The following is a 461,373-nucleotide window of genomic DNA, read 5'->3' on the forward strand; positions in this document are numbered from 1 at the left end:
TCATCCAGGCTGTAAAGGCCATTGCCCGAGGAGTAGTACTTCAATCCGCTGGGCGAAGTTGACTCAACGTTGGGGCGCCCGAAATAGGCGTTGTAGGCGAGCGTGAGCGTGGCGCGCTGTCGGAAATTGGCCTGTACACCTACCGAGAGATTATTGGTGCCCTGCTGCGCCGAGGTGGTGCCGTTGATCGGGTTGTTGCCATAGACACCGAACGTGTCGGAGATGGGCGTGGAAAGATCCACGCCTGGGAAAACCTGCAACCACTGCGGCTGGAAAGCCACCGCCAAACCAACGTATTGCTTGGTGGAGCAGCCATTCCACTTGTCATGCGTGGGACAGCCGGCATAGTCCACGCCGTTGAACAACGGCGAGTTCTGCGTCACGGAGAGCAGCTGCGTGTACGACATTTCCGCCGTCAACGTACCGGTGTCCCACAGAGCCGAACGCGACAGGGGCACGATGGCGTTGGCAATCAGGTTGAAGACATTGCCCTTGGCGCCCTCGGGCTCGGATAGCACCTTGGTGTTCTGGCTGCTGCTAAGCGCGGTATTCCTGCGGTAGGACGCCTCGAAACCCGTACTGACGCTGCCGAATGTCATATCCAGGCTGTAGCCGTACAGCTTGGCGTGCTCGTTGTAGGACAGGTGGTAATCGGTAGGCAGGCCGCGTCGGTTGAAGTCCGCCAGCAACCACGGCTGGGTCTCGTCGAACTGGCGGAAGTAGAAGCCCATGGCACCCGCCATGAACGTGGGTGTCCAGCCTACTTTCACACCAAAATTGGCATGCGTATCGGGCGGCGTTGTCGACGGACCCTGCGGAACATTGACCGGTACGTATCCGCCCTTCAAACCTAGCAGTTGCCCGGGCAGTACCGCTGCAAAGAGGTTGCTCGGCCCTTCGGCATAAAAGTCATAAGGACCCAGGTACGTGCCACCGGTCGGTTCGCGATTGGGCGACCACGCATAGGCGTACTGGCCAGACAGAGACACCTCTGGCGTGATCTGCGCGGTCACACTCACCTGCTGACGAGGCAACAATAGTTCCTTGGTCTGCGTGCCCGGCGTCGCTAGGGCCCGAATCAGGTCCACCGCACCTTGCGACACGGAAATGCCCTGATACGGAAAGAACAATGAGTTGCCCCAGTACTCCGTGAACTGACCCACCTTGAAGTACATCGGCATATTGCCGACCTGCGGGTTGTAGAACACGAACGCATCCAGCAACTGGCCGCCCTGTTCGTAGAAACGCTTGGTGTAGGAACTGTAGGAACCGCCAGGGTAAGCACGCAGCTCTTTGTAGGTGACCGGCGGCAAGCCGCCGCCACCCGGTGCAAACACGCCAGGGTTGGTCTTGTCGTCGCTGTTGTACGCGAAGTCTTTCCAGGTCGAGCCGGACACCTTGAACCCGACTAGGCTCTGGTATGACACGGTGAACTCCGACAACAGCGACAGTCGGTTGGTCACCACGTCGCCCGAGCTGCCGAACTTGTAGTCGCCATCGTCGTAGTTGGGATTGTTCCCAATCTTGCTGTCGATGCCAGTGGCGCGTACGCCAAGGTTGTAGGTGACCGTGTTGTCCCAGTTGATATCCCAGTCCGACGACGATCCGATCTTGGCCGCAAGCGCCCCCTCCGATGCGAGCAAACTGCCTGCCAGCGCTGCCGCCAGTGCGGTGTAGCGCAACCCTTTCCATCTCGCCTGCTTGTACTTGTTGCGGAACATGTCTCTCCCCAAGTCTTTTCGTGTAAACGAACGTCGATTCGAAGCGCCCGCACCACAGCTCATGCCCCGTCCCCCGACGAGGCGCCACTGCAGGAGGAGTTCGACGTCGCAGCCGAAAAGGCGCCAACTTCCGCGCACCCGTAGCGTCCCGCCACTCCACGGGTCCGAATCTCCCTGATCACCGGCCCCGTGTGCCCCACCCGCAATAGGGGGGAGAGGGATAGCCCGACCACGCATCAGACTTCCCTTGCTGCGTTGCGAGGCATATGCGTCGCGAGGCGAGCGCGGGGGAAGATGGGGCGCCCGCGTTCACTCACCGACGCGTGGATAACCCGCAGAAGGCGCATATACAGCGCTCCGCTCGATCCATACGTATGCGTACACGCCTATCGGAAGACGGGGATGATGGCGGCTCACCGTGCGATGGATTGCTGCACTGCAAGTTGCGTCACACGCCAGATAGATGATTCATAGAGAAGCTGCCCGTTCCTACCGAGAGGATGGAAGGGGTAACAACAAGGACGATGACATCGACCCATGCGCAACGCACATAGATGTGCCATCGCGTTCACGAATATCGAGTCTTTACGTCGCAATGAACTCGCCACGTTACATCGTCCATCCCTCCAAGGACGTATCGCTCAAACCGAGGCTTTCCCTGTCATCCAAGGACACTATCCCCCTCAACGCGGAAAGCGTGGCATCCGAGGCCAGCCCGCCGATTACTCGCGCCGAGACGACGGCCCAGCCTCCCCGGGGCACGCCCCGGATCGTTGGACGAGATCGCCTGCTTGCGCAGTTGCGAGAGGCGCGCCGCAAGCGCTGCATCGTGCTGCAGGGTCCCATTGGTAGCGGCAAGACAACACTGTTGCTGGCATGGCGAGAGTCTCTGCTTCCCCTCGGCTACAGCATGGCGTGGCAAACGTTCACACCTGACGACAACGAACTATCGCGCGGGCTGGATCACCTAATCGCCTGCCTGGCACAGGTTGATCCAGACATCAGCCGCGAGGCCGCGTTGCTGTTCGAACGAGGCATGGACGATGAAGCGGCCGAGGGCGTGGTTGTTTCCCTGGTACGAGGCATCGCCGCGCATTCGGCAGACATCGTGCTGGTGCTGGACGATGTGCAACACCTGGTGCGGCCCGAGGGCCACGAAGTGTTTCAGTGGTTGCTGGAATACGCGCCGCAAAATCTCCATATCGTGCTCGTCTCGCGTAGCACGATCCCGCTGTCGTTGGGTAGGATCCGCGATCTCGGCCTTGTGCTTGAACTGGACATGCGCGACCTGCGCTTCACGGCCGCCGAATCACTGGAATTTCTGCGCTCCCAGCTCGGCGACGTCCATCCACGTGAAGCCCGGCGCCTGCACGAACTCACCGACGGCTGGGTTGCGGGGCTGCAGCTCTTTGCGATGCGCCTGAAGCGACGCAGGCAGGAAAAACTGGGTTCGGACGCCGCACCCACCTATCTGCTCGATGCAGGCGCGTTCGCCGAGTATTTCGATCACGAGGTGCTTTCCCACCTGGCCGATGCCGAAGTGGAGTTGCTGGTGCGCATGTCGGCCTGCGCGCGATTGTGTGCGCCGCTCTGCCTCGCACTGGTCGGCGACCAGCCGCCCACATCGGAAGCCATCGATCTGCTCGCCAAACTGGAAGCAGATAATTTGTTCGTCAAACCCGCGCCGGAGGCAGGCGGCCAATCCTGGTACCGGCTCAATCCACTTTTTCGCGAAACGCTGCTCGATCGCTTCCGCATGCGCGACGAGACTTACCAGCGCAGCGTTCACCGTGCTGCCTGGCTTTGGTTCAGCGAGCACGGGCACACCGATGACGCCGTTCGCCACGCGCTGCTCGCTGGTGAATCGGCGGCGGCGATAGAACTAGTGCAACAGGCGGCGCGCGGGATGCGGTTGCAGGGGCAGTTTCGCAAGCTGGCCGGGTTGATGCGATTGTTGCCGCAAGGCGAGATCCTGGCGCGCATCGATCTGCGCCTGTGGATGGTGATGCTCCACCTCTATGCGCGCGACCTCGATGCTTGCGCTGCCGCCATAGCCACGCTGGAAAACGATCTACCCGCGGACGATGATCACACGCGCTACCAGCTGACCCTGTTGAGGGCCGCCCTGGCCGTACAGCATGACGACCCCGATACGGTCGCCGCGCTCATGCCTGCCCTTCATTCGCCCCCGGCTCATGCCGATGGCCTCCTGATTGGAGCCCACAACAACCTGATGTCGTGGCTTTTCATGCACAAGGGCGATTACGACGCAGCACGCCAAGTGCATGCGGAGTCACCCAAGCTTCTGGTCGATGGCAATGAACTGTTCGGTACCTCGGCCGGCCTGCTCAATGCCCGTTGTTTCACATCGCTCAGTTTCGCGCTGGAGGGGCGCATCGTCCAGGCGGAGCGTGTCTGCCGCGATGCGCTGTTCGAAGCCAATCAGCGAGGTGCGGCGACATCCGAGTCCGCTTGCCTGGCTTCGGCTTTGCTAGGGGAGTTGCTTTACGAGTCGAATGAACTGGCCGCTGCACGCAAGCTGCTCGAAGAGCGCGTGGACGTGCTCGAGCGTATCTCCATCCCCGATTCCATTCTTCGGCTGTTCACCGTGCTTTCGTCCATCCACTGGATTGCGGGACATCATCAGGAAGCCTTTGCTTACCTCAGGCGCCTGGAAGACTACGCGTCCCGCCATCAATGGCGACGGCTCATGGTCCACAGCGTAGCGCAACAGGTCCAGCGGCACCTGCAAATGGGGGCCGTCGACGAGGCGCAGCGCGGCCTGACACGACTGGATGAACTTGCATCCGGCGCGTCGCCAACGTCCATTTTTTATGATGACATCCAGCTGGCGACGCAATGTGCTCATCTACATTGGCACCTGTTCCACGCCGATGACCCGGCAACCCTGGAGGCACTGCGGCCACTGCTTGCCCTGAGCGAACGACGTGGCTGGCAGCGCCAGTCGGCCCAGTTCCAGTTTTATGCGGCACTCGTCGAACATCGCAACGGTGCAGACAGGTCGGTGGATGAGGCGGTGATGGATATCCTGCGCCGGGGCAGCCGCCTTGGCCTGGTGCGCAGTCTGCTGGACACGAGCCCGGATGCACTGTCGTTGATGACCGAGGTCATCCAGCGGCAACCTCACGACCCGGTGCTCTCTTTCTATCTCAGCCGTCTGCAGGCCGCCCAGCAGCCCTTTCCCAAGCCGCCGGATGGGACCATCGCGACATCCAACGGTGGACGTCACCTGCCGGCTGCCGAGATGCTCAGTGAACGCGAATCCAAAGTGGTGTGCCTGCTGGCAAAAGCACTCCCCAACAAGAAGATCGCGCGCACCTTGGGCATCTCGCCAGAAACGGTGAAGTGGCATCTGAAGAACATCTACGGGAAGCTGGGTGTTTCCAGCCGGGACGAAGCGGTTGCGCGCGTGCGTGACCTCAATCTGGATGCTGATCTGTCTGCAAGCGATACGCTGTACTGAGCCACCAGAGCACCGGGTGCGCCACCCATCTCGGGTGGTCCTGCCGGTCATGGCGCCGACTACCCTGCGATGGAAGAGGTTTGGGCAACGGTACTAGCCAAACCGATCGGGTAACGGGACGGGGTGTCCTGCGCGGCATCCACCGGAGAAACAGGCGCAATGGCGACGCTCAAGGTCAACGAGTGCACGGCGGTACCTTTCCGCGCCGTGCCATTTCCGCAACGGAAGACGCTGGTGGAGCGTCGCGCCGATGGCAGCATCCTGCTGCGCTCGGCCACCCAGCCGCCGATGCTTGCAGAAAAGAGTTTCGCTGCTTTCATTCCCTCGTGGGCAGCTCAACGCGGCCAAGACGCAGCCTTCTGCGAACGCGACGCGAACGGCGCATGGCGATCCATTGACTGGTCGACGCTATGGCGCCAGGTCGTCACGGTTGCCGCCACGTTGCTTGAACGCGGCCTGGGCTCATCTCGCCCGGTCATGTTGTTGTCGGGCAATTCGATCGAGCAAGCGGTGCTTCTGCTGGCATGCGAATACGTCGGCATTCCTACCGCACCGGTATCGCCCGCGTATTCCTTGCTAAGCAAGGACCACGCGCGCCTGCGGGACATCGGCGAGCGGGTACCGCCCGCCGCCGTATTCGTACAAGACACAACGGCCTTTGGACGCGCACTGGACGTGCTGGATATGGATCCTGCCACCCTGCTCGCCGTACACGGCCACTCCCGCGGTCAACTGAACTGGGAAGACCTCGTCGCCCAGACACTCACTGCGGCGCAGTTGAGCACGGTTGAAGCGGCCCACCGCGCTATCCGCCCCGAGCAAACGGCGCGCATCCTGTTTACTTCCGGTTCCACCGGCGCTCCCAAGGGCGTGAACCTCACCTACGGGAACTTCGCTGCGGTAGCCGCTTACTACGCCGACAACCTGGGCTGGCTTGGTCGTGAACACCCGGTTTTCCTTGATTGGCTGCCCTGGTATCACGGCTTGGGCGGCGTACTGAATCTGGGTCGCTCGGTGCAATTTGGCGCCACCCACTACATCGACGACGGCCGGCCACTACCTGGCCTGATCGAAAAAACCGTGCGCAATCTGCGCGACGTATCGCCCAGCATCTTCACCAGCGTGCCCTCCGCATGGGCCATGCTGGCCACCGAACTGGAACGCGACTCGGTGCTGGCGCAGAGCCTGTTCTCTCGCGTGCACTTCCTTGGCTACGGCGGCGCCAGCCTGCCGACCAATGTATGGCGCCGCATCCAGCGCGTCGCCGAAGAAGCAGTTGGCGAGCGCATCATGTTTTGCACGGGCCTCGCTTGCTCCGAGACCACCGGCATGGGCACGTACTGCGGCTGGCCTACCGATGGCAACGGCAATGTCGGCGTGCCGGTTCCCGGTTCGGAAGTGAAGCTGCTCCCGCTCGAAAGCGAAACGGGTCGATACGAGATCCGCATGCGTGGTGCCAACCTGTTCGGCGGCTACGTCGGCCAGCCCGAACTTACCGCCGCAGCTTTCGACGACGAAGGCTACTTCCGGCTGGGTGATGCGGTACGGCTGGCCGACGAGGAAGATCCCTCACAAGGCATGCTCTTTGCTGGACGCGTCGTCGAGGATTTCAAACTGATCAACGGCACGTGGGTGCAGACCGGTGCCATGCGCCTGACTCTGCTCGATCAATGCGCGCCATTGCTCAGCGACGCCGTGATTTGCGGCCACGACAACGCCTACGTCACGGCACTGGCCTGGCCAAACGTGGCTGGCTGCCGGCAACTGGATCCCTCGCTCGCGGAGCTCGACGTCGAGGAACTGGTCCGCCATCCCCTGCTGGTATCGGCGCTGCGCGAGCGGCTGCAACGACAAGCCTCCGCAGGCGCAAGTCTCACCATCAAGCGCGTGATGCTGATGGCCGAACCGCCTTCGGCAGACGCCAATGAAATTGCCGACAAGGGTTACGTGAACCAGGCCGTGACCCGCGCCCGGCGCGCTCCGCTCATCGAACAACTCTACGAAGCAGAACCGGCAGCGCACATCGCCTGCATGTCCTGAACGTTGTTACGCCCACCGCATATCCGGAAACCACCATGCAAGTCACCCGAACCGTCTTCCGTGACGATCATGAAATGCTGCGCGATTCCGTGCGCCGCTTCTTCGAGCGCGAATGCGTTCCGCATCAGGCCGAATGGGACGAGGCCGGCAAGGTCGACCGCGAAACCTGGCTGAAGGCCGGCCGCGAAGGCCTGCTCTGCCTGACACTGCCCACCGAATACGGCGGCGGCGGCGGCGATTTCGGCCACGCCGCGGTGATGAACGAGGAACTGCAGCGCGCCGGCGTCAGCGGGCTTGGCTTTGCAGTGCACTCGGACATCATCGCGCCATACATCGCGCGCATCGGCAACGAGGAGCAGAAACAGCGCTGGTTGCCCAAGGTCTGCGCGGGCGAATACATCCTCGCCATCGCCATGACCGAGCCCGGCACCGGCAGCGACCTCAAGGCCATTCGCACCACCGCCATCCGCGAAGGCGACGAGTACGTCATCAATGGCAGCAAGACCTTCATCAGTAACGGCCTCAACTGCGACCTCATCATTGTCGTCGCCAAGACCGATCCCGCCGCGGGTGCCAAAGGCGTGAGCCTGCTCGTGGTCGAAGCCGATCGCGACGGCTTCCGGCGTGGGCGCAAGCTGGAGAAAGTGGGACAGCACGCGCAAGACACGGCTGAAATGTTTTTCGACAACGTCCGCGTACCTGTTGCCAACCTGCTTGGTGAAGAAGGCAAAGGCTTCGCTTACCTCATGGCGGAGCTTCCGCAGGAGCGCTTATCCATTGCCGTCGGGGCCGCCGCCAAACTCGAAGCCTGCCTCGAACACACGCTCAACTACGTCAAGGACCGCAAGGCCTTCAACCAGACCGTGTGGGACTTCCAGAACACTAAGTTCAAGCTCGCTGACATCAAGGCGCAAGCCGTATCGGTGCGCCTGCTGATCGACTACTACCTTGGCGAACACATGCGCCGCCGGCTCACGCTGGAGGAAGCGGCCATCGCCAAGCTCTGCGCTACCGAAACGCTGGGCAAGGCGTTGGACGAAATGGTCCAGTTGCACGGCGGTTACGGCTACATGCTGGAGTACCCAGTGGCCCGCGCCTTTGCCGATGCACGCGTCATGCGCATCTACGGCGGCACCAGCGAAGTCATGCGCGACCTCATCTCGCGCAAACTGTAATTCCAACGCACCCGGGGAATAACGATATGAGTCGCAAGGTTTACGTCGCTGGCGTGGGCATGATCCCGTTCAAGAAGCCCGGCACCAGTGATACGTACGACGTGATGGGCGAAACTGCCGTGCGTCAGGCACTGGCCGATGCAGGGGTGGCTTACGACGACGTGCAGCAGGCCTATGCCGGCTACGTCTACGGCGACTCTACCTGCGGGCAGAAGGCGCTGTATCGCGTCGGCATGACCGGCATTCCGGTCATCAACGTCAACAACAACTGCGCCACCGGTTCCTCGGCGCTGTTTCTCGCCCGCCAGGCGGTGGCCAGCGGAGCGGTCGATTGCGCGCTCGCGGTCGGCTTCGAATTCATGGGCCCGGGCGCGCTGCGTTCGGTATGGACCGATCGCGCCAGCGCGCTGGAACGCGCGCTCGACGCCACCGACGAGCTGATCGGCAAGACCGAGGGAATGTCCAATGCCATCCGCCAGTTCGCCGGCGCCGGCATGTCGCACATGAAGAAATATGGCACCAAGCTGGAAACCTTCGCCGCCATTCGCGCCAAAGCCAGTCGCCACGCGGAACACAACCCACTCGCCGTATTCCGCAATGTGGTCACCACCGAAGACGTGATGGCCGCACCGATGCTGTGGGAAGGCGTGCTCACCCGCCTGATGGCCTGCCCACCGACCTGTGGTGCCGCAGCTGCCATCGTCGTCTCCGAAGACTTCGCCAGGAAGCATGGCCTGCGTACCGACGTGCTGATCGGCGGCCAGTCCATCACCACCGATACGCCCAGCACCTATGAAGGGCACGACATGATCCGCGTGGTCGGCTTCGACATGACGCGCGCCGCGGCCAAGAGTGCTTACGAACAAGCCGGCATCGGCCCGGAAGACATCCAGGTCATCGAGTTGCACGACTGCTTCGCGCAAAACGAATTGATCACCTATGAAGGTCTCGGTCTGTGCGCCGAGGGTGCCGGCGAAAAGCTGGTCAACGACGGCGACAACACCTATGGCGGCAAGTGGGTGGTCAATCCGTCCGGCGGCCTGCTGTCCAAGGGCCACCCGCTCGGCGCCACAGGTCTGGCGCAATGCTTCGAACTCACGCATCAGTTGCGCGGCGATGTCGACAAGCGCCAGGTGCAGGGGGCTCGCAACGCGCTGGCGCACAACGTCGGCCTCGGCGGCGCATGCGTAGTCACCATCTACCAGAAGGTGGCTTGACGCCATGGCGTCAGGCGGAGCCACGCACATGATCGATACCAAGCACATCGGCAGACGCCTCCCCTCTTTCAAGGCCAGCACCGATGCGTGGCGCCTGCGCTTTTTCGCGAAAGCCATCGGCGAAACCAACCCGATCTACCTCGACGAAGCAGCTGCGCGCGATGCGGGCCATCCGTCGCTGCCATTACCGCCAACGTTTCTATTCTCGCTGGAGTTCGAACAACCCGATACGCGATGGCGCGACGATGTAGGGCTCAATATGGCGCGCATTCTGCACGGCGAGCAGAGCTTCAGCTATCACCGCATGGCGTATGCCGGCGATGTACTTCAGTTCGACAGCTGCATCGCCGACATCTACGACAAGAAAGGGGGCGCACTCTGGTTCATCGTGCGCGAGACACGCGTGACCAACCAGCGCGGCGACCACGTGGCCGACTTGCGCAGCGTGATCGTGCAGCGCTAAGGCCAGGAGCAACCGATGAGCCAGATCACCTACGACGCACTCCAGGTCGGCGACAGCCTGCCACCGCTCCACCTTCCGCCCATGGATCGCACCACGCTAGCGTTGTTTGCCGGCGCTTCCGGCGACCACAACCGCGTGCACATCGACATCGACTACGTGCGCCGCGCCGGTATGCCCGACGTGTTCGCCCACGGCATGCTGTCCATGGCCTATCTCGGCCGCCTGCTCACTCAATGGGTAGACCAGCGTCAGCTTCGCCAGTTCGGTGTCCGTTTCGTCGGCATCACTCAACTAGGCCACCAGGTGACCTGCACCGGCAAGGTGGTCGAAAAATTCGAAACCGACGGCGAAAAGCGCGTACGCCTGGAAATACAGACCGCCAACCAGTACGGCGAACCGCGCATTCTCGGCGACGCCGTGGTCGCGTTCTGATCTATCACTCAGCGTTTGGAGCAGTACACCATGGGTAAGCTCGACGGAAAGGTCGCTCTCGTCACCGGCTCCGGCCGCGGCATCGGCCATGCCATTGCAATGAAGCTCGCCAGCGAGGGCGCGCGCCTGGTCATTAACGACCTCGATGCCGAACCGGCCAACGAGACGGTGGCCGAACTCAAGCGCATGGGCACCGACGCAGTAGCCGTGCCGGGCAACGTCAGCGCTCCGGATTTCGCCGATCGTTTCATCGGCGCGGCGATGAGCCATTTCGGCAGCATCGACATCCTCGTCAACAACGCCGGCTACACATGGGACGACGTGGTGCAGAAGATGACCGACGAGCAATGGTACGCCATCCTCGATTGCCATCTGACGGCCCCCTTCCGCATCCTTCGCGCCGCCTATCCACACGTCAAGGCACTGCACGCCGCCGATGTCGAAGCGGGCCGCGAGGTATACCGCAAAATCGTGAATATCTCCTCCGTCTCCGCGCTCAACGGCAATGCCGGCCAGATCAACTACTCGTCGGCCAAGGCCGGCGTCATCGGCATGACGCGCGCCATGGCACGCGAGTGGGGCCGCTTCAACGTCAACGTAAACTGCGTGGCGTTCGGCCTGATCCACACGCGCATGACATCCGCTGACGCCAAGGCTGGCGCCACCGTGACCATCGAAGGCCGCGAAATCCGCGTTGGCCTGAACCCGGACATGCTCAAGAGCCACGCTGCGCGTAATCCGCTTGGCCGTGGCGGCACGCCAGAGGAAGCGGCCAACGGCGTCTATCTGCTGTGTACGCCCGAATCCAACTACATCACGGCGCAAACGCTGGTGGTGGCGGGCAATCTTCAGTAGGGCTTGCACGACGGCGCACACTGAGCCAATCGCTGATGGAACGGTCCCGTCTCCGCAAGCCGCAACCCGTCGGCGAGCTGCGCTACCCGTTTGACGAGCCACCACGCCCAGGCGAATGCCTGACGGTGGCTCCCGGCGTGCAATGGCTGCGCATGCCACTGCCCGGCGCACTCGACCATATCAATGTCTGGCTGATTGACGAGCACGATGGGCTCGCGATCGTCGACACGGGCGTGCGCTCTTTCGAGAGTGCAGCGCTGTGGGAGCACATGCTCGACCCGCCTGCATTGCGAAAGCCCCGCCGTGTACTGCTCACCCATCGGCATGCCGACCATGCGGGGATGGCCGGCTGGCTCGCGAGCCGGTATGGCTGCGAACTTTGGATGACCAACGACGAGTACCTGGCCGCCCGAATGGCCCTGTGGGAATGCCAGGCACCACCCTCCCCCGCGGTATCGATGTTCTACCGCCGTGCCGGGTGGGAAGCCGACGCACTCGCTCACTACCGCGAACGCCACGGCTACTACGCCGACTACATGTTCAATCTCCCCTCGCAGTACTACCGCCTGCAGGACGGCCAAGTGCTGCGCATCGGCGATCACGACTGGACGGTCATCACGGGCGGCGGTCACTCTGTCGAGCATGCCTGCCTGTACTGTCCTTCGCTCCGGTTGCTCATCGCCGGCGACCAGGTCTTGCCACGCATTTCATCCAACGTGTCGGTGATGCCGCAGGAACCCGACGCCAATCCGCTGGCCCAGCGCATCGACGCCCTGCAGCACCTGCGACGCAGCGTGCCCGCGGACGTACTTGTACTGCCTTCGCACAACGATTGCTTCCACGGCCTGCACGTGCGCATTGACCAGCTTCTCCGCGGACAAGAACGCGCGTTGCAGCGACTTCGCGAGGCACTGGCAAAGCCACGACGCGTCATCGACGTCTTCCGTGCGCTGTTCGCCCGCCATATCGCTTCGCGCAGCAGCGAATACACATTGGCCACCGGCGAAGCTTTGGCCTGCCTTAACTATCTCATCGCGCGCGGCGAGGTGTGCCGCGAACGGCGCTGCGGCGGCACGCATTGGTACAGGCTGACGCACGAAGCAGCCACCGGCGCGCCGGGTCACCCCAGTCACGAACGGAAACCGGCATGAACGACACCACCCCCATCCAACGTGTTCGGCGCGGAGTGCTAGGCGACGTCCTTGTGCTCGCCATTGACCACCCTCCGGTCAATGCACTCAACGCCGATGTTCGCTGGGGACTGCTGGCCGGCATTCAGGCGGCCGAATCGCTGAGCGCCGTCAAAGCCGTGCTGATCGTTGGCACTGGCCGGGCTTTCATTGCTGGCGCGGACATCCGCGAGTTCGGCAAGCCGCCACTGCTTCCGCTGCTACCGGAGGTATGCCAGCGTATCGAGGATTGCAACAAGCCGGTCATCGCCGCCATCCACGGCGCTGCGCTCGGCGGCGGCCTGGAGATCGCGCTTTCGGCGCACTATCGCCTCGCGCTGGACAATGCCAGCCTTGGCCTGCCCGAAGTCACGCTGGGTTTGCTACCCGGCGCCGGCGGCACACAGCGCACTCCGCGCCTCATCGGTACGAAAGCAGCGCTTGACCTGATCCTCGCGGGTCGCCCCATCGATGCGCAGCAAGCCCTCCGGTTAGGCCTCGTCGATCGCGTCACAGCGACCAACGATGCATTGGTCGCTGGGCTAGCCTTCGCCAACGAGTTGATCGGCGCACACGCCCCTGTGCGACGCACATGCGATGCCAGGGCACTCCATGTCGACGGCCCTGCGCATCGTCAAGCCATTGCCGCAGCCCGCCAACAGATGGAGCGCGAACCAAAGGATCTCATATCGCCAAGGTGCGCTATTGATGCGGTCGAAGCAGCGCTTGACGAGCCGTTTGAACGCGGATTGCAGCTCGAACGATCGCTGTTCCTGCAATGCCTGAATAGCTGGCAGCGACGCGGCTTGGTACACGCCTTCTTTGCCGAACGCGAAGCGGCGCGGTTCCCTGGATTAGGCGATGCCAAACCGCTTCCGCTCGAAGCCGTCGGTGTTGTCGGCGGTGGCACCATGGGCGCGGGCATCACTGTTGCACTGCTGGATGGTGGCCTCGCCGTCACCATGATAGAGCGAGACGACATCGCGCTGGCCCAGGGCCACGCCCGCATCGAGAAAGTCTATGAAGGCCTGGTTTCCCGGGGACGCCTTGCGACGACGGACAAATCCGCGCGCATGGCACGCCTTACCGGCAGCACATCGTACGAATCCTTGTCAGATGCGGATCTGGTAATCGAAGCCGTCTTCGAAGACGGTGCGGTAAAGCAGTCCGTCTTTGAAGCACTCAGTCGCGTGTGCAAGCCCGGTGCAGTGCTTGCAACCAACACTTCCTACCTGGATATCGACGCCATCGCCGCCGGCACGTCGCACCCGGCATCCGTGCTTGGGCTGCATTTCTTTTCGCCCGCAAACGTCATGAAGTTGCTCGAGGTCGTTGTTCCCGCCAACGCATCGCCGGAAACGGTAGCCACGGGACTGGCGCTCGCCAAGAAGCTTCGCAAGATCCCGGTGAAAGCCAGGGTGTGTGACGGCTTCATCGGCAATCGCATGCTCGCCGTATATCGCGCCGCCGCCGATTTCATGATGGAAGACGGCGCATCGCCGTATCAGATCGACCGCGCCCTGCGCGACTTCGGTTTCGCCATGGGTCCCTACCAGGTGATCGATTTGGCGGGCGGCGATATCGGCTGGGCCAACCGCAAGCGCAAAGCCGCCACGCGCGATCCGCGTGCGCGCTACGTGCAGATCGGCGATCGACTGTGCGAACGCGGCTGGTTCGGCCAGAAAACCGGGCGCGGTTATTACCGTTATCCCGAAGGCTCGCGCCAGGGCGAACCCGACCCCGAGGTCGAAGCCATCATCGCGGAGGAACGCGCGCGCGCGGGCATCACGCCACGCATCTTCAACGACGAAGAGATCGTGCGCCGCTATCTCGCTGCCATGATCAACGAAGGCGCCAACGTGCTGAAAGATGGCGTAGCGCAGCGTCCACTCGACATTGACGTTGTGCTCGTCCACGGCTACGGGTTTCCGCGGTATCGCGGTGGTCCCATGAAGCATGCGGACGAACAGGGCTTGGCCCGCATCCTTGCCGACCTGCGCCGTTTCGCTGCTGAAGATCCCCTGTTCTGGCGGCCGTCGCCGCTCCTGGTCGGCCTCGCCGAACGCGGCGCGGATTTCGCCAGCCTCAACGCTGCTTTCTGAGTACTGTCATGCGCCAAGCCGTCATCGTCTCCACCGCACGCACCCCCATCACCAAGGCCCACCGCGGCGAACTCAATCTCACGCCGGGCCCCACCATGGCTGCCTTTGCCGTGGATGCCGCCGTGAAGCGCGCCGGCATCGACCCCGCCATGATCGAAGACCTGATTCTCGGCTGCGGTTACCCCGAGGGCGTCACCGGCCGCAACGTGGCGCGGCAAACTGTTGTGCGGGCCGGCTTGCCGGTCAGCGTTCCCGGCACCACCGTCAACCGCTTTTGTGCCTCCGGATTGCAGGCCGTGGCCATGGCCGCCTCGCGCATCGTCATGGATGGTGCGGACGCAGCGATCGCCGGCGGCGTAGAAAGCGTGTCGGGCATCCGCACGCGTGAAGACGGCAGCAGCGGCGTCGATCGGTGGATCGCCACGCACAAGCCGGATCTCTACCTGGCAATGATCGATACGGCCGATGTAGTCGCCGCACGCTATGGCATCGACCGCGAAGCCCAGGACCGCTTCGCCTGCGAAAGCCAGCACCGTACCGAGGCTGCACAAAAAGCGGGGCGTTACGACGAGGAAATCGTGCCGGTGACCACGCTGATGTCCGTCACCGATAAAAGCACGGGCACAACGACGCAGCGCGAAGTCACGCTAACCGCCGACAACTGCAACCGCACCGGCACCACCTACGAAGCACTGGCGAAACTTGAAGCGGTCAAGGGTGCGGACAAATACGTCACGGCGGGCAATGCATCGCAGTTATCCGATGGCGCCTCGGCTTGCGTGCTCATGGAAGCCGCCGCCGCCGAACGCGCAGGCTTGACGCCCCTGGGTGCATTCCGTGGATTTGCCGTGGCCGGTTGCGAACCCGACGAAATGGGCATTGGTCCGGTCTACGCCGTGCCGCGGCTGCTTGCCCGGCATGGCCTGACCGTCGAAGACATCGACCTGTGGGAACTCAACGAAGCCTTCGCCTCGCAAGCCATCTATTGCCAGCAGCGCCTGGGTATTCCCGGCGAGCGCATGAACGTCAACGGCGGCTCCATCGCGCTGGGGCATCCCTTCGGCATGACGGGGGCCCGCCTCGCCGGCCACATCCTGCTCGAAGGACGCAGGCGTGGCGCCAAGTACGCCGTCGTCAGCATGTGTATTGCCGGCGGCATGGGCGCGGCAGGCCTGTTCGAAATCTACTGAGAGCCTGAGAGAACATCATGGATCTGCGCTTTACCGACGAGGAGCAGGCCTTCCGCCAGGAGGTACTGCAGTTTCTGCAGTCCAACCTGTCGCCCCGACTGGCCGAGAAAGTGCGCCATGCGCAGCACCTTACCCGCGAGGATATGGCTGGCTGGCATGCCACGCTGAATGTGCGGGGCTGGCTGGCCAATCACTGGCCCAAAGCCCATGGCGGCCCGGGCTGGAGTGCCGTGCAGAAGTTCATCTTCGAAAACGAATGCGCTTTGGCGGGTGCTCCACGCATCGTTCCGTTCGGCGTCAACATGCTGGGGCCGGTGCTGATCAAGTTCGGCAACGACGCGCAGAAGGCGCACTGGTTGCCACGCATCCTCGATGGCTCCGATTGGTGGTGCCAGGGCTACTCCGAACCGGGTGCCGGCTCGGACCTCGCCGCCGTCAAGACCACGGCCGTGCGCCGCATCGACGATGCCGGCGACCATTACATCGTCAACGGCCAGAAAGCCTGGACCACCCTGGCCCAGTACGCCAACATGATCTTCTGCCTGGTGCGCACCGATCCCACCGCACGCAAGCAGGAGGGCATCAGCTTCCTGTTGATCGACATGAACACGCCCGGCGTGGACGTACGCCCCATCATCACGCTGGATGGCGAGCACGAAATCAATGAAGTGTTTTTCACCGACGTGCGCGTGCCCGTGGAAAACCTGGTGGGCGAGGAAAACAGGGGCTGGACCTACGCCAAGTACCTGCTTACCTACGAGCGCACCAATATTGCCGGGGTCGGCTTCTCCGTTGCGGCGTTCGAACGTCTGAAGGCCGTCGCGGCCCGCCAGCATCGCCACGGTCGCCCGTTGGCGGAGGATCCACAGTTCGCGGCCCGCATGGCGCGCATCGAAATCGACCTCGAGAACATGAAGACCACAAACCTGCGCGTGATCGCCGCGGTTGCCGGCGGTGGAGCACCGGGTGCCGAGAGTTCCATGCTCAAGATCCGCGGTACGCAGATCCGACAGGAGATCACCTCGCTGTTGCGCCGGGCCATGGGCGTCCATGCACAGCCTTTCATCGACGACACGCTGCTTGCAGACCACAGCGGCGATGCCGTGGTGCCACCGGACGCAACCACGGCGGCCAGTGCGTACTTCAACCTGCGCAAGCTGTCGATCTTTGGCGGATCCAACGAGATCCAGAAGAACATCATCGCCAAGTCCATACTTGGACTGTGAGGCTACGCCATGAATTTTCAGCCTACCGAAGACCAGCAACTTCTCGCCGACAGCCTGGGTCGCTATATCGCCACCCGTTACGACTTTGCCACGCGCGACCGCATTGCGCACAGCAAGAGGGGATATGACGTCGATCAGTGGCGTCAGTTCGGCGAGCTTGGCGTCATCGGCGCACTCTTCGACGAATCGAATGGGGGCTACGGTGGTGATCCGTTCGATATCGCCATGGTCTTCGAGGCATTGGGCCGGGCGTTGGTAGTCGAGCCATTCCTCGACAGCCTCATGGTCGGCCGAGCGATCGCTCGGTTCGGCAATACCGACCAGAGGACGCTGCTTGCCGCCATCATCCATGGCGAGACGCATCTGGCTTGGGCACACGACGAACCAGGCAGCCACTACGAAACATCGCGGGTCGCCACACTAGCCACGGCAGCTGGTGACGGTTGGTTCATCACGGGCGCAAAGGCGGTCGTACAGCATGGCAATACGGCATCACACTTGCTGGTATCTGCCCGTACGTCGGGTGATACGGAGAGCGAACAAGGTATCACCCTGTTTCTGCTACCACGCGATACCGCGGGTCTTGAACTGCGCGACTACCCCAAGATCGATGGTGGCCGCACCGCAGAAGTCGTGTTGAACCATGTGCGGGCGGAACATGACGCCGTGGTGGGCAAGGTCGGTCTCGGCAGCGACGTGCTGGAATACGTGCAGGGCTATGGCGTGCTGGCGCTCTGCGCCGAGGCATTGGGCGCCATGGAGGTCGCCAAGGTCCAGACCCTCGACTACTTGCGCACGCGCAAACAGTTCGGGCAGCCGATCGGCAGCTTTCAGGCATTGCAGCATCGCATGGCCGACCTGCTGATCGAGATCGAACAGGCACGCTCTGCTGTCATCAATGCCGCGGCAGCCATGCACGGTCACCGCTACGAACGAGAGCGTGCACTATCGGCCGCCAAGGTCAGCATGGGTCACATCGGCACCCGAGTGGCCGAGGAGTGCATCCAGTTGCACGGAGGTATCGGCATGACATGGGAACTGCCGCTGTCGCACTACGCCAAACGCCTGGTCATGATCGATCACCAACTGGGCGACGAAGATCATCACCTCGCCCGCTACATGGCCTTGGGTCGCGGCGAAACACCCTAAGCACCACTGTCTGCGACCACCCCGTTATGTAAACGGGGCGATCGCAGACTCGAGGAGTGCACTCAGAGTGCAGCCGCCAACTGTGGCACGACGTCGAACAGATCCGCCTCCAGACCGTAATCGGCGATCTCGAAAATCGGCGCCTCCGGGTCTTTGTTGATCGCCACGATCACTTTCGAATCCTTCATGCCGGCCTGATGCTGGATGGCGCCGGAGATACCGCAAGCGATGTAGAGCTGTGGCGCAACGATCTTGCCGGTCTGCCCCACCTGCCAGTCGTTGGGCGCATAGCCGGCATCGACCGCGGCGCGACTGGCGCCCAGCGCGGCGTTCAACTTGTCCGCCAGCGGGGTGAGCACGTCCAGGAACTTTTCGCTGCTGCCCAGCGCACGGCCACCGCTGACCACAATGCGCGCGCTCGCCAGTTCGGGCCGTTCGCTCCGGGCCACTTCGCGTCCCATCAGCGTCGATAGTCCGCTGTCGTCCACGGTGACCATCCGCTCGATGCTGGCCGCACCGCCCTCTGCGTCGACCGCATCGAACGCCGAGGTACGCACGGTGATGATCTTGACCTTGTCTCCGCTGCGCACGGTGGCAATGGCGTTGCCCGCATAGATTGGCCTTTCGAAAGTCTGCGCATCGATCACGCTGATGATGTCGGAAATCTGTGCTACGTCGAGCAAGGCAGCCACGCGGGGAGCCACGTTCTTGCCATTGCTCGTGGCAGGAAACAGCACGTGGGAGTAGCTGTGCGCGAGGGCCAATACCTGTGTGGATAGGTTCTCCGCGAGGTGATCGGCCAACGCAGGCCCATCGGCATGCAACACATGGCTGACGCCAGACAGGCGCGAGGCCTCAAGCGCAACGCCTTCCGCACCATGCCCTGCCACCAGCACGTGCACGTCGCTGCCGCAGGCCAGCGCCGCCGTTACGGCGTGCCGCGTCGCCTTCTTGAGGGAAACGTGATCGTGCTCCGCGATCACCAGTACTTTCGTGGGCGCCGTCATGTTTGTTCTCCTCAGATGACCTTGGCTTCGTTCTTCAACTTCTCCAGCAGCGTCGCCACGTCAGGCACGCGAATGCCCGCGCTGCGACGCGGCGGTTCGGCCAACTTGAGCAACGCGAGTCGCGGTGTCACGTCAATGCCAAGCTCGGCAGGCGTAAGGACATCCAAAGGCTTTTTCTTCGCCTTCATGATGTTGGGCAGCGTGGCGTAGCGCGGCTCGTTGAGGCGCAGGTCGGTGGTGATCACGGCGGGTAGCCGCAAGCGCAGCGTTTCCAGCCCGCCGTCGACTTCGCGCGTTACCGTGGCGTGTCTGTCATTTACCGTCACTTTGCTGACGAAAGTAGCCTGCGGCATGGCGGTGAGCGCCGCCAGCATCTGGCCCACCTGATTGCAGTCATCGTCGATCGCCTGCTTGCCGAGGATGATCATCTGCGGCTGCTCGCGCTCCGCAATGCTGGCCAGCAACTTGGCCACGGCCAGCGGTTCCAGTTCGACATCGGTTTCCACCAGCATGGCGCGGTCGGCCCCCAATGCCAGCGCGCTTCGCAGCGTCTCCTGGCACGCCGCGCTGCCACACGATACGGCAATCACCTCGCTAGCTACGCCCTGCTCCTTCAGGCGCACCGCTTCTTCGACGGCGATCTCGTCGAAGGGATTCATGCTCATCTTCACGCCGGCCAGATCCAGGCCTGAACCATCAGGTTTCACCCGGATCTTGACGTTGAAGTCCACCACGCGTTTGACCGCGACTAATACCTTCATCGTTTCACTCCTGACTTCACAACCGGTAATCCAAGCCTTGTTCGCGCAACTGCGTCACGGCCTGTTCGTCAAAACCCCAATCCATGAGAGCTTCCAGCCCCCTTTCGCCCCGCGCCGGCGCAGGCCCTTTCACGGTTGAAGGCGTTGCGGAAAAGCGCGGTGCGGGCGCGGGCTGCACCACGCCGTCCACTTCGACGAAGCTGCCTCGGGCCTGGTGGTGTGGATGTCCGGGCGCTTCGGAAAAAGCGAGAACGGGCGACACGCAGGCATCGCTGCCATCAAACACTGCGCACCATTCGTCGCGCGTGCGACTGGCGAAGACGTTCTCGAAGTGCTGGCGCAGCACAGGCCAGCCGGCGCGATCATGTTGCTCGGGCAGATCGACACCGCTCAGGCCCAGTTTGTCGAGCAGGCTGGCGTAGAAGCGTGCTTCGACCGCACCGACGGCCATGTAGCCACCATCGCGCGTCCGGTAGCTGTCGTACCAAGGCGTGCCGCCATCGAGCAGGTTGCTGGCCCGCTCCTCCTTCCAGTGCCCTGCGGCAAGCAGCCCCCAGATGACGGCGCCAAGCTGGGCTGCGCCTTCGCTCATGGCGGCGTCCACCACCTGGCCACCACCGCCGCGCTGCACGTTCAGGAGTGCAGCGACGATGCCGAGCGCCAGCAACATGCCGCCACCGCCGTAATCACCCACCAAGTTGAGTGGCGGCACCGGCGCCTCGCCGCGTCGGCCGATGCCCGACAGCACGCCGGACAAGGCGATGTAGTTGAGATCGTGACCAGCACACGATGCCAACGGCCCGCTCTGCCCCCATCCCGTCATGCGGCCGTAAACCAGTTTCGGATGGTGTTTCAGGGCTACATCGGGCCCGAGCCCCAGACGCTCCATCGTGCCTGGTCGATAGCCCTCGATGATTACGTCTGCCCGCGCCATGAGCGACAGTGCAGCATCTGCCGCGTCGGGCCGCTTGAGATCCAGCATGACGGAGCGTCGCCCGCGCGCGGGCACGTCGATGCGCTTACCTGAGCGCCTGGGTCCCAGGTCCTCAGGCGGCACCGGACGATCGATGCGCAAGACATCGGCCCCCATGTCCGCCAACAACATGCCGGCAAACGGGCCGGGCCCGATCCCTTCGAATTCCAGCACCCGAATACCGCTCAGTACACCCATGTTCCCAACGCCTCCCAGACAACCCAAGTCTGAAAAGCCAGTACGCCAGAAGGGTGGTCATGGACGGACCACCCCCGCCGGGGGGCAAAAGAACGCGCTCCGGTACGCGCGGGGATGACACCGCCTACTCATCCCACCTGTTTTGGGTGGTTGCCCCCCATCACCCACCGCTTACCGTGGTTCAGGTGCTCGCCCAACGGTCCGGCACCCTTTCCCCAACGACGATGCGGGTCCCCATGGAAACCCTGGACAGCTTCTATATCGACGGTCAGTGGGTGGCTCCAGCTGCCGGCGCCGCTACCACGAGCATCGTCAATCCTGCCGATGAAAGTGTGATCGGGACACTCTCCCTCGGAAGCGAAGCAGACGTGGATCGCGCCGTCGCAGCCGCCCACGCCGCATGGCCGGCGTGGGCGCAGACCAGCCGCGAGGAACGCATCGCGATACTTGAACGAATGGCCGCGCTCTATCGCGACCGCCTCGGGGAAATCGCCCAGGCTGTGTGCACGGAAATGGGTGCACCGTTATGGCTGTGCCACGAACTGCAGGCCGCCGTGGGGCTGGTGCAGATCCAGGCCGCCATTTCGGCGTTGCGCGAACTTGCTTTTGACACCGTGCAAGGCACCACGCAGATCGTGCGCGAACCCGTGGGCGTAGTGGCCTTGATCACGCCATGGAACTGGCCGCTCAACCAGATGGCCGCCAAGGTGGCGCCGGCACTGGCTGCCGGTTGCACCGTCGTGCTCAAGCCGTCGGAGATCACGCCGCTCGACGCGCGGATTTTTGCGCAGATCGTGCACGAGGCCGGCGTACCTGCCGGCGTGTTCAACATGATCTACGGCGAAGGCAAAGTCGTAGGCAGCGCCCTCGCCCGCCATCCGGATGTGGACATGATCTCCATCACCGGTTCCACCCGCGCAGGCATCGACGTCGCCACGCAGGCAGCGCCAACGGTCAAGCGCGTCACACAGGAACTGGGCGGCAAGTCGCCCAACCTGATCCTGGACGATGCGGACCTGAAAACCGCTGTGTCCGCTGGCGTCATCAGTTGCATGATCAACAGCGGGCAGACCTGCATTGCACCAACGCGCATGCTGGTGCCGCGCTCGCGCTACGAGGAGGCATTGGCCATCGCCGCGGCGACCGCCCATGCCCTCGTGGTGGGTGATCCGAAGGAACCCACCAGCAAGCTTGGCCCTATCGCCAACAGGGGCCAGTACGAGCGTGTGCAGCACATGATCGAGATTGGCATCAAGGAAGGCGCACGCATCGTGGCAGGTGGCCCGGGACGTCCACCGGGGCTCACGCGCGGTTACTACGCGCGTCCCACCATCTTCGCGGACGTCACCACCGACATGACGATTGCACGCGACGAAATCTTCGGTCCCGTGCTGGTCATCATGCCGTACGACACCGAAGAGGATGGCATTGCCATCGCCAACGATACGCCCTACGGGCTGGCCGCCTATGTGTGGTCCGCCGACGTGGCGCGTGCGCGCCGCGTGGCGCGTCGCATCCGTGCCGGTGCTGTGCAGATCAACGGCGCACGCCTCGACCTCACCGCGCCTTTCGGCGGCATGAAGGCTTCCGGCAATGGTCGTGAATTCGGCACAGCGGGCCTGGCCGAATTCCTCGAATACAAATCGCTGGCCGGCGCCGCCTGATCGCAGTTCTGCCGGCCACACGCCATACACAGGGAACACCCATGAGCCACCCTGACCCGTCACCCGCCATCGCAGGCGAATACGACTACATCGTGGTAGGCGCCGGCTCCGCCGGATGCGCGGTTGCCGCACGACTGGCCGAAACGTCCGGCGTTACGGTCGCCCTGCTCGAAACAGGATCCGCCGATCATCACTACTCGATCTGGACACCTATCGGCCTTGCCAAGACGGTGGTGCGCCCCGGCCCCTACAACTACGGCTACTACACCGAACCGCAACCGGGACTCAACGATCGCACGTCGTACCAACCGCGCGGCCGCGTACTGGGCGGCAGCTCGTCCATCAACGGCATGGTCTACATCCGCGGTGACCGCAGCGACTACGACGACTGGGCACGCGCTGGCTGCACCGGCTGGGGGTTCGAGGACGTACTGCCGTATTTCCGCCGCAGCGAGAACAACGACCGTTGCCGCGGGCGCGACGACAATCCGCTGCACGGTGGCAACGGACCACTGTACGTCAGTGAACTTCGCAGCCCCAACCGCTTCTCCAAGGCATTCATAGAAGCGGCGGTGCAGGCGGGCATTCCGCGTAACAACGACTTCAATGGCCCGAAGCAGGAAGGCGCCGGCCTTTACCAGGTCACCCAGTACAACGGCGAACGCTGGAATGCCGCGCGTGCATACTTGCATCGCGGCGACGCCAAGGATCGGACCTTCAACGGCGGGCGAAAGAACCTCGACGTGCTGATCGAAACACAGGCCTTGCGCATCCTGTTCGAAGACAAGCGGGCAGTTGCGGTGACCGTAGTTCGGAATGGCAACGTGCAGGTATTGCGCGCGCGCCGGGAGGTGATCATCAGCGGCGGCGTGTTCAATTCGCCGCAACTTCTGCTTGCCTCCGGCATCGGCCCCGCGACGCAACTGCGCGCCATGGGCGTACCTGTACTGCACGATCTGCCGGGCGTCGGTGAGAATCTGCAGGATCATCTCGACGTCGTCATCAACACGCAACTGCCAACCACCGAACTGTTCGGTGCCTCGCTGCGCGGCGCACTGAAACTGGCTGGCGAAGTTCTGCGCTACCGTCGCCATCGCACTGGCATGGTCACCTCGAATTTCTGCGAGGCGGGCGCATTCGCCAAGACTCGCCCGGAACTGGAACGACCGGACATCAACCTGGTTTTCGTCACCGCACTCATCGGCAACCGCAACATGGGCAGCCGCCGAGAGCTGGGGCACGGCTATTCGGCGCATGCTTGCGTGCTGCGTCCGCATAGCCGCGGCCGCGTCAAGCTGCGCTCTCCCGACATGCGCGACACACCGCTGATCGACACGCGACTGATGTCCGATCCACGTGACCTGGACAGCCTGGTCGAAGGCATCAAACTGCTGCGCCGCGTGCTCACGCAACCCTCCCTCGCCAACTTTGGCGGACACCAGATGCTCAGCGAATACATGGCCGATGACGACGGCATCCGTGCCTTCGCCCGCAGTCATGCCGACTGCCTGTATCACCCCGTGGGCACCTGCAAGATGGGCGTGGACGACATGGCCGTGGTCGATCCGTCGCTTCGCGTGCGCGGCACCGAAGGCCTGCGCATCGTCGACTGCTCGATCATGCCCACCCTCATCGGCGGCAATACCAATGCACCGGCCATGATGATCGGCGAGAAAGCGGCCGACCTTATTCGCAGCGCTGCCTAAGCGCTTCCTTACCCATCTTATGCAGGAGCCATGCATGCTCTTTTCTGGTTCGACCTACGCTGCCCGGAGCACCGTATCGCGCGCACGCCCGTCGTTGCTGTGGGGCGCGATGGCCCTGGCAGGTGCCATCGTCGTCCCGCCTGCTATCGCGGAAACAGGCAACCCCTACCTTGCCCAGTCGTACAACAGCGTCACGCATTGGGATCATGGCGGCGCGCAGAACGCCAAAATCGCGGTGCCGCGCGGCTTCTACGACGCCACGCCAGCGTCGGAGCAACTGGTGCCGAACGAGTCGGTGAGCCTGCCGCTGCTCTCAGACAAGGTCAACGGCAAGGACGTGTATTGGTGGTGGGCGGGCTTCTCGCTCCGCAAGCTCACCGAGGACCATGGCCAGTTGGTGGAACTGGCTCACGCCGACATTCCGGTCAAGCTTCCCAACTACACGCCCGTCACGCCGGAGCAGCGGCGCGAGCAGGCGGCAAAAGTACAATCTTTCCTCGATACAAAGGACGAGAAGGGTCTGTTGGACTACATGAAGTCCCAACCCAACCGCATGCTTTCGGCGGCGTCGGACCAGATCGCCAATGGCGCGGTGTATGCGGTGCTGACGCGCGACGATGCTTTCATTGGCTGCAGCGGACGCACGGTGTTCCGCATCGACTCGGCCGACACGAAGAACCCCGCCTCACCGCTCAAGCTGACCAAGCTCATCACCCTGCCCGCCAACCTGTTCGACAACGAAAAGGCCAAGCACGGCACGCGCCTTCCGGTGGACATGCTGTTTGGCCTGTCCATCACGCACAACGGCTTCCTGGTGGTGAACACGCTGGGCGGCAAGGTCATCACACTGGATCGCCATACGCTCGACGTCATCGACAGCTACACCGTGGCCGGCAACGACGAGTTGTTCCTCAACAGCTTCGCCACTGGCGCCGATGCGCATGGTGGCTCGGTCTACGTTGCCTCCAACACCACTATGTACCGTCTGGTGGTGGATGCTCATGGCAAGATCCACGACGACGAAGCCAGCGGTGCGTGGAAGGCGCCATACGAGCGTGGCGAACGCATGCCGCCGCCCAAGCTTGCCGACGGTACCGGCTCCACCCCCAGCCTGATGGGCTTTGGCCCCAAGGACGACAAACTGGTGGTCATCACCGATGGCGCAAAGAAGATGCACCTCGTGGCGTTCTGGCGCGACCAGATTCCCGCCGGCTGGAAGCAGAAGCCCGGTATGCTGTCGCCGCGCATCGCCGACCAGCGCGAAGTGGATCTGGGCCCCGGCATCGACGTCGTGCAGTCCGAACAACAGGTATCTGTGTTCGGCAACTATGCCTTCGTCGTCAACAATATTGCGCCGGACGACGCCCGCAGCGCGCCGCTCGACTCAGCGCCTTACTACGTCAACCTTCTACTGGGCGCTACCCGCCCTGCTGGCGCCGGCGCCGCCACCATGATCTGGCAGCAAGACAAGCATGCTTGGAAACAGCTCTGGGCACGCCCGGACGTCGCGTCCATCTCGGTGGTGCCCATGATCAGCGGCGGTAGCCACATGGCGATCATCGATGGCTATTTCACCAAGCGCTGGAACGATCGCCAATATATCGGCATGGACCTGGATACCGGGAAGACCGTGATGACCATCCGCGGCGGTACCGACCCCATCTTCAATGGCATGTACTCGCCGATCAAGGTCGATCTACAGGGCCATTTCCTGTACGGCACCGCATTTGGCCTGCTTCGTCTTGATGCAAATGCGATGAGGCGAATCGCTAATCCGGACACTTCACCGGCGGCCACTGTGCAGGGAACCCATTGAGCAACTGAAATATGCGCGTAGCGCCATTCCAACTGTACGAGTGACAGATCGGCAGCGAAACTGTGTCGCCGGAACGGGTGTAGAGCGTCTCGATCTTTCCGATCAGTCTCGCATTCAATGCCACCCCGCGCCCGCGGCACCGTGTAATGGCACTCTGGTGCCCTCAGCCTCAGCGAGCTTCAGTCTGAACAGGCGTGAGCGCGTCGTCGCCCTCATGCAGCAACATCAGGTAGCTAGCCGCCGACCAGCTGAAATTGGGTGACTGGTAGCCGTGACCGGTCAGTGGATCGTAGTTTTCATACGTCGTCCCCTGCCTGGTCAGGCCCTGGGCGTTGAGCACCAGCCGGCGCGCCATCTCATCGGCTTCGCTACGGAAGCCGTAGTGCCTGAGCGCTTCGACGCCGAAGTACGCCTGGTCCATCCAGACCGGTCCGCGCCAATAGCCCTTGATCGGCGAGAAATGTGGATCGTCCTTGGCCAGCGTGGGGAAAGGCATCACGGTGGCGAACTTGTTCGGATCGAGCATGACGCGACTGACCGCCTGCGCCTGTTCCGGTGTCGCGACGCCCGCCCACAACGGCGCCCAGCCCTCCGAGCCGTACACGCGCACCGGCTCATGGCTCGGTAGGCGCACGTCGAAGAAGTAGCCCGCCGTCGGATCGAACATGCGCTGCTGGATCAGCGGCTTCATCTCCGCCGCTTCCTTCAGCCACATGGATTGATCCGACGTTTTGCCGAGCACGCCGGCCAATTCCGCCAGCTCAAGCTTTTCGCGATACAGGTACGCGTTGAGATCCACCGACTCCTGATTGAGCGACCACGCCCCCTCACCGTTACGAATCATGCTGGCGCCGTCGAAGCGCACAGCGTTGTCCATGCCGCTTTCCCATGCCGCGGCGACTCGCGTGCCGTCCGTGGCGCCAAATTCGGCCAAGCCATCGTGATCGTGATCGCGCGCCTGGAACCACCAGCGGTGATAGCGCACGAGTTTGTCGTACATCTCGGCAACGAACGCGCGATCATGCGTGGCGTGGTAGATCGCCAACGTCGCCCACGTCGCCAACGGCGGCTTGGTGTCACGCCAGTTGTTCTCCGCCTTGCCGAGGAACACGCAGTCGGGAACCATCCCGTCCGCCGCCTGGTAGTCGAACATGGTGCGCATCTGGTCGCGCGCCAGGTCCGGCGCAAACAGCGCCAGCGCTGCGGCATGCTTCCACGAGTCCCAGGCCCAGAAGCCGTTGAAATCGGGGTTGGAGTAAGAAGGGATGACGCCGTCGTGGTGCAGGTCGCCACGTGCGGCACGCCAGTTGCCCAGCATGATAATCATGGCTTTGGCGGCAACGTGCTGGGTGACATCGTCCGCCACACCTTGCAGGTGATAGGCCGGGACAGTTTTCAGGTAGCCCGCCCAACGTTCGCGGTTTGCTGACCAAGCCGCCACATCATCCACGGCAGGAGTTTGCGCGCTCGCGTCGTAAAGCAACGTCTGGTCGACGAACACGCTCATCGTCTGCCCTGCCGCGAGTTGCAGGGGTTGTGCCAGGGCGATGCTGTAGCGATCACCGCTGACGTTGCTTCTTCCCAGGGAACCCGCTGGCGTATGCAGCGTAGTAACCAGCCGTGATGGTGATTTAGCGAAGGACTGCACAACGGCGTCACCATCCTTACTAAGGCGGGAACCATTGGCGTGGAAGGTGTTGCCTTCGATCGAAAGCTCGACGGCGCGCGCATCGGTCGCCGTCATCTCGATTCTCGCGACGGTACGTGACGAATCGGCAAAGAACAGCGTCTGACGGATCGTCAATCCCGGCGCTGTGAAATCGCGAATGAGGAAGCCTGGCCCGGCATGCGACTCTCCAGGCGTAAGCGCCACCGCCTTGCCACTCTTCGCATCACGCAGCGTCAGCGCGGCAAAGCGTGCACCAGTCCACTGCCCGCCAGCAAGGCTATGCACGAACGGACCGACAAAGCCGGACGAAGCATCTCCCGACGGCGGCAGGCTGTAGCCATGCCAAGCGCCAGCATCGAAGAAGATATTGAAGCTCCGATCGCCGGGCGTCTTCGGCAAACCGTGCATGTCCAGCATATCGAGATACGGCGCGACGGCACCTGCGGCATCCTCGGCCATGGCGGCGCTTTGGCCGAAACCTGCAAGCGCCAGCGCAAAAGCCAGCGCCGCAAGACGAAGATGCTTGGTACGAAAACCCATCACGTAAAGCTCCTGTTGCGTCGATCTGTTTACACGCGACGCGTGCGCCGCACATGCACAAAGCGCCGGCTGCTCTCGCAACCGGCGCTTTGCAGACTAGCTACGTCCCACGCAGGGCACCAGCCGGTGCATCAGAACTGGTACTTGACCTGCAAGTTGACCTCACGCCCTTCGATCGAGCGGGCCAAAATCACACCACCACCGCTGGCAAAGCCGAACAGGCGTGCATTGCCCTCGGTGATACCGATCTCGTTGGTGAGGTTGGTACCACGCAGGCTCACTACCCAGTTCTTGCCAATGTTGGCCATCGCGCCGGCACTGAAGTCGTAGTAGTGGCCGAGCGGCTGCTGGTTGAGCTGATCGCCGTAACGGGTACCGACATACTCATAGGTCAGCCAGAACTTCAGGCTGCCCCAACTGGTGGGGATCAGATAACCCGGCGTCAGGCGGTACTGCACCTTCGGCTGGCGGTCGATCTGCTTGCCGCTAATCGCGCCACATTGCTGGCTGCCATCCTGCGCCACGTACGGCACGCAGCCCTCGTAATCGGAGTAATGGCCGTCCATGTAGTTGCCGCTGAGCGCAACGGAGAAGTTCTCGAACGGCTTGACCGTCACGGCGGCATTGACACCCTTGGTCACCGAGCCATACACCAGGTTGATCTGGCCCGTGGGCAGGTCGATCGAGTACGGGATGCCATGGAACAGGCGGCGATAGGCCGATACGTCTGCGAAGATCCACGGAGACTGGTACTTGAAGCCCACTTCCATGTTGTGGATCTTCTCGATCGGCGGGTGATCGAGGTTCACCACATCGTCAAAGCCCGGCAGGAACACGCCATCATTGACGCGCGCGTAAGCGCTCATGTGATCGTTGAACGTGTAGTTCGCACCAAGCGTCCAAGACGGCGCGCTACGCGAGCTGGACGGATGCTGCTTGCTGTCGATCAGGTACTCGGCGTTGTTGTTGTAGACGGTGTACGGGTTGTTGTCGAGATCGCCCGACGCGGTGTTCTGGAACCAGCCGCCAATATCGTCATGCTGGATGCGCATGCCGCCATCGAAGCGCCAGTTGCCCACGTTCCACACGTCCGCCAGATAGAACGCCCAGGTAGTAGCGTGCCAGCTCTCGTTGAACGCCATCCACGGCTGCGGCTGAGAATTCCAGAACAGGCCCTGCTTGTCCGTCAGCGCATAGTTGTTCACGCCGTCGGTCATGTTGACCACGATGGGGCTCGGGTTGTTCTGGGCCTGCATCAGCATGTTCAGGCCGTCTTCTTCGGTGTGGTGCTCGGAGTACACCGCCGTGTAGTTGCCGAACGTGAGCGTGTTGCCCTCGAACAGCTCCTTGCTCAAGCGAAACTCGTTGCTGACCGAGTTGATACTTTTGTGGATGTACTCCGGGTTCTGGATGGTGACGTTCTGGTTCATGTTCGCCGGCTTGCCATTGGTGTACGTGGCATTCGCGGTGAGGTTGGACGGCAAGCCAAATGACGAGGCCATGCCGGCAATGGTGTTTGCCAGCGTGTCCGGGTTAGCGCCGGTGCTGTAGAACGCCGTGGTATCCATGTCACCCACGGTGAAGAACAGCTTGTCCGACAGCGACCAGCCGTTGTCCCAATCCAGGTCCAGGTTGGCGCCGAACATGCGCACGTTGCCGCCCTGGCCGTTGGCCATGTCGATGTTCTGGCCGGTCGGCGAGCAGCCTGCGCCATTGCACGGATCAAGCTGGAGGAACATGCGTCGATCGGCATTACTGCCGAACGTACCCGTCAGCGGACTGAAGTTCGGGTACGCCGAGAACTGACCGGCTGAGGGGTTCAAGATGGGCGTGTCGGTCACCCACTGATTCTTGTCCTTCAGCACGCGCGCGAAGAACATGATCGAGCCATGGTCCAGATCGTGGCTCAACGTGGCGGTAAGCTGGCCGCCCTTGTCGGCGGCAAACTGCGGATCGCGCACGCCGTCCGACTTGCGCCAGAAGCCGCCGATGCTGCCGTACCAACCGCTGTCCTTGCCGAGCGGGAACCCGTAGAAGCCATCGATGCGGTACATTCCCTCGGAACCCAAGGTGACACCGATGTCGCCCGAGGGTTTGCTGCTGCCTTCGCGCAAAATGAAGTTAGCGATCATGCCTGGCTGGCCGTTGCCGTACAGCACCGACGTACCGCCCTGCACTGCCTCAAGGCGATCGATGGTGTCATCGAGACGCACCATCGCATCGGTGAAGTAATCCCACTTGGGAAACAACGGTGAACCGTTCAGCTGCATCGTCACGAACGGCGCGCCGCTGTCCGAAGGGAAACCGGCGACTTCGATGTTCGCACCAGTCTGACCGCCAGAGGACTCCGGATACACACCCGGGGATATCTTCAGAAGATCGGCAACGCTGACGGGGTTAAGTTCTTTGATCTGCTGCAAGGTCGCGGTGGTAATCGAATAGCTCGCGTCGATCTTGCGGATACCGCCAGCCGTCGAGTTACCCGTCACCACCACCTGATCGAGACTCTGCACGGTCTTGCCGGCGGAAGCGGCCTGCTGGCGCTGCTCGACGGATGCGTTGTTCTGCGCCTTGGGCGCCGGAGACTGCGGCACCGGCGTTGGCGTCTGTGCGTCCTGCGCGTGAAGCGCGCTGGTCATAAGTACGGCACTGATAGCGGCAGTCAGCACGCGCTTGTCGATCTTCTTCCAACCTTTCATTTCGAAAGTTCCTCCCCGGAACATTAGGAATGCTGCCTTCGTTGCGAATGCGGCCCGGCCTAGCAGCGGCAGTGCACACCCGTATCGGTCACATCGCCGCGCCCACCGCCCACCACTCCACGCCGTCGCCTCGTGCCCTCTCGGCCGAGCTCCAGTCCGGGAGCGTGGATAAATCCTAGCGCACTTTTTTCTAATTGTCCTACTATATAACTATGTGTCAAAGGTCATAGAGTTCTTCCACTTTGCGGTTGCGCCGCACCATGACAATGCGAACGGAAGGTGCACGAGTGCACTTCAGGCGTGTGCGAAGCCATGAGAAAGGACGAGTCGCGGTTATCGCTAGCACGTCGAGCGGACGCCACCTGTTTGTGGATCGGAACGCGTCACTCAGCGTTCGTTCGGGCTGCGTTTATAGTAGGCTTCGAAGAACGTTGCATCGCAGCATGCGCCGCTACCGACGCATAAAATTGGCTGCAGATTTTTTTATCGACAAGCTCCCGGCGGAGAGAAATCCATCATGAAATCTTCGGATGCTCGCAGTTTGCACGGCCAGGTCGTGCGTGAACTGGGCACAAGGATCGTTGCCGGCGACCTCAAGCCCGGCGATGTACTGCCGCGCGAGGACGCCCTTGCGGAAAGCATGCAGGTGAGCCGCAACGCGTTGCGCGAGGCGCTCAAGGTCCTCTCCGCCAAGGGCCTGATCGAAGCGCGTCCGAAAACTGGTACACGCGTACGCCCTACGGATGCGTGGAACCAGCTCGACGCCGATGTGCTTTCATGGCGCTGCGAATCCATGCCCACCGACGACTTCATCGAGAAGCTCATCGAGATGCGCGAGATCATCGAGCCTGCCGCCGCGTCGGCGGCCGCTCGCCGCCGCACAGCCGCGCAATTGGCGAAGATTGACCATGCGTATCGCCAGATGGAGGCGGCACAGGATTCTGGTGAGTGGGCCAAGGCAGACCTGAGCTTCCACAAGGCTGTGCTTCAGGCGACCGGCAACGAAATGATGATTTCGCTGTTCTCCGTCATTGAGAGCGTGCTCGGCATGTTCTTCGTGCTTTCGGCGGAAACCGCCGGCAACTTCAAGTACTCGCTGCCGCACCACCAGAAAGTGCTGGAGGCGATTCGGCGCAACCAGCATGAGGCGGCCCGCAAAGCCATGCAGGCCATGATTGTGGATTCGCGCACCAATCTCGAAAAGCGCCGCAAGAAGAGCCTGCGCAAGGCCTCCTGAATACGAAGCGCCAGTGGCGGGCTGTTACAGCCCGCCTAACGCCTCTTCCAACTTGCCGAGAAATTCCTCTGCGTTGGCCTGGCTGAACACGATCGGCGGCTTGATCTTCAGCACGTTATCGTCCGGACCGTCGGTGGACAGCAGCACGTGGCGAGCCTTCATCGCCTCGACGACAGCCTTAGCGCGCAGACTATCTGGTGTCCTGGCCGTACGATCGGTGACGAACTCGGCACCGATAAACAGGCCGCACCCGCGTACGTCGCCGATCACTTCGAAGCGCGCCTGTAGCTCACGCAGGCCATCCATGATGAACTGACCGACGCGTTGCGCGTTCTCCTGCAATGCCTCTTCTTCGATGACATCGATCACGGCCAGCGCGATCGCACAGGATACGGGGTTGCCACCGAATGTATTGAAGTACTCCATGCCGGTAACGAAGCTCGCGGCAATCTCAGGCGTAGTGACGACCGCCCCCATCGGATGACCGTTGCCCATCGGCTTGCCCATGGTGACGATATCGGGCACGACGCCCTGCCGTTCGAATGCCCAGAAGTGTTCACCCGCACGACCGAAGCCAACCTGCACTTCGTCGGCAAGACACACGCCCCCGGCAGCGCGGATCTCCGCATAGACTTCGGGAAGATAGCCGTCCGGCAATACGATCTGCCCGCCGCAGCCGAGCAGCGACTCACCAAAGAACACAGCGGTATCTTTGCCGCGTCCGCGCAGTTCGTTGATCACGGGCTGGGCCAGTTGCCCATACTTGCGCCCCGCATCCGGCGCAGCGCCGATGGAGCCACGATAGACGTCCGGCATGGGCAGCACGCCGATATGTGGTGACTGCCCCTCGCCGCCCTTGCCATTGAACTTGTATGGACTGAGCTCGACCATCGTCGGTGAGTTGCCATGGTAGGCATGATCGATCACCACCACGCCCTTCGCTTTCGTGTGCGCCCGCGCCAGGCGCAGCGCAAGGTCGTTCGCCTCCGTCCCGGAATTGGTGAAGAAGGCCACCGACAACGGTGAAGGCAACGTGCTGATGAGCCGCAGCGCGTACTCCACGATGTTGTCGTGCAAGTAGCGAGTATTGGTGTTGAGCTGCGCCATCTGCGCCTGCCCTGCCGCCACCACGCGCGGATGGCAATGGCCCACGTGGCAAACGTTGTTGACCATGTCCAGGTAACCCTGGCCATGCTGGTCGTACAGCCATGCGCCTTCGCCGCGGACGATCTTGAGTGGTTCGCGATAGGCCACGCTCAAGGTCGGATTCAGGTACTGCCTGCGCAACCGGAGAATCTCTTCGTTGCTGCGTGTGGGAACAGCGGCGGTCATTCGGTCAGTCATGGCTCGATTCCAGATAGGGTCGCACGATGGCGTCGGGCTCCACGCCCACAAGCTGGCGAAGCAGGCCTCGTACTCCCTGTTGGGAGACGAGGACGAACGGGTTGTCCGGTTGCTCGCGATGCGCACGCGTCGCCATAAGGATGCTGTGGCAAAGCCGCGCCAGGATGAAGGCGTGCAGTTGTTCCAGCTCGCTGCGTCGCAACGGTTGCATGGCCAGGTAGCCACCAACGATCCGGCGTGCGCACGCCACGGGATCGGACTCATGCTGCATGGCGTAGGTACACGCAATAGCCAGGTCGGCCAAGCGGAAACTGGTGCACATATCGCCGAAGTCGATGACCGCACTTACCCGCTTTCCGCCTTCCGCATCGTCGTCAACGATGATGTTGAGATCATTGGCGTCGTTATGGAGCACGGATATCGGCAAGGTGGCGCGCCATGCCGGCAAGGCATCGCAGAAGCGCGCGGCGTGCTCACGCACGATGTCGCGGAATGCGGCATCTTCGATATGGGGAACTTCGTCCAGCAGCCGCGGCAGACTCATGATGTTCCAGTCGTGCAAACGGTCGGCGGCCGGGTGACGGAAATCATGCAGTCCGCGCGTCAGTCGTCCCACGGCCTGCCCCAGGCTTTCGTGCAGCGCTTCGCACTCGCGTGGGCGCAGACTGTTGATGGCTTCGGCATAGGTGGTGCCGGGCACGTAGCTCAGCATGCGTACCAGGCAGGTCTGTCCGTCGACGGTCAGCGCCAGCAGGTGTTCGCCGTTGCCCGCGAACTGTACGCGCGGGCAACCAAGCGCGGGCTCGCGCCTGGCGAGTTCCATCATCGCCAGGTTTTCCAGCTCGATATCCGGCGCCGACCACGAAGGATGCGCAACCTTGAGCACATACCCATCGCCATCGGTGCGAATGCGGAAGTTTTGGTCTGCATAGGAAGGCAGCGCCCTGGCTTCGCCCTCGATGCCCCAATGACGCGCCGCGAGCGTCGACGCCTCGGCGAGTGTCAGCATGTCCATGCGGCATCCACCACCCGGCTCACCTCGAACGACGAACGGTTGCACCCTTTGCCCAAGCGCGGAATGCTCGGTACATCATGTCTATGGCATCGGACAGCACTGTGCATCCCCGGAGCACTCCTCGATTGCAGTCGACCCAATGGTAGGATAATTTGACAATTAAACCCACTCACAGGCTTCTCTTCATGTTCCGGCCTTTGCTCGCAGCGGTACTGACCACAGTGGTGATGATCGGTGGCGTCTCCGCCGCACCCGGCGATGCCGGGAATGCCGCTCGCCCCCAGGGCGCAGCCCTGCTCCAGCAGCGCGAGCCAATGAGCGTCGGCGTGTTCTATTACCCCGAGCAATGGCCGCGCGCGCAGTGGCAGCGCGACATGAACGGCATGGCCAAGCTCGGCTTCAACTTCACGCACATGGCCGAGTTCAGCTGGACCTACCTGGAACCCGAGGAAGGCCGCTTTGACTTCAAGTGGCTGGACGACGCCATCGACCTGGCACACAAGGCGGGCTTGCGCGTGATCCTTGGTACGCCATCGGGCGCACCACCGGCATGGATGGGTGAGCACTATCCCGAGGTCTACCGGGTCGACGAACACGGGCAGCGCCACGAGCATGGCATCCGCGCTGAAGTTTCCCTTTCCAATCAGAAATACCAGGCCTTCGTCACGCGCCTGGTCACCGCAATGGCGCAGCACTATGGTCACGATCCGCGCGTGTGGGGTTGGCAGGTGGACAACGAGCCCAGCAGCTTTGCGGACTATAGCGACAGCGCGCGCATGGCCTTCCAGCAGTGGCTGAAGGACAAGTACGGCACCATCGATGGTATGAACGCAGCATGGGGCGGCTCATTCTGGAGCACGCGCTACACCAGCTTTGAACAAGTGCTGCTACCCAACGCCACGCTGGCCGCGGAAGACAAGCTGAGTCCGCATGCGCTGGTGGATCTCGCGCGCTTCCAGGCGGATGTCACAGCGCACTTCCTCGATGGGCAGGCGGCGATCATCAAGAAATATGCAGCGCCCGCGCAGTGGGTGACCACCAACTACACCAACGTCACCACGGCAACCGATCCACGACGCAGCCATGGGCTGGATTTCACCACCTTCACGCTTTATCCCGTAGCCGGCACCAACGCATTGGGTGGCGACAGCTACGCCATCGGCAAGCCCGCCAACCTGATGGAAGCCGCTGCGTACTTCCGCCCCATCACCGGCACCTTCGGTGTGATGGAGCTGCAGCCGGGCCAGGTGAACTGGGGCGAGATCAACCCGCAACCCATGCCCGGCGCCGTCGGTATGTGGATGTGGCACGCCTTCGCTTCGGGTGCGTCGCTGCTCAGCACGTACCGTTACCGCCATCCCTTGCGCGGCAGCGAGATGTACCACGAAGGCATCGTCAGCACCGACGGCGTGACGCTCTCGCGCACGGGCAGCGAATTCGTCGACACCATGCACGAGATCCAATCGTTGGAAACCAAGCTGGACGCCAATGCCAAGCTACCCACCACCCTCGCCGCCCGCTACACCGGCTACCTGTGGAGCCATGATGTGTTCTGGGATCTGGAAGCTCAGCCCCAGACCACGCTGTGGAACAGTTGGGCTTACCGCAACGGCTACACGCTGGCGGTGAAGAGCACGGGCGCACCGATGGATTTCGTGGCGGAGGGCGATGATTTCAGCCGCTACCCGTTCCTGATTGCTCCTGCCTACGACATGGTGAGCGAGTCGCTAGCCAAAAAGTGGAAGCACTACGTGGAACAAGGTGGCCATCTGATCCTGACCAGCCGCACGGGCCAGAAGAACGAACTGGGCCACTTCCATGAAGGACCATGGTCAGCGGTCATTCTCGACCTCATCGGCGATGACGTGGAAGCGTTCGACATGCTGCCGCCGAGCGCGGACGGCAAAGTGTCGGCTGATGGCAAGACGCATGAATGGCACCGCTGGGCGGACATCCTTGCGCCTCGCCCCGGCACTGAGGTGCTCGCCACCTACGCAGACCACTACTACGCGGGCAAGGCAGCCGCCACTACGCGCAAGCTTGGCAAAGGCACCGTCACGATGATCGGCGTATCCACCGACGATGGGGCGCTCGAGCGCGACATCGTGCGCAGCGCCTACCAGCGTGCTGGCGTGGCCATTGAAGACCTGCCTAAGGGCGTGTTCCACGAATGGCGCGGTGGCTACGACTTCCTGGTGAACTACAACCCCGCGCCGTTCCAGCCAGTGTTGCCGGCTGGGGCAAAGATCGTGCATGGCCAAGTGCCGTTGGCGCCGGCGCAGGCGCTGGTGTGGAAAACAGCAACGCCGTGAGATCGGCGCAATCTTCTGCTCGTCATTCCGGCGCAGGCCGGAATGACGAGCGAAAGGTGAGGCGCTCTGTCGCTACGACTGGATGGAGAGCTCGGTCAAGCGATCGAGCTCTTCGTCGTCGAAGCCCGCTTCTAGACGTGCCGGTCGATTGAACGGACCACGCAGTTGACGCCCCATGTAGTCGCGTAACAGGTCGAGAAAGGTTTCGCGCGGGTCCAGGCCATCGCGTTCGCAGCAATAGCGGAACCAGCGCGTGCCCGCGGCCACGTGGGCCACCTCTTCACGCAGGATCACGTCGAGAATGGCCACGGTGGGCTCGTCGCCCACCGAGAGCAGGCGCTCGATCATGCCGGGCGTTACATCCAGCCCACGCGCCTCGAGCACGCGCGGCACGAGTGCCATGCGCGCCGTGTCGTAGTGCGCCGTCTTCTCGGCCATTTCCCACAGGCCATTGTGGGCATCGAAATCGCCATACGCGTGACCCAGCTCGGCGAGTCGCCCGGATAGCATGGCGAAATGGCGCGCCTCGTCGTGCGCACAGCTAGCCCAGTCGCGGTAATAGTCGAGCGGCTTGCCGCGAAAACGGTAAACCGCATCCCACGCGAGGTTGATGGCGTTGAACTCGATGTGCGCCACCGCGTGCACCAGTGCAGCCCGACCTTCGGCCGAGCCGAGGCCACGATGCGGCACCTGCCGCTGCGGCACGAGCAAGGGGCGTTCGGGACGTCCCGGCGCGCCGATCAGCTCTGGCGCGGGCGACGTGTCATCCGGCCGAAGTTCGCTAGCGAGAAATGCCTCCCACGTCGCATGCGTAAGACGCAGCTTCTCTGCAGGATCGGCGGCATCAAGGCAGCGCTTGGCGGCGGCGTGGAGGTCAGTCGTCATGAAAAGTCGTCGCGAGCACCCGTCCCATCCCTCTCCCCGGAGGGGAGAGGGAGCAAAAGGTATTACGCGCTGCGGCGAGCTGCCTTGGCGTCGTCGGAACGCAGCATCTCGATCTGCTGCAGGTACTGCTGATCCAGGCCGGTGACGTATTCGCCCGAGAAGCACGACGTGTCGAAGTACTTCAGCTGCTCATTGCCGTCCTGCACTGCCCAGACCAGATCCTTGAGATCCTGGTAGATCAGCCAGTCCGCACCCAGCACTTCCTGCACTTCCTTCTCGGTGTGGCCGGCGGCGACCAGTTCGGAGGCGGCCGGCATGTCGATGCCGTACACGTTCGGGTAGCGCACCGGCGGCGCAGCGGAGGCGAAGTACACGTTCTTAGCACCGGCGTCGCGTGCCATCTGGATGATCTGGCGCGAGGTGGTGCCACGCACGATGGAGTCATCCACCAGCAGCACGTTCTTCTTGCGGAACTCCAGTTCCACCGGATTGAGCTTGCGACGCACGGATTTCACGCGCTCACCCTGTCCCGGCATGATGAAGGTACGGCCGATGTAACGATTCTTGACGAAGCCGTCGCGGAACGGCACGCCCAGCGCCTCGGCCAGCGCCGAGGCAGCGGTGCGTGCGGTGTCCGGAATGGGGATCACCGCGTCAATGCCATGATCCGGACGCTCACGCAGGATCTTCTCGGCCAGCTTCTGGCCCATGCGCAGGCGCGCCTTGTAGACCGACACGTTCTCGATCATCGAATCCGGGCGGGCAAGGTACACGTATTCAAAAATGCACGGCGCATGCGTTGCAGCGTCGGCACAATGGCGCGCGTGCAGCTGGCCGTCGTCCGTGATGAACACGGCTTCACCCGGCTCCACGTCGCGCAGACGCTTGAAGCCCAGGATGTCCAGCGCCACCGACTCGGAGGCCACGGCATACTCACGGCCTTCCGATGTGATGCGCTCGCCCAGCACCAGCGGGCGGATACCGTTAGGGTCACGGAAAGCCAGCAGGCCATAACCCAAGACCAGCGCCAGGCAGGCATAGCCACCGCGCGCACGCTGATGCACACCAGCAACCGCCTTGAAGATGTGATCGGGCGTGAGCGCCATGCGGTCCTGGATCTGCAGCTCGTGCGCCAGCACGTTGAGCAGCACTTCCGAATCGGAATCCGTATTGATGTGGCGGCGATCGTCCTCAAACATCTCGCGACGCAACGCCTCCGTGTTCACCAGGTTACCGTTATGCGCGAACGCGATGCCGTAGGGCGAATTCACATAGAACGGCTGCGCTTCGGACGAACCTTCAGACCCGGCCGTCGGGTAACGGCAATGACCCAGGCCGATACGACCGCGCAAACCGCTCATCGCGTTCTGGCCGAACACGTCGCGCACTAGGCCGTTGCCCTTGTGCAGACGCAGGCGCGCACCATCCACGGTGGCGATGCCGGCAGCGTCCTGGCCGCGGTGCTGCAATACCGTCAATCCGTCATAGAGTGACGCGGCGACCTCACTGGTGCCGACGATGCCGATGATTCCGCACATGATTGAAAGCCTGTAATTAGGAACTGGTTGCCGGAGCGACCGTGGTTGCGGTCGCGGGATGATTCTCGTGTCCAGTCGCTGGCAAAGCGCCCGGGAACCCCGCCGGCAAGGCGGGCAAATGGTCTCAGCAGCGCCGGGGGATTGAGATGGTTGCGGACACTGTCCGGCACCTGCTCACCCAGCCACCCAGCCATTCCCTTGAACTGCGGCAATAACGTGGAATCGTGCCACCACGGATCACGCGTCAACGCGGTGAAGTTGAGCAGGAACACGCCCAGCGTCACCAGCAACACGCCTCGCGCGAGCCCGAAAATCATGCCCAGCAGACGGTCGGTGCCGGACAACCCGGTACCTTCCACCAACCGGGCGACCAGGAAGCGCACCAGCGCACCCAAGATCAACACCGTGACAAAGCACGTTGCGTAACCCGCGGCGATCCGCGCCGACGGCAACGAGATCCAGTGTTCGTAATAGCCCGCGACGCTCGGTCCGAGCGCCCAGGCCACCCAGAACCCGGCGGCCCAAATACCCAGCGCCAGCACCTCGGAAATGAGGCCGCGCCACAGCCCTATCAAGACCGAGACGCCCAGGACGGCAAGAATGATGTAGTCGGCCCAATTCACCGGGTCACCGTGGTGGGTTCAGGTTTGTGTTCAGGGCGCAGTGACGACGTTGCCATCGACACCCAGCTTGCCTTTGATCTGGTCGCGGATGCGCACGGCGTCTGCGCGCTGCGTCTGCGGACCGGCGCGCACGCGCCAAAGCTGCTTACCATTCGCATTGACCGTATCCACATAACCATCGAAGCCGTTCGCGCGCAGCTTGTCGCGCAGCGCATTGGCATCGGTCTGCGTACCCATGGCAGCCACCTGCACGGCCCAACCACCGGCACGCGACGACGGCGCCGCCGCTGTGTTGGCCGCGGCAGCCGCCGGCTTGGCGGCGGGCGGATCATCCTGCGTCGGCGTGGAGGCTCCGCCTTCAAGGCGGGCCGGTGCACCCGGAATGGTCTGCGTGATCTTCAGGCGGGCCGCCTCAGCAGCGGCACGGGATTCGAACGGACCGGCGGTAACCATGGTCAGCGCCTTGCCACCCTGGTTGATGGCGCGGCCATTGGCGGGATAGCCCAGGCCGCGCACGCGCTGGATCAGGCTCTGCGCGCTGGCGGTCGACGCATAGGCGCTGAGATTGACCGAATAGGAGCCGTGGGCGGCAGTCGCTGCCGGCAAAGCAGGCTCCTGCTGCGCCGGAACGGTCGACTTGCCCGCCGTCGTCGCGACGGCGCCGGCTACGACCGCCGCAGCGGCAGCCTTGCCCTGCACGGGGATCACCGGCTGGGCGGCACTCGAACCGGGCCGCGTCACCGTGGTCGGCTCCGGTTTCTGCCCGGCGGCCGGGTCCGTCTCCACGTCACGCGGACGGCTGGAACCGATGTTCACCGTGGCCAACTGGTCGGCCGAACCCACCGGGGCAGCCGAGGCGGCCGGCTTCGGAGCCGGTGCTGCCGTCGAGGCCGGCGCCGCGCCGGGCGTCAGGCTCATGGTTTTGGTCTGCAGGTCACGATCGGGTGCCGGGGGGATAGCCAAGCTGACCGACTCGTCACCGGTCGTAGCTGGAGGGCTGCTGGAGATGAACATCGGCACGATAAGCACAGCCAGCGCGATGAGAACGGCAGCTCCCAGCAGACGTGTTTTCAAGACGGGCTCCAAACGACGGGGGATGCGAGAACGACGCGATTATACCTGCCCGGACCGCCGCTCAGGCCGAATTCCGTCCGCCTGATTCAGCAAGCACCACGGAGGCGACGAAAAACGAGCCGAAAGCCAGCACGCATTCGCCCGGCTTCGCCGAGGATTGCGCTGCTTTGAGCGCACTGGACACATCCGGATGCGCGTCGAAAAGTGCTCCAGGCAGCACGGACTTGAGCTGGCTGACGAGCACGTCGGCAGCAAGTCCACGCGGCGTATCCCGCTCCAGCCCAGCCAGATGCCAATGTGCGATGCGCTCGCCGAGTGCCGCGATCACACCCGCCACGTCCTTATCAGCGAGCGCGCCATAGACGGCATGCACGCGGACGCCGGGCCGAGCGTCCAACCATTCGGCCAAGGCTCGCGCGGCTTGCGGGTTGTGGCCAACGTCCACCACCAGCGGAGGATCGCCGCCGAGCACCTGCAGACGCGCCGTCACGTGCGCCGAGCGCATGCCATTGGCGGCAGCCGCGCCGAGATCCAGGGCGCCGAACGCTGCATCCACGCCCTGCAGCGCGTGCAAGGCAGCGATCGATGCCGCCGCGTTGGCATATTGCACGGGCGCCGCCAATGCGGGATCGGGTAGCGACAGGACCAGCCCGTCTCGGTGACGCCAGCGCCAACCCACCGGATCGCGTTGCACGCTGAAATCCGTGCCTACCCGCTCAACGTGAGCGCTAATGCGCTCCAGCGCCTGCAGCAGGCCAGCCGGAGGATCGATCTCGCCCACGATGGCCGGCCGTCCCACCCTCGCAATGCCGGCCTTCTCCCTGCCAATGCTGTCGCGGTCTGGGCCCAGCCAGTCCATATGGTCCAGGTCGACCGTGGTGATCACCACGACGTCGGCATCGATGATGTTCACCGCATCGAGCCGGCCGCCCAGCCCCACTTCCAGCACGGCAACGTCCAGCTCAGCCCGCGCGAACAGATCCAGCGCAGCGAGCGTGCCGAACTCGAAGTAAGTCAGTGGAATCTCGCCACGTGCCGCTTCGATGCGCTCGAAGCTCGCGATCAGCACGTCATCGCTGGCGTCGTGTCCATTGATGCGGATGCGCTCGTTATAGCGAAGCAAGTGTGGCGAGGTATAGCAGCCTACGTGCAGGCCGGCGGCTGCGAGCATCGCTTCCAGCATGGCGACCGTCGAGCCCTTGCCATTGGTGCCGCCTACGGTGATCACACGCCGCGCCAGCACGGGAGCCCCCATGCGCTGCCACACCTCACGTACCCGATCGAGCCCCAGCTCGATGCTGCGCACGTTCACGCGCTCCTGATAAGACAACCATTCGTCGAGAGTACGGATCATGGGTGGGAGACGCTTTCATCCAGTGGGCGCAGCCAGAAGCGCATGCGGTGAGGGGTAGATTCGAGGGCGTCGATTTCGGTCCAATCCAGCGTGCAGAACATATCGTCCTGCCGCCAATAGCCGCGTTTTATCCAGAACGCGTCGTTAGGGCGGTATCCCGCAGGCTGGCGTGGATCATTCGCGGCGCGCTCCACCGCGCAGAACCCCGTCCAACCATATCCGGGCAACGCGCGTGCATGGCGCTCGCGCGCATCGAAGAAACGATGCCCGATGCCCTGCCCACGGTACGCCGGCAACAGTACCGACTCGCCGAAGTAGAACACCTCGCTGAGCATCATGCCGCGACCGATAAACGGCTGTTGGATGGCGGGGATCTCGTCAACCAATGGAATGCCTGTCGAGCAACCGACAACGTCCTCGCCATCCAGCGCCAGAACGAACACGCTGCGTCGGGAACGCGCATAGGCATCCAGATAACGCTGCTCATAGGCCATGTCCCCGTCATAGAGATAGGGATAGTCACGGAACACCGCGATGCGCAAATTGGCCAGCGCCTTAAGGTGCGGCCGCACTGCCTCGCCGACGCAGGTGAGGATGCGCACCGTCATGGCTTAACCGGAGACCTGCGCGATCCAGTCCTGCAGGTTGTAGTAATTGCTGATGCGCGCGATGCGCTCGTCGCGGATGTCGAAGAACGCGCCGCCCGGCAATACATAACGCTGGCCGCGCGCTGGCGGCAGCCCCTCGTCGTCGGCCAGGTACTGGCCGTGTACCACGTACTCGGCGGCTGCGTGCGTGCCCTCGGCATTCGCCATCAGCACGATGTCACGCAGCTCTTCGCGGTAGCAGCGGTTCATGCGGCCGAGAAACGTGCGGAACGTGTCCCGGCCCGTTTCACGATGACCCTGGTTGATGTCATGCGCCACGTCATCCGTGAGGCAATCGAGCATGGCTTCCCAGTCGCCACGATTGAACGCGTCGTAGTAGCGAGCGACCAGGGCGATGCTGGAGGACATGGAAGCTTCCTGCGGAGCAAGGGGCGCACAGCTTAATGCATGTGCCGTCACGGTGAGCGCCTGCAGCAGCCCGCTGCGACCAGTCGATCAAAAATGCACGCCACTCGCCCGTAACGCCCAATACATGCCGAACGCGGTCCAGAACATTTTCTTCAGGGCGCGCCCGGCAAGCAGGGCTACCAGCAAGCCCAGCAAGAGCGGCATGTGCTTTTCCAATGTGCTGCGCGTGTCGTTGATGATGTTCATGATGAAGTCCTCCCGCACCCCATCGGTGCAGGAGGATCATCCGCCCTGCCCTGTTTCCCAGGCAGGGCGCAGCGTCAATCATCGCAGGTGACAATCATCACAAGGCCACGCGGCGCAGGCGCAGCGCATTGCTGACCACCGACACCGAAGACAGACTCATTGCCAACGCTGCGACCATGGGCGACAGCATCACGCCCATCAGTGGATACAGCAGACCAGCTGCGAGAGGCACACCCACGGCGTTGTAAACGAAGGCAAAGAACAGGTTCTGGCGGATATTCTTCACCGTGGCCTGCGACAACGTCCGGGCACGCACGATGGCGGTGAGTTCGCCCTTCACCAACGTGACCTGCGCACTTTCCATAGCGATGTCGGTGCCGGTACCCATGGCGATGCCGACGTCTGCCAGCGCCAGTGCAGGCGCGTCATTGATACCGTCGCCGGCCATCGCCACGCGCCGCCCCTGTGCGCGCAACTGCTGGATCACCGCGGCCTTGTCGGCCGGTGAGACGTCCGCATGCACTTCGTCGATGCCCAACGAACCGGCAACAGCTTTCGCGGTGGCGAGGTTATCGCCGGTCAGCATCACGATGCGCAGACCAGCCGCATGCAGGTCGCGGATAGCCTGCGGCGTGCTCGCCTTGACGCGATCCGCTACGGCGATAAGGCCGGCGAGCGCGCCGTCGACCGTCAGGAACATCACTGTCGCACCCTCGCTACGCAACGCATCGGCCTTCGCCATAACGGCCGTGTCAGGCTGCACACCCGCATTCGACAGCAGACGCAGATTGCCAAGTGCAATTGCATGGCCATCCACCTCGCCTTCCACGCCTGCGCCGGTCAAAGTGCGAAAATGCGCGACCGCCGGAACCGCTAACCCTTCCGACGCGGCGCCAGCGAGAATCGCACGGGCCAACGGATGCTCGCTGGGACGCTCCAATGCCGCCGCCATCGCGAGCAACTGCGCTCGCGGATATCCGCCCAGGCTCACCACATCCTTCAGTGTGGGTTTGCCCTCAGTCAGCGTGCCGGTCTTGTCCACCACCAACGTATCGATATCGCGCAGCGACTCGATGGCTGACGCGTCTCGAAACAGCACACCGTTCTGCGCCGCCCGACCACTCGCCACCATGATGGAGATCGGCGTGGCAAGACCAAGCGCACACGGGCAGGCAATGATCAGCACCGACACCGCCGAGATCAGCGCATACGCTAGCTTAGGGTCTGGACCAAGCCAGGCCCACAACGCAAACGCCAACACGGCCACGGCAACCACAGCCGGCACAAACCACGCCGCAACACGATCCGCCACGCGTTGCAGTGGCGCCTTGCTGCGTTGCGCCTGAGCGACAAGCGAGACAATCTGCGACAGCATGGTTTCGGCGCCCACCTTCTCGGCGCGCATCAGCAAGGCACCATCCTGATTCACGGTGCCGCCGGTGATCCGGTCACCCTTGGCCTTGCCTACGGGCAGCGGTTCGCCGGTGAGCATGGATTCGTCGACATGGCTGTTGCCATCAAGCACCACGCCATCCACCGGCACCTTCTCACCCGGGCGAACACGCAATGTGTCGCCAGCATGCACGTCCTCAAGCGGCACGTCGTGCTCGCTTCCATCGGCACTCACGCGGCGTGCCGTCTTTGGCGCCAGTTCCAGCAAGGCCTTGAGCGCTGCCCCCGTACGTCGGCGCGCACGCAGTTCGAGGAAATCACCCAGCGTCACTAGCGTCACGATCACTGCGGCCGATTCGAAATACACGCCCACGCGACCATGCATATCTTGGAAGCCCGCCGGGAACAGCGATGGCGCAAGGAATGCCACGGCGCTATAGAGCCATGCCACGCCCGTACCCAACGCAATGAGCGTGTACATGTTCGGCGACCACGGCTTGAGCGACTGCCAGCCACGCGCGAAGAACGCCGCGCCGCCCCACAGCACGACCACCGTGGACAGCACGGCCTCAACCCACGCCGCCACGCCATCCCATGGGGACGGCAAATGCCAGCCGAATAGATGTGGCCCCATCGCAAGCAGGAACACCGGCAGCGTCAACGCGACGAGTGTCCAGAAACGACGCGACATGGCGCGCAGTTCATGGCCATCGTCCTCGTCGAGGCTAGGCATCATCGGTTCCAGCGCCATGCCGCACTTTGGGCAACGCCCCGGCCCCACCTGCTGCACCTCCGGGTGCATGGGACAGGTGTAGATAGCGCCCGCGAGCACCGGTGCCGGCTCCTTGGGCGGGCTTAGATAACTCGCAGGATCGGCGAGGAATTTCTCTTTGCAGCGCTGAGCGCAGAAGTAGAGCGTCTGGCCCTCATGCTCAGCCTGGTGCTTCGCGGTGGCAGGATCGACACTCATGCCGCATACCGGATCCTTCGCCGCTGTCACGGCATGGTCGTGGTGTGCACCGTGGTCGTGGTGGTGATGTTCGTGGTGATGCTGCGCAGGAGTCGCTGCGGCCTTGCCGCCACAGCACGATGCCTTCGCTTCAGGCTCGGGTTGCGGCTTCGTGCTGCAGCAGGCGTGCTCTTCCGTACTCATGCCTCGCCCTCCATGTCCGTCAGCGCCTTGAGGATTGGGCACTGCTCCGGCGAGCCGTGACCTGGACAGGCCTCGATCAGTTGCTCCAACCCATCGCGCACGCGAGTCAGTTCCGCAATGCGCTCATCGATAGCGGCGAGGCGTTCTTCCGCGCGCTTCTTCACCGCCTTCACGCCGCGCTGCCGATCGGCAGATAGCGTCAGCAGATCGCGAATCTCTTCGAGCGTGAAACCCAGATCCTTCGCGCGCCGGATAAAACGCAACTGGCGCACCGCGCCCTCGTCATAGCTGCGATAGCCGGACGCGCGTCGCAACGGTTCCGGCAACAGCCCCTCCCGCTCGTAGTAACGAATAGTGTCGATCGCCACGCCGACCCGCCGCGCGACCGCCCCGATGGTCATGGAACTGTTGGGAGTGTTCATGGGGTCAAGTCTAGACCTTTGATCAAGGTCTAGAGTCAAGCCCTCCCGGGGCCAATCGCAATATATTGCATATCAAACAATAACGATTATCATTAGTAACACCCTCTACTCGCCCGCCCCTCGCTTCCCTGGCAACAGGTTCCGGCCTCCACCGATGGATGAAGCGACGCGCATGGATCTCAAGGCAATTCGTTCTCATGACCATCAAACTTCTGGCCGGCGCCGTGCTGGCTGCGCTTCTGTTTCCTCACGCGGCTCTCGCCGTCACTGGTAACCCGCTATCCACCGAGGCGGCCGATGCTCCCGCTTCGGAAAGTCAGGCCAAGAAGCTTTCTTCCGTGGACGTGCAAGCCAGTGTGACCACGCTGGATGCGCAAACCGCTGACTCGGCGACAAAAACCCGCACGTCACTCATCGAAACACCCCAGGTGGTATCGGTGGTCACGCAGGAACAGATGCGCATGCGCGGTGCGCAGAGCGTGATTCAGGCACTGGGCTATTCCGCAGGCGTTGCCGGCTACGGTCCGGATTCGCGTTCGGATTGGTACACCGTCATTCGCGGTTTTTGGCCGTCCATTTATCTGGACGGCCTGCAACTGCCGGTGACCATGAATCTAGCCAGTTGGATCACCGACCCTTATCAGTTGGAACGCGTCGACGTGCTGCATGGCCCCTCTTCCGTACTCTATGGGCAGGGCGAACCCGGCGGCACAGTGGACATGGTAAGCAAAGTGGCCGGTGGCGCGCCGGTACACGAGGTGCAATTCCAGTTGGGCGATCACGCACGCAAACAGCTGGCTGCCGACTATGGAGGCCATCTCGACGCCGCGGGCAACTGGTCGTACCGCGTGGTCGCACTAGGCCGCAATCAGGACGTCGCCAACTCGCCGTTTCGTTCGTCGCGCGTGATGTTGGCGCCCTCGGTGGCCTGGAAACCGTCGACCGATACATCACTGGTCATCACCGCCAACTACCTGCGCGACCATGCCAACTACGCCGGCAACTTCCTGCCGGCTGAAGGCACCATTCTGCCCAGCCCGTATGGTCGCATTTCGCCGCACACGTACACCGGCGATGCGGACTTCACCAAGTACCACAAGGTCGAATACGCCTTCGGCTATCAGTTCCAGCATCGATTCAACGACATCTGGACCTTCCGGCAGAACACGCGCTACTCGCGTACCTGGCTGGATAACAACATGGTCTACGGCATTGGCATGGCCGAGGATGGTCACAGCATCGATCGCTACGCAGGCATCGCCAAGCCCGACTACCGACGCCTGGCTATCGACAATCAGATGGAAGGCCATTTCCAGAAAGGCGCTTTCGAGCATACGGTACTGGTGGGTGTCGATTACCAGCATCAGCGCACCGATGACCCGGAAAATTACGCTCTGGCGCCACCCATCGATCTGTACAACCCGGTGTACTTGCCGATCGATCTGGCGATCTTCGCCCCTGGCGGAGCCAACTATCCACAGGACATCCGCCAGACCCAGAAACAGTTGGGCCTTTATGCGCAGGATCAGATCAAGTACGCCGACCACTGGGTGTTCGTGCTGTCAGGCCGTCAAGACTGGAGCCGCCTGAGTTCGATTGACCATGCCGTACCCGATGCCACGACGGCACGCCAGAACGATCATGCGTTCACCGGCCGCGCAGGCGTGGTGTATCTGGCCGACAACGGTCTGGCGCCCTACTTGAGCTATTCGGAATCGTTTAACCCGACCACCACACCAAACGCCTACGGAGCACCGTTCCGACCGACCACCGGCAAGCAGTACGAGGCAGGCCTGCGCTTCCAGCCACCGGGCGGTCGCACCTCGCTTACTGCAGCGGTGTTCCAGATCCACCAACAGAACGTGCTTACGCCGAACCCAGACCAGCTGAACTTCCCCAATGGCTCGCTGCAGACCGGTGAAGTGCGCTCGCGTGGCGTGGAGCTCGAAGCTCGCACAGCATTCGGCGACGGCTTCAACCTGCTGGGTGCCTATACCTATCAAGACGTGCGCAACACCAAGGCCAACGACAACACGCTGAATAAGTGGCAGACCTCCATTCCCATCCCGCACGAACTCGCTTCCGTATGGGCCGACTACACCATCCCACAGGGTGACTGGGCGGGCCTGGGCGTAGGTGCTGGTGCGCGCTATACCAGCTCGTCGCGCGGCGCTCCGGACAACTCGTTGCGCGTGCCTGGCTACACGCTGATCGACGCCACGGCGTTCTACCAGTTGCCGCAGTGGCGCCTGGCTCTGAATCTGAGCAACCTGGCGAACAAGGTGTATGTCGCCGGCTGCTATGACGCCACTCGCTGCATCTACGGCCCCGGCCGCACCGCCATGCTCACGGCCACCTATGACTGGTGAGCCACTGAAACGATCCGCGTCGATCTGGCAATGGGCGTGACATCACGCCCGTTGCCTAAGCAGTATCCCCGCAACGGGGAAGCCACAGGCGAAAGCATGCGCCGCCGCCATCCGCTTCGGTCACCTCCACTCGTCCGCGATGCAGCACGATGATTTCCTGCACCAAATGCAGGCCGAGCCCCGCGCCGGTACTGCTGGGACGCAGGCGATAGAAAGGGTCAAAGATGCGGTGTCGCTCATCAACGGGAACACCAGGCCCCTGATCACTCACGCCAAGCGTGCCGTCTTCCTTAACGACAATCGTGATCACGCCCCGACCGCCACCATGGGCAATGGCGTTCTGAAGCAAATTTGTCAGGGCGCGCGACAAGGCCATGCGATCGCCCATGACCATCACGTGGGCATCCGGTGCATCCAAGGCCAGTTCGTAGCCCGCGTCAACAACCATCGGCGCCACATCCGCAGCCACTTCGCTCGACAGAGCCACCAGGTCAAGCGGCTCGAACGCATCTTGTGGCCGGCTCAGTCGTTGCAGGTCGAGCAGCTGTTCCGCGAGATTGGACAACCGTGCCACGTCGGCCAGCAGCCGGCTCCGGGATGCGCCAGCCACCAGTGTCTCGATGCGAGCTTCCAGGATGGCAATCGGTGCGCGCAGCTCGTGCGCGGCATCGACAAGGAAGCGATCACGCGCTTCGTAGCCTTCATTGAGTCGCTCAAGCGCTGCGTTGAAGGCCTGCACCATAGGTTGCAGCTCGCGGGGTACCGCCTGGTCAGCCAATCGCGCACTACGCTCATCAATATTGATCGCCCGCGCTTGCTCGGCTACCTCTCGGACGCCTGATATGGCGCGACGAATGAGCCATGGCATGACGACCAACGTAGCCAATATAAGCGGCAACGTCATGCGCCAGGCAAGATAGCTGGCCACTCCAACGAGCACAGGTCCGAGCTTCACCGACGCGACGCCGCCGCACATGATGTGCACCTGTCCAAACGAGGTCTCACCAAGGCGGGTGCGCATGGTAAGCGTGTACGGCGGGCGACTATCGTGGATCTCCGTTGCCCCCCAGATGTGACAGCGACGACGCCAGTGAACGATAAATCGCTGGCACCTCGCCATGCTCGAGTCGGCGCCCCTGTTCGTCCTCCACCACAAACCACAAGCCCGGTTGCGCGCGTAAGAGTGCCTGCACGTCTTTATCATCAGCGAGGGCCAAATGCCCTGACGAATCAAGATGCAAGGCATCCTGAATGACACGGGGCACGCTGTCGTCGATGTAAGAGACGTTTTCCTGGTGATACGAGAACGTAACGACAACGATCAGGCCAAGGACCGCCAACAACTGCAAGCCGATGATTCGCCACGACAGCTGAAAGACCAGCGATTTACTCCTCGCGAACATCGGGACGCTCCTTCAGCAGATAGCCGATGCCGCGAATGACATGAATATCGGCACGCGCACCGGATTCGGCCAATGAACGGCGCAATTTTGAAACGTGAGCATCCAGCGCATTGGACTGAATCTCGTCATTGAAGTCATACACCGACTCCTGAAGCACTTCGCGGCGGACGGTACGGCCATGCCGCAGAAACAGTGCCTCCAGCACCAGCATTTGACGTCGTGGAAGCGGCAATAGGACGCCCTCGACAAAGGCTTCGTGTGTGGAGAAGTCGAACGTGAGGTTACCAACGGTTGCCGTGGGCAAGACCAGTTGTGAGGGGCGTCGGGATATCGCGCGGATGCGCGCCAACAACTCCTCGATGGCGAACGGTTTGACCAGATAATCATCCGCGCCAAGATCAAGGCCAGCGACACGATCGGGCAGCGCGCCACGCGCCGTCAGCATGATGACAGGCAGATCTGCCCGATACTTGCGCGCCAACCGAATGAGCGTGATGCCGTCGCCATCCGGCAATTGGCGATCGAGCAGGAGCAGATCATGGACGTTTTGACGCAAGGCTTCACTCGCCTGCGACAGATCCGGTGCGGTATCTACCAGCATGCCGTGGCGCTGCAAGGCCGCGCATAAGGCGATGGCCATTTCTGGTTCGTCTTCGACCAGCAGGATACGCATAGTGAGGCGGTTGCTCCTTCTCAGCCCGCCATGGCCGGGGCGATGACTCTAGCAGTTGGGCCGCTTAGCCGGCGCAATGTTCGGGCAATGTAGGTTCCCCAGCATGCGGCGCTTGGATTATCAGCCTGCATCCCATGCCAACTATTTCCCGACGTCTCGCCAGCCTGGTCGTTGTTTCGATAGGCACCATTTATTGCACCGATGCCGCTGCGCAATCGTCGCCAGAGCAAAACCGCACGTGGACCATAGGTATGGGCGCCATTTGGAGCCCCAGTCCCTATCGCGACTACAGCAACAAGGCATGGCCGATGCCGTTGGTCAGCTATGAAGGCAAGTCGTTTTACGTGCGGGGAGCCAGCCTCGGGTATCGGCTATTCACCACCGGGTCGGACGAGTTCTCCGTTATCGCATCGCCATTGGGCAATCGTTTCATGCATGACGACACCAACGATCCACGCCTTCGTCGTCTTTCCGATCGTGATATTTCCGGCATCGTCGGCGTGGCATGGTTGCATCGCGCGAACTGGGGTGTTCTTCAAGCGAGTGCGCAAAAGGAATTCACTGGCCACGGTGGCGGCGAAGTGCTTGATGCGAACTACAGTTTCCCAATGAAGGAAGGAAGTCTGCTGCTGACGCCGACCTTGGGCGTCACGTACGACACGGGCGCGATCAATAATTACTACTACGGCATAAGCGCAGCCGATGCTTCTCGAAGCGGGCTGAGCTTTTATCGCGCCGGCAGCGGCTCCATGCCGTACCTAGGCATGTCGGCCACCTACAAGCTATCTCGATCCTGGCTAACGTCGGCTGGCGTGCGCTATGCGCGTTTGCCGGACGCCGTGAAGGACAGCCCCATGGTCGACGCCGATCATACGGAGAGTTATTTCATCTCCCTGAGCTACATCTTCTGAACATGAGCCAAGGCATCTTCCGACGCATCTTCCAACTGGCTGAACAGCTAGAGCCCAACCGAACCGCGGTTTGGGACTGGTTGCTTCATACGCACATCGACGGATTTGACGGACACACGGCGCTGGAAATGGTTTTCGCCGATCAAGGCGAGCAGGTCGTCGACATGCTGGAGGCCGCGCTGCATGACGAGAACGACAACGTACTACTCGGTCCGTCTCTTTCAGCACCGCGCAGACACTGAGGTCGGCGTGCCTGGATAGCCGCAAGTGCCAGACCTTGGCACTTGCGACCCCACGCAACCAGACGCGACGCGCGAATCAAGCTTCTCAAGCAACGCCAAACAAACTTTGGCCCACGTATCCGCCCTCTCGCACACCCGGCGGGCACGCGAACACACCACCGCCGATATGCGTCACGAACTGATTCATCATGTCGAACTTGGACATCTTGTCGAAGATCTTGATGAAGCCCTGACGCGGATCGTGTTGGAAGCACAGAAACATCAGGCCTGCGTCGAACTCCATGCCTTGGTGCCACGGCGGCCAACGCTCCGCTGTAAAGCTCAGACCGTTGTCGTAGGAGTAGGAGCGACGAAGAATCTGCGCACCGTCATTGACCGCGGGCGCACCCAGCCGCACATGGGAGTTCTCCGGCAGCACAGGGTTGCCGTCGGCATCATTGGCCTCGAGATCCAGCGCATCGAATTCGCCCGTCTTACCCAATGGGGCACCGGTGTCTTTGTGGCGCCCCATCACCTGCTCCTGGAACGCGAGCTTCATACGGTCCCAATGTTCGAGAGCGATGCGGATGGGCCGCGCCACCAGATAGGAACCACCCTGCATCCACGCCGTTTCGCTGCCCGCCCACACAAAGTCGCTCATGGCCTTGGAGTCAGACGCACTGGGATTCATGGTGCCGTCCTTGAACCCCATCAGATTGCGCGGTGTTTCATGCGCGGACTTGCCTGCCGAAAGAAAGCCCGTCTGCGCCCAGCGTAACTTGGCAGCGCCATAGGACAGGCGCGCAAACTGCCGCACGGCATGGAAAACCACTTGCGGATCATTCGCGCACACCTGGATGCAAAGATCGCCGCCAGTGCGCTCCGCGACAAGTTGGTCACCGTTGAAACGCGGAAGGTCCACCAGTGCGGCGGGCCGATGATCACCAAGGCCAAAGCGCTCCTTACCGTCTTTCACGAAGAGCGTTGCGCCAAATCCGAAGGTCACCGTGAGGCGACTGGCCGGCAGTCCTTGCGACTCTCCCGAATCAAGCGGCTCCTTGCCCGGATCGTTGGAGAGTGGTGCGGCGGTCTGACCTTGGGTCAGGCGCGCTGCTGCATTCGTCCATGTCTTCAGCAAGGCAATCAGCTCGTCGCGCTTCTCCGTAGCGACATCGAAAGCGGCGAAATACACGTGGGACTGCTGTGGCGTGGCGATGCCTGCCTGATGTTCGCCAAAGAACGGCACGACATCAGCGTCACTGGCACTCGCATCGGGTGCATTCCGATTACGTGCGTAGGACAGCGCAGGCGCTACGGAAGCGGCCGCAGCCAATGTCGTTGCCGATGCGAGAAAACGACGCCGGCCGTGCAACCTGGAATCGTCGGTGGTGCTCATTTTCCGCCTCTCACCAAAGTATTCATGTCGTCTTCGACGTAATAGAAGCCTTGGCCGTCCGGGGTCAGGGCAATACCAAAAAGATCGCCATTGCCAGGCGGCGATTGGGCCTGATCGGAATCAATCCACTGGCTATAGATCTGCTTGCCGCCGGCCGGGTCCACTTCCACGAGCTGGCCGTCCTTGCCGTTGCAAACCAGGAGATGCCCGGCCGGGGTGTAAACCATCGCAAGCGGCCAGCTCAACAAGCCGTCCTTGGTCACCAACTTGCCAGTGCCCCCGCTGGTCGTGCGATCAACGGCGTCCGGAATGGCGGTGATGACGTTATCCAGGCCGTCCGTCACGTAAAGCGTATTGTCCGGCCCCAATGACAACCCGGTCGGACCCAGCAGGAAGTTGTCGCGATCCGCGCGCTGCGCAAAACCATCGCCCACGACGGTCTGATCGACCAGCACCGGCGGCTTGCCCTCGGGAATCTTGATATTCAGGCGCAGCACCGTCGCCTTGTGAATGACTTCCGGAAAGCCGGTGGCCTTATCGATCACGTCTGGGCTGCGCAGTCCAAAGCCCGCCATGCTGATAAACAACGTGGCGGTGTCACCACGATCCACCACGGCCATATCGCCCCAGGGGTCGTTGATGGTCGGGCCCGACCATGCCGCCACCATCTTGCCATTGGGGTCCAACACGATCAGGCAACCATCGCCTTTGGTGGCGGTGGTGCCGTCGGTGCTCGGGGTACTGCCAACAATCACCCAACCGCTCTTGAGCATGGTCATCGCCGTGGTCAAACCCACGCCACCCGGGCATTCCGGCAGTTTCTGCGGCAGCTTGGCGAACAGCGTGGTCTGCTTGGTCGAGGGGCGATAGTTGATGATGGTCGTGCCTGTGCCCTGCAAGTTCGACAGGTTGTTGAAGTTGTCGACCAGCACGTCGTCTTTCTGGATGGCGCCCGCAGACACCGGAGCTACGACCACCGCATAGGGATTCAAGTCCCCGTTTTCCGTGACCGACGAAGTCAACGTCACATGACGATGAATGGACTCCAGCATGCCCTTGGGCTCATCCGCCGCCGCTTGCGCCGCACACGTCATGAGTGCCGCCGCGAGGATCAGCGCCCCACCCTTTCCACTAAAGATCGAATCATTCATCCGCGACACCTCAGAACAGGATATTGGTACGCAACCCAAGCACCAGCTCGTTGCCGATGCGACGCGTGGGTTCGTTAGGGTTGGCTATCCCGCCACCGGGGTTGAAGACGTATTGAAGATCCGGCTGCAACTGCCACCACGGCCGAAGCTGATACTGGTAAGTCATCTCGACATAGGTTTCGGAGCTGCGGATCGGGTTGTAGCTGTTGGGGTCGATCAGCTGGGCAAAGTAGGCCGTGTCGCGATCAGCCCCGGCGATACCTGTGGAGACACGCACGTAACCCATGCCGACGCCGAACGTATCGTCCGCGCGGTTTCGAAACGGTTCGTGCAGCACAACGCCCGCGTTCATGCTGAAGCGGATGAAGTTCCGATCGTTCTGCGGCGTTCCCATCACGCGACCAAACGCATTGAAGGTGTGATTGGGATCGGTGCTGCTACGCCAGAGCATCTGATCGGCAACGGCATACAAGGAAAAGTTGCCCTTGTGGTTCGCCGCAACACCGTTGCTCTGCGGGTTCGCCAGCGCCACGCCTTGCGTGTCGTATCGCTGATCCGCAAAGCTTTCGGTGTCGTACCAGGCGCCGAGTCGATACGTGCGCGCCAGTGGAGCCGATTCGCCCGGATACACCATGCTACCCAGCGACGGATAGGCGTACTGCAATTCCGCCATGATCAATCGCCCACCACCTAGCGGGAAACTGGTGCCAGAAGGATTGGTCTGCTGCGGATCGCCTTGGTTGTTCTTTGTAGGGCTGCCGTTGAACACGCCCACCAGAAGGTTGATGGAATCCACGGGGCGATAGCGGAACCTGACACCGAGCGCCGACAGCGGATAGGCAGGGCCGCCTCCCGGCATGTTGTACGAGGGCAACGCGGGCCAGCCGAACATCGTATTGACGAAGTACGACGCGTTGCTGCTGACGATAAATTCTTGATCGACACTTTGCTGGCCAACCTTGATGTCCAGCCGATCTTCTTCCAGGAACTTCTGGTCGTACCACATCTCCCACAAACGCGTCGCGCGATCTGCTTCGATGCCGCTGGCGGTTTGAATGGTCGAGAGATTGTTGGCACTCAGGTTCTGGCCGTGGATCTGGAGCGCGCTGATGTTGAACAAGCCGCCGTACCAGCCGATGCCACGGCGCGTGTCCCACTGCATGATCATCTGCGTGAGGCCGTCGTACTGGGCGCCGCGCTGCGTACCGCCCGTCGCGTTGCCCAACACTTCACTGGTCTCCTGGATCGCCAGTGAGATGCCGTACTTGCTCAGCCCACTGCGCAAGCCAAACATGTCGCCAAGCATAAAGTTGCTTCGCTTGAGATCACCCAGAAAGCTCGCGAGGTTCTTGGATTGACCATTGACCTGGTCGGAGCTGATCGGCACCGACAACGGCGGAACACCGGCCCACGCGTCGCCTGTTGCGACCAGGCCCACCGAGCCCACGCCAAGTGCTGCCAGGAACACAGCAGACGCGCTGCGCCCATCCAACGTCCCTTTACGACTGCGCTTTCGAAACATGCCTGCCCCTTTGCAGAAAGCTTGTCCCCAACTTGAGCGGCGCAGCATAGATCAGAACGCTTTCGCGAATCATTCGCATTACTAGTCAACTTCCGGCAACGCGCGGTAAAAGTCCACGCTTTCGCAAGAACTTGCAGGCATCGTGACAAGGCCCAAGGGAGCCATTGCCGCAGACACGCAGCAAGAAGTTGATTCAAAAATAGGAATCATTATCATCTTGCGCTTCGCAACCCATGAGCCGTGCCCCATCCGAGCCACGGCCACGTCGCCCCGGGAACAACGACTGATGTCCGCCCTCTTCTCCAGAAGCGCGCTTCTGGCAGCCATGACTCTGGCCCTGGCCTCCCCGGCTTATGCCGACGACCAGACCGACAACGCGACCACGCCTGCATCCACGACACCCCAGAAGGACGACAAGAAAAGCGTCGCCCTCGAGGCTGTCAATGTCGTGTACTCCACGACCAAGACGGAAACCCCCGCGGTCAAGATCCCGCAGTCGGTAAGCACCGTCACGCCTGATCGTATGCAGTTGTATGGCATGCAGGGCCTGGACGAAGCCGTCCGTTATCTCGCTGGCGCGTTGGGTGGCAGCTATGGCGCTGACCCGCGCAGCGACTGGATCCTGGTGCGCGGTTACGACCCCGCCAAATTCCTCGACGGCCTGGCGCTGCCCAGTGGCGCGTGGACGGCGGATTCACGCATCGAGCCGTATGGCCTCGAACGCGTCGAAGTGAACAAAGGCCCGTCGTCAGCCATGTATGGCCAGTTGCCACCCGGCGGCATGATGGACATGACGAGCAAGCGCCCTAGCCTGGATGCTCCGCACGAAATCATCGCGACCGTGGGCAGCTTCGGTCAGAAGCAACTGGCTGGCGATACCGGCGGACAGCTCGACAGCGACGGCCATTGGCTGTGGCGTTTGGTAGCGCTGGCCCGGCAAGGCGACTCGAACATCAAGCATTCGAAGGATGATCGCTACTACTTCGCGCCCAGCCTGACCTGGCAACCGGACGACAACACGTCATTCACGCTGCTGCCGCGCTACCAGCGCGCCCTGTCCGACGGCGTGGGCGGCTTCCTCCCATCGCAGGGCACGCTCTACCCCAACCCGAACGGACAAATTCCGCGTGACGTGAATCCCGGCGAGCCGGGATACGACCACTACTGGAAGACCGACGAATCGATCGGTTACGCCTTTACGCATCGCTTCAACGACACCTGGTCGTTCCGCCAGGATCTGCGTCTGCAGAATGAAAAGGTGGACCACCGCTCCATCGGCAGCCTGGGCTTGCAGGACGACCTGCGCACGCTCAACCGCTACAACTATCCGTTGGTGGACCACGCCAACGTGTTCGCCGTGGACAACCAGGTCGAGGCCAAATTCGACCAGGGCAACGTGCAGCACAACGTGCTGATGGGCGTGGACTATCTGCATAGCCACAACGATTACAAGTCGGGTTATGCCTCGGCCCCGCCGATCGATATCTTCGACCCGGTCTACGGGCAGCCCATCGCACCGGCACCGTACACGTTCCACACCAACAGCTTGCTGGAGCAGCTGGGCGCTTATGTGCAGGACCAGATCACCATCGGCAAATGGGGCATCGTTGCCAGCGGCCGCGAGGACTGGGTCAGCAACGACGTGAAGGACCTGATCGCCAACACGCGCGACAAGCAGAACGACAACGCGTTCTCCGGTCGCCTGGGCGTCAACTACACCACCGACATCGGGCTGGTGCCGTACGTCGCCTACTCCCACTCGTTCAAGACCACGGTGGGCACCACGTTTGACGGCAACGCGTACAAACCGATCACAGGCGACCAGTACGAAGCCGGCCTCAAGTACCAGACGCCCGACGGACGTACGCTGATCACCGGCGCCGTTTACCAGCTCACGCAGAAGAACTCGCTCACGGTCGATCCCAATAACCTGTTCTTCCAGTTGCAGCAGGGACAGACGCGCACGCGTGGTGCGGAACTGGAGGCGAATGTAGCCGTGACGGACCACCTGAGCATGACCGCTGCGTACGCCTATACGGACGCCAAGGTCACTCACGCCAACGATGCCACGCTAGGCAAGCAAGTCGCATTCGTGCCCAAGCAGCAGGCATCACTGTCGGCCGACTATGGAGTCCACGAGGGTGTTCTCGCCGGCCTGGGTTTCGGTGGTGGCGTCCGTTTCATCGGCGAGCATTACGGCGATGCGTTCAACCAGTACCGCACCGGCGGCTACACACTGTTCGACGCCAATGCGCACTACGACATTCAGAACTGGCGCTTCCAGGTCACGGCGGCGAACCTGTTCGATCGAGAGTACGTATCGGCGTGCAACAGCGCTATCTGGTGCTACTACGGCTACCCGCGCGAGATCACCGTTTCCGCGCGTTATCGCTGGTAACCCGCCGTGATGTCCCGCCGCGATCAGCGCGGCGGGTACGTCAGTTATTTCCAGAGCAAATGCGGCATCACGTCGTTCAATGCCGAACGCAGCCAGTCCATGTCCAGCCCCGGATCGCGCGCCGCGCGCACGGACAGGCCTTCGAACAGGAAGGTCAGCACCAGCGAGCGCTGGCGCGCCAGCTCTGCCGACATACCAAAACCACCGTCGGCCACCGGCCGCATCAAGATCGCCTGCATTTCAGTACAGAACAGCTGATCGGTCTGGTGCATAGCCTTCGCCACCGCTTTGTCACGGGTGGCTTCCGCGCTGGCCTCCAGAAACAGCGCAGCATTGGTGATGCGCATGTCGGGCTTGGGATGCGTCCAGGTGTCGAACGTCTCCACCAGCATCTCGGTCATGTCCATCGATGCATTGAAGGCGCGCATGTCCTCCAACTCGATCTCGGTCTGGCGCTCGATGATGGCCAGCACGATGGTGCTCTTGTTGGGAAAGTAGCGATAGATAAGTCCCGCGCTCATCCCGGCCGCTTCAGCGATGTTGGCCATGCTCGCTGCGTGGAAGCCGTATTTGACGAAGCAATGCTGCGCAGCCGTGAGGATGCGCTCGCGTTGCTCCCTGGCGCGTTCGCTCAGGGGTTTGTCGTCGGATGTCTTGCGTTGACTCATGGTGCTCGTTCGTTCCAGCCGCCTCCCAGCACTTTATACAAAGTAACCCGATTGGTCTGCTCGGCCAGTCGCGTCGCAATAAGTTGCTGCTGCGCGCTGTACAACGAACGCTGCGTCACCAGCGACTCCAGGTAGCTGTCGCGCCCTGCACGGTAACGGGCCTTCGACAGTTCGTCCGCTCGTGCCGCAGCACTCTCCAAGGCCTCCTGTGCCTGGCGTTGATCGGCCAACGTGCGCGTCAGCACAAGCGCGTCAGCCACTTCGCGAAAACCGGTCTGGATCGCCTTCTCATACTGCGCCAGCGCAATCTGCTGGTCGGCCTTGGCGCCCGCCAACTGTGCGGTGAGTCGACCGCCCTGGAAGATCGGCACGGTGATCTGCGGCATGAAGGTCCATGTGCCGCTGCCGCTCTTGAACAGGCCGGAGAGATCGTTGCTGACCGTTCCCACGCTGCCAGTGAGCTGGATGGAAGGGAAAAAAGCCGCACGCGCCGCGCCGATATCCGCATTCGCCGCGCGCAACAAATGCTCCGTCTGCAAAATGTCCGGCCGGCGCAACAGCACCTCGGAAGGCAGGCCGGCGGGCAATGCACCCAGCATGGTTACATCGCCATCCAATCCGTCAGGCAGTAGTGCATCGTCCAACTGTGCGCCCACCAACAGACGCAGCGCGTTGGTGTCCTGCGCCACCAGCCCCGTGTAGCGAGCCATATCGGCGCGCGCACTTTCCACCGTAGTCTGCGCCTGGCTCAGATCCAACTGCGAGGCTGCGCCCAGGATGTGCCGCTTGCTCGTAAGCTCAAACGAGGCTTCCTGATTGTCACGCGTGGCCTGGGCCACCTTCAGCGACTCCTGATCCGCCGCCAGCGTGAGGTAGGCGTTGGCGACCTCCGCGATCAGGCTTAGTTGCGTGCTGCGCCGCGATTCGTCCTGAGCCAGGTAACGCTCCAGCGCGGCATTACTGAGCGAGTTCACGCGACCGAACAAATCCAACTCGAAGTTGGTCGTGCCCAGATCGGTGCGATATTGCTCGCTCAACGGCTGACCGCTCACGCCGGTGCGCGTCGACTGGCCCGTGACGTTGACCGACGGCACGCGGTCGGCGCGCTGAATGCGGTACTGAGCGCGCGCCTTCTCCACATTGAGCACGGCGACGCGCAGATCGCGGTTGTTGTCGAGCGACAGCTCGATCAAGCGCGCCAGCTTGGGATCGGTGAAGAACTGGCGCCAGCCGATGTCCTCTGCACGACCCGGCTCGGCGGCGGTAGCTTCCGGCAAGGGCCACGACGCCGGGATACCAGCCTGCGCAGCCGGCAGTTTGGGCGCCATGCTCACACAGCCGCCGAGGGCCAGGGCGATGGCCGCGCAGCACGCGGCCAGGATGGGCTTACTCATGGATGGTTTCTCCCGCCGCCGGCATGTCGCTGACCGGAGCTTTTTTCTTGCCGAACACGCGCCTCACCATCACGAAGAACAGCGGCACGAAGAAGATGCCCAGCGCCGTGCCGGCGACCATGCCGCCCAACACGCCGGTGCCAATCGCGCGCTGTGCGCCCGAACCTGCGCCGCTGGCGAGCGCCAGCGGCAACACGCCCAGGCCGAAAGCCAGCGAGGTCATCAAGATCGGGCGCAGACGCGTACGCACCGCTAGCAACGTCGCGGCGATCAGGTCCATGCCCTTCTCCAGGTTCTCCTTGGCGAACTCCACGATCAGGATGGCGTTCTTGCTCGACAAACCCACCGTAGTGAGCATCGCGACCTGGAAATACACATCGCGATCCAAGCCGGCGAGATACGCCGCCACCACCGTGCCGAGGATGCCCAGCGGCGCCACCAGCAGCACAGCCGTTGGAATCGTCCAACTCTCGTACAGGCCGGCCAGACACAGGAACACCACCAGCACGGACAGCGTGTACAACAGCGGCGCCTGTGCCCCGGCCTCACGCTCCTGATACGACTGACCGGTCCATTCCATGCCAACGCCACGCGGCAATTTCGCCACCAGCTTCTCCACCTCCGTCATGGCATCACCTGAACTCACGCCCGGCGCGGCCTCGCCGTTGATCTGCATGGCGGAGACGCCGTTGTAGCGCTCAAGACGCGGCGAGCCGAAATCCCAACGTGTGTTGGCAAAGGCGCGGAACGGCACCATCGCGCCGCTCGCGTTACGCACCGACCACTTTTCGAAGTCTTCCGGCGCCATGCGAAACGGCGCGTCGGCCTGCACGAACACACGCTTTACGCGGCCGCGATCCATGAAGTCGTCCACGTACTGACCGCCCCACGCCATCGTGAGGGTGTCGTTGATGTCGCCAATGGCGAGGCCCTGCGCTGCGGCCTTGCGGTAATCCACGTCGATGCGGAACTGCGGTGTGTCGTCCTGGCCATTCGCACGCACGTTGGCCAGCAACTTGCTCTGGGCCGCTGCCTGCAGGAATTGATTGCGAGCCTCCACCAGAGCCGCATGGCCGAGGCCGGCGTTGTCCTTCAGATAGAAGTCGAAGCCCGCTGAGTTACCCAGCTCCGGCACGGCCGGCGGCGCGAAAGCGAACACCATCGCTTCCTTGATCTGGCTGAAGGCGCCCATGGCGCGCCCGATCACCGCATCCAGACTCAGGTCGGCCTTGTGGCGCACGCTCCAGTCCTTCAACTGCACAAAGGCCATGCCCGTATTCTGGCCGGCACCGGCAAAACTGAAGCCTTGCACCGAAAACACCGAGTCGACCGCCGGATCGTCCATGAACTGCTTTTCCACGCGTGCCATCACGTGGGCAGTGCGCTCGGTGGTAGCACCTACCGGCGCCTGCACAATGGTGAAAGCAAAGCCCTGGTCTTCCATCGGCAGGAACGAGGTGGGCAAGCGCAGAAACACCACCACCATCGCCGCACTCATCGCCACGAACACCAGCAGGAAACGCCGGCTGCGCGCGATGATGCCGCCCACGCTGCGCTCGTACTTCAGCGTGCCCTGGTCGAACTTGCGGTTGAACCAGCCAAAGAAGCCACGCTCGGATACGTGGTGACCTTTGGCGATGGGCTTGAGCAAAGTTGCGCACAGCGCCGGTGTCAGCACGAGGGCCACCAGCACCGACAAGGCCATCGACGACACAATGGTCACCGAGAACTGGCGATAGATCACACCCGTGGAGCCGCTCAGAAAGGCCATGGGCACGAATACCGCCGACAACACCAGCGCAATACCCACCAGTGCGCCGGTGATCTGCGTCATGGATTTACGCGTGGCTTCGAGCGGTGAAAGCCCCTCCTCGCTCATCACGCGTTCGACGTTCTCCACCACCACGATGGCATCGTCCACCAGCAAGCCGATGGCCAGCACCATGGCGAACATGGTCAACATGTTGATCGAGTAGCCCATGGCCGCGAGCACGCCAAACGTGCCCAGCAGCACCACCGGCACCGCGATGGTCGGGATCAGCGTGGCCCGGAAGTTCTGCAGGAACAGATACATCACCAGGAACACCAGCACGATCGCTTCCAGCAGCGTCTTGATCACGCCCTTGATCGACACCTTCACGAACGGCGTGCTGTCGAACGCGATCACCGATTTCACGCCGCGCGGGAACGAAGGCTCCATCTGCTTCAACGATGCCTGCACGCGCTCCGCTGTTGCCAGCGCATTGGCACCGGAGGTGAGTGAGATTGCGATACCGGTGGCCGGCTTGCCGTTGAACTTGCTGGTGAAGCCATAGTCCTGCAGGCCCAGCTCCACGCGCGCCATGTCGCCCAGCGTCAGCACCGAACCATCGGTGTTGCTGCGAACGACGATGTTGCGGAACTGCTCCGGCGTCTGCATGCGCTGTTGCGCAATCACCGTGGCGTTGAGTTGCTGACCCTTCACCGCCGGGTTGCCGCCAATCTGGCCGACGGCCACCTGCTGGTTCTGCGCACGCAACGCCGTCACCACTTCCGCCGGTGTCAGCTTGTAGGTATCGAGCTTGTTCGGGTCCAGCCAGATACGCATGGCGTACTTGGAGCCGAACACTTCGATATTGCCCACGCCTTCCACGCGGCTAAGCGGATCCACCACGTTGGCAGAGACAAAGTCCGAGATGTCTTCGCCATCCAGACGTCCATCCTCGGATACAAAGCCCACCACCATCAGGAAGCCGGAGCTGGACTTGACCACGTTGATGCCCTGCTGCTGCACGATCTGCGGCAGCAGCGGCGTGGCGAGCTGCAGCTTGTTCTGCACCTGCACCTGGGCGATGTCGGGGTTGGTGCCGTTCTCGAAGGTAAGCGTCACCTGCACGGAACCATCGGAGTCGCTGGTGGCGGACATGTAGATCAGGCCGTCCAGGCCCTTCATGTTCTGCTCGATGATCTGCGCCACCGAGTCTTCCGCCGCCTGCGCGGAGGCACCCGGGTAGTTGGCGTTGATGGTCACCTGCGGCGGCGCGATCACCGGATACTGCGAGATAGGCAAGCGTGTCAGCGACAACGCACCCGCAAGCATGACGATGATGGCGACGACCCACGCAAGGATGGGGCGATCGATAAAAAACCTGGCCATGGGTAGAAGTCCTTAGTGGGCCGTCGATGCCTGTGCCGACGCGGCAGGCGCGCCAGCTGCAGCAGGTGCGCCCGCTTCAACGGCGTGTACCGGCATGCCGGGCTGGATCATCTGCAAGCCTTCCACGATCACCCTGTCGCCGGTCGACAAACCGCTCTCGACCAACCACTGGTCACCGATGGTGCGGCTCACCTGCACGTCGCGCAGCGCGACCTTGCCGTCCTTGTCCACCAGCATCACGGTGGCACCGCCCTTGGGGTCGCGTGCGATACCGGCCTGCGGCACCAGTAGCGCCTTAGGATTGGTGCCCTTGTCCAGCACGGCGCGCACATACATGCCGGGCAACAGCGCATGCTCGGGATTGGGCACGATCACACGCAGCGCGAAGCTGCCCGTGGTGGGGTCTACGCTGACATCGGAGAACTGCAGCTTGCCTTCGTGCGTATACGGCGTGCCGTCTTCCAGCAAAATCTTTACTGGTGTGCCGTCCGACTCTTTCAGCGCGCCGGCAGCGATCTGCTTCCGCAGCGCCAGCAACTCGCCACTGGACTGGGTGACGTCAACGAACACCGGATCCAACTGCTGCACGCGCGCCATCGGCTCGGACTGATTGGCAGTGACCAGCGCACCCGGCGTGACGCTGGACTTGCCGATACGACCGGTGATCGGCGACACGATACGCGCGAAGGCGAGCGTCACGCCGGTGCTTTCCACCGAAGCCTGCGCCGCCGCCACGTCCGCCTCGGCTTGCTGCCACGCCGCGGTGGCATTCTCGTTGTCCTGCTTGCTCACCGCATCGATGCGCGCCAGCTCGCTGGTGCGTTTGGCGTTGAGCTGCGCGGAGTACAGCGCGGCCTTGGCCTTGGCCAACGCCGCCTTGGCGTTGTTGTTATCGGCGCGGTATTGCGCATCCTCCAACTGATAGAGCGCCTGCCCCGCCTTCACCATCGCGCCCTCTTCAAACAGACGCTGCTTGATGATGCCGTTGACCTGCGGCCGCACCTCGGCGATCAGGAAGGCATTGGTGCGTCCCGGCAGTTCGCGGGTGACGGTGACCTGTTGAGGCTTGAGCGTCACCACCGTGACTTCGGCGGGGCCGCTCTGGGGCGCCTCGGCCGAACCGCCGCAGGCAGCCAGCAACAGCGTGGCGGACGCCAGAGCGCCCCCCAAAAGAGGGCGCAAAAATTTACGTGCGAGCGACATGGCGGGGGCCTTGTACCCGTGGGGACGGGTAGTTCAGAAATGAGGGTGAATGATCATTCTCATTTTGATACTGATGAGTAGATTTAGTCAATCACTGCCCGATGAGCATGCCATCGAGAGGTAAGGCCTTGGCAATAGGTCATAAGTTGCCTGACGCGGAGCCAACTTTTCCGCGTAACCAGGTATTGGCCAGCTCCCAATCCGGGTGTCTGACTTCGTCCAAGGCACGCCGAGGCCGCAGAAGGATGGCCTCGGACGGGCGTAGAAATTTTCGCCTCAGACTTGTCCGCTGGCCCACTTAAGGGTGGGGACAAGGCTATAAAGGACGTCCATGTGCCATGGGGCGCGTGGCTATCCGCCCTGCCGGACGTGGTGTCACCCGGCGTCGCTGTGACCGGCATCGAGGCGACCACACTCAACGCAACGCTGCATGCGCGTGACCAAGTAGCCACCCACAAAACGAAGGCGACGGACATCAGGTGACATGCGCCGTCGTTTTGCCAGTAACACCGACGCACGTGCAACAACGTCGCGAGCGCATGGCACCGTTCACCCACACGCGCCTGTTCGTGGCGAAGTCAATACGACGAGAGCATGACCGCTACCCCTGATATCGGGATTTCCAGGTACCACCGTCTTTGATACTGTGAAATGTGTCACACGGGGGGCGACAAGGCTGTCGACCGTGCAACTTCATGGGAGGGGGCCCATGTTCCAACGCATACATTTTATTTCCGGCCTGCCACGGGCCGGCTCTACATTGCTGGCCGCGTTGTTGCGCCAGAATCCTCGCTTCCATGCGGACATGAGCGGTCCACTGGCCGGCTTGTTCACCTCGATGCTCGGCGAGATGAGCGGGCGCAATGAGTTCTCGGTATTCATCGACGACGCCAAGCGTCAGCGTCTGCTGCGCGGCCTGTTCGACAACTTCTATGCCGACCAGCCGGCGAGCGTGATATTCGACACCAGTCGCGCCTGGTGCGCGCGCCTGCCTGCCCTGGCCACGCTGTTTCCCGACAGCCGAGTGATCGCCTGCGTGCGTCAGGTGCCGTGGATCCTGGACAGCGTGGAGCGACTGGTTCAGAAGAACGCCTTCCTGCCCTCTTCCATTTTCAACTACAGCGCCGGCGGAACCGTCTACTCCCGCGTCAATGGCATCGCCGGCTCCGACGGCATGCTGGGCTACGCGTATGACGCGCTGAAAGAAGCGTTCTACGGCGAACACGCCAAACGCCTTCTGTTGGTGCAATACGAAACGCTGGTGAGCAACCCGGCCATGGCATTGGCAGCGATCTACGATTTCATCGGCGAGCCGGCGTTTACGCACAACACGGAACATGTGGACTTCGACGCCTCCGAGTTCGACGCCAAGGCCGGCACGCCCGGCCTGCATGCGGTGCGTCCCCGCGTGGAGGCGCGCGAGCGTCCCACGCTTCTTCCGCCGGACCTCTTCCGCCGTTTCGAAAACGACGCCTTCTGGCGCGATCCGAATCTCAATCCGCACGGCGTACGCATCGTCTGACGCACACGCCTGCTGACCGACATCGGCGGTCAGGCGTTTTCGCACATCTTCTACAGGGGCAGTCTCATGAACCGTATCTACCGGCTTGTCTGGAATCGCGCGCTGCGCGTCATGCAAGTGGCTTCCGAACTGACCTATGCGCCGCGTGGCGGTTGCACGACAACGAGCGTGACGCTGCAGCGTCGCCGTCCGTTGGCGCTGGCCTGCGTCACCTTGTTGGCATCGACCGCCTGGGCGGCGCCGGCATGGTCCGCCGTGACGTGTCCGACGGGCGCGATACTGATCAACGCCACCGGAACCACCGGTGGCACCGGCGCCCCAGGCACCGCCGGCTACGGCAGCAGCGTCAACAACGCAACGTTGTGCGTCGCCAGCGGCGCATCGTCCAATGGCGGCGCTGGCGGTGCCGGCGCGCCCGGTGGGATGAACCCAGCAGGCGGCGGTGCCGGCGGAGCGGGTGGCACCGGCTTCAACGTGAGCAGCCTCAATACCAGCCTGACCAACGCGGGCAACATCCGCGGCGGCGCCGGTGGCGCGGGTGGCGGCGCCTATTACGCCGGCGGCGGCGGCGGCAGTGGCGGCACCGGTGTCAACATCAGCGGCAGCGGCTCCAGCCTGAACAACGGTGGCACCATTAACGGTGGCGTTGGCGGCAACGGCGGCACCAGCACGGGCGGCTATGGCGTCGCTCGTGGTGGTGCAGGCGGCGCGGGTGTCAGTGGCAACGGTTTCAGCCTGACAAACGGCGGCGTCATCAATGGCGGCAACGGGGGCAACGGGGGCACCGGAGGCACGGTGGGCAATGGTGGCGTTGGCGTCGTTACCACGGGTGGTTCGTCAATCACCAACAGCAACACCATCCAGGGCGGCAAAGCCAGCGGCGGCACGGGTGCGCAGGCCGATGCGGTAGATCTGTCCGGCGGCGGCAATACGCTGACCCTGCAGAACGGCTACACGTTCACCGGCAATGTGATCAGCACGAGCGGTACGCTCAATGGCGGCGACACACTCGTATTGGGTGGCGTCGCGAATGGCACATTCAACGCCTCAGCGATTGCCCCTGGGCAACCCACGTCCTACAGCGGCTCCACGCAGTACTACGGCTTCAACAGCTATCAGGTCAACGGCACCGGCGTGTGGACCTTGAACGGCACCACCGGAGCCCTGACACCGTGGACCATCAAACTGGGAACACTGGCGGTGTCGAGCGATGGTGCGCTCGGCAGCACGCTTGGCGCGGTCACCCTTGACCAGGGCGGCACGCTGGAAGCCACCCAGAGCTTCGTGCTCAGTCACGCCCTCACCCTGGGCGCCAATGGCGGTGGCAACCTGCGGGTGGACGCTGGCGCCAACCTGCTGGTGGCTTCACCCATCAACGGCACCAGCGGAAACTTCAATGCCGAAGGGCCCGGCATTCTCACGCTCAACGCCAACGTCAGCACCAGCATCGGTAATCAAACCTATGGCGTGGGTCAGGTGATGCTGGGCAACAACCTCAGCCTGACCAGCGCCAGCTCGATCACCATGCGATCCCCGCTTGATGGCGGCTACAGCCTCGCGATCACCGCGCCGATGACCACCCTTGGTGGAACCATTGGCAGCAGCAACGCGCTGACCTCGCTGAGCGTCACCGCAACCACGGGCGCCACGCTGGGCGGCAATGTCTCCACCTCGGGTGCGCAGACGTACAACGCTGCGGTGACACTCGACAACAACACGACGCTCAGCAGCAGCAGTGGGAACGTCACCCTTTCCTCCAGCGTCGACGGCACCTATGGGCTGACCATCCATGCCGGGGGCAACGCAGCCCTGGGTGGCGCGGTGGGCAGCCTTACACCGCTCAACAGCCTGAGCGTCAGCGGCAACAGTGGCATTACCTTGGGTGGAAACGTCACCACGACGGGCGCGCAGATCTACAGCAATGGTGTGACGCTGCTGGGCAACGTGACAGCCACGAGCGCCGGCAATGGCGCGATCAATTTTAGCTCGACAGTCAACGGCAATTACGCACTGAACGCGAACACCGGTGGAGCAGTGAGCTTCGGTGGCGCGATCAGCGGACTGACCAGTCTTTCCACGAACAGCGGAAGTTTCACTGCAACTAACGCGCTCAACATCGCTGGCCCTCTGTCGATCACTACGCTCAACAGTGCCATCACCCAGTCCCAAGGCTTTACCGTGGCGGGCGCGTCGTCCTTCAGTGCTGGAGACGCCGCGATCACGTTGAACAACATAAGCAACCAGTTCACGGGTGCGGTGAGCCTGAGCAACACCGGCGCCAACAACGTGATGCTGACCAATGGCGGACCGCTGACACTCGGCAATGTGACGGTAGGCAACGGTTCCCTATCGCTATCAGGCAACGGTATATCGCAATCCGCCAGCACTGCGATCACACAAGCCGCCAGCGCGGGATCGATCACGCTCAACAGCGGTAGCGCTATCGCGCTGGCCAACACAGGCAACAACTTCACTGGCGCACTCTCGGCCACGGGCACTGCCATATCCCTCTACAACGCGAGCAACCTGACGCTCGGCGCCATCAACGCCAGCGGCCCCCTGCTGCTGTGCTCGGGCGGCAATATCGTGCAGACAGGAACGGGCTTCATCGCGACGCCACGTATGGCCGGCACATCCACCGGCGCGATGACGCTGACGTCCAGCAACAACAGCATCGCTCAACTGAGCAATATTGCCGCCAACGGCTTCAGCCTGACCAACGGCAGCGCGTTGTCGGTGGTCGGTCACGTTGACGGTGGGTCGGGTGGTACAAGCGTGAGCACCACCAGCGGAACACTGGACATCAGTCCGGCCAGTACGGTGGGAACAGGAACCGGCACGGTGGCGCTGGGCGCCGCTGGCGCACTGTCGATCGAGGGTGCTGTCAACGGCAATGCCGTCACATTGAATGCCGCCGGAAACACCGTGCTCGCCGGCACCATGAGTGCCTCGGGTGCCAGCGGTACGACCATCAACAGCGGCACCTTGCAGGTAGGCAGCGGCGGCACCACGGGCACGCTCACCGGCAACGTAACCAACAACACCGGGCTGATCTTCAATCACAGCGACAACGTGAGCTATGCCGGCGCGATCTCCGGCAGCGGCTCGCTGACGCAGCAAGGCACGGGCATCCTGACATTGACGGGCGACAACACTTACAGCGGAGTGACCACGATCAACGCGGGCACGCTGGCCTTGACGGGCAGCGGCAGCATCGCCAGTTCTTCCATTGTGAACGTGGCAAGCAGCGGCACGCTCGACATCTCGACTACGACCAGTGGTGCGTCGATCAGCTCGCTCGGCGGCAGCGGCAATGTCACCCTCGGCCAGCAGTCGCTTACGCTGACCGCCGTCAACGGACCCTTCTACGGCGTAATCAGCGGCACGGGCGGCCTCACTGTGCTTAATGGCCCCATATTCCTCACAGGAAACAACACCTATACCGGCCTGACCACGATTGGCAGCGCCGGCTTCGTATGGGTGGGCGGCGGCGGGCAGACCGGTTCGATCATGGGCGACGTGGCGAACGACGGCGCATTCGAGTTCGATCTCACCAGCAACTACACCTATGGCGGCATCGTCTCCGGTGCCGGCCAACTGGTTCTGCAAGGCACAGGGACGGTGACTCTGACCGGCATCAATACCTACTCCGGCTTCACCTGGATCGGCACCGGCACGCTGGCCTTGTCGGGCAGTGGCAGTATCGCCAACTCCTCCTTTGTGGACGTGAACGACAGCGTCTTCGACATCTCCGGCACCACTGCCGGCGCATCGATCACGTCGCTGACGGACAACGGCAGCGTCGTTCTTGGCCAGCGAACGCTCACGCTGAACAACGCCAGCGGCGACGCCAACAGCAATTTCAGCGGCACCATCAGCGGCAGCGGTGGCGTGGCCCTGCAGAACGGCACGGAAACCTTCAGCGGCGTCAACACCTACTCCGGCATCACCGCGATCAATGGCGGCACGCTGGCCTTGTCTGGCAGCGGCAGCATCGCCAGCTCGTCCGACGTAAACGTGGCAAGCGCCGGCACACTCGACATCTCGACCACGACCAACGGTGCGTCGATCAGCTCGCTCGATGGCAGCGGCAATATCACTCTCGGCCAGCAGTCGCTTGCGCTGACCGCCGCCAACGGCAGCTTCAGCGGTGTGATCAGCGGCTCAGGTGGTGTCACCTTGCAAGCGGGTGCGGAAACGCTCACCGGAAACAACACCTATACCGGCGCCACCACCATTGGCAGCCCTGGCACGCTGACGCTCGGCAATGGCAGCACCAGCGGTTCGATTGCCGGCAATGTGGCGAACAGCGGCGCGCTGGTGTTCAACCGCAGCGATGCGGTGGATTTCAGCGGCGTGATCTCCGGTACGGGCACGCTGACTCAAGCCGGCAGTGGAACGCTAACGCTTGACGGCAACAGTGGCGGTTTCGGCGGTAGCACCATCGTGTCGTCGGGCACCCTGGTAATCGGCAGCGTTGCCGGCAATGGCGCAGCGCTGGGCGGCAACGTCACGGTGGATGCCAACGCTACGCTGCGTTGCCACGGCACCATCGGCGGCAATGTCGACCTGTTGTCCGGCGGCATCGTGGAGCCGGGCGATTCCATCGGCACGCTCACCGTCAACGGCGATTTCAGCGCGGCGCAGGGCAGCCTGCTGAACTTTTCGTTTGGCGCTCCCGGCACCACTCAGCAGACCCTCGGCAGCGGCGACAGCATCCACGTCGGCGGCAACCTCAGCTTGAACGGCGCCACGCTGAACATCACCAATGCCGGCGGCATGGGTGCTGGCCTGTACAACCTGTTCGGCTACAGCGGCACGCTCACCGCGGCGAATGGCGGCCTGACGCTTGGCTCCGCCCCCGCTGGCGAGCAGCTGCAGTTGCAGTACCTCACGTCACAGAAGCAGATCAACCTGATCGATAGCACCGGTTTCACGCTCAATGCGTGGAACGCCAACGGCCAGGCGTCGGCAACGCAGATGGGCGGTGGCAGCGGCACCTGGTCCGCTACCTCGCCCATGTGGACCACCGTCACCGCCAACCTGCCGAACGGCGCCATGCAGCCGCAGCCGGGCTTCGCCCTCTTTGGCGGCACGGCAGGCACGGTGACAGTGGACAGCAGCGCAGGCAGCGTCAGCGCCACCGGCATACAGTTCGCCGTGAATGGATACACGTTGAACGGCGACACGCTCACGCTCGTGGGCAGCAACGGCAACGCACCGGTGATCCGCGTTGGCGACGGATCCAGTGCAGGCGCCAGCATGACGGCGCGCATCGACAACATCGTGGCAGGCAGCGATGGCCTGACCAAGGCCGACCTGGGTACCTTGGTACTGAGTGGCGCCAACACCTATACCGGCGGCACGACGATCAATGGCGGCACGCTGTCCATTTCCAGCGACGCCAATCTGGGCAATGCCGCAGTCGGCATCACATTCCAGGGTGGCACGCTGGAGAACACGACCGCATTTTTCACGACTCGATCGATGAACCTGGCGGGCAACGGCACCCTGCAAACGGATGCTGACCTCCTTGCCTCTGGCACCATCGACGGTAGCGGTGCGCTCACCAAGAGCGGTGCGGGTACGTTGACGCTGCTGGGTGCCAATACGTATACCGGCAGCACCACGATCAGCGCGGGCACGTTGGCACTGGCGGGCCCTGGCAGCATCGCCGACTCGTCCAACGTGAACATCGCGTCCAACGCAACCTTCGACATCGCGGGCACGAGCGGAGCCTCCATCGTCTCGCTCGGCGGTAGCGGCAATGTCCTGCTTGGCCTGCGCTCGCTGACCCTCACCCAGGCCAACGGTAGCTTCGCCGGTGTGATCGCCGGCCCCGGGAGCCTCACGCTCACGGGCGGCACCGAAACGCTCAGCGGAACCAATGCCTACAGCGGCATCACCGCGATCAATGGTGGTACCCTGGCGTTGTCGGGGGCTGGCAGCATCGCGCACTCTTCCGACGTGAACGTTGCCGCCAACGCGACGTTCGACATCTCGGGCACCAAGAATGGCGCGTCCATCGTGTCGCTCGATGGGAGTGGCAACGTCAACCTGGGGCAGCAGTCGCTCACGCTTACCCAGGGCAGCGGCAGCTTCGGCGGCGTGATCGGCGGCACTGGCGGCCTGATCATGCAGAACGGCTCGCAAGTGCTCACTGGCGTGAACACCTACAGCGGCGTCACCTCGATCACGGGCGGCACGCTGGCGCTCTCGGGCCATGGCAGCCTGGCAAGTTCGTCGGACGTCAACGTCACGGGCAGCGCGCTGTTCGATATCTCTGGCACAACGAACGGCGCGTCGATCGTTTCGCTGGACGGCAGCGGCAACGTCAATCTGGGCCGACAATCGCTCACGCTGACCGGGGCCAAGGGCAGCTTCAGCGGCGTCATCGGCGGCGTTGGCGGCCTCAACCTTGCGGGTGGCACCGAAATCCTCACCGGCACCAACACGTTTGCCGGCACCACCGCCATCGGCAGCGGCAGCACGCTGCAGATCGGCAACGGCGGCACCACCGGCTCGATCGCAGGCAATGTCACCAACAACGGCTCGCTGGTGTTCAACCGTAGCAATGCGGTGAACTTCGCCCGAGCGATCTCGGGTGCTGGTGCGCTGACGCAGTCCGGCAGCGGCACGCTCACGCTGAGCGGCGCCAATACCTATGCGGGAAGCACCACCATCAGCGCCGGCACGCTGGCGCTGTCCGGAAACGGCAGCATCGCGCAATCGTCCAGCGTCAATGTGGCGGGCAACGCCAGCTTCGATATCTCTGGCACCACCAGCGGCGCGTCCATCGTCTCGCTCAACGGTAGCGGCAATGTCAGCCTCGGCCAGCAGTCGCTCGCGCTGACGCAGGCCAACGGCAGCTTCGGCGGTGTGATCGGCGGCAGTGGCGAGCTGATTCTGCAGGGCGGCACGGAAAGCCTCACCGGTGCGAACACCTATACCGGTGGCACGGTGATCAACGCCGGTACGCTGAAGGGCAATACGGTCAGCCTGCAAGGCAACATCGTCGACAACGGCAACCTGGAGTTTGACCAGGCAAGCGATGGCATCTACGCAGGCGTGCTTTCCGGTGCAGGCAACTTCACCAAGTCCGGCACCGGCATGCTGGTGCTCAATGGCCAGAACAGCTTCACTGGCGTGACGTCGATCACTGCTGGCACGCTGGAAGTGGGTGACGCGGCAACGCCGGGAGCTTCGCTGGGTGGCGCGGTTAATGTAGGTAACCAGGGCACGCTGCGCGGACACGGCACGATCAACGGCAACGTCGTGAACAACGGCGTCGTCCGCCCCGGTGGCTCCATCGGTACGCTGACCATCAACGGCAACTTTACCCAGACCAGCACCGGACAGTTCCAGGTGGATACCGCTGCGGATGGCACCGGCAGTCGCCTGGTCGTCAACGGTGCCGTGTCGCTGGGCGGCAGTGCCCTGCTCATCTTGCCGTCCTCGGATTGGAAGGCCAATACCAACTATGAACTGTTGACGGCGACCGGTCCGATTACCGGGCAGTTCGCCACCGTGTCCTCGAACTTCGCCTTCGTCAATCCCACGCTGCAATACGGGCAGAACGACATCGGCCTTACTCTCGCCCGCAACAACGTCACCTTCCCTTCCGTGGCAGGAACACCCAATGCCAAGGCGGTTGCCTCGGCAGCGGAGTCACTGGGCGCGGGCCAAGCCGTTTATGACACCGTAGTCACGCTGGACAACGCTACGGCGGTGAAGGCGTTCGAGCAGTTGCAGGGCGACATCCACGCCAGTACCCGCACGGCCATCCTGGAAAACGACCGATACGTGCGCGACGCGATTGGCGCCCATCTGCAGGGCGTGTCGAACCACGCGACCAGCCAGACGGCAAGCAATGATGCTGGCGTCACCGCCTGGACGTCGGCGTGGGGCCACTGGGGCTCGCACGACAGCAACGACAACACCACTGCGTTGGACAGCAATGGCAGTGGCGTGGTGGTGGGCGCGGATCTCGGTGTCGCGGGCAACAGTCGCCTGGGCACGATATTGGGATCCGGCCAGGGAACCGCGCGCAGCACGACGCCCGATACCTCGGCGCATCATCTGGACACCTACGCAGGCCTCTACGGCGACACGACCTTGGGCGCTGTCCGTCTGCAGGGTGGCGCGGTGTACGGCTGGCAGAAGATCAACACGTCCCGCACGCTCGCATTCGGCAACGTCAACGGAAACGCTGACAGTCGCTACAACGCAAACACCACGCAGGTGTTTGCCGATGCCAGCTACGAGTTCGCGCTGGGCCGCTCCACCATTGCACCGTTCGCTAACATCGCCTACGACCGCATCAGCACCGATGCGGTCCATGAGAACGGGAACGTGGCCGCGCTGGATGTCGCCAGCGACGACAGCACCGTCACCGTGAGCACACTCGGTGTGCGCGGCAGTTTCCAGCTCGATGATCGCGGCGGCTTGCGCGCCAACGTAAGCGCCGGCTGGCAGCATGCGTCCGGCGATGTGACGCCTGTGGCCAATGAGCGCTTCGCTGCCGGTGGCAATGTGTTCTCCGTGTCGGGTGTGCCGCTGGCCAAGAACGCAGCGGCGATCAGTGGTGGCATCAGCTTCCAGGTCACGCCCAGCGTGACGGTGGACGCGACCTACGGCGGCCAGTTCGGCCACCAGGCGACAGACCAGTCCGCGCGCATGAGCCTGACCTGGATGTTCTGAGTCCAGACGCAAGATCTGAGCGGGCCGGTCGCGTGAGCGACTGGCCCGCTCTCCTTCTACTCAAGGTTGCGCACCCGACGATCGCGCAGCGCCTCGCTGCATGTCAGCCGTTTCATCGTTGGGTGTGCCCATCGCTTGATACAGCGCGGCAGTATCGATCAGGCGTGTCGCCGTAGCTTGGATGGCCTGCACGCGCGCATTCTGCCAACCCGATTCGCTGGCGAGCGTCACGGGATAGGACGCCGAACCCAGCCGATAGCGTCGTTGCGTATCGTCAAATGACTGGCGCGCGGAAACTTCGCCGTTCTGCGCTGCACGCAACGCCAACGCGTCCTGATCGAGTGCGGTGAGCGTGTCGGCCACGTTCTGGAAGGCACCCAGCACGGTTTGCCGGTACTGCGAAATGGAAGCCTCATAGCTCGCGACCGCCGCTTTGCGCTGCGCCCGCAGCGCGCCGCCGTGGAAGATCGGTTGAGTGATTCCCGCGGTGGCTCCCCAGATGGTCCCGGCGCCGGTGAACAGCTTGGCGCTGTCGAACGCACCCGTACCCAGCGAAGCTGTCAGCGAGAGGTGCGGAAACATGTTGCCGGTAGCGACACCGACCTGTGCAGAAGCCGCGCGCACCGCCGCTTCCGCGGCCAGCACATCCGGTCGCTGGCTCAGCAGATCGGAAGGCACGAGCACCGGCACCTCGGCGGGCAAGGTCAAGCTGGCCAGTGACAACGGCGCAGGCGCCTGGTCCGGCGTGCGCCCCAGCAGTACGGCAAGCGCATGGCGTTCGTGCAGCGCCTGCGCACGCAGGCCAGGCAGGCTGGCATCGATGGAGGCGGCGTTACGTTGGGACGCGAGCACGTCTTCCTGCGCTACCGCACCGAGCTTGTGCGCCTTCCCGGACAGGGCCATCTGTTCGCGCGCAAGCGCTGAGAGCCGTTCGGTGGCACTCACCTGCTCCGCCAATGCCGACGCCCGCACGGCGGTGATCACGATATTCGCGGCCAGTGCCCGCTTAGCGGCATCGAACTGATAGGACTGCGAATCCACCTGCGCTGCTGCCTGCTTCACTTCGTTGCGGGAAACGCCGAACAGATCGAAGTCGTAGCTCAGTTGTAGCTGTCCGGCGTAGACATCGTAGACGTTGGTGGGCCTGCCGAAGTTCGGCAGGCCTAGCGCTCGCTGGCGACCCACCTGGGTGGCCGCGTCGAGCGAAGGCCACAACGCGTCACCCACTTGGGCGCGATATTGCTGACGCACCGATTCCAGCGTGTGGCGTGCGGCATCCAGTGAAGGGCTGTGCTGTAGGCCTTCATCGACCAGTGCATCCAGTTCGCTCGAACCGTAAGCCTTCCACCATTCCGGCACGGCGCGCGTACCCAGGCTGAACTTTTGCGCCACTCCCGCGGCTTCCGCACTGGTGGGGGGTGTCGGTGTGGCGGTATAGCTGGCCGGTTCCGGTGCCTTTGACGGCCGCGCTGGCGGCGCAAACGAACAGCCGGCCAATGCGATGGCCACGCCAAGCGTCACCATGCGTAGAGGAACAGAGCGCATCATGGGGCGATCTCCTTCGGCGTTTCGTCAGCACGCACGCGGTACCACACGGCGTACAACGCCGGCAGATAGAACAAAGTGAGCACGGTCGCCACGGTGATACCACCCATCAGCGACGTAGCCATCGGGCCGAAGAAGTTGCTACGCAACAGCGGGATCAACGCGAGCACCGCGGCAGCGGCCGTGAGCGTGATGGGCCGGAAGCGGCGCACGGTGGCGCCCACAATGGCCTCCCAGCGCGAATGGCCGTCGCGGATGTCCTGCTCAATCTGGTCCACCAGGATCACCGAGTTGCGCATGATGATGCCGAACATGGCGATGGTGCCCAGCATCGCCACGAAGCCGAACGGCTGGCGAAACACCAGCAGCGACACGATCACACCGATCAGGCCCAGCGGTGCGGTGAGCACCACCATGAAGGTGCGGCCGATGCTCTGCAGTTGAATCATCAACAACGTCAGCACCGCAATGGCGAGCAGCGGCATCTGTGCGTTGATGGAGCCCTGCGCCTTGGCGTTCTGCTCTACCGAACCGCCCACTTCGATGCGATAGCCCACGGGCAACTGGCTGCGCAACTCACCCAGCTTTGCATCAATGGCGTTGGTGACGTCCAAGCCCTGCGCGCCGTTGCGCGTGTCGGCCTGTACGTTGATCGATGGCTGGCGATCGCGCTCCCAGATCACGCCATATTCCAGCCCGTAGCGCACATGGCCGAGCTGGGCCAGCGGAATCGCCTGTCCGTTGGACGTGGGCAGCGCGAGCTGCTCGATCTGGTCAGGATGCACCCGCTCGTTCTTGGGTGCGCGCAGGTCGACGGCGATCAACTTGTCACGCTCGCGGTACTGCGTAACCGTAGTGCCCGACAACGACATCGCCAGGAAATTGGCCACATCCTGCGAGCTGACACCCAATTGGCGTGCCCTGGCCTGGTCGATCTCGAAACGCACCGAGCGCTCGGCCGGCTCGTCCCAGTCGAATTGCACGTTGCGCGTGCGTGGGTCGGCGCGCATCACCGCAGCGACTTTCTCGGCAATGCCACGCACCGTCGCAATGTCGTCGCCATCGATGCGGAACTGCACGGGAAAGCCCACCGGCGGACCGTTCTCGAGACGGCTGACGCGAGTACGAACAGCGCTGAAATCACGCGACAGCACGCCATCAAGGTAGCCCGCCAGCGCCTCGCGCTTTTCCACGTCCTTGGCCGTTACCACGAACTGCGCGAAGTTGGGTTGCGCCAACTGCTGATCCAACGGCAGATAGAAACGTGGCGCACCGCTGCCCACGAAGCTGACGTAGTTGGCGACATCCTTGCGATCCTTCAGTACGTTTTCCATGCGCTTGACCTGGGCCAGCGTGGCCTCGAACGAGGCGCCTTCCGGCAACCGCAGATCGACAAGCAACTCTGGCCGATCCGAACTCGGGAAGAACTGCTTGGGCACCAGCCCGAAACCGGCCATCGACACCACAAAAAAAGCCACCGTCACCACCAATACCGGCACGCGATGCTTCAGGCAGGCGTCGAGCATTCGACGGAAGCGCTGGTAGAACGCCGTCTGGTAGATGTCGATATCGCCACCGTGCGTCGGCGCGACCAGCGCCTTCGCACGACGTGCATCGCGCCAGCGTGTTGGCAGAAAACGCGCCCACCACTCGTCGCCCGGCTTCGTCCGCGCGTGATGCTCGGGCAGCATGTGATAGCCCAGCAGCGGAATCACGATCACCGCCGCCAGCCATGACACCAGTAGGGCGATGGCGGAGACCTCGAAGATGGAGCGGGTGTATTCGCCCGTGCCGGATTTCGCCAGCGCAATGGGCAGGAAGCCGGACACCGTCACCAGCGTGCCGGTGAGCATGGGAAACGCGGTACTGGTGTAGGCAAACGCGGCGGCACGCAGGCGACTCCAGCCTTGCTCCAGCTTCACCGACATCATCTCCACCGCGATGATCGCGTCGTCCACCAGCAGGCCCAAGGCCAGCACCAGCGTACCCAGCGATACCTTGTGCAAGCCGATGCCAAGCAGCTCCATGCACAGCGCTGTGGCCGCCAGCACGAAGGGGATGGAGATAACCACCACCATGCCCGTGCGCAAGCCTAGGCTGAGCAGGCTGACCAGCAGCACGATGCCGACGGCTTCGGCAACCGATTCGAGGAAGTCATCCACCGAATGCGACACCGCGTGCGGCATGCTGGTCACTTCATTGAGCTTGAGGCCAGCGGGCAGGCGCTTCTGCAGGTCCACCGTGGCCTTGTCCAAGGCCTTGCCCAGGTGAACTACATCGCCGCCGGGCTGCATGGTGATGCCAATGCCCAGTACGTCCTTCGACATGAAACGCATCTGTTGCGTCGGCGGATCGTCGTAGCCGCGCCGGATGGTGGCCACGTCGCCCAGACGGAAGCTTTGGCCATTGACGCGCAGCAGGGTGTTCTCCAATGCAGCAACGTCACTGAACTGCCCCGTGGGGCGTACAAACACGCGATCGTCGCCGGTGGTGATGACCCCGGCTGAGGCCACGGCATTCTGCTCGTTGATGGCCTGCGCGATCTGTTGCGGCGTGATGCCTAACTGGGACAGGCGCGCGTTGGCGATCTCGATGGTGATGCGCTGGTTCTGGTCGCCCAGAAAATCCACCTTGCCCACGCCCGGCACGCGCAACAACTCGGCGCGCAACTGATCGGCGTAGTCGTGCAATTGCGCCGGCGAGAAACCGTCGCCTTCCAGCGCGTAGATGTTGGTATAGACGTCGCCGAACTCGTCGTTGAAGAACGGCCCCTGCACGCCCGGCGGCAATTGCGTGGCAATGTCGCCCACTTTCTTGCGTACCTGATACCAGGTATCCGGCACGCTGGAAGCCGGAGCGGAATCCTTGATGTTGAAGAAGATCAGCGATTCACCTGGACGCGAGTAACTGCGCAGGAAGTCGATCGACGGTGTTTCCTGCAGCTTGCGCGAGATGCGGTCGGTGACCTGCTCCTGCACCTGCTTGGCATCCGCACCGGGCCAGAACGTCTGCACCACCATCACCTTGAAGGTGAACGGCGGATCTTCCGACTGCGACAGCCGGCTGTACGACAGCATGCCGAACACGGCGACCATCACCATGACGAAGAACACCAACGACTGGTGCCGCAACGCCCAGGCCGAGAGATTGAAGCGACCTTCCTCGTGGGGGGCCGGGGCCGTCATAGCGGGCGGTCCTCGGGATGCGGCGGATCGATCGGCGCAACCTTCTCGCCGGCACTGACTGTGTGCACGCCCTGCATCACCACGCGCTCACCGGCCTTGATGCCATTGCTTACCAACACGTCGCGCTCGCCGTAGCGCAGCACGGTCACGGGGCGAAGCTCCAGCGTCATATCTGACGGACGCACCACCCACACGGCCGGTTGCTCGCCTTGGTGGAACAACGCGGTGGCCGGCAGGCGAACCGAGGGGCTGGTCTGTGAGGAGATTTGCAGCGCGACCGCCGCTGTCATGCCCAGGTGCACCTGCGGCCCGACATCATCCAGACCCAGTTTGACGCGGTAGGTGCGACTGACCGGATCGGCGGCTGGTGCGATGTCACGCACGTGCGCCGTCAGCGCTTTGCCATCCGCCGGGGACAGAACGACGCTCGCCGACTGGCCCGGCTTGATCTCACCGATGCGGCTTTCGGGCACGTCTACGAACACGTCCCGCTCGCCCGACCAGGCAAAGCCGAACACGGCCTGGCCCGCCGCCAGCACCTGCCCTGACTTCCGCCTGTTCGCTGGTGATCGCGCCATCGCGGTCGGCTACCAAGCTGGTGTAGTGATGCTGGTTCTGCGCCAGTTCGAGCTGCTGGCGGGCCTGTATCTGGTTAGCCAAGGCGGAGGTATAGGCATCACGCGTCTGCTCCAACTGCAGTTGGCTGATCAGGTTTTCCTTCGCCTGCGCTTCGTCGCGATCGCGCTGCTGGGTGGCGAACACCAGCCGGTGCTCAGCCGCGTCCAGAGCGGCGCGCGCGGCAGCTTCGTTTTTGCTGGCGTCGGCGTCATCGAGGCGTGCAAGCACCTGCCCTTTCTTTACGGTGTCGCCCAGGTGCGCCTCGCGCGACACCAGTTGGCCAGGCACGCGAAAGGACAACGGCATTTCGTAGCGCGCGTGGATGTCGCCGGGAAAGCGCAGCACGTTGGCGCCATCTGCCGCCAGAGCCGGCAAGGCGATGACAGGGCGCGCCGCTTCGGCGTCATGGGCGGATTGGCCACAGCCAGACAGCAAGACCAGCGCTGCCGCCATGCCAAGCCACGCCGCGGATCTGCGCGCGAAACCGCGCACGGGGAAGTCGGGAAGGTTCACGAGCCGTTCCTGATGGGGATGGGGGATTCAGGTGCGCCAGCTCCGCCGGAACACCCTTCATACGCCAATGAACTCTAATACATAGTTGTATCTGAATTCAAATAAGCATTCAAATGATGACTTTCGGCACAGGTGTTACCATGGCGCATGGCCCGTAAACGACTCACCCGCGAGGAAAGCCGCGACCAGACCCACCAGCGCCTGCTGGAGGCGGCGGCGCTTGTCATCGCCAAGAAGGGCTTTGCGGCGGCCAGCGTCGAAGACATCACCGCGCAGGCGGGCTACACGCGCGGCGCGTTCTATTCGAACTTCAAAAGCAAGGCCGAGCTGTTCATTGAGCTGCTGAGCCAGGACCACCAATGCGTGCGCCAGGACCTGCACCAGATCCTGGATGCGCCGCAGTCGCTGGAAGCCATCGAGGAACAGATCACGCAGTACTACCTGCGTGTCTACCGCGATGAGAAGAACTTCATCCTGTGGGCTGAAGCGCGCTTGCTCGCGCTGCGCGATGCCAAGTTCCGCGCACGGCTCAATGCGTACTGCCTGGAAAAGCGCGACGACATCGCCGACGTCATTGAGCGCTTCTACCAGATGCGTGGCACCAAGCCGCCCGCCCCACCCAAAGATCTGGCCTTTACCACGATGGCTCTGATCGACGGCATGCGTTTCTTCAACGAAACCATTCCAAAAGAATTGTCGGAAGAGGCAGCGCAGAACGCGCTGGGTGTCATCTTCACGTCAACCTTCTTCAAATAGGCTGCGTTTACCGGTACGACGGCACCCGCTCTCGCGTGCCGCTTCGGTGGCCTCATCGCCCCCATAGGCTGCCCGGCCGTCATCGGGCTATAACTTTTTTGCATAGCCATCCATAAATGGAACTACGCGCCCTGCCGGTCGCGATGGTATCCATTGATCTACCCACTACGGCGTTGGCTTCGACGGTTCGCTACACGCTGGGTTCGCCAAGCAGAACGGGCGCACCCGGCCAGCCGATCCACGCCGATTTTCGGGCAACGACCTGATCGCTGCCGCCAGCAGGACGCGCAGGCAGCACCACTCTGAGGGGGAGACATTGATGACTAACGCATCGCGCCGCGGCGCGACGGTTCACTTCGCCTTGCGTTTGGCGGTACCCGTGCTCGGCACCACCATCGCAGCGTCCGCGTGGGCACCGTTGGCACATGCCGACGACAGCATTGCCCAGGCAGCCAAGACCACCGACTGCGCCAGGTACGACAAGTACCGATTGCGCGGATCGGAAACGGCCATCATCACGACCTGCGATACCTTGTCGCCCGACCTGGGCGGCCTGCGCAAGTCCATGATCGACAGCGGCTGGCTGGTGCAGAACTACAGTTCGGTCACCGAATCCTATGACCTCAACCACGCCGATCGCGACGTGCCGCAGACCTATAGCGGTCAGCGACCGACGTTCCAGGCCAACACCAACTTCACCATCACCTACGATCTGTCGCGAGTGGGCTTTTTCGGCCAGAACGCGCAGTTCGGGGCGCAGGTGACGTGGAACCAGAACAGCTACCTCGGCAACGGCCTGCGCGGCGCGTTCGTCAACCAGCTCTCCATCGAGCAGGAATTCGCTAACAGCCGCGTGCGTCTGGAATACGGCTTCTACAGTATCGGCGCCAAATTCTACGGCGCGGTGCTGGGCACCAGTACAGCCGCGTCGGCACTTGGGCCAACCAGCGGCCTGATGTACGAAGCCGGCGTGGTGACGGGTGGATTCAAGCCCACGCCCGCACTCGATCTGCGGCTTTACTCGCCGAGCCAGCGTTTCTACAACCACTTCGGCATGGCGCGCAGCACGAGTCCTCGCGGCTTCCAGTACGACTCGCAGCAGAACCCCACCGGCCTAAGCCTTACCGTGCCCGGCGCCAAGGTGTTGTACATCGATGAAGTGGGTTATCGGGTGATGCCCAAGCCCGACCAGTTCGCCAGTTGGATACGCGCCGGCGGTGTCTACAACACCAGCGATTACATGAACTACAAAGTGGGGCACCCGACCGTCAGCAACCACATGGTCTATGTGGCGTACACGCAGCAGTACACGCAGCCGGATCCAAGCTACCCCGTGCGTGGCCTGTATACGGATATCAAGCTGGACCAGGCACCATCGAGCCGCAACGTGTACGACAAGGACGTGCTGTTCTCGCTCTACAGCATCGGCCCGTTCAAGGCCCGCCCCTACGACATGGCTACCTTCGGCTACCAGTACAAGTGGATCAGCCCATGGACGCGCCTGGCGTTGGCGCATGCCACCGGGCTCCAGCCCATCGATAACAGCCAGACCTACACGCTGAGCTACGCCTTCCACGTCATACGCGGCCTTTACTTCAACAACTCGCTTTCCTATACCAATCATCCGGTACTGGTGCCGCAGCACCCCGCCACGCTGGTATGGATGTCCACCCTGTATTTTTCATTCTGAACATCGCTGCAGAGGAGAACCTCGTGATCCGCAAGAACCGCCTAGCCTTCGCTCTCGGCATGCTCGTCACCATCGCCGCGCCTGCAACCTGCCTCGCCTTTGATCCCGTCGCGGCCAAGAGCAGCATCGATACCGAACTGGACAAGGACTATCCGCACCTCGACGCGCTGTACAAGGACATCCACGAGCATCCTGAGCTCGGCTTTCAAGAAACACGCACCGCGGCAGCGTTGGCCAAGCAGATGCGCGCTCTGGGTTTCACCGTGACCGAGCACGTCGGCAAGACAGGCCTCGTGGCGATCTACAAGAACGGCGCCGGTCCCACCGTGCTGGTCCGCACCGAGCTAGATGCACTCCCGCTGGAAGAGAAGACCGGCCTACCCTATGCCAGCAAGGCCAAGCAGCTCTGGCAGGGCAAGGACACTCCGGTCGATCATGCCTGCGGCCATGACATCCACATGGCGACGTGGGTGGGCACGGCAAAGGCGCTGCTGGCGATGAAAGACCAGTGGCACGGTACGTTGATGTTCATTGCTCAGCCCTCCGAAGAGGCCGCCGTGGATGGCATCAGCGGCGCCAAGGCCATGATCAACGACGGCCTGTTCACGCGCTTCCCGAAGCCCGACGTGGGCTTCGCCCTGCACAACGGCCCCATGCCGTTCGGCGTGTACTACCGGGCGGGTGTGTTGACGTCGAACTCCAACGATCTGTTCGTCACCTTCCACGGCAAGGGATCGCACGGCTCGATGCCACAGGAGTCGATCGACCCCGTGCTGATGGCTGCGCGTTTCGTCGAAGATGTACAGTCGGTAATCAGCCGCGAGAAGGATCCCGCCGCCTTCGGCGTGATCACGGTCGGTGCCATCCAGACGGGCAGCGCCGGCAACATCATCCCGGACACCGCCCTCCTACGTGGCACCATCCGCAGTTACGATCCCGCAGTCCGCGAAAAACTGTTCGCGGGCATCACGCGCACCGCCAATGGAGTAGCGCAGATGGCGGGAGCACCCGCGCCCGACGTCAGCGTGCACAGCGGCGTCAATTACGATGCCGTGGTGAACGACGCTGCAGTGACCGCACGCACGGCGTCGGTATTCAAGGCCGTCTTCGGCGACAAGGCGCATGAAATGCCCAGCCCGATGTCAGGCAGCGAGGACTATTCGGAGTTCATCGAAGCCGGCGTGCCTTCGTTGTACTTCGCCGTGGGCGCTTATGAACCCGAGCGTGTCGCCGAGGCGAAGAAGAAGGGCGAAAGCTTGCCCGTCAACCACTCGCCCATGTACGCCCCGGTGCCCGAGCCGACCATCCGCACCGGCGTTGAAGCGATGACGCTTGCCGTCATGAGCGCGATGCAGCCGAACTCCTAAGCGGCGCGTGCTGCATTTCCCGACCCGCTGAGCAAGCGTGGCCCACCCTTCCGCCTGTCTCAGGTGGAAGGGTGGCTACGCTGCAATGATTCCAGCACCAGCTTGAACATCAGTTCGGCGGACGTCGGGAGTAGCTCGCGGTTGAGGCTGATCATCAGTAGCGGACGATCCGGCAGCGACTCTTCGATCTCCAGCGGCCGAATCTGATGGTGCAATGACGACGACATCCGCGCGCTCATTTGCGGACCCATCGCCAGCGCATCCAGGCCCGCCATGGCGTCCAAAGCCATAGTCAGCGACGAGCACTCGAAGACACGCTCGGGTGGCTGCAACCCGTTCTGCAGGAAAAACTGCTGGAAAACAGTTTGCGAACCGGACGCCGACGTCACCCACAGCGCCTCGCGCAGTTCGGCCAGATGCCTGGCGCGCTGTAGTGGGTGGCCACACCGTGCGGAAATCCGCAAAGGGATATGGCAGGCCGTCGAGACGTCGAATCCGCTCGACGTTTCCGGCGGGTGCGTGCTCAGGGCGAAATCCAGCGTACCCTCGCGCAACATCGCGGTGATCGCGGATGGACGCAACTCGTGCACGCTCAACCGGGTTTCAGGGAACTTGGCGTGGAACGCGATGAAGGCATCCTCCAACGACATGGATAGCGCCGCCACCGCCGTCATGCCGATGGACACTCGCCTCGCGGCGTCCCCCTTCATTTCCTCGATATCGCGCTGCGCGCGGCCGACGCTTTCCAGCACATGACGTGCGTGTTCGATCAGGCGAAGGCCAAATGGAGTCAGTGTCACGCCCTGGCTCGAACGCACAAGCAACGCCACGCCAAGCTCTTCTTCCAGTGCCTGCAAGGTGCGGCTCAATGCAGGCTGACTGATGTGTAGGCGCTTGGTCGCCTGTTGCAGGCTGCCGGATTCGTATACGGCCACCAAGCTGCGCAGGTGTTGCAATTTCATAGGAGAACGCTCGCGAAACGCGCTGCTGCGCGTGACTCGATCTGACCATATCACAGCGCTCGACACGCACTATCGAATAAAACGTGATCGGCTGCACCGTGGTCAGGCGAGGCGCGTGACCTAGCCGCGATATCGCTGCAGCATTCGCCCCAGTTCCGCCGCGAGTTCCTTAACCAGCGGGTCCGCCGTGGGCCGATGCAGCAAGGCGATATCCATCGTACCGATAGGAGGCAGGCCCTGCCGGCGTGTGAGCACAACGTGCTCGGCGGTGACCGCGCGCGCCGGAATCAGGCTCACACCGAGACCACCCGCCACAGCCGATTGCACGCCGAACAAGCTGGAACTGGTGAAGGCGATGCGCCAGCTTCGCCCGCGCCCTTCCACGGCCTTAATCATTTCCTCGCGATACAGGCCGCGCGGAGGGAACGCCACCAACGGTAGTGGTTCCTGATCCACGGCCGGGTTCTTCGCGCTGTCGATCCACACCAGTTTCTCCTGCCAGCGTGCTACCGCCTCACGGCTGTTCCGCCGCTGCTTGACGATGACCAGATCGAGCTCGCCGTGGTCGTAGCCCTGTGCGAGATCGCGGCTGAGCCCCGTGGTCACTTCCAGTTTTAGGTCGGGATGCCGGCGATTGAACGAGGCGAGCAGTTGCGGCGTTCTGCCGACGACGAAATCCTCCGGCACGCCTAACCGCACTGTGACCGCCACGGCCGCGCCTGCCAGGGCGTCCAGCATCTCGTCGTTGAGCGACAGCATGCGCCGCGCGTACGCAAGCAACCTCTCGCCCTGGTCGGTGGGCCGCACATCGCGATTGCCACGCACCAGCAACGGGTGGCCCGCCATGTCCTCCAGGCGTCGGATCTTCTGGCTCACCGTCGATTGCGTGGAATGCAGATGCGCCGAGGCCGTGGTGAAGCTGCCGCAGTCGGCCACGGTGACGATGGCCCGCAGCAGGTCCAGGTCGAACAACGCCCTATTTGGTTTTGCACTGGTAGCCATTTGAATATTTGGCTTCTAAATGACAGGACCGACTTCTAACATCGATGAAGGCACCGGGCAACGCCCGCTTTCCCCCGTCGAGGAACATCACGCGTGAAGAAGCTTCTTTCAGTCGCCATCGCCTCCGCGGTGGCCCTGGCATCTCCTGCCTTTGCGGCACCGTCCGTCGGTGACGTGATCATCCGCCATGCCAACGTGGTCGACGTCGAGCATGCAAAGACCATCGACGACCAGGCCGTGGTGCTGCGCGGCAACGACATCGTCGCCGTCGGGCCCGATGCGGACATCGCCAAGGCGTGGAAGGCAGGGCTGACCGTGGATGGCAACCATCGCTTCCTGATCCCCGGCTTGTGGGACATGCATGTGCATTTTGGTGGCGGCCCGGATCTTATCGAGGAGAACAAGGCACTGCTTCCGCTGTACATCGCGCACGGCATCACCACCATCCGCGACTGCTCCGGCGACCTGCCTGATCAAGTACTCGCTTGGCGCGGCGAGATTGCCAACGGCACGCTGTTCGGCCCGCAGCTATTTACCTCGGGCGCGAAGATCGAAGGCATCCATCCGGTATGGAAGGGCACCATCGAAGTCGGCAGCAAAGCAGACGTCGACGCCGCGTTCGTGAAGCTGAAAAAGGACAAGGTCGACTTCGTCAAGATCACGGACAGCACGCTCGACCCGCAACTGTTTCTCTATGCCGTGTCGGAGGCCAAGAGTTTCGGCATCCGCTCGTCGGGCCACATCCCCATGGCATTGACGGTGGAACAGGCGGTTGACGCCGGTATCAGTTCCATCGAGCACATCGACTATGCGTACAAGGCGGGTGTGAAGGATGAGGCCGCCATCGCCGCCGACTTCGCCGCGGGACGCATCACGCGTGCGGAAGCCAATCGTCGCCTCGATGCCGGCTTCGATCAGGCGACGGCGATGAAGGCGTACCGGATGTTCAAGGACAAGGGCGTGTTCGTGACACCGACGCTCAACGGCGGCCGCGTGCTCGACTTTCTGGACGCCGACGACCACGCCCACGATCCCTACCTCGCCTATATCGGGCCGAAGCTGCGCAAGACCTACGACTGGCGCATCGAGCGCGCCGCCAAGGCGACGCCGGAGCAGATCGCGACCCGCCACACGCATTACCAGCAACTGGCCGCGGTGCTGCCCATGCTGCAGCAGGCGGGCGTCACCATCATGGCGGGCACCGATGCCGGCTTCCTCAACTCCTTCGACTACCCCGGCATTGGCCTTCACGACGAGCTGAGCCTGTACGTAAAGAACGGCCTGACGCCGGCGCAGGCCCTATCGTCCGCCACGCGTGCCGGCCCGGCGTGGTTCGGCAAGCTGGATAGGTATGGCGCCATCGCCACGGGTCATGCCGCCGACATGGTGCTGCTAAAGCGCGATCCGCTGAAGGACATCGACGCCACACGCGACATCGACACGGTGATCCTGCGCGGCCATGTCTATGACCGCCACGCGCTGGACGGCATGCTCGACGAGACACGCGCCAAGGTCGCTACCTGGAACCAGCAGGCAGCAAAGTGACGAAACAGGGCCCGCTCGGCGCGGGCCCTTTCTTCACGTGGCGCAGCATGACTCCGAGCCAACAATAGCGGCCTTCAACCATCCGGCGCCGGAGCGGGACATCCGGCGGCAGCCCGACGCGTAGCACCGAGGTAACCATCGGCCGCCACCGGACGAAGTCAGGACATTCAACCTGCTATCCAGGGAGTGCCGCATGACCGATCCGTCCCGACCGTCACCATCGCATCAGCCCTGGAGGTGGGCGGTGATCGGCCTCGCCGTGGCGGTGCTGGCCGCCGCCTTCGCCTACGTCGCCGGCTGGATCACGCCCCAGCGCCTTACCGCGCACCGCATCGTGAATGCCTTGCAGGACAACAGCGGCGTCTATCCCGGCTACCGGCGCAACCATGCCAAGGGCGTCTGCGTGGCCGGCTACTTCGAAAGCAACGGCGCGGCGGCCACCTATTCCAAGGCCGGGGTGTTTGCGCAGGGGCGTACGCCCGTGGTCGGTCGCTTCGCCCTGCCCGGCGGCAATCCGTATGCACCGGACAGCAGCGTTCCCATCCGCAGCTTCGCCTTGCGCTTTGCCTTGCCCAACGGCGAACAGTGGCGCACCGGCATGAACAGCATGCCGGTGTTTCCCGTAGCGACGCCGGAAGCGTTCTACGAGCAATTGGTGGCGACGCGGCCCGACCCGGCCACCGGCAAACCCGACCCCAAACGCGTGGGGGCCTTCTTTGCCGCACACCCTGAAACCGGCGCCTTTCTCGCCTGGGTGAAGACGGCCAAGCCTTCGGCCAGCTATGTGACCGAAACCTACGAAGGACTCAACGCGTTCTACTTCATCGACGCCATGGGCAAGCGCCATGCCGTGCGCTGGAAGGTGGTGCCAGAAGCCACGGACGATGCAGGCACCGGCCCGCAGGCCGGCGACAAGGATTACCTTGCCCGCGACCTGGAACACCGACTGGCCCAAGGCCCGCAGCGCTGGCGCCTGCTGGTGACGCTGGCCGCGCCGGACGACCCGACCAACGATGCCACCAAAGTGTGGCCCGCGGACCGGCGCGTCATCGATGCGGGAACAGTGGTGATCGAAAGCGAACAACCGCAGGAAAGCGGCCCCTGCCGCGACCTGAACTACGACCCGACCATCCTGCCGTCGGGCATCAAGATCTCCGACGACCCGCTGCTGCCGGCGCGCTCATCCGCCTATGCGGATTCGTATCTGCGCCGCACGGGCGAGGAAGCCCATATTCCGGGCACCGCGCATGCAAGCACGCCTTCGGAGCATCCGTAATGAACGCCCCCAACGCTTTCCATCCGCTGGCGCGACTGCTGCACTGGACCATGGCCGTGCTCATCCTGGCGATGCTGTTTATCGGCGTGGGCATGGTGTCCACCGTGTCCGGTAAACACACGTGGCTGCTCGCCATCCACAAGCCGCTGGGTGCGCTTATCTTCGTGCTGGCGTTGATCCGCCTCGGCGTTCGCCTGCGTTTCCCTCCGCCGCCACTGCCAGCCGATATGCCGGCACTGATGAAGTTCGCCGCGCATGCGTCGCACTGGCTGCTCTACGCGCTGATGCTCGCCCTGCCTCTGGTGGGTTGGGCCATGCTGTCGGCGGGCGGCTATCCGATCTCGCTGGGCGGTTCGCTGCATCTACCGCCGATCCTTTCCGCCAACGGCGAAACGTTTGCGTGGTTGCGCGAGTCGCATCGTTATCTGGCCTACCTGCTGTTCTTTACTGTGCTCGGGCACATGGGGGCAGCGCTCTATCACGGCTTGATTCGACGCGATGACGTGCTACCGAGCATGACATTCCCATCCAGGGGAATGGCTACACCTGTGGCCTCGGAGCCGGTGGTCATCATCGCGCCCGCACCCACAGAACCGTCACCGCGCTCCAGTGAAGTGCCTCCACCGTGAACGAACATCCCGACTTGCCGTCACGGCACTTGCGGTGCCCCATGTCAATAGTATGATTTACATCATACAAATTGCGTGGAGCGGCCATGCGTTACGACGCCGAACACAAACAGAAAACCCGAGCCAAAGTACTGGAAGTCGCCGCCAAGGCCATCCGTAAGGATGGCCCGGATCGCATAGGCGTGGCTGGCGTCATGGCCGAGGCCGGCCTGACCCACGGCGGTTTCTACGCGCACTTCAAGTCGAAGGACGAACTAGTCACCGCGGCTATCGGGCAGATGTTCGAGGAATCGCGCGCGCGCCTTGAGCGTGAGATGGAGGGCCGTAGTCCCGCCGATGGCTTGTCCGCCTATATCGACTTTTACTTGTCGACAAAACATCGCGATGCGCGTGGCGCGGGCTGCCCCATCGCGGCGCTGGCATCAGACCTGCCGCGCCTCCCTGAAGATGCCCGCACGCTTTTTGCGGAAGGTGCCCGCCGACTCACCGAAACCATGGCCGGCAAGTTCACAGCCATGGGGTATCCCGATCCGCAGGCACTGGCCCGCTCCACCGTATCGGAGCTGGTGGGCGCGTTGTCGCTGGCCCGTGCAGAAACGGATGCGCAGCACTCCGATGCCATTCTTGCCGACTCGCGCCGACAGCTGAAACACCGACTGGCCTTGGAACCCACCGCATGAGCATGATCAACCAGATCGGTCAGGGCCTGAACGGGCTGGAACAATTGCGCGCGTTCATGGCTTCCGGTCAGCGCCCAGGCATCGGCGATTCCCTGGATTTCGATCTCGTGGAAGTGGGTGACGGTACCGCTGTCTTTGCGGGCACGCCGGGCCCACATGCCTACAACCCCATGGGCATCGTGCACGGCGGCTACTTCGCGACCCTGCTCGATTCGGCCTGCGGCTGCGCCGTGCATTCGCGCCTGACCGCGCAACAGGCCTATACGTCGTTGGAGCTGAAAGTCGCCTTCCACAAAGCGATGACGCACGACACCGGACGTATCCGCGCGGAAGGTCACGTGCGCAGCATTGGCCGCCGGGTGGCGTTTGCCGAAGCCAGTCTGCTCGACGCCGAAGGCCGCCTGTACGGCTCGGCGACATCTACGTTGCTGGTGTTCGACCGCTAGCGTGTGCGACTACGCATAGCGCGCGTACGCGCAGCGCGAGTCGCACCGGCGGTTCGCGTCGTAGCTCGCGTGCCTGCGGCCTTCTTCGCGGCGGCCTTGCGCTTGGTAGCTCCCTTGGTGCGCGCGGCCTTTCTGGCGGCCGCGGAGCGCTCGGTCGGTGTGCGCCGAGCAGCGGCTTCCTTCGCGTGCTCAGATAAGGCAGCTTTCGAAGCTGCCGCACTGCTTTCACGTTTCAGCGCGCCCAGCGCGGCGCGGCTGCGCTTGGCCGATGCAGCCTTGCTTGCGGAGGTTTTCTTCGCCACTGGCTTTTTGCGGCTGCTTTTGGCGCTGTGTGCGCCCTTCTTCGCCGGTACGGCGATACCGGCGCGCCGTGCCTCCGAAAGCCCGATGGCAATGGCTTGTTCCGGCGAACGGGCGCCATGTTTACCTTGGCGAATGCGCTCGATTTCTTCGCGCACAAATTCGCCGGCCTGCGTGCTCGCCGACTTGCCTTCGCGCCTGTCCTTGCGGGCGCGTGCCAGGGCTCGTTCTGTAGGCATATCGCTGCTCCGGTGACGGTGAAGCGTCATGCTGCCGCGCCTCTCGTGAAAGGCGGAACAAATAAACCTCAAGCCCTCGCTGAGCGTTCATGCGCATAGCAGAGAGCGTTGCGACAGCACTCGGCGATACAGCCATGCACACATGGTTACGCCAGGGCGCTGTCCTCGGCCGCGTCTTCCACCGCCACGAAACCGCCTGTCTGTCGCTGCCAGAGACGCGCGTACAGGCCGTCGCGCGCGATCAGCTCCGCGTGCGTGCCGGTTTCCACGATCTGGCCCTTATCCATTACCACTCAGGCGATCCATGCGCGCGATGGTGGATAGACGGTGCGCAATGGCGATCACCGTCTTGCCGCGCATCAGCACGTCGAGGCTGTCCTGAATAGCGGCCTCGGCATCGGAATCCAGCGCCGAGGTGGCCTCGTCTCAGAACGAGGATCGGCGCATCCTTCAGCAGTACGCGCGCGATCGCGATGCGCTGGCGCTGGCCGCCGCTGAGTTTCACGCCACGCTCGCCAACATGAGCGTCGTAACCAACTCGCCCTTCACCATCGACCAGCTGTGGAATGAATTCTTCCGCGCGCGCCTGTCGTACGGCTTCGATCACCTGTGCCTCGCTGGCATCCGGACGGCCATACAGCAGGTTGTCGCGGATGGAGCGATGCAGCAGCGAGGTGTCCTGGGTGACCACGCCGATCTGCGCGCGCAGGCTTTCTTGCGCCACGTGTGCGATGTCCTGGCCGTCGATGAGGATGCGCCCGCCTTCCAGGTCATAGAGCCTGAGCAGCACGTTCACCAGCGTGGATTTGCCCGCGCCGGAGGGACCGACCACGCCGATCTTTTCACCACCACGCACATTCAGGTCAAGGCCGGAAATCACCCCGCCCTTCTTGCCGTAATGGAAATGGATGTCCTCAAAACGCACGCTGCCTTCGGTAACTTCCAGCGGCATGGCGCCATCGCGATCCTGCACGGTGCGCGGCTTCGAAATGGTCTCGATGCCATCCTGCACAGTGCCCATGTTCTCGAAGATGCCGTTGATCACCCACATGATCCAGCCGGACATGTTGTTGATGCGGATCACCAGCCCGGTGCTCAGCGCGATGGCGCCCACGGTGACCTTGCCCTGGCTCCACAACCACAACGCCAGCGCGGAGGTACCCACGATAAGGAAACCGTTGAGCGTGGTGATGGCGGCGTCCATTGCCGTGGTCAGGCGTGTCATGGCGCGCATGCGCGTGATCTGCTCGCCCATGGCATCGGCCACATACTGTTCTTCGCGCTGCGTATGCGCGAACAGTTTGAGCGTGAGGATGTTGCTGTAACCGTCCACGATGCGCCCCATCAGGCGCGAACGCGCCTCGGACTGGCGCCAGGAACGCTCCTTGGTGCGCGGCACGAAATAGCGCAGCGTGGCTACATAGGCCACCAGCCATACGATCAGCGGCGCGGCGAGCCAGTAGTCAGCCTTGGCGAACATGATGATCGCGCTGCCGGTATAGATCGCCACGTACCAGACGGCATCGACGATCTGCACTGCCGATTCGCGCAGCGCGCCGGAGGTCTGCATGATGCGGTTGGCGATGCGACCGGCATAGTCGTTCTGGAAGAAACCCAGGCTCTGCCGGATCACGTAGCGATGGTTCTGCCAGCGGATGCGATTGGTGAGGTTGGGCACGATGGCCTGGTTCACCAGCAGATCGTGCAGGCCGATCAGCACCGGGCGCGCGATCAGCGCCACAAAGCCCATCCACAGCAACTCGTTGCCGTGCAGGTGGAAGAAGTCAGCTACCGGCGCCCCCTTGGCCATGTCCACGATGCTGCCGATGAAGCCGAACAGCGACACCTCCACCATCGCCACGCCGAAGCCCACCACCAACGCGGCGGCGAACAAAGGCCACACCTGGCGCAGGTAGAACACATAGAACCGCCACACCGACTGCGGCGGCATGCCATCGACGGGCTCCTTGAAGGCGTCGATCAGCGATTCGAACCAGCGGAGCAGCATGGGATCGTCCTTGGGGGAAACGCACGGGGAGTGCTTTGTGGGTGAAGGCGCGAAGGGGGCGTTTCAAGGTTTCCATCGCTATGGCGATGGATTGCAGCGCCCTGATCTTGCATTGAGGCGCTGGATTCCGGCCTACGCCGGAATGACTGCCATCAAGGTATTCGGAAGCCCGAAGCTCCCGGTTCTGCTGATCCTTTCAACGTACACGCCCCAAGGTGGAAAAGACGCTCTGTCTGGAAGCACTTGACCGTCATTCCGGCGTAGGCCGGAATCCAGCGCCTTTAGGTCGGTAGAGCCAAAAACTTTCCAACGACACTTGCAATCCCGAAAAGTTACGATATATCTTAAGATCGTTACTTACGATATATCGGAGTTAGTCATGGGATTTCGTCATTTCTTTGAGCACCACCACCATCACCACAGCCGCCACGGCCATTGCCGCGATGGTTTTGAAGGCCGCGAAGCCTGGGCCCGCGAGGCCATGGGCATCGGTCGCGGACGCGGTCGCCGCGGTTTAGGCGATGACGACGGCGAAGGCGGCTGGGGCGGCATGGGCGGTCGTTTCCGGGGTGGACGCATGTTCGGCCACGGCGACCTCAAGCTCATCCTGCTCGCCCTGATCGCCGAACAGCCGCGCCACGGCTACGACCTGATCCGCACCATCGAGGAGATGTTCGATGGCGCCTACGCGCCCAGCCCCGGCGCGGTCTACCCCACCCTCACCCTGCTGGAGGAATTGGGCCACGCCAGCGTGCAGAGCAACGACGGCAAGAAGCTCTACACGATCACCGAGGAAGGCAAGGCATTCCTGGCCGAGAACAAGGAAGCGGTGGACGCAGTGATGTCTCGCATGGAGCAGACCGCCAAGATGTTTGCCCGCGCTTCCGCGCCGATGGCGCTGCGCGAAGCGATGCACAACCTCAAGCGCGCCCTGTTCATGCACGGCGGCCCGTGGAACGCCGAGGAAGTGAAGCGCATTGTCGACATCATCAAGCGGGCCGTGGATGAAATCATCAAGGGAAAGAAAGATGCCTGAGGCCATGACCACCGCGCCAGCCGACATCCAACCGCTGCTGGCGCGCGTGGGCATGCGCGCCACGCCACCGCGCCTGGCCATCTGGCAGGCGCTGCACGATGCCACCGATGAGCCCGATGCGGTGGAGCTGCTGTGCCGGGCGCAACGGATCGAACCACGCACCAGCCTCGGCACGGTCTATCGGTTCCTGCGCGAACTGGAACAACACGGTTTGGCTAGCTCGCGGCCCATCGCGCACGAACGCTCGCGTTGGCGCGTGGGGTCGTCTACCGAATCGACCACGAAGAACACCGAAGCCATCGCCGCCGTGGCCCGCCTTGCTGCAGCCTTCGGCTACCGATTGGTGCCGGTCGTGACCACCTGAAACACGCGTCAGCGACGCGTGTTGCCGCGACGCGACGCCAGCCGGTCGGCCAATCGCGTCGGTTCGGGCAATCGGTACTTTGTGCCAAACGCCAGCACCAGTTCCGGCGCCGTCGCCAGGCTGACGCGATGCCCCGGCGAAACGATCAGTGGCCGGATGCGATCCTTGCTGCGCAGGACACAGCCGATCACCTCACCTTTGTATTCCAGCGGCTGGCGATCGCCGCGATGCGGTCCGACTTCTTCGTGCGTGCCTACCAGGATCGACTTCGCCACGCCGATGGTCGGCAGGCCGGTGACCACGCCCAGGTGCGCTGCGATGCCCAGCCGCCGCGGGTGCGCGATACCTTGTCCGTCGACGAACACCAAGTCCGGCGACTCCGGCAGCTCGGACAGCGCCTGCAACACCGCAGGTAATTCGCGGAAGGAAAGCAGGCCCGGGATGTAAGGCATCCGCGTCGGTTGCCGCGCCACCACCTCGGCCACGGGCTCCCGTGTGTGTGCGTCCAGCAGTACTGCGGCTGCACGCGTTACCGCACCGCCCTCCTCGAAGCCCACGTCCACACCGGCCACGCGTCGCAGCGGCGGATAGTCGTCTTCCAACCGCACCCTCGCAGCCAGTTCGGTTTGCAGCAGGCGGGCCTTTGCCACGTTGCCGTCCCACGGCGGCACCGCATGCGTCATGTCGATCGAAGTCATCACGACAGCGTGAATGCCCGGGAATCAATGAACCGTCAAGAGCTGCATTCCGAGACATTTATTCATTGACCGGTTCAGGGGTCGGCCCGGATCATGCGTCGCATGCCTATTCTGCTTCGCTTTCTGCTGGTTCTCCTTATCGCCATCGCTGGCGCTACTCCCGTGTTTGCCCAAGATGCGCAGGGCAGTGCGCAGATACAGCAGGCGCCGCTCGCTACGCCCGACCAGCTGAGCGCACAGCTCGACAAGATCAAGCAGACGCTGACCGACAAAACCAAGCTGACCGACGAGACGCTGACGGCCGCGCGCACCAGCGCGCAAAACGTGCAGCAGCAAGCCGACCAGCTCACCGCCAGCCTCGCCCCGCAGGCCGACGCACTCAAGGGCAAACTCGACGTGCTGGGTCCCGCGCCGGAGAAAGGCGCGCCGGCAGAAGCGCCGGAAGTGGCGAGCCAGCGCAAACTGTTGTTGAAGGCACAGACCGACCTTACCGGCCAGATCACCCAATCGAAGCTGTTGAGCCGTGACAGCCAGCAGTTGCTGACGGAGATTGGCGCGCTGCGCCGCGACCTGTTCAACGCACAGATCAGCCAACGCAGCGCTTCGCCGCTGAGCGGCGAGTTCTGGACCCGCATCGCGCAGAGCGTTCCCGATGACCGGGTCGGCTTTGGCCAGCTCTGGGTATCGCTGAAAGCCGCCATCGCCCAGGCTTGGCAGCCCGCCAATCGCCTGCCGTTCATCGTGTGCCTGCTCGCCGCCATCGCTTTGTTCGCCGGCGGGCGTCGCCTGCTTGAGCACAAGATGCTGGACATGGCAGCGCGTTACCTGCCATCCGGCCACCTGCGCCGGAGCGCCATGGCCGTGCTGGTGACCATCGCCACCATGCTGGTCTACGGCATGGCTGCGTGGCTGTTGTATCTCGCGGTGAACTGGAACGGCGTGTTCGACCAGGACCTGGACGATCTCGTACGTCCGCTGGTGCGGCTGATGTTCTATGTAGCCACCATGGCCGGCCTCGGACGTGCGCTGTTGATGGTCAAGCACCCGTCATGGCGCCTACCGCCGATCTCGGACGACCTGGCCAAGCGCCTGTGGCCGTTCCCCACCACCATGGCCTATAGCGCGCTGCTGCTAGGCATCATCGAACGCGTCACCAACGACATCGGGGCCAGCCTCGCCACCGCGATGGCAGCCAATGCCCTGGCGGCCACGCTGATCGGATGCCTGGTGGGTTATGGGCTGATCCAGATGAGCCGCGCCCGGCGCGCCCTGCTCGCCGCAGGGGAAACGCCGGCCGAACGCCCGCTATGGGTGGGCCTGCTGGTGCTGTGTGCTTTCCTTGGGGTGCTGATCATCCTGCTCTCAGTGCTTACCGGCTACATCGCGCTGGGCTTCTACGTCGCACGACAGATGATTCGCGCCGGCTTCCTGATCGCCGCGCTCTACGTGTTCATGCACTTGATCAACGACCTGTGCGAGTCGCTGCTTTCGCCGGAATCGCGCGCTGGCCAGCGCATGCAGGAGAACTTCGGCATCTCGGCACCCCGCCTTGAGCAGACGGCCACCATCCTTTCCGGCGTCAGCCGGGCGTTCCTGCTGCTGATCGCCATCCCGCTGATCCTGGCGCCCTACGGTGCCGGCACCAACGAGTTAGTCGATCGCGGCACGCGCATTTTCAGCGGTCTGTCGCTGGGCACGCTGACCATCAGCCCCACCAGTATCTTCAATGCGCTGATCGTGCTGGTGCTGGGCGGCGTCATCGTGCGCCTGATCAAGCGCTGGCTCAGCCACCAGCTGTTGCCCAAGACCTCGCTAGACGTAGGCATGCAAACGTCCATCGTCACCCTGCTCGGCTACGTGGGCGGCATTCTGGTGTTCGTGCTGGTGCTGGGCGCACTAAAGGTGGATGTGCAGAGCATCGCCTGGGTGGCCAGCGCGTTGTCGGTGGGTATCGGTTTTGGCCTGCAGGCCATCGTGCAGAACTTCATCTCCGGCCTGATCCTGCTGGCAGAGCGCCCGGTGAAGGTGGGCGACTGGGTCAGCATCAGCGGCGTGGAAGGCGATATCAAACGCATCAACGTGCGTGCCACCGAAATCCAGCAGAGCGACCGCTCCACCGTGATCGTGCCCAACTCGCAGCTGATCACCCAGAACGTGCGCAATGTGACCCTGGCCAATGCGCAGGGTCGCGTGCAGATCCGCCTACCCATGCCACTGAGCACCGATGCTGCCAAGGTGCGGCAGATCATTTTCGACATCCTGCGTAACCACTCGGTGACACTGAATGCGCCCTCGCCCAGTGTGACGCTGGACAGCATCGACTCGGGCTCAATGATGTTCGTATGCACGGCTTACGTGAGCAATCCGCGTGACTCCGGCACGGTGAAGAGCGACTTGCTGTTCGAGATCATTGACCGCCTGCGCAAGGCCGACCAGCCCCTCTCCACGCCGCAGGACATGGTGGTACGCACCATGCACCCCGACCCGGCCACCGCACCGGCGCCATCGACCACGGTGATCCCCGGGCAGAAGACCTGACACTCGCATCCCATCGGCCTAGACTCGCGACATACCCGGAGCCTGCCGATGGGACACCACGCCGTCGTACCTGCGCCACCACTCGATGCCCTGGTCGCCCGCCTGTCGGACTGGGACATGCCGCCGGCCGCGCATCACTATGAGCGTGTGCTGCCCGTGCCAGGCGCGGCACTGATCATCAACCTGCACGAGAACGAAACCCGCATTTACAACGACGATGTGGAACGACGTTGCGTTCGTTCGGCTGCGTCGGTCATCGGTGGCCCCTGCCTGCGCAGCCAGATCATCGACACCGCCGAACAAGTGCGCGTGATGGGCGTGGTGTTTCGCCCTGGCGGCGCGCATGCCTTCACCGGCGAAGATCACGAGACCCTAGTTGCCCAGGACATCGGGCTCGAAGACATCTTCGGCAGCAGCGCCCACGCGCTGCGCGAACGACTGCTGGACACATCCTGCGCGCAGCAGCGCCTTGCGCTGCTGGAGCACTGGCTACTTGCGCATACTGCGCATGCCGCAACTCGCGCCCGAGGTGCTGTACGCGCTCGGCGAGATCGGCGCGCGACCGCAGGTGACGCGCATCGGTCCGCTGGTGCGCGACACCGGCCTATCCGAATACCGCTTTGGCCGCCTGTTCCGCCGCCAAGTGGGCATGGGCCCAAAACGCTATGCGCGACTCCTGCGTTTCCGTAGCGTGGTGGACGCCGTGTACCGCTCTGGTGCCGTGGACTGGAGCGCCGTCGCTTTCGACGGTGGCTACGGCGACCAGGCGCATCTGGTGCACGAGTTCCGCGAGTTTGCCGGCATGACGCCCACGGCCTTCATGGCCGCACGCGGACCATATCCGAATCACTTGCCGCTGGATTAAGCGTCGCGAACAAAACGTATCGAGCGCCCGCCTGACGGTCGCGCAGTCGTTTTGTTGGTGGCTCTAAGGCGTCTCTTCACTTTCGCCGTGGCATCATGCCTCCCCCTAGCGAGGCCCCTCACATGTCTAGCGATCTGTTTTCGCCCGCGCCCGCCCACGGCCCGGCCTCGCGCATCCGCGTCGGCATCGGCGGCTGGAACTTCGCCCCCTGGCGCAACAACTTCTATCCGACAGGCTTGCTGCAACGGCGCGAACTGGAATACGCGAGCAGGCATCTTCGGGCCATCGAGATCAACGGCACCTACTACGGCGCGCAGAAGCCCGCGACGTACGCCAAATGGGCGTCCGAAACACCAGACGGTTTCGTCTTTTCACTGAAGGCTCCGCGTTACGTCACCGAAAGCAAACGGCTGGCTGATGCCGGCCGGGGCATTGACGGCTTCGTGTTTGGCGGTCTTGCCGAATTCGGCGACCGGCTTGGCCCGGTGCTTTGGCAGTTCACGCCGTCGCGTGCCTTCGATCCCGACGATCTTGCCGCCTTCCTGGACCTGCTGCCGCGCGAACTCAACGGTCACCCGATGCGGCATGTGCTGGAGGTGCGCCACAGCAGCTTTCTCCACGAGCACTACGTGGAGCTCGCGCGCTCGTACGGCATCCCCACCGTGTTCACCGATTCCCCGCAGTATCCGTCGCTGGCGGACCTGACGGGTGGCTTTGCCTATGCACGCTTGATGCGCAGCGAATCACACCTCGATACGGGCTATGCGACCGCCGATCTTGATACATGGAGCAGCCGTGCGCGCGCCTGGTCGGAAGGCATCGATCTGCCGGAGCTGCCGCATATGGCAACGCCAAGGGAATCACAGGCCAAGCGGGACGTGTTCGTGTATTTCATCAGCAGCGCCAAAGAGCGAAACCCGGCCGCCGCCATGGCCTTGCAACAGAGAGTCGATGCAGCCGGCTGATGCCGGCGTGCTTCCCAGGGACTACACTCGCGCCACTCCGCCCAGGTCGTCCGTCATGCGCTCAATGAAACCCCTGCTCTTGCTCGCGGTGCTGGCTATCGCCGCCCTGCTGTGGGGTCGCCACTCGCCAGGGCCCACGCCGGAGGGCACGGTGGCACCGCAAGGCACCGCGCTGCCGCAGCACGCGCCGCCCCCTCGCACGGCCGGAACCAGCGGCACCACCCTGCCCTCGTTCCTCCCGCCGGAAGCCGCCGATACCCTGCGCCTCATTGCAAGCGGAGGCCCGTTCCAACACCGCCAGGACGGCGTGGTGTTCCAGAACCGCGAAAGCCGCCTTCCGTCCATGCCCGAGGGCTACTACCACGAGTACACCGTGGACACGCCGGGACTCGACTACCGAGGGGCGCGCCGAATCATTACTGGCGGCACGCCACCGCAGATCTACTACTACACCGATGACCACTACCGCACGTTTCGCCAGTTCGAGGTATCCCGATGAATGCGCAGTTTGATCTCGACTTTGGCGATGCCGAACACGGCGGCATCTTCTTTGTCACCAGCGAAGACCTGGAACCACTGGCCGAAGCCGCTGGCATGCAAGGCCTGCGCGTATGCCGCGTCAGCCTCACCGACGTCGCCGACCGGGATGCCCTGTTCGACCGCCTGACCCAGGCACTGCGCCTACCCGCGGATTTCGGCCGCAACTGGGACGCGCTGGCCGACAGCATGCGCGATCTCTCCTGGCTGAAGGCCACCGGCTATATCCTGCTGTTTGATCGCGCGGAAGACATGCGCGATCGCAACGAAGAAGACTTCGACACGCTGCTCGACATCCTCGAGGAAGCGGTCGATTACTGGCAGGAAGCCCCTGCCCCGTTCTTCGTATTCTTCGCGCTGCCTGAAAGCGCCTTCGACGATACCGACGCCTGAATCTGACATCACTTATGCAAGAACTCGAATTTGAACTGGACCGCGACTACGTTGAACTCAACCAGCTGCTGAAACTGGTGGGCCTGTGCGACAGCGGTGGCGCCGGCAAAGCCATCGTGGCCAGCGGTGTGGTCTACGTGGACGGCCAACAGGAGCTGCGCAAAACCTGCAAGATCCATGTGGGCCAGGTGGTGCAAGTGGAAGACTTCGTCATCCGTGTGCACGGGCTGGACTGATCAGACTTCTGCCATCGGCAACGCGTCGAGTTTCGCGTCGAGCACCGGTGACACCGGCAGCCGGATACCAAACTGCTCTTCCAACACGCGCTTGATCTCCGCCGCACCTTGCAAGGTGCGGCGCACAGACTCCTGCCCCAACGTATGCACCACGAATTCGCGATTGCGCAGTCCAAGACGGCGGTCGGCGAGCGTGCGCGCGGCGATCAGGCTATGCAGGAAATGGGATTCGGGATATGTCGAGGTGAAGTGATTGGCCACGACGTAGTCGATGGCTTCGGTGGGTTGCAAGCGGAAGCGATACAGCGTGCGCCATTCGTCGCGCACCAGCGCCTGCGTGCGCCATTGGACGCCGTCCGTGACCAGGCGAAACGGCTCTAATGATGTCGGTTGTGCTTCGTCGACCACCAGTCGCAACTCGCCACCCAGCGCCATGCTGCCGAAGCCCACATCGGCGAGCCAGCTTTCGCCCTCCACTTCCACGCGCAGCAGCATGTGCGACTGCGCCACCTCAGCGTCCTCGGGTTTATTCCATAGCACGCGTGCGATCAGGCCCGTCACGTCGAATCCGATAGCCTTCAACACAGCGATGAACAGGCCGTTCTGATCGAAGCAATAGCCGCCACGCTGGTTCTTGACCAGCTTGTTTTCAATCGCCGCGAGCTCCAGCGATACCGGCGTGCCCAGCAAGGGATCGAGGTTCTCGAACGGGATGGCGGCGATATGCGCGGTCGCAAGAGCACGCAAGGTGGCGACGTCCACCCTCTGCTCGCCGACGAAGCCAATGCGTTGCAGGTAGCCGTCCAGATCGAGGCTGTGCGCCATGGGAATGCCCACTGAGAGGGGGAGCCGCACCATAACACCGCGTTGGCGCGGCTTTCGCACGCCAATCGTCACGGCGTGTCAGCATGGAGGTAACCGAAAGCGGTCCAGCGACGAATAAGGAATCAGGACCCGCGCCGGCCGTGGCGGGCAGTCCGTCCCTCCTTTCGATGGAGCGTTCCTTCATGAGCATCCGCCGATTCACGCTGTTCCCTGCCCTCGCGGGCATGCTACTCATGGCAGGTCTGGGCGCCTGCACGCTGGCCACGGCCGGCAGCACCACTGCACCACTTCCCGATCCCACTGTGGACGCTGCACCCGCCCAGGGCGATCAGGTCGCTGTACTGGCCGGCGGCTGCTTCTGGGGCCTGCAATCCGTCTTTGAGCACGTCAAAGGCGTGAAGAAAGTGTTGGCCGGCTATTCCGGCGGCGCAGCCAATACGGCGGAGTACGACCGGGTCAGCGATGGCGATACCGGGCATGCCGAGTCGGTGAAGATCGTCTACGACCCCAGCAAGATCAGCTATGGGCAACTGCTCAAGGTGTACTTCTCGGTCGCCACCGATCCGACCCAGCTCAACCGACAGGGCCCGGACGTGGGTACGCAGTACCGCTCGGCGATCTTCTACGGCAACGACGAACAGAAGCGCATTGCCTCTGCCTACATTGCGCAACTTGGTGCAGCCCACGCGTTCGACGATCCCATCGTGACGCAGGTGGCACCACTCAAGGCTTTCTACGTCGCCGAGTCCTACCACCAGGACTATGCGAAGCGGCACCCTGACGACTCGTACATCGTGTTCAATGACGCCCCGAAGGTGACGCATCTCAAGCAGCTATTCCCCGCGCTGTATCAGCCCGACCGCGAGGTGGTCAGCGTCGTGCTGCACTAGACGGGCACGCTAGCTGGCCTCGGGCGGCACCAGGCGCAAGTGCGAGTTGCCTTGGCGCCGCCCCGGGGTGAGCAACTGGACAATGACGGCCGGCTCGACCGGACGCGAGTAAAGGAAACCCTGCCCTTCGACGCATCCGGCGCGCAGCAGGAAACGATGCTGTTCTTCCGTTTCAATACCCTCGGCGATCGGGCTGATGTCCAGCCGACGACACAGCGTGAGCATCGCCTCGATGATGGCGCCGTCGCTGCTGTCGTCCGGCAGGCCAGCGACGAAACTCTGGTCGATCTTCAGATAGTCGATGGCTCGCAGTTTCAGGTAGCTCATCGATGAATAGCCTGTGCCGAAATCGTCGATGGCTACGCCCACGCCCATCGAGTGCAGTGCATGCAGGGTGCGCTCCATCTCTTCACCCAGACGCAGAATCGCGCCTTCGGTGATCTCCAGCATCAGCCGCTCGGGGGCCAGCCGGCGCGCATCCAGCAGCGAGCGGATCTCGTCAACAAAGTTGGCCTGGCCAAACCAATTGGCGGACACGTTCACCGCCATGCGCAATGGTGGTAAGCCAGCCTTATCCCAGTCGAACATCTGCTGGCAAGCCGCCTGCAGCACCCATTGATCGATGCGTCGGATCAGTCCCAGTTTTTCCGCCATGGGAATGAACTCGCCCGGTGCGATCAGGCCGCGTTGCGGATGGAACCAGCGTAGCAGCGCCTCCACCGCCACGATGCGCCCGGTGCGCATTTCCACCGTGGGCTGGTACACGAGCCGGAACTCGCTTTCGGCCAGCGCCTTGCGCAGTTCAGACGCCAGCGCGATGCGCCGCCGCGCATCCGCCTGCATACGCGGCGAATAGAAGCGGAACGCGTTGCGTTCCTCTGTCTTTGCCGCATACATAGCCGCGTCGGCATTGGTGATGAGGGTAGGCACGTCGGTGCCGTCGAGTGGAAAGCAAGCGATGCCGATGCTGGCGCTGAGCGCCAGTTCGTAATCCCCCACCGCAAAGGGCGCAGACAACACGGAGAGCAATCGTCCCGACAACGCGCTGGCCTGCTCGCGCGAATGCAGGTCCGACAACAGTACGGTGAACTCATCGCCACCGATGCGCCCCGCCACGCCGTTCTCGCCTAGTTCGTAGCCAATGCGTTCAGCCACCTTCACCAGCAATTGATCGCCGATGGCGTGGGTGTAGCTGTCGTTCACTGCCTTGAACGCATCAAGGTCAATGAAGACAATCGCCGCCATGCCGCGATCGCGGTCGGCCCGCACGATCGCCTGCACGCAGCGTCGCTCGAATTCGGCGCGGTTGGCCAGGCCGGTCAGCGTGTCGTGCGCCGCCATGTATTGCAGGCGCTGTTCGTTCGCCTTCGCCGCGCTGATGTTGTTGATCACGGCGACGTAGTGCTGCACCTCGCCTTCGGGATTGCGGATGGCGCTGATGCTGAGCAGTTCCGGGTAGCTGGTGCCATCCATGCGGCGGCTGCGCACCTCACCTACCCAGTTGCCCTCCGCCTCGATGACTTCCCATACCGAGTCGGGCAACGGCGAACCGTCGGCCAGACAGCGCAGGTCATCGAACCGCAACCCCAGCAAGGCCTGCACCGTGAAACCGGTCATGCGGATGTGGGCGGCGTTGACGCGCGCCACCCGGCGATCGGCATCAGCAATGATCACGCCCTCGGCGATGCTGGCCAGAGCCTCCGATGCGATGCGCCGCTGCTGTTCCAGGTTCACGCGCTCGGTGATGTCACGCATGATGGACTGGCGCACGCTTTGCGTGCCCCAGTGCGTCACGCTGCTACGCATCTCTACCGGCCGCAGTTCATCGCCAGCCCCCCCGCAACTCGCCGGTGACCGCACCATCAGCGCGATGCAGCAACGGCGAGAAGAAGGTCGAGAGTTCCTCGCCGGCAAGGTTGTCCACGTCGCGCCCGGTCCATTGCAGCGCCGTGCGGTTCGCTTCCAGGATACGACCGGTTTCCTCGTCCACCATCAGAATGGCGTCGGCGGCGCTGTTGAACAGCACGCTATAGCGCTCCTCGGTGCCCCGGATGCGCAGCAGGATGCGCCGCGCCACGCGCAGCCACAGCAACGACGCCGCGCAGGCGGTGAGGAAGACGGCGGCAAACAGCACGCGTCCCAACCAGATGGCGCCCTGTGCCACTTCGAGGGAGAACCCGTTAGTGAGCGGTTCGAGCTCGTTGTTCAGCCCATTGATGCGGTCCAGTTGCCATTGCACCCATGGGCGCTCCGGCTGCCCACGCGCATAAGCGTCCTGCAGCTCCTTCGCTACGGCGTTCAACTGGGTCAGCGGGCGATCCGCCGCACGCCACAAGGCCACCGCGTCGCGCATGTGCGGCGCGTCGGTGCAGAAGCGCAGCATGAAGATCATCCCCGGCTCTGCCTGCGGCAGAATCTTGCCGCGCCCGAAAGCCTGATGGATCTGCCCGCGATCGTACTGGCCCGAGGCAATGGCGTCGCGCGCCCAGCCGTCGGACCTCAGCAATTCGTAGTTCTGGCGGAAGCGGCTCAGCCGTGCGGCGTCGCCGCTGTTGGCGTAGCCGAGCAGGTCCACCACGGCCTGCTTTTGCGCCTTGCTCCAGACACTCTCGCCGTTGAGGAAACCGGCGAGAGTGACCTGGACCTGGAGTGCTCCCAAGGTAAGTATGAGAATCAAGCCGATAACGGCCACCAGCCCGTAGGCCAATGGCCTCAAGCGACGGGACAGCGGTCTTGGCGAGGTGCTACGGATCAAATCCATGGCGTCCTTTTACACGACCACCTAGTAAAGCTACATCTCGTCCCGCCATTCTGTCGACGACGAGATTCCGTTATGCCGCCTGCTCTTCCACCTCGCCCACCGCGTGCCGCATCAGGCAGCGTTCGAGGCCGTAGTGCAAGCTTACATAGCTACGCTCGATGCATTCCCGCACATGCTCCACTTCTTCGGGGGCGGGCTGGCTGCCCATAAGGGTGCAGACAATTTCCAGCGCCTCCCACGGATGAGTATCGTCATAGGCCGCGTGTAGCTGAAGCCAACGCAGGGTGGCCTTGCGCCCGGTCTCCGGCAGGCTGTTGGCGTAGGCCACGCTGTCGTACACCTTCTGGGACCACTCGCCAGTAACGCCCTCGATGGCGTAGTTGGTGGCGGCGATACCCGCCGCGAGGCTATCGCGGCCACAGACGTCGTAGCACCAGTCAGCGGCCGTCTGGGTGCCACGCGGCGGCATACCGTCAAGAACGTCTTCACGCGGCACGCCGGCGCCTTCGGCCCAATCCAGCCAATACTCCGCATGGTTCTGCTCCACGCGGATATTACGTACCAGCCAACGTCGTGCCATGTTGTCGCCGGCGCTCCTTCCGTATCGCGTCTTAAGCAGGCTCAGCGCCATGAAGGACGGGAAGCGCTCGATCAGCGACCAGGTACCGACCATGAAGTTGCGCATGGTCTGCGGATCAATGCTGCCAGCGCTCATCATGTCCCACATCACGTGGTCGCGAACGCTCCGGCGGGCAGGTTCGCAGGCTTCAATCATGTCGCGCGCCCATTTGGGGTAGCTGGACAGTTCGGTCAGCGAGCCGGTGCGTACAGTGTTGGTGTTCATGCAATTTCTCCAGTCATCAATCAGGGAATACCGCCAGACCCTGCCGGCGGCCCGACGCGTGTTGCGCCGGACCTGCATAGTGGTCACGCCTTGGAGAGCTTGCGAACGCCCCTTTTTGGTCGTGTTACTGAAACCACTTAACCCATTGATGAGCATTGAAAAATTAAGAACACCGCGTTGACCCGCAACGCAAGAGCGGCGGAAAAACAGTGCCAAAAAATCGACGAACGCCAATCTTTTGACGCTCACAGCAGACCAGGCCCCCTGCCAGTGGCCAAGTTTTCACGTTGACGTCACGCAACGGCAGGGTCGCAGGCATGGCGACTCAGCGCGTACAGAACACGCCCGACAGCACCATCACGATCCCCACCACCGAGGCGGCCCAGACCAGGGTCCGTAGGTAGGGAATGCCGATCGCATAGACCGGCAGGTAGATAACGCGGGTCCAGAAATAGAGTTGGGCTCCGAGTGCCGTCTGGGTGTTGGTGCACTGCCCCAACACGACCACCAGCACGGCAGCGGCAAAAAACACAAAGGTCTCGAGGAAATTCCGGCTCGCCCGGTCCGCTCGCGCGGCCAGGCCGGTCAGCGGGATTAGCTCATCCCGATTGCCTGCGTTCCAGGCCATGCCACGCTGCGTCAGCGACAGCAGCGTGGCGAACAGCAAATAGACCAGCCCCAGCGCGGTCGACCATCCCAACATCTTGAGCTCGACGGACATGTCGCACCTCCGGATTGGATGTGGCGACATCATGCACCCGGCCCCAGCGGGGCACCACTGCCGGACTCAGGGATGAGTCGCGGCCACCACGCTGCGCGCTATATCGGCATACAGGGCATCGCGTGCCTTATCTGACCCCGGCGAGTCGAGCAGGAAAGCCGCAACCAGTACACGGTGGCCGTCTGGCCAGGTGACGATGCCGATGTCGTTGTAAGCCGCCCGACGTTCACCCAGTGATCCCGAGGAGCCCGTCTTGTCGGCAAGCCGCACACCTTGCGGCAGTCCCGCACGCAGGCGGTTGGGAATGGTCTGCGCCTCCATCAACGCGAGCAGACGCTGCGTCGATGCTGGCGACAGCAACTCACGCCCGACCAGCTTGTGCAGAAAAACGATGGCAGCATCTGGCGTGGAGCGATTGCGCGGATCGGCCAGGAAGGCCTGATACCCGTGCTCGTAACGCTCTTTAGCGGCGGCATGGCTTTCATCGAACGGCTCTTTCTCGCCCGGCCGCAGGCCATCGAACACTTGAGCCACGACGGCCTCGTCGATATCGATGCGCATGCCATCGATGCCGTGCGCGCGCAGATAGTCCGTGACCACCGACGGGCCGCCGAGCGTGCGGATCAACGCGTTCACGGCGGTGTTATCGCTCTCGCTCACCGCTGCCTTCAGCAACTGCTCGACAGTGAAGGTCATGCGTTCGCCGCGGAAATTCGCGCCAATGGAAGGAATGGCCGAGCCGCCCATGACCTGGTCACGCGTGATCGTCACCGGCTGCTGCAACGATAGCGTTCCACTGTCGATGTGCGACAACACGGCCGCCGCCACCGGTGCCTTGAACACGCTCATCATCGGAAAGGCTTGATCAGCGTTGACGCGTGCGGAAGCACCGGAATTCAGATCCAGCACCGCGATGCCAAGCACACCGGGGTGAGCGCGTTGAGCGAGCGCTTCAAGCGAGTGCTGCAGCGTTTCGTTCGTACTAGCCGGCGCGGTTGGTTCCGGCGCGGAAAGCGCATGCGATGCACCCGCGCATGCCAGTGCCAAAACCGCCGCAGCGAGCGTGCGACGCACGTATGGGAAAGCCATGGAAAGCCCTTGTCGTCAGGTTTGTCGCCGGACACTCTGGCAGCCGACCGTGGCAAATCGGGGGCAAGTACCTGCCCGCACGCGGACAACCCCGGGCGGTGCCCTGCGCCACGCGCAAGGCACCCTCACCCGATCAGAGCATGGGCAAATTGAGACCCTGCTCCTTCGCACATTCAATGGCGATCTCGTAACCAGCGTCGGCATGACGCATCACGCCGGTGCCCGGATCGTTCCACAGCACACGTGCGATGCGCTTGTCCGCCGCCTCAGTGCCGTCACATACGACCACCACGCCCGAATGCTGCGAATAGCCCATGCCTACGCCGCCGCCGTGATGCAGCGAGACCCATGTTGCGCCGCCGGCGACGTTGAGCATGGCGTTGAGCAGCGGCCAGTCGCTCACAGCGTCCGAACCGTCGCGCATCGCTTCGGTTTCGCGATTCGGGCTGGCAACGGAACCGGAATCGAGATGATCACGACCGATCACCACCGGTGCCTTCAGTTCGCCCTTGCGCACCATTTCGTTGAACGCCAGGCCCAGCTTATGGCGCAGGCCCAGGCCCACCCAGCAGATGCGCGCCGGCAAGCCCTGGAAGCTGATGCGTTCCTTTGCCATGTCCAGCCAGCGATGCAGGTGCGGATCATCCGGAATCAGCTCCTTCACTTTCTGGTCGGTCTTGTAGATGTCCTCCGGATCACCCGACAGCGCCACCCAGCGGAACGGACCCACGCCACGGCAGAACAGCGGACGTACGAAGGCAGGCACGAAACCGGGGAAGGCAAACGCGTTCTCCAGGCCCTCGTCCTTCGCCATCTGGCGGATGTTGTTGCCGTAGTCGAACGTGGGGATGCCTTGTGCATGGAACGCAAGCATGGCTTCCACGTGCTTCTTCATGGACTGCTTGGCCGCCTTCGCGGTGCCGGTCGGATCGCTCTTGCGGCGCTCGAACCACTGCTCCACCGTCCAGCCCTGCGGCAGGTAGCCATTCACCGGGTCATGCGCACTGGTCTGGTCGGTGACCGCATCCGGACGCACGCCGCGACGCACGAGTTCCGGCAACACGTCCGCCGCGTTGCCAAGCAACGCAATCGACTTCGCTTCGCCTGCAGCGGTGTACTTGGCGATGCGCGCGAGTGCATCGTCCAGATCGGTCGCCTGCTCATCGACGTAACGCGTCTTCAAGCGGAAGTCGATGCTCTTCTGCTGGCATTCGATATTGAGCGAACATGCGCCCGCCAACGTGGCCGCCAGCGGCTGCGCGCCGCCCATGCCGCCCAGGCCCGCGGTGAGTATCCACTTGCCCTTGAGGCTGCCGCCGTAATGCTGGCGCCCCATTTCCACAAACGTCTCGTAAGTGCCCTGCACAATGCCCTGCGAACCGATATAGATCCACGAGCCGGCCGTCATCTGGCCGTACATCATCAAGCCCTTCTTATCGAGCTCGTTGAAATGCTCCCAGTTCGCCCATGCCGGCACCAGATTGGAATTGGCCAGCAACACGCGCGGCGCATCCGGATGAGTCGGAAACACGCCCACCGGCTTGCCCGACTGGATCAGCAGCGTCTCGTTGTCGTTGAGTTCGCGCAGCGCGCGCAAAATGGCATCGAAGCACTCCCAGTTGCGTGCAGCGCGGCCAATGCCGCCATAAACCACCAGCTCCGCCGGGTTCTCGGCCACCTCTGGATCGAGGTTGTTCTGCAGCATGCGGAACGGTGCCTCGGTGAGCCAGCTCTTGCAGCTCAGCTCGGAACCGCGCGGCGCGCGAATAGTGCGGGTGGTGTCGATGCGGGTGGGGGCATTCATGGGCACGGGCTCCAACAAGTCGAACGCCGAGTATAGGTCAGCTCCTGCTGGTCCTACGCCTTGCACTGCGGCAAACCCGGCTATTGGCCTGTCGCCTTGGCTGCCGCATGCGCCTTGCCTTCCTGCAGCGCCTGTGCTGCACGCATTTTGAGCAATGCCTGGTGCAGTTCTGGCGACTTATCGAAATGAGCCTGGAAATAATCCGCCGTGTCCTTCAAGCCAGGTCGCGGCTGCTCTTGTTGGATATGCGCGCGCAACAGCCAGACGTAAGGCTCGTTCGGGTAAAGCTCGACCAGACGTTCGTCAAGTTTCCAGGCCTTTTCCCAATCGTGCATGTCGTTGACGTAAAGACCGGCTAGTTGGGCGTAAATGGTCTGATTGCCAGGATCGAGCGCCAGCGCCGCCAAATAATCCTTCTCGGCATTCGTATAGTCGTTCAAACCCTCGTACGCGTACCCACGCGCAAACACATAACGCGCTTCATGCGGTTTCTGCAGCAGCAGGTGCCCAATCTCCTTCAGCGCCCACGCCGACTCATCAAAGTCGCTGAGTTGGTTTGCGCGGGCGACGCGAGTGTCATCGTCTTCCGGATAGAAGCGAAGCGCTTCGGAGTAATACACGACGGAAAGCTCCAGCTGGCCACACCGCGCGGCGGCGGTCCCTGCATCCAGCAATTGGCTCGTTACGGCCGCTTGGTCGAAGATCACGCTGAACTGATCCCATCGGCCAGGCTTCGTGCAATCGTCGCTGTCCAGATCCGCTTCGTAGGCAAGCTCCTTTTCCGGCAGTAGCAGTAGCACCGGGTTCTCTCCCGCGTGCTTGATCGCCTGCTTTCCAAGAAGCGTCATTTGTTTGAGCGAGCCACCCCACTTCGGTTGCAGGGCCCACATCAGCTCGTCGTAAATCGCGAAATTCGCTGGGTCGGCGCGCAAAGCGGCCCCTGCCGCCTTTTCCAGATAAGCATCGCCCAGGCTGTAACGGCCTGCGCGGATCATCGCCACATAGGCAGGCGTCACCCTTGAGTCCAGTTCAACGGCGTGGCGAAGATCCACATCGGCAAGTGCGATCAACCGATCCATGGCTTCGATATTGCTTGCTGGCGTGTCCTTAATGTATTGCCCGCCTCGCGCCTGCTGGGCCATGGCAACGTAGGAGATGCCGCTGGCGGCATAGGCGAACGCACTCTGTGATTTCGCGTGTTTCCAGTTCTCCAGTAGGGGGCGAAGCTCCAGGTCCGAGCGAGCAAACCACCTCTCGAACGAGTGATCCAGCACGTTCCGCATGTCGGGTTTGTTCAGTTTGTCCTGCAAAAGCGACGCAAGGCGACGTTCCAGCTCGTCAAACTCGCCCCGCTGCAGCAGGCTGCGCACTTCCTCGAAAGGCGCTACCTGATGCGTCCGGTAACGGCAATACGCCTCTACCGCGACGGCGGACCAATGGCTGCCCGGTGGATCTGGATACTTCAGGCAGCGCTGCAAAGGATCAGCCATTGCCTCCGCCTGCTTGGCAGTGGTGAGGAACGCATAGACACTTTGCCGATCGAACAAATGTCCTTTGACAGCAAGCGACGGGTGCTCGCCGTCCGGCAATGGCTTCTCGACCTTTTTGGCCGGCGACGACACCTGGGCTGCGAGTAAGCCGGTCGGCATCGCCACCCCCATGACGGCTGCGGACCCTACAGCGACAAAGGCCAACATCGGCCAACCACGCCTTGTGGATTTCATCCCCTGACTCCTCCAGTGATTGCGCAGAACCCTACCATCGGTCCGCAGGGTGGCCCACCTCAAGAACATGGAAATCAGAGATCGCTTAACCGCTTGCTGGCAGCCTTAAGCCATCTGGTCGATTGAGCGCCGGTTGCGAGGCGCCCAGACTGCGGCGGGGTATCCAGCCTGGCCGACACGACCTTGTGGGGCCTCCTATGAACGCGAATTACCCCGCCGCCATGCTGACGCTGGCCTTGCTAGCCACCGCTGGCGCAACCGCTGCCGAAAAAGGCACTCCCTCCGACCAGGAACTCATCGCCAGTGCGATGCGCGCCGCGCCGCCCGGCGTGGCCAAAGACGCGACCATTGTCGCGGTGGATGCCCAGGGAAAGATGCGCACGCTGCGCCAGGGCAAGAACGGCTTCACCTGCATGCCTGACAACCCTGCCACACCTGGCCCGGACCCCATGTGCATGGACAAGAACGCCTGGGAATGGGTAGCGGCTTATATGGCCCACAAACCACCACCGGCAGGGAAAGTCGGCCTGATGTATATGCTCGAGGGCGGAACGGACGCGAGCAACACCGACCCTTATGCAAGCGGCCCCGCGACAGGCAACCACTGGATCCGAACAGGTGCGCACGTGATGGTGGTCGGTGCCGATCCGGCGTTCTACGACAACTATCCGAAGAACGTGGATCCGGATACTAGTGCGCCGTATGTCATGTGGGCCGGTACACCCTACGAGCACCTGATGGCACCGGTGAAATAAACGCCCTGGAGGCATTTCGCCATTGATGTCCGAAAACGGCGAGTCATGCGGCAGGTGCGGTGCTAGCCTGCATGCATGACCGACCGACATGACACGCCACTCGACACCCACACCTGCGAGCAGGCGCGGTTGAGCCGCGATGCGCGCTTCGACGGGCTGTTTTTCACCGCCGTCACCAGCACGCGCATCTACTGCCGCCCGGTATGCCCCGCGCCACCGCCGAAACCGCAGAACGTGCGCTACTACGGCAGCGCGGCGGCGGCCGAAGCGGCCGGTTTCCGGCCTTGCCTGCGCTGCCGCCCCGAACTGTCGCCGGGCAACGATGCATGGCAACGCGGTGACCACGTGATCGCGCGCACGCTGAAGCTGATGGATAGCGGCGCATTCGATGAGTGCTCGGTAGAAACCATGGCCGAACGCGTCGGCCTGGGCTCGCGGCAACTGCGTCGCCTGTTTGTGGAACGCCTCGGCGCGCCGCCGATCAGCGTGCACACCACGCGACGTTTGTTGTTCGCGAAGCAGTTGCTGACGGAAACGACGATGCCGGTTACGGAGGTCGCGTTGGCCTCGGGCTTCGGCAGCCTACGTCGCTTCAACGCGGCATTCCTACAGTCCAACCGGATGGCCCCGCGCGACTTGCGTCGCCATCCGACCACGGCGACAGGCGACGCGATTACCTTGCGACTCGGCTACCGCCCGCCTTATGACTTCGAGGCCATCCTGGCGTTCCTGCGCGGTCGCGCCCTGCCCGGCGTCGAGCACGTCGATGAACACAGTTACGCCCGCGTCTTCGGCACACCGGAAGCGCCGGGGTGGCTGCGCCTGAGTGAATGGCCCGGCCGCGAACACGCGTTGCGATTGGAGCTGCACTGCCCGCAACCGGCTCAGATGCTCGGCGTGGTCAACAAGCTGCGCCGCATGTTCGACCTGGATGCCAGTCCACAATCGATTGGCGACGTACTGAAGGAAAGCGCGGTGCTACGCCCCTTGCTGCGTAAGCGCCCGGGACTGCGCCTGCCCGGAGGCTGGGACGGATTCGAGATCGCCGTACGCGCCATCCTCGGCCAGCAGGTCAGCGTGGCCGCCGCGCGAACGCTGGCGACGCGTATCGTGCAAAAGTTCGGCACGCCAGTGATATCCCCCGTGCCGGAACTGCAGCGCCTGTTTCCCGGTCCCGAGCTGCTGGTTGACGCGGATCTTCGCTCCATCGGCCTCACCACGGCGCGCGCGGCGACCGTACGGGGCGTGGCACAGGCCCTGCTGGATGGGCGCATCGATTTCCGCAGCGAACAACCTCTGGAGGAGTTCGTCGAGCGATGGGTCGCCCTCCCCGGCATTGGCGAATGGACGGCGCATTACATGGCCATGCGCGCACTCAGCCATCCAGATGCTTTCCCGGCCGCGGACCTGATCCTTCGGCGTGCGGCCGCAGGCAACGGTCCGGAGCTGTCGACAAAAGCGTTGACCTCACTGGCCGAGAACTGGCGTCCATGGCGCGCGTACTCGGTCATGTATCTCTGGCGCAGTGCAACCGATGCGGCGCAGGCATCGAACAAGAAGGTGGCGTGATGTCCAACGAAACGATCTGGTATGACGAAATGCAGACGCCCATCGGCCTACTGCGCTTGGTTGCCGATGAGGTGGGATTGCGCGAGGTTTGGTTCTCCACCGGCCGCCACCAGCGTTCACCGCACGCGGATTGGATTCGCGCAAGCAAACCGCTGGCGCTGGCCAGGCAGCAACTGGACGAGTATTTCGCGGGCGAACGCCAGCACTTCGACCTGCCATTGCATCCACTCGGCACACCATTCCAAGTGCAGGTGTGGTGGGAGCTGTCGCGTATTCCCTTCGGCACCACCATCAGTTATGGCGAGCTGGCGCGCCGCATCAAGCAACCCCTCGCCATGCGCGCGGTCGGTGCCGCCAACGGCAGGAATCCGCTGCCCATCGTTCTGCCCTGCCATCGCGTGATCGGCGCCAATGGCAGCCTGACGGGTTTTGGTGGCGGGCTGCCGACCAAGCAGTTCTTGCTGTCGCTGGAAAGTCGAACGATCGAGGGCGACCTGTTCGGCGTGCCGGTACGGGGCCTCGCGCACTGAACAACGGCACCCCAGCCACAAACAGGTCGGTTCAGCGGTCCGTCGTCACCGGCGGTGGCGTCACGGCTTTCTGGTACGAATCGAGTTGATGGGGTTGGTGCGAAAGCGAATACGCACCCGCCGTCGACGCCTGCCGGGCCGCCGTACCCTTGACGACCTTCGTTGCGGGAACGGTTTTCGATTTGCCATGTGGCGAAGGCGGCTGCGCGTGAAGCGTCGATGCCTTCGGCGCGGGCGCTGCCGGTGAGGCTGCACTTGAGGCGGCAGCAGGCAGTCCATCCAGCGTCGGATGGGCCCACGCCGCACCTCCCCATAGCGGGCAAGTGGCTAAAGTCGCGTAAAAGAAAAGACGTGTAATGGTCATACGCCTGGGCGATCATACGGGCTTTGTATCGATATTAAAGCCTTCCGTATGAAGATCCTGTTTCGCCCGCTGCTTTGCTCGCTGATCGCGCTTGGCGCAGGTTGCGCCACCACGCACAACCCGCCAGCCAACACGCCACCGGCGCAGGTCGCCGTAAAGCCGGCGCCCATGCCCCTGCTGCTGATTTCGATCGACGGCTATCGTGCGGACTATATTGCGCGTGGACTCAGCCCAACACTGCAGACGCTGGCGGATGGCGGTGTGCGCGCGGCCGATGGCATGCAGCCGTCGTTCCCTTCGCTGACCTTCCCGAATCACTACACCCTGGTCACCGGTCTGCGTCCGGATCACCACGGTATCGTTAACAACACGATGACCGACCCGGTACTCGGCAAGTTTTCGCTGAGCAACCGCGACGCCGTCAGCAACGGCCGCTGGTGGAATGAAGGCACGCCGCTGTGGGAAACCGTGCAGAAGCAAGGCATGAAGAGCGCCACCATGTTCTGGCCGGGCTCTGAAGCGGACATCCATGGCGAGCATCCCAACTTCTGGAAGCCCTACGACGGCGAGGTGACGCCGAACCAGCGCGTCGATCAGGTGCTGTCGTGGCTCGACCTGCCGGCGAGCGAACGCCCGATGTTCCTCACCTTGTACTTCGATGAAGTGGATCATGCCGGCCATACCTACGGCCCGGACACGCCGCAGGTCAACGACGCCATCACCCATACCGATGCCGCGCTTGCCCGACTGGTCAAGGGCCTGGTGCAGCGTGGGCTGCTCGATCGCATCAACATCATCGTGGTTGCGGACCATGGCATGGCCAGTACGCCGGCGCACAACATGGTCATGGCGGACAAGCTCATTCCGCTCAAACAAGTGGACGTGGTGAGCATGGGCGTACTTGCTGGCTTCAACCCGAAGCCCGGTTTCGATTTCGCCAAGATCGAAGCCACGCTGGAAAAGCCGCAGAAGCACATGACGTGCTGGGACAAGACCCGCGTGCCGGCACGCCTCGCCTACGGCAGCAACCCACGCGTGCCGCAGCTGCTGTGCCTTGCCGACGTGGGCTGGCGCGTTTCCACCAGCGATTACGTGGCGAAGAAAAAGAAACCCACGCTGGGTGAACACGGCTACGACAATGCCGCGCCGGAGATGCGGGCACTGTTCGTGGCGCACGGCCCGGCGTTCCGACAGGGCCTGCAGGTGCCGTCGTTCCCGAACGTCGACGTCTATCCGTTGATGACGCATCTGCTCGACGTTCAGCCCGTCGCGAACGATGGCGACTACAACGCCGTGAAGAGCATGCTCAAGCCGGAAGCACAGTAAATCGTCAGCAAACTACGGTGGGAGCGTGCAACGCGCTCCCACCGCAATACTCAATCCGCGTAACGACTCACCTCGATCAAGTTGCCGTCGGGGTCGCGGAAGTACACTGAGTCAATCGGCCCACGCGCGCCCGTCCGCCGCACCGGCCCTTCTTCGATCACTACGCCCTGCTGCTTGAGGTGCTCGATCACGTCGGTCGGTGCCGACGACGTCAGCAGACAAAGGTCCGCCGAGCCCGGTGTGGGATGTTGCGCCTTCGGCTCGAACTCCTTGCCATGCTGGTGAAGGTTGATCTTTTGCGCGCCGAACGACAGCGCCTTGCGCCCCGCGCCGAACGTCACCTCTTCCATACCGAGTACGCGTGTGTAGAACGCACAGGTGGCAGCCACGTCGGCTACCGTCAATACGAGATGGTCAAGCGCATCGATTTTCATAGCGTGCCTCACTGGGGAATCGGGGGTTCGGTTTCCGGCCGCGACGGGCTCACCAACGGCGGCAGGCGGTACAGGCGCAAGGCGATCAACAGGCCGGCGACGATCAATGCGCCGACGAAAATGGCTACGCCATTCCAACCATGCGATGCGTAGAACAAGCCACCGCTGGCACCAGCGATGCTGGAGCCCATGTAGTACGAGAACAGATAGAGCGACGACGCCTGCGCCTTGTTGTTGCCTGCGCGTCGACCGACCCAACTGCTGGCGACGGAATGCCCGCCGAAGAAACCGAACGTCACCGCGACGATGCCGAGCACGATCAACGCCAACGGCTTGGTGGCGGTAAGTGCCAGACCCACCAGCATTAGCGCGAACGCCGTCCACAGCACTTTGCGCCGCCCCAGCTTGCCGGCGAGATGCCCCATCCACGCGGAACTGAACGTACCGATCAGATACACGCTGAAGATTGCGCCCACCACGGCCTGGTTCAGCCCATACGGCGGCGCGAGCAGGCGATAACCGATGTAGTTGTAGACCGTGACGAACGCGCCCAGCAGCAGGAAGCCTTCCACGAACAGCCACGGCAGGCCGGCATCGCGAAAGGTCGCGGCGAAGCGCCCCATTAGTGCGCCGACGTGCAAGGGCTGGCGAACGTGGTGTCGCGAAGGCGGCAGGATGCGCCAGAACACCAGGCCGGAAAGCAGACCGATCACACCTACCGTGGCGACACCGATGCGCCAGCCGACGAACTCGGCAAGCACGCCCGCCACCAGGCGCCCGCCCATGCCACCGATGGCGTTGCCGCTGATGTACAACCCCATGCCGAGGCCTATGGATTCGGGGTGCATCTCTTCGCTGAGATACGTCATGGCCACGGCGGGCAAGCCGCTCAGCGTCAGCCCAAGCAATGCACGCAGGACCAGCAGCATGTTCCAGTCCGGCACCAGCGCCGTCAGCAAAACCAGCAACGCGGAAGACACCAGCGATGCTGTCATCACGGACTTGCGTCCCCAGGCATCCGACACGCCACCGGCAAACAGCATGGCAAAGGCCAGCACGCCCGTAGTGAGTGAAAGCGACAGCGCTGCGGTGGCTGCGCTAACCCCATAGTCCTTGCTGAACTCAGGCATCAACGGTTGGGTGCAATACAGCAGGCCGAACGTGGCCAGGCCAGCGGCGAACAGAGCCAGGTTGGTACGTCGGAATACTGGCGTGCCGTGGCGGATGAAATCGTGCGACTCAAGTTCGCCGGCCTCCGGCCGATGTCCTGCCCGGGCCACCGGTTCCACGCTTTCCCGCCTTGCCATGTTGCTGCCGCCTCGATACTGCAGGGGCGTAAGCAGTAAGACTTGCCGCGATGGTGTTCGACCCGCGGCACCGACCCCGAGCGCCTCATTCAGCGTGGCTGCCCAGGGCTGACACAAAGCGCATGTCACAAGGCGGACGTGATACATAAGGGCCCAGCGGGGAGCGTCTCGGGAGAGGACAACCCTGCAAGCCGGTAACAGGGGACCGGTGGATCAAAAAAGGGGGGGATATGCCTTTTCGCGGACCCGTAGTGGTTCTCGTCGCGTGGGTGTGCGCCATGTTGTCCGTGCTGACCGTGGAGGCAGCACCTGTACCGTCGCGCCTTCCTGCACTGCAGGTCTCGGCACTGGCACCCGTCGTGCCGGCGCCCTTACCCACGCAGGTCGTCCATGGCGGCATGGATGCCGACTTCATGCCTAGCACGTCGCCCCATACGCCCAACGCCGTTGAGGCGCAGCGCTGGTATCGGCTGACCATCGACCGCGACTGGCAGGAAGAGAGCGCCCCCGTGCTCAGTTTTACGGGGGCGGCCTACATACCCATCACGGTGTACGCCCCGCCGGACTATCGCCCGCACGAGCTCTGGTTTGCGCAGAGCGGCAAGCCAGCCCGTTTCTCCCGCCATCATCTGGCCTTGGTATTGCCACACTATCTACGCGCCGGTGAGTCCGTCTATGTACGTATCGCTGCGGACAACTTCACTCGGCAGATTCGCGTCGATATCACCGACCTGGCGACGTACCAGGCCCAGGACCTGAACCATGTCCGCCTGGTGACGCTACTTTCCAGCGTGCAGTTCACCATGCTGCTGGCCGCGCTCTGCCTTTGGCTGGTGTTACGCGACCGCGTGCTGCTCTACTTCTTCGGCTATACCAGCCTGCAATGGATGGCGCAGTTGCTGATGAGCGGCGAGGCATACGAGCTGCCTGGCGGGTGGCTGCTGGTGCCACTGGGCACACATGCGTTGTGGTTGCTCGTCGTGCTCGGCGCGCCACTGCTGTTCTCTTTCATCATCGAGTTCTGCGACCTGCGCACGATCACGCCGCGCGCGGCACGTGTGCTGGGCGCTATGCGCTGGCCCTACGTGGGCATTGCCCTGCTCCTGTGCTTTCCGTTCGCCGAGCGGATGAATCTGCCTGCGAGCGTGTACAACCTTTGGTACACCACATCCCTGCTGTGGGCACTCGCAGCGGTGATCCTGGCGGTGATCCGAGGTGGGCAGCCGGCGCGTATCTTCCTGATCGCATGGCTGCCGCAGGTGTTGCTGAATATCCTGCGCCTGGGCCAGGTACTGCTGTCGCTGGATCTACCATCCTGGCTGGAATATGGCCTGCCCACGGCGATGGCGTTCTGCTGCGTGGTGATGACGGTGGGGTTGGCCGACCTATCCCTGCGGACGCGCCGCGAACGCGACATGGCGCACCACCTGGCCGACCACGATGCATTGACTGGCGTGCTCAATCGTCGGGCGCTGGTCAGGCGCCTGCATGATGCCGTCGCACTGGCACGCACGCAGCATCAACCGTTAGCGCTGATTTTTCTCGACATGGATCACTTCAAGTCGGTCAACGATCGCTATGGTCACCCGACCGGTGATGCTTGCCTGCGTGCTGTGGCCGAAGCCATCACGGATGAATTGCGCCCTTCGGACAGCCTTGGCCGCTACGGTGGCGAAGAATTCGTGGCGATCTTGCCAGGCACCACGCAGGAGAATGCGATGGCGGTGGCTGAGCGCATTCGTCACTGCATCGACGTCCTGCAGGTCCACGCCCGTGGCAACACCTTGCAGACCACCGTCAGCATGGGCGTGTCGAGCTTGCTCGGCCCCACGGATACGGTGGACGATCTCATCGGCCGCGCCGATGCCGCGCTCTATCAAGCCAAAACGCACGGACGCAATTGCGTGGTTGCGCATGCATCGCTCACCGCGGTCGCCGGCTGAACACCCGTCGCCTTACCGGGGCTGCGTCGCGGGTTCCGCTGCATAGGCCCAGGTGAGGAACACCGGCAGCATGCGCTTCCATGTCGCCTGGTTGTGTTCGCCGTCGGGGAACAGATCGTACGCGACATCGTCCGCCCGTTCCGGATGCGTCGCGTAGTCCATGTCGACGGTATAGCCCAGGTCACGCAGGCCGCCCTGATGCGTGCCATCGGACGCGGTGAAGCCGGTGATCAAGTCTTGCAGATCCTCGACGGCATCGATAACGCCATTGTGGTTTCGGTCGTTGGTTTCCTCACGGCCACCCACCGCGAACCAGAAACGCACTGGCTTGCGCGCCCCGCTGCGCGCCACCATCGCCTGCGCCAGGCGAGTGCTTTCCACCGCACGCGCATCGCTGCGATCAGCCGCCAGCCAGAACGAGGGTGAGAACGCCCCGACCTGTCCAAAGACGTCCGGGTACTCCCAACCGAGGCAGAAGGCTTGGAGTGCGCCGAGCGACCAACCCAGCATGGTGCGACCTTGTGCGGAAGCCTGCGTGCGGTAGTGCGTGTCGACATACGGCACCAACTCGTTCACCACCCACGCCGAGTAATCATAGGCACGTGTGCCGATGGGGCCGATACGGGAGCCGCCGACGACGCTGCGCCGCCGTGCACGATCGAACAATCCATATCCGGAAGCGCGATCCTTGAGCATATCTACGGCCACCACGATCACCGGCCGGATGGCGTGCTGCGCATAAAGCGCTGCCAAGGTGTCCCGCAGACCCACGGCGTCCATGTCCTGCCCGTCGTTCGCGTAAAGCACGGGATAGCGAGCATCGGACACCGCGTAACCCGGTGGTAGGTACACGGTGACGTTGATCTGCTCCGGGGCAAACGCCGGGGCATTTAGGACGAGCTTCACCGGTGGCGTTGCGACGCTATCTGCTGCGTGCACCATCGATGCCAAACCCATCAGTCCCGCAAGCAGGCATGCCGTCACACTCTTCCGATGCATGCGCATGAGCATCACTCCACCACGATCAACCAGCCCTTGCCGGGCTCCACGGGAATCGCCTCCCCTACCTTGAACGTCGCCTGTGGCTGGAAGCCGGTGACTTGAGGCGCCGTCAACGTCACGCGTGTCGGCGACAGGCCCAGGGCTTTCCAGTCCACCATCAACTTGATGTCCACCTTCTGTGGTGCCCACGATGCGACAGCGATAAGCGTCTTTTTTCCCTTGCGCACATAACTGGTGGCCAGCACGTCATCACGGTTTGTTTTGACCGGCGTGTCGTGCACCCACCAGCCGACCATGTCCGCCTGCTCGATGCCGAACGCGTCCCACACTTTCCACAGGCCGCGCGGGTCGCTTCCCTCCGACCAGCCCAGCCGGCTCGTCATGCCGAACAACATGCCGCGCCACGGGTTGCCGTCGTTCTGCAGCATCTCGCCCATCAACCCATAGGGAATGCCGGAGATCTCGGTGAGCCAGTACGTAGGCGACGTTTTCTCGTAGTCGAATTCCTCGCCGAACCACAGCCGATCAATGTACGGGAACAGTTCCATGTACAGCAGCGCACTGTTGATGTAGCCGTCGCGCGGGTTGTACTGGCTGGCCGAATGCAGGTCGATCAGCGGATCGGGCCGGCGCGCCTGCAGCACCTTGCGCACGCGCTTCATGGTGGTGCGGTCATACGCGACATCATCCAGGTATAGGCCATCGATGCCCATGTTGCGCGCGAGCCAGTCCAGCCCCTCGATGTAGTAGTTATGCCAACGGCTCTGACCGGCGTTGATGATCGCGGCATCGCGGTTCTCCGGCACATGCCACGCGGCGATGTAATCGCCAACGAGGTGCTCCTGCAACCACGAGAAGCCGCCGCCCTTACCCGCGCTGATCACCTCATGGCCCAGGCTTTCGAGCATGGGCAACTCAGGCGCGCGGTCGGAAAGTTCGCGCACGGTGTCGTAGATCTTCACGCGCATGCCGCGTTGGTGCGCGGCATCGATGTAAGCGCGCATCGCGCCAGGTTCCAGGAACGGATAGTTGATCCACGGGTTGATCGGCGTGGCATGGTGGATGTTCACCACGTTCGCGCCGTCGGCCTTGATCGCGTCGAGGTCACCGTACTTGTGGAAGAAGCGCTCCGCGAAGTGCTTAGACGGATCGATCGTCTTGAACGGCGTGACGCGCATGACGATGTCGTAGTGCAGCGTCTCGCCGGCTTTCATCTGGCGGGGGCCGCTGTAGGCTTCGGCCAGATAGTCCTTCGCCTCGCTGCGCAGCCGTATTCCACCCTGCCCATTGTTGTCCCACGATGTGGGCATACGCAGCGGCTGTTGCTGGTAGAAGTTCGTATTCAGCGGGCGCCTATAATTTTCGTCGCGCAAGTGGAATTCCAGGCCCGCATTCACCGAACCAATCCACGCACCATCCTGGTTGTTCTTGACCTGCCATTTCCAACTGAAATCGGCAGGCGCTGCGTCGCCTTGCCTTCCGAGCCCCAATTGGTATCGGGCCGCATCGTGCTGCATCGGAATCGACAGGCGGACGTCCTGAAGCGATACATCCTGCCGCGCCGTCAGCGCGATGCTATAGGTCATCGTGCCATCCGCTTCGAGGCTGGCTTTCACGTCGCCCTGCAGCGATCCGGCATTCGCATCCACCTGCCAATGCACCTTGCCAGGGCCATCGACCTGAACGTGTGGAGCCTGCATCGCGCTCAGCGCATGTCGTCCGGTAGCATCCTCCACCATCAGTTGAACTGGCGCGGTGAGTAGCGCCTTGCCCTGCCTGGTGAAGCCGGTCATGCGTTCATCGAATCGACTGGTGATCTGCGCCGGCAGGCCGCTGGCATCGAGCGCGATCTCTCGGCCCAGGATGCCCAACGTATTGCCCTTCACCGCAATCGGCGTGAAAGGCTTCACCACCGAATCGTCTTGCGCCAGCGTGGAGTTAAGCCAGCGCAGGCGGGTCAAGTTGAACGGATCGTTGTCGCCGTGGGCGACGACCTCGCCCTCGCCCACGGTGATCACAAGTGGAATCTATTGCGGCGCCACGCCATCCGCCGTTACCGAGACTTCCCCACGATACGTGCCTGGCTTCGCGGTCACAGGGATGTCCAGCCCCATCCACAGTGGCTGCACGCGCCCTTGCGCGACATCCACGCGCGCCGTGAACGGCTTGCCGTCGTAGCCGATGCCACCAAGGTTGAAGCAAGTAAGCGCATTGGAGGGGATAGTCGAGCCGTCGTCGCTGCGAAGGTCACCGAAGCTCACGCGCAGATTGCCCACTGCTGCGCCGGGCGCCCATGCACCGATCTGGAAGCTTAGGTACTCGCCACGCAGCGCTGTGTCCTTCAGCGTGCCACCCGGGCCGCGTTCAGCCCAGGACTCCGGCAACGTATCGAACATGCGGATCGGGTTTTCGCGGATCTCCGGGAACAACAGCAATGCCTCGGACGCGTGCTTCGCCAGCAAGGCATCCAATTCGGCGGGTGTCGCGGTGCGCTCCATTGAGGTGTACGCATCGAAGTCGTCCACGGCTTCGTAGCGCAGCACCTTCGCCTGCGGAAGCCGCGACCACCGCTTGGCATCGCCCAGCTTGGCAGCCCATGCGGCATCCGCCGTGTCCTTGGGCTCAGCGTAGGTCACGGTCGGATAATTGCTGCGCCCCTTGCCCACGTAAGGTTGGTAGTAAACCGCGTAGGTACCGGCCTGCGCCGCCTGGAACACCAGTTCACCGCTGGCCTGGTCGATACGGCCACGTCGCACATTGGCAACCGTGGAACCGTCAGGCGCAGTCACGATGATGGCAACGTTCTCCGGATGCGCATCGCGACGGCGCCACGGAATCAGCACTTGCACGGCCGCAGCCGGGGCATCGACCTGAATCAGATAGCGGTGATTGCCCAAAGCGTCCGCGTTCCAGCGCAACGCTTGCTGCGTCACCGGTGTCTGCGCATGCGTTGCGCATGTGGCGCCCCATAGAGCACCGGCCATGATCCAAGCACTACGTCGATGCACACTGTTCTCCCCAGATAGCCAAAACCGGCAGCTCTTGCGAGCGCGGAAACAGGGTGTTTAACCCGAGGCGATACAAACGGGCAAGTTCCGAAAGGCCCATCGACGACGGGCGGCACCTTACTTTGTTGATGCATTACGCGAAGCCGCAGCTGCTTAGGCGCCGCGATCCGTCCTCAACGTGCGTACTTCTTCCTCATGCCCCGCGGCGGAGCGCCCGCTAACCCAACCGAACAGCGCGATGCCCACGATGATCATCACCGCACCGAATGCGGAGAATCCATGCGGCCAGGTTTCGCCAAGGAAGACCGCGCCGATCACCGTGGCGAACAGCAGCTCGGCCGCCTGCATCGCCTCCACTGCCGCCAACGCCGTCGGCTCCGTACGCACCATGTCGGTGGCGCGGAAGAACAGCACGGTGGCAATGACGCCCGACGATAGGGCTACGCCACCGGCAAGCAGAATCTCGCGCCATCCCGGCGGCCCCACCGTTATCCACGTCACCACCGCAAGCACCAGCCAGAGCGGCCAACTGCATAACGTCATGCCGAACACGCGCTGGGTAGCACCGATGCGCGTGCCGCTCTGCTCCAGATGCAGCAGCACCATGCGATTGCCCAGCGGATAGGCGAAAGCGGAAAACACCACCGCGCCTATCGCCAGCCAATCAGCGGCACTTAGCTGGCCCTGCGCATGGCCCCACTGCAAAGCGAACACGCCGGCCACGATCAGCACGCCGATCGCCACACTGCGCCACGCCAGATGGCGTCGCGCGTCGCGGTAGATGAAGGGCGCGAGCAATGGCCCGGCAAGTACGGTGGTCTGAAAGCTACCCGCCACCAGCCATGAAGGTCCGCTGTTGGCGGCCCAGGTGAGTGGTAAGCCAAATAGCACGAAACCCACGGCGCTCCACAGCAACCAAGTGCGCGGGTAGCGCCGGAGTTCCGCGGGAAGCTCACCAAGGCCACCCTGCCACGGCAACGCGACGGCGAGCAGCGGCAAGGTGATGAGATAGCGCAGAATCACCGCCCACGCCCAATGCCCGCCACCCGCGACGAGGCTGCGGTTGAGCACGTAGGTCATGGTGAAGAACAAGGCTGCGCACAGCGCCAGTCCCACCGCGGCGACAGCGTTGGAGCGCATGCGTTGATCCGTGGTTCAAGAGCGTTGAGTGTCGCAGACGTTAGGGCGTTTTCGAAGACCGGCGATCCGCGCGGCCATGAATTGGCCGCGCTGGCTTAGCCCGCCCCGTCCGGCGCCAAGGGAAGCTGGATGCGCACCACGAGCCCGCCGCTCTCGCCGTTCTCCGCGTGGATATCGCCGCCATGCGCCTTTACCACGCGCTGCACGATGGCTAGCCCCAGGCCATGACCATCCGCGCGCGAAGCATTGCTGCCGCGAAACAGCGGACGGAACAGCGAACTCATCTCCGCTTCGGGCACGCCAGGACCGTTATCGCGAATGAAAATATCGACCTTGCCCGCCGCTGCCTGCACCGCGAGCTCGACACGCCCCTCCTCGGGACTGAACTTGATCGCGTTGCCGATGAGGTTGTCGAACGCCCGTTCCAGCAGCAGTTCATTGCCGGAAATCACCGCAGGCCCGCTATCGGTGAGTTGGAGCGTGATGCCTCGTGCCTGTGCTTCCAGCTCTGCGCGCTGCATGCATTCGCGCAACAGCGAGGCCACGTCCACTGGCTCGCGGTTCACCCCGGGAATGCCACCTTCCAGGCGCGACAACGCGAGCATTTCGCCGGTCATGCTGTCGAGCCGGCTGATCTCCTGCTCGGCCTGCAGGAAATAGCGTGCCGCCTCTTCGGGCGTTGCACTGCGCTGGGCAAGATCCAGGATCAGATGCAGGCGCGCGAGCGGTGAACGCAACTCGTGGGAGAGATCCTGCAGCACACTACGGTCATGGGCGACCAGCGCCTCGATGCGTACAGCCATGGCGTCGAAATCGTTGGCGAGTTGGTTGAGCTCCTCCGGCGCACGGCGCCCCGGCGCTTCGACGCGCGCCGACAACTCGCCCGCAGCCATTCGCCGCGTGGCGCGACTGATCGCTTCCACCGGCTTGGCCACGCTGCGCGCAACCCACCAACCGACGAGGCCAATGAACAGCAGTGAGAATCCACCCTGGATAGCAAGGAAGATGGTTTGCCGCGTGCCCTGGCGCAGACGCGAGTGCGTGCGGCTCAACGCCACCAGTTGCCTGACCTGTCCGTCGCTGCCCTGCACCTGCTGCACGGCCAAGTAAAGGTTGGGCCACGGCTGCAGCACCACATCACGCTTCTCTTCCAGCCAAGTCTGCAACGATTCCTGCACCGCTGGCGAAAGGCGTATGGGCGCCAGTGCCTGTCCATTCTCGTAAAGCGTGGCGTCGATGATGCCTTCGCGTCGCTGTTGTCGCGACCAATCGGTCAACGCCGCCGAGCCACCACTTTCATAGGCTTGGTCGGCGCCTTGGGCGAGGGCTACCCAGTTGATCTCCACCGCCGTGCTGAATTCGATGAAGCTCTGCGTGAAGAAGATGCCCAACCCCAGCGCCAACAAGTTGGCGGCGCAAAAGCTGATCAACACGCGCCAGTACAGAGTGCTCTTGAATGGACTCACGCCGCCCCCGCCACCAGGCTGTAGCCGGCACCACGCACCGATTCGATCCGCGGCGCCTGCGCCGAGGCCTCCGACAACTTGTGACGCAGGCGGCTCACGTGCACGTCGATACTGCGATCGAAGCGCTCGAGTTCGCGACCCAACGCCATGCGCGTAAGTGTGGCCTTGTCCACCAATTCACCGGAACGTTGCACGAGCGCCAGCAGCAACTGGAATTCTGCACCGGTAAGCGAGAGCTCCTGATCGCCCACATACGCCCGACGCTCGGCCGGCTCCAGCCGCAACACACCCACTTGCATGCTGCTCGCATTGACCGGCGCATTACGGCGCAGTTGGGCGCGCACGCGGGCCAGTAGCTCACGCGGCAGGCAGGGCTTGGTGAGGTAGTCGTCCGCGCCCAGCTCCAAGCCAATCACGCGGTCAACCGGCTCGCCCTTGGCGGACAGCATGATCACCGGCAGCCTGTGCTTCAGGCGCACTTCGCGCAAGGTATCCAGGCCGTCACGGCCGGGCATCATCACGTCGAGGATCAACAGGTCCGGGCGAGTGGACGGGTTATGAAGCTGTGCCAGGCCGGCCGCGCTGTCATGCGCAACGTCCACGACAAAACCTTCCCGCTGCAGGTATTCCGCCAGTAGCCCGGCCAAGGCGCGATCGTCGTCGACTATGAGAATTCTGGACATGTCTTCTGGGTGGACCCTACGTATCTGCCCGCCATTTCAGCCGTGCGAAGGAACTTGCTCCACCGGCTTTACTGTTCTTTACCTTCCCGCAAAGAACATACACATAACACTGTCGTCAAATAGGCACCAAGCAAGACCAACCCCCAACGACACAGGTAAACCCCATGCGTAAGAACATCTCTCTCGCTCTGGTGCTCGCTTCGGCTGTTGCCCTCGCTCCGTTCGCCATCGCGTCCGCACAGGACGGTGGCTCGCATGGCGGCTTCCACGGACATGGCCATGGCGGGTTCGAGCAGTACGGCAAGCTCAACCTGACCGACGCCCAGAAGGCCAGCATCAAGCAGATCATGCAGACCGCTTTCTCGCAGGGTAAGGCTCAGCGTGAGACGCTGCACCAGCAGCGTGAAGCCTTCGAGCAGATGGCCCCGAATGCTTCCGGTTACCAGGCCGCGGCTACCGCCCTTGCCCAGGCCGAAGGCGCCGCCACCACGGCTCGCGTGCAGCAGCGCGCTGCCATTCGCGCCCAGGTCTACGGCATCCTGACCTCTGCCCAGCAGGCTCAGCTGGCTACCCTCAAGGCTCAGCAGCAGGCTCGCCGCGAACAGTGGCAGCAGTTCAAGGCCCAGCACCCGGTGTCGGGCTCGTCCTCGGCCCAGTAACAGTTCGGACGACGTCATAAGAACCACGGTATCGCTTCGGTACCCGCAACAACATCGGCGCCAGCCTGCATGCTGGCGCCGTTCTTTTTCCGGATGACGGTTAGGGCCTGTTAACGCTATTCGCGTGGTCCGCGCTGGGATCTTTTTGCCCGCCAGACAAGGAAGAACGAAGGAGTGTACGTCCGTACACGACTGAGTGATGACGCCGTATGGCGGGCAAAAAGACCCAGCCCGAAGGGTTGCTTGTCCGTAGCCGCCCGGCGGCAGCGCACGGCTTGACCTGGCAGCCAGCCAGGCCGGCGCCACGCACTACCACCGACCAGCTACGGACAAGCAACGCGGGCTACGCGAATAGCGTTAACAGGCCCTAGAAGCACACCCTGTGCGCAGGCGAGCCCCCGCCCTTGCCGGAAGCGCACAGGGTGCGCTTCCCAAGTCAGCGAACGATCAATCGCTCTTGAAGCCTGCCTGCTGTTGCGCTGGCACGTAGACCGGCGGCGCATAACTTTCTGGCTTGCTGCCCACCGCCACACCACCGTGGATGCGTGACTGCTGCACGTCGCCAAAGAACCAGTATGGGAAGGCCGGCTCGAGCGCACTGGCTTCGTTAAGTCGCGCACGCAGATCAGCCGGAATCTCGAACGACAGCGCGGATAGGTTGTCGTCCAACTGCGCCAGCTTCGTCGCACCGATGATCACCGAGGCGATGCCCGGCTGCGTGGCCACCCAGTTCAGCGCCACTTGCGCCATCGGCCTGCCCATCGTGCCGGCGACCTCTTCCAGCGCCGCAACGATGGCCCAGTTGCGCTCGGTGAAGCGGTCGAAGCCTGGGGTACCTGAGATTTTCGACAGACGGCCGTCACCCGCGCCACCCGCTTCGCTCGGCTTGTACTTGCCTGACAGCAGGCCCATGCCCATCGGGCTCCATGCCGTGATGCCCATGCCCAGCTCGCCTGCCATGGGCACGAACTCATGCTCGATATGCCGCTCGATCAGCGAGTACTCCAGTTGCAGGTTCACCAGTGGCGTCAGCGCATGGGCCTCCGCGTAGGTCTGCGCCCGCGAGGCATACCAGGCCGGCACATCGGAAAGGCCTGCGTAGCGGATCTTGCCAGCGCGTACCAAGTCGTCGAGCGTGCGTACTACCTCTTCCGCCGGCGTCAGGCGGTCCCAGGTATGCAGGATGTACAGGTCGATATAGTCGGTACGAAGGCGACGCAGAGACCCCTCTACCGCGCGCAGGATGTTCTTCCGACCATTGCCGCCCGCATTCGGATTGCCGGGCTGCGCGTTGTACGAGAACTTGGTGGACAGCACCACGCGGTCGCGGGTGCCGCTATCGGCGACAAACTTGCCCAGCAATTCCTCGCTGGCGCCCTCGGTGTACAGGTCGGCGGTGTCGAAAAAGTTGCCACCCGCGGCCAGGTAGCGGTCGAACATGGCGCGGGCGGTATCTTCCGCGGCGCCCCACCCCCAGTTGTCTCCGAAGGTCATGGTGCCCAGGGCAAGGCGGCTGACACGCAGGCCGGAACGACCGAGGGTGTAGTAGGCATCAAGCGACATGGCGAACTCCTGTACATGAGAGGTGTGGACCGGATGGACGAAGTCTGCGCCTTGCCATTACCCAGAAAAATCGGGATCGTGTGCATGCTTTATTAAGCAGGACTAAACAATGTCCCTCGACCACGCCTCCGCGCTGCGCGCCTTTCGCCTGATCGCCCGCCATGGGAGCTTCACCCGCGCCGCCGCCGAGCTGGAGGTCACCGCCTCGGCTTTGAGCCAGACGCTGCGCCAGTTGGAGGACCACGTCGGCGTGCGCCTGCTGCACAGGACCACGCGCCGCGTCGGGCTCACCGAGGCCGGCCATGCCTTCCTGGAACGCATTTCGCCGGCCCTCAACGAAATCGACGAAGCCATCGATGCCCTGCGCCAGCATGGCGACCGGCCCGCTGGCACGCTGCGCATCGCTGTGCCACAGATGGTGCTCGACCACCTTATCGCCCCTTGTGTCGTCCCTTTTATGCGGGCCTGGCCGGAGGTAAAGCTGGACATCCAGGTCGAGAACCGCCTGACCGACCTGATCGCCGAAGGTTTCGACGCCGGTATCCGCCTGGGCGAGCGGCTGGCGCGGGACATGGTGGCGATCCCGCTGGGCGGGCCGCAGCGTGCGGTGGTGGTTGGGTCGCCGGACTACTTCGCCGCTCACGGTCGCCCCATGCATCCACGCGATCTGGCCGCGCACGACTGCGTGCGTTTCCGCTTCAGCAGCAACGCGATCTATCGCTGGGAGTTTGCGCACCCATCGGGTGCATCCAAAGGGCAATGGTTCGAGTTGGACGTCGACGGCCCCATCACCACCAATGACCCGAGCATGGCGATACGCGCGGCCGTCGACGGCCTGGCCTTGACGCATATGGTGGAGCCCTCGGTCCGCGCCGCGCTGGCCATGGGACAACTGGAATCTGTGCTGGACGAGTGGCTACCGCCCTTTGACGGGTTCTATCTCTATTATCCGAGTCGCTTGCAGGTACCGCCGAAACTGCGCGCCTTTATCGAGCATCTTCGGCAGCACATTGCTGCCAGTCGATAACTCGACGAAACCCAAGGAGCACACGATGGACGATCTTCAGGTTTTCGCCCATCAAGTATTCGAAGCCCAACCGTTCACCCGCTATATCGGCGCAGAACTGGCGAGCTGTGGTCCGGGCCATGCGGAGATAACCCTGCGCATCGTCGATCACCTGAAACAGCAGCACGGGTTCGTGCACGGCGGCGATGCACTCACGTCGGAATACAAGATCAACTATCTGCGGCCTGCGAAGGGTACACACCTGATTGCGCGGGCCCACGCCAAGGGCAAGGGCAAACGTCAGGCCGTCTGCCTGTGCGACGTTGTCGCGGTTGGTGACGACGGCACGGAAACCTTGTGTGCCATCGCGCAGGGCACGGTCGTCGCCGCGACGTCATGACGCCCCATCACGAGCGCCAGTGACCGGAAACGTAAATACCGCTCGGTGCGTAGTAGGCAGGCACCCAGACGCGCGCGCCGTAAGGGCGTGGTGCGACCACGATGCAACCGGTGAGTGACAGGGTCACGCCAGACATAACGGCAAGGCCGAGTCCGATCAGCATGAGTCGACGCATGGCGTTCTCCTTCGGGTGGGTTTGATCCGAAAAACGCCGGTCTCAAAACGGCGATGACGGAAACACCTGAAAGCTGATGGCTGCGATTCATGCAAATCGCAGCATCCATTCATGCTGACATGAAGCTTGCACGATCGTCAGCGCGATCCCTCTGCAAGACGTCTTTAACCTGTAGCCGCGCTGACATTCAGCGCGCGCGAACAGGCGTGCGCTACACCTCGATATGGTGCGTCCAGCGCGGCACACCGTGCTTCTGCAGATAGGCGACCAGCGCCTCTTCACCGTAGTAGGTGGGCTTGTCACCCTCCTTATAGCCGAGGACATTCAGCTCCGCAGTCACGCCAATCTGTTGCTTCGCCGCTCCCACCAGTTGTTCCAACAATGCAGCCTTCTGGCCATCGGTGGCCATGGCGTCAAACACAAGGACGGTGACCCAACGGCCGCCGATCAAAGGTGCTTCCAACAAAGCCAGTTCAATTCGCATAGGGCATATCCTCTCGCCGAACTACTTCCAAATAGGTCCACATCAGCGTGGCGACAACTTCTCCAGCACCGTGCGATAGCGTGCCGCGATGCGGTCTTCGTCACGATGCGTGAAGCCACGCACCACCCATTCGCCGCCCACCATGACGTCACGCACCAACGGCGTGTTGCCGGCGAAAAGAAAGCTGTCGATCACTGAACGTTCGTCGCGCGCGGCGAGTAGCGGCGCACGATCATCGAGCACGAGCAGGTCCGCGCGTGCAGATGCGCGCAGCTCGCCAATGGATAGGCCCGACGCCGTCGCACCACCACGCAACGCGGCGCGCCACAGTGTCTCGCCCACGCTGTCACCCTGATGGCGAGCGGCAATGTTGCGGTGCCGTGTGGACAGGCGCTGTCCGTATTCCAGCCAGCGTAGTTCTTCGACCGGCGACACGGAGATGTGCGAATCGGAGCCGATGCCCAGCGTGCCTTTCGCATCGATGAAGTCGGCCAACGGAAACAGTCCATCGCCAAGATTCGCCTCGGTGGTGGGACACAGGCCCGCCACCGCGCCGCTACGCGCGATCTGCACCATCTCCTTGTCGCTCAGATGCGTGGCATGCACCAGCGTCCAACGCGCATCGACCTCCGCATGATCGAACAGCCATTCGACCGGTCGCGCACCGCGTGTGGCGAGGCAATCCTGCACCTCACCAATCTGCTCGGCGATGTGGATGTGAATGGGGCAAACCGTGGCGGCATCGCTGGCAAGCACCTGGCGCAAGGCCTCTTCCGGCACGGCGCGCAGGGAATGCAGTGCGATGCCCACGCGCAGCCGATCGCTTTCGTGCGCGCGCAGGGCTTCCAGCAATCGCAAGTAGGACGGTACATCGTGGCCGAAGCGGCGCTGGCGCGGCGCCAGCGGGCGGCCATCGAAGCCACCACTCATATACAGCACCGGCAGCAAGGTAAGCGCGATGCCCGCCTCGCGCGCGGCCTCGATCAACGCCAGTGACATGGCCTCTGGCTGCGCATACGGCGTGCCATCGGGCTGGTGGTGCAGGTAGTGGAACTCGCAAACCTGCGTGTAGCCGGCCTTGAGCATCTCCACGTAAAGCTGAGCGGCGATGGCCTGCAGTTCATCCGGCCCGACAGTAGCGGCGAAGGCATACATCGTTTCGCGCCAGGTCCAGAAGCTGTCATCGCTCTTGCCCTTGCGTTCGGCCAGGCCCGCCATTGCACGCTGGAACGCATGCGAATGCAGGTTCGGCATACCAGGCAGTACCCAGCGCCCCAGCCGCTCGCCCTCGCCTGCCCCAACGCCGGCAAGCATGCCGCCGTCATCCACTTCCAGCAGCACGTCCGGCGTCCAGCCTTGCGGCGTCCAGACACGATCGGCGGTGTAACGGGTCGCAATAGTGCCTGCCATGACCGGACTCCTGGGAAACAGACATCGAGTGTAACCGACGCCGTCACGTTCACATCGGTGCGGCATAATGTGGCGATGGCCAAGAAAAACCAGGAACACACTCCGAAGCTGCTGGTGCGGCAGGCGAAACCCGCCGATGTGCCCGCACTGGTTGACCTGACCGCCCGCGTCTATACCCCTGAATGGGGGCATGCGGCGGAAATGTTGCGCTCACAGCAGACGCACTTTCCCGAGGGTCAGTTCGTCGTCGAGTACGAAGGGAAAGTCGTCGGTTATTGCGCGACCTTCCGTATCGACGAGGCCACGGCGCTGGCGCCGCACACCTGGATGCAGATTACTGGCGGCGGCATGGCATCGCGTCACCGCCGTGACGGCAATTGGCTGTACGGCATGGAAGTGGTGGTGCACCCGGATTACCGCAACATGCGCATCGGCCAGCGCTTGTACCAGGCCCGCAAGCGCCTGTGTACGGACCTGAAACTGCGCGGCATCGTGTTCGGCGGGCGTATTCCCGGCCTTGCCCGCAACCTGCACCGCTACGGCAGCGCAGAGGCTTACGTGCAGGCAGTCACCGAAGGCAAGCGCCGCGATCTCACACTGAGTTTCCAGCTCAGCAACGAGTTCGAGGTGATTGGCTTGTTGCGCGGCTATGTGCCTTCCGACTATGAGTCGTTGGGTTACGCAGCGCACCTGGTGTGGCGCAACCCACAACTGCTGGACCAACCGGACATTCCGTCCATTCCGTCCACGCAACGCCTGCCTGACATGGTGCGTGTGGCGTCAGTGCAATACCAGCAACGCCGCATCCGTTCGTTCGAGGAGTTCGCCACGCAGGTGGAATATTTCACTGACATCGCGGCGGACTACAACGCGGATTTCGTCACCTTCCCCGAGCTGATTACGTTGCAGTTGCTGTCGATCGAGAACGAGGAACTCTCGCCGGTCGAGTCGATCCGCATGCTCAGCCAGTACACGCCGCAGGTGAAAGAGCTCTTCAGCCGCCTGGCTGTGCACTACAACATCAACATCATTGCCGGCTCTCACCCGACCGAACAAGCCAACGGCGACATCCATAACGTCTGTTACGTGTGCCTGCGCGACGGTTCGATCCATGAGCAGGAAAAGATCCACCCCACGCCGAGCGAACGCACGGTATGGAACATCACTGGCGGCGACACCGCGGCCACCATCCAGACGGACTGCGGCCCCATCGGCGTGATGATCTGCTACGACTCGGAGTTTCCCGAGGTCGCGCGCCATCTCACCGACCAGGGTGCGCTGATCCTGTTCGTTCCGTTCTGCACGGACGTGCGCGAAGGCTACCTGCGCGTGCGTTACTGCTCGCAGGCCCGCGCCATCGAGAATCAATGCTACGTCGTGCTCTCGGGCAACGTGGGCAATCTGCCGGGCGTGAACAACTTCGACATCCAGTACGGCCAGAGCTGCATCCTTACGCCGAGCGACTTCCCGTTCGCGCGCGACGGCATCGCAGCCGATTCCACACCGAACATTGAAACCGTACTGTTCGCCGATCTGCATCTGGAAAGCTTGGCCCGTGCTCGTAATGCCGGCGCCGTCCAAAACCTCAAAGACCGCCGCTTCGACCTTTACGAAACGCGCTGGACCCGCAAATCCGAGACGAAATCGTGAGCCACCCGGACGACGAACAGGAGCGCCCGGCATCGACCGCCAAGGGGCGCCTCCAGCAACTGGCCAATTCGGATCTGTTCTCGCCGGTGCAATGGCGCCGACGCATCCTGTTCTGGGGCGGTGCCGTGCTGGTGGGTCTGGCGGCGATCGGCTTTGCCCGAGCGGCGGATTGGGCCTTCAACATTTTCCACGGCGTGGTCACGCATAACCGGTACTGGGCGTTCCTGATCACGCCGGCCATGTTTGCGCTGCTGGCGTGGCTTACCGAGGGTGCGCTCAAGCCCACGCGGGGCTCCGGTATTCCACAGGCCATCGCCGCGCTGAAGATCGAAGACGAAGGCTTTCGGCGAAGTCTGCTTTCGCTGCGCGTGGCCATCGGCAAGATGGCGTTGACGCTTGCCGCCTTGCTCGGCGGCGCATCGGTAGGACGCGAAGGCCCGACGGTGCACGTCGGCGCCGGTCTGCTCTACTCGTTAGGGCGACGCTTCGGCTTTGCGGAGCCCGCTGCAGCGGGGCGCTTCATCCTTGCCGGTGCGGCTGCCGGCCTTGCTGCCGCCTTCAACACGCCGCTGGCAGGCATCGTTTTCGCCATCGAGGAAATGAGCGGCTCGTTCGAACACCGCATGAGCGGCATCCTGCTCACCGCCGTGTTCGTGGCCGGCCTGGTGTCGCTAGGCGTGCTCGGCAATTACGCCTACTTCGGGCATTTCGATATTGGCCTGCCGTTGGGCAAGGCTTGGTGGGCGGTGCTGGCCACGGGCATCGTGTGCGGTCTTGCCGGCGGTTTCTTTGCCCGCCTTATCGTGCCCCACGATACCGGCTTCCGTGGTTTCGTCGGCCGCCTGCGCGCACGCCAGCCCGTGGTGTTCGCCGCTGCCTGCGGCCTTGCGCTGGTGCTGCTGAGCCAGCTGACGCACACCGGCCTCTATGGCACCGGTTACGCCCAGGCCAGGGACATTCTGGAAGGCCATACGGATACGGTGCAGAGCTTCGGCGTGCTGAAGTTCATGGGCAATATCGCATCGTACTGGGCGGGTATCCCGGGCGGCATCTTCTCGCCTGCACTCGCCGTGGGCGCGGGGCTCGGCAACAACCTGTGCGCCATCCTGCCGGGTGTAGACCCTTCGGCGGTGGTGCTACTGGCCATGGCGGCCTATCTTTCCGGCGTCACGCAGGCGCCGCTCACGGCCACGGTGATTTCCATGGAACTCACCGCGAACCAACAGATGGTGCTGCCGATCATGGCGACCTGCTTGCTGGCGCGTGCAGCTTCATCGCTGCTGTCGCGCAAGCCGGTGTATCGCGCGCTCGCTGACAAGCTGATCGAAGGCTATGAGCGGGAACTGGCGCGCCGCAACGCGGAGACATCGATGGACGATAGCGACGATGCGCACAGCGCGTGGACCGAACTGTCGATGGTGGAAGATCCGGCCACGCCCATCCCGCTGTCCGACGAACCGCCGCACACGCCCACTCCACCCACCGACCATCGAAGCTCATGACGCCACGCTGGGATCACCTGCTGACCAATGCCACGCTTGCCACCTTCGCGGGTGACGCGCCTTATGGCCTGATCGAACGCGGCGCCATAGCGCTGCATGAAGGACACATCGCCTGGGTCGGCCCACAGAATGCGCTTCCCGCGGATGCCACGACGCAGGCCACGCACGTGGACGATCTCGGCGGTGCCGTGGTCACGCCCGGGCTGATCGACTGCCACACGCATCTCGTGTTTGGTGGAAACCGCGCGCATGAGTTCGACATGCGCCTCAACGGCGCCACCTATGAAGAGATCGCACGTGCTGGCGGCGGTATCGTCTCGACCGTCAAGGCCACGCGCGAAGCAAGTGAAGACGAACTTTTCGCCCAGGCGCTGCCGCGTGCGCATGCGCTAATGAGCGACGGCGTCACCGCGCTGGAGATCAAATCAGGTTACGGACTCAACCTGGACACCGAGCGCCGCATGCTTCGCGTGGCACGGCGCCTGGGCAAGGCGCTGGGCATCACGGTGCGCACAACCTTCCTTGGTCTGCATGCGCTGCCACCGGAATACCGTGACAATCGCGACGGCTACGTTGCGCTGATGTGCGACGAGGTGTTGCCGACGCTTGCCGGCGAAGGCCTGGTCGATGCGGTCGATGCCTTCTGCGAGACCATCGGCTTCACGCCGGAGGAAACACGCCGCGTATTCGACCGCGCGACGCAGCTTGGCCTACCCGTGAAGTTGCACGCCGAGCAGTTGTCGGACCTCGACGGCGCGGCCCTGGTCGCCCGTTATCAGGGATTGTCTGCCGACCACCTGGAATACCTCAGCGACAGCGGCATCCGCGCCATGGCGCAGGCGGGCACGGTGGCGGTGCTACTGCCCGGCGCGTTCTATGCGTTACGCGAGACCAAGCTGCCGCCCATCACCAGTCTCCGCCATCACGGCGTCGCTATGGCCGTTGCGACGGACTGCAATCCAGGTACATCCCCCCTGCTCTCGCTGCGACTGGCTGCAGGCATGGCGTGCACGCTGTTCCGTCTCACACCCGAAGAGGCGCTGCGCGGTGTGACGATCCATGCGGCCAAGGCGCTGGGTCTCAGTGACCGTGGCACGCTGGAAACGGGAAAACGGGCTGATCTCGCCATCTGGAACGTGAGGCAGCCGGCAGAGCTGTGCTACTGGATCGGCGGCAACCATGCCCTGCGCAAGCTGTTCGTCGGCGGCGCGGCCCTGCCTCCCAGCACCTGAACGCGCCCGCCACGCCCATAAAAAAAGCCCCCGCACTGGCGGGGGCTTTTTGCGAAGCGTGACGGCTTAGGCCGACTTCTTCTTCGGCGCTGCCTTCTTGGCGGCTGCCGACTTGGTCACAGTCGCCTTGCCACCGGCCACGGCCGGCTGCACCGAATGAGCGCGGCTGTTGCCGTAGCTGCCACGATAGGTCTTGCCACGACGGGTCCTGCGATCGCCCTTGCCCATGGGGAACTCCTTGATTCGTTGGGTTGAATACGGCCGACCATCGTATCAGCGACCGCCCAAAGCGCAATAGTTGAGGCCTTTAAGCCCACCTGGCGAATCAGCGTCCCTTAACGACAGGCTGGGCCGGCGCAACCGCGTGTGCCATCGGGACAGCTTTCGGCATCGATCTGTACGGTGACGTGCTGGACGCCAAAGCGTTCCGCCAACACCTGATTGATCGCCTGGATGGCCGGCGCGCTGCTGGCGCCATCGTGCAATTCAGCATGCAGCGTCGCCATGCGCGAACCCGAAGCAAGCTGCCACACATGCAGATGATGCACGTCGCGAATGGATTCGTCCGCGCCGCGCAGCGCCTCCTCGACGTCGCCAGTGTTCACGCCTTCCGGCACGCCCTCCAGCAGGATGTGCGAGGACCGGCGCAGCAGGCGCCATGCACTGTTGAGGATCAGCAGCGACACCAGCACCGAAAGCACCGGGTCGGCCCAGTTCCAGCCCATCCAGCGCACGAGCAGTGCCGCCACCACGGCGGCCACGGAACCGAGCAGATCGCCCAGCACGTGCAACGTCGCACCGGCAAGATTTACGTCGTCGTGCGCGTGTCCGTGCAGCGTGCTCAGCACCAGTACGTTTACCACCAGGCCGATCAACGCAACCACCAGCATCATGCCCGAGAGGATGTGCGTGGGCTCGAACAGGCGGGTGATCGCCTCGTACGCGATGAAAGCGACCAGTACAAACTGCGTGAGCGCGTTGACGAAACCCGCCAGCACCTCCAGCCGTCCGTAACCGTAGCTACGCCGCGCATCCGCAGGGCGGCGGGCGAACCACGCGCCGACCACGGCGAGCAGCAGCGCCAGTGCGTCGATCAGCATGTGGCCGGCATCGGCCACCAGCGCCAACGAGCCGGACCAGAAGCCGCCCACCATCTCCACCACCATCATCAGAGTGGTGAGCACAAAGGCAAAAATCAGCTTCTTTTCCCGACCGGTGACGCCACCATGCGCATGGTCATGACCGTGGGCGTGATCGTGCGCATGACCGTTGGCATGGTCATGGTCGTGATGATTGTGAGTGTGCGCGTGCGTGGAGCTCATGCGTAAATGCTAGAAACCCGGGGCCCCGTTACACAATCACGACGCCATTCGTCGCGACCGTCAGTGAGCGCATTGCGGACCATGCACGTGCATGGCGCGATGCGTGCGCAGATTGACGAAGTGCCCCGCGGCTACCAACAGACCACCGCAAGTGACCATCGCGCTGTGCAAGCCGATCGAATATTTCTCGGCAAACGTCACGCCGACGATCAACAGGACCAGCCCCGGCAGCGCCAGCAATAGCGCCAACGGACGGTGATGGTGGCGATAGCCGCTGATCAGGCTGAACAGCGCGAGCGCGCTGGCAAACATGACAAACCCGCGCTCGAACGCGTGATCGGCCAGAAAGCCGAGCCCGAGTACGGGCAGCAACACGAGCACGAACGGCAGCGCCGCGCAGTGGATGGCGCATAGGAATGACGCCGTCGCGCCAATCCGGTCCGCAAGGGACCACCAGCGCTTCTTGTTCAGTCGGGGAGCTTCCATCGGATCGGGGCCGGAGCGGAGCACATACCGGGCCTTGGAGTGACCCGTTCGGCGCATGTTACATTATAACGTCGCGAACGCAAGCCCGGAGAACGGGACCGTTCAGGCGGGCATCCCGATCAGCTCTTGCGGCAGTTCTTGCAAAGACCGTGCACTTCCAGCGTCTGCGCCTGCGGCCGGAAGCCGAAGGCCTTGGCTTGCGCCTCGATCAGTTCCGCCACGCGCTCGTCACACACTTCCTGGGCGCTGGAACAGTTATCGCAGATGAGGAACGGCACCTGGTGCGCCTCTGCCGGGTGGTGGCAGGACACGAAGGCGTTGATGGATTCGAGCTTGTGGATGAAGCCGTGCTCGAGCAGGAAATCGAGTGCGCGATACACCGTCGGCGGAGCCGCGTTGCCGTGGCGTTCGCGCAGCTGGTCCAACAGGTCATACGCCTTCACCGGCTTGCCGGCGGCAGCCACGAGTTCAAGCACTTCCTTGCGCAGCGGCGTCAACCGCAGCCCACGTTCCTCGCTGGCATGCTCCACCGCACGAACGAAGCTCTCCGCGTCGTCATGATGATGGTGGTGCGTGTGCGGCTTGTCAGCGGCATGACTCAATGGATTCACCTCGTCGTACATCATACACCGCCACCGATGTGAGGCTTGCGACGCATGATCGCAAGCGCCTGCTCAGCGCCGTCCTGGAAGCGGTGGCGGCACGGCCGGCGCCTTGGGGCGCGGCCTCACCAACACGACAATCCAGCCGATAGGCCCGAGCACGGCGGCCCAGACAATGCCCTCCACCGTGCGCCCCTTCCACCAGCCGAGCAGCGCGCCCACGGCGATGAAGACCACGTTCCACCACAGCAGCGCCACCCACGGCACCATGCCCATGAGATTCAGGAAGATATGCAGGAAGGCATCGGGGCTGTCCGGATCCACTCCCTGCGTTGCCTTATCCAACCATTGCTCCACGGCAGGTTCGTCCACTGATTACGATAGGCAGATGATGAAGCGTCGGCGGCACGCCTGCATGCCCCCTCCCAACACGTACCAGAGCACACTGAACCATGCGCTGTCTGCTCATTGAAGACGACATCCCCACGTCGGACCTGATCCGCGAGGGCCTGGCCGGGGCTGGACACCAGGTGGAGGCCTGCCACGACGGCGCCGCCGGGCTGGACCGCGTCAGCAACGAGCGATGGGATCTAGTGCTGCTGGACCGCATGCTGCCCGGCGGCGTGGACGGCCTGGATATCCTCAGCACCATGCGCCTGCGCGACGACCACACGCCCGTGCTGGTGCTCAGCGCGCTCAGCAGCCTTGACGAGCGCGTGCGTGGCCTGCGCAGCGGTGGCGACGACTACCTGACCAAGCCATTCGCCCTGGACGAAATGCTGGCCCGCGTGGAAGCCCTCGCGCGCCGTGCGGGCCAGCGGCCGGAACCGGATGTGTTCAGCGTGGGTGATCTGACCCTGGAGCCGCGCACGCGACGTGTGTTTCGCAACGGCCGCCCCGTGCTGCTGCAGCCGCGTGAATACCAGTTACTCGAATACCTGGTGCGCCACCAAGGTGAGGTGGTGACGCGCAAGATGCTGCTCGCCGCGGTGTGGGGCTTCCACTTCGATCCGGAAACCAACGTGATCGACGTGCAGATGAGCCGCCTGCGCAACAAGATCGACGAAGACGGAGCGCCGCCGCTGATCCGCACCGTGCGCGGCGTCGGCTTCACTATCGGCACCGACGGCGACGACCTGCATGTCGCTGAGTGACTTCCGCCATTCCGTGGTGTTTCGCATGGCGGCGGGCTATGGCGTGCTGCTGTTGGTTTCGGTCGTGCTCATTGCCGCCGTTTTCTATGTTGGCACCGCAGGGCTGTTACGCAGCAACATCGACGAACAATTGCGTAGCCGCACCCGTCACCTAGTGCAGGAAGAGCAGCAGCGCGGCATGGATGCCATGGCCAGCGATATCCACGACCTACTCACCGACAACCAGGACACCGACACCGAGATCTACCTGCTGCTGGACCCGCACGGAAAGACGATCATCGGCAACCTTACGGCGTGGCCCAACGCTGCGGTCGTCACCGACGGCATGCACCAACTTGAAGTGGATCGACTGGACCACCATTCGCCCAGCCGCCTGCTGACCCACCGCTTTGCCGACGGCAGCACCCTGCTGGTGGGCCGCGACATGCAGGACGTGCGCACGCTGGAGCACCGGATCGTGGTGGCCTTCGGCATCGGCGGCCTGTTGGCGCTGCTGCTCGCCGGTGGCGGCGCCATGCTGTTCCGCTCGCAGTTGCAGCGGCAGCTCAAGGCCATCCACCGCACCACCACCGAAATCGCCGCCGGCCGCCTGGACCGTCGCGTCGTCGTCGGGCGCTCGCGCGACGAATTCGCCATCGTGGCCCGCGACATCAACGACATGCTCGACGAAATCGAGCGCTTGATGGACAACACGCGCCAGGTTTCCAACGCCATCGCGCACGACCTGCGCACGCCACTCGGGCGGATACGCGCCGCGCTGGAGCAGGCGCTGCGCTCGCCGCAACGGGAAACCCGCCTGCCCCACGACGCGCAGTACGCCATCGACGAGGTGGATAGCCTGATCACGGTGCTGGACAAGATGCTGCAGATCGCCGAGGCCGAATCGGGCGTGCGACGCGGCAGCTTCGAAGCGCTGCCGCTGGCTGGCCTGTTGGACGATATCGTCGAGCTGTACCAACCGGCCGCCGAACTGCGTTCGATCACTCTGCAATCCATCGTGGAAGGCAATCCCTATGTGATGGCTGATCGCCATCTGCTGGCTGGCGTGCTGGCCAACCTGCTGGACAACGCCTTCAAGTACGCAGGCGAAGGTGCCCGCGTCACCATGAAGGCCGTATCCAACGGCGAGTGGGTCTGCATTAGCGTGCAAGACGACGGCCCTGGCATACCGGAACCGGCACTATCCCGCGCCACTGAACGCTTCTTCCGGGTGGACAGCAGCCGTCACCAACGCGGCAACGGGCTGGGCCTGAGCATCGTGGCGGCGGTGGTCGCACTGCACCGTGGCCGGCTCACGCTGGAAAACACCTCGCCGGGCCTGCGAGTAGGCATCGAACTGCCCGCCGCCAACCTTTCCAAACCGTAACTGTTGCTGGGCACCTGCCTGCCTTAGGGTGGCGGGGCTTTCCCTGCCCGCCGGCCAGCTCTTAAGCCTCGGGACCATGGAATGTCACCGCGCGGCATCCCACCGCGGCTCCCTCTGTTCCCGTGCGACAAGCCGTAGGTTTCATGAAGAAGCATCAAGGACGACTGATCGCCGGTGGCTGCCTCCTGGTGGCTATCCTGCTGGCCGTGTTCCTGCGTTCCCCCTCCAGCTCGGCGGACACCAACGCACCGGCTGCTCCGAAAGATCCCCAGAACGTCACCATCAACGAGCAGCAGGCCCATCAGGTGCGTGTTGCGCAGATCGTCATGCGCGACTTCACGCCGGGTGTCGACGCTGTGGGTTACGTCGACTTCAACCAGGACCATCTGGCGCAGGTCAACTCGCCCTACGCGGGGCGCGTGCGTGAGGTGTTCACCAAGGCCGGCGACGCGGTAAAGCGGGGCCAGTCGTTGTTCTCCGTGGACAGCCCGGATCTGGCGCAGGCCGAAGCCACGTTGGTTGGCGCCGCCGCTTCGCGTGTGCAAACCACCGCGGCGCTTGAGCGCGCCAAGGGCATGGCGCAGGCGCAGGCCAATGCACCGCGCGATGTCGAACAGGCGGTATCGGACCAGCAGACCGCCGAGGGTAATTACCAGGCGGCACGACGCGCACTGCACATCTTTGGCAAGAGCGACGCGGATATCGACCGCATTGCCGCCACGCGACGCGTGGACGGCGAGCTGCGCATCGACAGCCCGATCGACGGCCACGTCAGCGCACGCACGATCGCTGCTGGCGATCTGGTGCAGCCGGGCAACAGCCCCGCACCCTTCACCATTTCCGACGACGACAGCCTGTGGCTGGTCGCCAACGTGAGCGAGGACGACGCCACCCAGGTACATGTGGGTGATGTGTTAAGCGCGACCTTGCCCGCGCTGTCGCAACAGGCCATCAAGGCTACCGTGGACTATGTGGGCAACAGTTCTGATGCCGCCACGCATCGAGTGACGCTGCGCTCGATACTGCACACGCCACCTCAGGGCCTGCGTCCGCAAATGCTGGCGAACTACCGCATCTTTACCGCGCCTCCCGCGCGTCACGAAGCCGTGCCCGCCGATGCCGTGGTGCGCGAAGGCACCGGCGCCATGGTGGTGTTCACCACGACCGACGGGTTGCGCTTCACCCGTTGCCCCGTGCAGTTGGGGCCACCGCAGGACGGCTACTACCCCGTGCTATCCGGCCTGCCCGCCGGCCAACGCATCGCAACCGAAGGCGCGCTGTTCCTCAGCAACGCGCTGGCACTGCAATCGCAGTAAGCACCGCAAATCTCATAAGGACCGAATGTGTTTCGTGGTCTTGTCGCTTTCGCGCTGACCCGCCGCGCCATCGTGCTGATGGCGCTGGCGGCGTTCACTATCGCCGGGCTGGTGGCATACGCCAAGCTCAATATCGAGGCTTATCCCAACCCCGCGCCGGTGATCCTGGAAATCACTGCGCAGGCACCTGGGCTTTCCGCCGAGGAAATGGAGCGCACCTATACGCGTCCGATGGAAGTGGGGCTGGCGACCACGCCGGGCGTGGAAAGCATCCGCTCCACCTCGTTCTACGGTCTGTCGTTTGTGCGCGTCACCTTCAAATACGGCACTGACTACTATTTCGACTACACGCAGGCTGCGCTGTCCTTGCAGCAGAACGTAACCCTGCCCAACAACGTGCAGCCACAAATCCAGGCATCCAGCCTGGTCGGTGAGGTCTTCCGCTACCAGTTGGTTGGCCCGCCGTCGACGAGCCTTACCGAATTGCGCACCCTGCAGGACTGGGTGGTCACGCGCCGCCTGTTGTCAGTGCCCGGCATCGCGCAAGTGGTGACCTGGGGCGGCACTACCAAGGAGTACGACGTTGAGGCCGACCTGCACAAGCTGCAGGGTTACGGCATCACCCTGCCCCAGCTCATCACCGCCATCGGCAACGCCAACAGCAACGTCGGCGGGCGCACCATCAACATCGGCCAGCAGTCGGTGAACATTCGCGGCGTGGGCTTGGTCAAGGACGTCGGCGACATCGGCAACATCGTGCTCAACCAGTCCAACGGCACGCCAGTGCTAGTGAAGGACGTGGCCAAGGTCGAGGTGGGCGCCGTGCCGCGCTTGGGTCGTGCCGGGCGCGACAAGCAGGACGACGTAGTTACCGGCATTGTGGTGATGAACCGCACGCTGCAGACCAATGAAGTGGTGGCACGCGTCAAGGAAGAGGTCGCAAAGCTCAACAGCGACGGCACGCTGCCGGCAGGCGTAAAGCTGGTGCCCTTCTACGATCGCTCCACGCTGGTTTCGGTGACCACCCACACCGTGCTGCACAACCTGATCTTCGGCTGCCTGCTGGTGTTCCTGATCCAATGGATCTTCCTAGGCGACCTGCGCAGCGCCATCATCGTCAGCGCCAATATCCCGGTGGCGCTGTTCTTCAGCATCATCATCCTCGTGCTGATGGGCGACTCGGCCAACCTGTTGTCACTGGGTGCGGTGGACTTCGGCATCATCGTCGACTCGGCGGTGATCCTGATCGAAAACATCTTCCGCAACTTCCAGAAGAGCCGCGAAGAACAACACGAGATATTGCACGAAGCCGCGCAGAGCGACCTGGGCACCTATATGCGCGGCGGCGCCACCCACGGCTGGACCGATCGCCTGCGCTTGCTTTTCATCAGCGCCATGCAGGTAGATCGCGCGGTGCTGTTCTCCTCCGCCATCACGGTGGCGGCCTTTATCCCCCCTGTTCACCATGCAGGGTGTGGAAGGCCAGATCTTCAACCCGATGGCGCGCACCTATGCCTATGCATTGACTGGCGCACTGATCGCCACCTTCACCATCTCGCCCGTGCTGGCCTCGCTGCTGCTGCCCAAGCACGTGAAGGAAACCGAGACATTGTTCGTGCGGGCTATCCGCCGCGTCTATACACCGGTGCTGCGCTGGGCACTGGAACGCCGCCGCACCACCGTGGGCCTGGGCGTGGGTTTTCTGCTGCTCGCCGCCCTGCTGTTGACGCGCGTGGGCACCGAGTTCCTGCCGGCGCTGGAGGAAGGCAACCTGTGGATACGCGCCTCCATGCCGCCCACCATTTCGCTGGAGGCCGGCCAGGACAAGGTGAACGAGCTGCGCCGCATCCTGCTCACCCATCCCGAAGTGGTAACGGTGGTGTCGCAGCATGGCCGCCCCGACGACGGTAGTGACGCCTCCGGCTTCTACAACGTGGAGCTGTTCGTCCCACTCAAGGCGCAGGACGATTGGCCCAGCGGCCACACCAAGGAAAAGCTGGTGGCCGACCTGCAACACGAATTCGAGAACGCGCTGCCCGGCGTCGAGTTCAACTTCTCGCAGTACATCCAGGACAACATCGAGGAAGGACTATCCGGCGTGAAGGGCGCCAACTCGGTGAAGATCGTCGGACCCGAATTACCCGAACTGGAACGCCTTGCCGACCAAGTCATGCACCAGATGCAACAGGTGCGCGGCATACAAGACCTTGGCGTGTTCCACGTATTGGGCCAGCCCAACCTCAACATCACCATCGACCGGGCCAAAGCTGCGCGCTACGGGCTCAACACGGGCGATATCAACGCCGTTGTGCAAGCGGCGGCCGGAGGCACGTCGGCCAGTACCGTGCTGGAAGGTGATCGCCAGTTCGACCTGGTCGTACGCCTTGCCCCAAAGTACCGGCGCAGCATCGAGGACATCGGCAACATCCAGGTGGGCTACAACCTGCCCAACGGTGGCACCGGCTACGTACCACTGCGCGATGTCGCCAAGATCAGCCTCGACACCGGCGCCTCGTACATCTATCACGAACGCAACGAGCGTTTCGTGCCGGTGAAATTCAGCGTCCGTGGTCGCGACCTGGGCGGCACGGTGGCGGATGCCCAACAGCGCATCTCCGAACACGTGCCGCTGCCGCCGGGCTACCATTTGGTGTGGGCGGGCGAGTTCAATGATCTGCAGCAGGCCAAGCAACGTCTGGCCGTGGTGTTGCCGATTGCCATGGGCTTGATCCTCGCCCTGCTGTTCGCCCTGTTCAACTCGTTCCGCGACAGCCTGCTCACACTGGCGGCCATTCCTTTCTCCATCGCCGGCGGCATCATCTCGCTGTATTTCTCGGGATTGGATTTCAGCATCTCCGCCGCCATCGGCTTCGTGTCGCTATTCGGCGTGTCAGTGATGAACGGCATCCTCGTCATCACCTACTTCAATCACCTGCTATTCACTGGTTTGTCTCCGGTGGAAGCGATGGCGCAGGCCGCAGAGCAACGCATGCGCCCCATGCTGATGACCGCCTTGTCAGCCTGTATCGGCCTGCTGCCAGCGGCGCTATCCACTGGCATTGGTAGCCAGGTGCAGCGTCCGCTCGCCACCGTAGTGGTCGGCGGCATGCTGATCGGTCCTGTCATGCTGCTGGTCGTGGCGCCCGCGCTGCAGGTACTGGTGGTGGAGTGGTCGCATAAACGACGGAAGCGCCGACACGCAGGAGGCACGCCATGATCCGCGCCGGAAACACATCGCGCTGGTATGTGCTCGCTGCTGCATTGACCGCTTGTGCCGGCTGCGCCGTCGGTCCCGACTACCAGCGCCCCACTACGCCGACGCCAACGCAGATCACACGACAGCCGCTCGCATCTACGGCGGGCAGCGCAAGCGGTGTATCCCAGCAGTGGTCCTCCAACGAGGCCATTGCGAAAACCTGGTGGGAGGTCTTCGGGTCGGATGCACTCAATCGCCGCGTCCAACGCGCGCTTGCGCACAACCCTGATCTCGACGCCGCCACCGCCGCGCTGAAGCAGGCGCAGGAGAACGTAGCGGCACAGCGCGCCACGTTCTTTCCCTCCGCGCAGCTCAATTACTCGCCATCCCGTCAGCGCGATGCCGTGGGCACACTCGCGCCGACGCTCACGTCGAACGCGACCTACTACACGCTGCATACAGCCCAGCTCAACATCAGCTACGCGCCCGACGTATTCGGACTCAACCGACGTACCGTGGAATCGCTGCAGGCGCAGGCCGACAACCAGCGCTACCAACTGGAAGCAGCTCGCCTGACCCTGGCTGCCAACGTGGTGAATGCGGCCATCCAGGAAGCCTCGCTGCGTTCGCAGATCGAAGCCACACAGGCCGTCATCGACGCGCAGACGAAAGCGCTGACGATCCTGCATGCCCAGGCGAAGTTAGGTTATGCCTCCGGGCTCGACGTGGCTGCTCAGGAAAGCGCGCTTGCGCAGGCTCGCCAATCGCTGCCGCCACTCGAAAAACAGTTGGAACAGAACAGGGACCTGCTTGCCGTGTTGTGCGGCGACACGCCCGACCAGGCCGGCGCACCCGAGTTCGACCTCGAACACCTCACCTTGCCGGTATCACTACCGCAGGCTGTGCCCTCGCAACTCATCACACAGCGCCCCGACGTGCGCGCCGCCGAGGAAAGCGTGCACGACGCCAGCGCCCAGGTTGGCGTAGCTCTGGCCAACCGCCTGCCGCAGTTCACACTGTCGGGTGCCTACGGCGGCAGCTCCACCTCGTTCACCCACATGTTCACCGACAACAACGTGTTCTGGACGCTGGCCGGCAGCGTCAGCCAGACCGTATTCGACTTCGGCGCGCTCAAGCACAAGCAGCGCTCCGCGGAAGCCGCCCTGCAACAGTCCGCCGCCCAGTATCGCGGCGTGGTGCTTGGTGCGTTCCAGAATGTTGCCGATACGTTGTATGCCATTGACAGCGACGCACGTGCTCTCGCCGCTGCCGATGATGCGGAGAAGGCTGCTTCGCGTACGCTGACGCTTACGCAGAAACAGCAGCAGCTTGGCTACGTGAACGTGCTGACGCTGATTAATGCGCAGCAGGCGTTTCAGCAGGCGCGCATTTCAAGGGTGCAGGCGCAGGCGGCGCGGCTCAGTGATACGGCGGCGTTGATTCAGGCGTTGGGGGGGGGTGGCAGGGTTCGGTGGTGTCGAACTGAGCGTTTTGCGCTTCGGCGGGGCGCCGCTCCTGATTTTTCATCGGCTTGAATGCATGTGCGGAACGCCTCAGTACCGCTCCCTCTCCCCTGCGGGGAGAGGGTTGGGGTGAGGGGTGGGTGCTCGCCACACTGTTTCGATGAAACCGTCATCCCTGCGAAGGCAGGGATCCAGGTTCGTCAGTGGTCGGCTGTCGCCTCGTGCGTTACCGCGACCTGGCCGCTTACGCAGCGGGCGTTTCGATCGTCTGCCAACGACGCGAAGCTAGTCCCGTGGGACGCTCGAGTCACTTTTCTTTGTTGGCCCAAAGAAAAGTAACCCGAAGAAATGGCCTGACAAGCCAACGCCCGCAGCATTCCATGGGGATAAGCCCGAACGGGTGAGGCGGTTTGTTGCTTGGCCACCTTTGCCGCTACACAGCGCATACGTCGGAGCGTTTCGCAACTCGCCGATGCGGAGAGGACTGAAAGCAGGCTTCGCTACGCTTCCCGACCGCTGAGGCTAGGGAAAGTGGACGCTACGCTTTCCTATCGTCGAGGCTGGGTAAAGGGAGCGCTACGCTTTCCTACCACTGGAGCAAGGTAAAGAGGTCGCTACGCTTCCCGACCGTTGTGGAGAACTCGCCACGAAACGGCTTTGCTTTTCCCTTCTGCCTCGACTTTGTGCCCTGGAGCAGGAGCAACGCGACCTGCCGCGATGCGATGTGCAGCTCCGCTGCACGAGCCGTCGGCTTTCGCTTTTGACCTTCGGGCCCCCTGTGCGGCGGTGAGGGGTGGACGATCAGGCCCGCAGGGGGGATCGGCATGGATGCCGATCCCTTTTCGCCAGGGCAGGATGCCCTGTCGAAAAGCCCGGCCGCCCCTCACGAACTGGCCGGCTTCACCGGCCAGCGCCAAGTGGGGGTGCCCTTTCTTTGGGTTACTTTTCTTGGGCAAGCAAAGAAAAGTGACTCGGCCTCCGGCAGGAGGTCGAAAGCCCGCCGCAGGCGAGCCAGATCGCGACTACGCGACAACCGAAAGCAAGGTCACTGGACCCCTGCCTGCGCAGGGGTGACGGCGCTTTTGAAGCGGCAAGGCAAGAGTGACCCCTCACCCCAACCCTCTCCCCGAAAGGGAGAGGGAGAAAAGCATGGCCCGGCGAAATACCCCGAAACCTCAAACCAAAGCGCGTCAACCCTTCGCCCGCGCCACCGCATCATCAATACGCTTAAGCGCCACCTCGCGCCCGGCCAGATAAATCGTGTGATCAATCGACGGCGACACCTGCGTCCCCGTCATCGCCACACGCAACGGCTGAGCAATCTTGCCCATGCCCAATTCCAGCTTGGCCGCGACCTGCTCGATCACGCCATGGATCGGCTCCGGCTTCCACTCAACGTCGACCAATAGCCCCTTCGCCGCTTCGAGCACGGCGACAGCGCTGTCGTTCTGAAGATGCTTGGTCACAGCCTTCTCATCCCACTCGACGATCGGGCCGTACCAGATCTTCGCGCGCTCGGCCATTTCCTTCAGCGTCTGCACGCGATCGCGCAACGCCACGATGACGTCGGCTGGGTTGGGGCCCTTGCTGAAGTCGATGCCTGCCTGCGTGAGGTGCCATTCGAATTCCGGCGCGATAGACGCAGGATCTTCGGTCTTCAGGTAGTGCTGGTTGAGCCACGAGAGTTTGGTGACGTCAAAGCGCGAGGCGGCTTTGTTGACGTCGGCCACGTCGAACAGGCGGACCATCTCCTCTTCGGAGAAGATTTCCTGGTCACCATGCGACCAGCCCAAACGCACGAGGTAGTTGAGTAGCGCGTGCGGCAGGAAGCCGTCATCGCGGTACTGCATCACGCTTACCGCGCCGTGGCGCTTGCTGAGCTTTTGGCCGTCGGGGCCGAGGATCATCGGCAGATGCGCGAACTCCGGCACGGGCATGCCGAGTGCCTTGTAGATGTTGATCTGGCGTGGCGTATTGTTCACATGGTCGTCGCCGCGGATCACTTCGGTGATGCCCATGTCGATGTCGTCGACCACCACGGCGAAGTTGTAGGTCGGCCAGCCGTCGGAACGGAAGATCACCAGGTCGTCGAGCTCGGCGTTGGCCCACTCGATGCGGCCTTTCACCTTGTCCTCGAACACTACCGAGCCTTCCTGCGGGTTCTTGAAGCGCATGACGCGGTTCGGATCGTCGCGGTAGGGCTCGTTGCGGTCGCGGTAGTAGCCGTTGTAACGAGGCTTCTCACCCTTGGCATAGGCGGCCTCGCGCATGGCTTCGATCTCGTCCTTCGACTCGTACGCGTAGTACGCCAGGCCTGCCTTGAGCAGCTCGTCGGCCACCTGCTTGTAGCGCTCCAGGCGCGCGGTCTGGTAGATCGGGCCTTCGTCGTGGCGCAGACCCAGCCAGCTCATGCCGTCGAGGATGGCCTGTACGGCCTCTTCGGTGGAGCGCTCGCGGTCGGTGTCCTCGATGCGCAGCACGAATTCACCACCGCGACGACGCGCCTCCAGCCAGCAATACAACGCCGTACGGGCGCCGCCGATATGCAGGAAACCGGTGGGACTGGGGGCGAAACGGGTGCGGACGGTCATGGTCTGCCTGGACTGGAGCGAAAGAAGACCGGAATTTTAGCCGATACGGCGCAAAGAACCGACCGAAGGCCGCGACGTGCACCCGACCCGCCCGCACCAGGGTCAGCGTGAGGCACGGAAGGCGCTCCCGTGCCAACCCGCCGGACGTATGGCGCCCGGCGGTGTGCCAAGTGCGGGAAGCCCTGCTGCCTTACTTCACCGTGATGGTGATCGGCTTGGAGACGATGGCGGGGTCGAACGGAATATGGTTCTCATCCGCCAGTTCAAGCTGCAGGGTGTGCTTGCCCGGCGCCAGTTTCAGAGTGGTTTCGGTCTGGCCGTTGCCGAAGTGCAGGTGCTGCTCGTCCTTGGGGATCGGCTGTCCGGCGGCAGGCAGGTCCTTTACGTCCACCAGCAGGTGATGGTGACCCGTGCCTTCCTTCTTCACTCCGGCCGGGGCCACGCCCATGCCCTTGAGGCCAAACTGCACGGTGACTTCCGGGCCGACGACGGCGCCGTCCTTGGGCGAAATGATGTAAACCTCGGCACCCGCCGTCGCCTTGGTCACCGGAGGCCCCGGCGCATCGGCGGCAACAACCGCGCCAGCCAGGCCGGCGAGCGCAACTGCAAGCAAAAAGCGTTTCATCGACATGTCTCCACGGTGACAAGTCCCCGGAGTGTACCCGTGAAACCGCATGGCACGCGTCATGGTGCGCCATGACCTGTTACCGCCGTCACGCTGGCGTCATACACACGCCACGCCCCGGCAACGCCCAGAGAGGAATCTGCACAGGGCCAGCCAACGGTATGTTCAAGTGCGCATCGGCATCGTCAGCGAAACCTATCCACCCGAAATCAACGGCGTGGCACTGACCGTGCACAGCCTCGCCGCCGGCCTCGCATCGCAGGGGCACACGGTCGACCTGATCCGTCCCCGCCAGCAACAGCCCTTCAAAGACGAGCCCGGCATCGCCACCCTCGAAGTACGCGGTGCGTCGCTGCCCCGCTACCCAGGCCTTCGTTTCGGATTGCCCGCCGGCGGCACGCTACGCGAACGCTGGACTCGGCTGCGCCCCGACGCGATCTACGTCGCGACGGAAGGCCCACTCGGCTGGTCTGCCGTACGCGCAGCCAAGCGCTTGGGCATCCCGACCGCTACCGGCTTCCACACCCGCTTCGACGCTTACGCCGATCATTATGGCGTGGGCTTTCTCACGCCGGTCGTGCGCAACTATCTGCGCAACTTCCATCGCCGTGCGAAAGCCACGCTGGTGCCGACCGACGCTTTGGCAAGCGAGCTGACCGCACTGGGCGTAGATACCGCCCGGCTGCTCCGCCGCGCTGTCGACACGCGACTGTTCCATCCCAGCCATCGCAATACCGAGTTGCGCGCGGCGTGGGAGGTCGACGGCAACACACCGGTGGTCCTTTACGTGGGCCGTATTGCGGCGGAAAAAAATCTCGCCCTTGCCGTGCGTGCATTCCGCGCGATCCAGCAAGAAGTGCCCAAGGCACGTTATGTGTGGGTCGGCGATGGCCCGGCACGCGCAGCGCTACAGGAAGCCAATCCCGATTTCATCTTTGCCGGCATGCAGCGCGGCGAGAATCTGGCCCAGCACTATGCCAGCGCCGATCTGTTCCCTTTCCCCAGCCTCAGCGAAACGTTCGGCAACGTGATCCTCGAAGCGCTGGCTTCTGGCCTGCCGGTGGTCGCCTATGAAGAAGGCGCAGCGCGCGAGCACCTGCACACGGGCCGCAACGGCTACCGCATCGACGTCGGCAACGAGAAGGGTTTCATCGAGTCCGCCGTAATGCTCGCTTCCAACGCCAGCCTGATCCGTCACATGGGGCGCGCCGCACACGCGGGCATTGCCCACCTTTCACCCGACGCTGTCATCAACGAGTTCGAAAACCTGCTGTGTGAATTGGCCAAGGAGAACGCGCATGAGCACCATGCCTCCGCTGCACACGCCTGAGTTACCCGCCGGCCCTCGTTTCGCCATTGACCGTCGCATGTGTGTCGCCGCCAATCGCTGGGGCACACGCCGCGCCGTTGGCGTCTTCTTCGGTGTCATCAGCCGATTGGGCGACGGCGTCTTCTGGTATTCGCTGATGGCGGTCCTCGCCCTGGTCGATGGACGTCGTGGTTTGCTGGCCGCCGCGCAGATGGCGATCACTGGACTGACCGCCCTACTGCTGTATCGCCTGCTCAAGCGCTGGACGCGACGCCCGCGTCCGTTCCGTGCCTGCCCTGGCGTGATCGCCCACGTGCCGCCGCTGGATGAATTTAGCTTTCCCTCCGGCCACACGCTGCAGGCAGTGAGCTTCACCGTCGTGGCGCTTGCGTGGTATCCATTGCTGGCGCCGCTGCTGCTGACCTTCACCGCGCTGGTGGGTGCGTCGCGCGTGATTCTTGGGCTGCATTATCCGAGCGACGTGATCGCCGCTACCGCCATCGGCAGCGCGCTGGGTGCGCTGTCGCTGTGGCTGCTACCGCTCCACTCGCTGCTGGCCTGAGCGGGCACAACGCAACATCACGATGTACGCGGCGCTGCGCATTTGCGCACCAATGCGTCGTCATCGCTTTGCTATCAGCAAGATAGGTCACCTATCCACAGGCTTTTCCTGCACGCATCCACATCCGCTGTGGAAAACGCTACGCGCCCGTAACGCACCATGCTGCTCAGTTCTTGACCACGGTGTCGCGAACACCTTATGCAGCAAGTAGTTGCCATGCTTTTCCACAGCTTTGCTCTACCGACATCCACAATCGCTGTGGAAAACACTCGCCCGGTGCTTAAAAAGTAGTCACAGTGTGGCAAGTGGTTGTTGATAAAGGCGCTCGATGCGGTTTTCCACAGGCTTATGCCGATGGAGTCCACATGTGCTGTGGAAAACATGATGGGCCCTCCCATCGACGGTAGCGCACTTGCGCGCGGCACGGCTTCAGCGCTTGCTGCCTATTTGCGCATCAACACGTCACGACTTCTTTGATGTCAGTGACATAGCCCACCTATCCACAAGCTTCTCCCACGTACATCCACACTCGCTGTGGAAAACCCGCACATAAAAAAACAGCGCCCGAAGGCGCTGTTTTCTGCACACGAAAGTTGCCGCCGATTACGCCACGCGCGGCGCCTTCATCAAGATGCCGAGCAGATCCGCCAGCTTGTCACGCATCTCGCGACGGTCGACGATCATGTCCACGGCGCCGTGCTCAAGCAGGAATTCCGAGCGCTGGAAGCCTTCGGGAAGTGTTTCGCGCACGGTCTGCGCAATCACGCGCGGGCCGGCGAAACCGATCAGCGCCTTCGGCTCGGCAACATTGATGTCGCCCAGCATGCCCAGGCTCGCCGTCACGCCACCCGTCGTCGGGTCCGTGAGCACGCTGATGTACGGCACGCCGGCATCACGCAGACGCGCCAGTGCCGCCGAGGTCTTGGCCATCTGCATCAACGAGAACAGCGATTCCTGCATGCGCGCACCGCCAGAGGCTGAGAAGCACACCAGCGCGCTGCGGTCGGCCAATGCACGCTCGGCGGCGCGGGTGAACTTTTCGCCCACCACCGAGCCCATCGAGCCGGCCATAAACGAGAACTCGAAGGCCACCGCCATCAGCGGATGACCCTTGAGGCGACCGCTCATTGCCAACAGCGCGTCCTTTTCGCCGGTGGATTTCTGCGCCGCTATGACGCGGTCGCGGTACTTCTTGGAATCGCGGAACTTGAGCGGGTCGATCGGCTCCATGCCGGCCCACAGCTCCTGCGTCGAACCCGAGTCCAGCAGTGCGTCCAGACGCGCACGCGCATCGATGGCGTGGTGATGTCCGCACTTGGGGCAGACCATCAGGTTGCGCTCCAGCTCCGGACGGTAGAGCACCGTGCCGCAGCCGTTGCACTTCTCCCACACGCCTTCCGGCACCTTGCCCTTGCCGGCGGTGCCGGCGGCTTCCGTGCGGGCACGGGGAGTCATGATTTTCTGGAGCCAGTTCATCGCAACACCTCAAACGTTCATGACGCGACGCCGCGTCATGAACGCAGCGTGTTCTCAATGCGCATCCAGCGCGGCACGGATGGGCGCCAGGAAATCCTTGGCCCGCGCGGTGACGTCATCGACGCCTTCTGCGCCGGCCAGACGCTCTACCAGCGCACTGCCGATCACCACCGCATCCGCAAAGCCGGCAATGGCCTTCGCCGACTGCGCATCGCGCACACCGAAGCCTACGGCCACCGGCGCTTTCGATTTCGACCGGATATCCGCGACGCGGGTGGCGATGTCGCTGGTGCTCAATCGCGCCGCGCCCGTGATGCCGGCGAACGAGACGTAGTACAGGAAACCCCTCGCCGACCCGCACAACTGCACCATACGCTGGGGTGCGGTGGTGGGCGCAGCCAGCAGGATCTGTTGCAGGCCGGCCTGGCGCAGCGGCTCCAGCACAGCCGATTCCTCCAGCGGGCAATCCACCACCAACACGCCGTCCACGCCGGCTTCGACAGCCTCGGCGGCGAAACGCTGATAGCCGTGGATCTCCACCGGATTCAGGTAGCCCATCAGCACGATCGGGGTATCCGCATCGCGTTGTCGGAACTGCGCAACCCAGCCAAGCACATCACCGAGGCCTACTCCCTTGGCGATGGCGCGCTCACTCGCGTGCTGGATCACGGGGCCGTCCGCCATGGGGTCGGAGAACGGCACGCCCAGTTCGATCACGTCGGCGCCCGCATCCACCAGCGCGTGCATCAGCGCCACGGCGTGTTGCGGCGACGGATCACCGGCCGTCACGAACGGAATGAGGCCGGTGCGGCCTTCGCTCTTCAGCTTGGCAAAACGGCGATCGATGCGGCTCATACCTGCACTCCTTCGCGGGCAGCAATGGTGTGCACGTCCTTGTCGCCGCGGCCGGACAGGTTGCACAGCACGAGTCCATCCTTCGGGTATTCGCGCGCCAGCTTGATCGCCTGCGCCACTGCGTGACTGGACTCCAGCGCGGCAAGGATGCCTTCGGTGCGCGCCAACAGATGAAATGCTTCCAGCGCTTCGTCGTCGGTCACGCCCACGTATTCGGCGCGACCAGCGTCCTTTAGGAACGCGTGTTCGGGCCCCACGCCCGGGTAGTCGAGCCCGGCAGAAACGGAGTGCGTTTCGGTGATCTGCCCGTTGTCATCGCACAGCACGTAGGTGCGGTTGCCATGCAGTACGCCCGGGCGACCCGCAGCCAGCGACGCCGCATGATGCCCGGTAGCAATGCCCTCGCCTGCCGCTTCAGCGCCGACTATGCGTACGCCGTCATCGTTGAGGAAGGCATGGAACAAGCCGATCGCATTGGAGCCGCCACCCACGCAAGCGGTGATCACATCCGGCAGGCGACCGAACTGTTCCTGCACCTGTTCACGTGCTTCACGGCCCACGATGGCGTTGAAGTCACGCACCATCAGCGGATACGGATGCGGGCCGGCCACGGTGCCAATGATGTAGAACGTGTCGGCCACGTTGGTGACCCAGTCGCGCATGGCTTCGTTCAGCGCGTCCTTGAGCGTCTTCGAACCGGAAGTGACGGGCACCACCTCCGCGCCGAGCAGCTTCATGCGGTAAACGTTGATCTTCTGGCGCTCGATGTCCACCGCGCCCATGTACACCACGCACTTGAGGCCAAAGCGCGCCGCTACGGTGGCGCTGGCCACACCGTGCTGGCCCGCGCCCGTTTCCGCAATGATGCGCGGCTTGCCCATGCGGCGGGCGACCAGCGCCTGGCCAATGGTGTTGTTGATCTTGTGAGCACCGGTGTGATTCAGATCCTCACGCTTGAGCAGGATGCGCGCGCCGCCCACGTGCTGGCTGAGTCGCTCGGCGTAGTACACCGGGCTGGGACGGCCCACGTAGTACTTCAGGTCGCGATCCAGTTCGGCGATGAACTCGGGATCCTGCCGCAGGCGCAGGTATGCCTCGGTCAGCTCGGCCAGCGGCGCCATCAGGGTTTCGGCCACGTAGCTGCCGCCGTAGTTGCCAAAGCGGCCGTGTTCGTCGGGGTAGGCGCTGAAGTCGATCTTGCTCATGAGTGCGTCGTGAAAGTCACAAAAGGTGGCGCTCAACGTACCCCAAAGCGCTGGCTGCAAAAAGCGATATCATGGCCGGCATCCGTCAGGAAAACTCACACATACCATGGCCCGAGCGCTGCCCTCGCTGAATGCCCTGCTCGCTTTCGAGGCCGCCGCCCGCCTCGGCAGCGTGAGCCGCGCCGCCACCGAGTTGCACGTCACCCATGGCGCTGTCAGTCGGCATATTCGCGGCCTGGAGGAAGATCTGCGCACCGCGCTCTTCCAGCGCCAGGGGCGCGGCCTGGTGCTAACCCCCGCGGGGCAGCGCCTGCGCGACACCAGCACCATAGCGTTCACCCAGTTGCGGGATACCTGCGAAGAACTGCGCACGGGCACCGCCCACATGCCCTTTGTGCTGGGCTGCCCGGTCAGCCTGCTTGCCCGCTGGATGATTCCCCGGTTGGAGCACCTGATGGCCGAGATGCCGGAGCTGGAGCTGGATCTGCATCTGCGACCGCAGGAGACCGCGTTTGACGAGTCGCTCGCCGGGCTCGACGCCGCTGTGATGGCCGGCGAGCCGCCGTGGCCGCCGGGCTGGCGCGTGCACCCGCTGGCCAACGAACGCATTGGCCCTGTCGCCAGTCCCGCGTTCGCCAAGGCACATCGCCTGGTGCGTAGCCGCCCACAGGCGCTCAACGATCAGGCGCTGCTGCACACGCTCTCGCGGCCCGACGCATGGCCAAGCTGGGCTGAGAGCATGCACTTGCCGGCCAAGCGATTGAAGCCCGGACAGGGCTATCCGCACCTCTACCACATGATCGAAGCAGCGGTGGCCGGCCGTGGCGTCGCCATCGCTCCCGAGCCGCTGGTCGCCGACGATCTGGCCTCAGGTCGCCTTGTGGCGCCCTGGGGGTTTCAGGACATTCGCGCGCAATGGATATTGGCGACGCCCGCTCGCATCTCCGATGTCAGGGCCGAGCCTCTCGCGGCCTGGTTGAAGGCGGCATTCGAGGATCGGCAACGCCGCGACCCGCACGCAACCTGAAGGCGCAACGCGCCTACCATCGCGTGAAGTGCGCAATGACGCATCAATGCGTTGCGATGTCTTGTGCATCAGGCAGATAGGACACCTATCCACAGCGTTTTCCAGCGTGCATCCACAATCGCTGTGGAAAACGTGATGGATTGCCAAGCCGATCAGCATCCTTCGCTCTCGGGGAACGCTCGCGCGAATACGGCACTCATCGACATGAACACACCGCACGCGACAGCACTCGCTGCGCAATTGCGCATCAACGCGTCGCGATGTCTTTCACATCAGGCAGATAGGACACCTATCCACAGCGTTTCCCAGTGTGCGTCCACATTCGCTGTGGAAAACATGGAGTGCTTGCTGTGTCGATCTGCGCTAATGCGGACAGGGCACGTGCCCACGAATCACGCCCATGTGCGGTGACGTTGAACATTTGCGCATCAACGCGTCGCGATGTCTTTTGCATCAGGCAGATAGGACACCTATCCACAGGCTTTTACGGTGTGCATCCACATCTGCTGTGGAAAACACGCACGGCGCCGCGCGTGCAAATCGCGATCAGAGGTAGCGACGAACGATGATGCTATCAGCGAGCCGCGTTCTGCTGGAGCAACGCATCCGCCTCGCGGACGGCATGGATGAAATCCGCCAGCTTGCGCGAATCCTTGATACCGGGCGCCGACTCGATGCCACTGGCGACATCCACGCCCCAGGGGCGCGCAACGCGCACGGCCTCCGCGACATTGTCTGGCGTCAGGCCACCAGCGAGGATCAAGGGTTGCGCCACGTCACGCGGCATCAGCGACCAGTCGAAGGCCTTGCCACTGCCGCCGGCTTCGCCGAGGCCATGCCCATCCAGCAACAGGCCGGATGCGCCGGGATACTGTTGCAGGCGTGGCAGTGCAGACGCCCCTCACCCATGGCAATAGCCTTGAGATAACGGCGCCCGAACTGCGCGCACCATGCGTCCGACTCGGCGCCGTGGAACTGCGCCAGATCCGGCTGGATCGCATCGATAGCTTCGCGTACGAACCCTGCATCGTCGTCCATGAACAACACGACGGTGGTGACGAACGGCGGCATGGCGCGCACGATGGCTTGCGCCTGCTGCACGGAAACACGCCGCTTGCTGCGCGCCGTCAGCACCATGCCGATGGCATCCGCACCCAACTGCGCGGCGAGCAAGGCATCCTCGACACGCGTCATACCGCAGCACTTGATGCGTGTCATTGGCTTGCCTCGGCAGGCAGACCCCATTGCGCTTCATAGCGCGGACCGAGAAAGGTCAGCCCTGAAGCGAGCGCCGTTGGCCCGGCCACTTCCCGGTTTCGTCCTTCCAGCAACGTATGCATCCACGTTACCGGCTGTTCGCCGCGACCGATGGGCAGGAGCGAACCGACGATGTTGCGCACCATGTGGTGAAGGAAGGCATTGGCCTCGATCTCGACGATAACCTGCTCGTCCTCGCGACGCACGCTCACGGCCAACACCTCGCGTCGCGCGTGTTTGGCCTGGCAGGACATGGCACGAAACGCACTGAAGTCGTGTTCACCCACCAGCGCCTGCGCCGCTTCATGCATGCGCGCGGCGTCCAGCGGCAGACGTTCCCAGGTGACATAGCGTGCGTCTAGCGCTGCACGCACCTTGCGGTTGAGGATGCGATAGCGATAACGGCGGCTGCGCGCGGAGAACCGCGCATGGAAGGCAGGCTCCACCGGTTGCGCCCACAGCACCGCGACCGTCGACGGCAGATTGGAACAGGCGCCCAATATCCAACTGCGCATATCGCGCTGCACCTCGGTGTCGAAATGCACCACCTGGCAACGCCCGTGCACGCCGGCATCCGTCCGCCCCGCGCAGGTAACTTCCACGGGATGCGCCGCGACGAACGACAGCGCGCGTTCCACCGCACCCTGCACGGTCTCCCCGTGGGTCAGCCGTTGCCAGCCGGAGAACTCGGTGCCGTCGTATTCGATACCCAGGGCGATGCGCATGAAATCCAGGAAAACAGCCAACAGAAGCGCAAAGGTTAGCAGGCCCGAACGCACACGGGCCGGCAAAAGCCGGCCCGTGTAATCGCGTCACTGGAAAGCGGGTATCAGCGGATGCTTTCGAGCAGGCGCTTGGCCACGTCCTTCTGCATCTGCGTGCCCTCGTGGATGACTTCCTCCAGCATGGCCTGCGCGCCATCCGGATCGCCCATATCGAGGTAAGCGCGGGCCAGGTCGAGCTTGGTGTCCACCGGGTCGTCGGTGAAATGCCCGCCGAGATCGTGGTTCAGCTCATGACCCAGATCGCTGTCGGCGCTCTCGTGGGTAAAGCCATGATCCGCACTGTGCACAGCCACCGGCTTTTCTTCGTGCGCCTCATCGACTTCCGTCTCTGCAAAGCGCCAGGTCGACGCATGGGCGTCGTGTTCCAGTTGCTCTGCTTCGTGCTCCGTCGGCGCCGTGGTGTGGGCAGACGACTGGGCCGGCTTCGGGGTCAGGTCGAAATCGAAGTGATAGCCACTGACCTTCGGCGCATGCTGCACCGACGGCGTCGGGATGGGCGGCATCTCGTCGTCGTGATCCGTGGCATAGGCGCCCAGGTCAAACTGGTCCAACGCCTCATGCCCGCCCTCGGCGTGCGCACGCGGCGCGGCGTGGGCGAACAACGGATGCTCCGGCACCAGGTCTTCGCCCATGTGCATCACGTCTACCCATTCCGGCTGCTGCGGATCGGTGACGTGGGCATGCATGGCTTCCGCTGCGGCCTCGAAATGGTCAACGTCGCGACGGCTGTAGTAGAGGCTGACCAGCTCAAGATGCAGGCCAATGTCGTCCGGATGCTCGGCGAGCTGGTCGAGCAGCTCGTCCTGATCGTGGTCCACGCCATCGACACCGTCATGCGGCACGGTACCGAAGCGGTCGGCCAGTGAGGACGCACCAACCGCTGATGCCGGAGCGGCGGCCTTGCGGCTGCGACCACGCAGGGCGGCCAGCAGGCCCAGCAGGATGACGCCGGCACCGGCGCCCCATGCCCAGGTCTGCATGTACCAGGGTTCTTCCTCGGCAACCGGTGTCGGCTTCGCCGCAGCAGGCTTGGCGGCCGGCTTCGCGGCTTCCGGCTTGGCAGCAGCCACCGGTGCCGAACTGGCATGGGCCGGGGCGCTCGCAGCAGAGGCTGGCGTCACCGCCGCAGCCATCGCTGGCGCGCTTGCGGCGGCGGCCGGCTGGTTGGCCTTGACTACCGTTTCCGCTTCCGGCGCCTTGACCGATGCGGCCTTGGCGGGCGCCATCGCGGCCGTTGCCGCGACGGCAGGCTGGCCAGCCACCTTACGGGCGTCGGCAAGCTTGTGCTGCAGGTCGGCGATCTCGGAGTCCTTGAGCGACAACAGGCGCTCGTTCTTGCCGTTGATGTCTTCGAGGTCTTTCAGACGCGACTTGAGCTCATCGCCCTGCTTGGTCAGCGAGGTCAGAGCTTCTTGGCTGCGCAGCAGATCCTGATGCAACGCCGCCATGCCCTGCTGGGCGGCAGCCTTGTCACCCTTGCTACCGTGACCGGCGGCGTTGTCCGAACCTTCCTTGGCGGGAACCAGGGCCAGATGATCACCAGCCGCGGCAGCAGCAGCGGGCGCCGATGAGGCGTTCGCGCGCGTACCGGCATCGGCAACGGTGGTTGGCACACGGGCGGCGCCAGAGCGCCAATCGCTGTTCTGGCGACGCACTTCGGCCAGGGCGGCCGCGGCGGCCATGGCCTGCGCGTCGTCCTTGGACGGGACGCGGAGCACTGCACCGCTCTTCAGCGCATTGATGTTGTCGCGGTAGAAGGCGTCCGGATTGGACGTCTTCAGGGCGATCAGCATCTGGTTCATGTCCACACCGGCCGGCGCGGTTTCATGCGCGATGGTAGACAGCGTCTGGCCGCTTTCGACAGTGTAGGTGCCACTGGCAGCGGCGCGCGGTGCCGGGGTGGGTCGGGCTGGCTTGGCTTCCGGCGCAGGCGTCGCGGCCGTCGCTTCGCTGCTGGCGGTGGCCGGCGGCGCGGCGCGGTGGGACGACTTGCTGCCGCCGGACTGCGTCGGCGCGCGGGTCGCCGGGACGCTGCTGGCGGCGCTGCCGGGCGGGTCGAGCAGGATGGTGAACTCGCGCAGGCTCTTGCCCGAGGCGTTGTTCACTTCGACCAGCAGGTCGAGATAGGGGTCGTTGACCGGCACGGCGCTGGTGATACGGATCACCTTCTTGCCGTTGGCACCGTCGACCACCGAGAACTGGAGGGAAACCGTCGGGGCCGCCGCCACGCCAGCCTGGGCGGCATCTTCGGAGGAAGCCAGCCGGGCGGTGAGGTTCTGCAGCTCGGCGGGGCTGTCGGGATTGATCGGGATTTCGGCCAGCAGCGGCTGTCCGAGGGCGGATTTCACCTGGATCTGGCCCAGCTCCAGAGCGGCTGCCTGGCTACTGCCGAGGGCGAGCGCCAGCAGTATCGACAGCTTCAGCGAACGATTCATCGTGTTTTCCCCCGAACGACCCCGTGACATTCTTATCGGCACACCGAAACACGGCAGCACCCGCAACGAGGCGTCACTTTAGTTAGATACAAGCCAATCAACAATAGCGTTGATCAGTATTTACAGCACCTTGCTGGCGCTTCTTCTCGTAGGACGATGCCTCCCGGGAAACCAAAAACCCGCTCCCCGGGGGCATCGCCTGCATCAATGCCCGGTCGGCTGGGATGTCGAGTTCAGGGCCTTCAACTGGGCCTGGAGTTCGGCAATGGTCTGGTCCTGCTGCTTGATCTTGGCATCGGAGTCGTGGGATTTGCCCTCCTCCTTCGCCACATCGCCCTGCAGTTGCTTCACCGTCGCCTGCTGCTTCTGGATGGCTTGGTCGAGCTGCTTCTGGTCGCCGGCCGGCGAAGCAGGCGTCGTCGACGGCTGTGCCGCCCGGGCAGGTAGAGCGAACACCAGCGCACACATTACCAACCCGGTCAGCACATGCTTCATTACAGATAGTCCTTGATGAGAAGTTCAGCGATTTGAACGGCGTTGAGCGCCGCGCCCTTGCGGATGTTGTCCGCAACAACCCACAGGTCCAGGCCGCGCTCGTGCGAGATGTCTTCGCGGATGCGACCCACGAAGACGGGATCCTTGCCGGCCGCATCGCTCACCGGCGTCGGGTAGCCACCCGCTTTGCGCTCGTCGATCACGACTACGCCCTCGGCCTGTTCAAGCAGCTCGCGCGCTTGTTCGGCGGTGATCTTGTCGTGGGTCTCGATATGCACCGCCTCGGAGTGGCCGTAGAACACCGGCACGCGCACCGCGGTGGGATTCACCTGGATGGTGGGATCTTCGAGGATCTTGCGCGTCTCCCACACCATCTTCATTTCTTCCTTGGTGTAGCCGTTGGGCTGGAAGTCGTCGATGTGCGGAATCACGTTGAACGCGATCTGCTTGGAGAATTTCTGGGTTTCCACTTCCTGGAAACTGAGCAACGCGGCGGCCTGCTTGCCCAGCTCTTCCAGGCCACTGCGACCCGCGCCCGACACAGACTGGTAGGTCGCCACGTTGATGCGCTCGATGCCCACCGCGCGGTGGATCGGCGCCAGCGCCACCAGCATGCCCATGGTCGAGCAGTTCGGGTTGGCGATGATGCCGCGCGTGGTGTACTCGGCAATGGCATGCGGGTTCACCTCGCTCACCACCAGGGGGATATCGTCCTGGTAACGAAACTCGGAGGTGTTGTCGATCACCACGGCACCGGCCGCAGCGGCACGCGGCGCATGCTCGCGGCTCACCGAACCGCCCGCCGAAAAGAACGCAATGTCGACGCCGTTGAAGTCGAAGTCCGCAAGGTTGCGCACGGTGACCTGTTTGCCGCCGAAGGAGATTTTCTCGCCCGCCGAACGCTCGCTCGCCAACGGCACGAGCTCGCTGATGGGGAATTCACGCTCGGCCAGGATAGCCAGCAGGGTTTCACCCACGGCGCCCGTTGCGCCGACCATTGCCACCTTGTAGCTGCTCTTCTTGCTCATATCCCGTAATCAGGTTGGAGGATGGGGAGAACCGCCCCGATCTCCGCATCTGCGGAAATCTCAGCCGGGGCGGCGCGCAAAACAACAACAAACACGCATGGGCGTGAATGTCATCACGCTTTAATGTACGGACCGGTGGGCCAGAACCGCCGGATTGAGCGGAGTCGGCGGTTTTCCCGCCGCCTCACCGAAGCCCAGCGCGGCAATCACATTGTCCACCGCCAGATTGGCCATGGCGCGGCGGGTTTCTTCGCTGGCGCTGGCGATATGCGGGCTGAGCACGGCATTGTCGAGCGCCAACAGGTCCGGATGAACCTGCGGCTCGCCCTCGAACACGTCCAGCCCAGCCGCCGCCAGCCTGCCCTCGCGCAACGCCACGGCCAAGGCCGCGTCATCGACGATACCGCCGCGGGCAACATTGACCAGCACGGCGGACGATTTCATCTGGGCCAGCTCCGGCGCGCCAATGGCGTGGCGGTTCTCGGGCGTGAACGGCAGCACCAGCACCAGGAAATCCACCTGGCGCAGCAGCTCCGCCTTGCCCACCAAGGTGGCCTTGCACTCGCGCTCCACCATCTCCGGCAGGCGCGAACGGTTGTGATACAGCACCTTCATGTCGAAGCCGGCGGCGCGACGCGCAATGCCCTGCCCGATGCGCCCCATGCCGAGAATGCCCAGCGTGCGGCCGTGCACATCCAGCCCCATCCAATCGTCGAAGCGCATGTTGCTGCCCGGCCACTGCCCCGCCCGCAGCCAGCGCTCCGCTGCACCCACGCGGCGGGCCGCCGTCAGCATCAGTGCCCAGGCGAAATCGGCCACGCTCTCGCTCAACACGTCCGGCGTGTTGCTGGCGAGAACGCCGTGGCGCGTCAGCGCCTCGAGATCAAGATTGTTGTAGCCCACACCCAGGTTGGCGACTGCCTTCAGACGCGTGTTGCCCTCAAGCACCGCCGCGTCAATGCGATCGCCCAGACCCACGACCGCAGCATCGACACCAGCCAGCTTGCGCTTGAGTTCGTCGGCCGAGTGGCGATGCTCCACGGCCTCGGCGTCAACGTCGAAGTGTTCCGCCAGGCGGGCCAGTACGTCGGGAAACAGAGGGCGGGAGACCCATACTTTCGGTTTGACTGTCATCTGCATGCACTTCTTCGTGCTGCGCCAGCCCGCAAGCGGACTGACGCGTTTCAGGGAATGCGGGGAGATACCTCGCCAACATCGCCGCATTGGCCGCGGTGACGAAGCGCTTGATCCATCAGAACGAGGGCCACCATCGCCTCGGCGATCGGCGTCGCGCGAATGCCGACGCAGGGGTCGTGGCGCCCCTTGGTGACCACGTCCACCGGCTCGCCGGCGAGGTTCACACTGCGACCGGGAATGAGGATGCTCGAGGTCGGCTTCAGAGCGATGGAGGCCAACACAGCCTGCCCCGTACTGATGCCACCGAGGATGCCGCCCGCATGATTGGATGCAAAGCCGTCCATCGCCATCTCGTCGCGATGCTGGCTGCCGTGTTGTGCGACCACGTCGAAGCCGTCACCGATCTCCACGCCTTTCACGGCATTGATCGACATCAGCGCGGCAGCGAGTTCGCCATCGAGTTTGCCGTAGATCGGCTCGCCCCACCCTGGCGGCACGCCGTCGGCCACCACGTTGACGCGCGCGCCCACCGAGTCGCCCGATTTGCGCAAGGCGTCCATGTAGGACTCCAGCGTGGCAACCTCATGTGCATTCGGCCAGAAAAACGGGTTCTGCTCGACGGCATCCCAGTCGAACGAGCCGGGCGTGATATCACCGATCTGCGCGAGATAACCGCGCACGCGCACGCCATAGCGCGCGGCCAGCCATTTTTTGGCGACCACGCCGGCCGCCACACGCATGGTCGTCTCGCGCGCCGAGGAGCGGCCGCCACCGCGAGGATCGCGGATGCCGTATTTCTGCCAATAGGTGTAGTCCGCGTGCCCGGGGCGAAAGGTCTGGGTGATGTCACCGTAGTCCTTGCTGCGCTGATCGGTGTTGCGGATCAGTAGCGCGATCGGCGTGCCGGTCGTCTTGCCTTCGTAGACACCGGAAAGGATCTCGACGTCGTCCGCCTCACGACGCTGCGACGTGTGGCGGCTCTTGCCGGTGGCGCGGCGATCCAGATCGGCACGGAACTCTTCCACGGCGATGGGCAGCCCCGGGGGGCATCCGTCGATCACACAGCCAATGGCCGGACCGTGGCTCTCGCCAAACGTAGTGACGGTGAGGAGTTTGCCGAAGGAATTGCTGGACACGGTGCGCGGGTCGTCCGAGGGATAACCCTCACAGCTTACCGCGACGCAGCAAATCCTGCGCCCCTTGCGTGAATCTCGCGCCACTCACGCGCCAGCATGGCAAAGATGACGTCGTCGACCCACTCACCCCGGAACCACAGGCTCTCTTGAAAATGGGCTTCCTGACGCATGCCGACGGCCTTCAGCAGCGCCATGCTGGATGCATTGCGCGGGTCGACGGAGGCGTGCACGCGATGGACGTCCAGCCTGCCGAACAACGCCTGGAACAACCCACCCAAGGCCTCGCGGGCAAAGCCGTGGCCCTGCGCCGAAGGCGCCAGCGTAATGCCGAACTCGGCCTGCTTGTCATCAGAGAGGCAAAACCCGAGATCGCCGATCAAGCTGCCGTCGTCAATGCGACGAATGGCCCGCTGAAACCACTGACCCGGCAACGGCTCGGCGATACCCGATTGGTTACGAATGAAACCCTTCGCCTCGCTCAGAGTCTCGGGCAGCCATCCCTGGTAACGCGACACCTCCGGATCCGCGCGATAGGCGAACAACGCCGCCGCATCGCTTTCGCGCAAGGCATCGAACCATAGTCGTTCCGTCGACAGGTCCATCAGGCTCAACGACCGTGACGGGCCTGTGCCGCCGCGCGAATCGCCGCGGCATGTTCGATCAGGTCGCGGCGTTCCAGCGCAAACACACCCATCGCGCCCACCTTGAACTCGATCCACACGAATGGCACTTCCGGCAGCAGCTCGACCAATTGACGCTCGCTTTCACCGACTTCCACGATGAGCAGACCGTCTTCCGTCAGGTAATCGGCTGCTTCGTCGAGCATGCGCACGCAGATGTCCAGGCCATCCTCGCCCGAGGTCAGGCCGAGCTTAGGCTCGTGGCTGTACTCACCCGGCAACGCGGCGTACTCGTCCTCGGTGACGTACGGCGGGTTCGACACGATGAGGTCGTAGCGACGACCCTTCAGGCCATTGAACAGATCCGACTTCACCGCCTCAACGCGACCTTCCACGTGCTGGAATACGATGTTCTCCCGCGCCAGCGACAAGGCGTCGTCACTGATGTCGACAATGTCGACCTGCCAGTCCGGGTTGTACTCGGCCATGGCGATACCAATGCAGCCCGAACCGGTACACAGATCCAGCGCGCGCTCCACGTGGCGATGATCCAGCCACGGCTGGAAGCCCGACTCGATAAGCTCGGCGATGGGCGAACGCGGCACCAATGCGCGACGATCGCTCTTGAACTTCAGCCCCGCGAACCAGGTTGTGCCGACCAGATACGCCACCGGCAGACGCTCGTTGACGCGGCGCTCGATCAGCGCCAGCACGCGTTCGCGTTCTTCCGTAGTGAGCCGGCCCGCGCCGTAGGCTGGCGGGATATCCGGCGGCAGATGCAAGCTCGCCAGCACCAGATGAGTGGCTTCGTCGATGGGGTTGTCGTGGCTGTGCCCAAAGGTGAGCCCCGCCGCCGAGAACCGGCTGGCGCCGTAGCGGATGAAGTCGATGATGGAGGCGAGTTCGTGGGTCACGGCGGGCACTGGGAGCATCAAAGGGGGCGCAGAGTATAGCCGGTGCAACCCCGTGCGCCCCGCGAAGGGACCCGATGCGCCGCAAGGCGTAATCGGCGCGCGCTTCATTCATACTTGGCGGATGACTTTCAACGTACTCCTGCAATACATCCTGCCCCACCGTGCGTTGTCGCGGGTGGTCTACTGGGCCACGCGCTGGACCTTCAAGCCGTGGAAGAACTTCCTGATCAGCACCATCGTGCGCAACTATCAGGTCAACATGGCCGAGGCAGCGCAACCTGATCCGCTGGCCTACCAGCATTTCAATGCGTTCTTCACCCGCAAGCTGCGGCCCGATGCCCGCCATGCAGACGCCAATCCCAATGCCCTGATCTCGCCGGCAGACGGCAAGATCAGCCAGATGGGCAAGATCGTCGACGGCCGCATCTTCCAGGCCAAGGGCCAGGAGTACACCGCCGCCGAATTGCTCGGTGACGAGGCCAGCGCCGCGCCGTATCGCAACGGCCGCTTTGCCACCATCTACCTGTCGCCGCGTGACTATCACCGCGTGCACATGCCGCTTAAGGGCACGCTGAGGGAAACCGTGCACGTGCCCGGCCGCATCTTCAGCGTGGCACCGTTCGCAGTGGAGGCCATCCCACGCCTGTTCGCGCGCAATGAGCGACTGGTCTGCCACTTCGACGGTGAGCATGGCCCGTTCGTGGTGGTGATGGTCGGCGCCATCCTGGTGTCCAGCGTGGCCACCGTGTGGGATGGTCTGGTGATCCCGCCGTACGCCTCCTCCATCCGCCGCAAGTCCTTCGCCGGGCAGAACATCACGCTGGAGCGCTTTGGCGAAATGGCCCGCTTCAACATGGGCTCGACCGTCATCCTGCTGCTCCCCGAAGGCATGGCAGAACTAGATGGGCTTACACCGCAGCAGGCGGTGCAGGTCGGCCAACGGCTCGGCGAGCAGCACCAGGGCTGACCGAGCCGGCGCGTCAATTTTTTGACGCGCCGAGTGACGCATTTTGTCGTTTTGTGACCTTTTTGGCGCAACCACCCGCCGGGCGCAGTTATGCTCCCGGCCCGGCGGCGCCTTGCGCGTGCCATCCCCAGGTCAGATCGAGGAGAGCCCGTGCGCATCGTCACCCGACTCATCGCCATGAATCGCGGACGCCAGCTTGGCAAGCAGTTCCGTGAGATCGAGCGCCAGATCCAGGCACTACCCAAGCGCAGCCGCGCCCGTCTGGGCACCATGGCATTGCGGGAGATCGGCCAGGCCTCGCGCTGCGACTTCCCCCATCTGTACGGCACGCCGCCGGAAGAACGCTACATGCCGTGGGGCCAAGGCACGGATGTCGGCCTGGCCCGCGCCCGCTCGGACAATGCCGAAGTCGCCATGCGCGGCATCGCCCTATGGCTGGCCGTGGCGTACCACGAAACCAAGAACACCCCGCACCAGAACATCAAGCCGCACCACCGCGACCTGATGCGCCTGCTGCGCGAACTCAAAGAAGACCATCGCGCCGACCCCATGCGCGACTGGATGCAAACCACCGCAGCGGCCTGAGCTCCTCGCCCGCCTCACGAAAAACGCCGCCCTCAAAGGCGGCGTTTTTCGTTGGAGCACCATTGATCGCTAGCGCGATGGCGTCAGCGGCAGGTCGGCAGCTTGAGCACCTGCCCCGGCTTGATCTGGTGATGCTTGAGGTCGTTCATGTCCGACACCTCCTGCAACGACGAGCACCCCACCTTGCTGACGATGCTGGTCAGCGTGTCACCGCGCTTGACCACATAGCTACGCGTGCGCGACGTGCTGCTGGAGCTGCGCGAGGACGATGCCGGCGGCGGAGACGGCGCAGGTGGTGCCACCGGTATCACGGCGGTATGCAGGTCATTGGCCAGAATCGGCCATGGACCATCGGTACAGCGTGCCTCGTACGGTTTCTCCAACACCTTGGGCACCATGATGCGTACCCCCGTCGGCTGCGCCACCTGTGGGTCCAGGCGCGGATTGAGGTTGCGGAGCGTGCGGAACCAGCCATCCTGCATGCCTGCCGCGGAGCCCAGGCACACCGTCAGCTCGGTAAGCGATGCCGGTCGTTTCAGCACGACGCTGCCCTGCGCCCCATCCACGCGCGGGAAACGCAGGTTGTAGCTTTCCGGATGCAGGAACAGCCACGCCGCCGCCAGCACGGAGGGCACGTAGTCGCGCGTTTCCTGCGAGAGCTGGTTGTAGATGGTCGGGTCGTACAGGCTCACCGAAGTGTTGTCGCCCACCAGACGACGCATGCGACCCTCGCCGCCGTTGTAGGCAGCCAGCGTGAGCTCAAGGTTGTTGTTGAACGCCTTGAGCTGTTCGTCCATGTATTCCGCGTTGGCGCGGGCGGATTCGGCGGGGTCGAAGCGCGAGTCGAAACCGTCTTCGGTATTAAGGCCAAAGCGCAGGCCGGTGGCATACATGAACTGCAACGGGCCCGCGGCGCCGGAACGCGACACCGCATGCACCTTGCCGCCCGATTCCTTAGCCATGATGCCGAACAACAGCGCTTCGGGCAGATCCTGCTTCTGGTACTCCGGCCACATCTGATAGCGCAGGAACTGATAGTTGACGTAGGCATCCATCAGGTTGCCGCGCCACTGCGTCAGCCACATCTCCAGCGCGGCCTTCACCGGGCCGTTCATGGCGATCAGTTGCGACAATTGCTGACCGCGAAGCAAGGTCACGCTGCGCTGCGCTTCCGGCAGGCTGGCGGCTCCGGTCTTGCCGGCATCGCTGCCTTCCGGCTGATCGTTGCCCATGCTGCCCAGGTCGTCACCCAGATCGAAGTTGCCGTCCTTCAGACGCAGCAAGCGATCGAACACGGAAAAGAAGCGTTGCGGATCGCAGCCTGGTGTCGAGGGGCAATGCGCGGAGGCGTTTTTCAACTGATCCAACGCCGTGTTCAGCGTCTGCTGCGAGGCCTGGGCGTTGCCGGCGCGCGCCTGCGCGAGCGCCGTCTCGTAGCCCTTGCTGGCCTGGTCCAATTGCGCGTACAGCTGGTTGGCCTGCGGCGTGGCGGCGGGCTTCGTGCCCCCTCCACTTGAACAACCCACCAGCAACAACAGTGCGCCGGCCAGGGGAGCCATGCGCAACGAACGGGGAAAAACAGGGGAAACCATGGACGACTTCACTGTCGGGCCGAAAGGGCGACCTTACTGCGCCCGGCCGTGTCGACTCAACCGAAAAAACCACCACGTCGTGCCAGCGTATGCCGCTACGCTCACGTAACGGCGCAAGAACCTGATGGCTAGCTACAATCGCAGAGCATCTTAAGGATAGAACGCCATGACTGAGATTCTTATCGGCCGCAACGACGACACCAGCGTCAGCCTCGATCCACGCTACGGCAACCGCCACGGCATGATCGCCGGTGCCACCGGCACCGGCAAATCGGTGTCGTTGATGGCGTTGGCCGAAGGCTTCTCGAAGCTAGGCGTGCCCTGCTTCCTCGCTGATGCCAAGGGCGACCTCGCAGGTCTCTCCATGCCTGCCGGCGAACCGGGTGACAAGCTCAAGGCGCGCCTGGACAAGCTCCATCTTACCGATTGGAAGCCGCAGGCCAACCCGGTGATCTTCTGGGACATCTACGGCAAGCTCGGCCATCCGGTGCGCGCCACCATCAGCGAGATGGGCCCCACCCTGCTCGGCCGCATCATGGAACTCAACGACACGCAGGAAGGCGTGCTCGAAGTGATCTTCAAGGTGGCTGACGACCAAGGCTGGCTGCTGCTCGACCTGCCCGACCTGCGCGCCATGCTCGGCTTCGCCAGCGAGAACGCGAAGGACATCTCGGCGCACTACGGTCTGATCAGCACGCAGAGCATCGCCGCGATCCAACGCGCACTGCTCAAACTGGAGCAGGACGGCGCCGACCAGTTCTTCGGCGAGCCCGCGCTGGAGCTAGCCGACCTGATGCGACAAGACATGAGCGGTCGCGGGGTGATCAACGTGCTCGCTGCTGATCAATTGATTCTGAAGCCGCGCCTGTATTCCACTTTCCTGCTGTGGCTGCTATCGGAACTGTTCGAGCAGTTGCCGGAAGTGGGCGACCTTGACCAACCCAAACTGGTGTTCTTCTTCGACGAGGCGCACCTGTTGTTCGATGACGCACCGTCAGCGCTGCAACAGCGCGTGGAACAGGTCGTGCGCTTGATCCGTTCCAAGGGCGTGGGCGTGTACTTCTGCTCGCAGAATCCGGACGACGTGCCCGGCAATATCCTGGGGCAGCTCGGCAACCGCGTGCAGCATGCGCTGCGCGCATTCACGCCGCGCGACCAGAAGGCGGTCAAGGCAGCGGCGGAGACCTTCGTGGCTAACCCGAAGCTCAATGTGAGCGAGTCCATCACGCAACTAGGGGTTGGCGAAGCCTTGGCGTCGACCCTGCGCGATGGCGGCGTGCCCTCGCCCGTTGAGCGTGTGCTGGTGACGACGCCCACCGCGCGCATCGGCGCAATCACCGATGCCGAACGCGCCACGGTGCGGCAGCGCTCGCCCGTCGGCGGCAAATACGACACGCCGATCAACCGTGAATCGGCCGCGGAAATCCTCGCCCAGCGAGCGAGTACGAAGGCCGCGGATCCGCAGACCATCGGCAGGCCGGCACCCGGCGGCACAGCAACGAAGGAAGAACCCGGCTGGACCGATGCCGTGCGCGATGCACTGCTCGGCACCAACCGCCGTCAGGGCATGATCGAGGCGATGGCGAAATCCGCCAGCCGTGCGGTGGGCTCGAAGCTTGGCCAGCAGATCGTACGCGGCGTGCTCGGCGGCATCTTCGGCGGCAAGCGCTGAGCAACCCTTTCTCCCGACGCCTCCCATGCCTGGGGAGGCGAGGTATCCCATGCCGCGCATCCAAACGATTTCAGTCGATACGCCACTTGCCGAACGCATCGTCGCCGGCCTGAGCTACCCATTGCGTGGTGGCGGGTTGGCAGCCTGCGTGGTTCTGGCGCTGGGCCAGTGCCTAGTGATGATTCCCGCCTATGTCGGCATATTCGTCGGCTTTGCCCTGTGGACGGCGACATGGCGCTACGCCGCCACGTGCATGCTGCACACCGCTAACGGTTTCGCCGACCCTCCGGATGTCGGCATCGAGGAAGACCCGGCGGCCGGTCACTGGCTCACCATCGTCCACATGGCGGTAGTCATCGTCTGCGCTGCCAGCACGGCGCTCTACCCCGCCATGTTCTGGCCGCTGGTGCTGTTCTTCGCACTCACCTTGCCGGCCATCGACATGTCGCTGGCATTCGATGGAAATCCGCTGGTCGCGTTCAATCCGCTGAACTGGCAGGCAGTGATCGGGCGACTCGGCGTCGGCTATTTCATCCCGGTGATCATCAACCTGTTGATCGGCGGATTGGTCCTACTGCCGTCGCGCACGCTGTCGTGGATGCCGATGTGGGCATCGCTGCCACTGTTCGCCTTCGCGTACACCTACCTGATCATTTTCAACCTGCACTTGATGGGCGCGATGATCCATCAACGCCATGAGCAATTCGATCTGAAGCCTGAAGCAGAAACATTGGTGCGCGAGAGTGGTCAAGACGAAGACGAACGCTTGCTCGTCCAGGTGCGTGACATGGCGATCGTCGACCGACGCGCGGCCATCGGCATGCTGGTAGAGCGCATGCAGGGACGCAGCGCGCCGGCCTCGCTGCATCAGGCGTATCGCGAGCTGCTGCGAAAGGAAGGCTTGACCGCGGGCCTGCTCGAACATGGGCACATCTGGATCGCGGCCCTCATGACGCAAGCTGAAACGCGTCGCGCACTGTCACTGACGCAGGAATGCGTGGCTATCGACCCGGACTTCCTCCCCGATGATCCCGGCACGGTGGCGGCCCTGGCCGAACGCGCCTGCAGCTCGGGCATGACCCAACTCTCTCTGAAACTTTGCCGCGGCTTCCTCCGCCGTTGGCCGCGATCGCCTGACTGCCCGCGCATCGGGCTGCTTGCCGCCAACCAGCTGGCCGAACGCCTCGGCTTGCACGCTGAGGCAGCCGTCTTGCTGGGCAAGCTCGCCGCAGCGTGGCAGGAACACCCTTTACACCCCACCCTCGCGGCGCTTGCATCACAGATGCAACGAACCACCAACACCGCACGAAGCCCCTAATCACCGCCGTGCCTTCGCCTCACCTGCAGGCACGATCGCCGCGACGTGCAAGCCGGTTAACATGCGCCAGACGCATCACGTAATGGATCACCCCGCACATGAGCCGCTGGCGCCCACCCTCGCCCACGTCCACCGCCATCATCACCCGCGAGGGCTTCGAGAAGCTCAAGGCCGAACTGGACCATCTCTGGCACACGCTGCGCCCGGAAGTGGTGAAGGCGCTAGCCGCGGCCGCGGCGGAAGGTGACCGCTCGGAGAACGCCGAGTACACCTACCGCAAGAAGCAATTGGGCGAAATCGACCGGCGCGTACGCTACCTGAGCAAACGCATCCCTTCGCTCAAGGTGGCCGAGGGCGCGCCGGCCGATCGTGACGCGGTGTTCTTTGGGGCGAACATCGAGCTGGAGAACGTCGATTCAGGCGAAAGCGTGCTCTATCGCATCGTCGGCCCGGATGAAACCAACGCACGACTAGGCTGGATCAGCATCGATTCGCCGCTCGCCCGTGCAGCGCTGAAAAAACGCGTGGACGACGAGTTCGCTGCCGAATTGCCCGGCGGACGCACGCACTTTGTGATCGTGGGCGTCAGCTATTGATCACTGCCCGCTGAGCAGCGCCTGTACTTCTGCCTGATGGGACTCGATGAAACGGATATTGTCCGCGTTGACCCAGGTCTGGTTGAGATTGCCTGACAGCGATGGATCGTTGCGCGCCTGCACTGCCATGATCGCGTTCATCAGGGCGATGTTGGCAAGCATGAATTCGCGCGGTGTAAAACCGTACTTCTTCACCAGCACCGGAATACGCGGATCGGCCGACATGGCCTGATTGGTCAGATCATCCAGGCTACGCACCTTGGAGGCATCCGGTGCTGCCTGCGGCGGAATACCCGAGGCGCGCGCCTCGCGCGTCGCCGCAGCGAGGCGACCGAACACATCGTCGGTGAGCTTGTACTGCTTGATCTGTTGCTTGTCCGCCTGCGGCAAGCTGGGCGGTCCCCCCCCGCGTCGGCGCTGCCTGGGCCGACGGCGATGGGGCCGGTACGGATTGGGCCTGCTCCGTTTGGGCCTGCTCCGCTTGGGCATGTACCAGCGGCGCTGCACCTAGCGCCAAGGTGATCACGGCCAGTCGGCACGCAACAAGAACACGATCAGAAGCGACCATCGTCAATCTCCAGCAAAGGCATCACCCTATCATCGGGTGCTTGAATGACACTTCAGTCCCGCAGAAGTTGCTTCAGGTCCACGTGATAGGCCGCGTCGATCTGCTCGAGCCGGGCCTTCCTGGCCTGATCATTGACCCACCGGCCGTGTATGGCCTGCTCGCGCATCAGGCGATACTCCATGTCGACGAACGGGCGAAGCACGCTGTTGTCGGCGGGCGCAAAGCCGGCAAGATCGGGAATCCGTGCGAGATTCGCGCGCTCGCGCTCGCCCGCCGCCCCGGGCGCATGCCCATAACCGTGCATAAAGTCGGTTAACTGGCGACGCAACGGCTCCGCCATGCCTTCGCGCACGACCAGCACACCCGATGGGATGAGGGTGGAACGCCAGATCACACGCAATTGCGCAGCTTCGGCCGGAAAGTTGTGTTGGAACAGGTCAAGATCGGGGTTGTTGCAGGTCGCCACATCCACTTCGCCATTGCTGACGGCGAGCGCGTTGTTCTGATGATTGCCCACGCGAACGCTGGCGAAGAACGTATCGGAATTGAGCCCATTGGGCGCGAAGACCTCAGCTTCAGGCGCGACGTAGCCGGTAACTGACAAGGCTTCACCGCGTGCGTAACGCCAATGCTCCGGCTTGGCGAGCAGCTCGTTGAGCGAATGAATCGGACCGTCGGCACGCACGATCAGCATGGCGACGTTGCCCTTGGCGCCGTCGCTGCGCACGAACTGCGCCACCACGCTCATATGCTGGTGCTCCACCGCCTCTATGGCCAGACGCCCCGACAGGAAAGCCACGTCCACGCGCTGCTCGCCGATGGCACTCGACAGCCCTGCGTAGCTACTCACTGACACGGTGGTCACGGGATGGCCGAGCTTGCGCTCCAAGTCCTCCAGCAATGGTCGCCATTGGTCGCGTGATTCCGCCGCGCTACCGATGGGAAGAATGCCGAAGCGGATGCTGGAATCGCTCGGCGCCTGCACGACCTCGTCCGCCCGGATCGAAGCGAAAGGCACGAGTGGGCAAGCCAGCCAGATCGCCCAGAGCCATCCGTTACACAGCCGCCTACAAAGCACCCGCCAAGCCGTTTTCATGCCCGCTCCCCAGTGCCCCTGCGCTCCTTGTAGCGCGATTGGAGGGCCGCCGCAATTTGCCGCAAAAGCGGCGCCAAGAGTCAGAGCAGGAGCGATGCCGGATACGCGCGGCCGTCGCGGCGAGGCTGGTAGCACGGGGTATGCAGGTGAAACGTTTCCATGTCGCTTTCCGGGTGCCAGCCCGGCAGACCGGCAAGCGGCAGCGGACGCAGTTCCAGGGGATCGCATAACAACCGTCCCGCTTCGATGCCCTGGGCGCAAGCAGCGACCGCATCGCCCTCGTCGTCGCTCGCCATGCACGCCAGCGCCTTGCCAACGAGGAGCTTGCCTGGCGTCAGTGCGTGCTCCAGCAGGGCATGGCCGAACACCTGAACGGTTGCACGCCCATCCATCCAGGCGGTCCTTTCACGCCAGAACAGCCCGTACCAATCGTGTTCGTTCCACAAGTCGAGCAGCGAGCGATCGCGTAGCGTCACGATCACGCCTGCCTCGTCGAAATGCGTCAGGGCATACTGGGCACGCGAACGCTCTCGCGGCCCCATCACCGCAATGTCGGCCATCTGCCGCACATTCAACGCGCGCTTGAGCATCGGGTAGCGCAACCACGCCATCGCGTTGAACAGGTCATGCCAGTTCGCCTCACGCGTGGCAATCTCGCCTCGCTCCGCGATGCGCTGTTCGTAATGGAGCCCATCATTGAGCAGTTCCAGCGTCTGCGCGACGAACCGCTCGCGCTGGCCAGTGGGACGCACGGCGTTCAGTTCATCGATGGATGGCCAATAGGTGCTTTGCATCCACGCGGCGTACTCGCGCCAGCCATACAGTGGCCAGCGCGCAAACACTTCAGGGGCGACGCTATCGCGAGGCGGCGCGATGTAACGCATCACGCCCCCAAAAATCAGCCGGCCAAGCGCGCGTGCAAGTCGTGCTCGTCGGCGTCTTCAATCACCACGTCGACGAACTGACCCGGCTTGAGCAACTGCCCGTTGGCGATGTGCACCACGCCGTCGATCTCCGGCGCATCAGCCGCAGAACGCGCGACGGCACCGTTGGCGCCGGCTTCATCGACAAGCACTTTCACAGTGCGGCCGATCTTGCGTTGCAGTTTGGCGGCGGAAATCTCCGCCTGCACCGCCATGAACTGCTCCAGGCGATCCTCCTTGAGCTCTTCCGACACCGCGCCCGGCAACTCGTTGGCCTTGGCGCCGTCCACCGGCGAGTAGGCGAACGCGCCCACGCGATCGAGTTCGGCTTCGCGCAGGAAGTCCAGCAGCTCCTCAAACTCGGCGTCCGTCTCGCCGGGGAAGCCGACGATGAAGGTGCTGCGAATGGTCAGGTCGGGCACCACCTTGCGCCAGTTGCGGATGCGCTCCAGCGTCTTGTCGATGTTGCCCGGGCGCTTCATCAGCTTGAGGATGCGCGGGCTGGCGTGCTGGAACGGAATGTCGAGGTACGGAAGGATCTTGCCTTCCGCCATCAGCGGCATCACTTCGTCCACGTGCGGGTACGGGTAGACGTAGTGCAGGCGCGTCCACACGCCAAGTTCGGAGAGGCCTTCGCACAGCTCTGTCATGCGCGTGCGGTAGCTCTTGTCGCGCCACTGGCGCTCGGCGTACTTCATGTCCACGCCGTAGGCGCTGGTGTCCTGCGAGATCACCAGCAGTTCCTTCACGCCACCCTTCACCAGGCGCTCGGCTTCCACCAGCACCTCGTCTACCGGGCGCGACACCAGATCGCCGCGCATCGACGGGATGATGCAGAAGCTGCAACGGTGGTTGCAGCCTTCGGAAATCTTCAGGTACGCATAGTGCTTCGGCGTGAGCTTGATGCCCGTGTCCGGAATGATGTCCAGCAGCGCGTTGCGCTGGGGCGGCAATGCTGAGTGCACGGCGTTCATCACGCTGGCGTAATCCTGCGGCCCCGTAATGGCGAGCACGTCCGGATACGCCTCGCGAATCAGCTCGGAGCGCTTGCCCAGGCAACCGGTGACGATCACCTTGCCGTTCTCGTGCAGCGCCTCGCCGATGGCGTCCAGCGATTCCTGCACGGCCGCATCGATAAAACCACAGGTGTTGACCACCACCGCATCGGCGGCACCGTAGCTGGGCACGATCTCGTAACCCTCGACCTTCAACTGGGTGAGGATGCGCTCGGAATCCACGAGGGCCTTGGGACAACCCAGGCTGACGAAACCGACTTTGGGCGAAACCTGCGACATGGCGTGGGGACCGTAACTATGCGGAAAACGGACCATTATATCGCACCCAAGCCCTCATCCCTGAATGGCTAGAATTGAACTTTGCCACTGCCGCCGAGAACGAGCCATGGGCCAGACCATCAATCTCAACACCACGCGGATGCAATGCATCAGCGCCTATCTGGCGCAACCGGCAGGAACACCCAAGGGCGGCATCGTGGTGATCCAGGAAATCTTCGGCGTCAACGACCATATCCGCCGCGTCGCGGATGGTTTCGCTGAGGCCGGCTACACAGCGATCGCGCCATGCTTCTTTGATCACCTCGAGACCGGGGTGGAGCTTGGCTACAACGAGGAAGGCTACCAGCGAGGGCGCGCACTGATCACTGAGCTGGGATTGGATCGCGCCGTCGAGGACGTGGCCAGCGCCGCCGAAGCCATTGCGTCAGCGGGACGCATCGGTACTGTCGGCTACTGTTGGGGTGGTACCGTTGCCTTGCTCGCGGCTCTGCGCCTTGGCATGCCCTCGGTGAGCTATTACGGCTCCCGTAACGTGCCTTTCCTGGCCGAAAAGCCCAAGGCGCCGGTGATGTTCCATTTCGGCGAGAAGGACAAATCCATCCCGGCGGAGATGGTGCAGAAGCACCGCGACATGCTCCCGCAGATGGATGTATTCACCTACCCGGCCGACCATGCCTTCAACCGCGATGTCGGACCGCAGTACGACGAGACGAGCGCGAAACTGGCCTATCAGCGCACGCTGGCGTTTTTCGACAAGCATCTGGCACGCGGCGAATGAGCGACTCAGCCTTTGCTCTCGACCCGCGTCTCGATAACGACACGCGTCATGTCACCTCGCTGGATCTGTGCGATGTGCTGCTGATGAACGACGCACGCTTCCCTTGGCTGGTGCTCGTGCCGCGCCAGCCCGGCATGGTCGAACTATGCGACCTTTCGCCAGACGACCAGGCACAGCTTTGGCGTGAAGTGACGCGGGCCTCGCAGGCGCTGCGCTCGCGCGATGCGTTCGACAAGCTCAACTTGGGTGCCCTGGGCAACATCGTGCGGCAACTGCACGTGCACGTCGTGGGACGTCGTGAAGGCGATGCCGCGTGGCCTGGCCCAGTGTGGGGCAGCGGTGCCGCAGTACCCTATGACGAAGAGGTCCTGGCCTCGCGATTGCAGGTGTTGCGCACCGCCTTGAAGTGACGTTCAAAAAAAAGCCCGCGGAATCCGCGGGCTTTTTTGTGTTTCCGGGCAGCTTATTGCATGTGCTGCTGCGGCGGGGGCGCGTCGGCCTTTATCGGCGCCTTGTAGTCTTCCAGATCGCGCGCCTTGGTATCGACCACACTGATCTTCTTCAACGTGCCGCCGTCGTCGTAATAGACGGTGAAGCCATAATCCATCTGCAGACGCGCCATGTACTGCAGGTGCTGCTTGCGCACCTTCGAATCATCGCTCGGCTCCAGCAGCACCGTCTTGGGCAGCTTGCCCTGGTCCTTGAGGTAGGCGAAATGGCTACCGGTATCCAGCGCCGACAGCACAGCGCCGTCCACGATGAACTGACCGCTCTTATAAGCCTGGATCACCGCATCGAACTGACTCTTCATATCTGCGGTGCGCACTTCGTCCTTGGTGCCGCCGCGATGGCAACCGGCCAGCACCAGCATGCTGCCCAGCAGGATGGCTGCGCCCACGCGGGTCAGCAGCGTAGAAAAACGGGTCATGCGGGATCTCCTGCAATGCATCGAAGTGAACGTGTTGAGTTTAGCGCCACCTCGGCCCCGTACAGGGAATCCGAAAGGCAACCATTCAGGTGAATCTGGCCGTTCTTGCGAAGAACAATGAACGACTGGTTCAGGTGCGAGGCAGCGTTACGCCTTGCTGGCCCTGGTACTTGCCGCCGCGATCCTTATAGCTGGTCTCGCACTCCTCGTCGGACTCGAGAAACAGCATCTGGGCCACGCCCTCGTTGGCGTAGATTTTCGCGGGCAGTGGCGTGGTGTTGGAGAACTCCAGCGTCACATGCCCTTCCCACTCCGGCTCCAGCGGGGTCACGTTGACGATGATGCCGCAACGCGCATACGTGCTCTTGCCGAGGCAGATAGTGAGTACCTTGCGCGGAATGCGGAAGTACTCGACCGTTCGCGCCAGCGCGAAGGAATTGGGCGGGATAATGCAGACATCCGCCTCCACGTCGACGAAGCTGGACGGATCAAACGCCTTCGGGTCGACGATGGTGGAGTTGATGTTGGTAAAGATCTTGAACTCGCGCGCACAACGCACGTCGTAGCCGTAGCTAGACGTGCCATACGACACCAGTCTGGTGTTGTCGCGCGTCTTGACCTGGCCCGGCTCGAACGGCTCGATCATGCCGTGCTGCTCGGCCATTCGGCGGATCCACTTGTCGGATTTAATGCTCACTCGGGCTCCCGAAGGGCTGGGCTGTCACGCCATTCGGCGTAAAGATCGGAAAAATAGCGGAAATGGCAGGTGGGCCGCCAGTCATGGCGGATGAGACAGGGCTCCTCGCCCTGCCCCACGGCCGCAAAAAGAGTCGTGCTCAGGGCTTACGGTGTGCCCTGCACCATGATCTTCCCCAGGCCCAGCGACTTGTTGCGCGGCTGCCGCGACAGGCGTCCCGCCGCATTGCGGGCAATCTCGCGATAGCGCGCAGCGAGGTCCGAGTCCGGGATGGCGACTACGGTCGGCGTGCCGCCGTCGGCTTGTTCGCGGATGCGGATATCCAGCGGCAACGACCCCAGGTAGGCCACGTTGTATTGCTCAGCCATGCGTGCGCCGCCGCCCTCGCCAAAGATGTGCTCTTCATGGCCGCAATGGGAGCAGATGTGCGTGGCCATGTTCTCCACCACGCCGAGCACGGGCACCTCGACCTTCTCGAACATCTTCAGCGCCTTGCGTGCGTCGAGCAAGGCGATGTCCTGCGGCGTGGTGACGATCACCGCACCGGCCACCGGCACCTTCTGCGACAGCGTGAGCTGGATGTCGCCCGTGCCAGGCGGCAGGTCGACGATCAGGTAATCGAGCTGCTCCCAGCGGCTGTCGTTGATCATCTGCATCATGGCCTGCGTAACCATCGGGCCGCGCCAGATCATTGGCGTTTCTTCCTCGATGAGGAAGCCGATGGACATGGCCTGTAGACCATGCGCCTCCAGCGGAATGATGGTTTTGCCGTCCGGCGACTGCGGCTTGCCCGTGATGCCGAGCATGCGCGGCTGGCTGGGCCCGTAGATGTCGGCGTCGAGCACACCCACTTTGGCGCCTTCGGCGGCCAGCGCCAGCGCAAGGTTGGCGGAGACGGTGGATTTACCCACGCCCCCCCTTGCCCGACGCCACCACGATGATGTTTTTCACGCCCGGTATCGGCGCCAGGGTGCCCTGCACCTTGTGTGCATGGACGCGTGTGCCAACCGACACCGCAGCCGTGGCAATGGCCGGATCGGCCTCCAGCGCCTGCTTTACGCGGGTCGCCACAGCATCGGCCACACCCTTGGCCGGATAGCCCAGTTGGATGTCCACCGAGACACGATCACCATCCACGCCGACGGCCCGCACGGTGTCCGCAAAGGGGGCTCCGGTATGGGAATCAACGAGTTCGCCGAGAATGTGGCGGACCAGAGCTTCGCTCGCCTGCGTCATATCGAAATCTCAGGGCTGTCGTGAGGATCGCCCATTATGCCAGCCCGGTCATGGAAGCCGCCTGCGCCGCTTTCGCATTGCAGCTTGACGGGCTCGCGCAAGGTCGGTCAGGCTCCAAACATACGCTTTCGTACGGGAGGATCATTCATGAAGTCACTGCTCCGCGCCGCCATCGTCGCCAGTCTCCTGCTGGGCACCAGCGCCGCTTTTGCCGCCGACGTGACCCCGGTGGGCACCTGGAAGACCATCGACGATCAGACGGGCAAGCCCAAGTCGATCGTGAAGATCACCGACGAAGGCGGCGAACTGAAGGCCACCGTGCTGGAGGTGCTGCAGTCCGACGAGGGTCCGCACCCGATCTGCAAGAACTGCGACGGCGAACGGAAAGACCAGCCGATCGAAGGCATGAACATCATGTGGGGCGTCCATAAGGACGGTGACACCATCTGGGACGGCGGCAAGATCCTCGATCCCAAGACCGGCAAGATCTACAAGGTAAAGCTGCAGCCCAGCGATGACGGCAGCAAGCTCACCGTCCGCGGCTATATCGGCTTCTCGCTGCTCGGCCGCAGCCAGGAGTGGCAGCGCCAGCCGTAAGTCCATCTCAAGCCGGAGCACACGTGTGCGCTCCGGCTTGAAAGCATCAACACTCAGCCTGCCGTGGCCTCGGCGCGATGCACCGCCACCCCACGCGCCGTAAATGCCGAACGAGTGGCCTTGTCGGCCGAATGCTCCACCACCAGGTGCTGCACCCGCGCCAGTTCGGCCACCTGATGTGCCGCCACCGCGCCCAGCTTGTCATCAGTCGCCACGACCACGGTTTCGTCGCTGGCCTCGATCATGGCGCGCTTGAACAGCGACTCCTCGCTGTCGAATCCCCACAAGCCATGCGCGGCGTCGACGGCGCAAGCGCCAGGGAAACAGAGATCGGCACGCACGCTGCGCACCTGATCCACCGCCTGCGCACCGGTCGCGCCGCCGATCGTGACATCAATGCGCCCACCGATGAGCAACACATCAAAGCCTTCGCGATCGAGCAGCACCTGCGCGATGTGCGGCGCGTTCGTGATCACGGTGAGCCGTGCATCGCGAGGCAAGGCCGCCGCGATGGCCGCATTGGTGCTGCCCGCGTCGATCAACAGCGTCTGCCCGGCCTGCACCAGACTCGCCGCCTTGCGTGCCAGTGCCTCCTTGCGCGCCGAGTGTTCGTGGCGACGCTGCTTCAGCGGTGTAAGCGTGACGGCGGGCAGCAGCGCGCCGCCATAGACGCGCTTGCATAGTCCTCAGCGCCGCCAGCTCACGTAGATCGCGGCGAATGGAGTCTTCGGAGACTTCAAAAGCCACGGCCAGCTCCGCCGCCACCACGCGCCCTTCTGCACGCAGGCGTTCAAGGATGCGTTGCTGCCGCTCTTCCGGCAGCGCACTGCTATCGACCACGGGCGACTTAACCATGCGAGACCTCGCTGAGTGGCGTATCGAGCAATTGCAGTTCCACCAATTGTTGACGCAAGCCATCGGCGTCGCGGAACCACCAACCGTGCATGCCCAGCGCTTCGGCCGCCGCTACGTTGCGAGCCGAATCGTCGATGTACAAAGCCTTGGCCGGGTCGACCGCGTAGCGCTCCAGGAGTCGCTGATAGATGCGCGGATCGGGCTTGATGAGCTTTTCTTCGCCGGATACCACAATGCCTTCGAACCATTGCAGGAACGGGAAACGTTGCCGGGCAATGGGGAATGTTTCCTGCGACCAGTTCGTCAGCGCGAGCAGCCGCACACCACGCGCCCGCAGCTCCGCCAGCAATGCGACGCTCTCATCCAGTGCACCGACCAGCGTTTCTTCCCAGCGCAGATGGTAGGCATCGATCAGCTCGGCGTGTTCGGGAAAGCGGGTACGCAGCAGTGCGGTCGCTTCCGCCCAGGGGCGACCTGCATCCTGTTGCTCGTTCCACTCGCTGCTGCAGACATCGCGCAGAAACCATTCCATCTGCGCTTCGTCGTCGATCAGTTGCCGGTAGAGCCGGCGCGGATCCCAACCGATCAATACGTTACCCAGATCGAAGACCACGGTATCGACTTGCTTGTTCATCGCTTCACGATCCTTGCCGAAAGTCCCACCAGTACCAACAGTCCCGCCACGGCAACGAAGGCTATCGGCAAACTGCTCGCATGCGCCACGAAACCAATCAACGCCGGACCACTGAGCAAACCTGCATAACCGAGCGTTGTCGCCGTGGCAATGGCAATGGCCGGCGGCGTGCCAGGCAAGCGCCCTGCCGCACTGAACATCACCGGCACGATATTGGAAGCGCCAAGGCCGATAAGCACGAAACCCGCCAGCGACACGACCACGCCACCCACGCAGGCCACCAGCAGAAAGCCCACGGCCGCCAATGCCGCACCAATGCGCACGGCCCACTCCGGCCCATAGCGGCCCACGATTCGATCACCCGTCAGGCGCCCCGTGGCCATCGCCACCGAGAAACAGGCGTAGCCGAATCCTGCCGATGCTGGCGAAACGCCGCGGAAATCGCGCAGGAATACCGCGCTCCAATCCAGCATGGCGCCTTCGGCGAGAAAGCTGACAAAGCACAACAAGCCCAGCAGCCAGGCCAGCGCATGCGGCATGCCTAACGGCTCTTTGCGTGATTCAACGGCAGCAGGCGCATCGTCGAGCAGATCGCTCCGCAACCACAGCACCATCACCACCAACAACACAGCGATGGCGCTGGCGGCGAACGTCAGCGATACGCCGACAGCGAGCAGTCCGCTCATCACCGCGGCGCCCGTAAGGCCACCCAGGCTGAAAAGACCATGGAAACCCGACATCAATCGGCCACCATCATGGCGTTCGACGTCCACCGCATGGGCATTCATGGCCACGTCGACCGCACCCAGCATCACGCCGAAATAGAGCAAGGCCGCGACCAGCGCGGCAATGCTCGACACCATCGCCAACGCGGGCAACGCAGCACACATGAGTAGGCCCGAAGCGACGATCACTGTGCGATTGCCGAGCTTGTGCGCCAGCCAGCCCACAAACGGCATGGACAGCATCGAGCCACCACCGAATGCCAGCAAGGCAAGGCCGAGCTGAGCGTCATCGAGCCCCAGCCGCGCCTTGGCGTACGGGACCATGGGTGCCCAGACCGACATGCCGATGCCGGAGACGAGGAAAATCAGGCGGGTGGCCCGCTTAGCGGCCGGCAGCGTCGAAACGGCCTGGCTACGTAAAGTATCGGTGGTGACGTCCACAGGCGTACCCATCTGCAAGAATGGATATAAATGTATTAAATCGTGCACAAACGTGCAAGTCATTTATGACGACTGCCGGCGCACCACCGGATTGCCCCGGGTTTGCCCCAAGGGTGTGACACCCTCGCGGACATCGCACGCGACAACAAGGACTGTTTTGCATGACCACTGTTTTTACCCACGCCGTCGTCCCTTTGATGCTCGGCGCAGCCGCCGGCCGCCAACGTATCAGCGGTCGCCTGCTTGCTGCGGGTGCCCTGGCCGCCATGCTTCCGGACGCGGATGTGCTCGCCTTCCATCTGCATATTCCCTATGCGAACGCGTTCGGCCATCGCGGCGCCACACACTCCATCGCTTTTGCTGCCCTGCTGGGACTACTGGCCGCATTGGCCCATCGCAGCCTCAACAGCACGGCGCAACGAGCAGGATGGTTCGTGGGGCTAGCCACGCTTTCGCATCCGCTGCTCGATGCATGCACCGATGGCGGTCTCGGCGTGGCCCTGTGGTGGCCCTTCAGTGATGCGCGATGGTTCGCGCCATTTCATCCCATCGCCGTGTCGCCCATCGGAGCACGCTTCTTCAGCGAGCGCGGCTGGCATGTGATCGTCTCGGAGCTGTGTTGGGTGTGGTTGCCGGTTGCCGTGCTCGCCGTCTGCGTGCTTATGGTGCGACGGGCGTCCAAACCGCTGTGATGCGGTGCCCCTGGCGACGCATGCCATAATGGACAACCCCGTCCAACAAGACTGTTGCCACCCCATGAGCCGCCGCCTACTCGTCACCAACGCGCTGCCCTATGCCAATGGCCCGCTTCACCTGGGTCATCTGCTGGGCTACATCCAGGCCGACATCTGGGTGCGCGCGCAGCGGATGCAAGGCAACGAGGCCATCTATGTATGTGCGGACGATGCCCACGGCACGCCGATCATGTTGGCAGCGGAGAAAGCCGGCTTGTCGCCGGAGACGTACATCGAAGGCATCCGCGTCGGCCACGAGGCTGACTTCGCGGCCTTCGGCGTGGCATTTGACCATTACCATTCCACGCATTCGGAAGAGAACCGCGAGCTCGCCTCGCTGATCTACACGCGCCTGCGTGACGGCGGTTTCATCGCCCGCCGGGACATCCAGCAGTTGTTCGATCCGGAAAAGGAGATGTTCCTGCCGGATCGCTACATCAAGGGCACCTGCCCCAACTGCAAGACGCCCGACCAGTACGGCGACAACTGTGAGAACTGCGGCGCCACCTACGCGCCCACCGATCTCATCAACCCCTACTCGGTGATGTCGGGCGCCACGCCGGTGCTGCGCGACTCGGAACATTTCTTCTTCGAGCTGGGCAAGTTCGAAACGCTGCTGCGCGACTGGTTCGCCGGCAAGTTCACCAACGGTCAACCGGTGGCGAATAGCGGTGTAGCCGCCAAGCTTCGCGAATGGCTGGACGGCGGCCTGAAAGATTGGGACATCTCGCGCGATGCGCCCTACTTCGGCTTCCCGATTCCCGACGAACCCGGCAAGTTCTTCTATGTGTGGCTGGACGCACCCGTAGGTTACCTCGCCAGCTTCAAGGCGCTGTGCGACCGCACCGACCTGAAGTTTGAAGATTTCCTCTCGCCCGACAGTCGCGCCGAGATGCACCACTTCATCGGCAAGGACATCATCAACTTCCACGGCCTGTTCTGGCCGGCGATGCTGCACGGCGCGAATTTCCGCGTGCCGACGGCGCTGCACGTCAACGGTTACCTGACCGTCAACGGCGCGAAGATGTCCAAATCGCGCGGCACCTTCATCAAGGCACGCACTTATCTGGACTCGGGCTTGCACCCGGAATTCCTGCGCTACTACTTCACCACCATGCTGAGCGACGCGCCGGTCGATGTGGACCTGGACCTCAAGACCTTTGAGGAACGCGTCAACTCGCACCTGGTCGGCAAGTGGGTGAACATCGCCAGCCGCACGGCGGGTTTTGTACACAAATTTTTCGACGGCCGCCTGGCACCCGCGTTCAGCGCGGAAGAACAGGAACTGTGGCGCGAATTGCTTTCGCTCTATGGCGACGTACCTGCGTTCTACAACAGCAAGGACTTCGCGGAAATGTCGCGCCGCTTCGTGACCATGGCCGACATGGTGAACGGCTACATCGCGGCCAAGGCACCGTGGGCCATGGCCAAGGACGAAGCACTTCGCGGGGAGCTGCACCAGGTGTGCTCGTTCGCGCTGGCTGCGTTCCGCCTGCTGGCCGGCGTGCTGAAGCCCGTAGTGCCCGCCACGGTGGAAGCCGCCGAACGCTTCCTTGCAGCGCCGATCACCGGTTTCGACGACGCGCGCGCGGAACTCCACAACCACACCATCAACGCGTTCGAGCCCTTGCTCGGCCGCATCGATCCCAAGCAGGTCGAAGCCATGGTCGAGGCGTCCAAGGATTCCCTCGCGCCGATCGAGGCCAAGCCCGCTCCCAGGAAAGCCAAAGAACAAGCCAAGACCATGACTGAAGCCAGCACCACACCCGCCACCGACGCCACCGCCATCATCGGCATCGACGATTTCGCCAAGCTCGACCTGCGCATCGGCAAGGTCACCGCATGCGAATTCGTGGACGGTTCGGACAAGCTGCTGCGCTTTGAGTTGGACGCCGGCACGCTGGGCACGCGCCAGATCTTCTCGGGCATCCGCGCCGCCTACGGCGAACCGGAGAAGCTGGTGGGCCGCAACGTGGTGTTCATCGCCAACCTCGCGCCACGCAAAATGCGGTTCGGCCTGTCCGAAGGCATGATCCTGTCCGCGGGCGACGGCGGCAGCGACCTGTTCCTGCTCGACGCGGACCAGGGTGCGACGCCGGGCGCAACCGTTCGCTGATCGCTTTCTTATGTCGCTAGCCGACCGCATCGACGCACTGCTCCCGCAGACGCAATGCGAACAATGCGGCTATCACGGCTGCCGCCCTTATGCGGAGGCTATTACGCGCGGCGACGCCAGAATCAACCAATGCCCACCGGGCGGTGCCGTAGGCATCGCCCGGCTAGCGGAACTACTCAACGTGCCGGCGTTGCCGCTTGATCCGGAGCATGGGATCGAAAAGCCACGCACGCTCGCGCGTATCGTTGAGGCCGATTGCATCGGTTGCACCAAATGCATCCAGGCCTGTCCGGTGGACGCCATCGTCGGTGCGCCCAAGGTGATGCATACGGTGGTGAGCGACGATTGCACCGGTTGCGAGTTGTGCGTGCCGGCCTGTCCGGTGGACTGCATCGTGCTCGAACCGATGCCACAGGCGCAGGTAGACGATCTTGTCCATGCCGATGCCGCCCGCGTGCACTTCCAACGTCGCGAGTCGCGACTGGCGCGTGAAAAAGCACAGCGAGAAGCTGAGCTTGCCGCACGCAAGGCGGAAGTGGCGGCGGTGCAGACACCGACCAATCCCGTACTGGCGGCGCTGGCTCGCGCCAAGGCGAAACAACAAGGAAAGCCTCAGTGAAGAAAGCCGACATCGTCGAGCTGTTCACCCGCCTGCGCGAACTCGATCCGCACCCGACCACAGAACTCGACTACACCACGTCGTTCGAATTACTGGTCGCAGTGGTGCTCTCTGCTCAGGCCACCGACGTGGGCGTAAACAAGGCGACCAAGAAACTCTACCCCGTCGCCAATACGCCGCAGGCGATCCTCGATCTGGGGGAAGAGAAGCTCAAGACGTACATTGCCACCATCGGCCTGTTCAACAGCAAGGCCAAGAACGTGATGGCGCTGTGCCGCATCCTGGTGGACCAGTACAACAGCGAGGTGCCACGCACGCGCGAAGCACTGGAAGCCCTCCCTGGCGTCGGCCGCAAGACGGCCAACGTGGTGCTCAATACGGCCTTTGGCCAGCCGACCATCGCCGTCGACACCCACATCTTCCGCGTCTCCAACCGCACCGGCCTCGCTCCCGGCAAGGACGTGCGCACCGTGGAAAACAAGCTGGAGAAAGTGGTGCCAGCCGAGTTCAAGCAGGATGCGCATCACTGGCTGATCCTGCACGGCCGTTACGTATGCAAGGCACGCAAGCCCGACTGTCCGCAGTGTGTGATCCGCGACCTGTGCCGCTTCAAGGACAAGACGCCGGCCTGAGCGGAACCGTAATAAACGGATGGCGGGGCAACACTTTTGTCATGCCACCGACACACAGCCCCTTTACGTTGCATCGCCGAATCGCAAATTTTTGCGATAACCATATAAGGGCGAGCCTGCATTGCATCGCCCCACCACCCGGGCGATGGCATGAAAAAACAGACACTGGCAACGATGCTTTGGGGCTTGGGCGCAACGACCTCAGGCGAAGCATTCGCCGAAGAAGCCATCGAGTTCTTCGTCGATCGCAAGACCAAACAGATTTTTGCCGAGCCCGGCCCCGGCCGTGATCGCCTGGGCAAGTTCGTGCAGGTCGACGAGACGACCGTGACGAAGGTGCCAGGCACTGCCACGGGTGCCGACCCCGCACCACCATCGCAAGCACCAGCGCCGACCGTCGTAGCGCCAGCACTTGCTGCAGCACCGGCACCCGCCAAGACGGAAGCCACGAGCAAGAAGTGGTATGACCATCTCTCACTGCGCGGCTACTTGCAGATGCGCTACAACCACGGCATCGGCGAGGACGCCTCGTTGCTCCGCTCGCCGGGTGATCGCTTCATCGGCGACGACCAAACCATGGGTCTGCGTCGGGCGCGTCTCGTCATCAGCGGCGACATTGCCGACAACGTATCGATTTATCTGCAGCCGGATTTCGCCAGCACGCCGACCGGTTCGAGCACATCCAATTTCGCGCAGCTGCGCGATGCGTATGCGGATATCTACTTCGATCCGCAACGCGAGTACCGCGTGCGCGCCGGCCAGTCCAAGATTCCCTATGGCTGGGAGAACCTGCAGTCCAGCCAGAACCGCCTCGCCTTCGATCGCGCCGATGCGCTCAATGCGGGTATCCGTGACGAACGTGATATGGGCGTGTTCTTCTACTACACGCCCAGCGAAATCCGCAGCCGCTTCCAATACCTGGTGAAGTCGGGCCTCAAAGGCTCGGGCGACTATGGCGTCGTTGGCGTAGGCCTCTACAACGGACAAGGTGCCAACCGCGCCGAGCGCAACGGTGAGATGCACGCCATCGTGCATCTCACCTACCCATTCAAGTTCGACAATGGCCAGTATCTCGAAGTGGGTGCCGATGCCTACTCGGGACGCTTCAAAGTGGCTACACCCGCCCCCATCACCGTGGGCAAGCGCAGCGTGACGCCCGTGGATACATCGTCGAAGAACGGCACACTCGACCAGCGCGTTGCCGTGCACGCCATCTACTACCCGCAGCCCTTTGGCCTGCAGGCGGAATGGACGGTGGGGCGTGGGCCGCAGCTGGACTTCGGCAAGGGCATCATCCGCACGCGCTCGCTGCGTGGCGGTTATGTGCAAGCCATGTACAAGCTGGACACACGCCACAGCGGCACGTGGCTGCCCTGATCTGCGCTGGCAGACTTACCGAGGCGCGGCCAAGTTCGACACCAACAACCCGCGCATGCTGGTCGACGAGACGGAGCTCGGCGTCGAGTGGCAGCCGTCCAATGCCATCGAGATCACCATGGCCTACGCCAACATGCGACGGACCAATGTCACGGCATCGCCGTATTCAGTCCTCAGGGGCGATCTGTTTCGCATGCAACTACAGGTGAACTACTGAGGCATCGATACAAGCGAACGTCATGAGTCCAACACGCCATGTCATCGGCGTGTAGCGACGTATTGCGGTCAGACGACACCACTTTGCAAAAAAATGCATGACAAGTGGCATACAGCGCGAGGTATGCAGCAGGAAACCTCACGAATTCCTCAGCCTTTCGCGCAAGTTCATCAAGCTTCAAAGGTGCTGCAGGCCTAAGGTCAAACCTCCCCCGGAACTCTCCCCGTCAGGAGGCACCACCATGAAGCGCTTCATCCTCACCGCTGTCGTGGCTGCAGTTGCACTCGCCTGCGTTGGTCAGGCGCAAGCCGCCGTCGAAACCTATACCGTCGACCTCAATGGCTACGCCGTCATCGGGTTTGTAGGAAGCACCCCGGACGACTATGCACGCGCCCAGCAGCAGGCAAGCAGCTGGGAGCTGCAGCGCCACCTGATGCTCAAGCCGCAGTCGATCAAGGCGGTAGCCATTGATGAGTCACAAGGGGTCGCCCTCAACCAAGCCCAGTTACGTGACGCCATCGTGCAGGCCGCGCTCGCCAAGACGCCCTGAACATACATTCCCTTCACGCTTTCAACAGCGTCGCGCATAGGCGCTGAAACAGGAAGGAGGACGGCGGGCCGACGGGCTCGCCGTTTTCTTTTCGCCTTGTCGGATTGACGCGGCCCGTCTCACTTGCCAACGTGACACCCTGGAAACCCGGCCGCCTTCGTAGCCGGGAAAAGATCCACAAAAGGTAGATTGCGGATCATGGAGGCTGGCACGGTGAACGTGGTGCCATTGCCGAGTCCGACACGGGTGTGATGGCATGCATATTCTGCTGGTGGAAGACGATGCCGAACTGGGCGGCGCGATCAAGCACGCGCTGGAGCACCAATCCTATGCGGTGACCTGGCTGCGCGATGGCCGCGAGGCCATGGAGGCCCTGCGCGGCGACCCCGTGGACTTGGTACTGCTCGACCTCGGCCTGCCTGGCAAGGACGGGCTGGAAGTGCTGGGCGAAGCCCGACGCTCGGGCGTGAAGACGCCGGTGCTGGTGATGACCGCCCGTGACGCACTGGAAATGCGTATCCGGGGACTGGACCTGGGCGCAGACGACTATCTGGTCAAACCGTTCCACCTGGGTGAACTGGCAGCACGTATCCGCTCCCTGACCCGCCGTACCCAGGGTCTGGCCGACAACCTGGTCGAAGTGGGTGGCCTGCGCCTCAACCTGGCCACGGCCGAAGTCGAGTTCCGTGGCGAGCGCGTCACGCTGACGCGCCGCGAATTCGCCCTGCTCCGCGTGCTAATGGAGCGCGCCGGCCGCATCGTGCGCAGGGAAGCGCTGGAGAACTCCGTCTACGGCTTGGACACCATCGTGGAGCGCAACGCCATCGAGGTGCAGGTGCACTGGTTGCGACGCAAACTCAGCCCGGAAGTGATCCACACGGTGCGCGGCATCGGCTACATGATTCCGCGCGAGCCCCAATGACCCCTCATCCGGCCAGCCTTCGTACTCGCCTAACCTGGCTGATCATCGCGGTGATGGTCGCTGTGCTCATTCCCTTGGGCTGGATCAGCTACCGCCGCGAACTACGCGAAATGAACGAGCTGCTGGACGGTCGTCTGGCCCAGGCAGGCCGCACGCTGGGCACCCTGATCGCCCATGGCCAGGTGCCACTGCGCGATGCCGACCTGCCGGCCATCCAGCAGAACGGCGACAAGCATGGTCACGGCGTGGTCGTGTCCGTGCATCCACGCAATTACGAGCCCGAAGTCGGCTTCCAGGCCTACGATCCGCAGGGCGACCTGATCGCCGCCACCTCCAACTTCGCCGACCTGCAGCCGCCCACTGTCGAAGAGCGAGGCTTCCGCGACATTCAGCACGAAGGGCGGCAATGGCGCACCTTCACCCTGCAGAATCGCGCGAATCTGGTTATCCGTATTGGTGAGCGATCCGACAACCGCAGTGACATCGCGCGCGGTCTGGTGATCGAGCACGCGCTGCCGCTGCTGATCGGTCTGCCGCTGCTCGCCTTGCTGGTAAGTCTGGCGGTGAAACGCGGCCTGCGCCCGGTCGCAGTGCTCACGGAAATGCTGGACCGGCGTACTCCCGGCAGCCGCAAACCCATGCCCGCCGAACTCGCGCCTAGTGAGATCAAACCGCTGATCGCCGCGCTCAACCAACAATTGGAAAGGCTGGAGGACGCGCTGGATCGCGAGCACCGCTTCGCCACCGATGTCGCACACGAGCTGCGCACGCCGTTGGCGGCAACGATGATCCATCTCGAAAGCGCGATGATCAGCAACGATCCCACCGAGGTGGAGTTCACCGTGCGCAATGCCCAGCAGAGCATGGCGCGCCTCGGACGCCGCATCGAGCAGATCCTGGCCATGGCCCGGCTGGAAGCCGGCGCAGCGTCGCAGCAGCGCACGCCGATGGACCTTATCCGCATCGCCACCGAAGTGATCGAAGAACTCGCCCCACTGATTGTCGAGAAAGACATCGAGGTCAGCCTGACCCACGACGAGGACATGATCGTCGTGCTTGGCCACGAAGTCGCGCTCACCGCCATGTTCCGCAACCTGATCGAAAACGCCTTGCGCTACACCGAGGCAGCCGGCCAGGTCGACGTTTCCATCCGCCGAGAAAGCGGGCAAGCCATCATCGACATCTGCGACAACGGCCCGGGCATCCCCGAGGACAGGCGCCAAGCCGTGTTCCAGCGTTTTCACCGCGAAGTGGAAAGCGCCACCCGTGGCTACGGCCTGGGCCTGAGCATCGTGCAGCGAGCCATCGAACTGCACGATGCATCCATCGAGCTGCTGGAATCGCCACTGGGCCGTGGTCTGCTCGTGCGCATCCGCATGGCCTGCCAGCTGCACTAAAGCTTCAAAGCTTTCCCACGCGCTTTTTCCGGGCCAACGCCACGTGGCGACCGGCGCCCCGCGTCATCTCACGCCCTGCGCGAACCTTTCATTTCAGGCACTTGGCGTCGCCATTCCGTCGAACAGCCAACCTTCAGCCACCCAAAAGGTTTCCACAAGATTGCGCTGCGATCATGCCGAGCGTCGGGGCTTCCTGCCCCTATTCCGCTGCGAGACACACCATGCCGCTTCACAGGATCTGCTCCGCACCACCTCGCTGACGGGCTTCCCGCCCCTTCTTTCCATGCCGTGACAGCCTCACCGTCACGCCACGGCGCCCCGAGCGCTGGTGCAACGTTGGAACCGTCCCATGCTTGGCCTTGTCCGAATCGCCCTGTCACGCCCGCTCACGTTCATCGTGCTGGCGGTGCTCATCCTCATTGCTGGCCCACTGGCGGCGTTCCGCACGCCCACCGACATCTTCCCGAACATCGGCATTCCGGTGATCAGCGTGGTGTGGAGCTATAACGGCCTGCCGCCCGACCAGATGTCAGGCCGCGTCGTTTACTACTACGAACGCCAGCTCAGCACATCGGTCAACAACATCGAGCACATCGAGTCGCAGTCGCTGCCCGGCATGGGCATCGTGAAGATCTTCTTCCAGCCGGGCGTGGATATCCGCACCGCGACGGCGCAGGTCACCTCGATCTCGCAGACGGTGCTCAAGCAGATGCCGCCGGGCATCACGCCGCCGCTGATCCTCAACTACAACGCCTCGACCGTACCCATCCTGCAGATGGCGCTGTCGAGCAAGAGCATGTCCGAGGCCAAGATCCTCGACCAGGGCCTCAACGTGATGCGCCCGATGCTCACATCCGTGCCCGGCGTAGCCGTGCCGACGCCCTATGGTGGTGCCGCGCGCCAAGTCACGCTGGACCTTGACCCGCGTGCGCTGGCCGCAGATGGCCTCTCCGCGCAGGACGTGAGCAACGCGTTGGCTGAGCAAAACCAGATCATCCCCGTGGGCACGGCCAAGATCGGCACGTACGAATACCACGTGCAGCTCAACAACAGCCCCGAAGCCATCAGCGAGTTGAATCAGCTGCCGGTGAAAACCGTGCATGGCGCCACTATTACCATTGGCGACGTGGCCCACGTGCGCGACGGCGCGGCTCCGCAGACAAATATCGTACGCGTGGATGGCAAGCGCGCGGTGCTGATGCCGGCACTGAAGGTTGGCGACGCCTCGACGCTTTCCGTGGTGTCGGGCATCAAGGCACTCATGCCGCTGGTGCGCGAAACGCTGCCGGACAGCCTCAAGGTGACGCTACTGAGCGATCAGTCGACCTTCGTGAAGGCGGCCATTTCCTCAGTGGCACGCGAAGGCATCATCGCCGCGTTGCTGACCTCGGTGATGATCCTGATCTTCCTCGGCAGCTGGCGTTCGACGGTGATCATCGCCGTATCGATTCCTCTCGCCATCCTCTCTGCCATCGCGCTGCTGTCAGCCACCGGCCAGACACTCAACGTGATGACGCTAGGCGGCCTGGCGCTGGCCGTGGGTATCCTGGTGGACGATGCCACGGTAACCATCGAAAACATCAACTGGCATCTCGAGCAGGGTAAGAGCGTCCATGACGCGATCATGGATGGCGCGAAACAGATCGTGACGCCGGCCTTCGTCTCCCTGCTCTGCATCTGCATCGTGTTCGTGCCGATGTTCATGCTCGACGGCATCGCCGGCTTCCTGTTCCGTCCGATGGCGCTGGCGGTGATCTTCGCGATGGTGTCGTCCTTCGTCCTGTCGCGCACGCTGGTGCCGACGCTGGCGATGTACTTGCTCAAGCCCCACCACACCGAAAAGGGTGAAGGCGATCATCCGGAGGACGAGTACCTCAACCATCACGAGGGTGATCAGCCAGCGTCGCGCAAGCGCAGCGCTTTCCTGGGCGCGCTGGTCAAGTTTCAGCAGCGTTTCGAACATCGCTTTGCCCAGGTGCGCGACGTCTATCATGCAACGCTGACCGTGGCACTTACCCACCGCAAGCGCTTCATCATTGGCTTCATGGCCTTCGTGCTGGCTTCGTTCGCACTGGTTCCGCTCCTTGGCCGCGACTTCTTCCCCGACGTGGATGCTGGCGCCATCGCCTTGCATGTGCGCGCCCCCATGGGTACCCGCGTGGAAGAGACGGCCGCCGAGTTCGACCGCATCGAAGCGGCCATCCGCAAGGTCGTTCCGCCCGACCAGTTGGATACGGTCATCGACAACATTGGTCTGCCGTTGTCCGGCGTAAACATGGTCTACAACTCCAGCGGCACGATCGGCCCACAGGATGGCGATATCCAGGTCGAGCTGAAGGAGAACCACGCACCGACGGCTGAGTTCGTGCGCGAACTTCGCGCGCAACTTCCGCGCGAATTCCCCGGCACCGAGTTCGCCTTCCTTCCCGCGGACATGAGCTCGCAGATCCTCAACTTCGGTGCGCCGGCGCCGCTGGACGTCACCATCTCCGGCCGCGACCTGAAGGCCAATGAGACCTATGCCACCGAGATCATGAAGCACTTGCGCCAAGTGCCCGGCATCGCGGATGTCCGCCTGCAGCAGAGCACCAGTTATCCGCAGCTCAACGTGACGGTGAACCGCACGCGCGCCGACATGCTCGGCGTGACCGAGCGCGACGTCACCAACACCATGGTGGCTTCACTGGCGGGTAGTTCGCAGGTGGCGCCGACGTTCTGGCTCAATCCGAAGAACGGCGTGTCGTATCCCATCGTCGCCGCAACGCCGCAGTACAAGATGGACACCATGGCTGATCTCGCCGGGCTGCCCGTCACGCCCGCAGGCGCCGGCGCGAGCCAGGTGTTGGGCGGCCTTGCCACCTTCACGCGTGTGCCGAGTGCTGCGGTGGTATCGCACTACAACATCATGCCGTCGTTCGACATCTACGCATCGGTACAGGATCGTGACCTTGGTGCAGTCGCCAACGACGTGCAGAAGGTGCTCAACCAGTTCGCCGCTACGCGTCCAAAGGGCACGCTGGTCAGCCTGCACGGCCAGGCCGGTACCATGAACGACGCCTTCAGCGGCCTGATCTTCGGTCTGGTCGGTGCAATCGTGCTGATCTACCTGCTGATCGTGGTGAACTTCCAGTCGTGGCTCGATCCGTTCGTGATCATCACCGCCCTACCCGCCGCGCTCGCCGGCATCGTGTGGATACTGTTCCTTTCGCACACCACGCTATCTGTGCCTGCGTTGACCGGCGCAATCATGTGCATGGGTGTCGCCACCGCCAACTCCATCCTGGTCGTCAGCTTCTGCCGCGAACGCCTCGCCGAACACGGCGACGCGGTGAAGGCCGCGTTGGAAGCCGGTTTCACCCGCTTCCGTCCGGTCTGCATGACCGCGCTCGCCATGATCATCGGCATGATGCCGATGGCCATGACGCAGGAACAGAACTCGCCGCTAGGTCGTGCCGTCATCGGCGGCCTGCTGTTCGCCACTTTCGCCACCCTGCTCTTCGTGCCGGTGATTTTCAGCATCGTGCATGGCCGCGAGCAAGCGCAAACCCAATCCGATTCCGCTCTTGGAGAACCCGTCCATGTCGCATGACGCCACCATTGCAACGCCTGCGCGAACGCCGAAGCTCGGGCGCGCGGTGCGTATCGGTCTGGCCGTGGCCGTGTTGGCCACTATCGCCGGCATCTCGGTACGTGCCTACGACTACCACCGCGTAGTGAAGTGGACCGACGCACAGATCACACCCACCGTCCAGCTGGTAACCGCCGAAGGCGGCGGCAACGGTCAGGCGATGACGCTGCCCGGCCATCTGGACGCCTGGATCAGCGCGCCCATCCACGCACGCGTCAGCGGTTACCTCAAGAGCTGGAGCAGCGATATCGGCAGCCAAGTGGCGGCAGGCCAGTCGCTGGCCGAAATCGATACGCCGGAGCTGGACCAGCAGTTCGAGCAGGCCAAGGCGAATCTCGCCCGTGCGCAGGCCAATGCTCGCCTTGCCGTGCTCACCGACAAGCGCTGGAAAAACCTGCTCACCTCCAACTCCGTCTCCAAGCAGGAGGCCGATGAGAAGGCTGGCGAAGCGGAGGCCGCGCAAGCCAACGTGCTCGGCGCGCAAGCCGATGTCGATCGCATCGCGGCGCTGGAAGCGTTCAAACACATCACCGCGCCATTCGCCGGTACGGTGACGGCGCGCAATACCGACATCGGTGATCTGATCAGCGCCAACAGCGAAAGCTCACCATCGCTATTCACCGTGTCCGACACCACCCGTATGCGCTTGTACGTGCAGGTGCCGCAGGGTTACGCCGACTCGATTAAGCCCGACATGAGCGTGCAGCTCGATGTGCCCGACCATCCGGGCGAACAGTTCACCGGCCGCCTGATCGGTAATTCCGGCGCGGTGAACCAGGTTTCCGGCTCGCTGCTGGCGCAGTTCGAAGTAGACAACCCCAAGGGCGCGCTGCTGCCTGGCGCGTATGCGGAAGTGCATCTGCCGATGGCGGCCAACAGTCACACGATGACGGTGCCCGCCACCACGCTGATCTTCCGCGCGCAGGGTCCGCAGGTTGCCGTGGTCGGCGCCGACAACAAGGTGGTGCTGCGTGACGTGCATATCGCGACGGACCTGGGCGACCGCCTGCGCATCGACAAGGGCCTGCAGCCCGGCGACCGCGTGATCAATCACCCGTCCGATTCGGTGATGCAGGGCGACGTGGTACAGATCGCACGCGCGGATGCCGATGGCGCCGCCAAACCGGAGTGACCGCATGACACTCAACCTGCCCTTTCTCCGTCGACTCCTGCCATTGGCTCTGGTCGCTGTGCTGCCAGCGTGCTCGTTAGCGCCTACGTACAAGAAGCCTGACGTCGGCCCGGTGCCCGATAGCTACGCTGGTCAGACGGCGGAAGGCCTGTGGTCTCCGGCACATCCGGCCGACACCGCGTCGCGCGGTCCCTGGTGGTCGGTGTATGCGAATCCTGGGCTCGACAAGCTGGAGAACCAGCTCGATACATCCAATCCGAGCCTTGCGGTTGCACTCGCACGTTACGATGCCGCGCGTGCACTGCTCGGTGAAGCTCGCTCGGACATGTATCCAACGCTGGGCGTCGATGCCGCTGACTCGCGCAACCGCCAGTCGAACAATCGCCCACTACGCGGCAGTAACCAGCCGAACGAATACAGTGCCAACACGTTCGGGTTTGGGCTGGGCTACGAGATCGATCTGTGGGGACGCGTGCGCAATGAAGTCGCCGCAGGTAACGCCAATGCCACGGCTGCGCAGGCCGATCTCGCGTCGGTGAAGCTTAGCCTAGAGGCGCAGCTCGCTGACCTCTATGTCGCCCTTCGAGGCTACGACGTGCAGGAGCGTATCCTCAAGGACACGCTGGATGCCTACCAGCAAGGTCTGGACCTGACCGAGCGACGATTCCAGGGCGGCGTTGCCTCAGGCCTCGATGTCAGTCGCGCAAAGACGCAGCTGTCCGACGCACAGGCACAGGTATCCGAAGTGGTCGCCCAGCGCGCGCTAACCGAACACGCCATTGCCACACTGGTGGGTGAATCTGCCTCGCGCTTCTCGCTGTCGCTCGACAACACGCCAATGAACGTACCGGCGATTCCGCTGGGCGTACCGTCGCAATTGCTGGAACGCCGCCCCGACATCTCCGCCGCCGAACGCCGCGTGTTCGCAGCGAATGCGGAGATCGGCGTCGCGCGTGCGGCGTTTTTCCCGCGCTTGAGTCTTTCCGCCATGTTCGGCTTTCAGGACACCGGCATGGGTAACCTTTTGAGCGCCGGCAATCGTTACTGGGCGCTGGGGCCCGATCTGGCCATGACACTATTCGACGGTGGTCTGCGTCGCTCCAAGGTGCAAGCCGCGCAAGCCAATCTGGATGCATCCGCCGGGCTGTATCGCGGCACCGTACTGAACGCGTTCCAGCAGGTGGAAGACAACCTCACCCTGCTCCAGCAGCTCGGCAAGGAAGCGCATCAAGAGGATGATGCAGCGAGCGCCGCCCGCGACTCGCAGACGATCTCCACCAATCGCTATCGCGAAGGTGCGGTGAACTATCTCGACGTCGTGACTGCGCAGACAGCGGCTTTGCAGGCCGAGCGCAGTGCGGAACAGGTGCGCACAAGGCGCTTGCAGGCGAGTGTGGATTTGATCCGTGCACTCGGTGGTGGCTGGGACTCAGCCCAGCTGCCGACCACCGCCAGTACAGTGGCCGACAGCACGTCCCAGGCCCGCTGACGCGACGGTACCTACGCCGTCACGACCGCCCGGGGATCTAAGGAGCCCCTCATGAGGAGAGGGAGGGGAGGCACAAGAGGCTCCTTTTCAAGACGAGCGGCCCTATGCCGCTCGTCGCACGCCTTCCACGCGCTGGTTGAGCTGCTGCCAGTCCACCACCAGCTCACAGCCGCGCGCCGAGGCATTTCTACCCCATTCGCGCAGCAATTCCAGACACGCCTGGTCGACGTGATGGAGACCACCCACATCCAACTGCACGCGCGTATTCGGCGGCACGCGTTCCAGCGTACGTGCCACAGACGGAACGCGCAGGAACGTCGCGGAGCCTTCCAATCGCAGCGAAGCGGTACCCGGTTCTTCGTGATGATCCAAGCCCACCTTCAGACGCGACGAGTGCAACGCCAGGCGGAACAGCGACAAGGCAAAGCCGATCAGAACACCCGCCAGCAGGTCGGTCGCCACAATCGCCGCAGTGGTGGCCACGTAGATCCACGCCGTGCCCTTGCCGTACTGCGCAAGCGCCTTCACCTGCTTGAAGTTCACCATCTTGATACCGGTGAACACCAGGATGCCCGCCAGGCACGCCACCGGCGTCATGCGCATCAGCCACGGCAGCAACGACGCGAACACCAGCAACCAACCGCCGTGCATGATTGTCGCCATGCGCGTGGCCGAACCGGCCTGCACGTTGGCCGCGCTGCGCACGATCACGCCGGTCATCGGCAAGGCGCCGAACAAGCCGCAGATCATGTTGCCGACGCCCTGCGCCGTCAGCTCGCGGTCGTACTTGGTGCGCACACCATCGTGCATGCGATCCACCGCAGCGGCGGACAGCAGCGTTTCAGCGCTAGCGATGAAGGCGAACGTCAGTGCCGCGATCATCAGCGACGGCTCGAGTAGCCCAGCCATGCTGGTAAAGGTTGGCAACGACACGGCGGACAGCAGGTTGGACGGCACGTCCACCGTCTTCACCGACAAACCGGCGAACTGCACCACCGCCGTCACCGCGATCACCGCAAGCAACGCGCCCGGTACAAAACGCAGCTTTGCCGGACGCAGCTTTTCCCAGCCGAGCATGATGGCAATCGTGCCCACACCCACGGCCAGCGCCGTCATGCTTCCCGCATCGCCCTGCACCGCATCGATCACTGCACCGGGGAGCGCAGCGAAGTTCTCAAGACCACGCGCCTTCGGCAAAGCATCCATCAGCACGTGCAACTGCGAGGCGACGATCAGCACGCCAATGCCCGACAACATGCCCGCCACGACAGCCGGCGAACACATGCGGAACCACACGCCTACGCGACACAGGCCGGCAGCGACCTGGATCAGACCGGCCAATAGCACGACCGGACCCAGCGCCATCACGCCATGCTCGCGCACCAGTTCGAACACCAGTACGGCGAGGCCCGCCGCGGGGCCGCTGACCTGCAGCGGCGAGCCGGCGAACATGCCCACCACCAAGCCACCCACGATGCCCGTGATCAGGCCCGTCGCCGGCGGCATGCCCGAGGCGATGGCGATGCCCATACACAAGGGCAACGCCACCAGGAACACCACGATGGAACCGAGCAGGTCACGCCCGAACAGTCCCTGCTTAAAGTAGTTGCTTATCACGACGGCGATCCTCAGGCAGCCGACGCGGTAGGCATGGAGAACCGCGCATGGGGCGTCGCTTCCGGCATGTCATCGCTGCCAGATTCGATCTGCACGAAACGACCGTGCTGCGCATCAAACGCTTTCAATCCCGCGTGTTCGATGTCATATACCCAACCGTGGATGCGCAGCTGGCCACTCGCCAGCGCCGCGGCGACAGTGGGCAGCGTCCGTAGATTTTCCAACTGCCCCACCACGTTTTCTTCGGTAAGGCGACGCAATCCTTCCGAACCGTGCAGGCCCGGGCCGTTCTGTTGGACGACGTAGCGCGCGACATCGGCATGCATCATCCACGCCGCCACCGACGGCATGTCATGCACCAGCTCGGGGTGTTGCAGCGCCTTCATCGCACCGCAGTCGGAATGGCCGCAGATCACAATGTGCTTGACCTTGAGCACCTTCACCGCGTACTCGATCGCCGCCACCACACCGCTCACGTGCTGCGCATACGGCGGCACGATATTGCCGATATTGCGATACACGAACAGCTCGCCCGGCTGGGCGGAAAACATCAACTCCGGCATCACGCGCGAGTCGGCGCAAGTGATGAACATGGTGCTGGGGCTCTGTCCCGCAGCCAACTTGCGGAACACTTCGCGCTGGGCCGGGAAAACTTCATTACGGAATTGTTCGAAACCTTCGATCAGACGCTTCATGCGAATACTCCAGACAAAATTCGAGATGACGCCCACGGCGCGACGCGCGCCATGCACTGGGCGTTGGGGATGAAGAAGGAACAGATGGCCCAAACCACGCGCGGACGCACGAAGCGCACCGCATGCGCGGAATCAGTTTACTGAGGGAGCCATCAAGCGCGGCAGACCGACAAGGCGTGCGCGCACAGAAACGCTTGCCGCATCAGCGGCAGCGCTGTTAGACGGCTTCTGGCGGGCGCAGTTGGGGCGCAGGGGTGTGCAGGCTCAGGTCGTAGCTGACCGAAATAGGAGCCTGGGTGAGCATGGGCGCCCACAGATAAGCCACGTCGAACGGATGGAGAATGTCATCCATACCGCCGTTCGTGGTGTCTTCGAAAGAGGACTTGGTGGTGTTGTCGTCCGCCGCCGTGTCGGCAACGTCGTCAACCACGACCATCGCAGCCACCGCCTTGTCGCCCGACACTGCGGACGAGAACTTCACCGGACGCACGGGCGTGCCGACCAGCAGAAGCAGGCCGAACAGGCACGCCAGGAACATGGCGAAGCGGGAGTGGAGGAGACGCGAAGTCATGGGATCGAAGGTATCGGAAATCACATGACAGCCGCAAGACTTTGCGCGAGATCAATCACGCATCTTCAGAAATATGCCAGCGCGCATTCATGTTCGAGGCGAACATTGCGCAAAAAACGCTGCGAATAAAAAAGCAAAACGGCGGGCAATGCCCGCCGTTTTTCCGTCCTTGGGTCGAACTCCCTTGCGATAGCCGTACCGCCGATCCGATTAGAACGGGTAGTAGCGGAAGGAGGTGAAGAACATGTTCTCCGTGGCCTTCGGCGAAGCGAGACCATTGCCGACCGGACCGCTGACGCCGTTGATGAAGCCCTGACCCGGGAACGCTTCCTTCTGCGTATACGAGTACTGCGCACCGAACTGCATCTTGCCGAACTTGCCCTGGTAGAACTTCCACCAGAAGCCGGCGGTGCCCTGCCAGATCTCGCGGGCGTTGCCCACGCAGTTGGTGTTGCCAGCGATGTCGCAGCCGCTGTTGTTGTACGCCGGGTTGCCGTAGCCGAGGGCCGTGGTGCCGTTGTTGAAGTCCTTCTTGCTGGCCTGTTCGCGACCACCGAAGAGATAGACGTCCACATCGGAGTTGGCGTGCCAGGTCAGACCCGTCAGGAGCATGTTTTCCTTGATCGGGGCAATGTTGCCGTTCGGGCTGAAGGTCACGTCGGAAAGCTGTGCGCTGCCGTAGCGGCCGATGCCCTTGCCGTCCATGCCGGAGAACTGCCAGTCCAGGGTCTTGTCGATAAGCGGCAGGACCACGCCGAGGCCCCAACCACCGCCCCACGTGTCGTGGTTCTGGTACGAACCATTGATGGCGTAGCGGTTGTAGAAGGCACGGCCCACGCCGAACACTTCGTAATGGCCATAGCCCGGGTCAGCAGCAAACTTCACGATGACGTCGGGGATGTGGTTCAGCGACAGCGTGTTAGCCGAGTCGAAACCCGAACCCGCGGTGATGTTGTAAGCCGTCTGCTGGACCGGTGCCTTGGCCAGGTTCGGGCTGCTGTAGAACGTGGTCTGCGGGTTCTCGAGCGAGATACCGAGCCAGTAGGTCTTGTCCCAATCCTTGACCAAGCGGATCTGGTCCTGACGCGCCCAGGTGAAGCCCGGGATGTACTGTGCGTCGATCTGCGGCGGGGTCAGTTCGTTACGCGGCAGCATGCCCTTGCTGCTGAGCGTCAGCAGCGACCAGTTCTGACCGGCCAACAGGTGCAGGCCCGAGGTGTCCCAATCGGCCGTCATGTAGACGTTGCGCATGCGCGGGTTGAACGAGTTGGACTCGTTCGAGTTCGCGGTCTGGGCGCCGCCCAGGAAGTCCATTTCGATGTAACCGGCCAGGTGCGTATCCGGGCTCACGTCACCCTGCACGAGGGCCGACAGGCGGCTCTGGCGAGCGCTCATGCGGAACTCGTTCATGTGCGCGGTCTGCACGTTCTTGTACGGAATCGCGCTGTAGTTCGAGGCGATGTCCGCGCCTTCCTGAGCCGAACGGTAGACCGATTCAGCTGCGAGGAAGCCGCCCAGCGTGATGTTCACGCCCTTGTAGGACAGCTTGTCGCCCGACTTCTTCACCTGTGCATCGGTGGCAGCGACCTGCTTCTGCACGGTCTCCACGGCCTGGCCGGTCGACACGTTGATGTCAGACTGCGCATCCGTGCGCTGCTCCAGTTCGACGACCTTCGCCTGCAGGGCCTGCAACTGGGCCTTCAGCGCTTCGATCTCCGCGGCCTGCGTCGACTGCGAGGTGCTGGTCTTCGAGGACGACGCCGGGGCCGGGTCGGCCATGACGTGGATGCTGGTAACGCCCAAACCGGCAGCAATCGCCACCGCGAGCAACTTGGAACGCATGGATATTCTCCGCATGTAGGTAAGAACCACCTGGACCGCCCCCTTTGATCCCCTTCGATCTCCGGCTGTCCAAGCACAATCGGTGCGGAGGATGGGCTCGCGGCTTTACCGTTAGATGGACGTTATGTGACAAAACGAAGACATGCGTTCGCACGCGTACGGAAATGACTTCCTTACAAGTCAGTAGAGGCGGGCCCGGTGGCCTTGGCTGGTATGCTTGAAGGCATGGATAACCTCAACAACAGCATGGCCGGCCGCATGGCCGAGCGCTTCCGGGGCTTTCTGCCGGTCATCGTGGACGTTGAAACAGGCGGCTTCGATTCGGAACGGGACGCACTGCTGGAAATTGCCGCCGTCATATTGCGCATGACGCCCGAGGGCTACCTGCAGCCCATGCCAGCCGTTGCTGCTCACGTACATCCCTTCCCTGGCGCCAATATCGACCCTCGGGCCCTGGAAATCACCGGCATCGACCCGGACAACCCGCTACGCGGCGCGCTCGACGAGCGCCTGGCGCTGGACCACGTGTTCAAGCCCATCCGCGACGCGATGCGCGACATGGATTGCCAGCGCGCCGTTCTGGTGGGCCACAACGCGGCGTTCGACCTCGGCTTTCTCAATGCAGCGGTGCGCCGCACAGGCCATAAGCGCAATCCGTTCCACCCCTTTAGCTGCTTCGATACCGCCACCTTGAGCGGCCTGGCATTTGGCCAGACGGTATTGAGCAAAGCCGTGCAAGCCGCCGGCATGGCGTTCGATACGCGCGAGGCGCACTCCGCTATTTATGACGCCGAGCGCACGGCCGAACTGTTCTGCACCATCATCAACCGCTGGCGCCGTTTGGAAGAATTCGAGCGCGACCAGATCGGCGTTGAGTCCATGTAAAGACGCGGTGTGGCTCCGCGTCAGTTTGGGCCGTGCGATTTAATTCCTTTTTTATCAGCATGCTATGACAGTCATCTGCAAACTGTCATATCGCTGAAACATTGAACTCATTTCATTGCAACACGGCGCGCATGAAATAACGGCGGGCGGAATCCCTCCGTGACCCTTACTGGAGCTACCGTGTTGATCTCAACAAAATCTCTGACTCGCATCGGCACGGCCGCTGTGTTCGCGACGGCGTCGCTGTTCACTATGGCCGCACAGGCCACCGACATCACCGGCGCCGGCTCGAGCTTCGTCTACCCGGTTCTCTCGAAGTGGTCCGCGGGCTACGCCGAGAAAACTGGCAACAAGCTCAACTACCAGTCCGTCGGCTCGGGCGCCGGCGTGGCGCAGATCAAGGAAGGCACCATCGACTTCGGCGCCACCGATGCACCGGTGAAGGCTGAAGATCTCGCGCAGTTCGGCCTGGGCCAGTTCCCGGTCGTGGTGGGCGGCATCGTGCCGGTGGTGAACATCCCGGGCGTGGAAGCTGGCCAGGTCAAGCTGGACGGCGCCACCCTCGCCGACATCTTCCTCGGCAAGATCACCATGTGGAACGACCCGCGCATCGCCGCGGCAAACGCTGGCGTGAATCTGCCGGCCAAGAAGATCACCGTCGTGCATCGCTCGGACGGTTCGGGCACCTCGTTCAACTTCACCAACTACCTTTCCAAGGTCAGCCCTGATTGGGCCGCCAAGGTCAAGTTCGGCACGGCCGTCGAGTGGCCGACCGGCGTGGGTGGCAAGGGCAACGAAGGCGTGTCGCAGTACGTCAAGCAGATTGTCGGTTCTATCGGCTACGTCGAGTACGCCTATGCCGTGAAGAACAAGATCAGCTGGGTGAACCTGAAGAACGCTGCCGGCCAGGTTGTGGCGCCGAGCGCTGAAGCCTTCGCCGCCGCCGCCGCTACGGCCGACTGGGGCAGCGCCAAGGACTTCAACGTGATCATGACCAACGCCTCCGGTGCGCAGGCGTGGCCGATCACCGCGACCACCTGGGTCGTCATGTACAAGCAGCCGAAGAACGCCGAGCACACCAAGGTGGCTTTCGAGTTCTTCAAGTGGGCGCTCGAGAGCGGCCAGAAGGACGCTGCCTCGCTCGACTACGTCGCGCTGCCGGACACCTTGGTCAAGAAGATCGAGGCTTACTGGAGCACCGAGTACAAGCACTAAGGTAATCGTCTCGCCGGTCACGCAACAGCAACCGGCAAGGCTTAACCTGATGGCTTGACCGTACGACAACGGCCGCCCGACTAACCTCGGGCGGCCTGTTGTTGAAAGGCGCCCGGAACTGGCGCATCGTCCATGGACCGCGCGGCCTGCAACCGTCCGGTCTGAATGCCGAGGAATCCTCCGCACATGCAAGCCAATGTAGGCGCCGTTGCCGCCATCGCGACCCAGGAAGAGCGCGCACACCGCGACGCCCGGCACGACCGCCTGTTCAGCTGGCTCCTTATGGGCTGCGCCCTGCTGGTGCTCGCCTGCCTTCTTGGCGCTGCGGGCGCCACGCTATGGGGCGGTCGACACGCCTTCGGCACCTTCGGCTGGCATTTCCTCGTCAGCGATGCCTGGGATCCGGGCTCCGATACCTACGGCGCACTCGTGCCGGTGTACGGCACCCTCATGACCTCGCTGATCGCTCTGGTCATCGCCGTGCCGATCAGCTTCGGTGTTGCGCTCTATCTTTCCGAGGTGGCACCGCCGTGGCTGCGCACGCCAGTGGCCTCGGCCATCGAACTGCTGGCCGGTATTCCTTCGATCATCTACGGCATGTGGGGCCTTTTCATCTTTGCGCCCTTCTTCGCCGATCACATCAAGCCCTGGCTGACCAACTATCTGGGCAATAAGCCGGACGACGGCAAGTTGTCATGGGTGGCCCAGCACACCTTCATTGGCAAGCTGTTCGGTAGCGACTATCCATTCGGCGCCAGCATCCTGACCGCAGGCATCGTGCTCGCGATCATGATCATCCCGTTTATCTCTTCCGTGATGCGCGAAGTGTTCCAGACGGTGCCCTCGCGCTTGAAGGAATCAGCCTATGCGCTGGGCTCAAGCACCTGGGAAGTGTCCTGGGACATCGTGCTGCCCTACACGCGCTCGGCAGTGATCGGTGGCATTTTCCTCGGCCTTGGCCGCGCGCTGGGCGAGACGATGGCCGTGACGTTCGTGCTCGGCAATGCGATGCAGTTGTCGGCGTCGATTCTCGATCCGGGTGCGTCTATCGCCTCCACCATCGCCAACCAGTTCAGCGAGGCCGCCGGCCTGCAGAAGTCGACGCTGATGGCGCTGGCCTTCCTGCTGTTCGTGGTGACCTTCATCGTGCTGCTGATCGCCCGCTGGATGCTGCGCCAGCTCGCCCATAAGGAGGGCCGCTGATGGCCTCCAGCTCGTTCATTTATACCAAGCGCCGCATCAAGAATATCGTGGCGCTGACGCTTAGCGTGCTGGCCACACTGATCGGACTGATCTTTCTCGCGTGGATTCTGTGGGAAACACTGCGCCAGGGCGTGAGCGCCCTCAAGCCGCAGCTATTCACCAAGATCACGGCCTACGGCGAGGATGGCGGCCTGGCCAACGCCATGGTCGGCAGCTTCGTCATCGACCTCATCGGCATCCTTATCGCCACGCCCATCGGCGTGCTGGCCGGTACATGGTTGGCGGAGTACGCCAATGGCACCAAGCTGGGCGAATCGATCCGCTTCCTCAACGACATCCTGCTGTCGGCGCCATCGATCGTGCTCGGCCTGTTCGTCTACACCATCGTGGTGTTGCCGAGTACATCGTTGACTAACGGCTCCACCACCTTCTCCGGCTGGGCCGGCGGTGTGGCGCTGGCGCTGATCGCCCTGCCGGTGATCGTGCGCACCTCGGACGAAATGCTGCGTCTGGTGCCCTCCACACTGCGCGAAGCCTCGCTGTCGCTGGGCATTCCGCAGTGGAAGCTGACCACGCAGATCCTGATCCGCGCCGCGCGCTCGGGCATCATCACCGGTGTGCTGCTGGCGCTGGCCCGCATCAGCGGTGAAACCGCCCCGCTGCTGTTCACGGCGTTCGGCAACAACTACATGACGTTCAATCCGTCGGACAAGATGTCCAGCCTGCCGCAGATGATTTACCAGTACGCCAACGATCCGGGCGAAGGCTTGCATGCGATCGCATGGGCTGGTGCCTTCGTACTGACCATGTTCGTGCTGTTGCTGAGCCTTGCTTCCCGTCTGGTCCTTTCCCGTTCCAAGGTGTCACATGACTGAGTCCGCTGCCGCCGGCATCCACCCGCAGTCCGCGGCCACGCCTGCACCCATCGCGCCCACCAAGCTGAAGGTGCGCGACCTGCACTTCTACTACAACGGATACCATGCGCTGAAAGGCATCAACATGGACATCCCGGAGAAGAAGGTGACGGCCATCATCGGCCCGTCCGGCTGCGGCAAGTCCACTCTGTTGCGCATCTTCAACCGCATTTACGCGATCTACCCCAAGCTGGAAGCCAAGGGCGAGATCATCCTGGACGACGAGAACATCCTCGATTCGCGCTATTCCATGAACCGCCTGCGCAGCAAGGTCGGCATGGTGTTCCAGAAGCCGGTGCCGTTCCCGATGACCATTTTCGAGAACGTGGCCTACGGCATTCGCCACCACGAGAAGCTCTCGCGCGCCGACATGGATATCCGTGTCGAGCAGGCGCTGCGCAGCGCGGCCTTGTGGGACGAAGTGAAGGACAAGCTCAAGCAGAGCGCGCTCGGCCTATCCGGTGGTCAGCAGCAGCGCCTGTGCATTGCCCGCGGCATCGCGCTGAAGCCGGAGGTGCTTCTGCTCGACGAGCCGACCTCGGCGCTCGACCCGATCGCCACCGGCCGCATCGAGCAGCTGGTGGAAGAACTCAAGAGCGAGTACACCATCGTCATCGTCACCCACAACATGCAGCAGGCGGCCCGTTGCTCGGACCTCACCGCGTTCATGTATCTGGGTGAGTTGATCGAGTTCGACCGCACCGAACAGATCTTCACCAAGCCAGGCAAGAAGCAGACCGAGGATTACATCACCGGTCGCTTCGGTTAAAAAGTAACGCTACTCCCTCTCCCCCGTTTACAAATTTGTGCACGGGGCAGAGGGCTGGGGTGAGGGGCCACGCCGCCTCACCTTCCAATGACAGGACTCTCCCATGAGCGGCAGCAGCAAAGAACACATCATCAAGAGCTACGACGACGAGCTGACCCGTCTCACCGGCGAAATCGTCCGCATGGGCGAGCTTGCGGTGAGCCAGTTGGAAGCAGCCCTCGATGTGATCGACCGCCGTGACGAGCGCGCCGCGCAGCACGTGGTCAGCAACGATGACGCTATCGACCTGCTCGAACAGGAAATCAGCCACGACGTAGTGCGCCTGCTGGCGCTGCGTGCGCCTATCGCCGGCGACCTGCGCAACGTGTTCGCTGCGCTGCGCATCGCCGCCGACATCGAACGCATCGGCGACTACGCCGCCAACGTGGCCAAGCGCTCCATCCCGTTGTCGATGGTCGCCCCTATCGCACCGACGAACGGCCTGGGCTATCTGGCCGAGCTGGCCGCGAAGGAAGTGCGTGACGTGCTGATGGCCTATCGCGATCGCGACGCCGAACGCGCCTATAAGGTGTGGAAGGACGACGCGGACCTGGACGAAGCCTACACCGGCTACTTCCGCCAGTTGCTGACCTACATGATGGAAGACCCGCGCAACATCACGCCCTGCACGCACCTGCTGTTCATGGCGAAGAACATCGAGCGCATCGGCGACCACGCCACCAACATTGCCGAGAGCATCTGGTATCAGGTGAACGGCGAACCGCTCACGGCGCAGCGCGCCAAGCGCGACTTCACCTCGAACCCGGAACCCACCAAGCTCGGTCACAAGCCGGACTAACCCAAACGTGGCGTCGCTCCAAAAGGCCCGCTAGACGAGCGGGCCTGCCGGCAAACAGCATCGTTACGGATCGAGCTGAGCACAGGGGATGACACCGTCGGTGCCGTGCCATTGCGCCGCCCACTCGCTTTCATTGATCTGGCATGAAACCATCAAAAACCACCTTGACTCCGCATCAAGGGAGAATCTGTGGTGGATTGAGTTCCAGATACGCCTTGCCGGTAACGGGCACGCCGTTAACCACGCCGCTAACCGTAGAATCGCCCTCCCAATAGTAGGTATTGGGAACACCGACCGAACCCGCCAACGTCTGCACGACACCGCCGGTCAAGCCAGCAAAGGTGGCCATTTCCTGGTCTTGTACCAAGGCCGTCACGGTCACCTGTCCACCTGGGAGCTTGAGGATTTGCTGGGTGTGATAAACGAGCCCGCTCCTGGGACTGGTCCAGGTCACGCCGGTTGACTGATCGTCGATTTCGCTGGGATCGATCACGCTGTAGCTGCCGTCGGCCGCGATATAGGTACCGTAGGTCTGCGTGGTATTGCCGCTCGCATCCTTAAGTACCGAGACGTCGTATTTGCGGCCATCGGACAACTCAACCGCGTACCAGTCCCACCCAGTTGGTGAGGTGGCAGAGAAAGCAGCGCCCCATTCGTGATCGAACCAAGCCGAGCCAGTTACGTTCACCACAAGGCCGTGATCGATGATGGTGCCCGATGCACTCAGGCTGGGAAATGAGTAGTAGTTGAGAGCGCCGGTCGTCGTCGGAGGCATGATCCCGCCATTGCCGTTCCAGACAACGCCGTAATTTTCCGGCTGCACGCTCAAATGAGCCAGATAGTCGAGAGTGTACATTCCGGTAGCCATTGAACCGGATCCGCTACGGGCATTGGCATTCCAGTCGTCTATTTGAATGTTGTATCCGCCTCCCGGAGGAAGAACATCCGGCTGGATGGAGACCCGCGCATCATTCTCGTGCACGCCTCGATTCAAATCGGTGATTGCGAAGTTACCGATATACCCCGAACTCAGCGGATACGTGCCCAAACCCAAGCGAAAATCGGTGACTTGGAAACCGTAGTCGTGCGTAACGCCGAAAATATCTTTACCCGTCAGGTGCCCGGTGTAGTACCACCATTCAATGGTTGCATTGTGGGGAGACTCGTCGGCCGGAATGGAAAAGTACGGTGATGTCGACTGCGCATACACCAAACCACCGAAGCCGAGACTGACGCCAAGACATAGGCTCGCAGCCTGGTGCAATCGACGCCGAACAAGGATTACCGTAGCCAAACAAGAACACACGCATTGCAGTGAGGAAGTCATTGGCTCGCCTCCACGGACTAGAAGGAATTCATCCTCAAAAAGGCCGTTCTGCTGCCACAGGCTCTGCGCATCGGCTCACAGTCCGCCCCTTTACGGCTAGGCGAGCCCACGAGCACCGCACCGTTTGCACGGCACCGTCAATAAATCACCAAGCAACGGGCGAAGCCGGCGGTGAAATGACCTAACGTGATTAACCCCAGCGAGTACGCCCGAGATCTGCGAACGGCGAACCCGGACGACACCCCTAACTCTCAAACCATGCGCCGCCCCTTGTGAGTCGGCTGTGAAAGACCCACCCGTATCACACCATCCACCGACCTGTTCTTCATCGCGAAGAACATCGAGCGCATCGGCGGCCGCGCCACTAAACATCGCCGAGATCATCTGGCATCAGGTGAACGGAGAACCGCTGACGGCGCAGCGCGCCAAGCGTGACTGAAGAAGCCATGTAGAAGCGCACTTGTGTGCGACTAGGATTGTCCCACCGTCGCAGTAGCGCACATGTGCGCTACTGCAGAAGAGCAGGCTTAGTGAGCGCCACTGGTGAGTTTCAGGCCCACCATACCCAGCACAACCAGACCCACGCAGGCCAGTCGCAACGGCGAGGCGGAGTCACCGAACAGCACGATGCCGAGGATGACGGCACCCACCGCGCCGATGCCTGTCCAGATCGCGTAAGCGGTGCCGATGGGCAACGTTTTCAACGCCATCGACAACAGCACGACGCTGGCCGCCATCGCTGTGCCCGTGATGACACTGGGCCATAGACGGGTGAAACCTTCGGTGTATTTGAGCCCGACCGCCCAAACCACTTCGAGCAGACCGGCGAACATCAGATAGATCCAGGGCATGATGCGCTCCTCTGGATGAAGAGCAGGGTCGTCCCCGCTGGAAGAACGTACTTGCGGGGCCGTCCCCGCAGACCGGTCCCATTGCGGGACCGGACTATACATTCTACAGATGCTGCCTGAACGCCATTTCAGGGTGAGATCTTGCTGCCCAGTTCACGCGCGTCCCGACGTGCACGCGTCGAATGCACGATGCCGTAGACGCCGATGACGATCCACGCCACCTGCATCAGGAAAGCGGGCCAGTTCATGGCCGGGCCGAACACCAGCGACAGGACCACACCGAGCGCGCCCAGCACGTTCATCAACTGATACACCAACCCGTTGCCGTGGAGCTTGTGAGCCTGCAGCAGCAGGAACGCCAGCAGCACCAGCAACACACCGATATAACCGGCCCAGTCATGCCAGAAGAAGGTCATCGCTTGTCACTCCGTTGTCGCAGCGCTTCGAACAACACGATGCCCGTGGCCACGGACACATTGAGGCTCTCCATCACACCTGGCATCGGGATCTTCGCTACGAAATCGCATGTGTCGCGCGTCAGACGGCGCATGCCCTCGCCTTCGCTGCCCAGCACGAGCGCCACGGGGCCTCGCATGTCGATGCCGTAGACGGTTTCGTCCGTATCGCCGGCCAGACCGGTGATCCACACACCCGCGTCCTTGAGCGTGCGCAACGCACGGGCAAGATTGGTTGCAGCGATGAGCGGCACGCGATCTGCGCCACCGGCCGATGCCCGGCGTACCACCGGCGTCAGGCCCACGGCGCGATCCTTCGGCACGATGACCATGGTCGCCCCGGCGGCTGCCGCACTGCGCAGGCACGCACCAAGGTTGTGCGGGTCGGTGACGCCATCGAGCACAAGTACCAGCGTGTTCTGACCAGCCGCTTCGAGCAGGCTTTCGATGTCGTTCTCTGAGCCCATCGGCGGCGCTTCATAGCGCGCCACCACGCCCTGGTGCCGCGCCTCACCCGACACGCGATCCAGTTGCTCGCGTGGACGGTGATGCACAGGAATATTCAGTTCCTTGGCGCGCGTCGCCAACTCCTGCACACGTGCGTTGCGCTGGCCCTGTTCCACCAGCACTTCACGAACGCGCGAAGCATCATTGCTCAGTGCGCCTTCGACCGGGTTGATCCCGACGATCCAACTATCACTCATCGTTTGCCTTTGTTCTTTTTGACTTTCTTGACGTGTGTATCGGCCTTGTCCGGGGCCTTCTTCTTGCCCGAGGCGACGCTCTTCACCTTGGCCAACGCGCCCTTTGCCGCAGCCTTTGCCTTGGAGAACGGACTTGCGACCATGGGCTTGTCATGCGTGGTCGCCTTGCGTCCCACAGGTGGCAACGGCGGCAGGGATATGGCGGGACCGGCATTATCGCGCGTCGCAGGTCGTTCCGCGCCCTTGCCGCTCCCCTTGTTGCCCTTACCCTTAGGCAGGGAGTAGCGCTCGCCCGTCGCGGCGTAGTCGTATCGCCGCTCGCTATGCGGCGGCGTGAAGCCTTCCTTGCGCGGTGAGACCAGGCGGAAGTCAATCTTGCGGTCCTCCAGGCTCGCGCGCAGCACCTGGATACGCACGTGGTCGCCCAGGCGGAACTGCACGCCGCTGCGCTCACCCTTCAACAGATGGCGTACCGGATCGAAGTGGTAGTAGTCGTTGGACAACTGGCTGATATGAACCAGCCCCGACACCTTCGAATCGTCCAGCTCCACGAACAAGCCAAACGAGGTGACGCCAGTGACGGTGCCGTCGAACTCGCTGCCAACATGCTTGGACATCCAGGCGCATTTGAAGCGCTCGTCCACGTCGCGTTCGGCTTCTTCCGCACGGCGCTCGCGCTGCGAGCAATGCACGGCCATGGCCGCCATTTCGCTGGCGCTGTACTGATAGGCCGCCGGCTTGCCATCGGCCACGGCATAGCGGATGGCGCGATGCACCAGCAGATCTGGATAGCGGCGGATCGGCGAAGTGAAGTGCGCGTACGCCTCCAGCGCCAGACCAAAGTGACCTCGGTTGTCGGGCTGATACGCCGCCATGCTCTGCGAGCGCAACAGCACAGACTGGATGAGCTCGCGCTCGGGGCGGTCGCGTACCAGGCGCAGGATGTCGGCGTAATCGGCCGGCGTCACGTCCTCCACCGGAGGCATACGCAACTTGAACTCGCGCAAGAACTGCTGCAGGTCTTCGTATTTCTCGGCCGGCGGCGGCTCGTGCGCGCGGAACAGTGCGGGGATCTTCTTCTTTTCCAGGAACAGCGCCGCTTGCACGTTGGCAGCGATCATGCATTCCTCGATCAGCTTGTGCGCGTCGTTGCGCTCGGTGGCGCCCATCGTCTCCACTTCACCGCGCTGGTCGAGGCGGAACTTCACCTCCGGCGTTTCGAAATCGATAGCGCCACGGCGCTTGCGCTGCTCCGCCATCAATTTGTAGAGCCCGTGCAGATGCTCGACCTGCGGCAGCACATCGGCCAGTTCGTGTCGCGCGTCGGCATCATTGAGGCCAATGGCCTGCCACACGCGGTCGTAAGTGAGGCGCGCATGCGAGCGCATCACGGCGTTGTAGAACTTGGACTTGGTGACTTCGCCTTCGGCGTTGACCACCATGTCGCACACCATGCACAGGCGCTCGACCTTGGGGTTCAACGAGCAGATGCCGTTGGAGAGTGTCTCCGGCAGCATGGGCACGACAAAACCGGGGAAGTAAGTGGACGTGCTGCGCTCGTAGGCTTCCTTGTCCAGCGCGGAACCCAGCTTGACGTAGTGCGACACGTCGGCAATGGCCACCACCAGTCGATAACCACCACCGCGCTTGGGCTCGGCATAAACGGCATCGTCGAAATCGCGTGCGTCGGCACCATCAATGGTCACCAGCGGCAGCGAGCGCAGGTCCACCCTGCCCTCGCGCTCGGCGGCCGTCACCTGCGGCTCCACCTGCGCGGCGTCGCGCGTCACCTCAGCGGGCCAATCGTGCGGCAGGTCGTGGCTGGCGATGGCCATTTCCACCAACAAAGATGGCTGCAGGCGTTCGCCCAGCACAGCGCGGATGGCACCCATCGGGCCGCGGTGCGGCGTCGGCGGGTCGGTAATCTCGGCCACCACGATCTGGCCGGAGCGCGCACCCATGTCTTGGCCCGGTACGATCATCACGTCCTGGTGGACGCGGCGGTCGTCAGGCGCCACCAGGGTGACGCCGTTTTCGATCACCACGCGACCCACCAGTCGCGGCGAACGGCGCTGCAACACTTCGACGATCGCGCCCTGCTTGCGCCCGCGCCGATCGATGCCGACCACGCTTGCCAGCACTCGGTCGCCGTGCAGCACGGTGCGCATCTGTTGAGGCGAAAGGTAAAGGTCGTCGCCACCGCCATCCGGACGAAGGAAGCCATAGCCCTCGGCGTTGGCGAGCACCACGCCCTGAATCAAATCCAGCTTGTTGGCCGGCGCGTAGCCCGCGCGACGCCCGAGCAGCAACTGGCCGTCACGCACCATCGCACCCAGGCGCTTGCGCAATGCATTGAGGTCGTACTCGTCGTGAAGAGACATCGCCTCGGCGATGCGTGCCTCGGTCAAGAGTTCGCCGCGTTGTTCAAGCAGCGCGAGGATCGCCTCGCGGCTGGGGATCGGTCGATCGTAGCGCTGCGCTTCGCGCTCGGCATGGGGGTCATCCACCACGCCGACGTCTGCGCGCTGCCGCGACGGATCGAGCGCCGAACGCTTCGGCCGGGCACCGCCCGACTTCGGCGGTTTCGGCCCCCGTTTGGCGTCCTGCTTGCTGCTGCTCGGTTCTTTCTTTTTGGTCACATCCGTGCCTTTTCTTGGTTTTATCGGGGTTCCGGACCGCACGAGGCGCAACCCGGGGGAAACTAGGTGAAGAATAGTTGACAACCTGCCAACACATGCCTAATCTACGCGGCTCACGCAGACCACTTAGCGACGCGTGACACCTGCCCAGGTGGCGGAATTGGTAGACGCACTAGTTTCAGGTACTAGCGGGTAAAACCGTGGAGGTTCGAGTCCTCTCCTGGGCACCAATTATAGAAGAAGCCCGCAGCGATGCGGGCTTTTTCGTTTCCGGGATTTGATCAGGCACGTGGCTCCGCCTGGTATGTATGTGCGACTCCCATTCCCACCTCCAAGGTAACCCGGTACGCACTGCTACCTGGATTGAGCGCACCTACGTCACGCGGGACAACCCATGCGCGGTTACCCCGTCATCCCGATTGAAGCTGTGTCGCTCACCTTCAAGGTGACCGCGGGGGCAACGGTGCTGATACCCGTTTCGCATCCATGCTGAGCAAACCCGGCCCGACAATCGCCAGCAAGGCAAAGCCGCCCGCCATGGCCACATTCTTCAACAGCATGATCACTTGAGTTTGATCAGCGAACTGGATGTGGAAAATCATCGCCGTCAACAGGCAGTAGCCCGCTAGCAGCGTGGCGACGATGCGCGTTCTATAGCCGACGATGATCAGCAAGCCCGAACTAATCTCAAACAAGATCGTTGGCCACAATAAAGCGCCTGGAACGTGCATGGCTTCCATATAGGCACGTGTAATGGCAGCGTCGCCAATCTTGAACAGGCCAGAAAGAACAAAGATCAGCGACATCATCACGCGGGACAAGACCATGACATAGGATTGCGTTTTCAGCTTCATGAAAGCGCCCTCACGATGGATTAGATGGTTGGGTCGCCGGTGTAAAGCACCATGACGCGACCGACGTCTGAGCTATTGAGTGCCTATTGATATCGGATGAGTGGCTGTTCGATGGGAGTCGCGGTCGTACTACTCGATGAGGGTTGTTCGGCCATCGCACCCAAGGGAAACAATGCACCGAAGGCCAATGTTGTTAGCAGGGTACGCACGGCGCGTCTCCTTGATGAGTGCGTTAGAGCCGAACGACGAGCTTGCCCAGCGCACGATTGCTTTCGATCAAGCTATGGGCGTGGCGCACGTCGTCGAAGTCGAACGTCCTGGCCAGGAGAGAGGCCATGCGCCCTGCGGCGGTTTCCTTCGCGACCCACGACAACGGTGACTCCGATAGCGGCATGGCCGGCGTGCCAAGCATGCTGCTGGAGAAGGCACTCAGCTTTGTTGCGTCCGGTAGGTCCTGCATCAGATGGAACTGTTCCAGCGCAAGTGAGCCGCCCAGCAGACCGACGACATTCACGGCACCGAATGGCCGCAACGTTCTGATCGTGTCGCGCAGCGTTGATGCACCAACGACTTCGAGCGCCGCGTCCACGCCGGCAGGCACTGCATGGCGAACCGCCGCAGCAATCTCGCCGCTGTCAACGATCACCTCATCCGCGCCCACCTCATACAGAAGGCCGGCGTTTTCCTGCAAGCGCGTGGTGGCGATCACCGTCAGGCCTCGTGCCTTGGCGTAGGCAACGGCGGCCAAACCTAGCGACGAGGTCGCACCACGAACCAACAAAGTCTGCCCGGCCTGGATCGCCAGGCTCTTGTCCAGAGCACCCCATATGGTGAGGTACGCCTCCGGCAACGCGGCGAGTTCTTCCCAGGACAATGACGTGTCACTCAACGCCACCACGTTGCTGCGCAACACCGTCGCCTGCTCGGCATAGCTGCCGTTGCGGCTGAATTGCATGCCACCCATCGCCGTGGCCACTCGCTGCCCGGCGCGGAACACGCCCGCGGGATCATGAATGACCTCGCCGACCGCTTCGATGCCTGGCACACGCGGCGTGGTGATGGCGCCCATCTTGCCGGCACGGAGGTAGGTTTCTCCCCGGTTCAAACCAAAAGCGCGTACGCGAATCTTCACTTCATCCGCGGTCGCTTCGGGTGACGGGATATCGCGTAGTTGAAGCGCTTCCGGACCACCGGCCTCTTCAATCACATAGGCCTTCATGGCGATGACCTCAAACGCGCGGCTGGCTGGTGGAGAACAGATAGCGATGGATCTTCCACTCACCTTTTTCTCGCTGGAACACGAATAGCTCGTTGTTGCCCTCAGTCACTTCCATGCCAGTACCGAGAAGGGTCGTGCGACCCGCGGAACTGGTCCGCGCCCAGGCCACGTTGCCAGCCTCTTCGATTTCATGAATATCAAAGCGGACGGCAAGCTTGAGGTGGGCGAACACCTGCTCATAGCCAGCCCGGACCGCAGTGCGCCCTACCAAGGCGGGAGCGTGCTGGGGCATGAACACGGGTTCGGCCATACAAGTCGAGAATGGCATCGGTATCGCTTTGGTTGAGCGCTGTTTCGTAACGTTGCAGGACGGTGCGGATGGACATGGGATGAGCTCCACAGTGGCGGGGGAAGCTGGCCTTGGGCCAGCGGGCACACCTACCTTGTCCCCTCCATCACTGGCAGGGAATTCACATCAGGGGTAATTTGCCTATCAAATTTGATAGGAAGGCCCAGTGGACCTCAACGCAGTCCAGATGTTCGTCAGCGTGGTGCAAGCCGGCAGCCTGTCGGCCGCCGCTGATCGCCTGGAGATTCCCCTGCCCACATTGAGCCGCCGGATTCGGGAGCTGGAACGGCAGTTGAAAGTGCAGCTTCTGGAACGTTCCGTGCGTGGCACCAAGCTCACCGATGCCGGCACGCGGTTGTTCGAGCATGCAAGCCGCGGCATCGAAGCATTGGCCGAGGGCGAGCACGCGGTCATGAGCGACCAGGCACGGCTCAAGGGCCGGTTGCGCCTATCGCTGCCACCGACATTCGAACCATGGTGGGAGTTGATTGCCCGCTTTCAACAGCGCTATCCCGACATCCGCGTGCACGTGCACACCACCGAGCGGCGCGTCGACCTCATCGAGGATGGCATCGACGTTGCGTTGCGCGTGGGCATCATCACGCACGAAACGATGGTCGCGCGACACGTGATTACCTATCGCCATGTTCTCGTCGCGAGCCCGGCACTGGTAGCGCGGCTCGGGCTACCGGATACGCCTAGCGATCTGCATCGATTCCCCTGTGCCGCATGGGGCGTCGATGGTCACGCCCGTGGCACCTGGCACTTGGGCGAACAGCGGGTGGATTCCCAGGCCGTGCTGACTGCAAACGACTATGCGCACCTGCGTAGCCGTGCACTTGCGGGTGAAGTAGTCACCGAACTGCCTCCCTTTCTTGCGGCTGCGGGGATCCGGGACGGGCGGCTGATCGCGCTACTGCCAGACCATCTTATGCCTGAGCAGCAAATCAATCTGCTCTATCCCTCGCATCGTCATCCCTCCGCCATCGTCCGCGCGTATCTGGATTTTTGCCGGGAGTACGCGTTGCAACTGCTCGAATGACGATCCCTATCGCCTCGCCGTCACATCGTCATCCCACGATGCGCAGCGCGTTGAGTCCTCCTGCCAGCGAGTACGCATGGCGCACGCCTTCGTCACGCAACAACCGCGCAGCGTGCCCGCTTCGACGGCCGCTGGCGCAAACCAGCAGGTAGCGACCATCCACGAACTCGCCTGCCCTCTCAGTCACTTGCGCCGAGGGCACGTGCACGGCGGCCACCGGCATCGGATCGCTGGCCCGTTCCTCGGCGTCCCGCACGTCCACCAACAGGAACCCGGCGGATACGGCATCGTCCAGGCGATCGAACACGAGATCGATATCGTCGTCCTCGACGGCACGCGCGAGTGAGCGGCGCGCGACGTCTACGCATCCGCCATGTTCGGCGCAACCTTGCGCCGCATCGATCGGCAGGTGCTGGATGCTCAGCTCGATCAGGTTCACCAGCGACAAGGAGCCGGCGTTGGGTTGCGGTATTCCCAACAGAACCTTCAAGGCTTCTGTCGCTTGCATGGCTCCGAGCACGCCGGGCACGGGGCCGAGCACACCGGCAAGCGTGCAACTGCCGATCGTTTCCGGTGCCGGCTCCTGTGGCCACAGGCAACGCAGACACGGGGTACCCGGTTTGCCCGAGACAACCTGCAGTTGCCCTTCGTACTGGTAGATGCTAGCGAGGATCAGCGGCGTACCGGTAAGAACCGCCGCATCGCTGCTCAGATAACGGCTGCGCATGTCGTCGGTGCATTCCACCACCAGATCGAACTGGCGAAACACATCGAGGACATGGCGCGCGTCCAGCTGCTCCTTCCAGAGTTGCACGCGGACCGTGGGATTGAGCGCCGCCACCCGTCGTGCCGCCAGATCGGCCTTGTATTCGCCTACGTCGCGCGCGTCATACATCGTCTGCCGATGCAGGTTGCTGGCATCCAGCCGGTCGCCATCAACGACACCCAGCATGCCCACACCGGCACCCGCGAGATAGCTGATGACCGGACAGCCCAATCCACCCGCACCAATGACCAACACGCGCGATGCCGCCAGCTTGGCCTGCCCCGCTTCGCCGACTTCGCGCAGCCGGACCTGACGCGAGTAGTCGGGAACGAAGGGCTTCGCATGCGCGTGATCATGATGGTGATGCCCATGATGGTCTTCGTGCTCGTGCTCGCGATACACGTGCATGCAGGCCACCCAGTTGGAATCGCCGGTGACGTAGTGCTCTTTCTTCCAGATCGGCAGCCGGTGCTTGATCTCGTCGATGATGTAGCGACAGGCGCGGAATGCCTCATCGCGGTGCGACGCGGACGCCCCCACCCATACGGCCATGTCGCCGATCTTCAGGTCGCCCGTGCGATGCACGCAGCGTGCGTCGGTAACGCCATAGCGCGCGATGGCCTCAGCCACGATGCGCTCGCCCTCCGCGATCGCCAGTTCCGCATAGGCTTCGTAAGAGAGGCCATCGACTTCGCGCCCTTCGTTGCTGTTGCGCACCCAACCTTCGAAGGCACAAAAGCCGCCGCTGGACGGATGGCGAAGCCGGTCGCGCTGGCTTGCCGCGTCAACCATCGAGTCGAAAAGTTCGAAACGGCTCATCCGCCAGCTACCGGTGGAATGAAGACGACCGTATCACCATCACGCAAGGAACGATCCCAGGCGCTGAACTCGGTGTTCACCGCCACCTTAAGCACGTCCGCACCCAACGAGAATCCGTGCGAGGCACGCAACTCCTCATAGAGATCGCGCAATGACACGGCCGAGGTGACGACCTGCTCGCTGGTTTTGCCGGCCTGCTCGCGCAACTGCGCGTAGTACTGAAGGTTGACGACCGTCATGCCGGTGACTCCAAGCGTTGTTGCATGGCTTCCCGTTCCTCGGGGGTATTGACGTTATCCAGCGCGTCGCCAGGTGCGGGAAGCAGCTTGATGGCGGACTGGATCAGTGCCTTGCGCGGGCAGTAGCTGCCATCCTGGTAGCGCTGCAGCAGCAAGGCGTGACTGGACGGCTCCCAGATGGCGCAGAGCGGTTCCGGCAATCCGTCATGGCTGCTGGTGAACGCCGTTGCTGCAGCATGCGGATCGCGTGCGTCGATCAATCGCCGCAACGTGCCGCTGTCCAGCAAGGGGAGGTCACAGGCGAGCACCAGCCAGGCCGCCTCGGGATGAAGATGCTGCGCGGACAGGATGCCCGCGACAGGGCCGATAGCGTCGTAGCTGTCCACGATTTGAGGCAACCCGGCGCGTAGCGGGTCGTCGCGCTGGCTGTCGCGCACGGACAGATAGGTGCGCTCGGTCACCGCCTTCAGCACACGCCACGCGCGCAATAGCTGTGGCTCGCCGCGATAAGCTAGCGCGGCCTTGTCCTGGCGCATGCGCTGGCTGGCGCCACCGCTCAGCAGCAGACCATAGAGGGGAGCACGCTGCTCGCTCATACGCTCTCCTCGCCACCGATGTCGTGCTTTCCGCCTGTTTTGGAGACGAGACGCACCTCGCTGATCACGATGTCATGCGACATCGCCTTGCACATGTCGTAGATGGTGAGCGCAGCGATGCTGGCGCCGGTGAGTGCTTCCATCTCCACGCCGGTGCGCCCGCTGCAAGACACGGTGCAATCGATCCAGGCATCCACGCCATCCATGCGGATGCCGATATCGCATTTGTCGATGCTGAGCGGATGGCATAGCGGAATCAGTTGCGGCGTCGCCTTGGCGCCCATGACGCCGGCAATCTGCGCCACGGTGAGCACCGCGCCCTTGGGTGTTACGTAGCCGGCTTCGTGAAGGCGCTGTGCAACGTCAGCGGGAAACGTGACCCGTGCGCGTGCACGGGCCGTCCTGCGGGTCACGGCCTTGGCGCCGACGTCGACCATGCGTGGCTGCTGCTGTTCGTCGACGTGGGAAAGCGTGGTGGATATCGCGGTCACATGACACTCCGGAGAGGCGTGAGGAGGATTATCGGCCGGATACGGGCGGGCAGAATTAAGAAACCGTCTAGAAACCACGATATTCCTGCCCCGCTACGCCGATCAGCCCCCGATATAGTGCATTTCGATCTTGCGGGGCGCCTTGCCATGGTGTTCTGCCCGTTCCTCGCTGTAACGGTCGTGGCGGCGAAGCCAGGTATCGCGGAGCAGAGCGGTCAGCTCCGCATCGGTGGCGCCGCCACGCAGGAGCCCGCGCAGGTCGGTGCCACGGGTAGCGAACAGGCACGTGTACAGCATGCCCTCCGAAGACAAGCGGGCTCGCGTGCAGCCGCCGCAGAACGGCTGGCTGATGGACGAGATCATGCCGATCTCCCCGGTGCCGTCCTCGAACCGATAGCGTGTCGCTACCTCGCCCGAGTATTTCGGCGGTACGGCGCGCAGCGGCCAGCGCCCATGGATGCGCTTCACCAGCTCCGCCGAAGGCACCACGGCCTCCGGGCTCCAGTCGTTGCGGTTGCCCACGTCCATGTATTCGATGAAGCGCACGACGATGCCGCTACCGCGAAAACGTTCGACCAGATCGACCACCGTGTGCTCGTTGACCCCACGCTGCACCACGGTATTGAGCTTCACGCCGTGCGGGAAACCGGCGTCCCGCGCCGCCTCGATACCTGCCAGCACGTCGTCCAGCGCACCGCGTCCGCCGCTCATGCGATGGAACAGCGCGGGATCAAGCGTGTCCAGGCTGATGGTGACCCGGTCCAGGCCCGCCTCGCGCAACTCACCGGCATGCCGTGACAACAGCACGCCGTTGGTGGTCAGAGCCAGGTCGTTGATGCCATCGATACGACGCAGCCGCGCGACGAGATCGGCCAGATGCGGCCGCAACAGGGGCTCACCGCCAGTCAAGCGCAACTTGCTGACGCCTTGTGCTGCAGCCAGCCGGCAGAGGCGCTCTATCTCGTCAAAGCTCAGGCGTTCGTCGTTACGCAGGAAGGCGAAGTGTTCGCCATAGGTCGACTCCGGCATGCAATACGGGCATCGAAAGTTGCAACGGTCCATCACCGAGATGCGCAAATCGTGCAGTGGCCGACCCAGTTGGTCGACCGGCAACACGGCAGTCTCGTCGCGGGCATCCATTGCGCTCATCTCACCACCGGTAAAACGGCGCCACCGTGCCGGCAGGCGCCTTGCCCTGCCCCGGTGACAACTGCACGAATCCCTGCGTGCGCGGCAGAGACGAAAAATCACCCGAGGTACGTGAAGGTACCGGGTAGGCCGTCAGGCGACCCTGCGTATCGGTTTGTACGCGTGCGGGCACAAAGCTCGCCAGCGTCGGATTGATATCCACCGCCTCGTCCAGACAAACGTATTCAGGCGCCGTCACCGACGCCCCCTGCGCAGCACGCAGAGCTGGGCGCGCATAGCGCGTGGCACACACCAGCGCGGAAACCGGGTTGCCAGGCAAGGCGAATACGGCCTGCCCGCGGGGACCGATGCCAAACCACATCGGCTTGCCGGGCTTTTGCGCAATGCGGTGGAACACCTTGCGTACGCCGGCTGCGGCCAACGCGGCTGGCACGTAATCGCGCTGCCCCATGGACACGCCACCGGAAAGCAGCAGCACATCGTGCCGTTCCAGCAGATCGGCAATGCGCGCCCGCGTGGCGGCTTCATCGTCGACGATATGCTCCAGGGCGACGCGGTCGAAACCGTCCAGCCGCAACGCCGCGCGGACGGCCGTATCGTTGGAACGGCGGATCTGCCCTTCGCCCAACGGCGCATCGACCTCCACCAACTCATCGCCAGTCGACACGATGGCGACCGACGGTACCGCCGCCACTTCAACCATCCCTACGCCATTGGCCGCCAGCAGGGCCATTTCCGCGGGCCCCAAGTGCATACCTGGCGAGAGCAACAACGTGCCCTGCACGCAATCCGAGCCACGCCGATGAATGAACTGCCCCGCTACGGGCCGGCAGTCGTCGGACAACGCATAGCTGTCGCCATCCCGGCGCAACTGCTCCACCGGAATCACGCAGTCGGTACCGGCAGGCAGCATCGCGCCCGTCGTTACGTCGAGGCAGGCGTCGTCACTGGTCAGCGACTGCATCCGCATGCCGGCCATTTGCGCACCCGCCACGCGCAACCGACGCGGCAAGGCAGCGGACCAGTGCACGGCGATGCCGTCCATCATCACGCGATCAAACGGCGGATGGTCGTGCTCAGCGTGCACGGCCTGTCGAAGTACCCGCCCTACTGCATCGCCCAAAGGCACGCGCTCACTGCCAAACGAGGGCATATGTTCGGCGATCAAGGCTTCCGCCTGACTGACGCTGATCAAGTCGCTCATGGTTCCCATCGGGCAAGGAAGAATGGCTTCACGCCGCTGAGCATACCGCGGCCGTCAAAGCCCCAGCGCAACGGCTTTCACTTGCGCCCAGGCCTCGCCACCTGGCCGCAGCTCCAGGTCATGCCAGGAACGACGCGTGATGCGGGCCAGCAAGGTGCTCCCGCCGGCATCGAGCTGCACGAGCACCTGGGAGGGGTGATCCGCATCGGCCACGGCGACGATCCGGCAAGGCAGCTGGTTGAGCGCACTCGTGCCTTCCTGTGGGGCCTTGGTCAGCACCACATCGCGCGCACCGATGCGGCAACGTAACCGCTGGCCCACGCTTTCGTGGCGATACGGTAACCAAAGCCGGCCACCAACGAACTCCAGCGCAATCAACTGATCGTGCGCGTCGTAGTCGACTACCTGCCCGTCGATCACCGCACCCACCGCTTCGCCCAAGGCCGGAGGTAGGTCCAGTCGGGTCAGTGTTTCCTGCAGACTGCCCTGCGCCACCACGTGCCCGGCCTCCATCAGAACAAGATGGTCGGCCAGCCGGGCTACTTCGTCCACGTTGTGGCTTACATAGACCACGGGCACCTTGAGCGTACCGTGCAGCGATTCCAGGCAACCCATCAGATCGCTGCGCGCCGCAACATCCAGGGCGGACAACGGCTCGTCGAATAACAGCAACGCTGGATCGGACAGCAGCGCCTGCACCATCGATACACGCTGGCGCTCTCCGCCGGACAGGTTATCGACACGGCGCTCCAGCAAGGGGCGCAAACCGAAGCGGTCGATCAGGCCGTCGCGATCCAGATGCGCCGGCCGCCCCGCGCGGCGGTAGCCGAAATCCAGGTTGCCGACCACCGAGCGGTGGGTAAACAAGCTCGGCTCCTGGAACACATAGCCAATGCGGCGGCGATGCGGGGGCACGAACACGCGGTGCAAGCTGTTCTGCCAGACATCCGAACCGAAACTCACCCGGCCAGAGGCCTTTTGCTCCAGGCCAGCGATGGCACGGAGGCAACTGGTCTTGCCCGCGCCAGAGGGGCCAAACAAAGCGGTGATGCCCTGGGCCGGCAGACTCAGATCGATATCGAACGCCAACGCACCACGGCGCCAGGCGAGCTTGGCTTCCAACCCGTGCGGGGAGTCAGTCACGCGCCGGCCTGCGGGTGCGCAACAGCGACATGGCGAGCAAGGCCGCGAACGACACCACCAGCAAGCACAGTGACAGCACGTTGGCCTGATGGTATTCGCCCGCCTGCACATGGTCGTAGATGCGCATGGAGAGCACGCGCGTCTGCCCAGGGATGTTTCCGCCAATCATCAGCACCACACCAAACTCGCCCACGGTGTGGGCAAAGCCAAGCACGGCCGCGGTCAGCACGCCTGGCAGGGCCAGTGGCAAAGCAATGCTGAAGAAGCGATCCAGCGGCCCGGCACGCAGGCAGGCCGCCACTTCCAGCGGGCGGTTACCCACGGCCTCGAAGGCGTTTTGCAAGGGCTGCACCACGAACGGCAACGAATACAGCATGGAGGCCACCACCAGCCCCTTGAACGTGAACGGCAACGCGGCAAGCCCTAGCGCCGCCATGGCCCGCCCCACTGCACCATTGGGCCCCAACAACATCAGCAGATAAAAGCCCAGCACAGTGGGTGGCAGCACCAGCGGCAGGGCCACCACGGCAGCGATAGGGCGCCGCCAACGCGAATGCGTGTGCGCCAGCCACCACGCGAGCGGCAGGCCAAGTAACAGCAGAAGCACGGTCACCGTCGTCGCCAATCGCAACGTCAGCCCCAGCGCTTCGATATCCGCATCCGTCAGCAAGGCCATGAACGTCGCTCAGTGCGCACCGTCTTCCGGCAAGTTGAAACCATAGCGAGAAAGAATGGCCTTGGCCGGCGCGCCCTGCACGTAGCTCGCGAAATCCCGGGCGAGCGGGCTATCCGCGCCATGCTTGGTCAGCACAAAGCTCTGCTTCAGCGGCTCGTAGAGCGATGCCGGCACCGGCTCGGACGTACCCTTGACCGGCGCGTTGATTACCAGCGACTCAGCCACCAGCCCCACCTGCGCATTACCGCTCTGCGCGAACTGCGCCGTCTGGGCGATGTTGTCGCCGAACACCAGCCGCGACTGCACCTTGTCCCACACGCCCGCCGCGCGCAGCGCTTGCTCGGCGCGCTTGCCGTAGGGCGCATGCTGCGGGTTGGCGATGGCGATGCGCCCGAAGCGGGGCTGCGCCAAGTCGGCCACCTGCACGCCGCGCATGTCGATGCTCGCGCTCCACATCACCAGGTGACCGAACGCATAGGGGACGGGCGTGCTGCCTGACTTGCCGTGTTCCACCAATTGCTGCGGATAGTTACTGTCCGCGGAGAAGAAGATCTCGAATGGCGCACCCTGCTCGATCTGGGTCAACAGGTTTCCCGAGGAACCGTAGACCACATCGATGCGACTATCAGGATGGTCATGGCGATACGCTGCCACGACGTCGTCGAGTGCCTGGTGCAGGTCGGCCGCCGCTGCCACCGTGATGTGATTGTCGGCGGACGCGGCCATCGATGCCGACGCAAACACCGCCCCCATGGCTAGCAGGCCTTGTAACAGCCGACGCATCATCATCGTGTCACTCCTATCGCCGAGTCAGTCGCAGGATTTCAGGGTAATGCACCGGCACGTCTACTTGGTGCGACGATGACGCACGCTGTCGCGCACATCCACGTCAAACAGCAATTCCAGTGGTTCACCATCGCCACTTTCCAGTTCGAAAGTCAGGCCCTCACGGGAAGGCAACGTGCCTGCGTACGCACGCAGGGCGTCTTCTGGAAGATCGATTGACCAGGCGCCCGCAAGGCCACTGAAGCGAGCCGCTGCGCCGGCTACGGCCCGCAACGTGCACGACAGCGACATGTCGCGGGTAAAGCGCGTGCTGGAAACGACGGGTTGCCCCACCAGCAGGCTGGCCAGCTCCACCTCGCCGATGCGTACGCGCAGGCTCTGCCCTTCGATCTGCAATTTCATGATCCGACTCCTGATTGATCCGTCCCGGTGAGCAGCGGCTCGTCGGGATGCAGGCTGGCCACGATGACCCGCGAGCCCGTCACGGCCTCGCCCGCATCCTCCGGCAAGACCACCCAGGCACCTGCCTGAGCGAATGGCTGAATGCGGAACGGCTGCTGCTGGGCGAGTACCTGTGCATGGAGCCGCCCCGTCTCGTCCTGGGTCACGGTGGCCCGCAGAAAATGGCGCAAACCTGACTTGGGCTGCAACGGTGTATCGAGCATGGCATGCCAGGTCGGCTCGGCGGCTTGTCCACGCATGGCGCGCAATACGGGCGCGATGAAAAAGCGCAGCCCTACCGCCACAGCCATTGGCGTGCCCGGCAAGGCGAACACCAGCACATCGTCCAGCGCCGCCGCCAGTTGCGGTTTGCCCGGGCGAATGGCGACCTTGTGAAACAGCATGCGTGCACCGAGTTCCGCCAGCGCCTCCGGCACGAAGTCGTAGCGCCCCATCGATACGGCGCCCGTGCTGACGATCAGGTCCACTCTCATTCGGCGTGCGCGCTGCACCGCATCGATGAAGGTCTGCCCGGTGTCGTCGACCGTTTCACACGACAGCACTCTGGCCTCCGAGGAGGCAAAAGCGGCCGCAAGGTAAGGACCGTTGGACGCGTAGATCTCTCCATCGCCGAGCGGTTGCGCAGGGCCCACCTGCAGCTCCTTGCCGGTGCAGATGATGGCAACCCGTGGTGCGCGCACTACGTCGACACTGGCGATGCCCAGCGCCGCGAACAGCATCAAGTGACTAGCCGCGATGCGGGTGCCTGCGCGAACGACCACGGCACCTTTCGCCACGTCACTGCCGGCATAACGGACATTTGCCGCCGGCATTACCGCATCCAGCAGCCGGATGCGCGCGGGTGAGCCGTCACTCCGCCGCTCCAGCAGTTCCGTGCGCTCCACCGGAACCACCGTGTCCAGCCCGGCGGGAAGACGTGCCCCGGTCATGATCTCCCAGGCCATGCCTGCCGATACGCGCCACGCATCACCCGCAGCCTGCGAGCCCTGGACCGGATGCTCGGAACCCGCCGCGAGCGATTGCGGCGCATGCAGCGCATAACCGTCCATCGCCGAATGATCGAATGACGGCAAGTCCATCGGACTCACCACGTCACGAGCCAGCACCTTTCCCAGCGCTTCGCCCACCCGGCACGAAACCGCCTCGAGCCGCCGGGCATGTCGCAGCAGCTGATGAAGGGCTTCGTCGTAAGCAATCATCCGGAGTCGTGGCCTGTATCGTCGCGCGGGTGGCAGCCCGCCCCGACATGCTCCGCGTGAGGACTGCGGTATGCAAGCTGCCAACCTACATTGATACGATGCATGCCGTCGACCGGCCCTGTCCGAGTCGGGCCACCACGCGACCGTTTGCCGCCGCAGCCGCAGGAGAACCACCCGTGCCCGAGCGCGAAGAGATATCTCCGGGCGTTGCCGTCCGCGCCGTCGACCGCTGGCGGAATGGTGTGTCATCGCACGAGGAAGACCTCATCGCCGAGGAAATCCCTATCGCGATGGTCTACAACGGGGCGACCTTCGCAGTGATGATGGCCTCACCGCATGACCTGGATGACTTTGCCCTGGGTTTCTCGCTGACCGAGCGCTTGATCAACGACGCGTCCCAATTGCTGCAGTTGGAGACGCATGCCCTGCTCGAAGGCATCGAGCTGGCGATACAGGTCGCCGACAATGCACCGGGCGCTCACCTGGACAAGGAACGGGAACGCCTGTTGCCGGGCCGCAGCGGCTGCGGCATCTGCGGCACGCGCGACCTGGAAAACGCCGTGCGCCACGATGGCGCCGTCGGCAACGGCCCCACCGTATCCCGTGATGCGCTCGAACTGGCATTGCGCGAACTCAAGGCACGTCAGCCGATGAACCTCGCCACCGGCGCGGTGCACGCGGCAGCCTGGGCCGATGCCTCCGGCCGGATTCTTCACGTCCGCGAAGATGTCGGCCGCCATAACGCGCTCGACAAGCTGATCGGCGCCATCCATCGCGCCAGCGTCGACGTGGACTCCGGCTTTGCCTTGGTCACCAGCCGCGCGAGCTACGAGATGGTGACCAAGGCCGCAAGCGCAGGCATCACCATGCTCGCCGCCATTTCCGCTCCCACGGCGCTAGCCGTGGAGCTTGCCCGCAGTGCCGGCATCACTCTGATCGGCTTTGCCCGGCCCGGCAGCCATAACGTCTATACGCATCCGGGCCGGCTGCTGTCCGCAGCGTCCGACTAGGGCGATCACGGACGGCTGGTTGTACCGCCATCCACCACTTCGATGGTCGTGACATTGCGCACCCAGCGCGCGGGTCGCTTGTCGCCAGGAACAAGCAGGCGGAACGGCCCGTCCTTGTCCAGCGGCTTGCCGTCGCGTGTATCCACCAGCAGTACCTGCGTGTGCCCCAGGGTCGGATCGAGGTCGGAGAGCCCGAACACCACCTGGTACTGATCACCCGCCGTGATGCGAACAAAGGAGGCCAACGCCTTCCCGCGCAGCGGCTTGTCCAGCGACACACCCGCTTTCGCCAGCACGTCCTCCAGCTTCACGCCACGCCACTGGCTGGCGGGCTCGTCATGGGCCGATGCGGTCACTTCTTCGTGAGGCATGCCAGCCAAAGTACTGGCGTCCAGGTTCAACGGAGGCTTTCCATCCGCCAACACTTTCACGCCAGCCGGCGCGCTAACCGCGGGTGCATCCGCGGCGCTTGCCGTGAATGCCAGACAGGCGGCGAGCATCAAGCTCCCGCAAAAGTACTTAGTCGACAACCTCGTTGCCATGCACTGCTCCAATTTTATTTGTAAGGAGGATTCACACCGCTTTCACCGCGAGTCAAAGCGGTGGTGCTTAAAATTGGACGAGTTTGCGTCCAAGCATGCTTTATAGGCCATCGCCAACATCGATGGTCGAGCTGATCCAGGTCAGCAGCCCCGGGGAAACGTCGTTCTAGTTTAAGCGCAGATGTGGATAAAGCCGTCCCGCTAAGACGAGGTGCGCATGGAGCCGTCAACCAACATAAGCACGCGCAAGCAGGAACGCACCACGTTCCTGCTGCTGCTCGTGCTGTTTCCCGTGCTGTCGGTCATGTTCATCGCCGCCTTCGGTTTCACCGTGTGGTTCTGGCAGATGTTCGTGAGCGGGCCGCCTCATGTCTGACGTTCATGCATCCCTCCAAGGGAACGCCATGAAGGACGAATACCACATCTCCAGCCTGGTGGTGCTGCATCGACCCGATGCCGCCAGCCCACTGAAGACCTTCATCGCGCTTCACCCCGAACTGGACATCGCCGTGCAAGGCGACTGTCGATGCGTGATGGTGTGCGAAACCGACAGCCAGCGCGCCGTAATGGACCACATCGACGCACTGGAAGCCCTGCCTGGCGTCATCAACGTATCGCTGATCTACCACCATGTGGAACCCCGCGCCGTCATGGACGACTTAGTGCAAGTCGACGCAACATCCCAAGGAGCCGACGCATGACACTCACCCTGACGCGACGGGAATTTATCCGTAACTCGGCCGTTGCGGTGGCCGCGAACGTGGCAGGGCTGGCCCTGCCCGCCAGCGCCACCAACGTGCTGCTCGAAGGGGACATGACCCAGCTCAAGTGGAGCAAGGCCCCCTGCCGCTTCTGCGGCACCGGCTGCGGTGTCAACGTGGCGGTGAAGGATGGCCGCGTGGTGGCCACGCATGGCGACCAGCTTTCCGAGGTCAACCGCGGCATCAATTGCGTGAAGGGTTACTTCCTCTCCAAGATCATGTACGGCGCCGACCGCCTCACCGCGCCTCTGCTGCGCAAGAAGGACGGTGTCTACGCGAAGGACGGCACCTTCACCGAGGTCTCCTGGGACGAAGCCTTCGATGTGATGGCCGCGCAATTCAAGCGCGTGCTGAAGGAGAAGGGGCCGGAATACGTCGGCATGTTTGGCTCCGGCCAGTGGACTGTGTGGGAGGGCTATGCTGCGAACAAGCTGCTCAAGGGCGGTTTCCGCAGCAATACGCTCGACCCGAACGCACGCCATTGCATGGCCTCCGCCGTGATGGGCTTCATGCGTACTTTCGGCATGGACGAGCCGATGGGTTGCTACGACGACATCGAAGCCACCGACGCCTTCGTGCTGTGGGGCTCAAACATGGCGGAGATGCACCCGATCCTATGGACACGCGTCACCGATCGCCGCCTGTCCAATCCCAACGTGAAGGTGGCGGTACTGTCCACGTTCGAGCATCGCAGCTTCGAGTTGGCGGACATCCCCATCGTATTCACGCCGCAGACGGATCTGGTGATCCTCAACTACATCGCCAATCACATCATCCAGACCGGGCGGGTCAACAAGGACTTCGTCAACAAGCACACCACGTTCAAGCGCGGCGTCACCGATATCGGCTATGGCCTGCGCCCGGACAATCCGCTGGAAGAAAAGGCCAAGAACGCCAAGGACCCGAACGCCAGCGAGCCCATCGACTTTGAGCAGTTCGCCGCCTTCGTCAAGCCCTACACACTGGAAAAAGCCGTTGAAATGACCGGCGTGGAAAAAGGCTGGCTGGAAAAGGTGGCCGAACTCTACGCCGACCCGAACACCAAGGTCGTGTCGTTCTGGACCATGGGCTTCAATCAGCACACGCGCGGCGTGTGGGCCAACAACATGGTCTACAACCTGCACCTGCTCACCGGCAAGATTTCCACGCCAGGCAACAGCCCGTTCTCGCTGACGGGGCAACCCTCCGCCTGCGGCACGGCACGCGAGGTGGGCGTGTTCAGCCACCGCCTGCCTGCCGACATGGTGGTAACCAACCCGGAACATCGCAAACAGGCTGAAGAGATCTGGAAGATCCCGCACGGCATCATCCAACCCAAGCCTGGCTACCACGCTGTGCAGCAGAACCGCATGCTGCGCGACGGCAAGCTCAACGCCTATTGGGTGCTTTGCAATAACAACGTGCAGGCCGGCGCCAATCTGATGCAGGAGACGTACCTGGGCTATCGCGATCCACGCAACTTCGTCGTTGTGTCGGACGCCTACCCCACCGTCACCGCGCAATCGGCAGATCTCATCCTTCCCGCCGCCATGTGGGTGGAAAAAGAAGGCGCTTATGGCAATGCCGAGCGCCGCACGCAGTTCTGGCACCAGTTAGTGAAGGCGCCGGGAGAAGCGCGCTCAGATCTGTGGCAACTCATGGAATTCTCCAAGCGCTTCACCACCGACGAATGCTGGCCGGCGGAGATCCTTGCCGCTAATCCGCCATTCAAGGGCAAGACACTGTTCGAGGTGCTGTTCAAGAACGGCAACGTCGACAAGTTCCCCACGTCAGAGATGGAAGCGGGCTACGACAACGACGAAGCCGCCGCTTTCGGTTTCTACGTGCAAAAAGGCCTGTTCGAGGAATACGCCACGTTCGGCCGTGGCCACGGTCACGACCTTGCGCCGTTTGACGATTACCACAAGGCGCACGGCCTGCGCTGGCCGGTGGTCGACGGCAAAGAAACGCGTTGGCGTTATCGCGAAGGCTCCGACCCTTACGTGAAGGCCGGCACGGAGTTCCAGTTCTACGGCAACCCCGACGGACGCGCGGTGATCTGGGCCCTGCCCTACGAACCACCTGCCGAAATACCCGACAAGGAATTCGACCTGTGGCTGTCCACGGGCCGCGTGCTGGAACACTGGCATTCGGGCTCGATGACCATGCGCGTGCCGGAACTTTACCGCGCGTTCCCGGAAGCCGTGGTGTTCATGAACCCGGACGATGCCCGCTTACGCGGACTCAAGCGCGGCGACGAAGTGAAGGTGGTCTCGCGCCGTGGCGAAATGCGTTCTCGCGTGGAAACGCGCGGCCGTAACCGTCCACCTCAAGGCCTGGTGTTCGTTCCGTGGTTCGACGCGGGCCAGTTGATCAACAAAGTCACGCTGGACGCGACCGATCCGATCTCCAAGCAGACCGACTACAAGAAGTGTGCGGTCAAGGTCGTGGCTGTCTCAGGAGAGACGACGATGCGAAGCAAGCCTTTCACTCTCATCGTGGCGCTGGTGATTCTGGTGGCAGCCGCTATCGGTTTCGCCGTGGGCAGGAAATCCGCATCAGAGCCACAGGTGGCTACCACGGAATCGGCATCCCATCCGGCCGTTGCGAGCACGGCAGAGCCCGTACCAGCTGGCGATCAGCTCGATGGCATCCGCCGCGGCGCGCCCATCAATCAAGAGATTGCACCGCCACTGATGGCGCGCGTCGAGAACACGGACGTCAAACGCAACCGCGCCTACCCGATGCAACCGCCGACCATCCCGCACTCGATCGATAACTACCAGATCGACAAGAATTCCAATCGCTGCCTGCTCTGCCATTCGCGCGCCAACGCAGACAAGTTCCAGGCACCGCCAGTCAGCGTGACTCACTACATGGACCGCAACGACCAGTTCCTCGCCACCATCTCGCCGCGTCGCTACTTCTGCAACCAGTGCCATGTGGTGCAGACCGACGCCAAGCCGCTCGTCGCCAACACCTTCAAGGACATCGACACCATCCTGTCCGAAGAACAAGACAAGAAGGCGAACTGACCATGTGGCAGCGACTCAAGCGCTGGCTCGTCGCGCTGTGGCGAACGGCTCGGCGTCCAAGCATCCATTACAGCTTGGGCTTTCTCACGCTCGGCGGCTTCATTGCTGGCGTGCTGTTCTGGGGCGCGTTCAACACCGGACTGGAAACCACCAATACCGAGGCGTTCTGCACCAGTTGCCACGAAATGCGCGACAACGTTTTCCAGGAACTGAAGACAACTATCCATTACACCAACCGTTCCGGCGTGCGCGCGAGCTGCCCCGACTGCCATGTGCCGCACAAGTGGACGGACAAGATCGCCCGCAAGATGCAGGCGTCCAAAGAAGTTTGGGGCAAGCTCTTCGGTACCGTCGACACGCGCGAGAAATTCCTCGACCACCGTCTTGAACTAGCAGAGCACGAATGGGCGCGATTGAAGGCTAACGATTCGCTGGAATGCCGCAACTGCCACAACTACACGTCGATGGATCTCACGCGCCAGTCCACCCGCGCCGCCGAAATCCACAAACGCTGGCTGGGCACGGGCGAGAAAACCTGCATCGACTGCCACAAGGGTATCGCGCACCATCTGCCCGATATGACGGGGATTCCGCAGGGCTGATCGTTGGCGCTCCTACCCCATCGTGCCCAGCCCAGCCTGCATCCCTGCCCCAAGGCCTACCAGGAACGGGCACCAACGGCCGACAATCACCGGCAAGATTTTGCGGCCGCCAAGTGAAAGGTGCAGTGCCGAGCTGCCAATGACACTTAGCCGTGCGGCGGCCCTTTCAGCTCGACCATGTTGCCCTGCGGGTCGTGCAGGTAGATGGACGGGCCCTCGCCCTTCGCCCCATAGCGCGAGCCAACCTCGCCCACGCGCACGCCGTGCGTGTTGAGGTGAGCCACGATGGCGGCCTCGTCATAACCCTCCACCTGCAGGCAGAGATGGTCCATGTTGTGCCCTTCCGGGCCCGGACCTGCCCCGCCGAGACGACCCAGCTTGCTATCCAGCGCCACCAGGTCGATCAGGGAATCACCGGCGCGAAGCTGCACCAGTCCGATTTCGTCCTGCCGCCGCTCCTCTTGGCACCCCAGCACCTCGCAATAGAAACGCTGCATCGCGGCCACGTCGGCCACGCGCAACACCACGTGATCGATCCGGGCAAGCTGGAACGGGGGTTTGGACATGATGGGGCTCCAGGCGGGCCTTTCATCTTATGCCGGCTGAGACCCTGGCCACACCGTGGCTGAAGCCATGGCCTGCCGGGGAGGCAATCGGGGCCAAGCCGCCTTATAATCGTCGTTTAGCGTGTGGTGGGAGAAGCGGTGCGAACCGCTGCCGAAGGCGCAACGCCCGTAATCGCTCAGGCCCCATACCATCACCCGCACCAACACTCTGGAGAGACCGGTTGAATCCGGCGCCGAAGGGGCACGAAGCCTTGGGTCATTGAGCCCGGTCTTCCAAACTCTCAGGCAAAAGGACAGAGGGGCGCTTCGCGTGCGGCTTGCACGTTTCTTACGGACGCCCCTGCCATGAGTCAGAACGCCAACCCTTCCCTGCGCGACCTCGAGCACCACGACGCCTTTATCGAGCGTCACATCGGCCCCAACGACGCGGAAGTCGCCACCATGCTGGCGCTGCTGGGCTACGACTCGCTGGAAGCGATGACCGACGCCATCGTGCCGGGCAAGATCAAGTCGCCGGCGCCGCTGGCCCTGCCCTCCGCGATCACCGAAGTGGAAGCGCTGGCCAAGATCCGCGCCATTGCCGACAAGAACCAGGTGTTTCGCAGCTTCATCGGCCAGGGCTACTACGGCACACTGACCCCGAACGTCATCCTGCGCAACATTCTGGAGAACCCGGCGTGGTACACGGCCTATACGCCGTATCAGGCGGAAATCTCGCAGGGCCGCATGGAAGCGTTGATCAACTTCCAGACGATGTGTGCGGACCTCACCGGCATGGAGATCGCCAACGCGTCCCTGCTCGATGAAGGCACCGCCGCCGCTGAAGCGATGACGCTGGCCAAGCGTTCGTCCAAATCCAAGTCCAACCTGTTCTTCGTTTCCAACGCCGTGCACCCGCAGACGCTGGAAGTGATCAAGACGCGCGCCGAAGCGATGGGCATCGACCTGCACATCGGCGACGACAGCGAAGCCACCAGCATCGACAGCTACGGCGTGCTGCTGCAGTACCCGAACACCTTCGGCCAGATCAATGACTACAAAGCCCTGGCCGATGCGGTGCACGCGCGCCACGGCGTGGTCTGCGTGGCCACTGATCTGCTCGCGCTCACGCTGATCGCCGCGCCCGGTGAATGGGGCGCCGACATCGTGGTCGGCAACACCCAGCGTTTCGGCGTGCCGTTCGGCTTCGGCGGCCCGCATGCTGCCTTCATGGCTTGCCGCGACAGCTACAAGCGCTCGATGCCCGGCCGCCTGATCGGTGTGTCCATCGACTCCGAAGGCAAGCCGGCCTACCGCCTCACGCTGCAGACGCGCGAACAGCACATCCGTCGCGAGAAGGCCACCTCCAACATCTGTACCGCACAGGTGCTGCTGGCCGTGATGGCCAGCATGTACGCCGTGTACCACGGCCCGGAAGGCCTGGTGCGCATCGCCCGCCGCACGCATCGCCTGGCTGCGATCCTGTTCGTGGCGCTGCGCCAGGCTGGCGTCGCTGCCAACACCCACTTCTTCGACACGCTGCACGTCACCGGCGTGGATGCCGCCGCGCTGCATGCGAAGGCACGTGCCGCCGGCTTCAATCTGCGTGCGATCGACGCCAGTAGCGTCGGCATCAGCCTTGACGAAACCACCACGCGTGCCGACGTCATTGCGCTTGCCACGGTGTTCGGCGCCTCGATCACCGACATCGATGCACTCGATGCCAGCGTGCACGACGCCCTGCCGCCCCAGCTGGTGCGCAAGACCAAGTTCATGACGCACCCGGCGTTCAACACGCACCACAGCGAGCATGAGCTGCTCCGCTACATGCGTTCGCTGGCCGACAAGGACCTGGCGATGGATCGCACCATGATCCCGCTGGGCAGCTGCACCATGAAGCTCAACGCCACGGCCGAAATGATTCCGGTGACGTGGCCGGAATTCGCCAACATCCATCCGCTGGCCCCGGCCGACCAGGCCACCGGCTACAAGCAGCTCATCGACGAGCTGGAAGCCATGCTGGTGGAATGCACCGGCTACGACGCCGTCAGCCTGCAGCCGAACTCTGGCGCCCAGGGCGAATACGCCGGCCTGCTGGCCATTCGCGCTTACCACCGCTCGCGCGGCGAAGGCCACCGCGACATCTGCCTGATTCCGGAATCGGCGCACGGCACTAACCCGGCCTCCGCGCAGATGTGTGGCATGCAGGTGGTGGTGACCAAGTGCGACGCGAACGGCAACGTGGACGTGGCCGACATTCAGCGCGCCGCCGAGAAGTTCAGCGACCGCCTCGCCGCGCTGATGATCACCTACCCGTCCACGCACGGCGTGTTCGAGGAAGACATCGTCAAGATCTGCGAGATCGTGCACGAGCACGGCGGTCAGGTGTACACCGACGGCGCCAACATGAATGCGCTGGTCGGCGTCGCCAAGCCGGGCAAGTGGGGTTCGGACGTCTCGCACCTCAACCTGCATAAGACCTTCTGCATTCCGCACGGCGGTGGCGGCCCGGGCGTGGGCCCGTGTGCGGTGAAGTCGCATCTCGCCCCGTTCCTGCCTCGTACTTATGCCGACATCCCTGTCGGCGAAGATCAAGAAGCTGCCATCCATGGCAGCACTACTCAAAAAAGCGGCGCAGGCTCCGTGGGCATGGTGTCGGCCGCGAGCTTCGGCTCGGCCTCCATCCTGCCGATCAGCTGGATGTACATCACCATGATGGGCGAAGGCGGCCTGCGTCGCGCCACCCAGGTCGCGCTGCTCAACGCCAACTACATCGCCAAGCGCCTCGCGCCGCATTACGAAACGCTCTACACCGGTCGTAACGGCCTGGTGGCGCATGAGTGCATTCTCGACCTGCGCCCGCTCAAGGACGCCACGGGCATCGGTGCGGAAGACGTGGCCAAGCGCCTTATCGACTTCGGCTTCCACGCCCCGACGCTCAGCTTCCCGGTCGCCGGCACGCTGATGGTCGAGCCGACCGAAAGCGAATCGCAGTACGAGCTGGATCGCTTCATCGACGCCATGATCCAGATCCGCGACGAGATCCGCGCCGTGGATGAAGGGGTACTTGACCGCGAGGACAACCCGCTCAAGCACGCACCGCACACCGCCGTGATGGTGTCGGCCTCCGAGTGGACTCACGCTTACACCCGTGAGCTGGCCGCCTTCCCGCTGCCCAGCCTGAAGTTCCAGAAGTACTGGTCGCCAGTGGCCCGCGTGGACAACGTCTACGGCGACAAGAACGTGTTCTGCAGCTGCGTGCCGGTGGAAGCGTTCAAGGGTGAGATCGAAGCCTTCAGCGAACCGAACGTCGCCTGAGCATTCTTCGGATAGAACGAAAAAGGGCTCCGCATGCGGAGCCCTTTTCGTTGACGCGATCGCCCGGTTTCAGCTGTTCGCAGGCGCCGGCTCCTGCGCGCTTGCGACAAGCATGCGGTGGTAGGCGAACGTGCCACGCACCGCATTGATGAAGCATACGAACAGCACGATCGCCATGAGGACGCCGACCAGCGCCAGGGGTTGCGTGGTGAACTGGAAGATCTTTTCCACCGTGAACAGAACCAGCCCGGCAATCGCAAAGGCGCGCGAGCGTCGACGGATGCGCCATGCGATGACCGCGAACACAACGGCATCGACATAGGCGAACGGATCGATGCCCATCACGTTGTGACTGGAAAATGCACTGATCGTGGCAAACAGCGTCGTCACTGCCGCGACGAATACGGCGGCCCAGAACCCTTGGTTCGCGGCCTGCTCCGCATCTGCCATGTTTCCGAATGACGGCCAGTACCAGCGCTCCTGCTTGTAACGCGTAGCCATATTTCTCCCCCCGTGGTTTTCCGTGGACGGCAAGGCGCGCCCGCCCGGCGAGGCTACAACCTGCCCACCGTGCGTTCCAACCGGCCGCCGGGCCAATCTTCACGCAAAGACAACGTTGTCAGGCAATTCCTACGTAAAGCCGATGGACGGCCAAACGCCCCCGATTTGAGTTGCACTGCATCAAGGCACTGACCCGATAAAAACGCTTTTAGCGGCATCACTTCGCTGCAATGCAGAAGAAAAATGCTCAAAAACGGCCTGATTTTCATCGCACAAAGCCGATGACAACCGTGTTTCATATTCACAACGGGCGTCACAGTTTGTGCCTGCCATTAAGGACAACGTTGTCATTTAAGGACAACCTCAACGACATTGCCCGGCATTGGCACGCCGTGGCGAGCAGGGATGCAGGGGACTTAAGGGGACCTCTACCAAGGGATGCTGGTCGTTTGCCAGGGACACACCTTCCGCCTCAGTGATGCAACACAACCAGGAGACGCTTCCATGCAATTGAAGAAGTCGGTTGTTTGGTTTCGCACCGCACTCAACGCCATCGGCACCGCTACGGGCGGCGCCATGGCCATGAGCCTGATGACGCTGGCTCCGGTGCAAGCCGCGCACGCACAGTCCACCTGCGCCGCGGCGTGGAGCGCCAGCTCCGTCTACACCGCCGGTATGACGGCGAGCGAAAACGGCACCAATTACGTTGCCAACTGGTGGACACAGGGCAATGACCCGGCCACCAACAGTGGCGGTTCGGGCTCCGGCCAGCCGTGGACCTCGCAAGGCTCGTGTACGGGCGGTTCGTCCGGTGGCGGTGGTACCGGCGGTGGTGGCACGGGTGGTGGCGGCACGGGAGGCAGCGGCCCGGCAAATCCGCCCGGCACCGGCTCCAAGTTGTTGTTCAGTCCCTACAAGGACGTGACGATCAACCTCAACTGGAACACCAACATCATGCAGACGGCGGCGGCGACGGGTTCGTCGATCCCCGTGGTCGGCAGCGGCAGCCTTTACTCCAATTACGTAACCAACCTCAGTGCGATCACCCTCGCCTTCGCCACCGGTGAATGCGGCAGCGAGAACTGGGGCGGCATACCGGGCGCGACCTTTGCCAGCGCCAACATCACCGCACTGTCGAGCGCCGGCCTGCCCTACGTGGTGTCCACCGGTGGCCAGGCGGGCACCTTCACCTGCGGCAGCACCGCAAACTTCGCCACCTTCCTGTCGCGCTACATGTCGCCGCAGATGGTGGGCGTGGACTTCGACATCGAGGGCGGCCAATCGCAGGCCGACATCACCAACCTCGTCGCCGCCGCTGTGTATGGCCAGTCGCTGTATCCCAACCTGCGATTCTCGTTCACCGTGGCCACGCTCGGCGCGTCAGACGGCAGCTACGGTGGCGTGAACAGCCTGGGCGACTCCGTGGTGAAGGCGGTCAAGGCATCGTCGCTCACCAACTACACCATCAACCTGATGACGATGGACTACGGCGGCCCCAGCGCCAGCGTCTGCGTCGTGTCGGGTGGAGTGTGCGACATGGGCCAGTCCGCCATCCAGGCCGCAGTGAACCTGGAACACACCTACGGCATTTCGCCGAACAAGATCGAGCTGACCCCGATGATCGGCGTCAACGACGTGTCGAGTGAAAACTTCAGCGTCGCCAACGCCGACGCTGTCACCAGTTACGCCGTGTCCAACGGCCTGGCTGGCATCCACTTCTGGTCACTCGACCGCGACACACCGTGCAACCAGAGCACCGCCTCGCCGACCTGCAACTCCGTGTCCACCAGCACGCCGCTGCAGTACACGAAGCGGTTCCTGAGCGACCTGGGTCGATAAGGAGCACCGGCCCCTGCTTGCGCAGGGGATCGGCTAGGCCTCTGCCCATCCACGGGCGCCGCATACATGCGGCGCCCGTTTTCTTAAGGGGTGCACCCTCGTCTCCGTAGAACCTTTTCAACCCATCAACCGCAAGACTGTTGCAAACTAGCGCATGGAGCCCTGGCAACCACGGACCCGGCTCCGCCCCTACGCCACAGCCAGTGATGTATCGCCATGCAAGGACCTGCACCCTTTCCCGCCCCGCCGCCCATCCCGAGCCGGCCCCTTCCGCCTACCCCGCCCGTACCATCGCCTAAACCACGTCGCGCCATGCCTCTCTGGGTAGGCATCCTGTTGGGTGCTGTGCTGGCCGTCGTGCTGCTGGTCGCTGGCCTCGCCTGGTGGGGAATAAACCTGTTCATCGGACAGGCCACCACGGCCATGACCGAGCACCCCGTCATCCAGCGCTGCATTGGCAAAATCGACAACGTCTCGTTCGACATGGTGGCCACCGGAAACGATTCGCGCGAGGACGGTTTCGCTTTTCGTGTACGTGGCACGCGCGGCTCTGGCCTCGTGGATGCCGTATTCACCACGACGGATGCCGACCACGAACAGATCGACGCCGGTGAGTTGCATATGGACAACGGCAAGACCGTGTCGCTCGACCCCGACAGCGAAGACGACGACGCCCTGGATCAAAGCTGCCCTTGAGTCTGCTTGATGGCTGCGGCGATGGCCTGATCAACGTTTTATCGCGTTCAGCACCACTCAGCCTGACCCTCGATATCCCAACAAAAAAGGGCCTCGCTAAGCGAGGCCCTTTTTGCTTATCACCGGCTCGTCATTCGACGAAGACAGATCAACCGCCGTTCTTCGCCAGCCACGCATCCACGTCCGGCAAGCGATCGTTGCGCACCATGATGCGGTACTTGATGTTCGCCACCGCCGTTTCGGCATCGCGACGCGAACCGGCCTCCAGGTACTGGTTCGCATAGGCGTTAATCTTGTCGATCATCGCCGGGGCGAACGAGCTGCGGCCAAGCGCGGGGTAGTAACGGCTGCGCGAGCTGCCATCCACGACTTTGTCGACTTGCTCGCGGTGCGCGAGCGCGAAGTCAAAAGCAAGTTCGGGATACTTGCGGGAGACAACGGTGATCATGCCCGCGCTGTTGGTGGCGCCCGGCTCGTCCGTAAGGGCGAGGTCTCAGCGCGCGCTGCGCGAGTGCCTTGTCTTCGGCCACGGCGAGCAGCGTGTACAGGCGGTCCTTCACCTGCGGCGTCTTCTCGGCCTTGGCTTCCTCGTGCAGCTTGTCCCACGTTGCGGCGTCGGCGTGATGCGCGACCACGGAGAGGATGGTCTTGCGCAACGCAACGGGCACCGCTTTGGGATCAGTCGCCTGCGCTGCATAACGGCGCTGCGCCTCGGCCACCACAGCCGTGTCGTTAAGACCGGACAGCACACTGATCAGGTGGGTGCGCAGGATGGTGGTCGGCCCACTTTCATCCGGCTTCGCCTCCCAGCCCACGCGCTGGAACTTGGGGGCCAGCAGCTTGACCGCGAGGGCGCGGAACGCGGCCTGGCGCTTCGCATCGCCGTCGTAGTATTCATCCAGACCCGAAAGGTCACCGGCAATCTCGTCCCAGATCTGGGGATCGGCATCAAGCGGAGTGGCCTTGGCTGAGATCGAGAATGCCAGATGCCGGCTGCAAGCCCGCCATGCCCAGCGCCCAGGTGTCACCCATCAGGCCGAGCTGGTCGACCGGGGCGATCTTGGCAAAGTCCTTCTTGATCGCCGCAAACTGCGCCGGCGCGTAAAGCGTGCGGTAGTAGCCGCTCTGCCCCGCGTTCACCAGCAACGTGCCACAGCCCGGTACGGTTAGCGTGGCTTCGCCATCGACCACGGTGCTTACCGCCTTGCCACCCGCCGCACGCGCAATGACGGGCACGTGCCAGCGCAGCGGCTGCTTGTCCGGGCGATCACGGGTGAATTCACCCTGCGTCAGCTTGAGCGTGGTGGAGTGCTTGGTGCATGCACCCGCTTCCACACGAATGAGGGGAATGCCCGGCTGCAGCGTGAAGTCATGTGCAATGGTGGTGATCTGCTTGCCCGGCGCAGCTTCATCCATCGCGCGCCACAGGTCGTCGGACACCGCGTTGCCGTAGGCATGTGCCTTGATGTAATTGCGCACGCCGGTGCGCCAGTTTTCTTCGCCCACATACGCTTCGAGCATACCGATGACCGACTCGCCCTTGGAATAGGTGATGGCGTCAAACGCCTGGCTGGCCTGGTCCACGGTTTCCACGTGCTGCACCACCGGGTGCGTGGTGACCACCGCGTCGCGAGACATCGCCGACTCGCGAGCGCCAACGGTATCGCTCAACTTTGTGTTCCATTCCGGATGCAGGCGTGCCGTGGTGCGCGAAGCCATCCACGAGGCAAAACCTTCGTTGAGCCACAGATCGTCCCACCAGCGCATAGTCACCAGGTCGCCGAACCACTGGTGCGCCATTTCGTGCGCAGCGGTGCCGAACACGTTCTGCTTGTCCTGCAGTGTGGAGAACGACGGGTCGAGCAGCAGCGCGTACTCGAAGGTGTAGATGGCACCCCAGTTCTCCATGGCGGAGAAGAACTGGCTGCTGCCCGGCGAGGCGATATTGTCGAGCTTGGGCAGCGGGTACTTCACGCCGAAATAATCGTTGTATTCCTTCAGCACCGCCTTGCCGGATTCCAACGTGAAGGCGCCCTGCGACGACAGGCCCTTCTGCGTGATCACACCGATCTCGGTACCGTCCTCACTGGTGGTGACGCGATCGAAATCACCCGTGCCAAAGAACAGCAGATACGTCGACATCTTCGGTGAAGGCTGGAACGTCACCAGGCTCAGGCCGTGACCGACATCCTTCTTCGACGCCACCGGCATATTGCTCACCGCCATCTGGTCGGATGGCACGGTAGCCGTCAGGTTGAAGGTGGCTTTGTAGTTGGGCTCGTCCCACGACGGAATGAAGCGGCGCGCGTCGGAGTTTTCGAACTGCGTATACAGCGCGCGTTGCTTGCCGGCCTTGGTGTCGTAGTCGATGGCGAACAGGCCGTTGGCCTGCGTACCGATCTTGCCGGTATAGCTCATCGCCAGCTTGTAGCTGCCCGCAGGAACTGGCTTGTCAAAGGTAAACGTGGCGGTCTGCGCCTTGTCATCCACCACCACCTTCGGCGCCTTGAACGACCCCTTGCCCGAGACTGGCGTCAGCGTCACCGAGGCAAAGCGCATGTCGAGCGCATTGAGTGTGATGCTGCTGGTGGGCGTCAGCACGTCGACGTCAACGGTGACCTTGCCATCGAAGCTCAGCGTGGAAGCGTGCGGAACCACTGAAACGTCATAGTGGGTCGGGCGCACGTCACGCGGCAACTGCGTGGTGGCCTGCGCCGATGCCGGTGCATCCTGTGCCAAAACAGCGCCAGCAGACGAAAAGCCGGCCAGAGCCAGAGCAATGGCGGATACCAATCGAAGTCGCATATCGGGTCCTTGCGAAGTGGGTTCGGCCCCATCCCCGGGGCACAGGGCAAAAGCTCAGGATGATGCGACAAGCACCGCCCGCCGGGCAGCGCCGTTAGTCACGATCGCAGAGCAATGTGCCTGACCGGCGCCCAAACAAAAAGCCCCGCTTACGCGGGGCTTTTTGAGCAGACCATCGCTATTTGGTAGCTGGTGCCCCATGACGTCCAAGCTATCTACGGATAGCTTGGACGCATGAATTGGAGAACACCGCCGTCGCTCAAATGGCTGATTGTAAAAAGATCAAGGTTGTCCGGTCAGTTGGAACGATTAGCGCCGGACCTCGAATCTGCGAAGGACGAGTTTGAGCAACTGTCGGCCCGCGTGGAGCGGTTGAAAAAGCAGCTTGAGGCTCTGGACCAAACTTTTTTACTCCACGATATCCAAATAGACCCGACGGGGATCGAACCCGTCGTTCCCCATCGGCGTCAGCGACTCCTACCCCAAGGTCAGCTGGGACGCCACATTCGTCGCCTATTGGCCGAACGCAAACACAGCGAATGGGTGGCCACCGAAGAGATCACTCGAGCGATCATGGAGCACCTTGGACTTTCCGAGGTGGGCGGCATTTATCAAGCCACGCGCAAAGCAGTGCGAAACCGCCTGCATTCTCTGATGAGCGCAGGCGAGCTTGAAAGAATCATCGGGTCTCCCACGAACAACGAAACCGATCGCGGAAACCAGAGCCTCTGGCGCTTGAAGTGCTCCGAATGCGCCCCGCTAGGAGATCTGAGCTAATCGACTGTGGAAATAGTCGAGACCAAGCTCATGTCTTCGGTGGTTTCCTTGCCAGTACCTATACCACCATTCCGATCGCCCTTTCGTCAGTAGGCCTTTAAGAATGGCGATGACCTGATCTCTCTGTGGCAACCGGCGATTCGTTTCTCGCCAAGCAAACTCTGCGGCGTAATCCTGCAGATACTTGGGCCGGAATCCGTGAAATGCGCCGTACTCACCTCGTCGGAGGCGGCTATTGAACGTTTCTGCCATGTTGTTGGAAACGCCTTCCGACGTGCTGAATTCCCTTGAATGCGATACCGGATAGTGTTCCCACGTGCCGGACAGAACGCCATAGGCACTGTTCTCATCGGTCATTACGATCGCGCCAGGAGAAATTAGCTTCTCAGCGATCCGCCTTACGTCCACTGAATTTTCCGATCGGCAAACGAATGCGAGAGTTCGAGCAGATCCGTTGCCGTAGCCTGCGGAAGAGCATAAGGAGATCACGACGCGCTTGTCGGCTTGTCTAAGCCAATTCCGTCGTGTCATGCCGGCCTCCACCCAGGGTTCGGCCGTGTTTTGAATTTTCTTCTTCCCAAAGCGTTTCGCTATGGCATCGGCGGGCATTTTTATCTTGCGATTTGGCTTTCTTGGCTTTCCACAAAAATAGCCGCCGTCCATATGGACAGTGCCGTTAAGCGGAGTGAGATCCATGTTCTTGAGGAACGACTCCCTGATCTTTCCAGCAAGGACTTGGCAGGTCTTCGGTGAGATACCGATATCTCGACTCATCAGCAACAACGTCGAACCCTTCACCTTATTGGCGAACATAAGCGCCGCCAGGATGAGTTGCTTGAAAGTAAGCCTGTGACCATGCAAAGGAGAATGCGTCGTTACGCTGAATTCGCCGTTGCACTCAGCACAGCGCCATCGCCGGCGTTTTTGCCTTCTGTAGTGCTTGCGCATGACACCGCACCACGGGCACACCTGCGCGTCCGCACAGCCCCACCTGACCTCAGCCAGAAGGCACTCTGCGACATCTTCGGACATGCCATGCACAACGGGTGCAAAGTTTCTTGCGCCCTTGCTGTGTAGGTGATGCTGCGCCATCTCCGGTCCTGGAACCAGACGAAGGGTGCACCCCCAGCATGGATGTTGGGGGTGGGCGGGGTCGATACCGACCACCGGGCGCACAGCGGCCCGCCGCGCCTCATTGGGCACGTTGCAAAGCGCTGGGCTATGACGCAGAATGGGGTTGCAGCGGCTCAAAACTGCAACCTACAAAAGCCCAGTTGACCCCTACCAGGGTGCTGGGCTTTTGTACGTCTGGAACCCGGATTTCAAAGCGATTGAAATCAGGCCATGTTCAACTCTCCTTTCCCGAGCGACTGTCTAGCTCGCCTCAATCAGGCGTGCGGGTGCGGCGCCTGCCGCCTACGGTGGGCAGGCATCGTTACATCTGCGACTTCCTCAATCGACTCGATCCAGCGGGCAACGTCTGCGGTTCGGGCATACCAGCCTTTGCGGTCCGGCAGCTGCTGCATCTCAATGGGGAGTCGGCCACGGCGTCGGGCGGAGGTGAGGGCCGCCAAGGACGGATAAGAAAGTAAATCCGCGGCCTTTGCCGATGTAATGAATGGCCCGTACTGCAGGGTCAGCACGAGTTCGAGCGCAGATTTCGGCATAGCCGCACTCCTTCGCGTATACGAATGACGACGAGTGACTAGCCTGAGGCTTGCATGGCCGCCCTGTCAACAAAGAAATGATTGCAACTCCATGATTTGAAAAGCAAATTTACGATTTTGCTTTGCCATTTTTCAATTTTGCGATGCAGTTTTCCGGATTTGTACTTTTGCAAGGCAACTTCTAAGCCATGGCAGCTTTCTTTAAGTATTTCTGCACCAGCGGCCAGAAGTGGCTGACGGAACTGCGTTGCCTGAGTAGTCCGCCGCTGTCCGCACTGGATCAATCCGCTGAAAGGAGACCGGGTATGCTATCTAGGACCGCATTGCCGCCTACCGGAGTCTTAACCGTGAAACCAAAGTCCGGTTCCGAGCTCCACATCAGTAATGAATTGCAAGCAGCTGTTGAGAGCGTGCTGCACCAAGGGGAAGATCTATCGTCCTTCGTGGAATCTTCCATTCGTAGGGGTGTTGATCGCCGCGTGCTACGCCGCGACTTCATTGCGCGGGGACTAGCTTCCGGCGCTAACGCGCGGAAGACAGGCAAGTATGTCGATGCGAAAGATGTTCTTGCTCAACTCGAGGCTATTCTGACCGAGTCATCGAGGAAGAATCGGGGGTAGCGGTCCTCTCTCACGATCGGGCAGCTCTGGCAGTAGCCATCGCATGTCTCATATCGCATTTCCGTTGTGATACGGCTACCACGCCAGAAATGTCCCCTGGACAACTGATTAGGCCAAGGTAGGCCAGCTATAAGTGCCAAGGAACTCAAGATGATTCAACTCGGTCACCACCAACAATCATCTGCAAATTCGCCGGCTGGAAGGAACCCTCCCTGGTCCCGCGATGAGCTTATCCTTGCCCTACAGTTGTACCTACGCCATAGGGCGTCGTTGCCTACAAAGTCGCACCCAGAGGTGATTGAACTCTCTGCGCTACTGGGCAAGATGGGGCCCGCATTAGGGGCTCCCGATAATGAGACGTATCGAAACGCAAATGGCGTCTACATGAAAATGAATAACTTTAGGCGCTTTGACCCGGAGTACACCAGGGAAGGTCGCGTCGGATTACAACGAGGTAATAAGGACGAAGAGGCGGTCTGGGAGGATTTTGCGAGCGACCCGGAGATGTTGGCCAGAGTAGCGAATGCAATCCGCACGGCGATTGAGGGCGCTACTCCAGAAATGAGAGAGCTCACCTCAGTACTCGGGAACGACGGAGACGCAATCGAAGCCATGGAAGGAAGCGTCCTTACACGAATGCACCGAATTCGCGAGCGTAGTTCAAAGTTGGTAGAGCAGAAAAAGAGCGAAGCGCTGAGAAAATTTGGTTGTTTGAAGTGTGAAGCCTGCGGCTTCGATTTTACGGCGAAGTACGGCTCCGCCGGCCGGGGAATAATCGATATCCACCATCTGCGACCGGTTCATACGCTTCGCCCCGGGGACACCACCAAGCTAAGCGATCTGGCAATGCTTTGTGCCAATTGCCACAGGGTAGTTCACTCGAAGAGGAAGTGGCTAACATTGGAGCAACTGCAGCAGCTGCTTAGCGCCGATGCCGGCGGTTGATTTGCCGGAGGTAACTCACCGGCCTCGATCTTCGCGCCCAGGGCAGCTACAATGGCCTCCGGTAGGAGGCCAACATTCATGTTCGACATCGATGCGGTAGACCTTTTTTGTGGAGCCGGCGGTCTGACCGCGGGCCTGCTTAAGGCAAAGGTACATGTGCGTGCCGGTTACGATATTGACCGGATGTGCGAATACGCGTACGAAAAGAACAACCGGGCGTCCTTCGTCGCCAAGAGCGTCGAAGACGTGACTGTCGAAGAGATCGGTGACTGGTATCGTCCTAATTCGATCAGGCTGCTGGCTGGCTGTGCTCCCTGCCAACCTTTTTCAACGTACAACCAGGGCCGTGATACGCGTAGCGATAGGAAGTGGCCACTCCTCTACGCGTTCAAGCGCCTAATTGAAGGTGTTCAACCCGAACTGGTGACCATGGAAAATGTGCCTGATGTGACGAAGCACCAGGTCTACCATGACTTCGTTCAAGCATTGAAGGACGGCGGTTACCACGTTTGGGCGGAACGGGTAGCCTGCGTTGACTATGGGTTGCCTCAACAGCGCCGTCGCCACGTATTGCTGGCATCAAGGCTTGGCCCGATTGAGCTTATTCCGCCCACTCATACCGGCAAACCGGTAACTGTCAAGGACGTAATAGGCCACCTGCCGAAAATTTCCGCTGGCAAATGTGACCCCAAAGATCCCCTTCATCGAGCAGCTACGTTAACGCCGCTGAATTTGGAGCGTATTCGCCAGTCCAGGCCGGGAGGCACATGGATGGATTGGAAACCTGCACTCCGTGCCAAATGTCATCGGAAAGAAAGCGGCAAGACTTACCCGAGCGTTTATGGCCGAATGAGGTGGGACCAGCCAAGCCCAACCATGACCACCCTTTGCTACGGCTTTGGCAATGGTCGCTTTGGTCACCCTAAAGAAGATCGGGCAATATCCTTGAGGGAAGCGGCGACTCTGCAGTCGTTTCCGGTTGGCTACGAATTCATGCCGAAGGAAGAGATCACCTTCAAAGTTGTTGGTCGCATGATTGGCAACGCTGTTCCGGTACGTCTTGGAGAAGTGATCGGGAAGAGCTTGAAGCGACACCTTAAGATGGTTGAGAAAGCCCGAAGTCACGCTTGATGCGTGACTCCAGCTCTTTCCTATCCTTTGTTTGACACTCCCAGATTACTAGCGGGCGCCAACCCAATTTTCTGAGCTCGTCCTCCTTTCGTGAGTCGCGAGCGACATTCGCGGCGAATTTCGGCAGCCAATAGTCTCGCCGCGTCTTGGGTGATGTGGTCCGGCTGCAACCGGGGTGTCGATGCCAAAAGCACCCGTGCACAAAGATTACCGTTCGATACTTCGGAAGCACTATGTCCGGAGAGCCGGGGAGATCGCGGCGGTGCAAGCGAAATCTAAGCCCCAAAAAATGAAGAGCGCGTCTGACGCTCAATTCAGGGCCGGTATTCGCGCGTTTCACTGCGCGCATGATTTGGCTTCTCGTTGTTGGAGACATCAGGCTAGCTGCGCCACCACTCTATCGACGCGATCGAGCTCCTTATTGCTCGCAATATAAGACTGGTAGGCCCTGAGAGCACCACTAATAAGACTATCGAAGTGAACTATTCTCGATCCAGGTGAGATGGCGTCCATAACGTATCTTACGCGCGCCGGATTGGTGCTCTCTTCTTCGATGAGAGGGCCTATAACAAAAACCACTTCAATTGACGGGTTGGTTTCACCTTGCGCCCGCAGAATCTTAGTGAGCTTGTCTACATAAAGTGCGCCCTGCTTCTGAAGGTCAAATAACAACATTTGCCTTCCCGCGCGCTTGAGCTCCACAATAATGTGCTTGCCCAGCACGGTTCTATATTTAATGTCGACCCTGCCAAGCTTTTCCTGCTCGCTTAAATCATCGACTATTACACCATCTTCCAATAGTCGAGTTTCAATCAACTCGGAGCCATCGGCACGTTCCCACGTGGGGTCAAGTAGCCACATGTGATCAAACATGTGATTCTGGAGGGCGCGCTCCTTCTCATTATCGTCAACTAATTTCTGGAAAACGCGAATAACCTCTACTCTGGATTTGATTATGTCTCTATATAAAGATGCCTCCAGGGAGTCACGCTGCGCAATCAGTGGTATTAATTTATCTGCCCCAACCTCAACAGCGTCAATTAGCTCGTTAACGGTGCCGCGGAGCTTCAGTCGCTCGAATGCCATTATGCTATCGCGAAGCACGGCCTTCCTGTCCTCAGCGCTATCAATAGGCAATGACGCGACCTTGGCTATAAGAGCTTTTGCCTGATCGCGATAGCTCTCGTCCAGCGATTCGAACCATTCCTTAATTGCCGGGTGCTCATCTGCAACGTCTTGTGCGCCGGAATCACGCCGCCACTTTGACCACTGGGGCTCAATCTTCGAAAGAAGGTGCTTCAGATACGCGAACATTGCCGCTGCACGAGGATCGCTCTCCTGTATTCGCTGCCTGTCGCTGGTGGCGATATCGTCGTCGTTATCGAAGTCCAGGAAATCCGCCTCAAGCTGGCCGGTTAGATATTTTGTATATATGCGACCATCGTTTATGTTGTCGAGAATGTTTTCTTGAATGAGGCGGCCGTGTGCCATAAGCACAATAGAATTTAGGTTGTTTCCATCGACATCTACTAGCATCTTGGGTTTCACGGCAGTGCCGATCCATCCACTGACCTGCCATTCCGCAGGCCAGCCATCAAGGCTGCTAGGTAGAGTAGCTTCGTTTCTCATATTCGCTGCGGCTTTTGAGCGAGCTTCGTCAATACAGCCAATATGCCAGAGATATTCAACGGCGCGAATGTCGTCTCTGTCGGCGGCGGTGACCGGGATCGCATCAATCAGGATCTTGAAATCGGAGCCACCTATTACAGAGAATCTCCGCGCGAGTCGGCGCCGAAGGGCCGTCAATGTCGACGGAACGCGGCCCTTCTTGAGCTTTGAGAGAACGATTTTTGTACCTACATTAATTGCAAGGTTCGACCGGGGAAGAGGCTCGGGTACATATCGACTAAGCTGCCCCTCAATGGCTTCTCGGATTTTTGGCACGCTCATCATTAAGCCGTGAAGCTCGCCATCTTTAATAGACTCAATCCTCACTTCGTCCGCGATCGAAAAGAGAGACAGTTTCCCTAGTCCTTTCCGCCCCATGACGTGGCGGCCAAGGCTGGTGGTTGTTTTTTCCTTGGCTCTTCGCCTGTAGCCCACCTTGAGAAACTTGGAATTCATATCGTCGATGGTCATGCCTATGCCATCGTCCGTAATCGTTATTTCTCGAGTCGAATTGTTGTAATCGATTTTGACTTCCTTGGCATCGGCATCCCAGGCGTTAGCAACAATTTCCGTCAAAACAGCTGCAACATTGCTATATAGATTTATACCAAGATGATCCAAGACATTGAGGTCAATCGTCATCTGATAGGGAGATTCGATTGATGTCGTCATATCCATATTTACGTCTCTATGCCATGTGGTCAGCGGTTGATTTATTCCGATCAGCGACGAATACGTCGCCCATTTAAATTTTCACTGGACACCAGTGTAAGACCGGGCGATCGCACTGCTTCGAGCCGGCATGCGATAGGATCGCTGAGTGATATACGCTTCGATGCCCGCAAGCACTGCGTCCAAATAGACCTCGGTTTCCTTGGAAATCGCCATTAGCTCATCTAGCGATGTATCGTGGCCGCAGTCTTCAAATGAAACTCTTCCGTGGGCCAGTTCATTGCGCTTTTCTTTTATCTTGAGAAGCCGTGCTCCATCGCGACTCAACGAAAGATCATGACTGGCCACTTGGAACCCATAACGCTCGGCGGTTTCTCTTATTTCCCTGGCATCTATATTTCCTGAGAAAAGCTTCTTTTTGTCGTAGCCGAGTTCGACGATAGATCGGTGTATTGGATGGTTGCTCTCCAATACGTACTTTCCATCACCGCTTATCGCTTTCTTGAAGTTGAGAAGTACGATCCTTTTAACTGCCTCGGTTAGCTCGTCGAAGCTACACTCATCGCTGAGCAGACACCTGTGAATCGCATCTATTGCGTTCGTCATGGTCGACTCGACCAAGTTATATAGCAACAGATATCCATTGGCTCGCATGGTTTTAATTAACTCGCGATTTATAACACCATCGACGACCACCGGGACTTCTGAACTCGGTTCATAACGAGCAACCCCCGTCGCTCTGTGCTCGGTGAGACAGCAGACAAAATCCAGGTAACGACGGACCTCGTCGCATCTCTTGCTAAAGAGCTCGCGAACCTCAAGAAGCGCTAATGAATCACTCGTCGGTGCCATTGTCGTCTCGCAGACCGTCATCAGACTCAAGCGCCGGCTGAACACCAAGCAGGCTATCCCGTACGAAATGAATTCTGTTGATTACCTTGGGACGTGAGTTGCTTGCGTCGGATCGAGTGAGGACCTTGAAAGCCTCGCTATCCAACCACGTCATATCCGCGGGAGATGTGCACCCTAAGTCCTGGGCCAATGCCACGCCAACAGATATTGCCTCAAAACGGATTCTAGGCACCGAACTATTGTTCGAAGCTTTCCGGAATCCATACGGGAAGAACTGTTCGACAAAGCTAAGCATGTTGTCAAAGATCTGAACTTGCTTGGCCTGATCGAAGCCATGGGCATTCATTTCATCAAGGTATGCATCAAGGAAATCGTCAACGCGCTTGTTGAAGTTTTGGTATCGATCTAGATAAGCGAAGAACCGGAGGACCATTTCTTCGTATTCGCGATGCTTCACGCGAACGGCACTAACAGGACACAGGCGTTGGAACCTCTCCGATGCGGCCAGTTCACGAATTAGTGGCATGAAGTCACCATCTCGAGAGCCAAATCGCTTTTCCATGTCCTTCAGCTTGGTGCCACCACTATTAAGGCGATCGAATAGTTGGCGACGCGCCTCCTCGTCCACCTCTATCAGCTCGATCATGCGCATCGTTTTGCGCTGAAACCTGAGCTGCCTCGAAAGTGGGAGGTCATCGAAGTAGAAGCCATTGAGCTTATTTAGTAGCTCAAGCCGCTGCAGTTGCAGCTCATTGCCAATAAACCGCACGAGGGTACGGATACGCTGTGATCCATCGACAATTTCAAGTCGCCCCTCATTCTCACCGCTGGTTACGTCGGCAACATACAAATAGGGGATGGGCAAGTTAAGGAGAATGGACTCAATAAATCGCGCCTGCTGTGGCTCTTTCCATATCATCTCTCGTTGATAATCTGGAATAAAGAGTTCGGCTCTGTCGTCCTCCAGCTTGGTGGTGAATTTTGAAACTATGACTTCAATGGGGTATTCCCTGATATCAAAATCAGTTTCTTTTTGTTTTTCTTTTATCTGATCGTCGGCCTCGTTCTTTTGATTCTCGCTGACGTTCGGAAATAGATCCTTACTCATTCCAGCCATCTCGCCCCCCAATCCAGGTATCAAGCGCACACCATGTGCAATATTTCACCAGCTTGGAACCAATATTGGCAGTATCAGTACTTGGCCACCACATCTTCTTGCGAATTCGCACCTCGGGGGACGTAGCCAAACCCTACTGGGCCTACCTCTTGGTAAGCCTCGAGCTATCCGGCCAGGTGCTCAGTCATGGAATCGATTGCTCGGGCCGTACGCCCCTTACCACAGAGAACTGTGCGCGGGGCCAGGTATTGGCCAAAGGGACAAGCAAAGAGGGCCCGCCATATGGACGGGCCCTCTCGACTTTTCAACCAGTTACGCACGGCACCCCTTTTGGGGCATCAGCTACCAAATAGCGCAGACCATGGAACGGGACGATCAGGCGAACGGATGATCCAGCACGATGGTGTCGTCGCGGTCGGCGCCGGTGGCGACGAGCGAGAGCTTGCAGCCCGACAGTTCTTCCACCGCGCGCAGGTAGGCGCGGGCGGCGGCGGGCAGCTTGTCCCACTCGCGGATGCCCGCGGTGGATTCGTCCCAGCCCGGGAATTCCAGGTACACCGGCTTGCACTCGTCCCAGCCATCTGCATCCAGCGGGGCCAGCTCACGGCGCTTGCCGCGGTATTCGTACGCGATGCAGACCTTGATGGTCGGCAGGCCGTCCAGCACGTCGAGCTTGGTGATGGCCAGGCCGTTGATGCCGTTGATCTGCACGGCGCGCTTGAGCGCGACAAGGTCGATCCAGCCGCAGCGACGCGGACGGCCGGTGCTAGCGCCGAACTCATTGCCGACCTTGCGCAGGCGTTCGCCCATCTCGTCGTGCAGCTCGGTCGGGAACGGACCGCCGCCCACGCGCGTGGCGTAGGCCTTGCAGATGCCCAGCACGTAGTCGATGTCACCCGCGCCCACGCCGGTACCTGCCAGCGCGCCACCGACGGTGGTGTTGGACGAGGTGACGTACGGGTAGGTGCCGTGGTCGATGTCGAGCAGCGCGCCCTGCGCACCTTCAAACAAGATGTGGCCGCCTTCCTTGCGCACGTCGTGCAGGATGGTGGCGACGTCGTCGACCATCGGGCGGATGAATTCGCCATAGGCCAGGGCATCGTCCAGCACGGTCTGGAAATCCACCGGCTCGGCCTTCAACCATTGGGTGAGGATGAAGTTGTGGTACTCGACGGCAGCCTTCACCTTCTCCGGCAACTCGTGCGGGTACATCAGATCGGCGACACGCACGCTGCGGCGAGCCACCTTGTCTTCGTACGCCGGGCCGATGCCGCGACCGGTGGTGCCGATGGCACTCTTACCGGCAGCGATTTCACGCGCCTTATCGACAGCAATGTGGTACGGCATGATCAGCGGGGTGGCCGGGCTGATCTTGAGGCGCGAACGCACTTCCACGCCCTGCGCTTCCAGCTCTTCGATTTCCTGCTTGAGCGCCTGCGGCGACAGCACGACGCCGTTACCGATCAGGCACAGCGCGTCATCACGCAGAATGCCCGAGGGGATCAGGTGCAGCACGGTCTTCTTGCCGCCAATGACCAGCGTGTGGCCGGCATTGTGGCCGCCCTGGAAGCGAGCGACGGCTTTGACCTCTTCGGTCAGCAGGTCGACGATCTTGCCTTTGCCTTCGTCGCCCCACTGCGCACCAAGGATGACTACTGACTTGCCCATGATGATCTTGCTCTCGTCAATTTGAAGAATCGGGTGCCCCTAGGGGCCAAATTGCCAAGGGAACGTTTCAACCTTGCCAGCGCGGGCTGGCGACCGGCGTCCACTCACTCGCGAACCACCGGAAGGACGATCACGCATCCCTGAAACCGTGATGGGTTGAGCGGCCCATCCGCCGCATTAACTCAATGCATCAGTTGCAATGCCGCCAGGCCGATAACGATGGCCACGGCGCCAAACAGGCGCAGTGCTCGCGGGCTGAGTTTCACCGCCTCACGCATGGTGGCTTGCCAGCCACGCGGCGCGGCGAACAGCACCAGCCCTTCAATCACCAACACCAGGCACAACGCGCCCAGCAGTTCACGCCACATCACTCGTCACCACTCAGTGACGGGGCGATGCACCGTCGTTGAAATACTTCAGGAACTCCGAATCCGGCTTGAGCACCAACACGCCCTTGCCGTCCTTGAAGGAGGTACGGTACGCGGTCAGGCTTCGATAAAACGCGAAGAACTCCGGATCCTGACCGTAGGCCTGCGCGTAGATGGCCGCGGCCTGCGCATCACCCTCGCCCTTGACCTTGGCGGCGTCGCGATCAGCGTCGGCCTTGATCACCTGCGCCTGGCGGTCGGCATCGGCCTTGATGGTTTCAGCGGCCTGCTGACCGGTGTAACGCAGCTCGTTGGCGAGCTGCGCACGCTCGGCGCGCATGCGCTTGTAGACCGACTCGCTCACTTCGTCCGGCAGGTCGATGCGCTTGATGCGCACGTCGACCACAGCAATGCCCAGGTTCTTGCGGGCGGCGGCGTCGGTTTGCTTGCGCACGCGCTCAGTCACGTCCTTGCGGCCGGCGGAGACCAGCTCCTGCAGGGTGCGTCCGTTGAACTCAAAGCGCAGCGCATCCTTCACGATGGGCGTAAGGCGGTTCGCTGCTTGCAGCTCGTCGCCCGCGGTGGCGCGGTAGTAGGCGGCGTTGTCGGCAATGCGCCACTTCACGTAGAAGTCGACATTGACGCTCTTCTTTTCCGAGGTGAAGTAACGCTCGGGCTGCGCTTCCAGGGTGAGGATGCGGTTGTCGAACGTCATCACTTGCTGGATGAACGGAAGCTTGGCGTGTAGGCCCGGCTGGTCGCCGGTGCGCACGATGCGGCCGAACTGCAGCACAAGCGCGGTCTGGCCTTCGTGCACCACGAACAGGCTGTTGAAGCCGAGCAATACGATCAGCACGGCGATGATGGCTGAGCCTAACTTCATGGCTGCTTCTCCTTGCCGCCACCGAGGCTGCTGTCGCTACCCGCCGATTGCATGACCGAACCCACGCCCTGCAGTTCCTTGCCGACCGTCCGGTCAAGCGGGAGATAGATCATGTTGCGGCCGCCGGAACCATCCAGCACCTTGGGATTGTTGGACATCACATCCTCGACGGTTTCCAGCCACAGGCGGCGACGGGTGACGTCGGGCGCGGCTTTGTATTCCTTGAGGATGAGATTGAAGCGCGACGCATCGCCCGTGGCGGTCGCCACGCGCGCAGCGGCGTAACCCTGCGCTTCGGCGGCAATGCGCGAAGCGTCACCACGCGCGACCGGCACGACCTGGCTGGAGTACGCGCGAGCGTTGTTCTCGGTGCCCTGCTTGTCTTCGCGAGCGGCGTTGACGTCGTCAAAGGCGTCCTTCACTTCCTGCGGCGGGGCCACGTTCTGGAAGCTCACGTCGGTCACCATCAAGCCGGCGTCGTATTCATCCAGCGTGGCCTGCAGGATCTCGCGGGTCTGCTGCTGCAGCGTGTCGCGGGTCTGCGCCTTGGCGGATGCCGGGATGGCAGTGGGTATTGCGGTCGCCACCGAGGGTGCCGAGGATGCAGCGGCCACGCTGCTTGCTGGCGCAGGTGCCGGCGCGGCCGGTATGGCCTCGGTGCCCTGGCTGGTGAGAATGTTGTCCATCACGTTGGCGCCCACCACCGTGCGCACGGCAGCCTCAGCGGCCTGGCGCAGCGTCTCTTCCGGCGGACCGCTCAGTGAGAAGAGGAACTTGCGGGCATCCGACACCTGGTACTGCACGTTGAAGTCGACGGAGATGATGTTCTCGTCGCTGGTCAGCATGCGCACCTTGTCCGACACCGAACGGATCTCCGTGGTGCCGACCTTGGTGACGGTTTCGATGGGGCTGGGCGCCTTGAGGTGGAAACCCGGCTGCAGCGTACGGGCGTACTTGCCGAAGCGCAGCACCACGCCAGCCTGACGGGCATCGACGATGGTGAAGCTGCTCATGCCGACCCACACGATCACGAAGGCCAGCAGGATGGTGAAGATGCCGCCAGCCCCGCCACCGAGCTTGCCGAAGCGGTTGCGCAGTTGCTTAAGCATGTCCTCCAGCCCCGGCTTGTTGCCGGTCTGGCGATTCCTGTTCCACGGATCGCGTTGCCCGTTGTTACCGGGTTCGTTCCAGGCCATGGTCAGTCTCCTTGAGGCCGCTGGGAGGCCGGCAGCTTTGGCCGGAAAACGCTTTGAACGGGTTGGGACATGGTCTCGGGTGCTTGTCGTCGCAAGTGTGCCGTCCAGGCCCTGATGGCCGCACAAACGCCGTTGATTCTACCAGACCCGGACGACGATTCCTCACTTGCAGGACGCCTTCCAGCGATGAGGAGCACCTTACAAGACCTCGGACTCTTCTACGGTGCCCAGTAAGTCTTTGAGCAGCGCCGCCTCGGCCGCGCCCCCGCCGCTAAGCGGGGCAATGACACTACGCGGCGCGTCAATGGTCAGGCGCCAGCCTTCCTCGTCCACTTCTTCACCGACAATGGCACCGGCCGCCTTGAGGCGAGCATGCAGGCGCCCTGCAGAGTGCGGCAGTCGCAGTTCGGACTGGACTCGATCGCCACCGAGCAATTCTCCCAGCGCCTGCCGCAGCAGATCCAAGCCCTGTCCGCTTGCGGCCGACAGCCAAACGGTGGTGGGACGACCTTCGCCGTCGCGATCGATACGTGGCTCGGTGCCGGCGAGGTCGATCTTGTTCATCACGCGCAGCTGCGGCAAATCGCCCGCATCGATCTCCTCCAGCACGCTGTCGACCACATGGGCGAGGCGCTCGCGCTCCTCGTCAGCTGCATCGCTCACGTGCAGCAGCAGGTCGGCGTCGCGCGCCTCGGCCAGGGTGCCGCGGAACGCCGCAACAAGGTCGTGCGGCAGTTCGCGGATAAAGCCCACCGTGTCCGCCAGCACTGCCGGGCCGCAGGAAAGGCCATCCAGCTTGCGCACGGTCGGGTCCAGCGTGGCGAACAGCAGGTCGGCGGCGAACACCTCGCCTTCCGTCAGCACGTTGAACAAGGTTGACTTGCCGGCATTGGTGTAGCCCACCAGGGCGACCCTTGGCACGGTGTTGCGCAGACGCGCACGACGCTGCTGCACGCGCTGGGTCTGCACCTTCTCCAGGCGTTTGCTCAGCATCTTCACGCGCTCGGCCAGCAAGCGGCGGTCGGTTTCTAGCTGGGTTTCGCCGGGACCGCGGTTGCCAATGGCGCCGCCGCGCTGGGCGTCAAGGTGGGTCCAGCCTCGGACCAGCCGGGTAGCCAGGTGCTTGAGCTGGGCCAGTTCCACCTCGAGCTTGCCTTCATGCGAACGCGCACGCTGGGCGAAGATGTCCAGGATCAGACCGGCACGATCCACTACGCGGATACCGAGGTGCTTTTCGAGGTTGCGCTCCTGCACGGGCGACAGGAGATGGTCGATCAGCACCAGGTCGGCGCCCATGGCGCGGGCCGCCTCGGCCACCTCGTCGGCCTTGCCGGTACCGATGTAGTAACGGGGATTGGGCACGTCGATACGTGCCGGAATGCTGCCGAGGATGTCGGCGCCGGCCGAACGGACCAGTTCGGCGAATTCTTCGGCGCGCCGGGCCGAATCGCCCTCGCCGCGTGAATGCGGGAGAACAAGGAGGGCGCGTTCGCCTTTCTTTTGACGATCAAACACGAGGGCGGAAAGACCTTTATAGAGACGCCGCGCCCTGAGCCCAGGCGGACCCACGGCGCGAATCGGAGTGGAAAGTGTATGTGTATAAGCCGTCGGCGGATAACACCGAGGCGCCTTCCCTACTCAGATGGGTCCTGGGACGCGCTGATCCAACCCTGTGGATTGGATTAGAGCGTCCCCGCCCCGCGTTGAATCAAGCTTCCGGCTCTACCGTAGCCGAGCCTTCGCCCTGCCCCTCCTGGCCGTTGCCCATGCGGACATTGCGGCTGGGTACCACGGTGGAGATGGCATGCTTGTAGACCATCTGGCTCACCTGGTTACGCAGCAGGACGACGAACTGATCGAACGATTCGATCGTGCCCTGCAGCTTGATGCCATTCACCAGGTAGATGGCGACCGGAACGCGCTCGCGGCGCAGTGCATTGAGAAATGGATCTTGCAACGATTGCCCTTTGGACATTTCTTGTTCTCCCCTCGCAACGGACAGACCGGGATAAAAGACGCATGACGCGCCCCGGTCCAAGGCCGAGGAATATTAACCACTTTTAAATCGTTGATGAAAGGGCAAATGCGCGCTTTCATCATGTGTGAAAAAGACGTTTAGAAAATGCTGCGTGGCACTATGCACTAATTACCTACGAATAGCGCCATCGCATCGGTGGCGATACGCTGGCTATCCGGCCTTTCCGGATCGATCACCCGCGCGTCGAGCTCGCTGCGCAGCCAGGTGATCTGCCGCTTCGCCAGCTGACGCGTGGCGAAAATACCGCGGTCACGCCATTCCGCGGCGTCCATTTGGCCGTCCAGGTATTCCCAGGCTTGGCGATACCCCACCGCCCGGATGGCGGGAAGATCGGCATGCAGGTCGCCACGCGCGCGCAGCGCACGGACCTCGTCCAGGAAACCGTCCTTGAGCATGGCATCGAAGCGTTGAGCGATCCGCGCGTGCAACGGCGCCCTGTCGGTCGGTACCAGGGCCAGCTTGAGCACACGCCACGGGAAGCGCTCTCCGCTTCCGCCCTGCTGCTGCTCGGACAACGGACGCCCGGTGAGTTCGATCACCTCCAGCGCGCGTTGGATGCGCTGCGCGTCATTGGGCCCGATACGTTCCGCCGCCACCGGGTCCAGCTGCCGCAGACGCACGTGCAAGGAGGGCCATCCCTCCACCGCGGCTTCCGCAGTAAGGCGCTCCCGGATGGCCTGATCAGCCTCCGGTAACTGGGACAGCCCTTGCTGAAGGGCCCGAAAGTACAGCCCCGTGCCACCGACCAGCAAAGGCACCCGACCCTTTGCCGTGATGTCCTGCATCGCGGTCACGGCATCGCCGCGGAAATCCGCGGCCGAATAGGGCGCGGCCGGATCGCGGATGTCGATCAACCGGTGCGGGTAGCGCGCCAGCGTCGCGGCATCAGGCTTTGCCGAGCCGATATCCAGGCTGCGATACACGAGCGCCGAATCGACGCTTATCAGATCGACCGGAAAACGGTCACTCAGCGCGCAGGCGAGCGCAGTCTTACCCGACGCGGTCGGGCCCATCAGGAACACGGCGAGTGGGCGCTGATCGATCGGCATCCGCCCATTGTAACGGTGAACCCAACTAATGCCCGTAGCAGCGCTGCCTCAGGCGTAGAACTGCACCTCGCCACCCATCAGGTGATACATCGACCCGACGATCTTGATCTTGCCGTCCTTTTCCAGCCCAGCAAGCACGTCGCTGCGGCGCCGTATCTCGTCAACGGTGTGGCGGACATTGGTCGCCGCCACGGCATCCACGAAGGCGTCGTTCTTGCTCGACCGTTCGCCACTGAACTGCGTGGCGTCTACCGCGGGCCTGATTTTGTCGAGCAGCCCCGTCAGGTTGCCCAGTTTGGCGCCGTCGATCGCTCCTTTGATGGCACCGCACGCGGTATGCCCCATCACCAGCACAACCTTGGCCCCAGCGAGAGCGCAGGCGAACTCCAGGCTTCCCAGCAGATCATCGTTGGCAATGTTGCCGGCGACTCGCCCGGTGAACGTCTCGCCAATGCCGGTATCCAGGATGATCTCCGTGGGTGCGCGCGAGTCGATGCAGCCAAGGATCACTGCGGCGGGATATTGCCCGGCGACACTGGCCCGCTTCTGCGCCAGATAGTCGTGGCCCTGCATCTTGCCTGCACGGAAACGCTGGTTGCCATCCTTGAGCATGGCGACGACCTGGTCCGGCGTCATCGCATCGCGCTGATCCTTGGTAAGCGCGGCAGCCTGCGCGAGTCCGGGCAGCAGCCACGACGCCCCACCGATGACAGTAAAAGCAGCTGCACCAAGAGTCGATGTCAGCATCGTACGGCGCGAGGTGTCCACCGCACCCGCGCAACAGCTCTCGTCTTGATGATTCATAACGCCCCCGAAGCGACATGAGTTGCTTACTTCGCGCTGGGTGCGATGAAACGGGTGTGAACCCTTCCAACCGCGCCCCTATAGAAGCGCATCTGTGCGCGTCTATAGGGGCGGAATGAAGCTAATCAGTGCGCGGGCACACCCATTTCCTTCAACAGCTGCGGTGCCGGATAAACCTTGTCCATCAGCCAGCGCATGTAGCGCAGGTCGACGTGGATGGCACGCTTGTAGCGCGGGTCGAACATCCAGCTCGCGCTCACCGCTTCCCAATTGCTGTCGAAGTTGAGACCGACCAGCTCGCCCTTGGCATTGAGCACGGGCGAGCCCGAGTTGCCGCCAGTGGTGTCCAGGTTGCTCAGGAAATCCACCGGCATGGCGCCCGTCTTCGCATCGGCATAACCCTCGTAATCGCCCTTGGCGATGGCATCGAGCAAGGGCTTGGGTGCATCGAACGGTGCAACGCCAGTGTTTTTTTCGACGATGCCGGTCGTGGTGGTCAGCGGTTCGTACGATACGGCATCGCGCGCCTTCAGCGGCGTGACCTTGCCGTAGCTCACGCGCAAGGTGGAGTTCGCATCCGGGTACACCGCCCTACCCTGTTTCTCGCGGTAGGCGATGAGGGCGTCCATATACGCGGGGCGCAGACGCAGCAGGTCGCCCTCACGGGATTTGCGCTCGTTCTCTACGCGCAGCAAGGCCGGTTGCAACTGAGCGGCGAGCGACAACAACGCGTCACTGGACTTGGCCACCGACGCCGGATCGGCCTTCAGCCAGGCCAGTCGCTGCGCTTCATCGCCAAGTTGCGTAGCGCCGTAGACCTGGTCGAGCTTCTGCGACAAGGCCTCCGGCGTACGCCCGAAAGCGGCATCGAATTCCGGCAGGCGTTGCGCATCGGGCAGCTTCTGATAACGCGTGAGCAGCGCGGTAAGCAGCCGCTTTTCGATCAGTGGGTCGTAACGGCGCTGCACTTGCCGCAATGTGCCGGCCATCAAGTCTTCATCACGCACCTGATAGCCCGCTTCGCGATGTGCATCGGGGTTTCCGCGCTCGTGAGCCAGGCGTTGCAGCATGATGGCGGAGCGCATCAGCTGCGTCTGCGATTGCATCAAGGTCAGCAGCACATCGCGCTCGCGCGTAGCGTTGGCAGAGGCGACCAGTTGATTGACCTCATCAATCTGCGGACGCAACGTGGTCGCCTGCGGCTGGGCTACAAGCCATGCCAGCATGGCGTCCTCGTCCTTGCGCCGCACGGCGACGGCATCGCTGCGCTTGAGGCCCTCCAACTCGCCTTCGAAGCGCTTGATGCCATTCTTGAGCGATTGCAGTTGCGAGGCGTAACGGATAGCCGCCTGCCGATCGTCGCGCCCAGTGTCCTCGATGATGTGCTGCAGTTGCTGCATCACTTGCACCGTGGTCGGTAGGCGCCACTGCACCTGATCGGCAAATTCGGCCGCCGTACGATGGCGATAGGTGATGCCGGGATAACCGGCAAGCATCACGAAATCCCCTTCGCGCACACCCTCTTGAGCCACCTGCAGGTGCGCCGGCGGGTGATAAGGAACGTTGTCCTTAGCGTAGTCGGCCGGCTTGCCGTCCGGCCCCACGTAGGCGCGCAGCAACGTGAAGTCGCCGGCGTGGCGAGGCCACACGAAGTTGTCCACCTCGTCGCCATAGTTGCCGATGGCGCGCGGCGGCGCGTACACCAAACGCACATCGCGCAGCTCGAGTTGCTTCACCAGATAGAAGTCGCGGCCGTAGAACATGTTGACTACGCTGCAGCGCATGCCGGGCTCGCGCTCGCATTCGGCCACCAACGTCTTGCTGATGGCGTCCACCGCGTCGAAGTAAGCGCGCCCCGTTTTGCCCTTGGCTGCCGCGAGCACCTTGTCGCTGACCTTGTCGAAACCGGTGGTGACGCGCAGGCGGAAATCGGGATTCGCCGGCAGTTCTTCCCCGCGTTCGTGCGAAACGAAGCCGTTCTGGATCAGATCGCGCTGTGCGTTGCTGTTGTACTGGATGACGCCAAACGCCACGTGGTGGTTGGTCAGCACCAAACCGTCGTCGCTGACGAAGGAGCCGGTGGCGCCACCGACCTTCACCACCGCGCTGAGCGGTGCCTTGGTGAGGTCGGCCAGATCCGACGGATTGCCCTGGAAACCGGCAGCGCGAAGCGACTTGCCGATAGAGGGCAACTGCGAAGGCATCCACATGCCCTCATCGGCCTGCGCGACCGGGGCCAACACCATGGCCAACGCCAGACCCAACTTCTTCCTCAAACGCATGGGTGTCTCTCTACATTATTCGCAATAAATTGCGACATTAGAACGAAGCGGCTGAGTTCGGCAACGCCGCACCGTACACCGCATCGACCAAGGATCATTGGCAGGAAGACGCCCCGTTAGCCGTCTCCGGAGGCGGCAAGGCGAGGAACACCGTGCTCCAAAGCTGCGCGGCGTTGGACTCGTCCTCATGCGCACCTTCTGCGCCGAACGGCTCGATACGGTAGCGGCCATTGCTATAGGACCAGGACCACAGCTCCGACGTACGCATGGCGCCGGCTGCACAAATCCCGCGCCATAGCTCGGTCTGTGCAGCGGTCAGATGTGCAAGGGTGGTGGCGGGCAGATCGGTGCGCGCCAACTGGCGCTTCAGTCCGGCGGCCATGATGGCCTGTTGCCAAGCCCAGATCACCGTGCCGTGATAGGCGTTGTTGCCAAAGCGCGACCGCACGTCGCGATCGGCATACGCGGGATTGGCGACCACCATGCCCGCGTCGGTCATCAAGCCGGCCGGGAAGGGTCGCATCAGGGTGCCAACGTCACGATCCAACGTGGCTGCATCCGGCTGACCGAACAGCAAGCCGAAGCCTTCATCGGAGTTGAGCACGGGAACCGGATGGCCCTGGGCATCCAACGAGATCGCCGGAAACTGCAGTGCGCCACTGCCCAGCGCCTTCAGCGCCGATGCGTCCGCCACGCCGATCTGCTTGGCGTAATCGCTCACCTGCTGCGCGGCGCGCTCGCTGGACAGGTTCACGGTGAACAGAGCGCTGGCGTGACGTTCCCAATCACCTGCGCTTGCGGCGGCAGTGCGCAGACGCTCGCGCTGCGCCGGCGTGGTGTAGTCATCCAGCAGGCCCGCATCCAGGAACTGGCCGATCGCGCGCAACGCGGCGGGCATCCATACGGCGTTGACGTCGTAAGGGTAACGTCCCCGGCCAATGCCCTCGTTGCTGTCACGCCACTGGCCGACCTGACTATTGGGCTTGAGCGAGACCAGATTGGTATAGACCGGCTGCCGCGCGAACGCCTCGCTGCTGGCAGCGACAAACAGCAGATTGCGCACCAACGCGTCGCCCTGCCGCTGTGCGTCGACCTTGCCGGCAAGGAACGCCCGCGCGCCCGCGCGACCACGCGGGTCTTCCAGCAGCCAGGCCGCGGCGACTGGCGGCAGCATGTAGTCGTCATCGACCATGACATAGTCGTAGAGCGGCGTGGCCGAGGGCTTGTCCTGCTCCTTGAGATGCTGGAGCACCGCAAACTCGCCGATGCCTTCCTCATGAGCGACCTGCCCGTCAGGTGCGAGCCGTACGAGCACGGAGGCGATACCGGCATCTACGGCCGCAGGCTGCAGCACCGGCATCAGCAGGCGCAAGGACATCAGGGTGTCGCGTCCGAAATAGGTATCGAAGCGCCAAGAGCCGGCGAGGAATTTCTCGCGATAGCTCAGGAACTGCAGCGCTTGGCGGCTGCGTGCGTCGGGCTGTGCCTTGTCGTTGAGTAAATTGGTGAACGGAGTCAGCGGCGTCTCGCCCGTACTCGCTTCGATACGCAGACGCACCGCCTCGCCAGCATGGTCAGGATGCAGCGCGATGTGCTCACCCTCGTGAACGAAGCGCCCGTTATCTGCGGTCAACGCGATGGCGTATCCCGGCGCACCGTCCACCCGCTGACGCTGCCAACGCACGGAATGCTCTGCCAGCTCGGGCTTCGCCACGATCTGCGGCGTAGTAGCCGCCTGCTGGGCAAAGCCCTGCCCTGAGTTGGTAATCGCGCAACACGCGAATGCTACCCAGCACGGCGTCCTTGATCACCAGAGTGTCACCCGTGACGGTGGCCCGGGCAACGATGCCATGCCAGGCGTGACCGTCCACGGTGTGACTCTGGCCCGTCACCGAATCCAGGGTCCATCGCACCGGTGCGATGGTCGGCTCGAACCAGATGCCTGCACCGCTGTTGCCGGCAGGGAACGCCACCAGCACGCGTGGCTTGGCGCCGGAATTGAGCAACAGATGGGCTGCGACATCGCCTTGCTGAAAGAAGGCGTTCTCGATGTTCCCCTCGGTGATGCGGAACTGCAGCGGTGCTGCCGCTGCTGGTGGCTGGGGCTCAACGGCCCATGCGGCAGGCCATGCCACCAGGCTGGCAACCAGCACCAGCGAAGAAGCGACCGCGTGCCACCGGTTTGTCCGCCCCGTCTTTCCACCCCACCGACCCATCATGTCCAAACGCATGCTCCCCGCTCCGTTCAGTGACGCATAAAATTGCGACAGTAAAAGCTGGGGGCCGGATCGGCAACGTTGCAGTGCACGAAGCCTCAGCCGCACCCGGCTTCTATAATGTCTGTTTCCCCGCCCTTCCCCACGGAAATCCCATGCCTCAGATGATGAAAGCCCTGGTCAAGCGCAACCCCGAACAGGGCATCTGGATGGAAGAAGTGCCTGTTCCCGAGGTCGGCCCCAACGAGGTGCTGATCAAGATGGAGAAAACCGCTATCTGCGGTACCGACCTGCACATCTATAAGTGGGACGACTGGTCCCAGCGCACCATCAAGCCGGGCCTGACCATCGGCCACGAATTCGTTGGCCGCATCGTGGAGATCGGCCCAGGCGTGACCGGCTACAAGATCGGCGACCGCGTCTCGGCCGAAGGCCACATCGTGTGCGGCCACTGCCGTAACTGCCGTGCCGGCCGCCAGCACCTGTGCCCCAACACCATCGGTATCGGCGTGAACCGCAACGGCGCGTTCGCCGAGTACATGACCATGCCGGCCTCGAACCTGTGGCCCATCCCGGACCAGATCCCGTCCGAGCTGGCTGCCTTCTTCGACCCCTATGGCAACGCCGCGCACTGCGCGCTGGAGTTCGACCTGATCGGCGAAGACGTGCTGATTACCGGTGCAGGCCCCATCGGCGTCATCGCCGCGGGCATCGCCAAGCATGTGGGCGCCCGCAACGTGGTGGTCACCGACATCAACGACTATCGCCTGAAACTGGCGGCAGACATGGGCGCCACGCGCGTGGTGAACGTGGCCAACCAGTCGCTGAAGGACGTGATGAAGGACCTGCACATGGAGGGCTTCGACGTGGGCCTGGAAATGAGCGGCAACCCGCGCGCCTTCAACGACATGCTCGATTGCATGTACCACGGCGGCAAGATCGCCCTGCTCGGCATCCTGCCCAAGGGCGCCGGCATCGACTGGGACAAGGTGATCTTCAAGGGCCTCACTATGCAGGGCATCTACGGCCGTCGCATGTACGAGACCTGGTACAAGATGACCCAGATGGTGCTGACCGGCTTCCCGCTGCAGAAGGTGCTCACACACCAGATTCACATCGACGACTTCCAGAAGGGTTTCGACCTGATGGATGCCGGCAAGTGCGGCAAGGTCGTCTGCTCCTGGAGCTGAGCGTAACCTGTCACACCTTGGCGTTTCTGCAGAAAATGCCATGCTGAAATCTCGGCCGCCTTAGGGCCTGTTAGCACTATTCACGTGGCTCGCGCCGGGAGCTTTTTGCCCGCCAGACAAGGAAGAACGAAGGAGTGTACGTCCGTACACGACTGAGTGATGACGCAGTATGGCGGGCAAAAAGACCCGGCCCGAAGGGTTGATTGTCTGTGGCCGCCCAACGCCGGCGCGTGGCTTGACCTGGCCACCAGCCAGGCCGGCGCCACGCACCGGCGCTGAACAGCCACAGACAATCAACGCGAGCTACGTGAATAGTGCTAACAGGCCCTAGTACACTCGGGCTTAGGGCGGCCGACAGAATCGCTGGGATTGTGAAGGTGTGTGGCCCAAGGGCCGTGCACGGTCGGCACGCGATGTCATGGGAGCATCGTGATGGCGGGCCTTTTCAGTAATCCTCGTTTGGCCGCGGGACGCGACCGCGCCCTCACCATCTATAAGTCACACCGCACGCGCAAGATCGTTCTGATCCTTGCCATCGTGGTGGTGGTATTTGGCCTGCTCGGCTTCCTAGCCGCGCCCTCCATCATCCGCAGTCAGATCGAGAAGCACGCCACGGCAGCGCTGCAACGCCCGGTTACCCTGGGCGCCGTGCACCTGAACCCGTACACGCTGCGGCTGGAGCTGGACCAACTGCACATTGCCGACCAGGACGGCAAATCACCTTTCGTCAGCATCGACCAGGCCGTCGTCAATGCGTCGTGGTCGTCGGTGTTCCGTCTGAAGCCGGTGCTGGACGAACTGTCGTTGCAAGGTCCGCGCATCCGCATCGTGCGCACGGGCGACCAGCGCTTCAATTTCAGCGACATCATCGATCGCATCAACGCCACGCCGTCGGACCCGAACGCAGCGCCCACGCGGTTCGCCATCTCCAACATCAGCGTGCACAACGGCAACATCCAGTTCGATGATGAAACGCTGAAGACCGAACATCGCGTTGAGAACCTGGAACTGGGTATTCCGTTCATTGCCAACCTGCCCAGCGACACTGACGTGTTCGTGCAGCCGCTGCTGTCGATGAAGGTAGATGGCAGCCCGTTACGCATGGAAGGCCATACCAAGCCCTTTGCGGACAGCCGCGAGTCGACTATCGATTTCCGGCTCGACCGCTTCGATCTCGCGCGCTACATGAGCTATGTGCCCGCGAAGCTGCCGGTGGCGATACCCAAGGGCCTGCTCAGCGGTGACCTCACCCTGCACTTCGTGCAAGCCAAGCCCACGCCGCAACTGCAAGTCACCGGCAAGGTGGAACTGAGACGATTTCGCCCTCAACAGCAGCGACGGCCAGGCGATCCTGACACTCGGCAAGGGCACGGCGGATCTGTCCGACGTGCAGCCGCTGCAATCACGCTACGCACTGGGCGTGCTCGCGCTCGATCAGGCACAGCTCTATTACACGTCCGCGGCAGATGGCCATAGCAACTTCGATACGCTGACGGCGCCCCCTGCCCAACCCGCAGCCGATACCAAGGCCCAGCCGACCGACCTGCGCATCGCTTCGATAACGCTCGCCAACAGCGCCATCCACTACGCCAATGCCACCGGCAAGATCGACCTGGGCAACATGCATGGCGGCATCCAGGGGCTGAGCATGCTACCGGCTCCGCCGGCAAAGCTGGATGTGGCAGCGCAATTCTTCGGTGGCGAGCTTTCCATGAAGGGCACGGTGGATCTTGCCAAGGACAAGCTTGTTGCCGCATTGGGCACTAAGCAGGTCGATTTGGCACCGCTACAGGCCGCCACGTATCAGGGGCTTGCGGCCCGCCTGACCAGCGGCAAGCTGGATGCCACCGGCCAGCTTCAGGTGGACTGGGGCAAGCCGTTCAATGTGCACCTGTCCGACGCACACACCACCGTCACCGATTTCGCGATGGAGCCGCAATTCAAGGGCCACGGTTCGCCGGTGGCCTGGAAGACGCTGGAGTCGGAGATCAAACAGATCGACCTGGCTTCGCAACAGGCACAGCTGGGTACGGTCAAGGCCAACGGCCTAGCGCTGGACGTGCAGCGCAACAGCAACAAGTACATCAGCCTTGTCGATCTGTTCGCCGCCAAGGACGCACCCAAGAAGAAGGCTGCGGACAACAGCCCGCCGTGGCATTGGAGCATCGAGCACCTGGCATTCGACAACGCCGCTGTCGTGTTCACCGACCTGGCCGCTGGCGGCAAGCCGGTGAAGATCAAGATCGACTCACTCAGCGGCGGCATGGAAAACCTGAGCGACAAGCTCAACGAACCGCGCGAAATGAAGTTGGCTGGCAATGTCGACAAGGGCAGCTTCACGGCGAGCGGCAAGGTGCAGCCCCTGCCGACACTCGCCGATATCCAGCTCGACACCAAACGCCTGGATATCTCCACCTTCCAGCCGTACATCAGCGTGCCGCTGAACGTGACTATTTCCAGTGCGCGCATCAGCAGTAACGGTAAGGTGCACTACGACGGGCGCAGCGCAGACCCCAAGCTCACCTACAAGGGCGATGCCGCGCTAGAGCAAGTACGCGTCCAGGATAAGCTCACCGGTGACGACTTCCTGCGCTGGCGCACGCTGAGCGGCAATCAGCTCGACGTGTCCTACGGCTACGGCGTGCCACGCATGCACGTGGGCAGTTTGGTGCTCAGCTCGTTCTACGCGCGCATGATCGTCAACTCGAACGGCACCCTGAACTTGTCCGAGGTCGTGGCCAACCCCGAGGCGGCTCCGGTCTCAGTGACGCGCGGCGAGAATGAGCAGCCCGTCGCCGGAGCAACGCCGGCCCCGGCAGCGCCAGCCCCCACGCCGCCGCCCGCGCCAGCAGCCGCCTCGAAAGCGAAATCAGAAGTCGCTACGGCAACACCGGCGCCGGCCTCTTCCGCGCCGGAAGCACCTGCGGCCGACATTCGCATCGGTGGCCTCACCCTGGTCAACGGTCAGCTCAACTACACCGACAACTTCATCAAGCCCAACTACACCGCGAATATGACCAAGGTGACCGGCAAGATCGGCGCCTTTGGCACCAAGCCGGGTGATCCGCCGGCCGATCTATCCGTGCAGGCAGCGCTGAACGATGACTCGCCCATCGACATCGACGGCACCGTCAACCCGCTGCAGCCCGTGGCCTTCCTCGACATCAAGGGCAAGGCGAACGAGGTGGAGCTGACCGGAATGAGCGCGTACTCCACCAAATACACCGGCTACCCCATCACCGCGGGCAAGCTGACGATGGACGTCCACTACATGCTGGACCAGCGCAAGCTCAACGCCGACAACCACATCTTCATCACTCAGCTGACCTTCGGTGATCGCGACGAAAGCCCTGGCGTCAAGCATCTCCCGGTGAAACTTGCCGTGGCGCTACTGAAGGACACGCAGGGCAACATCGACGTGAACGTGCCAGTCTCCGGCTCGCTGGACGACCCGCAATTCAGCATGGGCAGCCTGATCTGGCACGCCCTTGGCAACCTGATCGCCAAGGCGGCCACGGCCCCCTTCCGCCTGCTCGGCGCCGCGTTCGGTGGCGGCAACCACGAGGACCTGGGTTATGTGGAGTTCGATCCAGGCTCCGCCGTGCTCGATAAGAATGCGCAGGAGCGACTGGGCAAGATCGTCACCATGCTCACTCAGAAACCTGCTCTGAATCTGGACATCATCGGCCGCGTCGATCCGTCGAAGGATCAGGACGCACTGCGCAAGGTGACCGTGGACAACTTGGTCCGCCGCCAGAAGGTGCTCGACCAGGATGGCAAGAACGCCGATACCTCAGACGCCGCGCTCGCCGCAGTCAACGTGACGCCAGACGAGTACGAGAAATACCTCAAGCGCGCGTACAAGGACGACGACTTCAAAGGCAAGCCGAAGAATTTCATTGGCCTGAAGAAATCACTTGAGCCCGACGACATGCGAAGCCTGATGGAAACCAACATTTCCGTCGACGATGCCGCCATGCGTGACCTGGCGCAGCGCCGCGCCACCGCGGTGCAGGCCTGGCTGAAGGGCAAGCTGGACGACAAGCGCGTCTCGGTCAAGGATCCCAAGCTGGACACCAAGGATATCGACGACAAGGGCAGGACGACGCGTGTGGAGTTTGGGTTGCATCAGGGGTGAAGCTCGGCATTCGCGGTCCAAAGCTTCATCCGGCTTACGGCGAAAACCGTGTGCTGCAGCCACTGGATTCCGGCCTTCGCCGGAATGACGAGCACGGGGCACACGACCAGCACACGGGCTTTCCTTCCCACTCAGCCCCTGAGGGGTCAAAATAGCCTTTTGACCCAGCTGGAATTCCCCCATGAGCTACCCCGGCCAGTCGCGCTTCGCCAGCGAACTCGAATCGATCCGTGAGCAGGGCCTGTTCAAGGCCGAGCGCATCATTACCTCACCGCAGTCGGCGAAGATCCGCCTCGACAGCGGTAAGGAAGTGCTCAACTTCTGCGCCAACAACTACCTCGGACTGGCCGATCACCCCGAAGTGATCCAGGCCGCGAAGGACGCGCTGGACACCCACGGCTTCGGCATGGCTTCGGTACGCTTCATCTGCGGCACGCAGGATTTGCACAAGGAGCTGGAGAAGAAGATCGCTGATTTCTTCGGCACCGAAGACACCATCCTTTACGCCGCCTGCTTCGACGCCAATGGCGGCCTGTTCGAGCCGCTGCTCGGCGAAGAAGATGCCGTCATTTCCGACGCGCTCAACCACGCGTCCATCATCGACGGCATCCGCCTGTGCAAAGCCAAGCGCTTCCGTTACGCCAACTGCGATATGGCCGACCTGGAGAAGCAGCTACAGGCTGCCGACGCCGCTGGCGCACGCACCAAGCTGATCACCACCGATGGCGCGTTCTCGATGGATGGCTTCATCGCACCGCTTGATCAGATCACCGCGCTAGCCGAGAAGTACAACGCGCTCGTACACATCGACGAATGCCATTGCACCGGTTTCCTCGGCGAGACCGGCCGCGGCTCCGCTGAAGTCAACGGCGTACTGAACAAGATCAACATCATCACCGGTACGCTGGGCAAGGCACTCGGTGGTGCGCTGGGCGGCTTCACCACCGGTCCTCGCGAAGTGATCGAAATGCTGCGCCAGCGTTCGCGCCCGTACCTGTTCTCCAACTCGCTGCCGCCGCACGTGGTCGCCGCCGGCATCAAGGTGTTCGACATGCTGTCCACCGCGGGCGACCTGCGCGATCAGGTCAAGGAGAACACGCGCTACTTCCGCGAGCAGATGACCAAGGCGGGCTTCGACATCAAGCCGGGCGTGCATCCCATCGTGCCGGTCATGATCTACGACGCCAAGAAGGCACAGGCCATGGCGACCGAATTGCTCGACGAAGGCATCTACGTCACCGGCTTCTTCTACCCTGTCGTGCCGCAGGGTCAGGCCCGTATTCGCACGCAGATGAGTGCAGCGCACACGCGCGAGCATCTCGACCAAGCCATTGCCGCCTTCACCAAGGTGGGCAAGAAGCTCGGCGTGATCTAAGGCTCAAGTTACATCGCCTTGCCCGATGGGCAAGGCGATGTGTCTTTTATATACAGGCACACACAAAAAGCCGGCTCCTACTGCCTGGAGTTCGCGTTAGAGCGCAGTGGCACCGAGCAAGCGAATTTCCTCTGCCGACAAATGCCGCCATTGCCCCTTGGGCAGCTCCCCCAACATCAACGGGCCGATCGCGACACGCACGAGGCGCAGCACGTCAATGCCGTGTGCGGCCAGCAGCCGCCGAATATGCCGGTTGCGCCCTTCGTCCAACACAATCTCCAACCACGCATTCTTTTCACCTTGGCGCAGCACTATCGCGCGCCGGGCGGCCAATCGCTCACCCTCTTCCACCACGCCTTCGATCAGGCGATCAAGCAGCGCTTGATCGGGGACAGCATTGACCTGCACGTGATACGTCTTGTCCACGTGATGCTTAGGCTCGGTGAGGCCTGCGGCCCACACACTGTCATTGCTCAACAGCAGCAAGCCCTCGCTGGCCTTGTCGAGCCGCCCCACCGGCCCTAGCCATGGCAAACCAGCGTCCTTCAACAGGTCGTAGACCGTGTCGCGCCCGCGCTCATCGGCAGCGCTCACCACGAGGCCGCGCGGCTTGTTTAGCGCGATATAGACACGCTTGCTCGCAGCCACCGGCTCGTCGTCGAGCAGGATTCGCTGCCGCTCCGGATCGGTGGGACGTTCGGGATCAAGCACCGGCTTGCCGTCCACCCGCACTCTTCCCTCGCGTATTGCCTTCTCCGCTTGACTACGCGAACACACACCCATCTTGCTGAGTACCCGTGCAAGACCGTGGCGCGGCACCGATGATGCTGAAGCTCGCGATGAGGATCGGGACGAACGCATGGGGAAACTCGGGCAACGGAGAACGACACCACGCATGGTAGGCGATCCCGCCCACGCATTCGCGCAAAAAGAAAAGCCCGGCTTGCGCCGGGCTTTTCAGTACTACTGGAACAGATCCGATTACTGCTGGACCTGGAGTTCCGTACGACGGTTCTGGGCGCGGCCAGCGTCCGTGTCGTTGGAGCCGATCGGGTCGTTCTTGCCGTGACCGATCGGACCAACCAGACGGTCAGCCGTGATGCCGTGCGCAGTCAGGTACTTGAAGACGATCGCAGCGCGACGCTCCGACAGATCCTGGTTGTAGACGTCCTTACCGACCGAGTCGGTGTAGCCGGCAACCGTGACCTTGACCTGCGGGTAACGCTGCAGGGTGTCGACAGCCTGGTCGAGGATGGCAACCGAGTCAGCGGTCGGCTCAGCCAGCGCCTTCTTGATGTCCGTCTCGCCCTTCTTCGGACGGTCGAACTTGAAGTTGACGCCGCGCAGGTCGATCACGACCTTCTGCGGGCAGCCGTCCGGACCGACGATCGTGCCTTCCGGCAGATCCGGGCACTTGTTGTCGCACAGGTTCACGCCGTTGCGGAACTGCTTGGAGCAGTCCGGAGCAACCGGAGCCACCGGAGCCGGGGCCGGAGCAGCAGCCGGCTCGCCGAAGCGGGACACGATGCTGAAGCCCAGGAACCAGTCGCCGTAGCCGTTCTTCGACGGCTGGCTCTTGTCGTCCCAGTCGTAACGGTAGCCACCTTCAACACGGAAATCGGTGCTGTCGGTGATGGTCTTGGAGATACCGCCGCCGAGTTCGGCAGCCGGCGCCCAACCCTTGTCACCCGGGTTCATGTGGTAGCTGCCCATCACGCCCACGAGAGCGTACGGACGCCATGCGTTCCAGTCGCCGTAGTAGAAGCGAGCGGCCACGCCGACGTTGTTGTTTGCCCAACGCTGGCTGTTGCCACCATCAACCGTACGCTTGGTGCGATCGAAGAACAGATCGAGCGAGGTGTACGAGTTAATGAAGCGACCAAAGCCCAGGCCGTAATAGACCTGACGGCTGTTGGTGTTGCGATCGGTGTCGTTGTAGTAACCGCCCACGGTCGGAGCGATGTACCAACGGTCATCATAGCTCGGCGTGGTAGCACCAGCGGTGCTGTCTTGCGCGTGTGCCGCACCCACGCCGCCCAGGGCCAGAGCGATCAGGAAATACAATCCCTTACGATTCATCAGGTGTCTCCTCGTTTTATTGGTATTTCGCGTCCGTTCCACCCCAGACGGAAAGCGCGTCAAAACTGACTTCTACTCCGGGACTTTTCCTATCCCGCGCTTTGCGTCCCGATCGAAGGAAGTGTCACAAGATCAAAGCGCCGCGGAGTGTAGCAAAACCGTTAAGAGCATCGCACGCGTAAATAGACGCACATGGTGAACCCCTGTTCAGGCAGCTATTGAAGGTGGCGCACAAAACCACTCAACTGCGACATTCTGTCACCACGAAACAACACCTTACTTCGCAAGGCATGCTTGTAAAAAAAGAAAAGCCCGGCTTTTGCCGGGCTTTTCTGACTTTCCGAGAATCGTCGGATTACTGCTGTACCTGCAACTCCGTACGACGATTGCGTGCGCGACCAGCATCCGTGTCGTTGGTATCGATCGGATCGTTCTTGCCGTGACCGATCGGACCTTCCAAGCGACTGGCGTCAATACCGTGCGTGGTCAGGTAGTCGTACACGATCTTCGCACGACGCTCCGACAGGCTCTGGTTGTACGCGTCCTTGCCGACCGAGTCGGTGTAGCCGGCAACGGTCACGTGCACGTTCGGATAACGCTGCAAGGTGTCGACCGCCTGGTCGAGCACGGCCAGCGAATCCTTGGTCGGTTCGGCCAACGACTTCGCGATGTCCTTCTCGCCCTTCTTCGGACGATCGAACTTGAAGTTGACGCCACGCAGATCGATCACGACCTTCTGCGGGCAGCCATCCGGACCAACGATCGTGCCTTCCGGCAGATCCGGGCACTTGTTGTCGCACAGGTTCACGCCGTTGCGGAACTGCTTGGAGCAGTCCGGAGCCGGCGGCGGCGGCGGCGGAGCCGGCGGTGCGGGCGGTGCACCGATGCGCGACACGATGCTGAAGCCCAAGAACCAGTCGCCGTAACCGTTCTTGTTCGGCTGGGTCTTGTCGTCCCAGTCGTAACGATAGCCGCCTTCCACGCGGAAGTCGGAACTGTCGGTGATGGTCTTGGACACACCCACGCCCACTTCCGCGGCCGGGTCGAAGCCGTGGTCGAAGTTGTTGATGTGCTGGCTGCCCATCACGCCACCCAACAGGTACGGGCGCCATGCCGTCCAGTCGAGGAAGTAATAGCGGGCGGCCACGCCGTAGGTGTTGTTCGCCCAACGACCACCGCCAGCAGATGCGTCAACGGTGCGCTTGGTGCGGTCACCGAAGAAATCCAGCGAGAAGTTGGGTGAGAAGAAGCGGCCGAAACCGATGCCGTAATAGAACTGACGGCTATTCGTGTTGCGATCGGTATCGTTGTAATACCCACCGACAGTCGGTGCGATGTACCAGCGATCGTCGTAGGTCGGCGTTGTGGTCGGAACGGTGCTGCTGCCAGCGGCAGTATTGTCCTGTGCGTGAACGGCGCCTGCGCCGCCCAGCGCTAGGGCAATCAGGATGTACAAGCCCTTACGTTTCATCAGGTGTCTCCTCGTTTATTGGTGTACGCGTCCGTTCACCCCAGACGGGAAAAGCATCAGGCCGAGGATTCCTAATCCCGGTGAACCGCGACCTGACTTTGAACCTAGTGGTGCTTGTTTTACCCGAAACGGGCGCGGAGTAGTTTAGCAAAAGTTAAACAATTGCAAATCGACCCCAAACGCCCGTTCATTTTCTGCTCACGCCGTCTTTACAGCGTGAAGAGACCAAGAAATACCTGAACGGGCATTGCGTCCAGTCTGACCGGGTCAGTCGTGGCCTTGAGGATGGCCTTGACCTGGTGGGCCGGCAAATGACCACGCATGGCTGCCTCGAACTTCCTGAGCAGGACGGGGATACCTTCGGCACGGCGCTTGCGGTGACCTATGGGGTAATCAACGGACACCTTATCTGTATGGGTGCCGTCCTTGAAGAACACCTGCACCGAGTTTCCGATATATCGTTTGCCCGGATCGAAATAGTCCTTGGTGAACTGCGGGTTCTCGCTGACCACGGTCTTGTCCCGCAAAGCGTCGATGCGCGGGTCAGCAGCCACATCGTCGTTGTAATCATCGGCGGTGAGACGGCCGAAGATCAGGGGCACGGCCACCATATATTGAATGCAGTGGTCCCGGTCGGCGTAGTTTGCCAGCGGGCCGGTCTTGTCGATGATGCGCATGCCCGCCTCCTGGGTCTCGATCACCACCTTTTCGACCTGATCGACCTTGCCGGCCACGGCACGGTGCAGCCTCATGGCGCATTCCACCGCCGTCTGAGCGTGGAATTCGGCCGGGAAGCTGATCTTGAACAGCACGTTTTCCATGACATAGCTGCCAAACGGGCGTTCGAATTGGAAAGCGTTGCCCTTGAAGGCCACGTCGTAATAGCCCCAGGTCTTGGCGCTCAACGCCGACGGATAGCCGACCACGCCGCGATACACCGCATTAATAGCGTGGGTGACGGCGCGGCGGCAGGCGTCACCGGCCGCCCAGCTCTTGCGCGGCCCGGTGTTCGGGGCGTGGCGGTAGGTACGCAGGGCTCCGTTATCGATCCAACTGTGCGACACGGCCGTGGTGATCTGCTCCCGGGTACCGCCCAACATGGCCGTGGTGACGGCCGTGGAGGCAAGGCGGACCAAAATCACGTGATCCTGACCGACACGGTTGAAGCTGTTCTTGAGGGCATAACAGCCCTGGATCTCATGGGCCTTGATGGCATAGGTCAAGACATCCCGTACCGTCAGCGACTGGCCGCCCTCGCGCTCGGCCTTGCGGCTGAGATAGTCAGCCACGGCGAGGATGGCGCCCAGGTTGTCTGACGGGTGCCCCCACTCGGCGGCCAGCCAGGTGTCGTTGAAGTCCAGCCAGCGGATCTGGGTTCCGATGGCGAAAGCGGCCTGTACGGGATCCAGCTCATGGCTGGTGCCTGGCACGCGGGCTCCACCGGGCAGATTTGCCCCCGGCACAACCGGGCCGAGGTGCTTGACGCATTCAGGAAACTTCATGGCCATCATCGCCGTGGCCAGCGAGTCCAGCAGCATGTATCGCGCCGTGTCATACGCCTCGGGGGAGTCGATCTCGTAGTCAACAACGTAGTTGGCGACGTCGACCATCGGCTGATCAGGATCAGGACGCTTGGCGGAACGGATGTCATGCGCACTCATGGAAGATCTCGCAGCAACACGGGATCCCAACATTAGCGCCGTCGCTGTCAACCGCGCGCCACACCGTTTTGCTGCTGCGCATCACGACCAATGGACCGGGCGGGAATGTCGTTTCCGGTTGGGTCGCATCAGGGAGGGCGTTACAATAAGCGGCTTGATAGTGCGATTTCTCGATCGTGCCTTTGCCACGGGTGACATGTTCGCCTTGGCCGTCGGCACACGGATTTCAACTGTTGGGACACGCGTGGGCCACATCCATCCGCCCGGATGTGCGCGGCCATAGTCCACGAGATTGTCTGCACGTGCCGATCGATCCACGGCGCATCGGCCTGAGGTCACTCGGGCGTTTATCCAGAGCATCCCTAGGGTTCTTGATACATATGAATACTGCCTACCGCCAATCCCTCCCAGGCACGTCGCTGGAATACTTCGATGCGCGTGCCGCCGTGGAGGCGATTCAGCCGGGCGCCTATGACGCACTGCCCTATACCTCGCGCGTGCTCGCCGAGAACCTGGTGCGCCGTTGCGACGACGCGATCCTCACCGAGTCGCTCAAGCAAATCATCGAGCGCAAGCGCGAGCGCGATTTCCCTTGGTTCCCGGCGCGCGTGGTGTGCCATGACATCCTCGGCCAGACAGCGCTGGTGGATCTGGCGGGCCTGCGCGATGCGATCGCCGAACGCGGTGGCGACCCGGCCAAGGTGAATCCGGTAGTGCCCGTGCAGTTGATCGTCGATCACTCGTTGGCAGTGGAGTGCGGTGGTTTCGATCCGAACGCGTTCACGAAGAACCGCGCCATCGAAGATCGCCGCAACGAAGACCGCTTCCATTTCATCAACTGGACCAAGAAGGCGTTCGAGAACGTCGACGTGATCCCGCCGGGCAACGGCATCATGCATCAGATCAACCTGGAGAAGATGTCGCCGGTGATCCAGGTGCAACACGATGATCAAGGCAGGGGCATTGCCTATCCGGATACCTGCGTGGGCACCGATAGCCACACGCCGCATGTGGATGCACTGGGCGTCATCGCCATCGGTGTCGGTGGTCTTGAGGCCGAGAACGTGATGCTCGGCCGCGCGTCGTGGATGCGCCTGCCCGACATCATTGGCGTCGAACTTACCGGCAAGCGTCAGCCGGGCATCACCGCCACGGACATCGTGCTCGCACTCACCGAATTCCTGCGCAAGGAGAAGGTGGTCGGCGCTTACCTGGAGTTCCGTGGCGAAGGTGCTTCCAGCCTGACGCTGGGCGACCGCGCGACCATCTCCAACATGGCGCCCGAATATGGCGCCACCGCGGCGATGTTCTTCATCGATAACCAGACCCTCGACTACCTGCGCCTCACCGGCCGCAGCGATGAACAGGTCAAGCTGGTCGAAACCTATGCCAAGGTCGCCGGCCTGTGGGCCGACACGCTGGCGCATGCGCAATACGAGCGCACGCTGACGTTCGACCTGTCGTCGGTGGTGCGCAACATGGCCGGCCCGTCCAATCCGCACAAGCGCCTGCCCACCGCCGACCTCGCCGCACGCGGCATTGCCGGCGAGTGGGAAGAAAAGCCGGGCCAGATGCCGGATGGCGCGGTGATCATCGCGGCCATCACCAGCTGCACCAACACCAGCAATCCACGCAACGTGATCGCAGCCGCGCTGCTTGCGCGCAATGCGAATGCACGCGGCCTTACGCGCAAGCCATGGGTGAAGAGCTCGCTCGCTCCCGGTTCCAAGGCCGTTGAGTTGTACCTGAAGGAAGCGAACCTGCTGCCGGATCTGGAGAAGCTCGGCTTCGGCATCGTCGCGTTCGCGTGCACCACGTGCAACGGCATGTCGGGTGCATTGGATCCGAAAATCCAGCAGGAAATCATTGATCGCGACTTGTACGCCACTGCCGTACTTTCGGGTAATCGCAACTTCGACGGCCGTATCCATCCCTATGCGAAACAGGCGTTCCTCGCCTCGCCGCCGTTGGTGGTGGCGTATGCCATCGCCGGTACCATCCGTTTCGATATCGAGAAGGACGTACTCGGCATCGATACCAACGGTCAGCCGGTAACGCTCAAGGACATCTGGCCGTCGGATGAAGAAATCGACGCCATCGTGGCGTCCAGCGTAAAGCCCGAGCAGTTCCGCAAGGTCTACGATCCGATGTTTGCACGCACAGGCCACACCGGCACCAGCGCTGCACCGCTGTACGACTGGCGCGCGCAGAGCACCTATATTCGCCGTCCGCCTTACTGGGAGGGCGCCCTCGCGGGCGAGCGCACGCTCAAGGGCATGCGTCCGCTGGCGGTGCTGGGCGACAACATCACGACCGACCATCTGTCGCCGTCGAACGCGATCATGCTCGACAGTGCGGCGGGCGAATACCTCGCCAAGATGGGCCTGCCGGAAGAGGACTTCAATTCGTACGCGACCCATCGCGGTGATCACCTCACCGCACAGCGCGCCACCTTCGCCAACCCCACCCTGCTCAACGAGATGGCGGTGGTCGATGGCGAAGTGAAGAAAGGCTCGCTCGCCCGCGTGGAACCGGAAGGCAACGTGATGCGCATGTGGGAAGCCATCGAAACCTATATGCACCGCAAGCAGCCGTTGATCATCATCGCCGGCGCGGACTACGGTCAGGGTTCCTCACGCGACTGGGCAGCGAAGGGTGTGCGCCTGGCCGGCGTGGAAGCGATCGCGGCCGAAGGCTTCGAACGCATCCATCGCACCAACCTGATCGGCATGGGTGTGTTGCCGCTGGAGTTCAAGCCCGACACGAACCGCAAAACACTCGGTATCGATGGCACTGAAACCTTCGACGTAGTTGGCAAGCGCACCCCGCGCGCGGACCTTACGCTGATCATCCATCGCAAGAACGGCGAGCGCGTCGAGGTACCGGTGACGTGTCGCCTGGACACCGCCGAGGAAGTGTCGATCTACGAAGCGGGTGGCGTGCTGCAACGCTTTGCACAGGACTTCCTCGAAGCTACGCAGGCGGCTTGAGCATCTGACTTCACGAGCCCCTCTCCCATGAGGGAGAGGGCTCGCGATTGAATTGCATCGACACAGGATTTCCATGAGCCACAAACCCCAGATCCGCATCTCCGCCACCTACCTGCGCGGCGGCACCAGCAAGGGCGTGTTCTTCCGCCTGCAGGATCTGCCCGAAGCGGCGCAGGTGCCCGGCGCCGTACGCGACGCACTATTGATGCGCGTGATCGGTAGTCCCGATCCCTACGGTAAGCAGATCGACGGCATGGGCGGCGCCACGTCCAGCACCAGCAAAACGGTGATCGTGTCCAAAAGCACACACCCCGACCACGACGTGGATTACCTGTTTGGCCAGGTCGCCATCGACAAGGCGTTCGTCGACTGGAGCGGTAACTGCGGCAACCTATCGGCAGCGGTTGGCCCATTCGCCATCACCGGTGGTCTGGTCGACCCCGCACGCGTGCCGCATAACGGCATCGCCACGGTACGCATCTGGCAAGCCAACATCGGCAAGACGATCATCGCGTACGTGCCGATGACCGACGGCGCGGTGCAGGAAACCGGTGATTTCGAGCTGGACGGCGTGACCTTCCCCGCCGCTGAAGTGCAATTGGAGTTCATGGACCCTGCTGCCGAGGAAGACGGTGCCGGCGGCGCTATGTTCCCTACCGGAAATCTGGTCGACGACCTGGACGTGCCGGGCGTTGGCACGCTCAAGGCAACCATGATCAACGCCGGCATTCCTACGATCTTCGTCGAGGCCTCCGCCATCGGCTACACCGGCACGGAGCTGCAGGATGCGATCAACAGCGATGCGAAGGCGTTGGCCATGTTCGAAACCATTCGCGCACACGGCGCGCTGCGCATGGGCCTGATCACATCGCTCGATGAGATCGCCACACGCCAACACACTCCCAAGGTGGCCTTCGTCGCCAAGCCGGCCGACTACGTCGCGTCCAGTGGCAAACCCGTGGCGGCAGGCGATATCGACCTACTCGTGCGCGCCATGTCCATGGGCAAGCTGCATCACGCCATGATGGGTACGGCGGCAGTGGCCATCGGCACGGCTGCGGCCATTCCGGGCACCCTGGTGAACCTTGCAGCCGGTGGCGGCGAACGCCAGGCGGTGCGCTTTGGCCACCCGTCGGGCACGCTGCGGGTGGGCGCCGAGGCGGCACGGGTCGACGGTACCTGGACGGTCACCAAGGCGATCATGAGCCGTAGCGCGCGCGTGCTGATGGAAGGCTGGGTGCGCGTACCTGCGGCTTGACGCAGGCGCACCACGACATCGACAATACGTAAATACTGATCCCAAAAGGGAGTAGTTCCGGGCATTGGCTTCATCGATGCTCTTGCAGTGGTCGTCATCACGAGCGGAAACCCGCTCCGGTCACTGTGGCGGTCCTGCCGCGAACGAGACTTTTGCAGTAATGACAGGCCGCGCGTGCCTGTCATTGCTGTATTTGTCTTACGCGCAGAGACTGACCCATGGAACTCACCGAATTTCTCTCCGGCCTGTTGGCCATCGTGCTGCTCGACCTGGTGCTCGCAGGCGACAACGCCATCGTGATCGCGCTGGCCGCACGCAACCTTCCCCGTCAGATCCAGAAGAAAGCCGTGCTGTGGGGCACCGTGGGTGCTGTCGCCGTGCGTCTGGTGCTCACCGGTGTGGTCGTCTATCTGCTGGAAGTGCCGGGCCTGATGTTGGTGGGCGGCCTACTGCTGCTGCCTATCGCGTGGAAGCTGTTGCAGCCCGAGGACAAACCCGCGCATGCGGTCGGCGCGGCCGGCAGCTTCTGGGTGGCCATGCGCACCATCATCGTCGCTGACGCGTTGATGGGTCTGGACAACGTGCTGGCCATCGCCGGCGCTGCGAAGGGTCATATGGTGCTGGTCATCATCGGCCTGGCGATCAGCGTGCCGTTGGTCGTGTGGGGTTCGTCGCTGATCCTGCGCCTGATCGAGCGCTTCCCGACGATCGTCTACATCGGTGCAGGCGCCATCGCGTGGACGGCGGCGCGCATGATCGCGCACGATCATTGGCTGTCGCCCTGGTTCGAGGCGAACGCATGGGCCAAGTACGTGCTTGATGCCGTGCTGGTCATCGGCGTGTGCCTTGGCGGGTGGCTGATGCAACGCCGTCGCCTGCGCGCACAAGCCACGGCTTGAGGGTAATGCGCCTGGCGGGCGACACTTCATGGATAAGACCTAACAAGGAAATCCGCATGAAGCTGTACTACCTGCCGGGCGCCTGCTCGCTCTCCGACCATATCGTCCTCGAATGGATCGGCCAGCCCTATGAAAGCCATCACGTCGCGCGTGAGGAACTGGGTTCGCCGGCGTACCTGCAGCTCAATCCGTCAGGCATGGTCCCTGCCCTGCAGGAACCGGACGGCTGGGTGCTGACGGAAAACGTTGCCATCCTCAACTACCTTGCTGACAAGTTCCCGCTCGCCGGACTTGGTGGCGAAGGCGCGCGTGGCCGTGCCGAAGTGAACCGCTGGCTCGCCTATCTCAACTCGGACCTCCATCCGCTATTCAAGCCGGTGTTCCGTCCGGAGCGCTTCATAGACGACACAGCTGCGCAGGACGCGCTGCGCGACAAGTCGATCCAGCGACTGCGCGCCTACTACGAGCGCATCGATACACAGTTGCACGGCCGCGACTGGCTGACCGGCACGCGCTCGTTCGCCGATCCGTACCTGTTCGTCGTACTGCGCTGGGCCATGGGCAAGGGCGTGGATCTGTCCGGCCTCGACAACCTCGCCCGCTTCCACCGCCGCATGATGGAAGACGCTGGCGTGAAAGCGGCCATGGAGCAAGAGGGGCTCTGACCCTCATGCCAGGCACGCCAACGCCATCGTTGGCGTGCAGGTTTCCATGCTTCAGAACATCATTGGCATGCGCACGGTCACCGTCAGGTCGGGCGTGTCGCGCGTCACGCCCACACCCAGCGTGAAGTTGAGCGTGCGCTTGTCGCTGAAGCGCCATGAGCCGCCGATCAAGAGCGTGCCGAGCACCGTTTTCACCGACCCCGGCACGGTCTGGTTGTTCTGCTTTGTGATGCCGACAAAGCTCTGGTCGTAACCGATACTCATGGACGCCTTCTCGTTGAGTGACAGGCCCATGCCAATGCTGATGTCGGCCACGTCCCCCTCCTTCACCCTGCCCAGCTGTTCCGTGCCGCCCAGCAGTATCTTGCGGGACAAGTTATCGCGCGCAACGTTGTAGATGTAGCTCACGTTGCCGAAGAAGACCACCGGATCGGTCGGGTACAGCCAAGTCACGCCAGGTTGGATGGCCCAGAAACCCGATCCCGTCGGTTCCTGCAACGGCAGGCCTGTACCGGTGGCGGAAAGATCCACTTCGTTGATCACGTTCTCCACGCAACGCTGGATGCAGTCGGTAGTTACCTGGAACGGATCAGTGCCCGTGCGCGACTTCACTCGCAACCAGCCGACGTAGAACGCTTTGTCCGGACCACCCACGTTGAGCTGGTAACGCAATGTCGCCTCGATGTCGCCCAGGCCGTGACCGCTGGCACCGAAGGCATTGTCGGTCGCCGAGCCGGTAAATATTTCACGGCTTATGGTGTCCTGGTGCGCGTAGACGTAGGGAACACGCACTTCGACTTCCATGCGATTGGTAATGCCATAGCGTGTGGTCAACCAGCCGGTCTGGGTCGTGTCTTTCACCTGGCGCGCATCGATCAAGCCGATCAGGATCGCTGGAATCACCGTGTAGCCGACCAGTGCGACACGATCGACCGAGGAATAGCCGAACTGATAAGCCGGCTCGATGATCAGCTTGCCCTTCGGCGTCAGCACACCGGGCTGCTGGAAAATCTGCGCGACTTCGGGGGGCCGCGTGTCCGGCTTGGGCGCCTGTCCCACAGGCTGCTGGCCTTGCGTCTGGTCGTCTGTCGATGGTGCGTTGGCGGCTACCGCATCCCCTGCCGGCATCGGCAAGGCCGATGCACCGGGACCACCGGCCGCAATGCTGCCAGCGCGTTGCTTGTCGAGTACATCCATGCCTACCGCATGACGTAACGCCTGATAGTCGGCCTCCTGCTGCGCGAGCGCGCGCTTCATGGAGTCGAGTTGCTCGATCTGGGCGCTGATCTGGCTGCGCATCGCGTCGATGCGCTGTCCCTGCTCCGACACTGTCTTGCGCAAATCGTCAGATGAACTAGAGGGCGCCTGCGCATCCGGGGTTGCCGTTGAGGCCTGCGGCTGCGCCGCTGGTGTCGGCGGAGATGACGACGCATTCTGTTGCGCCGCTACGGGTGCACCAAGCAACACCAGCCCGGCGCATCCCGACGACAAGAAGTACCGCCACGTTGTATGTCCCATCATCCTTCCCCTTGGCTTCCGACTTGGTGTCACGCAGACGAACGCGCCGCGGAACCACCCGCGGCGCCGTCGCGACCCGGAACGAAACGTGGCGGCGCTCTGCTCATCTCAGTGCACCAAAGACTGAAGCTGGGACTGCTGCAGCGCCTGCTGGAAACTGGCTTCGCGGAACGCGTTGAGCGAGTTCACCGAGGTGTTGAGCGTGGTGATGGCTTGGATATTCTGGTTGTTCAGCGTGTTCTGGATCACCGTACCGCCACTGGTCGAGCCCAGCGACGAGGGATCGAACGAATTGTTGGGGCCGATCTGCGTGATCGACATGGCGTTGAGCGCGGTCGCCATCGCGCCCGCCTGCATTGCGGTTATATGTGCGATGTCGGGCACGTTGAAACTGGTCTGGGTGACGAGATTGCCGTTGACGTAAACGGCGCGATCAATGCCGAACGAGGCCGTCAAACCATTGCCCATGTCGTAACCGCCGCGCATGCTTTCAAGCACGTCCTGATCGACGGGAACCCAGGCGGAAAGCCCTACCGGCGCAGCGCCGCTTACGTCGCCAGCCGTCGGTGTCCCGTCCTGCGCCCTTGCGCTCATCCCATACGCTGCGCCAACGCAAAAGAGCGAACTCAGGCAGATGACGCGGATAGCGGATCTCATCACCATACCCTCAAAGATCGTCCGGCCCTTTCTTGGGCATCACTGTGTAGAAGAGACTGTTGCGGTCGATGGCTGTATCGAGCGGCGACGGCGGCGCCACTTTCCAGTCGCTAACGCTGTTGAACACAGCCTGGTTGCGGCGATTGTGGATAACGAACACTAGTCCGCTCGTCCACATTGTCATGAAACGACTCTGCGCGATCACACGAGTGCCGCGTGCCGGATCGCCAACGAGCACCCGGTCATTGCGAACCCCCTTGATCACTACGAAGTGGTGATAGCCCCTCTCATCGATCAAGACGATCGCTGGAAGTTTCTCCTCCACCAGCTTGTCGAGCGGCACGCGGAAACCATCGGCATCAAAGCCGTTGGCCCCCAGGAAACGCTTGATGTCGAGCAGGGAAAACCCTTCTTTATTTATTTTCTCGCGATCACCGTGTGAGTACATTTGCTCAAAGGCCACCTGTTCATTCATCGGGTAGCCGTACTGGTACGTGAGCAATGTCGCCACGGCCGCGGAGCCGCAACTGAAATCGTACTTCTGGTGAAGTGTGGTCTTGTAGCGAGCCTCCTTGAGGCTCGTCAGGTGAATAACGTAGTTGCCATCACCGCTGACGACACCGACGGTTGCAGCATGGCTCCCCAGTGGCAGCGCCACCGAGATAACCAGTAGCGCTGCGAGCTTTTTCACGGTTTGAACTCTACGCTGATAACGGTAGCGTTCTGGATGAGCACATTGCTTCCCGAATTCTGTATCACCGTTGGGATGCCGACCTCACCGCTGAAAGAACCACCGGTAATGACATTGGCTCCGGAAATGACATGGTCAGCGCTGTCATTGGTCACCGTGCCATTGAGGTTGGTGTTCTGCGTGACCAGCGTGCCCCCGCTCATACCGGCTAATGTCGAATTGTCGACGCCCGATCCCAGTCCCGTCGCACTGCCCGCTTCACCCTCGCCTTCCACGGCCGCAACATAAACCGCGATGGGCGATGGCGCTCCATCGAGCAAATAGGCAGCGGGTATCTGCGCATCCTCCGCGCAGAGCATCGTGGGTGCGGCCATCAGACATAGCGCGATTGCGCCGGGTATCGCATTGAAAATCCGCACGGCACTATCTCCCAAGGCCTGCGTGTGGGACATCGACGCACGCATTGCGCGCCGTGCCACCCGGGCCTTTGCAGGTGCACCCGTGCATGGCAGAGCCGAAAGGGCTCCACCATGCCGGATGCGATCTCACTCAATGCGCGAAGTTCAGGTTGGCCTGGACGTTGACGCTCTGCTGGATCAACGATGCCGCGCCGCTGTTCTGCGCAAGGATCGAAACACCAGCCGCCGCCGCTGCCGAGCCGTTCATCTGGTTCGACATATCGAAGGAGCCCGTGGTGGCATATGCCGTGCCGCCTGCACCACCCGCGCCGCCTGCGCCGCCCGAACCCGCACCACCAGTTCCGCTGGCGCCTGAACCGGCTGCACCACCGGCACCTGCCGTAGCGTCGGCTGCACCACTGGTGCCGCCCGTCGCACTTGCCGAACCGCTGTAGCTGGTCGGCGAGGATGCGCCCGAACTACCCGCGCCACCGGCGCCACCCGCACCACCTGCACCTCCTGCGCCACCGGCCCCGGCTGTCGCCGTACCGCCGCCCGCGGCACCACCGCCGCCACTGGTATGCGAATGACTGTGGCTGGTCGCATTGGAGTTACCGCCGTCGTTGCCGCCGCCGCCATCGCCACCGCTGCCGCCACCGGCCAGCGATGCGCCAAAGGCGCCGGAGTCACCCGACGAGCTGCCCGAACCACCCGCATGACCGCTGCGTGCATGAGCGTCGCCGCCGGAGCCACCGTCACCGCCGTCGCCACCATTGCCCTTGCCGCCATTGCCGTTGCCGCCGCTACCGCCACGACCGCCACCGGCGTTGCCGTTGTTCTGACCCCAGTTGCCGATGCCCGACACGCTCAGATTCGATACCGTGCCGTTGAGCGTACTGTTGGCAACCGCTTCACTTGTGTTGAAGGAATCAGCATAGCCACCGGAGCTCGCGGCGGAGCCGTCTTGGCCCGTGGCATAGGTGCTGTAGTTGTTGTTCTGATCACTGCTACCACTGTTGTGGTCGTTATCCGCGAAAGCAGGAAGCGCCAATCCCATTCCCAACACGATCGCGGTAGCCAATAGAGTCTTACGCATAGTCATTACTCCTGGAACGATGCGGTGTGACCCCCTGTGTAGCTGGTGTTACGAGTCCAGCAACGCTACGTCGCAACTTGCATGCCATCCGGCACGATTCCACGTTCAGGCACGCGAATGCCACGAAATCAGCGACTTGAACGGGATCATGATCAATGAGTCTGGCCTTGCTCAGGCACTTGGATATTCGGAGTGGCACACCGCTGTTACACCGCCCGTCGGCGCGCACATCCACCGCAGACTGCACGCGGTTAAACAACGGCAGGTGTTTCAATGCATTGGCGCACGTTGCATGGCCGCTGCATGGGCTATTGAACGGGTGTATCAGGCACGTTACACACCAGCACACGAAACGATAGCAATGTCGTACAGGGTCCTGAACCACAACGAAACTTACAAAAAAAGAGGGAGCCTTTCGGCTCCCTCTTCTGTAACACCTTGCCGACCGATCAGCGCTTTTCGATCGGTACGTAGGCCTGATCTTCCGGGCCGGTGTAGTTGGCGCTGGGACGGATGATCTTGCCGTCCTCGCGCTGCTCGATCACGTGCGCGCTCCAACCGGAGGTGCGGGCGATCACAAACAGCGGGGTAAACATGGCCGTCGGCACGCCCATCATGTGATACGCGCTGGCCGAGAACCAATCAAGGTTGGGGAACATCTTCTTCTGTTCCCACATTAGCTTTTCGATCTTCTCCGACACGTCGAACAGCGTCGGATTGCCACCCTCGGCGCAGAGCTTGCGCGAGATCTCTTTGATGATCTCGTTGCGCGGATCGGACACGGTGTATACCGGGTGACCGAAGCCAATGATGATTTCCTTGCGCTCGACGCGGGCGCGGATGTCCGCCTCCGCTTCGGCGGCATTGCGGTAGCGCGCGATGATTTCCATCGCCACTTCGTTCGCGCCGCCGTGCTTGGGACCACGCAGCGCACCGATGGCGCCCGTGATGGCCGAGTACATGTCCGAACCGGTGCCTGCGATGACGCGCGCGGTAAAGGTGGACGCGTTGAACTCATGCTCGGCGTACAGGATCAGCGACTTGTCGAGCGAATGCGCGTGCAGCTCGCTCGGCTTCTTGCCATGTAGCAGATGCAGGAAATGACCGGCGATGGACTCATCGTCCGTCTCCGTCTCAATGCGCTTGCCGTTATGGCTGAAATGGAACCAGTACAGCAGGATCGAACCGAAACTGGCCATCAGGCGATCGGCGATATCGCGCGCGCCGGTGACGTTGTGATCGTCCTTCTCCGGCAGCACGGTGCCCAGCACCGAGCAACCGGTGCGCATCACATCCATCGGATGCGTGGCGGCCGGCAACAGTTCCAGTGCGCTCTTGACCGGCGCCGGCAGGCCGCGCAGGCGCTTGAGCTTGGCGCGGTAGGCGTTCAGTTCCGCCCAGTTCGGCAGCACACCATGCACCAACAGGTAGGCCACTTCCTCGAAGCAGCCCTTGGCCGCCAGGTCGTGGATGTCGTAGCCACGGTAATGCAGGTCGTTGCCGCTACGGCCCACCGTGCACAGCGCGGTGTTGCCAGCGGCCACGCCCGAAAGCGCGACGGATTTCTTGGGCTTGGGAAGGGTTTGCTCGCTCATCGGATACGTCTCCTCAATGCATGCGACTCTGCTGGCCACGACAGGAATACCGTGGCCGGCGAATGGGGTGGCTGGTCAGACCGGTTTCTGGCTGGCGAACAGCGCGTCGAGCTTGTCCTCGTAGGCGTTGTAGCCGAGGAAGTCGTACAGATCCGCGCGGGTCTGCAGCGTGTCGATGATGTTCTTCTGCGTGCCTTCGCGGCGCACCGTCTCGTAAAAATTGAGCGCGGCCTTGTTCATAGCACGGTACGCACCGCAGCAGTACAGCGCGATGTCCACGTTGGCGGTGCGCAGTTCGTCGGTGGTGAAGAACGGGGTGGAGCCAAACTCGGTGAGGTTAGCCAGGATCGGCACCTTCACCGCGGCCTTGAAACGACGATAGTCCTCGAGCGTCGTCATCGCTTCGGGGAAGATCATGTCCGCACCGGCTTCCACGTAAGCACACGCGCGATCGATGGCAGCATCAATGCCTTCCGCAGCGGCGGCATCGGTGCGCGCCATGATCACGAAGCCTGCATCGGTGCGGGCGTCCACGGCCGCCTTCACGCGGTCGACCATTTCTTCCTTGGGCACGACTTCCTTGCCAGGACGATGGCCGCAACGCTTCTGACCGACCTGGTCCTCGATGTGCACGGCGGCCACGCCGACGTTGATGAACGAGCGGATCGTGCGCGCGATGTTGAATGCGCCACCCCAACCCGTATCGATATCCACCAGCAACGGCATCTGCGTCGCGTCGACGATGCGGCGTGCGTCGGTGAGCACGTCTTCCATGGTCGAAATGCCCAGATCGGGAATACCCAACGAGTTGGCAGCGACACCGCCGCCGGACAGGTAAAGCGCCTTGTAACCCACGCGCTTGGCCATCAGGCCGGCGTAGGCAGTAATGGCGCCCATCACCTGTAGGGGACTTTCGGCGGCGACGGCAGCGCGGAAGCGGCTACCGGCGGATTCGGGGAGGGGCATGCTGATTCTCCTAAACCTCATATTGTAGGCGATGCGTTGGCAAGGCCATGTCGCGGCGCAGTACACGCCGTGGCACAGACAACACTCTGTCACTGCACGATGTATTGATCAATCTTGATCGATAGGATCAATATGTCCACATGCGCGCCGACTACCTTTCTGCCCAGGAAGCCTCCAAGCGGCTGGGCGTCAGCTCGGCCACGCTGTACGCCTATGTCAGCCGCGGCAAGATCGACTCACGCCCCGGCCCCGACGGACGCAACCGTGAGTATCGCGCCGACGATATCGAGCGACTGATCGAACGCAGACAGGCCGGACGGGGCGCCGCCAAAGGCGCAGCGCACAGCCTGACCTGGGGCTTGCCGGTGCTGGAAACGCGGATTTCGCTGATCCGTCCGCACGGACACTATTATCGTGGCGAATCGGCAATCGCGCTGGCCCGCGACGGTGCCAGCCTGGAAGACGTGGCGCGGCTACTTTGGGGCGGTGATAGCGATCCGTTCAACGCCACGCCCACGCGCGCCTGGCCCGCCGTCGTGGCGATGTTGTGCCGCCGGGAGGAAGTACCGCCGATGGAACGCACGGCATCGGCACTGCCCCTTCTCGCACTCTCGTCACCCTACACACTCAGTACCGATCCATTGCAGCGGCGCGAGTGCGCCGCGCGCCTGCTGCGTGAAACCGCTGCGCTGTTGTGCGGCACGCGCCCAGACCGGCGTCCCATCCATCACCTGATGGCGCAGACGTGGAAGCCCGGCGACGAGCCGCTGGCGGAACTCGTGCGCAGCGCACTGGTGTTGTGCGCGGACCACGAACTCAACGCATCGGCGTTTGCCACGCGCGTTGCCGCATCCACCGGTGCGAGCTTGCACGCATCGGTCAGTGCCGGCTTGGCCGCGCTTTCCGGGCCGCAGCATGGCGGTGCAGCGGCACGCGCGCACGCCTTTATCCAGCAGGCATTGCGAGAGCGTCGCCCGGGGGATCATGTGCGTGAGCGCCTGCGTCGCGGGGACGAGTTGCCTGCCTTCGGGCACCCGCTCTATCCGGAGGGGGATCCACGCGCAGCGCTGTTGCTCAAGATGCTCAGCGACGTGCATCCGCGCCTCAGCGGCATAGCGCGCATCCGCCAGCTCGCCGATGCAGTGCACGACAGCGTGGGCCGTCAGCCAGCGCTGGACTTTGCCCTGGCCGCCATCGCGACGCTGCACGGTCTCGGCGCCGACGTGGCGATCTCGCTGTTCGCAGCAGGACGCATGGCCGGTTGGTTGGCGCATGCGCTGGAGCAACAGGACTACGGCGGCCTGATCCGGCCCCGCGCCAACTACGCCGGCCAACCGCCCGTACGGCGCGACTGAATCCGCGCCTCAAGCATCGGCACCGCGATCCAACGCGCGCCGTACTTCCTCCAGTGCGCCGGGATCATCCAGCGTGGAGAGGTCACCCGGATCGGTGTGTTGCACCAGCGCCTGCAGCGAACGCCGCAGCAACTTGCCAGAGCGCGTCTTGGGCAAGGCATTCACTACGTAGACGCGTGCTGGACGCGCCAGCTTGCCGAGTTGGTCGACCACGCGCTGCTGCATGGCCTTCGCGACGTCGCTCGATCCTTCGGTCACGCCCTGTCTGAGCGTGGCGAACACTACCGGCACCTGCCCTTTCAGTTCATCCTGCACACCGATCACAGCAGCCTCAGCGCACGCTGGATGCGTCGCCACGGATTCTTCGATCTCACGCGTACCCAACCGGTGCCCGGCCACATTGATGACATCGTCGGTGCGTCCGAGGATGTTGGTGTAGCCGTTTTCATCGCGGATCGCCCAATCCAGCGAGCTGTAGAGCAGCTCCTTGAAATGGCCGAAGTAACTGGCGACATAACGCGCATCATCGCCCCATACCGTGGAGAGGCACCCCGGCGGCAACGGTGGCACGAACACCAGCACGCCCTTCTGATGGGATGGGAGTTCTTCACCCGTGACTTCGTCGATCACCTTTATGCGATAACCGGGCGCGGGCAATCCAGGCGAACCGAACTTCACCGGCTTCAGATCGAGGCCCGGCATCAGCGTGATCGCTGGCCAGCCGGTTTCCGTCTGCCAGTAGTTGTCGATCACCGGTACGCCCAGGCCTTCGGTAATCCAATGCGCGGTCGGTTCGTCCAGCGGTTCGCCAGCAAGGAACAGCCATTTCAGTTTGGACAGGTCGTACTTCTTCAGCCAGCTTGCATCCTGCTTTTTCAACACACGGATGCCGGTCGGCGAAGAGAACATGGTGCGCACACCATAGCGCTCGCACAGTTGCCACCAGATGCCGGGGTCCGGATGCGTAGGCAGCCCTTCGTAAAGCAACGACGTAGCGCCACCGATCAACGGCCCATACACGTTGTACGAATGCCCCACCGCCCACCCCACGTCCGAGGTGGAAAACATCACCTGCCCCGGCGCGACGTCGAAGATCGTCGCCATCGACATCGCCATGGCTACGGCGTAGCCGCCCACATCGCGCTGAATGCCTTTGGGCTTGCCTGTGGTGCCCGACGTATACAGCAGGTAGCTGGGCTCGTTTGATTCCAGCCATTCCACCGGCACCTCGGCACCCTCGTACGAAGCGCGCAGGCTGGCGTAGTCGAGATCACGGCCGGCCACGCGCGTCATCTGTGGGTCGAGCCCGCGATCGACGATCAATACGTGCGGCGGCCGATGCGTCGCCTCATCCAGCGCCGCATCCACCAGCGGCTTGTAGGGAATGACCTTGCCGCCGCGCATGCCGGCGTCCGCGGCAATCAGCAGCTTCGGCGCGGCATCGTCGATGCGCAAAGCGAGATTGTGGGCCGCGAAGCCGCCGAAAACCACCGAATGAATGGCGCCGATGCGCGCACATGCCAGCATGGCAAACACGGCTTCAGCGATGTTGGGCAGATAGATCACCACACGATCGCCCTTGCCGACACCCAGCGAGGCGAGCACCGCCGCGAACGTGTTTACCTCGCGATACAGGTCGCGATAGGTGAACTCGTTCGTGATGCCGGTTTCGGCGGAAATCGCCACCAGCGCCAACTGGCCACCGCGCGCGTCCAGATGCCGGTCGACGGCGTTGTAGCAAAGGTTGGTGGTGCCGCCGACGAACCACTGGCGAAATGGCGGATGGGAAACATCGAGAATGCGCTCGGGCGGCGTGTGCCAGTGGATGCGTTGCGCCTGCTCCGCCCAGAAGGATTCCGGCTGCTCTATCGATCGCTGATAGAACTCCTCGTAGCGCATCGCGATCACCCTCACTTCAACGGCTGATCGGCGTAGCCTAGATCAGCCATACCCTGCAGGCTGTGCGACCTTGGTCGAGTCGCGCGGACGGTAGCCATGCGTGGCAACCGTCCGCATGAAACCTTAGAGGCAGGACACCGCTGCATCGCGATAAGCAGGGTTGTAATCCTTCTTGCTGTTCTGGGTTTCGTACATCATGACCTGCGCGCCGGTACCATCGGCCGTCACGCTGATCAGCTCGTTCGCGCCCGACTTGTCACGTCCCGTCAGCTCACCCGACTGATCCTTGTGCGATGCGCTGGCCTCGGCCGTCTCCGCCCACTTCGCGCGCACGCATTCCAGGTAGGTGGGAATGTCCTTGTTGGTACGGCTGCTCATCTTGGGCGTGGTGTCGCGCAGGCCATGCATGCCACCGCAAGCGGTCAGGAGGGCGCAGCAGGTGGCGATCGCAAATAGTTGCTTCATATCCGGCTTCCAGTCGAGGATCCGCTGATTTAACCATGAAGCGGCGCCGGACGGAGAGGCTTGACCCTCACGTCGCGTGAGCCCCCCAGAGTGCGTGGCACGTAACGAGGACACCCCATGGAACTGACCGTAGGCGAACTTGCAAGGCGCAGCGGACTCACCATCCGCACGCTCCACCACTACGACGCCATCGGCCTGCTGGTGCCCTCGCTGCGCTCCGCTGCCGGCTACCGGTTGTACGACCGGGCCAACATCGAACGCCTGCATCGTATTCAGGCCCTGCGCCAGTTGGGCTTGTCGCTGGCCGACATCGGAACTGCCCTGTCCGGGCCTCAGGCCCCGCTGACCGACGTGATCGAAGGCCAGATGGCGCAACTCGATCACGAGATCACCAAGGCAACACGGTTGCGCAAGCAACTGGGTCTGCTGCACGCGCAGCTGGCGTCCGGACAGTCCCCCGATCTGGCCGACTGGCTGGACACTCTGGAGCTGATGACGATGTTCGAGAATTATTTTTCCAGCGAGGAAATCAAGCAACTGCCGCTGCTGCACGACGCGGCCACGCGTGCCGAATGGAGCGCCATGGTCAGTACCGTGCAAGCGGCGATGGACCGTGGCGTTTCACCGGAGGCGCCCGAAGCACAGATCCTGGCGCTCCGCTGGATGCGCACACTCTACCGAGACACCAGCGGCAATCCGGACTTCCTGGTGCGCCTCAATCGCATGCACGACAACGAGCCGGGCTCCTGGGATGCGCAAGGCGTCTCGGTCCCCATGCGGCGCTTCATCGAAGAGGCCTTTGTGGAAGGGCGGCTAGCGATCTACCAGCGCTATCTGAAGCCCGACGAATTCGCGTTCATGCGTCAGCACTATGGCGCGACCTTCAACACCTGGCCGCCACTGCTGGCCGCGCTGCGCAAGGCGATGGTGGACGGTGTGCCACCAGACGATCCGCAAGCCCGTGAGCTCGGCAAGCAATGGGCAGCGTTGTTCCGCGCCTACGCGGGCGACGATCCGGCCACCCATGAACGTATCCGCGAAGCCCACGCGAAAGAGCCCGATCTCACCGACAGTTCGTGGTCCGACGAGGCGCTGATCGGTTACGTCAGGACCATCCTCGCCGCGTTGCAGGCCACGCCACGCGCGCATTGATGTGCCCACACGCAACAAGGGCGGCCCATGGCCGCCCTTGTTGTGGCAACGATGACTGTTCGCTTACTTCTTGGCGAACAGGTGCTCGACGCCGGCGCGCTCTTCGCGCAGTTCCTTGTTGGTGGCATCCATGCGGCCACGCGAGAACGCGTTGATGTCCAGGCCCTGCACGATGGCGTACTTGCCATCCTTCACGGTCACCGGGTAGCCGTAGATCACGCCCGGCTCGATGCCGTACGAACCGTCGGACGGAATACCCATCGAGGCCCAATCACCTTCCGCGGTACCCAGTGCCCAGGTGCGCATGTGATCGATGGCGGCCGAAGCAGCCGAGGCGGCGGACGAAGCGCCACGAGCCTTGATGATGGCGGCGCCACGCTGCTGAACGGTCGGGATGAAATCGCTCTCGTACCAGGCCTGGTCGACCAGCGACAGCGCCGGCTTGCCGTCCACGGTGGCGTGGTGCAGATCCGGGTACTGCGTGGAGCTGTGGTTGCCCCAGATGGTCATCTTCTTGATGTCGGTGTTGTGCTTGCCGGTCTTCTCGGCCAGCTGCGACAGCGCACGGTTGTGGTCCAAACGGACCATCGCGGTGAAGCACTTCGGATCGAGGTCCGGGGCGTTCTGCTGGGCGATCAACGCATTGGTGTTGGCCGGGTTGCCGACCACCAGCACGCGCACGTCACGCTTGGCGTGATCGTTCAGCGCCTTGCCCTGCGGGCCAAAGATGGCGCCGTTGGCTTCGAGCAGGTCCTTGCGCTCCATGCCCGGGCCGCGCGGACGCGCACCGACGAGCAGCGCGTAATCCACATCCTTGAAGGCGACGTTGACGTCGTCGGTGGCGACCACGCCAGCCAGCGTCGGGAACGCGCAATCGTTGAGTTCCATCACCACACCCTGCAGCGTAGGCAGCGCCGGGGTGATTTCCAGCAGATGCAGGATTACCGGCTGGTCCGGACCCAGCATGTCGCCCGCAGCAATGCGGAACAGCAGGGCGTAACCGATCTGGCCGGCAGCGCCGGTAACGGCAACACGAACGGGTGCTTTCATCGGAGAAACTCCTTCAACTTGGCTGAGGACTTACAAAAGACAAGGCCCGCACCAACCGGCACGGGCCCCAAAACCGTCAGGTCAGTTCAGCAAAGAACGCCTGGATACGTTCCAACCCGGGCTGCAATTGTGCGGTCGGGCAGGTATAGGAAATGCGCATGGCGCGCGGCTCACCAAAGGCCGAGCCCGGCACACAGGCCACGCCTTTGGCTTCGAGCAGCGCAGCGCAGAAATCGACGTCATTGTCGATGCGCTGACCGTTATGGCTCTTGCCGAAGGCCACGGAGATGTCCGGGAACGCGTAGAACGCGCCCTGCGGCGTCGGGCACACCACGCCAGGAATCGCACGCAACGCGCTGACGACCACATCGCGCTTTCCGGCGAACTCTTTGCACTTGGCCTCCGGCACGTCCTGCGGACCCGCGAATGCAGCCACGGCGGCCGCCGTAACCACTTCGGGCACGCTGGTGATGTGGTTGGAATTGAGCGTGGTGATGGCTTTGGCCACGTTCTCGGGGCCCGCGATGAGGCCCACGCGCCAACCCGGCATGCCGTAGGTCTTGGACACGGAGTCGACGAAGATCAGGCGATCCTTCAGCTCCGGCTTTGCATGCACGAAGTTGTGATAGCCGATGCCATCGAACACCATCGAATTGTAGATGTCGTCGGTGATGATCCAGGTGTCCGGGTACTTCGCCAACACCTCGGCAAGCGCAGCGATTTCATCGCGCGTGTACACCATGCCCGTCGGGTTGGACGGGTTGTTGAACAGGAACACCTTGGGCTTGCGCGCGAGCGCCGCGTCGAGCTGTGCAGGCGTGAGCTTGTAGTTCTGCTCGGGGCCGCAATGCAGGATGTTGGCCTTGGCACCGAGGATGTCTGCGATATCGCGATAGGTCGTCCAGAACGGCGCGGCAAAGGCGATCTCATCGCCTTCGTTCAACAGCGCCTCGCCCAGGTTGTACAGCACCTGCTTGGCGCCGATGCCGATGGACAGGTTGGCGCGGCCATAGCCCTTGAAGCCGAGCTTTTCGATATGCACCAGGAAGGCATCGAGCAGCGCATCCGCGCCACGGTTGCTGCCGTACTGACCGGAGTCGTGCTGGAGTGCTTCGCGCGCGGCGGCATACACATGCTCGCCGGGAAGAAAATTGGGAACACCAATGGAGAAGCTGATGATGTCGCGACCGGCAGCTTTGAGCTGCTTGGCCTTTTCGGCGATGACCATGATCGCACTGGGCTTGGCGCGACCGACACGCTGGGCGAGCTGGGGCATGACTTCCTCTTGTTCGGGGACAGACAGGGAAAGACAGCAAACCCCGCAATTTTAGCATGCGGCGGCGCGCCATCCGCCCATCCGGCATGGTCAGATGGTCGAATTTCCCATCCCGGAGGTGCGCTGACATGTGGGTAAGCGCATCATGGGCTTGCCAGACCGCCCGGCCCGGATGGGGCCGGATGGATGGCAGGGGCCCGCCGGATGCAGGCCAGCCGTTCTGAACAGGAGACCTTTCCAACGCTCACCAAGGACATACGCGTATGCATTGGTTATGGGTAATCATTGTCGGTCTGGTCGTAGGCATCATCGCCAAGGCGGTAACCCCGGGCAAAGAGGCCATGGGGTGGATCATCACCGCCATCCTCGGCATTGCCGGTTCGTTCATTTCCACCTACGTCGGCGAAAAACTGGGGTGGTGGCCGGAAGCCGGTGTTATGCACTTCATCGGATCGATCATCGGCGCGGTCGTGCTGCTGGTGATCTATCACGCACTGTTCCGTCGCGGCGCCACCTCGTAACGCCCTCGTTCCGGCGGCGCCTTGCGCGCCGCCGGAACGTACTACATGCCTTCAGGCAGCCTTGCCGCCACCGCCAAACAGCTTGCCCGCCAGCGAGGCGAGCGAACCCAGATCGAAACCACCCTGCCCTTGTGCCGGCACTTGGCCATCTGGCGTCAGGTGATCGACCGCATGCGGCAGCACCTGCGAGAGCTGGCCGAGCAGCTGACCCTGGTCCACGCCCATCTTGCTCGCCGCTTCCTGCAGCACCGAACCGAGGCCGCCATTCTGCAGGGCCTGCCCCAGCTGCTCACTGGACACTTGCTGGTTGGCACCCGAGCCGACCCACGACTGCACCGCATCGCCCAGGCCATGCTGCTGCAGCGTGGACACCAGCCCCTGCACGCCACCTGCCTTATCGATGAGCTGGCCGGCAATGGCCACGAGATTAGAACCGCCGGCCTGATTGCCCTGCGCGGCACCGAGTAGATCGTTGAGGAAAGACATGGCCGTACCTCCATGGAAAGGGAAAAAATGCGCATCGCGCGATGCACATCACGCGCCGTGTGGAGCCGCTCGATTCTAGGCCTCGAAAAGTCACTTAGCCATGACAGAGAAGGCTGAAAAAAAGCCGCCGTCATCACTGACGGCGGCTTTTTCACACAACCCACACGAATTGGGATCAGCCGCGCTCGTCGAGCACCGCGTTCCATTCCTTCACACGGTCAGCCTGGGCGGCCAGCAGCGCGTCCACGTCGCCTTCCACGGTGACCTTCTCGATCACGTCGCCCTGCTGGACCGCGTCGACCACGGCCTGGTCTTCCGCGCTCAGCACTTCGCCGAACACGCTGTGCTTGCCGTCGAGCCACGGCGTGGCGCCATGGGTGATGAAGAACTGGCTGCCGTTGGTCCGCGGGCCGGCATTGGCCATGGACAGCACGCCCGGCTTGTCATGGCGCAGCGAGGGGTTGAACTCGTCTTCGAAGCGGTAGCCCGGGCCACCGCGACCACTGCCTTCGGGGCAACCGCCCTGGACCATGAAGTCGGCGATGACGCGGTGGAACGACAGACCGTCGTAATAGCCGCGACGGGCCAGATTGACGAAGCTGGCCACGGTCACCGGGGTCTTGTCATCGTGCAAGCGCAGATGGATGGGACCGCGGTTGGTGGTGAAGGTGACGTTGATGGTCATCGGTATTCCTTGATTCTCGAAAGCGGCGCGCAACCACGCGCACCCTGCGGGCCGGCAAGGATACCCCACCCAGCGTGACAGTCCGATCCCCCGCGCCCCGAATGGCTCAGCCCGGGCCCGGCGTCCAGGCTGCCGGCAGATCCAGGGCCTCCTTCGACAGGGCACCCGTACCCCGCGGCGTCGAAGCCGGCGTCGGCACCAAGGCCGGCCAGGGTGCGCCTTCATATAAATGAGCCCACAGGCGATCCAGTGCCGCGTAACCGTAAGGCAGTAGCGGCACGTGCTGGGCGCCGAAGCCGGGAATGGGGAGGAACGCATCGAAATGCTGGGCGTGCGGTACTTTCCAGTACAGCGGATGCGCGCCCCCTGCCCGGAGCCACGCCACGTACGGTTCCGAGGTAAAGGTGGTAGGCAGCAACCCATCGGAAGCGCCGTGCACCACCCATAGGGGCAAGCTGGCGCGCGGCATCTTCACCGTTGTCGCGGCAACACCATCGCGCAGTGGCTGGGTGCTGGCATCCGTGTCATCCCACAACGAGCGCAGGCAAAGCGTGCCTGGCAAAGTGGGGTCGGCCGAATGGTCGGTACCGCCGAACAGGCCAACGCCGTTGCCCGGTGGAATGCCGGATGCATCCGCCCACCAACTCGCCTTGGTGGCAGCATCGACCGGCCCCGGCGCACCGTGCGCTCCCAGCCCGGCGTAGTGGAAACCGCATGGCATGTCGTCCGGCCCACGACGCATGTATGCCGAGGCGTAGCCCGCCGTGATCGCACGCCACAAATCCAACGCCGTAGTGGAAGCGGCAGTGGTCATGGCGTCATCCGTCCAGCCGCCGGCACGCAGGTGTTCATAGGCCTGTGCCGCCTGCTGGGCAACGCGCGTGCCACTGACCAGTCCGTGTTCATGCAACTGATGACAACGCTGCGCCCACGCGGGCGGTACGTCGCCCTGCGGCGTACGCGCCATGGGCGCGCTGTCGAACCGCGCATCGACCAACGCACAGGGAAGCCATATCGCGGCATCGGTGGCGTAATCGAACAACGCACGTCCCTGCCCTGGTACACGCACATTGGGTTCCAGCGCCACCACGCCAGCGAGCAGATGCCCGTCGTCCAACCCAGCGGCCTGTAGCACGGCGCCGCCGCCGTTGGACAAACCCGTCGCGATGATGCGCGTGTTCTGCGCCGTGAACGGCGCCTGCTCGGGGAAGGCGCGATCGAGCATGGCCAACCCGAACTGCGCGGCCTGCAAAACGTGTCGGCCCCAGTCGGCCTCGGGATTGTCGCCCGAATGCAGGTGCTTGACGGCGATGTCGCCGTGCGTCGCTTCCTTGGCCGGCTCGAATTCCAGCGTGGTGCTGCCGCGCTTTGCGCGCGTACCGTCGAGCGCAACACCCGTATCGTCGGCGGGGTCGAAATAACCCCCGCCGGTTCCCTTGTCCGTATAAGCCACGGCGCAACCGCGCGGCAGGCCCCACGCACCCGCAAGCGCAATAGCGCCATAGATGCCTCGCGAACCCGAGGATGCCGTCACTACCAGGCAGCGATGCGAACGGTCGAAATTGTCCGGCACCTGCAGTAACACGCGATGCGGCGAATGCGCGTCCGGTATCCACGCGAAGGCTTGGTATTCACGGCCCGGCACATTGGGTACGGCGCCGTAGACGTGCCCGTAGCCGCCGAGCGGCCCCAGGTCCGCAATGCCCTTCCAACTGGTCTGGATCGCGCGGCGCCGCAACTCCGCCGGCGTCGGTTGCAACGGATGCGCGATGGACGAAGGCGCACCGGCTAACCCGTCCAGCCCCAGGCCAGCGCTGAGCAGGTCATCGCCCTGCCGGTGCTCGGTCACGCGTACCTCACCGCGCACGAATTCGGGGGCCTGCATGCCGGACTCCTTGGTGACGCTCGGCGCCGCGCACGAGGCGAGCAGCGGAACGAGCAGCAACGTCCATCGAGAAAGGGGGTTAGTCATGACCACCACCATAACAAGCAGGTGCGCGTCTGCCATCGTACGAAAGTCCAGCATGTCACCGATCACCCCGGCGTGATGGGGTGACTATCTGACCTCGACGCAGGCCTTCGCCTTGGCTAACGTCAGCGCTATGACACGCCTGCTGATCGCCGACGACCATCCGCTGTTTCGCGCTGCACTGCGGCAAGCCGCCAACGACAGCGTGGAAGGCTGCGACGTGGTGGAAGCCGCCGACCTGCACAGCGTGCTCAACGCCCTCGCTGGCGATCCCGATATCGACCTGGTGCTGCTGGACCTGCACATGCCAGGCAGCCAAGGCTTATCGGGACTGGCGACGCTGCGTGGCCAATTTCCCAGCGTGGCCGTGCTGGTGGTGTCAGCACATGACGAGGCACGGACCGTGCGCCGCGCACTGGACCATGGCGCGGCAGGCTTCATCCCCAAGAGCGCCACTCCGGCCGAGATCGCCCAAGCCATCCGGAGCGTGCTCGACTGCGGCCGCTGGCTACCCTCGGCATTGGCTCAAGCCGTGGCGGCATTGCCCGCCGATGCTGCCGACGTGGACCTCGCCTCCCGTCTCGCGCGACTGACCGAGCAGCAATACCGCGTGCTGTCCTTGTTGGGCGAGGGTCTGCTCAACAAACAGATCGCCGATCGCCTGACGATCCAGGAACGCACCGTAAAGGCACACGTTACCGCCATCTTCGAAAAGCTCGGCGTGCGCAACCGCACGCAGGCGGGCGTGTTACTGCGTTCGCTGGACTTGGCGGAGTCGGCGCGGATCTGACCGCCTCTACATAAAACTCAGCGCGACGCGCTATGGCCGTGCCACCGCCACCCGCTGCAACACCTGCCGCAATGCCAGCGGCTTGAGCGGTTTGTACAACACGCCGATACCGCGATCGAGCAGACGCTGGCGCAAATCGCCATCGCGGTCGGCCGTGAGGATGACCGTGGGCACGCGGCTCCCATCGCCACCCAGCGCGCTCAGGACATCCAGCCCCGTGCAACCGCCGTCGAGGTGGTAGTCGAAGATGTGCAGATCCGGCACCCACGGCGCCGCGCGCGCTTGCTCCAACGTGCGCGCCGCGTGCACCTGCCAACCCCAGCCATCCAGCAACACGCAGAGTGCCGACAACGCTGCGGGCTCGTTATCGAGCACCAGCGCACGCCCTGCCGACAAAGGCTGTGGCTCGAATACGGACGGCGAAGGTTGCGGCGCGGCCAGTGCCAGCGGTACCGACAAGGCGAACACGCTGCCACGACCCGGCCACGATTGCAGACTGATGGGGTGATCGAGCAACGCCGCCATACGCTGCGCGATCGACAGACCCAGGCCAAGACCCTGCCCGCCCGCCGCACTGCCGCGACGGAACTCGTCGAAGATCCATTGTTGCTCGCCCGCCTCGATGCCGGGCCCGTTGTCCCATACCTGCAGCAGTAACCTCCCGCTGCGACGGCGCACGCCGAGCACCACGCGGCCGTGCTCGGCATAGCGCAACGCATTGGAAAGAAAGTTTTGCAGCACGCGGCGCAGCAACTGAGGATCGGAATGCACCCAATGGTGCGTTCCAACTACATCAAAGCGAACGCCTTTGTCACTCGCCATGGCACGGAATTCCGCCGCCAGCGGATCAAACACATCAGCCAACGCAAAGCCGCGCATCTGCGGCTGCAATCGGCCCGCTTCCAGTCGGGCCATATCAAGCAAACCGGCAAGCAGACCTTCTGTGGAAGACAGTGCGCCGTGCAGGTGCCGCACAGTGGAAGGATCCGTGCCGCGTTCGGCCAGGGCATGCGCGAACAACTGTGCGGCATGCAGCGGCTGCATCAGGTCATGGCTTACTGCAGCCAGGAAGCGGCTCTTGGCCTGGTTAGCGCGCTGCGCTTCGGCTGTCGCATCAACCAGGGCGCGCGTGCGCTCGTCGACACGCTGCTCCAGCGTTTCGTTTGATGCCTTGAGTGCACCCTCTGCCTGGCGAAAGGCCGTGACGTCGGTAAACGTCGCCACGAAACCACCGCCCGGCATGGGATTGCCGCGGATCTCGACGATGGTTCCGTCAGGGAAGCGACGCTCGGAAAGATGACGCGTGCCTGCGCGCATGTGGGTCAGACGTCGCTGCACGCCTTCATCCGTCGCGACGGTGCCGATCATGCCTCGCTCGATGTTGTAACGCGTGAGATCCGCCACCGGACGCCCAACCTGCAACAGCTCGGACGGATAGCCAAACAGGCTCGCATAACGGCGATTCCAGGCCACCAGTCGAAGTTCTGCATCTACCACGCAGATGCCCTGGCTCATGTTCTCCAGTGCCGCTTCGAGCACACGCTGGTTGAAGCGCAGATCCTGTGCCGCTTCACCGACGATAGCGGCCACCGTATCCAGCTCTTCGCGGCGCTGCTGCCGCACGACTTCCAGCAAAAGACGAGAAGATGCCGCGCCGATCACTGCGGCCAACTCATGCTCCACCGCCGCGACGCGCGCGTTGCCGGCAACGCCTTGCTTCGGGGCATCCTGGAACAAATGCTCGACACGCTCGGCGGGAAGAAACCGCGAGGCCAGCGCATGCAACTCCGCCACGCCGATATCGCCCACATTGACCGCGCGTGGCGCATGACCGAAGCGCGAACCGGTCACAGCCATCATCACGGCCACATTGGCGATCAGACTGACCACGACCGCCCGCGCGAGCCGGCTCCAATCGTTGAGGCCAAGCAACCCGTCTGGTGCGAGCCACGCGATACCAAATGGGCCACTTTGCCACCACGCCGGCCCGTGCGGCTGCATTGCCGGAAGCAACGCGTACAGCCAAACCAGCGTGCCTATCGCCAGGCCCATCGTGACCGCACGCGGCCCCAACTGCGGCCGGTACACCGCCGCCAATAACGCGGGAGCTAGCCCCGCCAGCGCGGAGAATGAAATGGCGCCGATATCCGCCAACGCGTCGTTACGCGCCAGTACGCGGCTATAGCCCCAAGCCAATAGGATCACCGCGAGAATGGCAACCCGCCGCTGGTTGATCACCTCGCCGCGCAGGTCACCGCTTTCATCGCGCCCCCAACCCGCGCGCACACGCAACGGCGCAATGAAGTGGTTCACGATCATCAGGCTCAACGCCAGCGTCGCCACCACCACCATGCTGGTCGCCGCACTCAGACCGCCGAGGAACGCCAACAAGGCCAGTCCGTGCTGCCCGCGCGCAAGCGGAAGCGCCAGCACATAGAGATCCGACGGCACGCCGCCGGGGCCCAGCCAAGCATCACCCAACCGCGCCAACGGCAGCAGCGGCAACGAGATCAGCAACATATACAACGGGAACAACCAGCGTGCCGTGCGCAGATGCGAGGTATCACGGCACTCCACCACACCCGCATGGAACTGGTGTGGCAAGGTAAACATCGCCAATGCGCCCAGCAGGATCAGCGCAGGGAACCCGGTGCTGTCGTGCTGCGTGGTGGCACTCGCGACCAGCTCGCGGCTTTGGGGTGACAACAGTAGCGTGCCCAGCGCCAGCATCGCTCCCAGCTTGAACAGCGATTCGAACGCCATCGCCAGCACGAGGCCGCGATTGTGCGCCATCGCTGATGCGCGCCGCGTGCCGAACAGCATGGCGAACAAGGCCATCAGCAAGGCGACGTAGAGCGCGCTGTCCTGCCAAGGGTTGGCCTCGTTGAGCTGCCCGCGGCTGAGCATGCCGTAGCTCATCGCCACCGCCTTCAACTGCAGCGCGATGTAGGGGACGATGCCGATCAGCACCACCACCGTCACCAACGCCGCCAAACCGGTATGCCGTCCAAGGCGCACCGCGATCAAGTCGGCCAGCGAGCCTGCGTTGTAGTCGCGTGCGAGTTGCACCAATCGCCGCAACACGGCAATGGCGAACACATACATAAGGATGGCGCCCACGAACGTCGGCGGCAGCCACCAGCCGGAACGGCTGGCCTGCGTAACCGTGCCGTAGAACGTCCATGAGGTGCAGTGAATGGCGAGCGACAACGCATAGACAATGGACCAGCGTCGCTCGAACAACGCCGGTCGCCGCTCGCCGATCAGAGCCACGCCAAACAGCAAACCGAGCCAGACGAGTGCCGCGGCAGTGATGGTGCCGGCGGTCAGCATGGGAAGGCGTGCCTTGCCAAAGATGACGCAAAACTCAAGCTCATGCGCCCCCACCTACCGTCATCCTGGCCCACCCCTCAGCCCAGCCCTCTCCCCAAAGGGGAGAGGGCGAAATCACGGCAAGCCCAAGGCTTTGACAGCATCCACCACCCAGCGCGTCTGCACGCCCTGACGGCTGTCGTAGTTGTCTCCCGAATATCCCCACCAGTCCCAGCATGCCTGCGGATTCATGGGCGCAGTGCTCGCGCGGGTTTGAGGATACAGGACGACTACGTCGTACACGTCGGCCCAGCGATTGAACCCGGCATCGTTCACGAATGCCTCTCCCACGGCGTCAGCGTTCTGCTTGCAACCATGAAACGCCACCATCAGGCCGCAGCGCTTGCGAGCGGCGCAATCGGGTGGCAGATAGACGTAACCGGTGGGCGCAAGGAAGGCGTCCGCACCACCAGGGCGATACGCGTCCTGATTGAAGCGGCGCAGTTCGCCCTTGGGTGCGGAAGCGTCGCGAGCTGGCTTGCCGAACATCTGCCGGAAAATCTCGCCCGCCGCATCGAACCCGCAATGACCAAGATACGGCGAAACGGACTTGTCGCAATCATCGCCCGTAGCGGCAATGGGCAGATTGTGCGCAAAAACGCGTCCGCCATCGTCGGTGACTTTCAGCGATTTGAGTGCGGGCTCCGAATCACGCAATTGCTCGTAGAACCGGGCGGTCGTCTCGGCCACGACCGGTGCCACCACGGCATCGTCCTTGCCATGCAGCAGGTAGACCTGACCATGCGCGAGGCCTTTCAGTGCGCCGATGTCGCCGGAAGCAGCACGCTGCTTTGCCTTTGCCGCCAGCGCCGCCGCATCCGGCGCCGGCACACCTTTCATGCATGTGCTGAGTGCCAGGTCCAAGCGCCCCGCCGCGCACCCAAACGGACCGCCTGCGACCAATGCTGCCGACGGGAATAGCTCGGGGTACGCCAACTGCATCTGCGTCGCCATGTATGCACCGGACGAAAGACCAGCGACCGCCACCTTGGCCGGATCAAGCTTCAGCTTGGGCAACGGCGGCGCCTCGTCCGCACAGGCGACACCGGACAGCAGGAACACACCACACAGCAAACCGGTCAGGTATCGCATGCGCATCTCCTTGGCGAGAATCAGAACGTGTACTTGGCGGTGAGCGTCACCATGCGCGGCGCGCCGTAGAAGCCCGTGACGATACCGAGTGCAGCAATGTTGTAGCCCGTGGTGCGGTAGGACTTGTTGGCCAGGTTGCTGCCCTGCAGGCTGAGCGTCCACGGCTGGTCGATGCGCCACACGATGCCCGCATTCCACAGCCCATACGACGGCTGCATGATCAGCGGCGACAGTGTCGTCTCCGGGTACACGCTGGTCTGGTAGGTGTAGTTGATACGACCGCTCACGCTGCCGCCGTTATCCAGCGGAATGGTGTGCTCCAGATTCAGACCACCCGACCACTTCGGCGCATTGGTAAAGCGCTGCGTGTCGGCGATATTGACGCCGGCACTTTCGAAGTCGGTGTACTTGGTGTGCAGGTAGGCCCAGTTGCCGCTGAAGGTCCAGTTTTCCACCGGCGTCCACGCGAACTCCTCTTCCCAGCCGTCGATATGGCCCTTGCCTGCGTTGGTGAAGTCACCGAAGAAGCCCTGCGCGCCGTTGGGCAGCGTGTAGGAGCTGAACACGGAAAGCTGGATATCCGAGTAGATGTTGTGGAACAACGCCGTGTTCAACATCAGCGAGTCGTCGAAGAACGACATCTTGCTGCCGATTTCGTACGACGACACCTTCTCGTCCGCGATCGGACGACACGACTGCGGAATCGCCGAGCAGTTCGCGCGAATGTTGTAGCCGCCGGAATGGAAACCTTGGCTGTAGCTGGCGTAGAGCTTCACCTGATCGGTGACGGCATAGTCCAGCGACACCTTGGGCGACACATTATGCGAGGTATGCGAGCCGCTGAAATCGGCCAGTGTCCCGACCGGCGTGGTAAAGGTCCCGTCCGAGTAGCTGTAGTTCTGGATAACGGCCGACTTCTTCTCACTGGTGTAGCGCAGACCAAGGTCCAGACTCCACTGCGGACTGATGTCCCAGGTAAAGTCGCCATAGCCCGCGTAGCTCTTGGTGCCGATGTTGCCGCCGGTGCTGCCGTACTGCGAGAACAGCGGGTAGTACGGCGGCGATCCCAGGAAGATGTTGTGGATCTCACCCTTGGCCGTACCGTCGAAATAGAACAGACCAAATACGCCGTGGATCGAGCCGCCGTTGTCGTAGTTCGCCTGTAGCTCCTGCGTGAACTGATGGTCCTTATAGACCGCGTTGACGTCGGCGATCTTCTCCGGAAGCGTGTCGAAGTCGATATTGGAATCCGTAGACGAGCCGCGATACGAGGTGATGGACTTCAGCGTCCAGTCCTGACTGACGATCCAGTTCAAGGTCAACGCCGTGCCCCACAGCGTGGTGTGGTTGAGCTGATCCATACCGCTGCGCGTGTCGTAATCGCTCGACAGCGGCTTGTAGGTCGGGTCGAACGAATTGACCTGCAGCATCTTCGCGCCGCGCGGATTGGAATTATCACGCAGGCCATCCATCGACAACTGGGCATTGAAGTCGGATGTGGGGAAGAAGCCCAACGACGCACGTGCCGCATTACTGTTCTTGTTGCCGTTGCGGCTATCGCTGATCAGATCCTTGCCGAAGCCGTCGTTATGTTCACTGGCATACGCAATGCGACCACGCCACACGCCGTCGGAGGTGGCGCCGCCCACGCTGCCCTTGATGTCCTTTTCGCCATGCGTGCCCACCGTGCCTTCCACCGATCCTTCGGTCTTGGTGGGTAGTGGGTTAGACACGTATTTGATGGCGCCGCCAATGGTGTTTTTGCCGTACAGGCTGCCCTGCGGGCCGCGCAGCACTTCGATGCGGTTGGTGTCGAATACGTCGAGCACTGTGCCCTGGGGGCGCGCCATATAGACGTCGTCTCAGGTAGATACCCACCGCGGGATCGAAACCCCAGGTGGGATCAGCCTGGCCAACGCCGCGGATATACGCGGTCAACGTGGTATTGGAACCGCGCGCCGCATAGATCTGCAGTGAGGGCACCTTGCCCTGCAGGTCGGCCAGGTTCTGCACGTTCTGGTTGAACAGCGACTGCGCGGTAAAGGCACTGACGGCGATGGGCACGTCCTGCAGGGTCTCCTCGCGTTTGCGCGCGGTTACCTTGATGCCTTCCAGTTGCTTCGCTTCGGACGGCTTGGCCGTGGATGCCGACGTGGTGCTGCTCTGCGGTGCGTCGTCGGCATATGCCGTCACCAGGCATGACAAACCCACCACCAGACCGATCGCCAGACTCAGATGCGTGCGTTTCATAGCTCCCCCGCTCCCCTTGCTTTGATGCATCCCATGGACACAGGACGCCGAATGCCACGGAGCTTAGGCAGCACCTTCGCGCACCACACTTGTACCTTCGTACAGTGCCGCACATCGACGCGCCTCCGGATACTCGCCGCACGACGATGCCCACGACGGGCGTCTGGGGAATCGACGATGGCGTTTCTGATCGTGTTGGCCGCACTGTGCTTTCTGATGTTCGCGGCTTATCGCGGCTACAGCGTGATCCTGTTCGCACCCGTGGCGGCGCTTGGCGCAGTGCTGCTGACCGACCCGTCGCTGGTGGCGCCGATGTTCACCGGGCTGTTCATGGACAAGATGGTCGGCTTCCTCAAGCTGTACTTTCCCGTATTCATGCTCGGCGCGATCTTTGGCAAGGTCATCGAGCTGTCCGGCTTCTCTAAGTCTATCGTCGCGGCCACCATCGGCCTGCTGGGACGCAGCCGCGCAATGCTGTCCATCGTGATCGTGTGCGCCCTGCTCACCTACGGCGGCGTGTCGCTGTTCGTGGTGGTGTTCGCCGTATATCCGTTCGCGGCGGAACTGTTCCGGCAGTCCAACATTCCCAAGCGCCTCATTCCCGGCACCATCGCGCTGGGCGCGTTCACCTTCACCATGGATTCGCTGCCGGGTACGCCGCAGATCCAGAACATCATTCCCACGTCGTTCTTCGGCACCAATGCGTGGGCTGCGCCGTGGCTGGGTACGTTGGGCGCGGTGTTCATCCTGATCGTTGGCATGCTTTATCTCGAATCACGCCGACGCAAAGCGATGGCGGCAGGCGAAGGCTATGGCACGGAACTCGTCAACGAACCGGTCGCTTTCGAAGGCGGCACGCTCACCCATCCGCTGATCGCCCTGCTGCCGCTGGTGCTGGTCGGCGTATTGAACAAGCTGCTGGGCGATGCTCTTCCCCGCTGGTACGGCACCAGTTATTCGTTCCTGCCGGCAGTGATCGGCGAGACCAAGCCCGTGGTGCAGGAGATCCCCAAGATCGCCGCCATCTGGGCCGTCGAAGGCGCCCTGCTGGTCGGCATTCTCTGTGTGCTCGCGTTTGCCTGGCGCCCCGTGACCCGGCGCTTCGCCGAAGGCAGCAAGGCGGCAGTGGGCGGAGCATTGCTGGCCTCCATGAACACGGCGTCCGAATATGGCTTTGGGGCGGTCATCGCCGCCCTGCCGGGGTTCCGGGTCATTGCCAACGCCCTGCACGCCATCCCGCATCCGCTGGTGAACGAAGCCGTCACCGTTACCGCGCTGGCCGGCATCACCGGCTCGGCCTCGGGGGGCATGGGCATCGCCCTGGGCGCCATGGCGGATACCTTCATCCGCAATGCGCAGGCCGCCGGCATCCCGATGGAAGTGCTGCACCGCGTGGCCGCCATGGCCTCCGGTGGCATGGATACCCTGCCCCACAACGGCGCGGTGATCACCCTGCTGGCCGTGACCGGGCTGACCCATCGCCAGTCCTACCGGGACATTTTTGCCATCACGGTCATCAAGACCCTGGCCGTGTTCGTGGTGATCCTGGCGTACGGGCTTACCGGGCTGGTCTGAGCCTCCCCTCCTGTTTCTCCCCCTCGGCCCGCCCGGCTTCATTTGGCGGGCCGCTTTCTTTGCGTCGGCAAAGGGGCGAGGGCCCCTGCTTTCGTTGCAATGAAGGGCGGAAACACCTGCCTGAACGAATTTGTTAAGACCTTTCAAGCAAGCGGTCACATAACTCCGTATAATCCCGGAGTTATCCCTACTGAAACCTCACGCGACGGCCTCGCGCCGCCCCGAGCCGACCTCATGTCCATCGAAAATCTGCGCAATATCGCCATCGTCGCCCACGTCGACCACGGCAAGACCACGCTCGTTGACCAGCTGCTCAAGCAGTCCGGCACCCTCAACGAGCGCACTGTGCTCGCCGAGCGCGTGATGGACAGCAACGACCAGGAAAAGGAGCGTGGCATCACGATCCTGGCCAAGAACACGGCCATCACCTGGGAAAACAAGAAGACCGGCGCCAAGAACCGCATCAACATTGTCGACACCCCAGGCCATGCCGACTTCGGTGGCGAGGTGGAGCGCGTGCTGTCGATGGTGGACACCGTGCTCATCCTGGTGGACGCGATGGACGGCCCGATGCCGCAGACGCGCTTCGTGACCCAGAAGGCGTTCGCCATGGGCTTCAAGCCCATCGTCGTCGTCAACAAGGTTGACCGCCCGGGCGCCCGTCCGGAGTGGGTGGTCGAGCAGGTGTGGGATCTCTTCGAGAAGCTCGGCGCCACCGATGAGCAGATGGAATTCCCGATCGTTTACGCCTCGGCGCTGAACGGTTACGCCTCGCTGGACGAAAACGCCCGCGAAGGCGACATGACCCCGCTGTACGAAGCGATCATGCAGCACGCCCCCAAGCCGGACGTGGATCCGGAAGGCGCCTTCCAGATGCGCATCAGCCAGCTGGACTACAACAACTTCGTCGGCGTCATCGGCATCGGCCGCATCCAGCGCGGCACCCTGAAGAAGGGCATGCCGGTCTCGGTGATCGACCGTGAAGGCAAGAAGCGCCAGGGCAAGATCGGCCAGGTGCTGGGCTTCCTCGGCCTCGAGCGCATTGAACAGGATTCGGCCGAAGCCGGCGATATCGTCGCCATCTCGGGTATCCCCGAGCTGACCATTTCCGACACCGTCACCTCGATCGACACGCCCGAAGCGCTGCCCGCGCTGAGCGTCGACGAGCCGATGATCAGCATGACCTTCCAGGTCAACAACTCGCCGTTCGTCGGCAGCAAGGATCTGTCCGGCGGCAAGTTCCTCACCAGCCGTCAGCTGCGTGAGCGCCTCGACCGCGAGAAGGTGCACAACGTGGCGCTGCGCGTGGAAGATGGTTCCGACGCCGACAAGTTCCTGGTCTCGGGCCGTGGCGAACTACACCTTTCGGTGCTGATCGAAAACATGCGTCGCGAAGGCTACGAGCTGGCCGTGTCGCGTCCGGAAGTGATCATCAAGGACATCGACGGCCAGAAGATGGAGCCGATCGAGCAGCTGGTGGTCGACATCGAAGAGCAGCACCAGGGCGGCGTCATGGAGCGCCTGGGCATCCGCAAGGGTGATCTGAAGAACATGGTGTCGGACGGCAAGGGCCGCGTGCGCCTTGAGTACCTGATCCCGGCCCGTGGCCTGATCGGCTTCCAGAACCAGTTCAAGACCCTCACCCAGGGTTCGGGCCTGCTGTTCCACGTGTTCGACCATTACGGTCCGTACACGCCGGTGGCCATCGCCAAGCGCCTCAACGGTGTGATGATCGCCAACGCTGGCGGCACCACCCCGGCTTACTCGCTTGGACCGCTACAGGATCGCGGCAAGCTGTTCGCCGCTGAAGGCGACTCGGTGTACGAAGGCCAGTTGATCGGCATCCACGCCAAGGACAACGACCTCACCGTCAACGCCATCAAGCCCAAGCCGCTGACCAACATGCGCGCCTCCGGCAAGGACGATGCGATCCAGCTCACCCCGGCGACCAAGTTCTCGCTGGAACAGGCGCTGGACTTCATCGACGACGACGAGCTGGTCGAAGTCACCCCGAAGGAAATCCGCATGCGCAAGAAGCACCTGACGGAAAACGATCGCAAGAAGGCTTCGCGCGGCGTGGCCTGATCGCCCGAGCGACGTACCGCGTAACGAAAAGGCCGCCGAAAGGCGGCCTTTTTCATTCTAGACAATCAAACAGACGACGCCCGCTCCAAAGCCGCTACCCGTCGCTCCAGTCGCGGCCCCAGATAACAATGCGAGCCGCAGGGCATCAGCCCGGCCTCGTTGAACGCCTTCAGGTACCAGGACGGCGCACGTGAATGGAAACCCTCCATGTCGCCGTCCACGCCATCCTTGCTGGTGAACACCTCAAGGAAGGCGACGCCTTCGAGCATATCGCTGATGCCGCCAAGCCCCGCGCGAATTTCCGCGGGCTTGAGGTAATGCAGCACGTCCGTGCACACGACGATGTCGAAACGATGATCGAAGCGCAGATACTCCAGCTGACCAAACCGGGCCAACCCGATATTGCGGCTACGCCCGTAGCGCTCAACGGCGTACTCGCTCGCCTCCAGCCCCTGATAGTGAAGACCGGGTCGGAGCTTCAATAACGGCGCACGCCATACGCCCTCCCCGCATCCCACGTCGAGCACCGAACGTACCGGCCTCCCCAGGTAGTACTCCGCTTGTGCCACCACCATGGCGATCTTGCGGCGCAATTCCGTCGGGGACGCAACCGAATGATCAGGGTGGCGGTACCACTTGTCGAAGTAGGCGCGGTCGTAAATCTTGGTCACAGTACAGCCTCCGGCGTGAACCCGAATGGTAGCGCAGCCGTCATGATCACCTGCCCTGAACATGGTTTGCCGCAGCATTAAGTGCGCAGGAACCTGGGAGCCGCCCGTATGCCCACGATCCGCATTCGCATGACCGGCACGCGCGACGATGCCGACACTCTCCTCACGATTCTTCACGGCATCGACGGCATCGAGCATGTCGAGGAGATTGATGACCCATCGCAGAGCATGCGAGAGGACTCCAGCTCCTCCGATCTCGTCGACGACAACAGCGCCGACTTGTTCTTCATCGAAGTCACCGCGCGTGACACGCTTCATGCGGATGCTGTGCGCGCGGTCGCCGAAGTGGAGGCCTCCGTATTGGGAGCGCTCGTAGAATTCACCGACGACGCCTGAAGCCTCTGTCGCGGGAAAGCATTGAAGCCAAAGGGGATGGCACGCACACGGGCATGTCATCCCTGCGCCAAGCTGTCGCGGCGCATGAATCCCCGCCGAACAATTTTGCGGCACCCACCTCTTCCCCGGTAAGCCGGTCGTCAACTCCCACGTTGACACTCCCAGGTCACGCCGTCGTTCAACTGCCGCCTGGAGCCCGGACGCATGCAGGACACCTCGAACTACCCTTCGCTTCGCACCCGCTCTTGGCTCGCCGCCGTGAGCATGCTGCTCGTCCTTGGCTCCGGAGCGGCCACCGCCCGGGACGCTCATGCGCTTTCGCAAGACGACGTGGACTGGCTCCGCCGAGACAGCTTCGAACTCGACAGCGCTACGGTCGCTACGTACCGCGACCTCGGCCGCTCACACCTGCTCGATCGGCAACTGGACGGACGCGTTGGCGATGACCTGCCCGCGCCGATCACCGCGCTGATCAACTCATACGAAGCCGCCAATACGCCCACCGAGCAGCTCCTGACCAACCTGCGCGACGAGCAGGACAAGATCAAGAACATGCCCGAGGGTGACGACAAAGCCGCCGCGAAGAAAGACCAGCAGCAGCACGCCAACGACCTTCTGCAGCAGGCGCAGGAAATCGAGATGCTGCATGCCATCTATGGGCCTAACCAGCTCAAGGAACAGATGGTGTGGTTCTGGCTCAACCATTTCAGTGTGTACGGCGCCAAGGGGCGCGTGCGCTGGGTTGCCGCCGACTACGTGCAGAACACCATCCGTCCGCATGCACTGGGCAAGTTCCGCGACCTGGTGATGGCCACGCTGGAAAGCCCGGCGATGATGGAGTTCCTGGACAACGCACAGAACGCCAAGGGTCACGTCAACGAAAACTATGCGCGCGAGCTGATGGAGCTGCATACGCTCGGCGTGGGTTCCGGCTATACCCAGCAGGACGTGCAGCAACTGGCGCTGATCCTCACTGGCGCCGGCGTCGCGCCGCTACGCGATCCGGGTGCCGTGCGCCCGCGCGTGGCCGAGATGGTGGTGCGCAACGGCATGTTCGAGTTCAGCCCCAAGCGCCATGACTTCAGCGACAAGGTGCTGCTCGGCCACAAGATCAAGGGCAGTGGTTTCGACGAGATCTCCGAGGCTGTCGACATCATCACCAAGCAACCGGCGTGCGCGCAATTCGTTTCGAAGAAGCTTGCCGAATACTTCATCACCGACGAGCCATCGCCGGAACTGGTGGCGAAGATGGCACATACGTTCCAACGCACCGACGGTGATATCGCCGAGGTGTTGCGCACCATGTTCGAGTCGAAGGAGCTGGCCGCCAGCTACGGCAAAAAGTTCAAGGACCCGATGCAGTTCGTGGTGTCGTCGGTGCGCATGGCCTATGACGGCAAGCCGATCGCCAACGCCAAGCCGCTGCTCAATTGGCTCAACCAGCTGGGCGAGCCCGTATTCGGGCGCCTGACGCCGGATGGCTGGCCATTGGATAGCACCGGTTGGTCCAGCTCCGGACAGATGGCCAAACGCTTCGAGATCGCCGGCGCCATCGGCACTGGCAATAACCGCCTGTTGACGCCGGAAGGCCAGCCCAAGAGTGGTGGTGATTTCCCGATGCTCACCACCCGCCTCTACTACGACACCTTCGATACCAAGCTGAGCACGCCGACGCGTGACGCGCTGGCCAAGGCCACCACTCAGCAGGAATGGAACACCTTCCTGCTTTCTTCGCCTGACTTCAATTACCGCTGAGGCAGACTTCCATGAAACGCCGCGAATTCCTGCTCGCCGCAGCCACCGCTGCTGTCGCCGCTCCCGCCTTGTCGTTTTCAGGAAAACTGTTCGCCGCGCCGGCCAGCAGCCCACGCTTCCTGCTGGTGTTCCTGCGCGGTGGCTACGACAGCAACAACCTGCTGGTGCCCTACAGCAGCGACTTCTACTACGAGTCGCGCCCCACCCTCGCCATCGCCAAGCCTGACCCGTACAACGCCAACAGCACGATCGGGCTGGACGGCAACTGGGGCCTCAACCCGGTGCTGCGGGATTCCATCTACCCGTTGTGGCAGAAACGGCAGGTGGCCTTCGTTCCTTTCGCCGGCACCGACGATATGTCGCGTAGCCATTTCGAGACCCAGGACAACATCGAATCCGGCGAGTCGACGGAGCAACGCAGCAACTTCCGCTCGGGCTTCATGGCGCGCTTGTCGGGCCAGATGAGCACGGTGCCATCCATCGCCTTCACCGACGCCCTGCCGCTATCTTTCCAGGGCAGCGGTCGCGACATTCCCAACATCTCTCTGCGCGGCAATACCAAGCCGGTCTATGACGAGCGCCAGGCCGGCATCCTTGCCGGCATGTACCGCAACACGACGCTTGCCTCAGCCGCGGCGGACGGCCTGGAACTTCGCCAGACCGTGTCGAAGGAACTGCAGGACGAGATGATGAAGGCGAACCGTGGCGCTCCCAACGCCAAGAGCTTCGCCGACGAAACCCAGCGCATCGCCACCATGATGCGCGACCAGTACCGCCTTGGCTTCGTCGACGTAGGCGGCTGGGACACGCACGTCAACCAGGGCAACGTCACCGGCCAGCTCGCCAACAACCTCAGCAATCTCGGCAAGGGCATTGCCGCTTATGCCGACGCGCTGGGTGACGAGTGGAACAACACCGTGGTCGTCGTGGTATCCGAGTTCGGCCGCACCTTCCGCGAGAACGGCAACAAGGGCACCGATCATGGCCACGGCACGGTGTACTGGGTGCTGGGCGGCAAGGTCAACGGCGGCCGTATCGCCGGCCAGCAAGTGGCGGTGAATCCGCAGAGTCTGCTGCAGAACCGCGACTACCCGGTGCTCAACAACTATCGCGACGTACTCGGGGGCTTGATGGGGCGCATGTGGGGGCTATCCGGCAGTCAGTTGCAGTCGGTATTCCCTGGAGCGCGCCCGAGGGATCTGCAACTGGTCTGACGCCAGCGTCATACAAGCGCGCTCCCACAACGGCTTCGTCGCCTTGCTGGAGCGCGCGATGCTCTCCAACCATCAGTCGATACGGCGATAGCTGCCCGTCATCACCGGCTCCCATTTCACTCCGCCGTCGAACGAACTCTCGAGCCGCAACGTCAATACGTTGTCCTCCTCGAACGCGTATACATGCCGCGTCTGCCCGCGCTGCGAACTGCGCACGAAGGTCAGGTTCTCGCCATTCCATACGCCCGGTGCCGGCGTCCCCGGCACGAAGCCATAGCTGTCGAACCAGTGCAGGCTGTACTGATCATGTTCGGGCTCTGCCACGAACACGGCATGCGCCTGCAAGCTGACTGCACCATCGCGTTCCTCGCGGTAGTCCTGCACCAGCACGCGGCCGTTCAATGCCAGGCGCGCCGTGAGGTGCCCTGTGGCGAGTCCGCCTTGCCCCCAACGCGTCGTGGCGATGGTTTCCTCGCCCTGCCAATCGCCCGTCAGACGGGCCAGCATGCTTGCAGACATGGCTCAGTTCCCCTCACCCGACAAACGCACCAGCAAGCCCTTGGCGATGGCACCGTGCAGCTTGCCCAGGCCACGCACCATGTGCAGCGTAACGAACAGCAGGAGGATGCCGGCGATACAGGTCAACACCGCCAACGGCCAGTAGTGGTCGTCACACAACCAGTGCGGAATGCCGCAATTGAGATAGATCACATCCGTCGCACTCAGCGCCTTCAGCACCGGCGTGCCGATGAAGGCAAGCGAAATGCTCAGGAAGGTGATCGTCAACGTGAAGTACAAAATGCCCAGAGGCAGCATCAGCACCATGTAGAACAACGTGGTCCACGTATGCACGTCGGTGAAGATGGCTCCCACCCGCTGGCTCAATGATTTGCCGGCATTCGACGGATACAGCGGTCGACGCGGCATGCGCACGCCCAACATCGTTTCGACGATGCGCCCCTCCAACAACGATAGCGCGCGCACCGTGGCGAGAAAGAGGATGGCGAACGGAATGCCGATGATCAGTACCGACAAGCCCATCGACAGCGAAATGCCCGTCACCGCCCACACGAAATAGAAAATGCCTGTGGCCAGCGCCAGCAGCATGTAGAACAGCGCGCCCCATGTGCGCGAATCGGCGGCAACGCCAAAGAAGCGACCCACCAGCGAGCCCCGCTTTGGCGGCGGCGGCGGACGCAGCGCGCGTTGGATCTTGATCTCCTGGTCGCGATAGATATCCGCCACCTCTTCCGGCGCGCCGTAGGTGCTGACCACGTGGGCCAGCATGTCGGCTTCGCTGCGTTGTGGGTTGTCGGCCAACTCCGCACGCAGATGCTCCTCCGCGTCGTACAGCGCATCCTGGATCAATGCCGGGTCTGCGCCTTTCAGCGCAATGCGCAGCTGCTTCAGGTATTCAACGATCGTGCGTGGTGCGTTCATTACACCCCTCCTTGCAAAACGGCTTCCACGGAGTCGCGCGTGGCCGACCAGGCATCCACCCAATCGCGCAACACCTCGCGCCCCTGCTTCGTTATGCGGTAATAGCGCCGCGGTGGCCCGCTGATGGAAGGCTCCACCTCGCTGGCCAGCAGCCCCGCCCCCTCGAGATTGCGCAGCACGGGATATAGCGCGCTCTGCTTACCTGCAAGCACGCCCTCACCCACTTCCTCCAGGCGCTTGGCGATCTGGTAGCCGTACATCGGCTGCCGCGACTGTGCCAGCACCGCCAGCAGCACCAGCGACACCGTACCCGCCGATAGCTCCTTCTGGAATTTCTTCAGATGGCCGCTGTTGTCTTCCATGCCCCACCCGCACTGCTACATACCTTGGAGTGAACCATAGTACGAAGTTAACAGTAGTGGCCTGGGCCTGAAGTCATACCCTGCCATAAGGCATGGTGGGCATGACACCAATGTATGTACCGGTTGTACAAACATTGGTGTCATCGAGGATGTACAAACATTGGTGTCAGCGGGCTCAGCCGGCTGAGAGACTAGGGGAGATGGGTACTCGAGGGATCAATTCGCAAGCGCCGGGCCACGGGCCCAGCTTGGCCTCGCCCTAGCGGCCCACGAAGGTCAGCTATGGGTTGCGTGCTCAATGGGTCAACGCAACACCTTGGCGATATGTCAGCAATGGGGCCATGTAGCGTTCCCGCACTTTCCAGCTTAGTGTGCCTGAGCACCGGATGGACTAGACACCCACTCGAACGAGCCCTCCCCTTGCACATCCAGGCCAAACTCAGGATTTCGTCCGAGCAGCGTGTGACACAACCTCTTCCAGTGTTCTCAGCACCTCATCTGACGAGTAGTACCTCCCAGATTGACGGGCGCGAGTTCCCGCCTCAATGGCGCGCACTATCGCCTCTCGGCGCACGAGTTCACGGCGAAGTGTTCTTTCTACGAAATCAGACGCCGCACTGCCGTCGCCGAAATCCCTCTTGATGGCTTGCAGCAAGTCAGCGTCCAACGGGATATCCCAACTGGATCGATTACTCACAACGACCTCCTCAATCTGCTTCTTTGAGCATGAAAGCACCCTTAGGGGTATACGCCAGCTGAGACCACCTATCGACGACCCATTCTACCGCTCCTCTGTCGGGAAGCTCCGCGCAATAAGCCCCTCTGCAAGCGGACTGACCCAGATGTTGCCGCCTTAGCCCTGTTCCGGGATAACTTCATTGCCCATCGAAGCACAAAACTCTCGATGAGTGAGGAGCACACCACCATGGCTCTGGAACATGAGCGGATCGAGCGCTTACTCGACCGCGCCCGCACGCTGCTTAATCGCTACAGCTACATGCGCGATGCGTCGTTTTTCAGCATGACGCCGCTGGGACACGATGCGGTCGAGACGATCTTCAAGTGCGTGCAAGGGCACCTCAATCACCTGCGCGAGCGGTACAAGGCGGAGGCTGCTTCCGCAGAAGCCCGAAGGTTAGAGTTCGAGCTAGCCTTGCAACATATCAACGCCACCGCGGAAGGTCGTGAGGAAGAGGCCCGTGCCGAGCGCAAAGCCCTGGCGGAGCAATTCGGGCTCACCATAAACGACGCTGGCGACCGTTTCGGAGTCGTGATCTTCCGCGGGCCGAAGGCATCCGCTCCGGATGGGGAACCGTCGACGTCGTGACACTACCTTGATGGTCGAGATTTCCTCATAAACGAGGTATCAAAAGTGTTCACGACATGGCTTCACCGCAACGGCAGAATGTGCGCGTGTGGTGGACTGCCCAGGCAGACTACGGAACCGACTGTTGCCCAGGCGCTCATGTCGCCGGTCAGCCTCCCAAGAAGTTCGTCAATCTGACCGGGCAGGTCCTCCGGATCCCGCTGCGCTGCATGGAGACGCCACAAGCCAGTTCTCGCGACGCGAACAGCTCCTGTTGTCCGTCCGACAATTTCCTCACCCGTCCGCTGCGACGCCGTTGGCTCGCAACCAAGTAGCGCGGTAACTTCCTCGGGATTGAGGGAGTCACCGATGACGCGAATCGTCGCCTCAGACCGTTCGAATGTCCCCACGCGTAAACCTCTCTCCCTAGTTAAGGCCGAGACCTAGACTACGTAATGTCTGCTTTGGGTCGAAAGCGGACCTAATTCCCGGGCCGCACGTTCTCACTTTTTTGGATAGACCGCTAGCGCGACTTAGTGACTTGTCGCATGCGCTCAGTGACTGGCGAATCAGGCCATGTCGACGACGTTGGAGAGAAGTAGATCTTTCTCCCAAAGGCGCAGGGAACAGCCAGGCGCACAACGACGGAATTCCCCCTGCCGGTAATTACCTTGACCGATTCGATGTGATCCATGGGGACCTCGACGCGGCGTGCCCCACGGATCGCGGTAAGTGAGTTGCCGTTGTCGAGCACAATATCCATGAATCGTGCCTTCACCGCCCAGAGAAGAAGGGCAGAGAAACTGCCAATCATCATTGGAATAACAGCGACAGACACCGCCTCGCCCCGAGCAAGCAAGTTGATTGAAATAATGGTGAACGCGAGCGCCATAAAGATCGGAAGAGCTCGCTTGTTCCAAAAGGGGCTTCCCGACAAGGCAACCGTACCGTTAGTCACACCCACTCCCTCACAAGGCTATCGAATCTGTCCGCTTCGGGTCGCAAGCGGACATAGATCATGGCCTGTTGCTAGCCGCCCTTTGGGCAATTTGTCTGGGTAAACGCCGCGACATTCAGGATGCTTTCGCCGAACCCCCAGCCCTTCAGGGTGAATTTCCCAACCATGGTGTCATCGCAAAGAAGGATGTCTCGGGGTTGTGGCCCATCCAACTGGCAGATGGCGCCAAAGCTTGAATTTCGATCCAAGGGAAGAAGGCGTACGACCATCTTGCACGCGCGAACAGTCTGGGGAAATCCAAGGCGCGCTAGGCTCTCGTTGAAGTGAACACGCTGGGCTTCAATGAGCGCCGGATCGTTCACTGCCTCAAATGACGCCTCCTCGCTTTGTGCCGGAACGGCAGGCGTGATAAGCGCGCACGTCACTGCCAAGGCAAAACCACCTTTTGATAGTGGACGCAGAAACTTCAACAGCTTCCTCATCATCTCTCCCCATGTAGGTCCGCTTCGGGTCGCGAGCGGACCTTGAAACGTGCCCCTGCCAATGTTCTCCAACCTGGGCGACGAGACCCAAAGCAACGCCAATCGAGAGCGGGGCGCCAAGCAGCGTTGCTGCAAGCCCTTGCTGGCTATTTCCCGCAGTCAGCGACGCTTGTGCAGCCTGGATGCCAATTGTGGCCAGTTGCCGCGCATACGATAGCTATAGCGATGAGCACAGCGAGTGCAGCAAGCATAGTCGTCTTCTTCATATCACTCCCCTCACGGACTCACAAAGGTCCGGACGCAGCCGCAGAACTTTCCGCTTGGGGTCGAGAGCGCACCTATTGGCGCACCTCAACACCCCGAGACAATAGAACCAGTTGCTCATTGGCGTGCGGATAGTGGACTAACCCGGCGAAGTTTGTATCGATCAGCGCTCCGCTTTCCAGATAGTCCCATTCCCTCTCTTCATACCCGGGCAAATAGCTTTTATCTTCGATGGAAGCGACAACGACGCCTCGATACAAGTCATAGATCTGCACGATGTCACCCGCGCGAACAATCTGTCCGTCCTTGTACTTCATCGCTCCCCCATTTACCCGCGACCAGCATCGTTTCCCTGGGATGTCCGCTTTGGGTCGAAAGCGGACATGCCGCCCGTTACTAAACCGTGATTGAGGCGGGTCAATGTAGCCCTGCGGGCTTGAGCTCAGGGTGCCGTGCGTAAAGAGGATTCATGATCTCAAGGAGCATCTCACCCAAAACCTTTGCTGCCGCCAAACGATATCGCTTGAACTCGTCCTCAGGACAATTTTCCATGACGAGAATGATCGAGTCATTTAGCTTTTCCGAGTACTCAAGCATCAAGTCGCTAACCGCCTTCGCGACGTTGTCATTTCCTATCATATGGCCTTCCTTTCCGGGATGACTGAAGTGCCCACTTCGGGTCGAAAGTGGACCTTAGCCACCTTGGGACAAACGCCGCCCGAGAAAATCCTTCAGGCTCGCAGCAAACCAGATGCGCCCGTCCGTCTCATGCTCCCAGCGAAAAATGTCTGACCGACGGATCGAGCCGTTGCCTTGCACCGCAAACGCAAACAAGTCGCCGCCACCATCATCGCCAAAGAACAATAGATTCCCAAACGGCATGTAAAGGTCTCTAAGGCTGTCAGCATCTCTCATTCCCTGATTTCGGTGTAGTAGCTCTGAAGCTGACCAGACGACATTAGCCCCGTAGTCCGCGACAACTCCATCGCACTCACCCAGGAGAAGCTTCAGCTCTGCAGGCAGAGCTATTCCAAGATCCTTTTCTACCCGCGTCACCTCTTCAGGACTTGCAGGCAATCCAAATCGTGCATCGCTCGCTAGCGCTGCGATGTATCCCGCCCAAGATCCAGTCATGTCGCCTTCCTTTGCGCTATTCAAATAGCGCCCGCCTTGGGTCGAAAGCAGACATCCAAGATGCTCTTGAAGTTCGATCAGTTTCTACCTGGCAAAGCTAAACGGGTAGAAATCCTCGTTGGCGCCCTTCAAGCCAAGATAGACCCCGTATGAATCGTTGGCGCCAAGGTCGATGGATCTAGCCTTTAGCGTCTTGCCGTCCTGACTCGCCTCCACGCCATAGACGTGCAACGGCTTCATGTCAGGCACGTCAACAACAAGCTGAGCCTTTTTGTAGCTCACTAATCCGTTGTCAAAAATCCTGTATCGCAAGGTGAAGTGGTGCTCTCCAGGCTTGACTCTCACGCCCATCGGGCACCTTTTAACTGGACACCCCGTATCATCGCCATCAACGGAAACGATCAAGAAGTCATCATTGCTCGTTGGATGTTGGTCACCGCGATGTAGGGCGAAAGGAGAAAAAATAGCAGTTTGATCCAGCGGATAGGTTGGGTCTTCATATGCAGACATGGGACGAGCGGCCTCTTGAAGCGAGCAGGCCCCAAGCATGAGTGTCGAGACAGCCACATAAAATTTGCGCATTACTCCCCCTTTATAGATGCGCTTGATGCAATATCCGCTTCGGGTCGAAAGCGGGCACGTCGATCGCAATAATCAAATCTGCTTTGGAGTCAGGTCTTTGCTCTCAGTCCGTGCCGCAGCGTCGCAACGGGCGGTAGTAGCCCAGATCATTCGGGTGTTCACCACGAAGTGCAGAACCGCCCAATAAAGACACAGCGTGCCAAAGGGCACAAACCAAGCAAAAACTGGCATTACCAACCTCGAATTCATGATGCCAACGAAGGGCCTCATGCGGTCTTGGGTGATCGGGAAAAAACCACCGTTGAGCAACGTTGGAAGGTGAATGATCCGGAATTCGGCGAGCATGTAGGCAAACACCGCGATGCCAAAAAAGAAGAGCCTTCGCTGACGGCCGCTGACGCGGTTCCTTTTGTACCACTCATGCATGGCGATCCTGGTTGGCAACGAAAATGGGCAATAGCCAACGAACAGTATCCATGCGTAAAAGGGCACGGACAGCCACTGCACCGACATCACAAAGGCCGCGGCGTCACTGAAGGCCGAGTACTGCGAAGCGTTGCGTACGGCAGGTATAAGGCGAGCTCCATAGTCGCCAAGACTTCCAAGAACTGGGACTTCCGAAACTAGCGGGAACGCCCAGAGACAAAGATACCCAAGCGCCAAGAAAATCCCGGCAGCCAACAGAAACGGCCTTAGGTAGAACGCCCCCTTAAGTGCAAGCCGTCTCTTCTGCATGTACGGACTACGAAATTCGTTCAAAACTTCCCCCCAAATTCTTCGCTTCAAACCGTCGGTAGACCCGCGTCTGTGAGTGTCCGCTTAGGGTCGGAAGCGGACATTGCGCGGCGTTATCGCAGAGTATCCGCGACCTCGAACAACCACGCGCGATACAAGTCGTTCGCGCCCGGCCAGTAGTAGCACCCCAGCTGACTCAGTTTGGCAGCGAGGGAATCATCGTCGGGGTAGCGCCTGATCAATTGCACGATCTCCTCCGCAACACGCCCCGCCTCCAAGTCCGTCCCCTCGGCACGATATCGCCCGACGACTGCCTGCCAGGAAGATTCGTCCTCAGGCCAGTCTTGATGAAAGTAGCCACCAAAGAATTGTTCAAGCAGCTCCACGACGCCCCCTGCTTCAAATTTCCGCTAGGTCCGCTTCGGGTCGGAAGCGGACACTCTCACATCAAACGGGACTTGCCGTCCCAAAATAACCCTCGGCTCTGCGGGCCAGATCGTCAAGCTGCCCTGCCTCAACGATCAATGAGGTCTCCGCCCTCCACAAATGGGGAGCATCAACACCTCTGAGGCAAATGCGCAGTCGAATATGCCCAAGTGAGTCAGCAGCCTCCGCTTCTAGACGCAAATGGCCTTCCAAGGATTCATGATCCTTGACGCCCTGCCAGCCCCGCCAATGGGCGGCCAGATCCCTGAAAAAGGCAGCCCAACGGTCAGGCCGAACGTCGTAGACCTTCGTGACAGCGTTCAGCTCGTGCGATGAAACGCTCGCGGAGAACGAGCAGCCGTCATAGCCCGTCAAATCAGCGGGGATACTGCCCTCGAATCGAAAGGTAGTGCTGCTGTTTACGTCCTTGATCAAGAAGTCCGACATGCGCCCAGGTCCATGGTGTGCTCGTGATTCGGTGAACTGTCAGCTTCGGGTCGGGAGCGGACCTTAGGCATGGTGCCGAGTTAGATCTCTAGCGCCCAGTCCTGTTTAGGCCTCATCACTCATCCTCTCCCTGAACTCAGAAAGAGGTATCCGCTCCGACCCCTGGATTGGCTGAATGAATGCAGCTCCAAAGCCGCGAGCTTCGATAGCTTCGGCAGCTTCTATGGCCTCTGCGGCAGAGTCGACCGTCATTCGCCCCCACCAATGCCCGGCCTCGTATTCCTAGATCTTATAAGCCACGCCGGCGCCCCCTATTCATTCCTGTAAATAACGGACATCACGTTCCCCCTTGTAAGGTCCGCTGTGGGTCGCAAGCGGACCTTAGCAGCATCGTCAAACCTTGCCCTGCCGAAGATCCGCAAACCGCTTGGCGAAGGCCCGAACTCCGGCGTCAGCCGCAGGGTTCAGGACAACACCTTCAAGGGAAGCGAGGAATCTGGCTCAATCCGCATTCCCAAGCCCGCCGTTGAGGATTCGGTTTGCCATCCATACGCCTCTAAGGCTGGGGGCTCTCCGGAGGGAGAACAGAAGCCTAGCCTTGTACTCGGGATAAAACTGCTCAACGAAATGAACTAGGGAGCCAGGAACCCCCAGATCGGCCACAGGATGTGCCTCGAAGAATTCGAAAACTCGATCGATGCACCCGTGTACGTCGGACGTATCAAGACGACCAATCAGACCATCGACGGATGCGTCAAAGTCATCAAGGTCAGGATCGAGTAATTGAAGCGCGACTCCAAATTCACCCGCATTCATCCGAATTCCTTGTCCCTCAGAAGGGTCCGCTCTGGGTCGAAAGCCGACCTCACAAAACTACTAGTCAGTCGAGCCCCTGTTCCGACCACAACGCTTGGAAAGCACCGGGATCCATAGCCTTCGCTGTGAACTCTCGGTCTTGGTTAATTTCGTCGACGGATGGAACGGGCTCTAGACCCAAGGCGGTGTCGAGTGTCGCTCCTGCCGCCGAGGCCGCCCCGACTCGCCCATCGCGATAGAACTCCAGCTTTCGATGCTCCCAACGCTTCTCGTCGAGCTCAGATACCAAACGCACTGGGTAAGCTGGATTGTCGTGGTGCCAAATCACGTCAATGTAGATCATTGCCCCCTCCGGGCTCTCCGGCTCTTTCTCAAAAGGTCTGCTTTGGGTCGAAAGCGGACATACGCAAGTTAGTCAGTTGTCCGCCTGGTCATCCCAAAACAGCTCAACCCTCTCTCCGTCAATGATCAGTTGGCCCGTGACCTCGTCTACCTCGTCGGCGTTGATGACCGGCCGCGGAAACCCCTCCTTATCTGCCTGAGAGATCTCCGGCCACTCCCGCTTAGCCAGCGCGATGGCCTTCTTGAAGGCTTCGTTGGGTCCCTCGGCAAAGACGAGGCCGCTTAGCTCAAATCCAAGGACGCGTTCGCCACGAACGAAACCCTCTCCATAACCTAGAACCTGCCAAGTTTTCATCGAGCGTCTATCCTTTGGGTCACTGCGAAGTGATGTCCGCTGTGGGTCGAAAGCGGACCTTTCACGCTTACGTCCGTTGATCCAAATAGGTGACGCCACGAGCCGAAATCGCCAGAGTTTTAGGCCCGCCACCTTCGACGAAATCGGCCAGGGACCCTCTGGTCCCAGTTCTCTCACCGATCGACCCACCGAAGTATCAAGGCTGGACAAGCCCTGCCTCAAGTGAATCATTCCCCGAAATTACGCACCGTCATGGGCCCTACCGTGAGGGTGTCTGCCCCCGCCATCAGATCGGCCGGAACATGGTCGCAAGGTGGCGTAGCACTGAGCGCCGCGAACAATGGCTGGTCTATCGGCTCGCCCTTGGCTCCTGTCGCACGCACCACCTTGCCGGACTCATCCACGGAAACGACAACCTCAACAGGATGCTGCAACTTGATTCTTGGCATATCCCACAGCAGATGAAAGGAACATTGCTTGGCGTACTCAGCACGCTGCATGGGAAGCCCCACCGTTGCCTCCCACTGCTTGTCCGACTTGGCGGAATCATTCTCTATCTGGGATTTTGACGCCTGGCTTGCTGCCCTGGCCTGGCGATCACTGGCGCTCGCAGGATGGAAGACAATCTGGATCTCTCGCTGATAGACGTTCTCAAAGCCGTGGTAAGGAAGAGGTCCGGATTGGCGCACAGCGTCGACGAGATCCGCGCGACCTGCCTCGTTGAAATCGCACTCCGGCAAAATCTCGACGCTCTGAATGTCGCCTCCACGCAACTGGATGATCCGTGCCGTGCAAGCTGAGCCCGGCTCCAGTTCGGCGCTGAAGGAATAACGCTCCCAGTGCCACTGGATGACCGTAAAGATCGCCTTGGCGTAATTGCTGGATACCGAGTCAGCGACCTGGGCGTGACCGTCCGTTGCCGGAATGATCGACGCTCCAGCCAACAAGGTGATTCCCGCGATGAAAAACTTCTGCCGCACTGCATCCCCCCTTGCCGTTTCCACGGCATGAAACCTACGCTCCCATCCGCCCTGGATCGAAAGCGGACCACTCGCCTAATCCAGCTGACGAACCCATGCGCCCTTTCGTCCGCTATGGGTCGGAAGCGGACCTTCTAAGAATATAGCCACAAGCGTCCGCCTGCGCGCGAGCTCCCCATCAAAGGGGAGGTCAGCGCTTACGGATCGGACGTTCAGCCCAACCGGAATCCGCGTTGACGCCAATGGCGCTGGTAGAGCGCGTACGCTCACAGGTTTGTCGGAGATACGATCATCTGTGGCTGCACTGTCCGGAACGCCATGGATAGTGGCTGCTGATACCCAACGCTTGAGGTCAGTAGCCTCGCGCGAGGCTCGCATCGAATGATGCGAAGGGCATCAGGGGCATACCTCTTCTTCAGCACCAGAAGTAACAAGCGGAATGTGGCCCATACGACCAAGGTGAGTAAGGCCAAAGCCAGCCGAATACTTGAGGCCATAGCCGAGAGTTCGGTCGAAACCCACGTGTGCGCACCAAATAAGCCCTATGCAGAGCATGGTTGGTGCCGGAAGTACCGTGCCGACGGCAAGGCAAACGATGGCGCCAATATATGAATGCGCCAGATTGTAAGTGACGGCACCGACTTTTGAGCCTCTGAGATAGCCGATAAGCGAAAGGTCTGGCGTAAGGAAGAACAGGGCAAATGTCCCCCAGCCAAAACCGTATTTCGAGTACCCCAACAACGCCGCGACCAGAACACAAAGCCCTTCCAGCCTAAGCACGACTCGCACAGCGCCTACCGTTGCACCAGGCATGCAATGTTCCTCAAAATTCGTTCTAGTGACTTCCAGAAATCGCACAATCAGCAGTCCGGTGCCATCACCGCAAATCCCTGAATCCTGTTGGATGATGTGGGTGTCGGCACCGGACCAATAACGAAGGGAAAGTCAGTCAACGAGGACGTCGAAATCCGCACGGCATCCCTTGTCCACCCAGATACCGTGGCGTGACCATCCCCAGCTGCTGCCGTACTCGCACTTGGACACAGACCGGCGTTCGCGCAGACGCGCCTTAAGCAATCGACCGTCGACGTCGCAGTGCCGATAGGCGTTGCTGTCACTGGCGCAGGACAATGTCTGCGTTTCGCCACGACCGTGTCCACGGTCTCCATCGTGCCACTGAGGATCGGCGGCACAGCCGGCAAACAGGATCAGTCCGAGCAGTGACGTGTAGAAAAGAACGCGAGAAAAGGTGAGGTACATGATTGTCGCTCCTCTCTTCAGAACCGGTAATCAACGGAAGCACTGGCGAGATACCCGGTTCTCTTCTGCACGATCGGGCTATTGGCAACATCCTTGAGGTAGCGCACACCTTCAGCGCTGAAGCGAGTCATCCAGTGTTCGCCGAAGCGATGTGTCCATGTGACGCCTGCAGCGGCCGCGTTCAAGCCGGCCCCCGGCAAGAACCTTTGAAAATGCGTATTCGCGGCCTGTACGGAAGTCACGCCGAAGTAGGTCTGGTTGTACTTGTCGTTGCCGTAATGCAGGGCTGCGTTGAGATCGATGCTGTCGCGCGCTCCGCCCCACGCGAGCACGTGACCCGTAAGGTGGTAGCTCATGCCGTAATCTGCGTGATTCATGGACTTGCTTGCGATAAGCCCGATGTCTGCGCGTTGACCGATCTTGACGCCGAAGCCCACGTTGGCGAGCACGGAGGGTTTGATGTCACCCATGCCCTTCAAGAAATCGGAACCAGGGCGCGCGACATCATCCTGGTCCTTTCGACCTGGATCCATGCCTGCAGAAGTGGTCACGAAAAGGTAATCAGTGAGCCGGAAGCGGAAGCCAGCGCCCTGCGTGCCGTCGATGAAGAAGCCATTATCGAAGGCAAACGAGGCATCAACTAACGGAGTCACCCGATACTCGTTACTGCCAGCGTAGCGAGGCAGGTAGGCGACGCCGCCGCCAACGTAGGAGGTGCCGACATTCGCGTCCTGAGCGTGAACGGTTGGCGTGAACAGTGGCAGCGCGAGCACAAGGTACGAGAGGCGAAACGATTTCAAGGGAGGCACTCCTGGCCATGGGGACGGGCCAGAATCGTAGGCACCTCATGGCCAGAGGTGTGTGGGGTCTTTGTGGGACAAATGTGCCTATCTGTAATCGCCCGCTACAAATAAACACAATTTCGAAGTCGTTTTCGATTGTTGATGCGCCTGGGGCGATGTTACGTTGGCGTAATTAAGGTTCGTGATGCCATGCATAAATTACTTCTCATTGAGGACGATCATCGCCTTGCGTCTCTCGTATCGGAATTTCTGAGCCGATATGAGTTCGACGTCTCCATCTGCCCGCGCGGCGACACCGCCGTAGCCGCATTCCATGAAGTTTCGCCTGTGGTGGTCGTACTCGATCTCATGCTGCCAGGCATGGACGGCGTAGAGGTTTGCAGGCGACTTCGGCAACTAGGGGACACTCCTATCGTGATGCTTACGGCGCGCGCCGATACCATGGACCAGATTGCTGGCTTGGAGATCGGTGCGGATGACTACGTGCTGAAGCCAGTAGAGCCAAGACTCCTCCTCGCACGCTTGCGCGCAGTGATGCGTAGGCATGTCTCGCCCGAACGAACCGATGATGCTTCGCGCGAGCACGTGATGATTTTTGGAGGTCTTCGCATCGACGAACTATCACGCGAGGTCACCTGGAAAGGCGCGGCCGTGGAGCTCAAGACCACCGAGTACAACCTGTTGCTGGCCTTTGCCAGGGCACCGGGCCGCGTACTAAGTCGCGACGAGCTGATGAAGCAGCTACGCGGTATCGAGTTCGACGGGCTTGACCGGACGATTGACGCGGGCGTGTCGCGATTGCGCAGGCGGTTCGACGATTTGGCGCAGGAGCCTCAGAAGTTGAAGACCGTGTGGGGCAAAGGCTACCTGTTCAATCCGTACGCGTGGGAGGACTGACCGGCCATGCTGCGTACGTTTTACAAGCTCTATCTAACGCTTATCGCCAGCATCATCCTGGCAGCGTTCGTCGTCGTTCCTGGCATGCAATACATGCTGATTCCCAGGTTGACGCCATCAGACGCAAATGATCTACGTTCGACCATGTATATCCTGCGCGATATGCTGTCCGTTCAGGACGAGGCCAAGCGAGAAAAGGCCCTCGATGAAGTACAACCGACGCTCACTATGGTTCGCTTCGACCTGCTTGATCGATCGTCTGTCGTTCTGACGGACGACCAGCAGCGCCATCTGGATCTCGGATATGCGGTCGACATCGATACTCCCGGCACCATCCTTCTTGCTATCCCTCCCTCTCATCAATTGCTGCGCACGCGCGACCTGCAGGCGCCGGGTGCAAGCTCCCTGTTCCGTGTCGTCGCGTGGACCGTGGTGGTCGCCATGCTGCTTGGCGGCCTGTTCTTTTGGCTACGGTCCCATTGGCGTGACCTCGAAATTCTTCGCGAGGCCGCTCAGCGCTTCGGTGACGGGCAACTCCATGTGCGCTCCGGTTTGTCGGCGCGCTCCAGCGTAGCGCCTCTGGCAACGCGCTTTGACAGTATGGCGAGCCGCATCCAGACCCTCGTGTCGACCCAGAGCGAGATGATCAACGCGATATCGCATGAGCTGCGCACGCCTATCGCCCGTTTCGGCTTCGCCCTGGCACTGTTGAAATCGGCCAGGGACGAAGGAGAACGGCGCCGCCACATCGCAGCCATGTCAGATGACATGGCTGAGTTGGACCAATTGGTCAGCGAACTGCTGTCATACGGTGCCCTGGGGCAGCCAGGCCGCGACCCGGAGTACTGCCAGGTCGATATCGCGGAATTCATCGACAGTGTGATCGGCAGCCTCGCGCTGGAGATGGAAGCGCGTGATATCCACTGCCGCGTGACCATTCTTCCGACCGGAGCGATGGCGCCCATCGACCCGAAACGCTCAGCGCGCGCCTTGATCAACATCGTTCGCAACGCGATGCGTTATGGACGAAGCCAGATCAACATCACCGTGACGATGACCGGTGAAATGCTGGTCATCCATGTCGATGACGATGGTATCGGTGTGCCAGAGGCTGATAGGAAGTCCATCTTCGAACCTTTCCATCGACTCGACCGTAGCCGTGACCGTAGTACCGGTGGCTTTGGTCTCGGACTGGCGATTGTCCGGCGCGCCATCACGTCACAAGGAGGCAGTGTCGAGGTTGATGATTCACCGACCGGCGGAGCTCGTTTCACGCTGCGGTTGCCCGTTTCTACGGACGTAGAAAGTACAGCGAATACCAAAGCAAAATAGGAAAGGACCGCACTGATCAGTGATCAAACTCCTCAAACGCAGACTTAAACCACTGACAGCTCAATTGAACGCTTCAATGCCTGTCTTTCGAAGGCAGGCTCGGCTACGGGCACGTTGTCCCATGTGATGGGTGCTGCGTAATGGAGAAAATTTCAGCGCATGCCGTTTTGTGCCTGCCCACGTGAATGGCCAATCAAAGCGCGCCGCGGTGGACACCGACAAATGGGCTACTCATCACACTTGCGGCACGGAGATCTAGCCTGGGATGAATTGCCTCGGAGACAAGGCACTTGGAGGATCAGGGTGCCTCGGCGAGTATCGATCTAGGCCAAAGGTCAGGCCATGACTTCTCGCAGGCGTCGCCACCCGGTCGTACGCGTAGCCTGCGCCTCGCCCACTTCCGGGTACCTTCGGTGCATAGCTCATGGATCGTCGCGAACGCGGTGGTGTCGAGTTTCCCCTGGTTCTTGCAGGACTCTTTACAGTGGCCGTTGCCCTGCCCGCTCACGCGACACCGGCGCCCGCAGACGGAACACCCGTGGCAGCCAAGGGCCAGCCTGGTTGCGACACACAGGACGCGCGCAGCTGTACGGAGCTCGCCCTCGCAGCCATGGGTGGGCGCGAGCGGCTCGCCGGCATCACCCATGCGCATTACCAATTGACGAGTCATGTAGCGCTGACCGAGCAGTCCTATCGGCAACAGCCGTTCATCACGGCTTATGAGCGCGACGACCTCACACTGGATTTCACGAACGGACGCCTGCTCCGCGTGGCGCATGTCACCTGGCCGGAATCGGATCCCCACCAGTCGGAGATCACCCAAACCCTGGTCGGTGGGCCCGACGGCGGTGTCTATCGCACAGAAAAGGGCGATGCGCCGTGTTCGCTGAGTGATCTCGACAGCAACGCCGATGCGCTGGCACTTGGGCCAGAACGTCTGCTGCTGACAGCACTCGCCGCGCCGGACCTACATTTCGCCAAGGCACAGTGGCTGCGCAGTACTCCACACAGCGTGGTCGAGTTCACGTGGCACGGTACGTCCATACGCGTACTGATCAACGCGAACAACCACCTGCCGGATGCGATGGAGAGCACCCGCAACTTCCATGACTTCTGGTTCGCCTGGGGCGATGTGCGTCAATTGGTGTACTTCGACAACTGGCATCTGTTCCACGGTTTGGTACTGCCGACCAATCAGGTGGAATTTCGCAATGATGTGCCATGGCAATCGACGCAGATCACCGATGCCAGCTTCAACGATCCGCTCGACGACAAAAGCTTTTCGATGGATGCGAAAATCGCGGCCAAGAGTGGGCAGTCCAAGGGTTGGGAGCGCCCCTTCAGCGACAAAGCGCGGACGGAACTCGCGCCGGGCATCGAGTTGTTCCAGGGCTCATGGAACACCACGCTGATCAAGCAGGATGATGGCGTGCTGGTGCTGGAAGCGCCGATCTCGCCGATGTTCGCCCAAGGCCTTTTCGCCAAGGCGCACGACGAATACCCGGGCCAGCCGATTCGCGGCGTATTGACCACCTCTGACTCCTGGCCCCATGCCGCTGGTGTACGTCAGGCCGTGGCTGAAGGCTTACCGGTGTACGCGCTCGATCTCAATCGCCCTCTGTTGGAACGCATGGTGGCCGCACCGCACCACCTGCGTCCCGACCTGCTCGACACACAGCCGAAGGACGCGCATTGGAACACCGTGTCCGGTGCTCTGGCGCTGGGTCAGGGCGCCAATCGCGTGGTGCTCTACCCGTTGCGCGGCGCATCCACCGAACGCCAGTACATGGTGTACTTCCCTCAGCGTCACCTGCTCTATGCGAGCGACACGCTGGCACTCAGCGGCAAAGACACCCTCTACGATCCGCAATTGATGCATGAGGTGGTGCAGGCAGTGGAGCGTGAGCACCTCGCCGTCGACACGGTGTACTCCATGCACCAGGGGCCACTGGCCTGGGCCGAGGTGATCAAGATGGTGAATGCGTCGGTGTATTGAGGTTCTGCACGGGCAGTGATGGCGTCTCCCGATTCACGCCGGCATCGGGGGACTACCCGCCCGCTCATGCTGCGCTGCTACCCTATGCCTTCGCATGAGGAAAGCGCATGCCTGACAGCTTGCTGCCGTTGAACGCCTTGATGGAACCGCTGCGCGGCTTCGTGGCCGTGGGCAGACATATGAGCGTGACGCTCGCTGCGCAGGAGCTATGCCTGACGCAATCGGCCGTCAGCCGGCAAGTGCAGGCACTGGAACAACGGCTGGGCGCGAAGCTACTGCGCCGGGGGCATCGTTCGGTCACCTTCACCGCCGAAGGGGAACGCTTGTTTCGCGATGCGGATCTGGCACTGCGCCAGTTACAGCAAGCCGTCGCCGCCGTAGCGACCTCCACGACGACGCGGCCGGTTACCTTGAGCGCAAGCATTGGCCTCACCGCACTATGGCTGTTGCCACGTCTCGGGCGTTTCCAGCAACGGCACCCCACCATCGACTTGCGTGTGGCGGCGAGCAATCGTCTGGTGGATCTGCCCGCCGAGAATGTCGACCTCGCGATCCGTTATTGCGCCCACGCCGATGCACCGGCCGGGGCACGGCATCTGTTCGACGAGCGGATCGCTCCGGTGGCCAGCGCCCTGCCGAAACGACGGCGCCTGCGCACCCCCGCCGATCTGGATGGACAAGTGCTGCTGGAGTACGAAGATCCCCAGCGATCCTGGCTGCAATGGCGCGACTGGCTTCAGGCACGAGGCTGGAAGGTCAAGCCCAAAGCGATCCTGCGCTTCAACCAATACGATCAGGTTGTGCATTCGGCTCTCGCCGGCCAAGGCATTGCCTTGGGGCGTTTGCCACTGTTGGGCCAGTGGCTCAAGGACGGCCATCTGCGCACGCTGGATACGCCACGGGCGCCGCAAGGCACCGACCACGCTTATTTGGCTGCTACAGGGTGACGACGCGCCACGTGACAGCGTGAGCGCCGTGATCGCCTGGCTACTGAGCGAGAGTGCGGCCACCTAACGCATCGCCGCTCGCATGCACCATATGCATGTGAAACGTGCGCCTTTTTCGTTTGAACACCTGTGCCATGCGGCATCCAATAACCGCACGCGCCACTTGCCCGGCGCCGCACCGGAATCCTCATGTCCTATCCTCCCGATACCACCCACGCGTCTTTGCTGCACTCGACAGCACAACGATGGTCCGCGCCAGCACCATCGACTGTGGAAGCTACGTTGAGCTATCTCGTGCCCGGTGATGCCACGCCGGTGCAATACGCCTACGAACCACCTGCTGGCGTACCGTGGGAAAGCGGTCATTTCGATGACGTACCCATCCCCATTGGCGACGCGCGCCAAAGGGATAGCCAGCCGTCCATTCAACGCGAAGGGTTCGAACTGTGGGATGCCCCCACGGCGCTGCGCATCGACCATGATGACGAGGCGATCCGCCGGCTCTACTACCCAGAGCTGGAAGCGCTCGTGTTGTCGGTAACGGGCGGCCATCGCGCCTACGTCTTCGATCACCTCGTGCGCCGACGCGACCCCATCCATGCGGGATTGGATTTCGGACGGGCCAAGCGTGGAGAGACGGCTGCGCCGAATGCACGCATCCACACCGATTACACCGAACGCTCCGGACAACGCAGGCTCGGCCTCGTGCTGGGCACGCATATGCCTGCAGGCCCTGCTCCGCGTTTTTGCATCGTCAACGTATGGCGCTCGTTGCGTGGCCCGGTGCTGGATACGCCGTTAGCCGTCTGCGACGCGCGCAGCGTCGACGCTGGCGAACTCATCGAGGCCGAAGTGCGCTACCCCCGCCGCCAGGGCGAGATCTACCTCGTCGCGCGGGCCCCGCGACATCAATGGTGGTACTACGCCGGTATGGATCTGCATGAAGCGCTCGTCTTCAAACAGTATGACTCACGCCTCGGCGGCGTTTCCCGCTTTGTGCCCCATGCCGCGTTTGCCCATCCCGACGCACCGAAAGACGCACCGCCACGCGTCAGCATCGAGGCGCGTTGCCTGGTGCTGTTCGACTGATCCCCTAGGAAGAGAAAACCATGATCGAGTGCTGGTTCGAATTCGCTAGCAACTACAGTTATCTCAGCGTGATGCGCATCGAGCAGGAGGCGCTCGCACGCGGTGTAACCGTCGTGTGGCGGCCCTTCCTGCTCGGGCCGATCTTCCAGTCCCTCGGCTGGAACAATTCCCCCTTTGTCCTGCAGCAGGCCAAGGGCAACTACGTCTGGCAAGACATGCCCCGCCAATGCCGCAAGTACGGCTTGCCCTGGCAGCAGCCCAGCCAGTTCCCGCGGCGCTCGGTGCTGCCCACACGCATTGCGCTGCTCGGCGAGGATCAACCATGGATGGGGGCTTACTGCCGCCGCATCATGCAGATGAATTTCGCTGAGGACCGCGATATCGACAACGTCGAAACCGTCGGCGAAGCACTCACCGAACTTGGCTTGCCCGCCGATCAGTTGCTGCAGGATGCCGGTACTGAGGCCAACAAGCAGCGCCTGCGCGATCGCACAGAGCTCGCCAAGGCGCGCGGCATCTTCGGCGCCCCGACGTTCTTTGTTGGCAACGACATGTACTGGGGCAACGATCGGCTGGACGACGCGCTGGCAGATGCGGCGACCGCGCACCACACCCGGCGAGGCCATACCGTCTGAGCGGCCACGTCGCGGAGAAACCGGAGGCCACGTGCGCGCTCGCCAAGCGTCGTGCTCTCCGGTGACGCCAACACCGACAGATCCATCAGCAATGCACCACAATCAGGCGCACTGAAAGGCTGACACGCCGCCTCACGGACCTTTGGTACGGTGTCCATGTCGCCTACCGTGTCCATCACCCCGGCTCGGCGGACGGCCATGGCAGCCTTGCCGTGCAAGGCGGGCTGCAGGTATTCCTACCACCTGCAGCCCGCTATCCATCATCCACCGGATAGACGTCGGCTGGCGGCCAGCCACGCCGCCAGACACGCCAGCTTCTGCTCCTTCCGCCATGGCTTCCAGCGGGAGATTCCCAGCGTTTTGAGCCGGTCGCTGATATCCACCGACGACACGCCAAGCTCCGTCGCCGCCAGCTCAGGCAGTGACTTTTCATCCAGCTCGACCCGCTCAATGTCGCAATCGGAACACGCCGAACGAAGCGCATCACGCACCGCCAGCGCTTCCGCCACTGGCACGTGCTCCGCCCATTCCAGGCTGTACTCGAGAAGGTCGGTGATCCAGCCTGCGCGATTCACCAGCAACGCAACGACGACCGTCGCATATCCTGCCGCGGCCATGTCACTAAGCATGGCCTGCAGCCCTTTCGTTGCAGCCGCGTCCTGGTGCCTGCGCCCTTCCTCCACCGCAGCTATCGCGTCGGCGGACGCCTTACCCTCCGGCCCGCGGGGCATCTCGGCAGCAACGCGGTAGGGTTCGAAGGAGAGCCGATCGCTCTCGGCTCCGGTGACAAGCACAGTGGAGAGCACGACCTGCGGCACGCCATTCTCCACGGCCACACACACCGCCACCGCGCCACCTTTGTGCGCACGCAACCCGAGGGCAACCATGCGTGACGGGTGCTGTCTTGCGGGTGTCATCCGTGGCTCCCAGGGCGATGCCCTTGGCCATTCGTTGCCGAGATCCGATCGATCATGACGACCCCCCTCGCCATCCGCGGCGACCTTTACCGACGAACGAGTTGTCCGGAGATCGACAACTTCGCCGATTCTTCCATGATCGAGGTGAAGAATCCGAATGGCCGTCTTCCGGGCGCGGGTAACGTTGTGGCGATCAGCCCGCAGCCTGCCAGCTCTCCAGCAATGTACGGGTCTGCTCGATCACCGTGGCCTTGAGCAAGGCGCCCTTGGCGGCGTCGATCTCTTTCCAACCCAGCTCATCGAGACAGGCTCCGGGTGGGTAGAAGAACAACAGGATCTGCCCCTTGAGGGTAAGCAGCCGTATCCGCGTTAACTGATCGCGTGAGGTGGTGCCAGTGATACGCGCCAACAGAGCAAGCCGCAGCTTATTTAGTGGCTGCTTAAGGCGCTGCTTCAATAGCTTGGAAGCGCCACTGGGTTCCTCGCCGACCATGTCCCGCGTCACGAACAGGCGCCGGTGGGCCGCTTTGGAGTCGGTCAGCACCAGATCCAACGTCACCGCGTGGATCTCCAGGAAAGCATCGATCAGGGCACTCGTGTCGCCCTGACGTTTCAACACAGCGAGCGCCCGCTGCATGGACGGCTCGAAACGGGCGCGAATTTCGTCGGCGATGAACTCGGCACAAGCGTGATACACGCCGTCCTTGTTCTCGAAGTAGTACTGCAACGCGGGGGCATTGACGCCCGCCTCCGCCGCGATATCACGCGTCGACGCGCCGGCGAAGCCGTGCTCGCCAAACAACTTGATGGCCGCATCGATGATCCGCTGACGCGTCTCATCGCCGCGTGCGTAGCCGCCGGCCGGGGAGCGTCGGGGACGCCTGGGTTGGCTCATGCACGGGTCTCCTTCGTGTGCCTGACGAATATATCATTTGACAAAGTTATTCCAATCGGAATAAATCTTCCAGCTGGAATACATTTGGACACCTCCCCATGCCCGCCCCCTCCGGCTCCACGCCCGGCGAAGCCACGAAAGACCCCGTCACCCCATCCTCGCGCCGATCGAAGGCGGGCAAGATCCTGCTGCCCGTGGCCATCGTGCTGGCCGTGATCGCCCTGCTGGCCCTCGGCTATTGGTGGGCGGTTGGTCGTTTCATGCAAAGCACCGACGATGCGTACCTGCGGGCGGACAACGTCACGGTGGCGCCCAAGGTCAGTGGCTATGTCACCGATGTCTACGTGGGTGACAACGTGACGGTAAAGGCCGGTGACCCGCTGGTTCGCCTGGACGGGCGTCAATATCAGGCCGCATTGGATCAGGCGCAGGCCACCGTCGATGCGCGTGACGCGGATATCCAGCGCGCGCAGGCGGGCATCCTGCAGCAGCGCGCCGCCATCGAACAGGCCAAGGCCCAGCAACAGGCCGCACAGATCAGCAGCCGACACGCGGAAGATGAAGTACGCCGCTACGGCCCGCTGGCCAGCACCGGCGCGGAAAGCAGCGACCAGCTGTCGGTGCTCATCAGCAATCGCGATCAGGCGCAGGCCACGCTCGCCGCCGACACGGCAGCGCTCGACCAGGCGCAGGCAAGGATCGCCGACCTCAACGCGCAGATCGCCCAGGCCCATGCACAACTGGAAGCAGCGCAGGCCTCGGCGCGGCAGTCCAAGCTCGACCTGGAAGACACCTTGATCCGCAGCTCGCTCGCCGGCCGCGTGGGCGATCGCTCGGTACGCGTCGGGCAGTATGCGCAGCCCGGCACGCGAATGATGACGGTGGTGCCGGTGCAAAACGTGTATCTCACCGCCAACTTCAAGGAAACCCAGATCGGCCAGATGCGCGCGGGACAGCGCGCCAGCGTGCATATCGACGCCCTCCCCGATACCGAACTGCATGGCGTGGTCGAGAGCTTTGCCCCAGGCACAGGCGCGGAGTTCGCGCTGCTGCCACCGGAGAATGCCACCGGCAACTTCACCAAGATCGTGCAACGCGTACCGGTGCGCATCCGCCTGGATACCGACGAGCAGACCCGCAAACTACTGGTGCCAGGACTGTCGGTGACGGTGAAGGTGGACACCCGCACGGCACCTGACGATGGCAAGGCCGCGTCAACGGGAAGCAGTCATGGCTGAGGCAGCTGCCCAGCCTGCCAGCCATCCTGAGCGTGCCAGCGTGGCGGACTGGATCGCGGTAGCGGCCGGTTCGCTGGGCGCACTGATGGCCACGCTCGATATCTCCATCACCAACTCCGCACTGCCGCAGATCCAGGGTGAGATCGGCGCCACCGGCACCGAGGGCACCTGGATCTCCACCGGCTACCTGATGTCGGAGATCGTGATCATCCCGCTCGCGGCGTGGCTGACGCGCGTGTTCGGTTTGCGCAATTTTCTGCTCGGTTGCGCGGTGCTGTTCATCCTGTTTTCGATGATGTGCGGTATCTCCACCACCCTGATGGCGATGATCATCGGACGCATCGGCCAGGGGCTTACCGGCGGCGCGATGATTCCCACCGCGCAAACCATCATCCGCAGTCGCCTGCCGCTGTCGCAAATGCCCATCGGCATGACGGCCTTCGGCTTGATCGTGCTGCTGGGGCCGCTGCTCGGTCCGGTGCTGGGCGGCTGGCTGACGGAAAACATCAGCTGGAGCTGGTGCTTCTTCATCAATCTGCCGGTGTGTATCGGCCTGATCACCCTGCTGCTGGTCGGCCTGCCGTCGGACAAACCGCACTGGGAAGCTCTGAGAAAAGCCGACTGGCTGGGTGTGTTCGGCCTCTCTATCGGGCTCAGCTCACTCACCGTCGTGCTCGAGGAGGGTCAGCGCGAACGCTGGTTCGAGTCCAGCATGATTATCTGGCTCAGCCTGCTGTCCTTTGCGGGCATGATGCTGATCGCGATCTCGCAGTTCACCGCGAGCAAACCCGTGATGCGCCTGAGCTTGCTGAAGAACCCCCGCTACGCCAGCGTGATCTTCATTGTGCTGGTGGTGGGTGCAGCGCTATACGGCGTGATCTACGTGATCCCGCAGTTTCTGGGCCTGATCGCGGGATACAACGCGGAACAGTCCGGCTGGGTCATGTTGGTATCCGGCGTGCCTGCCTTCTTGATGATGCCGCTCTTGCCACGACTGCTCGGCAAGGTGGACTTTCGCATCCTGGTGATCACCGGCCTGCTGTGTTTCGTAGCGAGCTGCATGCTGGATATCCACCTGACGGCGCAGTCGGTAGGTCACGATTTCTTCTGGTCACAGCTAGTACGTGGCGCCGGCCAGATGCTGGCGATGATGCCGTTGAACCAGGCCTCGATGGCCGCCGTATCACGCGAAGAGTCGGGCGATGCCGCCGGCATTTACAACATGGCGCGAAACCTCGGCGGCTCGATCGGCTTGGCCATCATCGGCACCGTGATCGATCGGCGTAATACGTTTCACGTGGCCACCATCCGCGAGTCGCTTTCGGCCAACTCGGTACTGGGTCAAGACCGCATGGCGGCCAACGCCGCGGGATGGTTCGCGCAAACCGGCGACATGGCGTACTCGAAGATGCGCGCCCTCGGCCAACTGGCGGCACAGATCCAGCAGCAGGCATTGGTGATGACGTACTCGGAAATTTTCTACGTGCTGGGCATCGCCCTGCTCTGCTGTATACCGCTGGCTTTGCTGCTGAAGACGCCCAGTCACCATGCGCCACCAGCGACGGGCCATTGAGGATGTTTGTCATGACCACGCTTGAGTCTCGCACGCCGCGCGTTCTGCTGTTGGCGCTGCTTGCTTCGATTACCACCCTGTCGGGCTGCACCGTAGGCCCTGATTACCGCGGTGCACCCAACGTGCCAACCGGCGCCGCGCATGGCAATGCCTTTGTGCGCGCGCCCGTCGCAGGCATGGCAACGACACCCGCACCGAGTCAGTGGTGGGCGACCCTCAACGATCCGCAACTCAATGCGCTGATTGATGCTGCACTCGCCCACAACCAAAACCTGCAAGCGGCACAGGCCCGCCTGCGGCAGTCGCGTGAGCAGTTGCAGCAGCAGCGCACCAAGGCACTACCCAGTGTCTCGGTGGATGCGGCGGCGGTACGCCTGCGCGAGCCCGATACGTCGCTGTTGCAGTCATCGCAGTCCTCCGGCAACAACGGCTCGCAAAGTGGCCAGACCACGGGAACATCCAAGGGTCGCGGTCCGTTGCAGCTATACACGGCAGACTTTGATGCCTCCTGGGAACTGGATCTGTTCGGTGGCATGCGACGCGCCACGGAGTCGGCGTCGGCACAGGCCGACGCTGTGGAAGCCGACCTTGCCGACACTCAGGTGTCGCTGGCTGCGGAAGTTGCGCAAGCGTACATCGGCTTGCGCGACCAACAGCAGCGACTGGTGTTGGCCAATCAGTCCACCGAACTCGCACAGAAAACGCTCGCACTGGTGCAGCAGCGTCGTGCGCACGGCGTTGCCGCCGATGCGGATGTCGAGCGCCAGACCACCCAGGTGGAAAACACTCGCGCGACCTTGATCCCACTCGACGAACAGATCACCGAGTCGCTGGACCAGTTGGCCGTACTCACCGGCCAAGCACCGGGTGCATTGGATCAGGAACTGTCCACGCCCAAGCCATTGCCAACCTTGCCTGCAAGCGTAGCGGTTGATGATCCGGCAACCATGCTTAGACAGCGGCCGGATATCCGCGCGGCCGAACGCCGGCTGGCATCAAGTAGCGCGCAGATCGGCCAGCACACCGCTGACCTGTTTCCCAAGGTGACGCTCATGGGCTTTCTCGGTTCCACCGGTATCAATCCGGCGGATCTCGCCAAGAAGAGTGCCTTTACCTGGCTGGGCGTGCCCTATCTGCAATGGGACGTGTTTGACTTCGGACGCACGCGCAGCACCATTCGTCAGGCCGAAGCCGACCGTGACGAAGCCGCTGCGAAATACTCGCAAACCGTACTCGCCGCGCTGCAGGATGCCAACAACGCCCTGTCCCGCTACGGACATCAACGAGAGAGCGTTGCGCGCCTGCAGCAGATCGAAGCATCGGCCAACCGATCCGAGACGCTGATGCACCAACGCTACGACGCCGGCGCATCCTCATTGATCGACCTGATGGATACGCAGCGCACGCAATTCAGCGCGCAGCAGAACTTGGTTGAAGGCCAAGCCGATCTGCTGAAGGACTTCGTATCACTGCAGAAAAGCCTTGGACTGGGCTGGCAGTAATCAAGACGTTCCCTGCATGGAACGCGGCATCGAGGGGCTTGCCCCCCCGATGCCGCGCCCATGACCTCAGTACTTGGCGGAAACAGTAAACATCAGCTGCCGTGGCGCGCTGCGCTGCAACGTCTGGTAGTCACCCGAGAAGGGCGATCCGGCGATGGTGGACGTGCCGATATTTTTCCTGTCGAACAGATTGCTGACATCCAGCCGGAACGACCATTCCGGCATGGCACCACGCGACTTGAGCGTGTAAGAGGCGTACGTGTTGATCTGCCAGAAGTTCGGCACGTAGATATCGTTCTCGTATGAGAAGGGTTGGCGCAGGTATTCCGTGCTCGTGGCGCCGAACCGCCAGGATTGGAATTTAGCCGACAGGTCGCTCACCACGGACACGATGGGATAACCGGGCTGGGCCTTGCCCTTGATCGGGAATACCGTGTCATCGACGACGAAATTGTTGTCGTAGAACGAACGAGCCACCGCTAGGCCCTGATAGAACTGGATGTGGTTCGAGATATCCGCGGTAAGGCCGAGGTCAGCGCCAAAGATATGCATCCTCGGCATCAGGCCAACCGTATTGATCTGCGCAAACTGGCTGCCGACGGCAGCCGACAGAAGTCGGTCGCGTATGACGCTGTAGAACGCGTCGTAAGTCAGCGTGAGGTTGTCGAAGCGATGCGTGGCGCCGGCCGTGAGATTCCAATCTTTTTCAGGGCGGATGGATTGGGCGACCCGGTCGAATTCCTGCTGGTTGGATACCGTCCAGGCTGAAGCCGTGTAGCCGATGTTGCCGCGCTGAGCCACGCGATAACCGTTCTCCGTTTCGGCGATATCCAAAAAAACGTCGGTCTGCGTGCTCGGGCTCCAGAACAGCGAGACATGCGGCAGGAAATTATTCTTCACCCGTAGCGTTCCGAACGGCGCCTGATCGGGCCCTATGCCACCACCCGTGGTGGAGAAGTCGACGCCCTTGAACCCCATGCCCAACGTCAGCTTGTCTGTGATGGCGTAATCGTCATGCAGATAGAACTGTTGCGAGCGGATACGCCAGTTGGATGCGTTCGCCGTCTGAAAAGCTGGGCCGTAGACATCGTAGGGGCCCGTGGTCTTCAGCGGTTCTCCCTCGCCGAGCAACGGCTCGTCATACCAGGACGTGGTGGCGGCAGACCTGGTTTGCTCCTTCCACAGGCCCGCGCTAATCACGTGGTCACCCACGTTGTAAGTGAAATTCACCGTGCCGCCCAGGCGATTCACGCGAGGGCGCTGAACCTGCTCGGAGAACGGCGCACCTGAAGGTGACGGCGTGGTCGGGTCCGACAGGCTGGCCGACGTTTTGCTCTGGGCACTGTACAACTGCACGCTGCCCGTGAGCGACGACGACAACCTGAAATGATGAGCAATCGTTTCGATGGAATCGTTCGTGGTCTGTCCCGTGTCATAGGGAATCAACGCCGACAGCTGCCCGCACGTATACGCGCCGCAAGAGGCATTGGCATTCTCGGGGAGCGCCATCTGATAAGCGCGTGCATAGTCCGGATACCAGATGTCCGCATTCCAGCCGAGCTTGCGGATCATGTCGAACGACAGGTTGTTGTAGCCCCACACCGCCGCATGGCTCGCGGACACGAACAAGGTGAAATCACCCCACGACACATCCTGTTTTGCCTTCAGGTCGCCGCGAAGGAAGTCCTGGGTTCCTCCCGTCTGGTACTTGTTCGCTGAGATATGCTGCAGGTCGACTAGCACTTCCGGGCCATTGGCTCCCAGCTTCCCCGTCTGGCCAGAGAAGGTGGTGACCAGCGTCTTGTTGCTGCCATAGGTCTGGCTGATCTCCGCGCTGGGCGTGTCCTTGAGGTTGGCCAGCGAATACACCAGGCCACCGCCATTGGCGCTGCTGGAGAACACGCTTTCACGTGCGGTGCCGGGCGTGATGTCGATGGAGCCGATGGCATCGGGGACGCCGACATTGACCGCGCTCGTACCCGTCATGGACAAGAACCCGTTGTCGTTCAGGGGAACGCCTTCGAACACCACGCCCATCTCGTTCATGCGAAAGCCGCGTACGAAGAGACTGGTCGCCGAGATATCCAGGCCCAGGCTATCGGTCGCCGTGTACGACGCGCCGGGAACGTTCTTCAACAGAGCAAGCGCATTGTTTCCCGACAGCGCCCCGTCGAGGTCGCTGCGATTGAGCACATACTCGTTGGGGCCGACAAGCTGTATGGCCGCCATCCCGGCGCCACTCGACGATGCGACGACATCGACGCCCTTCAGGGTTACCGGGGAGTCTTTGGCATGGTTGTCGACCGGAGCCGTTTGGCCCTGCGGGCTCGCATCACCGGCGACGCTCACCGTGGAAGCGGCGTTGGCGTCCTGCGCCTGCGCTGCATGCGCGCCAAGCCCGAGAAGAAGAGCGGGCAAATGAACCCCGAGCCGGGTGAACGTGCCAGGCGAAAGTCGCTTGCAAGGATCCATGTTCGACGTGGGGAAGTAGCCGAACGGTTGGCTTTTGATCTTGCGGGAAGTCATGGGTACATCCAGATATTTTCAGAGTAGACGTCGCACGTTGATGCGAAGGAAAAGAAATGCGGTGGTACGTTCAATCGGGTGCATAGGGGTCGTTTGGCACTCTTCTTGGGAGGGGAAATGCTTTTTTTTGGCAACAGACGCCCACCGCACCGCCCAAGGGCGGCACGTTGACTGGTGCGTCAAGAGATCAGGTCAGCAAGACCGCCCGACGCGACTGGCGAGTGGATGGCTAAACGGCGCGGGGCACTGGCTTGGACAAAAACACCTCGGTAGGCGCACGGGGTGTCCGACCACGTGCGGATAGGGGCTTCCCATCGTCATGCACGCGACGGAGCAAGGCGCGCATAGGGCGGAATGCATCGCGTAGGCCGTCGAAGGCTTGCATGGCGATTCCCACATGCGTCGACTCACCATCTTCGACGTACAGATTCGCCATCACCGTGTCGCTATCCGGAAAGGTGCGCAACACGAGGTGTATGCCTGCACCGGTCATCGCACCGATCACACCATCACCCTCGGTGACGGTGAAGTACTCATAGCTGATCGGCAGATGGTTCCGCGCAATGCTTTCCAGGCAGCGTGCCCGGATGGCCTGCGGCTCGGACAGCAGTGCCCTGGGCGCGCTGCAATCGAACCATTCGCCGACGAAATGGATCTTCTTCATAGGGTTTCTCTCGCTTTTCTGGCCGTCTGCCGGACGGCACCAACAACGGGATATCCCGGTGCGCATGCGCGCCGGGAAGCAACGGTCAACGTGGGTCGACGTGACTGTGTCGCTGACTGATGTCGCGATACCAACGCGCCGAAGCGTGCAGCAGCGTTACGACAAGACCCGGCGACGACGGTCTGGCGGTTCGACAGGCGAGATAAGCGTTGAGCAGCCGGTCCGGTGTGTGCATCGGCCGACGTGCGTACAGGCGAGGGAGTTGCATGGCTCTGTCCTCGTGAATCGCCGCATGGGCGACACGAGCACGAGCCAACTCAAGTCGTGACGACGTGAGCGGGACGTAGCGCGTGTGCGTCCAGGCGGACGGGATTTAGGAACGGGTTGTTGCCCGCAGGGGGAGGTCGCATGGGACTAACCGTGGATGTACAGACGCGACGGAGGGCGCAGACCTGCGCTACGGGAGCGCCGATGCATGCGTGCATGGACGATGCGACGCACCGCCTTCATACGCGGGTGCGGCTCGGTGGAAGCTTCGGGAGCCCAGTGGCATTCCAGCGCGCCGGTTACGGCGTTGCGCGACCACCGTGCGCTCAGTGGCGCTGTGGTTTGCTGGGTCAAAACGGCCACAGAGTGACGCACGCGGGTGCGGCTGCCGTTCGGTGCCTTGTAAGGATGAAAAGTGCCTACCGCGCGACGGCGGCCCGCACATAGATGGAGCTTGTTGTTCATGACTCACCTCGTGAAGCGCCGGAGGGCGGCGCATGAGGTGAGCCGGACTTTCCTAGTCGTGGAAAGTACCGGCCAACCGGCTGCGGTCGCCGATGGCGCTTACGTTGTTCAACTGGCACGCCAACACCGGATGAGTGCATCCGCGGTTGGCGCATCGACTAGGAGGGTTACTGTCCATTTCTCGCTGTTGGGTTATCAGACAAGTGCCAAGGGGTGTCCCCGCAGGCCGCGGCAGCTTACTCACGCGGCTATGCGGGTGTCAACGCGATTTGCCAATGAAATCACGCGTCTTTTGAAGACCGTGTCACCTACCCTTCGCCGGGCTTGCCCGTACCTGAAGTCCTGAGCAATCAGGCATCCACGGCCCATGCCACGGGATCACCCCGCCATGACGATGGGTATTGCGGAAACGGGTTGGTGATATCGGTCTCCACGTCCCGTCAGCGGCCCGCTTGCATTTATTTGACTAGTCAGATAGTGTGCCGAACACCATGGCGGAACACCCCGTGGACGCATCGTTGATCTCCGATCACGCCTGCGCCTCGACTTGTTTCGCCTTCTTTCTGTGCATTTATCTGACTTATCAAATAAATGCACATGCCAGCTCACAGTCATCGGCACCCCACCGGACTTCAGCATGAATCCGCAATCCCCTGTAGCCTCCCCCGCCCCACTGACTGGGGCGCGGTTCGCGCTTGGCGCTATCGCCGTTGCGCTGGCCACCTTCATGAACGTGCTGGACTCCTCCATTGCCAACGTCGCCGTGCCGACCATCTCCGGCAACCTCGGTGTATCAGTGGACGAAGGCACGTGGGTCATCACGCTATTCGCGGCCGCCAACGCCATCTCCATTCCACTCACGGGATGGCTCACGCAACGCATCGGCCAGGTGCGGTTGTTCGTCGGCTCGATCCTACTGTTCGTGTTCTCGTCCTGGCTCTGCGGCGTATCCCCGACACTGCCGATCCTGCTGGCCTCGCGCATCCTTCAGGGCGCCGCCGCCGGTCCGTTGGTGCCGCTGTCCCAGGCGTTGCTGCTTACTACCTTTCCCGAGGAGAAAAGCTCCAGCGCACTATCGCTGTGGGCTATGACCGCAACAGTAGGCCCCATCGCCGGCCCTGCGCTCGGGGGCTGGATTACCGACAGCTACAGTTGGTCGTGGATCTTCTACATCAACATACCCGTGGGCTTGTTCGCCGCCGCCGTGGTGTGGCTGCTCTATCGCGATCGCGAAACACCAACGCGGAAACTGCCGATCGACAAGATGGGCCTTCTTTCGCTCGTTGCGTGGGTGGCCGCGTTGCAGATCTTGCTCGACAAGGGCAAAGACCTCGACTGGTTCGACTCGCCAGTCATCTGCGTGTTGGCCGTGTTCGCCGCCATCGCCTTTGCGTTCTTCCTTATCTGGGAGTTGACCGAGGAAAAACCCATTGTCGACCTGCGGCTCTTCGCGGGCCGGAATTTCCTAGGTGGCACTATCGCCATTTCCGTGGCTTACGCAGTGTTCTTCGCCAACCTGGTGCTGCTGCCGCAATGGATCCAGGAGTACCTCGGCTATCGCTCGGTGGACGCCGGTCTGGTCACGGCGCCACTGGGTATATTCGCCGTCCTGCTGGCGCCGGTCATGGGCAAGATCATGCCGAAGTCCGACGCACGCGTGCTTGCCACGCTGGCCTTCGTGGGTTTCGCCGCGGTGTTCTTCATGCGCTCCAACTACACCACCGGCGTAGACGTCTATACCCTCGTGCTGCCTACGCTGCTGCAGGGCATACCGACGGCACTGTTCTTTGTGCCGCTGACCGCCATCATCCTGTCCGGCCTGACACCGGACAGGATTCCCGCGGCGGCAGGCCTATCCAACTTCGTGCGTGTGTTTGCGGGCGCAGTGGGCACGTCGTTGTTCAGCACGGCGTGGAGCAATCGCACGATCCTGCATCACGCACAGTTGGTGGAGCAGGCCACGCCGTACAATGCGACGTTCGTCCACAGCATCGCCACCTTGCAGGGAACGCTCCATATCGGTGCCGACCGCGCCATGGCATTCTTCGAGGGTCAACTGACGGCGCAGGCTGCCATGCTCGGCCTCAACGATGTCTTTTGGCTGTCGGCGATCCTGTTTGTCGCCATCATTCCCCTGATCTGGGTCACCCACCCCGGAAAAGGTGCAGGAGCCGGCGCGGCGGCAGCTGGACACTGATGACAAAGCCGTTTTGAACAGCGAGGCAGTCCATGGACCACTACAACAGGAAGAACTTCACGGTCACGCAAAGCATGGGCTTCATGCTGTCCAAGTCACGTAACTTGGTGGCGGCCGATATGGATACGGCGCTCAAGGACCTGGGTGTGACCAGCCAACAGATGGGCATCTTCCTTTCGCTGGCCCGTGGCCTCGCGCGTACGCCATTCGAGCTGTCCAAGCTGCTGGCCATCGACAGCGGACTGATGACGCGCATGCTCGACAAGCTGGAGTCACAGGATCTACTGACGCGTAATCGAAGCGATGAAGATCGGCGCGTATTTCATCTTGAGCTCACCGATGAAGGTCTTGCGATCGCCGAGAAAATCTCGGACATCGCACCCCAGGTATTGAACCGCCGGTTACGGCGCTTCAGCAAAACCGAATTCACTGAGCTGAAGCGCCTGCTTACCAAGTTCATCGGTGAAAGCCAGGACGGTGAGCCCACCTAACGGAGGGGCCGGCACGTTATGCAGGCCTCACTCTGGCGAAACGCCGGTTTTTAGTCGGAATTACCGCCTGGGCTGCTCGCGGCACTACCCACGTTTTTCCGGTGCCAGCGATGCGATGCGCTCCCTCGCAATGCGATTGTGCGGATCAATCTTCAGGATCTCCCGATAACTGGACGTCGCCAACACCGGCTTTCCCGCCACTTCGTAAGCGGCACCCAGGTCGGTCCACGCATCGATGCTCTTGGGGTAAACGTGAGTCCAGAGCTGGCACAAGCCAATGGCATCATCGCTACGTCCAATGTCCAGCAGCGAGGAGAACCACGCCCCAAAGGTGTCGTCGAGTATGCGGAATGCTGGGTGATCCTTTGTATAAGCGGCATATGCCTCGATCGCGTTGCTGAAGCCGCGATCGTGAAGCAACTTCGCAAAGCTCTGCACGGAGGGGCTGGCGCCCACAGCGGGGCGATACGCTATATGCAGCACACCCGCAGGAACATGGTTGGACGCAGGTGTTGCCGCCATGAATCGAGCCGCGGCCGGATCCGATCTCAGCGTTGCATCCAGAAACGCGAGCGTATAGCGGGCGATCCATGCATAGCTTTCCTCCCGCTCCTCCAGCGTGATTCCTTTGCGGCTGGTTTCGCTAAGAAAGCGAAGGCCGTCGTCCGACAGGTCATCGTGGGACAGCTTGAGCAAACCGATTTCGGTCACGTCAGCGTGATGGATGCGCGCCACGAAGCTGCCAGGCCGGGAGTCGATGCCCGGTCCCAACGGATCCTCCTTATCGGCGAAGAAGAGCAACGGCACGGTGATCCGATCCGGCGTCACGTCCGGTGCGGCAGCCAGCATCTTGGGGAAATAGCGAACGGAACCATCCAGATCCACTAGGGCATGGATGCGGCCATCCGCAACGGCCGCGAAGGTGCTGGCCATGCCGCCCCAGCTATATCCGACGACACCGACGTTGCCTGGATCCACATCAGGGAGAGTGGCGGCATAGCCGATCAGGAATCCTATGTCCGCCGCTTGCGCCCGGGTGCTTTCTACGTCGTCCGCCACGCGACCATCGGTCATGTAGCGAGCATGCGCACCATGCGATGGGCTGGCGATCACCACATAGCCATGACTCGCGAGATATTCGCAGAGCATGTCACTCTCGAATGCCGCCGAGCTGTCGCTCGGCGCGTAGATGATCAGCGGAAACCGTCCCTGTTCGGCTGGTGCATCGCCGGTGGCATGGACAGCTTGCTGGCGCACGCTATCGATGTGGGCAGCGCTGGCACCCAAGGCGAGGTATTCGCGCAGCGCCTGTTCCGCACGATGTTTCGCTTCGTCCGCGCCTGAGATCGAACCGATCATCGGTCGCCATCAGCTGTAGATAGTCGTCATAGATAAGCGCGCGACCCGGCGACGCTGCGGGATACCAGATCAAGGTCTGTATCGGACGTGCCTGCGGCCCGTGATCGGCCTCCCCCGTCACAGCATCAAAACCATTGCGATAGCTTCGGCTGGCGTCGTACTGCTGGACCACCTTGAAGCCGACCGCATGGGGGCCGTACTCGGCGTGGAACTGGAAACCTTCACTGGCAGCAGCCGGCGCGGCCATCCATAGAGCCAGGCAAATAGCTAACCAACGCATACAGTTCGATCCTTTCGAGGAGAGGACGGGCGTCTCTATGAACCGGTCAAGCGGAGCCGCCTGAGTGTGCCGCAACAAAGGAATCCGTGCATCGGGCTGAAGACGGATGCCACACCCTGAGCAGGGCAGCATTCATCGTCGTTTGCGACTTGCTTCAGCGTGGTTGCTTTGCCGACAAGAAGCCCGTGACGGCTTCCGTATGGATAGGAAGCCGCCGTGGGAATTCAGTTTGCAGAAAATCGACGAACCGACGCACGCGCAGCGGCTGGAAAACGTTGGAGTGGTACATCGCATGGATGGGTGTGGATGAAGACCATGCGGGAGCGTTGACAAGCATCAACCGGCCTTCCTGCACATCCGCCGCCACTGCCCAAAGCTGCCGGTACGCAAACCCGCGACCGAGCACGGCCCAGGTGCGTATGACTTCGCTGTCGGTGCATTCGTGATAACGGCGAACGCGTACGACTTCATCCCCCAGTCGCCACTCATTGCGTGGTCCGGCATTGGTGGTCAGCACTAGCGTCGGAAGATCGGCCAGATCCTCCGGGTGCGATGGCATGCCGTGAGTCGCGATACACGTGGGTGACGCGCAGACCACGCGCCAGCTATCGGCAAGATGCCGCGCCACGAGGTCGCCGTTCTCCAATGGCCCCACGCGAATGGCGACATCGATGTCGTCCGGCACGAAGCGAGAGAGCGAATCCGATAGCGTCAACGCCACGCGGACGTCCGGATGGTTCACCATGAAGCTGTCGAGAATATGGACCAGCAGGTTGCGCCCGAGGTCGGAAGGCGCCGAAACGCGCAACGTACCGCTGACTTCGCCCGTACCACTTCGCACAGCGCGCTCGGCTTCCTTCATGGTTTCGATCGCGACCCGACAGGATGCGATGTAGATGCGCCCTTCCTCCGTCAGGCGCAATTGACGCGTCGTGCGTTCGAAGAGTCGCGCGCCAAGCATGGCCTCCACCCGTTGTACGCAGGCGCTGGCCGCCGCCGGTGAAAGCCCCGCCCGACGCCCCGCCGCGGACATGCTGCACAGGTCCGCCGCATCAATGAGGAGCTGCATGTCGCTGAAGCGGTTCATGAGGTTCGGCTCCGGATACGGGGTTCACCCCAGGATGATCTTCAAAGTGAATTTGAAGGTCAATAAAAATCCAGGCCAATTATCAAATGGGAGCCCACAGGGGACGATGCCCCTCATCCCCAACGCACTGAAGGTGCCGCCATGTCACGCGCAAAGCTCATCCTGCTCGCCGCCTCCCTCGCCTCATTGGCCGTACCCCCCATGCTGTCCGCCCAGGAAGCGATGAAGCACGGCGAGAATGCCAGCGAACACGTCATGGTTCCCAAGGAGCTGGTCGGCGCCTGGACGCTGGTCCGCTGCGACAACGTCTATCCCGATGGCCATCGCGTGGAACTCTACGGCCCCAACCCGGAGGGCATGTGGCTGATCGACGCCCAGGGCGACTACATGATGCAAATCGTGCGCGCGAAGCGCATGCCATTTGCAGCAAACGACAAGTCCAAGGGCACCGCAGACGAGTACCGTGCCGCCTCCATGGACAGCAACGCCCACTACGGTCACATCAGTGCAGATGCCAATGCCATGCGCAGCGAGATCGTGCACGCATCCTTCCCCAACTGGGATGGAAAAGGCGGTGGCTCGAGCTACACCATCAACGGCGACGAATTGACCTATACCGTTGCCAAGCCATCCAGCGGCGCCGCGGAAGGCGCACATGGCGAGGTCGTGTGGCGCCACGTTCATTCATAAGGGTATGAATGGAGGCCGCGAGGACAGCGGCGGCCTCCAACCTAGTCCGTCGACATCGGACCATGGGCCAACCTGGAGGCGGTCTCCCGACCGCCCTCACCCATGGCCGATCCTAAAATATCGACTGCCCGGTCATGGAGGTAAGCATTTCCAGCGCCTGGCAGCCAGCCAGCGAGTTGCCATTGGCATCGAGCCCTGGCGACCACACGCACACGGCCATTTCACCGGGAAGCACGGCGACGATGCCACCACCCACGCCGCTCTTCGCTGGCAGCCCAACGCGATAAACAAAGTCGCCCGCCGCATCATAGGTGCCGCAAGTCAGCATGAGCGCGGACAAGCGCTTGGCCGAACTTGGATCAACAACCTGCTTGCCGGTAAGCGGCACAACGCCACCATTGGCCAGGAAGAGAGCCGCCTTGGCGATCTCGACGCAGTTCATGGTGATGGCACAGTAACGACAATACGCGTCGACCACGACGTCCGGCGGCATATCCATGTTGCCGAAGCTTGCCATGAAGTGCGCCATCGCGAGGTGGCGATGGTCGTGTTGTAGTTCTGACTGGGCGACATGAACGTCGTAGCCAATGTCGGCGACACCCGACAACGCATGGATGAACTCGACGAGCGCGGTTTCAGCCCTCGAAAAATGACGGCACAGCACGTCGGTGACAACCAGAGCGCCCGCATTGAGGAAGGGGTTTCGTGGCTTGCCACGCTCGCTCTCGAGCTGAACCAGCGAGTTGAATGCGGTCCCTGATGGCTCGCGGCCAACGCGTTGCCACAGCTTGTCCCCTAAAAGCTGGAATGCCAGCGTGCACGAGAAGAGTTTCGAAATGCTCTGAATCGAGAAACGCTCATGGGCGTCGCCAATGGTATGGATCGCGCCGTCAAGCGTGACCACCGCCATGCCGAACTTGTCAGCCGGCACGCTCGCGAGCTCGGGAATGTAATCAGCGACGTGCCCCGCACCAATCCACGGTGCGATTTCGGCATGGATGCGTTCGAGGATCGACGGGTAGTTCGGATGGGTCATTAGAGGAAAGCGAGAAGCCGATCGGATCTGGTTGGCGATGATAGCTCGTCGCGTCACCCTGATGACCAGCAAGGACGATGGCATCAGCTATAAGCAGGGAGCGCACCATCGTTCCGCGGGAACGTCGAACGATCAGGGTGCATCACCCGGCGCGGAATCGAGGAAAACGTAGAGTGCAGCGATCTTTCCGTCGCGGACGATGATCACATCCCAGCCGGTGTAATTGGGCGACTCACCGCGCGGACCGGAGCCCCACGCCAAGCGAGCGGCATTGTGGAGAACTTGGGGCTTGTTGTGCGGCGTGTACACGAAATGCGGATGCGTCGCGCGAAGATCGCCGGAGAATGTGTCGAGCGCGTCATGACCGGCGATCACAGCGATCGGCGTATAGACCACACAGTCTTCGGTATAGAGCTCCTTGATGGCGGCACGGCGACGCGTTGCGTCCCCTTCGCCAAACACTTCTTGAAGATTGCGATGGAGCAGTTCGTGGATACGGTCACTCATGGCATGTCTCCTTAGTCAGTGAAGCGGAAAATCGATGTGATGATGTATGGCTGTATTTCTTTCGGCGCGATGAAGGCCTGGATGCTGTTGGGCAGCGCAAAAGCGAGCACCAACCGGCGCGGCCAAGGCCGCGCCGGTCGGCATCTCAGGCACGGCGACCATCGAGGCTGACACGACCGCCGCCAAAGGCGATCACGTTCAACAGGCCACCCGCTATCGCCACGTTCTTGAAGAAGTGGATGAACTGGTTTTGGTCACCGAAGTGGTTATGGAAAAACAGCGCCGTCACGAGCGTGAACAGGAACATGACTGAAGCGACGATGCGCGTGCGGTAACCCAGCAGCAGCGTGATACCACCGGCAAGTTCGACGAACGCGGAGAGTGCGAACGCCACGGATGGCAACGGCAATCCAACGGATTGGATGTAACCGATGGTCATCGCGGGAGCGGCGAGCTTGGAAAGCCCCGCCAGGATGAAGAGCGTGCTGATCATCAGGCGTCCCACGGCGGGAACGACGGTGGTGACGACACTGGGAGTGGCCGGGGAAACAGCGGCCGTTTCTGCATAAGTCTGGTTGCTCATGGGAATGTCCTCTGGGATGGATGGTTTGTATGGATGGTGGTGGTGCGGGGATGGACGGCCGGCCTATGCATGACCGACCGCTTGAAAGATGTGGCTCAGATCTGGGCCTGACCGCCGTCGACGAAGAGCTCGGTGCCGGCGACGAAACTCGCGTCCGAAGAGGCAAGAAAAACAGCAGCACCGGCCACCTCGTCGGGATCGCCCACGCGTCCGAGCGGGACGGTGGTCGCCATGTAATCGAGCAGGCCCTGTTGCTGCGCCGCGCCCGAGCCAGCGAGTTCGACCAGGCCGGGCGTCTTGATCGGGCCTGGGCTGATCACGTTCACGCGAATGCCGCGCGACTTGAGGTCGAGCGTCCAGCTCCGCGCAAAGTTGCGCACGGCCGCTTTCGACGCGCTGTAGACGCTGAAAGCGGGCGTGCCTTTCACGCTTACGTTGGAACCGGTGAGGATCACCGATGCGCCGTCGACCAACAGCGGTAGCGCCTTCTGCACGGTGAAGATCACGCTCTTCACGTTGCGCCCGAAGGTTTCGTCGTACTGCTCTTCGGTGATGGAGCCCAGGGGCAGCATTGAGCCGCCACCGGCATTAACGAACAACACGTCGATGCGGCCGGCCTGCGTCTTCACGCGTTCGTAGAGACGATTGAGATCGCTGAGGTTGCTCGAATCCGCCTGGACGCCCGTGGCCCGTGGCCCGATAGCCGACACGGCGGCATCGAGTTCGGCCTGCCGGCGACCGGTGACAAAAACCTGAGCGCCTTCGGATGCAAAACGCTTGGCGGTAGCGAGGCCGATACCGGTGGTGCCACCGGTTACGACGGCGACTTTTCCTTCGAGTTTCCTAGCCATGATGTGTCTCCTGGATGGGGTTGAGTGCTGCTGCAGGACAAATCTAGGGCTGCGTGCTACTTTTCGAAATAGAAATGAATGAAAACCATCGTTGCAGGAATGTCGATGATGAAACTGCCGGATTTCGAAGGGCTCGCGATGTTCGCGAAGGTGGCCGAAGAAGGCTCGTTCGCCGGAGCGGCCACAGCCATGGGCGTATCGGTTGCCACGGTGTCCCGCGCAGTCACGCGCCTGGAAGAGCGTTTGGGCGGCCGCTTGTTCAACCGCACGTCCCGACGGCTCGCCCTCACGGACTACGGCCACTCGCTCGCCGAGCGAGCCGCAAAGATCTATGCCGATGCGGAGGAAGCCGAAGACTTTGCGCGCGAGACGTCGAGCCGGCCACGCGGCCTGGTCAAACTCGCGGCACCGCTCTCGTTCGGCGCGCGCTGGGTAGCGCCGTTACTGCCTGAGTTTTTCCGGACCTATCCGGACATTTCCGTCGACCTTCATCTCACGGATTCGCATGCCGATCTGATCGGCGAGGGTTTTGACGCTGCGTTGCGCGTCGCCATTCTGGAAGACTCCTCGCTGGTCGCGCGGCTCATTGCACCGGTGCGCCGGTTTGTCGTGGCGTCGCCTACCTATCTGTCCCGTTATGGTCGCCCCCAGCATCCGCATGACCTGGGCGCGCATCAGTGCCTGACCTACGTTAACCGGAGCAAGCGCGACGTCTGGCGTTTTACCCACGCAAACGGCGAGGAATGCATGGTCACGCCCACCGGCATGTTGCGCACGACGAGTGTGGAGGCACAGCTGCCGACCGTGCTCGCCGGACTCGCCATTACCGAACTACCTGAATTTGCCGCGGCACCCTACCTTCGAGACAAGCAGCTTGAATCCATTCTTCCTGACTGGCGTTTGCCGGAAGGTGGCTTGTACTTCGTTACGCCGACTGCCCGGGCGCGGCCGGCCAAGGTGAGCGCGCTGGCCGACTTTTTCATCGCCAAGCTGACGTCGGCGGAATGGCGAGCAGAGATCGCGCCGAGTGGAAAGTCGACCGGCCGCCGTGGCAAGCACGCATAGCCAGATCATGGAAACCAACCGTATCATCCGGCGACTGGCTCCCCTGAAGCAGCTCATGGGCGAGCTGTTTCGCGACCTGGCGACCTTGCTGAAACCCGGCCCGCGGATGGTGGATCAGGCCGAAGCGATTGCCTCTGTGCTGCTGGCTATCGCCATCGCGCAACTGGCAGGCACGCGCAATGTGGGATGGGCCGCTTTCAGTGGCTTCATGGTCATACGCTCGCATCTCTCCGCCAGCACGCAACGCGCGGCGTTGCGCGTGCTCGGTACCGTGCTCGGTGCCCTCGGTGGCTACGTCGTCGCCACACAGATCGTCGGGCATCCGCTCTGGGCCAGCCTTTCGCTAGGCCTCGTAGTCACCGCCACCATGTACATGGTGCTGGTCGGGCGACGGACGTATGCGTGGCTGTTCACCGGCCTGACCTTTCTCATGGTGGTGGTCGAAAGCGTCGTTCCGCAGGCAAGCTCGCCCGCGTCATACGCGGTGTCGCGCGTGGTGGAGATTTTGATCGGCACGTCAGCCAGCCTGATCATCAGTTACCTGTCGTCGAAGACCTTGCGCCACTGGATACCGGGCCAGCCACCCAAGCTCGCGGTGTCCCAGTTCGGATGGCACACGAACGCGGCATGGCATGCACTGCAGGCCGGCATCGCGGCGGCGCTGGTTCCGCTGTTCTATCGCTGGGTCGCTATTCCTGCGCTGATCCAGGCCGGCATCACGGTGATGGCGGTAATGGCCGTTCCCCTGGTGAGTCTCGACACGAATCGCAGAGTTGTCTCCACGCGCATGGTCCATCGCTTCATCGGCTGCAGCCTGGGCGCCCTGCTGGCCATCGCCATTCTGTTGTCCTGCGGTCACAACGCTGTGCTCATCACGCTCGGCCTGTGCCTTGGCGTGGCGATAGGCCGCCATATCGAGAACGGCCCGCATCGTTACGGTTACATCGGCGTGCAGTTCGCACTCGCCTTCCTGGTGGTGCTGGTACCCGACCGCTACGCCAGCGCGGATATCGGGCCGGGCGTGGAGCGCTTGCTTGGCATCCTGGCCGGCTTTGCCATGCTGGTGCTGACACAGCAGCTATTCCGGGCCATGCGCGCCCTGCCCTCGCGCATTGCCGGTATGAGGCGGCGCTGACAACGGCTTCGCGCGCCATGATGAAGCATGGACGCGGCGACGCTTCCGCCTGGAAACGGGACTCGCCCAAATACTACCGGGGAGTATGTGATATATATACCCCACCCCAGTATAGACGAGGCATCGACATGCCCCATTCCGTTGAAGAAAAAAAGCGCGTCCTGGCGCGCGTCCGCCGCGTGCGGGGCCAGCTCGACGCGCTGGAAAACGCGCTCGAGAGCGGCGCGGAATGCGGACCGATCCTCCAGCAGATTGCCGCTGTGCGCGGCGCGATCAACGGGCTGATGGCTGGCGTGCTGGAAAGTCATTTGCGCGAAGAGTTCTCGCATCTGGCGAACGCCAAAGGCACGCCGGAGAAATCCATCGACGAAGTCGTTTCCCTCGTGCGCTCGTATCTGCGCTGACCTGTTCCGGCGCCTGCCTGAAGGCAGCGCCCTCTGTTTCCCTTGTTTCGAGGATTGTCATGAAATCACGTGCTGCTGTTGCATTCGGACCGGGCCAGCCCCTGCAGATCGTCGAGATCGACGTCGAGCCGCCCCGCAAAGGCGAAGTGCTGGTGAAGATCACCCACACCGGCGTGTGCCATACCGATGCGTTCACGCTGTCCGGCGACGATCCGGAAGGTCTGTTCCCCGTCGTGCTCGGACACGAAGGTGCGGGCGTGGTGGTGGAAGTCGGTGAAGGCGTCACCAGCGTAAAGCCCGGCGATCACGTGATTCCGCTCTACACCGCCGAGTGCGGCGAGTGCCTGTTCTGCAAGAGCGGCAAGACCAACCTGTGCGTGTCCGTGCGCGCCACGCAGGGCAAGGGCGTGATGCCCGACGGCACCAGCCGTTTCAGCTACAACGGACAGCCGATCTATCACTACATGGGCTGCTCCACTTTCAGCGAATACACCGTGGTCGCCGAGGTGTCGCTCGCCAAGATCAGTGCGGACGCCAACCCTGAGCACGTTTGCCTGCTGGGCTGCGGTGTCACCACAGGACTTGGTGCAGTGAAGAACACCGCCAAGGTGCAGGAAGGCGATTCGGTGGCCGTGTTTGGCCTGGGTGGCATCGGCTTGGCCGTGATTCAGGGCGCCAAGCTGGCCAAGGCCGGACGCATCATCGCTATCGACACCAACCCCGGCAAGTTCGAACTGGCACGCCGTTTCGGCGCCACCGAGTGCGTGAATCCCAAGGATTTCGACAAACCGATCCAGCAGGTAATCGTAGAGATGACTGGCTGGGGCGTGGACCACAGCTTCGAGTGCATCGGTAACGTCAATGTCATGCGCGCGGCACTGGAGTGCGCACATCGCGGCTGGGGCCAGTCAGTGATCATCGGTGTGGCTGGTGCCGGGCAGGAGATCTCCACGCGCCCGTTCCAGTTGGTAACGGGACGCAAGTGGCTAGGCACCGCTTTCGGCGGTGTAAAGGGACGCTCGCAGTTGCCAGGCATGGTGGAAGACGCCATGGCCGGCAAGATCGAACTGGAACCGTTCGTGACGCATACGAAGCCACTCACCGGCATCAACGAAGCGTTCGACCTGATGCACGAAGGCAAGTCGATCCGTACCGTCGTCCACTTCTGATGCACGAGTGAACCATCGTCGGCGCCATGCCGACGATGGTTTCTCGTTAGTGCAACCAAAGAAAAAGAAAGCTCCGCGTCCTTGCGGAGCCCTCTTCCCGCTCAGTGTTGATGCGACAGTGCGGTCGGCGTGGCGATGAAGCCATGCTGCTGATGGTTCGCATCGAGGTAATAGCCGGACACCACGCCAAAGTTGTTGATGGTGGTGGCCGCCGTGCCGGTCGAACCCGGCATGTCGAGCTGGATGAACTTGCCATCCTGCAGGATGAAGGAATGCATCGGGCCCGTGGCGCCCCAGAAATAGCCGGCGATCTGCCCAACGTCATTGATGGCAAAAATCACCGTGTTGCTGGCGCCGGGCACGTCGATCGTGGTGATCGTTCCGTTCGCGTCGCGATAGAAACCGTGCGGTTGGGGCGCCTTCGGATTGGTGTCCCAATAGCCGACGGACTGGTTGAGGTCATTGATGCCCAGCGGATAGGTTTCGACGGAACCCGCCACATCGAACGGCGTGTCCCAGCCATGTCCGCGACGCAGAATGCCGTGGAACGCACCATCGGCACCCCAGTACACGCCCAGGATGGTGCCGAACTCGTTATAGCCGTCCACGTTCGAGTTGGGATGACCGGGGAAGTCCACCGTCTCGAAATGCTTACCGTTGATGACAAAGCCATGCTGCGCGCCGGCTGCGTCTGCATAGCCACCGTAGGTGTTGCCCAAATCGTTGGGACCACCCGCCGCACTGAAGTAAGTGCCCAACATCGTCGGGTCGAGCGATTCGAAACGGCCATGGCGATACACCATGGCATGCGCAGTGCCGCCGTTAAGGGCGAACTGGCCGCCCAGGTCACCAAAATCGTTGATGCCCCAGAAGATGGTCTGTGACGAGCCGGGATAATCGAGCGTCTGGTAGGTATAGCTGCCGGGCGTCGGGGCGGTGCCGCTGTCCGCGGAAGCAACACCCGCAAGGCTGGCGAAGGCCAGCGCGAAAGCAACTGCGGCCCTTGTGAGGCGGCCGTATGTAGCGCGATGATTCGACATGACTTCTATCCTCTCTTGGATGCGACGGGTGATGGCATTCCCTGGGCTTGTTGTCGTTCCGAATACCGCCATCTCTCCTTACAGCGCAAAAAGGGAGTCGATAGCGACACGACCAAAGGAAGGTCGACACACATGAACGCAGAGCCGCAGATCACCCAGGTGCTTTCGCGCGCCGCCAACGGCGATGCCGCGGCGTTCGATACCTTGATCCCGAAGATCTACACGACCCTGCGCCGCCTTGCGCAGCACCAGCGCGCACGCGAAGCCGTGCATACGTTGGAAACCACCGCGCTGGTCCACGAGGCTTACCTGAAGCTGATCGCCAGCGACGAACTCGCCTTCGCCGATCGCGCCCATCTGTATGCGTACATGAGCCGCGTGATGCGGCATCTGCTGATCGACCACGCGCGACGCCGAAAGGCACAGAAACGCCAGGCACCCGAGCTGACGGCTGCGCAGGACGCGTCAGACATCATCGATGTACTCGCCATCGACGAGGCGCTGACCCGGCTGGCCGCCACCGACGCGCGCCTCGCCCGCGTAGCCGAGCTGCGCCTGTTCGCCGACCTGTCGAGTCCGGAGATCGCCGAGGCGCTGGACGTCACGGCACGCACGGTGGAGCGCGACTGGCTCAAGGCGCGTACCTTCCTGGCCGCCTGCCTGATGCCCGATGCGTAAGCGATGTCGCAATCTGCCCATTGAATACGCTATAGGGGTAAATCCGTTGAGTAACTTGCGCCGCCCATGAACTCCGCCTTCGCCGAACGATGGCATGAGATCGAACCGCTGATCGATCAGCTATTCGACGTGCCCGCCCATGAGCGAATCGAATGGCTGCGCAAACACTGCAACGACACCACCTTGCGCGCCCTGGTGGCGCAGGCGCTCGACAACGCATCCGGCGTGGAGGCGCTCGAACGTGGCATGGAACAATGGTTGCCGACGCTCGCGGATGAGTCGGCCGATGCCCTGCCGACCATCGACGGATATCGCGTGCTCCGCTTTGTCGGCGCCGGCGGCATGGCCAGCGTGTTCGAGGCGGAACGCGAACTACCCGGCGGCCCGCAGACGGTAGCGTTGAAGCTGTTGCGCATCGACGTGCATGATGCCGACGAGCGTCGGCGTTTTCTGCGCGAGCAGCGCATACTCGCGCGGTTACAGCATCCACACATCGCGCAACTGCTCGACGCGGGGTTTTCCCCTTCAGGAACGCCGTTCCTCGCGCTGGAATTCGTCGCCGGCGATGACCTGATGTCGCACTGCGCGCTGCGCGGCCTGTCCCAGCGCGAGCGCCTCCGTCTGTTCCTGGACGTGTGCTCTGCCGTCGACCATGCGCACCGCAACTTGATCGTGCATCGCGACCTGAAACCGAACAACGTGCTGGTCGGTGCGGATGGTTGCGTCAAGCTGGTGGACTTCGGCATCGCCAAACTGCTTACGGGCGACGGTGAGCGTACGCGTACCGAAGCGCGCCGCCTTACCCGTTCGTATGCAGCCCCCGAACAACTGGCCGGCGATGCCGCCACCACCGCCATTGACGTTTACGCCCTGGGCGTATTGCTCGCCGAACTGCTCGGCGATCAGCAGCCACATCGCAACGACGACGCCCACGCGAAAGCCTCCGTTTTCGACGACGAAGCCCTACGGCGAACGCTTGGCGTGGACCTCCACGCGATGGTGCAGGAAGCCACCCGCTCCGATCCCGCACGCCGCTACGCGAGCGCAGCCGCCTTTGGCGCTGACATCCAGCGCTATCTCGAGGGCAAGCCCCTGCAGGCCCGGACGGATACGCTGGCCTATCGCGCGCTGACGTTCGCCAAACGCCACACCCTTGCCGTCTCCATCGGCATCGTCACCGCAACGTTGCTTGCGGGCGCGACGGTGATCGGTTTGCACGAAGCCCGGCTCGCGCGGCAATCCGCGCGAGATGCGCACGCGCAAGCCGTGACCGCTTTCGGCGAAGCCCAGCGTGCGGATGCCCTCAAGACCTTTATGGAAGAGCTGTTCGACAGCGCCACGCATGGCACCGAATCGAACGAGACTGCGGAAGAGCTGCTGGCGCGCGGCCGCGAGCGTGCCGATCGGGATTTCTCCATGCAGCCGGCGCTACGCGCGGAGATCCTTGCCTTGGTCGGTGACCTCGAACGCCGCAGCGGCCATCCGGAGCGCGCGTGGCAGCCACTGGAGGAAGCCGCGACACTGGCCAATGCCCAGTTTGGTGCCACCGACCAGCGCACGATGCACATCGAATACCTGCTCGCGAAGGAGGCCGACGAACTCGGCCGCGTGCGCGAGGCGACCGCGCGATTGCAGCATGCCATCGACGCCTTTGAAACCGGGCCAGAGCGTGATTCGCCCGAGGCCGTACAGGCGCTGGCGTGGCTGGCAGGGCTGGACGAGCGCATCGGCGAGTCGGCAAAAGCCATCACGCTCGGCGAGCAGGATGTAGCACTGGCCCGCCGCATTCTCCCGAGCGACAGCGAGGCCTTGACCGAAGCCGTACTGAATCTGGGTTGGATCTTCGGCGATGCCGGCCAGCCGGAGCGGGCCGAGCCGTTGTTGCGCGAAGCATTGGCGCGTAAGCGCAATCATCTTGGCGCACAGCATGCCGACGTCGCCGATACCATGACCTTGCTTACCGCAGCGCTGACCAAATTGGGCCGCTATGGTGAAAGCGAACAACTTATGCGCGATGCGCTGACCATCGATGCCAGCGCCTATACCCACCCGAATGCCCATACCGCATGGCATCTGAATGACCTTGCCGCCGTCTATATGCAAGAGGGCAAGCTCGATGAAGCCTTGGCGTTCTATACCAAATCGATCGCCGTGGACCAGGCGCTGAAACCCGCGTCGGTACCCACCGAAGCGATCAGCATCAGCAACATCGCCAAACTCCGCTTCCGGCAGGGCGCTTATGCCGAAGCGGAAGCCAGCATGCGCGACGCCATTGCGCGCAGGCAACGCCAGCTTGGTGTGGACTATATCGACAACGGGCGCGGTTACGACCGCACGTATCTTGCCGAGATGCTGATTGCGTGCGGGCGCTTCGACGAAGCGCGCACGGAAGCGGACGGCGCGTTGGCCGAAGCCCGACACCGCTATCGCGACGCACACCCGGACACGGCCTTTGCGCTTACCGCGAAAGCAGAACTGTTGGCAGCCACGGGCGACTACGAACACGCGGTGGCGTTCGGCGCCCAGGCCGTGGAGATCTATGCCGCGCTGGACGACGAACGCTCGGAGAAGGCGATCCGCGCGCGCATCGTCTACGCGGACGCCTTGCAAGAGCTTGGCCGCGACCGGGAGGCGGCGGTGCAGCTTGACGATGCCCTGAGCGCCGCGCACAGCAACGTGCCGAACACCAGCGTACTGGTCGCGCGCATCGAAGCCGACCTGGCGCATGTCGATGCCGCGCTGGGCGACAAGACCAGTGCCGAGAACCTTCGCGCCGACGCCCGCATGATGCTGGCGAATGCTGAGGCAGGTCCGAACACCGACCGCGAAACGGCCACGCATCTACTTGCCGGCATTACCGACAAGCGGCGGTAAGCCTCCCTTCCCTGCGGAGAGGCCTGCGTCAGGCGGGCGACACCGCCAGCAGCGGCAACGCAATCAACGCATCCGTGGTGAGGATGTCGCCGAAGGCATCGTCGATGGCGGCCAACGCCGCCTGATGCAGGGCAGCATGCGTTACGGTCTGCCCACCGGCAGTGTCGAGGTCGCGGGTGGCGCAGGCGTCCCCCACCACCACCACGCCATAGCCGAGCGGCACGGCGTCACGCGCTGCACCGGTGACACAGGCGTGGGTCATGAGACCGGTGATCACCAGCGTGTCGATACCGGCCTGTTTCAACTGGCGATCGATATCTGTCGTCGGAAAGACGCTCACTGATGACTTCGTCACCACATGGTGATGCGCGGCGGGCTGTAAGTCGGCATGGAACGCGACAGTATCGCTGTCCTCCGCAAAGATGGGACTACCCGATGGTGTCACATGCCGCACGTGATACACCGCCATGCCCGCTTCATCGGCGTGCGCAATCAGGCGCCGTGCGTTACGCAAAGCCGCGTCGCCATCGGGAATCGGCATGCGGCCGGCGAAATACTCGTTCTGAAAATCGATCACCAGCAGCGCGGTGCGGGCGGGAGTCAGGGCCGCCGGTGTGGCAGCGCCGGACATGGTGCGGATGGTTGGGTGGGTCATGGTGTTCTCCTGTCGGATCATCGGGTGACGCCATGTTCCGCATTTGGTGCACCGCCTAAAAGTGGCCTGAATGACAACCTATGATAGATTTCGGCCAATGCGGCTCCGCAGCCGTACCCGGTGATTCCTATGCACACCATTGCCGTCATCGCGTTCGACGGGATCAGCCCGTTCCACCTTTCCGTCCCCTGCATCGTGTTCGGCGACGATCTGCTCAAGCTGGGCGTGCAACGCTATCGCCTGTTGATCTGCGGCGAACGTCGGGGGCGTATTGCCACCATGTCCGGCTTCGATATCGAGGTGAAGCACGGCCTGGGTTCGCTCAAACAGGCCGATACCATCATCGTGCCGGCTTGGCGCACGCCGAGCGAACGCCCACCGGAGGCTGTGCTGCGCGCGCTGCAGCAAGCGCATGCTCGGGGAAGCCGCATCGTCGGCCTGTGTCTGGGCACCTTCGTGCTGGCGGCAGCCGGCCTGCTCGACGGCCGGACGGCCTCCACCCACTGGGCGTGGGCGGACGAATTCGAGCATGCGTATCCCGGCGTCACGCTGGATCGCCATGCGATCTATGTCGACGAAGGTGACGTCCTCACCTCCGCAGGTACGGCTGCAGCCATCGACTGCTGCCTGCATCTGGTACGGCGCGACCTGGGTGCTGACGTCGCCAATCGCATTGCGCGACGGCTCGTCGTCGCCCCGCAACGCCATGGCGACCAGGCGCAGTACATCGAAAACCCCGTGCACAAAGACGATGCCCCGGATGCACTGAGCAAGACACTCGAGTGGGCCATCGCGCACCTGAGACCAACCGCTTGGCGTCGAACAACTGGCCGATCGCGCGGGCATGAGCCTGCGCACGTTCAGCCGACACTTCCGCAAGAAGACGGGAACTACCGCTATTTCCTGGCTGCTTCACCATCGTCTCGCTGCCGCGCAGCGACTGCTGGAAACCAGCCATCATTCGATCGACCAGATCGCCGGGGATGTGGGCTTCGGCTCGACCGTGTCATTCCGCCAACACTTCACGCGCACGTTTTCGATCTCACCGGGCAGCTATCGGCGACAGTTCCATGCACAGCCAGGACACTAGCCCTGATGGCATGACGCGCGGCTCATGAGTTCGTAGACGCCTATGGCAGGCGGGCAAAAGTCAACGCAGCACCACGGCGGTCAAATTTAGGACTTGTCCTATGTGTTGCACGCGCCTGCTAGGGCAACCTGCTTCCACCTGCCGAACCTACGCGCACGGCGCATTGATGGAGGCCCTCCATGCTCAGCACCCATTTCGTTCCGCATAACGAGCTCCACGTCTTTCGTGGCGGCGAGTGGCAGTTCAGCGTCGCGGAGTTGCGGCTGAAACGTGATGAGACAGCGGATACCGAGCCCCTCGCCCATCAATTCTGCCTAAGGTCGCCCGGCCTCGATCAGGTCGCATTCGACGTACGCGACATCCGACCGATGGATCAGCAGATGACGTGGGATCCGCATCTTCGCGTGGGACGACTCACGCGCCTGCTCGACAAATGCTTCGACGCCCCGAAAGACATCGTGGACGCCATCGCACCCTATATGTGCCCGCTCGATGCGTCGGTACGCTTTGCCACGCCACCCCAATCCGAGAATGGCGCTGCAAATCCGTAGGGCATCGGCGGCTGGCTCGGTCGCGTACCAACTGCCACAGGCCAACACGGAAAGCCCCGTTTCAGACCGACGCCTTCCGCCATTCCGCGATCAGCGTTTCCATCAAGGCATGTGAGGACATCGTCCTCGCGAGCGGTGCGCCCTGCCCGGCCCAATGCGCGCCGTACCCAGGCTCGCCGGCGGCGCGCCCCGCTGCGTTCAATGCTTTGCCCGCGTCGTAGCCGATCGGATAATCCGGCACGTCAGCGTCCGGCACAGAAGCACCAAGACGTGTGAACAAGCTTGCCAGGCTGCGCGCCGGCCGCCCGGACACCGCGCGCGTCACAACAGTGGCGTAGGCAGCGTCGCTCGCCAGCGCTTTGCGGTAACCGGCATCGGCTAGTGATTCGTCCGCTCCGATAAAAGCCGTACCCAATTGAGCCGCTGCGGCACCGAGCTTCAATACGGCGGCTATGCCCGCGCCATCCATGATGCCGCCAGCAGAAATCACAGGGACACTGACGTTCTCCACCAGCAAGCGCGTCAAGGCAAACGTGCCAAGCCGGCTATCTTCCGCGTCGGGATCGAACATGCCACGGTGCCCGCCCGCTTCATAACCCTGGGCGACGATGGCATCCATGCCGGCGGCTTCGAGCGCTTTCGCCTCCTGCACATTCGTCGCCGAACCGATCAGAAACACGCCAGCGTCGTGCAACGCCTTGACCTGATCCGGCAGTGGCACGCCAAAGTGAAAGCTCACCACGGTCGGCCGTTCGGCCACCAACATGGCGAGCATGGCCTCATCGACGAGGAACGACGTGTAGATCTCCTTGAGCGATGCCGGAGGCGTTGCGCCAAAACGCGTGAACTCCGGCGTCAGCCGGGCGAGCCACGCCGTTTCCTTCACTGCATCTGCATGCGCGGGCCGGTGCGCGAACACGTTGATGTTGAGCGGCCCCTTGCTCAGCTGACGGAACGCATGAATAACGCCGCGCGCCTTCTCTGCCGTCATCGCGCCCACACCCAGCGAACCCAGCCCGCCGGCGTTGCTCACCGCAGCGGCCATAGCCGGAGAGGAAACGCCAGCCATCGGCGACTGGACAATGGGCACGCTCATGCCAATCGCGTTGAGCAACGAAGAAGATGCGTGCATCGCCATGGTTGATCGCTCCTGCCTGGGTGGGGACAGTGCGAAGTTTACGCGCCTGCGATGACACATCGGAGCGACGTATTCGCGCAGGGCATGCATGCGTGTTGAAAATCAGCGATAGCCTGGCATTGCCATTAGTGCACCCACACCCGCAACGACGTCCACCTCACCCGCGGCACGCCGCCCACGGACGGCGCGCCGCAAGATAGCTCCATGATTGCAACGTCAGTGCGTTGTGGTAGCGGGAGCTGGTGAACTTTGTGGATAGGCCGGCGCGGGCATCGCCGCGCTACTGCCTGGAGCGGGCGACGACGCAGGCATGGCTGGCGATGGTGCCGCCGTCGAACTCACGGGCGCAGGCGGGGGCGTGTTGCCATTCTCGCTGTCGTGATTACCGCACCCGGCGAGCACAGCCACCAGCAGCGCCAGCGGACCCACCATCTTTCGTGCTGAAAGCATCATGATTTATCTCCGTGACTATGTCGGATCGATTTCGCGCTAGCCGACTTGCATTGCGAATCGCTGTCCATAGTCGTGCACTTGGATGCGTCGCAACTGGCTCTCACGGGATTGATTGTCTTTTCTATGGCGCCAATCTCATGTGCAAGACATGTCATCCTTTTGCACATGCGGCACGGTGTTCAGTAGGGGCTTAGGTTTCTTCACACATCTGTCACGCGCAGCGGAAAAACGGCCTATCTAGCGCGCATCCATGGTTTTAATGCGCTCAAGCCCTTCGAGCACGGGATGCAATGCAGCCACGACTTTCGCCAGCAGGCGGTCCACTTCCTGCTGGGGCGAACCGTTCTTACAGGCTTGCTGCAGTTCGCTGGCCGCCGTGGCAACCATCGACGCTCCGATATTCGCGGCGGACCCGCGCAGCGTGTGCGCGATGCGGTAAGCCTCCGACGGGTCGCGGTCATTGGCCACCTTGAATGCCTGCGCAAACTCCTTGTTGCTCTGCAGAAACATGCCTAACAAACGACGATAGAGCGCCGCGTTGTTACCGCAGATACGCAAACCCATCGGCTGATCGACACCCGGAAGCTCACCTGCTACGCCAACATCCACGGCCATGGCGCCAGCGGATGCAGCGCGAGGCTTGATCCATCGCGCCAAGGTGGCAAACATGGTGGGGATATCCAACGGCTTGGCGATGTGATCGTTCATGCCAGCCGCCAACGCCTTCTCGCGATCGCCGACCGAGGCATCCGCTGTCATAGCGATCACGGGAAGATCGGCGAGGTGTAATTCCGTGCGAATGGCGCGGGTTGCAGCGTAGCCATCCATAACGGGCATCTGGCAATCCATCAGGACGCCGTCGACGCAGGGATCGGCCGCCACGATGTCCACGGCCTCGCGTCCATTGTGTGCCACCACCACATCGATACCCTCGCGCCGGAGCAGCTCTACCGCCAGCTCCCGGTTCAGGTCATTGTCCTCAGCCAGCAGTACCCGCCGCCCGGATAACGCAGAGGCGGCGCGGGCCTGTGCCTCCGGCTGCGCGATGTCCACCGTTGCTGCGCGAGCGGGAGTGCGGTCGAGCAAACGAGCCAGGGCATCACCCAGCGCGCGTGGCGTCACGGGCTTGACCAATACATCGCCCGACGCTCCGGTGGTTTCATCCCTTCCGTCGCGCCGATACGCCGACACCATTGACAGCAGCCGCTCGTGGCCATGCACGTTGGCGGCGATAGCCTCATACCCCGGTATACGCGCGTCGACCAACACAACACGATACGGCCGTCCGTCACGGCGGGCCTGTTGCACGCGTCGCGAACCCTCATCCGCGGTTCCTGCGACGTCCACCGCCCAGCCCAGTCCGCCAGCCATGGCAGCCAGAATTCGGCAGGTTGCATCGCTGTCGTCAACGAGCAGCAGCGACGCGCCTGCAACCACGGCTGGCTCTGGCGATGTGCTGCCCTGCGGCTGCACGCGCAGGCTCAGGCGTACATGAAACGTCGATCCACGGCCAGGCTCGCTCTCGACCCAGATCGCTCCACCCATCATCTCCGCCAGATCGTGGGAGATGGCTAGCCCGAGCCCGGAGCCGCCGTACTTTCGCGTGGTGGACGAGTCGGCCTGCACGAACGACTCAAAGATGCGCGCGCACTGATCGGCGTTCATGCCTATGCCCGTATCGGTGACACGGAAATGCAGCGTTACCTGCTCACCATCGCCCTGCTCCTTCTCGACGCCGATGATGATGGATCCATGGTCGGTGAACTTCACCGCGTTGCTGGCAAGATTGACGAGGATTTGCTCCAGTCGCAGCGGGTCGCCAACCAACGCCGTCGGCGGGTCGCCTTGATACTGGAATAGCAGCTCCAACCCTTTATCTTCTGCCTGCAAGCCGATCATGCCCGCGACGTGTGTCATCACCTCATCCAGGTTGAACGGCACGCGCTCCAAGCGCATGCGTCCCGCCTCGATGCGCGAAAAATCAAGGACATCGTTGATGATGTGCAGCAGGCTTTCCGCGGCGCGGTGAATGTTCTCCAGATAGCTTCGCTGCCTGTCATCGCTCGGCGACTCCAGCGCGAGATGACTCATGCCGATGATTGCGTTCATCGGCGTACGGATTTCGTGGCTCATGTTGGCGAGAAAGTCGCTCTTGACCCGGGCCGCCTCCTCCGCTGCCTCCTTGGCATGCAACATGGCGGCCTGCGCTGCGTTGTGGTCAGTGATATCTACCAGCCAGGCCAACACGCCCGGCTCGCCGTCGTAGTCGATGGGCAGAAACGTAGTGAGCATGTCGCGTTCGCGGCGTTGCGCGTCGTACATGCGAACCTCGCTATTGGACACCATGCCCTGGTTGTCCAGGCTGGCCCAGATACGCGCGCGCTGACCGGTCTCCACATACATCGGCGCCGTGGTGTCACCCACACCGACCCCAAAGGTCGCCAAGAACTTGGGGTTGGCAAAGCAGATCCGCCCCTGTGTAGATACGGCGATGCTCACTGGACTGTTGTCGAGGATGTACTGGAGCCGCTCCTCGCTCTGCATGAGCGCCAGCTCCATGGCGCGACGCTGGCTAACGTCGCGCACGGCGGCACATACGCAGCGCCCCTGCGTATCCAGTGCGGGGAGGAAGGAAAGGCCGATCTCCACCGAAAGCTCGCTGCCGTCCTTTCGCCTGCCACGCAGATCGACGTTGGCGCGCCCCATCCGCCGGCTCTCGCCTTGTACAAAGAAGTTCTGGCGAAGCTTGACGTGATTCGCATCCGACCGCGGAGGCACCAGCCGCTCGATGGGAGCACCTTCCAATTCGCCGCGTTGGTAGCCGAACATCGCCTCCAGGCGTGGGTTGGCGAGGACAATGCGGCCCTTCTCATCGACGATCATCATGCCGTCCGGCGCGGATTCGATGATGCCGCGATACTAGGCACGGGCGGCTTCAATGGTGTGCTGCGTCGCCTCCAGCGCGGCGGTTTTCTCGATGAGCGATGCGGCCTGCTGCCTGCTCTGCTCCAGCAGGTGGCGCATATCCAGCCCGTGCTCGAGCATTTCCATGTTGATGGCCAGCACCGGCAGCAGTTCATCGACCAACGCCTGCTGTGCGTCGGTGAACGGCGCGAGCGTGCCCAGCTCAACCACGCCGAGCAGGCGCTCATTCCGTACTACGGGGATAACCAGGATCTGGACGGGAGGGTTCTCCCCCAGTCCTGTCGTCACTTTTAAGAAATCAGCGGTTGGGTCAGAAAGAGTAAGCGTGCGCCGCTCCACAGCGCATTGCCCGACCAGACCTTCTCCCATGCTGAACACCGGTCGCGCCAGCGCTGCGGCATAGCTTCCTTGCAGGCGCAGTCGCCGCGTGGATGGTTCATGTGCGTAGAGCGCCGCGTGGCCGATGGGTACCAGCCGTGCCATGGACGAAAGAAACCGGTCGCCCAACACATCGGGCTCGGTGATCGATTGCAGCTCGCGCGCAATCGATGCTGCGTGCGCCGTCACCCAGCGCTGCGCTTCCGTCTGCCGGCCTTCCGCCTGCAGAGTCGCGATGGCGCGGGCCAACTCACCCACTTCGTTGGGATAATCCGTATAGGGAACGGTGATGTCCAACCGGCCGACACTCAGCAATTTCAGTGCATTTCGCAACCCCTCCGCAGGACGCCGTACCGTGCGACTGATCAGTCGGCCAAACAGCACGCCGGCGATCAGTCCCAACACGATCAGCCACACGGTGAGCTCGACATCGACATGGAAGCGCGCAAAGGCGTTCTGTACCTCGTCGCTAGCACCTGCCCGCTTTACCCGTGTGATGCGATCCAAGGCATCTCTGGCGACGATACCCGCTTGCTGAAAGTCGCTCGAGACAATGACGTCGGCGGCGACGTGATCTTGCGCGCTATTCGTACTGAGCAATGCCGCCACACTGTCGACCTGATGTGCGTAGTTCGCAAAGGCCCGCTCGAATTCGGCGAGGTTATGTTTGTTGGCCTCGCTGTAGATACGCGGCGAAGCTTGATCCATCTCGCTTCGTACCAGGGCTTGTGCTTCAGACGCTTCACCCAGCGCAGCTCGGCGCCCGGGCCCCGGCGCCGACAGCACGGCCTGTCGCAGATCCTGCCCCATATCTGCCAGCGCCGCCCGTGCGGCTTCGATATGGAGCAGGCCCTGCATGTCCTGCTCGTAAAGCCGTTCGATCCGCTCCATCTGGATGCGCTGCACACTGAGGCTATAGGCGCCCAACAAGATCGCAATGAGCAATACGCCGCCGAACCCAAGTTGCAAGCGTAGTCGCAACGGTAGGCGTTCCAGTCGTTCGAACAAGCGGCTCATCGATTTCCGCCATACCTTCAGGTAGCAAGATGATGCGCGAGGCCATTGCCGTGCGCGGCATCCTCATCGGAGAACTGGCCGGCGATCGCGCGGAAGGTATCCTGCTTCGACAGGAAGGCATCGAGCACATCCGGATCGAAGTCTATGCCTCGCTTGGCGGCCATCATGGCGACAGCCTCCTCGTGCGTCCTGCCTTTCTTGTAGACACGCGGGCTGATCAGCGCGTCATACACGTCGGCAACGGCCATGAGCCTCGCGGACACCGGAATGGCCTCACCTTTCTTGCCTTCGGGATAGCCGCTGCCATCCCATCGCTCCTGATGGCTGTACGCCATCTCCTTGGCGATGCACAGGAACGCCATCGGCGTACCCAACCGATCTTCAGCCCGCTGTAGCGCGTCGCGCCCCAGCGTGGTGTGCGTCTTCATCACCTCGTACTCTTCCGGCGTCAACCGTCCTGGCTTGAGCAGGATGTGATCGGGGATGCCGATCTTGCCGATGTCATGCAAAGGCGCGGACTGAAACATCAGCAGGCGCCCAGGCTCATCCAGTACGGCCGCAAAGCGTGGGTGGTCTTTCAGTGCATCGGCCAGCACTCTCACGTAGTGCTGCGTGCGCCGAATGTGGTTCCCCGTTTCGTTGTCGCGCGTCTCGGCCAGCGAGGTAAGCGCGAGGATAGTCGCCTCCTGGACAGCCGTGACTTCTCGCGTGCGGCGGGCCACCTCGCTCTCGAGGTACGCGTTCTTGTCGCGCAGGAACTCCGCCACCGCCCGCAACCGAAGCTGCGCGGCCACGCGCGCCATCACCACGGGAGGATTCACCGGCTTGGTGATGTAGTCCACCGCACCCAGCACCAGCCCACGCGTCTCGTCTTCCGTGGCATTGAGCGAGGTGAGGAAGATCACGGGGATGTCCCGTGTCTTTCCGTTCGTTTTGAGCTGGCGGCAGACATCGAAACCGGACAAGCCCGGCATGACGACATCGAGCAGGATCAGGTCCGGTTGCTCATTGGAAGCGATGAGCAACGCCATTTCGCCGTCGGATGCTTCAAGCACGCGATAGATCGGCCTCAACAGTTCGGACAGGATCAGCCGGTTATCGGCAGCGTCGTCGACCACCAGGATGGTGGCCAATTCGTTGGCGTCTAAGTCTCCCATTCCTGCCATCTCCCCCACGCAGCTCAGGTATGGCGCCAAGCGATGGTGTTGCCCGGCAAAGCGAAATAAACCCCCAACGGACGTGAAGATGGCGCGTAGGCAAACCGGCTGCACCGTGACAGAGACGAAACGTACTTAGACCGAATTACCTAAACACCCGACCGTAGATGTTCGCTATCCGCAGGGGCACGCAAAACGCTGAAATACGGCGGAGCACGAAGCTCCCATGCATACGTTGCAAGCGACGCATTCTTCGCCACGCAGGCTGCCATGAATCCCTCTACGGCCAAGCGATTGCCACCTATCCGGAGCAGCTCATGAGCGGGATAGCAGTAAAGATCAAACACGAGTTCATGAAGTTGCTCCCGCCGACGATCTTCTTTTTCGTCACCATCAATATCGTCGTATTGATTCGTGCGCTTCTCACCAAGGGCACCGGGCTCTCGCTGCCAACCTTCGCCACCATCGTGATTTCCGCGCTGATCCTCGGCAAGGCCGTGCTGATCGCCAACATGCTGCCTTTCATCAATCGTTTTCCGGAAAAGCCGCTGATCTGGAACGCAGCATGGAAGACGTTGATGTACATGGCGGTCGCGACATTCATCCACTATCTGGAACGCCTGCACGAGTTCTGGAAGGAAACGCACGCCATCGGCGCCGCCAACCACCAACTGATGACGCAAATGAACTGGGCTCACTTCTGGGCCATCCAGCTCATGTTGCTGATACTCATCTTCAACTATTGCGTATTCGCCGAACTTGCCCGCGTGATCGGTGAGCAAAAGCTCAGGCAGATGTTCCTGGGCCCGATGCCGCTTGCGCCGGGCCCTGCGAACGGGCCGGCGACCTAGGCGCTGCCGCCACACCGGCTCGGCGGACGCCGATAAGGCCGCCCAGAGCAGCCTTCACACCTTCTTGGCGAGTGGGGGTATGGAGTGGTTGGAGGCCTGCGATCCGGCACGGCCCCAGTGGAGACCACACGCATGTCCGAGCACGTCTACAAGTCCATCGAACTCACCGGGTCCTCCAAGACCAGCAGCGACGATGCCATCCGTACAGCCATCGAGCATGCGTCCAAGACAGTACGCAACATCCGCTGGTTCCACGTCATCGACACCCGTGGCCACGTCGATGACGGCAAGGTGGCGTACTGGCAAGTGACGTTGAAGGTGGGCTTCACGTTGGAGTAACCGGGCCGGCACCCGGAGCGATCGGCGTCAGCCTGGCGACGAAAGCAACCACGCCGCACAACGCGCGACGTCGCTCGATCCATGCCAGCCGTGGAACGCGATGCGCAGGTAGCCTTCGCGCGTGCTCGCGCTGATGCCCTGCGCTTGGGCAGCATTGAGCAAACGCGCCGATGTCTCGGGCGGCACCGCGAACGACAGTATCGAACCCATCTTGCCTGCCGCGAGCAGGTCTCCCAATCGCCCCGCCTCCACCGCCCACGCCGCGTCTGCCGCCAGCATGGCGAGCAAGCTCCGCTGCAATTGGGCGACATGCGCCTGGATGCTCGCCGCCCCACCGCTCTGCACCAGCAAGCGGATGGATGACGCCAGCGCCGCGCACGACAGGATGGACGGACTGCCCGCCTCCAGGCGTCGCCCGTCCGTCGCCCAGGGTTCATCACTCTGCGTTTGCGTGCCGCTCTGCGAGAAATCGTCGGGTGCGGACAGCCAGGTACCCAAGGGGATCAGCTGCTGGCGGAACGTGCGATCCGTCCACAGCAAGCCCTGTCCCTGCAGACCCAGCAAGCCCTTGTGCCCGCCGGTAGAAAACGCGCTGACGCCATCGAACGACGAAGCCACGGTGCCCGCGCCCTGGATGCCGTCGACGACCAGATGGACGCCGCGCTCACGGCACCCCCGGCCCAACTTATTCAGATCAAGCCGAACACCGTCCTGGTAGCGCACCCACGACACCGCGATGACCCGCGTGCGCGGCGTAATGGCGTCCAACAGCCGCTGTTCGGGCTCGATGCCCGCGTCGGGAGCACGTGCGGACTGCCCTTCCCACAAGGCAACCTCTGTGCAGGTCACACCGCGGCGTGCAAGCGACAGCCAGGGTAGCCGGTTGCTGGGGAACTCCCCGGCGGGAATCACCACCTCGTCACCCTGCTGCCAGGGATACCCCAGCGCCACCACTTCCAGCCCGGTCGAGGTGCAGGTCACCAGACTCATATCGTGCGCATCGACACCAAGCAGTGTCGCGCTGATATCACGCAGGGATCGCTGCACGTCGAGGAAATCCTCGTTCCAGCGCAGATCCCAGGGGCGAAGTTCGGTATCCAGCAGAGCACGCACCGTGTCCGCAGAGGCCAGGGGCAGCGGACCGTCCTTGCAGTGCGATAGCCAGAGCAGCTCTGGCGGCATGTCGAACAATTCGGGCGCTATCAACGGGGAAACAGCGTGCATCACCAATGTGTTCCTTGAGCCAGCATGGACAACCCGGTCACGCCTGGCACCTCGGCGGTGCGCATGAACCGAAGGTTCGGCACCGTATCACACCGGATCCGATGGCTGCCCTGGGTGCACCGGGTCTTCCTTCACGCGATGTCCGCGCTTGTCCGCAGTCCGCGCCACCTGTCCGGACAACGTCCGCGGACAGTTCCTGGGCGTTTGAAGGAATGGTGAAAATGGCTTGGTGACGCGGTTTTCCAGCGATATCGCGCGTTGGCACGAGGCTTGCCATGTATATCCATGAAAGCCACTCAACCCCGTTTAAGGAGAACCATCATGAAATTCGAGAACCTGATGCTGCACAGCCTGTTCGCCGCCTGCCTGCTGGTCTGCGTGCTGACCTTGGGCGCCATGATCAGCGCACCGAGCTATGCACCTGCTTCCATCGCGAGCGCTAACCACGTTACCGCGACGCAGCCGGCCGGCTGAGAAAGCCACCGTGCGTTCCGCACTGCACACCGTGCCCCGACTGAGCAACCGCTTCAACGCGACCACTAAGAAAAAACAGCCCGGGGGATATCCCGGGGCTCGATGAGCGCAAGGGCGTGCGCTTGAAGACGCAGTTCCGCGAAAGCCATGCAGCCCGATCCTCAGGAAAGGGCCGTCAGAACAGTCGACTCAATTCGGTCATTCCGTGGCGTTCCATCGTGGCGTACAACTGCTCCCACCACCATCGCCGGTCTCCCTCATCGATCGCTGACGTGGGCATATGTACCAGTTGCTCGAAAGCCGCCCAACGATCCTCTTCGGGCGCATCGATAGCAGCCAGCCGGACCAGTTCCGCATCCAGCTCCGCAAACTTCGCTGTCAATTGCTCTCTGGAGTAACGCACAGGCATCGCGCCGCTACCGGGTCATGGCACTGTTGCACCGCTTACTTTCTACGGCATTTCGCTACGGCGCTATGCAGAAATCCGGCAGCAAAGACCTGCGCGCATGGCGCGCCATGGCCTATCGCGCTGACTTTCATTCATCACGCACGGGCAAACGCAGCAGACGCGGCCCTTCTTTCACAACCCTGAAGGATTCCCTTCGCCTGCCTGACAGAAACGCCCCTATTGATCGCTCATACAACGAGTGCTGCGGGGCCAGCCCATCAGCCAGCGGCCAGAAAGCCCGCGCAAGCAGCAGCGCCGTAGCCGGTATCTCTGCGATCAACGGAACAGATTGCTCTTCGCCAGCTCGATCAGCTCGTCGCCACGCCCATTGATGACGGTACGCAGTGCCCACAGGCCGAAGCCCTTGGCTTGTTCCAGCTTGATGCTGGGTGGCATGGCCAGTTCCTGTGTATTGGTGACCACATCCAGCAATGCGGGACCATCGTGCGCAAGGATGTCTTTCACCGCTGCGGGCAGATCGCCGGGATCTTCCACGCGTATGGCGTGCACGCCGGCCGCCCGCGCTACGGCGGCGAAATCAGGATTCACCAGCGACGTCCCCGTTTCCAGGTAGCCACCCGCCTTCATCTCCAACGCCACGAAGCCGAGCGTGTGGTTATTGAACACCACCACTTTCACCGGCAGCTTGTGCTGCACCAGCGTGAGGAAATCGCCCATCAACATGGTGAAACCGCCATCGCCGGAAAGGCTGATCACCTGCCGTGCGGGAAACGCGGCCTGCGCACCGATGGCCTGAGGCATAGCGTTCGCCATCGAGCCATGCACCAACGAGCCGATCAAGCGTCGACGCCCATTCATGCTGAGATAACGCGCAGCCCAGATCGACGGCGTGCCCACATCAAAGGTGAAGATCGCATCGTCCGCCGCCGCTTCGCTGACCAGCTTGGCCAAGTATTGCGGGTGGATGGGCTTGCGCCCTGGCTTGCCTGTCGCCAGTTCATCCAGGCCTTCCCGCGCCTTGCGATAGTGCGCCAGGCAGGCATCCAAGTAGGCCCGATCCGTCCGCGCCTTCAGCTTCGGCAGGAGCGCACCAATGGTGGCGGATACATCGCCCACCATGCCGAGATCCAACCGAGTGCGTCGCCCGAGATTCTCCGGTCGCACATCGACCTGCGCGATCTTCGCGTCCGTCGGATAGAACTGGCGATACGGGAAATCGGTGCCCAGCATCAACAACGTGTCGCAGTTCAACATGGCGTGATAGCCGGAGCTGAAGCCGATCAACCCGGTCATGCCGACGTCGTACGGGTTGTCGTATTCCACGTATTCTTTGCCACCAAACGCATGCACGATGGGTGCTTTCAGTGCCTCGGCCAACTTCAGCAAGGGATCATGTGCACCCGCGCAACCGCGTCCACACAGCAAGGTGACTTTGCCGCTGCCATTGAGCAATTGCGCCAGTGCATCGACGTCCGCCGCTGCTGGCTGCACGACGGGAGGCCGGAGCGCCATAGACGCGCCCGCCGACGGCTTGGCGTTCAACTCGCGTAATGCGACGTCACCAGGAATGATCACCACCGCTACACCACGCAAGCCGACCGCCGCGCGAATGGCGCTTTCCAGCACGCCAGGCAATTGTTCTGGACTCGATACCATCTCGCAGTAGTGGCTGCATTCGCGAAACAGGGATTCCGGATGGGTTTCCTGGAAGTAGCCCCGACCAATTTCCGCACTGGGGATGTGTGCCGCAATAGCGAGTACCGGTACACGCGAGCGATGGCAATCGAACAGGCCGTTGATCAGGTGCAGGTTGCCAGGGCCGCAGCTACCGGCGCAAACGGCGAGCTCACCGGTGAGGTGCGCCTCCGCGCCTGCCGCGAATGCCGCGGACTCCTCGTGCCTCACGTGGATCCAGTCGATATCGCCGCGCCGCCGCAGCGAATCGGTAATGCCGTTGAGGCTGTCGCCCACGACACCGTAAATGCGCTGGACACCGGCCACATGCAGCGTTTCCGTTACGACATCAGCCACTTTGGTATTCGCCATAACCTGAATCCTTGAGAGGAAGAAAACGAGCCGCTACCCACCGCGCTTGTTTCGAGTATGGCGATGAGATCGTGACAGACACGTCAGCCTAGCCCGCTCCTCTGCCACCGGCGCTACCCGTTCGGGTAACGCCGGTGCCTCGCGGCTATTTGGAGATCAACAGCAGCAGCGATTGACCGCATTGCCCATAGGTGGTGCCAGCGCCACCGATCAAGGTCTCGTTGCCCGGAGCAACAAACGTATTGGCGCCATCGTTCCAATCGCAGGTATCGGTGACGCGATACCACTGCGTACCCGACGGCGGCGCAGGCAAGGTGAACGTCACGCTGCTCGACCAACCGTTGTATGCGACGTAGATGGAATTGCTGTCGCCCAACGACGGCCCATTGATGGTGTAGGCAAGGGCGTAGTTGCTGGTGTTGTTCCAGTAGTTGCTGTCCGCCACCGCTCCACTGGGCTGATACCACACCAACTGGCTGCCGCTATACCAACTTGACGGGCGAAGCGCGGGATGCGCCTTGCGGAACGCGATCAAGCGCTGCGCATAGGTATAAAAGTTCGACTGGTCGGTGGTCCAGCTGTAGCTGAGCCAGTTCGCGCTGGAATCGAGGTTATACGCGTTGTTGTTGCACTGGAGCGTGCGCAGGTACTCGTCACCGCCCTGCATCAGCGGCGTGCCCGCCGACAACATCTCGAAGGCCATGCCTGTTCGCGCCGCACGACGCTGGTCGACAGCGGCACCGGTACCCGCCGACATACCCTGATCCCAACTGTAGTTGGTGCTCGTGCCACCGTCCGACGGTCCGTAGGGCCATGCCTGGCTGTTGCTGGCGCCGTTGCAGGAGTACACGTCCTTCAAGGTCAGGCCGTCATGCACGTCGATAAAGTTGATCGAGTTCCACGGTGACCGCCCGCTGGACTGGAACAGGTTGGACGACCCGGAGAAGTCATTCGCATCCTGCGTCACGTAGATGGTCATGCTGCCCAACTCGTTCTGCGCTTGCCGCAGGCTGTCGCGGAACAAGCCGTTCCATTCGGACCAACCCTGTGGAAATCCGCCCAACTGATACGAGTTGCCACCGATGGCCCAGGGTTCCGCGAACAGGTCCAGGCCACTACCGCCCGCAGCAGGCCGAACGGTGAACTCGCGCAGGATGCGGTTGATCGCCACATTGGAATCCGCCGCGTCGAAGTTGTAACCACCGTTCGGGCAATTCGGTGCGGAAGCGGTGTACGCGCCATTGAGGCAACTGTTGCCGAGCACGGAGGCAAGGTCGAAGCGGAAGCCATCCACGCCCATCGTGTTCGCCCAATAGGCCAGCGAGTCGACGATAAGGTTCTGCGCCACGGTGTTGTACGTATTGAAGTTCGCGCCGATGCCAGTGTTGTCGTAGAAGTACTGATTGCCGGAGGTCAGCTCGTAGTACGTGGCATTGTCCAGGCCACGCCACGAGTAGATGGTGGCCGTGGTCGGATCGCTGCTGGTCCAGGTACCGCCTTCGGCGGTGTGGTTGTAGACCACGTCCATGTAGACCTTGATGCCCGCGTTGTGAAACGCCTGCACCATTGCCTGGAATTCCGCGGTGGGACCGCCAGCCGCCTTGTTGTAGGCATAGCGGCGATCCGGCGAGAAGTAGTTCTCCGTCATGTAGCCCCAGTAGTTCTGGTTGGCGTCTGAATTGGGAACCACATCGTTCGCGTCGTTCTGCGTCTCCTGCACCGGCAAAAATTCCACCGCCGTCACGCCGAGGCTGGCGAGGTAACTCGCCTTCAACCCCGCGCCGTAATAGGTGCCGCGATACTGCGCAGGAATGGAGGTGTCCTGCTCAGTGAAACCGCGCACGTGTACTTCGTAGATCACATCATCCTTCTGCGCGCGCGTGGGCTTGGTGCCGGTACTTTGCGTGCTGGGCACCAGCACCACGCCCTTGGGCGCGTAGATGCCGCTGTCGGTGGTGCGATAGCTCGCGCCAGAGGCGAACACGTTGCCGTTCTGGTTGGACGGGTTCAGCGGATCCTGGCTCACTTCCTGCGCGTAGGGGTCCAACAACAATTTGTTGGGGTTGAAGCGGTTGCCATTGGTATCGACGTCGGAAACGAAGCCCACCTGCGAGCCTTTGCCCCAACTGCTGGCATAGGGCCAGTTAGGTCCCCAGGCGCGATACCCGTAGTACACCGCGCCCGAGATGCCTGCCCCCTGGATCGACGACACCGGCACCGTTACCGCCCACACACCACTGCCCGCCGGGCTCAGCGTGTACGTGGCCGACTCCTGCACACCGTAGCCTGCCGAATAGAGGTACAGCACGATGCGCGTAGCCTGCGAGGAGTAGACGCGAAAGGTGATGTTGGCCTGTTGCGCGTCGTAGCTCGCGCCCAGGCTCATGCTGTTGATGGCCGCATGCACCGGCATGACGGGCACACCGGCGAGCACCGCACAGCCAAGCAGCGCGGCGAGAATCTTTGGGCACTTCATGGGTCAGCCTCCATCCTGTTTCGTTGACGATCAGGTCGAACAGCGTCGGCGCCACGGTGCACATCCTTGCCGCGGCGTGCGGGCAAGCGAAAACCACTGTCGAAAGGAGGAACGGGATGCACAGATCAGACATCCCACGGCATACCGCGCGTACTCCCCACGCGCGGCAGCCACCTGGTCGGCAGTGCGATGCATCGTAGAAAGCATCGCAATGCAGCAACCAGCCATTGCATACGTATTCATTGCGGACGGCGTCCGCAAACGCGTTACGCGTTGGCCGAGCGCTCCCAGCGCGCGAGCTGTTCGCGCAGCGCTTCGTTGTCGGCCTTCAGGTCCGCGACTTCCGCGGTCAGTTCCGCCACACGTCGGCGCAGCGTCGGCAAATCCTCCTCGCCGGCCTCCGGTTCCTTCTTCGGCTTACGCTTGGCGTCGCGTACGCGCTTGGCCGCCTGCTTGAGCTCGTCGTCGCCGGCGATGGCGGCTGCGCGCTGCTCTTCCTCCGGCAGGGTCGCCACCGCTGCCGCCGCGTTGATCGACAGCGCGCCGGACTTGACGGCCGCGACCACTTCAGGCGCTGCCTGCTTCTGGATCTTTTCGATCATCACCACCTGGCTGTTGCTCAGGCGTGCTTCGCGCGCCAGCTCCTGCCGGCTCGGCAAGGGCTCAGCCTTGCCTTTCGCAACGGACGGTGCGTCGGCGGGCTCCTGCACGGCAACGTCAGGCGCTGCGTCGGTTGCGGGCGCAGGTGCTGCATCGTCCTGCGCAGGCTTGGCCCGCGTGCGGCGCTCCGCCAGGATCTCACGCTTGCGCAGCGCCAATACGCCGCGCTGGAAATCGGACACGCTACGCCGCCCCAGGTGCTGCTCGATCATCCACAGGTGCACGTCCTCCATGGACTGGAAGCGCGTGTTCTGTACCGTGTTGAACGGCAAGTCGTGCGTCTTGCAGATGCCATAGCGGTTATGACCGTCCACCAGCACATTGCCCCACAACACCAGCGAATCGCGGCAGCCTTCGGCGAGCAGGCTGCGCTCCAGCGCCTCGTGCTCGTCGGGGGTGAGCGGGTCGATGTAGGCCTTGAGTTCTTCGTTGACGACGATGTCCATAGAGTCAGGCAAATACGGCAAAGGGGCGGCATTGTAGAGAACCTGCGCCTTTGTTTCGCGGCTTGTGCTGGCGGCCCGAACGTGCACAGCGCCCCTACCGTCCGGCAGGGGCAGCCACCGGCGGGCTCTGCTACCTTGCAAGCTTTCCGACACGGGGAGATTCCATGCTGCTGCGCCGTTGCCTTGCCCTTGCACTCGCCGTCGCACTGCCCGCCACGGTGGCCGCGGACGAAACAAAGCCCGCACATACGCCATCGCCCAAGGAGCTTCTCGCCAAGTCCCAGCCGCAGGAATGGCGCACGCCCGATCCCCAGAATCTGCTGGTGATGCAGCTCCCGCAGGGCCGCGTGCTGATCGAACTGGCGCCTGACTACGCGCCGTTGCACGCCGCCAACATCCGCACCATGGCGCACGAGCACTATTACGACGGACTCGTCATCGAGCGCGTGCAGGACAATTTCGTCACCCAGTGGGGGGATGCCGCCAACGAGGACGATAGCCACACCAGCAAGCTCAAGCCGCTGGGTTCCGCCAAGGACAGGTTGCCACCCGAATACACGCGCCCGTACGACGCGAAGCTGCCCTTCACTGCCTTGAAGGACGGCGACTTCTACGCGCCGGAAGTGGGCTTCTCCGAAGGCTTCCCGGTGGGGCGCGACAAGGCCCATCAGCAGCAATGGCTGACGCATTGCTACGGCATGGTCGGCGTCGGTCGGGACATTGACCCGGAAACCGGCAGTGGCAGCGAGCTCTATGCCGTGATCGGCCAGGCCCCGCGCGCGCTGGATCGCAACATCGCCGTGGTCGGCCGCGTGCTGCAGGGCATGGAGTATCTATCGGGCCTGCCACGCGGCACCGGTCCGCTGGGCTTTTACGAGAAACCCGAGCAGCGCATCACCATCCGCTCGGTCCGCCTTGCCGCGGATCTGCCCGCCAGCGAGCGCCCGAATGTCGAGGTGCTACGCACCGACAGCGCAACCTTCACCGCCCTGGTGGATGCCAAGCGCAATCGCCTCGACGATTTCTATCGCATCCCGGCCGGCAAAGTGGACGTGTGCAGCGTGAACATCCCTGCGCGCGACGCCAAGGCAGCGCATTGATGCCAGGACGTCGCCGCTGCAACGGCGGCGACGTCCTTATGGGAACACTTGCTTGAGACCGCGCCGCGCTCGCGCGACTTGCGCGTCACTTTGCGCCATACCCAGCGCCACGCGAGCGCCAGCACGAAGACCAGCGGAAGGAAGGGAATGGCATAGGCCAGCATCGACAAGGCTGCACGTATGCCTTCCACCAACTGGTCAGTCCAGTCGCCCAATGACAAGCCGAAACGCTGGCTGCGCGTCTTATCGGTGAAATCCATCTGCAGCAGATTGGTGTCGATGCGTCGCTGCTGCTGGGCCGCGGTGTTCTGAAGCTCCTCGCGCTGCACCTGAATCTGTGCGCGTTCGTGGCTGAGCGCGATGAGGTCGCTGGTCGATATGTCCTTGCGCTGAGCCAGTTGCTCGACTTGCACGGAATAGGTTTCCAGCAGCTTCCGCTTCTGCTCGGTGTCGTTGACTGCATCGGCGAGATCCTCTGCCCGCGTCTGCCGCCACGCCAACTTGCCGTTCTGGCTGGCCATGCTGCTGAGTGGTTCTACGCCTGACGGCACCACGCGCACGGCCAGCGTTCCGTCGTGCTCGCTCTGCTCGAAGCGCAACACGTCACAAGTACCGAAACGTGCTGAATCGCAGGCTTGCCGCACGGCCGCCATGCGCGGCGCCATCTGCCCCTCCGGCAGTTCAATGCGCAGATGATGTTCATAAGCCAGCTTCGCGCCGGCCTTTGCCTTCTCTCCGCCAATCCCCTGAGGCCCCGCTTCCTGCTTGTTCGAACATCCGGCAACCAGCAACACCAAGGCGGCGGCCAGCATCCCATGCTTCATCACGCGCATATTCCTTCCCTGTTTTCTCCAGTCCTGCGCAAAGTAACGCAATTCCTGCCGATATCCGCGCGATGTGCGTGGATATCGTGAACAAGCGCTACGCCCCTACACCCCAAGACCACGCCTTCTTCACCTCTTCGGCCGGCAGGATGCCCACGACGCCATGAGGGAGCGAAGCATGCGGCGGGTGTGGAAAATCGTGTCACGGATTATCGGCGTCTGCCTGGCGCTGATCGTGGTACTGCTGATCGTCATCGCCACGTTCGACTGGAATCGGCTCAAACCCACCATCAATGCCCGCGCCAGCGAAACCCTGGGGCGGCCGTTCGCCATCAATGGTGACCTCAGCGTGCATTGGCAGCGTGAGCGACGCGCGAGTGGCATGGAAAGCTGGGTGCCGTGGCCGGAGTTCGTTGCGCAGGACATCCGCATTGGTAATCCCGACTGGGCCAGCCAGCCGCTGTTTGCACGATTGGACGCGCTCCACTTTCGCATTTCGCCATTGCCGCTGATCGCGCATCGGGTGGAAATCCCGGTGCTGTATCTCTCGCAACCCACGATTGACCTGGAGCGCAACAAGCAAGGTCAGGCCAACTGGGAGTTCACCCTGGCCGACAGTGGTTCGCCCTCCGCTTGGCAATTCGACCTGCACGCTATCGGCTTCGATCGCGGCCACGTCACGCTCAGCGATGCCGTCAGCAAGAGCGAGCTCCAGGTCACGATCGAGATGCTGCAGCATGCCATTGCCTATGGCGACATCGTGGCTCAGCAATCCACCGATGCGCGCGAACAGGCCCGTCGTACCGTGGGTGCGGCCGCGAAAACAGAGCTCGCCAAGGATGCGGACAAGGATGGCAACGAGCCCGGCCATACCAACGCCACCTATCAGTTCGTCTGGCAAGCGGTGGGCAAATACCAGGGTGCGACGGTCGACGGCAACGGCAAGACCGGTGGCGTGCTGGCCCTGCAGCAGTCGGACCAACCGTTCCCACTGCAGGCTGATGTGCATGTCGGCGACACGCACATCGCCATGGTGGGCACGCTCACAGATCCCTTGCACTTGGCTGCGCTCGATATCCGCCTGTGGTTCTCCGGCACCAGCATGGCCAAGCTCTATCCACTCATCGGCGTGACCCTGCCTGATACGCCGCCCTATGCGACGGAAGGCCATTTGAAGGCGAACCTGAAGCGCGGCGCCAGCCACTTCTCGTACGACCATTTTCGCGGGCGCGTGGGTGGCAGCGACCTGTCCGGAGATCTTGCCTTTGATACCGGTGGTGCGCGCCCCAAGCTGTCGGGCAGCGTGACATCGCAATTGCTGCGTTTCGCCGATCTCGCACCACTGATCGGCGCGGACTCCAACGCACAGAAGCAGCAGCGTGGCGATGCCACGTCCCAGCCAGCCGACAAAGTACTGCCGGTCGAGCCGTTCCGCACCGATCGCTGGCAGGCGATGGATGCGGATGTCACCTTCCGAGCCGCCCGCATCGTGCGTGATGCCGCGCTACCCATCAACGCGCTGTCGACGCACGTGATCATGGACAACGGCGTACTCACGCTGGACCCGCTCGACTTCGACCTCGCCGGCGGCAAGGTGGCCAGCAATCTGCATCTGGATGGCAGCGCCACGCCGATGAAGGGCACCATTCGCCTCAAAGCGCGCCACCTCAAGCTGAAGGAGCTGTTTCCCACCTTCGAACCGATGCGCACCAGCTTCGGCGAAATCAACGGCGACGCGGCGCTCGATGCGCGCGGCAACTCCGTGAGCGAATTGATGGGCACCTCCACCGGCGAGCTGAAGCTGCTGATGAACGACGGCGCGATCAGCAAGACCTTGCTGGAAACCGCTGGCCTCAACGTGGCGAACGTGGTGATCGCCAAGCTGTTCGGCGACAAGACGGTGAAGATCAACTGCGCGGCATCGGACCTGGCGGCGACCAACGGGCTCTACGAAACCAAGCTGTTCGTATTTGATACCGAAGACGCCACTATCCGCGTAAACGGCAACGTCAATTTCGCCACCGAAAAGCTCGACCTGGATGTGCGACCCGAGTCGAAGGGCTTGCGCATCCTGTCGCTGCGCTCACCGCTTTACGTGAAGGGGACCCTCAAGAATCCCGACGTTGGCGTGCAACCCGGACCGCTGATCCTGCGTGGCGGCGGCGCGCTTGCGTTGGGCATATTCGCTGCGCCGGTTGCCGCCCTGCTGCCGCTGGTGGCCGCCAGCAAAGGTGCCCCGGACAACACGTGCACAACGGTGCTCGAGCAGATGCGCGGATCGTCCAAGGCACGGCCCGCACCGGTCCCGGTGAAAACCAAGGCGACCCCGGCCCACTGAACCCTGGCTGCAACGCTAGAATGTTGGGCTCATCTCCCTCCCCCGACATCCACGCATGCAACCGGTAACCAAGGCCCGCTGGCAGATCCATTTCTGCGTCCTGTTCTGGGGCTTCACCGCCATCCTGGGCAAGCTGATCACCCTGCCCGCGCTGCAGTTGGTGTGGTGGCGTACCTTGCTGGTGGCGGGCGCGCTGTTACTGAGCCCGAAGGTATGGCGCGGCCTGAAGGCGATGCCCGCGAAGCTGCGCTGGAGCTATGCGGGCATCGGCGTGCTGGTATCGCTGCACTGGCTGACCTTCTACGCCGCCATCAAGCTCGCCAACGCCTCGGTCGGCGCTACCTGCATCGCCCTGGGCCCGGTGTTCCTGTCGCTGGTGGAGCCCTGGATCGCCGGTCGCAAGTTCGATCCGCGTGAGTTGCTGATCGGCGTTGCGGTGGTGCCCGGCGTGGCCATGGTGGTCGGCGGAGTGCCCATGGACATGCGCATGGGCATCGTCGTGGGCACGGCGTCGGCCCTGCTGGTGGCGCTGTTCGGCGCCTTCAACAAGCGGCTGGTGGAACACGGCGACCCGCTCACCGTGACCTGTATCGAGCTGGGCACCGGCACGCTGTTCCTTACCCTGCTGGCGCCATTGCTGCCCGGCCCCGCTTTCGTGCTTCCCAGTACCCACGACGCCATCTTGCTGCTGGTGTTGTCGTTCGGCTGCACCCTGCTGCCGTTTGCCCTGGCACTGGTCGCCCTGCGCCATATGAGCGCCTTCGGGACGCAGATGGTGACCAACCTGGAGCCGATCTACGCCATCGTGCTGGCCATCCTGCTGCTGGGCGAGCAGCGCCAGCTGGACGGCTGGTTCTATGGGGGCGTGGCGGTGATCCTGGCCGCCGTCTTTATTCACCCGTTGCTCACGCGCAAACAGACACCGCCGTCACAACCGGAACTACTGGGCACCGCGGAAAGCCACAGTGTGGTTGAATAAAGCGCTGTCGCCGCGAAGTACGCCCCTTCCCACGACACCGGCTGACTAGCGCGCGACGCGGTGCGTCGCTTCACGATGGTCCGGGGAGGTGCGTGAGATGACTTCGGGCGGTTTCCCAAGGCTTTTACGGCGCGAGTGGTTCCTCGCTGTCAGCGTCGTTACTTCCATCGCGTTCCTACTGTTCGGTCCACGCCTGCTCAGCGGGCTGGACCAGCCGCTATGGCTTGCCATCCTTTTCGCATGGCTGTTCGCCGTCATCCTCGGCTCCGCGCTGGCCGTGGTGCGCCATGCGGAACACTTGGGCGAACGCCTGGGCGAGCCTTACGGCACATTGGTGCTGACGCTGTCGATCACCGCCATTGAGGTGATCAGCATCACCGCGATCATGCTGCACGGCGAGAACAACCCCACACTGGCGCGCGACACGCTATTCGCGGTCACCATGATCGTGCTCAACGGCATGGTTGGCCTGTCTTTGCTGGCCGGTGGCTGGCGGCATCGCGAGCAGCAATACAACCTGCAGGGTGCCAATGCATACCTTGGGGTGGTCATTCCGCTGGGCATCCTCGCGTTGGTGATGCCCCGCTTCGCCGCGCACGGACTGACCGTACTCACGTTTCCGCAAGAGGTGTTTCTCGCCGTGATCTGCGCCGGCCTGTACCTCGCCTTCCTCGGGCTGCAGACACGACGTCATCGCGCCTATTTCGCTGCAGACAGCGGAGACGAGGAGGAAACGGCGCGTGTACTACACGGCGGCGTAGCGCGCAGCCTGTTGCACGCGGCGCTGCTGCTGGCCTACATGGCACCCGTGGTCTATCTGGCCGAGAAGCTGGCCCACCCCGTGGACTACGTAGTGGAAACACTGCACAAGCCCGCTGCACTCGCGGGGCTGGTGATGGCCGTACTGGTCGCCACGCCCGAGGGTGTCGGCGCCGTGCGAGCGGCGCGGCGCAACCATATGCAGCGCTCAGTAAACATCTTCCTTGGCTCAGTGCTTTCCACCATCGGGCTGACCATTCCCGCCATCCTGATAATCAGCCATGTCACAGCGCATCCCATTGAGCTGGGGCTGCAACACACGGATCTGGCGATGTTCGTGCTGACCCTTGGCTTGAGTCTCGTCACGTTCTCCAGCGGCCACACCAACGTGCTGCAGGGTGGCGTGCACCTGATTCTTTTCTTCGCCTATTTGTTCTACATGTTTCAGGGCTAGGCGCCGGCTCGAAATCTCGCGGGCGCGATCATTCTCCTCACCGTCATTCCGGCGTAGGCCGGAATCCAGTCACGGACGCCATCGGTTATCGCGTGGAGTTCAAGTATTTGGCGCTACCGCGAAAACCTAGCTATGTGGCCACTGGATTCCGGCCTACGCCGGAATGACGTGCGGCGAAATTGAAGGTCTCGACCGGGCCTGAAGAAATCAGCCTGACGCTGCAACCGTCTTTCGCATGTGGTCGATAAAGGCACGCACCTTGGCCGGTGGTTGACGCCCTGGATACACCGCGTAAATACCGCAGTCCGGCAGGCTGTATTGCGCCATCAGCACAACTAAGCGCCCGTCGCGGATGTCATCCGTCACGAGGTAATCCGGCAGCACGCTGACACCGGTGCCGTGGCGTACCAGCGCATGTGTCGCGGTAACGTTGTTCGTCTGTGCCACCGGGCGCATGCGCACCGTGCGGCGGGAGCCGTCCGGTGCAGTGAAAGTCCAGCGCAATGGCGTGGCCAGCAGGGCCAGCGCTACCCAGTCGTGCGAGGCGAGATCGGTAATCAGGCGCGGCTCGCCACGTCGCGCGAGATAGCCTGGCGAGGCCACCAACAACTGGCGAAAACTGCCCAAGCGTGCGGAACGTAGATTGGAGTCGCGCAGCCAGCCCATGCGGATGGCCATGTCGAAGCGCTCGGCGATCAAGTCACTCATGTGATCGGTAAGCACTAAATCGGCTTGTATCTCCGGATGCACGCGCAGGAATTCCGCCAGCGCCGGGGCCACCACTGCCGTACCGTAATCACCGGTCGCCGTGAGCCGCAGCGTGCCACTGGGTTTCTCCTGGCCTTGCCCCACTTGTGCGATCGCCGCTTCCGCCTCGGCCAGGATACGCACGCAGGCAGCATGGAACGCCGAACCGGCCTCGGTCAGCGCCATGCGGCGCGTGCTGCGCGAAAGCAGCGTCACGCCCAGTTCGCTTTCCAGGCGGGCGATGTGCTGGCTCACCATGGCCTTGGTCATGCCCAACACTTCAGCGGCGGCCGTGAATGAGCCCGCTCGCACCAGCGCCACGAACACGGACAAGCGGTTGAGATTGACGTCAGCCATGGGGCCATCCTCACTGTTAATCTAAACTTTACAGTGAATTCCCTTTTGGTGCGTTTATCCGCACCTTCCGCAGGCGCATGATGGCTTCCGTTCCCCGGTGCTGGCAGATCTTTCACGCGCTACGCGTCATCGTCCGCCGCACTCCCCTTATCCCCGCTGGAGAGCAACATCCATGAAGATCGCCCTGTTCGGCGCGACCGGCCATGTCGGCCACGCCATCCTCGATGAAGCCCTGGCACGTGGTGCCGACGTCACCGCCATCGTTCGCGACCCGTCGCGACTGGCCAACCCCGATCCGCGCGTGAAGGTCGTTACCGGCGACATCGGCGAGCCGGATTCGTGGCTGGATGCCGTGCGTGGCGCGGACGTTGTCATCGTCAGCATCTCGGCCCGCCGCGACGGTTCGAACGACGCCATCCCGGCCAAGGCCACTGCGGTGCTGGACAACCTGTCCAAGCTCGGCGTGAAGCGTCTGGTGTGGGTCGGTGGCGCCGGCTCACTGGAAACCGCGCCGGGTGTGCGCGTGGTGGACGACCCGAATTTCCCCGAAGCCTGGAAGGCCGAGGCGCTGGGACAGGCCAAGGCGCTGGACGTGTTCCGCCAGCACAAGAGCGACGTGGAATGGACCTATATCAGCCCGGCCGCCCTGCTTGAAGACGGCCCGCGCACCGGCAAGTACCGCGTCGGCGGCGACCAGTTGCTGGTGGACGCCAACGGCAAGAGTCACATCAGCGTGCCCGACTACGCTGTAGCCCTGTTGGACCGCGTCGAGAAGAACGACGCACGCAAGCAGCGCATCACGGTCGCTTACTGATCAAGCGGTGCGGATGGCGACATGCCATCCGCACCATTTCGTTCAATGCGCGCCGTCAGTGCGCGTGATCATGGTCGTGGCCATCGGCATCCATGTGGTCATGATCGTGATCCGCCGGCTCGCCCTGCGGATCGTCATGGTGGTGATGCTCGTGATCACCATGTCCGTCGTCAGCCTCCCTGCCCGCCATCGCTTCGAACGCGGCCTGATCCATCGTGGGCAACTGCTTGACGAAAGCCACCATGTCCCAGATGGCCGCATCGTCATGACTGCGCCCCCAGGCCGGCATGGCCGTGAGTTTCACACCGTGCTTGATGACCCAGAACGCCTCGGCCGGATCGTGCACCCCGTGCTTGGAGAGATTTGGCGGCTGCGGATAGAGCCCCTCGCGCAATTCCGTTTGCGTCATTCCCGGTGCGAGATGGCACGAGGTGCACATTTCCGCGTAATGCTCCGCACCGCGACGGATGCGCTGCGGATCGTCGAGATCAGGCACCGTGATGCCTCCCGCATGACGCTCGATGGAGCGGTCGCGCAAGGTCTCGACGACACGCTCAGTCAACGCCCAGTGCGGTCGATCCGCCGCAATGTCGTAGCTTCCGGACACCACAAACGCCGCTGCTGCCGCGGCGGCCAGCACGAGCACAAGCAACACAATAGCTATGGTCTTCTTCATGGCACTCCCCTTCAAAGCCAGATACGCACACCAGCGACCCAGGTCGTTTCCCGTGCGTGCACTTCCGGCACACCGGGCATGTCGTTGAAACTGCCGAAGCGACGCGTCCAGTTCACGCCCACGTACGGCGCAAACTTGCGGCTGAACTCGTAACGCAGGCGCATCCCCGCCTCCACGTTCGACAGGCCGGACGAGATGCCGCGTCGCGGATCGTCCTTGCCGTAGAAGTTCAGCTCCACCTGTGGCGTCAGGATCAATCGCTGCGTGAACCGCATGTCGTAGCTGGTTTCCAGCCGCAGCGCGGTGCGCCCTTCCTCACCGACGTAGAACGTCGCCTGTGTTTCGAACCAGTAAGGCGCAAGACCTTCCACGCCGGCAGCAAGCCACTGGCGGTCAGGCCCTTGTCCGAAGTCGTGCCGCGCACCCAGTTGCCAATCCCAGAAGCTCGCGAAGGCATGACTCCACAGTGCCTCCACGCGGCCATCCTGCGTGCCGCTGCTGTCGCGCTCGCCTTCGGTCTTCAGCCACAGGCGGTTGATCGCATTGCCGTACCAGCCTTCGGCTTCCCAGCTGGTCGCATAGTCACCGGAGGTACTGCGGCTGCGCTCCAGGCGATCGAGCGTGAACATGCCGAGCGATGCGTTGTCGTCCATCTGCATCATCGCGTTCATCTGCGCTGGCGTCATGTCATGTGGAACGGATTGCGGTGGCGGCGGTGGCACGTGGTCGTTCGGGGGCAAGACTTTTGCCTCTGTCCCCGCCATACCGGGCATGCTGCTCATGTCATGGCCAGAGTGATCCATGGCGGCGTGCTGCGCGTCATCCTTCGTGGGTGCGGCATCATGCTGATCATGCGTAGGCGCCTGCTTGTCAGCGGCCGGCGGCATCACCATGCCGGGCATGTTCTGCATGTTCTGCATATCCATGCTCTGCGCGAACGCAGCCACCGGCAACACGCCCAGGCATGCGGAAATCCAAAGCGAAAGCGATCGGCTCATGCCACCACCACCTCGCGGAACATGCCCGCCTCCATGTGGTAAAGCAGATGGCAGTGATAGGCCCAGCGCCCAAGCGCGTCCGCGCTCACGCGATAGGCCACTTGCTGCGCTGGTTGCACCATCACCGTGTGCTTGCGCGCCTGGAAGTCACCATTGGGCGATTCGAGCTCGCTCCACATGCCATGCAGGTGGATGGGGTGCGTCATCATCGTGTCGTTCACCAACACGATGCGCACGTGTTCGCCATGGCGTAGGCGCAGCGGTTCAGCGCGCGAATAGCGCTTGCCATCGAACGACCAGAGATAGCGCTCCATATTGCCGGTGAGCCGCAGCGTGAGTTCGCGGTCCACGTTAGGCGAAATAGGCGCATCGACGGCATGCAGGTCCGCATAGGTAAGTACGCGGCGCCCGTTGTCGCGCAAGCCGACGCCCGGATCGTCGAGATTGGTGCGTGGCGTAGGCACGCGCATGTCCACTTCAGGCCCCGTCCTCAAGGGTTCGGTCGGCGTGTCGTGATGCGACATCGACATGGCCATGCCTGGCATCGCCATCATGTCCATGCCGGACATGTCGTGTCCCATCGCGGCGTGATCCATCGTGCCCATCATGTCGCCCATGCTGAGCAAGGGCCGGCGATCCAGCGTTGGTACGTCCGCCACCATGCCGGCGTGCGGCGCCAGCGTGGCCCGCGCATAGCCGGTGCGATCCATGCTCTGCGCAAAGATGGTCCATGCGCGATCCGTCGACGGTTGCACGATCACGTCATACGTCTCGGCCGTGCCGATGCGGAACTCCTCCACGGTCACCGGCTCGATAGCTTGCCCGTCCGCCGCGACCACGGTCATTTTGAGGCCGGGAATGCGCACATCGAAGAAGGTCATCGACGAGCCATTGATGAAACGCAGGCGGATCTTTTCACCCGCATTGAACAGGCCCGTCCAGTTGCCGGCCGGCGTACAACCGTTCACCAGGTGCGTATAGGCCACGGAAGAAACATCCGCCAGATCGGTAGGATCCATGCGCATCTGGTTCCACATGCGCCGATCGGCGAGAGCCTTGGAAACGCCTTCGTTCCCGGCATCGCGCATGAAATCACCCACCGTGCGCTTGCCATAGTTGTAGTAGCCGCTCTGCTTCTTCAGATTGGCGTAGATGGTTTCCGGATCGAGATCGGTCCAGTCATTGAGCATCACGACGTAGTCGCGATCCGTCGGATAGCGCTCGCCCTCGCGCGGCCCAATCACGATCGGGCCGTACAAGCCGGTCTGTTCCTGGAAACGCGAATGACTGTGGTACCAATAGGTGCCCGACTGGTTCACGGTGAACTGGTAGGTGTATTCACCACCCGCCGGAATACCATCGAAACTCAAGCCTGGCACGCCATCCATATCCGCCGGCAACACGATGCCGTGCCAATGGATGGAGCTGGCCACGTTGAGCCGGTTGCGCACACGCAGTGTCACCGTCTCGCCCTGCCGCCAACGCAGCAGCGGCGCCGGCAATTGGCCGTTCACTACGGTGGCCATGCGCTGACGCCCCGTGAAATCGACCGGCAGCTCACCAATCTCCAGATCGATACGGTTACCGCTCAACTCCGCACGCGGCCCAGCCGCCTGCGCCAGTGCATTACCGCGCCACAACCCCAGCCCGGCAGCCACGCCACCCAGCACCAATCCTTGTACGAAACGCCGACGCGGCAGCTGAAAGCCGTGCGGTTCCTGCTTGTTCATTGCCTTGACTCCGCTATGCGCGCCCGCGACGCAGACGCATCTAGTCGGCCGACAAACGTCGGCCCGTTGCTATCAACGGAGAATCAGGCGACCGGAGGCCGCAAAGGCGGTTCGTAGGCAGGCTGCGGGGTACGTTCCCGGCGCGCTTGAACATGAGCGCCATCCGCCTGCACGTGCAACACATGCGGCACTATCGATGCGGGCACGCTAGCCGGCGCATGCGCGCAGCAGCTATCCGCACTGAGCGTCGACGCATGGGTTGCCCCATGGTCCGGTGCGGCGTGCTGCATGGCCATCATGCCCATCGCGTCTGCCGCAGGGCAGCAGTCGTCATGACGCGGCATGGACCACGCCACGCTGGACAGCGTAAGCCACGCGCACAGAGCCAGCACCATCAAGGTGCGGCAACGGCGCAGGTGGCGGAACAGGTGGCGGGTCATGAGGTCGAGGATAGTCGTGTGGTGGCGGGGGCTCAACTCTGGAGGTGGCTCCACGCGGTATGAGAGAGGTTGTCCTGCGAGTGCGATGTGCAGCTCCGCTGCACGAGCCGTCGGCTCGGCGCTTTTGATCGTCGGCCCCCCCCCCCCCTGTGCGGCGGTGAGGGGTGGACGATCAGGCCCGCAGGGGGGATCGGCAAGGATGCCGATCCCTTTTCGTCGGGGCAGGAGCCCTGTCGAAAAGCCCGGCCGCCCCTCACGAACTGGCCGGCTTCACCGGCCAGCGCCAAGTGGGGGTGCCCTTCTCTTCGGTTACCGTTCTCTTGGGCAAGCAAGAGAAAGTGACTCGGCCTCCGGCAGGAGGTCGAAAGCCCGCCGCAGGCGAGCCAGATCGCCGTAGCGCGACAACCGAGCGAAAAGTCACTGGACCCCTGCCTACGCAGGGGTGACGACACAAACGGTGAGGCTAGGTTGCCCCCTCACCCCAACCCTCTCCCCAAAGGGGAGAGGGAGAAAAGCACGCGCCCCGCAGCGCCCTTCCCAAGAAAAGAAAAACAGAAGCAAGGGACCCCCCTCCCCTATAATGTCCCACCTCCCGGCGCCCCCATCCCATGAACTATCGTCACGCCTACCACGCCGGCAACTTCGCCGATGTCCTCAAGCACACCGTGCTGCTCGCGCTAATCGAGGCATTGCAGGCGAAGCCCACCCCGTTCGCCTTCGTCGACACGCACGCCGGCAGCGGTTGCTATGCGCTCGACAGCGTCGAGGCCGGTAAGACGGGCGAATACAAGGATGGCATTACGCGCCTGCTGTTCCCCGATATGCATGGCAGCCATGGCAAGACGGAGCCCCTGCCTCCGCTGCTGCGGCGCTGGCTCGACGCCATCCTGCGCGTGCCGGGTAACGAGAGTGGCCTGAAGCTTTACCCCGGTTCACCGCTGCAGGTGGCAAATGCCATGCGCGCCAACGACAGCGCGCAGCTGTGCGAATTGCATCCGGAAGAAGCCACGCGCCTGCGCGATCTGTTTCATCACGATCATCGCGTGCACGTGCACCAGCGCAACGGCTACGAGGCACTGAAGGCGCTGCTGCCGCCGAAGGAGAAGCGCGGTCTCGTGCTGATCGATCCGCCCTATGAAGCACAGGAAGCCGAGTACCGCGTGATCGAGCGGGCACTGAAAGGCGCTCTGCAGCGCTGGCCCACCGGTGTCTACGCCGTGTGGTATCCGATCAAGTTGCGCAGCCAGGTGCAACCGTTTCATCGCTGGCTGCAGCATTGCGGCGTGCGCCGGGTGCTGCGGGCTGAGTTGCTGGTGCATCCGGATGACTCGCCGCTGCGCCTCAATGGTTCGGGCATGGTGATTCTCAATGCGCCGTGGAAGCTGGACGAGGTACTGCGTGATGCCCTGCGCGCGATGGCACCGCTGCTGTCGCAGGAACATCCCGCGAAGTGGCGACTCGACTGGCTATTGGAAGATAGCGCCGGCTGAACGTGCGAACGAGCTTCCACACGCTGTATACCTTCCGTGCGGTGAGCCCGTTAAGCTCAAATCAGTCCACGGGGAAAGCGGCCATGAAACAGCACGTCACCAACACCCTTCTGCGCAGCGCCATCGCTACCGGCCTGCTGGCGCTGGCGGCCTGTGCACCCGCGCCTATCTACAAACCCTCACCCACCACCGTAGCGACAACGCCGAACATCGTGGCGCAATCGCCGGGCCAGTACGCCAATGCTGACGTGATCTGGGGTGGCCAGGTTGTCGAGGTACGCAACCTCGCCGATCACAGCGAAGTGGAGATCGTGGGTTATCCGCTCGACAGCTCGCAGCGTCCTAAGCTGGCCAGTAACGGTGGCTGGGGCCGTTTCATCGCCGTGATGCCGGGCTATGTGGAGCCCTTTGACTATCCCGACCGGCTCGTTGATCACCTTGGCGGGCCGCATCACCAGCACCCGCGACGGCAAGGTGGGCGAAGCCAACTACGTGTTCCCACTGGTGAGCGTCGCCCAATCGCACCGGTGGACACCCGATGAAATGAACGCAGGGAAGTCGAACGTGAGCTTCGGCGTGGGTGTGGGCGGCGTCATACGCTGATACCCGGATAGGCGGCTAAACTGCCTTCCTTCGTCCAAGGGAATGCGCGATGTCTGGTCATGCCAATTCGCTGAGGGCGGTCCTGCTCGCCCTCGGCGCCAATTTCGCCATTTTCCTGAGCAAACTGGTCGCCGCGCTGATTACCGGCTCGGGCGCCATGCTGGCCGAAGCTGTGCATTCGCTGGCCGACTGCGGCAATCAGGGCCTGCTGCTGCTCGGTATGCGACAGGCGGAACGCCCGCCGTCCGACGAGTATCCGCTGGGTTGGGGCCGCGCGCTGTATTTCTGGTCGTTCCTCGTCGCCATCTTGCTCTTCAGCGTGGGCGGCATGTTTTCCATCTACGAGGGCATCCACAAGCTGAGCCACCCGGAGCCGCTGAAGTGGCCGTGGCTGGCCATCGGCGTGCTTAGCTTTGGCGTGGTGGCCGAGTCGATTTCCATGCACGGCTGCCTGAAGGAAGTGAACAAGGCACGCGATGGCCGCAGCTTGTGGCGCTGGTTTCACGAAACGCGTTCCAGCGAGTTGCTGGTGATTTTCGGCGAAGACCTTGCTGCCCTGCTCGGCCTCGCCGTGGCGCTGGTGGCCGTGCTCGCCACCATGATCACCGGCAACCTGTTTTACGACGCCGCGGGCACCATCGTGATCGGCGTGCTGCTGGTGGTGGTGGCGGTTGTCGTGGCCAGCGAAGTGAAGGATCTCCTGATCGGCCAGGGCGTGGAGCCCAAGCGCCGCGAGGAGCTGATTGCCTTCATCAACGCGCGTCCTGAAGTGGATGTTGTGCTCAACGTCATCACCCTGCAGATGGGCCCCGACGTGATGGTGGCGGTGAAGGCGCGCATGTCTCCAGCACCGGACCAGACCGCGCTGGTGGAGGCGATCAACAGCGTGGAGCGCGCCATGAAAGCGCAGTTTCCGGATATCCGTTGGAGTTTCTTCGAGCCGGACATCGCCGACTAAGAGCCGCTCTTGAGCTGCAACAGATCCCACTTGTTGCCATACAGGTCCTGGAACACCACCACCGTTCCATAGGCCTCTTCGCGCGGCGCCTCGCAGAAGGTGGCGCCAGCGGCTTCCATGCGGCGGTAGTCGCGCCAGAAATCGTCGGTGTGCAGCAGCAGGAAGACACGGCCGCCCGTCTGGTCACCTACGCGGGCCGATTGCTGTTGCGTCGTCGCCTTGGCAAGGAGCACGCGTGTCTCGACCGAACCCGGCGGCGCCACGATCACCCAGCGCTTGCCGCCGCCCATGTCGGTGTCTTCGACCAGCGTAAATCCCAGCACGCGGGTATACCAATCGATGGCGTCGTCGTAATCGGCGACGACGAGGGCGATGCTGCCGATGTACTGCTTCACTCGTGCTTTTCCTTCGGGAGCGGCCACTCGCCCAGCTCCGCCTGCAGCTTCTTGGTGAGCCTGGCGCGGACCAGCCCGTAAGCCGTGTGGATGTGCTCAGACAGCTCCCTGGTGGTGAAGCGCTGCGGCTCCAACACCGAGACCCAGCGGGCTCGGGCGAGATAAGGGGACGCGATGATACCCGGCTGATCGGTCAGTTCGAGAAAGCGATCCTCCTCGACCTTGAAGGCAATCCGCCCGCCGTCGACCGGCATCACCACGAACATCTTGCTGCCCACGCTGAATACCAACTCGGCACCCCATTTGATGTCACGGGTCACCCCGGGCCAATGCCCACAGAGTGCCTCGACCTGGCGAGGGGTGATGCCTTTGGACGCAGCCACCATGGTTTTCACTCTCCCTCAACGCCAACGGGCGCGCTCTGGCGCATTCTGCCCGCAGCGGGCCGGCAACACCCAACAACCCACCCAATCCTTCTTCGCGGTGCGACATAGAGCCGCGAAATGACTTGACCAACAAAGCCTTTTGTTCATGTTGCACTGCACACAATACGGTAAAGTATGGTCATGACGCCCGCCATCGACTACTCAAGCAACCGCCGCGCACTGGTACCCGTGCGTAGCAACGAGCGCTTCGCCCGCCCTCGCCTGGTTGAGGTGTCCAAATCGCCCAAGGGCGAGCTGGTGCACGCGCATGATGGCCGCGAGTTGTACCTGCGCGGCATCGAACCCGACGACATGGCTGCGTTGAAGCGCCAGTTCGCCCGCCTGTCGCCAGAGGACATCCGCCGTCGCTTCCTCCATTGCATGTCGGAGCTGCCCGGTTCGATGGCGCAGCGCCTGACCCACATCGACCCTGCCGTGGAAACCGCGTTCGTGCTGATGGACGAGACGGTCAAGCCAGCGGAAATGCGCGGCGTCGGACGTATCTTCGTGGACGAAGCCGCCAACAGCGCCGAATTCTCCGTGCTGGTCGAGCGCGACTGGAGCTGTCAGGGCCTGGGCGCCCTGCTGATGCAGCGCCTGGTCGACGATTGTCGCCACCGCGGCCTGAGCGAAATCTGGGGCTACGTGCTGCTGGAAAACCGCCCCATGCTCCATCTGTGCAAGGAACTGGGCTTCGTGCGCCGCCTGTCGCCAGACGAGCCTGGCACCACCCTGATCTCGCTGCTGCTCTGACCCCAGCGCCCCTGCAGAAGCTAGCCACAACCGCCCCGGCCTGTCCGGGGCGGTCGCGTTACACTTGCCCGCTTTCCCGGCGCGGCATGAGGCCTCGCCATCGATAGTTGGGTTCGCATGGCTAATACGATTCCCCACCCGCCCCTGCCCACCACCCCCAAGCAGCGTCGCTTCTGGACGTCGCCGCACGGCTCTTCTCGCGCCCTGCTGGTCGCTGAAGCGGCGCGCACGCACCAGGGGCTGTTGGTCGCTGTGACGCGCGATACGCAACGCGCGAGCGCGCTGGAAGACGAGCTGCGTGTGTTCGCGGGCAACCTGCCGGTGCTGCACTTCCCTGACTGGGAAACGTTGCCCTACGACGTGTTCAGTCCACACCCGGACATCGTCTCGCAACGCATCGCCACCCTGTACGAGTTGCCGAATGTGCAACGCGGCGTGCTGGTGGTGCCTATCGCAACGCTGATGCAGCGCATCGCACCACGTAGCCACATCACCGGCGCGGGCTTGGTGGTGAGGAAGAAGCAGAAGCTCGACCTCGCCGCTGAGCAGCGCAGGCTCGAGGCCGCTGGCTATCGCAACGTGCCGCAAGTAGGTGAGCCCGGCGACTTCGCCGTGCGCGGCGCGCTGATCGACATCTTCCCGATGGGCGCCGTCCAGCCGTACCGCATTGAGCTGTTCGACGACGAAGTGGAATCCATCCGCAGCTTCGATCCGGAAACGCAGCGCTCGCAACAGCAGGTAGACCATATCGAATTGCTGCCCGCGCGCGAATTTCCGCTCACGGAGAACGCCGCCAAGGATTTCCGCACGCGACTGCGCGAGCGCTTCCCGATCGACGTGCGCCGCTGTCCGCTCTACCAGGACATGAAGGAAGGCGTGACGCCGGGCGGCATCGAGTACTACCTGCCGATGTTCTTCGAGCAGACGGCCACGCTGTTTGACTACCTCGCCGATAACGCCGTATTCCTGCTCGGGGAAGGTGCACTGGAATCAGCGGACCAGTTCTGGACGCAGACCGGCGAACGCTACGACCAGCGCGCGCACGACATCGAGCGCCCCGTACTGCCGCCGGCGGAGCTGTACCTTGCTCCGGAACTGCTGCGCGAACAGCTCAACAAGCGCCTGCGCGTGGAAGTGGTGGAAAGCGGCCACGAACATGCCGTGCCCAGCGGCACACAACCCGCGCCGGAACTGCCGCTCAACCGCAAGGGCGAGGAGCCCGGCACGTCGCTGCGCCACTTCCTGTCGAGCTACCCGGGACGGGTGCTGATCACGGCCGACTCGGCAGGCCGCCGCGAAGCCCTGATCGAACAGCTCGCCAGCGCAGGTTTGAAGCCCGAAACCATCGACGGCTGGCAAGCGTTTCTTACCGGCAGCGACAAGCTGCGACTTGCCATCACCATTGCAGGGCTGGAACAGGGCTTCGCCCTTAAGGAACCCGCGTTCACCGTGCTTACCGAGCGCGAGCTGTTCGGCGAGCGCGTACGTACCGACCGCAAGCGCCGCCGTGGCGCTGCGCGCGATCCAGAAAGCATCATCCGCGACCTCACCGAACTGACCATCGGTGCGCCCATCGTTCACGTCGACCACGGCGTGGGCCGATACCAGGGTCTGGTGTCGATGGAACTGGGCGGCATGGAAGGTGAGTTCCTCACCATCGAGTACGCCAAGGGCGACAAGCTGTACGTGCCCGTGGCACAGCTCGGTTTGGTCAGCCGCTATACCGGCACCGCGCCCGAACTCGCACCGCTGCATTCGCTGGGTGGCGACGCGTGGGAACGCGCACGCCGCAAGGCCGCCGAGAAAGTGCGCGACGTCGCCGCCGAACTGCTGGCCATCTACGCGCAACGTGAAGCACGCGGCGGCGAGTCGATGTCGATCGACCGCCAGATGGTGGAGGAATTCGGTGCCACCTTCCCATTCGAGGAAACGCCTGACCAGGAACAGGCCATCGATTCGGTACTGAAGGACCTCGCCGCTCCGCGCGCCATGGATCGCGTGATCTGCGGCGACGTGGGCTTCGGCAAAACCGAAGTGGCGTTGCGCGCCGCCTTCGCCGCCGCCACGGCAGGTCGCCAGGTGGCGGTGCTCGTACCCACCACCCTGCTCGCGCAACAGCACTACCGCAATTTCGCCGACCGCTTCGCCGATTGGCCGGTACGCGTGGACGTGCTATCGCGCTTCAAGTCGACCAAGGAAGTGAACGAGGCGCTCAAGCGTCTTACCGATGGGCAGATCGACGTGATCGTGGGCACCCACAAGCTGCTCTCGCCCGAAATCAAGTTCAAGAATCTAGGCCTGGTCATCGTCGACGAAGAACAGCGCTTCGGCGTACGCCAGAAGGAGCAGCTGAAGAAGCTGCGCGCCGAGGTGGATCTGCTCACCATGACGGCCACGCCGATTCCGCGCACGCTGAATATGGCGATGAGCGGCCTGCGCGACCTCTCGCTGATCGCTACCCCGCCCGCGCATCGCATGGCGGTGCGCACCTTCATCGCGCAGTGGGAGCCGGCGCTGGTCCGCGAAGCTTTCCAGCGTGAGCTTCAACGTGGCGGTCAGGTGTACTTCCTGCACAACGAGGTAGACACCATCGAGCGCACTGCACGCGAGCTGGAGGAACTGATTCCGGAAGCGCGCATCGGCATCGCCCACGGCCAGATGGCCGAACGCGATCTGGAACGCGTGATGGCGGATTTCCATCGCCAGCGTTTCAACGTGCTGGTATGCACCACCATCATCGAAACCGGCATCGACATTCCCACCGCCAACACCATCATCATCAATCGCGCTGACCGCTTCGGCCTCGCACAGTTGCACCAGTTGCGTGGCCGCGTCGGCCGTTCGCACCATCGTGCCTACGCCTACCTCGTGGTACCCGATCGCAAGGCCATGACGGCCGACGCGGAGAAGCGGCTGGAAGCCATCGCCTCGCTGGAAGAACTGGGCGCAGGCTTCACACTCGCCACGCACGATTTGGAAATTCGCGGTGCGGGCGAGCTGTTGGGCGATGAGCAGTCCGGTCAGATCCAGGAAATCGGCTTCGGCCTGTACACCGAACTGCTGGAGCGTGCCGTGCGCGCACTGAAGTCCGGCAAGGTGCCCGACTTTGACCTCAGCAGCGAGCATGAGACCGAAGTCGAACTGCACCTGCCAGCACTGATTCCCGACGACTACCTGCCGGACGTCCACACACGCCTGACCTTGTACAAGCGCATCGCCAGTGCTCGCAACGAGGACCACCTGCGTGACCTTCAGGTCGAGATGATCGATCGATTCGGGCTGCTTCCCGATCCAGCCAAGCAGTTGTTCGCGGTGGCACAATTGAAGTTGATGTCCACACCGTTGGGCGTTCGCAAGTTGGACTTCGGCGCCAATGGCGGACGCATCACCTTCCGCGACAAGCCGGAGCTGGATCCGATGGCGATCATTCGCCTGATCCAGAGTCAGCCGCGCGTGTACAAGCTGGATGGGCAGGACAAGCTCAAGGTGAATCTGGAGTTGCCCGGTGCGACTGAGCGTATTCGCGCGGCGCAGGAAGTGCTGGTGCAGTTGGGCGCGCGACGGCCGGGGTGAGGGCCGCAAGCACACGGCACGCAAAGCGCCTCAGTTCTGCTCCCTCTCCCACTCGGGGAGAGGGAGCCAGCTCACGCTCAAAAAAAAGGCCCGCAATCGCGGGCCTTTTTTCGACATCTCATTGCACGCTTACTGCGTACAAGCCTTCCCATGATCCGCGTGATACCCCTTGGCCTTCGCATCGGCTTCGCTCATGTATGCGCCCGCCTTGGTCTTGCCGTACCACTTGTCGCCCTGGCAGTGATAAACCTTGCTGCTGTCGTTTACCCACACCAGGCCCGGACCACCACCCGGCGCCGCATTAGCCGGCGGCTGTGACCCTGCCGACTTGCTGCTGGTTGCCGCGCTCTTGCTGGCGGGAGCCGCTGCCGGAGCAGCCGCTGGTGCTGCTGCGGCGGCAGGAGCGGCGGGAGCTGCTGCTGCAGCCGGTGCGGCGGCCGCGGCGGTGTACCACTCCTTGACGCCCTGGTGACCTGAGCAAGCGCCCTTCTTGGTGGCGTGGTCGGTGTAGCTCCCGTCCTTGCACTGACCCGTCGAGCCAGCGGGTGCGGCGGACTGCTGTGCATACACCGCCGGTCCGGCCAGAAGACCTGCGAGCAAAACTGCCATCAGACCATATGACTTCATCTTCGATCCCTCCTGTGCGAATTCGCCTGCCCCATGGGAAACCTATCCCGCGCGACGGAACGTGTCCCCTGTCCGCGTCATCCGCAACCACGGAATCACCGTCGTTGCGTGACGTCCATTAAGCGCTCAAGCGCCTGCGCGAACACTATGCGCCAGACGCGTGACGCCTTATCACGCTGCCTCAATTGGCGTTCATCTGGCGTGATGTCATTTCGCAAATTCATGCGAATTGAGCTGTGTGGCTGTTGTCCCTCTTAGTGATTGATCACCAGGTCCGCGATCACCCCTGTGGCCACGGCGACCAGCAGGAAATCGCCGGTGTCACTGCGGATCCACACGTGATCCGGCGGCGGCGGCGCAAGGTGGTACGCGTGGTAATCCACGTAGTAGCGACGGTCGTGGTAGTACTCCTCGGGCACGCGTCCACCCCGGTGGTACCAGCCCTCGTGATTGCCGCGGTCGTGCACGATCACGTAGTCGTGGTGGTCGCGATCCGGCCCGTGGTCACGGTCGCGATCGTGGTCATGCCCTTGACCGTGCTGATCCTGATCGTGCTGATCATGGTGGTCGTCGTACTGAAACGGTGCGGCGGCCACGGTCGTGGAAACCATCACGGCGCCAAGCATCAGTGCGAGCAATGTCTTCTTCATGCGAACTCTCCATCGGATGATGCCGTGGACTCGAGCGCGCCCCCAGGCGCACTTCTCCACGACGGCGCCATGATGTGATTCGCAACGATGCACGATGAGTGAATCCGATCGCAAAAACAGCGCACAAGATCGGCGCAAATTCATGCGTTGAGGCATCGTTGTGTTTTGCGCGATCACACACGCCGGAAAGGAAAAGCCATCCCTGGCCACCCCGTTCCGTTTATGCAGGACAGGGCACGTCCATACCGTTCGCTCAATGCACCGTCCGGCCACTGAGGCGCTCCTTCAGTGGCGAGGCATCCAGCAGAAGCAACGTGCGTTGATCGGGCAATTCGACCACGTCGCGCATGTCGTTGCGCAACGCCGGGTCGATCTGGTTGCGCAGCACGCCTGGCACACCGAGCTTGTCGGCCACATCGATGGTCACGATGTTCTCGATGGCGTCCACCACCAGACCGAACTTCTCGTCATCGTTCTCCACTACCAGCACTTTGGCGGCGCGCACGTCCGCGTAGCTCTTCATGCCGTAGAGGGACCGCATGTCGATGATGGTGACCAGCTTGCGGCGGAGGTTGAGGATGCCACGCACATAGTCCGGCGCTCCCGGCGGCTGCATCATGTCGTTGGGGAAGTCGATGACTTCGCGCAATTGGTCGATGCGCATGCCCATCAATTGCTCGAGCCGGAACGTGACATAGGTTTCACGCACGCCGCTGCGTCGCTTGCCCTGCCCGCGCTCCGCTGTCGATTCCACTGTGTACAGCTCACGGTGACCCTGGGTGATGTCGGCGACGGTCGCATCGCTCAACAGCGCCAGTTCGTCAATGAGCAGGATATCCGGCGCAGCCTCGCGGCTAATGCATCCGGTGAAGAGTGGCGGGTGTTCGGCATGGAACGACGGGATGACCAGTAGTTCCTCGTCGCGGTAGCTGACGATGCTTTCCACGTCATCCACCAGCAGCCCGAAGTCCATGTCCTTCTGGCGCAGCACCACGATGCGCCGCGCATCCTCGAAGTCACCCGCAACCGCCGTAGGCGACGCCGTGGACGGCAGGCCGAGGAAGCGGGCGAAGTCGACCACCGGCACGGTGTTGCCGCGCAGGTTGAGCATGCCCAGGCATAGTTCACTGGCGAGCACGGACGAGAGCAGCTCTGGCACGCGGATGATTTCGTGGATGGCTCCCATCGGCAGTGCGAGACGGGTGTCGTTGACGCGAAAAGACACACCCTGGCGGCGCTGTCCCTGCGCCGCGCGCAGACGTGCGGGATCGGACGCCTGTGCGTCGCCCCGCGGCATCGGCATGTCGGGCAGCCGATGCAAGGCATCCACGTTGAGGATCTGCAGGATGCGCTGGCCGCCATCTAGCTTGAGCGCGCCGCCGATCATCGATGGCGCGCCATCGCTGCCGCTGAACATCACTTTCTGTTCGGTCGGCACGCGCAGGATCTCGCCGGTAGCGTCGAACAACAGCCCCACGCGTCCCTGGCGAAACTCGACGATGGCGATCTTGGCGCCTTCGCGCGGTCCCCGCTCTGGGAGTTCCAGCACCTCGCCAAGATGGACGATGGGAATCAACCGACCGCGGAGATTGAACAGGCCAAGCAGATACGACGGCGCCAACGGCACCTGTGTGACGACGGACGGATAGTTCACTACTTCCTGCACGGCCGCCACAGGAAGCACCAGCTCGGTGTCTCCCAGGTGGAACGAACCGAACATCTCAGCGGCATCCTGCCGTACGAGCGAAGCGATCGATGATTCCATGGCCATGCTCCGGTTTACGTTGTGCGGCCAAATGTCCTGACCGCAAATTGGTGTTGCGCGCAATCGATCACGAGCTGGCGACCACTGTCGCCACCCACGTCGACGTGCACGACCTTGATCCTGGTCTCTGCCAGCAGCCGTTGCGCCATGCGCACGTTCTGCTCGCCGATAAGGCCATGCCGAGGCATGACCGCGTGTTGCACCATGCACGCGCCGCCAGCGACCACGGCCTCCACTTCGTCCTGCTCTCTGCGTTCCAACTCCATCATCGTCAGCAGCGAGGGCATGGCACCGGTAACGTATTTGGCACCCTGTCCCGGTTCGCCTTGCGGCGACTCCGGCAACAGGCAATGGGCCATGCCGTAGACTCCACGACGGCGCCATAGCAGGCCGATGCCCACGCACGAACCTAGGATGGCGCGCAGCACGTCGGTGCCGCGGCCGATCCGCACTTCGCACATGCGCACCTGGATGTCCTGCCCGTCAGGCATGCGCGCGCTCCTGGCGGCGATAGACCAGTGGCTGTTCAAAATCGAAACCCACGTTGAGCCTAGTCAACGATTCGGATTCGCCAATGATCAGCACGCCGCCGGGCGCCATGGCGCGATGCGCGTTCTCCAGCACATGGCGTTGTCCCTCCTCGTCGAAATAGATGAGGACATTGCGCAGCATGGTGATGTCGAAGCGCGCAGCGCCATCCAGGCGCTTGTGCAGATGGTGTTCGCGGAACACCACGTGCGCTCGCAAGGAGGGTGACGCCAGATAACCGTCGCCGCTTGGCTGGAAGTATCTGTTAAACAATTCCGGCTTCGCGCGCTTCAGCCCTTCGATGCTCTTGCCTTGGTAATGCCCGGCCTTGCCAGTCACCAACACGTGGCTCGCGATGTCGGTGGCAAGGATCTGATACTTGAACGCGGGGTGATGCTCGCGGAACTCCTCGCAGAGCATGGCCATGGAGTACGCCTCTTCACCGGTGGAGGCGGCCGCGGACCAAAGCTGCAAAGTGGCCCCGCGATGCACCCGGAACCACTCCGGCAGCAAATGCTGCTGGAAGTGTTCCCAGATGCGTGGCGTACGGAAGAACGACGTCTCGTTGGTGGTCACCAGGTTGATGAAGGCGCCCACTTCTTCTGGCTGCGCCTCCAGTACCGCCAGGTAATCACGGTAGCGGCAGAGTTCCAGTGCCTGCAGGCGGCGCCGTAGGCGCCCCTGCAGCAGGGTCCATTTCCTGTCCGCCATATGGATACCGGTATGGCGTTGCACTTTGTCCAACAGGGCACGCTGGGTGCCTGCGTCAATCTCGTTTTCGATGTCCACGACCGACTCCTCAGACGACGAAACGCTGCACCATCCGGTTCAGTTCCTCCGCACCCTGCGTGAGCGAGGTGGTGGAGCGCGCGATGGTGTCGCACGACGCTGCCGATTTCTCGGTCTCCTCGGCGACCTGCTGGATGGCCGTGCTCACTTCGCGCGCAGCTACTAATTGCTCGTCCGCACCGCAGGAGATTTCGGAGATGGCCTGTGTGGTGCGCCCCACTCCCGCGACGATCTTCTCGAACGCTTCGCCGGCCTGCTTGGAGATTTCACTGCCCTGCGCCACGCGCTTCACCGATTCATTGATGAGCTTGGAGATTTCCTTGGTGGCCTGTGAGGAACGCTCCGCCAGCTTGCGCACTTCGTCTGCTACCACGGAGAAACCCAGGCCGTGTTCGCCGGCGCGCGCTGCCTCGATGGCGGCATTGAACGCCAGCAGGTTGGTCTGGCTGGCGATCTCACCAATCACCTTGATGATCTCGCTGATGTCCTCGGACGACTTGTTGATCAACTCCATCGCTTCGATGGAACGGGTGATCGCCTTGGCGCCTCGCTCAGCCTCTTGGTGCGTGTCCTTGGCAAGCTGGTCGGCGCTGCGCGAATTGGTGGCGATGGAATTGATCGAGGCAGTGAGCTCCTCAATCGATGCATTCATCTCCTCCACGGTGGCACCGAGTAATTGCGCACCGCTTGCCACGGTGCTGGCACGACCGGAGATGTCCTGTGAGCTGCCGGAGAAGCTACCCGCCGAGTCGACTACCTTGCCGATCACGCTGCGCAAGTCGCTCATCATCTGCTGGATGCCATCGGCGAGCTGATCGATGGGTTCGCTGCCTTCCACGCGCACTTCACCCGTCAGGTCGCCTTCCGCTGCCTTGCGCACGGTCTTGAGCAACGCCTCGACCTTGCGCTGGTCATCGGCGGCGCGCAGCTTCACGCTCTCTTCCAGCTCCACTTGTGCGGTGACATCGGTGGCGAACTTCACCACCTTGGACAAGCGGCCGTTGCCGTCGTAGATCGGGTTATAGGTGGCCTGGATCCAGATCACGCGACCGCCCTTACCCAGGCGCTTGTAGCGCCCCGCATCGAACTCGCCGCGATTGAGCTTGGCCCAGAAATCCGCATAAGCCGAACTGGCCGTGTAGCTTTCTTCGCAGAACATGCGGTGGTGGTGGCCCTGGATTTCATCCAGCTCGTACCCCAACGCCTTGAGGAAGTTGTCGTTGGCGGCCAGCACGTGGCCGCTCAGATCGAATTCGATCATGGCCTGCGCCTTATTGATGGCGTTGACCTTGCCTTCGTACTCGGCCTTTTCCTGACGGCTGGCGGTGACGTCAGTGGCGAACTTCACCACCTTGTACGGCTTGCCGCTCTCGTCGAAGACTGGGTTATACGAGGCATTGATCCACACCTCGCGCCCGTCGCCGCCGATGCGTTTGTACTCGCCGCGATCAACGATGCCCTTGCCGAGGTTCTCCCAGAACTTCTTGTACGCAGCGCTGGCGGCGTAAGCGGGTTCGCAGAAGATGCGGTGATGCTGGCCGCGGATATCTTCCAACGTGTAGCCGAGCGCGTTGAGGAAATTGTCGTTGGCGTGGAGGATCTTCCCTTTCAGGTCGAACTCAATCACCGCCTGGACCTTGTTGAGCGCTTCGTTGACTGCACGCAACTCATGCGGCTCAAGCTGCATATCCGGTGTCTCTTTACCCATGGCCCCTCTCCATCGTTGGTAAAAACGCAGACCGAGAAATCGGTGCGGGAGAGGACCGGATGCGTTGTACCAACGACGCCAAGGCCTGCCACTACGTGCCCGGCATCCCCGCGCGGGCACGGTAAGCAACCTCTATGTCCTCCCCCTGCGTTGAGGGATATCGGCGTGAGGGGGAGCTGCCTTTAGGGGCAAATTTCCGCGAAAAATCCTTGGCTTCTGTGAGTTTCGTGAGAAATCGGCATGGATCGATTCAGCGGGTAGGCGTGGCCTGCCATTTGAATCGAGATAATGTGACCGGCATCGCAAAATGGGAGCGCTCGCTCTTTGCGCATCTGTCGAACGGCCTATGGCTTACGGCGGAGCCTGTTAACGCTATTGGCGTGGCCCGCGTTGCTCGTCTAGCGGCTAAAAAGCCCCCAGCGCGGGCCACGCCAAAGCGTTACCAAGCCATCACCCATGTCACGGGATACGTTCGCCCGTGCCGTACGGCGGCTTGTCGCTCTGACGGATCCAGTCCGCCAGCAGGCGGAAATAGCCGTCCGTGATGCGCGTGACATGACGGGTGCCGTCGGCGTCCTGGGTGAACTCGTACATACCGTGGTCGGTGTGCGGGTACACGTAAAGGTCGATCGGCTTGCCTTCGCGCTTCAGCCCCGTCAGGCGCTCGCGGGTGAGGGCTTCAGGCGCGTCCCGGTCCTCGCCGGCAAGCACCCACAGCTGGGGAATATCCAGGGCCCGGATCGCCGCGACGGCGTCGTAATGCCAGTCGATGTTGAGATTGTCGTAGCGCGGCGCACCGGTACGACGCAGGTCCGTTTCGTCTTCCGCCAGCAGCTCGCCGGTGTATTCGCCTTCGATGGTGTGCAACCAGGGCTCGCTGACGAACTTGCGCTTCACCGCGGCGAGCTGCTCATAGCCTGCCGTGAAGTGCGAGGCCATGACGGCACCGGTGGCGTCGGTGACTTCGCGCACACGAGCGATGGCGGCTGCGTCGTAACCCTTCTCCTGCATCTCTACCACGGCCTGCTGCTGGTCTTCTTCTAGCGGCGTCATCACCAGGCCAAAACCCACCTCGACAAAATCGGCGTGCGCAAGGGCCGCCGCGCGCGGCGCCACCCAACCACCCTGGCTGCCGCCGAAAAAGCCCGCGCGCGAATAGCGACCCGCGGCGAGCTTGCGCGCCTCTTGCAACGCCGCTGCGGCGTCGTCGGCGAGCAGTTCGAAGCTCTGCGTGTAATCACCACCGGAGCCGCCAGTGCCACGCTTGTCGTACGCAAACACAGCCAGGCCCTGCGCGGCGAACATATAGGGGTAGTAGCCGCCGATGGCCGGTGTCTTCTCGGAGCCATGCACGAACACTACTAACGGCTGCTTGCCTTTCGACTGCGCGGGCTCGATCAGCATGCCGGCGAGCTCGGTGCCGTGGCTCTTGAAACGCGTAGGTGTCTCGCGCAGCGTCCATGCGGGCTGCGTGGCGTAGTGCCCATCATCCTGGCGCACGCTCACCGCACCCTGCTCGCAACGCACGGGCGCATTGGGCGCATTGACGTTGCCGCGCCGACCATCGAGAAAGGTGTAACGCTCTGGCGCCTGCGCGCCATCCCCTGTCGGGTTGGAGATCACCACGGGTGGCTTGCCGGTTTCCCCATACACGCCGTAACGACAAGATGGCGATGCGGCCAAACTGGCGCCGGCGAATGACAGGCACAGCAAACCTGCAACAACGTGCTTCATGGGGGTACCGCTCCGTGGTGGGGACGCCGCCACTATAGGCAGCGCCCCTATGCAGCGCCCCTGCTGTTGGTCAGGGCTTGCCTTCCTTGACCGGAGCGAGACGAAGATCCTGGAAGTCGAAGCTGAAGTCAGTCAACGGCGACACCGGCTCCATGCGTACTTCACGCACCTTGCCGTCTGCATCGAGCGAGTAGCTGACGAAGGCATCTGCATTGAGTGCGCGATCATCCCAGCGCACGATGAAAGTGTCGTGCTGCCATGGCGTCATGGTGCCTACCAGCTGCGCGGTCTTGGAAAACACCATGCGCAGCTTGCCGCCCTGCTGGCTCACCACGATGTCGCCATACCAGGGATCGCGGAAGGTACCGGCATAACCCGGCAGCGAGAGCGACGGCTTGCCACTCTTGTCGCGCGCGGCCTCATGCATCTTCCAGCTGTTGTCGGCGTTACCTTCGGACTTCTTCACCGCGGCAGCGTACGCAGCCACCCAGTCGGTCTTGTCCTTGCCCAGATAAGCATCGAGCACGCGATAGGTGACAGCGTTGAATGCAGCACCCGATTCCTGGTTGGTCAGCACCACCACACCGAGGTTGAGCTCAGGCACCAGCGTCACGCGTGACACCATGCCCGGCCAACCACCGGTGTGCCACACCAGTCGCTGGCCCTGGTAATCGGAAAGGAACCAGCCCTCGCCGTAGCCCGCGAAGTTGGGACGAATGGCCTTGAGCTCCGGCACCGGCGGCTCGGAAATCTTCATCGGCGTAAGCATCGACCACATCTGCTTCTGGCTGTCCGCGGAGAACAGCGGCTTGCCGTCGGGCAACATGCCACCGGCAAGTTGCACGTTCATCCATTTGGCCATGTCATGCACGCTGGCATAGATGCCGCCCGCGCCAGAGTTGTTCGACCACGCCATCGGCGGCACCGGCTTCAACTCGGTGAAGTTGAACTTGGCGTGGCCCATGGCCACGTCCATGCCGGGCTTGAGCTGCGACATGTCGATCAGTGATTCGTCCATGCCCACCGGGGCGAAGACGCGATGGGTGATGAAGTCCGTATAGCTCTGCCCTGACACTTGCTCGATCACCAGCGTGGCGACCGCGAACAGGATGTTGTCGTAGGCAGTAGGCACTACGGAAACTGGTGGCGAGCGGTACGTTGCGCAGACGCTGCACCACGTCCTTGGTGGAGTACGAGGTCGGTGGCCAATACAGCAGATCGCCCGCACCAAGACCCAGCCCGCTGCGATGCGCCAGCAGGTCGCGAATGCGCATTTCGCGCGTCACGTACGGATCGGACATCTGGAACCACGGCAGGTGGTCGATCACGCGATCATCCATGTTGAGCTTGCCTTCCTCGGCCAGCATCTGCAGCGCGGCGGCAGTGAATGCCTTGGTATTGGAGGCGATGGCGAACCGCGTGCGTGCATCGACTGCTTCGGGCTTGCCCAACTCGCGCAGACCGTAGCCTTGTTCCAGCACGACATGCCCGTCCTTGACGATGGCCACGGCGATGCCCGGCACATCGAACTGCTTGCGCACGCTGTCGACGTAGGCGGAGAAATCCTGCAACTGCCCCGGCAACGCGGGCTGTGCCTGACTGGTTGCGGCCGCAGGCGCCACCGATGCCGGCGCCGTCTGCGCCCACACCGGCGCAGTCAGGAACAGCAGCGCGCAATAACCCGCCACGCGCGGGGAAAGGGTTCGCAGAAACATTCGGCCACTCCACAACGGCAAAGACCACCACTATCGAGGCAAAGCGATTCCTGATCCAGCACTGAAAGTCACGCCGCGTAGCGTCTCGACGCCGTGCGCCTCAGCACGGATCATGCAACGTTGCATTGAGGAGTTTGCATGAACGACTTGGCCGAATGGATCGCCACCCACGCCCTGCCCGTCTGGGCGGCCCTGTTGATAGCCGCCCTTTTGGTGGGCGACGTGGCATGGCAATGGAATCGCCAGCATGGCGAACGAACCGCGGCGGTCGGTGGTCGGCCTGTCGCTGTCCGCGGCGTCACCGCCTTGTTCCTGCTGGTGTCGATGGGCCTGTTGTTCGCGGCTATCGCTGTGGCGCTGAAGGAGGAAGCCACGCGCTGGCTGCCCTCCTTCGACCAGTCGTTGGCCGAAGACCTGCACAGCAGCATGCAGCCCGGTGTGTTGAGAGCGGTGGCTGCCGTGTCCCATCTCAGGCGATCTGGGTTCGGTGGCCGCCGCGACGGCGGTGATCCTCGCTGTCCTGCTGCTGCGCAGGCATCTGCGACTGGCGACCTGCTGGGCCATCGCCATGGTGGGTATCGTGCCGATCAACAGCGGCCTGAAGGCGCTGTTCCAGCGTCCGCGTCCGCTGGACAATCACGGCTTCATGGTCGAACACGGCTGGAGCTTTCCCAGCGGGCACGCATTCGGCGCCATCGTGTTCTACGGCATGCTGGCCTACGTGCTGCTCCGCCTGCTGCCCCATCGCTGGCACCGCTGGGTGATTGCGGGTGCCGTTGCGATGGTGGGCGTGATCGGCCTGAGCCGGATCGTGCTACAGGTCCACTACTTCAGCGACGTCATGGCCGGTTACGTCAGCGGCATGGCATGGCTGGCGGTGTGCCTTGGCGGTGCTGAGTGGTGGCGGCTGCGTACCTCAACGCAACCGTAGGAGCACCATATTGGCCGGATCGTTGCTGTCCGCATTGTTCGCCGCGCTGGGCTTGCGCCGCGCGAACAAGCCGGACATGGCGCGTGTGCTTTCGTCCTAGAGAATCAGGATGCGTTCGGACGGACAGTCATGCGGCTTGCAAGCGGTGGCCAGCAAAAGGCGACGTCGCACGAGCGACGCCGCCATACCATCGATCAGGCCAGCTTACGCGCCGCAGCCACCACATCGGCGTCGCCCGGCAACACCAGCAAGGCCGCGCCGGCGAGTGGCGTGTAGGTATCCTCACCCACCACGCGTTCCAGCGGCGTGGCGCCGGAGCCGCCTTCCACGATGGCGGTGATGATGCCCTCGCCTACGCCTGCGCTGCGACGACCTTCGTCCAGCACGATGATGCGCTTGGCCGACTTTGCTTGCGCTGCAATGAAGGCATTGTTGAGGGGCGCCAGCCAGCGTAGATCCACCACGCGCACCTTCCAGCCGAGTTCGGCTTCGATGGTGCGTGCCGCGCGTAGCGACATCGTCACGCCGTTGCCGAAGGTGAACACAACAAGATCGTTGGCCGCTTCGTTGTAAATGCGGCCTTCGCCCAGCGGCATGGCCTCGCCCGGCGCGGGGTAGGCAAACTGCCACTGGCCATCGCCTGCGTCATACAAATCCTTGGTCATGTACAGCGCAATGGGTTCGAGGTAGGCGCACACACGCCCATCGACCTTGGCCAACGCCGTCATCGTGCGCAACATGGTCGCTGCGTCGTCGCCGCGACTCGGGCAACCCACAACGAGCCCGGGAATATCACGCAGTGCGGCGATGGAATTGTCGTTGTGGAAGTGGCCGCCGAAACCCTTCTGGTAACCCAGACTGGCCACGCGCATCACCATCGGGTTGCGATACTGATCATTGGAGAAGAACTGCAACGACGCCGCTTCACCGCGGATCTGGTCGCAGGCGTTATGGAAGTACGCCAGGTACTGGATCTCGGGCAGCGGCAGCATGCCCATGTTGGCGTAGCCCTGTGCCAGACCCAGGATGATGGTCTCGTCCAGCAGCGTGTTGAACACGCGGCTGCCCTTGAAAGCTTTCTGCAGACCCTTGGTGACGGTGTATACGCCACCCTTCTGCGCCACGTCCTCGCCAAACAGCAGCGACTCGGGATACTTGGCCATGATGTCGTGCAACGCCTGACCGATCTGGATGGCCAGATGACGCGGCGGCTGTTTTTCCGGCAGCTTCTCTTCGCTGCCGAAGGCGGCGACACGGCGCTCCTGGTAATCGACGCGCTCGGCTTCGGCCTTCACCGCGTCGGGCGTGTACGGCGCCAGCGGCTTCATCACTTGCTCAAGTGTGCTCAGGCGCGGACGGCGGTCTGCATCTTCGGCGGCTTCGAAGCAACGCTTGCGGGTCGCTTCGTTCAGCGCGAGCAGCGATTCCTTCGTGTACAGGCCGGACGACAACGCGATCTCTGCCGAACGCAGCAACGGGTCGGTCGCTTCGACGGCAAACAGTTCTTCCACACTGCGCCATTCGATCTCGAAATCGGTGCCGGCGTGGCCCATCACGCGCGTGGTGCGCAGATGCAGGAAGGTCGGGCGGCGCGTGGTGCGGCAGTGCTCCACCGCCTGCTGCACCTGTGCATAGCCGCCGGCGAGATCCAGGCCATCGGCATAGAAATAGTCGAGATCGGCACGATGACGGAAATTATTTGCCACCCAGCCGCTCGGCGTCCTCACCGAAATACCGATGCCGTTGTCCTCGCACACGTAAAGCACTGGCGCGGGCAGCTTCTGGTAAGCCGTCCAGCCCGCGGCGTTGAATGCGGTCTGCGCGGTGGCGTGATTGGACGACGCGTCACCGAACGAGCAGATGGCGATGCTGTCCTCAGGGATCGGCAGCGTATGGCCGATACGGCGCGCCTGTTCGATAGCAACGGCCGTGCCCAGTGCCTTCGGCAAATGCGAAGCGATAGTGGACGTCTGCGGCAACACCCAGAGCGGCTTGCTGCCCCACACTTTGTGGCGACCACCGGAGGCGGGATCATCCATGCTTGCAGCAAACGACAGCGCCGAATCCATCACCGGATCCATGCCAGGCAGCTTACGGAAGCGCTCGGCCATGAAGCCGCCGGAACGGTAATGCAGGAAGGCCGGGTCGGTATGGCGCGTGAGGCGCGCAACCATGGCGTTGCCTTCATGGCCGCTGGAGCCGATGGTGTAGAACACCTTGTTCTGCACGCGCAGCACGCGCGCCATCAGGTCCAGGTGACGGCTGATCAGCTGCGACTCCAGTAGTTCGCAGAAGCCCCGCGCGTTGAGTTCGCTGCCCGGCAACACCGGCGCGTCATCACCACCGGGCTGATGTACTTCACCCTGCCAGAGCTGCACGAACTCGGTGAAGTTCTGGTCGACGATCTCGGCGCGATTGAAACCCTTGTGGCGTCCCGTGAGGGAGTACGGAATGGCGGTCATGATGTCTCGTCAACAAGCAGCCGTGAGGCGGCAATCAGGGGATTATTGGGTTGCGGGCAACACACGCGCCAGTACGGTGCGTGGAGCGATTCAGGCGGGCGTGCATTTCGCTTCAATCCACTATCCGAAGCGGCGAGGAGGAGAGCTTGCGCAAGAGTGTCGCCCGCTGGAGATCCTTGTCGCGCCCGAAGCTTTCAAGGATACGAATCTGGTCATCGATCGACGGCACCGGCACGGCGAGCCCGTTCAAACCCACCAGGGTCAAGCGTCCGGCCTTGACCGGATGCCAACCGTCACCCTGGTTGAGCTCCAGCCCGCCCATCACCTCGACGGGCATACCTGGAAAACGGAAGCGGGCGAAATGCGAGCGGAAACGTTCGGCGCCCGCCGGCTCATAAACGTGCTCGCGGCGGTCAGCCCATAACGCCATCAAGGCATCGGCGTCTGCGTGCGATACCAGTAGATCCACGTCCGCCACGGCGACGTCAGCGCCGGCCAGCAACGCAGCAGCACTACCGATCACGCACCAGGGTTCCGCGCAGTGCACGTGCAACTCCGGCACGATCTCGGCCAGGGTGGCGTACAGGGCGGGCGTGACGTGACTCATGTGCGCCGCTTCCACTCGTCGCGGGTCTGCCCCCCAGATCTCAATGGGGACGTCCTGGAAGGGTTCCGGCAGACGGCCAGGGCCGCGCAAGCGCGAGCCAAGTTTCGCCGCCAGGGCCTGCGACGGTGTGTTGGCCGGATCGATGTTGTGGATAACATCGTCCCAACCAAGATGGTCGAACGCCCAATCCATACAGGCGGCAGCGCCTTCCAACGCATAGCCCTTGCCCCACGCAGGCCGCGCGAGGCCCCAGCCGACTTCGCGGCCCGGCCAGCCTTCGGGAAACCACGGCCCCATGCGGCCAACCCACTGCCCCGTGTCTTTCTCGATCACCGAGAACATACCGAAGCCCTGAATGGCCCACGAGCCGACCATGGTAAGGAAACCACGCCATGCGACCGCACGCGGCTGCTGCCCGCCAATGAAGCGGGCGGATTCGGCATCGGCCATGTTGGCGGCCCAGCCATCGAAGTCCTCGGCCTGCGGCGGGCGCAGGATGAGGCGGTCAGTCTCGATATGGATGTCTTGCCAGCTCATGCGATGACGCACCTTCGCCTCGTGGCCCATGTATGTACCCTCACCGTCATCCCCGCGAAGGCGGGGATCCAGTGACTTTCATGCCAAGGCCAAGGCGCTGGATTCCCGCCTTCGCGGGAATGACGCTGAGGAACTACCGGCCTTGCTGAAATCGTGAATAAGCGCTCAGAACGCGTTGATACCCGTCAGCTCGCGGCCCACCACCAACTGATGCACCGTCTCGGTGCCTTCATAAGTGATGACCGATTCCAGGTTCAGCGCATGGCGAATGGCGACATGCTCGGTGGTGATGCCTGCGCCGCCGAGGATGTCGCGGCACTCGCGCGCGATGTCGATGGCCATGCGGCAGTTGTTCCACTTCGCCAGCGACACCTGCGTCGGCTGCATGCTGCCGGCGTCCTTCAGACGGCCGAGCTGCAACGAGAGCAGTTGCGCCATGGTGATGCGACGTGCCATCTCGGCCATCTTGATCTGAATGGCTTGGTTGGAGGCCAGTGGGCGACCGAACAGGATGCGCTCCTGCGTGTAGTTGAGCACTTCCTGCAGGCAGGCCTGCGCGGCGCCGATCGGGCCCCAGGTAATGCCGTAACGGGCCTGCGTGAGGCAACCCAGCGGACCCTTCAAACCCTTGACGTTCGGCAGGCGGTTGGCTTCCGGCACGCGCACATTGTCGAAGAACAGCGCAGACGTCACCGACGCGCGCAGGCTCATCTTTTTGTGCACTTCCTGCGCAGTGAAGCCCTTGGTGTCGGTCGGCACGATGAAGCCCTGGATGCCATCCTCCGTCTGCGCCCACACAATGGCGATGTTCGCGACGTTACCGTTGGTGATCCACATCTTGGCGCCGTTGATGACCCAGTCGCCGCCGTCTTTCTTGGCGTGGGTCTTCATGTTGGCCGGGTCGGAACCGCCATGCGGTTCGGTGAGGCCAAAGCAACCGATGATCTCGCCCGCCGCCATCTTCGGCAGGTACTGCATCTTCTGCTCTTCCGTGCCGTAGGCGTAGATCGGATACATGCACAGCGAGCTCTGCACGGAAGCGAAGCTGCGCAAGCCCGAATCGCCACGCTCCAGCTCCTGGCAGATCAGCCCGTAGCTGACACCGTTCATACCGGCGCAGCCGTACTTCTCGGGAAGCGTGGCACCCAGCAGGCCCAGGCTGGCGATCTCCGGAATCAGTTCATTGGGAAAACGGCCCTGGTCGAAGCAATCCCCGATGATCGGCAGCACGCGCTCGTCGACGAAGCGGCCGACGGCATCCTGCACCATGCGCTCTTCGTCGGTCAGGAGGGAACGAACGTCGTAGAGATCCAGCGGGTTCAAACGGGATGCCATAGAAATTCCGGAGACGACCTAAGGGAGTCAGCCATTCTAGCGATGCCTCCCGCTCCGGTCACGTCGCTGGGCAACATCCACAAACCATTGTCACAAAAGGGATTGCTATCCCTTTCCCGGTTTTTAGCGCCCGCTTTCGGCTACATCCCGACTCAGCCAGAATCGCGAAGGATCAGCGACGCCCCCCTCTCAGCCACCATCATTGTGGCGGCATTGATATTGCCGGACGTGATATTCGGGAAGATCGACGCGTCAACCACGCGCAAGCCATCAATACCGTGCACTTTCAAATGCTTGTCCACCACTGACGTGGCCGGGTCCGCGCCCATCGCACATGAGCCGCACAGGTGGTAGATGGAGCCGCTGTTCTCGCGGAAGTAGGAGAGCATGTCGGCGTCGGTTTCTACCTGCGGGCCGGGCAAAGTCTCCTTCACCGTGATCGAGCGCAGCGCCTCGGTCTGCATGATGCGGCGGATCAACCGACTGCCCTGGATCACCTCGGCAATGTCCTTGTCGGTGCTCAGGTAGTTTGGATCGATGCGTGGCGCATCTTCTGCATGGCGCGAAGCGATCCCGCACGGAGCCACGGCTCGTGGGGCGACACGGATTGAAGCAGAGCAGAAAACCCGAATACGGCTCAGGCACGATGGTGGCCTTGCTGCTCTTGGGTATCTGGTACGACAGTGGATTGAAATACAACTGCAGGTTAGGTGTGCCCTCTGCGCCGTCACCACGGAAAAAGCCGCCCGACTGGTTCACACTCATCGCCAGGGGTCCCTTGTGGCCGAAGAGGTACTGAAGGCCTGCCTTGATCTGCCCTACCTTCGAGCGCAGCTCATCATTGAGCGTCGGCACGTTCGCCATGTAGTAGTAGCTGGCGCACAGATGATCCTGTAGCCGCTCGCCCACGGCCGGCAGATGTTGCACGAGGGGAATGTCCAAAGCCTGCAAGCGCGCAACATCGCCGATGCCGGACAACTGCAGGATCTGTGGCGAGCCAACCGCACCCGCGCATAGGATCACTTCGCGACTCGCCCGAAAGTCCAGCACCATGCCCCGCTGCCTGACACGCACACCAGTGACTTTTCGCTCACTGTTGAAAAGAAGGTGTTGCACTGATGCATCCGTCTCCACGCGAACGTTGTTGCGCTTCATCGCGGGGTGAAGACAAGCAGCGCCGCTGGAACTACGCACGCCATGACGCGTATTGAGGTCGTAGATGCCGGCACCTTCCATATGCGGACCGTTGAAATCGTCGCTGCGCGGAAAACCCAGTTCATCGCAGCCATCGAGGAACGTATCGCAGATCGGATGCGTCTTGCCCCGCATGGAGCTGATGTGGATCGGGCCATCGCTGCCGTGATACGCAGTGTCGCCCAACGGATGGGTTTCCAGCTTGCGGAAATACGGCAACACATCCTGCCAGGACCAGCCGTCGTTGCCGTTCGCCGCCCAATCATCGAAATCGTGCGCCTGGCCGCGCACATAGATCATCGCGTTGATGGCGCCCGAGCCACCCAGCACTTTGCCGCGAGGCGCGTAGAGTTTGCGGTTACCGAGTGCGGGCTGCGGCTCGGAGTAGAACATCCAGTTATAGGTCGGGTTGTAGTACAGCTTGACGAAGCCGCCCGGCATCTTGATCCAGGGCGATTTGTCCTTGCCGCCGGCCTCGAGCACAAGCACGGAATGACGACCCGATTCGCTCAGGCGATCGGCAAGAATGCAACCGGCAGAGCCGGCACCAACAATGATGTAGTCGTAGGTCATGAGCAACGAATGAGTGGTTTCAACGAAGGCGAACGTGCGGTATCAGCCCCGCGCAGGGGCGTTTTCCTTGACGTCGACTGGATCGGCGGCCATCTGCAGGTGCAGGCGCTCACCGGTGTACGGCGAATGGCGACGCACGACGTCCAGATTCAGCTCGATGCCGAGGCCCGGCTCCGACGACGGAATGATGTAGCCGTCCTCCCACTGCAGAGGCTTCTTGAGAATCTCCGCGTGGAAGCCACCCCATGTGCCGATGCTTTCCTGGATCAGGAAATTGGGCGTACACGCGGCAAGTTGAAAGCTTGCCGCCGCACCGACCGGACCGTTGTAGAGATGAGGCGCAATCTGCACATAGAAGGCCTCGGCCATGCTCGCGATTTTCTTGCCCTCGAGCAGGCCGCCGCAGCGACCGACGTTCGGCTGAAGAATGGATGCACCACCTGCCTGTAGCAACTTGAAGAATTCATATTTGGTGGTGAGCCGCTCGCCAGCCGCAATGGGAATGGAAGTGCCGCGGGCGACTTGTGCCATGGCTTCTTCCTGCCCCGGTGGCACGGGCTCCTCGAACCAGAGCGGGTCGTATTTCTCAATGCGTTTGGCGAGACGGATGGCAGATGACGGAACCATCTGCCCGTGCGTGCCGAAGAGCAGATCGCAGCGATCACCCACAGCGTCACGGATCTTGCGGCAGAACGTCTCGCACCTCGTCAATACTTCCAGCGAAAGCTGATGACCGGAGAACGCGGAGTACGGCCCCGCAGGATCGAACTTAACTGCGGTAAAACCCTGTTCCATCGCGCGCACGGCATATTCAGCTGCAAGATCCGGATCGCTGTAGTCGTACTCGCCCTCACTGTTGACGGGATAGAGATAGGTGTACGAACGAAGACGTTCGTGAACTTTGCCGCCCAGCAGTTCGTAGACGGGTTTGTTCGCGGCCTTGCCGATAATGTCCCAGCAGGCCATTTCCAGGCCGCTGACGACGCCCATCATGGTGAGGTCGGGACGCTGGGTGAAACCGCTGGAATACGCGCGCCGGAAAAAACGTTCGATGTGGTGCGGGTCCTGATCCAGCAGATAGCGCGAGAACACGTCCTCGATCACTGGCACCATGGCTTTCGGATGAAAGGTGGCCGCGTAAATCTCACCAACGCCCTCAATGCCGTCATCGGTCTTCAGGCTTACGAACAACCAGTACATGCCGCCGATGTGCGGCGGCGGCACGGCAACGACATGCGTCTGCAGGGAGACGATCTTCATGCGCAGTTCCTTCTGTCGATACGCTTCTTCAAGGCCACCGCGGCCAACACGCCCATCGAGCCGATGGCGAACACGTAGCCGAAGTACAGGCGATAACCCAGCATTCCCGGGAAAGTCTCCGTCAGCCATCCGTTGATGAGCGGAAGCAGCACGTCAGGCGAATAGCCCACGACGGAAATGATGCCAATGGCCAGCCCCGTGATGCGGCTCGGAATGGCGCATTGATCGAGAATGGCCCAATACAGCGCGCGAATGGTGTAGGTCACCAAGCCGATGAGAACGGCCAGGATTACGACAAGCAGCGTGACATGCAGTGCGGGAAGAAAGATCAGCCCGAGCATGCCTACGGAAGCCAGTGCCAGCGCGTACGTCAGCACACGCAGATTGCTGAAGCGATCGCCCAGCCAACCACCGCCGATACCGCCGATTGGTCGCATCCACAGTTTGATCGTGGTGATCACGCCCGCCATCGTCGCGGACAGACCGAGCCCGTCCTGCGTCAGATAGGCGGAAAAACTGTAGGTTGCCCAGAAGAAGTGGTAGCCACAAAACACGATGGCCGTGACCAGCCACAGTTCCGGCATGCGGGTCAGCTGCTTCAGGTCTTTCAGCAAGTTGGCGTCCGCCGGCTTCTCGTCCTTTGTCGCGGACGACTCAGGGCGCGGCGGATCGCGCAACAAGCACATGACGATGCCAAGCACCAGACAGGTAATGGCGTAGAGCAGAATGACGTGCTCAAAACCTTCACTTGTCGATTCGCCACCACTGGTCGTCGCACGCGCGAACATCCAGATCGCGATAGTAGCCAGCAGGGCCTCCACCAGGCCCCGACCACCATCGAGCACGCCGAAGAATCGCCCCTGCTCTTTCTCGCCAGCCAGCCAGCCAACCCGCTTGAGCAGCGCCGCCCAGAATGTCAGGCCGGTCGTGATGCCAAAGCCCGAGAAGATGATGAGCAACACGTGGAAATTTGGCAGCGTGGCATACCAAAGCGCCAGCAATCCGGTGCCAAGGAGCGACACGCTGATCAGCAGGCGGGGCGATACGCGATCCGCCAGCCAGCCACTAGGCAGGTAGCTGACCATGAATGCCACGCCGAGTATCGAATACAGATAGCCCAGCTGCGTGTTGTCGATGCCCAGAGCCAGCATCATGCTGTTCTGGTACACCTGACGCAGATACAGCACCGGATAAATGGCGCCCGCGGCGAGTACCAGCACCACAAGCTGGGCGTAACGCTGGACGTTTTTGTTGGAACCTTCGCGGGTTGCCTTTGCGTTGATGGGCATGTCCATGGCGATCAGTGCTTCATCACGACAAGACGCGTCTGCGTGAACTCGAGCATGCCGTGCTTGCCGTCGTCGCCACCCAGCCCTGAGCGCTTCCAGCCCGCGTGAAAACCCTGGTAGGGATCGGCGGGCGTGCGGTTCACGTACAGCTCGCCAGCCTCGATATGGTTGGCGACGCGAAGCGCGGCGCGGTAGTTCTCGGTATAGAGCACCGAAGACAGTCCGAATTGATGGTCGTTCGCCATGCGCAAAGCATCATCCAGCGAGGCGTACCGCAGTACAGGAAGTACCGGGCCAAAGATCTCCTCCTGCACGATCTCCATGTCCTGCCGGCAGCCGCTGAGCAATGTGGGGGGATAGAAGTAACCCGGCCCCTCCGGGAGAGTGCCTCCGGTTTCCACCACGGCGCCCTCGGCTACCGCGCGCAGGACTTTGGCGTGGATGCCATCACGCGCAGGGGCGCTGACCAGCGGCCCCATGTATCGGGCATCCTCGGCGCGATTGCCGATGCGGATGGCGGCAAACTTCGCCTTCAGCAGGGCGAGAAAATCGCCATGCACGCTCTCGTGCACGTAGACACGCTCGATGGCGGTGCAAAGCTGTCCGCAATGGGTTGTCTTGGAAACCACGATGGCGTCGGCTGCCCGTTCCAGGTCGGCATCGGCCTCGATGATGGCGGGCGTCTTCCCCCCAAGCTCCAACGAGGGCTTGGCGATATTGGCCTTGCAGTAGTCGAGCACGGCGCGTCCCGCGCGAACGCTGCCGGTCAAGGTGATCATCGCCACATCCGGCTGAGTACAAAGGACCTCGGCCTGCTCGTGCTCCATCGCCACGATATTGATGGTGCCGGCGGGCATGCCCGCGTCCTGCGCGGCGCGCGCGATGTCATACGCACTCAACGGCGTGTGATTGCTCGGGCGCACCACCACCGTGTTGCCTGCAATCAGCGCGGGAGCGATCTTCCGCAGGAGCGTGTAGACCGGATAGTTGAACGGGATAAGGCAGGCCACCACGCCCAGCGGTTCACGCTGCAGCAGGATCGTTTCGTCCGTGTTGTCGCTCGGAATGACCTCGCCCTCGATGCGACGGGCCCATTCGGCGTGATAGCGCACAATCTCCGCACCGTAGATTGCTTCGCCCGTGGCATCCGCCACGCTTTTGCCTGACTCCATCGCCAGCGTGTGGCCCACGATGTGGGCATGCCGCTCGATGGCGTCCGCAAAGCGCCGAAGCTGGTTTCCACGCTCGATGGCGGGAAGTCGTGCCCACATGCGCTGGGCCTGCGCCGCAGCCTGCACCGCCTGACGTACCTGCGTATCGCTTGCCGCATCGACGCTACCCGCGTGTTGACCGGTAGCGGGATCGGTGACGTGAATGCCGGCATCTGAGCCGGCATCCACGAAGTGACCGTCAATGAAGTTCTTCTCGTTGCGCATGGTGCGTCAATTCCTCCGGCTTCGCGCCGATGTCGGCGGCAAGATTCCAGAGTGATTCAGGGCGACAAGACGCTACAAACGATTAATTCGCCACTCCATCATTCAAAAAAGGAATGGTTTTCGCCCCACAGCGCGAGGCCTGCGTAGTCGCGTGCATCCCCGGTGATTACGCGCTGCCCCTTTGGTGACTCACAGGGCATCCCAATCTCACCGTAAAGCCATGCACGGAAGTGCTCTATCGCGGGATTGAGGGGCTGCCCCTGCCGCGCGACGAACCAGTAGGACTGATGCCCCTCCACTTGCGTGCTGCGAAATTGCACAAGCCGACCATCCGCCAGCTCCTGCTCCACCATGTGGCGGTCGGCGATGGTGATGCCGAGGCCGTCCACCGCGGCGCGAATGGCCATGTCCAGCAGATCGAACTCGTAGCCCTGGCTGATATCGACCTCGCCCATACCGGCCGCGTTGAGCCAATGGGACCAAGTCATATAGCGCCTGTCGTGCGATGCCAACACATGCAGTAGAGGGAGACCTTGCAGATTGGCTTGCGAGGATGGACACCTGCGCAACAGCTCGGGCGAGCATACGGCGATGTGTTGTTCGTGCATCAGCAGCGATCCATCAACATCGCTCCATTCGCCATTGCCGAAACGGATGGCGCAATCGAGCTGACCTGATTCGTTGAGCGTGTCGCGTAATGCGCTGGTGATCGACAACTCCAGGCGGGGGTGCCGCTCCTTGAAGCGCCGCATGCGCGGCAGCAACCAGCGGATAGCAAACGTCGGCGGTGCATTGATGTGCAAACGGGTAGGCTGCAGCCTCTGCTGGATACCACGCACGGCGATTTCGATGCGATCGAACGAGTGCTGCAACGCTCCCAATAGTGCGCGGCCGGCATCCGTCATGTGAAGCTGGTGATGGCAGCGGATCAGCAAAGCTTCGCCCAGTTGATCTTCCAGCTGGCGAACCTGCCGACTGACCGCGCTCTGCGTGACGTTCAACACTTCCGCGGCACGCGTGAAGTTGCCGAGCGTGGCGGCCACTTCGAATACTTTCAACGCGTTGAGCGTGGGCATCTTGCGCTTCATGGGGCTTTCCTTGGACGGTCGCGGCTACGCGCGCCTGAGCCGAGAAAGTCGGCGGCGCAGCAGCGGCAGGTTATGCCGGTCGATGCTACCGGCCGGCGACGCCCCGCCCCATCGGATAGATCCCAAAAGCGTCGGAGCAACCCGGCGCGCCACGCACGATCAGAAGTAGTAGCCGATGTTCATGTAGAACTGGCCCGTCCAGCGATTCGTACCGCCCGCAGCGAGGCTCTGTGTGTAGCTGCTGCCGCCAAAATACGGATCGTTGCGGCCGTTCAGCCATTCCACGGCGATCCAAAGCTTCTTTACCGAGAACGACGTGCCAAGGATGAATCGCTGGCTGTCGTTGAACGAACGCTGCGATTTTTCATAGTAGTTGTACGTCGCATAGGTCTTCACGCCCGAGAACCAGCCGCCGAGAAAGCTCCCCGGCCACGCGTAGCTGAGGCTGCCGATATAGAGGTTACCCCGACTTGCGATGTTGAACGTGCCATCGTAGCCACCGTAGGTCACGGTGCTGTTGTCGAGAGGATTCCGCGGCGACATCTGGATACGCGTGTATTGCAACTCGGTGCTCCACGGTCCATTTGCGCCTGAATAATGCAGCGCGTAGGCAATGCGATGCCCGTTGTCACCCGTATCCCGGTTGTACAGCTTCGATACCAGGGCCGATGCGCCAACCTCGCCTTCCCAGGCGCCTAGCGTGGTGGTGCGCGCCAATCGCGCCATCACCATGTCGCGCTCCACGTTACGGCTGCCACCGTCAACATAGCTGTCGGCAGGGGTCGGCACGATGGAATAGGTGGTGCCGTTGCTGCTGCCATGACCCGATGGCGCGGGGCGCGCATAGTACCCGCCCTGAAAGTTCCAGCGCTCACCGGTCTGCACGTACTTGGCACCCAGCTCCCACAGGTCCTCAAGGCCGAGCACGTTGCCCAGCGTCTCGTAAAACGTGTCGCTGTAGAGCGGCTGCAGGCCGAACGGCACCTTGTTCAGGCCAACCTGCACCTGGCGTTCCGGATCGAACTTGTAGCCAATCCACGCGTATTCCATGAACTGCAGATTGCCAAACTGCTCCATGTACTGGAACGGGTAGTGATTGCCGTAAAAGCGATAACGCGCGGCGCCTTCCCAACTGTCTGAGTCGTATTTGGCGCTCAGCATGAGCGTATCGAAGCCGATCTCGTGTATGTCCCGACTGCCATCCTCGTCAACGCGGACGCGAATGGCGCCGCCAAGGTCGAGGTTATCCGAGACCTGTACCGCGTTGGCATTCCCCAGGCAAACCATCCATGTGACGGCAGCCAGCACGACGAGACGACGTGCAACTTCCATAGCGAGATTCTTCCTGATACGGGAAACCGATGCGGCAAGCCGTCGTCAAAACGGGGCCACGGGAGTGAAAAAACTATTCATCCCCGCACGCAGGCGCAAACGACAAAAAGTCAGGCTTGCCCCGACTTTTTGTCGCCGTATCTTAGGAACCGTCGCGCAGGATCAGCGACGCGCCCTTTTCCGCCACGATCATCGTGGCCGCATTGATGCTGCCGGAAGTGATGTTCGGGAAGATCGACGCATCAACCACGCGCAAGCCAGGCACCCCATGGACCTTCAGAGACCTGTCCACGACCGACCTCGCCGAATCGGAACCCATCGCGCAAGTACCACATAGATGATGAGTGGAATCGCAGGTTTCACGGAAATAGGCGAGCAGGTCGGCATCGCTCTGCGCTTGCTGCCCCGGCCTGATTTCTCCAGCGGTGATGGCGCGTATCGCCCTGCTCTGCGCGATGCGGCGGATCAGGCGACTGCCCTGAACGGCCTCCTCGACGTCCCTGTCGGTGCTGAGGTAGTTCGGGTCGATACGCGGCGTGTCTTCCGCCCGCCCGGAAACAATATGCACCGCCCCCCGACTGGTGGGGCGGCACGCATTGAAGCTGAGCCGGAACCCCGGATACGGTTCACCCGCGTTGGTGCCGCCATGGCCCACCGAAACCAATGGAGATAGTGGGCTGAAATAGACCTGCACGTTCGGAGTCAACTCCGTGTCATCACCACGGAAGTAACCACCCGCCTGAACCATGCTCATCGACAAGGGCCCGGTGTGACTAAGCGCATATTGCAGGCGCGCCATCATTCGTCCGAACCATGACCGCGGTCCTGTGCCAGCCATCGGGATGTTCGCGAGGTAGTCGTAACTGGCGGAAAGATGGTCCTGCAGGTGTTCTCCCACCGAAGGCAAATGATGGATTGGGGAAATACCAAGGTCACGCAAGCGGGAAACATCACCGATGCCCGACAATTCAAGAATCTGCGGCGATCCCACCGCACCCGCGCATAGAATGACTTCGCGACGGGCACGGAAGTCCAGTGGCATGCCGTGCCTTCTCACACGCACACCGGTCGCCCTTCTTTCGCTGTCGAAAAGCAAACGGTCCACGGTCATATCCACTTCCACACGCAGATTGTTCCGCTTCATCGCTGGACGAAGGTTGGCCTTGGCACTGGAACAACGTTCGCCTCGATGGACACTGAGGTCGTAGATGCCGGCGCCCTCGACGTGGCCGCCATTGAAATCGTCGCTTCGCGGATAACCCAGTTCGTCACAGCCAGCGAGAAAACTATCGCAGACCGGGTGCGCCTTACCTCGCATGCGACTGATGCGGATCGGACCATCGCCACCGTGATAGACCGTATTGCCCAACGGGTGCGTTTCCAGCTTGCGGAAGTACGGCAATACGTTGTGCCAGGACCAACCGTCGTTGCCTGCAGCCGCCCAGTCATCGAAATCGCCAGGCTGCCCGCGTAGATAGATCATCGTGTTGATGGCACCCGATCCGCCCAGACCCTTGCCGCGCGGCGCGTACAGTTCGCGCCCGCCAAGCGCGGGCTGCGGGGCGGAATGGAACATCCAGTTGTGTGCGGGATGGCGGTACAGCGTCGCGGCGGCGCCCGGCATCTTGATGACGAGCGAACGATTTTTGCCACCCGCCTCCAGCACAAGCACGGAATGGCGCCCTGATTCGCTCAGGCGATCCGCAAGGATGCTGCCGGCGGAACCGGCACCAACGATGATGTAGTCGTAGGTCATGGGGCACGCAGGGCAGAGGTATTTAACGGAACCGAGGGAATGCATACACGGCCTGCGCGCAAGGCGGGCCGAGCTGATGACGTGAGGCGGCGAGCAGGCGCGTCCTGTCCATCGAGGAGTCATGCAACCGACACCGCATGCCCCTTCATCACGATCAGCAACAGAACCTGTACGTCTCAGCGAAATCGTACAAGTTGAGACATAGCTTGTTGCATAGGAGCATTCTGAAATACGGGGCGCGAACTGCGGTGTGCTACGCCTTGGCGCGCAGCTGATGCCCTAACAACGACCCGAAGAGCAAGCTCGTGGGGAAAGACGCAGAACAAGCCCCCATGGGATACCCAGCCCGCCATATCGCATCAGAAGAACCCTGCTTCAAAGTCGCGACGGCCAGAGCCGGCTGTGTGTAGGGGCTGGACTATGGGACTATACCCATCGCCTTCTTCCGCCCGGCCAGCCACATCACGCCTTGACGGGCCACTTCCCGGGATCTGCATGTTCAAAGGTGTTCTGCTCGGCTTCGCTTGCTACGCCGCTTACGCGATCAGCGATGCTTTCGTGAAATCGCTACACGGCACGTTGCCTGCCTACGAGGCAGTGTTCTTCGGTGCCGTGTTGATGCTGAGCGCCCTGCCCTTCATCCGGAATCCCGGTGACCGCTACATAGAGGTGTTCCGTGCGCGCAAGCCGCACCTTTGGTGGATCCGCGCCATCACCGGCGCCATCTGCAACATCTCGGCGGTCATCGCCTTTACTGCGCTGCCCATGGCGGAGGCATTCGCGCTGATCTTCCTGCTGCCAATCTTCGTGACGCTGCTGTCTGTGATCTTCCTGAAGGAGCACGTGGGCTGGCGACGCTGGTCAGCGGTGATCGTGGGCTTTATCGGCGTACTGGTGGTATTGCGGCCAGGTTTCCGCGCACTGGGCGTCGGGCATTTCGCCGCCATGACCTGTGGGCTGTCTGGAGCGGTGTCCGTCGTTGCGCTGCGTATGGCGGGGCCCCATGAGAAGCGCATCAGCCTGTACGGCGCTGGTGTGGTCGGGCCGCTGGTCAGTGGCGGCGTGCTGATGCTGTCGCATTTTGTCTGGCCGGATCTACATCAGTGGTTGCTGCTGGCGGGCTACGGCCTGCTTGCCGGCCTCGCTGGCGTGCTGCTGATGCTTGCCACGCATCACGCGCCCGCCAATCGCATTGCGCCCACGCAGTACAGCCAGATGCTATGGGCCATCTTCTTCGGCTACTGGCTATTTGGCGACCGGCTGGACTGGCCCATGCTGATCGGCATCGCGCTTATCCTCGGTTCCGGCCTGTTCACCTTGGTGCGCGAAGAGAAGGTCACCGGCTGGTGGAAGCGCGCGCGCATGGTATGACCATCCCGCGGCATGGCCATGGCCATCCACATGAACAATGTTTAATGAAAAAAAACTAACCGGACGAGCCCTGTCGTGAGGCATCACTCGTCCGTGACAGCGCTTGTGCCATGAGTTTTCCGGCCTTTTACCCCACGGTGGCTGGGGTATGGGGGCTTGTCGCCAGGGTCAACCACAAGGACAACGGATCGTTAGAGATCCGTCGACAACGTTCCTACCGCCGCATGGTCGCGTACCGGTTGCAACGAGAACGATCCGACTTTGTTTGTCTTGTGAATTTGAGCTGCTGGGAGATGGTGCATGAGTGCCGATACCGCCCGAACATCTGGGCACCCTCGTAGGAAGCGTGGCGTACTGATCACGGCCGTGATCATCGTGCTCTTGGTGGTATTGATGGTGATTCACATCCTCACCGGGCAAAAGGCCAAGACCGGCCAGCCCGCACAAGTGGTGAGCGCTGCCACCGCCCACGTTGGCGACATGCCGGAGGTACTCACCGCGCTGGGCACGGTGACGCCGGTCGCCACGGTCAACGTGCTGCCCCAACTGAGCGGCTACCTGACGGCCGTGGGTTATCAGGAAGGCCAGGACATCGAGAAGGGCCAGTTCCTCGCGCAGATCGATCCGCGCCAGTACGAAATCAACAAGCAGCAGGCCGAGGCACAATTAGCGAAGGACCAGGCCACCCTGGACCAGGCCCGCGCCGACCTCGCCCGCTACACGCAGCTGCATGAGCAGAAGTCCATTGCCGAGCAGACCTACACCGACCAGAAATTCACGGTCGCCCAGGCGGAGGCCGCAGTAAAGGCGGACAAGGCCGCCATCGCGCAGGACGAGCTCGACCTCATCTACTGTCACATCACCGCACCAGTGGCCGGCCGGGTGGGTTTGCGGCTGGTGGATCCGGGCAACTACGTCACGCAGTCGACCTCGCCGGGTATCGTCGTCATCACGCAGATGAAGCCGACCACGGTGCAGTTCACCGTGCCGCAGAACTCACTAGGCCAGGTGCTGCAGCGGGTGAACTCGGGCGCCAAGCTGCCCGTCGCCGCGTACTCCAGCGACAACAGCAAGCAGATCGCCGCCGGCACGCTCTACGCGCTGAGCAACCAGATGGCGACGAGCACGGGCACGGTGACGCTGCGCGCGACCTTCCCCAACGATGACGAGTCGCTGTTCCCCAACGAGTTCGTCAACGTGCAGATGCTGGTGGATACCTTGCAAAAAGTGGTGCTGGTACCTACACCCGCCGTGCAGAGCGGCGCGCCCGGCAACTACGTGTATCTGGTCAATGCGGACCAGACGGTCTCGGTGCACAAGGTGACGCCCGGCCCCAGCGACGGCAAGTTCACGGCGATCCTGTCCGGCCTCGACGCGGGCCAGCAGGTGGTGACGGATGGCATGGATCGCCTGAGCGATGGTGCCAAGATTCGCGTCGCCCAGGCGCACCCTGCCGGGGCGAGCAGCACAGGCGCACCGGCCACCACGCATGGCGGCAAGCATTCGCACGGTGCCTCCGCCAGCAGCTCGTCGTGAGCCTTGGGCGCGCAAATCGATGAATATTTCCCGCCTGTTCGTACTCAGGCCGGTGGCAACCTCGCTGCTGATGATCGCCCTCGTGCTGGTGGGCCTCGTCGCCATGCGGTTCCTGCCGGTGTCGTCACTGCCCAACGTCGATTACCCGACGATCCAGGTGCAGACGTTCTATCCCGGCGCCAGCCCATCGGTAATGGCCACCACGGTCACCGCGCCACTGGAAGTGCAGCTGGGCGAGATCCCAGGCCTGCAGCAGATGACGTCCAACAGCTCTGCGGGTGCGTCCATCATCACCCTGCAGTTCGACCTGTCGCTCAACCTCGACGTGGCCGAGCAGAACGTGCAGGAGGCCATCAACGCTGCCAACAGCCTGCTGCCTTCGGGCCTGCCCGCGCCACCGACGTACGCCAAGGTGAATCCCGCCGACCGCCCGATTCTTACGCTGGCGGTCACATCCAATTCCATGTCGCTGCCGCAGCTACAGGATGTGGCCAACAATCGCCTCGGCGCCAAGATCTCGCAGGTACCGGGCGTGGGCCTGGTTACGCCGGCCGGCGGCAATGTACCCGCCATCCGCATCGAGGCCGACCCCAAGAAGCTGGCAGGCTACGGCCTCAATATCGATGACCTGCGTTCGCTGATCGCCAACGTCAACGTGAGTCAGCCCAAGGGCAACTTCGACGGCCCCGACCTCGACTACACGATCAACGGCAACGATCAGATCCAGAACCCTCAGGATTACCTCGACACCGTCATTTCCTATCAGAACGGCGCACCGGTCTACCTGCGCGACGTGGCACGGGTCACACAGGCCGCACAGAACACCGAACAAGGCGCGTGGTTCAACAAGACGCAGGCGATCGTGCTGAACGTGCAGCGTCAGCCAGGCGCCAACGTCATCGCCACCGTCGACCAGATCATGAAGCAGCTGCCGCAGCTGGAATCCACGCTGCCCGCAGGCATGAAGGTGGACGTGGTCAACGACAGTACGGGCGTGATCCGTTCATCGGTGAGCGACGCCGCGTTCGAGCTGATTCTTGCCGTGGTGCTGGTTGTGCTGGTGATCTTCGTGTTCCTGCGCAACGTGCCGGCCACCATCATTCCCAGTATCTCGGTGCCCGTGTCGCTGATCGGCACACTCGCGTTGATGTACGAGCTCAACTACTCCATCGACAATCTGTCGTTGATGGCGCTGATCATCGCCACTGGCTTCGTCGTGGACGACTCGATCGTGATGATCGAGAACATCGTGCGCTACCTGGAGGAAGGCAAGACGCCACTGGAAGCGGCATTGGAAGGCGCCGGACAGATCGGCTTCACCATCGTGTCGTTGACGGTGTCACTGATCGCTGTGCTGATTCCCCTGCTCTTCATGGGCGGCGTGATCGGCCGCTTGTTCAGCGAGTTCGCCGTGACGCTGGCGGTGACCATCGTGCTCTCTGCCGTGGTCTCGCTCACCCTGGTGCCGATGCTGTGCGCGCGCATTCTGAAGGCCCAGAAAGACCGTCACCCAAGCCGCTTCGAGCGCATCAGTGAGGGCTTGTTCGACAAGACGCTGGCCGCATACAAGCGAGGCCTGCATTTCGTGATGGCCCACCAGTTGGCTACGCTGCTGGTGTTCTTCGGCACGTTGGCTCTCACTATCGTGCTCTACGTGGTCATTCCCAAGGGCCTGTTCCCGGTGCAGGACGTGGGCGTGCTGCAAGGCATCAGCGTGTCGGACAACTCCGTGTCCTACGGCGCCATGGTTGATCGCCAGAAGCTGTTGGCTGATGCCATCCTGCAGGATGAGGACGTCGCCAGCCTCACCTCCTACGTGGGCATCGACGGCACCAACACCACGCTCAACAACGGGCGCTTCCTGATCAACCTGAAAGCGCGCGATGACCGCTCGTCCACCGCCGAGGAGATCGCACGCCGCATTCAACAGGAGGTGACGACGGTACCCGGCATCCACCTGTACATGCAGCCCGAGCAGGACCTGACGCTCGATACCACCATCTCGCCGAACCAGTACCAGTTCGTGCTGCGCGGACCAAACCAGCAGGCCTTCCAGCAGTACGTGCCCGAACTGATTTCGCGCATGAAGAACATCAAGTCGATCACCGACGTCACCAGCGACCTCAACAACGACGGTCTGGCGGTGAACGTGCAGGTGAACCGCCAGTTGGCGGCGCGCTACGGCATCACCTCGGCGACCATCGACAACGCGCTGTACGACGCGCTGGGCCAGCGCATCGTCTCCACTATTTTCGAGCAGGCCAGCCAGTATCGAGTGATCCTGGTGGCGAAGCCGGAAAGCATCCCCTCCGTGGAATCACTGGGCGATCTGTACCTGCCCAGCCAGACGGCCAGCAGCGGTCAAGTGCCGCTCAAGGGCATCGCGGACATCCAGGTCACCAAGTCCCCGCTGGTCATCAGCCACCTGTCGCAGTTCCCGGCCATCACCGTGTCGTTCAACCTCGCCAAGGGCGCATCGCTCAGCAAGGCGGTGAAAGAGGTGAACGATGCCGAGCAAGCCATGCATCTACCCTCGTCCATCACCTCGACCTTCCAGGGCGCGGCGCAAGCGTTCCAGGACTCGCTGTCCAGCGAGGTTTACCTGCTCATTGCCGCCCTGGTGGCCGTCTACATCGTGCTGGGTGTGCTGTACGAGAGCTTCATCCACCCGGTGACGATTCTCTCCACTCTGCCCTCCGCCGGCATCGGCGCCCTGGTGGCGCTGATGATCGCCGGTAGCGATCTGGATGTGATCGGCATCATCGGCATCGTGCTGTTGATTGGCATCGTGAAGAAGAACGCGATCATGATCGTGGACTTCGCCCTCGAAGCCGAACGCGAACACGGCAAACCGGCGGACGAGGCCATCTTCGAAGCCTCGCTGCTGCGCTTCCGCCCGATCCTGATGACGACCCTCGCCGCCATGCTCGGCGCCATGCCGATGCTGCTAGGCACGGGCACGGGTTCAGAGCTGCGGCGCCCGCTGGGCCTCGCGATCATTGGTGGCTTGCTGCTCAGCCAGTTGCTCACGCTGTTCACCACGCCGGTGATCTATCTGTACTTCGATCGCCTCGCGCAACGCTTTGGCCGTAAGCGTTCTGAGGCGGCCGACGGGGAAACCGCGTGAACATCCCCGGCGCATTCATCAAGCGGCCAGTAGCGACGACGCTGCTGGCCGTCGCCATCCTGCTGTCGGGCGTGCTCGCGTATTTCCGCCTGCCCGTCGCGCCGCTGCCTAACATCACCTTCCCGGTGGTGGTGGTGCAGGCAAGCATGGCCGGCGCGAGTCCCAGCACCATGGCCTCGACGGTGGCCGAGCCGCTGGAGCGGCGTCTGGGGACGATCGCAGACGTCACCGAGCTGACCTCCACCAGCACCGTCGGAACGTCGCAGATCGTCATCCAGTTCGGCCTCAACCGCGATATCAATGGCGCCGCGCGCGATGTGCAGGCGGCCATCCAGGCATCGCGCGCTGACCTGCCGACCACGCTGCGCAACAACCCGACTTATCGCGAATACAACCCGGCCGATTCGCCGATCATGGTGCTCGCGCTCACCTCCAAGACGCTGACTCGCGCCCAGCTCTACGACTCCGCCGATTCTGTGATCCAGCAGCAGCTGTCCCAGGTCGATGGCGTGGGACAGATCACGCTGGGCGGCAGCGCATTACCCTCCGTTCGCGTGGAGTTGCAACCCGACCAGCTCAACAGCTACGGCATCGGCCTTGAGGACGTACGTGCCGCCATCAGTGCGGCCAATGCCGACAGCGTCAAGGGTCACATCGACCAGGACGGCCAGCGCTACGAAGTGCTGTCCAACGACCAGATCAACAAGGCAGCACCGTATCGCGATCTCGTCGTCGCCTACCGCAACGGCTCGGCCGTACAGCTGCGCGACGTAGCCCAGGTGCTCGATTCGGCCGAGAACGTGCGCAACGCCGGCCTCTACAACGGAAAGGATGCGGTGCTGGTCATCGTTTATCCGCTACCCGGCAGCAACATCGTCAAGACCGTCGCGCAGATCAAGAAGTCGCTGCCCTCCATCGAGGCCACCCTTCCCCGCAATGTCCACGTGGGTGTTGCCGTGGACCGATCGCAATCGGTCAATGCGGCGGTGAACGACACCGAGCGCACGCTGTTCATCGCCATCCTGCTGGTGATCGGCGTGGTGTACGTGTTCCTGCAGTCGCCGCGCGCCGTGTTAGTGCCGGCCGTGGCGTTGCCCTTGTCCATCATCGGCACATTTGGACCGATGTACCTGCTGGGCTACAGCATCGACAACCTGTCGCTGATGGCGCTGACCATCGGCACAGGCTTCGTGGTGGACGATGCCGTGGTGGTGCTGGAAAACATCGTGCGCCACGTGGAATCGGGCATGGACGTGCGTGAAGCCGCGACGCTCGGCAGCGCCGAGGTCAGCTTCACCGTGATCTCCATGAGCCTGTCGCTGATCGCCGTGTTTCTGCCCATCCTTCTGATGCCCGGCATCGTGGGCCTGCTGTTTCACGAATTTGCCGTAACGCTATCCATCGCGATCTTGCTGTCGCTGGTGATCTCGCTCACGGTGACACCCACCATGGCGGCGTACACGCTCAGCCGCAAATCGTTGCACTCGAAAGCGCGCTGGGCGGTGTGGTACGAGCGCCAGTTCGACCGCTTCCGGGAGGCCTATTCGCGCTCGCTCACGCTCGTACTGGACCACGCCTTCGCAGTGATCCTGACCCTGATCGGCTTGATCGTGCTGAACGTGGTGTTGATCCGCCTGGTGCCGTCCACGTTCTTCCCCGAACAGGACAACGGCATCTTGATGGGCCAGATCATCGCGGACCAGAGCATCTCGTTCCAGGCGATGGAGAAGAAGCTGGCGCAACTGCAGGACATTGTGCAGAAGGACCCGGCGGTGGCCTCCGTCGCGGGCTTCTCCGGCGGTCGCGCGCTCAACACCGCTAACGTCTTCATCGAGCTGAAGCCGCTGGCCGAACGCAAGATCTCCGCCGCCCAGGTGGTGGACCGCCTGCGGCCCAAACTCAACGCAGTCTCGGGCGCCAAGTTGTTCCTGCAGGCAGCGCAGGATCTGCACATTGGTGGCCGGCAATCAGCATCGGAATATCAATACACGCTGACCAGCGACGATCCTGAGGCGTTGTACACCTGGGTGCCTAAGCTCATCACGGCACTCGGCAAGTACCACGACCGCATCACCGACGTGAATTCCGACTTGCAGCAGAACGGCCTGCAACTCTACGTATCCGTGGACCGCGCCACAGCGGCCCGCTACGGCTTCGCGCCCAACCAGATCGACAATGTGCTGTACGACGCCTTCGGCCAGCGCACCGTGTCCACGGTCTACAACCAGCTCAACCAGTACTACGTGGTGATGGAAGTCGCGCCGGAGTATTGGCAGTACCCGCAATCGATCGAACGTATCCGCTTCAGCACGGCTGCCGGCAACCCCAGCGGCACGCAGCAAACGCAGATGTCCGGTGCGCTGGTCAGCGGCACAACCTCGACGACCACAGCCAACGCCAACACCAATACGCGCAACGCCAACGCTGAGGCCAACCAGCTCACCAATGCCATCTCCAACTCCAAGGGCGGCAGTTCCAGCGGTAGCGCGGACAGCACGGCGTCGGAAACCATGGTGCCGTTCCCTGCGCTCGCGTCGTACGTGAGCAACCACACGGCGACGCAGGTGAATCACCAGGGCGGACTTGTCGCCGGCACCATCTCGTTCAACCTGCCACCCGGCGGCTCGCTGAGCAACGCACTGGCAGCTATCAGCGAAGCCGGGCAGGAGTTGGGTATGCCCGCATCGATCCACGGCTCGAGCGCTGGCGCAGCACAGGTGTACGCGCAGTCGATGGGCACCATGCCCCTGCTGATTCTCGCGGCGCTGGCCGCCGTCTATATCGTGCTGGGCATTCTGTACGAAAACACCGTGCATCCCATCACCATCCTCTCCACCCTGCCCTCTGCCGGCATCGGTGCAACGCTGGCCCTGCTGATCTTCGGCACGCCGTTCTCGGTGATCGCCATGATTGGCATCATCCTGCTGATCGGCATCGTGAAGAAGAACGCCATCATGATGATCGACGTGGCCATCCATCTGCAGCGCGACGACGGGCTGGAACCAAGAAAGGCCATCCATGACGCCGCCGTCGTGCGACTGCGTCCGATCATGATGACTACCGCGGCCGCCGTGCTCGGCGCTGTGCCGCTAGCCATTGGTATTGGCCAGGGTGCTTCGCTGCGCCAACCGCTGGGTATCACGGTGATGGGCGGTTTGATCCTGAGCCAGGTCTTCACCCTCTACACCACGCCGGTGATTTACCTCTACCTCGACCGCCTGCGCGCACGGCTTGCGCAGTGGTCGGAAAGCCTGCCGTGGAACCGATCGGACGCAAGCGCATGAACAAGAGTCTGCCCTCCTATTCCAAGCTCTTTTCCCGTCACGCTCTCGCCGTCTCGATGACGGTGGCGCTCAGCGGTTGCATGGTAGGCCCCGACTACCATCGTCCCGACGTGAGTACGCCCACGCAGTTCAAGGAGCTGCCTGGTTGGACCGCTGCCATGCCCGCCGACGACATCGCCAAAGGCGACTGGTGGAAGGCCTTCAACGATCCGCTACTCAATGAGTTGGAACCGCAGGTGTCGGTATCCAACCAGACGGTGGCGAAGAGCTACGCCGACTACCAGGCCGCCATGGCCGACGTACAGGTGGCGCGCAGCGCATTGTTTCCCACCATCGGCATCAGCGGCTCGGGCAGCAAGCAACGCACCGCCGCAGGCAATGCGGGCAGCGGCGTCGAGCACCTGCGCCCGGTCAGTACATCCGGCTCGCTGGAAGGTAACGTGAGCTGGGCACCTGATCTGTGGGGCAAGGTTCGTCGCACCGTCGAAGAGAACAAAGCCACCGCGCAGGCGAGTCAGGCCACGCTGGCCAATGCCACGTTGTCAGAGCAAACCGCGTTGGCCACGGCCGTGGTCGACCTGCGCGTCACCGATGCCAATATCGACCTGCTGCAGAAGACCGTCGACGCGTACAAGGAATATCTGCGCGTGGTGGACAACCAGGGCAAGGCCGGCACGATCGCGCCTTCCGACGTCATCACTGCTCGCACGCAATTGGAAAACGCGCAATCAAAATTGATTGCGCTCGGCGTGTCGCGCGAACAATACGTGCATGCCATTGCCGTGTTGGTCGGCAAGAATCCGGAAGAACTCGACATCCCGCACAACGCCACCTTGCCGACCTTGCCGCAGGTGCCAACAGGCGTACCTTCCACGCTGCTGCAGCGCCGACCGGACATCGCCGTGGCGGAGCGCCAGATGGCTTCGGCCAATGCGGCCATTGGCGTCGCTATCGCCGCGTATTACCCGTCCATCTCGCTATCGGGAGCGGACGGCTTTTCGCAGTCACCTCTGGCTGGGTTGCTGCATGTCTCCAACCATGTGTGGTCGCTTGGCGCCGACGTGAGCGAGACCATCTTCGATGCCGGCGCCCGTCACGGCCAAGTAGCCGCCGCACGGGCCACCTACGAATCCACCGTCGCCAATTACCGCGGCACCGTACTCGCGGCGTTCCAGAACGTGGAAGATGATCTCTCCGGAGTCAGGATCCTGGCGCAACAGGCGCAGGTGCTGGATGCGGCGGTGAAAGATGCCACGCGTGGTTCGGAAATCGCTTTCAACGAGTACCAGGCCGGCACGGTCGACTACACCACGGCGGCGACGGCCCAGGCCACGCAACTCAGCACCGAGCAGGATGCGTTGAGTGTGCAGCAGCAGCGGTTGTTGGATGCGGTGTCGTTGATTGGTGACCTTGGTGGTGGATGGTCGGCGGATGAGTTGGCGCATGCGCCTGCGGCGGCGGTATCGAAGGTTGCGGAGTGACGCGGTATTGATGATTGGCCTCGTGAGGGGCGGGTACTGGCTTGGAATGCGCGGCGCCCTCAGTTCTGCTCCCTCTCCCTTACGGGGAGAGGGTTGGGGTGAGGGGTGGGTGCTCGCCGCACCGTTTCATCTAAGCCGTCATCCCTGCGTAGGCAGGGATCCAGTTGCGTCAGTGGTTGGCTGTCGCCTCGAGCGTTACTGCGATCAGGCCGCTTACGCAGCGGGCGTTTCGATCGTCTGCCGACGCTGGAGTCTCTTTTCTTTGTTGGCCCACGCACGCGCAGGAGCGCGTGCGAACGGCGAAGCCGGGCCGAAGGGCGGAGGGCAGGATGCCCGGAGTAAAGAAAGTAACCCGAAGAAATGGCCTTCAACCCCAACGCCCGCAGCATGTCGATGGGATAAGCCCGAGCGCTTGAGGCGAGTTGTTGCTTGGCCACCTTCGCCCCTACACAGCGGGTACTTCCGAGCGCTTCGCAACGCGCCGTCGCGGAAAGGACTTAAAGCAGGCCTCGCTACGCTTCCCGATCGCTGAGGCAAGGGAAAGAGGACGCTACGCTTTCCCACCGCCGAGGCGAGGTAAAAGGGTCGCTACGCTTCACGACCGTCGTGGAGAACTCGGCACGTAATGGTGATTTGCGCCTGCCTTGGCTTTCTGCACTAGATGCAGGAGCAACGCGACCTGCCACGACGCGATGTGCAGCGAAGCTGCACGAGCCGTCGACTTTCGCCCTTGACCTTCGGGCCCCCTGTGCGGCGGTGAGGGGTGGACGAAAAGGCCCGCAGGGGGGATCGGCAAGGATGCCGATCCCTTTTCGCCGGGGCAGGAGCCCCGTCGAAAAGCCCGGCCGCCCCTCACGGACTGGCCGGTTTCACCGGCCAGCGCCAAGTGGGGGTGCCCTTTCTTCGGTTACTTTTCTTTGGGCAAGCAAAGAAAAGTGACTCGGCCTCCGGTAGGAGGTCGAAAGCCCGCCGCAGGCGAGCCAGACCGCGACTACGCGACAACCAAGCGGAAGGTCACTGGATCCCTGCCTACGCAGGGATGACGGCTCTTACGAAGCCGCGAGGCCAGATTACCCCCTCACCCCAACCCTCTCCCCGCAGGGGAAAGGGAGCAAAAAATCCTAGCCCCATCCCGCACCCTGGCACACCACCCCCAGCCTTGGCACACTGCCTCGCCTCCGCCAAACCCACCCAATCACCATGCCCACCCCATCCCTCACCCTCTCCCCCATCATCGCCGGCCTCTGGCGCATCGTCAGCTGGCAACTCAGCGTGCCAGAGCGCGTACGCTGGATCGAACAAGCACTGGAGCTGGGCATCACCTCATTCGATCACGCGGACATCTACGGCGACTACCAGGCAGAAGCCCAGTTCGGCGAGGCGCTGAAGGCAGCGCCATCGTTGCGCGGACGCATGCAGCTGATCACCAAATGCGGCATTCGGCTGCGCTCCGCGCAACACCCTTATCGCATCAACTACTACGACACCTCCGCCGCTTATGTGCGGGCGCAGGTAGAGCAGTCGCTGCGCAATCTGCATACCGAACAGTTGGATCTGGTGCTGATCCACCGCCCCGACTACCTGATGGATGCCGCCGGGCTGGCCGACACCTTCGCCACGCTCACGCGCGAAGGCAAAGTGGCGCACTGGGGTGTGTCCAACCACACGACGAGTCAGTTCGCACTGCTGCACCAGCACCATCCGCTGCTGACCAACCAGGTGGAGCTGTCGCCTCTGCAGATGAACGCGCTGGACGATGGCACGCTCGACCAGGCCCAACAACTTGGCCTGCGACCGATGATCTGGTCCCCGCTGGGCGGTGGTCGCCTGTTCACCGGCGAGGACGAACAAGCCTTGCGCGTACGAGCCGAGATGACCGACATCGCCAACCGATATGGCATCAGTCTCACCACACTCGCCTTTGCATGGGTGCTGCGCCATCCCTCACGCCCGCATGCCATCACCGGCACGGGCCGTATCGACGGCCTGCGCGACGCCGTGTCAGCGCTGAACGTCAAGCTCAATGCCGAAGACTGGTACGCGATCTGGACGGCCAGCAAGGGGCACTCGGTGCCCTGACTGGCTCGCGCTTTACTGCACGTCGAATATCGAGGATGTGGAAAGCGCGTTGGCAACCGCGGCAATGTTGGCCGGCGTCATTTCGACGCGACCGTCATTGCCTATCTGCATCTTGCCGTCCCCCGGCGCCTGCATCGCCTTGATCAGCGCGCCGCGATACTGCAGGTTCATCATCAGCGAGGCCGACTGGCGAGCAGTCAGTGGCTTGCCGCCGTTCTCATGCTGGGCGGCATCCACCGTGTCGTTCCAGCCCTGGATGGTCGCTGTGGCGTCATTGTTGATGTGCAGCGCCACCGACTGCTTGATCAGGGCCGTAGCGTCATGATTCCCGGAAGCGGCCTGCTCTTTGTAGGTCGCCTGCAGGGATGCCTCTTCCGTTGCCAGCTCTTTTGCCGTCTTTGCCTCGTAAGCCATGTGCCCCAGAGCGAACACTAGATTGTCCGGAAGGATGTCGTCAGGCTGCACGACGTCGAACAAGCGCTGCTTGCCGTGCTTCCCGATGAAATCGTCGCTGAAGGCCCAAGTACTTTCATGGATCCATGCGGAAAATGGCCCTCGCCGAGGTACCTGATCCGGCGTAACACCGATGGCAAAACGGGTAAGCAAGCCTGATGCGATCAGCGCATTAAGCTGTGCTTCCAGCGCAGGCGAAGAAGCAATGGCCTCGTGCATCCGTGCCGCCTGATCAGGGGGAGCCTCATGGGTAGATTGCTTCAGCATGTGCTCGAGTGCTGTGTTGCTGGCGGCATGGACCGAACCCACCGCCAGGCAGGCGATCATCATCAGAGTGGCAATGCGTGCTTTCATGATTTCCTTCGTGGATACCCAGGTAGATCAGCGATTCGATACACCGTGCGGCACATGCCCCGTCGCCACGTGCTTGCGTGCCGACTCCACATTGGCCGGTGAATCATCGAAGAAGATGTCCGCGCCGAAAGCGTCGAGAAACGGTCCCTTGTCGCGACCGCCAAGGAACAATGCCTCGTCGATGCGCACACCCCAGCGGCGCAACGTGAGGATCACGCGCTTGTGAGCCGGCGCTGAGCGTGCGGTGACCAGCGCGGTGCGGATGGGTGAATCCTCAGCCGGGAAAGCCGCCTGCAGACGATGCACGGCGGTAAGGAATCCACGGAACGGTCCCACCGAAAGTGGCTCATCGACCAGTTCGCGCTCGCTGCGATGGAAGGCTTCCAGCCCTTCCTCACGCGAAACGCGTTCGCCCTCGTCACCGAAGATCACGGCATCGCCGTCGAAAGCGATGCGCAATTGCTCGGTGGCACGCGGTGGCGCGACGGAAGGGAGAATGGTGGCTGCCGCCACACCCGCCGCAAGCGCCCGGCCTACGTCTTCAGCGTTGGCAGAAAGAAACAGGTCGGCCTTGAATGGCGCGATGTAATCGGAGGTCGGTGCCCCGCTGGTGAATGCAGCGCGACTGATCTCCAGCCCGTAGTGCTGGATCGCATTGAAGATGCGCAGGCCGGTATCGCCGGAGTTACGTGACAGCAGGATCACCTCGACCGGTGGCACATCGCCCGCCAGCTTGTTGAGATCCAGCAGCTTCTGCACCAGCGGGAAAGCCACCCCGGGCTTCAGGATCTCGTTCTCGTGCTCGATCTGGAACGCGCGGTAAGCGTCCAACCCCTGATGCTCGAACAGCTCGTGGCTGTCACCGAGGTCGAACAGGGCGCGCGAAGAAATAGCCACCACAAGCCGGTTGTCGCCAGCTGAGGAAGAGTCGTGGGCGGAAGGTGTCGGGCGGGTCATGGGGAGCAATCTAGCAAAAGATAGGTTGCGGGAATGTCGCCCGCCCCACGCACCGTCATTCCGGGGAGTCTTCAATCCTGCGCGAACTGCTCGTCCAGAATGCGCTGTTCCAGGTTGTGCTCCGGATCGAACAACAGTCGCACGCCCTGCCCTGGCGATTGGCGAATCGCCACCTCGCGGATGTCGCGCACCTCGTGATAGTCGGCGGTGGCGCTAACCGGGCGCTTGCCGGGGTCGAGTACGCGCAGCGTCACCAGCGTGCGATGCGGCAGGATGGCGCCGCGCCAACGGCGTGGGCGGAATGGGCTGATCGGGGTGAGCGCCAACACGTTGGCGTCCAACGGCAGGATCGGGCCGTGTGCCGAAAGGTTGTACGCGGTGGAGCCCGCCGGCGTGGATACCAGGATGCCGTCGCAGACCAGGTTCTGCAGCTTCACGGTGTCGTTGAGCTTTACTTCCAGGTGCGCGGCCTGGTTGCTCTGGCGCAGCAGCGAGACTTCATTGAAGGCGAGCGCGTGGTGCACTTCACCATGGGCGTCGATTGTGCGCATTTCCAATGGATACAGCACCGCGGCATGAGCGCGGGAGACACGCTCCTCCATCTCATCCAACCGGTGCTTGTTCATCAGAAAGCCCACACGCCCCAGCTTCATGCCGTAGACCGGCGCCGGTAGGGCGCGATAGGCATGCAGCGTGCGCAACATGAAGCCATCACCACCCAGCGCAATGATGACGTCGGACTCCTCGGGCGACGCGTCGCCATAACGGTCGACGAGTTTGCGCCGAGCCTGCTGGGCAACGTTGGTTTCGCTGGCGACAAAGGCGAAGCGCATATGGCCGGTCAACGTTCGGAAGGAGGCCGTCAGTTGAACGTAGATAGACGAAGGGCGCAAGACCGTCGCCGGTCCGCGCCCTTCGTGATGTTGCTCCGTGTCACCGCAACCCCGGTGGTGCCGGGGCCGCGAACGGCCTTACTGGTTCACCGGCACCTGCGCCAACTGGGCCAGACGACGGACCGCGACCGAGGCGATCGGATAGTCCGCGTTCTGGGTAAGGATCTCCGCCAGCATGTTGCGGGTGTACTTCAGCGTGGCGTCGTCACGCTGCAGCCATGCCTTCACCGGCGAGATGTCCTTGGAGGCGCCAGTCAACGTCAGCACCTGCAGAGCCAGCGCGCGATGCTGATGGTTGAGCTCATCCAGCAGCGAGCCACGTGCCTGCGCGTGCCATGCACCTTCCACCGGCAGCGCCTCGATCTGGCTGCGCAGCCATTCCAGGTCCAGCGACTCGCCCAGTTCGTAGAACACGCCGGCGACCTTGGCGATCGGCTGGCCGCTCTGCTGCGCCACTTCGACGATGTCGAGCATGGCACGCAGTTCGGGCAGGCGCGCCAGACGCAGGGCGAGTTCGCCCGGCATGCCCAGGCCTTCCCACTTCTCCTGGCTGGTGGCGAACTCCTGCTTGCCGGTCTCGGTGAGCACGTTGGGCAGCGCCGCACGCAGCTCGGTGACGCCCGCCTGATAACGCTCCACGTTGGCGGCGATGTCCAGCGTGCCGCCCGGACGGTTCAGCAACCAGCGTGCGGTATGGCGCAGCAGCGACCAGATCTGCAGGATGGCGTCGATCTGGGTGGCTTCCGCCACCTTGCCATCCAGCGCTTCGATCTGTGCCCACAGCTCACGCGCATCGAGGATTTCACGCGCGGCGGTGTACGCCTTGGCGATAGCTGCCGGCCCCTGCCCCGTGTCCTCCTGCATGCGCATCATGAAGGTGGCGCCCATGCGGTTGATGGTGGAGTTGGTCACAGCCGTGGCGATGATTTCGCGCTTCAGGCGATGGCGCTGCATATGGTCGGCGTACTTCGCATGCAGCGGTTCCGGGAAGTAGCGCACCAGTTCCTTGGACAGGTACGGATCTTCCGGCACGTCCGAGTCGAGCAGCTGCTGGAACAGCTTGATCTTGTCGTACGACAGCAGCACGGAGAGTTCCGGACGCGTCATGCCGATACCGCGCGTCTTGCGCTCGGTCAGCTCCGCTTCGGTCGGCAGGTTTTCCACCTGACGGTCGAGCAGGCCTTCCTGCTCCAGCATGCGGATGAAGTGCGCCATCGAACCAATGCGGTGCGCCGACTGGTGCTCCATCAAGGTGATGGCCTGGTTCTGGCGGTAGTTATCCCACAGCACCAGCTGGCCCACTTCGTCGGTCATGCTGGCCAACAACGTGTTGCGCTGGTCGAGCGTGAGCTCGTTGCGCTGCACGGCGTCGCCAAGCAGGATCTTGATGTTCACCTCGTGATCGGAAGTGTCCACACCGGCCGAGTTATCGATGAAGTCGGTATTGAGCAACACGCCGTGCTGCGCAGCTTCGATGCGGCCCTTCTGGGTAAAGCCCAGGTTGCCGCCCTCGCCGATCACCTTGCAACGCAGCTCCGCACCGTTCACGCGCAGTGCGTTGTTGGCGCGGTCGCCCGCGTCGGCATGGGTTTCGGCACTGGACTTCACGTAGGTGCCGATGCCGCCGTTCCACAATAGGTCCACCGGCGCCTTCAGGATGGCGCTGAGCAGTTCGTTCGGCGCCAGCTGGGTGACGTCCGGCTTGATACCCAGCACGGCACGCACTTCCGGCGAGATCGGGATGGACTTCAGCGTGCGCGGATACACGCCGCCACCCGTGGAGATCAGCGACTTGTTGTAGTCGTCCCAGCTCGAACGCGGCAGCTTGAACATGCGCTCGCGTTCCACGAACGAACGCTCGATGTCCGGCGTCGGGTCAAGGAAGATGTGGCGATGGTCGAACGCCGCGACCAGCTTGATGTGACGCGACAACAGCATGCCGTTGCCGAACACGTCGCCGGACATGTCGCCGATACCCGCACAGGTGAAGTCCTGCGTCTGGCTGTCGCGACCCAGCGCGCGGAAGTGGCGCTTGACCGACTCCCATGCACCCTTGGCGGTGATGCCCATGCCCTTGTGGTCGTAGCCGTTCGAGCCGCCCGACGCAAATGCGTCGCCCAGCCAGAAGCCGTGCTCGACCGAGATGGCGTTGGCGATGTCGGAGAACGTGGCCGTGCCCTTGTCGGCAGCGACAACCAGGTACGGATCGTCCTTGTCATGACGCACGACATCGTGCGGCGGCACAACCTTGCCCTCGACCAGGTTGTCGGTGATGTCCAGCAGGCCGCTGATGAACATGCGGTAGCAGGCGATGCCCTCGGCCAGCTGTGCGTCGCGGTCGCCGTTCACTGGCGGACGCTTGACGTAGAAGCCACCCTTCGAGCCCACCGGCACGATCACGGTGTTCTTCACCATCTGCGCCTTCACCAGGCCCAGCACTTCGGTGCGGAAGTCTTCGCGACGATCGGACCAACGCAAACCGCCACGCGCCACCGGGCCGAAGCGCAGGTGGATGCCTTCCACGCGCGGGGCGCACACGAAGATTTCGCGGTACGGCACCGGCTTCGGCAGCTCCGGCACACCGTGCGAGTCGAACTTGAAGCTGATGTAGCTGCGGTACTGGTCGTTCCACTGCTGGAAGAAGCTAGTACGCAGCGTGCCGCGAATCAGCGCAATGAAGCTGCGCAGAATGCGGTCGTCGTCCAGGCTGGAGACGGTTTCCAGCAGCGTGCCGATGGCCTCTTCGATAACCGCGATCTGCTCGGCGCGCGGCTTGGACAGTGCACCCACCAGGCCGTCGACGAGTGCCGGATGCGCGTGGCGCAACGACTCGGGGATCAGCACCTGCATTTCGCCGCGCAGCAAGTCGCCGGCGCGCTTGAGCTCGTCGGCCGCCAGAGTTTCACGGCGCGGGTCGAACTTGGCGAGGAACATCTCCACCAGCAGACCGGCGATGGCCGGATAGCGGTTGAAGGCGTCTTCCATATAAGACTGCGAGAAGGCCACGCCCGTCTGCAGCAGGTACTTGCAGTAGCCGCGCAGCATGGCCACCTGACGCCAGCTCAGCTTGGCGCCAAGCACCAGACGGTTGAAGCCGTCGTTCTCCGCGTTACCACGCCAGATCTGCTCGAAGGCATCTTCGAACAGCGAACCAACCTGCTCCACGCCAAAGGCGAGGCTGCCGGCGGTCTGCACTTCGAAGTCCTGGATGTAAAGCTGGGTGCCGCCGACATTGATGTCGTACAGGTGCTCGGTGAGCACGCGCAGGCCCAGGTTCTCCAACTGCGGCAGCACTTCGGACAGAGCGATGTCGCCACCACTGCGGTAGATCTTGAAGCGCAGCTCTTCCGGACGAGAGGCCGGATGGTAGAACGACATGCGCACCGCGTCGTCGCCCTTGAGCAGCGACAACTGGTGCACGTCCTGTGCGGCAACGGCCGGGGACACGTCTTCCATGTAGCCAGCCGGCATCGACTTGGCATAGCGGTTCGCCAGTACCACACCGTCATGGTCGCCCAGCGCGTGCACCAGCTCGTCGCGTACGTCGTCGTACCAGTTGCGCACGATGGCGGCCACGCCCTTCTCCAGCTCGGCCGAGTCGTACTGGACCTGGTCGCCAATCTTCGGGCGTACCACCACATGTAGGCGCACCAGCGCGGCCTCGCCCATCAGCACGGACGAATCGAGGCTCTCGCCACGCATGGTGTCCTTCAGCATGGCCTCGATGCGCTCGCGCACCGTGGTGTTGAAGCGTTCACGCGGAACGTACACCAGGCAGGTCACGAAACGGCCGTAGCGGTCACGGCGCACAAAGATGCGCGTGCGTGCGCGCTGGCGCAGTTCCAGCGTGCCCATGGCGGTGTTGAAGAGTTCTTCGTCACTGCTCTGGAACAGCTCGTCGCGCGGCAGCGTTTCCAGGATGTGGCGCAGCGCCTTGCCCGAATGCGAGTCGCGCTTGAGGCCGGAGCGCTCCATCACGTACTCGAACTTCTGGCGCACCAGCGGCACGTCCTGCGGACGGGCCATATAAGCATTGGAGGAGAACAGACCCAGGAAGCGCTGCTCGGCCACTGGCTTGCCGTTGGCGTCGAACTTGAGCACGCCCACGTAATCCATGTAGCCCGGGCGATGCGCATGCGAGCGCGCGTTCGTCTTGGTAAGGATGATGGCGTCGGTAGCCCCGGACTGCGGCAGGTCGCTGGCCACCAGCGAACGCAGCGAGCGCGGCGCCAGCGAGCGTTCGCTCTTGTGCAGGATGCCCGCGCCCGAGGTTTCGTTGGCGCGCAGCACTTCTTCGCCGTCGGCCTCGGTCACTTCGTATTCGCGGTAACCGAGGAAGGTGAAGTTGTCGTCGGCGAGCCAGCGCAGGAATTCAGAGGCCTCCGTGATCGAGGCGGCGTCGATCGGCAACTGACGTGACGACAGGTCGGTGGCGATGGTCAGCGCCTGATCGCGCATCTTCTTCCAGTCGGCCACGGCGATGCGCACGTCTTCCAGCGCGCCTTCGAGGCGGGCCTTGAGCTTGGCGAGCTCTTCGTCGTTCGCTACGCGATCGACTTCAAAATGCATCACCGATTCGGACTGGCCGTCGGCGACGCCGATCTTCAGCAGCTTGCCGGAGGCATCACGCGACACCTCCACTACCGGATGGATCACGGCGTGGATTTGCAGATTTTCGCCTGCAACCATGGTGACGGTGTCTACCAGGAAGGGCATGTCGTCGGTGACGACCTCAATGTAGCTGCGGCCCGCATGGCCGGTTGCCGGGTTGACCACCCGCACCGTGGCGTGGCCAGGCTTGCGCTGCTGCATGAAATTGAGCAGGTCCGCAATCAGCCCGGCCCACTCACGAGCCGTATGCAACTCGAGGTCGCTGTCGGCGATACGCGAGAAGAAAGCGCTGATAAAAAATTGCGCCTCATCAAGGCGCCCGGTAGGAAATCCGCTTTGCTTCAGTTCTTCGAAAACAACAGTGGGGAATGAGCTGTTGCTAGCCGCACGAATCGCGTTCATGGCATCTACTGTTTTGGGGAGACGGAATGAGCCTAAAAAAGCCTCAAAAGGATACGCCTCGCAACATGCCTAATCCACCTTTGTGAAAGGCGAACTTCAGCTAGTAGCAGGGGATGACGCCTGTGCAGCAAATGCGTTGCGAGGGTGTTTGCGCGAGGACGACATGACCATTCGGTGTCAGGAAAAACACTTTGCAGCATTCGAAAGACTTGCCGCGCTCACGTGTTGCCAACGAATGGTCCGGGCCGGCCAGCGGTGCTGGCCATGCAATACCTGCGCGTATGTCATTGCGCGGACTCATCAAAACGTTGCAGCGCAGCAGATGAAAATCTGTCCTGCGCGCACCGCTGCCGGGCCAACCAAAATAGGAGCGCCCGCACGCCTCGCTCAGTTTCGGTGTGTTGTTAGCAAGCGGCCGCGACACGCAACCGGACCATCGGCACAGGCCCCTCGACGGGCGGACTGGCACCATGCCCCCCGCAGTCCCGCGGGTGCCATGGACACCGACACCCTTCCTTCACGGAATTCAGCCAACATTAGTACCCGGCGATCCTCCAAGGGGTACAGCAAACTGATCTCAGCGCGGCCCGAGAAGCGCGTCCGGATGGCCGGAGAAGCCCGCCTGGCGTAGTGAGGGTGGCTCTACAAATTGTAAACTGTACGGTATAGTCCAAGCTCGCCTGCCTGAACGAGCCATGGCTTCCGGGCCCCGCCCGTCCTGCGTTTCCCGTTCCACGGGACCCTGGACTCGCGGGGCCGCTGTGTGTTCGTCGCAAGCCATTGATTTGTCGTCGCCTGGATAGGTGTCGACGCGCCGCATCCCCTGACCACATTAAAGATAAAGAATGGAGCCCACATGAAGTCCACGTCATTGCGCACACCCCTGCTGTGCCTTGGCCTGCTCTCACTGGCCGCCTGTGGCAAAGGCAAGGAACAAGGCCCGCCCCAGATGCCACCGCCGGAAGTCGGCGTGGTGAAGGCCCAGGTCCAGAGCACGCCGCTGACCAAGGACCTGGTGGGCCGTGTGTCGGCCTATCGCAGCGCAGATGTGCGCGCCCGCGTCTCAGGCGTGCTGCTTAAGCGCGCTTATCAGGAAGGCACCGACGTCAAGCAGGGCCAGATCCTGTTTGAGATCGACCCGGCCGTGTATCAGGCGGCGCTGGCCTCCAGCGTGGCCAACCTGGCGTCGGCGCAGGCCACCTATGTGAACTATCACAAGACCGCCGACCGTCTGCGCCAGTTGTTGCCGCAGCACTATGTCTCGCAGTCCGATGTGGACGCCGCCGAAGCCAACGAGCGCAGCAGCGCAGCCGCGGTGAAGCAGGCCGAAGCGGCCGTGCAGAGCGCCCGCATCAACCTCAGCTATACCCATGTGGAATCGCCGATCGATGGGCGCGCCGGCCAGCAGCAGGTCACTGAAGGTGCCATCGTCGGTGCCAGCAACGCCGACACCGGTTCCAGCTCGACTCTGCTGACCACGGTTGACCAGCTCGATCCGCTCTACGTGAACTTCACGGTGAGCTCCGCCGATCTGGATCGCCTGCGCGCGGCCCAGACCGCCGGCAACGTCTCGCTGTCGGACCAGGCCAAGACCACGGTGAAGGTCACCCTGCCCGACGGCAGCACCTATGACCAGGCCGGCACGCTCGATTTCTCGGGTGCCACGGTCGACCCCACCACCGGTGCCGTGAACCTGCGCGCCCTGTTGGCCAACCCGCAGCGCCGTCTGCTGCCAGGCACCTACGTGACCATCACGGCCAACCTCGGCGAACAGCACAACGTGTTCCTCGTCCCGCAACCCAGCGTGCTACGCGACGTAGTGGGCGCCTATGCCTTGGTTGTCGAGTCGAACGGCAACGTGCAGCGCAAGAACGTCAGTGCGGAGAACTTGAGCAACGGCAACTGGATCGTCACCAACGGCCTTAGCGCCGGCGACCAGGTGATCGTGTCCGGCCTGCAGGCGGTTCAGCCTGGCAAGCCGGCCAAGGCCACGCCGTACCAGCCCGACCAGAAGAAGGGTGCGCAGGGCCAACCGGCGGCGGCAGGCCAGTCTGGCTCGGCTGCCGGTAAGCAGTAAGGGAGCCTACTGACATGCCGAGTTTCTTTATTGACCGTCCCATCTTCGCGTGGGTGGTCGCCATCCTGATCACACTGGTTGGCACCATCTCCGTATTGAACATGGGTATCGAGTCGTACCCGAACATCGCGCCGCCGCAGGTGGTGGTGTCGGCAACCTACCCGGGTGCCAACGCCGATACGATGGAGAAGAACGTCACCCAGGTGATCGAGCAGCAGCTCACAGGCATCGATCACCTGCTGTACTTCAGCTCCTCGTCCAACTCCAACGGCACGTCCACGATCACGCTGAGCTTCGAAACGGGCACCGACCCGGACATCGCCCAGGTGCAGGTGCAGAACAAGGTGCAGCTGGCCCAGCCGCGCCTGCCTACCGCCGTGACCCAGCAGGGCGTGGTGGTGGCCAAGAGCAACCCTGACTTCCTGATGTTCGTGTCCCTGGTGTCCAGCAATCCGGACATCGATGGCAACCGCCTGGCCGACATCATCGCGTCCCAGGTGGCCGACCAGGTCGGTCGTATCCCCGGTGTGGGTGCCACCCGCCTGATCGGTGCCGAGTACGGTGTGCGCATCTGGTTGAACCCGGACAAGCTGCAGGGCTATGGCCTGGCCGCTAGCCAGGTCTACGCCGCCGTGGCCGCGCAGAACGTGCAGTTCGCTGCCGGTTCGCTGGGTGCCGACCCGTCTCCGAAGGACCAGGGCTTCACCGCCACCGTGTCCGCCGAGGGTCGTTTCTCCTCGCCTGAAGAGTTCGGCAACATCATCCTGCGCGCCAACAGCGACGGCACGGTGGTCAAGCTGAGCGACGTGGCCCGCATCGACTTCGGTCCGCAGAGCTACGGCCTGGCTGCTACATGGAACGGCCAGCAGGTGGGCGGCCTTGGCGTGCAGCTGCTGCCGGGCGCCAACGCGCTGGACGTGGCCGACGCGGTGAAGGCCAAGATGGCTGAGCTGTCCAGGGACTTCCCAGAAGGCGTCACCTGGTTCGCCCCGTACGACACCACGCCGTTCGTGAAGATCTCGATCGAGGAAGTGATACACACGCTGGTGGAGGCCATCATCCTGGTCTTCCTGGTGATGCTGATCTTCCTGCAGAACTTCCGTGCCACGGTGATCCCCACCCTGGTGATTCCGGTGGCGTTGCTGGGCACCTTCATCGGCCTGGTGGCCCTGGGCTTCACCGTCAACCAGCTAACGCTGTTCGGCATGGTGCTGGCCATCGGCATCGTGGTGGACGACGCGATCGTGGTGATCGAGAACGTCGAACGCATCATGACCGAGGAGCAGTTGTCGCCCAAGGAAGCGACGCGCAAGGCGATGGGCCAGATCACCGGCGCCGTGGTCGCCATTACCGTGGTGCTTGCAGCGGTGTTCGTGCCTTCGGCCCTGCAGCCTGGCGCCTCGGGCGTGATCTACAAGCAGTTCGCGCTGACGATCGCCGTGTCGATGGGCTTCTCGGCCTTCCTGGCACTGTCGTTCACGCCGGCGCTGTGCGCCACCCTGCTCAAGCCGGTTCACGATCACAAGAAGAACATCGTCTACCGCAAGTTCAACGATCTCTTCGATCGGGTGACGCATACCTACAGCGGCCACATCGGCAGCGCGGCGCGTCATGCACCGCGTTGGATGATGGTGTTCGTGGTGGTCGCAGCACTGGCTGGCTTCCTGTACACCAAGCTGCCTACCAGCTTCGTGCCCAATGAAGACCAGGGCTTCGCTCTCGCCATCGTCAACCTGCCGCCGGGTGCCACCCTGCACCGCACGGAAGAGGTGATGGCCGAGATGCGCGAGCGCGTGAAGCAGAGCCCGCTGCAAGCCGACATCGTCGGCATGTACCAGATCAGCGGCTTCAGCTTCATCGGCCAGAGCGAAAGCACCGGCATGGCCTTTATCAAGCTCAAGGACTGGAAAGAGCGTGATATCACGGCCGACGACTGGATCCTGAAGGCGAACGGTGTGATGCACGGCATCCGCGACGCGCAGATCTTTGTGGTCAACCTGCCTACCATCCGCGGCCTCAGCCAGTTCGGCGGTATCGACATGTTCCTGCAGGCTCGCGCCGGTCAGACGCATGGCGAGCTGATGCAGGCCATGGGCACCGTGGTGGGCAAGGCCAAGGACAACCACGCGCTGTTCGGCGTGCGCCCCAACTCGCTGCCCGATGCTCCCCAGTGGGACATGAAGGTGGACCGCGTGCAGGCGCAGGCCATGGGCCTGTCGGTGAGCGATGTGTACACCGCCATCCAGATGATGCTGGCGCCGGTGTACGTCAACGACTTCGTCTACGGTGGCCGCGTGAAGCGCGTGTACCTGCAGGCGGACCAGGCTTACCGCATGAGTCCGGAAGCGCTGCAGCACATCTACACGCCGAGCAGCCTGTCGAGTGGTTCGAGCAGTTCGTCCACGTACGCGGCTACGGTCAATCCGTACAACATGATCCCGATCTCCAGCGTGGTGAAAACCAACTGGGATATGGGTTCGCCGGCATTGACCCGCTACAACGGCTACGCCGCGGTGGAAATCGTGGGTAACGAAGCCCCGGGCTTCTCGACCGGTCAGGCCATGACCGCCCTGCAGAGCATCGTGGACAACGATCTGCCGAAGGGCTTCGGTGCCGACTGGACGGGTCAGTCGTACCAGGAAATCCTGGCCGGCAACTCGGCGACACTGCTGATGGTGTTGTCGATCGTGATCGTGTTCCTCTGCCTTGCTGCGCTGTACGAGAGCTGGTCGATCCCGGTCGCGGTGTTGTTGGTGGTGCCGCTCGGCCTGCTGGGTACCGTGGTGTTCTCGATGTTGCGCGGCTTGCCGAACGACATGTACTTCAAGATCGGCTTGATCACGGTGATCGGCTTGGCGGCGAAGAACGCGATCCTGATCGTGGAATTCGCGGTCGAGCAGCAACAGTCTGGCCAGTCGTTGTTCCAGGCGGTGGTTACGGCCTCCCGTCTGCGACTGCGCCCGATCCTGATGACCTCGTTTGCCTTCATGCTCGGCGTGTTCCCGCTGGCCATCTCCACCGGTGCCGGCGCCAACTCCCGCCACTCCATCGGTACGGGCGTGATCGGCGGCATGTTCTTCGCCACGTTCCTGGGCTTGCTGCTGATCCCGGTGTTCTACGTGACGGTGCGTCGACTGCTTGGTGACAAGCTGGACGAGACATCGCACACGATCCGCCAGGCTCACGGCGGTGCGGTGACTGACGGGCACGACGGCACCGCGCCGCAGGGCGGCGGTGGCACCACTCAAGGCCCGATGCAGCCGTTCGATTCGGATCCGCGCCGCGGCGCGTGATCCGGGTCCACCGGACGTTCAACAAAAAGCCCCGGTCGCAAGACCGGGGCTTTTTCTTTGGCAGTCGGCGCTAGCGCTTGGCGGAGCCAGTATCAATGCAGTGCGCAGAGCGCGCGGCTTACTGTTCGCCGCTGACGGTGGTATTCCGACCGCGCACCTTCGCCGAATACAGCCTACGGTCCACCAGCTCGAGGAAAGCCTGCCGCTCGTCCCCATGCATCGGCACCACCGTGCCGGCGCCGATACTCAGGGTCAGCGCCATGCCGGCCATGGAGCGCTCGTGCGGTATCCATTCGGTGCGAATCAATTCGTGGCAACGCTCGGCCACCTGCATGGCTGTAGCCGCATCAGTGTCGGGCAACACGAGCACGAATTCTTCGCCGCCGAACCGAGCCAGGAAATCGCGTGGACCGCGCACCGCCTTCTCCAGCGTCTTGGCGACCACCTTGAGGCAATAGTCGCCTTGCACGTGCCCGTAGTGGTCGTTGTACTGTTTGAAATAATCGATATCGAGCATGAGCAGCGACAACGGTCGCGAACCGTGGCGCGCGCTGGTCCACTCTTCGTCGAATACCGTGTCGAAACGGCGGCGATTGGCGATGCCGGTGAGACCATCCTTGAAGGACAAGGTCTCCAGTTCCCGCTGCAGCTCGATCAGGCGCTGTTCGGTGCGCTTGCGCTCGCTGATGTCGAACATAAAACCGACCAGGGCATCCACGCTGCCGTCGTCCTTGCGCACGACATGCACCACGTCGCGGATCCATACGTAACTGCCATCCCTGCACAGCGCGCGGTAGTCGGCCTCGTGGTCCACGCCGGCCTTGGATTGGGCCACGCAAAAATTCACGGCCCAGTCGCGATCGTCCGAATGGATGCGATCCGCCCAGTCCTGCACGCTCACCCAGCTGTCGGGCGCCCAGCCAAGCAGTTCCTCGATCTGCGGGCCAATGTAGGAGAACGACAGCGTGTCCCACTGGATGCGCCAGGGAATGGCTTTGGTGGACTCGAGCAAGGTCTTGTAGACCATGCTTTCTTCTTCCAGCTTCTCAACGACATCTGACATGGGCGGCTCGCAGCACGTGGATGGTGATTCCATGTTGGAAGCAACCATCGTGCCGCGCCCCATGATGGCGGCCGAAAGCGCGAGGAAGGCCGATTCCCCGCGCTTTCAGACCTCAGGCGGCATCGCCGAAGTGCCCACGCATGAACTCGATGTAGCCCTGTTCGGTCAGTTCCCGACGCGCCCGGACGAAACCGCGCTCATCGCCGCCGACCAGATAGCGAAGGCGGTCGGTGTCGTCCGTGACGGCCTGCTGGATTACCTGGGCCACCTCGTCTGACGTCATCATGCGGCCCGCGCGCATGCTGTCGAATGCCGCGTTGGTCTGCGCCACGAACGCGTCATAGTCGGCCATGCGCCCCTGCTCACCGTGCTCCGCGCCGGATCGCTCACCGAAGCGCGTGCTGCTAACGCCGCCATGCGGGATCACCAGCTTCACCGCAATGCCTTGCGATGCCAGCTCGTACGACAGCGACTCGGAGAAACCTTCCAGCGCGAACTTGCTGGCGCAGTACAGTGAGATCAGTGGCAGCGTGAACATGCCCGCGCCCGAACTCACGTTGACGATCACGCCCGCATGGCGGCGGCGAAAATGCGGCAGGATCGCCCGCGTCACCGCCATCACGCCAAACACGTTCACCTCGAACTGCTCGCGCACCTTCGCATCGGGCGTAGCCTCAAACAGCCCGTACTGGCCGAAACCGGCGTTGTTCACCAGCGCATCAATGTGCCCGAACCGGGCCATGCCGGCGTCAATGGCGGCATGAATGCTGGTCTCATCCTGCACGTCCAGCCGCGTCACCAACACGTTCGGCAACGCGGCCAGGTCACTCGCAGCCGAAGGGTTACGCAGTGTCGCCACCACGTTCCAGCCCGCATCGGCGAAACGCCGGACGGCGGCATGGCCGATGCCTGAAGAGGTGCCGGTGATGAGTATCGTCTTGCTCATGAGTTTCGCTCCCTATCAGTGGATACAGGAAACGTAGCGGCCACCCATTGATGTAACAATCGGCCCAATCCAGCATGGGCTGTTGCAGGAATCAGCACAATGAAACGCACCGGACTGGACGAACTCAAGGCTGTCGTTGCCGTTGCCACCCACCTGAGCTTTCGTGCCGCGGCCACCGAACTTGGCATGTCGCCATCGGCGCTCAGCCACGCTATCGGCGCGCTTGAGCAACGTATGGGCGTGCGGTTGTTCCATCGCACGACCCGTAGCGTGGCCTTGTCGGAAGCCGGCGAGCAGTTCCTGGCGTGTGTGCGCCCCGCACTACGCGACATCGCCGATGCGATGGACGTGGTCAACCAGTTCCGCGACACCCCGACCGGCACGCTGCGCATCAATGTGTCGCTGGGTGCTGCACGGATGGTGCTGACGCCCATCGTGCTGCGCTTCCTGGAGCGCTACCCCGACATGCACGTGGACCTGGTATCCAACGACCGCATGATGGATATCGTGGCCGAGGGTTTCGATGCGGGCATCCGCCAGCGCGATGCCGTTCCGCAGGACATGATCGCCGTGCCGTGCACGCCTGACCTGCGCTTTGCCATCGTCGGCTCGCCACTTATTTCCGCGATCGCGAAAGGCCCGCGTCCCCTGCCGACCTGATGTCCCATACCTGCATCCGCGCACGTCTGCCCACAGGGACGCCGTATCGCTGGGAGTTCGAGAAGCACGGGGAAGCCGTCACCGTGGACGTAGCCGGCCCGCTGACGCTCAGCCAATGGGACCTGATGGTGGAGGCTGCGCTGCAAGGCGTAGGCCTGGCCTATGCCAGCGAATGGACCGTGGCCGAGCACATCGCCTCAGGTCGGCTTGTCCGCGTACTGGACGACTGGACGCCGCCCTATCCCGGCTTGGCGCTGTACTACCCCGGCCACCGCCACGTGCCCGCGGGATTGCGCGCGCTGGTCGAGTTGGTGAAAGAGGTTATGCGAGGCGATTGAACGCACTCGCCACTAGCACGGGAAAGCTCTGTCGCCGCACCGATAGCTATCGGTAGCGCCAGAACGAAAAGCCTTAGGCGCCGTCCTTGGCAAGAGGGGGTACCGAATCCCTGGTTAATCGCAAGTATTTGCGATTACTCTGATGCGCGTCAACTGCCCCATGGCAACCCTACAAAAGAAAGCTCGGGCGCTGCCAAGGGCTTTCCTCATGCAGTGCTCAGCGCAGGCCGGTTTCAGCGCGCGCGATCACAATGCGCTGGATCTCGCTGGTGCCTTCGTAGATCTCGGTGATCTTGGCGTCGCGGAAGTAGCGCTCCAGCGGCATTTCCCTGGAGTAACCCATGCCGCCATGGATCTGCACCGCCTGGTGTGCAATCCACATCGCGGCTTCCGACGCGGTCAACTTGGCCATGGACGCCTCGGTGCCGAAACGGCCGCCGTTCTTTTCCGCTTCGCCCTTTGTCCAGGCGGCGCGCAAGGTCAACAGCATGGCTGCATCCAGCTTGCACTTCATGTCGGCGATCTTGGCCTGGGTCATCTGGAAGGTACCGATGGGCTGGCCGAACGCCTTGCGGTCGCGCGACCACTGCACCGAGGCCTCGTACGCAGCGCGTGCAATGCCCACGGCCTGCGAGGCAATGCCAATGCGGCCCGCATCGAGCAAGCTCATGCCCATGGCGAAACCCTTGCCTTCGGCGCCCAGCAGGTTCTCCTTCGGGCACACGTAATCGGTGAACTCGATTTCGCAGGTCGCCGAGGCGCGGATACCCAGCTTGGGCTCGCTCTTGCCCGCGTGGAAACCCGGCAGCTGCGTATCGATGATGAAGGCAGACACGCCTTTGGCGCCGATGCCTGGCGTGGTGATGGCAAACAGGATGATGTAGCGCGCCACCATGCCTGAGGTGATCCAGCTCTTCTTGCCGTTGATCACCCAGTCGCCATTGGCATTCTTGGTGGCACGGGTGTGCATGGCCGAGGCGTCCGAGCCGGACTGGGGCTCAGTCAGTGCGTAAGCACCGATGGCCTCGCCTTGTGCGATGGCGCGCACGTACTTCTGCTTCTGCTCTTCCGTACCGTGCTTGAGGATGCCGGTGCAGAACAGCGAATTGTTGACCGACATGATGGTCGCCGTGGCTGCGTCGGCTGCGGCGATCTCGATCATCGCCAGCGAGTAGGCAATCGGGTCCATGCCGGCACCGCCGTACTCTGTCGGCACCTCGATGCCCATCAGGCCCAACTGGCCCATCTCGCGGATGTTGTCGAGCGGGAACTCCCCCTTCTCATCCAATTCCGCCGCCACCGGCACGATGCGCTTCTGCGCGAAATCGCGGGCAATGGCCTGGATGGACAACTGGTCGTCGGTAAAGCGGAAATCCATGGAAGGCTCCAAGGGGGAACAGGGAAGCCCTCCATTTTAGCCCGCCAAGCGCTGCGACCTCTGTGCGAGTGCAGCAACGCTGCATAGAAGCGCTCCCCTAGGGCACGCCCCTCCCGAAACCCGCTTTAACTTGACGCCCCGGCCCCCCGGGCCTAGCCTTATGTATCTTTGCATCGCGATATAAGGATACCCATGGACTTGGCTACCGCCTCCAGCGTCTTGCGTCTGCTGGCGGACCCCACCCGGGTGCGCTTGCTCGCCCTGCTCGAACGCGAGGAACTCACCGTGGCCGAGCTCGCCGCGGTGCTTCACCTTGCCCAGCCGCGCGTGTCCACCCACCTCGCCAAGCTCAAGGAAGCGGAGCTGGTGCGCGACCGCCGCGCAGGCGTCTCCGCCTATTACCGCGCCAACGCCGAAACCGACGAACACCTGCAGGTACTACTGAAGTCCCTGCGCGACAACATCGACGACGCGCTGCTGCGCGAAGATGCCGAGCGACTGCCAGGTGTACTCGCGCAGCGCGCCAGCGAAGAAGGCTGGGCCGATACCGTGGCGGGTGACATGGAGCGCCATTATTCACCGGGCCGCACCTGGGAAACCCTGGCTCGTTCGCTGCTGCAACTATTGGAAACCGGCGACGTGCTGGATATCGCCTCCGGCGATGGCATTACCGCCGAGCTACTGGCGCCGCATGCGCATTCCATTGTTTGCGTGGACAGCAGCGAGCGGGTGGTGGACGCCGCCGCGCAACGCCTCAAGTCTTTCCACAACGTCGAAGTGCTCAAAGGCGACATGCACGCGCTCGATCTCGGCGAGCGTCGCTTCGACCTTGTGCTGATGCTGCACGCCCTTACCTATGCCGAACACCCGGCCACCGCCGTTGCCGAGGCCGCACGCCTACTGCGCAGCGGCGGACGCCTGCTGGCCGTGACGCTGGGCAAGCACGACCACCGTGCCGTGGTGGAGCCGTTCGATCACCGCAACCTTGGCTTCTCGCACGATGAATTGAATGGCTTCGCCCAAAAGGCCGGCCTGGAAGCCATGAGCTGTACGCGACTGAGCCGCGAGCGCAAGGCGCCTTATTTCGAAGTGATCAGCCTGCTCGCACGCAAGCCCTGAGGAGTTGATCCATGAGCACCCTACCCTGGCTCCACCCCGAACGCGTTGCCCTGCTGGAAAAGGGCCTGCGCGAGCGCATCCTGATCATCGATGGCGGCATGGGTACCATGCTGCAAGGCCATCAGTTGGACGAAACCGCCTTTCGCGGCGAACGCTTCGTCGATGGTCACG

General features: G+C 62.6%; 379 protein-coding genes, 1 tRNA gene, 14 pseudogenes and 1 riboswitch (2 of these 395 running past the window's edge). Of the genes and pseudogenes, 164 read left to right on the top strand and 230 right to left on the bottom strand.

Annotation, left to right across the window (positions count from 1 at the left end; genetic code table 11):
• Positions 1-1,721, bottom strand: partial view of a DUF1302 domain-containing protein gene (locus tag DYST_RS05250; protein ID WP_239950547.1) — the 5' portion only. 40 nt of this gene lie to the left of the window's left edge; 1,721 of the gene's 1,761 nt are visible here — the first part of the coding sequence; it begins with the start codon at positions 1,719-1,721; its stop codon lies beyond the left edge, outside the window.
• A gap of 595 nt (positions 1,722-2,316) precedes the next feature.
• Here DYST_RS05250 and DYST_RS05255 point away from each other — a divergent pair.
• The 12 genes from DYST_RS05255 (at position 2,317) to DYST_RS05310 (ending at position 18,223) form a co-directional block, all read left to right on the top strand.
• Complete coding sequence (locus DYST_RS05255) at positions 2,317-5,205, top strand: LuxR C-terminal-related transcriptional regulator (protein WP_239950548.1); 2,889 nt, start codon at positions 2,317-2,319, stop codon at positions 5,203-5,205.
• Between the two features lie 159 nt (positions 5,206-5,364).
• Positions 5,365-7,245: a feruloyl-CoA synthase gene (locus tag DYST_RS05260; protein WP_239950549.1), complete on the top strand. Its 1,881-nt coding sequence runs from the start codon at positions 5,365-5,367 to the stop codon at positions 7,243-7,245.
• A gap of 35 nt (positions 7,246-7,280) precedes the next feature.
• Positions 7,281-8,420 carry an acyl-CoA dehydrogenase family protein gene (locus tag DYST_RS05265; RefSeq protein WP_239950550.1) on the top strand — a complete coding sequence of 380 codons (1,140 nt, stop codon included), beginning with the start codon at positions 7,281-7,283 and terminating at the stop codon, positions 8,418-8,420.
• 26 nt (positions 8,421-8,446) lie between these two features.
• Positions 8,447-9,637, top strand: a complete 1,191-nt coding sequence (locus DYST_RS05270) for a lipid-transfer protein (protein ID WP_239950551.1) — start codon at positions 8,447-8,449, stop codon at positions 9,635-9,637.
• Positions 9,638-9,665: 28 nt separating this feature from the next.
• A complete protein-coding gene (locus tag DYST_RS05275) occupies positions 9,666-10,100 on the top strand; it encodes a MaoC family dehydratase N-terminal domain-containing protein (RefSeq protein WP_239950552.1) in 435 nt (144 codons plus the stop codon).
• Positions 10,101-10,115: 15 nt separating this feature from the next.
• Positions 10,116-10,532, top strand: a complete 417-nt coding sequence (locus tag DYST_RS05280; RefSeq protein ID WP_239950554.1) for a MaoC family dehydratase — start codon at positions 10,116-10,118, stop codon at positions 10,530-10,532.
• A gap of 30 nt (positions 10,533-10,562) precedes the next feature.
• A complete protein-coding gene (locus DYST_RS05285; RefSeq protein WP_239950556.1) occupies positions 10,563-11,387 on the top strand; it encodes an SDR family NAD(P)-dependent oxidoreductase in 825 nt (274 codons plus the stop codon).
• Positions 11,388-11,422: 35 nt separating this feature from the next.
• Entirely contained in the window at positions 11,423-12,538 is a 1,116-nt protein-coding gene (locus tag DYST_RS05290) for an MBL fold metallo-hydrolase (RefSeq protein WP_239950558.1), read from the top strand.
• On the top strand, positions 12,535-14,658 hold the full coding sequence (locus DYST_RS05295; RefSeq protein ID WP_239950560.1) for a 3-hydroxyacyl-CoA dehydrogenase NAD-binding domain-containing protein: 2,124 nt from the start codon (positions 12,535-12,537) through the stop codon (positions 14,656-14,658). The genes DYST_RS05290 and DYST_RS05295 overlap by 4 nt, the downstream gene beginning before the upstream one ends.
• 8 nt (positions 14,659-14,666) lie before the next feature.
• Positions 14,667-15,848: an acetyl-CoA C-acyltransferase gene (locus DYST_RS05300; RefSeq protein ID WP_239950562.1), complete on the top strand. Its 1,182-nt coding sequence runs from the start codon at positions 14,667-14,669 to the stop codon at positions 15,846-15,848.
• Between the two features lie 17 nt (positions 15,849-15,865).
• Entirely contained in the window at positions 15,866-17,074 is a 1,209-nt protein-coding gene (locus tag DYST_RS05305; RefSeq protein ID WP_239950564.1) for an acyl-CoA dehydrogenase family protein, read from the top strand.
• Between the two features lie 9 nt (positions 17,075-17,083).
• On the top strand, positions 17,084-18,223 hold the full coding sequence (locus tag DYST_RS05310) for an acyl-CoA dehydrogenase family protein (protein ID WP_239950565.1): 1,140 nt from the start codon (positions 17,084-17,086) through the stop codon (positions 18,221-18,223).
• A 62-nt stretch (positions 18,224-18,285) separates the two neighbouring features.
• Here DYST_RS05310 and DYST_RS05315 read toward each other — a convergent pair whose 3' ends face one another.
• From DYST_RS05315 to DYST_RS05325, 3 genes are read right to left on the bottom strand one after another with little or no spacing between them, the layout of a single operon-like run.
• A complete protein-coding gene (locus tag DYST_RS05315) occupies positions 18,286-19,230 on the bottom strand; it encodes an electron transfer flavoprotein subunit alpha/FixB family protein (RefSeq protein WP_239950567.1) in 945 nt (314 codons plus the stop codon).
• A gap of 11 nt (positions 19,231-19,241) precedes the next feature.
• The gene (locus DYST_RS05320; protein ID WP_239950569.1) at positions 19,242-19,991 is read right to left on the bottom strand and encodes an electron transfer flavoprotein subunit beta/FixA family protein; all 750 of its coding nucleotides are present in this window, start codon (positions 19,989-19,991) and stop codon (positions 19,242-19,244) included.
• A gap of 16 nt (positions 19,992-20,007) precedes the next feature.
• Positions 20,008-21,162 (bottom strand): CaiB/BaiF CoA transferase family protein, encoded by a 1,155-nt coding sequence (locus DYST_RS05325; protein WP_239950571.1) that lies wholly within the window; start codon positions 21,160-21,162, stop codon positions 20,008-20,010.
• Between the two features lie 236 nt (positions 21,163-21,398).
• Between DYST_RS05325 and DYST_RS05330 the strand changes: the two genes are divergently transcribed.
• From DYST_RS05330 to DYST_RS05340, 3 genes are read left to right on the top strand one after another with little or no spacing between them, the layout of a single operon-like run.
• Entirely contained in the window at positions 21,399-22,826 is a 1,428-nt protein-coding gene (locus DYST_RS05330; RefSeq protein ID WP_239950573.1) for an aldehyde dehydrogenase family protein, read from the top strand.
• A 41-nt stretch (positions 22,827-22,867) separates the two neighbouring features.
• On the top strand, positions 22,868-24,532 hold the full coding sequence (locus DYST_RS05335) for a GMC family oxidoreductase (protein WP_239950574.1): 1,665 nt from the start codon (positions 22,868-22,870) through the stop codon (positions 24,530-24,532).
• A 34-nt stretch (positions 24,533-24,566) separates the two neighbouring features.
• Positions 24,567-26,348, top strand: coding sequence for a hypothetical protein (locus DYST_RS05340; protein WP_239950575.1), 1,782 nt, complete (start codon positions 24,567-24,569; stop codon positions 26,346-26,348).
• Positions 26,349-26,517: 169 nt separating this feature from the next.
• Here DYST_RS05340 and DYST_RS05345 read toward each other — a convergent pair whose 3' ends face one another.
• Entirely contained in the window at positions 26,518-28,557 is a 2,040-nt protein-coding gene (locus DYST_RS05345; protein WP_239950576.1) for an MGH1-like glycoside hydrolase domain-containing protein, read from the bottom strand.
• 131 nt (positions 28,558-28,688) lie between these two features.
• Positions 28,689-31,256, bottom strand: coding sequence for a TonB-dependent receptor (locus tag DYST_RS05350; protein WP_239950577.1), 2,568 nt, complete (start codon positions 31,254-31,256; stop codon positions 28,689-28,691).
• 517 nt (positions 31,257-31,773) lie between these two features.
• Here DYST_RS05350 and DYST_RS05355 point away from each other — a divergent pair.
• Positions 31,774-32,493 carry a FadR/GntR family transcriptional regulator gene (locus DYST_RS05355; protein ID WP_102304443.1) on the top strand — a complete coding sequence of 240 codons (720 nt, stop codon included), beginning with the start codon at positions 31,774-31,776 and terminating at the stop codon, positions 32,491-32,493.
• Positions 32,494-32,517: 24 nt separating this feature from the next.
• Here the strand turns inward: DYST_RS05355 and DYST_RS05360 are convergent, their stop codons facing one another.
• On the bottom strand, positions 32,518-33,837 hold the full coding sequence (locus tag DYST_RS05360) for an aminotransferase class III-fold pyridoxal phosphate-dependent enzyme (RefSeq protein WP_239950578.1): 1,320 nt from the start codon (positions 33,835-33,837) through the stop codon (positions 32,518-32,520).
• Positions 33,830-34,852 (bottom strand): phosphotransferase, encoded by a 1,023-nt coding sequence (locus DYST_RS05365; RefSeq protein ID WP_239950579.1) that lies wholly within the window; start codon positions 34,850-34,852, stop codon positions 33,830-33,832. Before DYST_RS05365 ends, DYST_RS05360 begins: the two co-directional genes overlap by 8 nt.
• A gap of 185 nt (positions 34,853-35,037) precedes the next feature.
• On the opposite strand from DYST_RS05365, the gene DYST_RS05370 reads away from it, so the two are divergent.
• Positions 35,038-37,164 (top strand): beta-galactosidase, encoded by a 2,127-nt coding sequence (locus DYST_RS05370; protein ID WP_239950580.1) that lies wholly within the window; start codon positions 35,038-35,040, stop codon positions 37,162-37,164.
• A 72-nt stretch (positions 37,165-37,236) separates the two neighbouring features.
• Here DYST_RS05370 and DYST_RS05375 read toward each other — a convergent pair whose 3' ends face one another.
• From DYST_RS05375 to DYST_RS05420, 10 genes are all read right to left on the bottom strand, one after another.
• Positions 37,237-38,049 (bottom strand): ferritin-like domain-containing protein, encoded by an 813-nt coding sequence (locus tag DYST_RS05375; protein ID WP_239950581.1) that lies wholly within the window; start codon positions 38,047-38,049, stop codon positions 37,237-37,239.
• Between the two features lie 62 nt (positions 38,050-38,111).
• Positions 38,112-39,587 carry an amidophosphoribosyltransferase gene (purF, locus tag DYST_RS05380; RefSeq protein WP_102304448.1) on the bottom strand — a complete coding sequence of 492 codons (1,476 nt, stop codon included), beginning with the start codon at positions 39,585-39,587 and terminating at the stop codon, positions 38,112-38,114.
• Entirely contained in the window at positions 39,524-40,210 is a 687-nt protein-coding gene (locus DYST_RS05385; RefSeq protein WP_343214855.1) for a CvpA family protein, read from the bottom strand. The genes purF and DYST_RS05385 overlap by 64 nt, the downstream gene beginning before the upstream one ends.
• 30 nt (positions 40,211-40,240) lie before the next feature.
• Entirely contained in the window at positions 40,241-41,284 is a 1,044-nt protein-coding gene (locus DYST_RS05390; RefSeq protein ID WP_239950582.1) for an SPOR domain-containing protein, read from the bottom strand.
• A gap of 61 nt (positions 41,285-41,345) precedes the next feature.
• On the bottom strand, positions 41,346-42,638 hold the full coding sequence (gene folC, locus DYST_RS05395; RefSeq protein WP_239950584.1) for a bifunctional tetrahydrofolate synthase/dihydrofolate synthase: 1,293 nt from the start codon (positions 42,636-42,638) through the stop codon (positions 41,346-41,348).
• Positions 42,635-43,246 carry a GNAT family N-acetyltransferase gene (locus tag DYST_RS05400; protein ID WP_239950585.1) on the bottom strand — a complete coding sequence of 204 codons (612 nt, stop codon included), beginning with the start codon at positions 43,244-43,246 and terminating at the stop codon, positions 42,635-42,637. Before DYST_RS05400 ends, folC begins: the two co-directional genes overlap by 4 nt.
• A 3-nt stretch (positions 43,247-43,249) precedes the next feature.
• Positions 43,250-43,654, bottom strand: coding sequence for a ketosteroid isomerase-related protein (locus DYST_RS05405; RefSeq protein WP_239950587.1), 405 nt, complete (start codon positions 43,652-43,654; stop codon positions 43,250-43,252).
• A gap of 87 nt (positions 43,655-43,741) precedes the next feature.
• A complete protein-coding gene (locus DYST_RS05410; RefSeq protein ID WP_199179045.1) occupies positions 43,742-43,900 on the bottom strand; it encodes a hypothetical protein in 159 nt (52 codons plus the stop codon).
• 97 nt (positions 43,901-43,997) lie between these two features.
• Entirely contained in the window at positions 43,998-46,445 is a 2,448-nt protein-coding gene (locus tag DYST_RS05415; protein ID WP_275666930.1) for a heavy metal translocating P-type ATPase, read from the bottom strand.
• Positions 46,442-46,867: a MerR family DNA-binding protein gene (locus tag DYST_RS05420; protein ID WP_239950589.1), complete on the bottom strand. Its 426-nt coding sequence runs from the start codon at positions 46,865-46,867 to the stop codon at positions 46,442-46,444. Before DYST_RS05420 ends, DYST_RS05415 begins: the two co-directional genes overlap by 4 nt.
• A 197-nt stretch (positions 46,868-47,064) precedes the next feature.
• On the opposite strand from DYST_RS05420, the gene DYST_RS05425 reads away from it, so the two are divergent.
• Positions 47,065-49,236 (top strand): TonB-dependent siderophore receptor, encoded by a 2,172-nt coding sequence (locus tag DYST_RS05425; protein WP_239950591.1) that lies wholly within the window; start codon positions 47,065-47,067, stop codon positions 49,234-49,236.
• A gap of 55 nt (positions 49,237-49,291) precedes the next feature.
• Here the strand turns inward: DYST_RS05425 and DYST_RS05430 are convergent, their stop codons facing one another.
• Genes DYST_RS05430 through DYST_RS05440 form a run of 3 tightly spaced genes read right to left on the bottom strand, consistent with a single transcriptional unit; the run spans position 49,292 to position 51,312 of the window.
• Positions 49,292-50,257 (bottom strand): sensor histidine kinase, encoded by a 966-nt coding sequence (locus tag DYST_RS05430; protein WP_239950593.1) that lies wholly within the window; start codon positions 50,255-50,257, stop codon positions 49,292-49,294.
• A gap of 22 nt (positions 50,258-50,279) precedes the next feature.
• Entirely contained in the window at positions 50,280-50,639 is a 360-nt protein-coding gene (locus DYST_RS05435) for a hypothetical protein (protein ID WP_239950594.1), read from the bottom strand.
• Entirely contained in the window at positions 50,623-51,312 is a 690-nt protein-coding gene (locus DYST_RS05440; protein WP_239950596.1) for a response regulator, read from the bottom strand. The genes DYST_RS05435 and DYST_RS05440 overlap by 17 nt, the downstream gene beginning before the upstream one ends.
• 134 nt (positions 51,313-51,446) lie before the next feature.
• Here DYST_RS05440 and DYST_RS05445 point away from each other — a divergent pair, with 134 nt between their 5' ends.
• A complete protein-coding gene (locus DYST_RS05445; protein WP_239950597.1) occupies positions 51,447-52,223 on the top strand; it encodes a MipA/OmpV family protein in 777 nt (258 codons plus the stop codon).
• A gap of 2 nt (positions 52,224-52,225) precedes the next feature.
• Positions 52,226-52,465 carry a hypothetical protein gene (locus DYST_RS05450; RefSeq protein WP_239950598.1) on the top strand — a complete coding sequence of 80 codons (240 nt, stop codon included), beginning with the start codon at positions 52,226-52,228 and terminating at the stop codon, positions 52,463-52,465.
• 85 nt (positions 52,466-52,550) lie between these two features.
• On the opposite strand, the gene efeB is transcribed toward DYST_RS05450, so the two are convergent.
• Genes efeB through DYST_RS05465 form a run of 3 tightly spaced genes read right to left on the bottom strand, consistent with a single transcriptional unit; the run spans position 52,551 to position 56,513 of the window.
• On the bottom strand, positions 52,551-53,840 hold the full coding sequence (efeB, locus tag DYST_RS05455) for an iron uptake transporter deferrochelatase/peroxidase subunit (RefSeq protein WP_239950599.1): 1,290 nt from the start codon (positions 53,838-53,840) through the stop codon (positions 52,551-52,553).
• Positions 53,837-54,991: a hypothetical protein gene (locus DYST_RS05460; RefSeq protein WP_239950600.1), complete on the bottom strand. Its 1,155-nt coding sequence runs from the start codon at positions 54,989-54,991 to the stop codon at positions 53,837-53,839. The genes efeB and DYST_RS05460 overlap by 4 nt, the downstream gene beginning before the upstream one ends.
• A gap of 10 nt (positions 54,992-55,001) precedes the next feature.
• Entirely contained in the window at positions 55,002-56,513 is a 1,512-nt protein-coding gene (locus DYST_RS05465) for a carbohydrate porin (protein ID WP_239950601.1), read from the bottom strand.
• A gap of 286 nt (positions 56,514-56,799) precedes the next feature.
• Between DYST_RS05465 and DYST_RS05470 the strand changes: the two genes are divergently transcribed.
• Complete coding sequence (locus DYST_RS05470) at positions 56,800-58,911, top strand: TonB-dependent siderophore receptor (protein WP_239950602.1); 2,112 nt, start codon at positions 56,800-56,802, stop codon at positions 58,909-58,911.
• A gap of 44 nt (positions 58,912-58,955) precedes the next feature.
• Here DYST_RS05470 and DYST_RS05475 read toward each other — a convergent pair whose 3' ends face one another.
• The 4 genes from DYST_RS05475 to DYST_RS05490 are packed head-to-tail and all read right to left on the bottom strand — an operon-like array spanning position 58,956 to position 65,312.
• On the bottom strand, positions 58,956-59,579 hold the full coding sequence (locus DYST_RS05475) for a TetR/AcrR family transcriptional regulator (protein ID WP_239950603.1): 624 nt from the start codon (positions 59,577-59,579) through the stop codon (positions 58,956-58,958).
• On the bottom strand, positions 59,576-60,973 hold the full coding sequence (locus DYST_RS05480; RefSeq protein WP_239950604.1) for an efflux transporter outer membrane subunit: 1,398 nt from the start codon (positions 60,971-60,973) through the stop codon (positions 59,576-59,578). The genes DYST_RS05475 and DYST_RS05480 overlap by 4 nt, the downstream gene beginning before the upstream one ends.
• The gene (locus DYST_RS05485) at positions 60,966-64,109 is read right to left on the bottom strand and encodes an efflux RND transporter permease subunit (RefSeq protein ID WP_239950606.1); all 3,144 of its coding nucleotides are present in this window, start codon (positions 64,107-64,109) and stop codon (positions 60,966-60,968) included. Before DYST_RS05485 ends, DYST_RS05480 begins: the two co-directional genes overlap by 8 nt.
• A 12-nt stretch (positions 64,110-64,121) precedes the next feature.
• Positions 64,122-65,312: an efflux RND transporter periplasmic adaptor subunit gene (locus DYST_RS05490; protein ID WP_239950608.1), complete on the bottom strand. Its 1,191-nt coding sequence runs from the start codon at positions 65,310-65,312 to the stop codon at positions 64,122-64,124.
• 709 nt (positions 65,313-66,021) lie between these two features.
• Between DYST_RS05490 and DYST_RS05495 the strand changes: the two genes are divergently transcribed.
• Entirely contained in the window at positions 66,022-66,834 is an 813-nt protein-coding gene (locus DYST_RS05495) for a sulfotransferase family protein (RefSeq protein ID WP_199048663.1), read from the top strand.
• A 66-nt stretch (positions 66,835-66,900) separates the two neighbouring features.
• Positions 66,901-75,534 (top strand): autotransporter-associated beta strand repeat-containing protein, encoded by an 8,634-nt coding sequence (locus tag DYST_RS05500; protein ID WP_239950610.1) that lies wholly within the window; start codon positions 66,901-66,903, stop codon positions 75,532-75,534.
• A 60-nt stretch (positions 75,535-75,594) separates the two neighbouring features.
• Here the strand turns inward: DYST_RS05500 and DYST_RS05505 are convergent, their stop codons facing one another.
• Genes DYST_RS05505 through DYST_RS05520 form a run of 4 tightly spaced genes read right to left on the bottom strand, consistent with a single transcriptional unit; the run spans position 75,595 to position 81,395 of the window.
• Positions 75,595-77,082, bottom strand: coding sequence for an efflux transporter outer membrane subunit (locus DYST_RS05505; RefSeq protein WP_239950612.1), 1,488 nt, complete (start codon positions 77,080-77,082; stop codon positions 75,595-75,597).
• On the bottom strand, positions 77,079-80,264 hold the full coding sequence (locus DYST_RS05510) for an efflux RND transporter permease subunit (protein WP_239950614.1): 3,186 nt from the start codon (positions 80,262-80,264) through the stop codon (positions 77,079-77,081). The genes DYST_RS05505 and DYST_RS05510 overlap by 4 nt, the downstream gene beginning before the upstream one ends.
• Positions 80,261-80,803 carry an efflux RND transporter periplasmic adaptor subunit gene (locus DYST_RS05515; RefSeq protein WP_239950617.1) on the bottom strand — a complete coding sequence of 181 codons (543 nt, stop codon included), beginning with the start codon at positions 80,801-80,803 and terminating at the stop codon, positions 80,261-80,263. Before DYST_RS05515 ends, DYST_RS05510 begins: the two co-directional genes overlap by 4 nt.
• A complete protein-coding gene (locus DYST_RS05520) occupies positions 80,715-81,395 on the bottom strand; it encodes an efflux RND transporter periplasmic adaptor subunit (RefSeq protein ID WP_239950619.1) in 681 nt (226 codons plus the stop codon). Before DYST_RS05520 ends, DYST_RS05515 begins: the two co-directional genes overlap by 89 nt.
• Positions 81,396-81,542: 147 nt before the next feature.
• On the opposite strand from DYST_RS05520, the gene DYST_RS05525 reads away from it, so the two are divergent.
• From DYST_RS05525 to DYST_RS05535, 3 genes are all read left to right on the top strand, one after another.
• Positions 81,543-82,151 carry a TetR/AcrR family transcriptional regulator gene (locus DYST_RS05525; RefSeq protein ID WP_102304467.1) on the top strand — a complete coding sequence of 203 codons (609 nt, stop codon included), beginning with the start codon at positions 81,543-81,545 and terminating at the stop codon, positions 82,149-82,151.
• Between the two features lie 319 nt (positions 82,152-82,470).
• Positions 82,471-83,841, top strand: coding sequence for a carbohydrate porin (locus tag DYST_RS05530; protein WP_239950621.1), 1,371 nt, complete (start codon positions 82,471-82,473; stop codon positions 83,839-83,841).
• A 23-nt stretch (positions 83,842-83,864) separates the two neighbouring features.
• On the top strand, positions 83,865-85,208 hold the full coding sequence (locus DYST_RS05535; RefSeq protein ID WP_239950623.1) for an amidohydrolase: 1,344 nt from the start codon (positions 83,865-83,867) through the stop codon (positions 85,206-85,208).
• 59 nt (positions 85,209-85,267) lie between these two features.
• Here DYST_RS05535 and DYST_RS05540 read toward each other — a convergent pair whose 3' ends face one another.
• Positions 85,268-86,170, bottom strand: a complete 903-nt coding sequence (locus DYST_RS05540; protein ID WP_239950625.1) for a LysR family transcriptional regulator — start codon at positions 86,168-86,170, stop codon at positions 85,268-85,270.
• A 120-nt stretch (positions 86,171-86,290) separates the two neighbouring features.
• Positions 86,291-87,172 (bottom strand): LysR family transcriptional regulator, encoded by an 882-nt coding sequence (locus tag DYST_RS05545; protein ID WP_239950627.1) that lies wholly within the window; start codon positions 87,170-87,172, stop codon positions 86,291-86,293.
• Positions 87,173-87,265: 93 nt separating this feature from the next.
• Here DYST_RS05545 and DYST_RS05550 point away from each other — a divergent pair, with 93 nt between their 5' ends.
• From DYST_RS05550 to DYST_RS05570, 5 genes are all read left to right on the top strand, one after another.
• Entirely contained in the window at positions 87,266-88,717 is a 1,452-nt protein-coding gene (locus tag DYST_RS05550; protein ID WP_239950629.1) for an amidohydrolase family protein, read from the top strand.
• A 193-nt stretch (positions 88,718-88,910) separates the two neighbouring features.
• Positions 88,911-89,993, top strand: coding sequence for a catalase family peroxidase (locus DYST_RS05555; protein ID WP_239950631.1), 1,083 nt, complete (start codon positions 88,911-88,913; stop codon positions 89,991-89,993).
• Positions 89,993-90,622, top strand: a complete 630-nt coding sequence (locus tag DYST_RS05560; protein WP_239950633.1) for a cytochrome b — start codon at positions 89,993-89,995, stop codon at positions 90,620-90,622. Before DYST_RS05555 ends, DYST_RS05560 begins: the two co-directional genes overlap by 1 nt.
• An 86-nt stretch (positions 90,623-90,708) precedes the next feature.
• Complete coding sequence (locus DYST_RS05565; protein WP_102304475.1) at positions 90,709-91,302, top strand: TetR/AcrR family transcriptional regulator; 594 nt, start codon at positions 90,709-90,711, stop codon at positions 91,300-91,302.
• Positions 91,299-91,748: a PaaI family thioesterase gene (locus DYST_RS05570; protein ID WP_239950635.1), complete on the top strand. Its 450-nt coding sequence runs from the start codon at positions 91,299-91,301 to the stop codon at positions 91,746-91,748. The genes DYST_RS05565 and DYST_RS05570 overlap by 4 nt, the downstream gene beginning before the upstream one ends.
• Here DYST_RS05570 and DYST_RS05575 read toward each other — a convergent pair.
• Both DYST_RS05575 and DYST_RS05580 read right to left on the bottom strand, forming a co-directional pair.
• Entirely contained in the window at positions 91,745-92,287 is a 543-nt protein-coding gene (locus tag DYST_RS05575; RefSeq protein ID WP_239950636.1) for a DUF6496 domain-containing protein, read from the bottom strand. The genes DYST_RS05570 and DYST_RS05575 overlap by 4 nt on opposite strands.
• Before the next feature lie 146 nt (positions 92,288-92,433).
• A pseudogene (locus DYST_RS05580) lies at positions 92,434-94,292 on the bottom strand (ABC transporter ATP-binding protein).
• A gap of 382 nt (positions 94,293-94,674) precedes the next feature.
• On the opposite strand from DYST_RS05580, the gene DYST_RS05585 reads away from it, so the two are divergent.
• A complete protein-coding gene (locus tag DYST_RS05585; protein WP_239950638.1) occupies positions 94,675-95,331 on the top strand; it encodes a PadR family transcriptional regulator in 657 nt (218 codons plus the stop codon).
• On the top strand, positions 95,324-95,695 hold the full coding sequence (locus tag DYST_RS05590; RefSeq protein ID WP_158241394.1) for a Fur family transcriptional regulator: 372 nt from the start codon (positions 95,324-95,326) through the stop codon (positions 95,693-95,695). The genes DYST_RS05585 and DYST_RS05590 overlap by 8 nt, the downstream gene beginning before the upstream one ends.
• An 8-nt stretch (positions 95,696-95,703) precedes the next feature.
• On the opposite strand, the gene nfi is transcribed toward DYST_RS05590, so the two are convergent.
• A complete protein-coding gene (nfi, locus tag DYST_RS05595) occupies positions 95,704-96,393 on the bottom strand; it encodes a deoxyribonuclease V (RefSeq protein WP_239950640.1) in 690 nt (229 codons plus the stop codon).
• Between the two features lie 102 nt (positions 96,394-96,495).
• Here nfi and DYST_RS05600 point away from each other — a divergent pair, with 102 nt between their 5' ends.
• From DYST_RS05600 to DYST_RS05625, 7 genes and pseudogenes are all read left to right on the top strand, one after another.
• On the top strand, positions 96,496-98,931 hold the full coding sequence (locus DYST_RS05600) for a DUF3772 domain-containing protein (RefSeq protein WP_239950642.1): 2,436 nt from the start codon (positions 96,496-96,498) through the stop codon (positions 98,929-98,931).
• Between the two features lie 117 nt (positions 98,932-99,048).
• Positions 99,049-99,258, top strand: a pseudogene (locus DYST_RS24145) (helix-turn-helix domain-containing protein); the annotation flags it as partial.
• 166 nt (positions 99,259-99,424) lie between these two features.
• The gene (locus DYST_RS05605) at positions 99,425-99,796 is read left to right on the top strand and encodes a helix-turn-helix domain-containing protein (RefSeq protein WP_239950644.1); all 372 of its coding nucleotides are present in this window, start codon (positions 99,425-99,427) and stop codon (positions 99,794-99,796) included.
• A gap of 122 nt (positions 99,797-99,918) precedes the next feature.
• Positions 99,919-100,761: a DUF72 domain-containing protein gene (locus tag DYST_RS05610; RefSeq protein WP_239950646.1), complete on the top strand. Its 843-nt coding sequence runs from the start codon at positions 99,919-99,921 to the stop codon at positions 100,759-100,761.
• A gap of 55 nt (positions 100,762-100,816) precedes the next feature.
• Complete coding sequence (locus tag DYST_RS05615) at positions 100,817-101,260, top strand: ribonuclease domain-containing protein (protein ID WP_239950648.1); 444 nt, start codon at positions 100,817-100,819, stop codon at positions 101,258-101,260.
• Entirely contained in the window at positions 101,257-101,691 is a 435-nt protein-coding gene (locus DYST_RS05620; protein WP_239950649.1) for a barstar family protein, read from the top strand. Before DYST_RS05615 ends, DYST_RS05620 begins: the two co-directional genes overlap by 4 nt.
• Before the next feature lie 14 nt (positions 101,692-101,705).
• Positions 101,706-101,927, top strand: coding sequence for an RNA-binding S4 domain-containing protein (locus DYST_RS05625; protein ID WP_239950651.1), 222 nt, complete (start codon positions 101,706-101,708; stop codon positions 101,925-101,927).
• Here the strand turns inward: DYST_RS05625 and DYST_RS05630 are convergent, their stop codons facing one another.
• Entirely contained in the window at positions 101,928-102,752 is an 825-nt protein-coding gene (locus tag DYST_RS05630; protein ID WP_239950652.1) for an arylamine N-acetyltransferase family protein, read from the bottom strand.
• 182 nt (positions 102,753-102,934) lie between these two features.
• Here DYST_RS05630 and msrA point away from each other — a divergent pair, with 182 nt between their 5' ends.
• A complete protein-coding gene (gene msrA, locus DYST_RS05635; RefSeq protein ID WP_233202671.1) occupies positions 102,935-103,642 on the top strand; it encodes a peptide-methionine (S)-S-oxide reductase MsrA in 708 nt (235 codons plus the stop codon).
• A 9-nt stretch (positions 103,643-103,651) separates the two neighbouring features.
• On the opposite strand, the gene DYST_RS05640 is transcribed toward msrA, so the two are convergent.
• The 7 genes from DYST_RS05640 to DYST_RS05665 all read right to left on the bottom strand — a co-directional run bounded on the left by DYST_RS05640 (position 103,652) and on the right by DYST_RS05665 (position 112,585).
• Positions 103,652-105,448, bottom strand: coding sequence for a putative bifunctional diguanylate cyclase/phosphodiesterase (locus DYST_RS05640; RefSeq protein ID WP_343214856.1), 1,797 nt, complete (start codon positions 105,446-105,448; stop codon positions 103,652-103,654).
• A 16-nt stretch (positions 105,449-105,464) separates the two neighbouring features.
• Complete coding sequence (locus DYST_RS24150; protein WP_343214857.1) at positions 105,465-106,403, bottom strand: PAS domain-containing protein; 939 nt, start codon at positions 106,401-106,403, stop codon at positions 105,465-105,467.
• A 70-nt stretch (positions 106,404-106,473) separates the two neighbouring features.
• Positions 106,474-107,247: a TenA family transcriptional regulator gene (locus DYST_RS05645; RefSeq protein WP_102304488.1), complete on the bottom strand. Its 774-nt coding sequence runs from the start codon at positions 107,245-107,247 to the stop codon at positions 106,474-106,476.
• 325 nt (positions 107,248-107,572) lie between these two features.
• Entirely contained in the window at positions 107,573-107,968 is a 396-nt protein-coding gene (locus DYST_RS05650) for an MAPEG family protein (RefSeq protein ID WP_239950653.1), read from the bottom strand.
• Positions 107,969-108,034: 66 nt separating this feature from the next.
• Complete coding sequence (bla, locus tag DYST_RS05655; protein WP_239950654.1) at positions 108,035-109,057, bottom strand: class A beta-lactamase; 1,023 nt, start codon at positions 109,055-109,057, stop codon at positions 108,035-108,037.
• Positions 109,058-109,190: 133 nt separating this feature from the next.
• Complete coding sequence (gene hutU / locus DYST_RS05660; protein ID WP_102304491.1) at positions 109,191-110,861, bottom strand: urocanate hydratase; 1,671 nt, start codon at positions 110,859-110,861, stop codon at positions 109,191-109,193.
• An 80-nt stretch (positions 110,862-110,941) separates the two neighbouring features.
• Entirely contained in the window at positions 110,942-112,585 is a 1,644-nt protein-coding gene (locus tag DYST_RS05665; RefSeq protein ID WP_239950655.1) for a DUF4034 domain-containing protein, read from the bottom strand.
• A gap of 197 nt (positions 112,586-112,782) precedes the next feature.
• On the opposite strand from DYST_RS05665, the gene DYST_RS05670 reads away from it, so the two are divergent.
• The 4 genes from DYST_RS05670 (at position 112,783) to DYST_RS05685 (ending at position 117,129) form a co-directional block, all read left to right on the top strand.
• Positions 112,783-113,340, top strand: coding sequence for a hypothetical protein (locus DYST_RS05670; protein WP_102304492.1), 558 nt, complete (start codon positions 112,783-112,785; stop codon positions 113,338-113,340).
• A 75-nt stretch (positions 113,341-113,415) separates the two neighbouring features.
• Positions 113,416-114,909 carry a DNA-3-methyladenine glycosylase 2 family protein gene (locus tag DYST_RS05675; protein WP_239950656.1) on the top strand — a complete coding sequence of 498 codons (1,494 nt, stop codon included), beginning with the start codon at positions 113,416-113,418 and terminating at the stop codon, positions 114,907-114,909.
• On the top strand, positions 114,909-115,439 hold the full coding sequence (locus DYST_RS05680) for a methylated-DNA--[protein]-cysteine S-methyltransferase (protein ID WP_102304494.1): 531 nt from the start codon (positions 114,909-114,911) through the stop codon (positions 115,437-115,439). The genes DYST_RS05675 and DYST_RS05680 overlap by 1 nt, the downstream gene beginning before the upstream one ends.
• A gap of 412 nt (positions 115,440-115,851) precedes the next feature.
• The gene (locus DYST_RS05685) at positions 115,852-117,129 is read left to right on the top strand and encodes an ectonucleotide pyrophosphatase/phosphodiesterase (protein WP_239950657.1); all 1,278 of its coding nucleotides are present in this window, start codon (positions 115,852-115,854) and stop codon (positions 117,127-117,129) included.
• Positions 117,130-117,179: 50 nt separating this feature from the next.
• Here the strand turns inward: DYST_RS05685 and DYST_RS05690 are convergent, their stop codons facing one another.
• Both DYST_RS05690 and DYST_RS05695 read right to left on the bottom strand, forming a co-directional pair.
• A complete protein-coding gene (locus DYST_RS05690) occupies positions 117,180-117,563 on the bottom strand; it encodes a VOC family protein (RefSeq protein WP_239950658.1) in 384 nt (127 codons plus the stop codon).
• Positions 117,564-117,571: 8 nt separating this feature from the next.
• The gene (locus DYST_RS05695; RefSeq protein ID WP_239950659.1) at positions 117,572-118,870 is read right to left on the bottom strand and encodes an MFS transporter; all 1,299 of its coding nucleotides are present in this window, start codon (positions 118,868-118,870) and stop codon (positions 117,572-117,574) included.
• 230 nt (positions 118,871-119,100) lie between these two features.
• Here DYST_RS05695 and DYST_RS05700 point away from each other — a divergent pair, with 230 nt between their 5' ends.
• A complete protein-coding gene (locus DYST_RS05700) occupies positions 119,101-120,813 on the top strand; it encodes a sensor domain-containing diguanylate cyclase (protein ID WP_239950661.1) in 1,713 nt (570 codons plus the stop codon).
• Between the two features lie 12 nt (positions 120,814-120,825).
• Here the strand turns inward: DYST_RS05700 and DYST_RS05705 are convergent, their stop codons facing one another.
• From DYST_RS05705 to DYST_RS05725, 5 genes and pseudogenes are all read right to left on the bottom strand, one after another.
• On the bottom strand, positions 120,826-121,818 hold the full coding sequence (locus tag DYST_RS05705; protein WP_239950663.1) for an alpha/beta hydrolase: 993 nt from the start codon (positions 121,816-121,818) through the stop codon (positions 120,826-120,828).
• A 5-nt stretch (positions 121,819-121,823) separates the two neighbouring features.
• Positions 121,824-124,799: pseudogene (locus DYST_RS05710) on the bottom strand (glycoside hydrolase domain-containing protein).
• A gap of 177 nt (positions 124,800-124,976) precedes the next feature.
• Entirely contained in the window at positions 124,977-125,963 is a 987-nt protein-coding gene (locus DYST_RS05715; RefSeq protein WP_239950665.1) for a multidrug resistance efflux transporter family protein, read from the bottom strand.
• 95 nt (positions 125,964-126,058) lie between these two features.
• Positions 126,059-127,429, bottom strand: coding sequence for a HAMP domain-containing sensor histidine kinase (locus DYST_RS05720; protein WP_239950667.1), 1,371 nt, complete (start codon positions 127,427-127,429; stop codon positions 126,059-126,061).
• A complete protein-coding gene (locus DYST_RS05725; RefSeq protein ID WP_239950668.1) occupies positions 127,426-128,112 on the bottom strand; it encodes a response regulator transcription factor in 687 nt (228 codons plus the stop codon). The genes DYST_RS05720 and DYST_RS05725 overlap by 4 nt, the downstream gene beginning before the upstream one ends.
• A 164-nt stretch (positions 128,113-128,276) precedes the next feature.
• On the opposite strand from DYST_RS05725, the gene DYST_RS05730 reads away from it, so the two are divergent.
• A complete protein-coding gene (locus DYST_RS05730; protein ID WP_239950670.1) occupies positions 128,277-128,771 on the top strand; it encodes a Spy/CpxP family protein refolding chaperone in 495 nt (164 codons plus the stop codon).
• Between the two features lie 447 nt (positions 128,772-129,218).
• Here DYST_RS05730 and DYST_RS05735 read toward each other — a convergent pair whose 3' ends face one another.
• Positions 129,219-130,334: an aldo/keto reductase gene (locus tag DYST_RS05735; RefSeq protein WP_239950672.1), complete on the bottom strand. Its 1,116-nt coding sequence runs from the start codon at positions 130,332-130,334 to the stop codon at positions 129,219-129,221.
• A gap of 109 nt (positions 130,335-130,443) precedes the next feature.
• On the opposite strand from DYST_RS05735, the gene DYST_RS05740 reads away from it, so the two are divergent.
• Positions 130,444-131,361: a LysR family transcriptional regulator gene (locus DYST_RS05740; RefSeq protein ID WP_239950673.1), complete on the top strand. Its 918-nt coding sequence runs from the start codon at positions 130,444-130,446 to the stop codon at positions 131,359-131,361.
• A gap of 25 nt (positions 131,362-131,386) precedes the next feature.
• The gene (locus DYST_RS05745; protein WP_239950675.1) at positions 131,387-131,740 is read left to right on the top strand and encodes a PaaI family thioesterase; all 354 of its coding nucleotides are present in this window, start codon (positions 131,387-131,389) and stop codon (positions 131,738-131,740) included.
• Between the two features lie 7 nt (positions 131,741-131,747).
• On the opposite strand, the gene DYST_RS05750 is transcribed toward DYST_RS05745, so the two are convergent.
• The 3 genes from DYST_RS05750 to DYST_RS05760 all read right to left on the bottom strand — a co-directional run bounded on the left by DYST_RS05750 (position 131,748) and on the right by DYST_RS05760 (position 133,809).
• Positions 131,748-131,915, bottom strand: coding sequence for a hypothetical protein (locus DYST_RS05750; RefSeq protein ID WP_158241395.1), 168 nt, complete (start codon positions 131,913-131,915; stop codon positions 131,748-131,750).
• 211 nt (positions 131,916-132,126) lie between these two features.
• Complete coding sequence (locus tag DYST_RS05755) at positions 132,127-132,399, bottom strand: hypothetical protein (protein ID WP_239950677.1); 273 nt, start codon at positions 132,397-132,399, stop codon at positions 132,127-132,129.
• A gap of 42 nt (positions 132,400-132,441) precedes the next feature.
• On the bottom strand, positions 132,442-133,809 hold the full coding sequence (locus DYST_RS05760) for a formimidoylglutamate deiminase (protein WP_239950679.1): 1,368 nt from the start codon (positions 133,807-133,809) through the stop codon (positions 132,442-132,444).
• 75 nt (positions 133,810-133,884) lie between these two features.
• On the opposite strand from DYST_RS05760, the gene DYST_RS05765 reads away from it, so the two are divergent.
• From DYST_RS05765 to hutI, 3 genes are read left to right on the top strand one after another with little or no spacing between them, the layout of a single operon-like run.
• Complete coding sequence (locus tag DYST_RS05765) at positions 133,885-135,459, top strand: carbon-nitrogen hydrolase family protein (protein WP_102304509.1); 1,575 nt, start codon at positions 133,885-133,887, stop codon at positions 135,457-135,459.
• On the top strand, positions 135,456-136,961 hold the full coding sequence (locus DYST_RS05770; protein WP_428993961.1) for a chloride channel protein: 1,506 nt from the start codon (positions 135,456-135,458) through the stop codon (positions 136,959-136,961). Before DYST_RS05765 ends, DYST_RS05770 begins: the two co-directional genes overlap by 4 nt.
• Positions 136,958-138,193, top strand: coding sequence for an imidazolonepropionase (gene hutI, locus DYST_RS05775; RefSeq protein ID WP_239950681.1), 1,236 nt, complete (start codon positions 136,958-136,960; stop codon positions 138,191-138,193). The genes DYST_RS05770 and hutI overlap by 4 nt, the downstream gene beginning before the upstream one ends.
• 66 nt (positions 138,194-138,259) lie before the next feature.
• Here the strand turns inward: hutI and DYST_RS05780 are convergent, their stop codons facing one another.
• The 5 genes from DYST_RS05780 to DYST_RS05800 form a co-directional block, all read right to left on the bottom strand.
• Complete coding sequence (locus DYST_RS05780; RefSeq protein WP_019465635.1) at positions 138,260-138,421, bottom strand: 30S ribosomal protein THX; 162 nt, start codon at positions 138,419-138,421, stop codon at positions 138,260-138,262.
• A 107-nt stretch (positions 138,422-138,528) separates the two neighbouring features.
• Complete coding sequence (locus DYST_RS05785; RefSeq protein ID WP_102304512.1) at positions 138,529-139,515, bottom strand: cation diffusion facilitator family transporter; 987 nt, start codon at positions 139,513-139,515, stop codon at positions 138,529-138,531.
• 60 nt (positions 139,516-139,575) lie between these two features.
• Positions 139,576-140,001 (bottom strand): MerC domain-containing protein, encoded by a 426-nt coding sequence (locus tag DYST_RS05790; protein ID WP_102304513.1) that lies wholly within the window; start codon positions 139,999-140,001, stop codon positions 139,576-139,578.
• Positions 140,002-140,120: 119 nt separating this feature from the next.
• Positions 140,121-140,627, bottom strand: coding sequence for a transcriptional repressor (locus DYST_RS05795; protein ID WP_102304514.1), 507 nt, complete (start codon positions 140,625-140,627; stop codon positions 140,121-140,123).
• Between the two features lie 48 nt (positions 140,628-140,675).
• Positions 140,676-140,948 (bottom strand): hypothetical protein, encoded by a 273-nt coding sequence (locus DYST_RS05800; protein ID WP_343214858.1) that lies wholly within the window; start codon positions 140,946-140,948, stop codon positions 140,676-140,678.
• Between the two features lie 107 nt (positions 140,949-141,055).
• On the opposite strand from DYST_RS05800, the gene DYST_RS05805 reads away from it, so the two are divergent.
• The 6 genes and pseudogenes from DYST_RS05805 to DYST_RS05825 all read left to right on the top strand — a co-directional run bounded on the left by DYST_RS05805 (position 141,056) and on the right by DYST_RS05825 (position 149,170).
• Positions 141,056-141,757: a response regulator transcription factor gene (locus DYST_RS05805; protein WP_102304516.1), complete on the top strand. Its 702-nt coding sequence runs from the start codon at positions 141,056-141,058 to the stop codon at positions 141,755-141,757.
• Positions 141,744-143,123, top strand: coding sequence for a sensor histidine kinase (locus DYST_RS05810; RefSeq protein ID WP_239950683.1), 1,380 nt, complete (start codon positions 141,744-141,746; stop codon positions 143,121-143,123). Before DYST_RS05805 ends, DYST_RS05810 begins: the two co-directional genes overlap by 14 nt.
• A gap of 143 nt (positions 143,124-143,266) precedes the next feature.
• Positions 143,267-144,439 carry an efflux RND transporter periplasmic adaptor subunit gene (locus DYST_RS05815; protein WP_239950684.1) on the top strand — a complete coding sequence of 391 codons (1,173 nt, stop codon included), beginning with the start codon at positions 143,267-143,269 and terminating at the stop codon, positions 144,437-144,439.
• A 78-nt stretch (positions 144,440-144,517) separates the two neighbouring features.
• Positions 144,518-145,831 (top strand): annotated as a pseudogene (locus DYST_RS23960) (efflux RND transporter permease subunit); the annotation flags it as partial.
• 106 nt (positions 145,832-145,937) lie between these two features.
• A complete protein-coding gene (locus DYST_RS23965; protein WP_275666931.1) occupies positions 145,938-147,656 on the top strand; it encodes an efflux RND transporter permease subunit in 1,719 nt (572 codons plus the stop codon).
• A complete protein-coding gene (locus tag DYST_RS05825) occupies positions 147,653-149,170 on the top strand; it encodes an efflux transporter outer membrane subunit (RefSeq protein ID WP_239950686.1) in 1,518 nt (505 codons plus the stop codon). Before DYST_RS23965 ends, DYST_RS05825 begins: the two co-directional genes overlap by 4 nt.
• A gap of 1,118 nt (positions 149,171-150,288) precedes the next feature.
• On the opposite strand, the gene gltX is transcribed toward DYST_RS05825, so the two are convergent.
• Both gltX and DYST_RS05835 read right to left on the bottom strand, forming a co-directional pair.
• Positions 150,289-151,689: a glutamate--tRNA ligase gene (gltX, locus tag DYST_RS05830; RefSeq protein ID WP_239950688.1), complete on the bottom strand. Its 1,401-nt coding sequence runs from the start codon at positions 151,687-151,689 to the stop codon at positions 150,289-150,291.
• Between the two features lie 190 nt (positions 151,690-151,879).
• Positions 151,880-152,314: a DUF4399 domain-containing protein gene (locus DYST_RS05835; RefSeq protein ID WP_239950690.1), complete on the bottom strand. Its 435-nt coding sequence runs from the start codon at positions 152,312-152,314 to the stop codon at positions 151,880-151,882.
• Positions 152,315-152,483: 169 nt separating this feature from the next.
• Here DYST_RS05835 and DYST_RS05840 point away from each other — a divergent pair, with 169 nt between their 5' ends.
• Positions 152,484-153,644 (top strand): glycosyltransferase family 4 protein, encoded by a 1,161-nt coding sequence (locus tag DYST_RS05840; RefSeq protein ID WP_239950692.1) that lies wholly within the window; start codon positions 152,484-152,486, stop codon positions 153,642-153,644.
• On the top strand, positions 153,613-154,185 hold the full coding sequence (locus DYST_RS05845) for a phosphatase PAP2 family protein (RefSeq protein ID WP_239950694.1): 573 nt from the start codon (positions 153,613-153,615) through the stop codon (positions 154,183-154,185). The genes DYST_RS05840 and DYST_RS05845 overlap by 32 nt, the downstream gene beginning before the upstream one ends.
• A gap of 603 nt (positions 154,186-154,788) precedes the next feature.
• Here the strand turns inward: DYST_RS05845 and accD are convergent.
• From accD to trpB, 3 genes are read right to left on the bottom strand one after another with little or no spacing between them, the layout of a single operon-like run.
• Positions 154,789-155,661, bottom strand: a complete 873-nt coding sequence (gene accD / locus DYST_RS05850; RefSeq protein WP_239950696.1) for an acetyl-CoA carboxylase, carboxyltransferase subunit beta — start codon at positions 155,659-155,661, stop codon at positions 154,789-154,791.
• Between the two features lie 54 nt (positions 155,662-155,715).
• On the bottom strand, positions 155,716-156,516 hold the full coding sequence (gene trpA / locus DYST_RS05855; RefSeq protein ID WP_239950698.1) for a tryptophan synthase subunit alpha: 801 nt from the start codon (positions 156,514-156,516) through the stop codon (positions 155,716-155,718).
• Positions 156,513-157,721, bottom strand: a complete 1,209-nt coding sequence (gene trpB / locus DYST_RS05860) for a tryptophan synthase subunit beta (protein WP_239950700.1) — start codon at positions 157,719-157,721, stop codon at positions 156,513-156,515. The genes trpA and trpB overlap by 4 nt, the downstream gene beginning before the upstream one ends.
• 106 nt (positions 157,722-157,827) lie before the next feature.
• Here trpB and DYST_RS05865 point away from each other — a divergent pair, with 106 nt between their 5' ends.
• Positions 157,828-158,748 carry a LysR family transcriptional regulator gene (locus DYST_RS05865; RefSeq protein WP_239950702.1) on the top strand — a complete coding sequence of 307 codons (921 nt, stop codon included), beginning with the start codon at positions 157,828-157,830 and terminating at the stop codon, positions 158,746-158,748.
• Positions 158,749-159,322: 574 nt separating this feature from the next.
• Here the strand turns inward: DYST_RS05865 and DYST_RS05870 are convergent.
• The 9 genes and pseudogenes from DYST_RS05870 to prmB all read right to left on the bottom strand — a co-directional run bounded on the left by DYST_RS05870 (position 159,323) and on the right by prmB (position 168,573).
• A pseudogene (locus DYST_RS05870) lies at positions 159,323-159,966 on the bottom strand (phosphoribosylanthranilate isomerase).
• Entirely contained in the window at positions 159,963-160,730 is a 768-nt protein-coding gene (gene truA / locus DYST_RS05875; protein WP_239950703.1) for a tRNA pseudouridine(38-40) synthase TruA, read from the bottom strand. The pseudogene DYST_RS05870 and the gene truA overlap by 4 nt, the downstream one beginning before the upstream one ends.
• A gap of 104 nt (positions 160,731-160,834) precedes the next feature.
• Positions 160,835-163,225 carry a FimV/HubP family polar landmark protein gene (locus tag DYST_RS05880; RefSeq protein ID WP_239950704.1) on the bottom strand — a complete coding sequence of 797 codons (2,391 nt, stop codon included), beginning with the start codon at positions 163,223-163,225 and terminating at the stop codon, positions 160,835-160,837.
• A 204-nt stretch (positions 163,226-163,429) separates the two neighbouring features.
• On the bottom strand, positions 163,430-163,720 hold the full coding sequence (locus DYST_RS05885; RefSeq protein WP_239950705.1) for a hypothetical protein: 291 nt from the start codon (positions 163,718-163,720) through the stop codon (positions 163,430-163,432).
• On the bottom strand, positions 163,720-164,748 hold the full coding sequence (locus DYST_RS05890) for an aspartate-semialdehyde dehydrogenase (RefSeq protein WP_239950706.1): 1,029 nt from the start codon (positions 164,746-164,748) through the stop codon (positions 163,720-163,722). Before DYST_RS05890 ends, DYST_RS05885 begins: the two co-directional genes overlap by 1 nt.
• A gap of 120 nt (positions 164,749-164,868) precedes the next feature.
• Positions 164,869-165,882, bottom strand: coding sequence for a 2-hydroxyacid dehydrogenase (locus DYST_RS05895; RefSeq protein ID WP_239950707.1), 1,014 nt, complete (start codon positions 165,880-165,882; stop codon positions 164,869-164,871).
• A gap of 50 nt (positions 165,883-165,932) precedes the next feature.
• On the bottom strand, positions 165,933-167,021 hold the full coding sequence (aroC, locus tag DYST_RS05900; protein WP_239950708.1) for a chorismate synthase: 1,089 nt from the start codon (positions 167,019-167,021) through the stop codon (positions 165,933-165,935).
• Between the two features lie 35 nt (positions 167,022-167,056).
• On the bottom strand, positions 167,057-167,623 hold the full coding sequence (locus DYST_RS05905) for a GNAT family N-acetyltransferase (protein WP_239950709.1): 567 nt from the start codon (positions 167,621-167,623) through the stop codon (positions 167,057-167,059).
• A 5-nt stretch (positions 167,624-167,628) separates the two neighbouring features.
• Positions 167,629-168,573, bottom strand: coding sequence for a 50S ribosomal protein L3 N(5)-glutamine methyltransferase (prmB, locus tag DYST_RS05910; RefSeq protein ID WP_199179090.1), 945 nt, complete (start codon positions 168,571-168,573; stop codon positions 167,629-167,631).
• Between the two features lie 103 nt (positions 168,574-168,676).
• Between prmB and asd the strand changes: the two genes are divergently transcribed.
• Positions 168,677-169,522 carry an archaetidylserine decarboxylase gene (asd, locus tag DYST_RS05915; protein WP_102305043.1) on the top strand — a complete coding sequence of 282 codons (846 nt, stop codon included), beginning with the start codon at positions 168,677-168,679 and terminating at the stop codon, positions 169,520-169,522.
• A 150-nt stretch (positions 169,523-169,672) separates the two neighbouring features.
• Entirely contained in the window at positions 169,673-170,107 is a 435-nt protein-coding gene (locus tag DYST_RS05920; RefSeq protein WP_102305044.1) for a hypothetical protein, read from the top strand.
• An 83-nt stretch (positions 170,108-170,190) separates the two neighbouring features.
• On the opposite strand, the gene DYST_RS05925 is transcribed toward DYST_RS05920, so the two are convergent.
• The gene (locus DYST_RS05925) at positions 170,191-171,699 is read right to left on the bottom strand and encodes a transglycosylase SLT domain-containing protein (protein WP_239950710.1); all 1,509 of its coding nucleotides are present in this window, start codon (positions 171,697-171,699) and stop codon (positions 170,191-170,193) included.
• A gap of 166 nt (positions 171,700-171,865) precedes the next feature.
• Here DYST_RS05925 and DYST_RS05930 point away from each other — a divergent pair, with 166 nt between their 5' ends.
• From DYST_RS05930 to greB, 3 genes are all read left to right on the top strand, one after another.
• Entirely contained in the window at positions 171,866-173,371 is a 1,506-nt protein-coding gene (locus tag DYST_RS05930; protein WP_239950711.1) for a helicase HerA-like domain-containing protein, read from the top strand.
• Positions 173,372-173,420: 49 nt separating this feature from the next.
• Positions 173,421-174,689: a hypothetical protein gene (locus DYST_RS05935; protein WP_239950712.1), complete on the top strand. Its 1,269-nt coding sequence runs from the start codon at positions 173,421-173,423 to the stop codon at positions 174,687-174,689.
• Between the two features lie 98 nt (positions 174,690-174,787).
• Positions 174,788-175,285 (top strand): transcription elongation factor GreB, encoded by a 498-nt coding sequence (gene greB, locus DYST_RS05940; RefSeq protein ID WP_239950713.1) that lies wholly within the window; start codon positions 174,788-174,790, stop codon positions 175,283-175,285.
• On the opposite strand, the gene DYST_RS05945 is transcribed toward greB, so the two are convergent.
• The 4 genes from DYST_RS05945 to rimO all read right to left on the bottom strand — a co-directional run bounded on the left by DYST_RS05945 (position 175,286) and on the right by rimO (position 179,167).
• Positions 175,286-175,675, bottom strand: a complete 390-nt coding sequence (locus DYST_RS05945; RefSeq protein WP_239950714.1) for a hypothetical protein — start codon at positions 175,673-175,675, stop codon at positions 175,286-175,288.
• Positions 175,676-175,905: 230 nt separating this feature from the next.
• Positions 175,906-176,871: a phosphate/phosphite/phosphonate ABC transporter substrate-binding protein gene (phnD, locus tag DYST_RS05950; protein ID WP_233202813.1), complete on the bottom strand. Its 966-nt coding sequence runs from the start codon at positions 176,869-176,871 to the stop codon at positions 175,906-175,908.
• Positions 176,872-177,029: 158 nt separating this feature from the next.
• Positions 177,030-177,833, bottom strand: coding sequence for a DUF3025 domain-containing protein (locus DYST_RS05955; protein ID WP_239950715.1), 804 nt, complete (start codon positions 177,831-177,833; stop codon positions 177,030-177,032).
• A 14-nt stretch (positions 177,834-177,847) separates the two neighbouring features.
• Complete coding sequence (gene rimO / locus DYST_RS05960) at positions 177,848-179,167, bottom strand: 30S ribosomal protein S12 methylthiotransferase RimO (protein ID WP_239950716.1); 1,320 nt, start codon at positions 179,165-179,167, stop codon at positions 177,848-177,850.
• A gap of 106 nt (positions 179,168-179,273) precedes the next feature.
• Between rimO and DYST_RS05965 the strand changes: the two genes are divergently transcribed.
• Positions 179,274-179,945, top strand: a complete 672-nt coding sequence (locus DYST_RS05965; protein WP_239950717.1) for a dienelactone hydrolase family protein — start codon at positions 179,274-179,276, stop codon at positions 179,943-179,945.
• A complete protein-coding gene (locus DYST_RS05970) occupies positions 179,942-180,355 on the top strand; it encodes an HIT domain-containing protein (RefSeq protein ID WP_239950719.1) in 414 nt (137 codons plus the stop codon). The genes DYST_RS05965 and DYST_RS05970 overlap by 4 nt, the downstream gene beginning before the upstream one ends.
• 53 nt (positions 180,356-180,408) lie before the next feature.
• On the opposite strand, the gene DYST_RS05975 is transcribed toward DYST_RS05970, so the two are convergent.
• The 3 genes and pseudogenes from DYST_RS05975 to apbC form a co-directional block, all read right to left on the bottom strand.
• On the bottom strand, positions 180,409-180,873 hold the full coding sequence (locus DYST_RS05975) for a hypothetical protein (protein ID WP_102305053.1): 465 nt from the start codon (positions 180,871-180,873) through the stop codon (positions 180,409-180,411).
• Positions 180,874-181,003: 130 nt separating this feature from the next.
• Positions 181,004-181,570, bottom strand: a complete 567-nt coding sequence (dcd, locus tag DYST_RS05980) for a dCTP deaminase (protein ID WP_102305054.1) — start codon at positions 181,568-181,570, stop codon at positions 181,004-181,006.
• Between the two features lie 146 nt (positions 181,571-181,716).
• Positions 181,717-182,806, bottom strand: a pseudogene (gene apbC, locus DYST_RS05985) (iron-sulfur cluster carrier protein ApbC).
• 147 nt (positions 182,807-182,953) lie between these two features.
• On the opposite strand from apbC, the gene DYST_RS05990 reads away from it, so the two are divergent.
• Positions 182,954-183,403 (top strand): DUF2147 domain-containing protein, encoded by a 450-nt coding sequence (locus DYST_RS05990; protein ID WP_239950721.1) that lies wholly within the window; start codon positions 182,954-182,956, stop codon positions 183,401-183,403.
• Positions 183,404-183,456: 53 nt separating this feature from the next.
• On the opposite strand, the pseudogene DYST_RS05995 reads toward DYST_RS05990, so the two are convergent.
• The 3 genes and pseudogenes from DYST_RS05995 to DYST_RS06005 all read right to left on the bottom strand — a co-directional run bounded on the left by DYST_RS05995 (position 183,457) and on the right by DYST_RS06005 (position 186,070).
• Positions 183,457-184,258, bottom strand: a pseudogene (locus tag DYST_RS05995) (DeoR/GlpR family DNA-binding transcription regulator).
• Positions 184,251-184,892, bottom strand: a complete 642-nt coding sequence (locus tag DYST_RS06000) for an HAD family hydrolase (RefSeq protein WP_102305058.1) — start codon at positions 184,890-184,892, stop codon at positions 184,251-184,253. Before DYST_RS06000 ends, DYST_RS05995 begins: the two are co-directional and overlap by 8 nt.
• Positions 184,889-186,070 (bottom strand): MFS transporter, encoded by a 1,182-nt coding sequence (locus tag DYST_RS06005; protein ID WP_239950723.1) that lies wholly within the window; start codon positions 186,068-186,070, stop codon positions 184,889-184,891. The genes DYST_RS06000 and DYST_RS06005 overlap by 4 nt, the downstream gene beginning before the upstream one ends.
• Positions 186,071-186,219: 149 nt before the next feature.
• On the opposite strand from DYST_RS06005, the gene DYST_RS06010 reads away from it, so the two are divergent.
• From DYST_RS06010 to DYST_RS06060, 11 genes and pseudogenes are all read left to right on the top strand, one after another.
• On the top strand, positions 186,220-186,750 hold the full coding sequence (locus DYST_RS06010) for a metal-dependent hydrolase (protein ID WP_239950725.1): 531 nt from the start codon (positions 186,220-186,222) through the stop codon (positions 186,748-186,750).
• A gap of 64 nt (positions 186,751-186,814) precedes the next feature.
• Positions 186,815-188,908, top strand: coding sequence for a methionine--tRNA ligase (metG, locus tag DYST_RS06015; protein WP_239950726.1), 2,094 nt, complete (start codon positions 186,815-186,817; stop codon positions 188,906-188,908).
• Positions 188,909-188,918: 10 nt separating this feature from the next.
• Positions 188,919-189,527, top strand: a complete 609-nt coding sequence (locus DYST_RS06020; RefSeq protein WP_239950727.1) for an RnfABCDGE type electron transport complex subunit B — start codon at positions 188,919-188,921, stop codon at positions 189,525-189,527.
• Positions 189,524-190,159, top strand: coding sequence for an endonuclease III (nth, locus tag DYST_RS06025; RefSeq protein ID WP_239950728.1), 636 nt, complete (start codon positions 189,524-189,526; stop codon positions 190,157-190,159). Before DYST_RS06020 ends, nth begins: the two co-directional genes overlap by 4 nt.
• A gap of 150 nt (positions 190,160-190,309) precedes the next feature.
• Positions 190,310-191,753, top strand: a pseudogene (locus tag DYST_RS06030) (porin).
• A 241-nt stretch (positions 191,754-191,994) separates the two neighbouring features.
• Positions 191,995-192,303, top strand: a complete 309-nt coding sequence (locus tag DYST_RS06035; RefSeq protein ID WP_239950729.1) for a hypothetical protein — start codon at positions 191,995-191,997, stop codon at positions 192,301-192,303.
• 256 nt (positions 192,304-192,559) lie between these two features.
• On the top strand, positions 192,560-193,225 hold the full coding sequence (locus DYST_RS06040; protein WP_102305066.1) for a response regulator: 666 nt from the start codon (positions 192,560-192,562) through the stop codon (positions 193,223-193,225).
• Complete coding sequence (locus DYST_RS06045) at positions 193,222-194,622, top strand: sensor histidine kinase (protein ID WP_239950730.1); 1,401 nt, start codon at positions 193,222-193,224, stop codon at positions 194,620-194,622. Before DYST_RS06040 ends, DYST_RS06045 begins: the two co-directional genes overlap by 4 nt.
• A gap of 349 nt (positions 194,623-194,971) precedes the next feature.
• Positions 194,972-198,211, top strand: coding sequence for an efflux RND transporter permease subunit (locus DYST_RS06050; RefSeq protein ID WP_239950731.1), 3,240 nt, complete (start codon positions 194,972-194,974; stop codon positions 198,209-198,211).
• Positions 198,201-199,382 (top strand): efflux RND transporter periplasmic adaptor subunit, encoded by a 1,182-nt coding sequence (locus tag DYST_RS06055; RefSeq protein WP_239950732.1) that lies wholly within the window; start codon positions 198,201-198,203, stop codon positions 199,380-199,382. Before DYST_RS06050 ends, DYST_RS06055 begins: the two co-directional genes overlap by 11 nt.
• A 4-nt stretch (positions 199,383-199,386) precedes the next feature.
• Positions 199,387-200,871: an efflux transporter outer membrane subunit gene (locus DYST_RS06060; RefSeq protein WP_239950734.1), complete on the top strand. Its 1,485-nt coding sequence runs from the start codon at positions 199,387-199,389 to the stop codon at positions 200,869-200,871.
• A 102-nt stretch (positions 200,872-200,973) separates the two neighbouring features.
• Here DYST_RS06060 and DYST_RS06065 read toward each other — a convergent pair whose 3' ends face one another.
• From DYST_RS06065 to DYST_RS06080, 4 genes are all read right to left on the bottom strand, one after another.
• Entirely contained in the window at positions 200,974-202,485 is a 1,512-nt protein-coding gene (locus DYST_RS06065; protein WP_102305136.1) for a SulP family inorganic anion transporter, read from the bottom strand.
• Positions 202,486-202,499: 14 nt separating this feature from the next.
• Positions 202,500-203,183, bottom strand: coding sequence for a carbonic anhydrase (locus tag DYST_RS06070; protein ID WP_102305071.1), 684 nt, complete (start codon positions 203,181-203,183; stop codon positions 202,500-202,502).
• Between the two features lie 217 nt (positions 203,184-203,400).
• Entirely contained in the window at positions 203,401-203,754 is a 354-nt protein-coding gene (locus DYST_RS06075) for a hypothetical protein (protein WP_146010600.1), read from the bottom strand.
• Positions 203,755-203,964: 210 nt separating this feature from the next.
• A complete protein-coding gene (locus tag DYST_RS06080; RefSeq protein ID WP_239950736.1) occupies positions 203,965-205,596 on the bottom strand; it encodes a hypothetical protein in 1,632 nt (543 codons plus the stop codon).
• Between the two features lie 225 nt (positions 205,597-205,821).
• Here DYST_RS06080 and rnt point away from each other — a divergent pair, with 225 nt between their 5' ends.
• The 6 genes from rnt to phoU all read left to right on the top strand — a co-directional run bounded on the left by rnt (position 205,822) and on the right by phoU (position 211,420).
• Positions 205,822-206,481 carry a ribonuclease T gene (gene rnt, locus DYST_RS06085; protein ID WP_102305137.1) on the top strand — a complete coding sequence of 220 codons (660 nt, stop codon included), beginning with the start codon at positions 205,822-205,824 and terminating at the stop codon, positions 206,479-206,481.
• Between the two features lie 180 nt (positions 206,482-206,661).
• Entirely contained in the window at positions 206,662-207,696 is a 1,035-nt protein-coding gene (gene pstS / locus DYST_RS06090) for a phosphate ABC transporter substrate-binding protein PstS (protein ID WP_428993962.1), read from the top strand.
• Between the two features lie 186 nt (positions 207,697-207,882).
• Entirely contained in the window at positions 207,883-208,899 is a 1,017-nt protein-coding gene (gene pstC, locus DYST_RS06095) for a phosphate ABC transporter permease subunit PstC (RefSeq protein WP_102305074.1), read from the top strand.
• Complete coding sequence (pstA, locus tag DYST_RS06100; protein ID WP_102305075.1) at positions 208,899-209,774, top strand: phosphate ABC transporter permease PstA; 876 nt, start codon at positions 208,899-208,901, stop codon at positions 209,772-209,774. The genes pstC and pstA overlap by 1 nt, the downstream gene beginning before the upstream one ends.
• Complete coding sequence (gene pstB, locus DYST_RS06105; RefSeq protein ID WP_102305076.1) at positions 209,767-210,582, top strand: phosphate ABC transporter ATP-binding protein PstB; 816 nt, start codon at positions 209,767-209,769, stop codon at positions 210,580-210,582. Before pstA ends, pstB begins: the two co-directional genes overlap by 8 nt.
• Positions 210,583-210,685: 103 nt before the next feature.
• The gene (gene phoU, locus DYST_RS06110; protein ID WP_239950738.1) at positions 210,686-211,420 is read left to right on the top strand and encodes a phosphate signaling complex protein PhoU; all 735 of its coding nucleotides are present in this window, start codon (positions 210,686-210,688) and stop codon (positions 211,418-211,420) included.
• A gap of 175 nt (positions 211,421-211,595) precedes the next feature.
• On the opposite strand, the gene DYST_RS06115 is transcribed toward phoU, so the two are convergent.
• The 5 genes from DYST_RS06115 to rnr form a co-directional block, all read right to left on the bottom strand.
• Positions 211,596-212,747 carry a lipocalin-like domain-containing protein gene (locus tag DYST_RS06115; RefSeq protein WP_239950740.1) on the bottom strand — a complete coding sequence of 384 codons (1,152 nt, stop codon included), beginning with the start codon at positions 212,745-212,747 and terminating at the stop codon, positions 211,596-211,598.
• A gap of 527 nt (positions 212,748-213,274) precedes the next feature.
• Positions 213,275-213,598, bottom strand: coding sequence for a quaternary ammonium compound efflux SMR transporter SugE (sugE, locus tag DYST_RS06125; RefSeq protein WP_102305079.1), 324 nt, complete (start codon positions 213,596-213,598; stop codon positions 213,275-213,277).
• Positions 213,599-213,726: 128 nt separating this feature from the next.
• Positions 213,727-214,014, bottom strand: a complete 288-nt coding sequence (locus DYST_RS06130; protein WP_239950742.1) for a CBU_0592 family membrane protein — start codon at positions 214,012-214,014, stop codon at positions 213,727-213,729.
• The gene (rlmB, locus tag DYST_RS06135; protein ID WP_239950743.1) at positions 214,011-214,757 is read right to left on the bottom strand and encodes a 23S rRNA (guanosine(2251)-2'-O)-methyltransferase RlmB; all 747 of its coding nucleotides are present in this window, start codon (positions 214,755-214,757) and stop codon (positions 214,011-214,013) included. The genes DYST_RS06130 and rlmB overlap by 4 nt, the downstream gene beginning before the upstream one ends.
• Positions 214,754-217,396, bottom strand: a complete 2,643-nt coding sequence (gene rnr / locus DYST_RS06140; RefSeq protein WP_428993963.1) for a ribonuclease R — start codon at positions 217,394-217,396, stop codon at positions 214,754-214,756. The genes rlmB and rnr overlap by 4 nt, the downstream gene beginning before the upstream one ends.
• 145 nt (positions 217,397-217,541) lie before the next feature.
• On the opposite strand from rnr, the gene DYST_RS06145 reads away from it, so the two are divergent.
• Positions 217,542-217,626, top strand: a tRNA-Leu gene (locus tag DYST_RS06145).
• A gap of 210 nt (positions 217,627-217,836) precedes the next feature.
• Here the strand turns inward: DYST_RS06145 and DYST_RS06150 are convergent.
• From DYST_RS06150 to DYST_RS06160, 3 genes are all read right to left on the bottom strand, one after another.
• Positions 217,837-218,250 (bottom strand): DoxX family protein, encoded by a 414-nt coding sequence (locus tag DYST_RS06150; protein ID WP_239950744.1) that lies wholly within the window; start codon positions 218,248-218,250, stop codon positions 217,837-217,839.
• 232 nt (positions 218,251-218,482) lie between these two features.
• Positions 218,483-219,469, bottom strand: a complete 987-nt coding sequence (locus tag DYST_RS06155; protein WP_239950745.1) for a zinc-binding dehydrogenase — start codon at positions 219,467-219,469, stop codon at positions 218,483-218,485.
• Positions 219,470-219,479: 10 nt separating this feature from the next.
• Positions 219,480-219,779, bottom strand: a complete 300-nt coding sequence (locus DYST_RS06160; RefSeq protein ID WP_239950746.1) for a YybH family protein — start codon at positions 219,777-219,779, stop codon at positions 219,480-219,482.
• A 205-nt stretch (positions 219,780-219,984) separates the two neighbouring features.
• On the opposite strand from DYST_RS06160, the gene DYST_RS06165 reads away from it, so the two are divergent.
• A complete protein-coding gene (locus tag DYST_RS06165) occupies positions 219,985-220,860 on the top strand; it encodes a LysR family transcriptional regulator (RefSeq protein WP_239950747.1) in 876 nt (291 codons plus the stop codon).
• Positions 220,861-220,888: 28 nt separating this feature from the next.
• Here the strand turns inward: DYST_RS06165 and DYST_RS06170 are convergent, their stop codons facing one another.
• From DYST_RS06170 to DYST_RS06220, 11 genes are all read right to left on the bottom strand, one after another.
• Complete coding sequence (locus tag DYST_RS06170; protein WP_239950748.1) at positions 220,889-222,445, bottom strand: ThiF family adenylyltransferase; 1,557 nt, start codon at positions 222,443-222,445, stop codon at positions 220,889-220,891.
• Positions 222,442-222,684 (bottom strand): MoaD/ThiS family protein, encoded by a 243-nt coding sequence (locus DYST_RS06175; RefSeq protein WP_102305092.1) that lies wholly within the window; start codon positions 222,682-222,684, stop codon positions 222,442-222,444. Before DYST_RS06175 ends, DYST_RS06170 begins: the two co-directional genes overlap by 4 nt.
• Positions 222,681-223,280 (bottom strand): NTP transferase domain-containing protein, encoded by a 600-nt coding sequence (locus DYST_RS06180; RefSeq protein WP_239950749.1) that lies wholly within the window; start codon positions 223,278-223,280, stop codon positions 222,681-222,683. The genes DYST_RS06175 and DYST_RS06180 overlap by 4 nt, the downstream gene beginning before the upstream one ends.
• Positions 223,277-223,762 (bottom strand): cyclic pyranopterin monophosphate synthase MoaC, encoded by a 486-nt coding sequence (gene moaC, locus DYST_RS06185; protein ID WP_428993983.1) that lies wholly within the window; start codon positions 223,760-223,762, stop codon positions 223,277-223,279. The genes DYST_RS06180 and moaC overlap by 4 nt, the downstream gene beginning before the upstream one ends.
• Positions 223,763-223,873: 111 nt before the next feature.
• Positions 223,874-224,920, bottom strand: coding sequence for a GTP 3',8-cyclase MoaA (gene moaA, locus DYST_RS06190; RefSeq protein ID WP_239950750.1), 1,047 nt, complete (start codon positions 224,918-224,920; stop codon positions 223,874-223,876).
• 1 nt (position 224,921) lies between these two features.
• Positions 224,922-226,124 (bottom strand): molybdopterin molybdotransferase MoeA, encoded by a 1,203-nt coding sequence (locus tag DYST_RS06195; RefSeq protein WP_239950751.1) that lies wholly within the window; start codon positions 226,122-226,124, stop codon positions 224,922-224,924.
• Between the two features lie 54 nt (positions 226,125-226,178).
• Positions 226,179-227,267, bottom strand: coding sequence for a molybdenum ABC transporter ATP-binding protein (gene modC / locus DYST_RS06200; protein WP_239950752.1), 1,089 nt, complete (start codon positions 227,265-227,267; stop codon positions 226,179-226,181).
• A complete protein-coding gene (modB, locus tag DYST_RS06205; RefSeq protein ID WP_239950753.1) occupies positions 227,260-227,943 on the bottom strand; it encodes a molybdate ABC transporter permease subunit in 684 nt (227 codons plus the stop codon). The genes modC and modB overlap by 8 nt, the downstream gene beginning before the upstream one ends.
• A gap of 9 nt (positions 227,944-227,952) precedes the next feature.
• The gene (gene modA / locus DYST_RS06210) at positions 227,953-228,732 is read right to left on the bottom strand and encodes a molybdate ABC transporter substrate-binding protein (protein WP_239950754.1); all 780 of its coding nucleotides are present in this window, start codon (positions 228,730-228,732) and stop codon (positions 227,953-227,955) included.
• Between the two features lie 57 nt (positions 228,733-228,789).
• A complete protein-coding gene (locus DYST_RS06215; RefSeq protein ID WP_102305097.1) occupies positions 228,790-229,131 on the bottom strand; it encodes a DUF7009 family protein in 342 nt (113 codons plus the stop codon).
• Positions 229,128-230,390, bottom strand: coding sequence for a molybdopterin molybdotransferase MoeA (locus DYST_RS06220; RefSeq protein ID WP_239950755.1), 1,263 nt, complete (start codon positions 230,388-230,390; stop codon positions 229,128-229,130). Before DYST_RS06220 ends, DYST_RS06215 begins: the two co-directional genes overlap by 4 nt.
• A gap of 176 nt (positions 230,391-230,566) precedes the next feature.
• Between DYST_RS06220 and fdhD the strand changes: the two genes are divergently transcribed.
• Positions 230,567-231,400 (top strand): formate dehydrogenase accessory sulfurtransferase FdhD, encoded by an 834-nt coding sequence (fdhD, locus tag DYST_RS06225; RefSeq protein ID WP_239950756.1) that lies wholly within the window; start codon positions 230,567-230,569, stop codon positions 231,398-231,400.
• A gap of 5 nt (positions 231,401-231,405) precedes the next feature.
• Here fdhD and DYST_RS06230 read toward each other — a convergent pair whose 3' ends face one another.
• Positions 231,406-231,942, bottom strand: coding sequence for a molybdopterin-dependent oxidoreductase (locus DYST_RS06230; RefSeq protein WP_239950757.1), 537 nt, complete (start codon positions 231,940-231,942; stop codon positions 231,406-231,408).
• 217 nt (positions 231,943-232,159) lie between these two features.
• Here DYST_RS06230 and DYST_RS06235 point away from each other — a divergent pair, with 217 nt between their 5' ends.
• Genes DYST_RS06235 through DYST_RS06250 form a run of 4 tightly spaced genes read left to right on the top strand, consistent with a single transcriptional unit; the run spans position 232,160 to position 236,319 of the window.
• Positions 232,160-232,318 (top strand): nitrate reductase, encoded by a 159-nt coding sequence (locus DYST_RS06235; RefSeq protein WP_102305101.1) that lies wholly within the window; start codon positions 232,160-232,162, stop codon positions 232,316-232,318.
• 28 nt (positions 232,319-232,346) lie between these two features.
• Positions 232,347-232,643: a chaperone NapD gene (locus DYST_RS06240; protein WP_239950759.1), complete on the top strand. Its 297-nt coding sequence runs from the start codon at positions 232,347-232,349 to the stop codon at positions 232,641-232,643.
• Positions 232,640-235,717 (top strand): periplasmic nitrate reductase subunit alpha, encoded by a 3,078-nt coding sequence (napA, locus tag DYST_RS06245; RefSeq protein WP_239950760.1) that lies wholly within the window; start codon positions 232,640-232,642, stop codon positions 235,715-235,717. Before DYST_RS06240 ends, napA begins: the two co-directional genes overlap by 4 nt.
• Before the next feature lie 2 nt (positions 235,718-235,719).
• On the top strand, positions 235,720-236,319 hold the full coding sequence (locus DYST_RS06250) for a cytochrome c3 family protein (RefSeq protein WP_239950762.1): 600 nt from the start codon (positions 235,720-235,722) through the stop codon (positions 236,317-236,319).
• 146 nt (positions 236,320-236,465) lie between these two features.
• On the opposite strand, the gene DYST_RS06255 is transcribed toward DYST_RS06250, so the two are convergent.
• Positions 236,466-236,885 (bottom strand): VOC family protein, encoded by a 420-nt coding sequence (locus tag DYST_RS06255; RefSeq protein ID WP_239950764.1) that lies wholly within the window; start codon positions 236,883-236,885, stop codon positions 236,466-236,468.
• A gap of 198 nt (positions 236,886-237,083) precedes the next feature.
• A riboswitch (glycine riboswitch) is annotated at positions 237,084-237,192 on the top strand.
• 38 nt (positions 237,193-237,230) lie between these two features.
• Between DYST_RS06255 and gcvP the strand changes: the two genes are divergently transcribed.
• Positions 237,231-240,182 carry an aminomethyl-transferring glycine dehydrogenase gene (gene gcvP, locus DYST_RS06260; RefSeq protein ID WP_239950766.1) on the top strand — a complete coding sequence of 984 codons (2,952 nt, stop codon included), beginning with the start codon at positions 237,231-237,233 and terminating at the stop codon, positions 240,180-240,182.
• A 69-nt stretch (positions 240,183-240,251) separates the two neighbouring features.
• Here gcvP and DYST_RS06265 read toward each other — a convergent pair whose 3' ends face one another.
• A complete protein-coding gene (locus DYST_RS06265; RefSeq protein ID WP_239950768.1) occupies positions 240,252-240,683 on the bottom strand; it encodes a hypothetical protein in 432 nt (143 codons plus the stop codon).
• A 504-nt stretch (positions 240,684-241,187) separates the two neighbouring features.
• Between DYST_RS06265 and DYST_RS06270 the strand changes: the two genes are divergently transcribed.
• The gene (locus DYST_RS06270) at positions 241,188-242,522 is read left to right on the top strand and encodes a carbohydrate-binding protein (RefSeq protein ID WP_239952198.1); all 1,335 of its coding nucleotides are present in this window, start codon (positions 241,188-241,190) and stop codon (positions 242,520-242,522) included.
• Between the two features lie 312 nt (positions 242,523-242,834).
• Positions 242,835-243,218, top strand: a complete 384-nt coding sequence (locus tag DYST_RS06275) for a hypothetical protein (protein WP_239950770.1) — start codon at positions 242,835-242,837, stop codon at positions 243,216-243,218.
• Positions 243,219-243,366: 148 nt separating this feature from the next.
• Here the strand turns inward: DYST_RS06275 and DYST_RS06280 are convergent.
• A pseudogene (locus DYST_RS06280) lies at positions 243,367-246,023 on the bottom strand (M1 family metallopeptidase).
• Positions 246,024-246,257: 234 nt separating this feature from the next.
• Here DYST_RS06280 and DYST_RS06285 point away from each other — a divergent pair.
• Positions 246,258-246,800: a hypothetical protein gene (locus DYST_RS06285; RefSeq protein ID WP_239950771.1), complete on the top strand. Its 543-nt coding sequence runs from the start codon at positions 246,258-246,260 to the stop codon at positions 246,798-246,800.
• Here the strand turns inward: DYST_RS06285 and DYST_RS06290 are convergent.
• A complete protein-coding gene (locus tag DYST_RS06290) occupies positions 246,783-247,892 on the bottom strand; it encodes an IS1595 family transposase (RefSeq protein ID WP_343214859.1) in 1,110 nt (369 codons plus the stop codon). The two genes, DYST_RS06285 and DYST_RS06290, sit on opposite strands and share 18 nt — an antisense overlap.
• Positions 247,893-249,471: 1,579 nt before the next feature.
• Here DYST_RS06290 and DYST_RS06295 point away from each other — a divergent pair.
• Together DYST_RS06295 and DYST_RS06300 are read left to right on the top strand one after the other, a co-directional pair.
• The gene (locus DYST_RS06295; protein ID WP_239950773.1) at positions 249,472-250,032 is read left to right on the top strand and encodes an HNH endonuclease; all 561 of its coding nucleotides are present in this window, start codon (positions 249,472-249,474) and stop codon (positions 250,030-250,032) included.
• Positions 250,033-250,110: 78 nt separating this feature from the next.
• Positions 250,111-251,163, top strand: a complete 1,053-nt coding sequence (locus DYST_RS06300) for a DNA cytosine methyltransferase (protein WP_239950774.1) — start codon at positions 250,111-250,113, stop codon at positions 251,161-251,163.
• Here the strand turns inward: DYST_RS06300 and DYST_RS06305 are convergent.
• From DYST_RS06305 to DYST_RS06375, 15 genes are all read right to left on the bottom strand, one after another.
• Positions 251,129-251,539, bottom strand: a complete 411-nt coding sequence (locus DYST_RS06305) for a very short patch repair endonuclease (protein WP_275666934.1) — start codon at positions 251,537-251,539, stop codon at positions 251,129-251,131. The genes DYST_RS06300 and DYST_RS06305 overlap by 35 nt on opposite strands.
• Complete coding sequence (locus tag DYST_RS06310) at positions 251,539-253,509, bottom strand: BbrUII/HgiDII family restriction enzyme (protein ID WP_239950776.1); 1,971 nt, start codon at positions 253,507-253,509, stop codon at positions 251,539-251,541. Before DYST_RS06310 ends, DYST_RS06305 begins: the two co-directional genes overlap by 1 nt.
• Before the next feature lie 75 nt (positions 253,510-253,584).
• A complete protein-coding gene (locus DYST_RS06315) occupies positions 253,585-254,355 on the bottom strand; it encodes an MAE_28990/MAE_18760 family HEPN-like nuclease (RefSeq protein ID WP_239950778.1) in 771 nt (256 codons plus the stop codon).
• Positions 254,339-255,463: a DUF262 domain-containing protein gene (locus DYST_RS06320; protein ID WP_239950780.1), complete on the bottom strand. Its 1,125-nt coding sequence runs from the start codon at positions 255,461-255,463 to the stop codon at positions 254,339-254,341. The genes DYST_RS06315 and DYST_RS06320 overlap by 17 nt, the downstream gene beginning before the upstream one ends.
• A 384-nt stretch (positions 255,464-255,847) precedes the next feature.
• Positions 255,848-257,140, bottom strand: a complete 1,293-nt coding sequence (locus DYST_RS06325; protein WP_102305111.1) for an adenylosuccinate synthase — start codon at positions 257,138-257,140, stop codon at positions 255,848-255,850.
• A 182-nt stretch (positions 257,141-257,322) separates the two neighbouring features.
• Complete coding sequence (locus tag DYST_RS06330; RefSeq protein WP_102305112.1) at positions 257,323-257,508, bottom strand: DUF2065 domain-containing protein; 186 nt, start codon at positions 257,506-257,508, stop codon at positions 257,323-257,325.
• 13 nt (positions 257,509-257,521) lie between these two features.
• Positions 257,522-258,391, bottom strand: coding sequence for a protease modulator HflC (gene hflC, locus DYST_RS06335; protein ID WP_102305113.1), 870 nt, complete (start codon positions 258,389-258,391; stop codon positions 257,522-257,524).
• Positions 258,388-259,587: an FtsH protease activity modulator HflK gene (gene hflK, locus DYST_RS06340; protein ID WP_102305114.1), complete on the bottom strand. Its 1,200-nt coding sequence runs from the start codon at positions 259,585-259,587 to the stop codon at positions 258,388-258,390. The genes hflC and hflK overlap by 4 nt, the downstream gene beginning before the upstream one ends.
• 198 nt (positions 259,588-259,785) lie before the next feature.
• Positions 259,786-261,102, bottom strand: a complete 1,317-nt coding sequence (gene hflX, locus DYST_RS06345; RefSeq protein WP_239950782.1) for a ribosome rescue GTPase HflX — start codon at positions 261,100-261,102, stop codon at positions 259,786-259,788.
• Positions 261,103-261,295: 193 nt separating this feature from the next.
• A complete protein-coding gene (gene hfq, locus DYST_RS06350) occupies positions 261,296-261,562 on the bottom strand; it encodes an RNA chaperone Hfq (protein WP_102305116.1) in 267 nt (88 codons plus the stop codon).
• A gap of 167 nt (positions 261,563-261,729) precedes the next feature.
• A complete protein-coding gene (gene miaA / locus DYST_RS06355) occupies positions 261,730-262,674 on the bottom strand; it encodes a tRNA (adenosine(37)-N6)-dimethylallyltransferase MiaA (RefSeq protein WP_239950783.1) in 945 nt (314 codons plus the stop codon).
• 48 nt (positions 262,675-262,722) lie between these two features.
• Entirely contained in the window at positions 262,723-263,478 is a 756-nt protein-coding gene (locus tag DYST_RS06360) for a carbonic anhydrase family protein (RefSeq protein WP_239950784.1), read from the bottom strand.
• Positions 263,479-263,603: 125 nt separating this feature from the next.
• Positions 263,604-265,760: a S46 family peptidase gene (locus DYST_RS06365; RefSeq protein ID WP_239950785.1), complete on the bottom strand. Its 2,157-nt coding sequence runs from the start codon at positions 265,758-265,760 to the stop codon at positions 263,604-263,606.
• Positions 265,761-265,854: 94 nt separating this feature from the next.
• The gene (locus DYST_RS06370) at positions 265,855-267,444 is read right to left on the bottom strand and encodes a hypothetical protein (RefSeq protein WP_239950786.1); all 1,590 of its coding nucleotides are present in this window, start codon (positions 267,442-267,444) and stop codon (positions 265,855-265,857) included.
• Positions 267,380-267,991 carry a hypothetical protein gene (locus DYST_RS06375; protein WP_239950787.1) on the bottom strand — a complete coding sequence of 204 codons (612 nt, stop codon included), beginning with the start codon at positions 267,989-267,991 and terminating at the stop codon, positions 267,380-267,382. Before DYST_RS06375 ends, DYST_RS06370 begins: the two co-directional genes overlap by 65 nt.
• A gap of 140 nt (positions 267,992-268,131) precedes the next feature.
• Between DYST_RS06375 and tdh the strand changes: the two genes are divergently transcribed.
• The 4 genes from tdh to kbl all read left to right on the top strand — a co-directional run bounded on the left by tdh (position 268,132) and on the right by kbl (position 274,679).
• Positions 268,132-269,166: an L-threonine 3-dehydrogenase gene (gene tdh, locus DYST_RS06380; protein WP_199041576.1), complete on the top strand. Its 1,035-nt coding sequence runs from the start codon at positions 268,132-268,134 to the stop codon at positions 269,164-269,166.
• A gap of 432 nt (positions 269,167-269,598) precedes the next feature.
• On the top strand, positions 269,599-270,642 hold the full coding sequence (locus DYST_RS06385) for an AsmA family protein (protein ID WP_239950788.1): 1,044 nt from the start codon (positions 269,599-269,601) through the stop codon (positions 270,640-270,642).
• Positions 270,554-273,304, top strand: a complete 2,751-nt coding sequence (locus DYST_RS06390; protein WP_239950789.1) for a DUF748 domain-containing protein — start codon at positions 270,554-270,556, stop codon at positions 273,302-273,304. The genes DYST_RS06385 and DYST_RS06390 overlap by 89 nt, the downstream gene beginning before the upstream one ends.
• 181 nt (positions 273,305-273,485) lie before the next feature.
• Positions 273,486-274,679, top strand: coding sequence for a glycine C-acetyltransferase (gene kbl, locus DYST_RS06395; RefSeq protein ID WP_239950790.1), 1,194 nt, complete (start codon positions 273,486-273,488; stop codon positions 274,677-274,679).
• Positions 274,680-274,775: 96 nt separating this feature from the next.
• Here the strand turns inward: kbl and DYST_RS06400 are convergent, their stop codons facing one another.
• The 4 genes from DYST_RS06400 to DYST_RS06415 all read right to left on the bottom strand — a co-directional run bounded on the left by DYST_RS06400 (position 274,776) and on the right by DYST_RS06415 (position 279,890).
• Positions 274,776-275,540, bottom strand: a complete 765-nt coding sequence (locus DYST_RS06400; RefSeq protein ID WP_239950792.1) for a pseudouridine synthase — start codon at positions 275,538-275,540, stop codon at positions 274,776-274,778.
• A gap of 120 nt (positions 275,541-275,660) precedes the next feature.
• The gene (locus tag DYST_RS06405; protein ID WP_102305124.1) at positions 275,661-276,758 is read right to left on the bottom strand and encodes an OmpA family protein; all 1,098 of its coding nucleotides are present in this window, start codon (positions 276,756-276,758) and stop codon (positions 275,661-275,663) included.
• 355 nt (positions 276,759-277,113) lie between these two features.
• Positions 277,114-278,229, bottom strand: a complete 1,116-nt coding sequence (locus tag DYST_RS06410) for an OmpA family protein (protein ID WP_102305125.1) — start codon at positions 278,227-278,229, stop codon at positions 277,114-277,116.
• Positions 278,230-278,438: 209 nt separating this feature from the next.
• Positions 278,439-279,890 (bottom strand): bifunctional 2-methylcitrate dehydratase/aconitate hydratase, encoded by a 1,452-nt coding sequence (locus tag DYST_RS06415; RefSeq protein WP_239952080.1) that lies wholly within the window; start codon positions 279,888-279,890, stop codon positions 278,439-278,441.
• A gap of 380 nt (positions 279,891-280,270) precedes the next feature.
• On the opposite strand from DYST_RS06415, the gene acnD reads away from it, so the two are divergent.
• The 4 genes from acnD (at position 280,271) to DYST_RS06435 (ending at position 285,702) form a co-directional block, all read left to right on the top strand.
• Complete coding sequence (acnD, locus tag DYST_RS06420; RefSeq protein ID WP_239950793.1) at positions 280,271-282,880, top strand: Fe/S-dependent 2-methylisocitrate dehydratase AcnD; 2,610 nt, start codon at positions 280,271-280,273, stop codon at positions 282,878-282,880.
• A 73-nt stretch (positions 282,881-282,953) separates the two neighbouring features.
• Positions 282,954-284,138 carry a 2-methylaconitate cis-trans isomerase PrpF gene (gene prpF / locus DYST_RS06425; protein WP_239950795.1) on the top strand — a complete coding sequence of 395 codons (1,185 nt, stop codon included), beginning with the start codon at positions 282,954-282,956 and terminating at the stop codon, positions 284,136-284,138.
• Positions 284,139-284,356: 218 nt separating this feature from the next.
• Positions 284,357-285,037, top strand: coding sequence for a TerC family protein (locus tag DYST_RS06430; protein ID WP_102305129.1), 681 nt, complete (start codon positions 284,357-284,359; stop codon positions 285,035-285,037).
• Between the two features lie 56 nt (positions 285,038-285,093).
• Positions 285,094-285,702, top strand: coding sequence for a glutathione S-transferase family protein (locus DYST_RS06435; protein WP_239950796.1), 609 nt, complete (start codon positions 285,094-285,096; stop codon positions 285,700-285,702).
• A 51-nt stretch (positions 285,703-285,753) separates the two neighbouring features.
• Here DYST_RS06435 and DYST_RS06440 read toward each other — a convergent pair whose 3' ends face one another.
• The 7 genes from DYST_RS06440 to prpB form a co-directional block, all read right to left on the bottom strand.
• Positions 285,754-287,193 carry an acetate kinase gene (locus DYST_RS06440; protein WP_239950797.1) on the bottom strand — a complete coding sequence of 480 codons (1,440 nt, stop codon included), beginning with the start codon at positions 287,191-287,193 and terminating at the stop codon, positions 285,754-285,756.
• A 135-nt stretch (positions 287,194-287,328) separates the two neighbouring features.
• Entirely contained in the window at positions 287,329-287,877 is a 549-nt protein-coding gene (locus DYST_RS06445; protein ID WP_102305146.1) for a hypothetical protein, read from the bottom strand.
• A gap of 10 nt (positions 287,878-287,887) precedes the next feature.
• Complete coding sequence (locus tag DYST_RS06450) at positions 287,888-288,568, bottom strand: C39 family peptidase (RefSeq protein ID WP_102305131.1); 681 nt, start codon at positions 288,566-288,568, stop codon at positions 287,888-287,890.
• The gene (locus tag DYST_RS06455; RefSeq protein WP_239950798.1) at positions 288,565-289,020 is read right to left on the bottom strand and encodes a hypothetical protein; all 456 of its coding nucleotides are present in this window, start codon (positions 289,018-289,020) and stop codon (positions 288,565-288,567) included. The genes DYST_RS06450 and DYST_RS06455 overlap by 4 nt, the downstream gene beginning before the upstream one ends.
• Before the next feature lie 97 nt (positions 289,021-289,117).
• Positions 289,118-290,062: a hypothetical protein gene (locus DYST_RS23970; RefSeq protein WP_275666936.1), complete on the bottom strand. Its 945-nt coding sequence runs from the start codon at positions 290,060-290,062 to the stop codon at positions 289,118-289,120.
• Between the two features lie 449 nt (positions 290,063-290,511).
• Positions 290,512-291,657 (bottom strand): bifunctional 2-methylcitrate synthase/citrate synthase, encoded by a 1,146-nt coding sequence (prpC, locus tag DYST_RS06465; RefSeq protein WP_239950799.1) that lies wholly within the window; start codon positions 291,655-291,657, stop codon positions 290,512-290,514.
• A 75-nt stretch (positions 291,658-291,732) separates the two neighbouring features.
• Entirely contained in the window at positions 291,733-292,623 is an 891-nt protein-coding gene (prpB, locus tag DYST_RS06470; protein WP_102303478.1) for a methylisocitrate lyase, read from the bottom strand.
• Positions 292,624-292,763: 140 nt separating this feature from the next.
• Here prpB and DYST_RS06475 point away from each other — a divergent pair, with 140 nt between their 5' ends.
• Positions 292,764-293,978 carry a citrate synthase family protein gene (locus DYST_RS06475; protein WP_239950800.1) on the top strand — a complete coding sequence of 405 codons (1,215 nt, stop codon included), beginning with the start codon at positions 292,764-292,766 and terminating at the stop codon, positions 293,976-293,978.
• Between the two features lie 9 nt (positions 293,979-293,987).
• Here the strand turns inward: DYST_RS06475 and prpE are convergent, their stop codons facing one another.
• On the bottom strand, positions 293,988-295,877 hold the full coding sequence (gene prpE, locus DYST_RS06480) for a propionate--CoA ligase (RefSeq protein WP_239952081.1): 1,890 nt from the start codon (positions 295,875-295,877) through the stop codon (positions 293,988-293,990).
• Positions 295,878-296,000: 123 nt separating this feature from the next.
• Positions 296,001-296,342 carry a hypothetical protein gene (locus DYST_RS06485; RefSeq protein ID WP_102303477.1) on the bottom strand — a complete coding sequence of 114 codons (342 nt, stop codon included), beginning with the start codon at positions 296,340-296,342 and terminating at the stop codon, positions 296,001-296,003.
• 117 nt (positions 296,343-296,459) lie between these two features.
• Here DYST_RS06485 and DYST_RS06490 point away from each other — a divergent pair, with 117 nt between their 5' ends.
• Positions 296,460-297,494 carry a MerR family transcriptional regulator gene (locus tag DYST_RS06490; RefSeq protein WP_239950801.1) on the top strand — a complete coding sequence of 345 codons (1,035 nt, stop codon included), beginning with the start codon at positions 296,460-296,462 and terminating at the stop codon, positions 297,492-297,494.
• Positions 297,495-297,557: 63 nt separating this feature from the next.
• Here DYST_RS06490 and DYST_RS06495 read toward each other — a convergent pair whose 3' ends face one another.
• Positions 297,558-298,544 (bottom strand): malate dehydrogenase, encoded by a 987-nt coding sequence (locus DYST_RS06495; RefSeq protein WP_239950802.1) that lies wholly within the window; start codon positions 298,542-298,544, stop codon positions 297,558-297,560.
• A 76-nt stretch (positions 298,545-298,620) separates the two neighbouring features.
• Positions 298,621-299,820, bottom strand: coding sequence for an aminotransferase class I/II-fold pyridoxal phosphate-dependent enzyme (locus DYST_RS06500; protein ID WP_239950803.1), 1,200 nt, complete (start codon positions 299,818-299,820; stop codon positions 298,621-298,623).
• A 263-nt stretch (positions 299,821-300,083) separates the two neighbouring features.
• Between DYST_RS06500 and DYST_RS06505 the strand changes: the two genes are divergently transcribed.
• Positions 300,084-300,341, top strand: a complete 258-nt coding sequence (locus DYST_RS06505; RefSeq protein WP_102303473.1) for a GlsB/YeaQ/YmgE family stress response membrane protein — start codon at positions 300,084-300,086, stop codon at positions 300,339-300,341.
• 51 nt (positions 300,342-300,392) lie between these two features.
• On the opposite strand, the gene DYST_RS06510 is transcribed toward DYST_RS06505, so the two are convergent.
• The 3 genes from DYST_RS06510 to DYST_RS06520 form a co-directional block, all read right to left on the bottom strand.
• The gene (locus DYST_RS06510) at positions 300,393-300,827 is read right to left on the bottom strand and encodes a YidB family protein (RefSeq protein WP_239950804.1); all 435 of its coding nucleotides are present in this window, start codon (positions 300,825-300,827) and stop codon (positions 300,393-300,395) included.
• 175 nt (positions 300,828-301,002) lie between these two features.
• Positions 301,003-301,512, bottom strand: a complete 510-nt coding sequence (locus DYST_RS06515) for a peptidylprolyl isomerase (protein ID WP_239950806.1) — start codon at positions 301,510-301,512, stop codon at positions 301,003-301,005.
• A 106-nt stretch (positions 301,513-301,618) separates the two neighbouring features.
• Positions 301,619-303,484, bottom strand: a complete 1,866-nt coding sequence (locus tag DYST_RS06520) for a D-(-)-3-hydroxybutyrate oligomer hydrolase (protein ID WP_239950807.1) — start codon at positions 303,482-303,484, stop codon at positions 301,619-301,621.
• Between the two features lie 130 nt (positions 303,485-303,614).
• Here DYST_RS06520 and DYST_RS06525 point away from each other — a divergent pair, with 130 nt between their 5' ends.
• A complete protein-coding gene (locus DYST_RS06525; protein ID WP_239950809.1) occupies positions 303,615-304,271 on the top strand; it encodes a response regulator transcription factor in 657 nt (218 codons plus the stop codon).
• 30 nt (positions 304,272-304,301) lie between these two features.
• On the opposite strand, the gene DYST_RS06530 is transcribed toward DYST_RS06525, so the two are convergent.
• The 3 genes and pseudogenes from DYST_RS06530 to DYST_RS24155 all read right to left on the bottom strand — a co-directional run bounded on the left by DYST_RS06530 (position 304,302) and on the right by DYST_RS24155 (position 310,985).
• The gene (locus DYST_RS06530; RefSeq protein ID WP_239950811.1) at positions 304,302-307,604 is read right to left on the bottom strand and encodes a hybrid sensor histidine kinase/response regulator; all 3,303 of its coding nucleotides are present in this window, start codon (positions 307,602-307,604) and stop codon (positions 304,302-304,304) included.
• Positions 307,605-307,718: 114 nt separating this feature from the next.
• Positions 307,719-308,735, bottom strand: a complete 1,017-nt coding sequence (locus DYST_RS06535) for an extracellular catalytic domain type 2 short-chain-length polyhydroxyalkanoate depolymerase (RefSeq protein ID WP_239950813.1) — start codon at positions 308,733-308,735, stop codon at positions 307,719-307,721.
• 20 nt (positions 308,736-308,755) lie between these two features.
• Positions 308,756-310,985: pseudogene (locus tag DYST_RS24155) on the bottom strand (TonB-dependent receptor).
• Between the two features lie 177 nt (positions 310,986-311,162).
• Here DYST_RS24155 and DYST_RS06545 point away from each other — a divergent pair.
• Together DYST_RS06545 and typA are read left to right on the top strand one after the other, a co-directional pair.
• Positions 311,163-312,560, top strand: coding sequence for a GntP family permease (locus DYST_RS06545; protein ID WP_239950814.1), 1,398 nt, complete (start codon positions 311,163-311,165; stop codon positions 312,558-312,560).
• 234 nt (positions 312,561-312,794) lie between these two features.
• Entirely contained in the window at positions 312,795-314,645 is a 1,851-nt protein-coding gene (gene typA / locus DYST_RS06550) for a translational GTPase TypA (RefSeq protein WP_102303465.1), read from the top strand.
• 65 nt (positions 314,646-314,710) lie between these two features.
• On the opposite strand, the gene DYST_RS06555 is transcribed toward typA, so the two are convergent.
• On the bottom strand, positions 314,711-315,316 hold the full coding sequence (locus DYST_RS06555) for a class I SAM-dependent DNA methyltransferase (protein ID WP_239950816.1): 606 nt from the start codon (positions 315,314-315,316) through the stop codon (positions 314,711-314,713).
• 108 nt (positions 315,317-315,424) lie between these two features.
• Here DYST_RS06555 and DYST_RS06560 point away from each other — a divergent pair, with 108 nt between their 5' ends.
• From DYST_RS06560 to DYST_RS06570, 3 genes are all read left to right on the top strand, one after another.
• Positions 315,425-315,712 carry a hypothetical protein gene (locus DYST_RS06560; protein WP_239950818.1) on the top strand — a complete coding sequence of 96 codons (288 nt, stop codon included), beginning with the start codon at positions 315,425-315,427 and terminating at the stop codon, positions 315,710-315,712.
• A 204-nt stretch (positions 315,713-315,916) separates the two neighbouring features.
• Positions 315,917-317,467 (top strand): DUF1800 domain-containing protein, encoded by a 1,551-nt coding sequence (locus tag DYST_RS06565; protein WP_239950819.1) that lies wholly within the window; start codon positions 315,917-315,919, stop codon positions 317,465-317,467.
• An 11-nt stretch (positions 317,468-317,478) separates the two neighbouring features.
• A complete protein-coding gene (locus tag DYST_RS06570) occupies positions 317,479-318,681 on the top strand; it encodes a DUF1501 domain-containing protein (RefSeq protein ID WP_102303460.1) in 1,203 nt (400 codons plus the stop codon).
• A 72-nt stretch (positions 318,682-318,753) separates the two neighbouring features.
• On the opposite strand, the gene DYST_RS06575 is transcribed toward DYST_RS06570, so the two are convergent.
• The 3 genes from DYST_RS06575 to DYST_RS06585 are packed head-to-tail and all read right to left on the bottom strand — an operon-like array spanning position 318,754 to position 320,483.
• Entirely contained in the window at positions 318,754-319,200 is a 447-nt protein-coding gene (locus tag DYST_RS06575) for a DUF1579 family protein (protein WP_239950821.1), read from the bottom strand.
• Positions 319,201-319,203: 3 nt separating this feature from the next.
• On the bottom strand, positions 319,204-320,121 hold the full coding sequence (locus tag DYST_RS06580; protein ID WP_239950823.1) for a sensor domain-containing protein: 918 nt from the start codon (positions 320,119-320,121) through the stop codon (positions 319,204-319,206).
• Positions 320,121-320,483 (bottom strand): PadR family transcriptional regulator, encoded by a 363-nt coding sequence (locus tag DYST_RS06585; protein WP_239950825.1) that lies wholly within the window; start codon positions 320,481-320,483, stop codon positions 320,121-320,123. The genes DYST_RS06580 and DYST_RS06585 overlap by 1 nt, the downstream gene beginning before the upstream one ends.
• Positions 320,484-321,408: 925 nt before the next feature.
• Here DYST_RS06585 and DYST_RS06590 point away from each other — a divergent pair.
• Positions 321,409-321,810: a hypothetical protein gene (locus tag DYST_RS06590; protein ID WP_239950827.1), complete on the top strand. Its 402-nt coding sequence runs from the start codon at positions 321,409-321,411 to the stop codon at positions 321,808-321,810.
• 62 nt (positions 321,811-321,872) lie between these two features.
• On the opposite strand, the gene DYST_RS06595 is transcribed toward DYST_RS06590, so the two are convergent.
• From DYST_RS06595 to DYST_RS06675, 17 genes are all read right to left on the bottom strand, one after another.
• Complete coding sequence (locus DYST_RS06595; RefSeq protein WP_239950829.1) at positions 321,873-322,199, bottom strand: DUF4279 domain-containing protein; 327 nt, start codon at positions 322,197-322,199, stop codon at positions 321,873-321,875.
• 113 nt (positions 322,200-322,312) lie between these two features.
• Positions 322,313-322,747: a hypothetical protein gene (locus DYST_RS06600; RefSeq protein WP_239950831.1), complete on the bottom strand. Its 435-nt coding sequence runs from the start codon at positions 322,745-322,747 to the stop codon at positions 322,313-322,315.
• 71 nt (positions 322,748-322,818) lie between these two features.
• On the bottom strand, positions 322,819-323,217 hold the full coding sequence (locus DYST_RS06605) for a hypothetical protein (protein ID WP_239950833.1): 399 nt from the start codon (positions 323,215-323,217) through the stop codon (positions 322,819-322,821).
• A gap of 350 nt (positions 323,218-323,567) precedes the next feature.
• A complete protein-coding gene (locus DYST_RS06610; RefSeq protein WP_239950835.1) occupies positions 323,568-323,810 on the bottom strand; it encodes a hypothetical protein in 243 nt (80 codons plus the stop codon).
• A gap of 100 nt (positions 323,811-323,910) precedes the next feature.
• The gene (locus DYST_RS06615; RefSeq protein ID WP_239950836.1) at positions 323,911-324,132 is read right to left on the bottom strand and encodes a hypothetical protein; all 222 of its coding nucleotides are present in this window, start codon (positions 324,130-324,132) and stop codon (positions 323,911-323,913) included.
• Between the two features lie 54 nt (positions 324,133-324,186).
• A complete protein-coding gene (locus tag DYST_RS06620) occupies positions 324,187-324,627 on the bottom strand; it encodes an SMI1/KNR4 family protein (protein WP_239950838.1) in 441 nt (146 codons plus the stop codon).
• Between the two features lie 84 nt (positions 324,628-324,711).
• Positions 324,712-325,209: a hypothetical protein gene (locus DYST_RS06625; protein WP_239950840.1), complete on the bottom strand. Its 498-nt coding sequence runs from the start codon at positions 325,207-325,209 to the stop codon at positions 324,712-324,714.
• A gap of 72 nt (positions 325,210-325,281) precedes the next feature.
• On the bottom strand, positions 325,282-325,968 hold the full coding sequence (locus tag DYST_RS06630; protein ID WP_239950842.1) for a hypothetical protein: 687 nt from the start codon (positions 325,966-325,968) through the stop codon (positions 325,282-325,284).
• 89 nt (positions 325,969-326,057) lie between these two features.
• Positions 326,058-326,330: a contact-dependent growth inhibition system immunity protein gene (locus tag DYST_RS06635; RefSeq protein WP_239950844.1), complete on the bottom strand. Its 273-nt coding sequence runs from the start codon at positions 326,328-326,330 to the stop codon at positions 326,058-326,060.
• 61 nt (positions 326,331-326,391) lie between these two features.
• Entirely contained in the window at positions 326,392-326,817 is a 426-nt protein-coding gene (locus DYST_RS06640; RefSeq protein ID WP_239950846.1) for a DUF6228 family protein, read from the bottom strand.
• 501 nt (positions 326,818-327,318) lie between these two features.
• Complete coding sequence (locus DYST_RS06645) at positions 327,319-327,633, bottom strand: hypothetical protein (protein WP_239950848.1); 315 nt, start codon at positions 327,631-327,633, stop codon at positions 327,319-327,321.
• Positions 327,634-327,697: 64 nt separating this feature from the next.
• Entirely contained in the window at positions 327,698-327,976 is a 279-nt protein-coding gene (locus DYST_RS06650) for a DUF6881 domain-containing protein (protein ID WP_102303455.1), read from the bottom strand.
• Positions 327,977-328,048: 72 nt separating this feature from the next.
• Complete coding sequence (locus DYST_RS06655; protein ID WP_239950850.1) at positions 328,049-328,330, bottom strand: hypothetical protein; 282 nt, start codon at positions 328,328-328,330, stop codon at positions 328,049-328,051.
• Positions 328,331-328,557: 227 nt separating this feature from the next.
• Complete coding sequence (locus DYST_RS06660) at positions 328,558-329,310, bottom strand: hypothetical protein (RefSeq protein WP_239950852.1); 753 nt, start codon at positions 329,308-329,310, stop codon at positions 328,558-328,560.
• Between the two features lie 396 nt (positions 329,311-329,706).
• On the bottom strand, positions 329,707-330,123 hold the full coding sequence (locus DYST_RS06665; RefSeq protein WP_102303450.1) for a DUF4260 domain-containing protein: 417 nt from the start codon (positions 330,121-330,123) through the stop codon (positions 329,707-329,709).
• A gap of 132 nt (positions 330,124-330,255) precedes the next feature.
• A complete protein-coding gene (locus DYST_RS06670; RefSeq protein WP_239950854.1) occupies positions 330,256-330,570 on the bottom strand; it encodes a DUF3011 domain-containing protein in 315 nt (104 codons plus the stop codon).
• 17 nt (positions 330,571-330,587) lie between these two features.
• Positions 330,588-331,370, bottom strand: a complete 783-nt coding sequence (locus tag DYST_RS06675; RefSeq protein WP_239950856.1) for a MipA/OmpV family protein — start codon at positions 331,368-331,370, stop codon at positions 330,588-330,590.
• A gap of 144 nt (positions 331,371-331,514) precedes the next feature.
• On the opposite strand from DYST_RS06675, the gene DYST_RS06680 reads away from it, so the two are divergent.
• The 6 genes from DYST_RS06680 (at position 331,515) to DYST_RS06705 (ending at position 338,269) form a co-directional block, all read left to right on the top strand.
• Positions 331,515-332,270: a response regulator gene (locus DYST_RS06680; protein WP_275666937.1), complete on the top strand. Its 756-nt coding sequence runs from the start codon at positions 331,515-331,517 to the stop codon at positions 332,268-332,270.
• A gap of 6 nt (positions 332,271-332,276) precedes the next feature.
• Positions 332,277-333,602 carry an ATP-binding protein gene (locus DYST_RS06685; protein ID WP_239950858.1) on the top strand — a complete coding sequence of 442 codons (1,326 nt, stop codon included), beginning with the start codon at positions 332,277-332,279 and terminating at the stop codon, positions 333,600-333,602.
• A gap of 424 nt (positions 333,603-334,026) precedes the next feature.
• Complete coding sequence (locus DYST_RS06690; RefSeq protein WP_239950859.1) at positions 334,027-335,598, top strand: hypothetical protein; 1,572 nt, start codon at positions 334,027-334,029, stop codon at positions 335,596-335,598.
• Positions 335,599-335,705: 107 nt separating this feature from the next.
• Positions 335,706-336,545, top strand: a complete 840-nt coding sequence (locus DYST_RS06695) for a LysR substrate-binding domain-containing protein (RefSeq protein WP_239950860.1) — start codon at positions 335,706-335,708, stop codon at positions 336,543-336,545.
• 189 nt (positions 336,546-336,734) lie between these two features.
• Entirely contained in the window at positions 336,735-337,634 is a 900-nt protein-coding gene (locus tag DYST_RS06700; RefSeq protein ID WP_239950861.1) for a CmcJ/NvfI family oxidoreductase, read from the top strand.
• A 20-nt stretch (positions 337,635-337,654) separates the two neighbouring features.
• Complete coding sequence (locus DYST_RS06705; protein WP_239950862.1) at positions 337,655-338,269, top strand: 2-hydroxychromene-2-carboxylate isomerase; 615 nt, start codon at positions 337,655-337,657, stop codon at positions 338,267-338,269.
• 260 nt (positions 338,270-338,529) lie between these two features.
• Here the strand turns inward: DYST_RS06705 and DYST_RS06710 are convergent, their stop codons facing one another.
• Together DYST_RS06710 and DYST_RS06715 are read right to left on the bottom strand one after the other, a co-directional pair.
• Positions 338,530-339,186, bottom strand: coding sequence for a hypothetical protein (locus DYST_RS06710; RefSeq protein WP_239950863.1), 657 nt, complete (start codon positions 339,184-339,186; stop codon positions 338,530-338,532).
• Positions 339,187-339,379: 193 nt separating this feature from the next.
• On the bottom strand, positions 339,380-340,081 hold the full coding sequence (locus DYST_RS06715) for a CerR family C-terminal domain-containing protein (protein ID WP_102303441.1): 702 nt from the start codon (positions 340,079-340,081) through the stop codon (positions 339,380-339,382).
• Positions 340,082-340,179: 98 nt separating this feature from the next.
• Between DYST_RS06715 and DYST_RS06720 the strand changes: the two genes are divergently transcribed.
• From DYST_RS06720 to DYST_RS06730, 3 genes are read left to right on the top strand one after another with little or no spacing between them, the layout of a single operon-like run.
• Entirely contained in the window at positions 340,180-341,319 is a 1,140-nt protein-coding gene (locus DYST_RS06720; RefSeq protein WP_239950864.1) for an HlyD family secretion protein, read from the top strand.
• Positions 341,312-342,892: an MDR family MFS transporter gene (locus DYST_RS06725; RefSeq protein WP_239950865.1), complete on the top strand. Its 1,581-nt coding sequence runs from the start codon at positions 341,312-341,314 to the stop codon at positions 342,890-342,892. The genes DYST_RS06720 and DYST_RS06725 overlap by 8 nt, the downstream gene beginning before the upstream one ends.
• Before the next feature lie 11 nt (positions 342,893-342,903).
• Complete coding sequence (locus DYST_RS06730; protein WP_239950867.1) at positions 342,904-344,394, top strand: efflux transporter outer membrane subunit; 1,491 nt, start codon at positions 342,904-342,906, stop codon at positions 344,392-344,394.
• A 66-nt stretch (positions 344,395-344,460) separates the two neighbouring features.
• Here the strand turns inward: DYST_RS06730 and DYST_RS06735 are convergent, their stop codons facing one another.
• The 4 genes from DYST_RS06735 to DYST_RS06750 form a co-directional block, all read right to left on the bottom strand.
• Positions 344,461-346,920: a TonB-dependent receptor gene (locus DYST_RS06735; protein ID WP_239950868.1), complete on the bottom strand. Its 2,460-nt coding sequence runs from the start codon at positions 346,918-346,920 to the stop codon at positions 344,461-344,463.
• Positions 346,921-347,149: 229 nt separating this feature from the next.
• Entirely contained in the window at positions 347,150-347,584 is a 435-nt protein-coding gene (locus DYST_RS06740) for a hypothetical protein (RefSeq protein WP_239950870.1), read from the bottom strand.
• Positions 347,585-347,669: 85 nt separating this feature from the next.
• Positions 347,670-347,852 (bottom strand): hypothetical protein, encoded by a 183-nt coding sequence (locus DYST_RS06745; protein ID WP_239950872.1) that lies wholly within the window; start codon positions 347,850-347,852, stop codon positions 347,670-347,672.
• A 146-nt stretch (positions 347,853-347,998) separates the two neighbouring features.
• The gene (locus DYST_RS06750; protein ID WP_239950874.1) at positions 347,999-348,316 is read right to left on the bottom strand and encodes a hypothetical protein; all 318 of its coding nucleotides are present in this window, start codon (positions 348,314-348,316) and stop codon (positions 347,999-348,001) included.
• A 637-nt stretch (positions 348,317-348,953) separates the two neighbouring features.
• Between DYST_RS06750 and DYST_RS06755 the strand changes: the two genes are divergently transcribed.
• Together DYST_RS06755 and DYST_RS06760 are read left to right on the top strand one after the other, a co-directional pair.
• A complete protein-coding gene (locus DYST_RS06755) occupies positions 348,954-350,513 on the top strand; it encodes a DHA2 family efflux MFS transporter permease subunit (protein ID WP_239950876.1) in 1,560 nt (519 codons plus the stop codon).
• A 32-nt stretch (positions 350,514-350,545) separates the two neighbouring features.
• Entirely contained in the window at positions 350,546-351,004 is a 459-nt protein-coding gene (locus DYST_RS06760; RefSeq protein WP_239950878.1) for a MarR family winged helix-turn-helix transcriptional regulator, read from the top strand.
• 84 nt (positions 351,005-351,088) lie between these two features.
• Here the strand turns inward: DYST_RS06760 and DYST_RS06765 are convergent, their stop codons facing one another.
• Positions 351,089-352,363, bottom strand: coding sequence for a dienelactone hydrolase family protein (locus DYST_RS06765; RefSeq protein ID WP_239950880.1), 1,275 nt, complete (start codon positions 352,361-352,363; stop codon positions 351,089-351,091).
• A 434-nt stretch (positions 352,364-352,797) separates the two neighbouring features.
• Entirely contained in the window at positions 352,798-353,730 is a 933-nt protein-coding gene (locus DYST_RS06770; RefSeq protein WP_239950882.1) for a LysR family transcriptional regulator, read from the bottom strand.
• 141 nt (positions 353,731-353,871) lie between these two features.
• Between DYST_RS06770 and DYST_RS06775 the strand changes: the two genes are divergently transcribed.
• Positions 353,872-354,420: a lipocalin-like domain-containing protein gene (locus tag DYST_RS06775; protein ID WP_102303431.1), complete on the top strand. Its 549-nt coding sequence runs from the start codon at positions 353,872-353,874 to the stop codon at positions 354,418-354,420.
• A 112-nt stretch (positions 354,421-354,532) separates the two neighbouring features.
• On the opposite strand, the gene DYST_RS06780 is transcribed toward DYST_RS06775, so the two are convergent.
• From DYST_RS06780 to DYST_RS06795, 4 genes are all read right to left on the bottom strand, one after another.
• Positions 354,533-355,456 (bottom strand): glutaminase, encoded by a 924-nt coding sequence (locus DYST_RS06780; protein WP_102303430.1) that lies wholly within the window; start codon positions 355,454-355,456, stop codon positions 354,533-354,535.
• A 132-nt stretch (positions 355,457-355,588) separates the two neighbouring features.
• Positions 355,589-355,963: a nuclear transport factor 2 family protein gene (locus DYST_RS06785; protein WP_239950884.1), complete on the bottom strand. Its 375-nt coding sequence runs from the start codon at positions 355,961-355,963 to the stop codon at positions 355,589-355,591.
• Between the two features lie 145 nt (positions 355,964-356,108).
• Positions 356,109-356,546, bottom strand: a complete 438-nt coding sequence (locus DYST_RS06790; RefSeq protein ID WP_239950885.1) for a DoxX family protein — start codon at positions 356,544-356,546, stop codon at positions 356,109-356,111.
• 95 nt (positions 356,547-356,641) lie between these two features.
• Positions 356,642-357,397 (bottom strand): SDR family NAD(P)-dependent oxidoreductase, encoded by a 756-nt coding sequence (locus DYST_RS06795; protein ID WP_239950887.1) that lies wholly within the window; start codon positions 357,395-357,397, stop codon positions 356,642-356,644.
• 105 nt (positions 357,398-357,502) lie between these two features.
• Here DYST_RS06795 and DYST_RS06800 point away from each other — a divergent pair, with 105 nt between their 5' ends.
• The 4 genes from DYST_RS06800 to DYST_RS06815 all read left to right on the top strand — a co-directional run bounded on the left by DYST_RS06800 (position 357,503) and on the right by DYST_RS06815 (position 361,170).
• Entirely contained in the window at positions 357,503-358,462 is a 960-nt protein-coding gene (locus DYST_RS06800) for a LysR family transcriptional regulator (protein WP_239950888.1), read from the top strand.
• A gap of 7 nt (positions 358,463-358,469) precedes the next feature.
• A complete protein-coding gene (locus DYST_RS06805; RefSeq protein ID WP_239950889.1) occupies positions 358,470-359,597 on the top strand; it encodes an FUSC family protein in 1,128 nt (375 codons plus the stop codon).
• 128 nt (positions 359,598-359,725) lie between these two features.
• A complete protein-coding gene (frmR, locus tag DYST_RS06810; RefSeq protein WP_102303424.1) occupies positions 359,726-360,001 on the top strand; it encodes a formaldehyde-responsive transcriptional repressor FrmR in 276 nt (91 codons plus the stop codon).
• A 59-nt stretch (positions 360,002-360,060) separates the two neighbouring features.
• On the top strand, positions 360,061-361,170 hold the full coding sequence (locus tag DYST_RS06815) for an S-(hydroxymethyl)glutathione dehydrogenase/class III alcohol dehydrogenase (RefSeq protein ID WP_239950890.1): 1,110 nt from the start codon (positions 360,061-360,063) through the stop codon (positions 361,168-361,170).
• A 101-nt stretch (positions 361,171-361,271) separates the two neighbouring features.
• On the opposite strand, the gene DYST_RS06820 is transcribed toward DYST_RS06815, so the two are convergent.
• Positions 361,272-362,210: a hypothetical protein gene (locus DYST_RS06820; RefSeq protein ID WP_158241352.1), complete on the bottom strand. Its 939-nt coding sequence runs from the start codon at positions 362,208-362,210 to the stop codon at positions 361,272-361,274.
• A gap of 132 nt (positions 362,211-362,342) precedes the next feature.
• On the opposite strand from DYST_RS06820, the gene DYST_RS06825 reads away from it, so the two are divergent.
• Both DYST_RS06825 and DYST_RS06830 read left to right on the top strand, forming a co-directional pair.
• Positions 362,343-362,888: an ECF-type sigma factor gene (locus tag DYST_RS06825; RefSeq protein WP_239950891.1), complete on the top strand. Its 546-nt coding sequence runs from the start codon at positions 362,343-362,345 to the stop codon at positions 362,886-362,888.
• 66 nt (positions 362,889-362,954) lie between these two features.
• Positions 362,955-365,762, top strand: coding sequence for a serine/threonine-protein kinase (locus DYST_RS06830; protein WP_239950892.1), 2,808 nt, complete (start codon positions 362,955-362,957; stop codon positions 365,760-365,762).
• 28 nt (positions 365,763-365,790) lie between these two features.
• On the opposite strand, the gene DYST_RS06835 is transcribed toward DYST_RS06830, so the two are convergent.
• Positions 365,791-366,417: a cysteine hydrolase family protein gene (locus tag DYST_RS06835; RefSeq protein WP_239950893.1), complete on the bottom strand. Its 627-nt coding sequence runs from the start codon at positions 366,415-366,417 to the stop codon at positions 365,791-365,793.
• A gap of 129 nt (positions 366,418-366,546) precedes the next feature.
• On the opposite strand from DYST_RS06835, the gene DYST_RS24295 reads away from it, so the two are divergent.
• Positions 366,547-367,521: an AraC family transcriptional regulator gene (locus DYST_RS24295; protein WP_428993964.1), complete on the top strand. Its 975-nt coding sequence runs from the start codon at positions 366,547-366,549 to the stop codon at positions 367,519-367,521.
• A 165-nt stretch (positions 367,522-367,686) separates the two neighbouring features.
• The gene (locus DYST_RS06850) at positions 367,687-368,058 is read left to right on the top strand and encodes a hypothetical protein (RefSeq protein WP_239950895.1); all 372 of its coding nucleotides are present in this window, start codon (positions 367,687-367,689) and stop codon (positions 368,056-368,058) included.
• A 61-nt stretch (positions 368,059-368,119) separates the two neighbouring features.
• Here the strand turns inward: DYST_RS06850 and DYST_RS06855 are convergent, their stop codons facing one another.
• The 5 genes from DYST_RS06855 to DYST_RS06875 all read right to left on the bottom strand — a co-directional run bounded on the left by DYST_RS06855 (position 368,120) and on the right by DYST_RS06875 (position 375,126).
• Complete coding sequence (locus DYST_RS06855; protein WP_343214860.1) at positions 368,120-369,286, bottom strand: NAD(P)H-dependent flavin oxidoreductase; 1,167 nt, start codon at positions 369,284-369,286, stop codon at positions 368,120-368,122.
• A 126-nt stretch (positions 369,287-369,412) separates the two neighbouring features.
• Positions 369,413-369,649 (bottom strand): hypothetical protein, encoded by a 237-nt coding sequence (locus tag DYST_RS06860; RefSeq protein ID WP_146010515.1) that lies wholly within the window; start codon positions 369,647-369,649, stop codon positions 369,413-369,415.
• Between the two features lie 237 nt (positions 369,650-369,886).
• A complete protein-coding gene (locus DYST_RS06865; protein ID WP_343214873.1) occupies positions 369,887-372,559 on the bottom strand; it encodes an ATP-binding protein in 2,673 nt (890 codons plus the stop codon).
• Positions 372,560-372,568: 9 nt separating this feature from the next.
• A complete protein-coding gene (locus tag DYST_RS06870; RefSeq protein ID WP_239950901.1) occupies positions 372,569-373,969 on the bottom strand; it encodes a GAF domain-containing protein in 1,401 nt (466 codons plus the stop codon).
• A gap of 17 nt (positions 373,970-373,986) precedes the next feature.
• A complete protein-coding gene (locus DYST_RS06875; protein WP_239950903.1) occupies positions 373,987-375,126 on the bottom strand; it encodes a response regulator in 1,140 nt (379 codons plus the stop codon).
• 317 nt (positions 375,127-375,443) lie between these two features.
• On the opposite strand from DYST_RS06875, the gene DYST_RS06880 reads away from it, so the two are divergent.
• On the top strand, positions 375,444-375,977 hold the full coding sequence (locus DYST_RS06880; protein WP_239950905.1) for a hypothetical protein: 534 nt from the start codon (positions 375,444-375,446) through the stop codon (positions 375,975-375,977).
• 132 nt (positions 375,978-376,109) lie between these two features.
• Positions 376,110-376,316: a dodecin gene (locus DYST_RS06885; RefSeq protein ID WP_102303414.1), complete on the top strand. Its 207-nt coding sequence runs from the start codon at positions 376,110-376,112 to the stop codon at positions 376,314-376,316.
• A 27-nt stretch (positions 376,317-376,343) separates the two neighbouring features.
• Here the strand turns inward: DYST_RS06885 and DYST_RS06890 are convergent, their stop codons facing one another.
• A complete protein-coding gene (locus DYST_RS06890; RefSeq protein WP_239950907.1) occupies positions 376,344-377,540 on the bottom strand; it encodes an aminotransferase class V-fold PLP-dependent enzyme in 1,197 nt (398 codons plus the stop codon).
• A gap of 321 nt (positions 377,541-377,861) precedes the next feature.
• Here DYST_RS06890 and DYST_RS06895 point away from each other — a divergent pair, with 321 nt between their 5' ends.
• Positions 377,862-378,014, top strand: coding sequence for a hypothetical protein (locus DYST_RS06895; RefSeq protein ID WP_239950908.1), 153 nt, complete (start codon positions 377,862-377,864; stop codon positions 378,012-378,014).
• 175 nt (positions 378,015-378,189) lie between these two features.
• On the opposite strand, the gene DYST_RS06900 is transcribed toward DYST_RS06895, so the two are convergent.
• The 4 genes from DYST_RS06900 to DYST_RS06915 form a co-directional block, all read right to left on the bottom strand.
• Positions 378,190-378,423, bottom strand: a complete 234-nt coding sequence (locus DYST_RS06900; protein WP_233202436.1) for a hypothetical protein — start codon at positions 378,421-378,423, stop codon at positions 378,190-378,192.
• A gap of 315 nt (positions 378,424-378,738) precedes the next feature.
• Positions 378,739-380,469, bottom strand: a complete 1,731-nt coding sequence (gene poxB, locus DYST_RS06905; protein WP_239950911.1) for a ubiquinone-dependent pyruvate dehydrogenase — start codon at positions 380,467-380,469, stop codon at positions 378,739-378,741.
• Between the two features lie 145 nt (positions 380,470-380,614).
• Positions 380,615-382,945 carry an isoamylase gene (locus DYST_RS06910; RefSeq protein ID WP_239950913.1) on the bottom strand — a complete coding sequence of 777 codons (2,331 nt, stop codon included), beginning with the start codon at positions 382,943-382,945 and terminating at the stop codon, positions 380,615-380,617.
• A gap of 266 nt (positions 382,946-383,211) precedes the next feature.
• Positions 383,212-384,051 carry a plasmid replication/partition related protein gene (locus tag DYST_RS06915; protein WP_239950915.1) on the bottom strand — a complete coding sequence of 280 codons (840 nt, stop codon included), beginning with the start codon at positions 384,049-384,051 and terminating at the stop codon, positions 383,212-383,214.
• Between the two features lie 164 nt (positions 384,052-384,215).
• On the opposite strand from DYST_RS06915, the gene DYST_RS06920 reads away from it, so the two are divergent.
• The gene (locus DYST_RS06920; protein ID WP_239950917.1) at positions 384,216-385,151 is read left to right on the top strand and encodes a peptidylprolyl isomerase; all 936 of its coding nucleotides are present in this window, start codon (positions 384,216-384,218) and stop codon (positions 385,149-385,151) included.
• On the opposite strand, the gene DYST_RS06925 is transcribed toward DYST_RS06920, so the two are convergent.
• Positions 385,076-385,975: a DUF4349 domain-containing protein gene (locus tag DYST_RS06925; RefSeq protein ID WP_239952084.1), complete on the bottom strand. Its 900-nt coding sequence runs from the start codon at positions 385,973-385,975 to the stop codon at positions 385,076-385,078. The two genes, DYST_RS06920 and DYST_RS06925, sit on opposite strands and share 76 nt — an antisense overlap.
• A gap of 178 nt (positions 385,976-386,153) precedes the next feature.
• On the opposite strand from DYST_RS06925, the gene DYST_RS06930 reads away from it, so the two are divergent.
• The 3 genes from DYST_RS06930 to DYST_RS06940 all read left to right on the top strand — a co-directional run bounded on the left by DYST_RS06930 (position 386,154) and on the right by DYST_RS06940 (position 390,505).
• Positions 386,154-388,313 (top strand): AsmA family protein, encoded by a 2,160-nt coding sequence (locus DYST_RS06930; protein WP_275666938.1) that lies wholly within the window; start codon positions 386,154-386,156, stop codon positions 388,311-388,313.
• Positions 388,314-388,368: 55 nt separating this feature from the next.
• Complete coding sequence (locus DYST_RS06935) at positions 388,369-389,292, top strand: DMT family transporter (protein WP_239950921.1); 924 nt, start codon at positions 388,369-388,371, stop codon at positions 389,290-389,292.
• Between the two features lie 97 nt (positions 389,293-389,389).
• Complete coding sequence (locus DYST_RS06940; RefSeq protein ID WP_239950923.1) at positions 389,390-390,505, top strand: calcium:proton antiporter; 1,116 nt, start codon at positions 389,390-389,392, stop codon at positions 390,503-390,505.
• 207 nt (positions 390,506-390,712) lie between these two features.
• Here DYST_RS06940 and DYST_RS06945 read toward each other — a convergent pair whose 3' ends face one another.
• Positions 390,713-391,609: a LysR family transcriptional regulator gene (locus DYST_RS06945; protein ID WP_239950925.1), complete on the bottom strand. Its 897-nt coding sequence runs from the start codon at positions 391,607-391,609 to the stop codon at positions 390,713-390,715.
• 172 nt (positions 391,610-391,781) lie between these two features.
• Here DYST_RS06945 and DYST_RS06950 point away from each other — a divergent pair, with 172 nt between their 5' ends.
• The gene (locus tag DYST_RS06950; RefSeq protein ID WP_239950926.1) at positions 391,782-392,423 is read left to right on the top strand and encodes an NAD(P)-dependent oxidoreductase; all 642 of its coding nucleotides are present in this window, start codon (positions 391,782-391,784) and stop codon (positions 392,421-392,423) included.
• Between the two features lie 55 nt (positions 392,424-392,478).
• Here the strand turns inward: DYST_RS06950 and DYST_RS06955 are convergent, their stop codons facing one another.
• The 4 genes from DYST_RS06955 to DYST_RS06970 all read right to left on the bottom strand — a co-directional run bounded on the left by DYST_RS06955 (position 392,479) and on the right by DYST_RS06970 (position 396,267).
• Positions 392,479-393,099, bottom strand: coding sequence for a c-type cytochrome (locus tag DYST_RS06955; RefSeq protein ID WP_239950928.1), 621 nt, complete (start codon positions 393,097-393,099; stop codon positions 392,479-392,481).
• 11 nt (positions 393,100-393,110) lie between these two features.
• Positions 393,111-394,097 carry a copper resistance protein B gene (locus DYST_RS06960; protein ID WP_239950930.1) on the bottom strand — a complete coding sequence of 329 codons (987 nt, stop codon included), beginning with the start codon at positions 394,095-394,097 and terminating at the stop codon, positions 393,111-393,113.
• Positions 394,094-395,827 (bottom strand): copper resistance system multicopper oxidase, encoded by a 1,734-nt coding sequence (locus DYST_RS06965; RefSeq protein WP_239950932.1) that lies wholly within the window; start codon positions 395,825-395,827, stop codon positions 394,094-394,096. Before DYST_RS06965 ends, DYST_RS06960 begins: the two co-directional genes overlap by 4 nt.
• An 83-nt stretch (positions 395,828-395,910) precedes the next feature.
• A complete protein-coding gene (locus DYST_RS06970; RefSeq protein ID WP_239950934.1) occupies positions 395,911-396,267 on the bottom strand; it encodes a hypothetical protein in 357 nt (118 codons plus the stop codon).
• A 608-nt stretch (positions 396,268-396,875) separates the two neighbouring features.
• Here DYST_RS06970 and DYST_RS06975 point away from each other — a divergent pair.
• From DYST_RS06975 to DYST_RS06985, 4 genes and pseudogenes are all read left to right on the top strand, one after another.
• Entirely contained in the window at positions 396,876-397,757 is an 882-nt protein-coding gene (locus DYST_RS06975; RefSeq protein ID WP_239950936.1) for a 23S rRNA (adenine(2030)-N(6))-methyltransferase RlmJ, read from the top strand.
• 83 nt (positions 397,758-397,840) lie between these two features.
• A pseudogene (locus DYST_RS24160) lies at positions 397,841-398,098 on the top strand (Slp family lipoprotein); the annotation flags it as partial.
• Positions 398,099-398,153: 55 nt separating this feature from the next.
• Positions 398,154-398,360: a Slp family lipoprotein gene (locus DYST_RS24165; RefSeq protein WP_343214861.1), complete on the top strand. Its 207-nt coding sequence runs from the start codon at positions 398,154-398,156 to the stop codon at positions 398,358-398,360.
• Positions 398,361-398,409: 49 nt separating this feature from the next.
• A complete protein-coding gene (locus DYST_RS06985; protein WP_239950937.1) occupies positions 398,410-399,318 on the top strand; it encodes a cation diffusion facilitator family transporter in 909 nt (302 codons plus the stop codon).
• Here the strand turns inward: DYST_RS06985 and DYST_RS06990 are convergent.
• Entirely contained in the window at positions 399,315-399,713 is a 399-nt protein-coding gene (locus DYST_RS06990; RefSeq protein WP_102303395.1) for a VOC family protein, read from the bottom strand. The genes DYST_RS06985 and DYST_RS06990 overlap by 4 nt on opposite strands.
• Entirely contained in the window at positions 399,710-400,099 is a 390-nt protein-coding gene (locus DYST_RS06995) for an MmcQ/YjbR family DNA-binding protein (RefSeq protein ID WP_239950939.1), read from the bottom strand. Before DYST_RS06995 ends, DYST_RS06990 begins: the two co-directional genes overlap by 4 nt.
• A gap of 180 nt (positions 400,100-400,279) precedes the next feature.
• On the opposite strand from DYST_RS06995, the gene DYST_RS07000 reads away from it, so the two are divergent.
• The gene (locus DYST_RS07000) at positions 400,280-400,891 is read left to right on the top strand and encodes a GNAT family N-acetyltransferase (RefSeq protein ID WP_239950941.1); all 612 of its coding nucleotides are present in this window, start codon (positions 400,280-400,282) and stop codon (positions 400,889-400,891) included.
• A gap of 117 nt (positions 400,892-401,008) precedes the next feature.
• Complete coding sequence (mfd, locus tag DYST_RS07005) at positions 401,009-404,464, top strand: transcription-repair coupling factor (protein ID WP_239950943.1); 3,456 nt, start codon at positions 401,009-401,011, stop codon at positions 404,462-404,464.
• A gap of 129 nt (positions 404,465-404,593) precedes the next feature.
• On the opposite strand, the gene DYST_RS07010 is transcribed toward mfd, so the two are convergent.
• The 8 genes and pseudogenes from DYST_RS07010 to DYST_RS07045 form a co-directional block, all read right to left on the bottom strand.
• A complete protein-coding gene (locus DYST_RS07010) occupies positions 404,594-405,091 on the bottom strand; it encodes a DUF3761 domain-containing protein (RefSeq protein ID WP_239950944.1) in 498 nt (165 codons plus the stop codon).
• A gap of 254 nt (positions 405,092-405,345) precedes the next feature.
• Positions 405,346-405,741: an RcnB family protein gene (locus DYST_RS07015; protein ID WP_239950945.1), complete on the bottom strand. Its 396-nt coding sequence runs from the start codon at positions 405,739-405,741 to the stop codon at positions 405,346-405,348.
• Between the two features lie 253 nt (positions 405,742-405,994).
• Positions 405,995-407,506: a chemotaxis protein CheW gene (locus tag DYST_RS07020; RefSeq protein ID WP_239950946.1), complete on the bottom strand. Its 1,512-nt coding sequence runs from the start codon at positions 407,504-407,506 to the stop codon at positions 405,995-405,997.
• A 14-nt stretch (positions 407,507-407,520) separates the two neighbouring features.
• Positions 407,521-407,997, bottom strand: a complete 477-nt coding sequence (locus DYST_RS07025; RefSeq protein WP_102303390.1) for a chemotaxis protein CheD — start codon at positions 407,995-407,997, stop codon at positions 407,521-407,523.
• Positions 407,990-408,823, bottom strand: coding sequence for a CheR family methyltransferase (locus DYST_RS07030; RefSeq protein ID WP_102303389.1), 834 nt, complete (start codon positions 408,821-408,823; stop codon positions 407,990-407,992). The genes DYST_RS07025 and DYST_RS07030 overlap by 8 nt, the downstream gene beginning before the upstream one ends.
• A 10-nt stretch (positions 408,824-408,833) precedes the next feature.
• Complete coding sequence (locus tag DYST_RS07035; RefSeq protein WP_239950947.1) at positions 408,834-410,531, bottom strand: methyl-accepting chemotaxis protein; 1,698 nt, start codon at positions 410,529-410,531, stop codon at positions 408,834-408,836.
• 459 nt (positions 410,532-410,990) lie between these two features.
• Positions 410,991-412,265, bottom strand: coding sequence for an alpha/beta hydrolase family protein (locus DYST_RS07040; protein WP_239950948.1), 1,275 nt, complete (start codon positions 412,263-412,265; stop codon positions 410,991-410,993).
• A gap of 70 nt (positions 412,266-412,335) precedes the next feature.
• Positions 412,336-413,980, bottom strand: a pseudogene (locus tag DYST_RS07045) (serine hydrolase).
• 487 nt (positions 413,981-414,467) lie between these two features.
• Here DYST_RS07045 and DYST_RS07050 point away from each other — a divergent pair.
• Positions 414,468-414,911 (top strand): phosphatase PAP2 family protein, encoded by a 444-nt coding sequence (locus DYST_RS07050; protein WP_239950949.1) that lies wholly within the window; start codon positions 414,468-414,470, stop codon positions 414,909-414,911.
• Positions 414,912-415,105: 194 nt separating this feature from the next.
• Here DYST_RS07050 and DYST_RS07055 read toward each other — a convergent pair whose 3' ends face one another.
• The 12 genes and pseudogenes from DYST_RS07055 to DYST_RS07105 form a co-directional block, all read right to left on the bottom strand.
• Positions 415,106-417,373 carry a thiamine pyrophosphate-dependent enzyme gene (locus DYST_RS07055; RefSeq protein ID WP_239950950.1) on the bottom strand — a complete coding sequence of 756 codons (2,268 nt, stop codon included), beginning with the start codon at positions 417,371-417,373 and terminating at the stop codon, positions 415,106-415,108.
• 112 nt (positions 417,374-417,485) lie between these two features.
• On the bottom strand, positions 417,486-417,980 hold the full coding sequence (locus DYST_RS07060; RefSeq protein WP_239950952.1) for a hypothetical protein: 495 nt from the start codon (positions 417,978-417,980) through the stop codon (positions 417,486-417,488).
• A pseudogene (locus DYST_RS07065) lies at positions 417,977-418,517 on the bottom strand (GNAT family N-acetyltransferase). Before DYST_RS07065 ends, DYST_RS07060 begins: the two are co-directional and overlap by 4 nt.
• A 165-nt stretch (positions 418,518-418,682) precedes the next feature.
• Positions 418,683-419,852 (bottom strand): acyl-CoA dehydrogenase family protein, encoded by a 1,170-nt coding sequence (locus DYST_RS07070; RefSeq protein WP_239950954.1) that lies wholly within the window; start codon positions 419,850-419,852, stop codon positions 418,683-418,685.
• 152 nt (positions 419,853-420,004) lie between these two features.
• Positions 420,005-420,586, bottom strand: a complete 582-nt coding sequence (locus DYST_RS24300) for a GMC oxidoreductase (protein WP_428993984.1) — start codon at positions 420,584-420,586, stop codon at positions 420,005-420,007.
• A gap of 157 nt (positions 420,587-420,743) precedes the next feature.
• Positions 420,744-421,619: pseudogene (locus DYST_RS24305) on the bottom strand (GMC family oxidoreductase); the annotation flags it as partial.
• 42 nt (positions 421,620-421,661) lie between these two features.
• A complete protein-coding gene (locus DYST_RS07080; protein WP_239950958.1) occupies positions 421,662-422,879 on the bottom strand; it encodes a mandelate racemase/muconate lactonizing enzyme family protein in 1,218 nt (405 codons plus the stop codon).
• Positions 422,876-424,174, bottom strand: coding sequence for an MFS transporter (locus tag DYST_RS07085; RefSeq protein ID WP_239950960.1), 1,299 nt, complete (start codon positions 424,172-424,174; stop codon positions 422,876-422,878). The genes DYST_RS07080 and DYST_RS07085 overlap by 4 nt, the downstream gene beginning before the upstream one ends.
• A gap of 5 nt (positions 424,175-424,179) precedes the next feature.
• Entirely contained in the window at positions 424,180-425,604 is a 1,425-nt protein-coding gene (gene aldA / locus DYST_RS07090) for an aldehyde dehydrogenase (RefSeq protein ID WP_239950962.1), read from the bottom strand.
• A gap of 98 nt (positions 425,605-425,702) precedes the next feature.
• A complete protein-coding gene (locus DYST_RS07095) occupies positions 425,703-426,692 on the bottom strand; it encodes a LysR substrate-binding domain-containing protein (protein WP_239950964.1) in 990 nt (329 codons plus the stop codon).
• Between the two features lie 159 nt (positions 426,693-426,851).
• Positions 426,852-428,024: a porin gene (locus DYST_RS07100; RefSeq protein ID WP_239950966.1), complete on the bottom strand. Its 1,173-nt coding sequence runs from the start codon at positions 428,022-428,024 to the stop codon at positions 426,852-426,854.
• A 142-nt stretch (positions 428,025-428,166) separates the two neighbouring features.
• Positions 428,167-429,780 carry a GMC family oxidoreductase gene (locus DYST_RS07105; protein WP_239950968.1) on the bottom strand — a complete coding sequence of 538 codons (1,614 nt, stop codon included), beginning with the start codon at positions 429,778-429,780 and terminating at the stop codon, positions 428,167-428,169.
• Between the two features lie 495 nt (positions 429,781-430,275).
• Here DYST_RS07105 and DYST_RS07110 point away from each other — a divergent pair, with 495 nt between their 5' ends.
• The 6 genes from DYST_RS07110 (at position 430,276) to DYST_RS07135 (ending at position 442,658) form a co-directional block, all read left to right on the top strand.
• Positions 430,276-431,151: a DMT family transporter gene (locus DYST_RS07110; RefSeq protein ID WP_239950970.1), complete on the top strand. Its 876-nt coding sequence runs from the start codon at positions 430,276-430,278 to the stop codon at positions 431,149-431,151.
• A gap of 300 nt (positions 431,152-431,451) precedes the next feature.
• Positions 431,452-432,687: an efflux RND transporter periplasmic adaptor subunit gene (locus DYST_RS07115; RefSeq protein WP_239950972.1), complete on the top strand. Its 1,236-nt coding sequence runs from the start codon at positions 431,452-431,454 to the stop codon at positions 432,685-432,687.
• Between the two features lie 19 nt (positions 432,688-432,706).
• Complete coding sequence (locus DYST_RS07120; protein WP_239950974.1) at positions 432,707-435,814, top strand: efflux RND transporter permease subunit; 3,108 nt, start codon at positions 432,707-432,709, stop codon at positions 435,812-435,814.
• A complete protein-coding gene (locus DYST_RS07125; protein ID WP_239950976.1) occupies positions 435,811-439,098 on the top strand; it encodes an efflux RND transporter permease subunit in 3,288 nt (1,095 codons plus the stop codon). The genes DYST_RS07120 and DYST_RS07125 overlap by 4 nt, the downstream gene beginning before the upstream one ends.
• The gene (locus tag DYST_RS07130) at positions 439,095-440,579 is read left to right on the top strand and encodes an efflux transporter outer membrane subunit (protein WP_239950977.1); all 1,485 of its coding nucleotides are present in this window, start codon (positions 439,095-439,097) and stop codon (positions 440,577-440,579) included. The genes DYST_RS07125 and DYST_RS07130 overlap by 4 nt, the downstream gene beginning before the upstream one ends.
• A 1,200-nt stretch (positions 440,580-441,779) precedes the next feature.
• Positions 441,780-442,658, top strand: coding sequence for an aldo/keto reductase (locus DYST_RS07135; protein ID WP_239950978.1), 879 nt, complete (start codon positions 441,780-441,782; stop codon positions 442,656-442,658).
• 12 nt (positions 442,659-442,670) lie between these two features.
• Here the strand turns inward: DYST_RS07135 and DYST_RS07140 are convergent, their stop codons facing one another.
• From DYST_RS07140 to DYST_RS07155, 4 genes are all read right to left on the bottom strand, one after another.
• Complete coding sequence (locus DYST_RS07140) at positions 442,671-443,465, bottom strand: hypothetical protein (protein WP_239950979.1); 795 nt, start codon at positions 443,463-443,465, stop codon at positions 442,671-442,673.
• Positions 443,466-443,492: 27 nt separating this feature from the next.
• Positions 443,493-444,422 carry a 5'-nucleotidase gene (locus DYST_RS07145; protein ID WP_102305165.1) on the bottom strand — a complete coding sequence of 310 codons (930 nt, stop codon included), beginning with the start codon at positions 444,420-444,422 and terminating at the stop codon, positions 443,493-443,495.
• A gap of 71 nt (positions 444,423-444,493) precedes the next feature.
• Positions 444,494-445,255, bottom strand: a complete 762-nt coding sequence (locus DYST_RS07150; RefSeq protein ID WP_102305166.1) for an NAD kinase — start codon at positions 445,253-445,255, stop codon at positions 444,494-444,496.
• A gap of 138 nt (positions 445,256-445,393) precedes the next feature.
• Positions 445,394-450,328: an NAD-glutamate dehydrogenase gene (locus tag DYST_RS07155; RefSeq protein ID WP_239950980.1), complete on the bottom strand. Its 4,935-nt coding sequence runs from the start codon at positions 450,326-450,328 to the stop codon at positions 445,394-445,396.
• An 856-nt stretch (positions 450,329-451,184) separates the two neighbouring features.
• Here DYST_RS07155 and DYST_RS07160 point away from each other — a divergent pair.
• Both DYST_RS07160 and DYST_RS07165 read left to right on the top strand, forming a co-directional pair.
• Positions 451,185-452,405 (top strand): efflux RND transporter periplasmic adaptor subunit, encoded by a 1,221-nt coding sequence (locus DYST_RS07160; protein WP_102305168.1) that lies wholly within the window; start codon positions 451,185-451,187, stop codon positions 452,403-452,405.
• A 14-nt stretch (positions 452,406-452,419) separates the two neighbouring features.
• Complete coding sequence (locus DYST_RS07165; RefSeq protein WP_239950981.1) at positions 452,420-455,698, top strand: multidrug efflux RND transporter permease subunit; 3,279 nt, start codon at positions 452,420-452,422, stop codon at positions 455,696-455,698.
• Between the two features lie 118 nt (positions 455,699-455,816).
• On the opposite strand, the gene DYST_RS07170 is transcribed toward DYST_RS07165, so the two are convergent.
• A complete protein-coding gene (locus DYST_RS07170) occupies positions 455,817-456,761 on the bottom strand; it encodes a GGDEF domain-containing protein (RefSeq protein WP_239950982.1) in 945 nt (314 codons plus the stop codon).
• Positions 456,762-456,873: 112 nt separating this feature from the next.
• A complete protein-coding gene (locus tag DYST_RS07175) occupies positions 456,874-457,707 on the bottom strand; it encodes an SDR family oxidoreductase (protein ID WP_239950983.1) in 834 nt (277 codons plus the stop codon).
• Between the two features lie 99 nt (positions 457,708-457,806).
• Here DYST_RS07175 and DYST_RS23975 point away from each other — a divergent pair, with 99 nt between their 5' ends.
• Complete coding sequence (locus DYST_RS23975) at positions 457,807-458,367, top strand: LysR family transcriptional regulator (protein ID WP_275666939.1); 561 nt, start codon at positions 457,807-457,809, stop codon at positions 458,365-458,367.
• Positions 458,367-458,705 carry a LysR substrate-binding domain-containing protein gene (locus DYST_RS23980; protein ID WP_275666940.1) on the top strand — a complete coding sequence of 113 codons (339 nt, stop codon included), beginning with the start codon at positions 458,367-458,369 and terminating at the stop codon, positions 458,703-458,705. The genes DYST_RS23975 and DYST_RS23980 overlap by 1 nt, the downstream gene beginning before the upstream one ends.
• Positions 458,706-458,922: 217 nt before the next feature.
• On the opposite strand, the gene DYST_RS07185 is transcribed toward DYST_RS23980, so the two are convergent.
• Positions 458,923-460,083, bottom strand: coding sequence for an acyl-CoA dehydrogenase family protein (locus tag DYST_RS07185; RefSeq protein WP_102305173.1), 1,161 nt, complete (start codon positions 460,081-460,083; stop codon positions 458,923-458,925).
• Between the two features lie 192 nt (positions 460,084-460,275).
• On the opposite strand from DYST_RS07185, the gene DYST_RS07190 reads away from it, so the two are divergent.
• Together DYST_RS07190 and DYST_RS07195 are read left to right on the top strand one after the other, a co-directional pair.
• A complete protein-coding gene (locus DYST_RS07190; protein WP_239950985.1) occupies positions 460,276-461,202 on the top strand; it encodes an ArsR/SmtB family transcription factor in 927 nt (308 codons plus the stop codon).
• Positions 461,203-461,213: 11 nt separating this feature from the next.
• A protein-coding gene (locus DYST_RS07195) for a homocysteine S-methyltransferase family protein (protein ID WP_102302286.1) crosses the window boundary here: on the top strand, positions 461,214-461,373 show its beginning. Its footprint extends 920 nt past the window's final position; the window shows 160 of its 1,080 coding nt (coding positions 1-160); the start codon lies at positions 461,214-461,216; its stop codon lies beyond the right edge, outside the window.

It is taken from the genome of Dyella terrae, assembly GCF_022394535.1.
In the GTDB taxonomy this organism is placed as follows: Bacteria; Pseudomonadota; Gammaproteobacteria; order Xanthomonadales; family Rhodanobacteraceae; genus Dyella.

Bases quoted from the DNA above. Each gene is read 5' to 3' on its own strand.
- DYST_RS05255 (WP_239950548.1), top strand. From the start codon at position 2,317: ATGAACTCGCCACGTTACATCGTCCATCCCTCCAAGGACGTATCGCTC.
- DYST_RS05260 (WP_239950549.1), top strand. From the start codon at position 5,365: ATGGCGACGCTCAAGGTCAACGAGTGCACGGCGGTACCTTTCCGCGCC.
- DYST_RS05265 (WP_239950550.1), top strand. From the start codon at position 7,281: ATGCAAGTCACCCGAACCGTCTTCCGTGACGATCATGAAATGCTGCGC.
- DYST_RS05270 (WP_239950551.1), top strand. From the start codon at position 8,447: ATGAGTCGCAAGGTTTACGTCGCTGGCGTGGGCATGATCCCGTTCAAG.
- DYST_RS05275 (WP_239950552.1), top strand. From the start codon at position 9,666: ATGATCGATACCAAGCACATCGGCAGACGCCTCCCCTCTTTCAAGGCC.
- DYST_RS05280 (WP_239950554.1), top strand. From the start codon at position 10,116: ATGAGCCAGATCACCTACGACGCACTCCAGGTCGGCGACAGCCTGCCA.
- DYST_RS05285 (WP_239950556.1), top strand. From the start codon at position 10,563: ATGGGTAAGCTCGACGGAAAGGTCGCTCTCGTCACCGGCTCCGGCCGC.
- DYST_RS05290 (WP_239950558.1), top strand. From the start codon at position 11,423: ATGGAACGGTCCCGTCTCCGCAAGCCGCAACCCGTCGGCGAGCTGCGC.
- DYST_RS05295 (WP_239950560.1), top strand. From the start codon at position 12,535: ATGAACGACACCACCCCCATCCAACGTGTTCGGCGCGGAGTGCTAGGC.
- DYST_RS05300 (WP_239950562.1), top strand. From the start codon at position 14,667: ATGCGCCAAGCCGTCATCGTCTCCACCGCACGCACCCCCATCACCAAG.
- DYST_RS05305 (WP_239950564.1), top strand. From the start codon at position 15,866: ATGGATCTGCGCTTTACCGACGAGGAGCAGGCCTTCCGCCAGGAGGTA.
- DYST_RS05310 (WP_239950565.1), top strand. From the start codon at position 17,084: ATGAATTTTCAGCCTACCGAAGACCAGCAACTTCTCGCCGACAGCCTG.
- DYST_RS05315 (WP_239950567.1), bottom strand. From the start codon at position 19,230: ATGACGGCGCCCACGAAAGTACTGGTGATCGCGGAGCACGATCACGTT.
- DYST_RS05320 (WP_239950569.1), bottom strand. From the start codon at position 19,991: ATGAAGGTATTAGTCGCGGTCAAACGCGTGGTGGACTTCAACGTCAAG.
- DYST_RS05325 (WP_239950571.1), bottom strand. From the start codon at position 21,162: ATGGGTGTACTGAGCGGTATTCGGGTGCTGGAATTCGAAGGGATCGGG.
- DYST_RS05330 (WP_239950573.1), top strand. From the start codon at position 21,399: ATGGAAACCCTGGACAGCTTCTATATCGACGGTCAGTGGGTGGCTCCA.
- DYST_RS05335 (WP_239950574.1), top strand. From the start codon at position 22,868: ATGAGCCACCCTGACCCGTCACCCGCCATCGCAGGCGAATACGACTAC.
- DYST_RS05340 (WP_239950575.1), top strand. From the start codon at position 24,567: ATGCTCTTTTCTGGTTCGACCTACGCTGCCCGGAGCACCGTATCGCGC.
- DYST_RS05345 (WP_239950576.1), bottom strand. From the start codon at position 28,557: ATGGGTTTTCGTACCAAGCATCTTCGTCTTGCGGCGCTGGCTTTTGCG.
- DYST_RS05350 (WP_239950577.1), bottom strand. From the start codon at position 31,256: ATGAAAGGTTGGAAGAAGATCGACAAGCGCGTGCTGACTGCCGCTATC.
- DYST_RS05355 (WP_102304443.1), top strand. From the start codon at position 31,774: ATGAAATCTTCGGATGCTCGCAGTTTGCACGGCCAGGTCGTGCGTGAA.
- DYST_RS05360 (WP_239950578.1), bottom strand. From the start codon at position 33,837: ATGACTGACCGAATGACCGCCGCTGTTCCCACACGCAGCAACGAAGAG.
- DYST_RS05365 (WP_239950579.1), bottom strand. From the start codon at position 34,852: ATGGACATGCTGACACTCGCCGAGGCGTCGACGCTCGCGGCGCGTCAT.
- DYST_RS05370 (WP_239950580.1), top strand. From the start codon at position 35,038: ATGTTCCGGCCTTTGCTCGCAGCGGTACTGACCACAGTGGTGATGATC.
- DYST_RS05375 (WP_239950581.1), bottom strand. From the start codon at position 38,049: ATGACGACTGACCTCCACGCCGCCGCCAAGCGCTGCCTTGATGCCGCC.
- purF (WP_102304448.1), bottom strand. From the start codon at position 39,587: ATGTGCGGAATCATCGGCATCGTCGGCACCAGTGAGGTCGCCGCGTCA.
- folC (WP_239950584.1), bottom strand. From the start codon at position 42,638: ATGATCCGTACTCTCGACGAATGGTTGTCTTATCAGGAGCGCGTGAAC.
- DYST_RS05400 (WP_239950585.1), bottom strand. From the start codon at position 43,246: ATGACGGTGCGCATCCTCACCTGCGTCGGCGAGGCAGTGCGGCCGCAC.
- DYST_RS05405 (WP_239950587.1), bottom strand. From the start codon at position 43,654: ATGTCCTCCAGCATCGCCCTGGTCGCTCGCTACTACGACGCGTTCAAT.
- DYST_RS05410 (WP_199179045.1), bottom strand. From the start codon at position 43,900: ATGAACATCATCAACGACACGCGCAGCACATTGGAAAAGCACATGCCG.
- DYST_RS05415 (WP_275666930.1), bottom strand. From the start codon at position 46,445: ATGAGTACGGAAGAGCACGCCTGCTGCAGCACGAAGCCGCAACCCGAG.
- DYST_RS05420 (WP_239950589.1), bottom strand. From the start codon at position 46,867: ATGAACACTCCCAACAGTTCCATGACCATCGGGGCGGTCGCGCGGCGG.
- DYST_RS05425 (WP_239950591.1), top strand. From the start codon at position 47,065: ATGACCATCAAACTTCTGGCCGGCGCCGTGCTGGCTGCGCTTCTGTTT.
- DYST_RS05430 (WP_239950593.1), bottom strand. From the start codon at position 50,257: ATGCGCACCCGCCTTGGTGAGACCTCGTTTGGACAGGTGCACATCATG.
- DYST_RS05435 (WP_239950594.1), bottom strand. From the start codon at position 50,639: ATGTTCGCGAGGAGTAAATCGCTGGTCTTTCAGCTGTCGTGGCGAATC.
- DYST_RS05440 (WP_239950596.1), bottom strand. From the start codon at position 51,312: ATGCGTATCCTGCTGGTCGAAGACGAACCAGAAATGGCCATCGCCTTA.
- DYST_RS05445 (WP_239950597.1), top strand. From the start codon at position 51,447: ATGCCAACTATTTCCCGACGTCTCGCCAGCCTGGTCGTTGTTTCGATA.
- DYST_RS05450 (WP_239950598.1), top strand. From the start codon at position 52,226: ATGAGCCAAGGCATCTTCCGACGCATCTTCCAACTGGCTGAACAGCTA.
- efeB (WP_239950599.1), bottom strand. From the start codon at position 53,840: ATGAGCACCACCGACGATTCCAGGTTGCACGGCCGGCGTCGTTTTCTC.
- DYST_RS05460 (WP_239950600.1), bottom strand. From the start codon at position 54,991: ATGAATGATTCGATCTTTAGTGGAAAGGGTGGGGCGCTGATCCTCGCG.
- DYST_RS05465 (WP_239950601.1), bottom strand. From the start codon at position 56,513: ATGTTTCGAAAGCGCAGTCGTAAAGGGACGTTGGATGGGCGCAGCGCG.
- DYST_RS05470 (WP_239950602.1), top strand. From the start codon at position 56,800: ATGTCCGCCCTCTTCTCCAGAAGCGCGCTTCTGGCAGCCATGACTCTG.
- DYST_RS05475 (WP_239950603.1), bottom strand. From the start codon at position 59,579: ATGAGTCAACGCAAGACATCCGACGACAAACCCCTGAGCGAACGCGCC.
- DYST_RS05480 (WP_239950604.1), bottom strand. From the start codon at position 60,973: ATGAGTAAGCCCATCCTGGCCGCGTGCTGCGCGGCCATCGCCCTGGCC.
- DYST_RS05485 (WP_239950606.1), bottom strand. From the start codon at position 64,109: ATGGCCAGGTTTTTTATCGATCGCCCCATCCTTGCGTGGGTCGTCGCC.
- DYST_RS05490 (WP_239950608.1), bottom strand. From the start codon at position 65,312: ATGTCGCTCGCACGTAAATTTTTGCGCCCTCTTTTGGGGGGCGCTCTG.
- DYST_RS05495 (WP_199048663.1), top strand. From the start codon at position 66,022: ATGTTCCAACGCATACATTTTATTTCCGGCCTGCCACGGGCCGGCTCT.
- DYST_RS05500 (WP_239950610.1), top strand. From the start codon at position 66,901: ATGAACCGTATCTACCGGCTTGTCTGGAATCGCGCGCTGCGCGTCATG.
- DYST_RS05505 (WP_239950612.1), bottom strand. From the start codon at position 77,082: ATGATGCGCTCTGTTCCTCTACGCATGGTGACGCTTGGCGTGGCCATC.
- DYST_RS05510 (WP_239950614.1), bottom strand. From the start codon at position 80,264: ATGACGGCCCCGGCCCCCCACGAGGAAGGTCGCTTCAATCTCTCGGCC.
- DYST_RS05525 (WP_102304467.1), top strand. From the start codon at position 81,543: ATGGCCCGTAAACGACTCACCCGCGAGGAAAGCCGCGACCAGACCCAC.
- DYST_RS05530 (WP_239950621.1), top strand. From the start codon at position 82,471: ATGACTAACGCATCGCGCCGCGGCGCGACGGTTCACTTCGCCTTGCGT.
- DYST_RS05540 (WP_239950625.1), bottom strand. From the start codon at position 86,170: ATGAAATTGCAACACCTGCGCAGCTTGGTGGCCGTATACGAATCCGGC.
- DYST_RS05545 (WP_239950627.1), bottom strand. From the start codon at position 87,172: ATGGCTACCAGTGCAAAACCAAATAGGGCGTTGTTCGACCTGGACCTG.
- DYST_RS05555 (WP_239950631.1), top strand. From the start codon at position 88,911: ATGACCGATCCGTCCCGACCGTCACCATCGCATCAGCCCTGGAGGTGG.
- DYST_RS05560 (WP_239950633.1), top strand. From the start codon at position 89,993: ATGAACGCCCCCAACGCTTTCCATCCGCTGGCGCGACTGCTGCACTGG.
- DYST_RS05565 (WP_102304475.1), top strand. From the start codon at position 90,709: ATGCGTTACGACGCCGAACACAAACAGAAAACCCGAGCCAAAGTACTG.
- DYST_RS05570 (WP_239950635.1), top strand. From the start codon at position 91,299: ATGAGCATGATCAACCAGATCGGTCAGGGCCTGAACGGGCTGGAACAA.
- DYST_RS05575 (WP_239950636.1), bottom strand. From the start codon at position 92,287: ATGCCTACAGAACGAGCCCTGGCACGCGCCCGCAAGGACAGGCGCGAA.
- DYST_RS05585 (WP_239950638.1), top strand. From the start codon at position 94,675: ATGGGATTTCGTCATTTCTTTGAGCACCACCACCATCACCACAGCCGC.
- DYST_RS05590 (WP_158241394.1), top strand. From the start codon at position 95,324: ATGCCTGAGGCCATGACCACCGCGCCAGCCGACATCCAACCGCTGCTG.
- nfi (WP_239950640.1), bottom strand. From the start codon at position 96,393: ATGACTTCGATCGACATGACGCATGCGGTGCCGCCGTGGGACGGCAAC.
- DYST_RS05600 (WP_239950642.1), top strand. From the start codon at position 96,496: ATGCCTATTCTGCTTCGCTTTCTGCTGGTTCTCCTTATCGCCATCGCT.
- DYST_RS05610 (WP_239950646.1), top strand. From the start codon at position 99,919: ATGTCTAGCGATCTGTTTTCGCCCGCGCCCGCCCACGGCCCGGCCTCG.
- DYST_RS05615 (WP_239950648.1), top strand. From the start codon at position 100,817: ATGCGCTCAATGAAACCCCTGCTCTTGCTCGCGGTGCTGGCTATCGCC.
- DYST_RS05620 (WP_239950649.1), top strand. From the start codon at position 101,257: ATGAATGCGCAGTTTGATCTCGACTTTGGCGATGCCGAACACGGCGGC.
- DYST_RS05625 (WP_239950651.1), top strand. From the start codon at position 101,706: ATGCAAGAACTCGAATTTGAACTGGACCGCGACTACGTTGAACTCAAC.
- DYST_RS05630 (WP_239950652.1), bottom strand. From the start codon at position 102,752: ATGGCGCACAGCCTCGATCTGGACGGCTACCTGCAACGCATTGGCTTC.
- msrA (WP_233202671.1), top strand. From the start codon at position 102,935: ATGAGCATCCGCCGATTCACGCTGTTCCCTGCCCTCGCGGGCATGCTA.
- DYST_RS05640 (WP_343214856.1), bottom strand. From the start codon at position 105,448: ATGCGTAGCAGCGTGACGCACTGGGGCACGCAAAGCGTGCGCCAGTCC.
- DYST_RS24150 (WP_343214857.1), bottom strand. From the start codon at position 106,403: ATGGATTTGATCCGTAGCACCTCGCCAAGACCGCTGTCCCGTCGCTTG.
- DYST_RS05645 (WP_102304488.1), bottom strand. From the start codon at position 107,247: ATGAACACCAACACTGTACGCACCGGCTCGCTGACCGAACTGTCCAGC.
- DYST_RS05650 (WP_239950653.1), bottom strand. From the start codon at position 107,968: ATGTCCGTCGAGCTCAAGATGTTGGGATGGTCGACCGCGCTGGGGCTG.
- bla (WP_239950654.1), bottom strand. From the start codon at position 109,057: ATGGCTTTCCCATACGTGCGTCGCACGCTCGCTGCGGCGGTTTTGGCA.
- hutU (WP_102304491.1), bottom strand. From the start codon at position 110,861: ATGAATGCCCCCACCCGCATCGACACCACCCGCACTATTCGCGCGCCG.
- DYST_RS05665 (WP_239950655.1), bottom strand. From the start codon at position 112,585: ATGAAATCCACAAGGCGTGGTTGGCCGATGTTGGCCTTTGTCGCTGTA.
- DYST_RS05670 (WP_102304492.1), top strand. From the start codon at position 112,783: ATGAACGCGAATTACCCCGCCGCCATGCTGACGCTGGCCTTGCTAGCC.
- DYST_RS05675 (WP_239950656.1), top strand. From the start codon at position 113,416: ATGACCGACCGACATGACACGCCACTCGACACCCACACCTGCGAGCAG.
- DYST_RS05680 (WP_102304494.1), top strand. From the start codon at position 114,909: ATGTCCAACGAAACGATCTGGTATGACGAAATGCAGACGCCCATCGGC.
- DYST_RS05685 (WP_239950657.1), top strand. From the start codon at position 115,852: ATGAAGATCCTGTTTCGCCCGCTGCTTTGCTCGCTGATCGCGCTTGGC.
- DYST_RS05690 (WP_239950658.1), bottom strand. From the start codon at position 117,563: ATGAAAATCGATGCGCTTGACCATCTCGTATTGACGGTAGCCGACGTG.
- DYST_RS05695 (WP_239950659.1), bottom strand. From the start codon at position 118,870: ATGGCAAGGCGGGAAAGCGTGGAACCGGTGGCCCGGGCAGGACATCGG.
- DYST_RS05700 (WP_239950661.1), top strand. From the start codon at position 119,101: ATGCCTTTTCGCGGACCCGTAGTGGTTCTCGTCGCGTGGGTGTGCGCC.
- DYST_RS05705 (WP_239950663.1), bottom strand. From the start codon at position 121,818: ATGCGCATGCATCGGAAGAGTGTGACGGCATGCCTGCTTGCGGGACTG.
- DYST_RS05715 (WP_239950665.1), bottom strand. From the start codon at position 125,963: ATGCGCTCCAACGCTGTCGCCGCGGTGGGACTGGCGCTGTGCGCAGCC.
- DYST_RS05725 (WP_239950668.1), bottom strand. From the start codon at position 128,112: ATGTCCAGAATTCTCATAGTCGACGACGATCGCGCCTTGGCCGGGCTA.
- DYST_RS05730 (WP_239950670.1), top strand. From the start codon at position 128,277: ATGCGTAAGAACATCTCTCTCGCTCTGGTGCTCGCTTCGGCTGTTGCC.
- DYST_RS05735 (WP_239950672.1), bottom strand. From the start codon at position 130,334: ATGTCGCTTGATGCCTACTACACCCTCGGTCGTTCCGGCCTGCGTGTC.
- DYST_RS05740 (WP_239950673.1), top strand. From the start codon at position 130,444: ATGTCCCTCGACCACGCCTCCGCGCTGCGCGCCTTTCGCCTGATCGCC.
- DYST_RS05745 (WP_239950675.1), top strand. From the start codon at position 131,387: ATGGACGATCTTCAGGTTTTCGCCCATCAAGTATTCGAAGCCCAACCG.
- DYST_RS05750 (WP_158241395.1), bottom strand. From the start codon at position 131,915: ATGCGTCGACTCATGCTGATCGGACTCGGCCTTGCCGTTATGTCTGGC.
- DYST_RS05755 (WP_239950677.1), bottom strand. From the start codon at position 132,399: ATGCGAATTGAACTGGCTTTGTTGGAAGCACCTTTGATCGGCGGCCGT.
- DYST_RS05760 (WP_239950679.1), bottom strand. From the start codon at position 133,809: ATGGCAGGCACTATTGCGACCCGTTACACCGCCGATCGTGTCTGGACG.
- DYST_RS05765 (WP_102304509.1), top strand. From the start codon at position 133,885: ATGGCCAAGAAAAACCAGGAACACACTCCGAAGCTGCTGGTGCGGCAG.
- hutI (WP_239950681.1), top strand. From the start codon at position 136,958: ATGACGCCACGCTGGGATCACCTGCTGACCAATGCCACGCTTGCCACC.
- DYST_RS05780 (WP_019465635.1), bottom strand. From the start codon at position 138,421: ATGGGCAAGGGCGATCGCAGGACCCGTCGTGGCAAGACCTATCGTGGC.
- DYST_RS05785 (WP_102304512.1), bottom strand. From the start codon at position 139,515: ATGAGCTCCACGCACGCGCACACTCACAATCATCACGACCATGACCAT.
- DYST_RS05790 (WP_102304513.1), bottom strand. From the start codon at position 140,001: ATGGAAGCTCCCCGACTGAACAAGAAGCGCTGGTGGTCCCTTGCGGAC.
- DYST_RS05795 (WP_102304514.1), bottom strand. From the start codon at position 140,627: ATGATGTACGACGAGGTGAATCCATTGAGTCATGCCGCTGACAAGCCG.
- DYST_RS05805 (WP_102304516.1), top strand. From the start codon at position 141,056: ATGCGCTGTCTGCTCATTGAAGACGACATCCCCACGTCGGACCTGATC.
- DYST_RS05810 (WP_239950683.1), top strand. From the start codon at position 141,744: ATGTCGCTGAGTGACTTCCGCCATTCCGTGGTGTTTCGCATGGCGGCG.
- DYST_RS05815 (WP_239950684.1), top strand. From the start codon at position 143,267: ATGAAGAAGCATCAAGGACGACTGATCGCCGGTGGCTGCCTCCTGGTG.
- DYST_RS23965 (WP_275666931.1), top strand. From the start codon at position 145,938: ATGGCGCGCACCTATGCCTATGCATTGACTGGCGCACTGATCGCCACC.
- DYST_RS05825 (WP_239950686.1), top strand. From the start codon at position 147,653: ATGATCCGCGCCGGAAACACATCGCGCTGGTATGTGCTCGCTGCTGCA.
- gltX (WP_239950688.1), bottom strand. From the start codon at position 151,689: ATGACCGTCCGCACCCGTTTCGCCCCCAGTCCCACCGGTTTCCTGCAT.
- DYST_RS05835 (WP_239950690.1), bottom strand. From the start codon at position 152,314: ATGAAACGCTTTTTGCTTGCAGTTGCGCTCGCCGGCCTGGCTGGCGCG.
- DYST_RS05845 (WP_239950694.1), top strand. From the start codon at position 153,613: ATGAGCACCATGCCTCCGCTGCACACGCCTGAGTTACCCGCCGGCCCT.
- accD (WP_239950696.1), bottom strand. From the start codon at position 155,661: ATGAACTGGCTCCAGAAAATCATGACTCCCCGTGCCCGCACGGAAGCC.
- trpA (WP_239950698.1), bottom strand. From the start codon at position 156,516: ATGAGCCGCATCGATCGCCGTTTTGCCAAGCTGAAGAGCGAAGGCCGC.
- trpB (WP_239950700.1), bottom strand. From the start codon at position 157,721: ATGAGCAAGATCGACTTCAGCGCCTACCCCGACGAACACGGCCGCTTT.
- DYST_RS05865 (WP_239950702.1), top strand. From the start codon at position 157,828: ATGGCCCGAGCGCTGCCCTCGCTGAATGCCCTGCTCGCTTTCGAGGCC.
- truA (WP_239950703.1), bottom strand. From the start codon at position 160,730: ATGCGCATCGCCCTGGGTATCGAATACGACGGCACCGAGTTCTCCGGC.
- DYST_RS05880 (WP_239950704.1), bottom strand. From the start codon at position 163,225: ATGAATCGTTCGCTGAAGCTGTCGATACTGCTGGCGCTCGCCCTCGGC.
- DYST_RS05885 (WP_239950705.1), bottom strand. From the start codon at position 163,720: ATGAAGCATGTGCTGACCGGGTTGGTAATGTGTGCGCTGGTGTTCGCT.
- DYST_RS05890 (WP_239950706.1), bottom strand. From the start codon at position 164,748: ATGAGCAAGAAGAGCAGCTACAAGGTGGCAATGGTCGGCGCAACGGGC.
- DYST_RS05895 (WP_239950707.1), bottom strand. From the start codon at position 165,882: ATGACAGTCAAACCGAAAGTATGGGTCTCCCGCCCTCTGTTTCCCGAC.
- DYST_RS05905 (WP_239950709.1), bottom strand. From the start codon at position 167,623: ATGGACCTGTCGACGGAACGACTATGGTTCGATGCCTTGCGCGAAAGC.
- prmB (WP_199179090.1), bottom strand. From the start codon at position 168,573: ATGCTCCCAGTGCCCGCCGTGACCCACGAACTCGCCTCCATCATCGAC.
- asd (WP_102305043.1), top strand. From the start codon at position 168,677: ATGACTTTCAACGTACTCCTGCAATACATCCTGCCCCACCGTGCGTTG.
- DYST_RS05925 (WP_239950710.1), bottom strand. From the start codon at position 171,699: ATGGTTTCCCCTGTTTTTCCCCGTTCGTTGCGCATGGCTCCCCTGGCC.
- DYST_RS05930 (WP_239950711.1), top strand. From the start codon at position 171,866: ATGACTGAGATTCTTATCGGCCGCAACGACGACACCAGCGTCAGCCTC.
- DYST_RS05935 (WP_239950712.1), top strand. From the start codon at position 173,421: ATGCCGCGCATCCAAACGATTTCAGTCGATACGCCACTTGCCGAACGC.
- greB (WP_239950713.1), top strand. From the start codon at position 174,788: ATGAGCCGCTGGCGCCCACCCTCGCCCACGTCCACCGCCATCATCACC.
- DYST_RS05955 (WP_239950715.1), bottom strand. From the start codon at position 177,833: ATGCGTTACATCGCGCCGCCTCGCGATAGCGTCGCCCCTGAAGTGTTT.
- rimO (WP_239950716.1), bottom strand. From the start codon at position 179,167: ATGTCGCAGGTTTCGCCCAAAGTCGGTTTCGTCAGCCTGGGTTGTCCC.
- DYST_RS05965 (WP_239950717.1), top strand. From the start codon at position 179,274: ATGGGCCAGACCATCAATCTCAACACCACGCGGATGCAATGCATCAGC.
- DYST_RS05970 (WP_239950719.1), top strand. From the start codon at position 179,942: ATGAGCGACTCAGCCTTTGCTCTCGACCCGCGTCTCGATAACGACACG.
- DYST_RS05975 (WP_102305053.1), bottom strand. From the start codon at position 180,873: ATGACCCGTTTTTCTACGCTGCTGACCCGCGTGGGCGCAGCCATCCTG.
- DYST_RS05990 (WP_239950721.1), top strand. From the start codon at position 182,954: ATGAAGTCACTGCTCCGCGCCGCCATCGTCGCCAGTCTCCTGCTGGGC.
- DYST_RS06000 (WP_102305058.1), bottom strand. From the start codon at position 184,892: ATGAACAAGCAAGTCGATACCGTGGTCTTCGATCTGGGTAACGTATTG.
- DYST_RS06005 (WP_239950723.1), bottom strand. From the start codon at position 186,070: ATGGGTACGCCTGTGGACGTCACCACCGATACTTTACGTAGCCAGGCC.
- DYST_RS06010 (WP_239950725.1), top strand. From the start codon at position 186,220: ATGACCACTGTTTTTACCCACGCCGTCGTCCCTTTGATGCTCGGCGCA.
- metG (WP_239950726.1), top strand. From the start codon at position 186,815: ATGAGCCGCCGCCTACTCGTCACCAACGCGCTGCCCTATGCCAATGGC.
- DYST_RS06020 (WP_239950727.1), top strand. From the start codon at position 188,919: ATGTCGCTAGCCGACCGCATCGACGCACTGCTCCCGCAGACGCAATGC.
- DYST_RS06035 (WP_239950729.1), top strand. From the start codon at position 191,995: ATGAAGCGCTTCATCCTCACCGCTGTCGTGGCTGCAGTTGCACTCGCC.
- DYST_RS06040 (WP_102305066.1), top strand. From the start codon at position 192,560: ATGCATATTCTGCTGGTGGAAGACGATGCCGAACTGGGCGGCGCGATC.
- DYST_RS06045 (WP_239950730.1), top strand. From the start codon at position 193,222: ATGACCCCTCATCCGGCCAGCCTTCGTACTCGCCTAACCTGGCTGATC.
- DYST_RS06050 (WP_239950731.1), top strand. From the start codon at position 194,972: ATGCTTGGCCTTGTCCGAATCGCCCTGTCACGCCCGCTCACGTTCATC.
- DYST_RS06055 (WP_239950732.1), top strand. From the start codon at position 198,201: ATGTCGCATGACGCCACCATTGCAACGCCTGCGCGAACGCCGAAGCTC.
- DYST_RS06060 (WP_239950734.1), top strand. From the start codon at position 199,387: ATGACACTCAACCTGCCCTTTCTCCGTCGACTCCTGCCATTGGCTCTG.
- DYST_RS06070 (WP_102305071.1), bottom strand. From the start codon at position 203,183: ATGAAGCGTCTGATCGAAGGTTTCGAACAATTCCGTAATGAAGTTTTC.
- DYST_RS06075 (WP_146010600.1), bottom strand. From the start codon at position 203,754: ATGACTTCGCGTCTCCTCCACTCCCGCTTCGCCATGTTCCTGGCGTGC.
- DYST_RS06080 (WP_239950736.1), bottom strand. From the start codon at position 205,596: ATGCGTTCCAAGTTGCTCGCGGTGGCGATTGCTGCCGGTTTGGGCGTT.
- rnt (WP_102305137.1), top strand. From the start codon at position 205,822: ATGGATAACCTCAACAACAGCATGGCCGGCCGCATGGCCGAGCGCTTC.
- pstC (WP_102305074.1), top strand. From the start codon at position 207,883: ATGCAAGCCAATGTAGGCGCCGTTGCCGCCATCGCGACCCAGGAAGAG.
- pstA (WP_102305075.1), top strand. From the start codon at position 208,899: ATGGCCTCCAGCTCGTTCATTTATACCAAGCGCCGCATCAAGAATATC.
- pstB (WP_102305076.1), top strand. From the start codon at position 209,767: ATGACTGAGTCCGCTGCCGCCGGCATCCACCCGCAGTCCGCGGCCACG.
- phoU (WP_239950738.1), top strand. From the start codon at position 210,686: ATGAGCGGCAGCAGCAAAGAACACATCATCAAGAGCTACGACGACGAG.
- DYST_RS06115 (WP_239950740.1), bottom strand. From the start codon at position 212,747: ATGACTTCCTCACTGCAATGCGTGTGTTCTTGTTTGGCTACGGTAATC.
- sugE (WP_102305079.1), bottom strand. From the start codon at position 213,598: ATGCCCTGGATCTATCTGATGTTCGCCGGTCTGCTCGAAGTGGTTTGG.
- DYST_RS06130 (WP_239950742.1), bottom strand. From the start codon at position 214,014: ATGACCTTCTTCTGGCATGACTGGGCCGGTTATATCGGTGTGTTGCTG.
- rlmB (WP_239950743.1), bottom strand. From the start codon at position 214,757: ATGAGTGATAGTTGGATCGTCGGGATCAACCCGGTCGAAGGCGCACTG.
- DYST_RS06150 (WP_239950744.1), bottom strand. From the start codon at position 218,250: ATGAAGCTGAAAACGCAATCCTATGTCATGGTCTTGTCCCGCGTGATG.
- DYST_RS06155 (WP_239950745.1), bottom strand. From the start codon at position 219,469: ATGAAGGCCTATGTGATTGAAGAGGCCGGTGGTCCGGAAGCGCTTCAA.
- DYST_RS06160 (WP_239950746.1), bottom strand. From the start codon at position 219,779: ATGGCCGAACCCGTGTTCATGCCCCAGCACGCTCCCGCCTTGGTAGGG.
- DYST_RS06170 (WP_239950748.1), bottom strand. From the start codon at position 222,445: ATGAGCCGTTTCGAACTTTTCGACTCGATGGTTGACGCGGCAAGCCAG.
- DYST_RS06175 (WP_102305092.1), bottom strand. From the start codon at position 222,684: ATGACGGTCGTCAACCTTCAGTACTACGCGCAGTTGCGCGAGCAGGCC.
- DYST_RS06180 (WP_239950749.1), bottom strand. From the start codon at position 223,280: ATGAGCGAGCAGCGTGCTCCCCTCTATGGTCTGCTGCTGAGCGGTGGC.
- moaA (WP_239950750.1), bottom strand. From the start codon at position 224,920: ATGAGCGCAATGGATGCCCGCGACGAGACTGCCGTGTTGCCGGTCGAC.
- DYST_RS06195 (WP_239950751.1), bottom strand. From the start codon at position 226,124: ATGAGCGACTTGATCAGCGTCAGTCAGGCGGAAGCCTTGATCGCCGAA.
- modB (WP_239950753.1), bottom strand. From the start codon at position 227,943: ATGGCCTTGCTGACGGATGCGGATATCGAAGCGCTGGGGCTGACGTTG.
- modA (WP_239950754.1), bottom strand. From the start codon at position 228,732: ATGATGATGCGTCGGCTGTTACAAGGCCTGCTAGCCATGGGGGCGGTG.
- DYST_RS06215 (WP_102305097.1), bottom strand. From the start codon at position 229,131: ATGAAATTGCAGATCGAAGGGCAGAGCCTGCGCGTACGCATCGGCGAG.
- DYST_RS06220 (WP_239950755.1), bottom strand. From the start codon at position 230,390: ATGATTGCTTACGACGAAGCCCTTCATCAGCTGCTGCGACATGCCCGG.
- DYST_RS06230 (WP_239950757.1), bottom strand. From the start codon at position 231,942: ATGGCAACGAGGTTGTCGACTAAGTACTTTTGCGGGAGCTTGATGCTC.
- DYST_RS06235 (WP_102305101.1), top strand. From the start codon at position 232,160: ATGGAGCCGTCAACCAACATAAGCACGCGCAAGCAGGAACGCACCACG.
- DYST_RS06240 (WP_239950759.1), top strand. From the start codon at position 232,347: ATGAAGGACGAATACCACATCTCCAGCCTGGTGGTGCTGCATCGACCC.
- napA (WP_239950760.1), top strand. From the start codon at position 232,640: ATGACACTCACCCTGACGCGACGGGAATTTATCCGTAACTCGGCCGTT.
- DYST_RS06250 (WP_239950762.1), top strand. From the start codon at position 235,720: ATGTGGCAGCGACTCAAGCGCTGGCTCGTCGCGCTGTGGCGAACGGCT.
- DYST_RS06255 (WP_239950764.1), bottom strand. From the start codon at position 236,885: ATGTCCAAACCCCCGTTCCAGCTTGCCCGGATCGATCACGTGGTGTTG.
- gcvP (WP_239950766.1), top strand. From the start codon at position 237,231: ATGAGTCAGAACGCCAACCCTTCCCTGCGCGACCTCGAGCACCACGAC.
- DYST_RS06265 (WP_239950768.1), bottom strand. From the start codon at position 240,683: ATGGCTACGCGTTACAAGCAGGAGCGCTGGTACTGGCCGTCATTCGGA.
- DYST_RS06270 (WP_239952198.1), top strand. From the start codon at position 241,188: ATGCAATTGAAGAAGTCGGTTGTTTGGTTTCGCACCGCACTCAACGCC.
- DYST_RS06275 (WP_239950770.1), top strand. From the start codon at position 242,835: ATGCCTCTCTGGGTAGGCATCCTGTTGGGTGCTGTGCTGGCCGTCGTG.
- DYST_RS06285 (WP_239950771.1), top strand. From the start codon at position 246,258: ATGAATTGGAGAACACCGCCGTCGCTCAAATGGCTGATTGTAAAAAGA.
- DYST_RS06290 (WP_343214859.1), bottom strand. From the start codon at position 247,892: ATGGCGCAGCATCACCTACACAGCAAGGGCGCAAGAAACTTTGCACCC.
- DYST_RS06295 (WP_239950773.1), top strand. From the start codon at position 249,472: ATGAAAATGAATAACTTTAGGCGCTTTGACCCGGAGTACACCAGGGAA.
- DYST_RS06300 (WP_239950774.1), top strand. From the start codon at position 250,111: ATGTTCGACATCGATGCGGTAGACCTTTTTTGTGGAGCCGGCGGTCTG.
- DYST_RS06305 (WP_275666934.1), bottom strand. From the start codon at position 251,539: ATGTCTCCAACAACGAGAAGCCAAATCATGCGCGCAGTGAAACGCGCG.
- DYST_RS06310 (WP_239950776.1), bottom strand. From the start codon at position 253,509: ATGGATATGACGACATCAATCGAATCTCCCTATCAGATGACGATTGAC.
- DYST_RS06315 (WP_239950778.1), bottom strand. From the start codon at position 254,355: ATGGCACCGACGAGTGATTCATTAGCGCTTCTTGAGGTTCGCGAGCTC.
- DYST_RS06320 (WP_239950780.1), bottom strand. From the start codon at position 255,463: ATGAGTAAGGATCTATTTCCGAACGTCAGCGAGAATCAAAAGAACGAG.
- DYST_RS06325 (WP_102305111.1), bottom strand. From the start codon at position 257,140: ATGGGCAAGTCAGTAGTCATCCTTGGTGCGCAGTGGGGCGACGAAGGC.
- DYST_RS06330 (WP_102305112.1), bottom strand. From the start codon at position 257,508: ATGTGGCGTGAACTGCTGGGCGCGTTGTGCCTGGTGTTGGTGATTGAA.
- hflC (WP_102305113.1), bottom strand. From the start codon at position 258,391: ATGAAGTTAGGCTCAGCCATCATCGCCGTGCTGATCGTATTGCTCGGC.
- hflK (WP_102305114.1), bottom strand. From the start codon at position 259,587: ATGGCCTGGAACGAACCCGGTAACAACGGGCAACGCGATCCGTGGAAC.
- hfq (WP_102305116.1), bottom strand. From the start codon at position 261,562: ATGTCCAAAGGGCAATCGTTGCAAGATCCATTTCTCAATGCACTGCGC.
- miaA (WP_239950783.1), bottom strand. From the start codon at position 262,674: ATGCCGATCGATCAGCGCCCACTCGCCGTGTTCCTGATGGGCCCGACC.
- DYST_RS06360 (WP_239950784.1), bottom strand. From the start codon at position 263,478: ATGAATCATCAAGACGAGAGCTGTTGCGCGGGTGCGGTGGACACCTCG.
- DYST_RS06365 (WP_239950785.1), bottom strand. From the start codon at position 265,760: ATGCGTTTGAGGAAGAAGTTGGGTCTGGCGTTGGCCATGGTGTTGGCC.
- DYST_RS06375 (WP_239950787.1), bottom strand. From the start codon at position 267,991: ATGCGTTTGGACATGATGGGTCGGTGGGGTGGAAAGACGGGGCGGACA.
- tdh (WP_199041576.1), top strand. From the start codon at position 268,132: ATGCCTCAGATGATGAAAGCCCTGGTCAAGCGCAACCCCGAACAGGGC.
- DYST_RS06385 (WP_239950788.1), top strand. From the start codon at position 269,599: ATGGCGGGCCTTTTCAGTAATCCTCGTTTGGCCGCGGGACGCGACCGC.
- kbl (WP_239950790.1), top strand. From the start codon at position 273,486: ATGAGCTACCCCGGCCAGTCGCGCTTCGCCAGCGAACTCGAATCGATC.
- DYST_RS06400 (WP_239950792.1), bottom strand. From the start codon at position 275,540: ATGCGTTCGTCCCGATCCTCATCGCGAGCTTCAGCATCATCGGTGCCG.
- DYST_RS06405 (WP_102305124.1), bottom strand. From the start codon at position 276,758: ATGAATCGTAAGGGATTGTATTTCCTGATCGCTCTGGCCCTGGGCGGC.
- DYST_RS06410 (WP_102305125.1), bottom strand. From the start codon at position 278,229: ATGAAACGTAAGGGCTTGTACATCCTGATTGCCCTAGCGCTGGGCGGC.
- DYST_RS06415 (WP_239952080.1), bottom strand. From the start codon at position 279,890: ATGAGTGCGCATGACATCCGTTCCGCCAAGCGTCCTGATCCTGATCAG.
- acnD (WP_239950793.1), top strand. From the start codon at position 280,271: ATGAATACTGCCTACCGCCAATCCCTCCCAGGCACGTCGCTGGAATAC.
- prpF (WP_239950795.1), top strand. From the start codon at position 282,954: ATGAGCCACAAACCCCAGATCCGCATCTCCGCCACCTACCTGCGCGGC.
- DYST_RS06430 (WP_102305129.1), top strand. From the start codon at position 284,357: ATGGAACTCACCGAATTTCTCTCCGGCCTGTTGGCCATCGTGCTGCTC.
- DYST_RS06435 (WP_239950796.1), top strand. From the start codon at position 285,094: ATGAAGCTGTACTACCTGCCGGGCGCCTGCTCGCTCTCCGACCATATC.
- DYST_RS06445 (WP_102305146.1), bottom strand. From the start codon at position 287,877: ATGAGATCCGCTATCCGCGTCATCTGCCTGAGTTCGCTCTTTTGCGTT.
- DYST_RS06455 (WP_239950798.1), bottom strand. From the start codon at position 289,020: ATGTCCCACACGCAGGCCTTGGGAGATAGTGCCGTGCGGATTTTCAAT.
- DYST_RS23970 (WP_275666936.1), bottom strand. From the start codon at position 290,062: ATGCGTAAGACTCTATTGGCTACCGCGATCGTGTTGGGAATGGGATTG.
- prpC (WP_239950799.1), bottom strand. From the start codon at position 291,657: ATGAGCGAGCAAACCCTTCCCAAGCCCAAGAAATCCGTCGCGCTTTCG.
- prpB (WP_102303478.1), bottom strand. From the start codon at position 292,623: ATGCCCCTCCCCGAATCCGCCGGTAGCCGCTTCCGCGCTGCCGTCGCC.
- DYST_RS06475 (WP_239950800.1), top strand. From the start codon at position 292,764: ATGCGCGCCGACTACCTTTCTGCCCAGGAAGCCTCCAAGCGGCTGGGC.
- prpE (WP_239952081.1), bottom strand. From the start codon at position 295,877: ATGCGCTACGAGGAGTTCTATCAGCGATCGATAGAGCAGCCGGAATCC.
- DYST_RS06485 (WP_102303477.1), bottom strand. From the start codon at position 296,342: ATGAAGCAACTATTTGCGATCGCCACCTGCTGCGCCCTCCTGACCGCT.
- DYST_RS06490 (WP_239950801.1), top strand. From the start codon at position 296,460: ATGGAACTGACCGTAGGCGAACTTGCAAGGCGCAGCGGACTCACCATC.
- DYST_RS06495 (WP_239950802.1), bottom strand. From the start codon at position 298,544: ATGAAAGCACCCGTTCGTGTTGCCGTTACCGGCGCTGCCGGCCAGATC.
- DYST_RS06500 (WP_239950803.1), bottom strand. From the start codon at position 299,820: ATGCCCCAGCTCGCCCAGCGTGTCGGTCGCGCCAAGCCCAGTGCGATC.
- DYST_RS06505 (WP_102303473.1), top strand. From the start codon at position 300,084: ATGCATTGGTTATGGGTAATCATTGTCGGTCTGGTCGTAGGCATCATC.
- DYST_RS06510 (WP_239950804.1), bottom strand. From the start codon at position 300,827: ATGTCTTTCCTCAACGATCTACTCGGTGCCGCGCAGGGCAATCAGGCC.
- DYST_RS06515 (WP_239950806.1), bottom strand. From the start codon at position 301,512: ATGACCATCAACGTCACCTTCACCACCAACCGCGGTCCCATCCATCTG.
- DYST_RS06520 (WP_239950807.1), bottom strand. From the start codon at position 303,484: ATGACTAACCCCCTTTCTCGATGGACGTTGCTGCTCGTTCCGCTGCTC.
- DYST_RS06525 (WP_239950809.1), top strand. From the start codon at position 303,615: ATGACACGCCTGCTGATCGCCGACGACCATCCGCTGTTTCGCGCTGCA.
- DYST_RS06530 (WP_239950811.1), bottom strand. From the start codon at position 307,604: ATGCTGACCGCCGGCACCATCACTGCCGCGGCACTCGTCTGGCTCGGT.
- DYST_RS06535 (WP_239950813.1), bottom strand. From the start codon at position 308,735: ATGCGATACCTGACCGGTTTGCTGTGTGGTGTGTTCCTGCTGTCCGGT.
- DYST_RS06545 (WP_239950814.1), top strand. From the start codon at position 311,163: ATGGCGTTTCTGATCGTGTTGGCCGCACTGTGCTTTCTGATGTTCGCG.
- typA (WP_102303465.1), top strand. From the start codon at position 312,795: ATGTCCATCGAAAATCTGCGCAATATCGCCATCGTCGCCCACGTCGAC.
- DYST_RS06560 (WP_239950818.1), top strand. From the start codon at position 315,425: ATGCCCACGATCCGCATTCGCATGACCGGCACGCGCGACGATGCCGAC.
- DYST_RS06565 (WP_239950819.1), top strand. From the start codon at position 315,917: ATGCAGGACACCTCGAACTACCCTTCGCTTCGCACCCGCTCTTGGCTC.
- DYST_RS06570 (WP_102303460.1), top strand. From the start codon at position 317,479: ATGAAACGCCGCGAATTCCTGCTCGCCGCAGCCACCGCTGCTGTCGCC.
- DYST_RS06575 (WP_239950821.1), bottom strand. From the start codon at position 319,200: ATGTCTGCAAGCATGCTGGCCCGTCTGACGGGCGATTGGCAGGGCGAG.
- DYST_RS06580 (WP_239950823.1), bottom strand. From the start codon at position 320,121: ATGAACGCACCACGCACGATCGTTGAATACCTGAAGCAGCTGCGCATT.
- DYST_RS06585 (WP_239950825.1), bottom strand. From the start codon at position 320,483: ATGGAAGACAACAGCGGCCATCTGAAGAAATTCCAGAAGGAGCTATCG.
- DYST_RS06590 (WP_239950827.1), top strand. From the start codon at position 321,409: ATGGCTCTGGAACATGAGCGGATCGAGCGCTTACTCGACCGCGCCCGC.
- DYST_RS06610 (WP_239950835.1), bottom strand. From the start codon at position 323,810: ATGAAGTACAAGGACGGACAGATTGTTCGCGCGGGTGACATCGTGCAG.
- DYST_RS06615 (WP_239950836.1), bottom strand. From the start codon at position 324,132: ATGATAGGAAATGACAACGTCGCGAAGGCGGTTAGCGACTTGATGCTT.
- DYST_RS06620 (WP_239950838.1), bottom strand. From the start codon at position 324,627: ATGACTGGATCTTGGGCGGGATACATCGCAGCGCTAGCGAGCGATGCA.
- DYST_RS06625 (WP_239950840.1), bottom strand. From the start codon at position 325,209: ATGCGCAAATTTTATGTGGCTGTCTCGACACTCATGCTTGGGGCCTGC.
- DYST_RS06640 (WP_239950846.1), bottom strand. From the start codon at position 326,817: ATGTCGGACTTCTTGATCAAGGACGTAAACAGCAGCACTACCTTTCGA.
- DYST_RS06645 (WP_239950848.1), bottom strand. From the start codon at position 327,633: ATGAATGCGGGTGAATTTGGAGTCGCGCTTCAATTACTCGATCCTGAC.
- DYST_RS06650 (WP_102303455.1), bottom strand. From the start codon at position 327,976: ATGATCTACATTGACGTGATTTGGCACCACGACAATCCAGCTTACCCA.
- DYST_RS06655 (WP_239950850.1), bottom strand. From the start codon at position 328,330: ATGAAAACTTGGCAGGTTCTAGGTTATGGAGAGGGTTTCGTTCGTGGC.
- DYST_RS06665 (WP_102303450.1), bottom strand. From the start codon at position 330,123: ATGCCTGGTGCAACGGTAGGCGCTGTGCGAGTCGTGCTTAGGCTGGAA.
- DYST_RS06670 (WP_239950854.1), bottom strand. From the start codon at position 330,570: ATGTACCTCACCTTTTCTCGCGTTCTTTTCTACACGTCACTGCTCGGA.
- DYST_RS06680 (WP_275666937.1), top strand. From the start codon at position 331,515: ATGCGCCTGGGGCGATGTTACGTTGGCGTAATTAAGGTTCGTGATGCC.
- DYST_RS06685 (WP_239950858.1), top strand. From the start codon at position 332,277: ATGCTGCGTACGTTTTACAAGCTCTATCTAACGCTTATCGCCAGCATC.
- DYST_RS06690 (WP_239950859.1), top strand. From the start codon at position 334,027: ATGGATCGTCGCGAACGCGGTGGTGTCGAGTTTCCCCTGGTTCTTGCA.
- DYST_RS06695 (WP_239950860.1), top strand. From the start codon at position 335,706: ATGCCTGACAGCTTGCTGCCGTTGAACGCCTTGATGGAACCGCTGCGC.
- DYST_RS06700 (WP_239950861.1), top strand. From the start codon at position 336,735: ATGTCCTATCCTCCCGATACCACCCACGCGTCTTTGCTGCACTCGACA.
- DYST_RS06705 (WP_239950862.1), top strand. From the start codon at position 337,655: ATGATCGAGTGCTGGTTCGAATTCGCTAGCAACTACAGTTATCTCAGC.
- DYST_RS06710 (WP_239950863.1), bottom strand. From the start codon at position 339,186: ATGACACCCGCAAGACAGCACCCGTCACGCATGGTTGCCCTCGGGTTG.
- DYST_RS06715 (WP_102303441.1), bottom strand. From the start codon at position 340,081: ATGAGCCAACCCAGGCGTCCCCGACGCTCCCCGGCCGGCGGCTACGCA.
- DYST_RS06720 (WP_239950864.1), top strand. From the start codon at position 340,180: ATGCCCGCCCCCTCCGGCTCCACGCCCGGCGAAGCCACGAAAGACCCC.
- DYST_RS06725 (WP_239950865.1), top strand. From the start codon at position 341,312: ATGGCTGAGGCAGCTGCCCAGCCTGCCAGCCATCCTGAGCGTGCCAGC.
- DYST_RS06730 (WP_239950867.1), top strand. From the start codon at position 342,904: ATGACCACGCTTGAGTCTCGCACGCCGCGCGTTCTGCTGTTGGCGCTG.
- DYST_RS06735 (WP_239950868.1), bottom strand. From the start codon at position 346,920: ATGACTTCCCGCAAGATCAAAAGCCAACCGTTCGGCTACTTCCCCACG.
- DYST_RS06740 (WP_239950870.1), bottom strand. From the start codon at position 347,584: ATGAAGAAGATCCATTTCGTCGGCGAATGGTTCGATTGCAGCGCGCCC.
- DYST_RS06745 (WP_239950872.1), bottom strand. From the start codon at position 347,852: ATGCAACTCCCTCGCCTGTACGCACGTCGGCCGATGCACACACCGGAC.
- DYST_RS06750 (WP_239950874.1), bottom strand. From the start codon at position 348,316: ATGAACAACAAGCTCCATCTATGTGCGGGCCGCCGTCGCGCGGTAGGC.
- DYST_RS06755 (WP_239950876.1), top strand. From the start codon at position 348,954: ATGAATCCGCAATCCCCTGTAGCCTCCCCCGCCCCACTGACTGGGGCG.
- DYST_RS06760 (WP_239950878.1), top strand. From the start codon at position 350,546: ATGGACCACTACAACAGGAAGAACTTCACGGTCACGCAAAGCATGGGC.
- DYST_RS06765 (WP_239950880.1), bottom strand. From the start codon at position 352,363: ATGATCGGTTCGATCTCAGGCGCGGACGAAGCGAAACATCGTGCGGAA.
- DYST_RS06770 (WP_239950882.1), bottom strand. From the start codon at position 353,730: ATGAACCGCTTCAGCGACATGCAGCTCCTCATTGATGCGGCGGACCTG.
- DYST_RS06775 (WP_102303431.1), top strand. From the start codon at position 353,872: ATGTCACGCGCAAAGCTCATCCTGCTCGCCGCCTCCCTCGCCTCATTG.
- DYST_RS06780 (WP_102303430.1), bottom strand. From the start codon at position 355,456: ATGACCCATCCGAACTACCCGTCGATCCTCGAACGCATCCATGCCGAA.
- DYST_RS06785 (WP_239950884.1), bottom strand. From the start codon at position 355,963: ATGAGTGACCGTATCCACGAACTGCTCCATCGCAATCTTCAAGAAGTG.
- DYST_RS06790 (WP_239950885.1), bottom strand. From the start codon at position 356,546: ATGAGCAACCAGACTTATGCAGAAACGGCCGCTGTTTCCCCGGCCACT.
- DYST_RS06795 (WP_239950887.1), bottom strand. From the start codon at position 357,397: ATGGCTAGGAAACTCGAAGGAAAAGTCGCCGTCGTAACCGGTGGCACC.
- DYST_RS06800 (WP_239950888.1), top strand. From the start codon at position 357,503: ATGATGAAACTGCCGGATTTCGAAGGGCTCGCGATGTTCGCGAAGGTG.
- DYST_RS06805 (WP_239950889.1), top strand. From the start codon at position 358,470: ATGGAAACCAACCGTATCATCCGGCGACTGGCTCCCCTGAAGCAGCTC.
- frmR (WP_102303424.1), top strand. From the start codon at position 359,726: ATGCCCCATTCCGTTGAAGAAAAAAAGCGCGTCCTGGCGCGCGTCCGC.
- DYST_RS06815 (WP_239950890.1), top strand. From the start codon at position 360,061: ATGAAATCACGTGCTGCTGTTGCATTCGGACCGGGCCAGCCCCTGCAG.
- DYST_RS06820 (WP_158241352.1), bottom strand. From the start codon at position 362,210: ATGTCGAATCATCGCGCTACATACGGCCGCCTCACAAGGGCCGCAGTT.
- DYST_RS06825 (WP_239950891.1), top strand. From the start codon at position 362,343: ATGAACGCAGAGCCGCAGATCACCCAGGTGCTTTCGCGCGCCGCCAAC.
- DYST_RS06830 (WP_239950892.1), top strand. From the start codon at position 362,955: ATGAACTCCGCCTTCGCCGAACGATGGCATGAGATCGAACCGCTGATC.
- DYST_RS06835 (WP_239950893.1), bottom strand. From the start codon at position 366,417: ATGACCCACCCAACCATCCGCACCATGTCCGGCGCTGCCACACCGGCG.
- DYST_RS24295 (WP_428993964.1), top strand. From the start codon at position 366,547: ATGCACACCATTGCCGTCATCGCGTTCGACGGGATCAGCCCGTTCCAC.
- DYST_RS06850 (WP_239950895.1), top strand. From the start codon at position 367,687: ATGCTCAGCACCCATTTCGTTCCGCATAACGAGCTCCACGTCTTTCGT.
- DYST_RS06855 (WP_343214860.1), bottom strand. From the start codon at position 369,286: ATGCATGCCCTGCGCGAATACGTCGCTCCGATGTGTCATCGCAGGCGC.
- DYST_RS06860 (WP_146010515.1), bottom strand. From the start codon at position 369,649: ATGATGCTTTCAGCACGAAAGATGGTGGGTCCGCTGGCGCTGCTGGTG.
- DYST_RS06870 (WP_239950901.1), bottom strand. From the start codon at position 373,969: ATGAGCCGCTTGTTCGAACGACTGGAACGCCTACCGTTGCGACTACGC.
- DYST_RS06875 (WP_239950903.1), bottom strand. From the start codon at position 375,126: ATGGGAGACTTAGACGCCAACGAATTGGCCACCATCCTGGTGGTCGAC.
- DYST_RS06880 (WP_239950905.1), top strand. From the start codon at position 375,444: ATGAGCGGGATAGCAGTAAAGATCAAACACGAGTTCATGAAGTTGCTC.
- DYST_RS06885 (WP_102303414.1), top strand. From the start codon at position 376,110: ATGTCCGAGCACGTCTACAAGTCCATCGAACTCACCGGGTCCTCCAAG.
- DYST_RS06890 (WP_239950907.1), bottom strand. From the start codon at position 377,540: ATGCACGCTGTTTCCCCGTTGATAGCGCCCGAATTGTTCGACATGCCG.
- DYST_RS06895 (WP_239950908.1), top strand. From the start codon at position 377,862: ATGAAATTCGAGAACCTGATGCTGCACAGCCTGTTCGCCGCCTGCCTG.
- DYST_RS06900 (WP_233202436.1), bottom strand. From the start codon at position 378,423: ATGCCTGTGCGTTACTCCAGAGAGCAATTGACAGCGAAGTTTGCGGAG.
- poxB (WP_239950911.1), bottom strand. From the start codon at position 380,469: ATGGCGAATACCAAAGTGGCTGATGTCGTAACGGAAACGCTGCATGTG.
- DYST_RS06910 (WP_239950913.1), bottom strand. From the start codon at position 382,945: ATGAAGTGCCCAAAGATTCTCGCCGCGCTGCTTGGCTGTGCGGTGCTC.
- DYST_RS06915 (WP_239950915.1), bottom strand. From the start codon at position 384,051: ATGGACATCGTCGTCAACGAAGAACTCAAGGCCTACATCGACCCGCTC.
- DYST_RS06920 (WP_239950917.1), top strand. From the start codon at position 384,216: ATGCTGCTGCGCCGTTGCCTTGCCCTTGCACTCGCCGTCGCACTGCCC.
- DYST_RS06925 (WP_239952084.1), bottom strand. From the start codon at position 385,975: ATGAAGCATGGGATGCTGGCCGCCGCCTTGGTGTTGCTGGTTGCCGGA.
- DYST_RS06930 (WP_275666938.1), top strand. From the start codon at position 386,154: ATGCGGCGGGTGTGGAAAATCGTGTCACGGATTATCGGCGTCTGCCTG.
- DYST_RS06935 (WP_239950921.1), top strand. From the start codon at position 388,369: ATGCAACCGGTAACCAAGGCCCGCTGGCAGATCCATTTCTGCGTCCTG.
- DYST_RS06940 (WP_239950923.1), top strand. From the start codon at position 389,390: ATGACTTCGGGCGGTTTCCCAAGGCTTTTACGGCGCGAGTGGTTCCTC.
- DYST_RS06945 (WP_239950925.1), bottom strand. From the start codon at position 391,609: ATGGCTGACGTCAATCTCAACCGCTTGTCCGTGTTCGTGGCGCTGGTG.
- DYST_RS06950 (WP_239950926.1), top strand. From the start codon at position 391,782: ATGAAGATCGCCCTGTTCGGCGCGACCGGCCATGTCGGCCACGCCATC.
- DYST_RS06955 (WP_239950928.1), bottom strand. From the start codon at position 393,099: ATGAAGAAGACCATAGCTATTGTGTTGCTTGTGCTCGTGCTGGCCGCC.
- DYST_RS06960 (WP_239950930.1), bottom strand. From the start codon at position 394,097: ATGAGCCGATCGCTTTCGCTTTGGATTTCCGCATGCCTGGGCGTGTTG.
- DYST_RS06965 (WP_239950932.1), bottom strand. From the start codon at position 395,827: ATGAACAAGCAGGAACCGCACGGCTTTCAGCTGCCGCGTCGGCGTTTC.
- DYST_RS06970 (WP_239950934.1), bottom strand. From the start codon at position 396,267: ATGACCCGCCACCTGTTCCGCCACCTGCGCCGTTGCCGCACCTTGATG.
- DYST_RS06975 (WP_239950936.1), top strand. From the start codon at position 396,876: ATGAACTATCGTCACGCCTACCACGCCGGCAACTTCGCCGATGTCCTC.
- DYST_RS24165 (WP_343214861.1), top strand. From the start codon at position 398,154: ATGTGGAGCCCTTTGACTATCCCGACCGGCTCGTTGATCACCTTGGCG.
- DYST_RS06985 (WP_239950937.1), top strand. From the start codon at position 398,410: ATGTCTGGTCATGCCAATTCGCTGAGGGCGGTCCTGCTCGCCCTCGGC.
- DYST_RS06995 (WP_239950939.1), bottom strand. From the start codon at position 400,099: ATGGTGGCTGCGTCCAAAGGCATCACCCCTCGCCAGGTCGAGGCACTC.
- DYST_RS07000 (WP_239950941.1), top strand. From the start codon at position 400,280: ATGACGCCCGCCATCGACTACTCAAGCAACCGCCGCGCACTGGTACCC.
- mfd (WP_239950943.1), top strand. From the start codon at position 401,009: ATGGCTAATACGATTCCCCACCCGCCCCTGCCCACCACCCCCAAGCAG.
- DYST_RS07010 (WP_239950944.1), bottom strand. From the start codon at position 405,091: ATGAAGTCATATGGTCTGATGGCAGTTTTGCTCGCAGGTCTTCTGGCC.
- DYST_RS07015 (WP_239950945.1), bottom strand. From the start codon at position 405,741: ATGAAGAAGACATTGCTCGCACTGATGCTTGGCGCCGTGATGGTTTCC.
- DYST_RS07020 (WP_239950946.1), bottom strand. From the start codon at position 407,506: ATGGAATCATCGATCGCTTCGCTCGTACGGCAGGATGCCGCTGAGATG.
- DYST_RS07025 (WP_102303390.1), bottom strand. From the start codon at position 407,997: ATGCCTGACGGGCAGGACATCCAGGTGCGCATGTGCGAAGTGCGGATC.
- DYST_RS07035 (WP_239950947.1), bottom strand. From the start codon at position 410,531: ATGGGTAAAGAGACACCGGATATGCAGCTTGAGCCGCATGAGTTGCGT.
- DYST_RS07040 (WP_239950948.1), bottom strand. From the start codon at position 412,265: ATGAAGCACGTTGTTGCAGGTTTGCTGTGCCTGTCATTCGCCGGCGCC.
- DYST_RS07055 (WP_239950950.1), bottom strand. From the start codon at position 417,373: ATGACCGCCATTCCGTACTCCCTCACGGGACGCCACAAGGGTTTCAAT.
- DYST_RS07060 (WP_239950952.1), bottom strand. From the start codon at position 417,980: ATGAGTCACGTCACGCCCGCCCTGTACGCCACCCTGGCCGAGATCGTG.
- DYST_RS07070 (WP_239950954.1), bottom strand. From the start codon at position 419,852: ATGGCATCCCGTTTGAACCCGCTGGATCTCTACGACGTTCGTTCCCTC.
- DYST_RS07080 (WP_239950958.1), bottom strand. From the start codon at position 422,879: ATGAAGATCGTCTCCCTGCAGACGCATGTCGTTGCCGTGCCGCCGCCG.
- DYST_RS07085 (WP_239950960.1), bottom strand. From the start codon at position 424,174: ATGGACATGCCCATCAACGCAAAGGCAACCCGCGAAGGTTCCAACAAA.
- aldA (WP_239950962.1), bottom strand. From the start codon at position 425,604: ATGCGCAACGAGAAGAACTTCATTGACGGTCACTTCGTGGATGCCGGC.
- DYST_RS07095 (WP_239950964.1), bottom strand. From the start codon at position 426,692: ATGAAGCGCAAGATGCCCACGCTCAACGCGTTGAAAGTATTCGAAGTG.
- DYST_RS07100 (WP_239950966.1), bottom strand. From the start codon at position 428,024: ATGGAAGTTGCACGTCGTCTCGTCGTGCTGGCTGCCGTCACATGGATG.
- DYST_RS07105 (WP_239950968.1), bottom strand. From the start codon at position 429,780: ATGACCTACGACTACATCATCGTTGGTGCCGGTTCCGCCGGCAGCATC.
- DYST_RS07110 (WP_239950970.1), top strand. From the start codon at position 430,276: ATGTTCAAAGGTGTTCTGCTCGGCTTCGCTTGCTACGCCGCTTACGCG.
- DYST_RS07115 (WP_239950972.1), top strand. From the start codon at position 431,452: ATGAGTGCCGATACCGCCCGAACATCTGGGCACCCTCGTAGGAAGCGT.
- DYST_RS07120 (WP_239950974.1), top strand. From the start codon at position 432,707: ATGAATATTTCCCGCCTGTTCGTACTCAGGCCGGTGGCAACCTCGCTG.
- DYST_RS07130 (WP_239950977.1), top strand. From the start codon at position 439,095: ATGAACAAGAGTCTGCCCTCCTATTCCAAGCTCTTTTCCCGTCACGCT.
- DYST_RS07135 (WP_239950978.1), top strand. From the start codon at position 441,780: ATGCCCACCCCATCCCTCACCCTCTCCCCCATCATCGCCGGCCTCTGG.
- DYST_RS07140 (WP_239950979.1), bottom strand. From the start codon at position 443,465: ATGAAAGCACGCATTGCCACTCTGATGATGATCGCCTGCCTGGCGGTG.
- DYST_RS07145 (WP_102305165.1), bottom strand. From the start codon at position 444,422: ATGACCCGCCCGACACCTTCCGCCCACGACTCTTCCTCAGCTGGCGAC.
- DYST_RS07150 (WP_102305166.1), bottom strand. From the start codon at position 445,255: ATGCGCTTCGCCTTTGTCGCCAGCGAAACCAACGTTGCCCAGCAGGCT.
- DYST_RS07155 (WP_239950980.1), bottom strand. From the start codon at position 450,328: ATGAACGCGATTCGTGCGGCTAGCAACAGCTCATTCCCCACTGTTGTT.
- DYST_RS07160 (WP_102305168.1), top strand. From the start codon at position 451,185: ATGAAGTCCACGTCATTGCGCACACCCCTGCTGTGCCTTGGCCTGCTC.
- DYST_RS07165 (WP_239950981.1), top strand. From the start codon at position 452,420: ATGCCGAGTTTCTTTATTGACCGTCCCATCTTCGCGTGGGTGGTCGCC.
- DYST_RS07170 (WP_239950982.1), bottom strand. From the start codon at position 456,761: ATGTCAGATGTCGTTGAGAAGCTGGAAGAAGAAAGCATGGTCTACAAG.
- DYST_RS07175 (WP_239950983.1), bottom strand. From the start codon at position 457,707: ATGAGCAAGACGATACTCATCACCGGCACCTCTTCAGGCATCGGCCAT.
- DYST_RS23975 (WP_275666939.1), top strand. From the start codon at position 457,807: ATGAAACGCACCGGACTGGACGAACTCAAGGCTGTCGTTGCCGTTGCC.
- DYST_RS23980 (WP_275666940.1), top strand. From the start codon at position 458,367: ATGTCCCATACCTGCATCCGCGCACGTCTGCCCACAGGGACGCCGTAT.
- DYST_RS07185 (WP_102305173.1), bottom strand. From the start codon at position 460,083: ATGGATTTCCGCTTTACCGACGACCAGTTGTCCATCCAGGCCATTGCC.
- DYST_RS07190 (WP_239950985.1), top strand. From the start codon at position 460,276: ATGGACTTGGCTACCGCCTCCAGCGTCTTGCGTCTGCTGGCGGACCCC.